454 protein-coding genes, 4 pseudogenes and 1 riboswitch (1 of these 459 only partly in view) are annotated in these 436,554 nt (G+C 67.9%); of the genes and pseudogenes, 267 read left to right on the forward strand and 191 right to left on the reverse strand.

The window, feature by feature from the left end:
* The 7 genes from dnaA to ACSQ86_RS00035 form a co-directional block, all read left to right on the forward strand.
* Positions 1-1,380: chromosomal replication initiator protein DnaA (gene dnaA, locus ACSQ86_RS00005; protein ID WP_093107053.1), on the forward strand; the 1,380-nt coding region annotated here is incomplete at its 5' end.
* A 269-nt stretch (positions 1,381-1,649) separates the two neighbouring features.
* Complete coding sequence (gene dnaN, locus ACSQ86_RS00010) at positions 1,650-2,756, forward strand: DNA polymerase III subunit beta (RefSeq protein ID WP_436308253.1); 1,107 nt, start codon at positions 1,650-1,652, stop codon at positions 2,754-2,756.
* Between the two features lie 132 nt (positions 2,757-2,888).
* Positions 2,889-5,513, forward strand: coding sequence for a DNA topoisomerase (ATP-hydrolyzing) subunit B (gene gyrB / locus ACSQ86_RS00015; protein ID WP_436306226.1), 2,625 nt, complete (start codon positions 2,889-2,891; stop codon positions 5,511-5,513).
* Between the two features lie 162 nt (positions 5,514-5,675).
* Positions 5,676-6,173: a hypothetical protein gene (locus ACSQ86_RS00020; protein ID WP_436308254.1), complete on the forward strand. Its 498-nt coding sequence runs from the start codon at positions 5,676-5,678 to the stop codon at positions 6,171-6,173.
* A 108-nt stretch (positions 6,174-6,281) separates the two neighbouring features.
* The gene (locus tag ACSQ86_RS00025) at positions 6,282-6,746 is read left to right on the forward strand and encodes a hypothetical protein (RefSeq protein ID WP_436302230.1); all 465 of its coding nucleotides are present in this window, start codon (positions 6,282-6,284) and stop codon (positions 6,744-6,746) included.
* Positions 6,743-7,054 carry a hypothetical protein gene (locus tag ACSQ86_RS00030; protein WP_244503867.1) on the forward strand — a complete coding sequence of 104 codons (312 nt, stop codon included), beginning with the start codon at positions 6,743-6,745 and terminating at the stop codon, positions 7,052-7,054. Before ACSQ86_RS00025 ends, ACSQ86_RS00030 begins: the two co-directional genes overlap by 4 nt.
* A 92-nt stretch (positions 7,055-7,146) precedes the next feature.
* A complete protein-coding gene (locus ACSQ86_RS00035) occupies positions 7,147-8,331 on the forward strand; it encodes a metallophosphoesterase (RefSeq protein ID WP_436308255.1) in 1,185 nt (394 codons plus the stop codon).
* On the opposite strand, the gene ACSQ86_RS00040 is transcribed toward ACSQ86_RS00035, so the two are convergent.
* The 7 genes from ACSQ86_RS00040 to ACSQ86_RS00070 form a co-directional block, all read right to left on the reverse strand.
* Entirely contained in the window at positions 8,300-8,746 is a 447-nt protein-coding gene (locus ACSQ86_RS00040) for a PaaI family thioesterase (protein ID WP_436308256.1), read from the reverse strand. The genes ACSQ86_RS00035 and ACSQ86_RS00040 overlap by 32 nt on opposite strands.
* Positions 8,743-9,168: a MerR family transcriptional regulator gene (locus ACSQ86_RS00045; RefSeq protein WP_436308257.1), complete on the reverse strand. Its 426-nt coding sequence runs from the start codon at positions 9,166-9,168 to the stop codon at positions 8,743-8,745. The genes ACSQ86_RS00040 and ACSQ86_RS00045 overlap by 4 nt, the downstream gene beginning before the upstream one ends.
* A 56-nt stretch (positions 9,169-9,224) precedes the next feature.
* The gene (locus tag ACSQ86_RS00050) at positions 9,225-9,713 is read right to left on the reverse strand and encodes a polyhydroxyalkanoate granule-associated phasin (protein WP_436302234.1); all 489 of its coding nucleotides are present in this window, start codon (positions 9,711-9,713) and stop codon (positions 9,225-9,227) included.
* Between the two features lie 253 nt (positions 9,714-9,966).
* Positions 9,967-10,125: a hypothetical protein gene (locus tag ACSQ86_RS00055; protein WP_436308258.1), complete on the reverse strand. Its 159-nt coding sequence runs from the start codon at positions 10,123-10,125 to the stop codon at positions 9,967-9,969.
* The gene (locus ACSQ86_RS00060; protein ID WP_093107039.1) at positions 10,122-11,084 is read right to left on the reverse strand and encodes a lysylphosphatidylglycerol synthase domain-containing protein; all 963 of its coding nucleotides are present in this window, start codon (positions 11,082-11,084) and stop codon (positions 10,122-10,124) included. Before ACSQ86_RS00060 ends, ACSQ86_RS00055 begins: the two co-directional genes overlap by 4 nt.
* Positions 11,081-12,313 (reverse strand): cardiolipin synthase ClsB, encoded by a 1,233-nt coding sequence (gene clsB, locus ACSQ86_RS00065; protein ID WP_436308259.1) that lies wholly within the window; start codon positions 12,311-12,313, stop codon positions 11,081-11,083. Before clsB ends, ACSQ86_RS00060 begins: the two co-directional genes overlap by 4 nt.
* Positions 12,314-12,315: 2 nt before the next feature.
* Positions 12,316-13,044 carry an endonuclease/exonuclease/phosphatase family protein gene (locus ACSQ86_RS00070; protein WP_436310238.1) on the reverse strand — a complete coding sequence of 243 codons (729 nt, stop codon included), beginning with the start codon at positions 13,042-13,044 and terminating at the stop codon, positions 12,316-12,318.
* 251 nt (positions 13,045-13,295) lie between these two features.
* On the opposite strand from ACSQ86_RS00070, the gene ACSQ86_RS00075 reads away from it, so the two are divergent.
* Positions 13,296-13,652: a serine/threonine protein kinase gene (locus tag ACSQ86_RS00075; protein ID WP_436294823.1), complete on the forward strand. Its 357-nt coding sequence runs from the start codon at positions 13,296-13,298 to the stop codon at positions 13,650-13,652.
* A 63-nt stretch (positions 13,653-13,715) separates the two neighbouring features.
* Here ACSQ86_RS00075 and ACSQ86_RS00080 read toward each other — a convergent pair whose 3' ends face one another.
* The 7 genes from ACSQ86_RS00080 to ACSQ86_RS00110 form a co-directional block, all read right to left on the reverse strand.
* Positions 13,716-14,264, reverse strand: a complete 549-nt coding sequence (locus tag ACSQ86_RS00080) for a Spy/CpxP family protein refolding chaperone (RefSeq protein WP_436302237.1) — start codon at positions 14,262-14,264, stop codon at positions 13,716-13,718.
* Between the two features lie 283 nt (positions 14,265-14,547).
* Positions 14,548-15,447, reverse strand: a complete 900-nt coding sequence (locus ACSQ86_RS00085) for a pirin family protein (RefSeq protein WP_093107027.1) — start codon at positions 15,445-15,447, stop codon at positions 14,548-14,550.
* A 32-nt stretch (positions 15,448-15,479) separates the two neighbouring features.
* A complete protein-coding gene (locus ACSQ86_RS00090) occupies positions 15,480-16,226 on the reverse strand; it encodes an aspartate/glutamate racemase family protein (RefSeq protein WP_093107024.1) in 747 nt (248 codons plus the stop codon).
* Positions 16,226-17,116, reverse strand: a complete 891-nt coding sequence (locus ACSQ86_RS00095) for an ABC transporter permease (RefSeq protein ID WP_436294819.1) — start codon at positions 17,114-17,116, stop codon at positions 16,226-16,228. Before ACSQ86_RS00095 ends, ACSQ86_RS00090 begins: the two co-directional genes overlap by 1 nt.
* A gap of 1 nt (position 17,117) precedes the next feature.
* Positions 17,118-18,020, reverse strand: a complete 903-nt coding sequence (locus tag ACSQ86_RS00100) for an ABC transporter permease (protein ID WP_436302239.1) — start codon at positions 18,018-18,020, stop codon at positions 17,118-17,120.
* Between the two features lie 106 nt (positions 18,021-18,126).
* Positions 18,127-19,401 carry an ABC transporter substrate-binding protein gene (locus ACSQ86_RS00105; RefSeq protein WP_436308260.1) on the reverse strand — a complete coding sequence of 425 codons (1,275 nt, stop codon included), beginning with the start codon at positions 19,399-19,401 and terminating at the stop codon, positions 18,127-18,129.
* A gap of 52 nt (positions 19,402-19,453) precedes the next feature.
* Positions 19,454-20,563: an ABC transporter ATP-binding protein gene (locus ACSQ86_RS00110; protein ID WP_436308261.1), complete on the reverse strand. Its 1,110-nt coding sequence runs from the start codon at positions 20,561-20,563 to the stop codon at positions 19,454-19,456.
* Positions 20,564-20,583: 20 nt separating this feature from the next.
* On the opposite strand from ACSQ86_RS00110, the gene ACSQ86_RS00115 reads away from it, so the two are divergent.
* Positions 20,584-20,913, forward strand: a complete 330-nt coding sequence (locus ACSQ86_RS00115; protein WP_436310239.1) for a Fic family protein — start codon at positions 20,584-20,586, stop codon at positions 20,911-20,913.
* A gap of 18 nt (positions 20,914-20,931) precedes the next feature.
* Here the strand turns inward: ACSQ86_RS00115 and ACSQ86_RS00120 are convergent, their stop codons facing one another.
* Genes ACSQ86_RS00120 through ACSQ86_RS00135 form a run of 4 tightly spaced genes read right to left on the reverse strand, consistent with a single transcriptional unit; the run spans position 20,932 to position 25,797 of the window.
* The gene (locus ACSQ86_RS00120; protein ID WP_436308262.1) at positions 20,932-22,203 is read right to left on the reverse strand and encodes a biosynthetic peptidoglycan transglycosylase; all 1,272 of its coding nucleotides are present in this window, start codon (positions 22,201-22,203) and stop codon (positions 20,932-20,934) included.
* 10 nt (positions 22,204-22,213) lie between these two features.
* Positions 22,214-22,789: a hypothetical protein gene (locus ACSQ86_RS00125; protein WP_436308263.1), complete on the reverse strand. Its 576-nt coding sequence runs from the start codon at positions 22,787-22,789 to the stop codon at positions 22,214-22,216.
* Complete coding sequence (xrtQ, locus tag ACSQ86_RS00130; protein ID WP_436308264.1) at positions 22,767-23,702, reverse strand: exosortase Q; 936 nt, start codon at positions 23,700-23,702, stop codon at positions 22,767-22,769. Before xrtQ ends, ACSQ86_RS00125 begins: the two co-directional genes overlap by 23 nt.
* A 10-nt stretch (positions 23,703-23,712) precedes the next feature.
* Entirely contained in the window at positions 23,713-25,797 is a 2,085-nt protein-coding gene (locus ACSQ86_RS00135; protein ID WP_436302244.1) for a VIT and vWA domain-containing protein, read from the reverse strand.
* Positions 25,798-25,992: 195 nt separating this feature from the next.
* Here ACSQ86_RS00135 and creD point away from each other — a divergent pair, with 195 nt between their 5' ends.
* Complete coding sequence (gene creD / locus ACSQ86_RS00140; RefSeq protein ID WP_436308265.1) at positions 25,993-27,396, forward strand: cell envelope integrity protein CreD; 1,404 nt, start codon at positions 25,993-25,995, stop codon at positions 27,394-27,396.
* Complete coding sequence (locus tag ACSQ86_RS00145) at positions 27,393-29,735, forward strand: penicillin-binding protein 1A (RefSeq protein ID WP_436308266.1); 2,343 nt, start codon at positions 27,393-27,395, stop codon at positions 29,733-29,735. Before creD ends, ACSQ86_RS00145 begins: the two co-directional genes overlap by 4 nt.
* A gap of 4 nt (positions 29,736-29,739) precedes the next feature.
* Here ACSQ86_RS00145 and creC read toward each other — a convergent pair whose 3' ends face one another.
* Positions 29,740-31,176, reverse strand: a complete 1,437-nt coding sequence (gene creC / locus ACSQ86_RS00150) for a two-component system sensor histidine kinase CreC (protein ID WP_436308267.1) — start codon at positions 31,174-31,176, stop codon at positions 29,740-29,742.
* Between the two features lie 121 nt (positions 31,177-31,297).
* The gene (gene creB / locus ACSQ86_RS00155) at positions 31,298-32,050 is read right to left on the reverse strand and encodes a two-component system response regulator CreB (RefSeq protein ID WP_436302248.1); all 753 of its coding nucleotides are present in this window, start codon (positions 32,048-32,050) and stop codon (positions 31,298-31,300) included.
* A gap of 77 nt (positions 32,051-32,127) precedes the next feature.
* Here creB and ACSQ86_RS00160 point away from each other — a divergent pair, with 77 nt between their 5' ends.
* On the forward strand, positions 32,128-33,063 hold the full coding sequence (locus ACSQ86_RS00160) for a YcjF family protein (RefSeq protein ID WP_436308268.1): 936 nt from the start codon (positions 32,128-32,130) through the stop codon (positions 33,061-33,063).
* A gap of 81 nt (positions 33,064-33,144) precedes the next feature.
* Here the strand turns inward: ACSQ86_RS00160 and ACSQ86_RS00165 are convergent, their stop codons facing one another.
* Both ACSQ86_RS00165 and ACSQ86_RS00170 read right to left on the reverse strand, forming a co-directional pair.
* Positions 33,145-33,912: a TIGR04325 family methyltransferase gene (locus ACSQ86_RS00165; protein ID WP_436302250.1), complete on the reverse strand. Its 768-nt coding sequence runs from the start codon at positions 33,910-33,912 to the stop codon at positions 33,145-33,147.
* Positions 33,913-34,027: 115 nt separating this feature from the next.
* A complete protein-coding gene (locus tag ACSQ86_RS00170; RefSeq protein ID WP_093106988.1) occupies positions 34,028-34,222 on the reverse strand; it encodes a heavy-metal-associated domain-containing protein in 195 nt (64 codons plus the stop codon).
* 141 nt (positions 34,223-34,363) lie between these two features.
* On the opposite strand from ACSQ86_RS00170, the gene ACSQ86_RS00175 reads away from it, so the two are divergent.
* Positions 34,364-35,053: a response regulator transcription factor gene (locus tag ACSQ86_RS00175; protein ID WP_093106985.1), complete on the forward strand. Its 690-nt coding sequence runs from the start codon at positions 34,364-34,366 to the stop codon at positions 35,051-35,053.
* Positions 35,050-36,453 carry a sensor histidine kinase gene (locus tag ACSQ86_RS00180; protein WP_093106983.1) on the forward strand — a complete coding sequence of 468 codons (1,404 nt, stop codon included), beginning with the start codon at positions 35,050-35,052 and terminating at the stop codon, positions 36,451-36,453. Before ACSQ86_RS00175 ends, ACSQ86_RS00180 begins: the two co-directional genes overlap by 4 nt.
* On the opposite strand, the gene ACSQ86_RS00185 is transcribed toward ACSQ86_RS00180, so the two are convergent.
* A complete protein-coding gene (locus ACSQ86_RS00185; RefSeq protein ID WP_436294804.1) occupies positions 36,435-37,538 on the reverse strand; it encodes an alkene reductase in 1,104 nt (367 codons plus the stop codon). The genes ACSQ86_RS00180 and ACSQ86_RS00185 overlap by 19 nt on opposite strands.
* Positions 37,539-37,653: 115 nt before the next feature.
* On the opposite strand from ACSQ86_RS00185, the pseudogene ACSQ86_RS00190 reads away from it, so the two are divergent.
* Positions 37,654-38,877, forward strand: a pseudogene (locus ACSQ86_RS00190) (YbfB/YjiJ family MFS transporter).
* Here ACSQ86_RS00190 and gstA read toward each other — a convergent pair.
* Positions 38,870-39,478: a glutathione transferase GstA gene (gene gstA, locus ACSQ86_RS00195; RefSeq protein ID WP_436302253.1), complete on the reverse strand. Its 609-nt coding sequence runs from the start codon at positions 39,476-39,478 to the stop codon at positions 38,870-38,872. The pseudogene ACSQ86_RS00190 and the gene gstA sit on opposite strands and share 8 nt — an antisense overlap.
* 186 nt (positions 39,479-39,664) lie before the next feature.
* Here gstA and ACSQ86_RS00200 point away from each other — a divergent pair, with 186 nt between their 5' ends.
* The 9 genes from ACSQ86_RS00200 (at position 39,665) to ACSQ86_RS00240 (ending at position 47,532) form a co-directional block, all read left to right on the forward strand.
* Positions 39,665-39,850, forward strand: a complete 186-nt coding sequence (locus ACSQ86_RS00200; RefSeq protein ID WP_436308269.1) for a DUF1328 family protein — start codon at positions 39,665-39,667, stop codon at positions 39,848-39,850.
* The gene (locus tag ACSQ86_RS00205; RefSeq protein ID WP_436302254.1) at positions 39,847-40,821 is read left to right on the forward strand and encodes a transglutaminase-like domain-containing protein; all 975 of its coding nucleotides are present in this window, start codon (positions 39,847-39,849) and stop codon (positions 40,819-40,821) included. Before ACSQ86_RS00200 ends, ACSQ86_RS00205 begins: the two co-directional genes overlap by 4 nt.
* Before the next feature lie 50 nt (positions 40,822-40,871).
* Positions 40,872-42,821 (forward strand): tRNA uridine-5-carboxymethylaminomethyl(34) synthesis enzyme MnmG, encoded by a 1,950-nt coding sequence (gene mnmG, locus ACSQ86_RS00210; RefSeq protein ID WP_436308270.1) that lies wholly within the window; start codon positions 40,872-40,874, stop codon positions 42,819-42,821.
* Positions 42,818-43,456, forward strand: a complete 639-nt coding sequence (gene rsmG / locus ACSQ86_RS00215; RefSeq protein WP_436302256.1) for a 16S rRNA (guanine(527)-N(7))-methyltransferase RsmG — start codon at positions 42,818-42,820, stop codon at positions 43,454-43,456. Before mnmG ends, rsmG begins: the two co-directional genes overlap by 4 nt.
* 59 nt (positions 43,457-43,515) lie before the next feature.
* Positions 43,516-44,130: a LysE family transporter gene (locus tag ACSQ86_RS00220; protein WP_436294801.1), complete on the forward strand. Its 615-nt coding sequence runs from the start codon at positions 43,516-43,518 to the stop codon at positions 44,128-44,130.
* 1 nt (position 44,131) lies between these two features.
* The gene (locus ACSQ86_RS00225) at positions 44,132-44,986 is read left to right on the forward strand and encodes a ParA family protein (RefSeq protein ID WP_436308271.1); all 855 of its coding nucleotides are present in this window, start codon (positions 44,132-44,134) and stop codon (positions 44,984-44,986) included.
* A gap of 42 nt (positions 44,987-45,028) precedes the next feature.
* The gene (locus ACSQ86_RS00230) at positions 45,029-45,571 is read left to right on the forward strand and encodes an RBBP9/YdeN family alpha/beta hydrolase (RefSeq protein ID WP_436308272.1); all 543 of its coding nucleotides are present in this window, start codon (positions 45,029-45,031) and stop codon (positions 45,569-45,571) included.
* A 5-nt stretch (positions 45,572-45,576) separates the two neighbouring features.
* A complete protein-coding gene (locus ACSQ86_RS00235; RefSeq protein ID WP_093107344.1) occupies positions 45,577-46,518 on the forward strand; it encodes a ParB/RepB/Spo0J family partition protein in 942 nt (313 codons plus the stop codon).
* A 117-nt stretch (positions 46,519-46,635) separates the two neighbouring features.
* Entirely contained in the window at positions 46,636-47,532 is an 897-nt protein-coding gene (locus tag ACSQ86_RS00240; protein ID WP_436302258.1) for a CsgG/HfaB family protein, read from the forward strand.
* 65 nt (positions 47,533-47,597) lie between these two features.
* Here ACSQ86_RS00240 and ACSQ86_RS00245 read toward each other — a convergent pair whose 3' ends face one another.
* Positions 47,598-49,022: an FAD-binding oxidoreductase gene (locus ACSQ86_RS00245; RefSeq protein WP_436302259.1), complete on the reverse strand. Its 1,425-nt coding sequence runs from the start codon at positions 49,020-49,022 to the stop codon at positions 47,598-47,600.
* 58 nt (positions 49,023-49,080) lie between these two features.
* Here ACSQ86_RS00245 and ACSQ86_RS00250 point away from each other — a divergent pair, with 58 nt between their 5' ends.
* The 3 genes from ACSQ86_RS00250 to ACSQ86_RS00260 all read left to right on the forward strand — a co-directional run bounded on the left by ACSQ86_RS00250 (position 49,081) and on the right by ACSQ86_RS00260 (position 50,551).
* The gene (locus ACSQ86_RS00250) at positions 49,081-49,653 is read left to right on the forward strand and encodes a cob(I)yrinic acid a,c-diamide adenosyltransferase (protein WP_436302260.1); all 573 of its coding nucleotides are present in this window, start codon (positions 49,081-49,083) and stop codon (positions 49,651-49,653) included.
* Positions 49,654-49,678: 25 nt separating this feature from the next.
* Positions 49,679-50,032, forward strand: coding sequence for a hypothetical protein (locus ACSQ86_RS00255; protein WP_436302261.1), 354 nt, complete (start codon positions 49,679-49,681; stop codon positions 50,030-50,032).
* A 96-nt stretch (positions 50,033-50,128) separates the two neighbouring features.
* Complete coding sequence (locus ACSQ86_RS00260) at positions 50,129-50,551, forward strand: RcnB family protein (RefSeq protein ID WP_436308273.1); 423 nt, start codon at positions 50,129-50,131, stop codon at positions 50,549-50,551.
* Between the two features lie 4 nt (positions 50,552-50,555).
* Here the strand turns inward: ACSQ86_RS00260 and ACSQ86_RS00265 are convergent, their stop codons facing one another.
* Positions 50,556-50,804: a hypothetical protein gene (locus ACSQ86_RS00265; RefSeq protein ID WP_093106939.1), complete on the reverse strand. Its 249-nt coding sequence runs from the start codon at positions 50,802-50,804 to the stop codon at positions 50,556-50,558.
* A 106-nt stretch (positions 50,805-50,910) separates the two neighbouring features.
* On the reverse strand, positions 50,911-51,402 hold the full coding sequence (gene phaP, locus ACSQ86_RS00270; protein WP_436308274.1) for a TIGR01841 family phasin: 492 nt from the start codon (positions 51,400-51,402) through the stop codon (positions 50,911-50,913).
* 100 nt (positions 51,403-51,502) lie between these two features.
* Between phaP and ACSQ86_RS00275 the strand changes: the two genes are divergently transcribed.
* Both ACSQ86_RS00275 and ACSQ86_RS00280 read left to right on the forward strand, forming a co-directional pair.
* A complete protein-coding gene (locus ACSQ86_RS00275) occupies positions 51,503-52,105 on the forward strand; it encodes a TetR/AcrR family transcriptional regulator (protein WP_436308275.1) in 603 nt (200 codons plus the stop codon).
* A gap of 190 nt (positions 52,106-52,295) precedes the next feature.
* A complete protein-coding gene (locus tag ACSQ86_RS00280; RefSeq protein WP_436294794.1) occupies positions 52,296-53,201 on the forward strand; it encodes an alpha/beta hydrolase in 906 nt (301 codons plus the stop codon).
* 15 nt (positions 53,202-53,216) lie between these two features.
* Here the strand turns inward: ACSQ86_RS00280 and minE are convergent, their stop codons facing one another.
* Genes minE through minC form a run of 3 tightly spaced genes read right to left on the reverse strand, consistent with a single transcriptional unit; the run spans position 53,217 to position 55,124 of the window.
* Positions 53,217-53,501 (reverse strand): cell division topological specificity factor MinE, encoded by a 285-nt coding sequence (gene minE, locus ACSQ86_RS00285; protein WP_093106928.1) that lies wholly within the window; start codon positions 53,499-53,501, stop codon positions 53,217-53,219.
* 3 nt (positions 53,502-53,504) lie between these two features.
* Positions 53,505-54,320 (reverse strand): septum site-determining protein MinD, encoded by an 816-nt coding sequence (gene minD / locus ACSQ86_RS00290; protein WP_436308276.1) that lies wholly within the window; start codon positions 54,318-54,320, stop codon positions 53,505-53,507.
* 48 nt (positions 54,321-54,368) lie between these two features.
* Positions 54,369-55,124 (reverse strand): septum site-determining protein MinC, encoded by a 756-nt coding sequence (gene minC, locus ACSQ86_RS00295; protein ID WP_436302266.1) that lies wholly within the window; start codon positions 55,122-55,124, stop codon positions 54,369-54,371.
* Between the two features lie 201 nt (positions 55,125-55,325).
* Here minC and ACSQ86_RS00300 point away from each other — a divergent pair, with 201 nt between their 5' ends.
* A complete protein-coding gene (locus ACSQ86_RS00300) occupies positions 55,326-55,658 on the forward strand; it encodes a hypothetical protein (protein WP_436308277.1) in 333 nt (110 codons plus the stop codon).
* Here ACSQ86_RS00300 and ACSQ86_RS00305 read toward each other — a convergent pair.
* Positions 55,625-56,983 carry a solute carrier family 23 protein gene (locus ACSQ86_RS00305; RefSeq protein WP_436294792.1) on the reverse strand — a complete coding sequence of 453 codons (1,359 nt, stop codon included), beginning with the start codon at positions 56,981-56,983 and terminating at the stop codon, positions 55,625-55,627. The two genes, ACSQ86_RS00300 and ACSQ86_RS00305, sit on opposite strands and share 34 nt — an antisense overlap.
* Positions 56,984-57,032: 49 nt before the next feature.
* The gene (locus ACSQ86_RS00310; RefSeq protein ID WP_093106916.1) at positions 57,033-57,455 is read right to left on the reverse strand and encodes a hotdog fold thioesterase; all 423 of its coding nucleotides are present in this window, start codon (positions 57,453-57,455) and stop codon (positions 57,033-57,035) included.
* A 105-nt stretch (positions 57,456-57,560) separates the two neighbouring features.
* Between ACSQ86_RS00310 and ACSQ86_RS00315 the strand changes: the two genes are divergently transcribed.
* Complete coding sequence (locus tag ACSQ86_RS00315) at positions 57,561-58,868, forward strand: hypothetical protein (protein ID WP_436308278.1); 1,308 nt, start codon at positions 57,561-57,563, stop codon at positions 58,866-58,868.
* Positions 58,869-58,871: 3 nt separating this feature from the next.
* Here ACSQ86_RS00315 and ACSQ86_RS00320 read toward each other — a convergent pair whose 3' ends face one another.
* Entirely contained in the window at positions 58,872-59,789 is a 918-nt protein-coding gene (locus ACSQ86_RS00320; RefSeq protein ID WP_436294790.1) for a LysR substrate-binding domain-containing protein, read from the reverse strand.
* A gap of 132 nt (positions 59,790-59,921) precedes the next feature.
* Between ACSQ86_RS00320 and ACSQ86_RS00325 the strand changes: the two genes are divergently transcribed.
* Genes ACSQ86_RS00325 through ACSQ86_RS00335 form a run of 3 tightly spaced genes read left to right on the forward strand, consistent with a single transcriptional unit; the run spans position 59,922 to position 64,615 of the window.
* Positions 59,922-61,322, forward strand: coding sequence for an aminotransferase family protein (locus ACSQ86_RS00325; RefSeq protein ID WP_436302269.1), 1,401 nt, complete (start codon positions 59,922-59,924; stop codon positions 61,320-61,322).
* Between the two features lie 27 nt (positions 61,323-61,349).
* Entirely contained in the window at positions 61,350-62,327 is a 978-nt protein-coding gene (locus tag ACSQ86_RS00330; RefSeq protein WP_436302270.1) for a Bug family tripartite tricarboxylate transporter substrate binding protein, read from the forward strand.
* Positions 62,324-64,615, forward strand: coding sequence for a N,N-dimethylformamidase beta subunit family domain-containing protein (locus ACSQ86_RS00335; RefSeq protein WP_436308279.1), 2,292 nt, complete (start codon positions 62,324-62,326; stop codon positions 64,613-64,615). The genes ACSQ86_RS00330 and ACSQ86_RS00335 overlap by 4 nt, the downstream gene beginning before the upstream one ends.
* 3 nt (positions 64,616-64,618) lie before the next feature.
* Here ACSQ86_RS00335 and ACSQ86_RS00340 read toward each other — a convergent pair whose 3' ends face one another.
* Positions 64,619-65,590 (reverse strand): threo-3-hydroxy-L-aspartate ammonia-lyase, encoded by a 972-nt coding sequence (locus tag ACSQ86_RS00340; protein WP_436302272.1) that lies wholly within the window; start codon positions 65,588-65,590, stop codon positions 64,619-64,621.
* 44 nt (positions 65,591-65,634) lie between these two features.
* Entirely contained in the window at positions 65,635-65,955 is a 321-nt protein-coding gene (locus ACSQ86_RS00345) for a winged helix-turn-helix transcriptional regulator (protein WP_436302273.1), read from the reverse strand.
* Positions 65,956-66,057: 102 nt separating this feature from the next.
* On the opposite strand from ACSQ86_RS00345, the gene ACSQ86_RS00350 reads away from it, so the two are divergent.
* Entirely contained in the window at positions 66,058-66,633 is a 576-nt protein-coding gene (locus ACSQ86_RS00350; RefSeq protein ID WP_436302274.1) for a carboxymuconolactone decarboxylase family protein, read from the forward strand.
* A 42-nt stretch (positions 66,634-66,675) separates the two neighbouring features.
* Here the strand turns inward: ACSQ86_RS00350 and ACSQ86_RS00355 are convergent, their stop codons facing one another.
* From ACSQ86_RS00355 to ACSQ86_RS00365, 3 genes are read right to left on the reverse strand one after another with little or no spacing between them, the layout of a single operon-like run.
* Positions 66,676-69,063, reverse strand: a complete 2,388-nt coding sequence (locus tag ACSQ86_RS00355; RefSeq protein ID WP_436308280.1) for an ATP-binding cassette domain-containing protein — start codon at positions 69,061-69,063, stop codon at positions 66,676-66,678.
* A 41-nt stretch (positions 69,064-69,104) separates the two neighbouring features.
* Complete coding sequence (locus tag ACSQ86_RS00360; RefSeq protein ID WP_436302276.1) at positions 69,105-69,515, reverse strand: VOC family protein; 411 nt, start codon at positions 69,513-69,515, stop codon at positions 69,105-69,107.
* A gap of 5 nt (positions 69,516-69,520) precedes the next feature.
* Positions 69,521-70,123 (reverse strand): helix-turn-helix transcriptional regulator, encoded by a 603-nt coding sequence (locus tag ACSQ86_RS00365; RefSeq protein ID WP_436308281.1) that lies wholly within the window; start codon positions 70,121-70,123, stop codon positions 69,521-69,523.
* Positions 70,124-70,144: 21 nt separating this feature from the next.
* Here ACSQ86_RS00365 and ACSQ86_RS00370 point away from each other — a divergent pair, with 21 nt between their 5' ends.
* The 5 genes from ACSQ86_RS00370 (at position 70,145) to ACSQ86_RS00390 (ending at position 73,399) form a co-directional block, all read left to right on the forward strand.
* Positions 70,145-70,669: an antitoxin Xre/MbcA/ParS toxin-binding domain-containing protein gene (locus ACSQ86_RS00370; RefSeq protein ID WP_436308282.1), complete on the forward strand. Its 525-nt coding sequence runs from the start codon at positions 70,145-70,147 to the stop codon at positions 70,667-70,669.
* Positions 70,666-71,139: an RES family NAD+ phosphorylase gene (locus tag ACSQ86_RS00375; protein WP_093106884.1), complete on the forward strand. Its 474-nt coding sequence runs from the start codon at positions 70,666-70,668 to the stop codon at positions 71,137-71,139. Before ACSQ86_RS00370 ends, ACSQ86_RS00375 begins: the two co-directional genes overlap by 4 nt.
* A gap of 124 nt (positions 71,140-71,263) precedes the next feature.
* Positions 71,264-72,016, forward strand: coding sequence for a hypothetical protein (locus ACSQ86_RS00380; protein WP_436308283.1), 753 nt, complete (start codon positions 71,264-71,266; stop codon positions 72,014-72,016).
* Positions 72,017-72,060: 44 nt separating this feature from the next.
* Positions 72,061-72,525, forward strand: coding sequence for a DUF4259 domain-containing protein (locus ACSQ86_RS00385; RefSeq protein ID WP_170855591.1), 465 nt, complete (start codon positions 72,061-72,063; stop codon positions 72,523-72,525).
* A 175-nt stretch (positions 72,526-72,700) separates the two neighbouring features.
* Positions 72,701-73,399 carry a hypothetical protein gene (locus tag ACSQ86_RS00390; protein WP_436308284.1) on the forward strand — a complete coding sequence of 233 codons (699 nt, stop codon included), beginning with the start codon at positions 72,701-72,703 and terminating at the stop codon, positions 73,397-73,399.
* 15 nt (positions 73,400-73,414) lie between these two features.
* Here ACSQ86_RS00390 and ACSQ86_RS00395 read toward each other — a convergent pair whose 3' ends face one another.
* Entirely contained in the window at positions 73,415-73,807 is a 393-nt protein-coding gene (locus ACSQ86_RS00395; protein ID WP_436308285.1) for a DUF1801 domain-containing protein, read from the reverse strand.
* A 158-nt stretch (positions 73,808-73,965) separates the two neighbouring features.
* On the opposite strand from ACSQ86_RS00395, the gene ACSQ86_RS00400 reads away from it, so the two are divergent.
* Positions 73,966-74,106: a hypothetical protein gene (locus tag ACSQ86_RS00400; RefSeq protein WP_436302281.1), complete on the forward strand. Its 141-nt coding sequence runs from the start codon at positions 73,966-73,968 to the stop codon at positions 74,104-74,106.
* Between the two features lie 13 nt (positions 74,107-74,119).
* Here the strand turns inward: ACSQ86_RS00400 and ACSQ86_RS00405 are convergent, their stop codons facing one another.
* From ACSQ86_RS00405 to ACSQ86_RS00420, 4 genes are read right to left on the reverse strand one after another with little or no spacing between them, the layout of a single operon-like run.
* The gene (locus ACSQ86_RS00405) at positions 74,120-75,934 is read right to left on the reverse strand and encodes a feruloyl-CoA synthase (RefSeq protein WP_436308286.1); all 1,815 of its coding nucleotides are present in this window, start codon (positions 75,932-75,934) and stop codon (positions 74,120-74,122) included.
* A gap of 24 nt (positions 75,935-75,958) precedes the next feature.
* Positions 75,959-76,900 carry a 3-hydroxyacyl-CoA dehydrogenase NAD-binding domain-containing protein gene (locus tag ACSQ86_RS00410; protein WP_436308287.1) on the reverse strand — a complete coding sequence of 314 codons (942 nt, stop codon included), beginning with the start codon at positions 76,898-76,900 and terminating at the stop codon, positions 75,959-75,961.
* Positions 76,901-76,911: 11 nt separating this feature from the next.
* Complete coding sequence (locus ACSQ86_RS00415; RefSeq protein WP_436308288.1) at positions 76,912-77,904, reverse strand: Bug family tripartite tricarboxylate transporter substrate binding protein; 993 nt, start codon at positions 77,902-77,904, stop codon at positions 76,912-76,914.
* A gap of 35 nt (positions 77,905-77,939) precedes the next feature.
* On the reverse strand, positions 77,940-78,857 hold the full coding sequence (locus ACSQ86_RS00420) for a 3-keto-5-aminohexanoate cleavage protein (protein WP_093104653.1): 918 nt from the start codon (positions 78,855-78,857) through the stop codon (positions 77,940-77,942).
* 111 nt (positions 78,858-78,968) lie between these two features.
* On the opposite strand from ACSQ86_RS00420, the gene ACSQ86_RS00425 reads away from it, so the two are divergent.
* Positions 78,969-79,679 (forward strand): Crp/Fnr family transcriptional regulator, encoded by a 711-nt coding sequence (locus ACSQ86_RS00425; protein WP_436302284.1) that lies wholly within the window; start codon positions 78,969-78,971, stop codon positions 79,677-79,679.
* A gap of 330 nt (positions 79,680-80,009) precedes the next feature.
* Here ACSQ86_RS00425 and ACSQ86_RS00430 read toward each other — a convergent pair whose 3' ends face one another.
* Positions 80,010-80,228: an addiction module protein gene (locus ACSQ86_RS00430; RefSeq protein WP_436308289.1), complete on the reverse strand. Its 219-nt coding sequence runs from the start codon at positions 80,226-80,228 to the stop codon at positions 80,010-80,012.
* 131 nt (positions 80,229-80,359) lie between these two features.
* Entirely contained in the window at positions 80,360-80,641 is a 282-nt protein-coding gene (locus ACSQ86_RS00435) for a hypothetical protein (RefSeq protein WP_436308290.1), read from the reverse strand.
* Between the two features lie 274 nt (positions 80,642-80,915).
* Here ACSQ86_RS00435 and ACSQ86_RS00440 point away from each other — a divergent pair, with 274 nt between their 5' ends.
* From ACSQ86_RS00440 to ACSQ86_RS00500, 13 genes are read left to right on the forward strand one after another with little or no spacing between them, the layout of a single operon-like run.
* Complete coding sequence (locus ACSQ86_RS00440; RefSeq protein ID WP_436302287.1) at positions 80,916-81,707, forward strand: class II aldolase/adducin family protein; 792 nt, start codon at positions 80,916-80,918, stop codon at positions 81,705-81,707.
* Between the two features lie 55 nt (positions 81,708-81,762).
* On the forward strand, positions 81,763-83,331 hold the full coding sequence (locus tag ACSQ86_RS00445) for an ABC transporter substrate-binding protein (RefSeq protein WP_436292213.1): 1,569 nt from the start codon (positions 81,763-81,765) through the stop codon (positions 83,329-83,331).
* Positions 83,332-83,338: 7 nt separating this feature from the next.
* Positions 83,339-84,313 (forward strand): ABC transporter permease, encoded by a 975-nt coding sequence (locus tag ACSQ86_RS00450; RefSeq protein WP_093104646.1) that lies wholly within the window; start codon positions 83,339-83,341, stop codon positions 84,311-84,313.
* The gene (locus tag ACSQ86_RS00455) at positions 84,310-85,155 is read left to right on the forward strand and encodes an ABC transporter permease (protein WP_093104645.1); all 846 of its coding nucleotides are present in this window, start codon (positions 84,310-84,312) and stop codon (positions 85,153-85,155) included. Before ACSQ86_RS00450 ends, ACSQ86_RS00455 begins: the two co-directional genes overlap by 4 nt.
* Entirely contained in the window at positions 85,152-86,807 is a 1,656-nt protein-coding gene (locus ACSQ86_RS00460; RefSeq protein WP_093104643.1) for an ABC transporter ATP-binding protein, read from the forward strand. The genes ACSQ86_RS00455 and ACSQ86_RS00460 overlap by 4 nt, the downstream gene beginning before the upstream one ends.
* Positions 86,807-87,769 carry a 2-hydroxyacid dehydrogenase gene (locus tag ACSQ86_RS00465; RefSeq protein ID WP_093104642.1) on the forward strand — a complete coding sequence of 321 codons (963 nt, stop codon included), beginning with the start codon at positions 86,807-86,809 and terminating at the stop codon, positions 87,767-87,769. The genes ACSQ86_RS00460 and ACSQ86_RS00465 overlap by 1 nt, the downstream gene beginning before the upstream one ends.
* A gap of 1 nt (position 87,770) precedes the next feature.
* The gene (locus ACSQ86_RS00470; RefSeq protein WP_436308291.1) at positions 87,771-89,141 is read left to right on the forward strand and encodes an aspartate aminotransferase family protein; all 1,371 of its coding nucleotides are present in this window, start codon (positions 87,771-87,773) and stop codon (positions 89,139-89,141) included.
* Positions 89,138-90,196 (forward strand): histone deacetylase family protein, encoded by a 1,059-nt coding sequence (locus ACSQ86_RS00475; RefSeq protein WP_436308292.1) that lies wholly within the window; start codon positions 89,138-89,140, stop codon positions 90,194-90,196. The genes ACSQ86_RS00470 and ACSQ86_RS00475 overlap by 4 nt, the downstream gene beginning before the upstream one ends.
* On the forward strand, positions 90,193-91,077 hold the full coding sequence (locus tag ACSQ86_RS00480) for a DMT family transporter (RefSeq protein ID WP_436308293.1): 885 nt from the start codon (positions 90,193-90,195) through the stop codon (positions 91,075-91,077). Before ACSQ86_RS00475 ends, ACSQ86_RS00480 begins: the two co-directional genes overlap by 4 nt.
* Positions 91,078-91,109: 32 nt before the next feature.
* Positions 91,110-91,811, forward strand: a complete 702-nt coding sequence (locus ACSQ86_RS00485) for a GntR family transcriptional regulator (protein WP_093104628.1) — start codon at positions 91,110-91,112, stop codon at positions 91,809-91,811.
* Positions 91,812-91,828: 17 nt separating this feature from the next.
* Positions 91,829-92,857: a histone deacetylase family protein gene (locus tag ACSQ86_RS00490; protein ID WP_436308294.1), complete on the forward strand. Its 1,029-nt coding sequence runs from the start codon at positions 91,829-91,831 to the stop codon at positions 92,855-92,857.
* Complete coding sequence (locus ACSQ86_RS00495) at positions 92,854-93,906, forward strand: phosphotransferase (RefSeq protein ID WP_436308295.1); 1,053 nt, start codon at positions 92,854-92,856, stop codon at positions 93,904-93,906. The genes ACSQ86_RS00490 and ACSQ86_RS00495 overlap by 4 nt, the downstream gene beginning before the upstream one ends.
* Before the next feature lies 1 nt (position 93,907).
* Positions 93,908-95,182: an aspartate aminotransferase family protein gene (locus ACSQ86_RS00500; protein WP_436308296.1), complete on the forward strand. Its 1,275-nt coding sequence runs from the start codon at positions 93,908-93,910 to the stop codon at positions 95,180-95,182.
* Between the two features lies 1 nt (position 95,183).
* Here ACSQ86_RS00500 and ACSQ86_RS00505 read toward each other — a convergent pair whose 3' ends face one another.
* Entirely contained in the window at positions 95,184-96,500 is a 1,317-nt protein-coding gene (locus ACSQ86_RS00505) for an ArgE/DapE family deacylase (RefSeq protein ID WP_436302293.1), read from the reverse strand.
* Between the two features lie 35 nt (positions 96,501-96,535).
* Entirely contained in the window at positions 96,536-96,658 is a 123-nt protein-coding gene (locus ACSQ86_RS00510) for a hypothetical protein (RefSeq protein WP_436302294.1), read from the reverse strand.
* Here ACSQ86_RS00510 and ACSQ86_RS00515 point away from each other — a divergent pair.
* The 3 genes from ACSQ86_RS00515 (at position 96,657) to ACSQ86_RS00525 (ending at position 98,757) form a co-directional block, all read left to right on the forward strand.
* Positions 96,657-97,277 carry a hypothetical protein gene (locus ACSQ86_RS00515; protein WP_436302295.1) on the forward strand — a complete coding sequence of 207 codons (621 nt, stop codon included), beginning with the start codon at positions 96,657-96,659 and terminating at the stop codon, positions 97,275-97,277. The two genes, ACSQ86_RS00510 and ACSQ86_RS00515, sit on opposite strands and share 2 nt — an antisense overlap.
* 21 nt (positions 97,278-97,298) lie before the next feature.
* The gene (locus ACSQ86_RS00520; protein ID WP_436302296.1) at positions 97,299-97,847 is read left to right on the forward strand and encodes a hypothetical protein; all 549 of its coding nucleotides are present in this window, start codon (positions 97,299-97,301) and stop codon (positions 97,845-97,847) included.
* 76 nt (positions 97,848-97,923) lie between these two features.
* Entirely contained in the window at positions 97,924-98,757 is an 834-nt protein-coding gene (locus tag ACSQ86_RS00525; protein WP_436308297.1) for an alpha/beta hydrolase, read from the forward strand.
* 76 nt (positions 98,758-98,833) lie between these two features.
* On the opposite strand, the gene ACSQ86_RS00530 is transcribed toward ACSQ86_RS00525, so the two are convergent.
* The gene (locus ACSQ86_RS00530; protein WP_436308298.1) at positions 98,834-100,819 is read right to left on the reverse strand and encodes a phospholipase D-like domain-containing protein; all 1,986 of its coding nucleotides are present in this window, start codon (positions 100,817-100,819) and stop codon (positions 98,834-98,836) included.
* Complete coding sequence (locus ACSQ86_RS00535; protein ID WP_436302299.1) at positions 100,779-101,081, reverse strand: hypothetical protein; 303 nt, start codon at positions 101,079-101,081, stop codon at positions 100,779-100,781. Before ACSQ86_RS00535 ends, ACSQ86_RS00530 begins: the two co-directional genes overlap by 41 nt.
* A gap of 73 nt (positions 101,082-101,154) precedes the next feature.
* On the opposite strand from ACSQ86_RS00535, the gene ACSQ86_RS00540 reads away from it, so the two are divergent.
* The 3 genes from ACSQ86_RS00540 (at position 101,155) to ACSQ86_RS00550 (ending at position 103,787) form a co-directional block, all read left to right on the forward strand.
* A complete protein-coding gene (locus ACSQ86_RS00540; RefSeq protein ID WP_436302300.1) occupies positions 101,155-101,562 on the forward strand; it encodes a helix-turn-helix domain-containing protein in 408 nt (135 codons plus the stop codon).
* The gene (locus ACSQ86_RS00545) at positions 101,556-102,878 is read left to right on the forward strand and encodes a type II toxin-antitoxin system HipA family toxin (RefSeq protein ID WP_436310240.1); all 1,323 of its coding nucleotides are present in this window, start codon (positions 101,556-101,558) and stop codon (positions 102,876-102,878) included. The genes ACSQ86_RS00540 and ACSQ86_RS00545 overlap by 7 nt, the downstream gene beginning before the upstream one ends.
* A 111-nt stretch (positions 102,879-102,989) precedes the next feature.
* Positions 102,990-103,787: a Fic family protein gene (locus tag ACSQ86_RS00550; protein WP_436310241.1), complete on the forward strand. Its 798-nt coding sequence runs from the start codon at positions 102,990-102,992 to the stop codon at positions 103,785-103,787.
* A gap of 111 nt (positions 103,788-103,898) precedes the next feature.
* Here ACSQ86_RS00550 and ACSQ86_RS00555 read toward each other — a convergent pair whose 3' ends face one another.
* The 9 genes from ACSQ86_RS00555 to ACSQ86_RS00595 all read right to left on the reverse strand — a co-directional run bounded on the left by ACSQ86_RS00555 (position 103,899) and on the right by ACSQ86_RS00595 (position 113,057).
* Positions 103,899-104,600, reverse strand: a complete 702-nt coding sequence (locus ACSQ86_RS00555; protein ID WP_093104604.1) for an ABC transporter ATP-binding protein — start codon at positions 104,598-104,600, stop codon at positions 103,899-103,901.
* Position 104,601: 1 nt separating this feature from the next.
* Positions 104,602-105,348 (reverse strand): ABC transporter ATP-binding protein, encoded by a 747-nt coding sequence (locus ACSQ86_RS00560; RefSeq protein WP_093104603.1) that lies wholly within the window; start codon positions 105,346-105,348, stop codon positions 104,602-104,604.
* A complete protein-coding gene (locus ACSQ86_RS00565) occupies positions 105,345-106,298 on the reverse strand; it encodes a branched-chain amino acid ABC transporter permease (RefSeq protein ID WP_436308299.1) in 954 nt (317 codons plus the stop codon). The genes ACSQ86_RS00560 and ACSQ86_RS00565 overlap by 4 nt, the downstream gene beginning before the upstream one ends.
* A gap of 1 nt (position 106,299) precedes the next feature.
* On the reverse strand, positions 106,300-107,172 hold the full coding sequence (locus ACSQ86_RS00570; RefSeq protein ID WP_436302303.1) for a branched-chain amino acid ABC transporter permease: 873 nt from the start codon (positions 107,170-107,172) through the stop codon (positions 106,300-106,302).
* Between the two features lie 20 nt (positions 107,173-107,192).
* Positions 107,193-108,359, reverse strand: coding sequence for an ABC transporter substrate-binding protein (locus ACSQ86_RS00575; protein WP_436308300.1), 1,167 nt, complete (start codon positions 108,357-108,359; stop codon positions 107,193-107,195).
* Positions 108,360-108,494: 135 nt separating this feature from the next.
* Entirely contained in the window at positions 108,495-109,316 is an 822-nt protein-coding gene (locus ACSQ86_RS00580; protein ID WP_436302305.1) for an alpha/beta fold hydrolase, read from the reverse strand.
* Positions 109,317-109,431: 115 nt separating this feature from the next.
* Positions 109,432-110,982, reverse strand: coding sequence for a benzoate-CoA ligase family protein (locus ACSQ86_RS00585; protein WP_436302306.1), 1,551 nt, complete (start codon positions 110,980-110,982; stop codon positions 109,432-109,434).
* A 39-nt stretch (positions 110,983-111,021) separates the two neighbouring features.
* Positions 111,022-112,581 carry a 3,4-dehydroadipyl-CoA semialdehyde dehydrogenase gene (locus ACSQ86_RS00590; protein WP_436308301.1) on the reverse strand — a complete coding sequence of 520 codons (1,560 nt, stop codon included), beginning with the start codon at positions 112,579-112,581 and terminating at the stop codon, positions 111,022-111,024.
* An 8-nt stretch (positions 112,582-112,589) separates the two neighbouring features.
* Complete coding sequence (locus ACSQ86_RS00595; protein ID WP_436306231.1) at positions 112,590-113,057, reverse strand: 4-hydroxylaminobenzoate lyase; 468 nt, start codon at positions 113,055-113,057, stop codon at positions 112,590-112,592.
* Positions 113,058-113,217: 160 nt separating this feature from the next.
* Here ACSQ86_RS00595 and ACSQ86_RS00600 point away from each other — a divergent pair, with 160 nt between their 5' ends.
* The 5 genes from ACSQ86_RS00600 to ACSQ86_RS00620 all read left to right on the forward strand — a co-directional run bounded on the left by ACSQ86_RS00600 (position 113,218) and on the right by ACSQ86_RS00620 (position 119,334).
* The gene (locus ACSQ86_RS00600; RefSeq protein WP_436302308.1) at positions 113,218-114,147 is read left to right on the forward strand and encodes a helix-turn-helix transcriptional regulator; all 930 of its coding nucleotides are present in this window, start codon (positions 113,218-113,220) and stop codon (positions 114,145-114,147) included.
* A 135-nt stretch (positions 114,148-114,282) separates the two neighbouring features.
* Complete coding sequence (boxC, locus tag ACSQ86_RS00605) at positions 114,283-115,953, forward strand: 2,3-epoxybenzoyl-CoA dihydrolase (RefSeq protein WP_436308302.1); 1,671 nt, start codon at positions 114,283-114,285, stop codon at positions 115,951-115,953.
* A gap of 103 nt (positions 115,954-116,056) precedes the next feature.
* The gene (boxB, locus tag ACSQ86_RS00610) at positions 116,057-117,484 is read left to right on the forward strand and encodes a benzoyl-CoA 2,3-epoxidase subunit BoxB (RefSeq protein WP_436302309.1); all 1,428 of its coding nucleotides are present in this window, start codon (positions 116,057-116,059) and stop codon (positions 117,482-117,484) included.
* A 122-nt stretch (positions 117,485-117,606) separates the two neighbouring features.
* A complete protein-coding gene (gene boxA, locus ACSQ86_RS00615) occupies positions 117,607-118,887 on the forward strand; it encodes a benzoyl-CoA 2,3-epoxidase subunit BoxA (RefSeq protein ID WP_436302310.1) in 1,281 nt (426 codons plus the stop codon).
* Between the two features lie 9 nt (positions 118,888-118,896).
* Positions 118,897-119,334, forward strand: a complete 438-nt coding sequence (locus ACSQ86_RS00620; RefSeq protein ID WP_436302311.1) for a MaoC family dehydratase — start codon at positions 118,897-118,899, stop codon at positions 119,332-119,334.
* On the opposite strand, the gene ACSQ86_RS00625 is transcribed toward ACSQ86_RS00620, so the two are convergent.
* Genes ACSQ86_RS00625 through ACSQ86_RS00635 form a run of 3 tightly spaced genes read right to left on the reverse strand, consistent with a single transcriptional unit; the run spans position 119,318 to position 121,612 of the window.
* A complete protein-coding gene (locus tag ACSQ86_RS00625; protein ID WP_436302312.1) occupies positions 119,318-120,190 on the reverse strand; it encodes a DMT family transporter in 873 nt (290 codons plus the stop codon). The two genes, ACSQ86_RS00620 and ACSQ86_RS00625, sit on opposite strands and share 17 nt — an antisense overlap.
* Positions 120,183-121,013 carry a DUF2182 domain-containing protein gene (locus ACSQ86_RS00630; RefSeq protein WP_436302313.1) on the reverse strand — a complete coding sequence of 277 codons (831 nt, stop codon included), beginning with the start codon at positions 121,011-121,013 and terminating at the stop codon, positions 120,183-120,185. Before ACSQ86_RS00630 ends, ACSQ86_RS00625 begins: the two co-directional genes overlap by 8 nt.
* The gene (locus ACSQ86_RS00635; RefSeq protein ID WP_436302314.1) at positions 121,010-121,612 is read right to left on the reverse strand and encodes a DUF1326 domain-containing protein; all 603 of its coding nucleotides are present in this window, start codon (positions 121,610-121,612) and stop codon (positions 121,010-121,012) included. The genes ACSQ86_RS00630 and ACSQ86_RS00635 overlap by 4 nt, the downstream gene beginning before the upstream one ends.
* 185 nt (positions 121,613-121,797) lie before the next feature.
* Between ACSQ86_RS00635 and ACSQ86_RS00640 the strand changes: the two genes are divergently transcribed.
* The 4 genes from ACSQ86_RS00640 (at position 121,798) to ACSQ86_RS00655 (ending at position 125,398) form a co-directional block, all read left to right on the forward strand.
* Entirely contained in the window at positions 121,798-122,358 is a 561-nt protein-coding gene (locus ACSQ86_RS00640; protein WP_436302315.1) for a GAF domain-containing protein, read from the forward strand.
* Positions 122,359-122,442: 84 nt separating this feature from the next.
* Complete coding sequence (locus ACSQ86_RS00645; protein ID WP_436302316.1) at positions 122,443-123,243, forward strand: alpha/beta fold hydrolase; 801 nt, start codon at positions 122,443-122,445, stop codon at positions 123,241-123,243.
* Between the two features lie 181 nt (positions 123,244-123,424).
* Positions 123,425-124,657 (forward strand): DUF4382 domain-containing protein, encoded by a 1,233-nt coding sequence (locus ACSQ86_RS00650; protein ID WP_436302317.1) that lies wholly within the window; start codon positions 123,425-123,427, stop codon positions 124,655-124,657.
* Positions 124,658-124,930: 273 nt separating this feature from the next.
* On the forward strand, positions 124,931-125,398 hold the full coding sequence (locus ACSQ86_RS00655) for an ASCH domain-containing protein (protein ID WP_436302319.1): 468 nt from the start codon (positions 124,931-124,933) through the stop codon (positions 125,396-125,398).
* Positions 125,399-125,411: 13 nt separating this feature from the next.
* Here ACSQ86_RS00655 and ACSQ86_RS00660 read toward each other — a convergent pair whose 3' ends face one another.
* Positions 125,412-125,951: a cysteine hydrolase family protein gene (locus tag ACSQ86_RS00660; RefSeq protein WP_436302320.1), complete on the reverse strand. Its 540-nt coding sequence runs from the start codon at positions 125,949-125,951 to the stop codon at positions 125,412-125,414.
* A gap of 214 nt (positions 125,952-126,165) precedes the next feature.
* On the opposite strand from ACSQ86_RS00660, the gene ACSQ86_RS00665 reads away from it, so the two are divergent.
* Entirely contained in the window at positions 126,166-126,738 is a 573-nt protein-coding gene (locus ACSQ86_RS00665) for a hypothetical protein (protein WP_436302321.1), read from the forward strand.
* A gap of 286 nt (positions 126,739-127,024) precedes the next feature.
* Here the strand turns inward: ACSQ86_RS00665 and ACSQ86_RS00670 are convergent, their stop codons facing one another.
* The 5 genes from ACSQ86_RS00670 to ACSQ86_RS00690 all read right to left on the reverse strand — a co-directional run bounded on the left by ACSQ86_RS00670 (position 127,025) and on the right by ACSQ86_RS00690 (position 129,658).
* On the reverse strand, positions 127,025-127,675 hold the full coding sequence (locus ACSQ86_RS00670; protein ID WP_436302322.1) for an FMN-binding negative transcriptional regulator: 651 nt from the start codon (positions 127,673-127,675) through the stop codon (positions 127,025-127,027).
* A gap of 90 nt (positions 127,676-127,765) precedes the next feature.
* The gene (locus tag ACSQ86_RS00675) at positions 127,766-128,083 is read right to left on the reverse strand and encodes a 1-deoxy-D-xylulose-5-phosphate synthase (RefSeq protein ID WP_436302323.1); all 318 of its coding nucleotides are present in this window, start codon (positions 128,081-128,083) and stop codon (positions 127,766-127,768) included.
* A gap of 72 nt (positions 128,084-128,155) precedes the next feature.
* On the reverse strand, positions 128,156-128,578 hold the full coding sequence (locus tag ACSQ86_RS00680) for a hypothetical protein (protein ID WP_436302324.1): 423 nt from the start codon (positions 128,576-128,578) through the stop codon (positions 128,156-128,158).
* Positions 128,575-129,132: a class IV adenylate cyclase gene (locus ACSQ86_RS00685; protein ID WP_436306232.1), complete on the reverse strand. Its 558-nt coding sequence runs from the start codon at positions 129,130-129,132 to the stop codon at positions 128,575-128,577. The genes ACSQ86_RS00680 and ACSQ86_RS00685 overlap by 4 nt, the downstream gene beginning before the upstream one ends.
* A gap of 40 nt (positions 129,133-129,172) precedes the next feature.
* Positions 129,173-129,658: a GNAT family N-acetyltransferase gene (locus ACSQ86_RS00690; RefSeq protein WP_093104558.1), complete on the reverse strand. Its 486-nt coding sequence runs from the start codon at positions 129,656-129,658 to the stop codon at positions 129,173-129,175.
* A 238-nt stretch (positions 129,659-129,896) separates the two neighbouring features.
* On the opposite strand from ACSQ86_RS00690, the gene ACSQ86_RS00695 reads away from it, so the two are divergent.
* Positions 129,897-130,655 carry a carbonic anhydrase gene (locus ACSQ86_RS00695; RefSeq protein WP_436308303.1) on the forward strand — a complete coding sequence of 253 codons (759 nt, stop codon included), beginning with the start codon at positions 129,897-129,899 and terminating at the stop codon, positions 130,653-130,655.
* 72 nt (positions 130,656-130,727) lie between these two features.
* On the opposite strand, the gene ACSQ86_RS00700 is transcribed toward ACSQ86_RS00695, so the two are convergent.
* The 5 genes from ACSQ86_RS00700 to ACSQ86_RS00720 form a co-directional block, all read right to left on the reverse strand.
* Positions 130,728-131,975 (reverse strand): cation:proton antiporter domain-containing protein, encoded by a 1,248-nt coding sequence (locus tag ACSQ86_RS00700; RefSeq protein WP_436302326.1) that lies wholly within the window; start codon positions 131,973-131,975, stop codon positions 130,728-130,730.
* 202 nt (positions 131,976-132,177) lie between these two features.
* Positions 132,178-132,378 carry a hypothetical protein gene (locus tag ACSQ86_RS00705; protein WP_436302327.1) on the reverse strand — a complete coding sequence of 67 codons (201 nt, stop codon included), beginning with the start codon at positions 132,376-132,378 and terminating at the stop codon, positions 132,178-132,180.
* Between the two features lie 123 nt (positions 132,379-132,501).
* Entirely contained in the window at positions 132,502-132,816 is a 315-nt protein-coding gene (locus ACSQ86_RS00710; RefSeq protein ID WP_436308304.1) for a DUF1090 family protein, read from the reverse strand.
* Positions 132,817-132,943: 127 nt separating this feature from the next.
* The gene (locus ACSQ86_RS00715; protein WP_436302329.1) at positions 132,944-133,480 is read right to left on the reverse strand and encodes a GrpB family protein; all 537 of its coding nucleotides are present in this window, start codon (positions 133,478-133,480) and stop codon (positions 132,944-132,946) included.
* Positions 133,481-133,574: 94 nt separating this feature from the next.
* Positions 133,575-134,486 (reverse strand): LysR family transcriptional regulator, encoded by a 912-nt coding sequence (locus tag ACSQ86_RS00720; protein ID WP_436292248.1) that lies wholly within the window; start codon positions 134,484-134,486, stop codon positions 133,575-133,577.
* Positions 134,487-134,614: 128 nt separating this feature from the next.
* On the opposite strand from ACSQ86_RS00720, the gene ACSQ86_RS00725 reads away from it, so the two are divergent.
* The 4 genes from ACSQ86_RS00725 to ACSQ86_RS00740 are packed head-to-tail and all read left to right on the forward strand — an operon-like array spanning position 134,615 to position 138,415.
* On the forward strand, positions 134,615-135,547 hold the full coding sequence (locus tag ACSQ86_RS00725) for a dihydrodipicolinate synthase family protein (protein WP_436292249.1): 933 nt from the start codon (positions 134,615-134,617) through the stop codon (positions 135,545-135,547).
* Positions 135,548-135,576: 29 nt separating this feature from the next.
* On the forward strand, positions 135,577-136,545 hold the full coding sequence (locus tag ACSQ86_RS00730) for a Bug family tripartite tricarboxylate transporter substrate binding protein (RefSeq protein ID WP_436302330.1): 969 nt from the start codon (positions 135,577-135,579) through the stop codon (positions 136,543-136,545).
* On the forward strand, positions 136,535-137,230 hold the full coding sequence (locus ACSQ86_RS00735; RefSeq protein ID WP_436302331.1) for an SDR family NAD(P)-dependent oxidoreductase: 696 nt from the start codon (positions 136,535-136,537) through the stop codon (positions 137,228-137,230). Before ACSQ86_RS00730 ends, ACSQ86_RS00735 begins: the two co-directional genes overlap by 11 nt.
* Before the next feature lie 18 nt (positions 137,231-137,248).
* Positions 137,249-138,415, forward strand: coding sequence for a mandelate racemase/muconate lactonizing enzyme family protein (locus tag ACSQ86_RS00740; RefSeq protein WP_436308305.1), 1,167 nt, complete (start codon positions 137,249-137,251; stop codon positions 138,413-138,415).
* Between the two features lie 18 nt (positions 138,416-138,433).
* Here ACSQ86_RS00740 and ACSQ86_RS00745 read toward each other — a convergent pair whose 3' ends face one another.
* Both ACSQ86_RS00745 and ACSQ86_RS00750 read right to left on the reverse strand, forming a co-directional pair.
* Positions 138,434-138,805 (reverse strand): hypothetical protein, encoded by a 372-nt coding sequence (locus ACSQ86_RS00745; protein ID WP_139191657.1) that lies wholly within the window; start codon positions 138,803-138,805, stop codon positions 138,434-138,436.
* A 64-nt stretch (positions 138,806-138,869) separates the two neighbouring features.
* Positions 138,870-139,895: an alpha/beta hydrolase family protein gene (locus tag ACSQ86_RS00750; RefSeq protein WP_436302333.1), complete on the reverse strand. Its 1,026-nt coding sequence runs from the start codon at positions 139,893-139,895 to the stop codon at positions 138,870-138,872.
* A 135-nt stretch (positions 139,896-140,030) separates the two neighbouring features.
* Here ACSQ86_RS00750 and ACSQ86_RS00755 point away from each other — a divergent pair, with 135 nt between their 5' ends.
* Complete coding sequence (locus ACSQ86_RS00755; protein ID WP_436302334.1) at positions 140,031-140,936, forward strand: DMT family transporter; 906 nt, start codon at positions 140,031-140,033, stop codon at positions 140,934-140,936.
* 2 nt (positions 140,937-140,938) lie between these two features.
* Here ACSQ86_RS00755 and ACSQ86_RS00760 read toward each other — a convergent pair whose 3' ends face one another.
* Entirely contained in the window at positions 140,939-143,095 is a 2,157-nt protein-coding gene (locus ACSQ86_RS00760; RefSeq protein ID WP_436302335.1) for a TonB-dependent receptor family protein, read from the reverse strand.
* A gap of 45 nt (positions 143,096-143,140) precedes the next feature.
* Positions 143,141-144,271, reverse strand: coding sequence for a PepSY-associated TM helix domain-containing protein (locus ACSQ86_RS00765; RefSeq protein ID WP_436302336.1), 1,131 nt, complete (start codon positions 144,269-144,271; stop codon positions 143,141-143,143).
* Between the two features lie 169 nt (positions 144,272-144,440).
* On the opposite strand from ACSQ86_RS00765, the gene ACSQ86_RS00770 reads away from it, so the two are divergent.
* A complete protein-coding gene (locus ACSQ86_RS00770) occupies positions 144,441-145,370 on the forward strand; it encodes a hypothetical protein (RefSeq protein WP_436308306.1) in 930 nt (309 codons plus the stop codon).
* A 70-nt stretch (positions 145,371-145,440) separates the two neighbouring features.
* On the forward strand, positions 145,441-146,730 hold the full coding sequence (locus tag ACSQ86_RS00775; protein WP_436302338.1) for a phospholipase D-like domain-containing protein: 1,290 nt from the start codon (positions 145,441-145,443) through the stop codon (positions 146,728-146,730).
* A 27-nt stretch (positions 146,731-146,757) separates the two neighbouring features.
* Here the strand turns inward: ACSQ86_RS00775 and ACSQ86_RS00780 are convergent, their stop codons facing one another.
* Positions 146,758-147,333: a MarR family winged helix-turn-helix transcriptional regulator gene (locus ACSQ86_RS00780; RefSeq protein WP_436308307.1), complete on the reverse strand. Its 576-nt coding sequence runs from the start codon at positions 147,331-147,333 to the stop codon at positions 146,758-146,760.
* Between ACSQ86_RS00780 and ACSQ86_RS00785 the strand changes: the two genes are divergently transcribed.
* Complete coding sequence (locus ACSQ86_RS00785) at positions 147,313-148,626, forward strand: nucleotide disphospho-sugar-binding domain-containing protein (protein WP_436308308.1); 1,314 nt, start codon at positions 147,313-147,315, stop codon at positions 148,624-148,626. The two genes, ACSQ86_RS00780 and ACSQ86_RS00785, sit on opposite strands and share 21 nt — an antisense overlap.
* Here the strand turns inward: ACSQ86_RS00785 and ACSQ86_RS00790 are convergent.
* Both ACSQ86_RS00790 and ACSQ86_RS00795 read right to left on the reverse strand, forming a co-directional pair.
* Positions 148,607-149,062 (reverse strand): GNAT family N-acetyltransferase, encoded by a 456-nt coding sequence (locus ACSQ86_RS00790; protein WP_436302341.1) that lies wholly within the window; start codon positions 149,060-149,062, stop codon positions 148,607-148,609. The genes ACSQ86_RS00785 and ACSQ86_RS00790 overlap by 20 nt on opposite strands.
* Positions 149,063-149,136: 74 nt before the next feature.
* Positions 149,137-149,625: an adhesin gene (locus ACSQ86_RS00795; RefSeq protein ID WP_436302342.1), complete on the reverse strand. Its 489-nt coding sequence runs from the start codon at positions 149,623-149,625 to the stop codon at positions 149,137-149,139.
* A gap of 473 nt (positions 149,626-150,098) precedes the next feature.
* On the opposite strand from ACSQ86_RS00795, the gene ACSQ86_RS00800 reads away from it, so the two are divergent.
* The 7 genes from ACSQ86_RS00800 (at position 150,099) to ACSQ86_RS00830 (ending at position 155,313) form a co-directional block, all read left to right on the forward strand.
* On the forward strand, positions 150,099-150,482 hold the full coding sequence (locus ACSQ86_RS00800; protein WP_436302343.1) for a hypothetical protein: 384 nt from the start codon (positions 150,099-150,101) through the stop codon (positions 150,480-150,482).
* A gap of 70 nt (positions 150,483-150,552) precedes the next feature.
* Positions 150,553-151,227, forward strand: coding sequence for a response regulator transcription factor (locus tag ACSQ86_RS00805; protein WP_093104530.1), 675 nt, complete (start codon positions 150,553-150,555; stop codon positions 151,225-151,227).
* Positions 151,214-152,605, forward strand: coding sequence for a sensor histidine kinase (locus tag ACSQ86_RS00810; RefSeq protein WP_436308309.1), 1,392 nt, complete (start codon positions 151,214-151,216; stop codon positions 152,603-152,605). Before ACSQ86_RS00805 ends, ACSQ86_RS00810 begins: the two co-directional genes overlap by 14 nt.
* 144 nt (positions 152,606-152,749) lie before the next feature.
* Positions 152,750-153,466: a TerC family protein gene (locus tag ACSQ86_RS00815; RefSeq protein ID WP_093104527.1), complete on the forward strand. Its 717-nt coding sequence runs from the start codon at positions 152,750-152,752 to the stop codon at positions 153,464-153,466.
* A 10-nt stretch (positions 153,467-153,476) separates the two neighbouring features.
* Positions 153,477-153,908: a universal stress protein gene (locus ACSQ86_RS00820; RefSeq protein WP_093104525.1), complete on the forward strand. Its 432-nt coding sequence runs from the start codon at positions 153,477-153,479 to the stop codon at positions 153,906-153,908.
* A 144-nt stretch (positions 153,909-154,052) separates the two neighbouring features.
* Positions 154,053-154,733, forward strand: a complete 681-nt coding sequence (locus ACSQ86_RS00825) for a hypothetical protein (protein WP_436308310.1) — start codon at positions 154,053-154,055, stop codon at positions 154,731-154,733.
* 214 nt (positions 154,734-154,947) lie between these two features.
* On the forward strand, positions 154,948-155,313 hold the full coding sequence (locus ACSQ86_RS00830) for a hypothetical protein (RefSeq protein ID WP_436302347.1): 366 nt from the start codon (positions 154,948-154,950) through the stop codon (positions 155,311-155,313).
* 306 nt (positions 155,314-155,619) lie between these two features.
* Here the strand turns inward: ACSQ86_RS00830 and ACSQ86_RS00835 are convergent, their stop codons facing one another.
* The 3 genes from ACSQ86_RS00835 to ACSQ86_RS00845 form a co-directional block, all read right to left on the reverse strand.
* The gene (locus tag ACSQ86_RS00835) at positions 155,620-155,880 is read right to left on the reverse strand and encodes a hypothetical protein (protein WP_139191654.1); all 261 of its coding nucleotides are present in this window, start codon (positions 155,878-155,880) and stop codon (positions 155,620-155,622) included.
* A 212-nt stretch (positions 155,881-156,092) separates the two neighbouring features.
* Positions 156,093-156,284 (reverse strand): hypothetical protein, encoded by a 192-nt coding sequence (locus ACSQ86_RS00840; RefSeq protein ID WP_436302348.1) that lies wholly within the window; start codon positions 156,282-156,284, stop codon positions 156,093-156,095.
* A gap of 652 nt (positions 156,285-156,936) precedes the next feature.
* A complete protein-coding gene (locus tag ACSQ86_RS00845; RefSeq protein WP_436308311.1) occupies positions 156,937-157,188 on the reverse strand; it encodes a hypothetical protein in 252 nt (83 codons plus the stop codon).
* 28 nt (positions 157,189-157,216) lie between these two features.
* Here ACSQ86_RS00845 and ACSQ86_RS00850 point away from each other — a divergent pair, with 28 nt between their 5' ends.
* Positions 157,217-158,215, forward strand: a complete 999-nt coding sequence (locus ACSQ86_RS00850) for an IS1595 family transposase (protein WP_436308312.1) — start codon at positions 157,217-157,219, stop codon at positions 158,213-158,215.
* Positions 158,216-158,437: 222 nt separating this feature from the next.
* Here ACSQ86_RS00850 and ACSQ86_RS00855 read toward each other — a convergent pair whose 3' ends face one another.
* Both ACSQ86_RS00855 and ACSQ86_RS00860 read right to left on the reverse strand, forming a co-directional pair.
* On the reverse strand, positions 158,438-158,845 hold the full coding sequence (locus tag ACSQ86_RS00855; protein ID WP_436292269.1) for an MAPEG family protein: 408 nt from the start codon (positions 158,843-158,845) through the stop codon (positions 158,438-158,440).
* A gap of 176 nt (positions 158,846-159,021) precedes the next feature.
* Complete coding sequence (locus ACSQ86_RS00860) at positions 159,022-159,666, reverse strand: TetR/AcrR family transcriptional regulator (RefSeq protein ID WP_436302350.1); 645 nt, start codon at positions 159,664-159,666, stop codon at positions 159,022-159,024.
* A gap of 217 nt (positions 159,667-159,883) precedes the next feature.
* Here ACSQ86_RS00860 and ACSQ86_RS00865 point away from each other — a divergent pair, with 217 nt between their 5' ends.
* Positions 159,884-161,086: an aromatic ring-hydroxylating oxygenase subunit alpha gene (locus tag ACSQ86_RS00865; RefSeq protein WP_436308313.1), complete on the forward strand. Its 1,203-nt coding sequence runs from the start codon at positions 159,884-159,886 to the stop codon at positions 161,084-161,086.
* On the opposite strand, the gene ACSQ86_RS00870 is transcribed toward ACSQ86_RS00865, so the two are convergent.
* A complete protein-coding gene (locus ACSQ86_RS00870) occupies positions 161,083-163,914 on the reverse strand; it encodes an ATP-binding protein (RefSeq protein ID WP_436308314.1) in 2,832 nt (943 codons plus the stop codon). The two genes, ACSQ86_RS00865 and ACSQ86_RS00870, sit on opposite strands and share 4 nt — an antisense overlap.
* Before the next feature lie 158 nt (positions 163,915-164,072).
* Here ACSQ86_RS00870 and ACSQ86_RS00875 point away from each other — a divergent pair, with 158 nt between their 5' ends.
* Genes ACSQ86_RS00875 through ACSQ86_RS00885 form a run of 3 tightly spaced genes read left to right on the forward strand, consistent with a single transcriptional unit; the run spans position 164,073 to position 166,515 of the window.
* The gene (locus ACSQ86_RS00875) at positions 164,073-164,894 is read left to right on the forward strand and encodes an alpha/beta fold hydrolase (protein WP_436308315.1); all 822 of its coding nucleotides are present in this window, start codon (positions 164,073-164,075) and stop codon (positions 164,892-164,894) included.
* A gap of 8 nt (positions 164,895-164,902) precedes the next feature.
* Positions 164,903-165,427 carry a hypothetical protein gene (locus ACSQ86_RS00880; protein ID WP_436302354.1) on the forward strand — a complete coding sequence of 175 codons (525 nt, stop codon included), beginning with the start codon at positions 164,903-164,905 and terminating at the stop codon, positions 165,425-165,427.
* 23 nt (positions 165,428-165,450) lie between these two features.
* Positions 165,451-166,515, forward strand: coding sequence for an SMP-30/gluconolactonase/LRE family protein (locus tag ACSQ86_RS00885; protein ID WP_436308316.1), 1,065 nt, complete (start codon positions 165,451-165,453; stop codon positions 166,513-166,515).
* 13 nt (positions 166,516-166,528) lie between these two features.
* Here ACSQ86_RS00885 and ACSQ86_RS00890 read toward each other — a convergent pair whose 3' ends face one another.
* The gene (locus ACSQ86_RS00890; RefSeq protein WP_436308317.1) at positions 166,529-167,107 is read right to left on the reverse strand and encodes a hypothetical protein; all 579 of its coding nucleotides are present in this window, start codon (positions 167,105-167,107) and stop codon (positions 166,529-166,531) included.
* A 284-nt stretch (positions 167,108-167,391) separates the two neighbouring features.
* Between ACSQ86_RS00890 and ACSQ86_RS00895 the strand changes: the two genes are divergently transcribed.
* Entirely contained in the window at positions 167,392-169,422 is a 2,031-nt protein-coding gene (locus tag ACSQ86_RS00895) for a bifunctional metallophosphatase/5'-nucleotidase (RefSeq protein ID WP_436308318.1), read from the forward strand.
* Between the two features lie 59 nt (positions 169,423-169,481).
* A complete protein-coding gene (locus ACSQ86_RS00900; protein WP_436308319.1) occupies positions 169,482-170,627 on the forward strand; it encodes a tetratricopeptide repeat protein in 1,146 nt (381 codons plus the stop codon).
* Between the two features lie 19 nt (positions 170,628-170,646).
* On the opposite strand, the gene ACSQ86_RS00905 is transcribed toward ACSQ86_RS00900, so the two are convergent.
* Positions 170,647-171,669 (reverse strand): DMT family transporter, encoded by a 1,023-nt coding sequence (locus ACSQ86_RS00905; RefSeq protein ID WP_244503804.1) that lies wholly within the window; start codon positions 171,667-171,669, stop codon positions 170,647-170,649.
* Positions 171,670-171,740: 71 nt separating this feature from the next.
* On the opposite strand from ACSQ86_RS00905, the gene ACSQ86_RS00910 reads away from it, so the two are divergent.
* Positions 171,741-172,619 (forward strand): LysR family transcriptional regulator, encoded by an 879-nt coding sequence (locus ACSQ86_RS00910; protein WP_436302359.1) that lies wholly within the window; start codon positions 171,741-171,743, stop codon positions 172,617-172,619.
* 81 nt (positions 172,620-172,700) lie between these two features.
* Positions 172,701-173,063, forward strand: coding sequence for a nuclear transport factor 2 family protein (locus tag ACSQ86_RS00915; RefSeq protein ID WP_436302360.1), 363 nt, complete (start codon positions 172,701-172,703; stop codon positions 173,061-173,063).
* Here ACSQ86_RS00915 and ACSQ86_RS00920 read toward each other — a convergent pair.
* Positions 173,030-173,164 carry a hypothetical protein gene (locus ACSQ86_RS00920; RefSeq protein ID WP_280142623.1) on the reverse strand — a complete coding sequence of 45 codons (135 nt, stop codon included), beginning with the start codon at positions 173,162-173,164 and terminating at the stop codon, positions 173,030-173,032. The genes ACSQ86_RS00915 and ACSQ86_RS00920 overlap by 34 nt on opposite strands.
* Before the next feature lie 216 nt (positions 173,165-173,380).
* Here ACSQ86_RS00920 and ACSQ86_RS00925 point away from each other — a divergent pair, with 216 nt between their 5' ends.
* Positions 173,381-174,214 carry a phosphate/phosphite/phosphonate ABC transporter substrate-binding protein gene (locus ACSQ86_RS00925; RefSeq protein ID WP_436302361.1) on the forward strand — a complete coding sequence of 278 codons (834 nt, stop codon included), beginning with the start codon at positions 173,381-173,383 and terminating at the stop codon, positions 174,212-174,214.
* Here ACSQ86_RS00925 and ACSQ86_RS00930 read toward each other — a convergent pair.
* On the reverse strand, positions 174,211-175,446 hold the full coding sequence (locus ACSQ86_RS00930; RefSeq protein ID WP_436302362.1) for an MFS transporter: 1,236 nt from the start codon (positions 175,444-175,446) through the stop codon (positions 174,211-174,213). The two genes, ACSQ86_RS00925 and ACSQ86_RS00930, sit on opposite strands and share 4 nt — an antisense overlap.
* Before the next feature lie 97 nt (positions 175,447-175,543).
* On the opposite strand from ACSQ86_RS00930, the gene ACSQ86_RS00935 reads away from it, so the two are divergent.
* On the forward strand, positions 175,544-176,506 hold the full coding sequence (locus ACSQ86_RS00935) for a LysR family transcriptional regulator (protein WP_093104497.1): 963 nt from the start codon (positions 175,544-175,546) through the stop codon (positions 176,504-176,506).
* A gap of 49 nt (positions 176,507-176,555) precedes the next feature.
* Positions 176,556-176,894 (forward strand): hypothetical protein, encoded by a 339-nt coding sequence (locus ACSQ86_RS00940; RefSeq protein ID WP_436292278.1) that lies wholly within the window; start codon positions 176,556-176,558, stop codon positions 176,892-176,894.
* 7 nt (positions 176,895-176,901) lie between these two features.
* Here ACSQ86_RS00940 and ACSQ86_RS00945 read toward each other — a convergent pair whose 3' ends face one another.
* Genes ACSQ86_RS00945 through ACSQ86_RS00955 form a run of 3 tightly spaced genes read right to left on the reverse strand, consistent with a single transcriptional unit; the run spans position 176,902 to position 179,084 of the window.
* Positions 176,902-178,107 carry a beta-ketoacyl-[acyl-carrier-protein] synthase family protein gene (locus tag ACSQ86_RS00945; protein ID WP_436302364.1) on the reverse strand — a complete coding sequence of 402 codons (1,206 nt, stop codon included), beginning with the start codon at positions 178,105-178,107 and terminating at the stop codon, positions 176,902-176,904.
* On the reverse strand, positions 178,104-178,346 hold the full coding sequence (locus ACSQ86_RS00950) for an acyl carrier protein (protein ID WP_093104493.1): 243 nt from the start codon (positions 178,344-178,346) through the stop codon (positions 178,104-178,106). Before ACSQ86_RS00950 ends, ACSQ86_RS00945 begins: the two co-directional genes overlap by 4 nt.
* Positions 178,347-178,379: 33 nt before the next feature.
* A complete protein-coding gene (locus tag ACSQ86_RS00955) occupies positions 178,380-179,084 on the reverse strand; it encodes a phosphatase PAP2 family protein (protein ID WP_436302365.1) in 705 nt (234 codons plus the stop codon).
* Positions 179,085-179,213: 129 nt separating this feature from the next.
* Between ACSQ86_RS00955 and ACSQ86_RS00960 the strand changes: the two genes are divergently transcribed.
* On the forward strand, positions 179,214-179,672 hold the full coding sequence (locus ACSQ86_RS00960; protein ID WP_436302366.1) for a VOC family protein: 459 nt from the start codon (positions 179,214-179,216) through the stop codon (positions 179,670-179,672).
* A gap of 5 nt (positions 179,673-179,677) precedes the next feature.
* Here the strand turns inward: ACSQ86_RS00960 and fahA are convergent, their stop codons facing one another.
* The 7 genes from fahA to ACSQ86_RS00995 are packed head-to-tail and all read right to left on the reverse strand — an operon-like array spanning position 179,678 to position 185,775.
* On the reverse strand, positions 179,678-181,003 hold the full coding sequence (fahA, locus tag ACSQ86_RS00965) for a fumarylacetoacetase (protein ID WP_436302367.1): 1,326 nt from the start codon (positions 181,001-181,003) through the stop codon (positions 179,678-179,680).
* 5 nt (positions 181,004-181,008) lie between these two features.
* A complete protein-coding gene (locus ACSQ86_RS00970; protein ID WP_436308320.1) occupies positions 181,009-181,818 on the reverse strand; it encodes a cyclase family protein in 810 nt (269 codons plus the stop codon).
* A gap of 17 nt (positions 181,819-181,835) precedes the next feature.
* Entirely contained in the window at positions 181,836-182,609 is a 774-nt protein-coding gene (locus ACSQ86_RS00975) for an ABC transporter permease (RefSeq protein ID WP_093104487.1), read from the reverse strand.
* Positions 182,606-183,376 carry an ABC transporter permease gene (locus ACSQ86_RS00980; RefSeq protein WP_093104485.1) on the reverse strand — a complete coding sequence of 257 codons (771 nt, stop codon included), beginning with the start codon at positions 183,374-183,376 and terminating at the stop codon, positions 182,606-182,608. Before ACSQ86_RS00980 ends, ACSQ86_RS00975 begins: the two co-directional genes overlap by 4 nt.
* Positions 183,369-184,145, reverse strand: coding sequence for an ABC transporter ATP-binding protein (locus tag ACSQ86_RS00985; protein WP_093104483.1), 777 nt, complete (start codon positions 184,143-184,145; stop codon positions 183,369-183,371). The genes ACSQ86_RS00980 and ACSQ86_RS00985 overlap by 8 nt, the downstream gene beginning before the upstream one ends.
* Positions 184,142-185,086 (reverse strand): ABC transporter substrate-binding protein, encoded by a 945-nt coding sequence (locus tag ACSQ86_RS00990; protein ID WP_436302370.1) that lies wholly within the window; start codon positions 185,084-185,086, stop codon positions 184,142-184,144. Before ACSQ86_RS00990 ends, ACSQ86_RS00985 begins: the two co-directional genes overlap by 4 nt.
* A complete protein-coding gene (locus ACSQ86_RS00995) occupies positions 185,083-185,775 on the reverse strand; it encodes a TetR/AcrR family transcriptional regulator (protein ID WP_436302371.1) in 693 nt (230 codons plus the stop codon). The genes ACSQ86_RS00990 and ACSQ86_RS00995 overlap by 4 nt, the downstream gene beginning before the upstream one ends.
* Before the next feature lie 99 nt (positions 185,776-185,874).
* On the opposite strand from ACSQ86_RS00995, the gene ACSQ86_RS01000 reads away from it, so the two are divergent.
* The 3 genes from ACSQ86_RS01000 to ACSQ86_RS01010 all read left to right on the forward strand — a co-directional run bounded on the left by ACSQ86_RS01000 (position 185,875) and on the right by ACSQ86_RS01010 (position 190,465).
* Entirely contained in the window at positions 185,875-187,899 is a 2,025-nt protein-coding gene (locus ACSQ86_RS01000) for an acetoacetate--CoA ligase (protein WP_436308321.1), read from the forward strand.
* An 81-nt stretch (positions 187,900-187,980) separates the two neighbouring features.
* Positions 187,981-189,195, forward strand: a complete 1,215-nt coding sequence (locus ACSQ86_RS01005) for an MFS transporter (RefSeq protein ID WP_436302373.1) — start codon at positions 187,981-187,983, stop codon at positions 189,193-189,195.
* Positions 189,196-189,304: 109 nt separating this feature from the next.
* A complete protein-coding gene (locus ACSQ86_RS01010) occupies positions 189,305-190,465 on the forward strand; it encodes a mannonate dehydratase (protein ID WP_436302374.1) in 1,161 nt (386 codons plus the stop codon).
* On the opposite strand, the gene ACSQ86_RS01015 is transcribed toward ACSQ86_RS01010, so the two are convergent.
* Complete coding sequence (locus ACSQ86_RS01015) at positions 190,453-191,043, reverse strand: dihydrofolate reductase family protein (RefSeq protein WP_436308322.1); 591 nt, start codon at positions 191,041-191,043, stop codon at positions 190,453-190,455. The two genes, ACSQ86_RS01010 and ACSQ86_RS01015, sit on opposite strands and share 13 nt — an antisense overlap.
* A 92-nt stretch (positions 191,044-191,135) precedes the next feature.
* On the opposite strand from ACSQ86_RS01015, the gene ACSQ86_RS01020 reads away from it, so the two are divergent.
* Positions 191,136-191,561, forward strand: coding sequence for a winged helix-turn-helix transcriptional regulator (locus tag ACSQ86_RS01020; protein WP_093104475.1), 426 nt, complete (start codon positions 191,136-191,138; stop codon positions 191,559-191,561).
* 14 nt (positions 191,562-191,575) lie between these two features.
* Here the strand turns inward: ACSQ86_RS01020 and ACSQ86_RS01025 are convergent, their stop codons facing one another.
* Entirely contained in the window at positions 191,576-191,977 is a 402-nt protein-coding gene (locus ACSQ86_RS01025) for a phage holin family protein (RefSeq protein WP_093104696.1), read from the reverse strand.
* 157 nt (positions 191,978-192,134) lie between these two features.
* Here ACSQ86_RS01025 and ACSQ86_RS01030 point away from each other — a divergent pair, with 157 nt between their 5' ends.
* Together ACSQ86_RS01030 and ACSQ86_RS01035 are read left to right on the forward strand one after the other, a co-directional pair.
* Complete coding sequence (locus tag ACSQ86_RS01030) at positions 192,135-193,112, forward strand: Bug family tripartite tricarboxylate transporter substrate binding protein (RefSeq protein WP_436308323.1); 978 nt, start codon at positions 192,135-192,137, stop codon at positions 193,110-193,112.
* Positions 193,113-193,227: 115 nt separating this feature from the next.
* Positions 193,228-194,343, forward strand: coding sequence for an L-talarate/galactarate dehydratase (locus ACSQ86_RS01035; RefSeq protein WP_436306233.1), 1,116 nt, complete (start codon positions 193,228-193,230; stop codon positions 194,341-194,343).
* A gap of 21 nt (positions 194,344-194,364) precedes the next feature.
* Here the strand turns inward: ACSQ86_RS01035 and ACSQ86_RS01040 are convergent, their stop codons facing one another.
* Positions 194,365-194,952, reverse strand: coding sequence for a hypothetical protein (locus ACSQ86_RS01040; protein ID WP_436302377.1), 588 nt, complete (start codon positions 194,950-194,952; stop codon positions 194,365-194,367).
* A 338-nt stretch (positions 194,953-195,290) separates the two neighbouring features.
* Here ACSQ86_RS01040 and ACSQ86_RS01045 point away from each other — a divergent pair, with 338 nt between their 5' ends.
* Positions 195,291-196,097, forward strand: coding sequence for a hypothetical protein (locus ACSQ86_RS01045; protein WP_436308324.1), 807 nt, complete (start codon positions 195,291-195,293; stop codon positions 196,095-196,097).
* A gap of 6 nt (positions 196,098-196,103) precedes the next feature.
* On the opposite strand, the gene ACSQ86_RS01050 is transcribed toward ACSQ86_RS01045, so the two are convergent.
* The 6 genes and pseudogenes from ACSQ86_RS01050 to ACSQ86_RS01075 form a co-directional block, all read right to left on the reverse strand.
* Positions 196,104-196,409 (reverse strand): hypothetical protein, encoded by a 306-nt coding sequence (locus tag ACSQ86_RS01050; protein WP_436308325.1) that lies wholly within the window; start codon positions 196,407-196,409, stop codon positions 196,104-196,106.
* Entirely contained in the window at positions 196,406-197,011 is a 606-nt protein-coding gene (locus tag ACSQ86_RS01055) for a LysR substrate-binding domain-containing protein (RefSeq protein ID WP_436310242.1), read from the reverse strand. Before ACSQ86_RS01055 ends, ACSQ86_RS01050 begins: the two co-directional genes overlap by 4 nt.
* Positions 196,988-197,689, reverse strand: a pseudogene (locus ACSQ86_RS01060) (ABC transporter permease); the annotation flags it as partial. The pseudogene ACSQ86_RS01060 and the gene ACSQ86_RS01055, both read right to left, overlap by 24 nt.
* A 7-nt stretch (positions 197,690-197,696) precedes the next feature.
* The gene (locus ACSQ86_RS01065; protein ID WP_436308326.1) at positions 197,697-198,977 is read right to left on the reverse strand and encodes an ABC transporter permease; all 1,281 of its coding nucleotides are present in this window, start codon (positions 198,975-198,977) and stop codon (positions 197,697-197,699) included.
* 10 nt (positions 198,978-198,987) lie between these two features.
* Complete coding sequence (locus ACSQ86_RS01070) at positions 198,988-200,052, reverse strand: ABC transporter substrate-binding protein (protein ID WP_436308327.1); 1,065 nt, start codon at positions 200,050-200,052, stop codon at positions 198,988-198,990.
* Between the two features lie 40 nt (positions 200,053-200,092).
* Positions 200,093-201,193 carry an ABC transporter ATP-binding protein gene (locus ACSQ86_RS01075; RefSeq protein WP_436308328.1) on the reverse strand — a complete coding sequence of 367 codons (1,101 nt, stop codon included), beginning with the start codon at positions 201,191-201,193 and terminating at the stop codon, positions 200,093-200,095.
* Positions 201,194-201,405: 212 nt separating this feature from the next.
* On the opposite strand from ACSQ86_RS01075, the gene ACSQ86_RS01080 reads away from it, so the two are divergent.
* The 4 genes and pseudogenes from ACSQ86_RS01080 (at position 201,406) to ACSQ86_RS01095 (ending at position 205,740) form a co-directional block, all read left to right on the forward strand.
* Positions 201,406-202,794, forward strand: a complete 1,389-nt coding sequence (locus ACSQ86_RS01080) for a PLP-dependent aminotransferase family protein (RefSeq protein ID WP_436308329.1) — start codon at positions 201,406-201,408, stop codon at positions 202,792-202,794.
* Between the two features lie 13 nt (positions 202,795-202,807).
* The gene (locus ACSQ86_RS01085; RefSeq protein WP_436308330.1) at positions 202,808-204,070 is read left to right on the forward strand and encodes an NAD(P)/FAD-dependent oxidoreductase; all 1,263 of its coding nucleotides are present in this window, start codon (positions 202,808-202,810) and stop codon (positions 204,068-204,070) included.
* 285 nt (positions 204,071-204,355) lie between these two features.
* Positions 204,356-204,775: pseudogene (locus tag ACSQ86_RS01090) on the forward strand (phospholipase D-like domain-containing protein); the annotation flags it as partial.
* 425 nt (positions 204,776-205,200) lie between these two features.
* Positions 205,201-205,740, forward strand: coding sequence for a phospholipase D-like domain-containing protein (locus ACSQ86_RS01095; protein WP_436308331.1), 540 nt, complete (start codon positions 205,201-205,203; stop codon positions 205,738-205,740).
* Between the two features lie 14 nt (positions 205,741-205,754).
* On the opposite strand, the gene ACSQ86_RS01100 is transcribed toward ACSQ86_RS01095, so the two are convergent.
* From ACSQ86_RS01100 to ACSQ86_RS01120, 5 genes are all read right to left on the reverse strand, one after another.
* Positions 205,755-206,795, reverse strand: a complete 1,041-nt coding sequence (locus ACSQ86_RS01100; RefSeq protein ID WP_436302383.1) for an MBL fold metallo-hydrolase — start codon at positions 206,793-206,795, stop codon at positions 205,755-205,757.
* A 14-nt stretch (positions 206,796-206,809) separates the two neighbouring features.
* Complete coding sequence (locus ACSQ86_RS01105) at positions 206,810-207,469, reverse strand: peroxiredoxin (RefSeq protein WP_093104462.1); 660 nt, start codon at positions 207,467-207,469, stop codon at positions 206,810-206,812.
* A gap of 94 nt (positions 207,470-207,563) precedes the next feature.
* The gene (locus ACSQ86_RS01110; RefSeq protein WP_093104460.1) at positions 207,564-207,728 is read right to left on the reverse strand and encodes an FmdB family zinc ribbon protein; all 165 of its coding nucleotides are present in this window, start codon (positions 207,726-207,728) and stop codon (positions 207,564-207,566) included.
* 54 nt (positions 207,729-207,782) lie between these two features.
* Positions 207,783-208,232 (reverse strand): nuclear transport factor 2 family protein, encoded by a 450-nt coding sequence (locus ACSQ86_RS01115; RefSeq protein ID WP_436302384.1) that lies wholly within the window; start codon positions 208,230-208,232, stop codon positions 207,783-207,785.
* Complete coding sequence (locus tag ACSQ86_RS01120; protein ID WP_436302385.1) at positions 208,229-209,032, reverse strand: ribonuclease activity regulator RraA; 804 nt, start codon at positions 209,030-209,032, stop codon at positions 208,229-208,231. Before ACSQ86_RS01120 ends, ACSQ86_RS01115 begins: the two co-directional genes overlap by 4 nt.
* A gap of 150 nt (positions 209,033-209,182) precedes the next feature.
* Here ACSQ86_RS01120 and ACSQ86_RS01125 point away from each other — a divergent pair, with 150 nt between their 5' ends.
* Complete coding sequence (locus ACSQ86_RS01125) at positions 209,183-210,766, forward strand: IclR family transcriptional regulator domain-containing protein (RefSeq protein WP_436308332.1); 1,584 nt, start codon at positions 209,183-209,185, stop codon at positions 210,764-210,766.
* Here the strand turns inward: ACSQ86_RS01125 and ACSQ86_RS01130 are convergent.
* Positions 210,697-211,668 carry a LysR substrate-binding domain-containing protein gene (locus ACSQ86_RS01130; RefSeq protein WP_436302387.1) on the reverse strand — a complete coding sequence of 324 codons (972 nt, stop codon included), beginning with the start codon at positions 211,666-211,668 and terminating at the stop codon, positions 210,697-210,699. The two genes, ACSQ86_RS01125 and ACSQ86_RS01130, sit on opposite strands and share 70 nt — an antisense overlap.
* 174 nt (positions 211,669-211,842) lie before the next feature.
* Here ACSQ86_RS01130 and ACSQ86_RS01135 point away from each other — a divergent pair, with 174 nt between their 5' ends.
* The 4 genes from ACSQ86_RS01135 (at position 211,843) to ACSQ86_RS01150 (ending at position 216,781) form a co-directional block, all read left to right on the forward strand.
* Entirely contained in the window at positions 211,843-213,039 is a 1,197-nt protein-coding gene (locus ACSQ86_RS01135; protein WP_436292296.1) for an acyl-CoA dehydrogenase, read from the forward strand.
* Position 213,040: 1 nt separating this feature from the next.
* The gene (locus ACSQ86_RS01140; RefSeq protein ID WP_093104451.1) at positions 213,041-214,273 is read left to right on the forward strand and encodes a CaiB/BaiF CoA transferase family protein; all 1,233 of its coding nucleotides are present in this window, start codon (positions 213,041-213,043) and stop codon (positions 214,271-214,273) included.
* A gap of 15 nt (positions 214,274-214,288) precedes the next feature.
* Entirely contained in the window at positions 214,289-215,545 is a 1,257-nt protein-coding gene (locus tag ACSQ86_RS01145; protein WP_436302388.1) for an MgtC/SapB family protein, read from the forward strand.
* Between the two features lie 111 nt (positions 215,546-215,656).
* A complete protein-coding gene (locus ACSQ86_RS01150; protein ID WP_436308333.1) occupies positions 215,657-216,781 on the forward strand; it encodes a Fic family protein in 1,125 nt (374 codons plus the stop codon).
* Between the two features lie 8 nt (positions 216,782-216,789).
* Here ACSQ86_RS01150 and ACSQ86_RS01155 read toward each other — a convergent pair whose 3' ends face one another.
* Both ACSQ86_RS01155 and ACSQ86_RS01160 read right to left on the reverse strand, forming a co-directional pair.
* Positions 216,790-217,254, reverse strand: a complete 465-nt coding sequence (locus ACSQ86_RS01155) for a CopD family protein (protein WP_436302390.1) — start codon at positions 217,252-217,254, stop codon at positions 216,790-216,792.
* Positions 217,255-217,274: 20 nt separating this feature from the next.
* On the reverse strand, positions 217,275-218,702 hold the full coding sequence (locus tag ACSQ86_RS01160; protein ID WP_436308334.1) for a PLP-dependent aminotransferase family protein: 1,428 nt from the start codon (positions 218,700-218,702) through the stop codon (positions 217,275-217,277).
* An 88-nt stretch (positions 218,703-218,790) separates the two neighbouring features.
* On the opposite strand from ACSQ86_RS01160, the gene ACSQ86_RS01165 reads away from it, so the two are divergent.
* Together ACSQ86_RS01165 and ACSQ86_RS01170 are read left to right on the forward strand one after the other, a co-directional pair.
* Positions 218,791-219,540 carry an NAD-dependent epimerase/dehydratase family protein gene (locus ACSQ86_RS01165; protein ID WP_436308335.1) on the forward strand — a complete coding sequence of 250 codons (750 nt, stop codon included), beginning with the start codon at positions 218,791-218,793 and terminating at the stop codon, positions 219,538-219,540.
* Positions 219,537-220,052: a cupin domain-containing protein gene (locus ACSQ86_RS01170; RefSeq protein WP_436302393.1), complete on the forward strand. Its 516-nt coding sequence runs from the start codon at positions 219,537-219,539 to the stop codon at positions 220,050-220,052. Before ACSQ86_RS01165 ends, ACSQ86_RS01170 begins: the two co-directional genes overlap by 4 nt.
* A 10-nt stretch (positions 220,053-220,062) precedes the next feature.
* Here ACSQ86_RS01170 and ACSQ86_RS01175 read toward each other — a convergent pair whose 3' ends face one another.
* From ACSQ86_RS01175 to ACSQ86_RS01205, 7 genes are read right to left on the reverse strand one after another with little or no spacing between them, the layout of a single operon-like run.
* Positions 220,063-222,063 (reverse strand): amidohydrolase, encoded by a 2,001-nt coding sequence (locus ACSQ86_RS01175; RefSeq protein ID WP_436302394.1) that lies wholly within the window; start codon positions 222,061-222,063, stop codon positions 220,063-220,065.
* A gap of 5 nt (positions 222,064-222,068) precedes the next feature.
* Entirely contained in the window at positions 222,069-223,049 is a 981-nt protein-coding gene (locus ACSQ86_RS01180; RefSeq protein WP_436308336.1) for a tripartite tricarboxylate transporter substrate binding protein, read from the reverse strand.
* Positions 223,050-223,093: 44 nt separating this feature from the next.
* Positions 223,094-223,453 (reverse strand): cupin domain-containing protein, encoded by a 360-nt coding sequence (locus ACSQ86_RS01185; RefSeq protein ID WP_436308337.1) that lies wholly within the window; start codon positions 223,451-223,453, stop codon positions 223,094-223,096.
* Between the two features lie 12 nt (positions 223,454-223,465).
* Entirely contained in the window at positions 223,466-224,464 is a 999-nt protein-coding gene (locus ACSQ86_RS01190) for a quinone oxidoreductase family protein (RefSeq protein ID WP_093104441.1), read from the reverse strand.
* A 3-nt stretch (positions 224,465-224,467) separates the two neighbouring features.
* A complete protein-coding gene (locus tag ACSQ86_RS01195; protein WP_436308338.1) occupies positions 224,468-225,352 on the reverse strand; it encodes a 3-keto-5-aminohexanoate cleavage protein in 885 nt (294 codons plus the stop codon).
* On the reverse strand, positions 225,349-226,113 hold the full coding sequence (locus ACSQ86_RS01200; protein ID WP_093104439.1) for an SDR family NAD(P)-dependent oxidoreductase: 765 nt from the start codon (positions 226,111-226,113) through the stop codon (positions 225,349-225,351). The genes ACSQ86_RS01195 and ACSQ86_RS01200 overlap by 4 nt, the downstream gene beginning before the upstream one ends.
* Positions 226,114-226,134: 21 nt before the next feature.
* Positions 226,135-227,001, reverse strand: a complete 867-nt coding sequence (locus tag ACSQ86_RS01205; protein ID WP_436302396.1) for a dioxygenase — start codon at positions 226,999-227,001, stop codon at positions 226,135-226,137.
* 137 nt (positions 227,002-227,138) lie between these two features.
* Between ACSQ86_RS01205 and ACSQ86_RS01210 the strand changes: the two genes are divergently transcribed.
* From ACSQ86_RS01210 to ACSQ86_RS01245, 8 genes are all read left to right on the forward strand, one after another.
* On the forward strand, positions 227,139-228,167 hold the full coding sequence (locus ACSQ86_RS01210; protein WP_436302397.1) for a LacI family DNA-binding transcriptional regulator: 1,029 nt from the start codon (positions 227,139-227,141) through the stop codon (positions 228,165-228,167).
* A 43-nt stretch (positions 228,168-228,210) separates the two neighbouring features.
* Positions 228,211-229,116 (forward strand): LysR family transcriptional regulator, encoded by a 906-nt coding sequence (locus ACSQ86_RS01215; protein WP_093104436.1) that lies wholly within the window; start codon positions 228,211-228,213, stop codon positions 229,114-229,116.
* A gap of 96 nt (positions 229,117-229,212) precedes the next feature.
* Positions 229,213-230,040 carry a putative hydro-lyase gene (locus tag ACSQ86_RS01220; protein WP_436292305.1) on the forward strand — a complete coding sequence of 276 codons (828 nt, stop codon included), beginning with the start codon at positions 229,213-229,215 and terminating at the stop codon, positions 230,038-230,040.
* Positions 230,041-230,063: 23 nt separating this feature from the next.
* Entirely contained in the window at positions 230,064-231,029 is a 966-nt protein-coding gene (locus ACSQ86_RS01225; protein ID WP_093104433.1) for a TRAP transporter substrate-binding protein, read from the forward strand.
* A gap of 111 nt (positions 231,030-231,140) precedes the next feature.
* Positions 231,141-231,674, forward strand: a complete 534-nt coding sequence (locus tag ACSQ86_RS01230; protein WP_436292407.1) for a TRAP transporter small permease — start codon at positions 231,141-231,143, stop codon at positions 231,672-231,674.
* 15 nt (positions 231,675-231,689) lie between these two features.
* On the forward strand, positions 231,690-233,000 hold the full coding sequence (locus ACSQ86_RS01235; protein ID WP_436302398.1) for a TRAP transporter large permease: 1,311 nt from the start codon (positions 231,690-231,692) through the stop codon (positions 232,998-233,000).
* A complete protein-coding gene (locus ACSQ86_RS01240; RefSeq protein WP_436302399.1) occupies positions 232,997-233,968 on the forward strand; it encodes a TRAP transporter substrate-binding protein in 972 nt (323 codons plus the stop codon). Before ACSQ86_RS01235 ends, ACSQ86_RS01240 begins: the two co-directional genes overlap by 4 nt.
* Complete coding sequence (locus ACSQ86_RS01245; protein WP_436308339.1) at positions 233,965-237,609, forward strand: hydantoinase B/oxoprolinase family protein; 3,645 nt, start codon at positions 233,965-233,967, stop codon at positions 237,607-237,609. Before ACSQ86_RS01240 ends, ACSQ86_RS01245 begins: the two co-directional genes overlap by 4 nt.
* Here ACSQ86_RS01245 and ACSQ86_RS01250 read toward each other — a convergent pair.
* Entirely contained in the window at positions 237,606-237,803 is a 198-nt protein-coding gene (locus ACSQ86_RS01250; RefSeq protein WP_436308340.1) for a DUF1127 domain-containing protein, read from the reverse strand. The two genes, ACSQ86_RS01245 and ACSQ86_RS01250, sit on opposite strands and share 4 nt — an antisense overlap.
* A 100-nt stretch (positions 237,804-237,903) precedes the next feature.
* On the opposite strand from ACSQ86_RS01250, the gene ACSQ86_RS01255 reads away from it, so the two are divergent.
* Positions 237,904-238,794, forward strand: coding sequence for a LysR family transcriptional regulator (locus ACSQ86_RS01255; RefSeq protein ID WP_436308341.1), 891 nt, complete (start codon positions 237,904-237,906; stop codon positions 238,792-238,794).
* Here the strand turns inward: ACSQ86_RS01255 and ACSQ86_RS01260 are convergent.
* Complete coding sequence (locus tag ACSQ86_RS01260; protein WP_093104425.1) at positions 238,791-239,459, reverse strand: Crp/Fnr family transcriptional regulator; 669 nt, start codon at positions 239,457-239,459, stop codon at positions 238,791-238,793. The genes ACSQ86_RS01255 and ACSQ86_RS01260 overlap by 4 nt on opposite strands.
* 73 nt (positions 239,460-239,532) lie before the next feature.
* Here ACSQ86_RS01260 and ACSQ86_RS01265 point away from each other — a divergent pair, with 73 nt between their 5' ends.
* From ACSQ86_RS01265 to ACSQ86_RS01280, 4 genes are read left to right on the forward strand one after another with little or no spacing between them, the layout of a single operon-like run.
* The gene (locus ACSQ86_RS01265; RefSeq protein ID WP_436302403.1) at positions 239,533-240,039 is read left to right on the forward strand and encodes an ester cyclase; all 507 of its coding nucleotides are present in this window, start codon (positions 239,533-239,535) and stop codon (positions 240,037-240,039) included.
* A gap of 7 nt (positions 240,040-240,046) precedes the next feature.
* The gene (locus tag ACSQ86_RS01270) at positions 240,047-240,847 is read left to right on the forward strand and encodes an SDR family NAD(P)-dependent oxidoreductase (RefSeq protein ID WP_436308342.1); all 801 of its coding nucleotides are present in this window, start codon (positions 240,047-240,049) and stop codon (positions 240,845-240,847) included.
* A gap of 34 nt (positions 240,848-240,881) precedes the next feature.
* The gene (locus ACSQ86_RS01275) at positions 240,882-241,955 is read left to right on the forward strand and encodes a hypothetical protein (protein ID WP_436308343.1); all 1,074 of its coding nucleotides are present in this window, start codon (positions 240,882-240,884) and stop codon (positions 241,953-241,955) included.
* A 38-nt stretch (positions 241,956-241,993) separates the two neighbouring features.
* Positions 241,994-243,340: an MFS transporter gene (locus tag ACSQ86_RS01280; RefSeq protein ID WP_436302406.1), complete on the forward strand. Its 1,347-nt coding sequence runs from the start codon at positions 241,994-241,996 to the stop codon at positions 243,338-243,340.
* On the opposite strand, the gene ACSQ86_RS01285 is transcribed toward ACSQ86_RS01280, so the two are convergent.
* The 8 genes from ACSQ86_RS01285 to ACSQ86_RS01320 are packed head-to-tail and all read right to left on the reverse strand — an operon-like array spanning position 243,325 to position 250,608.
* Positions 243,325-243,798 (reverse strand): hypothetical protein, encoded by a 474-nt coding sequence (locus ACSQ86_RS01285; protein ID WP_436302407.1) that lies wholly within the window; start codon positions 243,796-243,798, stop codon positions 243,325-243,327. The genes ACSQ86_RS01280 and ACSQ86_RS01285 overlap by 16 nt on opposite strands.
* Positions 243,799-243,807: 9 nt before the next feature.
* On the reverse strand, positions 243,808-244,722 hold the full coding sequence (locus ACSQ86_RS01290) for a glutaminase (RefSeq protein WP_436302408.1): 915 nt from the start codon (positions 244,720-244,722) through the stop codon (positions 243,808-243,810).
* Positions 244,723-244,741: 19 nt separating this feature from the next.
* Entirely contained in the window at positions 244,742-245,902 is a 1,161-nt protein-coding gene (locus ACSQ86_RS01295) for an ATP-binding protein (RefSeq protein ID WP_436308344.1), read from the reverse strand.
* Positions 245,903-245,944: 42 nt separating this feature from the next.
* Positions 245,945-246,874 (reverse strand): DMT family transporter, encoded by a 930-nt coding sequence (locus ACSQ86_RS01300; protein WP_436302409.1) that lies wholly within the window; start codon positions 246,872-246,874, stop codon positions 245,945-245,947.
* Entirely contained in the window at positions 246,871-247,398 is a 528-nt protein-coding gene (locus tag ACSQ86_RS01305; RefSeq protein WP_436302410.1) for a BON domain-containing protein, read from the reverse strand. The genes ACSQ86_RS01300 and ACSQ86_RS01305 overlap by 4 nt, the downstream gene beginning before the upstream one ends.
* 31 nt (positions 247,399-247,429) lie before the next feature.
* Complete coding sequence (locus ACSQ86_RS01310; RefSeq protein WP_436302411.1) at positions 247,430-248,836, reverse strand: amidohydrolase family protein; 1,407 nt, start codon at positions 248,834-248,836, stop codon at positions 247,430-247,432.
* Between the two features lie 19 nt (positions 248,837-248,855).
* On the reverse strand, positions 248,856-249,608 hold the full coding sequence (locus tag ACSQ86_RS01315) for a TSUP family transporter (protein ID WP_436302412.1): 753 nt from the start codon (positions 249,606-249,608) through the stop codon (positions 248,856-248,858).
* 16 nt (positions 249,609-249,624) lie between these two features.
* A complete protein-coding gene (locus ACSQ86_RS01320; RefSeq protein ID WP_436308345.1) occupies positions 249,625-250,608 on the reverse strand; it encodes a Bug family tripartite tricarboxylate transporter substrate binding protein in 984 nt (327 codons plus the stop codon).
* Between the two features lie 126 nt (positions 250,609-250,734).
* On the opposite strand from ACSQ86_RS01320, the gene ACSQ86_RS01325 reads away from it, so the two are divergent.
* Positions 250,735-251,454 (forward strand): GntR family transcriptional regulator, encoded by a 720-nt coding sequence (locus ACSQ86_RS01325; RefSeq protein WP_436302414.1) that lies wholly within the window; start codon positions 250,735-250,737, stop codon positions 251,452-251,454.
* A gap of 12 nt (positions 251,455-251,466) precedes the next feature.
* Here ACSQ86_RS01325 and ACSQ86_RS01330 read toward each other — a convergent pair whose 3' ends face one another.
* The gene (locus ACSQ86_RS01330; protein ID WP_436302415.1) at positions 251,467-251,976 is read right to left on the reverse strand and encodes a flavin reductase family protein; all 510 of its coding nucleotides are present in this window, start codon (positions 251,974-251,976) and stop codon (positions 251,467-251,469) included.
* Between the two features lie 64 nt (positions 251,977-252,040).
* A complete protein-coding gene (locus tag ACSQ86_RS01335) occupies positions 252,041-253,270 on the reverse strand; it encodes a nucleoside recognition domain-containing protein (RefSeq protein WP_436308346.1) in 1,230 nt (409 codons plus the stop codon).
* 94 nt (positions 253,271-253,364) lie between these two features.
* Here ACSQ86_RS01335 and ACSQ86_RS01340 point away from each other — a divergent pair, with 94 nt between their 5' ends.
* Both ACSQ86_RS01340 and ACSQ86_RS01345 read left to right on the forward strand, forming a co-directional pair.
* Positions 253,365-254,906 carry a phospholipase D family protein gene (locus tag ACSQ86_RS01340; protein ID WP_436308347.1) on the forward strand — a complete coding sequence of 514 codons (1,542 nt, stop codon included), beginning with the start codon at positions 253,365-253,367 and terminating at the stop codon, positions 254,904-254,906.
* A gap of 8 nt (positions 254,907-254,914) precedes the next feature.
* Positions 254,915-256,462 (forward strand): alkaline phosphatase D family protein, encoded by a 1,548-nt coding sequence (locus ACSQ86_RS01345; protein WP_436308348.1) that lies wholly within the window; start codon positions 254,915-254,917, stop codon positions 256,460-256,462.
* A 6-nt stretch (positions 256,463-256,468) separates the two neighbouring features.
* On the opposite strand, the gene ACSQ86_RS01350 is transcribed toward ACSQ86_RS01345, so the two are convergent.
* A complete protein-coding gene (locus tag ACSQ86_RS01350) occupies positions 256,469-257,281 on the reverse strand; it encodes a metallophosphoesterase (protein ID WP_436308349.1) in 813 nt (270 codons plus the stop codon).
* 125 nt (positions 257,282-257,406) lie between these two features.
* Here ACSQ86_RS01350 and ACSQ86_RS01355 point away from each other — a divergent pair, with 125 nt between their 5' ends.
* Positions 257,407-257,580: a hypothetical protein gene (locus tag ACSQ86_RS01355; protein WP_436302420.1), complete on the forward strand. Its 174-nt coding sequence runs from the start codon at positions 257,407-257,409 to the stop codon at positions 257,578-257,580.
* On the opposite strand, the gene ACSQ86_RS01360 is transcribed toward ACSQ86_RS01355, so the two are convergent.
* The gene (locus ACSQ86_RS01360) at positions 257,563-258,531 is read right to left on the reverse strand and encodes a LysR family transcriptional regulator (protein ID WP_436308350.1); all 969 of its coding nucleotides are present in this window, start codon (positions 258,529-258,531) and stop codon (positions 257,563-257,565) included. The genes ACSQ86_RS01355 and ACSQ86_RS01360 overlap by 18 nt on opposite strands.
* 109 nt (positions 258,532-258,640) lie before the next feature.
* Between ACSQ86_RS01360 and ACSQ86_RS01365 the strand changes: the two genes are divergently transcribed.
* Positions 258,641-259,159 carry a hypothetical protein gene (locus tag ACSQ86_RS01365; protein ID WP_093104395.1) on the forward strand — a complete coding sequence of 173 codons (519 nt, stop codon included), beginning with the start codon at positions 258,641-258,643 and terminating at the stop codon, positions 259,157-259,159.
* Between the two features lie 61 nt (positions 259,160-259,220).
* Here ACSQ86_RS01365 and ACSQ86_RS01370 read toward each other — a convergent pair whose 3' ends face one another.
* The 3 genes from ACSQ86_RS01370 to ACSQ86_RS01380 all read right to left on the reverse strand — a co-directional run bounded on the left by ACSQ86_RS01370 (position 259,221) and on the right by ACSQ86_RS01380 (position 262,685).
* On the reverse strand, positions 259,221-261,071 hold the full coding sequence (locus tag ACSQ86_RS01370) for a phosphoenolpyruvate carboxykinase (GTP) (protein ID WP_436302421.1): 1,851 nt from the start codon (positions 261,069-261,071) through the stop codon (positions 259,221-259,223).
* A gap of 181 nt (positions 261,072-261,252) precedes the next feature.
* Positions 261,253-261,405: a hypothetical protein gene (locus ACSQ86_RS01375; protein ID WP_170855540.1), complete on the reverse strand. Its 153-nt coding sequence runs from the start codon at positions 261,403-261,405 to the stop codon at positions 261,253-261,255.
* Between the two features lie 80 nt (positions 261,406-261,485).
* Positions 261,486-262,685: a threonine ammonia-lyase gene (locus ACSQ86_RS01380; protein WP_436302422.1), complete on the reverse strand. Its 1,200-nt coding sequence runs from the start codon at positions 262,683-262,685 to the stop codon at positions 261,486-261,488.
* A gap of 121 nt (positions 262,686-262,806) precedes the next feature.
* On the opposite strand from ACSQ86_RS01380, the gene ACSQ86_RS01385 reads away from it, so the two are divergent.
* Together ACSQ86_RS01385 and ACSQ86_RS01390 are read left to right on the forward strand one after the other, a co-directional pair.
* Positions 262,807-265,128, forward strand: coding sequence for an ATP-binding protein (locus tag ACSQ86_RS01385; protein ID WP_093104391.1), 2,322 nt, complete (start codon positions 262,807-262,809; stop codon positions 265,126-265,128).
* 52 nt (positions 265,129-265,180) lie between these two features.
* Positions 265,181-266,728 carry a S41 family peptidase gene (locus ACSQ86_RS01390; RefSeq protein ID WP_436308351.1) on the forward strand — a complete coding sequence of 516 codons (1,548 nt, stop codon included), beginning with the start codon at positions 265,181-265,183 and terminating at the stop codon, positions 266,726-266,728.
* On the opposite strand, the gene ACSQ86_RS01395 is transcribed toward ACSQ86_RS01390, so the two are convergent.
* Positions 266,725-268,692 carry a RecQ family ATP-dependent DNA helicase gene (locus tag ACSQ86_RS01395; RefSeq protein WP_436308352.1) on the reverse strand — a complete coding sequence of 656 codons (1,968 nt, stop codon included), beginning with the start codon at positions 268,690-268,692 and terminating at the stop codon, positions 266,725-266,727. The two genes, ACSQ86_RS01390 and ACSQ86_RS01395, sit on opposite strands and share 4 nt — an antisense overlap.
* A 378-nt stretch (positions 268,693-269,070) precedes the next feature.
* Here ACSQ86_RS01395 and ACSQ86_RS01400 point away from each other — a divergent pair, with 378 nt between their 5' ends.
* The 18 genes from ACSQ86_RS01400 to ACSQ86_RS01485 all read left to right on the forward strand — a co-directional run bounded on the left by ACSQ86_RS01400 (position 269,071) and on the right by ACSQ86_RS01485 (position 287,632).
* Entirely contained in the window at positions 269,071-270,036 is a 966-nt protein-coding gene (locus ACSQ86_RS01400) for an ABC transporter substrate-binding protein (protein WP_436308353.1), read from the forward strand.
* A gap of 15 nt (positions 270,037-270,051) precedes the next feature.
* Positions 270,052-270,915, forward strand: a complete 864-nt coding sequence (locus tag ACSQ86_RS01405) for an ABC transporter permease (RefSeq protein ID WP_093104385.1) — start codon at positions 270,052-270,054, stop codon at positions 270,913-270,915.
* Positions 270,915-271,694, forward strand: coding sequence for an ABC transporter ATP-binding protein (locus tag ACSQ86_RS01410; RefSeq protein ID WP_436302426.1), 780 nt, complete (start codon positions 270,915-270,917; stop codon positions 271,692-271,694). Before ACSQ86_RS01405 ends, ACSQ86_RS01410 begins: the two co-directional genes overlap by 1 nt.
* A gap of 1 nt (position 271,695) precedes the next feature.
* A complete protein-coding gene (gene hutC, locus ACSQ86_RS01415; RefSeq protein WP_093104383.1) occupies positions 271,696-272,448 on the forward strand; it encodes a histidine utilization repressor in 753 nt (250 codons plus the stop codon).
* A gap of 55 nt (positions 272,449-272,503) precedes the next feature.
* A complete protein-coding gene (gene hutH / locus ACSQ86_RS01420; protein WP_436302427.1) occupies positions 272,504-274,054 on the forward strand; it encodes a histidine ammonia-lyase in 1,551 nt (516 codons plus the stop codon).
* Positions 274,055-274,090: 36 nt separating this feature from the next.
* Positions 274,091-275,815, forward strand: a complete 1,725-nt coding sequence (hutU, locus tag ACSQ86_RS01425; protein ID WP_436308354.1) for a urocanate hydratase — start codon at positions 274,091-274,093, stop codon at positions 275,813-275,815.
* A 4-nt stretch (positions 275,816-275,819) separates the two neighbouring features.
* Positions 275,820-276,824: an ornithine cyclodeaminase family protein gene (locus tag ACSQ86_RS01430; protein WP_436292326.1), complete on the forward strand. Its 1,005-nt coding sequence runs from the start codon at positions 275,820-275,822 to the stop codon at positions 276,822-276,824.
* Positions 276,825-276,829: 5 nt separating this feature from the next.
* Positions 276,830-277,636 (forward strand): phosphate/phosphite/phosphonate ABC transporter substrate-binding protein, encoded by an 807-nt coding sequence (locus ACSQ86_RS01435; protein WP_436308355.1) that lies wholly within the window; start codon positions 276,830-276,832, stop codon positions 277,634-277,636.
* The gene (locus ACSQ86_RS01440; protein ID WP_436308356.1) at positions 277,636-278,604 is read left to right on the forward strand and encodes a tripartite tricarboxylate transporter substrate binding protein; all 969 of its coding nucleotides are present in this window, start codon (positions 277,636-277,638) and stop codon (positions 278,602-278,604) included. Before ACSQ86_RS01435 ends, ACSQ86_RS01440 begins: the two co-directional genes overlap by 1 nt.
* 51 nt (positions 278,605-278,655) lie before the next feature.
* Positions 278,656-279,408 carry a transporter substrate-binding domain-containing protein gene (locus tag ACSQ86_RS01445; RefSeq protein WP_436302432.1) on the forward strand — a complete coding sequence of 251 codons (753 nt, stop codon included), beginning with the start codon at positions 278,656-278,658 and terminating at the stop codon, positions 279,406-279,408.
* A gap of 12 nt (positions 279,409-279,420) precedes the next feature.
* On the forward strand, positions 279,421-280,089 hold the full coding sequence (locus ACSQ86_RS01450; RefSeq protein WP_093104373.1) for an amino acid ABC transporter permease: 669 nt from the start codon (positions 279,421-279,423) through the stop codon (positions 280,087-280,089).
* Positions 280,086-280,700: a HutD/Ves family protein gene (locus ACSQ86_RS01455; RefSeq protein ID WP_436302433.1), complete on the forward strand. Its 615-nt coding sequence runs from the start codon at positions 280,086-280,088 to the stop codon at positions 280,698-280,700. Before ACSQ86_RS01450 ends, ACSQ86_RS01455 begins: the two co-directional genes overlap by 4 nt.
* A gap of 3 nt (positions 280,701-280,703) precedes the next feature.
* Positions 280,704-281,933, forward strand: a complete 1,230-nt coding sequence (gene hutI, locus ACSQ86_RS01460) for an imidazolonepropionase (protein WP_436308357.1) — start codon at positions 280,704-280,706, stop codon at positions 281,931-281,933.
* 12 nt (positions 281,934-281,945) lie between these two features.
* Positions 281,946-283,331: a formimidoylglutamate deiminase gene (locus ACSQ86_RS01465; protein WP_436302435.1), complete on the forward strand. Its 1,386-nt coding sequence runs from the start codon at positions 281,946-281,948 to the stop codon at positions 283,329-283,331.
* Positions 283,328-284,137: an N-formylglutamate deformylase gene (gene hutG / locus ACSQ86_RS01470; protein ID WP_436302436.1), complete on the forward strand. Its 810-nt coding sequence runs from the start codon at positions 283,328-283,330 to the stop codon at positions 284,135-284,137. Before ACSQ86_RS01465 ends, hutG begins: the two co-directional genes overlap by 4 nt.
* Before the next feature lie 53 nt (positions 284,138-284,190).
* Positions 284,191-285,237 (forward strand): homocysteine S-methyltransferase family protein, encoded by a 1,047-nt coding sequence (locus tag ACSQ86_RS01475; protein WP_093104365.1) that lies wholly within the window; start codon positions 284,191-284,193, stop codon positions 285,235-285,237.
* 116 nt (positions 285,238-285,353) lie between these two features.
* Entirely contained in the window at positions 285,354-286,223 is an 870-nt protein-coding gene (locus ACSQ86_RS01480; RefSeq protein WP_436308358.1) for an SH3 domain-containing protein, read from the forward strand.
* Positions 286,224-286,321: 98 nt separating this feature from the next.
* Entirely contained in the window at positions 286,322-287,632 is a 1,311-nt protein-coding gene (locus ACSQ86_RS01485) for an IS1380 family transposase (RefSeq protein ID WP_436304863.1), read from the forward strand.
* A 172-nt stretch (positions 287,633-287,804) separates the two neighbouring features.
* Here ACSQ86_RS01485 and ACSQ86_RS01490 read toward each other — a convergent pair whose 3' ends face one another.
* Positions 287,805-288,695 (reverse strand): LysR family transcriptional regulator, encoded by an 891-nt coding sequence (locus ACSQ86_RS01490; RefSeq protein ID WP_093104362.1) that lies wholly within the window; start codon positions 288,693-288,695, stop codon positions 287,805-287,807.
* A 100-nt stretch (positions 288,696-288,795) separates the two neighbouring features.
* On the opposite strand from ACSQ86_RS01490, the gene ACSQ86_RS01495 reads away from it, so the two are divergent.
* The 6 genes from ACSQ86_RS01495 (at position 288,796) to ACSQ86_RS01520 (ending at position 296,560) form a co-directional block, all read left to right on the forward strand.
* Positions 288,796-289,233, forward strand: coding sequence for a PACE efflux transporter (locus tag ACSQ86_RS01495; protein WP_093104361.1), 438 nt, complete (start codon positions 288,796-288,798; stop codon positions 289,231-289,233).
* A 10-nt stretch (positions 289,234-289,243) separates the two neighbouring features.
* Positions 289,244-289,323, forward strand: a riboswitch (S-adenosyl-L-homocysteine riboswitch).
* 21 nt (positions 289,324-289,344) lie between these two features.
* Positions 289,345-292,104 carry a methionine synthase gene (metH, locus tag ACSQ86_RS01500; protein ID WP_436308359.1) on the forward strand — a complete coding sequence of 920 codons (2,760 nt, stop codon included), beginning with the start codon at positions 289,345-289,347 and terminating at the stop codon, positions 292,102-292,104.
* Entirely contained in the window at positions 292,104-293,891 is a 1,788-nt protein-coding gene (locus ACSQ86_RS01505) for an ArnT family glycosyltransferase (protein WP_436308360.1), read from the forward strand. The genes metH and ACSQ86_RS01505 overlap by 1 nt, the downstream gene beginning before the upstream one ends.
* 52 nt (positions 293,892-293,943) lie before the next feature.
* Positions 293,944-294,897 carry a glycosyltransferase family 2 protein gene (locus ACSQ86_RS01510; RefSeq protein ID WP_436310243.1) on the forward strand — a complete coding sequence of 318 codons (954 nt, stop codon included), beginning with the start codon at positions 293,944-293,946 and terminating at the stop codon, positions 294,895-294,897.
* Positions 294,894-295,292 (forward strand): GtrA family protein, encoded by a 399-nt coding sequence (locus ACSQ86_RS01515; RefSeq protein ID WP_436302442.1) that lies wholly within the window; start codon positions 294,894-294,896, stop codon positions 295,290-295,292. Before ACSQ86_RS01510 ends, ACSQ86_RS01515 begins: the two co-directional genes overlap by 4 nt.
* A 233-nt stretch (positions 295,293-295,525) precedes the next feature.
* On the forward strand, positions 295,526-296,560 hold the full coding sequence (locus ACSQ86_RS01520) for a L,D-transpeptidase family protein (protein ID WP_436308361.1): 1,035 nt from the start codon (positions 295,526-295,528) through the stop codon (positions 296,558-296,560).
* Between the two features lie 276 nt (positions 296,561-296,836).
* On the opposite strand, the gene ACSQ86_RS01525 is transcribed toward ACSQ86_RS01520, so the two are convergent.
* From ACSQ86_RS01525 to ACSQ86_RS01540, 4 genes are read right to left on the reverse strand one after another with little or no spacing between them, the layout of a single operon-like run.
* Positions 296,837-297,112, reverse strand: a complete 276-nt coding sequence (locus ACSQ86_RS01525) for a hypothetical protein (protein ID WP_436308362.1) — start codon at positions 297,110-297,112, stop codon at positions 296,837-296,839.
* A gap of 26 nt (positions 297,113-297,138) precedes the next feature.
* Positions 297,139-298,338, reverse strand: coding sequence for an amidohydrolase family protein (locus ACSQ86_RS01530; RefSeq protein WP_436308363.1), 1,200 nt, complete (start codon positions 298,336-298,338; stop codon positions 297,139-297,141).
* The gene (locus ACSQ86_RS01535; RefSeq protein ID WP_436302446.1) at positions 298,284-299,054 is read right to left on the reverse strand and encodes a TetR family transcriptional regulator; all 771 of its coding nucleotides are present in this window, start codon (positions 299,052-299,054) and stop codon (positions 298,284-298,286) included. The genes ACSQ86_RS01530 and ACSQ86_RS01535 overlap by 55 nt, the downstream gene beginning before the upstream one ends.
* Positions 299,055-299,828 (reverse strand): ferredoxin--NADP reductase, encoded by a 774-nt coding sequence (locus tag ACSQ86_RS01540; RefSeq protein WP_093104350.1) that lies wholly within the window; start codon positions 299,826-299,828, stop codon positions 299,055-299,057.
* Between the two features lie 224 nt (positions 299,829-300,052).
* Here ACSQ86_RS01540 and ACSQ86_RS01545 point away from each other — a divergent pair, with 224 nt between their 5' ends.
* The 13 genes from ACSQ86_RS01545 to ACSQ86_RS01605 all read left to right on the forward strand — a co-directional run bounded on the left by ACSQ86_RS01545 (position 300,053) and on the right by ACSQ86_RS01605 (position 316,028).
* Entirely contained in the window at positions 300,053-301,660 is a 1,608-nt protein-coding gene (locus tag ACSQ86_RS01545) for a 6-hydroxynicotinate reductase (RefSeq protein ID WP_093104349.1), read from the forward strand.
* Positions 301,661-301,675: 15 nt separating this feature from the next.
* Positions 301,676-302,596, forward strand: coding sequence for a UPF0280 family protein (locus ACSQ86_RS01550; RefSeq protein ID WP_436308364.1), 921 nt, complete (start codon positions 301,676-301,678; stop codon positions 302,594-302,596).
* A 21-nt stretch (positions 302,597-302,617) separates the two neighbouring features.
* On the forward strand, positions 302,618-303,259 hold the full coding sequence (locus ACSQ86_RS01555; protein ID WP_436292342.1) for an amino acid synthesis family protein: 642 nt from the start codon (positions 302,618-302,620) through the stop codon (positions 303,257-303,259).
* 43 nt (positions 303,260-303,302) lie between these two features.
* The gene (locus ACSQ86_RS01560; protein WP_093104344.1) at positions 303,303-303,887 is read left to right on the forward strand and encodes an amino acid synthesis family protein; all 585 of its coding nucleotides are present in this window, start codon (positions 303,303-303,305) and stop codon (positions 303,885-303,887) included.
* 55 nt (positions 303,888-303,942) lie between these two features.
* The gene (locus tag ACSQ86_RS01565; RefSeq protein ID WP_436308365.1) at positions 303,943-305,148 is read left to right on the forward strand and encodes an ABC transporter substrate-binding protein; all 1,206 of its coding nucleotides are present in this window, start codon (positions 303,943-303,945) and stop codon (positions 305,146-305,148) included.
* A 15-nt stretch (positions 305,149-305,163) separates the two neighbouring features.
* Positions 305,164-307,077, forward strand: coding sequence for an ABC transporter permease (locus ACSQ86_RS01570; protein WP_436292344.1), 1,914 nt, complete (start codon positions 305,164-305,166; stop codon positions 307,075-307,077).
* On the forward strand, positions 307,074-307,877 hold the full coding sequence (locus ACSQ86_RS01575) for an ABC transporter ATP-binding protein (protein ID WP_436308366.1): 804 nt from the start codon (positions 307,074-307,076) through the stop codon (positions 307,875-307,877). Before ACSQ86_RS01570 ends, ACSQ86_RS01575 begins: the two co-directional genes overlap by 4 nt.
* Positions 307,874-308,608: an ABC transporter ATP-binding protein gene (locus ACSQ86_RS01580; RefSeq protein ID WP_093104338.1), complete on the forward strand. Its 735-nt coding sequence runs from the start codon at positions 307,874-307,876 to the stop codon at positions 308,606-308,608. Before ACSQ86_RS01575 ends, ACSQ86_RS01580 begins: the two co-directional genes overlap by 4 nt.
* 34 nt (positions 308,609-308,642) lie before the next feature.
* Positions 308,643-309,365, forward strand: coding sequence for a bifunctional nicotinamidase/pyrazinamidase (pncA, locus tag ACSQ86_RS01585; protein ID WP_436302451.1), 723 nt, complete (start codon positions 308,643-308,645; stop codon positions 309,363-309,365).
* 3 nt (positions 309,366-309,368) lie between these two features.
* On the forward strand, positions 309,369-310,523 hold the full coding sequence (locus ACSQ86_RS01590; protein ID WP_436308367.1) for an ABC transporter substrate-binding protein: 1,155 nt from the start codon (positions 309,369-309,371) through the stop codon (positions 310,521-310,523).
* The gene (locus tag ACSQ86_RS01595) at positions 310,501-311,001 is read left to right on the forward strand and encodes a (2Fe-2S)-binding protein (RefSeq protein WP_436308368.1); all 501 of its coding nucleotides are present in this window, start codon (positions 310,501-310,503) and stop codon (positions 310,999-311,001) included. The genes ACSQ86_RS01590 and ACSQ86_RS01595 overlap by 23 nt, the downstream gene beginning before the upstream one ends.
* A gap of 65 nt (positions 311,002-311,066) precedes the next feature.
* On the forward strand, positions 311,067-314,780 hold the full coding sequence (locus tag ACSQ86_RS01600) for a molybdopterin cofactor-binding domain-containing protein (protein ID WP_436310244.1): 3,714 nt from the start codon (positions 311,067-311,069) through the stop codon (positions 314,778-314,780).
* 63 nt (positions 314,781-314,843) lie between these two features.
* On the forward strand, positions 314,844-316,028 hold the full coding sequence (locus ACSQ86_RS01605) for a fumarylacetoacetate hydrolase family protein (protein WP_436308369.1): 1,185 nt from the start codon (positions 314,844-314,846) through the stop codon (positions 316,026-316,028).
* A gap of 317 nt (positions 316,029-316,345) precedes the next feature.
* Here the strand turns inward: ACSQ86_RS01605 and ACSQ86_RS01610 are convergent, their stop codons facing one another.
* The 3 genes and pseudogenes from ACSQ86_RS01610 to ACSQ86_RS01620 form a co-directional block, all read right to left on the reverse strand.
* Complete coding sequence (locus ACSQ86_RS01610) at positions 316,346-316,924, reverse strand: RES family NAD+ phosphorylase (protein WP_436308370.1); 579 nt, start codon at positions 316,922-316,924, stop codon at positions 316,346-316,348.
* Between the two features lie 73 nt (positions 316,925-316,997).
* A complete protein-coding gene (locus ACSQ86_RS01615; protein ID WP_436308371.1) occupies positions 316,998-317,621 on the reverse strand; it encodes a hypothetical protein in 624 nt (207 codons plus the stop codon).
* A 628-nt stretch (positions 317,622-318,249) separates the two neighbouring features.
* Positions 318,250-318,387 (reverse strand): annotated as a pseudogene (locus ACSQ86_RS01620) (YifB family Mg chelatase-like AAA ATPase); the annotation flags it as partial.
* 159 nt (positions 318,388-318,546) lie between these two features.
* On the opposite strand from ACSQ86_RS01620, the gene ACSQ86_RS01625 reads away from it, so the two are divergent.
* The 7 genes from ACSQ86_RS01625 (at position 318,547) to ACSQ86_RS01655 (ending at position 325,202) form a co-directional block, all read left to right on the forward strand.
* The gene (locus tag ACSQ86_RS01625; protein WP_436310245.1) at positions 318,547-319,353 is read left to right on the forward strand and encodes a TorF family putative porin; all 807 of its coding nucleotides are present in this window, start codon (positions 318,547-318,549) and stop codon (positions 319,351-319,353) included.
* A 43-nt stretch (positions 319,354-319,396) separates the two neighbouring features.
* The gene (glnK, locus tag ACSQ86_RS01630; protein ID WP_093104326.1) at positions 319,397-319,735 is read left to right on the forward strand and encodes a P-II family nitrogen regulator; all 339 of its coding nucleotides are present in this window, start codon (positions 319,397-319,399) and stop codon (positions 319,733-319,735) included.
* A 26-nt stretch (positions 319,736-319,761) separates the two neighbouring features.
* Positions 319,762-321,300, forward strand: coding sequence for an ammonium transporter (locus ACSQ86_RS01635; protein ID WP_436308372.1), 1,539 nt, complete (start codon positions 319,762-319,764; stop codon positions 321,298-321,300).
* A 98-nt stretch (positions 321,301-321,398) separates the two neighbouring features.
* A complete protein-coding gene (locus tag ACSQ86_RS01640) occupies positions 321,399-322,319 on the forward strand; it encodes an SMP-30/gluconolactonase/LRE family protein (protein ID WP_436308373.1) in 921 nt (306 codons plus the stop codon).
* A 29-nt stretch (positions 322,320-322,348) separates the two neighbouring features.
* Entirely contained in the window at positions 322,349-323,446 is a 1,098-nt protein-coding gene (gene glcE / locus ACSQ86_RS01645; RefSeq protein WP_436308374.1) for a glycolate oxidase subunit GlcE, read from the forward strand.
* 11 nt (positions 323,447-323,457) lie between these two features.
* Entirely contained in the window at positions 323,458-324,687 is a 1,230-nt protein-coding gene (gene glcF, locus ACSQ86_RS01650) for a glycolate oxidase subunit GlcF (RefSeq protein ID WP_436308375.1), read from the forward strand.
* Between the two features lie 86 nt (positions 324,688-324,773).
* Complete coding sequence (locus tag ACSQ86_RS01655; RefSeq protein WP_436308376.1) at positions 324,774-325,202, forward strand: carboxypeptidase regulatory-like domain-containing protein; 429 nt, start codon at positions 324,774-324,776, stop codon at positions 325,200-325,202.
* A 13-nt stretch (positions 325,203-325,215) separates the two neighbouring features.
* Here ACSQ86_RS01655 and ACSQ86_RS01660 read toward each other — a convergent pair whose 3' ends face one another.
* Genes ACSQ86_RS01660 through lplT form a run of 3 tightly spaced genes read right to left on the reverse strand, consistent with a single transcriptional unit; the run spans position 325,216 to position 327,931 of the window.
* Positions 325,216-325,701 carry a glutathione peroxidase gene (locus tag ACSQ86_RS01660; protein WP_093104318.1) on the reverse strand — a complete coding sequence of 162 codons (486 nt, stop codon included), beginning with the start codon at positions 325,699-325,701 and terminating at the stop codon, positions 325,216-325,218.
* Positions 325,698-326,606: a DMT family transporter gene (locus tag ACSQ86_RS01665; protein WP_436308377.1), complete on the reverse strand. Its 909-nt coding sequence runs from the start codon at positions 326,604-326,606 to the stop codon at positions 325,698-325,700. Before ACSQ86_RS01665 ends, ACSQ86_RS01660 begins: the two co-directional genes overlap by 4 nt.
* A 20-nt stretch (positions 326,607-326,626) precedes the next feature.
* Positions 326,627-327,931: a lysophospholipid transporter LplT gene (gene lplT, locus ACSQ86_RS01670; protein WP_093104315.1), complete on the reverse strand. Its 1,305-nt coding sequence runs from the start codon at positions 327,929-327,931 to the stop codon at positions 326,627-326,629.
* A 169-nt stretch (positions 327,932-328,100) separates the two neighbouring features.
* On the opposite strand from lplT, the gene alr reads away from it, so the two are divergent.
* Both alr and ACSQ86_RS01680 read left to right on the forward strand, forming a co-directional pair.
* A complete protein-coding gene (alr, locus tag ACSQ86_RS01675; protein WP_436308378.1) occupies positions 328,101-329,189 on the forward strand; it encodes an alanine racemase in 1,089 nt (362 codons plus the stop codon).
* On the forward strand, positions 329,186-329,908 hold the full coding sequence (locus ACSQ86_RS01680) for a hypothetical protein (protein ID WP_436308379.1): 723 nt from the start codon (positions 329,186-329,188) through the stop codon (positions 329,906-329,908). Before alr ends, ACSQ86_RS01680 begins: the two co-directional genes overlap by 4 nt.
* 14 nt (positions 329,909-329,922) lie before the next feature.
* Here the strand turns inward: ACSQ86_RS01680 and ACSQ86_RS01685 are convergent, their stop codons facing one another.
* The 12 genes from ACSQ86_RS01685 to hpaR form a co-directional block, all read right to left on the reverse strand.
* Positions 329,923-330,900 (reverse strand): 2-dehydropantoate 2-reductase, encoded by a 978-nt coding sequence (locus tag ACSQ86_RS01685; protein ID WP_436308380.1) that lies wholly within the window; start codon positions 330,898-330,900, stop codon positions 329,923-329,925.
* A gap of 3 nt (positions 330,901-330,903) precedes the next feature.
* Entirely contained in the window at positions 330,904-331,692 is a 789-nt protein-coding gene (locus ACSQ86_RS01690) for a class II aldolase/adducin family protein (protein WP_436308381.1), read from the reverse strand.
* Positions 331,693-331,711: 19 nt separating this feature from the next.
* On the reverse strand, positions 331,712-332,701 hold the full coding sequence (locus ACSQ86_RS01695) for a Bug family tripartite tricarboxylate transporter substrate binding protein (protein ID WP_436308382.1): 990 nt from the start codon (positions 332,699-332,701) through the stop codon (positions 331,712-331,714).
* 104 nt (positions 332,702-332,805) lie between these two features.
* Positions 332,806-333,615 (reverse strand): aldolase/citrate lyase family protein, encoded by an 810-nt coding sequence (locus tag ACSQ86_RS01700; protein WP_436302463.1) that lies wholly within the window; start codon positions 333,613-333,615, stop codon positions 332,806-332,808.
* Positions 333,616-333,624: 9 nt separating this feature from the next.
* Positions 333,625-334,428, reverse strand: a complete 804-nt coding sequence (gene hpaH / locus ACSQ86_RS01705) for a 2-oxo-hept-4-ene-1,7-dioate hydratase (RefSeq protein ID WP_436302464.1) — start codon at positions 334,426-334,428, stop codon at positions 333,625-333,627.
* 9 nt (positions 334,429-334,437) lie between these two features.
* Positions 334,438-334,842, reverse strand: coding sequence for a 5-carboxymethyl-2-hydroxymuconate Delta-isomerase (locus tag ACSQ86_RS01710; RefSeq protein WP_436302465.1), 405 nt, complete (start codon positions 334,840-334,842; stop codon positions 334,438-334,440).
* 11 nt (positions 334,843-334,853) lie between these two features.
* Positions 334,854-335,729 (reverse strand): 3,4-dihydroxyphenylacetate 2,3-dioxygenase, encoded by an 876-nt coding sequence (hpaD, locus tag ACSQ86_RS01715; RefSeq protein WP_436308383.1) that lies wholly within the window; start codon positions 335,727-335,729, stop codon positions 334,854-334,856.
* 2 nt (positions 335,730-335,731) lie between these two features.
* Positions 335,732-337,189, reverse strand: coding sequence for a 5-carboxymethyl-2-hydroxymuconate semialdehyde dehydrogenase (hpaE, locus tag ACSQ86_RS01720; protein ID WP_436308384.1), 1,458 nt, complete (start codon positions 337,187-337,189; stop codon positions 335,732-335,734).
* 7 nt (positions 337,190-337,196) lie between these two features.
* Positions 337,197-338,174 carry a Bug family tripartite tricarboxylate transporter substrate binding protein gene (locus ACSQ86_RS01725; protein ID WP_436308385.1) on the reverse strand — a complete coding sequence of 326 codons (978 nt, stop codon included), beginning with the start codon at positions 338,172-338,174 and terminating at the stop codon, positions 337,197-337,199.
* Positions 338,175-338,211: 37 nt separating this feature from the next.
* Positions 338,212-338,964 carry a fumarylacetoacetate hydrolase family protein gene (locus ACSQ86_RS01730; RefSeq protein ID WP_436308386.1) on the reverse strand — a complete coding sequence of 251 codons (753 nt, stop codon included), beginning with the start codon at positions 338,962-338,964 and terminating at the stop codon, positions 338,212-338,214.
* Complete coding sequence (locus tag ACSQ86_RS01735) at positions 338,961-339,584, reverse strand: fumarylacetoacetate hydrolase family protein (RefSeq protein ID WP_436292360.1); 624 nt, start codon at positions 339,582-339,584, stop codon at positions 338,961-338,963. The genes ACSQ86_RS01730 and ACSQ86_RS01735 overlap by 4 nt, the downstream gene beginning before the upstream one ends.
* Complete coding sequence (gene hpaR, locus ACSQ86_RS01740; protein WP_093104296.1) at positions 339,581-340,012, reverse strand: homoprotocatechuate degradation operon regulator HpaR; 432 nt, start codon at positions 340,010-340,012, stop codon at positions 339,581-339,583. Before hpaR ends, ACSQ86_RS01735 begins: the two co-directional genes overlap by 4 nt.
* 106 nt (positions 340,013-340,118) lie before the next feature.
* On the opposite strand from hpaR, the gene radA reads away from it, so the two are divergent.
* Together radA and ACSQ86_RS01750 are read left to right on the forward strand one after the other, a co-directional pair.
* Positions 340,119-341,510 carry a DNA repair protein RadA gene (radA, locus tag ACSQ86_RS01745; RefSeq protein ID WP_436292361.1) on the forward strand — a complete coding sequence of 464 codons (1,392 nt, stop codon included), beginning with the start codon at positions 340,119-340,121 and terminating at the stop codon, positions 341,508-341,510.
* A gap of 23 nt (positions 341,511-341,533) precedes the next feature.
* The gene (locus tag ACSQ86_RS01750; protein ID WP_436308387.1) at positions 341,534-342,013 is read left to right on the forward strand and encodes a glycerate kinase; all 480 of its coding nucleotides are present in this window, start codon (positions 341,534-341,536) and stop codon (positions 342,011-342,013) included.
* A 119-nt stretch (positions 342,014-342,132) separates the two neighbouring features.
* Here the strand turns inward: ACSQ86_RS01750 and ACSQ86_RS01755 are convergent, their stop codons facing one another.
* Complete coding sequence (locus tag ACSQ86_RS01755) at positions 342,133-343,113, reverse strand: recombination-associated protein RdgC (protein ID WP_436308388.1); 981 nt, start codon at positions 343,111-343,113, stop codon at positions 342,133-342,135.
* A 124-nt stretch (positions 343,114-343,237) separates the two neighbouring features.
* On the opposite strand from ACSQ86_RS01755, the gene ACSQ86_RS01760 reads away from it, so the two are divergent.
* Entirely contained in the window at positions 343,238-344,173 is a 936-nt protein-coding gene (locus tag ACSQ86_RS01760) for a branched-chain amino acid transaminase (protein ID WP_093104290.1), read from the forward strand.
* 5 nt (positions 344,174-344,178) lie between these two features.
* On the forward strand, positions 344,179-344,385 hold the full coding sequence (locus ACSQ86_RS01765) for a zinc-finger domain-containing protein (RefSeq protein ID WP_093104289.1): 207 nt from the start codon (positions 344,179-344,181) through the stop codon (positions 344,383-344,385).
* Here the strand turns inward: ACSQ86_RS01765 and ACSQ86_RS01770 are convergent.
* The 10 genes from ACSQ86_RS01770 to ACSQ86_RS01815 all read right to left on the reverse strand — a co-directional run bounded on the left by ACSQ86_RS01770 (position 344,351) and on the right by ACSQ86_RS01815 (position 354,474).
* A complete protein-coding gene (locus tag ACSQ86_RS01770; RefSeq protein WP_436308389.1) occupies positions 344,351-345,610 on the reverse strand; it encodes an O-antigen ligase family protein in 1,260 nt (419 codons plus the stop codon). The two genes, ACSQ86_RS01765 and ACSQ86_RS01770, sit on opposite strands and share 35 nt — an antisense overlap.
* A gap of 159 nt (positions 345,611-345,769) precedes the next feature.
* Positions 345,770-346,634 (reverse strand): IS5 family transposase gene (locus ACSQ86_RS01775; protein ID WP_436308390.1). Its coding sequence is split into 2 segments (ribosomal slippage): positions 345,770-346,217 and positions 346,216-346,634, totalling 867 coding nucleotides; the frame shifts between segments, so codons are not numbered across the junction.
* 65 nt (positions 346,635-346,699) lie between these two features.
* The gene (locus tag ACSQ86_RS01780) at positions 346,700-347,884 is read right to left on the reverse strand and encodes an ATP-binding protein (RefSeq protein WP_436308391.1); all 1,185 of its coding nucleotides are present in this window, start codon (positions 347,882-347,884) and stop codon (positions 346,700-346,702) included.
* An 11-nt stretch (positions 347,885-347,895) separates the two neighbouring features.
* Entirely contained in the window at positions 347,896-348,609 is a 714-nt protein-coding gene (locus ACSQ86_RS01785) for a response regulator (RefSeq protein ID WP_436308392.1), read from the reverse strand.
* An 81-nt stretch (positions 348,610-348,690) separates the two neighbouring features.
* Positions 348,691-350,319: an NAD(P)/FAD-dependent oxidoreductase gene (locus ACSQ86_RS01790; protein ID WP_436308393.1), complete on the reverse strand. Its 1,629-nt coding sequence runs from the start codon at positions 350,317-350,319 to the stop codon at positions 348,691-348,693.
* 10 nt (positions 350,320-350,329) lie between these two features.
* Entirely contained in the window at positions 350,330-351,133 is an 804-nt protein-coding gene (locus tag ACSQ86_RS01795) for a beta-ketoacyl synthase chain length factor (protein WP_436308394.1), read from the reverse strand.
* Positions 351,130-352,323: a beta-ketoacyl-[acyl-carrier-protein] synthase family protein gene (locus tag ACSQ86_RS01800; RefSeq protein ID WP_436310246.1), complete on the reverse strand. Its 1,194-nt coding sequence runs from the start codon at positions 352,321-352,323 to the stop codon at positions 351,130-351,132. The genes ACSQ86_RS01795 and ACSQ86_RS01800 overlap by 4 nt, the downstream gene beginning before the upstream one ends.
* Positions 352,324-352,405: 82 nt before the next feature.
* Entirely contained in the window at positions 352,406-352,807 is a 402-nt protein-coding gene (locus tag ACSQ86_RS01805; RefSeq protein WP_436308395.1) for a type II toxin-antitoxin system VapC family toxin, read from the reverse strand.
* A gap of 38 nt (positions 352,808-352,845) precedes the next feature.
* Positions 352,846-353,118: a FitA-like ribbon-helix-helix domain-containing protein gene (locus ACSQ86_RS01810; protein ID WP_436308396.1), complete on the reverse strand. Its 273-nt coding sequence runs from the start codon at positions 353,116-353,118 to the stop codon at positions 352,846-352,848.
* Positions 353,119-353,142: 24 nt separating this feature from the next.
* Positions 353,143-354,474: an AmpG family muropeptide MFS transporter gene (locus tag ACSQ86_RS01815; protein WP_436308397.1), complete on the reverse strand. Its 1,332-nt coding sequence runs from the start codon at positions 354,472-354,474 to the stop codon at positions 353,143-353,145.
* Positions 354,475-354,510: 36 nt separating this feature from the next.
* On the opposite strand from ACSQ86_RS01815, the gene ACSQ86_RS01820 reads away from it, so the two are divergent.
* Positions 354,511-355,344, forward strand: a complete 834-nt coding sequence (locus ACSQ86_RS01820; RefSeq protein WP_093104275.1) for a M48 family metallopeptidase — start codon at positions 354,511-354,513, stop codon at positions 355,342-355,344.
* Positions 355,345-355,356: 12 nt separating this feature from the next.
* On the opposite strand, the gene ACSQ86_RS01825 is transcribed toward ACSQ86_RS01820, so the two are convergent.
* Positions 355,357-356,340, reverse strand: coding sequence for an NAD-dependent epimerase/dehydratase family protein (locus tag ACSQ86_RS01825; protein ID WP_436308398.1), 984 nt, complete (start codon positions 356,338-356,340; stop codon positions 355,357-355,359).
* Positions 356,341-356,451: 111 nt separating this feature from the next.
* Here ACSQ86_RS01825 and ACSQ86_RS01830 point away from each other — a divergent pair, with 111 nt between their 5' ends.
* The 18 genes from ACSQ86_RS01830 (at position 356,452) to ACSQ86_RS01915 (ending at position 372,817) form a co-directional block, all read left to right on the forward strand.
* A complete protein-coding gene (locus ACSQ86_RS01830; protein WP_436302481.1) occupies positions 356,452-356,895 on the forward strand; it encodes a nuclear transport factor 2 family protein in 444 nt (147 codons plus the stop codon).
* Positions 356,896-357,002: 107 nt separating this feature from the next.
* Positions 357,003-357,593 carry an SDR family oxidoreductase gene (locus ACSQ86_RS01835; RefSeq protein WP_436308399.1) on the forward strand — a complete coding sequence of 197 codons (591 nt, stop codon included), beginning with the start codon at positions 357,003-357,005 and terminating at the stop codon, positions 357,591-357,593.
* Between the two features lie 14 nt (positions 357,594-357,607).
* Entirely contained in the window at positions 357,608-357,979 is a 372-nt protein-coding gene (locus ACSQ86_RS01840; protein ID WP_436308400.1) for an Atu4866 domain-containing protein, read from the forward strand.
* Between the two features lie 81 nt (positions 357,980-358,060).
* The gene (gene atzF, locus ACSQ86_RS01845) at positions 358,061-359,794 is read left to right on the forward strand and encodes an allophanate hydrolase (protein WP_436308401.1); all 1,734 of its coding nucleotides are present in this window, start codon (positions 358,061-358,063) and stop codon (positions 359,792-359,794) included.
* Entirely contained in the window at positions 359,791-360,792 is a 1,002-nt protein-coding gene (locus ACSQ86_RS01850) for an ABC transporter substrate-binding protein (protein ID WP_436302485.1), read from the forward strand. The genes atzF and ACSQ86_RS01850 overlap by 4 nt, the downstream gene beginning before the upstream one ends.
* Positions 360,793-360,794: 2 nt before the next feature.
* Positions 360,795-361,625 carry an ABC transporter permease gene (locus tag ACSQ86_RS01855; protein ID WP_093104268.1) on the forward strand — a complete coding sequence of 277 codons (831 nt, stop codon included), beginning with the start codon at positions 360,795-360,797 and terminating at the stop codon, positions 361,623-361,625.
* Positions 361,622-362,455 carry an ABC transporter ATP-binding protein gene (locus ACSQ86_RS01860; protein WP_436302488.1) on the forward strand — a complete coding sequence of 278 codons (834 nt, stop codon included), beginning with the start codon at positions 361,622-361,624 and terminating at the stop codon, positions 362,453-362,455. Before ACSQ86_RS01855 ends, ACSQ86_RS01860 begins: the two co-directional genes overlap by 4 nt.
* On the forward strand, positions 362,452-362,658 hold the full coding sequence (locus ACSQ86_RS01865) for an AtzG-like protein (RefSeq protein WP_436292376.1): 207 nt from the start codon (positions 362,452-362,454) through the stop codon (positions 362,656-362,658). Before ACSQ86_RS01860 ends, ACSQ86_RS01865 begins: the two co-directional genes overlap by 4 nt.
* Positions 362,655-364,082 (forward strand): AtzE family amidohydrolase, encoded by a 1,428-nt coding sequence (locus tag ACSQ86_RS01870; RefSeq protein ID WP_436302489.1) that lies wholly within the window; start codon positions 362,655-362,657, stop codon positions 364,080-364,082. Before ACSQ86_RS01865 ends, ACSQ86_RS01870 begins: the two co-directional genes overlap by 4 nt.
* A gap of 11 nt (positions 364,083-364,093) precedes the next feature.
* Complete coding sequence (gene hpxZ, locus ACSQ86_RS01875) at positions 364,094-364,474, forward strand: oxalurate catabolism protein HpxZ (RefSeq protein ID WP_436310247.1); 381 nt, start codon at positions 364,094-364,096, stop codon at positions 364,472-364,474.
* 39 nt (positions 364,475-364,513) lie between these two features.
* The gene (locus ACSQ86_RS01880) at positions 364,514-365,629 is read left to right on the forward strand and encodes a BMP family ABC transporter substrate-binding protein (RefSeq protein ID WP_436302490.1); all 1,116 of its coding nucleotides are present in this window, start codon (positions 364,514-364,516) and stop codon (positions 365,627-365,629) included.
* Positions 365,630-365,743: 114 nt separating this feature from the next.
* Positions 365,744-366,823, forward strand: a complete 1,080-nt coding sequence (locus ACSQ86_RS01885; protein WP_436306237.1) for an ABC transporter permease — start codon at positions 365,744-365,746, stop codon at positions 366,821-366,823.
* Positions 366,820-367,740 (forward strand): ABC transporter permease, encoded by a 921-nt coding sequence (locus ACSQ86_RS01890; protein ID WP_436308402.1) that lies wholly within the window; start codon positions 366,820-366,822, stop codon positions 367,738-367,740. Before ACSQ86_RS01885 ends, ACSQ86_RS01890 begins: the two co-directional genes overlap by 4 nt.
* Before the next feature lie 15 nt (positions 367,741-367,755).
* On the forward strand, positions 367,756-368,760 hold the full coding sequence (locus ACSQ86_RS01895; protein ID WP_093104257.1) for a formamidase: 1,005 nt from the start codon (positions 367,756-367,758) through the stop codon (positions 368,758-368,760).
* Positions 368,757-369,455 (forward strand): biuret amidohydrolase, encoded by a 699-nt coding sequence (gene biuH / locus ACSQ86_RS01900; RefSeq protein WP_436302492.1) that lies wholly within the window; start codon positions 368,757-368,759, stop codon positions 369,453-369,455. The genes ACSQ86_RS01895 and biuH overlap by 4 nt, the downstream gene beginning before the upstream one ends.
* Before the next feature lie 8 nt (positions 369,456-369,463).
* A complete protein-coding gene (locus tag ACSQ86_RS01905; RefSeq protein WP_436302493.1) occupies positions 369,464-371,062 on the forward strand; it encodes an ABC transporter ATP-binding protein in 1,599 nt (532 codons plus the stop codon).
* A 345-nt stretch (positions 371,063-371,407) separates the two neighbouring features.
* Complete coding sequence (locus ACSQ86_RS01910; RefSeq protein WP_436308403.1) at positions 371,408-372,073, forward strand: cysteine hydrolase family protein; 666 nt, start codon at positions 371,408-371,410, stop codon at positions 372,071-372,073.
* Positions 372,074-372,082: 9 nt separating this feature from the next.
* Positions 372,083-372,817 (forward strand): GntR family transcriptional regulator, encoded by a 735-nt coding sequence (locus tag ACSQ86_RS01915; RefSeq protein WP_093104251.1) that lies wholly within the window; start codon positions 372,083-372,085, stop codon positions 372,815-372,817.
* Between the two features lie 113 nt (positions 372,818-372,930).
* On the opposite strand, the gene ACSQ86_RS01920 is transcribed toward ACSQ86_RS01915, so the two are convergent.
* Entirely contained in the window at positions 372,931-373,734 is an 804-nt protein-coding gene (locus ACSQ86_RS01920) for an exodeoxyribonuclease III (protein ID WP_436308404.1), read from the reverse strand.
* A gap of 13 nt (positions 373,735-373,747) precedes the next feature.
* On the opposite strand from ACSQ86_RS01920, the gene pyrE reads away from it, so the two are divergent.
* From pyrE to ACSQ86_RS01940, 4 genes are all read left to right on the forward strand, one after another.
* Positions 373,748-374,440, forward strand: coding sequence for an orotate phosphoribosyltransferase (gene pyrE / locus ACSQ86_RS01925; protein WP_093104248.1), 693 nt, complete (start codon positions 373,748-373,750; stop codon positions 374,438-374,440).
* Positions 374,441-374,463: 23 nt separating this feature from the next.
* Positions 374,464-375,126, forward strand: coding sequence for a DUF4124 domain-containing protein (locus ACSQ86_RS01930; protein ID WP_436292385.1), 663 nt, complete (start codon positions 374,464-374,466; stop codon positions 375,124-375,126).
* 62 nt (positions 375,127-375,188) lie between these two features.
* Positions 375,189-375,809, forward strand: a complete 621-nt coding sequence (locus ACSQ86_RS01935; RefSeq protein WP_436308405.1) for a shikimate kinase — start codon at positions 375,189-375,191, stop codon at positions 375,807-375,809.
* Complete coding sequence (locus ACSQ86_RS01940) at positions 375,785-375,985, forward strand: hypothetical protein (RefSeq protein WP_093104243.1); 201 nt, start codon at positions 375,785-375,787, stop codon at positions 375,983-375,985. The genes ACSQ86_RS01935 and ACSQ86_RS01940 overlap by 25 nt, the downstream gene beginning before the upstream one ends.
* A gap of 47 nt (positions 375,986-376,032) precedes the next feature.
* Here ACSQ86_RS01940 and gatB read toward each other — a convergent pair whose 3' ends face one another.
* The 3 genes from gatB to gatC are packed head-to-tail and all read right to left on the reverse strand — an operon-like array spanning position 376,033 to position 379,299.
* Positions 376,033-377,511, reverse strand: a complete 1,479-nt coding sequence (gatB, locus tag ACSQ86_RS01945) for an Asp-tRNA(Asn)/Glu-tRNA(Gln) amidotransferase subunit GatB (RefSeq protein WP_436308406.1) — start codon at positions 377,509-377,511, stop codon at positions 376,033-376,035.
* A gap of 1 nt (position 377,512) precedes the next feature.
* Positions 377,513-379,003, reverse strand: a complete 1,491-nt coding sequence (gatA, locus tag ACSQ86_RS01950) for an Asp-tRNA(Asn)/Glu-tRNA(Gln) amidotransferase subunit GatA (protein ID WP_436302497.1) — start codon at positions 379,001-379,003, stop codon at positions 377,513-377,515.
* On the reverse strand, positions 379,000-379,299 hold the full coding sequence (gene gatC / locus ACSQ86_RS01955; RefSeq protein ID WP_093104238.1) for an Asp-tRNA(Asn)/Glu-tRNA(Gln) amidotransferase subunit GatC: 300 nt from the start codon (positions 379,297-379,299) through the stop codon (positions 379,000-379,002). Before gatC ends, gatA begins: the two co-directional genes overlap by 4 nt.
* Before the next feature lie 204 nt (positions 379,300-379,503).
* Here gatC and ACSQ86_RS01960 point away from each other — a divergent pair, with 204 nt between their 5' ends.
* The 5 genes from ACSQ86_RS01960 (at position 379,504) to ACSQ86_RS01980 (ending at position 385,407) form a co-directional block, all read left to right on the forward strand.
* On the forward strand, positions 379,504-380,547 hold the full coding sequence (locus tag ACSQ86_RS01960; protein WP_028249609.1) for a rod shape-determining protein: 1,044 nt from the start codon (positions 379,504-379,506) through the stop codon (positions 380,545-380,547).
* Positions 380,548-380,621: 74 nt separating this feature from the next.
* Positions 380,622-381,584 (forward strand): rod shape-determining protein MreC, encoded by a 963-nt coding sequence (mreC, locus tag ACSQ86_RS01965; protein WP_436308407.1) that lies wholly within the window; start codon positions 380,622-380,624, stop codon positions 381,582-381,584.
* Positions 381,581-382,102 carry a rod shape-determining protein MreD gene (gene mreD / locus ACSQ86_RS01970; RefSeq protein ID WP_093104235.1) on the forward strand — a complete coding sequence of 174 codons (522 nt, stop codon included), beginning with the start codon at positions 381,581-381,583 and terminating at the stop codon, positions 382,100-382,102. The genes mreC and mreD overlap by 4 nt, the downstream gene beginning before the upstream one ends.
* Before the next feature lie 56 nt (positions 382,103-382,158).
* Positions 382,159-384,132: a penicillin-binding protein 2 gene (mrdA, locus tag ACSQ86_RS01975; RefSeq protein WP_436302499.1), complete on the forward strand. Its 1,974-nt coding sequence runs from the start codon at positions 382,159-382,161 to the stop codon at positions 384,130-384,132.
* 123 nt (positions 384,133-384,255) lie between these two features.
* Entirely contained in the window at positions 384,256-385,407 is a 1,152-nt protein-coding gene (locus ACSQ86_RS01980; RefSeq protein WP_436308408.1) for an ABC transporter substrate-binding protein, read from the forward strand.
* Positions 385,408-385,657: 250 nt separating this feature from the next.
* Here the strand turns inward: ACSQ86_RS01980 and amaB are convergent, their stop codons facing one another.
* On the reverse strand, positions 385,658-387,196 hold the full coding sequence (gene amaB / locus ACSQ86_RS01985; protein WP_436308409.1) for an L-piperidine-6-carboxylate dehydrogenase: 1,539 nt from the start codon (positions 387,194-387,196) through the stop codon (positions 385,658-385,660).
* Positions 387,197-387,331: 135 nt separating this feature from the next.
* Positions 387,332-388,180 (reverse strand): IclR family transcriptional regulator, encoded by an 849-nt coding sequence (locus ACSQ86_RS01990; RefSeq protein ID WP_436302502.1) that lies wholly within the window; start codon positions 388,178-388,180, stop codon positions 387,332-387,334.
* Positions 388,181-388,372: 192 nt separating this feature from the next.
* On the opposite strand from ACSQ86_RS01990, the gene ACSQ86_RS01995 reads away from it, so the two are divergent.
* Genes ACSQ86_RS01995 through ACSQ86_RS02025 form a run of 7 tightly spaced genes read left to right on the forward strand, consistent with a single transcriptional unit; the run spans position 388,373 to position 395,033 of the window.
* Positions 388,373-389,455, forward strand: coding sequence for an ABC transporter ATP-binding protein (locus ACSQ86_RS01995; protein ID WP_436308410.1), 1,083 nt, complete (start codon positions 388,373-388,375; stop codon positions 389,453-389,455).
* The gene (locus ACSQ86_RS02000; RefSeq protein ID WP_436308411.1) at positions 389,452-390,300 is read left to right on the forward strand and encodes an ABC transporter permease; all 849 of its coding nucleotides are present in this window, start codon (positions 389,452-389,454) and stop codon (positions 390,298-390,300) included. Before ACSQ86_RS01995 ends, ACSQ86_RS02000 begins: the two co-directional genes overlap by 4 nt.
* A 4-nt stretch (positions 390,301-390,304) precedes the next feature.
* Positions 390,305-391,099, forward strand: a complete 795-nt coding sequence (locus ACSQ86_RS02005; RefSeq protein WP_093104226.1) for an ABC transporter permease — start codon at positions 390,305-390,307, stop codon at positions 391,097-391,099.
* Complete coding sequence (locus ACSQ86_RS02010) at positions 391,096-391,398, forward strand: (2Fe-2S)-binding protein (RefSeq protein WP_093104224.1); 303 nt, start codon at positions 391,096-391,098, stop codon at positions 391,396-391,398. Before ACSQ86_RS02005 ends, ACSQ86_RS02010 begins: the two co-directional genes overlap by 4 nt.
* Complete coding sequence (locus tag ACSQ86_RS02015) at positions 391,395-392,792, forward strand: FAD-dependent oxidoreductase (RefSeq protein WP_436302504.1); 1,398 nt, start codon at positions 391,395-391,397, stop codon at positions 392,790-392,792. Before ACSQ86_RS02010 ends, ACSQ86_RS02015 begins: the two co-directional genes overlap by 4 nt.
* Positions 392,789-393,931 (forward strand): NAD(P)/FAD-dependent oxidoreductase, encoded by a 1,143-nt coding sequence (locus tag ACSQ86_RS02020; RefSeq protein ID WP_436302505.1) that lies wholly within the window; start codon positions 392,789-392,791, stop codon positions 393,929-393,931. Before ACSQ86_RS02015 ends, ACSQ86_RS02020 begins: the two co-directional genes overlap by 4 nt.
* 34 nt (positions 393,932-393,965) lie before the next feature.
* On the forward strand, positions 393,966-395,033 hold the full coding sequence (locus ACSQ86_RS02025; protein ID WP_093104220.1) for an ABC transporter substrate-binding protein: 1,068 nt from the start codon (positions 393,966-393,968) through the stop codon (positions 395,031-395,033).
* A 129-nt stretch (positions 395,034-395,162) separates the two neighbouring features.
* On the opposite strand, the gene ACSQ86_RS02030 is transcribed toward ACSQ86_RS02025, so the two are convergent.
* Positions 395,163-396,788, reverse strand: coding sequence for a GMC family oxidoreductase (locus ACSQ86_RS02030; protein WP_436308412.1), 1,626 nt, complete (start codon positions 396,786-396,788; stop codon positions 395,163-395,165).
* A 197-nt stretch (positions 396,789-396,985) separates the two neighbouring features.
* Here ACSQ86_RS02030 and ACSQ86_RS02035 point away from each other — a divergent pair, with 197 nt between their 5' ends.
* Genes ACSQ86_RS02035 through ACSQ86_RS02055 form a run of 5 tightly spaced genes read left to right on the forward strand, consistent with a single transcriptional unit; the run spans position 396,986 to position 401,220 of the window.
* Positions 396,986-398,155 carry an MlaE family ABC transporter permease gene (locus ACSQ86_RS02035; protein WP_093104217.1) on the forward strand — a complete coding sequence of 390 codons (1,170 nt, stop codon included), beginning with the start codon at positions 396,986-396,988 and terminating at the stop codon, positions 398,153-398,155.
* Positions 398,156-398,210: 55 nt separating this feature from the next.
* The gene (locus ACSQ86_RS02040; RefSeq protein WP_436308413.1) at positions 398,211-399,056 is read left to right on the forward strand and encodes an ABC transporter ATP-binding protein; all 846 of its coding nucleotides are present in this window, start codon (positions 398,211-398,213) and stop codon (positions 399,054-399,056) included.
* A gap of 5 nt (positions 399,057-399,061) precedes the next feature.
* Positions 399,062-400,048 carry an MlaD family protein gene (locus tag ACSQ86_RS02045; RefSeq protein WP_436292399.1) on the forward strand — a complete coding sequence of 329 codons (987 nt, stop codon included), beginning with the start codon at positions 399,062-399,064 and terminating at the stop codon, positions 400,046-400,048.
* An 11-nt stretch (positions 400,049-400,059) separates the two neighbouring features.
* Positions 400,060-400,740, forward strand: a complete 681-nt coding sequence (locus ACSQ86_RS02050) for an ABC-type transport auxiliary lipoprotein family protein (RefSeq protein WP_436302509.1) — start codon at positions 400,060-400,062, stop codon at positions 400,738-400,740.
* 15 nt (positions 400,741-400,755) lie between these two features.
* On the forward strand, positions 400,756-401,220 hold the full coding sequence (locus tag ACSQ86_RS02055; RefSeq protein ID WP_436302510.1) for a metallophosphoesterase family protein: 465 nt from the start codon (positions 400,756-400,758) through the stop codon (positions 401,218-401,220).
* Here the strand turns inward: ACSQ86_RS02055 and ACSQ86_RS02060 are convergent.
* Entirely contained in the window at positions 401,217-401,873 is a 657-nt protein-coding gene (locus ACSQ86_RS02060; RefSeq protein WP_093104212.1) for a MarC family protein, read from the reverse strand. The two genes, ACSQ86_RS02055 and ACSQ86_RS02060, sit on opposite strands and share 4 nt — an antisense overlap.
* Positions 401,873-402,619 (reverse strand): SDR family oxidoreductase, encoded by a 747-nt coding sequence (locus ACSQ86_RS02065; RefSeq protein WP_093104211.1) that lies wholly within the window; start codon positions 402,617-402,619, stop codon positions 401,873-401,875. Before ACSQ86_RS02065 ends, ACSQ86_RS02060 begins: the two co-directional genes overlap by 1 nt.
* 71 nt (positions 402,620-402,690) lie before the next feature.
* Between ACSQ86_RS02065 and ACSQ86_RS02070 the strand changes: the two genes are divergently transcribed.
* From ACSQ86_RS02070 to ACSQ86_RS02080, 3 genes are read left to right on the forward strand one after another with little or no spacing between them, the layout of a single operon-like run.
* Entirely contained in the window at positions 402,691-403,311 is a 621-nt protein-coding gene (locus ACSQ86_RS02070) for a 2-hydroxychromene-2-carboxylate isomerase (protein ID WP_093104209.1), read from the forward strand.
* Between the two features lie 2 nt (positions 403,312-403,313).
* Positions 403,314-403,997 (forward strand): dienelactone hydrolase family protein, encoded by a 684-nt coding sequence (locus ACSQ86_RS02075; RefSeq protein WP_436302511.1) that lies wholly within the window; start codon positions 403,314-403,316, stop codon positions 403,995-403,997.
* A 28-nt stretch (positions 403,998-404,025) separates the two neighbouring features.
* A complete protein-coding gene (locus ACSQ86_RS02080) occupies positions 404,026-404,895 on the forward strand; it encodes an amidohydrolase family protein (RefSeq protein ID WP_436306238.1) in 870 nt (289 codons plus the stop codon).
* Positions 404,896-404,904: 9 nt separating this feature from the next.
* On the opposite strand, the gene ACSQ86_RS02085 is transcribed toward ACSQ86_RS02080, so the two are convergent.
* Positions 404,905-405,864, reverse strand: coding sequence for a LysR family transcriptional regulator (locus ACSQ86_RS02085; protein ID WP_436302512.1), 960 nt, complete (start codon positions 405,862-405,864; stop codon positions 404,905-404,907).
* A gap of 107 nt (positions 405,865-405,971) precedes the next feature.
* Between ACSQ86_RS02085 and ACSQ86_RS02090 the strand changes: the two genes are divergently transcribed.
* Together ACSQ86_RS02090 and ACSQ86_RS02095 are read left to right on the forward strand one after the other, a co-directional pair.
* Complete coding sequence (locus tag ACSQ86_RS02090; RefSeq protein WP_436302513.1) at positions 405,972-406,325, forward strand: alpha/beta hydrolase; 354 nt, start codon at positions 405,972-405,974, stop codon at positions 406,323-406,325.
* A 200-nt stretch (positions 406,326-406,525) separates the two neighbouring features.
* Positions 406,526-406,894 carry a DUF4148 domain-containing protein gene (locus ACSQ86_RS02095; protein WP_093104201.1) on the forward strand — a complete coding sequence of 123 codons (369 nt, stop codon included), beginning with the start codon at positions 406,526-406,528 and terminating at the stop codon, positions 406,892-406,894.
* A gap of 56 nt (positions 406,895-406,950) precedes the next feature.
* Here ACSQ86_RS02095 and ACSQ86_RS02100 read toward each other — a convergent pair whose 3' ends face one another.
* Entirely contained in the window at positions 406,951-408,087 is a 1,137-nt protein-coding gene (locus ACSQ86_RS02100) for a magnesium transporter CorA family protein (RefSeq protein ID WP_436302514.1), read from the reverse strand.
* A 17-nt stretch (positions 408,088-408,104) separates the two neighbouring features.
* Positions 408,105-409,109 (reverse strand): porphobilinogen synthase, encoded by a 1,005-nt coding sequence (gene hemB / locus ACSQ86_RS02105; RefSeq protein WP_436308414.1) that lies wholly within the window; start codon positions 409,107-409,109, stop codon positions 408,105-408,107.
* A 320-nt stretch (positions 409,110-409,429) separates the two neighbouring features.
* On the opposite strand from hemB, the gene ACSQ86_RS02110 reads away from it, so the two are divergent.
* The 23 genes from ACSQ86_RS02110 (at position 409,430) to ACSQ86_RS02220 (ending at position 426,218) form a co-directional block, all read left to right on the forward strand.
* Complete coding sequence (locus ACSQ86_RS02110) at positions 409,430-409,858, forward strand: CopD family protein (RefSeq protein WP_093104196.1); 429 nt, start codon at positions 409,430-409,432, stop codon at positions 409,856-409,858.
* Positions 409,859-409,863: 5 nt separating this feature from the next.
* Positions 409,864-410,976: a VanZ family protein gene (locus ACSQ86_RS02115; RefSeq protein WP_093104195.1), complete on the forward strand. Its 1,113-nt coding sequence runs from the start codon at positions 409,864-409,866 to the stop codon at positions 410,974-410,976.
* 51 nt (positions 410,977-411,027) lie between these two features.
* Positions 411,028-411,381, forward strand: coding sequence for a (2Fe-2S) ferredoxin domain-containing protein (locus ACSQ86_RS02120; RefSeq protein WP_093104193.1), 354 nt, complete (start codon positions 411,028-411,030; stop codon positions 411,379-411,381).
* Positions 411,381-412,013, forward strand: a complete 633-nt coding sequence (locus ACSQ86_RS02125; RefSeq protein WP_093104192.1) for an alpha/beta hydrolase — start codon at positions 411,381-411,383, stop codon at positions 412,011-412,013. The genes ACSQ86_RS02120 and ACSQ86_RS02125 overlap by 1 nt, the downstream gene beginning before the upstream one ends.
* Positions 412,014-412,035: 22 nt before the next feature.
* Complete coding sequence (locus tag ACSQ86_RS02130; RefSeq protein WP_093104190.1) at positions 412,036-413,205, forward strand: D-alanyl-D-alanine carboxypeptidase family protein; 1,170 nt, start codon at positions 412,036-412,038, stop codon at positions 413,203-413,205.
* A gap of 160 nt (positions 413,206-413,365) precedes the next feature.
* Positions 413,366-413,743 carry a 30S ribosomal protein S12 gene (rpsL, locus tag ACSQ86_RS02135; RefSeq protein ID WP_028249584.1) on the forward strand — a complete coding sequence of 126 codons (378 nt, stop codon included), beginning with the start codon at positions 413,366-413,368 and terminating at the stop codon, positions 413,741-413,743.
* 144 nt (positions 413,744-413,887) lie between these two features.
* On the forward strand, positions 413,888-414,361 hold the full coding sequence (gene rpsG / locus ACSQ86_RS02140; protein WP_093104188.1) for a 30S ribosomal protein S7: 474 nt from the start codon (positions 413,888-413,890) through the stop codon (positions 414,359-414,361).
* Between the two features lie 84 nt (positions 414,362-414,445).
* Positions 414,446-416,545, forward strand: coding sequence for an elongation factor G (fusA, locus tag ACSQ86_RS02145; RefSeq protein ID WP_436302518.1), 2,100 nt, complete (start codon positions 414,446-414,448; stop codon positions 416,543-416,545).
* Positions 416,546-416,652: 107 nt separating this feature from the next.
* Positions 416,653-417,846 (forward strand): elongation factor Tu, encoded by a 1,194-nt coding sequence (gene tuf / locus ACSQ86_RS02150; protein ID WP_436296069.1) that lies wholly within the window; start codon positions 416,653-416,655, stop codon positions 417,844-417,846.
* Positions 417,847-417,869: 23 nt separating this feature from the next.
* On the forward strand, positions 417,870-418,184 hold the full coding sequence (rpsJ, locus tag ACSQ86_RS02155; protein ID WP_028250951.1) for a 30S ribosomal protein S10: 315 nt from the start codon (positions 417,870-417,872) through the stop codon (positions 418,182-418,184).
* Between the two features lie 127 nt (positions 418,185-418,311).
* Positions 418,312-419,904, forward strand: a complete 1,593-nt coding sequence (locus ACSQ86_RS02160; RefSeq protein ID WP_436308415.1) for a carboxypeptidase-like regulatory domain-containing protein — start codon at positions 418,312-418,314, stop codon at positions 419,902-419,904.
* A gap of 11 nt (positions 419,905-419,915) precedes the next feature.
* Entirely contained in the window at positions 419,916-420,425 is a 510-nt protein-coding gene (locus ACSQ86_RS02165) for a hypothetical protein (protein WP_436302520.1), read from the forward strand.
* A gap of 182 nt (positions 420,426-420,607) precedes the next feature.
* The gene (gene rplC, locus ACSQ86_RS02170; RefSeq protein WP_126838203.1) at positions 420,608-421,288 is read left to right on the forward strand and encodes a 50S ribosomal protein L3; all 681 of its coding nucleotides are present in this window, start codon (positions 420,608-420,610) and stop codon (positions 421,286-421,288) included.
* A complete protein-coding gene (gene rplD / locus ACSQ86_RS02175; protein ID WP_093104745.1) occupies positions 421,289-421,909 on the forward strand; it encodes a 50S ribosomal protein L4 in 621 nt (206 codons plus the stop codon). It begins immediately after the preceding gene.
* Between the two features lie 5 nt (positions 421,910-421,914).
* The gene (rplW, locus tag ACSQ86_RS02180) at positions 421,915-422,241 is read left to right on the forward strand and encodes a 50S ribosomal protein L23 (RefSeq protein ID WP_170855568.1); all 327 of its coding nucleotides are present in this window, start codon (positions 421,915-421,917) and stop codon (positions 422,239-422,241) included.
* A gap of 2 nt (positions 422,242-422,243) precedes the next feature.
* Positions 422,244-423,068, forward strand: coding sequence for a 50S ribosomal protein L2 (rplB, locus tag ACSQ86_RS02185; protein ID WP_093104747.1), 825 nt, complete (start codon positions 422,244-422,246; stop codon positions 423,066-423,068).
* An 11-nt stretch (positions 423,069-423,079) separates the two neighbouring features.
* Positions 423,080-423,358 (forward strand): 30S ribosomal protein S19, encoded by a 279-nt coding sequence (gene rpsS, locus ACSQ86_RS02190; RefSeq protein WP_007838132.1) that lies wholly within the window; start codon positions 423,080-423,082, stop codon positions 423,356-423,358.
* Positions 423,359-423,367: 9 nt separating this feature from the next.
* A complete protein-coding gene (gene rplV / locus ACSQ86_RS02195; protein ID WP_019657678.1) occupies positions 423,368-423,700 on the forward strand; it encodes a 50S ribosomal protein L22 in 333 nt (110 codons plus the stop codon).
* 15 nt (positions 423,701-423,715) lie between these two features.
* On the forward strand, positions 423,716-424,642 hold the full coding sequence (rpsC, locus tag ACSQ86_RS02200) for a 30S ribosomal protein S3 (RefSeq protein ID WP_093104748.1): 927 nt from the start codon (positions 423,716-423,718) through the stop codon (positions 424,640-424,642).
* Between the two features lie 28 nt (positions 424,643-424,670).
* Complete coding sequence (rplP, locus tag ACSQ86_RS02205) at positions 424,671-425,087, forward strand: 50S ribosomal protein L16 (RefSeq protein WP_028250943.1); 417 nt, start codon at positions 424,671-424,673, stop codon at positions 425,085-425,087.
* A 15-nt stretch (positions 425,088-425,102) separates the two neighbouring features.
* Positions 425,103-425,360, forward strand: coding sequence for a 50S ribosomal protein L29 (gene rpmC, locus ACSQ86_RS02210; protein WP_436295015.1), 258 nt, complete (start codon positions 425,103-425,105; stop codon positions 425,358-425,360).
* Between the two features lie 9 nt (positions 425,361-425,369).
* A complete protein-coding gene (gene rpsQ / locus ACSQ86_RS02215; protein WP_093104757.1) occupies positions 425,370-425,639 on the forward strand; it encodes a 30S ribosomal protein S17 in 270 nt (89 codons plus the stop codon).
* A 72-nt stretch (positions 425,640-425,711) separates the two neighbouring features.
* Positions 425,712-426,218 carry a peroxiredoxin gene (locus ACSQ86_RS02220; RefSeq protein WP_093104760.1) on the forward strand — a complete coding sequence of 169 codons (507 nt, stop codon included), beginning with the start codon at positions 425,712-425,714 and terminating at the stop codon, positions 426,216-426,218.
* 12 nt (positions 426,219-426,230) lie between these two features.
* Here the strand turns inward: ACSQ86_RS02220 and ACSQ86_RS02225 are convergent, their stop codons facing one another.
* Positions 426,231-426,812 carry a GNAT family N-acetyltransferase gene (locus ACSQ86_RS02225; protein ID WP_093104771.1) on the reverse strand — a complete coding sequence of 194 codons (582 nt, stop codon included), beginning with the start codon at positions 426,810-426,812 and terminating at the stop codon, positions 426,231-426,233.
* The gene (locus ACSQ86_RS02230; protein WP_436302521.1) at positions 426,809-427,522 is read right to left on the reverse strand and encodes a cytochrome b/b6 domain-containing protein; all 714 of its coding nucleotides are present in this window, start codon (positions 427,520-427,522) and stop codon (positions 426,809-426,811) included. Before ACSQ86_RS02230 ends, ACSQ86_RS02225 begins: the two co-directional genes overlap by 4 nt.
* A 152-nt stretch (positions 427,523-427,674) precedes the next feature.
* Between ACSQ86_RS02230 and ACSQ86_RS02235 the strand changes: the two genes are divergently transcribed.
* Positions 427,675-428,115: a c-type cytochrome gene (locus tag ACSQ86_RS02235; protein ID WP_436302522.1), complete on the forward strand. Its 441-nt coding sequence runs from the start codon at positions 427,675-427,677 to the stop codon at positions 428,113-428,115.
* Positions 428,116-428,124: 9 nt separating this feature from the next.
* Here ACSQ86_RS02235 and ACSQ86_RS02240 read toward each other — a convergent pair whose 3' ends face one another.
* Positions 428,125-428,622: a TlpA disulfide reductase family protein gene (locus tag ACSQ86_RS02240; protein ID WP_093104779.1), complete on the reverse strand. Its 498-nt coding sequence runs from the start codon at positions 428,620-428,622 to the stop codon at positions 428,125-428,127.
* 13 nt (positions 428,623-428,635) lie between these two features.
* On the opposite strand from ACSQ86_RS02240, the gene ACSQ86_RS02245 reads away from it, so the two are divergent.
* The 10 genes from ACSQ86_RS02245 to ACSQ86_RS02290 all read left to right on the forward strand — a co-directional run.
* Positions 428,636-429,340, forward strand: coding sequence for a DUF4197 domain-containing protein (locus ACSQ86_RS02245; RefSeq protein WP_436302524.1), 705 nt, complete (start codon positions 428,636-428,638; stop codon positions 429,338-429,340).
* Complete coding sequence (locus ACSQ86_RS02250) at positions 429,340-429,870, forward strand: hypothetical protein (RefSeq protein WP_436295018.1); 531 nt, start codon at positions 429,340-429,342, stop codon at positions 429,868-429,870. The genes ACSQ86_RS02245 and ACSQ86_RS02250 overlap by 1 nt, the downstream gene beginning before the upstream one ends.
* Entirely contained in the window at positions 429,867-431,126 is a 1,260-nt protein-coding gene (locus ACSQ86_RS02255) for an MFS transporter (RefSeq protein WP_244503814.1), read from the forward strand. The genes ACSQ86_RS02250 and ACSQ86_RS02255 overlap by 4 nt, the downstream gene beginning before the upstream one ends.
* Complete coding sequence (locus ACSQ86_RS02260) at positions 431,123-431,578, forward strand: PTS sugar transporter subunit IIA (RefSeq protein WP_093104787.1); 456 nt, start codon at positions 431,123-431,125, stop codon at positions 431,576-431,578. The genes ACSQ86_RS02255 and ACSQ86_RS02260 overlap by 4 nt, the downstream gene beginning before the upstream one ends.
* Positions 431,547-431,816, forward strand: coding sequence for an HPr family phosphocarrier protein (locus tag ACSQ86_RS02265; protein ID WP_436302525.1), 270 nt, complete (start codon positions 431,547-431,549; stop codon positions 431,814-431,816). The genes ACSQ86_RS02260 and ACSQ86_RS02265 overlap by 32 nt, the downstream gene beginning before the upstream one ends.
* Entirely contained in the window at positions 431,813-433,621 is a 1,809-nt protein-coding gene (gene ptsP / locus ACSQ86_RS02270) for a phosphoenolpyruvate--protein phosphotransferase (protein WP_436302526.1), read from the forward strand. The genes ACSQ86_RS02265 and ptsP overlap by 4 nt, the downstream gene beginning before the upstream one ends.
* A gap of 102 nt (positions 433,622-433,723) precedes the next feature.
* Positions 433,724-434,185 carry a Spy/CpxP family protein refolding chaperone gene (locus ACSQ86_RS02275; protein ID WP_093104796.1) on the forward strand — a complete coding sequence of 154 codons (462 nt, stop codon included), beginning with the start codon at positions 433,724-433,726 and terminating at the stop codon, positions 434,183-434,185.
* A complete protein-coding gene (locus ACSQ86_RS02280; protein ID WP_436302527.1) occupies positions 434,178-434,648 on the forward strand; it encodes a DUF4260 domain-containing protein in 471 nt (156 codons plus the stop codon). Before ACSQ86_RS02275 ends, ACSQ86_RS02280 begins: the two co-directional genes overlap by 8 nt.
* 67 nt (positions 434,649-434,715) lie before the next feature.
* The gene (locus ACSQ86_RS02285; protein WP_093105423.1) at positions 434,716-435,402 is read left to right on the forward strand and encodes a response regulator transcription factor; all 687 of its coding nucleotides are present in this window, start codon (positions 434,716-434,718) and stop codon (positions 435,400-435,402) included.
* Positions 435,399-436,554: the 5' portion of a HAMP domain-containing sensor histidine kinase gene (locus tag ACSQ86_RS02290; RefSeq protein ID WP_244503815.1), read on the forward strand. It continues 140 nt past the right edge of the window; 1,156 of the gene's 1,296 nt are visible here — the first part of the coding sequence; its start codon is at positions 435,399-435,401; its stop codon lies off the right edge, out of view. Before ACSQ86_RS02285 ends, ACSQ86_RS02290 begins: the two co-directional genes overlap by 4 nt.

The following is a 436,554-nucleotide window of genomic DNA, read 5'->3' on the forward strand; positions in this document are numbered from 1 at the left end:
ATGCCGAGTGACGGCGTCGGTGACAGCCTCTGGCAGGCCTGCGTCGACCAGCTCGCGCAGGAGCTGTCCGAACAGCAGTTCAACACCTGGATCAAGCCGCTGACCGCGAGGGTCGCGGACGATCTTTCACGGGTCACGGTCTTCGTCGCCAACCGCTTCAAGCTCGACTGGATCCGGGCCCAGTACGCCGGCAAGATCGCCTCCATGGCCGAGAAGCTCTATGGCCAGCCGGTGATCATCGAGTTAGCGCTCGCTCCTCGAGAAATCGTTGCCAGGCCTGTATCGATGGCCATCGTCTCCGAAACGGATGTGCCGCGCGACGTGGCCGGCCCGGGTGAGGACCTGAGCGGCACCGCATTCAAGAACAGGCTGAACTCCGGCCTCACCTTCGACACGCTGGTCGAAGGCACAGCCAACCGGATGGCGCGCGCAGCGGCGATGCACGTGGCCGGCATGCCCGGCCATCTTTACAACCCGCTTTTCATCTACGGCGGGGTCGGCCTGGGCAAGACCCACCTGATGCATGCGGTGGGCAACCGGCTCCTGTCCGACCGGCCGGACGCCAAAGTTCTCTACATCCATGCGGAGCAATTCGTTTCGGATGTGGTCAAAGCCTATCAGCGCAAGACTTTCGACGAGTTCAAGGAGCGCTATCACTCGCTCGACCTGCTCTTGATCGACGACGTCCAGTTCTTCGCCAACAAGGACCGGACGCAGGAGGAATTCTTCAACGCCTTCGAAGCCCTGCTCGCCAAGAAGTCGCACATCGTCATGACGAGCGACACCTATCCCAAGGGCCTGGCGGACATCCATGAGCGGCTGGTCTCGCGTTTCGATTCCGGCCTCACGGTCGCGATCGAGCCGCCCGAGCTCGAGATGCGCGTGGCGATCCTGATCAACAAGGCGCGCGCCGAAAGCGCCGAGATGCCCGAGGAAGTGGCCTTCTTCGTCGCCAAGAACGTCCGCTCCAACGTGCGCGAGCTTGAAGGCGCGCTGCGCAAGATCCTCGCCTACTCGCGCTTCAACCAGAAAGAAATTTCGATCGCGCTCGCACGCGAAGCATTGCGTGACTTGCTCTCGATCCAGAATCGGCAGATCTCGGTCGAGAACATCCAGAAGACGGTGGCCGACTACTACAAGATCAAGGTCGCCGACATGTATTCGAAGAAGCGCCCGGCATCGATCGCCCGGCCGCGCCAGATCGCCATGTACCTGGCCAAGGAACTGACCCAGAAGAGCCTGCCGGAGATCGGCGAACTGTTCGGCGGCCGCGATCACACGACGGTGCTGCACGCGGTGCGAAAGATCTCGGGCGAGCGCCAGCAGCTCACCGAGCTCAATCAGCAGCTGCACGTGCTGGAGCAAACCCTCAAGGGCTGAGGAATGAGCGTCATCGCAGATTCACGAAAGCCTGTCAAAGGACAACTCTGGGGACAGTTTCGGCACAAGCGGGTGCTTGTCCACAGCCGCGGTGCGCACCGCGAAGTTGTCCGCCTTTGCGCGACAGCAGCGAAGCGCGGCTGCACACAGCCAGCCGGCTCACGCAAGTGCCTGTCGCAAAAGCGGAAAATCGCCCTGTCCACAGCTGAGGGCATCCCTTATCTACTACTACTAAGTTGAATTAAAGAAATAAGGAAGAGGTAAGACACATGATCGTATTGAAGGCAACACAAGACAAAGTCCTCGCCGCGCTGCAATCGGTGGCGGGCATCGTGGAGCGGCGCCACACGCTGCCGATCCTGGCCAATGTGCTGATCCGCAAGACCGCCGGCAACCTGCAGCTGACCACCAGCGACCTCGAGATCCAGATCCGCACCCATGCCGAACTCGGCGGGGACGAAGGCAACTTCACCACCACCATCGGCGCACGCAAGCTGATCGACATCCTGCGCACCATGCCGGCCGACCAGACAGTGAGTCTCGAGTCGAGCGCGAGCAAGCTGGTGCTCAAGGGCGGCAAGAGCCGCTTCACGCTCCAATCGTTGCCGGCCGAAGACTTCCCGCTGGTGCAGGAATCGGCCAACTTCGGCCCGGTGTTCAGCGTGCCGCAGAAGACGCTGAAAGACCTGCTGAGCCAGGTCTCGTTTGCGATGGCGGTGCATGACATCCGCTACTACCTCAACGGCATCCTTTTCGTGGCCGAGGGCAAGCAGCTGAGCCTGGTGGCCACCGACGGCCACCGCCTGGCCTTCGCATCGGCCATGCTCGACGTCGAGGTGCCGCGCCAGGAAGTCATCCTGCCGCGCAAGACCGTGCTCGAGATGCAGCGCCTGCTGTCGGACGCCGAAGGCGCGATCGAGATGCAGTTCGCGAACAACCAGGCCAAGTTCAGCTTCGGCGGCATGGAGTTCGTCACCAAGCTGGTCGAAGGCAAGTTCCCCGACTACAACCGCGTGATCCCCAAGACCCACAAGAACAGCGTGACTCTGGGCCGTGCGCCGCTCCTGGCCAGCCTGCAGCGCACTGCGATCCTGACCAGCGAGAAGTTCAAGGGCGTGCGGCTCAACATCGAGCCCGGCACCCTGCGCATCGCGTCGAACAACGCCGAGCAGGAAGAAGCGCAGGACGAGCTCGACATCGACTACGGCGGCGACGCCATCGAAATCGGCTTCAACGTGACCTACCTGATCGATGCGCTGGCCAACATGGGCCAGGACATGGTGAAGCTGGACCTCGCCGATTCCAACAGCTCGGTGCTGATGACGATTCCCGACAACGCGTCGTTCAAGTACGTCGTGATGCCGATGAGGATTTAGCACACCCCAGGCTTGCCCACTTCGTGTGGCCTCCAACCCCCTTGCAGGGGGCAATACCAGCGGGCCGGCAAAGCCGGTTCCGCGGTATTCCTGGAATGGCGCAACAAGCGCCGAGAGATAGAGAGAAGGATCCTGATGAGCGAAGAAAACAAGCCGGAAGTGCCGCACACCGAGCCGGTTTACACCCCCGAGATCGACAGCGCGATCCCGATCGAAGTGACACCGATCGCGGACAACTCCTACGGCGAAGGCTCCATCACGATCCTCGAAGGCCTGGAAGCCGTGCGCAAGCGCCCCGGCATGTACATCGGCGATACCTCCGACGGCACCGGCCTGCACCACCTCGTGTTCGAAGTGGTCGACAACTCGATCGACGAAGCGCTGGCGGGGTACTGCGACGACATCGTCGTGACCATCCATACCGACAACTCGATCTCGGTGGTCGACAACGGCCGCGGCATCCCGACCGGCGTGAAGATGGACGACAAGCACGAGCCCAAGCGCTCGGCGGCGGAGATCGCGCTCACCGAGCTGCACGCCGGCGGCAAGTTCAACCAGAACAGCTACAAGGTCTCGGGCGGCCTGCACGGCGTCGGCGTGAGCTGCGTGAACGCGCTCAGCAAGATGCTGCGCCTCACGGTGCGGCGCGAGGGCAAGGTGCACACGCTGGAGTTCAGCAAAGGCTTCGTGCAAAACCGCATCGTCGAGACGGTGAACGGCGTCGAGGTGTCACCGATGAAGATCACGGGCGATACCGAGAAGCGCGGCACCGAGGTGCACTTCCTGCCCGACGACGAAATCTTCAAGGAAAACGCCGACTTCCACTACGAGATCCTCAGCAAGCGCCTGCGCGAACTGAGCTTCCTGAACAACGGCGTGCGCATCCGCCTGCTCGACGAGCGCACCGGCAAGGAAGACGATTTCTCCGGTGCCGGTGGCGTCAAGGGCTTCGTCGAATTCATCAACAAGGGCAAGACGGTCCTGCATCCCAACGTGTTCTACGCGATGGGCGAGAAGCCGGCCGACACCTATGGCGGCATTCCGGGCACGCACATCGGCGTCGAGGTCGCGATGCAGTGGAACAGCGGCTACAACGAGCAGGTGCTGTGCTTCACCAACAACATTCCGCAGCGTGACGGCGGCACCCACCTGACCGGCCTGCGCGCCGCGATGACGCGCGTCATCAACAAGTACATCGAAGAGAACGAGTTCGCCAAGAAGGCCAAGGTCGAAGTCACCGGCGACGACATGCGCGAAGGCCTGTGCTGCGTGCTCAGCGTGAAGGTGCCCGAACCCAAGTTCTCGAGCCAGACGAAGGACAAGCTGGTGTCGAGCGAGGTGCGCGCGCCGGTGGAAGACATCGTCGGGCGGCTCCTCACCGACTACCTGCAGGAGCGCCCGAACGACGCCAAGATCATCTGCGGCAAGATCGTCGACGCCGCGCGGGCGCGCGAAGCGGCCCGCAAGGCGCGCGAGATGACGCGGCGCAAGGGCGTGCTTGACGGCATGGGCCTGCCTGGCAAGCTGGCCGACTGCCAGGAAAAGGACCCGGCGCTGTGCGAGGTGTACCTGGTGGAGGGCGACTCCGCCGGCGGCTCCGCCAAGCAGGGCCGCGACCGGAAGTTCCAGGCCATCCTGCCCTTGCGCGGCAAGATCCTGAACGTCGAGAAGGCGCGCTACGAGAAGCTGCTGACCAGCAACGAAATCCTCACCATGATCACCGCGCTCGGCACCGGCATCGGCCGGGCCGGCGCGACGAGTGCGGGCGGCGGCGCCGACGACTTCAACGTCGCGAAGCTGCGCTACCACCGCATCATCATCATGACCGACGCCGACGTCGATGGCGCCCACATCCGCACGCTGCTGTTGACCTTCTTCTACCGGCAGATGCCCGAGCTGGTCGAGCGCGGCCACATCTACATCGCGCAGCCGCCGCTCTACAAAGTGAAGGTCGGCAAGGAAGAGCAGTACCTGAAGGACGGGCCGGCGCTCGATGCCTTCCTGCTCAAGGTCGCGCTCAAGGATGCCAGCGTCGAAACCGGTGGCGAGAAGCCGACCACTCTGAGCGGCGACACGCTGGCCGAGCTGGCACGCAAGCACCAGTTGGCCGAAGCGGTCATTGCACGCCTGGGCGTGTTCCTCGATGCGGCGGCCCTGCGTGCCATCGCCGATGGCGTGTCGCTGGATCTCGATACCACGGCCAGCGCCGAGGCTTCAGCCGTGGCGCTGCAGAACAAGCTGCGCGAACTCGACGCCACGGGCGTCCCCGCCGAGGTGGCCAGCGAGTTCGACGTGCGCACCGACAAGCCGCTCCTGCGCATCAGCCGCCGCCATCACGGCAACATCAAGAGCAGCGTGATCACGCAGGATTTCGTGCACGGCGCCGATTACGCGGCGCTGGCCGCTGCCGCCCAGACATTCCGGGGCCTGCTGGGCGAAGGGGCCGTGGTCAAGCGCGGCGAGGGCGACCGGGCCAAGGAAGAAAAGGTCAACGACTTCCGCGAGGCCGTGCGCTGGCTGATCGGCCAGGCCGAAAACGCCACCGCGCGCCAGCGCTACAAGGGCCTGGGCGAGATGAATCCCCAGCAGCTGTGGGAAACCACCATGGACCCGGCCGTGCGCCGGCTGCTGCGCGTGCAGATCGACGACGCGATCGAAGCCGACCGCGTGTTCACGATGCTGATGGGCGACGAGGTCGAGCCGCGCCGCGAGTTCATCGAGCAGAACGCGCTGCGGGCGTCGAACATCGACGTGTAATTGCGAACCCGGCTCAAGCCGGTTCGTGAAATACCGCATGCCGAGCCGCCCGCCGAGGCCGCTGCGCCGCGCCAATCCTCGTAAACGCTATACCTAGCCCGACTCTTGCTAAGCAAAATTCCGGCGGATTGACGCCGTTTTTTGGAGCGAGGACAGCAAGCGATGAAAGCAACCCGGTTTTGGTGGCCCACGGTGGCTCTGGCTTTCTTTGGTGCATGGACTTCGGCGCACGCACTGACGACGAACCCGCCCATCCGCATGGCGCAGGGCATCGAATACATGTGCGGCGGAAAAAGCAGCGCGGAGGCGGCGTTCATGCGCATGGTCTCGCCGCGCTGGGCGGCGACGCTGGAGTTCTCGGTCAACCGTGCCAAAACGGGCGAAGTACCGGCCGACGTGAAGGTGGTGGTGCGCGAACGCTATTCGGGCCGGCCGGTGATGGAGGCCGTTTCGAGCGCTCCCTTCATGCTGGCGCGGCTCGACCCCGGCGCCTACGAGGTCGAGGCCACGCTGGCCGGGATCACGCTGCAGCAGCCGCTGATCGTGTTCAACGGAATGGCGTCCCGCGCTGCCTTCGTCTGGCCATCCAACGTCGATTTCGCCGCGGCGACCGGGCAGCTCATGCCGGAACAACAAGCCGCAGCCCGCACCAGCGACTGAGAGTCCTCGCAGATTCAGCTTCGCCTAAGTCTTGCCGCCCATAGTCCGGGCGTGGAGTGCAGATGCCTGGCCTCCATCGATCTCATCAACCCGAGCAAGGACACGGCAATGAAGAACACAACCCGGATCTGGCGGCCCGTGGCCGCCCTGGCAATCGGTGGCGCGTCGCTTTTCGGTGCACTGGCGGCGCAGGCGGCCTACAACCCGCCGATCCGCATGACGAACGGCATCGAGTACATGAGCGGCGGCATCAGCAGCGACGAGGCGGCGCTGATGCAAAGCGTCGCGCCGCGATGGCCGGCGACCTTCGAATTCGCAATCAAGGACGGCACGCGCGCGGATTTCGCGGCCGACGTCTCCGTGTCGGTGCGCGATGCCGCCGGCCGCGACGTGCTGGCGCATGTGACGGCCGAAGGCCCGTTCATGGTGGCGCGGCTCGAGCCCGGGCGCTATGAGGTGGAAGCCACGCTGGCCGGCCGGACGCTGAAGCAGGCGGTCGAGATCCGCGCCGGCAGCCCGACCCGCACCCTCTTCCTGTGGCCCGCAGGCACGGACGTGAGCGCGCATTCGTGATTCCGCGGATCCTCGAGAGCCGGGGCCTTTCGGCGCACATCCTGCCGACCTCGGCCACGATGATTGGCGTGTGCATGACGGTGCTGTCGATCGGCCACCTGCGTCCCGACGGCCACTCGCGCGTGCTGATCGACAAGCTGCTGGCCTTCGACGCGCTGATCTTCCTGGCGAGCGCGGTGCTGTCCTTCGTGTCGATGCGTTCCCGGCGCGAAGGACCGCGCCATGAGCGCCGTGCGGAACTGCTGTTTCTGGCCGGCCTCGCGATCCTGGCATTGGGCGCGGTCGCGATCGCCTTTGCCATCGACTGAGGCGCCATTTTCTTTGCTGGCACGCGCCTTGAATGTGAAGGCGGCGGCGCCCACATGCGGTGTCCGCACTGTGCGCACTCTTCAAGGCCTCGATGCCGCTCCCGCCCCTGATTCTTCTCACCACGCTGCTGCACGCCTATATCGGCCTGCGGCTGCTGCCGGCGCTCGCCTTGCTCGCCGGCGCCTGGCCGGTGCTGCTGGCGGCGCTGGTGCTCTCGGCCGCGACCATGCCACTGCCCTTTGTCGGTGCACGCTCCGCAGGCCGGGCGCCGCTGGCCGATGGGTGGAAATGGCTGGGCCTCCTCTGCATGGGATGGTTTTCGTCGATGTTCGTGCTCACGATGGCGCGTGACGCCGGCCTGCTGCTGACCTGGCTCGCCACCGCCCTCGGCGGCTGGGCCATCGATTGGCCGCGCGGGCAGGCCTGGAGCGCGGCGGCGGTGCCGCTGCTGGCGACGCTGATCTCGCTGATCGGCTTCTTCAACGCGCGGCGCACCGCCGGCGTGGTGCGGGTCGATGTGCCGATCCGCGACCTGCCCTCCGGGCTGGACGGCTTCACGATCGCCCAGCTCAGCGACATCCACGTCGGGCCGACCATCCGGCGCGGCTACATCCAGCGCATCGTCGATGCGGTCAATGCGCTGGGCGCGGACATGATCGCGATCACGGGCGACCTGGTCGACGGCACGGTGGCCGAGCTGCGCGAGCATGTCGCGCCGCTCGCCGGCCTGCGCGCGCGGCACGGCACCTTCGTGGTGACCGGCAACCACGAGTACTACGCGGGCGCACAGGCATGGATCGACGAACTGCGCCGCCTGGGCCTGCGCGTGCTGCTCAACGAGCACGTGGTGCTGCAGACGCGCAATGTGCGGGGCGCGCAGACCGACGAGGAGGTGCTCGACAGCGCGCTGGTGGTGGCCGGCGTGACCGACTACACCGCCGCGCATTTCGATGCTGCGCATGCGAGCGATCCGCAGCGCGCGCTGCACGATGCGCCGCCGCTGGTGCGCACGCGCCTGCTGCTCGCGCACCAGCCGCGCAGCGCGCCGGCCGCGGCCGAAGCCGGCTACCAGCTGCAGCTTTCGGGCCACACGCACGGCGGCCAGTTCTTTCCGTGGAACCTGTTCGTGCCGCTGCAGCAGCCTTTCACGGCCGGGCTGCACCGGCTGCGCGAGATGTGGGTCTACACCAGCCGCGGCACCGGCTACTGGGGACCGCCCAAGCGCTTCGGCGCGCCTTCCGAAATCACCCTGCTGCGGCTGGTACCGGCGGCTTGATGTTGCGCGCCGTGCCCAGGAGCGTGGCACAGAGGCGTTCCTCCCCGTTCTCGCCAATGGCGTAGACCTCGGCCGCGCACACGGTGAGCAGCTGGCCGGCGCTCACCACGCGGCCGCGTGCGCGCACCGCGCGGCCCACAGCGGGTGCGACGAGCTTCAGCGTGGCGTCGACGGTCGCGTTGCTCCAGCCGTCAGGCAGCACGGAAGCGGCGGCGGACACCGCGGCGAAATCGGCGACCGCGAAGACCGGCGTCGCCTGAAGCTGGCCCGGCCTGAAGGTGAGCGGCTCGGTGATGGGCAGTTCGACTTCGATCTGTCCCGGTGCGAGTTGCGTGAAGCGCAGGCCTAGTGTGCGCGCCATCGGCATCGCGAGCACGGCCTGTTCGATCCGTTGAAGCTGAGGTGTGCGGGTCATCTCTTGTCCTTCGAGGAGGATGTGGTGGAGGTCTTGGGCCAGGGTGCTTTCTTCTTCGCCGCTGCCGGCGGCTTGCGCCGTTGCGCGCGCAGCCAGGCGGCGTGTTCGATCACCTGCGCGCGCAGGGCCTGCAGCTCGGCGATCTGCGCGTCCAGCGCGGCCACGCGTTCCTCCAGCGCATCGGTCATCCGCGTGATGCTGAGGCGGCCCGTACGATAGGCCGGCAGCAGCTCGGCGATCGCCGGAAGCGAGAAGCCGATGCGGCGCGCCATCGCGATGAACACCACTTCGCGTCGCATCGATTCAGGGTAATCGCGGTAGCCCGAATCGGTGCGTGCCGGCAGCAGCAGGCCGAGCCGCTCGTAGTGGCGCAGCGCGTGCACCGTGACGCCGGCGCGTTGGGCGAGTTCCGAGATCCGCATCGGCCCAAGGCTAGCAAGCCTCGCGTTGCACGAAGCTTGGAGCGGGCCGATTTTTTTCAGCCGGCGAGCCGTCGCGCGTTCGAGGTGGCCTTGGCGTGGATGGGCTTGAGCCCGCGTTGTGCGATGCGCGCGCCGGCGCTCGACAGCTGGGTCAGCGTGGCGGCGGAGCGGGCAGCGGCGCCGGCGAGCGCCCGGCCGTGTGTCTCGATCTGCGTCGGCGTGGTGCTGGTGCTGAGCGAAAAAAGCGCAACGGCGCCGCCCAGCCAGTGCTTGACGGCGCGGTTGACGAGCGCGAACTGGGTGCTGTGCAGCTGGTTCGCCATGGCCGCGCCCGATTCGCTCGCTGCCGCGAGTTTCTCGTGGCCCATGAGCTGCATTTCCGCCAGGTCCTCGGCACTGGGCGAGAGCCCGGCGCGGGCGATGCGTTCGGTGCGCAGCTGGATCACCGAGCCGGAAGACAGCAGCATCTCGTGGGTCTTGAAGGCGACGTCGACCCACAGCATGAGCGGATTGAAGAAGCGGGAAGAAGAGAAGCTGGGCGACATGGACGTTCTGCGTGGAAAGGTCCACCGACTATAGGCCTATCGACTGCTGCGTGCTGCACTGCAGCAACCGTTGAGCGAATATTTCCTACCTTTTGTCACGGCGAGCTTCTCCTGTCCGCTGCAGAGCGCGGAGGCGCTCTCCCTTGCCGCTTCCGCCTTCGAAGATCGCAATGCCGCCATCAGGAAGCCGAACCCGGGCGAGAACTTCGTGCGGGTGCGCTATCTGCTATCTGTACCGCTTCTGAGCCCTGTCTCAGGCGAGGCATTCGCCGGCTCGCTCAAGATCGGCCAGCCATTGCGCGTAGGCCGATTCGCGTTCGGCTGGATCGCCGCGCAGCAGTGCCGACGGATGCAGCGTGACCAGCACCGGAAGCTCGCGCAGGCCGGTGTGCCAGCGGCCGCGTTCGCTCATGCAGGCCCTCTTGGGCGCGACGCCCGCAGGCGCTTGGCGTGCAGCTCGGTGACTGCATAGGCCACGGTGGCGATGGCGAGCGGCAGCAGATAGTAGATGGCGCGATAGGCGAGCAGCGCGCCGAGCAGCCGGCTCTGCGGAAACTGGTGCGCGAGCAGCGCGACGAAGACGGCTTCGAGCACGCCCAGGCCGGCCGGCACGTGGGTGATGACGCCCGCCACGGCGCCGACCAGCAGCACGCCGAGCACGTGCGGGTAGGGCAGTTGCCGCTGCAGCAGGAACCAGATCACGCCGCCGATCAGCGACCAGTTGATGCAGGACATCACGAGCTGCAGCAGCGCCATGCCCAGCGCCGGCGTCTCCAGCTCGTGGCCGCGGATGTTCCAGACATGCTCGCGCGCGATCGCGCACAGCGCCAGGTAGGCCGCGGCCAGCAGCAGCAGGGTGGCGCCGAGGATGCGCAGGCCGCCCTCTCCGATCTTCCAGTCGGGCGGCAGCGTCATCGGCCAGAAACAGAAGGCAGCGCCCGCGACCACCAGGTAGCCGAGCCAGTTGGTCAGCATGCTGAAGCCGAGTACCCGCGTGATGGTGATGCCGCCCAGGCCCAGGCGCGAATAGAGGCGGTAGCGGAAGGCCACGCCGCCGATCAGCGCGCCGAGGTTGAGGTTGAAGGCATAGCTGATGAAGGTGACGCCCATCACCGAGCCGGTGCCCAGCGTGTGGCCCGTCATGTGGCGCCCCAGCAGGTCGTAGCTGCTGTAGAGCGTGAAGCTGCAGGCGGCGAGGGCGGCCGCGGCGAGCAGCATCGGCAGCGGGATCTGGCCGACCGATTCGAAGACCTCGTCCCAGTCGATGGCGCGCGCCTGCCGCAGCAGCAGCCAGGCGACCAGGCCGAGGAAGACCCAGCTGCCGATCCGCTTCGCCCAGACCCACCAGGCGTGGCGTCGCGAGGGGTTCACGCCGTGTCCGTCTGCGTCGCGCCGCCGCCGCGCGGCGCGGGCGCTTCGAGGGGATGGAGTCGCGGCGCGTGGCGCGGCAGCCAGCCGACCCAGGATGGATACCAGCGCAGCAGGTGGAAGAGGAAGAAGCTGCGCACCAGGCGCCAGCCGCTCCATTCGGTGAGATCCGAGGTCTGGATCTGCTGGCAGTGGTCGCGCATCAGGCGATCGAGCCGCTCCGACATGAGCTGGTTGAAAGCCCGGTCGCGCACGACCACGTTCGCTTCCAGGTTCAGCGACAGGCTCAGCGGGTCCAGATTGCTGGATCCGACCGTGCTCCACTGTTCGTCCGCCAGCGCGACCTTGCCGTGCAGCGGGCGCTCGCAGTATTCGTAGATGCGCACGCCGGCGTGCAGCAGGTGGTGATACAGCATGCTGGCTGCCGTCTTGACGATCGGCATGTCGGGCTCGCCTTGCAGAATCAGCCGCACGTCGACGCCGCGCCGCGCCGCGCGCCGCATCTCCTTGATCAGCCGGTAGCCCGGGAAGAAATAGGCATTGGCGATCACGATGCGCTGCCGGGCGCTGCGGATGGCGGCGCGGTAGTGGCGCTCGATGTCGTTGGTGTGGCGGCGGTTGTCGCGGGTGACGAACTGCACCTCGGCATCGCCGGCCGGCGCGTTATCGTGCGGCGCGGCGGCGCGCAGGCGGCGCCTGAACCAGCCACGCCCCTTGCCTCCGATCGCGATCGCGCGCAGCACGAAGCGGTGGATCTCGGTGACGATCGGGCCCGCGAGTTCGACCGCGTAGTCCTGCTTCGCCTTCGGGCCGAAGTCCATCACGTGGTCGGCGGAGAAGTTGATGCCGCCGACGAAGGCGCGCGTGCCGTCGACCACCATGATCTTGCGATGCATGCGCCGGAAGACATTGAGCCGCTGGCCGAGGAAGCGCTGGCCTGGATCGAAGACGCGCACCTTGACGCCCGCCGAGGTCAGCCCCTCGATGAATTCATCGGAAAGATCGGGCGAGCCGAAACCGTCGACCATGAGGTCGACCTTCACGCCGCGTTGCGCCGCCGCCCGCAAGGCGCCATGGAGCTCCTTGCCGACCTTGTCCTCGAACAGGATGAAGGTCTCGATGATCACTTCGCGCTGCGCGTGGCGGATGGCGTCGAACACGCGTGGGAAGAACTGCTCGCCGTTCTCGAGCAGCTCGACGCGATTGCCCCCGACCCAGCGATTGCCCATCATGGTCACAGCTCGATCTCTGCCACCAGCGGCGCGTGGTCCGACAGGTGCGACCAGGGCTTGCGCGGCAGCACCACCGGTGCGTGCACGCCGGCATTGCGCACGTAGATGCGGTCCAGCGGGAGCAGCGGAAAGCGCGCGGGGAAGGTCTTCGCCGCGCTGCCGTTGGCCTGCACGAACACCTCCCGCAGCGACGCGCCCTGTTCGAGGATCTCGTGCGCGCGGCCGCGCCAGTCGTTGAAGTCGCCGGCCACGATCAGCGGCGCATCGGCCGGCACCTCGTCGCGCACGATATGGCACAGCAGCTCCAGTTGCTGCAGCCGGTGGCCTTCGGCCAGGCCCAGGTGGGCGCAGATCACGTGCACGTCGACCGGCCGGCCGGGCAGGCGCAGCACGCAATGCAGGAGCCCGCGCTTCTCGGGGCCCACGATCGACACGTCGTGGTTCTTGAAATGGATGATCGGAAACTTCGACAGCACGGCATTGCCGTGATGCCCCTTGGGATAGACCGCGTTGCGGCCGTAAGCGAACTGCGGCCACATGGTGTCGGCCAGGAATTCGTAGTGCGGTGCCTCCGGCCAGTTGTCGACCTTGCGGGAATGGCGCGAATGGGTCCCCAGCACCTCCTGCAGGAATACCACGTCGGCACCCACCGTGCGCACCGCCTCGCGCAGCTCCGGCAGGATGAACTTGCGGTTGAGCGCCGTGAAGCCTTTGTGGGTGTTCACGGTCATGACCTTGAGGGAGGTGGGCGATGCCGTCACGCCGGCCGAAGGGGAAGAGGGCTTCACATGTGCAGTTGTAAGCCGAGGTACCCATGGCGGCTGTAGGAACTTGCGCCGGCCTGCGCCCGGCGCGGGTCAACTCCTACAGGCAGGCCTGCCGCATCCCCACACGGGGCTGCCTTGGGTGCTCCTACGCTGGATCCGGAGTCTTGATGAAGAAGGGGCTCACATTCGTTGAACTCGAGAGACAAGGAGTCATCATGAAGCAAAGTTTCATCGCCACCACGCTTCTCGCCGGCCTGATGGGCTTGGCCGGCGTCGCCGTCGCGCAGAGCACCGCGACCCAGCGGCCCGACGGAAGCGAACCGGCTTCGCGCGACGCCGTGAGGGCCGAGGCGCGCGCCCACAACCGCAACAACGCCAACAACCCGGTGCCCAAGGGCGAGGCGACCACCACCGTGAACAGCCAGCCCAACGCGATGCCGCAGCCGACCGGCGAGCAAACGCGCATGGACGTGAGTCAACAGGCGCGCAAGGTCAAGCCGCGCTTTGGGGAGAGGGGTGAGCGGCCTGAAGTTCCGACCAACCCGACCGACAAGACCGGCACGCCGCAGTAAGGTGCGAGTCGACCACGAAAAAGCCCGCATCGCTGCGGGCTTTTTTATGGGCCGGTGTCGGGCTCAGCTCTTGGCGGCTTCGCCATGGCCATGGTGGTGATGGCCGTGTCCGCGATGGCCGAAGCGCATGCCTTCCGCATCGAAGGTCTTTTGCTGCTCGGGCGTAAGCGCCGCATAGAAGCTGCGCGTGGCATCGATGCGCTTGGCGAACATCGCGCTGCGTTCGGCGTGGCGCGTCTGCATCAGATCCAGGCGCTGCGGCGTCGTCATCTTGGCCAGCTCGGCGCGATCGGGACGGGCTTGTCCTGCCTTGCGGGCCGGCGGCTGTTGCGCCGTCGCGAAGCTGCTCCAGGCGCCTTCCTGCGCCGGGGTGAGCTGGAGCTTCTGCTTCAGCGCGGCCAGGCGCTCGGCGCGATGGGCTTGCATGCGCTCGAAGCGCTGGGCCCGGTCCATGCGCTTGGCTTGCGCCGGGGCCTTGGAGGCGTCCACCTTTGCCTCAGCAGCCGGCGGCGCCGGCGCCGCGAGGGGCGCCTGGGCGAAAGCGGCGGAGGAGGCGAAAGTGGCCGAGGCAAGCAGGCCGGCCAGGAGAAGGCTTTGGCGAGACGAAATCATGAGAGTGCTTCCTTTCGAAGAAGCCCGCCGCCGATGGGCAGCAGGTGAGAGGGAGTGTCGACGCGCTCTGTATCCCGGCCGTGAGCTCAGCGTTGTGCCTGCGTAAAGAAAAATTTCGGCGCGTACCGAGGCGGGGGCTCTATTTGGGCCGCGGAGGCGCCAGGCCGGCATCGGGCACCTCGCCTGGCCCTTGCGGACTTCGGTCATGCGGCAGATGTAGGCAGCCGCCGCGCATCGGTCCCGCGCCGCCACGGCCGAAATACCGTAGGCGCGCGACTACAGTTCAGCTCAGCTTGCCGTTTTGGAAATCGTGCACGGCCTGCATCACCTGTTCGCGCGTGTTCATGACGAAGGGGCCGTACTGCGCGATCGGCTCGTGCAAGGGCTTGCCCGCGATCAGCAGCGCGCGCGCCGGGCTGTGGTTGGAGGCGGGCGCACGCAGCAGCACGCCGTCGCTTTCGGGGTCGTTGGCGAGGATCGCCATGCGCTTGGTAGGGATCTCGCTGCTCCCAATAAAGAGCGATTCGCGAAACACGTGGAGCAACGCATTGCGGTCAGGCGCCAGCGGCTGGGCGAACTCGGTGCCGGGCGGCAGCGTGAGATCGAGGTAGAGCGGCTCGGTGTGCTCGCGCTGCACCGCGCCCTGGATGCCATGGCTTTCGCCCGCGATCACGCGCACGTGCACGCCCGCGGGTGTGGTGAACGCGGGAATCTCGTCGCTCTGAATGTCGCGGTACCAGGGCTTGCGCATCTTGTCCTTGGACGGCAAGTTGAGCCAGAGCTGGAAGCCTTCCATCAGCCCTTCTTCCTGCTCGGGCAGCTCGCTGTGCACCAGGCCGCGGCCGGCCGTCATCCACTGCACGCCGCCGTTTTCCAGCAGGCCTTCATGGCCCTCGCTGTCGCGGTGTCGCATGCGGCCCGCGATCATGTAAGTCACTGTTTCGAAGCCGCGGTGCGGGTGGCTCGGAAAGCCGCCGATGTAGTCGCCCGGGTTGTCGCTGCCGAAGGCGTCGAGCATCAGGTAGGGATCGAGCCGCTGCTGCAGCGTCTGGTTCAGCACGCGCGTGAGCTTGACGCCGTCGCCATCGCTGGTGGAGACGCCGGCGACGATCTGGTCGATGCCGCGCGGGCTGGCCAGCGCGGCAGGTTCGACGGCATGGGTGGTGGTCTTGGAGGTGCTCATGCAACCCATGGTGGCACGGAGCGGAGACCGCGTCAGGGGTGGGGCTGCCGCCCGTTCAGCGCCTCGAGCTCCCAGGACACGCCCTGCCAAGCCACCTCGGGGCCGGCCGCCCGCGGCCCGGCTGCTGCGCGCCCGGCCTCGATCGCCCAGCGCGCGCCTGCGCTCACGCTGTCGATCAAAGGCACTGCAAGCTCGGGCGCGATGGCGGCGGCCATGCCGGCCAGCCCGGCACCACCCAGGATCACGGCCTGCGCGTCGAAACGCGCTGCCGCCTCGCGGCAGGCTTCGGCCAGCAGCGCGTGGGCGCCTGCCGGGTCGGCGGCGAGCTCGGCGCCGCTCGCAGCCACCGTGTGGATGCCGGCGAGCGAGGGCGCGTGACCGAGCGCCAGGGCCAGGCGCTCGAGCATCGGCCGCCAGCGCTCGCCGCCCGTCACGACGGCGAAGCGCCCGTGCCGGGCCGCGGCCGCGAAGGCCGCTTCCGCGAGGCTGCCAACCGGGACGCTGCAGGCCTCGCGCAGGGCGAACAGGCCCGGATCGCCGAAGCAGCCGATCAGCACCGCGTCGGGCCGCTCGCCGCGCGCCAGCGCTGCGGCCCAGGCATCGAGCACCGCGTGCTGCGCCACCGCGTAGCTGGCCTCGCTGGCGATGTAGGGCGCGCCGAAGCGGGCGGTGACGGTGTGCACCTTCAAGGCCGGGCTCACTTCGTTCTGCACGTGGCGCTGCAGCAGCGCGCTCACCGTCGCCGAGGTGTTGGGATTGATGACGAGGAGGCGGGGCATCAGCGCCGCCGTGTAGCGCGCCGGCGCAGCCAGGCGGCGGAACCGAGCGCAAGCGCCATCACCATGAAGGAGACCACGGTGGTGACCGTGCCGAGCGCGTAGATCGATGGCGTGGTGACGGTCGAGGTCAGGCCCTGGAGTTCGAGCGGCAGCGTGTTGACGTCGCCGATGGCCTGCGAGGTGCGCGCGATCTCGTCCCACGAAAGCGTGAAGCCGAACATGCCGATGCCGACCACGGACGGTCCGATCAATGGCAGCACCACATGGCAGAAGCTTTGCCAGGGGGTGGCGCCGAGGTCGCGCGCAGCTTCCTCGAAAGCCGGGTTGAAGCGGTTGAAGACCGCGAACATGATCAGCAGGCCGAAGGGCAGCGTCCACGTCAGGTGCGCGCCGAGCGCCGAGCTGAGCAGGCCCAGTGCGGTGCCGTAGTTCTCGAGCATGCCATCGGCCCCCGCGGCCGCGAGCGCACCCTTGATGCCGCTGTCCAGCAGCCGGAACTGCAGCCCGATGCCCAGCGACACGATGATCGAGGGCATGATCAGGCTCGCGACCGTGACGAAGAACAGCGCGTTGCCGCCCGCGAGCTTCTTGCGGAAGGCGAGGCCCGCGAGCACCGAGAGCACGACGGTGAACAGCATCACCACCGCGCCCAGCATCAGCGAGCGCCGGAAAGCCGCGCCGATGTCGACCGTGCCCAGGCCCTCGGCGAGCTTGTAGAACCAGTGCAGCGAGACGCCGCGCAGCGGAAAGGTCAGGCCGCCTTCGGGGCCCTGGAAGCTCAGCACGAAGATCGTGATCATCGGGCCGTAGAGAAAGAGCACGAAGAGCGCGAAGACGATCGCCAGCGGCCAGAAGCCTGCGCTGCGCTGCTCGCCGATCCTTGCGCTCACGTCAGAGCTCCTTGCGGATATCGACCAGGCGCGTCAGGCCCCAGATGATCATCAGCACCACCGCCAGCAGGATCATCGCGTTGGCCGCCGCGAGCGGGAACTGCAGGTAGGAGGTCTGCACCTGGATGATCTTGCCGATCGAGGCGATCTGCTGGCCGCCCATCACGCCGATGGTCACGAAGTCGCCCATCACGATGGTGATGACGAAGATCGAGCCGATCAGGATGCCGGTTCGCGAGAGCGGCACGATCACGTTCCAAAGCGTCTGCCAGCCGGAGGCGCCGGCGTCGCTCGCGGCCTCGAGCAGCGAGCGGTCGATGCGCATCATCGAGTTGAAGATCGGCACGATCATGAACATCGTGTAGAGATGCACGAAGGCCAGCACCACCGAGAAGTTCGAGAACAGCAGCCACTCGACGGGCGCGTCGACCAGGCCCAGCCCCACCAGGCCCTGGTTGACGAGCCCGTTGCGCCCGAGCAGCGGCACCCACGAGATCATGCGGATCACGTTCGAGGTCCAGAAGGGCACGGTGCACAGCACGAAGAGCAGGGTCTGCATGCCCGGCGAGCGCACGTGGAAGGCCAGGAAGTAGGCGACCGCGAAGCCGATGACAAGCGTGATGCCCCAGACCAGGAGACAGAACTTGAGCGTGCTCAGGTAGGTGGAGAGCGTGACGCAGAAGTCGCCGTTGTCCGTGAGGTGCGAGCAGCCTTCGAAGATGCTCGCGTAGTTGCGCAGCGTGATTGCAGGAATCAGCTCGTACTCGTTGAAGTTCCAGAGGCTGACCATCGCGATCAGCGCCAGCGGGATCAGGAAGAAGAGCAGGAAGACCAGCGCGAAGGGCGCAGCCTGCCACCAAGGCTTGATGGCCTGAATGCTCGTTGCAGTTGCCGATGGGTTCATGGTTTTGTTCCCTCTCCCTCTGGGAGAGGGCTAGGGCGAGGGCAGGTGATGGGCGCTGCTTGCCCTCACCCCCGCCCTCTCCCAGAGGGAGAGGGAGTCAAACCCCTCACGCTGCAACGAACTCGTTCCATTTCCTCACCATGTACTCGTTCTCGTCCATCACTGCGTTCCAGCACGCGATGCCGCCCATGCGCTGCTCGTAGCTGCCGCCGTCGCGCACCGAGCCGGTCTTGGCCAGCAGGTCGCCGTTGGGGCTCTTGATGTCCTGCGTGGCGGGCTTGCCTTCCATCCAGTAGGCCCACTCGTAGGACTCCATCTTGGCCTTGGCGGTCTCGAGCACGGCGCTGTAGTAGCCCTGGCGGTTGAGATACGCGCCGGCCCAGCCGTCGAGGAACCAGTTGATGAACTCGTAGGCGCCGTCGAGCTTCTTGCCCGAGAGCGTGGCCGGCAGGCCGAAGCCGGCGGCCCAGGCGCGGTAGCCCTCCTTGAGCGGCTGGAAGTTGCAGGCGATGCCCTTGGTGCGCACGGCCGTCACGGCGGGCGACCACATCGACTGGATCACGACCTCGCCCGAGGCCATCAGGTTGACCGACTCGTTGAAGTCCTTCCACAGTGCCCGGAACTGCCCGGCCTTCTTGGCTTCGATCAAGGTCTTGATCGTCAGGTCGATCTCCGCCTTGGTCATGTTGCCCTTGTCGGCGTATTTGTGGATGCCCTTGGACTCCACCACCATCGCCGCGTCCATGATGCCGATGGAGGGGATGTTCAGGATCGCGGCCTTGCCCTTGAACTCGGGGTTCAGCAGCTCGGCCCAGGATTCGATCGGGCGCTTGATCAGGTCGGGGCGGATGCCCAGCGTGTCGGCGTTGTAGACGGTCGGGATCAGCGACATGAACTGGGTCGGCGACTTCGCGAACACCTTGCTCTTCTCGCCCTCGAGAAAGATCACCTTCTTGGGCGCGGTGCCCTGGTCGCCCACTTTCTTGCCGGCCACTTCGCCCTTGGTGAAGAGCGAGGTGATCTTGTCGGCGTTCTTGATCTTCTTGGTGTCGATGCCCTTCAGGTTGCCGGTGGGCACGATCTTCTTGAGCGAGAAGTACTCGGTGTCGATCAGGTCGAAGCTGTTGGGCGCAGTGACGGCGCGCTTGGTGACGTCGTCGGTGGTGACGGCCACGTACTGGATCTCGATGCCGGTGTCGGCCTTGAACTTCTCGGCGATCGCCTTGTCCTGGTTGACGGCGGTGCCGAGGTAGCGCAGCACGATCTTCTCCTGCGCGTGGATGGCGGGGAACACGCCGGCCGCCAGGATGCCCGCGGTGCCCTGGAGCAGGGTGCGGCGCTGTACGCCCTTGTTGGTGGATGAATCGATCGGTTCGGACATGGTTTGGCTCCTGATGGTGCGGTGATGAATCTGGACAAATGAGCGGCGGCGATCAGGCCGCCATCGCCGCGAGTGCGGACAGGGGCGCAGGCCGCGACACCGGCCCGGCGGGCGGTTCGCCCTTGGGGCGGACGGCGCCGGGGCCCAGGGGACGCGCATCGGCCGGCGACCAAGAAAGGCACACGCCGTCGCCGACCGCATAGGGATGCATGCCGAAGGCCTTCTCCGACAACAGCACCGAGACGCCGCTGCGCTCCGGCGCCACGCCCGTGAGCCTGAGGCCCATCAGCACGTAGGTGCCCTGGTATTCGACGTCCGTCACGTGGGCTGCGAGGCCGGCTTCGCCGTTGGCGCCGGCGGGCGCGATCTGCATGTGGTCGTTGCGCACCGCGATCAGTCCCTCGGGGGTGTCCAGCACGTTGTGGCCCCCCATGAAGCGCGCGACGAATTCGCTGGCCGGATGGTTGTAGACCTGGTGCGGCGAGCCGACCTGCTCGATCAGCCCGTGGTTCATCACCACCATGGTGTCGGCCAGCGCCATCGCCTCCTCCTGCGAGTGCGTGACATGGATGAAGGTGAGGCCCAGCTCCTTCTGCCAGCGCCGGAGTTCGGCGCGCATCTGGATGCGAAGAAAAGGGTCGAGTGCCGACAGCGGCTCGTCGAGCAGCAGCACGCGCGGCTCGGTGATGAGCGCCCGCGCCAGCGCCACGCGCTGCTGCTGGCCGCCCGAGAGCTCGCCCGGCTTGCGCTCGGCCAGGTGCCCCATGGCGACGCGCTCGAGCAGGTTCGCCGCCCGCTTGTGGCGCTCCGTCTTGGAGACGCCCTTCATCTTGAGGCTGAAGGCCGCGTTGTCGAGCGCCGAGAGGTGCGGAAACAGCGCGAAGCTCTGGAACATCATCGCAGTGCCGCGCGCCGCGGCGGGCAGGTTGGTGATGTTGCGGTTGTCCAGCAAGATGTCGCCGCCGGACACCGACTCGTGCCCCGCGACCATGCGCAGCGTGGTGCTCTTGCCGCAGCCCGAGGGGCCGAGCAGGCAGCAGTAGCTGCCGCTGGCGATGCGCAGATCGATCTGGTCCACCGCCGGCGGTGCGCCGGAGGCATAGCGCTTGGAGAGCGCGACGATTTCAACGGCTGCGGGCGGGAGGGCGGTGACAGCATCCATTGATGCCGACTTCGCAAGACATGTGCCAGCGGCCCCAGGTCTTCGCAGAACGCCCGTGCGCCGACTTGGTGCGCCGGTCATCGCGGCCATTGCGGCCAAGCACGGCGCCGGATGAAATGGCCGTGAGCTTCCACCACCGGCTGGTATCGATCCATGCCTTCCCCAACGGCAACGGACGCCATGCGCGCCTGATGGCCGATGAGCTGGTGCTGCGGCTTGCCCGTCCGCGCTTCACCTGGGGCAGCAACTCGCTGGTTGGAAGCGGCGACGCGCGCACCCGTTACCTCGACGCGCTGCGGGCCGCCGATGCGGGCGAGGTGGCGCCCTTGCTCCGGTTCGCGCGAAGCTGAGCGTTACAGCGGGTCGCTTCAGGGTGGTGCAAAGCGCGCGTTGGCCACGTTCCGGATCAGCGCCTCGCGCTGGAGCCGCGTGATGCCGCGCAAGCCCTCGGCCACCGACTTGGCGCGTTCGCCGTCGATCCTGCCGTCGCGCTGCCACTTCTCGACCGCCAGGCCCGGGTTGTTCAGCATCGCGGCCAGCCAGACCGCCTGGGCCGGCTCGAGGTTGCGCGCGCTGCGCTTGAAGTAGCGGCGCGCGGCGGCCTCGGCGCCGCAGAGATTGGGGCCCCAGGGCGCGTTGTCGAGGTAGAGCTGCAGGATGCGCGCCTTGCCCAGGGTCTGCTCCATCTCGACCGCATAGAGCAGCTCGCGCAGCTTGCGCTCGGCGCTGCGCTCGCCGCCGGTCGCGACCAGTCGCGCGAGTTGCTGCGTGAGCGTGCTGCCGCCGCGCTCCACCTGGCCGGCCTTCTGGTTGGCTTCGATCGAGGCGGTGAGCTCGGCCAGGTCGTAGCCGGGGTGGGTGAAGAAGCGCTGGTCCTCCGCCGCGATCACGGCGCGCGCGAGCCAGCTGTCGTTGGCCAGCCGCGCGGGCGCGCCGCAGCTGCTGCGGGCGTTGAGCATGGCCTCGGTGCCCAGGCCCTCGACCGTGAACTGCTCGATGCGCGGATGCAGCGAGAAGCTGCCGGCCGGCAGGTCGACCTGCGCGCGCAGGGCCAGCGTGCCGCCGATGCGGGCGCGCTGCAGCTCGGGCAGGCCGGGCGCCAGCACCGTGTACCAGCGCGCGATCGGCGCCTCGGGCGCATCGATGTGGAGCTGCAGGGTCTTCTGCGTGAGCCGGCCGTCCCAGCGAGCGCGCAGCACGTTGTCGCCTGCGACGGTGGACACTGTGGTCGCGGCCGGCGCCGCTTCGAGCATGCCGTTGAGCGAACCGGCATCGCGCCGTGCCGTGATGCGCAGGCTGTCGAGCCGGATCGGCGCGCTGCCGAGCGCCGGCACCGAGGCGCTGCAGGGCTCGCAGCGCAGTTCGAGCGTGGTGGTGGGCTCGTTCCAGCCGAAGCGGATGACGCCATGGCGCGTGTCGAGCGAACGGCCGTCGAGCCAGGGCGCGAACCACGAGGAGGTGGCGAGGCGGATCGCCGTGGGAACGCCGACGTTGAGGCTGAAGGGGCCCGTCTTGACGCGGGTCGGCCACTCGTCGGGGCCGGGCGCCAGCGCCAGTTTCACGACCAGGTAGATGGCCACCGCGGCCGTCAGCACCAGCGCCAGAAACGCAAAAAACAGGTAGAGCAGCGCTTTCTTCAAGAAATGTCTCTCACTCGATCGGTCTTGCCAGGGTCACAGCCTGCCAGGGTCCGTGGGATCGGCCGCTCGCTGCGGCCCAGTACCAGGCTGAAGTGTCGGTGAAAGCCGTGCCTTCGGCGTCCACGATGCGCTCGCAAACGCGCAACTTTTGCGCGCCGGGGCCCTCGGTGACGAAACAACGCCACAGTCGGGCCTGGGCATCGCGCGAAAGGAGCGTCTGCTCGATGCGATAGCCGAGCGCGCGGTAGCAGTCGGCGGCCGGGTGCAGCATGCGGGTGGGCGCGTTGACCTCGCGCAGCACCAGCGTCTGTCGGCCGTCGGTCAGGCGTGCGATGGCGCCGGGAAAGCGCTCGGCAAAGCGCTGCTCGACCTCGCTCAGGGCCAGCGGGCGCAGCGCGGCGCCGTCCCATTGGCTGGGCCACTCGTGAAAGGCCGCGGCCATGGCCGGCGCGGCCTGCGGACGCAGCGCGAAGGCGGCCGACCAGAGGAGGCACAGGCCCATGACGAAGGCGAAGACCGCCTTGTGCGCGATGCGGTTGACGAAACGGTTGGCGAAGCAGCGTTCAAGAAAGAGCGGTGTCGACACGGCGACCTCCTGCGGAAGTGATCAGACCGGGGATGGCGGCGGGGACGAAGCGCTCCTGCGGCCGGCGCGCCGGTGCCATCGCCCACGCGATGCCGCCGCACACCAGCGCGAGCACGGCCAGGCCGAGCGCCTCGTGCAGCCAGGGCGCGAGCGCGAGGCCCGCACCTTCGAAGCCGACCAGCACGCTGTTGCGCAGGATGTTGCCGGTCAGCACCAGCAGGCCCACGGCCGGCAGCCGGCCCAGGAAGCCGCGGTCGCCGCGCCGGGCCCAGAGGGCCACCGCGCAGGCCGTGAAGTAGCCGAGCCAGACCATCTGCACGCCGGAGCAGGGTGCGTCGACGATCACCAGCCGGCCTTCGACGAGAAGGCTGGTGCCCTCGCGAGCCATGCTGAAACCCGGCGCCAGCAGCCAGCGGCTGGCCTCGGCCGTGATCACGCGCAGCGGGTAGCCGGCATAGAACTGCAGCGATGAGAGCAGCGGCAGTGCGAGCACCGCCAGGCCGACGACCGGCAGGGCTGCGACGCGCCTGGGCAAGAAGGCCAGCAGGCCTGCGGCCAGCGCCAGCACGGCGATCAGGCCGGCGGCGAGCGGCGGCAGCGCCGGCATCACGCCGGGCCCGGTGCGCAGCAAGGTCGCGGCCAGCGTGCCGGCGCTGGCCAGCGCGAGCCAGCCGAGCCGGGGCGCGGCGCGCAGCGAATGCCGAAGCCTCCAGGCCAGCACGGCCAGCGCCGCGAGCGCGAGCAGACCGAGCGGATCGTCGGAGCCGTCGCGCAGGCGTCGGGCCATCCAGAGCCAGGTCGGCGTCAGCGCAGCGGCCTGCAGCGCCAGCCAGGCGGCGGCCGGTGCGCGGTCGAGTTGGATGCCCCAGTCGAAGACGCGGGGATGGGTTTGGGCGAGCTGAGCGAGGGTCATGTCGCGGTCCTCAAGCTGTGTACCGGCGTGCGTCGTGGCGGCGTGCGCGGCGGCGCAGCATGGCCAGCATGGAGAGCACGACCGCGATCGCGCCCAGGGTTTCGGGTTCGGGCGTGCTCGGCACTGCGGCGCCCAGGCTCTGGCCCTGGCCCAGCGCCAGTTCGCTCACGCCCTTGGGCAACGGCTGCGGCTGGTCGACGCTCGTGGCGTCTTGTGGCGCCATGTTGCGCACCACCTTGTCGACCGCGATGAAGCTGGTGTACTGCGTGAGCAGGCCGTAGCGCAGGCCGAGATCGGTGATGCGCTGCTTGAAGGCGTCGCCGCCTTCCAGCGCTTCCTGGTCGCTCAGGCTCGCGATGCGGTGGCGAGCCCAGAGGCTGCGCAGCGCGGCGGCATCCTGGCGCGTCGCGTCGTCGATGCGCACTTCCTGGCGGTACGGGCCGTCGGCGCTTTGGCCCTCGATGATGACGCGGCCCTTGGCTTCGCCGCGCCACTTGCCGAACACGATCACTGGGCGTTCACCGAGCACGTCGGGCAGCGCCTGCGGCTCCACGTCGTACACGTCGAGGCCGCCGAAGGTGGCTTTCACATTGGTGAGCACCGGCGACTCGACCATGCGGCGGAAGCGCGCCGCCTGCTCCGGTGCCTGGATCGGGTCGGTGATGATGAAGGGCTCGCCCATGCCGGCGCGGGCCAGGCCTTCCATCAGGTGCCGGTTGACCGAGCTGCCGATGCCGAAGGCGAAGACGTTGGCACGGCCGAGGTTCTTGCGCACCAGCTCGAAGGCTTCGCGCTCGACCGTCACGTAGCCGTCCGTCACGACCACCACGGTGCGCGACACGTTCTCGGCCTTGGGCTCGGCATAGACGCGCTTCAGCGCCGGGATCAGCTCGGTGCTGCCGCTGCCGTTGTAGTTCTTGATGGTGGACAACGCCTGCTCGATGTTGGCACGCGTCGCGGGCACCGATTGCGGCGAGAGCATCCTGTTGCTGCCCGAGAACAGCAGCACGTTGAAGGTGTCGCTGGGACGCAGCCCGCCGATCAGTCTTTCGAGGACGACCTTGGCCGTGTCGAGCGGGAAGCCGTGCATCGAGCCCGAGATGTCGACCACGAAGATGTAGTCGCGCGGCGAGATCGCATTGGCCGCGACCGACTTGGGCGGCTCGACCATCGCGAGGAAGAAGTTCTCCGCGCCATTCCCGTCATTGCCGCCTTGGCCCCTGTAGAGCATGAGGCCCGACTCGATCTTCTCGCCGGCGAGCCGGTAGTCGAGCACGAAGTCGCGGTTGTTGGCGGGCTCGCCGCTCTGCGCAAGTGCGACGTCGGCGTGCTGGTTGTCGTTGTTCTTGCGGATGTCGATCGCGTGCGTGGCCGAGCGGATTTCCTTGATGCCGAGTGGCGTGTCGAGCGCGACCTTCAGTTTGAACGCGGTGTTCGGCGCCACGCCTTCGCGCAGCGTCGGCTGCGCCACCCACTTCGCATCCCTGTTCTGCGACTGCGGGCTGTTGTAGCGCGGCCCCACCACCGTCGGAAACACGAACTGGTAGTTGCCCGCCTGCGGCACCAGCAGTTCGGTGTAGCGCAGCTCCACCTTGACGTCGTCGCCCGGCAGGATGTTCGCGACGTTCATCTGGAACACGTTGGGCAGGTGCTGCTCCAGCAGCGCGGCGGTCTTGCCTTCCTTCTTCGCGTTGTCGTAGTCGATGCGCGCCTGCTGCTTCTCGCGGATCTGCGCGGTGATCAGGCGGTCGGCGAGCCGCACGTTGAGGCCGCCGACCGCGGCCTTGGTCGAACCCGGGAACACGTACTTCGCCTCGATCGCGCGCGAACCCTCGTTGCGGTAGGTCTGCGTGACGCGAACGTCGGCGATCACGCCCGAGATCTTCACGTCGACCTCGGTGTTCTTGAGCGGCAGGCGGTCGATCGAAGGGTCGTCGCTCTTGACGAAGAAGTAGGGGCTCTCGGTCGCGAGGCGCGGGCCGGTCGCTTCCTGCGCATGCAGCGGCCGGGCGACGAGCAGCAAGAAGCAAGTGCTTGCGAGACCCAGCGTCGCGAGCCAGAGCCAGCGGCCGGGACGGGTTGTGGTGGCTTCCATGGTGGTGATCCGGTGGTCGTGCAACGGTGCACGGCAGCCACTGTCGAGTGCGGACTCGAAGACAGTTGGAAGCCTGTTTGAAGCGAAAAGCGCTGTGTGAAGTCCGTGTGAAGTGCGCGGGAGGCCGCACTTCATATGCGCTTCGGATCGTGGCGCGAGCATCGCCGCATCGTCATCGACGAGGAGAGAACCCTCATGCTTCAGACACTTCGAAATTCCGTGCTGCTCAAGGTCTTCGGCCTCATGGCCCTGACCCTGCTGTTGTGCATCCCGCTCGGCCAGATCGAATCGCTCAACCGCGAGCGCGGCCACAGCCAGCAGGAGGCAGCGCAGGAGCTCGCCGCCACCTATGCGGGCGCACAAACCGTGATCGGGCCCTTGCTGGTCGTGCCCTACGTGGAGCGCTGGATGGAACCGCTGCGCGACGCGCAGGGCCGAATCGTCGGCCAGGAAGGGCGCAGCAAGGAGCTGGCGCACCTGCTCTTTCCGGACAAGCTGCACATCGAGGGCAGCCTGGCGCCCCAGGAGCGCTATCGCGGGATCTTCAGGATTCCCTTCTACACGCTGAACGCGTCGCTGGCCGGCGCCTTCGCGGCCTTCGATGCGGCCGTGGTGCCGTCGAGCGAGAAGGGTTCGACGATCGAGTTCAAGCCGCCGTACGTGGCCTTCAACGTCAGCGACCTGCGCGGGCTCGACGGTTCGCCCGCGCTGCAGGTCGGCGCCGAGACGCTGCGCTTCCAGCAGCGCCTGCCTGGCCTGGCCGACGAGGCCTGGCTTGCGAGCGGCATTCATGCGCCGCTCGCAGGCAGCGCGCTGGCGGCATGGCAGGCGAAGCAACCGCTGCCCTTCCAGCTCAAGCTCGGGCTGGTCGGTCAGGAGAAGCTGTCGATGGTGCCGATCGGCGAGGAGACCACGGCGCATCTGACATCGCCCTGGGCGCATCCGAGCTTCGGGGGCCGCTTCCTGGCTTCGGAGCGCACCGTGACCGATCAGGGCTTCGATGCGCGCTGGCGCGTCTCCTCGCTCGTGACTTCGGCGCGTGAGGAAGTGCGCGGCGGCATGAAGAGCGCCAAGGCGCCTGCAGCGCTGCAGAGCTTCGACGTCTCGCTCGCGCAGCCGCTCAACGTCTATTCGATGTCCACGCGGGCGGTGAAGTACGGCCTCCTGTTCATCGGCCTGGTGCTGATGGCGGCCTTCATGTTCGAGCTGTTCCGCAAGCTGCGTCTGCATCCGGTGCAGTACGGGCTCGTCGGTCTCTCGATCGCGCTGTTCTTCCTGCTCCTCCTGGCGCTGTCCGAAAAGGTGGCGTTCTGGCTGGCCTATGCCGGCGCGGCGGGTGCCAGCGTGCTGCTGCTGGCGGCGTACTTCAGCGCGGTGCTGGGCGGCTGGCGGCGTGGCGCCTCCTTCGGCGCCTATGTGGCGCTGCTCTACGGCGCGCTCTACGGGCTGCTTGCGTCGGAGAGCAACGCGCTGCTGCTCGGCGCCTTGCTGATCTTCGGCATGCTCGCCGTGCTGATGCTGGCGACGCGCAAGGTCGACTGGTATGCCTTGTCGACCGGAGGCGGCAAGACTGTCGCCGCTGCCGGAGCGCAGTCATGAAGCCCGGCTTGCGACGCCTTCTGTTCTGGAGCGCGACCGTGGCGGCGGGCGGCGCGGTCGCGCTGCTGTGCGCTGCCGGCATCGCCGTGGCGGTGATCTATCCGAAGCTGCCGGATGTCTCGGAGCTTTCCGACTACCGGCCCAAGCTGCCGCTTCGGGTCTTCACTTCCGACGGCGTGCTGATCGGCGAGTTCGGCGAAGAGCGGCGCCAGCTCATCCCGATCGCCGACATGCCCCGGTCGCTGAAGGACGCGGTGGTCGCGGTCGAGGATGCGCGCTTCTACGAGCATGGCGGCGTCGATGCCAAGGGCCTGCTGCGCGCGGTGCTCGCGAACCTGCGGCATGGCACGCGCCAGGGTGCGTCCACCATCACCCAGCAGGTGGCGCGCAACGTCTACCTGAGCTCGGAGCGCACGCTGACGCGCAAGATCTACGAGGCGCTGCTCGCGTTCCGGCTCGAAGAGTGGCTCAGCAAGGACCAGATCCTCGAGATCTACCTGAACCAGATCTTCCTCGGCCACCGCGCCTATGGCTTCGCCGCGGCTTCGGAGGTTTATTTCGGCAAGCCCTTGAAGGACATCACGCTCGCGGAGGCCGCCATGCTGGCGGGTGTGCCGAAGGCGCCCGATGCCAACAACCCGCTGAAGAACCCGCGTCGCGCGCGGGCCCGCCAGTTGTACGTGCTCGACCGCATGCAGGAAGTCGGTGCGATCACCGCCGCGCAGGCGGTGGAGGCGAAGAAGGAGGTGCTGCATCTGCGCGACCCTTCCGAGCCGAAGCGCCTGCATGCGGAATACGTGGCCGAGACGGTGCGCCAGTTGATGTACGCGCAGTACGGCAGCAGCATCTACACGCGCGGCCTCAAGGTCACGACCTCGCTCGTCGCGGCCGACCAGGCGGCGGCGTACAAGGCGCTGCGCCGCGGCATCATGGACTACGAGCGGCGCCAGCCCTATCGTGGTCCCGAGCGCTTCGTCGATCTGCCCGCCGATCCCGCCGAGCTCGACGATGCCGTCGATGAGGCCCTGGCCGAGCATCCCGACAACGACGACGTTCTCTCCGCCGTGGTGCTGCAGGCCGACGCGAAGGAAGTCAGCGCCGTGCGTGCCAACGGCGACCAATTGAGCATCACGGGCGAGGGCCTGCGCCTCGCGCAGGCCGGCCTGTCGCAGCGCGCGGCCCCGAACGTGCGCGTGCGGCGCGGCGCGGTGATCCGCGTCGCGAAGACGCCCAAGGGCGCGTGGGAGATCGTCCAGATGCCGGAAGTCGAAGGCGCCTTCGTTGCGCTCGACCCGCGCGACGGTGCGATCAAGGCGCTGGTGGGCGGCTTCGATTTCGGCAAGAGCAAGTTCAACCACGTGACGCAGGCCTGGCGCCAGCCGGGCTCGAGCTTCAAGCCCTTCATCTATTCGGCCGCGCTCGAGAAAGGCTTCACGCCGGGCACCATCGTCAACGATGCGCCGCTGTTCTTCGACCGGGCCGCGACCGGAAGCCAACCGTGGGAGCCGAAGAACTACGACGGCACTTTCGGAGGGCCGATGTCGCTGCGCCATGCGCTCGAACAATCGAAGAACATGGTCACGATCCGGGTGCTCGAATCGATCGGCCCGCGCTACGCGCAGGACTGGATCGGCAACTTCGGATTCGAGCGTGCGAAGCATCCGGCCTACCTGCCGATGGCGCTCGGCGCAGGCTCGGTCACGCCAATGCAGATGGCGGCCGCGTACGGTGTCTTTGCGAACGGGGGCTATCGCGTCAGCCCCTGGCTCGTGACGCGCATCACCGACCCCAAGGGCCAGGTGCTGGTCGAGGCCGAGCCGCCGCCGCGCGACGAAAGCGCGCGCGCCATCTCGCAGCGCAACGCCTTCGTCATGAGTTCGCTGCTGCAAAGCGTGGTCACGAACGGCACCGGCTTCAAGGCCTATCAGGCGCTCCAGCGCCGTGACCTCTACGGCAAGACCGGCACCACCAATGATTCGATCGACACCTGGTTCGCCGGCTTCCAGCCGAGCCGCGTCGGCATTGCCTGGATCGGCTACGACACGCCGCGCCAGCTGGGCGTTCGCGGCGAGACCGGTGGCAGCCTGAGCCTGCCGATCTGGACCGGCTACATGCAGGCGGCGCTGCAGGGCGTGCCGGTGGCCGAGCTGCCGGCGCCCGACGGCGTGGTGAAGGTGGACGGCGAGTGGTACTACGACGACTACGCGCCGGGCCGCGGCATCACCAGCCTGGGCATCGAGACCGGCCCTACACCGCCGGCCGAGGCGCTGGCCGCGGTGCCGGTCAGCGCGATGCCGCCGCCGGAGGAACGCAACCGGATCCTCGACTTTTTCAGATAGAGCCTTAGTGCGACGCCAGCGGCAGCGTGAGCGTCGCGAGCGCGCCGCCGCGCGGCGCGTTCGCAAGCTCGATGCGGCCGCGGTGCAGCGCCGCGATCTCTTTCACGAAGGCCAGGCCGAGGCCGGTGCTCTTCTTCTGGCTGTGCGGGCGCGCAAGCGAATAGAACTTCTCGAACACCTTGTCTTTCGCGTAGTCGGGAATGCCGCGGCCGTGGTCGCGCACGGTGATGCGGGCCTCGCGCGCGCCGGCGTGCAGCGCGAGCGCGACCTCGGCGCCCGGCGGCGAGAAGTCGATCGCGTTGTCGAGCAGGTTGCTGACCGCGCGGCGCAAGAGGAAGGGATCGCCCTCGACGCGGACCTCGGTGTCGATCGCGACATGCAGGCGGATCTCACGCGCCGCCGCTGCGCCCTGGGCGCTCGCCGCCACTTCCCGCAGCAGCGGCGCCAGCGCGACCGGCTCGCTGCGCTCCAGCGCGCGCTGGGTTTCGAGCGCCGTCAGCTCCATCATGCGGTCGACGATCTCCTGGATGCGCTCGGTCTCGCTTGCGATGTTGGCGAGGAAGCGTTCGCGCTCGGCCTGGGGCATCGAGGGTTCCTGCAACAGCTCGGCCGCGCCGCGGATCGCCGACAGCGGGCTCTTGATCTCGTGCGTGAAGGTCTGCACGTAGTCGGCGACATAGCTGCGGCCGGTTAGCGCGTCGCGCATCTCGCCGAAGCCGCTGCGCAGCGTATCGACCGCGCGGCGCACCATGCGCGCGAGGCTCCAGCTGCGCTGGCTGCGCAGCCAGCGCAGGTAGTCGGAGATCAGCCCGAAGGGCCGCACCAGCCAGACCGACATGATGAGCGCCAGCACCAGCAGTGCGAAGGCCGAGCCGACGCCGACCCACAGCGTGCGGGCGCGTGCGTCCTCGACGAACTGGCCGAAGCTTTGCACCGGCTTGCCGACGCTGACCACGCCGACGATCTCGTTGTTCCAGCGTATCGGGGCAGCCGCGTACATCACGGAGGTCATCGGGTCGCCTTCGATGTCGCGCGAAGTGCGCGCGCCGTAGACGCCGGCCAGGGTGCGGCTCACGTCGCTCCACTTCGAGAAGTCGGCGCCGACGCTGCGGCCGAGCGAATCGAAGAGCACGCGGCCGCTGCGGTCGGTGACGTAGATGCGCAGCTCGACGCGGCTCTTGTGCAGGTTGTAGATCTGGGCCGAGAACTGGCGCGCGTAGGCCGAGCGGAACACCGGCTCCAGCCGCGCGGTGTTGATCGCGCCGGCGATCACGTCCTGCTCGATCAGGCTGGCCATCAGCTGCGAGGTCTCGACCAGCGACTCCTCGGCCGACTCGCGGTAGCGCGGGTCGATGTCGGACACCACGCGGTAGAGCAGGAAGGCGATGCCCGCCGTGTAGATCAGCAGGATGCCGATGAAGATGCGGGTTCTGCGACTCAAGGGATGGCCCCCACGCTCGGCACCGCATGTCCTCGCTGCCCCCCGAGGGGGAAGCTGCAGGCCGCCCGTCTGCGCGAAGCGCGGACTTCGCCGCGCTGGCGGCCCGGCGCCGGCCTGATGCTCATCTCCGATTCGCCGGCAGCTCTTCGTTGAGCGCATAGCCTGTGCCGCGCAAGGTTCGGATGGCCTCGACCTCCGGCGCGATGGCGCGCAGCTTGGCGCGCAGGGTCTTGACGTGCGCGTCGACCGTGCGGTCGAAGCTGTCGCTGGCATCGTCCCAGACCAGTCGCAGCAACTCGTCGCGTGTGAACACGCGGCCCGGGCGCTGGATCAGCAGGCGCAGCAGCCCGTACTCGTAGCGCGAGAGTTCGAGCAGGCGGCCGTAGTAGCGGATCTGCATGCGCTCGGCGTCGAGCGCGAAGGGCGTGGTGGGTGGAGTGGCCGCCGGTGCAACGGGCGTTGCCGGCATCGAGGCGCCATTGCCGCGCCCGCTGCGCCGCAGGATCGTGCGCACGCGCGCCACCAGTTCGCGCGGCGAGAAGGGCTTGGCGATGTAGTCGTCGGCGCCGAGCTCGAGGCCGACCACGCGGTCGATCTCGTCGCTGCGCGCCGTGAGGAAGAGCATCGGCACCTCGGCGCCGCCGGCTTCGCGGTTCAAGGCCTGCAGGCGCTTGAAGAGCTCGAAGCCGTTCATGTCGGGCAGGCCCACGTCCAGGATCGCGAGCGCGGGCGGATCGGCCGCGAACTGCGCGATGGCCTCCTCGGCCGTGGCGCACCAGACGGGCACGAAGCCGTCGGTCTTGAGCACGTACTGCAGGGTGTCGGCGATGCCCGACTCGTCTTCGGCGATCAGGATCCGGGGGTTGAAGGGCATGGGCCGGATGGTAGCCGGCCGGAACCTTTGCGCCGCAGCTCGAACGAACAGGGTCTTGCATTCTGGAGAACCGCACCGTGACCCCATCCGAAACCCGGGCCATCGTCACCCTCAGCCTGCTGGCAGCCTTTGTCGACGGCGAGAAGCACGAGCGCGAACGCGCCGAGATCAAGCGCATTGCCGAAGGACTCTCTGAGGCCGACGGCGTGCAGCTGCCGATGCTCTACCAGGACGTGCTGATGAAGCGCGTTTCGCTGCCTGCGGTGGCTGCTGAACTGAAGAGTTCCGAATCGAAGCAGCTCGCCTACGAGATGGCGGTCTGCGTCTGCGATGCCGACGGCACGCAGTCGGAGGCCGAGCGCATGTTCCTCGCTGACGTGCGCACTTCGCTCGGGCTTGATGCGCCGGCGGCGAAGCAGTTCGCGAAGGAGGCCGAGGAGATCGCGGCGGTGCCGCTGTCGACGGCCGTTGCCGCTGCTGCACCGTCCGCCACGGTCGACAACGCCGAGCTCGACCAGGCGATCCTCAACGCCGCGATCCTGAACGGCGCGCTCGAGCTGCTGCCCGAGACGCTCTCGACCATGGCCATCATCCCGCTGCAGATGAAGCTGGTCTATCGCATCGGCCGCGCGCACGGCTACGAGCTCGACAGCGGCCATGTGAAGGACTTCCTCGCCACGGTGGGCGTCGGCCTGACTTCGCAGTACCTCGAACAGGCCGGCCGCAAGCTGCTGGGCGGCCTGCTCGGCAAGGTCGGCGGCGGAATGCTGCGCGGCCTCGCCAAGCAGGCGGTGAGCTCGGGCATGAGCTTCGCGACCACCTATGCGCTGGGCCATGTCGCCAAGCGCTACTACGCAGGCGGCCGCACGCTGTCGACGCAGATGCTGAAGGAAGCGTATGCGAGCGTCACGCAGGAAGCGCAAGGCCTGCAGACGCGCTACCTGCCTGCGATGCAGGAGAAGGCGCGCACGCTCGATGCCGGCAAGATCTTGTCGATGGTGCGCAGCGCCTAGCTGGCCCCCACGCTCCGTCACTTCGTGTACTCGCTGCCTCCCGAGGGGGTGCAGGCCGCCTTGGGGCGGCCCGGCGCCGGCCTAGTGCAAATCGAAGCAGCAGCCCGCGTAGTAGGGCTTGTCGCCGCCGTCGACGAAGGGCACCTCGATCGGCTTGCCCTCGTTGCGCCAGGCGTCGCGCCGCTTGTAGCCGGATTCGGCGAGCTCGGCGAGGAGCTCGTCGTGGTGCTGGATCCGGTAGGGACAGACGGCAAAGCCGATGCTGTTGAGCGTGTAGAGCGTGCGCTCGGGATGCACCGCCGTCGTGTTGAGCACGATGCGCCGTGGCTTCACAGGCAGCGCGGCAATGATCTCGGACATGCGCGTCGGCAGGTACTGCAGGCTGCCCGAGGCGTAGAGCACGTCGCAGCCGCTCGCGTCGCGCCAATCGGTGGTGAAGCTGAGCTGCGCGCTGGCCTCGCGCTGCACCGCGAGCTCCCGGCCGCTCGCCACCACGTTAGGCACGTCGCAGACGGTCCAACGCAGGTCGGCAGGGTAGTTGAGCATGCGGCGGAAGGCGTAGTACTTGATGCCGACATGGCCGCCCAGGTCGAAGATGCTGCGCATGCCGTCGTCGAGCGCGCGGCCGAGCCAGAACAGGCCGGGGTAGTCGTAGAAAGCGACCTGGTGACTGTAGAAGGCGTCCGCCGGGGCGTTGTCGTATCCGATGGCCTTGGAGGGCGGCGCGCCGGCTTCGGCAGCGGCGAAGCTCTCGAAGGAACCCATGAACAGGTTCTCTTCGCGGTTGTCCAGGAACTTGCGCCGGTAGGCAGCTTCGCGGACCGATGACGGCAGCAGATTCGACAGCATGGAAGCCTCTTTGCTCACGGTGGATGCAGCGCATATTTTGCACTTTGAAACAAAAGTATTCAACTGTTTCGTGCATTCTCGGTGTCGCCGGTCGGCATCCGGGCCGGGCCGGGGCTCACTGTGCCTGGTAGCCGGCGTTCTCGATCGCCACGATGATGTCCTGCCGCGGCTGATGGCTCAACACGTCGACATGACCGGTTTCGAGATCGACCGTGACCTGCGCCTCGGGGTCCACCGTCTGCACCGCGTTCTGCACGGCGCTCGCGCAATGGGCGCAGCTCATGCCCAAGACCTGGAATTTCTGGCTCATCGTTGCTCCTTTCATGGGGATGATGCGCAAGTGTCAACCTTCTCACGTTGTCAATGTCCAGTACAGGGGCGCTCGTCCCTTGCCGTATCCTCGCCTGCGGCCCGCGGTAAGCCCCGGTAACGAACTCTCTTTTCCCTTTCCATGCGAATCCTGCTGGTCGAAGACGATGCGGTGCTGCGCGGCGTGATGCTGCGCAGCCTGGGCGATGCCGGACACCGCGTCGACGTGGCGGCGAATACCGAGGACGCCGACCACCTGTGGCGCGTGCAGCTGTTCGATGCGGTGCTGCTCGATCTCAGCCTGCCGGCAACGGCCAGCCCGACCAGCGGCCTCGCGAGCGGCCTCACCGTGCTGCGCCACGCACGCGCGCGCGGCGACCGCACGCCGGTGCTGGTACTGACCGCGCGCGATCGCACCGAAGAGCGCATCGCCGGCCTCGATGCGGGCGCCGACGACTACCTCGGCAAGCCCTTCGACCTGGCCGAGGTCGAAGCCCGCCTGCGTGCGCTGGTGCGGCGCGCACAGGGCACCGAGGACATCGCCACGCTGGGCCGGCTGCGGCTCGACCGCAAGGCGCGCCGTTTCTCGGTGGCCGGCGCGCCGCTGGACCTGCCGGCGCGCGAGTTCGAGGTCTTGTGGGAGCTGATGAGTCCGCCGGGCCGCACAGTCAGCAAGCGGGCCATGTCCGACAAGCTGTCGAGCTTCGATGAAGCGCTGGGCGACAACGCGCTGGAGGCCTTCATCTCGCGCCTGCGCAAGAAGCTCGCGGGCAGCGGCGCGGCGATCCGCACGCTGCGCGGCATCGGCTATCTGCTGGAAGCGGCCGAGTGAAGCCGGCGCCGCGCCGGGCGTCGGCGGGCGCGCCTTCGCTCACTTCGCGCGTGCTGCGGCGCGTGCTGCTGCCGCTGGCCCTGACCTGGCTGGTGGGCACCGCGGTCGCGGTGGCGGTGGCCGGCCACTTCACCGAGCAGGCCTTCGACCGCGCCTTGCTCGACGATGCCTATTCGGTGTCGGCCAACGTGGAGGCCGGCGAGCGCGACATCCAGCTGCAGCTGTCGCCGCGCGAGGTCACGAGCGTGCTGTTCGACCAGTCGGAGCAGGTCTACTTCGCGGTGCTGCGGCCCGACGGCTCGCGGCTCGCCGGGCACGCGGGCCTGCAGGCACCGGCGCCGGAGGAGGGCGCGCGCTATCGCTTTTCCGATGTGAACTACGAGGGGCAAGCGCTGCGCGCCGTGGTGTTGAACCATGACGCGCCCAAAGCCTTCCGCGTCGTGATCGCGCAGACCACGCGCGCCCGCGCCGCGCTGGTCGAACGGCTGCTGCTCTATTCGCTGGCGCCGCAAGGTGTGCTATTGGCGCTTCTGGCCGTGTGGCTGTGGCGCGGCATCGAAGGCGAGCTGCGTCCACTCGGCGAACTGCGCCGGACGCTGGACCAACGCGATGCCCACGACCTGGCGCCGGTGCCGGTGGCACGCAGCTCGCGCGAGCTCGAACGCCTGGGCGAGACGCTCAACGCCCTGTTCGAGCGCTTGGGCCACAGCGTGCGTGCGCAGCGCGAGTTCGCGGGCAACGTGGCGCACGAGTTGCGCACGCCGCTGGCCGGCATCCGCGCGCTGGCCGACTACGGCCTCGCGCAGCAGGCCCCGGCCGTGTGGCGCGAACAGCTGCAGCACATCGCCGCCAGCCAGGCGCGCGCCAGCCACCTGGTCGACCAGCTGCTCGCGCTGGCGCTGGCCGACGAGGCCCGCACCGGCCTGCAGCGCGCGCCGCTTCGGCTCGACGAGCTGGTGGAGCAGGCGGTGCTGCGCCATCTCGCGCGCGCCGATGCAGAGGGCGTGGATCTGGGCGCGCTGGGTCTCGACCAGCCGGTGACGGTGCAGGCCAATGCGGCGCTCGTCGAAGGCATCCTCGACAACCTGATCGACAACGCGCTGCGCTACGGCGGCCGCACCATCACCGTCGAGCTGGCGGGCCGCACGCTCGGCGTGGTCGACGACGGCCCCGGCATTGCGCCCGAGGTGCAGCGCGACCTGATGCAGCGCTGGTCGCAAGGACCGGCCGGGCAGAAGCTGGGGCAGGGCGCCGGCCTCGGGCTCGCGATCGTGGCGCGCCATGCCGCGCTGCTGGGCGCCGAGCTGCGCTTCGACAAGGCGTCCGAAGCGGGCGGGCTGCGGGTCAGCGTGGCCTTCGCGCCGAGCCCGCCCGGGGACGATCAGCCCAGCGCCGGATAGTCGATGTAGCCCTTCGCGCCGCCGCCGTAGAAGGTGTTCTTGTCCCAGGGATTGAGCGGCGCGCCCTCGCGCAGGCGGCGCACCAGGTCGGGATTGGAGATGAAGGGCTTGCCGAAGGCCACGAGGTCGTCGCCTTCCTTCAATGCCTCTTCGGCCAGCGGCTTGTCGTAGCCGTTGTTCACCATCCAGGCGCCCTTGCCGCCGGCCTGGCGGTAGGCGGCCTTGAGGGCTTCGTAGTCGAAGGGGCGGTCTTCCAGCTCGCGCGGGCCGCCGGTGGCGCCCTCGACGACGTGGATGTAGGCCAGCTTGAGCGTGGCGAGCTGTTTCACGACGTACTCGAAGAGCGGCTGCGGATTCTCGTCGTGCACGTCGTTGGCCGGCGTCACGGGCGAGATGCGGATGCCGGTGCGGCCGCCGCCGACCGCGTCGACCACGGCACGCGTCGCTTCGAGCAGCAGGCGGGCGCGGTTCCCGATGCTGCCGCCGTAGTCGTCGCTGCGCTTGTTGCTGCCGGTCTTGAGGAACTGGTCGAGCAGGTAGCCGTTGGCGGCATGCACCTCGACGCCGTCGAAGCCGGCGGTCTCGACGGCGTTGCGCGCGGCGGCGGCGTAGCCGTGGACGATGCCCGGCAGCTCGCCCGCGTCGAGGGCGCGCGGCTCGGAGGTTTCGACGTAAGTGGGAACGCCGTCCTTGATCAGCACGGTCTTGGTCTTGGCCGTGATGGCCGAGGGCGCGACCGGCTGGCCGCCATCGGGCTGCAGCTCGTTGTGCGAGACGCGGCCCACGTGCCAGAGCTGGACCACGATCTTGCCGCCCTTGGCGTGCACCGCATCGGTCACGCGCTTCCAGGCTTCGAGCTGCTCGCTGCCGTAGAGGCCGGGCACGTCGGCATAGCCCTGGCCCTGCTGGCTGATCGCGGTGGCTTCGGTGATCAGCAGTCCGGCGCTGGCGCGCTGCGCGTAGTAGGTGGCCGCGATATCGCGCGGCACGGCGTTGGGCGAGCGGTTGCGCGTGAGCGGCGCCATGACGATGCGGTTGGCCAGCTTCAGGTCGCCGGCCTGGATGGGGTCGAAGAGGGAGGACATCGGTTCTGCTTGTTGGGGTGGATGAATAGCGCGAACGGTAAACCGGCGCGCCTAACCGCGCTGCCACGGGGTTGTCGGTTTGCTGCTAGGGGATGCAGCAGAATGCCCGCACTCCATGACGATGCATTCCGCCACGCTCACGCCCGCGCAGGCCCTGCGCCTCGCGCTTGCGTTGTCGATGGGTGCCGCGGTCTCGCTCGGCATCACGCGCTTTTCTTATGGCTTGCTGCTGCCGCCGATGCGCGCGGATTTGGGCTGGAGCTACACGCTGGCCGGCGCGATGAACACCGCGAATGCGGCCGGCTATTTGCTGGGCGCATTGATGACGCCGGCCTTGATGCGGCGCCTCGGGCCGCTGCGTCTGCTGGTCTGGGGTGCGGTGTGGGCCAGCCTGTTCATGGCGGCCAGCGGCTTCTTCACCTCGGCCTCGGCGCTGCTGTTGCAGCGCTTGCTGGCCGGGCTGGCGAGCGCCTGGGTGTTCGTCGCGGGCGGCCTGCTGGCGGCGCGGCTCGGGACGCTGCAGCCGTCGCGCGCAGGCCTTCTGCTGGGCCTGTACTACGGCGGCACGGGCTTCGGCATCACCTTGTCGGCGCTCCTGGTACCGCCGGTGCTGCACGCTGCCGCGGGCGAAGCGCATGGCTGGGCCTGGGCCTAGTGGGCGCTGGCGCTGGCGAGCTTCGCGGGGACGGCCGTGCTGGGGTACGCGGCGCATGCGATGCCGAGCGAGGCGCGTGCACCCGCTGCGCCGGCGTCCGCGCACGAGGCGGCCGCGCAGCCCGCGCGCGCAGTACGTCGTTTCGGCTGGGCGCTCGCGGGCTATGCGCTCTTCGGCGCCGGCTACATCGGCTACATGACCTTCGTGATCGCGCTGCTGCGCGAGCAGGGCGCGAGCCCGGCGAACATCACGATGTTCTATGCGCTGCTCGGCGTCGCCTGCGTGGCTTCGGCGCGGCTCTGGGCCGGCTTGCTGGATCGCTTTCATGGCGGCCAGCCGCAGGCGGTGCTCAATGCCTTGCTGGGCATGGCAACCCTGCTGCCGGTGCTGAGCGCCGCGTGGCCGGTGACGCTGGTCTCGGGACTGCTGTTCGGCGCAGTGTTCCTGTCGGTGGTGGCCTCCACCACCGCGCTGGTGCGCCACAACCTGCCGGCCGAACAATGGGCCACCGGCATCAGCGCCTTCACGATCATCTTCGCGCTGGGGCAGATCGTGGGGCCCACCGTGACTGGCTGGATCTCCGACGGGCCGGGCGGCCTGGCGCGCGGCCTGGTGGCCTCGGCGATCACGCTGTGGGCCGGGGCTGCGCTCGCCTCGCGGCAGCGGCCGCTGCTGCTTACTTGAGCAGGCCTTCGGTCTTCATGGCTTCCTGTACGGCCGGGCGGGCGCCGACGCGTGCATGCCAGGCCTGCACATTCGCGTAGGGCGAGATGTCGACGCCGGTCGGCTTGGTCCAGTTGGTGACGGTGAACAGGTAGCCGTCGGCCACCGTGAAGTGCTCGCCCATCAGGTAGTCCTTGCCTTCGAGCTCGCCGTTGAGCCACTCGTAGCGCGACTGGAGCTTGGTCCTGAAGATGGCCTTGGCTTCTTCGGGCATGTTGGGGTTGAACATCGGCGAGTAGGTCTTGTGAATTTCGGTGCCGATGAAGGTGAGCCACTCCTGCAGCCGGTAGCGCGAGAGCGTGCCGCTGGCGGGGGCGAGGTTCTTGTTCGGCGCGAGGTCGGCGATGTACTGCACGATGGCCGGACCTTCGCGCAGGCGCGTGCCGTCGTCGAGCTCGAGCATCGGCACGTAGCCGAGCGGGTTGATGCCGTAGTAGTCGGTGCCATCCTGCAGCTTGTGGCTCTTGGTGCTGGCGAGCACGGGTTCGAAGGCGAGGCCGGCTTCGCGCAGCGCGATATGGGGCGAGAGCGAGCAGGCGCCCGGCGAGTAATACAGCTTCATGCGAAAAACTCTCCAATGGATGTTCGGGAAACGTTCTTTCTTGCAGACGCGAGGCCGATGCTAGCGGGTTCGCCGCGAGCGCGTTTGTCCTACGGGGCCTTGGGCGCGGCGACTATCGGGCCGGCCGGCGCGCCTTTCTATGCTCCCGGCACCGCGGGCGGATGACCGCACGCAAGGAGCTCGCTCATGTTGAAGTACGCCATCATTTTTGCGGTGATCTCGCTGATCGCCGGCGCCCTCGGCTTCGGCGGCGTGGCGGCCGGCGCGGCCGGCATCGCGATGGTGCTGTTCGGGCTGTTCCTGATCCTGGCGGTCGTGTTCCTCGTTCTTGCGGCGCTCGGGGTGGGCGCGGTGAAGAAAGCGCTGGATTGACGCACTACTCGAACGTGGAGACGGTGCTCGACTACGAGGTCGAGGCGCCGTCGCATTTGCTGCTCAACATCGAGGCCGCGCGCAGCGGCGCACAGACTGTGATCAGCGAGGATCTGGCGATCGAACCGGCGGTGGAAATGCAGGTTTTCTGCGACGAGGGCAGCGGCAACCGCTTCATTCGTTTCGATGCGCCGCCGGGGCCGCTGAAGATCCGCTACCGCGCCAGCGTCCAGCGCGCGCACGTGGAAGTGCCGTCCGATCTGGCCGAAGTGCCGGTGAACCAGGTGCCCAACGAGATCCTCCACTACATGATGCCGACGCGCTACTGCGAGTCGGACCTGATGTCGCGCTGCGCGCAGCAGCTCTTCGGCGACCTGCCGCCGGGCATCGGACGCGTGCAGGCCATCGCCGACTGGATTCACGACAGCATCACCTACGAACCGGGCAGCAGCGACTCGACCACCACCGCGCGCGAGGTCTTCGTCGAGCGCGCCGGCGTGTGCCGCGATTTCGCGCACCTGGGCATCACTTTCTGCCGCGCGCTCAACATCCCGGCGCGGCTGGTGGTGGGCTATGTGTGGTTCGACGAGCCGCCGCAGGATTTTCATGCGCTGTTCGAGGCCTGGCTGGGCGGGCGGTGGGTCTTGTTCGATGCCACGCGCATGGCGCCGGTCGATCGGCTGGTGCGCGTGGGCACGGGGCGTGATGCGAAGGACGTCGCCTTCTGCACCATCTTCGGGCCGGTGCGCATGACGGGCAAGTCGCTGGTCGTGCGCGAACTGCAGGACGAAAGCCTCACGCCGCCGGCCGAGCCCGAGCCCAGCGGGCAGCTGGTTGGGATCGAGAAGCCGGCGCCGGTGGCCACGGTCGGCGAACCCTTGAATTGCTATCAAAATGATAGCAATCGGCCCAGGCAAATAGCCGGGCCCGGCTTGCCCCTGCACACCGCACGGAGCACGGTGCGCGATTAAAATTAGCGCCCCTTTCCGCGAGCGCACGCGCATGTGCGCCCCCACTCTCCATGCTGTACCCCGAAGAATTCGATGTGATCGTCGTCGGTGGCGGCCATGCCGGCACCGAAGCCGCGCTGGCCTCCGCGCGCATGGGCGCGCGCACGCTGCTGCTCACCCACAACATCGAGACGCTGGGGCAGATGAGCTGCAATCCCTCGATCGGCGGCATCGGCAAGGGGCACCTGGTGAAGGAGGTCGATGCGCTGGGCGGTGCGATGGCGATCGCGACGGACGAGGGCGGCATTCAGTTCCGCATCCTCAATTCGAGCAAGGGGCCGGCGGTGCGGGCGACGCGCGCGCAGGCCGACCGCGTGCTCTACAAGGCCGCGATCCGGCGCCGGCTCGAGAATCAGCCGAACCTGTCGCTGTTCCAGCAGGCAGTCGATGATTTGATGATCGAGGGCGACCGCGTGGTCGGCGCGATCACGCAGGTCGGCATCGCGTTCCGCGCGCGCGCGGTGGTGCTGACGGCAGGCACCTTTCTCGACGGCCGGATCCATGTCGGGCTCGACAACTACCAGGCCGGCCGCGCCGGCGATCCACCGGCGGTCAGCCTGTCGGCGCGCCTCAAGGAACTGAAGTTGCCGCAAGGCCGGCTCAAGACCGGCACCCCGCCGCGGCTGGACGGGCGGAGCATCGACTTCTCGAAGTGCGTCGAACAACCGGGCGACGGCATGCCGGGCGGTGCCGGGCCGATGCCGGTCTTCAGCTTCATGGGCCGGGCCGACATGCACCCGCGGCAGATGCCGTGCTGGATCACGAACACCAACGCGCGCACGCACGAAATCATCCGTTCCGGCTTCGACCGCAGCCCGATGTTCACCGGCAAGATCGACGGCATCGGGCCGCGCTACTGCCCGAGCGTGGAAGACAAGATCAACCGCTTCGCGGACAAGGAAAGCCACCAGATCTTCCTGGAGCCCGAAGGCCTGACGACCAACGAGTACTACCCGAACGGGATCTCGACCAGCCTGCCTTTCGACATCCAGTACCAGTTGGTGCGTTCGATGGCGGGTCTGGAGAACGCCCACATCCTGCGCCCGGGCTACGCGATCGAGTACGACTACTTCGATCCGCGCGAACTCAAGAGCAACTTCGAGACGCGCGCGATCCAGGGGCTCTTCTTTGCGGGGCAGATCAACGGCACCACCGGCTACGAAGAGGCGGCGGCGCAGGGCTTGTTTGCCGGCATCAATGCGGCGCTGCAATGCAGAGGGGGGGCCGCCTGGATGCCCCGCCGCGACGAAGCCTACCTGGGTGTGCTGGTCGACGACCTGATCACCAAGGGCGTGACCGAGCCCTATCGCATGTTCACCAGCCGGGCCGAGTTCCGGTTGCAGCTGCGCGAAGACAACGCCGACATGCGGCTCACCGAGATCGGGCGCAAGCTGGGCTTGGTGGACGATGCGCGCTGGGACGCCTTCTCGCGCAAGCGCGATCTTGTTTCACGTGAAACAGAGAGGCTGCGTTCTATTTGGGTGAATCCGAGGAATCTGCCGGCTGCCGAGTCCGAACGCGTGCTCGGCAAGGCGATCGAGCGTGAGTACAACCTGGGCGACCTGCTGCGCCGGCCCAATGTAAGTTACGCCTCGCTGATGTCGCTGGACGGCGGGAAGTACGGCTCGGACCAGCCCCTGGGCGAATCGGAGATCGAGCAGATCGAGATCGCGGCCAAGTACGCCGGCTACATCGACCGGCAGCATGACGAGGTCGAGCGCGCGGCGCACTTCGAGAATCTCAAGCTGCCGGCCGACCTCGACTACAGCCAGGTCGCGGCGCTGAGTTTCGAGGTGCGGCAGAAGCTGAGCAAGCATCGTCCGGAAACCCTGGGGCTGGCTTCGCGCATCTCCGGTGTGACGCCGGCGGCCATCTCGCTCTTGATGATTCACCTGCGCAAAGGCGGTCATCGCGCCTTCGCTCGAGACGCAGCGGCCGAGCCGCAGCAGATCGACGAATGAGCCAGGATCTGGTGCTGCGCGAGGGCGCAGCCAAACTCGGCCTCGCGCTGAGCGATCGCCAGTGCGAACGGCTACTGGCCTACGGTGCGCTGATCCTCAAGTGGAACAAGGTCTACAACCTGACTGCGCTGCGCGATCCGACGACGGTGCTGACGCATCATCTGCTCGACAGCCTGTCGGTGATCGGGCCGCTGAACCGCGAGTGGCCGGGGAGGGCGAAACTGCTCGACGTCGGCGCCGGCGCTGGTCTTCCGGGCGTGGTGATTGCGATCCTGCGCGAAGACATTGATGTCAGCTGCCTCGATGCCGTGGCCAAGAAGGCGGCCTTTGTTCAACAGGTCGCGGCCGAGCTGGGGCTGCCCAATCTGCGAGGCGTGCACGCGCGTGTCGAATCGCTGGCCGGAAATTACGAACTCATCAGTTCACGCGCCTTTGCTTCGCTCCCTGATTTCTTCACCGGCTCGATACGCCTGCTGGCGCCCGGCGGGCTTTGGTTGGCCATGAAGGGCAAGGTGCCCGGCGACGAATTGGCCGAGCTGCCGCCGGGAATCGATGTGTTTCACGTGGAACAATTGAGCGTTCCGGGCCTCGATGCCGAGCGCTGCATCGTCTGGGCACGAAAAGCTGCCTCCTGACAGGCGCCCGACGCGTCGACCTCGCTTAGACTCGACGCTCTCCCATCCAAGGCAATTTCATGTTCGGCATCGCTGACTACGGCGCGTTCGTCGTCGCCATCATCATATTTCTCGCGATTCCCGGACCCGGGAACCTGGCGATCATCACCTCCACCGGCAAGGGCGGAATCCGTGGCGGACTGGCCGCCGCCCTGGGCTTGATCGCCGGAGACCAGATGCTGATGTGGGCTGCCGTGGCCGGCGTCGCCGCCTTGCTGGGCGCCTATCCGCCCGCGTTCAAGGCCGTCCAATGGCTGGGTGCGGCCTACCTCGCCTGGTTGGGATTCAAGATGCTGACGGCCAAGCCGGGCGCCGCGCCAGTCCTGAACATCCGTCCGCAGCAGTACTTCCGGCAGGCCTTGATGATCACGCTGCTGAATCCGAAGGCGATCGTCTTCTATATGGCCTTCTTTCCGCTCTTCGTCGACCCGGCTCGCCACCAGGGGCTCACGACCTTCGCGGTGATGGCACTGACCATCGCCGTGCTGACCTTCATCTATTGCCTGATCGCGACGCTGCTCACGCATTTCCTGGCCGAGCGCCTGCGCGCCAATCCCCGCATCTCGGCCACGCTGGAAAAGCTCGCCGGCGTCTTCCTGATCGCCTTCGGCCTCAAGCTGGCGGTGTCCAGATAGCATGGCGAAAATCTTCTGCATCGCGAACCAGAAGGGCGGCGTCGGCAAGACCACGACCACCGTCAACCTGGCCGCCGGACTGGCCAAGGTGGGTCAACGGGTCCTGATGATCGATCTGGATCCCCAGGGCAACGCCACCATGGGCTCGGGCATCGACAAGCGGCAGCTGGAAACGACGGTGTACGACGTGCTGCTCGAGTCCGCTTCCGTGGCCGAAGCACGGGTGAAGTCCGAAAAATGCGGCTATGACGTGCTGGGCGCGAACCGCGAGCTGGCCGGTGCCGAGGTGGAAATGGTCGCGCTCGACCGACGCGAAAAGCGCCTGCGTACCGCGCTGGCCGCCGTCGGCGCCGAGTACGACTTCATCCTGATCGACTGCCCGCCCAGCCTGAGCCTGCTCACGCTCAACGGTCTGTGCTCCGCGCACGGCGTGATCGTGCCGATGCAGTGCGAGTATTTCGCGCTCGAAGGGCTGACCGACCTGGTCAACACCATCAAGCAGGTGCACGCCAACCTCAACAAGAATTTGCAGATCATCGGACTGCTGCGCGTGATGTTCGATCCGCGCATCACGCTGCAGCAGCAAGTCAGCGAGCAACTCAAGTCCCATTTCGGCGAGAAGGTGTTCGACACCGTGATCCCGCGCAATGTGCGACTGGCCGAGGCGCCGAGCTATGGCCTGCCGGGCGTGATCTTCGATCCGGCGGCCCGGGGCAGCCAGGCTTTCATCGCTTTTGCGCAGGAGCTGGTCGAGAAGATGCCGCCGGCCAGTGCGCTGGCCGGCGCTTCGCCCGTGCCCGCACCGGAACCGATGGATGCGCCGCCGGTTGCGATCCAGGATCCGAACGGCCTCTGAGGCCCGCGGGATCGATCTCTTTTGCTATCAATTTCGCAGCAGATGACTGTCCCGAAAATCCTGTTGTTGCCCGGCTGGCAAGACAGCGACCCGCCACATTGGCAGAGTCGCTGGGAGGCGGTTCATGGCGATCATCGAGTCGAGCAGCATGACTGGATGCGCCCCTTGCGCGGTGACTGGTCGGCCCGCCTCGAAGAAGAGATCCTGGCTGCGCCGGGGCAGGTCGCGCTGGTGGCGCACAGCCTGGGCTGCATCCTCGTCGCCGCCTGGGCCGCGCATTCGCGCAACACGCACAAGGTGGCGGCCGCGCTGCTGGTCGCGCCGGGCGATCTGGAGCGCGAGGACCTGCGCGAGCTGATCCCGGGCTGGGCGCCGATCGTGCGCCAACCCTTGCCATTCCGCGCTCTCATGATCGCGGCCAACGACGACCCCTACTGTGCTGCCGAGCGCTCGCGCGCAATGGCCGGCGACTGGGGAGCCCGCTACATCGACGCAGGTCGAGGCGGCCACCTCAACGGCGAATCCGGCCTGGGCGACTGGCCCCATGGCCGTCAATTGCTGAACGATCTATGGAAAGAAGAATGACCTCGATGGCCACCAAGAAACCCAAGGGCCTCGGCCGCGGACTCGAAGCCCTGCTGGGCCCGACCTTCAACGGTCCGGACAGCTCCGCCAACGACGATGCCGCGCCGCCCAACCCGACCGCGCTGAACCTCGACCAGATGGTGCCCGGCGTCTACCAGCCGCGCACGCGCATGGACGAGGGCGCGCTTTACGAGCTGGCCGAGAGCATCAAGGCGCAGGGGATCATGCAGCCGATCCTGGTTCGCCGCCTCGATGGAGATGCGGCGCGCACCAAGAACGCCGAGTTCGAGATCATCGCGGGCGAGCGCCGCTTCCGCGCGGCCAAGCTGGCCGGCCTCGACAGCGTGCCCGTGCTCGTGCGCGACGTGCCGAATGAAGCCGCCGCTGCCATGTCGCTGATCGAGAATATCCAGCGCGAAGACCTCAACCCGCTGGAAGAGGCCCAAGGCCTGCAACGCTTGGTTGCCGAGTTTGGGCTCACTCACGAATCTGCGGCCCAGGCGGTGGGCCGTTCGCGCAGCGCCGCCAGCAATCTGTTGCGTCTTCTGAACCTGGCCGAACCGGCTCAGGCGATGCTGATGGCGGGCGACATCGACATGGGCCATGCGCGCGCGCTGCTTTCGCTCGACAAGGGCACCCAGATCACCGCGGCCAACCAGATCGCCGCCAAGAAGCTCTCGGTGCGCGAGGCCGAGGCGCTGGTCAAGAAGCTGGCCGCCGAGTTCAGCCTCACGCCGTCGCCGCGGCGCGGCGCCGCCGAGAAGTCGCGCGACCTCCAGCGCGTGGAGGAAGAGCTGGCCGATCTGCTGGCGGCCGAAGTCGAAGTGCGCATCAAGAAGCGCAGCAAGCGCAACGGGAAGGTGGAGGAGAGCGGCGAACTCGCGATCCACTTCGGCTCGCTCGAAGCGCTCAACGGTCTGATCGACCGCATCCGCCAAACGGCATAACTCACGACATTTCGGATCCCTTCCTTCCGGGCGATTGATTCGCCGGCTTCTTTGCGCATATGCTCAGGAGTTACTTTTTTTAACTTTAGCCCGAAAGTTCTCGGAGGGGATTCCACCATGCACATCGCTCGACTTCCGCTTGCCGCCGTCGCCGTGGGGGCGCTTCTTTTGACCGGTTGCCAGACCACGGACATGCAGATGGGCAGCCAGAGCGCGAAGACCGTGGCGACCGGCAGCGCAGCCGGCAGTGCATCGGCCAATACCAGCAGCTCGCTCGAGCGCTGCGCCTCGCCACTGGGCACCGTGTCGCTGATCGAGAACCAGTCGGCGGGCTGGTACACCATCCTGCGCAACGAATACAAGCTGCCCCCGACGGCCAACCTGCTGCGCCTCTTGATCCAGCAATCCAACTGCTTCGTGGTGGTCGAGCGCGGTGCGGCCGGCATGAACGCCATGTCGCGCGAGCGCGATCTCATGCAGTCGGGCGAAATGCGCCAGGGCAGCAACTTCGGCCGCGGCCAGATGGTGGCTTCCGACTACGGCATGTCGCCCGAGATCGTGTTCAGCAACAGCAATGCCGGTGGAGTCGGCGGCTCCTTGGGCGGCCTGGTGGGCGGCCGTTACAGCGGCGTGCTGGCAGCGGTCGGCGGCAACCTGCAGACCAAGGAAGCGAGTGCGCTGCTCACACTGATCGACAACCGATCCGGCGTGCAGGTCGCGGCCTCGGAAGGCAGCGCCTCCAAGACCGACTTCGGCGCCTTCGGCTCGGTCTTCGGCGGCAGCGGTGCCGGCGCTCTCGGCGGCTACACCAACACGGCGCAGGGCAAGGTCATCAGCGCCGCCTTCATGGACGCCTTCAACCAGATGGTCGTTTCGCTGCGCAACTACAAGGCGCAGACGGTGCAGGGGCAGGGCCTGGGCGGCGGCGGCCGGCTGGGTGTCGATGGCGGCGTGGCGCCGTCGCAGACCTCGGCGCCGGCCGAGCGTGCGCCAACTCGGCGCAACAGCAAATAAGACCCGACGCTCAGGATGCAAAGCCCGGCGCGGCTCTTCGAGCCCCGGGCTTTTTGCATTCTTCTTCAGAGGCTGAAGATCTTGCCGGGGTTCATGATGTTCTTCGGATCGAGCGCGCGCTTGATCGTGCGCATCATGTCGATCGCGCCGGCGCCGGCTTCGGCGACCAGGAAATCCATCTTGTGCAGGCCCACGCCGTGCTCGCCGGTGCAGGTGCCTTCGAGCGCCAGCGCGCGCGACACCAGCGCGTGGTTGAGCTTCTCGGCCGTCACGCGCTCCTCGGGGGCATTCGGATCCAGCAGATAGCCGAAGTGGAAGTTGCCGTCGCCCACATGGCCGACCAGGAAGTAGGGGATGCCGCTGGCATCGGCCTCGGCCACCGATTCGAGCAGGCAGTCGGCCAGCCGCGAGATCGGCACGCAGGTGTCGGTCGAGATCACGCGGCAGCCGGGGCGCGACTGCACGGCCGCGAAATAACTGTTGTGCCGCGCGGTCCACAGGCGCGTGCGCTCTTCCGGCGTGCTGGCCCATTCGAAGGCCTTGCCGCCGTGGCCGCTGGCCAGTTCCTGCACGGTCTCGGCCTGTTCCTTGACGCCGGCCGGCGAGCCGTGGAACTCCATCAGGAGCATCGGTTCCTCGCGCAGGCCGAGCTTGGCGTAAGCGTTCACCATGCGCACGGTGTTGACGTCGATCAGCTCCACACGCGCGATCGGCACGCCCAGCTGGATGATCTCGATGGTGGTGCGCACGGCCGCCTCGATGCTCGGGAAGGAGCAGATCGCGGCCGACACCGCCTCGGGCAGCGGATAGAGGCGCAGCGTGATCTCGGTCACCACGCCCAGCGTGCCCTCGCTGCCGACCATCAGGCGCGTGAGGTCGTAGCCGGCCGATGACTTCTTCGCGCGCGTGCCGGTGCGGATCACTTCGCCGCTCGCGGTGACCACCTCGAGCGCCAGCACGTTCTCGCGCATGGTGCCATAGCGCACCGCGTTCGTGCCGCTCGCGCGGGTGGCGGTCATGCCGCCGATCGAAGCGTCGGCGCCGGGGTCGATCGGGAAGAAGAGGCCGGTGCTCTTGATCTCGTCGTTGAGCTGCTTGCGCGTGACGCCGGGCTGCACCGTGACCGTGAGGTCGTCGGCGTTGGTCGAGAGCACGCGGTTCATGCGGCTCACGTCGATGCTGATGCCGCCCTGCACCGCGAGCAGATGCCCTTCGAGCGAGGAGCCGACGCCGAAGGGGATCACCGGCACGCTGCAGTCGCTCGCAAGTTTGACCGCGTCGGCCACGTCCTGCGTGCTCTCGGCGAAGACCACGGCCGAAGGCGGCGGCGCATCGAAGGAAGACTCGTCGCGTCCGTGCTGCGTGCGCACCGCCATCGCGGTCGAGCAGCGCTCGGCAAAGCGCGCCTTCAAGGCTGCGATCAGCGCATCGGGCACCTCGCGCAGCGCGATCTCGGGCGTGAGATGGGAAAGGGCGGCGGGGGCGTTCATCGGCGGGTCTCCTGAAGGGTCTACCATTCTACGAACCGCATTCGAAAAGGGCCCCGACATGGGCAATCGACTCACTCAGATCGCCACGCGCACCGGCGACGACGGCACCACCGGCCTCGGCGACAACACGCGCGTGCCCAAGGACCACCTGCGCGTGCACGCGATGGGCGACGTGGACGAACTCAACTCGCACATCGGCGTGCTGCTGTGCGAGCCGATGCCGGCGCCCGTGCGCGAGCTGCTGGTCGACGTGCAGCACCAGCTCTTCAACCTCGGCGGCGAGCTCTCGATGCCGGGCTACACGCTGCTCAAGGCCGATGCGCTGCTGCAGCTCGACAACGCGCTGGCCGAGCACAATGCGGCGCTGCCGCGCCTGGCCGAGTTCATCCTGCCGGCCGGCACCCGCGCCGCCTCGCAGGCGCACGTGTGCCGCACGGTCGCGCGGCGCGCCGAGCGTGCGGTCGTCGCGCTCGGCGCCGAGGCCGAACTCAACGATGCGCTGCGCCAGTACCTCAACCGCCTGAGCGATCTGCTGTTCGTGCTGGCGCGCGTGCTCAACCGCGTCGACGGCGGCGACGACATGTACTGGAAGAGCGAGCGCATGGCGCGTGCCGCTGCCAGTGAAGAATGACGACTTGAACCCAGGAACCCGAACCATGCCCATCGAACCCCGTTCTCCCGCATTGATCGCCGCGCTCGCATTCGCGGCCATGCTCGCGCTGCCGGTTGCCGCGTCGGCCCAGAGCGCCGACAACCCACCGAAGGCGCAGCGTGCCAACACCCTGAAAACCCCGCCGCGCGACAACAAGGTCCTCGGCGGCATCGAGCGCGGTTCCGATGCCGCCGGCCGCGGCATCGACCGCGCGGGCAGCGCCACCGAGCGTGGCGTCAACAACGTGTCGGAGCGCGCGAGCCGGCCGGTGCGCAGGGTGGGCGAGGCCTTCGGGCGCAAGCTCGGCGGCGGCCATGCCGCGCCGCCGCCGGTCGGGCCGCAGGGCAGCGCGCCCTAGCTTTACCTTGCTTCATCTCGCGCGTACATGCATGGCGCGCGAGCGACACACGGGCCTTCGACACTGAACTCCTCATCAACGCGAAGGAGTTCCAAGATGATCGAGTCCAAGAGCATGGCCGTGGCCGCAGCGGCGCTCGCGATGTGCATGGCGGGCAGTGCCTTTGCGCAGGACCGCCGGTTCGACCACGACGATCGCCGGGGCCCGCAGCACTATCAGCAGCAGCAGCAGCAGCAGCAGCAGCAGCAGCAGCGTCATTTCGAACGCCACGGTGCTCACCAGGACTTTCGGGAGGGCCGCCATTTCGACCGCCACGGCTATTCGCATCCGCGTGCCGAATGGCGCCGCGGCGGCTACGTGCCGCGCGAATACCGCGGCCGCAACTACGTGGTCAGCGACTGGCGTGGCCACCGGCTGCATGCGCCCCCGCGTGGCTACCAGTGGGTCGGCGTCGGAGGCGACTATGTGCTGGCCGCCATCGCCACCGGCCTGATCGCGCAGATCATCGCGGGCCAGTAAGGCTTCAGACGGCGGTCGGCGCCATCTGGGCGCACACGTTGCGCCCGGTGATGGTCAGGCGCAGCCCGCCGCCATGCCATTCGAGCCAGTTCAGTTTCACGTAGGCGTCGATGTCCTTGTCGTCGATCCGGTCGGCCTGGCGCTGGGTCAGCAGATCGACCGTGGCAGGCAGCGCCTGCCGCAGCCGCTCCCGGGCCGCGGCTTCATCGGCCGCCGTCGGGGAAGTGCGCGTGGAAGTGGAAGTCGATGCCATGGCTGATTCTTTTCCGATCGCTGAGGAATGGGGACCAATGTACGCTTCCTGTGTGAAGCGTCACGGACCTTTTTCTCGGATCAGGCCATAAGACATCGGCGAGGCATCATTTGCGCTTCGGCTGCAGCAGCTTGCTGACCTCGTCCACGTTGGACCGGATGCGTTCGCTCACGATGTCAAAAGCCTCGGCCTGCGACTTGGCCGCCAGTTCCGACAGCTCGCGGATGTCGTCGAGCGCCTGCTTGAAGGCGGCCTTGCCCATGGCATCGAGCTTGGCGAGATTCTCCCGCGGGTCGGCGGGCGACATCCCCTTCACCGTGCCCTGCCATTCGACGATCGATGCCTTGAGCATCTCGGTCTGGCGCTGCACCACCGCCTGCAACCCCTGGTAGGACTTCTCGTTGGCCTGCACCAGCGCCTGCAGGTCCTTGCGCCCGCTCTCGACGATGGCGCCTGCGGCGCCCGCCAGCGGAAGGTTCTGCAGGCGTTCGGCCATGCCCTTGAGGGGCTTGATCAAGGCGTCCTGGACATCCTCCGCGGCCGTGGGGCGCGCTTTCTTGGCGGCGGTGGCGCCGCTCGATTTGCTGCTTGTTGCCATGCTTTTCTCCGTTCTGTGGTTGGGGCTGCCACGATACGCCCACACCAGGGCTTCATGGAAGTGGCTTGCAATTTCGCACGCATGTGCTAAATTGGCTCGCATGGACGCCAAGACCCAGAAGAGCGAGATGACCCGCACCGCCATCGTCGGTGCGGCGATGGATCTCGCCTCGGCCGAAGGCCTGGAGGCCATCACGCTGCAAGCGGTGGCCACGCGGCTGGGCTTGTCCAAGAGCGGGGTGTTCTCGCGCGTGGGGTCGCGCGAGGCCTTGCAGAAGGCGGTGATCGAGGAATTCGGCCGCCGCTTCCTGGCCGATGTCTTCGTGCCTGCGATGCAAAAGCCCAAGGGCCTCGCGCGCCTCGACGAGATCGTGTCTCGCTGGATCGTGCGCACGCGCGACGTGGAGATCGAAACCGGCTGCATCTACACCGCCGGAGCCTTCGAGCTCGACGACCGCGAAGGCGAGCTGCGGGACCTGCTGCTGGAAGAAGTCACGCGCTGGCGCGCCGCGCTGCGGCGCACCGTGCTGCAGGCCATCGAGACCGGCGAGCTCAAGGCCGAGACCGACCCCGCGCAGCTCGTCAGCGAAGTCAACGGCCTGGTGATGGCCCTGCTGCACGACGCGCGCTTCCTGCGCGACCCGCGTGCCGCTGAGCGCGCCGTGCTGACCTGGCAACGGCTGGTCGCCAGCTACCGGGCCTGAACCCCCATGTCTCTCTGCCTTGCCCGTTCCCTTGTCTGAATTTCGCACAACTGTGCGATAAAAGGAGAAACCTCATGTTGATCGCTTTTCTCTTTCTTGGAGCCTGCCTGGTGGGGCTGGGCATCCGTTCCGTCGTTGATACCGTGCGCAGCCTCCCGCGCAGCAACGAAGACTGGGTCTGGTACTGAGCATGGAATCCACCATCAGCACCGGCGCCAGCGCCGCCGCTTCCAACTACTACGGCGCCAGCCTCGCGATGCGCGCACTGCGCTTCGCGCTGGGCACGGCGCAACGCGCCTGGCCGGCTCTTGGGGTCCGCGCCGCCTATCGGCTCTTCGGCACGCCGCTGCCGCTCAAATGGATCAACCGGCGCCACGGCCCGGGCGCGGGCTGGCGGCGCGAAGCCTGGCCCTTCGAGGACGCGAGCATGGGCCTCTACACGCCCGCCGTGATGGCCGCCGACACGCCGAAGGTCCTGCTGGTGCACGGCTGGGGCGGTCATGCGGGCCAGATGCTGGCGCTCGCGCAGGCCGTGGCGGCCGAGGGTTTCACGCCGGTGCTGCTCGAGATGCCGGCCCATGGCCGCAGCGCGGGCACCGTCAGCAACTTGCCGCAGTTCGCACGTGCCATCGACTACGTGGCAGCGCGGCTGGTGCAGCAGGGCGCCATCCTGCAGGCCGTGGTCGCGCACTCGCTGGGTGCCAACGCGCTGGCCTACGCCGCGGGCCGCGGCCTGCCCGCGCAAAGCCTGGTGCTGCTGGCGCCGCCCGCGTCGCCGCACGCGTTCACGCGCTATTTCGCGCACGTGTTCGGCCTCAGCGAGCGCACGCGCGCCGCGATGCAGCGGCGGATCGAGGCGCGCGAGGGCATCCTGATGCCGCTCCTGGAGCCGGCCGCCGTCGGCCCGCGCATCGGCCAGCCCACGCTGGTCGTGCACGACCGTGACGACCGTGTCAATCGCTTCGCGGACGGCGTGGCTTACCGCGATGCGATCGCGGGCGCGCGGCTGATCGCAACCGAAGGCCTGGGCCACAGGCGCATCCTCAAGGAGCCTTCGGTGCTGCAGGAAGTGGTCGCGTTCATCGTCCGGCCCTGAGCGCCGGAAGAAGCTTCAGCGCGCCGCGAGCGCGGCCGCTGCCGCGTCGGGCAGCTCGATCTTGACCTCGAGCACCTCGAGGTCGTCCTGCTTCTCCAGGTTGACCTTGATGTCCTCGGCCTTGATCGACACGTACTTGGAGATCACCGCGATCAGCTCGCGCTGCAGTTCCGGCAGGTAGTCGGGCCGCTTCTTGCCGCTCAAGCTGCTGCGCTCGTGCGCGAGGATGATCTGCAGCCGCTCCTTGGCGACGCTCGCAGTCTTCTTCTTTTCGCCCAAGAGGAACGAGAGGAGGGACATGGCTTATCTCCCTCCGAACATGCGCTTGAAGAAGCCCGGCTTCTCGGCATCGATGAAGCGCATCGGCTTGTCTTCGCCGAGGAAGCGCGCCACCACGTCGCTATAGGCCTCGGCCACGTCGCTTTCCTTGTCGTGGATCGCGGGCACGCCCTGGTTGGAAGCCTGGAGCACGCTTTCGGATTCGGGGATCACGCCGATCAGCTTGATGCGCAGGATGTCCTTGATGTCCTCCAGCGAGAGCATCTGCCCGCCGGCCACGCGGTTCGGGTTGTAGCGCGTGATCAGCAGGTGCTCCTTGATCGGGTCGCCGCCGTTCTTCGCGCGCTTCGTCTTGCTGCCGAGCATGCCGAGGATGCGGTCGGAATCGCGCACCGACGAAACTTCCGGATTGGTCACGACCAGGGCCTCGTCGGCGAAGTGCATCGCCATCAGCGCACCGGTCTCGATGCCGGCCGGGGAGTCGCAGACGATGTAGTCGAAGTCCATTCCGCCGAGGTCCGTCAGAACCTTCTCGACGCCGTCCTGCGTGAGCGCGTCTTTGTCGCGCGTCTGCGAAGCGGCCAGCACGAACAGGTTGTCGCACTGCTTGTCCTTGATGAGGGCCTGATTCAGGTTGGCCTCGCCCTGGATCACGTTGATCAGGTCGTACACCACGCGCCGTTCGCAGCCCATGATCAGGTCGAGGTTGCGCAGGCCGACGTCGAAATCGATCACGGCCGTCTTCTTGCCGGCAAGCGCGAGCCCCGACGCAAAGCTCGCGCTCGTGGTCGTCTTGCCGACGCCGCCCTTGCCCGAGGTCACCACCACAATTTTGGCCATTCCATTCCTTCGTTTATTTCGGTTGTCAGGTGTGCGAGGCGCGCCGCTTCATTGAATCGCGCTCATCACGATTTTCTTGCCGTCGAGCGAGATCTGTGCCGGCTTGCCAGCGATGTCTGCCGGCAGAGCGACTTCCGAGGTGCGGTAGATGCCCGCGATCGCCACCAGCTGCGCTTCCATGCAGGTCGTGAAGATGCGCGCCTCGGCATTGCCGCGCGCACCGGCGATCGCCTTGCCGCGCAGCGGTGCATAGACGTGGACGTTGCCGTCGGCGATCACCTCGGCGCCGAAGCTGACCACGGCGGTCACGACCACGTCGCCGCCCCGCGCATACACCTGCTGGCCCGAGCGCAAGGGCTTGTCGATCACCAGCGTGCCGTTCGCCGGCACCGGCACTTCGCGCACGATTTGCGGCGCCTCGCTGGGCGCCTCGGCCGGCGGCGCAGGCGGGCGGGGGCTCGGCGTCACCGGCATCGCGGCCAGCGACAGGCCGGCGGCACGGGCCGCGGCATTCTGCGCATCGTTGCCGCCGCGCACGGCGATCGGCTGCGTCTGGTGGCGCGCCAGCAACGCGCGCAGCGCGGCAAAGTCGATATTGGCGCCCGCTTGGTCCTCCTGCAGCTGCGAGAGGTCGATGACCACCGGCTCCTGATCGAAGAAGTCAGGCGAATCGGCCAACTGGACGTCCAGCGCCTCGGCGAGAACGCCGAGCTCGGCCGTCTTGAGGATCACGGCGATCAGCGGCAGCGTCGCGCTCTTGAATTCGAATACCGCCTTGGTGCGCGCGGCGGAAGCATCGGCCATGGAAAACGTTGGTGCGAAAAGCGTTGGAGTCTAACGGGGAGCAGGCCGCACGCCGCTGACAGGCTGGTGAAAGAACACGCGGCACAACATCTCTTGCACCAGGTTGCATTTTTTGCGGTCATGAAGGAGCGCCCGATTCCTACACGGGCCCCGGAAATCTCTTCGCAGACTGGCCCGCTTCAAAAATGCGCATTTCCTGCCATGCAACCCATCCTCGATATCCGGACCGTCCAGCCCGACCTCTACACCTACAGCCTCGGTGCGGCGGCGCAGGCCGTGCTTCCGCGCGACGATTTCTTCGAAACAGCCGAGCGCTGCCTGCAGGACGCGGGCCAGGGCCTCCTCATGTACTTCGACAGCGTCCAGATCTGCTTTGCCGGCTTTGCGCTCGGCAGCTATCCGGTGGCGCGCATGGTCGAGGATCCGATGGGACTGTTTCGCGAACTCATGGCGCGCATCGAAATCGTCTACCGATCGCGCACCCTCCCGCGCCGGCGCATTCAGGCCTGGCGCGAGCGGCTCAGCAGCGCGTAGAGCAGGATCGCGCCGAAGGTCGCCGTGCCGATGCCGCCGAGCGCGAACTGGCCGAACTTCAGCGTGAAATCGCCGGTGCCGATGATCAGCGTGATCGCAGCCACGATCAGGTTCTTGTTCTGCGAGAAGTCGACCTTGTTGTCGACCCAGATCTTGGCGCCCGCGACCGCGATCAGGCCGAAGACCACGATGCTGACGCCGCCCATCACCGGCAGCGGAATGGCCTGGATCAGGGCGCCGAACTTGGGGCTGAAGCCCAGCAGCAGCGCGATCAGCGCGGCGACCACGAACATCGCCGTGGAATAGATCTTGGTGGCCGCCATCACGCCGATGTTTTCCGCATAGGTCGTGACGCCGGTGCCGCCGGCCGCGCCGCTCACCATGGTCGCGATGCCGTCGCCGATGAAGGCGCGGCCGAGATAGGGGTTGAGGTCGCGCCCCGTCATCGCGCTCACGGCCTTGATGTGGCCCAGGTTCTCGGCCACGAGGATCACCGCCACCGGCGCGATCAGCAGCATCGCGTTGACATCGAACACCGGCACCGCGAACCGCGGCAGGCCGAACCATGGCGCGGTGCCGAGGGCCGTGAAGTCGATCGGCTTGCCCAGCCCGAGGCCGTTGGTCAGCACTGCGTAGATCACGCTCGCGGCGATCAGCCCCATCAGGATCAGCAAGCGCTGCACCATGCCGCGCGTGTAGACCGCGATCAGGCCGACGCAAAGAAAGGTCAGCGCCTGGATCCAGGTGTCGAAGCCGGTCGGCGCCATGTTCTTGATCGGCACGCTCGCCAGGTTGAGCCCGATCACCGCGACCACCGCGCCGGTGACCACCGGCGGCATCAGCCGTTCGATCCAGTGCACCGCAACGTCCTGCTCGATCTCCTCGACCTCCACGCCGCGCAGGGGCGCCGTCTTGTGATGGCGCTCGTTGGTGACGGCCACCAGGATGCCGATCAATGTGTAGACCAGGCCGCAGGCGATGATGCCGCCCAGCGCCACGCCCAGGTTGGCGTTCGGCCCCTGGCCGGCATAGCCCGTGGCCGCGATCACCACGCCGATGAAGGCGAAGCTCGAGCCCAGGTAGCTGGGCACCCGGCCGCCGGTGACGACGAAGAAGATCAGCGTGCCGACGCCGCTCATCAGGATCGCGATGTTGGGATTGAAGCCCATGAGGATCGGCGCCAGCACCGTGGCGCCGAACATCGCGATCACGTGCTGCACGCCCATCGCGGCCGTTTGCGGCCAGGGCAGCCGCTCGTCGGGCGCCACCACGGCGGTGCTGCCGGCTGCGACTTCGCGCCAGCGGGGAAGGTAGGAATCGCTCATTGTTCTTCTCCTCGGTTGTTGTCTTTGTCGGGATCCCGGGCTCAGCCGGTCAGCGCGCCTTCAGCACCGCCATGGTGATGCGGGAGACGCAAGTGAGTTCGCCCGCGTCGTTGGTCATGTCGATCTGCCACACCTGCGTGCTGCGGCCGCGGTGCACCGGCCGCGCGGTGCCGGTGACCCAGCCGGAGGTCGTGGCCTTGATGTGATTGGCATTGATGTCCAGTCCCACGCAGCGCTCGCCTTCGGGCGCCGAGTAGTGGGCGCCGCAGGAGCCCAGCGTCTCGGCCAGCACCACCGACACGCCGCCGTGCAGGATGCCGAAGGGCTGGCGCGTGCGCTCGTTCACCGGCACGCGGGCGCGAATGAAATCGTCACCGATCTCGAGGAACTCGACGCCCAGCGTCTGGACCGCGGTGTCGATGTGGCTGCGAGTCAGTTCTTCGATCGAGATTTCTTTTTTCCAGATGGGCATGCGGCATTCTCCTGTTCGATGTGGCCAAAACTATAGCGACTGGCCCTGATACGACGGGCCTCCCGCCGACACTGCCGCCGGCCTTGTACGGCATAAGCTTTCATCATGACCCGCGCAGGACGATGGATCACCGGCACCGCCGTCGCGGCGCTGCTCTTGCTGGGCGGCCTGGCCCTGTGGGCCTGGCGGCTGTTGCCGAGCGACGAAGCGCTCGCGGCCGAGATCGGCCAGCGCTTCGAGAAGGCCTCCGGCATCGGCCTTCGCATCGGCGGGGCGCACTGGTCGCTGAGGCCGATCCCGGTGGTGGTGCTGAGCGATCTCGCGACCGTGCAGGAGCGCCCGATCACCGTGCGGCGCGTGGTCGTGCGGCCGCAGCTCGCCGCGCTGTGGAATCGCAGGATCGCGATCGATGCCGTCGAAATCGAGGGTGCCGTGCTGCCGCGCACCTCGGTGCGCGCCTTCCGCGGGCGTTGGCAGTGGAGCGATGCGGCCACGGCGTTGGCCGGCGCGTGGAGCCCGGCGGAGGTTCCGCTCGAACACCTGCGGCTGCGCGATGTGACCTGGATCGACCGCCGCGACATCGGATTGGCCTACGACGCCGACCTGCGCTTCGACCGCGGCTGGCGCCCGCGCGAGGCCGAAGTGTCGCGGCGCGGCGCATCGCCCGCCGCGAGGATGCGCGTCGAACGTGAAGGCGAGCAGGACCGCTGGCGCGTGAAGATCGATGTGGGCGGCGGCTCGTGGAACGGCGATGCGGCGCTGCGGGTGCTCGACCAGGGCCGGATGCGCCTCACGGCCCAGCTGTCGCCGAAGGGCGTGGACATCGCCGGGCTGGTCGGCGCCTTTGCGCGGCGCAACGCGGTCGAAGGCAGGATCGACGGCCAGACCGAGCTCGAAACCGAGGGCGACAACCTGGGCGAGATGGTGCGCCGGCTGCACACGCGCACCCGATTCACGGTCAAGCCCGCGACCTTGAAGGGCTTCGATCTCGCGAAGGCAGTCAGCACCGCCGGCGCGGACCGCAGCGGCCAGACCGTGTTCGACGAACTCACGGGCACCCTCGACACCCAGTCCGGCGACGACGGCATCGTGCTTCGCTACACCGGCCTGCAGGCGCGCTCCGGCTTGCTCACCGCGAGCGGCAGCGCCACGGTGCTCAACCGGCGCCTGAGCGGCGAGGCAGCAATCGACCTGGTCGACGGCGTGGTCGGCGTGCCCTTCAAGCTCGCCGGCACGCTCGACGAGCCGCAGCTTTCGCTGACCGGCGGCGCGCTCGCCGGCGCCGCAGTGGGCACGGCCGTGCTGCCGGGTGTCGGCACCGCCATCGGCGCGCGCATCGGGCAGCAGGTGGAAAAGCTGTTCGGCGGCGAGGACGAAGAGAAGGAAAAGAAGCCGCCGCAGAAGCCGCGCTGAGGCTCAGGGCGCCGGGCGGAAACCGGGCAGCGCATGCATGCGCCGCTTGAGCGCTTCGATGAAGGCGGTCACACGCGCGGGTCTATAGATCCCTGGCGGCAACGCGACGTGGATCCCGACCGGCTCCAGCCACCATTGAGGCAGCACCCGCTTGAGCCGGCCGGCCTGCAGGTCGTCCTGGCACATCCACGGCGCCGCCGCCCCGATGCCCGCGCCGTTGAGGATGGCGCGGTAGCTCGACAGCAGGCTGTCGGTGCGGATCGGCGTGTCCAGCGCCACGATGCGCGAGCGGCCGGCCTTGTCGAGCAGGCGCACGCTGCCCATCACGTAGGGCACCAGCCCGACGCAGGGCAGCGAGGGCAGCCGCGCCAGGGTCACCGGCCCCAGGCGCTTGAGCAGCGCCGGTGTCGCGAGCAGCACGCGCTCCATCGAGCCGAGCTGGCGGCAGACCAGCCCCGGGTCGCGCACCTCGCCGACGCAGACCCAGCACTCCGCGCCCGAGGCGGCGAGGTCGACCACGCGATCGGTCAGCGTCAGCTCGATGCGCAGGCCGGGATGGGCGGCGCGCAGATCGGTCACTGCATCGGTCAGGAAGCCGGTGCCGTAGCCGGAGGGGCCGATCACGCGCAGCGTGCCCTCGGGCCGGCTCTGCCCGCCCGAGAGCCGGCTCGACAGGCCCGACCAGCGATCGGTCAGGTCGTGCGCCTCGGCCAGCAGCGAGCGGCCTTCGTCGGTCAGCGAGAAGCTCGCGGTGGTGCGTATCGCGAGCTTGCAGCCGAGCAGGCGTTCGAGCTCCAGCAGCCTGCGGCTCACCGTCGGCTGCGTGGTGCCGAGCAGGCGGGCCGCCTTGCTGAGCGAGCCGGTGTCGCCGATGCGCAGAAAAGTGTCGAGCAGGTCCAGGCGGTCGTGCGTGGTCTTCATGCGCAGCACGTATAGCACTTCATCGTCCCATACGTCTACCGCTGGCGCCGGTCTCTTCGTATCTTCGACGGCATGAGCCGCAGGGCCGTTCCCAAGGGCGAATACCGGAGCGCGCAGCGCAGAGATTACTTAATGAGCACCCAGACCCCCACTGCACGCTTCGTGGGCGACACGCCGCAGGGCGGCACCGTCCTCGGCTTCTATGCGCCCAAGGGCGCGCCGCGCCCGCCCCGCATTGCGCGCGGCGAGGGCATCTTCCTGTGGGACGCCGACGGCAAGCGCTATCTCGACGCCACCGCCGGCGCGGTGGTCGCCAACATCGGCCACGGCAATCCGCGCGTGCTGGCCGCGATGACCGAGCAGGCGGCCAAGGTCAGCTTCGCCTACCCGCGCTTCTTCGAGAGCGAGCACAACATCGCGCTGGCCGATCGCGTTTGCGCGCTCGCGGGCGAAGGCTTCGATCGCGCCTTCTTCGTCTCGGGCGGCTCGGAAGCCAACGAATCGGCGATCAAGCTCGCTCGGCAGTACGCGGTGGTCAGGGGCCAGGCGAGCCGCGCCAAGGTGATCTCGCGCAACCCGAGCTACCACGGTTCCACGCTGGGCGCGCTGGCGGTCACGGGCGATGCCAACACGCTCAATCTCTACGGGCCGATGATCCGCGCGATGCCGAAGGTGCCGGCGCCGCTGTCCTACCGCGTGCCGGAAGGGCACACCGTCGAGTCCCATGCGCTGGCGTGCGCCGACGAACTCGAACAGGCCATCCTGCGCGAAGGCCCGGAGACCGTGCTGGCCTTCATCGTCGAACCGATCGGCGGGCTCTCGACCGGCGCGGTGGTGTCCTCGGCGGCCTACTTCGAGCGCGTGCGCAGCATCTGCGACCGCCATGGCGTGCTGGTCATCTACGACGAGATCATGAGCGGCGCCGGCCGCACCGGCGCCTTCCTCGCCGCGCACCACTGGCCGGCCGCGCGCCCCGATCTCGTGACCTTGGCCAAGGGCTTGGCCGCCGGCTACACGCCGCTGGGCTGCCTGCTCGCGCCCGACCGCATCGTCGATGCCGTGGCTGCCAGCGGCGGCTTCGTGCACGGCCATACCTACTTCACCAATCCGCTTTCCTGCGCGGTCGCGCATGCGGTGGTCGACGAGGTGGTCCGGCAGGGCCTTGTCGCGCGCGCCCGCGACAGGGGCGCGTACCTGATGGCGCGCCTCAACGAAGTCGCCGCGCGTTCGCCCATCGTCGGCGACGTGCGCGGCAAGGGTTTGCTGACCGCGATCGAGATCGTGGCCGACAAGGCCACACGCTGCCAGCTGCCGGTGGCCTTCAACGCGCCCGCCCGGCTCACCGAGCACGGCTTGAAGCACGGCATCGCGCTCTACAACCGCCGCGCCAACCTCGGCGCCTTCGGCGACTTCCAGATGATCACGCCGCCGCTCACGATCACCGAGCCGGAGATCGACGAGCTCGCCGACCTGCTCGAGAAGTCCCTGCGCGATCTCGCCGACGAGATCGCGCGCAAGGGCCTGGCCGCGTGAACCCTTTTCATTTCTGAAAGGTCCCCGATGAAGCTCCCCGTTCTCCTGAAGACCGCGCTCGCCTGCGCGACCCTGGCATTCGCCGCTGCCGCTTCGGCGCAGATCGCCGCCGGCAAGGGCCCCGTGAAACTCATCGTCGGTTACCCGGCCGGCGGCTCGGCCGACGTGCAGGCACGCACGCTGGCCGACAAGCTCGCGGCCGAGCTCGGCACCACGGTGGTCGTCGACAACCGCACCGGCGCCGGCGGGCAGATCGCGGCCGACTATGTGCGCGCCGCGCCGCCCGACGGCCTCACGGTGCTGCTGGCCAACATGCACATGATGGTGATGCTGCCGCTGACCTCGAAGTCGGTGCGCTACGACCCGGTGAAGGACTTTCAGGCCGTGGGCCGCATCGTGAGCTTCTACGAAGGCATTGCCGTGCCCGCCGCGCTGCCGGCGCAGAACGTGCAGCAGTGGCTGGACCTCGCGCGCGCCGATCCGTCGAAGGCGAGCTACGGCGTTCCCGCGCCCGGCAGCGTCGCGCAGTTCATGGGCTTCCGCCTCGGCAGCGAGGCCAAGGCCAACCTGGTGGCCGCGCCCTACCGCGGCGCGGCGCCGCTGGTGCAGGACCTGCTGGGCAACCAGATCGCGGCCGGCATCATCCCGATCGCCGACCTGGTCGCGCACCAGCAAAGCGGCAAGCTCAAGGTGCTGGCCGTCAACGGCGCGAAGCGCGCGGCGCTCCTGCCCGATGTGCCGACGCTCAAGGAACTGGGCCAGCCGCACTTCGACAACCTCGAATGGACCGGTCTCTTCGTGCCCGCCGGCACGCCGCGGCCCATCGTCGACCAGCTGCATGCGGCGCTCGGCAAGGCGCTCGCCAACAAGGAAGTGCAGGAGCGCTTGCAGAAGCTCAGCAGCGATCCGAGTCCGAGCACGCCCGAGGAATTGACCAAGCTCATTGCCGACGATCTCAAGCGTTGGGGGCCAGTGGTCAAGGCTTCCGGTTTCACGTCCGAATGACGACGCCACCGATCCCTTCGCACAAGTCCCTGAATCTTCCCGGTGTTCACGGCTACGCCGACCGCAAGAGCGTGGCCGCCGGCGAATGCGTGCGCTTTCACGTCAGCAGCGACCGCGGCTACCAGCTCTCGGTCTGCCAGCTCGGCAGCGATGTGGAAGGGCGCAGCGACGATGTCGTGCTGCACGCCTTCGCGCCGTCGCCCGCGCGCGTGCAGGCCATCCACCCGGGCTCCTATGTCTTCGTCGAGAAGGGGCTGGATGCGGCGCTGCCGCTCCACGGCCTGACGCTGGAATGCTGGGTCAAGCCCTGGAGCATCGCCACGCGCCAGACCCTTATCGGCCAATACGACTTTCCCGCCCACTGCGGCTGGGGCCTGTTCATCGAGGAGGGTGGGGCGCTCGCCTTCTACCTCGGCGATGGCCGGGGCTTCCGCGCCGAGGCGCAGCGGGCGCACGGCCGGCTCGTCGAGCGCCGCTGGCAGCATGTGGCCGCCACGTGGAACGGCCGCGTCGCGGCGCTGTGGATCGATGGTCAACAGGTCGGGCAATGGGATGCGGGGCAGGAAGTCCGGCCCGGTCCCGCGCCGCTGCGAATGGGCGCGAGCGGCGTCGACGGTCTGGCCGACGTCTTCCTCGAAGCCGATCTCGCCATGCCGGTCCTCTACGGCCGCGCGCTGGTACCTGAAGAGATTGCCGAGCGCCACGCGCAGCGCGGCCTCGCGATCGCTTCCGGCCGCTCGGTGCTCGCCTGCTGGCCGCTGCGCGAGGAGCGCGGCGCGCAGGTGGCCGACGCCAGCGGCCATCAGCGCACCGGCCGCATCGTCAACCACGGCACCTGGATGATCGTCGGCCCCGCCTTCGAGCCTGCGAAGGTCGCACCCAGCGAAGACGCCGAATCAGGCTACGACCCCTTCGCCGATCCGACGCGCGGCCACGGCCTGCGCTTCGCGAGCGACGATCTCTACGACTGCCGATGGGAGGCGACGCACGAGTTCCGCATCCCCGAAGATGCGAAGTCCGGCGTCTACGTCGGCCGCATCCGCTTCGAGCAGGGCGGCCGCGAAGCCGACTACGACATCACTTTCATCGTCCGGAAGCCGGCGCATGCAGCGCCGGCGCCGATCCTCGTGCTGTGCGCCGTCAACAGCTGGCTGGCCTATGCGAGCACGCCCTTCGCGAAGAACGTGGTCGACGATCCTGTGTGGCCGCGCCGTGCGGCCGGCCTGGAGAACTGCCATCCCGAAGCGCCGGCCTACAGCAGCTACACCTACCACCGCGCCGGCCAGCCCTGCTACCAGGTCGGCCTGCGCATGCCCTGGCCCAACGCCAGCCCCAGTGCGCTCTACGATCCGGCCGGCAGCGGCTTCAGCCAGTGGACGCGGCTGGAGCGCCGCCTGCACGTCTGGCTCGCACGCGAGGGCTACGAATTCGACGTGATCGGCGACATCGACCTGCATCGCGATCCCGCGATCCTCTCGCGCTACCAGACCGTGTTCGTCAACGGCCACAGCGAATACTGGTCGCTGCCCGGCGTCGAGGGTCTCGACGACTACCTCCGCCGCGGCGGCAGCGCGATCGTGCTGTCGGGCAACACCATGTACTTGCGCGTGAGTTACGACGAGGACTTCACCGTCATGGAGCAACGCAAGGTCAACGGCCCCCATCACGACGAAACCGTGCCGCCGGTGGGCCCGCCCGCCGGGCCCTTCGGCGAGCAGTACCACAGCCAGGACTGGGCGCGTGGCGGCCGCCTCAAGGCCTCTGGCCGGCCGGCGGCCGACATCATCGGCCTGGAGACCGCGGGCTGGGCCTTTGCCGACGGCGAGGACTTCGGCGTCTACCACGTGGAACAGCCGGCGCATGCGTTGTTCAACGAGCCGCATCCGCTGGGCTTGGCCAAGGGGCAGACCTTCGGCCATGCGCCGGGCGGTGGCCTGCCGCGCGCGATCGGCCACGAGTGGGACCTGACGATCGCCACGCTCGCGCGCATGACGAAGCGCTCGCCGCCGGGTGCTGCGCTGCCCGCGCCGCAGGAAGACATCGAGGTCATCGCCAACGGCATCCGGCGCGTGCCCGGCAAGCTCGACGCCTACCTCGACTACCACTCGAATCTCACCGAGTCGATCGGCGGACTCTCGGCCGAGATGATCTACTGGGAACGGCCGCAAGGCGGGCGCGTGTTTCACGCCGGCGCGGTCGGCGCGGCCTGGGTGATCGGCAGCGACCCGAACTTCGGCAAGCTGCTCAAGAACGTGCTGTACCGCTTCGGCGTGCAGCCGCAGGCCTGAGGCTCAGCCTGCGAGCAGGGCGCCGAAGCGTTCCACGTCGACATTGCCGCCGCTCACCAGCACGCCGATGCGTTTGCCGCGCAGCTGCGCCTTCATCTCGCGTGCGGCCGCAAAGCCCAGGCAGCCGGTGGGCTCCACCACCAGCTTCATGCGCGAGGCGAAAAAACGCATGGCCTCGACCAGCTGCGCGTCGCTCGCGGTGAGCACGTCGTCGACATCGCGGCGGATGATGGGGAAGGTGTGTTGGCCAAGGTGCTGCGTCTGCGCGCCGTCCGCGATGGTCTTGGGCGTGTCGATGTGGACGATCTCGCCGCTGCGAAACGACTGCTGCCCGTCGTTGCCCGCTTCCGGCTCCACGCCGTAGACCTTGCACTGCGGCGAAAGCGCGCGCGTTGAGAGCGCCGAGCCCGAGATCAGGCCGCCGCCGCCCATGGGAGCGAAGAAGGCATCGAGCGGCCCCACCTCCTCGAACAGTTCTTTCGCCGCCGTGCCCTGGCCCGCGATCACGTCCGGATGGTCATAGGGCGGGATCAGCGTCAGGCCGTGCTTCTCGGCGAGCTCGCGGCCGATCTGTTCGCGGTCGTCCTTGTAGCGGTCGTAGATCACGACCTGGCCGCCGTAGCCCTTGGTGGCCGCCACCTTGGCCGCCGGCGCATCGTGCGGCATCACGATGGTGGCGGGCATGCCGAGGATGCGTGCCGCGAGCGCGATGGCCTGCGCATGGTTGCCCGAAGAGAAGGCCACCACGCCGGCGCGGCGCTGGCGCTCGTCGAACTTCGACAAGGCATTGAAGGCGCCGCGGAACTTGAAGGCGCCCATGCGCTGCAGGTTCTCGCACTTGAAGAACACTTCAGCGCCCAGCTCTTCGTCGGCCGTGCGCGAACGCAGGACCGGCGTGCGATGGGCATGGCCTTCGATGCGCGCGGCAGCGGCGGCGACGTCTTCGAAGGTGGGCAGTTTCAGGGTCTCAGGCATGGCGTTCCTTGGTATGGACAGATTATCTATATCTGGACAAATTATCAAAGCTCCTCGAACCAGCGGTCCGCCCACTGGTTGAGCGGCTTCAGGCGCTTCACGAGCTCGACGCCCGATTCGGTGAGCGCATAGCCGAGTTCGGCCAGCTCGACGATGTTCAGCGCGCGCAGTTCCTTGAGGCGGTCGTTGAGGACCGAGGGCGACATCTCGCCCGCATTCGTCTGCAGCAGCCTGAAGCTCTGCGGCGCGCCGTCGCGCAGCTCCCACAGGATGCGCAATGTGCCCTTGCGGCCGAGCTGCTCGAGCAGGGCCATGATCGGTCGCCGGGCCGTGACGGGGAGGGCATCGGAAGTCTTGGCGTTCATGCTGCAAAGGTGATTGCGCTACGGAATTCGTAGCGGTAGACTGCATTCTGCTGCTACGAATTCCGTAGCGAAATGCAGCCATTCTAGCCAGAGGAATTGCCGATGACGACCCCGTCCGAACCACGCATCGCACCGCTTGCGCCGCCCTATCCGGAAGAGCTCGGTGCGCTGCTGAAAAAGATGACGCCGCCCGATGCGCCAGAGATCCTGGCGCTCTTCCGGGTATTGGCGATCAATCCGGCGCTGGCCGAGCGATCGATGCCATGGGGCGGCTACCTGCTGGGCCGCAAGGCAAGCCTTCGGCTGCGCGATCGGGAGATCGTCATCCTGCGCGTGTGTGCCCGCTGCGGCGCGGAGTACGAGTGGGGCGTGCATTGGGCGGCGTTCGCCCAGGCTGCGGGACTGGGCGAACGTGAGCGCGAGGCCATCGTCTCGGCCGTCGCCGACCTCGAAGTGCTTGCACCGCGTGATCGGCTGCTGTTGCAGATGGTGGACGCGCTGCACGACAAGGCCGATGTCGACGACGCGCTCTGGCAATCGTTGTCGGCGCACTGGACGCCGCCGCAGCTGATCGAGCTGCTGATGCTCGCCGGCTGGTACCACGCGATCAGCTATGTCTGCAACGCGGCGCGGGTGCCGCTGGAGACATGGGCGGCGCGGTGGGGTCAAGCCCGTTGACGCGGTGCATCTGGGGTGATCCCAACGCTTGCGCAGCAGGGGTCAGGTGCCGACGTAGGCCGCGAGGTGCTCGCCGGTGAGGGTGGAGCGGGCGGCGACGAGGTCGGCGGGTGTGCCCTCGAAGACGATCCGGCCGCCGTCGTGGCCGGCGCCGGGGCCGAGGTCGACGATCCAGTCGGCGTGCGCCATGACCGCCTGGTGGTGCTCGATGACGATGACCGACTTGCCGGCGTCGACGAGCCGGTCGAGCAGGCCGAGCAGCTGCTCGACGTCGGCGAGATGGAGGCCGCTGGTCGGCTCGTCGAGGACGTAGACGCCGCCCTTCTCGGCCATGTGGGTGGCCAGCTTGAGCCGCTGCCGCTCTCCGCCGGACAGCGTGGTGAGCGGCTGGCCGAGCCTCAGGTAGCTCAAGCCCACATCGGCGAGCCGCTCGAGGATGGCGTGTGCGGCCGGCGTGTGCGCCTTGCCGGCGCCGAAGAACTCCTCGGCCTCGGACACCGACATCGCGAGCACCTCGCTGATGTCGCGGCCGCCGAGGTGGTACTCCAGGACCGACGCCTGGAATCGCTTGCCCTCGCAGTCCTCGCAGGTCGTGGCGACGCCGGCCATCGTCGCCAGATCGGTGTAGATGACGCCGGCGCCGTTGCAGGTGGGGCAGGCGCCCTCGGAGTTGGCGCTGAACAGCGCCGGCTTCACGCCGTTGGCCTTTGCGAACGCCTTGCGGATCGGCTCGAGCAGATCGGTGTAGGTCGCCGGGTTGCTCCGTCGCGAGCCGCGGATCGCGCCCTGGTCGACCGACACCACACCGTCGCCGGCGGGGATCGATCCGTGCACGAGCGAGCTCTTGCCGGAGCCCGCCACGCCGGTGATCACGCAAAGCACGCCGAGCGGGATGTCGACGTCGACGTCCTTCAGGTTGTGTGTGTTCGCGCCGCGGATCGGAAGCTGGCCCGTCGGCGTTCGTACCGTCTCCTTGAGGGCGGCCCGGTCGTCGAAGTGGCGCCCGGTGAGGGTGCCGCTGGCCCGCAGCCCCTCGACGGTGCCCTCGTAGCAAACGGCGCCGCCCGCCGTACCGGCGCCCGGGCCCAGGTCGACGACGTGGTCGGCGATCGCGATCGCCTCCGGCTTGTGCTCGACGACGAGCACCGTGTTGCCCTTGTCCCGCAGCTGCAGCAACAGCTCGTTCATCCGCTGGATGTCGTGGGGGTGCAGACCGATGGTGGGCTCGTCGAAGACGTAGGTGACGTCGGTGAGCGAGGAGCCGAGGTGGCGGATCATCTTGGTGCGCTGTGCCTCGCCGCCCGACAGCGTGCCCGACGGCCGGTCGAGCGAGAGGTAGCCCAGCCCGATCTCCACGAACGAGTCGAGGGTATGCAGCAGCTTGGCGAGCAACGGCGCGACCGACGGCTCTTCGAGGCCACGGACAAAATCGGCCAGGTCGCTGATCTGCATCGCGCAGGCGTCGGCGATGTTGATCTTCCTGATCCTGGAGGACCGGGCGGCCTCGCTGAGCCGGGTGCCGCCGCAGTCGGGGCAGGTGTCGAACGTCATCGCCCGATCCACGAAGGCGCGGATATGCGGCTGCAGCGCGTCGAGGTCCTTGGACAGGAACGATTTCTGGATCTGCGGGATCAGCCCCGCGTACGTCAGGTTGATGCCATCGACCTTGATCTTGGTCGGCTCCTTGTGGAGGAGATCGTGCAGCTCCTTCTTGGTGAACTTGCGGATCGGCTTGTCCGCGTCGAAGAAGCCGCAGCCGCGGAAGATGCGGCCATACCAGCCGTCCATGCTGTAGCCCGGGATCGTGATCGCGCCCTCGTTGAGCGACTTGGAATCGTCATACAGCTGAGTGAGGTCGATATCGGAGACCGTGCCCATGCCCTCGCAGCGCGGGCACATGCCGCCCGTGCGGCTGAAGCTCTGTTTCACCGTCTTGCTGGCACCGCGCTCGACGGTGATCACACCGGTCGCACGGACCGAGGCGACGTTGAAGGAGAACGCGTTGGGCGAGCCGATGTGCGGCTTGCCGAGCCGGCTGAAGAGGATGCGCAGCATCGCGTTGGCGTCGGTGGCGGTGCCGACGGTAGAGCGGGCGTTGGCGCCCATCCGCTCCTGGTCGACGATGATCGCGGTCGTCAGGCCGTCGAGTACGTCGACCTCAGGCCGCGCCATCGTCGGCATGAAACCCTGCACGAAGGCGCTGTAGGTCTCGTTGATCAGCCGCTGCGATTCCGCGGCGATGGTGCCGAACACCAGCGAACTCTTGCCCGAGCCGGAGACGCCGGTGAACACCGTCAGCCGGCGCTTCGGGAGCTCGACGCTGATGTCCTTGAGGTTGTTCACGCGCGCGCCCTGCACGCGGATCAGATCGTGGCGGTCGGCAACGTGCAGCGCAGGCGACTGCGTGTCCTTCCTCGTGGCCTTGCTCATCGTGTCTCCATCTGTTGGGCGGGGCCGCATTGCCGGACCGCTCAGCGCACTTCGTTGATCCGGATGTGGTTGCCTGCGGGATCGCGGAAGGCACAGTCGCGCACGCCGTACGGCTGCTCGGTGGGCTCCTGGATGAGCTCGGCGCCGCTCGCCTGCAGGCGAGCGAAGGTGCCGTCGAGGTCGGCGGTGGCCAGGATGATGATGGCGTAGGTTCCCTTGGCCATCATCTCGGCGACGGTGCGGCGCTCGTCGTCGGTAACGCCGGGGGTGGCGGCCGGCGGGTGCAGGACGATGGACGTGCCAGGCTGGTCGGCGGGGCCGACCGTGATCCAGCGCATCCCGTTGTATCCGACGTCGTTGCGGACCTCGAAGCCGAGGATGTCGCGGTAGAAGGCCAGGGAGGCGTCCGGGTCGTTGTGCGGGAGGAAGCTCGAGTGAATGGTGATGTCCATGGCGGTCAGTCTGGTTGCGGTGGCGGCCAGTCTAGTTGCGGCTCGGTGATCGGCGCTTCTCGATTCCTGATCGGTCTGGTGACTTGTTTCGCCACGCACGACGGGATCCCCGCGGTCGCGCGCTCTCCCTGGCGCCGATAGGTGCTGGGCGGCATGCCGACCAGTTCGGTGAAGCGAGTGCTGAAGGTGCCCAGCGACGAGCAGCCGACCTCGAAACAGACCTCTGTGACGCTGAGATCGCCACGACGCAGCAGCGCCATCGCGCGCTCGATGCGCCGCGTCATCAGATAGGCGTACGGCGACTCGCCGTAGGCGAGCCGGAACTGGCGGCTGAGGTGCCCGGCCGACATGTTCACGCCACGGGCGAGCGCCTCGACGTCCAGCGGCTGCGCGTACTCCCGGTCGATCCGGTCGCGAACGCGGCGTAGCCTCGCGAGGTCGCGCAGGTGCTGCGCTGCGGCGGGTCTGCTGGTCATCTGCGCGATCGTGTCACGCCGCACCGGCGTGCTCAAGCCCGTTGACGTGGTGTATCCGAGGTGGGCGACGAGGTCGCGGAAGGTGAGGGGGTTGCCTGTGTCGTCTAGAATGAGACTAAAATTCGTCTTCATATAGACATACTGAGGCCAGCCATGTTGTCGTCACAGACCAGAACCGGTTCCGCCCCCAAGCCGCGTCGCGGCACCCAGGCCGTCATCCTCTATCAGCGGAACAAAGGTGTCGACGCCTACGTGCGCGCGGTGTCCGGTGCCACGCCGATGGAAATCGTGGCGATCGAACGCCAGGGCGTGCAGGGAATCTTCATCAAGGATCTGTCCAAGAGGATGGACCTTGCGACTTCGCGTTTCTTCGCCATCCTCGGCGTGCCGAAGGCCACGGCCGAGAAGAAGGCTGCTTCGGGCGAGCTGGTCTCCGGCAGCGGCGGCCAAGCCGCGATCGGCATGATCAAGCTCCTCGGAATCGCACAGGACATCGTCGAGAACAGCAAGGCGCCCGAGGCGAGGGGCTTCGATGCCGCGAAATGGCTCGGCCAATGGATCGAGCGGCCCCAGCCCTCTCTCGGCGGCCGCAAACCCGCGGATCTGATCGACACGCCGACGGGCGTGGAGGTCGTCGCCCGTCTGCTGGGCTCCATCGAGAGCGGCGCCTACCAGTGAAGCTGTGGCGAATCGCGGCCGATACTCGAAAGTACCGCGCCGATGATCTCAGCGGCGGCGGCGCGGCCAAGCATCCCGGCCGATGGAACGACACTGGCGAGCCGGTCGTCTACGCGGCGCCGTCCGTCTCCATCGCGGTGCTCGAGACCGCTGCGCACATCGACAACACCGGCCTTCCGCTGAACCGATATCTGCTCGAGCTGGATGTACCGGATGACATGTGGGAGTCGCGCGAAGAACTCGACGTGGCGTCCCTGCCTGCGACCTGGTCAGCGATCCCCGCGGGTCATGCCAGCGTGAGGATCGGCTCCGCGTGGCTTGCCTCGCTGCGGACGCCGATTCTGCTGGTGCCTTCGGTGGTGGTTCCAGAGGAACGAGCGGCCCTGATCAATCCTCTCCATCCGCAGTCGAAGCGGATCGCGCCGCGAATCGTTCGCCTGTTCGAATACGACCGGCTCTTCAGGTCATGAGCTTGGCGCGATTCGCTTGGCGGATTCGGGCATGAAGCTGGAGTGAGCGCTACCCGCACACCACGCTCGCATTTTTTCTTGGCGTCGCCCTGTTCGCCGGCCCCCGGTCTGCCGATATACCGGCATGACCCCATCGAAGACGCCGGCCGCGGGCGAGCCGAACTACAAGATCCAGCAGCGCGAAGGCTGCAGGATCGTGTACGGCCACATGCCGCTGCGCGACTGGCTGTTTCTCTTGAAGGAGGCGAGCGACATCGACGTGCTGCATGCCGACGTCGCGCGCATGCTGGGCGCCACTGCCGTCCTCGGTCCGCCGCAAGGGCTGGCGCGCATCCGCGAGCAGGAAGCGCCCGCCGCCATGGGACGCGTGCGCGCGCAGCTGGGCCGTGCTGCGCGCCGGCTCGAGCCGGATGCCGTGCGCTGGCTCGCGGCCGGTGAACAGGGGCTTTCGAGCCTGGCGCTCTTCACGCTCTTGACCGGCGTTCGCCCGCCGCACTATGGCGGCGCCGCGCTCGACCTGCCGCGCAGCGCGAGCGAGTTCCGCCGCTGCCGCCTGCTGGTGGAGCAGACCCCCTCGCTGCGGCGCGCGCTCCTGCTGCTGGCGGGCCGCGTCAGCGACCCTGCGGTCGTGCCCTGGGCCGCGCTGGCCGAGGCCTGGAACGATCTCTGCGTCCAGATGGACCACGAGCTGCCGCACTGGCGCGACGGCACCGGCCGCGCGCCGGGCGTCAATGCGATGCTGGCCTGCTTCCTCGAAGTCGAGACCGACCTGGCCGTGCTTCAGTCCAGCCGGATGACCACTGCATCGCTGGCGTTGCCGGACAGCTTTTCGAGTCCCGCCGCGCGCCGCGCCGGCAGCGCGCGCTGGTTGATGTAGCCTTGTCGCCGGCAGCCATGGCGGCTGCGATGAGGTGGACCACGGTGAGCCGGCCGAAGCATCTTTTGATTGTTGCTGCACTCGCACTTTCGATGAACCTGGCGGCGCACGCCGGGGCGTGGGGCGACGGCGCTTTCGACAACGACGCCGCGCAGGACTGGCTGGCCGAATGCGAGCGCAGGGCGGATCCGGCCTTTGTGTCCCAGGCTCTCGACATGGCGCAGATGGCAAGCCACATCGATGCGGACGACGGGGCCGCCGCGGTCGCTGCCGCCGAACTGATCGCCGGCGCCATCGGCAAGGGCGCCGCGGCATCGAAAACGCGAGCGGTGGAGTGCCTGGCCGGCAGACGAACAGAAGAACTGCATGCGCTCGCGACGCGCGCCAGGCTGGCCCTGGCCCGCGTCGCGGACCGCAATGTCTCCGAGCTCGCCCAACAATGGGAAGAAGAAAAGCCGAACCGGTGGGCTTCCAACCTGACACGGCTTGCGGCGCGTCTGCAGCGCTAGGGCCTGTTAGCAGGCCCTGGGCGTCTTAACGCCCGGTTACCACCGGGACAAGCACATCAGGCGATGTCCGACAGAAAAATGCGCAAGCTCGGATGTGATGCCGTCTCATGGCTTTTGGTGCTGGAAGGAACTGATGTCAGAGGGTTTCAATTCAAGGTCTGCGCGGACGACGGAGGTGTCGATCGGCGCCCAGTTGGACGCCACCCGCAACGCGGCGAGCGCAAGAGAAGAGGCGCAGGCCGCCATCGTTCGCTCGTTCGGAAGCTTCATCCGGGGCGGCCCGGGTCCTACGGAAGAGCAGCTCAGGCAGTTCGCGAGACTGGCTGCCGACGAAGCGCGACGGCGCCGCCGGCTCGCCGACCGCCTGGCGGCGCGGCCGGCCGACAACGAACCGAAGACGCCGTCGCCCGTCGTGGTGGCGCGGCCATTGCGCGCCGTTGCCTTGCTGGCCATGTGGACCGTGGCGATCCCGCTCATCGTCGTCGCGGCCTTCGGCCCTCGCGACGGGTCCTTCTCTTCGGCAAGCGAAAAAATGCCGATGCATGCATCGCCGGATGCGCCGGCCGTCGCGCTGGCGCAAGCGCCGAAGGCGGACACCGAACCCCTTGCCGTCGTTGCGGAGCGCTCCCGTGCGGCGCCAGGCAAAACCCCGCGCAGGTTTTCTTCGGCCCACGCCAGTGCAGCACCGCTGCTGGCCCGCGCCGGCGCCCGGGGTCCGTCGGCCAAGTGCACGGGCTTGAGTTTCGTGTTCCGCGCGGTCTGCATGAACTACGCGTGCGCGCAGCCATCCGCCCGCCGCAGCCTGCAGTGCGTCGAACCCCTGCGCCAGCGCCGGCTCGACGAAGCGCGCCGCAATCCGCTGCTGCTGGGCTGAGCCTGCATCAGTCGTTCAGCCGCGCTTCGCTGCGAGAGTCGGATCACCAAGCGTTCGATTGAGGGCGACCGCCTTTCGCGTCAGGAGGCGCACTGTGGCGGGGTCGACGGTCATTCCCTCTCGCAGTTCCAGCGTGGCCATTTCGTACTTCCCTCCAGGCTTGAGCCCGGGTTCGATGGCGAGCAGCTGCTGCCCTCGCCAGAAGCCGAACAGTACCCGGGCTTCCTCCGCGCGAATGAGGAGCACGGGCCCGTTCGCGAGATAGACGAGGTGGCGCCATTTCACGACCTCCTCCATCGCCGACGCGGCGCGAACCGCCGCACGCAATTCCCCGACGCACGCCCGACGCCAGCCATCGAGGGCGGCCACATAGGCGTCGGGACTGGAAGCAGGCGTCGTCTTTTGCATTCCGGACAGGCTTGATCGGCGAAGCTTAAACGGGACCGGGGCGCCAAGCCGTCGTTCGACAAGCTTCGGCGATCGCTGCGGAGTCGGAGTGCCTGCGGTATCGTGGGTGGGCCTCGCAGGCTGGTCATGGCCGCGAGGCTGTCTACCAAGGAGACGCAGTGCGAGCCATCTTCGCGATCGCTGGTGTTCTCATCCTGGCAGGCTGCGCGGGCGCGGCCCATGCACCGCCTCCGACGGCCTGCGGCGCCGATCCCGCAGGGCAGGCCTGCGAGGTCGAGCGCTACATGAACGCTCCGTAGCCGCTTCTCGAGCTCAATCGTCCAGGCGCACCACTTCCGGGTCGGCTGCGCTGCCATGCAGCCGCTCGACCTCGGCCGCGCGTCGCGTCAGCACCGCGCGCTGGTTGATGTAGCCCTTGTCGGTGATCTCGCCGGCATCGATGTCGGGCGGGGTAGCGAGCACCAGTGCGCGCACCGGGCGTTGCGAGGAACCTGCACCGGCGTCGCGCATGGCTGCCATCGTGCGGCGCAGTGCGGCCGCCAGCTCCTCGCGCGGCAGCGCGGCGCCCTGCGGGCTGGCGAACACCAGCATGCCAACCGCCTCGCGGTCGTGGCCGGTGATCACGACGTCCTGCACCAGCGGCGCAAGCCGCGAGACCAGCTCCACGCGCAGCGTGCCCACCGACACCCAGGTGGCGCTGGTGAGCTTGAAGTCCTCGGCCACGCGGCCGTTGAACATCACGCCGCACTCGGGCCGTGCTTCATCGACCAGGTAGCCCGCGTCGCCGATGCGGTAGTAGCCCTCCTCGTCGAAGGCCTGCGCGGTCTCGCGCGGCGCACCGCGATAGCCGGGAAACACCGAAACGCCCTTGACCCGCATCTCCAGCTTGTCGCCGTTGGGGACGAACTTCAGCTCCAGCCCCGGCAGCGGCGCGCCGATGCAGCCTGCGCCGTCGAGCTTCCAGTGCGCCGAGGTGATCGCGGGCGAGGTCTCGGTCGCGCCCCAGGAAGTGGTGAGCCACAGCGGCTGCGCGGGCCGTGCGCGCCGCGCCACCGCTTCGAGCCGCTGCCAGGTCGAGGGCGCGAGCGCCGCGGCGGCATAGAAGCACAGGCGCAGGCGCGAGAAGGCCTCGGCCGCGAGCGTGTCGTCCGCCTCGAGGAAGGGCAGCAGCATGTCGTAGCCGCGCGGCACGTTGAAGAGCAGCGTGGGCCGCACCTCGCGCAGGTTGCGCACCGTCTTCTCGATCAGCCCCGGCGCCGGCCGGCCCTCGTCGATGTAGAGCGCGCCGCCGTGGCTGAGGACGATGTTGAAGTTGTGGTTGGCGCCGAAGGTGTGGCTCCAGGGCAGCCAGTCCACCAGCACCGGCGGCTCCTGGTCGAGGAAGCGCCAGGTCTGCGCAATCATCTGCTGGTTGGCGCACAGCATGCGGTGCGTGTTGATTACCACCTTGGGCCGGCCGGTCGAGCCCGAGGTCAGCAGGTACTTGGCGTGGGTGTCGGGCAGGATGGCCTCGAAGGCCTGCATGACGGCCGGCGTTTCCTCGGTTTCGAGCAGCTGCGCGAAGCTGAGCGCGCCCGGGTGGGCGTCGGCGTTGCGGCGGAACACCGCCGGCGCATCGATGCGCGAGCCCGCCAGTGCGCTGCCGTAGACCTTGGCATCCGAGGCATAGATCAGCGCCGGCTCGAGCGCGCGCAGCATGCTGTGCAGCCGCGTCGGGTCCTTCGCCATGCGCGAATAGGCGCTGGAGAGCGAGCAGGCGGTGCGGCCGATGTGCATGGCGGCGAGCATCAGCACCGCATGGTCGATCGCGTTGTCGGAGAGGATCACCACCGGCTTGTCTGCGGGCACGCCCAGGTCCAGCAGGCCTTGCGCCACGGCGCCGACGGCGCGGCGCAGCGCACGGTAGTCGAGCCGGCGCCAGCCTTCGTCGCTTTCGTCGCGCTCGGCCAGCGCCAGCGCATCGGGCGTCTCGCGCGCCCAGCGCTCCAGCCACTCGCCGATGCAGCGCGCATAGGGCCTGAGCGCCACCGGCGAGCGCAGCGCGAAGGAGCCGTCGTCGAAGTCGATGCGCAGGGTGCGCGGCGGGGCGAGCTGGCGCTCGTCGTCGAAGAAGCCGGGGGCGGTCATCGCTTGTCTCCTGGAGGCGCTTGGTTATTCGAGTGTGCCGGACGCCGCTTTTGCGCGAATCAGGTTCAACAGCAGGATGTCGCGCGCGGCTTCGAGCTCACTGGTGTGGCGTTGGCCCAGCTCCGCGGCCACGCCTTCGGCCACCTGCTGCTTGAGCTTGGGTGTCATCGTGGGTGCACCCAGATCCTTCCACCAGTCCTCGATCGGCCCACCCAGGTGCGCGAGCACATGCGCGATGCCGCCGGCGCCACCGGAGAGATGCAGGTTCATGAACGGGCCCATCACGGCCCAGCGCAAACCGGGCCCGTGCGCGATGGCCGCATCGATGTCGGCCACCGAGGCCACGCCCTGGTCGACCAGGTGAAAGGCCTCGCGCCACAGCGCGGCCTGCAGCCGGTTCGCGATATGGCCCTTGACCTCGCGCTTCACGTGGATCGGGCGCTTGCCGATCGCGGAATAGAAGGCCATCGTGCGTTCGATGGTCGCGGGCGACGTGGCCGTGCCGCCGATCACCTCGACCAGCGGAATCAGGTGCGGCGGATTGAAGGGGTGGCCCAGCACCACGCGCGCGGGATGCGCGCAGCCGGATTGCACGCCGCTGATCGCGAGCCCCGAAGAGCTCGAAGCGAGGATCGCGTGCGGCTGCGCGGCCACGTCCATGCGGCGGAACAGATCGATCTTGAAGTCCAGGCGCTCGGGGCCGTTCTCCTGCACGAAGTCGGCGTCGCGCACCGCGTCTTCCAGCGTTGCATGGAAGCGCAGCCGCTCCATCGACGCACCTTCGGCCAGCCCGAAGCGCTGCAAGGTCGGCCAGTGCTGCGCCACGGCTTCGAATAGCCGCGCCTCGGCGCCCGGCGAAGGATCGGTGGCATCGACGTCGAGCCCGTGGGCGAGGAAGTAGGCCGCCCAGCTGGCGCCGATCACGCCGGTGCCGACGACCGCGACGCGTGTGATGGCCGTGTCCATGTGCGCCATCGTCAGGATTCGGCCGTGAAGCCGACCTTCTTGACCAGCGGACCCCAGCGCTCGAACTCGATGTTCTGCGAGCGGGCCATCTCCTCGACGGTGGAGCCCTGGGCGATCAGGCCGACCACCGCCAGGCTGTCGATGACGGACTTGTCCTTGATCGCGGCGTTGATGGACGCGTTGGCGGCGGCGATCACCGAGGCCGGCGTCTTGGCCGGCGCGTAGAAGCCGAACCACTCTTCGGTGGTCAGTTCCGGAAAGCCCTGTTCGGCCAGGGTCGGGACCTCGGGCGAGAACGGCGAGCGCGCCTTGCCGGAGGTGGCGATCAGGCGCAGCTTGCCGGCCTTGTGGTTGGCGATGAAGTCGCCGCTGGGCGTGATCATCGAGGCGATCTGGCCGCCCACCACGTCGGTCACGCCGGGGATGGAGCCGCGGTAGGGCACGTGCTTGAGCTCGACACCGTTGTTGATGCCCAAGAGCGCGCCGATGAAGTGCGGCGTCGAGCCGGCCGCCGGCGAGCCGTAGCTCGCGTCGTTGGGGTTGGCCTTGGCCCAGGCCAGGAAATCCTTCACCGTCTTGACGCTGGCCGGCACCAGCGGGCCGACCGCCAGGCCGTGGTGCATCACCGCGGCGATCGACACCGGCGCGAGGTCCTTGACCGGGTCGTAGCTCAGCTTCTTGTAGATGTGCGGGTAGATCGAGGTGCAGGAGAAGGGCGTGAGCGCCAGCACGCTGCCGTCGGCCGGCGCCGCCTTGAGCAGCTCCAGCGCGATGCGTCCGCCCGCGCCGGGCTTGTTCTCGACCACGGCCGCGTTGCGGGTGTAGGAAGAGCCGGCCAGCTTCTCGCCGACGCGGCGCGCCACGCTGTCGCCGGCGCTGCCGGCCGGGAAGCCGTAGAGGATCTTGACCTGCTCGATGGTCTGGGCCAGCGCGGCCAAGGGGTGCAGGGCAGCGAGCGCGGCTGCGCCGCCGAGGGTGTGGAGGAAGTGGCGGCGATCGGTCATGGTGTGTCTCCTTGCTGTTCTCTCGGAATCGTTGGTCAGGCTGCGAACTCGGGGCGCGGCAGGCCCACGCGCGGCAGCCCCATCATGTCGCGCGCCTCGGCCGGCGTCGCGGGCTCCATGTCCATCTCGCGGATGAGGCGCACGATGCGCTCGGTGAGCTGCAGGTTGGTGGCCAGCTCGCCGTGACGGTAATAGAGGTTGTCCTCCAGGCCGACGCGCGCATGGCCGCCGAGCAGCAGCGCGCTGATGTTGGCCTCGAGCTGCGAGGGGCCGATGCCACTCACGCAGAAGATCGCGCCCTTGGGCAGCGTGTCCACCATCATCTGCAGGTGCCGCGGCGAGAAGGGCATCGCGTTCTGGAAGTTGCGGTGCACGTTCATCACCAGGTTGATGAAGTAGGGCGCCTCGTCCAGCCCCTCCTCGATCAGCGTGGTGGTGTCCTGCAGGATGTGGGTGGGGCTGAACACCTCCCACTCGGGCTTGATGCCGCGCGCCTTCATGCCGGCCGCGAGCTCGCGGCCCTTGGTGAGCGGCGTGTCCATCAGGATCTCGCGGCCCTCGAAGCTGAGGTTGAGCGTGGTCGCGTCCAGCGTGCACATCTCGGCGCCGGCGTCCATCCCCTTCACGCGCTCGTCGAAGGCGATCTCCCAGCGCCCCCCAGGCAGCGGCTTGATCATGTCGCCGTGCACGCCGCCGCCGGTGGAGTTGTTGAGCACGATGTCGCAGCCGGCGGCGCGGATGCGGCGGTTGATGTCGCGGTAGACCTCGGCGTCGCAGGTGGCGCCATCGTCGGGCCGGCGCGCGTGGATCGCGGCCACGCTGGCGCCGGCCTTCCAGCAGGCCACCACATCCGCCGCGATCTCCTCGGGCTGGGTGGGAAGATGCGGGTTCTGCGACTTGTGCGCCATGCCGCCCGTGGGGGCGATGGTCACGATCACTTTGCGCTTGGACATGGGCTTTCTCCTGTGGACGGCGCGCTATTATTTTTGGCTGCCGTCGTCCCGGCAGTCATTGCGATGACATTTGAGATCAGGGTTTACGAGCCGCAGCCAGCAGGAGCGTCGATGCCGCACACCAGGCCGAGCCAGAGACCGCCGGCGTCCTTGTCGATTCCCGAGCTGCTGCAGCGATCGGTCTGGTTCCCCGGGCTGGACGCGGCGGCGCAGGCGCGCGTGCTCGATGACATGCGCGAGGAGTCGGTGGCCGCCGGCGCCGCGCTGTGCCGCCGCGGCGACGCGCCGCTGCACTGGTACGGCACGCTCGAAGGCCTGCTCAAGTGGTCGATGACATCGAGCGACGGCCGCTCCGTCACCTTCGGCGGCCTGTCGGTCGGCAGCTGGTTCGGCGAAGGCACGCTGTTGCGCGCGATGCCGCGCTCGGCCGACATCATCGCGCTGCGCGACAGCCGTGTCGCGGTGCTGCCGCTCGACACCTTCGAGTGGCTGCACCGCACGCAGATGAGCTTCAACCACTTCCTGCTGAACCAGATCAACGAGCGCCTGCACTGGTTCATGGGCAACTATGCGGCGCACCGGTTGCTCGATGCCGACAGCCAGGTGGCGCGCGCGCTGGCCGGCCTGTTCCATCCGTGGCTGCATCCGGGCAGCGACGTGTATCTGCAGACTTCGCAGGAAGAGATCGCCAACCTCTCCGGCCTCTCGCGCCAGCGCTGCAACGCGGCGCTCAACCGGCTGCGCGAAGCGGGCCTGCTGCGCATCGAGTACGGCGGCATCACCGTGGTCGATCTGGAAGGGCTGCGGCGCTTTGCCGAATAGTGCGTCGGAGAACTCGCCTGCAGCGCGTCTGGGCAGTCAGAGCCTGGAAGACCAGTACGCGGGCTCGCGGCTCTGATGCGCGATGGCAAAGATCTGAGGCCCGAGGCTTGCGTCTTCCGCGTAGATCACGGTGCAGGGAAATCGATCGAAGTGATAGATGCGCATGCCGTGCCCGCCATGAGGACCACGCTGCTGATTCTCGAGGAGGAACCCAAGAACTCGCTCGTACTCGGCGAGGAAAGCCTCTGTGCGATCAGTCGACTTGCATGGGTCGCATAGTAGACGCCGCATCACCGAGCTCAGCTTCGGCTTCGGGATGAATCCAGTAACTCACCTGATCCTTGCCCGCACGCGCGCAAGGGCCTCATCGCCCGGGACCATTGCGGCCTTGCCCGAACGGACATCCTCCTGGCGGCGCAGCGCCAGCTGCATCCACGCTTCCTGTGCCTTTGATCTGGGCTCGAAGCTGGCGATCAGTCGCTCCAGAAGTCGAGCGCGGTCCTCGGGCGGCAAACCGAGGACCTGAGCCTCAAGATCTTGAACGGTCATGGACATGACGCCTCCGTAAACCAGTGCGAATGGCAAGCATGCCACGGCACTGCCGGAGCCGGGCGCCGCCAAGCTCCCGATCCCTCAGAGCCGGCTCAGCGCCGCCGATCCAGCGCTGCCCGTGGCGGCCTTCAGAATTTGTGCGCGAGGCGCGGAGGCCTGTTTTCTTCGCCGGTGCTTTCGTCGTCCACCGAGGCGATCTTCAGGCGGGCGGCCTCGTGTTTGACGCTCAGTTCCACGCAGCGCTCGCGTTCGGCCGGCCGGGACGGCGACTCGCGCATGCAATCGACGAAGAACTGCGACTCGTCGGCGCTCAAGCCATGCAGCACTTCCCGGCCCTTGGCGTCGATGGCCAGGGCGCTGCGGGCGGACAGCTCGGCGCGTTGCGCCTCGGGCATTTCCAGCAGTTTCATGCTCGGCTCCTTTTCGAACAGTCTGCAGTCTGGCGCAGTTTGCCTGGTGTGGCGCGCCATGGTGCCTGGCTGCCCCGATAGTGTGCGGCGCGCCCGAAGGCCCTGAATCAGATCAACACTGTACGCCCTCTTCATTGGGATGAACCACCTTGTTTTTAGAGGCATGCCAGGAGAGTGGATGCACACATCGAAGGATGGGCCCGTATATTGCTGTATGCTGTGAAATGCCGACTGTCGACAGTTGCCCGTCGGAACCGACCCAAGGAAAAGATCCATGCCATTGCACGCAGTGGGCCGCGCGGCCCTCCCGATCTCCGATGCCGAGCGCGCCGTGCGCCAGGACCTGGCTGCCGCCTACCGGCTGGTGGCGCACTACGGGATGGACGACAGCATCTACACGCACATCTCCGCGCGCGTGCCCGGCACCGAAGACCAGTTCCTGATCAACCCCTTCGGGATGCTGTTCAAGGACGTCACGGCTTCCTCGCTGGTGAAGATCGACCTCGAGGGCCGCATCCTCGACGACTCGCCCTACGACGTGAACCCGGCCGGCTTCACCATCCACAGCGCCGTGCATGCGGCGCGCCACGACGCCGCCTGCGTGCTGCACACGCACACGGTGGCGGGCGTGGCGGTGTCCTCGCTCGCCGGCGGGCTGCAGCCCTGCAACCAGTGGGCGCTGCAGTTCCACGAGCGCGTGGTCTATCACGACTTCGAGGGCATCGCGCTCGACTTCGAGGAGCGCGAACGGCTGGTCGCAGACCTCGGGCCGACGGCGCGTGCGCTCATCCTGCGCAACCACGGCCTGGTCACGCTGGGCCGCACGGTGTCGGAGGCCTTCATCCTCATGCTCAATCTGGAGCGCGCCTGCCGCGTGCAGGTCGCGATCCAGTCCAGCGGCCAGCCCGTGTATCCGGTGCCGCTCGAGGTCTGCGAAAAGACCGCGCGCCAGTACGAGAGCGGCGACACCGTGCGCATGCCCGGCCAGCCCGACCCGAATGCACGCGAATGGCGCGCGCTGCTGCAGCGCATCGAGCCCGTGCCCGCCACGTCCTTCCGCGACTGAGCTTCGTTCCCTTCCTTCCTTCCCACCATCCCCGATCGAGCCACAAGGAGTTCTCATGAAACGTCGCAATCTCATTCAAATGGGTGCCGCCACGGCGGCCGGCCTGACGCTCGCGGGCGTTCCCCTGCATGTGCTGGCGGCAGGCAAGAAGGGCGGCGTGATCAACGCGGTGGTCCAGCCCGAGCCGCCCGGGCTGATGCTGGGCATCACGCAGAACGGTCCCACGCAGATGATTGCCGGCAACATCTACGAAGGCCTGCTGCGCTACGACGAGAAGATCACCCCGCTGCCTTCGCTGGCCACCTCCTGGACCTCGAACAAGGAAGGCACGCTCTTCACCTTCAAGCTCAAGCCCGGCGTGCTGTGGCACGACGGCAAGCCCTTCACCTCGGCCGACGTGGTGTTCTCCGCCGACGTGTTCTTGCGCAAGACGCATGCACGGCTGCGCGCCAATCTCGCCGCGGTCGAAAGCATCCGCGCCGTCGATCCGCTGACGGTCGAGTTCAAGCTCAAGTACCCCTTCGGGCCCTTCCTCGGCATCTTCGAGGTCGGCAGCATGCCGATGATCCCCAAGCACATCTACGAAGGCACGGACTTCGCCGCCAACCCGGCCAACGCCACGCCGATCGGCACCGGCCCGTTCAAGTTCAAGGAATGGGTCAAGGGCTCCTACATCCAGCTGGTGGCCAACGACAAGTACCACGTCAAGGACGTGCCGCTGGTCGAGAGCGTGTACTTCCACGTCATTCCCGACGCGGCCTCGCGCGCCGCGGCCTTCGAATCGGGCAAGGTCGACCTGGTGCCGGGCGGCGCGGTCGAGTACTTCGACGTGCTGCGGCTGTCGAAGCTGCCGGGCGCCGCGGTCACGACCAAGGGCTGGGAGTTCTTCGCGCCGCACGCCTGGCTGTGGATCAACAACCGCAAGGCGCCGATGGACCAGGTCAAGTTCCGCCAGGCCCTGATGCACGCGATCGACCGCGAGGCCATCTGCAAGGTGGCCTGGCAGGGCTTCGCCAAGCCGGCGACCGGCCCCTTCAACAGCAACATCAAGTTCCACAGCACCGACGTCCCCAAGTACCCGCGCAGCGTCGACACCGCCAAGAAGCTGCTGGCCGAGGCCGGCTACAAGGGCGAGACGCTGCGCCTGCTGCCGCTGCCCTACGGCGAGACCTGGACGCGCTCGGCCGAGATCCTGCGCCAGAACCTGGCGCAGGCCGGCGTCAAGCTCGAGATGGTCGCCACCGACGTGGCCGGCTGGAACCAGAAGCTCAACGAGTGGGACTACGACCTCGCCTTCACCTACGTCTACCAGTACGGCGACCCGGCCCTGGGCGTGGCGCGCAACTACACCACGGCCAATATCGCCAAGGGCTCGCCCTTCAACAACGTCGAGGGCTACTCCAACCCGAAGATCGACGAGCTGTTCGATGCCGGCGCCAAGGAGGCCGATCCCGAGAAGCGCAAGGCGATCTACCTGGAGGCGCAGAAGCTGCTGCTGAACGACGTGCCGGTGGCCTGGCTGTACGAGATCAACTTCCCGACGCTCTACCGCACCAAGCTCAGCAACATCATCAGTTCGGGCATCGGCCTGAACGACAGCCTGAGCGGCGCCTCGGTGGCCTGAGCCGCGCATGAAGCGCACGCAATTCATGCTGGCCCGCGTGCTGCAGGGTCTGGTCGCGATCCTGCTGATCGCGACCGTCAACTTCATGCTGGTGCGCGCCGCGCCGGGCGATCCGGTCTCGGTGCTGGCCGGCGAGGCCGGTGCTTCGGACCCGCAGTTCGTCGCCCAGCTGCGCGCGCAGTTCGGGCTCGACCAGCCGATCACGACCCAGCTCGGCACCTACCTCGGCAAGGTGGTGCAGCTCGACCTCGGCTTCTCCTACCGCCAGCAGCAGCCGGTGCTGAAGCTGATCCTGGACCGGCTGCCTGCGACGCTGCTGCTCACCGGCAGCGCCTTCGCGCTGTCGCTCTTGTTCGGCGTCACGCTCGGCGCGCTCTCGGCGCGGCGGGCGGGGACGTGGGTGGACAGCGCGATCACCACGGTGGCGCTGGTGTTCTATGCCACGCCCCTGTACTGGCTCGCCCTCATGGCCGTGCTGGTGTTCACGGTGCAGCTCGACTGGCTTCCGGGCTTCGGCTTCAGCACCGTCGGCTCGGGCGCGACCGGGCTGGCACTGGCGTGGGACGTTGCGCAGCACCTGGTGCTTCCGGTGCTGACGCTGGCGCTGTTCTACATGGCCGTCTACGCCCGCATGACGCGCGCCGCCATGCTCGACGTCGCGCAGATGGACTTCGTGAAGACGGCACGCGCCAAGGGCGTGAAGCCCGGCCGCATCCTGCGCGCGCACGTGCTGCGCAACGCGCTGTTGCCGGTGGTCACGCTCGCGGGCATCCAGGCCGGCAGCCTGATCGGCGGCGCGGTGCTCACCGAAACGGTGTTCGCATGGCCCGGCCTCGGCCGCCTGATGTTCGACGCGCTGCTGCAGCGCGACTACAGCCTGCTGCTAGGCACCTTCCTCGTGACGGCGGCGATGGCCGTGCTGTTCAACCTGATCACCGACCTCGTCTACACGCTGGTCGACCCACGCATCGAACTGACATGACCCAAAGTCCTTTCTGGCGGCGCTTCGTCCGCAACAAGGGCGCGGTGGCCGGCATGGTGGTGCTGGCGGTCGTCGCCGTCGTCGCTTTGTTCGGCCCCTGGATGGCCGCCAACGACCCCTGGGGCATGGTGCAGCAGCCCTTCCTGCGGCCCTGGACCGAGCCCGGCTTCGCGATGGGCACCGACACCCTCGGGCGCGACATCCTCTCGGGCGTGATCCACGGTGCGCGCATCTCGCTCCTGATCGGCGTGGTCTCGACCGTCGTCGCGCTCCTGATCGGCGTCACGCTCGGTGCCGTCGCCGGCTACTTCGGCGGCTGGATCGATGCCGGGCTGATGCGCTTCACCGAGATCTTCCAGGCGGTGCCGAGCTTTGCGCTGGCCATCGTGCTGGTCGCGATCTTCCAGCCCTCGGTCGGTTCCATCGTGGCGGCCATCGCCATCGTCTCCTGGCCGCCGGTGGCGCGCCTGGTGCGCAGCGAGTTCCTCACGCTGCGCCAGCGCGACTTCGTGCAGGCCGCCTTGCTGGCCGGCCAGTCGACGCCGCGCATCATCCTCACGCAGATCCTGCCGAACGCCATGTCGCCCATCATCGTGATGGCCTCGCTCATGGTGGCGACGGCGATCCTGCTCGAATCGAGCCTGAGCTTCCTCGGCCTGGGCGACCCCAACCAGATGAGCTGGGGCTACATGGTTGGCTCGGCCCGCACCGTGCTGCGCCAGGCCTGGTGGATGGCGCTGTTCCCGGGGCTGGCCATCGTGCTGACCGTGCTCGCGCTCAACCTGGTGGGTGAAGGCCTCAACGACGGCCTCAACACGCGGCTGGACGGGAGGGGCCGATGAACGCCGGCGTGACACGCCTGAAGCCGGCGCAAGCCGTGCTCGAGGTCGTCGACCTGAGCATCTCGCTGCCCAAGGGTGCCGACCGCGCGCTCGCGGTCGAGGGCGCGACGCTCTCGGTGCTGCCGGGCCAGACGCTGTGCGTCGTCGGCGAATCCGGCTCGGGCAAATCGATGATCGCCAACGCGGTGATGGGCCTGTTGCCGCGCCCGCAGGTGGCGCCGGTGGCCGGCAAGATCCTGTTCGAAGGCACCGACCTGCTGGCGCTGACCGAGCCGCAGATGCGCGAGCTGCGCGGCCGGCGCATCGGCATGGTGTTCCAGGAGCCGATGACGGCGCTGAACCCGGTCATGCGCATCGGCGAGCAGATTGGCGAGGTGTTCGATGCGCACGGCACGGTGCCCGCGGCCGAGAAGCGGCGCCGCATCCTCGCGGCGCTGGCCGACGTCGGCCTGCCCGATCCCGAGCTGCTGATCGACAGCTATCCGTTCCGCCTCTCCGGCGGCCAGCGCCAGCGCGTGATGATCGCCTGCGCGCTCGTGCTCGAGCCCGTGCTGCTGATCGCGGACGAGCCGACCACCGCGCTCGACGTGACGACGCAGGCGCAGATCCTCAAGCTGGTGCGCGAACTGCAGCAGCGCCGCGGCACCGCCGTGCTCTTCATCACGCACGACTTCGGCGTGGTCTCGGAGATCGCCGATCACGTGGTGGTGATGCAGACCGGCAAGATCGTCGAGTCCGGGGCCGCCGCCGGCGTGCTCGGCGCGCCGCGGCATCCCTACACGCGCAAGCTGATCGCCGCCATTCCCCATGGCCACGCGCAGCGCGCCACGCCGACCGACGATGCGCTGCGCTTGCTGCAGGTGCAGGACCTGTGCAAGACCTACAAGTCCGGCGCGGGCCTGTTCAAACGTGGCCGCTCGGTGCAGGCCGCGAAGAACATCAACTTCGAGCTGCGCCGCGGCGAGACGCTGGGCCTGGTCGGCGAGTCGGGCTCGGGCAAGTCGAGCGTGGGACGCTGCCTGGTCGGCCTGGCGCCCTTCGACAGCGGCCGCATCCTCTTCAAGGGGCACAACCTGGCGCAGGACGGGAACTTCCGCCGCTCTGCCGGCGGCAAGATCCAGATGGTGTTCCAGGATCCGTATGCGTCGCTGAATCCGCGGCATCGCATCGGTGCGGCGATCGCCGGCGGTCCCATCGCCCAGGGCGTAGCCAAGGCGGAGGCCATGGCGCGCGCGATGGAGCTGCTGAAACTGGTCGGGCTCGGGGCCGACGCGGCGCAACGCTACCCCCACGAGTTCTCCGGCGGCCAGCGCCAGCGCATCGGCATCGCGCGCGCGCTGGCGATGCAGCCCGAACTGCTGGTCGCCGACGAGCCGGTGTCGGCGCTCGACGTCTCCGTGCAGGCCCAGGTGCTGGAACTCTTCGCCCAGGTGCGCGAGCAGTTCCAGCTGGCGATGGTGTTCATCACCCACGACCTGCGCGTCGCCGGCCAGATGTGCGACCACATCGCCGTGATGCAGCGCGGCGAGGTGGTGGAGTACGGCGAGACGCATGCGGTGCTGAACGACCCGCAGCATGCGTACACGCGCAAGCTGATCGATGCGGTGCCGCGGCTGGCTTCGCCCGACGAAGCTGCGGCGCGGGTCGCGTGATGCAGCGCAACGGCGACAGCACGACACCCTGCGTGGCGCTGCTCAGCGAGGTGCTGGACATGCAGTACCTCGCACCCGCATTCCGCGAGGCCTGCCCCGGCATCGACCTGCGGCTCGGCGCCGAGCTCGGGCCGCTGGAAGACATCGAGGCGGCGGTCTGCTGGTACCCGCCGCACGGTCAGCTGGCGCGGCTGCCGAAGCTGAAGCTCGTGCAGTCGCTGGCCGCGGGCATCGACCACATCGTGGCCGACCCGCAGCTGCCACGCGAGCGCCCCTTGTGCCGCATCGTCGACACCGGCATGGCCGCCGGCATGAAAGCCTATGTGAGCTGGGCGGTGGTGCAGCACCATCGCGGCATGAACGCCTACGTCGCGAGCTCTGCGGCCGGCCGATGGGAGGAGCAGGACGTGGTCTCGCCGCGCCGCCATCGCGTCGGCATCGCCGGCCTCGGCACGCTGGGCATGGCCTGCGCCGAGGCGCTCGCGGGCATCGGCTACCAGGTCCGCGGCTGGAGCCGCAGCGCCAAGGAAGCGCTGCCGCCGGGCGTCGTCGCCTTCCACGGCGCCGGACAGCTCGACGCGTTCCTGTCGGGCTGCGACACGCTGGTGTGCCTGCTGCCCTTGACGCCGCAGACGCAGGGCTTTCTCGATGCCGCGCTGTTCGCGAAACTGCCGCGCGGCGCGCACCTGATCAACGTCGGCCGCGGCGATCACCTGGTCGAAGCCGACCTGCTGGCTGCGCTCGAAAGCGGCCAGCTCGCGGCCGCGACACTCGATGCCTTCTCGCAGGAGCCGCTGCTGCCGGACCATCCCTTCTGGGGCGATCCGCGCATCCTGATCACGCCGCACATCGCGACGCGCACCGACCGCCTGGTGATCGCGCAGCAGACCCTCGCCAACCTCGCGCTGCTGAAAAAAGGCGAGCGTCCTTCCCACTTGGTCGACCTCGAACGCGGCTACTGACATGAACCCATCCACCCACGCCGACAACGCCGCCCACGACATCGCGGCGCACCTTCATCCCTTCACCAACCTCGCCACCCATCCCCAGGTCGGGCCGCTGGTGATCCGGCGCGGCGACGGCATCTTCGTGGAGGACGACCAGGGACGCCGCTACATGGAGGCGATGTCGGGCCTGTGGTGCGCTTCGCTGGGCTTCAGCAACGAGCGCCTGGCCAAGGCCGGCAGCGAGGCGCTGCGCTCGCTTCCCTACTATCACACCTTCAACCACCGCTCGAACGAGGCGGCCATCGCGCTCGCCGAGAAGCTGCTCACGCTCGCGCCGGTGCCGATGTCTAAGGTGTTCTTCGCCAACTCCGGGTCGGAGGCCAACGACAGCGCGGTCAAGCTGGTCTGGTACTACCACAACGCCATCGGCAAGCCGGACAAGAAAAAGATCATCGCGCGCCGCAATGCCTACCACGGCGTCACCGTGGCAGCGGCCAGCTTGAGCGGCCTGGTGCCCAATCACCGCGACTTCGACCTGCCGATCGCTCGCATCCTGCACGTCGACTGCCCGCACCACTACCGCTACGCCGAGGCCGGCGAAAGCGAGGAAGCCTTTGCCACGCGCCTGGCCGATGCGCTGGAAAAGCGCATCCTCGAAGAGGGCCCCGAGACCGTCGGCGCCTTCATCGCCGAGCCCGTGATGGGCGCGGGCGGCGTGCTGGTGCCGCCGGCCACCTACTTCGAGAAGGTGCAGGCGGTGCTCGCGAAGTACGAGGTGCTGCTGATCGCCGACGAGGTGATCTGCGGCTTCTGCCGCACCGGCGAGATGTTCGGCTCCACCACCTTCGGCTTGCGACCCGATATCCTGACCGCGGCCAAGGCGCTGTCCTCGGGCTACGTGCCGATCTCGGCCGTGATGGTGTCGGAGAAGGTGCATGCGGCGGTGGCCGCCAACAGCGGAAAGATCGGCACCTTCGGCCACGGCTTCACCTACTCGGGCCATCCGGTGGCCTGCGCGATCGCGCTCGAAACGCTGCAGGTCTACGAAGACGAGAACATCCTCGCGCACGTGAAGGCGCTGGCGCCGCGCTTCCAGCAGGGCCTGCAGCGCTACGCAGCGCGCCCGCATGTCGGCGAGGTGCGCGGCGTGGGCCTGATCGGCGCGATCGAACTCGCCGCCGACCCGGCCCGGCGCACGCCCTTCGATCCGGCGCAGAAGGCCGGCGCGCGCGTGGCCGAACTCGCGCTGGAACAGGGCCTGATCGTGCGCGCCATGGGCGACGCCGTCGCCTTCTGCCCGCCGCTCGTCATCAGCGCCGCGCAGATCGACGAGATGTTCGAGCGCTTCGACCGCGCCCTGGTCGGCTTCGAAGCGTCGATGGCATGAAGGCCTTCTTCACCGACGAGCAGCTGCTGCACGACCCGCAGCAGTTCATGCGCCTGGGCCGCATCAGCAAGCCGGCCGATCTGCCGACCCGCGCGCACGCCTTGCGCGACGCGCTGGCCGCACGCGACATCGAACTCGTGCAGCCGCGGGACTACGGCCGCGCGCCGCTCGAAGGCGTGCACAGCGCCGACTATCTGGACTACCTCGAAACGGCGTACGCGCTGTGGCGCGCGCTGAAGCTGCCGGGCGTCGAGCCGGGCATCGAAGTGCTGCCCAATCTTTCGCCGTACCACGGCGGCACGCCGGGCGTGCCGCGCGCGCCTTGCCCCTCGCCGTCGATCGTGGCGCGCACGGGCTACTACATCAGCGACCTCTCGTGCCCGATCGGCCCCCACACCTGGCGCTCGGTCCTGCGTTCGGCGCACACCGCGGTGGCGGCGGCCGACGCGGTGCTCGACAGCGGCGATGCCGCCTATGCCCTGTGCCGGCCTTCGGGCCACCACGCGCACCGCGACCGCGCGGGCGGCTTCTGCTACGTGAACAACAGCGCGGCGGCCGCGCAGCGCCTCCGGGAGCGCCATGGCCGCGTGGCCGTGCTCGACCTCGATGCCCATCACGGCGACGGCACGCAGAACATCTTCTATGCGCGCGATGACGTGCTGACCGTGTCGACGCATGCCGATCCGAGCGGCTACTACCCGTTCTACACCGGCTATGCGCACGAGCGCGGCAGCGGTGCGGGCGAGGGCTGCAACCTGAACCTGCCGTTGCCCCACGGCGCCGGCAACGAGCTCTTCCTGCAAGCGGTGGACCAGGGACTGGCGGCGCTGCGCGGCTTCGCGCCCAAGGCCCTCGTGCTCGCGCTGGGCTTCGACAGCTACAAGGACGACCCCATCAGCGTGCTGCGGCTCGACCTGGACGCCTACCGCCGCATCGGCGAGAAGATCGGCGCGCTGGGCCTGCCCACGGTGATCGTCCAGGAAGGCGGCTACATGGTGGAGGCCATCGGCTCGGCGCTGGACCACTTTCTGCGCGGCTTCGAGGCGCTTCGGTGATGACCACCGCCGCACTGCGAGCCCCGGGGTCGAGGAGCGCCGGCATCGCGCTCTTCTTCTGCGCGCTGGTGGCCTTCGCCTCCTACGACGCCTTCTGCAAGAAGATGCTGCAGTTCTACCCGGCGCCCTTCGTCAACCTGATGCGCTACCTGTCGGTGATCTGCATCGCTCTCGCCATGCTGCTGCACCACGGCGACCTGCGCATCTGGCGCGCGCCGCAGAAGAAGTTGCTGCTGCTGCGCGGCGCGATGCTGGCGACCGTGGCCACCTGCTTCATGACGGCGCTGATCTGGATGCCGCTGGCCGAGGCCACGGCCATCTACTTCACCGCGCCGCTGCTGATGGTCGCGCTGTCGCCCTGGCTGGTGGGCGAGCAGGTGCAGCGCAGCCGCTGGGTGGCCGTGGTCGTCGGCTTTGCCGGCATGCTGCTGATCGTGCGGCCCGGCAGCGACCTGCCGTGGCTCGGCACCGTGCTGATGGCGATCGCCGCCGTCTGCTACGCCGTCTTCCAGCTGCTCACGCGCCGGCTCGCGGGCAGGGTCGCGAGCCCCGTGCAGTACGCCTACACCGCGCTGGTCTGCCTGATCGCGACCGCGCTGCCGGCGCCGCTTTTCCTGCCGGCCGAGCGCCCCGAGGCCGGCGCCGTGCTGCTGCTTTTGGCCGGCGGCGCCTGCAGCGGCGCGGCGCAGTGGCTGCTGCTGGCGGCCTTCGAGCGGGTCGAGGCCTCGACGCTGGCGCCGCTCAACTATTTCCAGCTGCTGCTCGCGGTGGCCTTCAGCACCTTCTGGTTCCACAAGCCGCCCGACGGCCTGGCGATGTCGGGCATTGCGCTGATCATCGCGGCCGGCGTCTACCTGGCGCGGCAGCCGTTGAAAGAATGAGCCCGGGTGCTCCAACAAGACGAGACAAACACATGGCTTTCAATTCCTCTTCCGACACCGTTCTTTTCGAATCCGTCGAGGCGACCGACCTGGTCGGCCTGGTCGAAGCCCAGCTCACCCGCGCCATCGTCGAAGGCCGCCTCGCGCCCGGCAGCCGCATCGTCGAAGCCGACATCGCGCGCCGCATGGGCGTGAGCCGTGCGCCGGTGCGCGAAGCGGCGCGCCGGCTCGAGCGCCAGGGCGTGCTGGTCGCGCGGCCGCGCCACGGCTTCGCGGTGCGAACCATCAGCGTGCAGGAGATCGACGACCTGTACGAAGTGCGCCTGAGCCTGGAGCTGACTTCGATCGAGCTGGCCTGCCGCAAGGCCAGCGATGCCGACCTGGCGCGCGTGCGCGCGATGGTCGACGACATGGTGCGCCTGGCACGCACGCGGGCGCAGGACGAGCGCATCGATACCGACCTCGCGCTGCACACGCTGATCAGCGAACTCTCGGGCAATGCGCACCTGCACCGCATCTTCCTGAACACGCAGACCGAGCTGCGCATGATCATCGCCCTCATCACCGTGGTCGACGATTCCGAGACCGTGGCCAGCAACCACCTGCTGATCGCCGACGCGCTGGTGCGCCGCGACATCGAAGCCGCCAAGGCCGCGATGCGCACGCACATCGAATCCGCATGGCGCGACGTGCGCGCCCTGTTCGTTCGCCAGCACGGCGTCCCCACCCCCTGAATTCAAGGACCCCCTCGATGAAGGTCGTCTACACCGACACGCACCAAGGGCACGACCCGCAGCTGTTCATGGTGCGCGGCAAGCTCAAGCGCAGCAACGAGCAGCCCGAGCGCGCCTTCCGGCTGCTCGACGCTGTGCGCAAGGATGGCCACGAGATCGTCCCCTGCGAGGACTTCGGCGCCGGCCCGCGCGCGGCCATCCACACGCCCGACTACCTGCGCTTCCTCGAGACGGCCCATGCGCGCTGGCAGCTGCTGGACGACCCTTCGGAAGAGGTGATGCCGAACGTCCACCCCTTTCCGGGCCAGCCCTGCAGCTATCCCGAGAGCGTGGTCGGACAAGCGGGCTTTCACATGGGCGACAACGCCTGCTCCATCGGCCCCCACACCTGGGAGGCGGCCGTTGCGTCGGCCCACATGGCGACGCACGCCGCGCAGCTGGTGCTCGACGGCGAGCGTGCCGCCTATGCGCTGTGCCGCCCGCCGGGCCATCACGCCTACGTCGATCGCGCCAACGGCTTCTGCTACCTGAACAACGTGGCCATCGCCGCGCAGCATCTGCGCAGCAGGCACGCGCGCGTGGCCATCCTCGACATCGACGTGCACCACGGCAACGGCACGCAGGGCATCTTCTACCGCCGTGCCGACGTGCTGACCATTTCGCTGCACGGCGACCCGCGCAACTTCACGCCCTTCTTCACCGGCCATGCGCACGAGCGCGGCGAGGGCGAGGGCCTGGGCTACAACATCAACAAGCCGCTGGCGCTCGGCACCGATCTCGACGGCTACCTGCCGGCGCTGCGCGAGGCCTGCGACAGCATCCGCGCCTTTGCGCCCGGCGCGCTGGCGGTGGCGCTGGGCCTCGACACGCACGAGCGCGACCCGTACAAGGGCATGAAGATCACGACGCCGGGCTTTGCGGTTCTGCTGGCCGAGATCGCGCGCCTCGGCTTGCCGACCGTGCTGGTGCAGGAGGGCGGCTACCTCTCCGACGACCTCGGCCCCAACATCGCGAGCGCGCTGCGCGGCTTCGCCGGCGCGGCATGACCGACGCGCAGGTCCTGAGCGAGGGCTCGCCCGAACTCGACGATGCCTGGGTGCGCGCGCTGGCGCGCGAGCGCTGGGGCATCGAGGGCGAGCTGCGCGCGCTGACGGGCGAGCGCGACCGCAACTACCTGCTGGCGCCGCCCGGCGACGGCGCGCGCTTCATGCTGAAGATCTCGCATCCGGCCGAGTCGGCGCTGGTCGCCGACTTCCAGACCCAGGCGCTGCTGCACCTCGCGGCTGCCGACCCGCAGCTGCCGGTGCAGCGCATCGTGCCGGCATCGAGCGGCGAGCCTTCCTTCCTCTGCGATCCCGGAGACGGCCTGCCGCGCGTGGCGCGCCTCTTCAGCTACCTGCCCGGCCTGCCGCTGCCCGAGGCGCCGCGCACGCCGCGGCAACAGCAGAACCTCGCGCGCATGCTGGCGCGGCTCGACCTTGCGCTGCGCGATTTCGACCATCCCGCCGGCGAGCTCGCGCTGCCCTGGGACATCCAGCGCGCCGACAGCGTGCGCGGCCTGCTCGCGCACATCGCCGACCCGGAGCGCCGCGCGCTGGCGGAGGGCGCACTCGACCGCTTCGAGCGCGACGCCAAGCCACGGCTCGCCGCGCTGCCCGCGCAGCCGATCCACAACGACTTCAACATCTACAACGTGCTGGTCGATCCGGCCGACACCGACCGCATCGCCGGCATCCTCGACTTCGGCGACATGGTGCGCGCGCCGGCGATCGACGATCTGGCCGTCGCGGCCGCCTACCAGGTCGGCACCGGCGACGATCCGCTGGCCGACATCGCGCCCTTCGTTGCCGCCTACCACGGCGTGCGGCCGCTGCTCGCGGCCGAAGTCGAGCTGCTGTTCACGCTGATCACGGCGCGGCTGGTGATGGTGGTGGCCATCAGCGGCTGGCGCGCGGCGCGCCATCCCGAGAACGCGGCCTACCTGCTGCGCAACAACCCGCTCTCATGGGCGCGCCTCGCGGCCTGCGAGCGCGTCGGCGCCGAAACCGCGACCGCCGTCTTCCGCCGCGCCTGCGGCCTGCACATGGAGGCCTGACATGCCGACCTCAACTTCTGCGATCCCTCCTGCGACCCGCTCGCTCATGGACCGCCGCGCGCGGGTCCTGGGCCCGGCCTACCGCCTCTTCTACGAGACGCCGCTGCACCCGGTCCGCGGCGAGGGCGTCTGGCTGCACGATGCCGACGGCAGGCGCTACCTGGACGCGTACAACAACGTCGCCTCGGTCGGCCATTGCCATCCGCATGTGGTGGAAGCCATCGCGCGCCAGGCCGGCGTGCTCAACACGCACACGCGCTACCTGCACGAAGGCGTGCTCGACTATGCGGAGCGCCTGCTCGCCACGATGCCCGCCGAGCTCGCGCACGCGATGTTCACCTGCACCGGCAGCGAGGCCAACGACCTGGCGATGCGCATTGCGCGCTCGCACACCAAGGCCTGTGGCCTGATCGTCACGCGCTTCGCCTACCACGGCGTGACCGCATCGATCGCCGAAGCCTCGCCCTCGCTCGGCAAGTTCGTGCAGCTCGGCGACGCCGTGCGCACCGTGCCGGCGCCCGACGGCGGCGGTGCGGCCTTCGCCGACGGCGTGCGCGCCGCCATCGCCGATCTGCAGGCGCATGGCATGCGGCCCGCCGCGCTGATGGTCGACACCGTGTTCTCCAGCGACGGCATCTTCACCGACCCGCCAGGCTTCCTGGCCGAGGCGGTGGAGGCCGTGCGCGCCGCCGGCGGCATCTTCATCGCCGACGAAGTGCAGCCCGGGCTGGGCCGCACCGGCGATGCCTTCTGGGGCTTCCAGCGCCACGGCGTGGTGCCCGACATCGTGACCATGGGCAAGCCGCTCGGCGCCGGCCATCCGCTGGCCGGGCTGGCGGTGCGGCCCGAGGTGCTCGCCGCCTTCGCGCGCGAATGCCGCTACTTCAACACCTTCGGCGGCAACCCGGTTTCGATGGCCGCCGGCATGGCGGTGCTCGACGTGATCGAGCGCGAAGGCCTGATGGCGAACGCGCAGCGCGTCGGCAAGCACCTGCGCGCGCGTTTGACGGCGCTCGCCGCGCGCCATGCGCTCGTCGGCGAGGTGCGCGGCGCCGGCCTGTTCGTCGGCGTGGACCTCGTGAGCGACCGCGCCACGCGCGCACCGGCCACGGCCGAGACGGCGCGCATCGTCAACGCGCTGCGCGACCGGCAGGTGCTGCTGAGCTCGACCGGCGAGCATGCCAGCACGCTGAAGATCCGTCCGCCGCTGGTGTTTAGCGAAGCCCATGCGGACCTGCTGGTCGACACGCTGGATAGCGTCCTGACGACGCTGTGAGTCAGGTGTCGAGCGGCTCGACGCCGCACCAGTCCGCCATGAACTGCGCCATGGTGGCGGCCACGCGCTTCATGCTGTCCAGCGAGACCGCTTCGTCGATGCCGTGGATGTTGCGCGCCAGCGGGCCGTAGACGGTCACCGGGATGTCGGTCATCAGCGCGAAGTGCCGGCCGTCGGTGGTGGCGGTGCAGGCGAGCGGCTTGGGCGCGGCGCCGGTGATCTTCTCGTGCGCCTCGGCCAGCATGCGCAGCGGCGGCGCGTCGAGCTCGTATTCGCAGCCCGGCGAGAAATGTCCGCGTGCGTTGATCTCCACCGTGAGATCCGCATCGAGCCGGGCCGCGGTGGCGCGGATGCGTTGCGTCACTTGCAGCGTGGCCTCCTCGGCCGTCGTGCCGGGGAAGAAGCCGAAGCGGATGCCGAGCCTGCAGGTGCAAGGCACCGACGAGTTCCACTCGCCGCCCTCGATGCGCCCCAGGTTGAAGTTGAGCGGATGCTCCACGTCGCGAAACAGCGGATGCCGGCGCTCGGGCGCATTCCACTCGGCCTCCAGCGCCTTCAGGTCGGCCATGATGGCGATGCCGGCCTCGATCGGGTTGACGCCCTTGCTCATGTAGGCGACATGCGCTGGCCGGCCGGTGATGTCGATGAAGAGCCAGCACACGCCGACCTGCGCGCGCATCAGCGTTTCGCCGAAGGGCTCGGGGATCAGCACCGCATCGAAGTCGCTGAGCTTCGCCTTGCCCAGCGCGTTCTGCAGCGCGTGCACGGTGGCGAGCGTGCCGTTGCCGGTGTTCTCCTCGTCGAGCACGGCGTTGAAGCCGACGGTGCCGGCCGGCTGCAGGCCCATCTCGCGCAAGGCCTGGTAGGCGATCAGTGCGCAGACCAGGCCGCCCTTCATATCGCCCGCGCCGCGGCCGTGCAGCCAGCCGTCCTTCACCCATGGAATGTAGGGCGGCCGGGTCCACAGCGCCTCGGGTCCGGTGGGCACCACGTCGATATGCCCGTTGAACAGCACGGAGCGCCCGCCGCCCATGCGCGGCAGGTGGCGCGCCAGCAGGTTGTAGCGGCCGTTGTCGGGGTCGCACGGGCAGGAGAAGAGCGGCATGCCTTCGATCAGGCTGCTGTCGAGCACGATGCGCTCGGGCTCCAATCCCAGCTCGGTCAGCGCGCCTTCGAAGAAGTCGGCGGCCGGCTGCTCCGCGCCCGACAGGCTGGGCGCCGCGACGAATTCGCTCAGGATCTCCGTCATGCGCGGCGAGAGCCGCTCGATCGTTGCGAGCAGGCGGGTGCGATCGACGGCGGGGGAAGGATTCTTCATGCGCCGGCCCGCCGCAAGCTCTGTGCCCGCCGCGCTCAAGCGTTGCCGTGCACCGACAGGACCGCGCGCAGACCGCCGAAGCGCCGGCGGTACTGCGGCGGCGTCAGGTTCACCTGGCTGAAGGCCACGCAGCGCCATTGGGCGACCGACTCCGGCATGGCCGTCCACAACCATTGGCATCTCGCGCTGATGCACATGGCGCACGGCGACATGGACGCGGCGCTCGCGCTCTACGACGCCACGGTCGCCCCCGCGCCCGAAGCCATCGCCCTGAACCTCGACGATGCCAGCGCGCTGCTGTGGCGCTTCGGCCTGCGCGGCGTCGACGTGTCGGAGCACTGGCAGGCGCTCGCTGCACGCTGGCGCCTGCAGGCCGCCTGGGGCTCCTACGCCTTCAACGACGTGCATGCCGTGATGGCGCTGGCCGAGGCCGGCGACGAAGGCGCGTCGAACGCGGGCATCGCCGCGATCGCCGATGCGGCGTGGCGCCCCGGCGCACAGGCTGCCGCCGCGGTGGCACTGCCTGCCGCCCGCGGCCTGCAAGCCTTCGCGGCCGGCCGGTATGCGCGCTGTGTCGAACTGCTGCTGCCCGTGCTCGCGGCCAGCAGTCCGCTCGGCGGCAGCCATGCCCAGCGCGATCTGCTGCATCTCACGGTCATCGAGGCCGCGTCCCGCGCCGGCGACCGCGCACTCGTGCGCGCCATGGCCGACGAGCGGGCGGCGCGCAAGGCGGCGACGGCCCGATCCGCGCGGACCGCAGATCCCGTGTACGCCTGAACAGGCTGCACATCGACTGCCATGCTAGCAGCGGGGAGAGTCTTCGTCGTCGACGGCGATGACCCGGTCCGGATCTTCGCGCTGCGCGGACAGGTCACGGGCCACGCGCACGATTTCTCCCAAGTTGCAGGCGATAGTCGTTGGCAACGGTGTGCCACACCCGAAAACATGAGCCCGAAACCTGTCGAGAATCCGTCCATTCAGCGCGCGCTGGCAGCGATCGAACAGCTGCTTACCGAAGTCGAGGCTTCGACAGGCGCCGTTCCCCACTTCCGACACACGGACCTCGTTCCACTTTCGATCGACGAGCAGGCGCACAAGGCCCGACTTGAGAAAAACGCATACGCCGCAGAGCCCGAACGATCGGCCGCGCAGTTCTGCCTGCTGTCCGCGAGTGCCTTGCTGGGCGTGACGCAATTGCTTCTGAACCGTTCGGCGACGCCGTCTCCGAGCGAACGCCTGCAGGATTGGAACGACCTGAGCGAGCTCACCAAGGAAGCGGGGCGATCGGCGTACCGCGCGGCCTTGATCCTGGCCGACCCGGAGCGTTTGGTGCCGCCCGGGTTTTGAGCCCAGGCAGGTGCGTCCAAAGGAACGAGGTGAAACTACGGGGGTACACATCCTGGCCCTTCCCCCGGAGCAAACCTTGTCATCCAAAGTCTTTCGCGTTGCACTTTCGGCTTCGGCAGCTGCTCTTGGAGGCATCGCAGCCTACTGGGCCCTCCTTGCGACGCGTCAGGGACACATCCTTTTCGACGCTCGCAAGCATCCCGTCGTTCACTTGTCCGACGACTTTTCCACGTACTCTCATACCGTGCCGGGCGGGATGGTCCGCGGCTATGTCTATCACCCCCAGGGCGAGGAGGCGCTGCAGGACCTGTTCATCTATTTCGCGGGCCGAGGCGAGGATGTCCGCGCCACTGCAAAGGCGCTGCACTGGCTTCCGGAAGGCTTCGGCTTCGCCGCGGTCAACTATCGGGGGGTGGCCGACTCGCAGGGGCACCCCTCCGAGGTCGCCTCCGTCGAGGACGCGAGAGAGTTCGCCAATCACTTGCGCCGGGCCTTCCCGCACGCGCGCCTGCACGTCGTCGGTCGAAGTCTGGGGACGGGCGTGGCCATTCAGCTTGTGGCGCGACAAGACTTCTCGAGCCTGCAGCTGGTCACGCCATACGACTCGATGCTGCAGGTGGCGAAGAAGCGCTTCCCGCTCGTTCCACTTTCCCTGTTGCTGCGGCACCAGTTCAACTCCCTGACGCACTGCAAGGAGGTCGCGGCGAAAACCCAGGTCCTGCTGGCCGAGTGGGACGATGTCGTGCTGCCGGAGCGTTCACAGAAGCTCATCGCCGCCTGGCCAACATCCATCAGCGTGCAGACCATCACCGGCTCCGACCACCGCAGCATCATGGGCCTCGAAGCGACCTGGCTCCATCTCGTCGACTTCGCATTGACGGCAGTCCTCCCTGAGCCGAAGGCCGCATGAGCCGCTACACGAGCCCGGGCCTCCGCCGGCCTACTCTCAGACGCCGGCGCGCAGATGGAAATCGGCCTGCCCGGGACTACGCCCGGCGGCCGCGCGCGAAGTAGCGCATCAACGCGCCCTGACGATCCTCCACATAGCCCTCCAGCCACGAGTCGTCCGTGTCCAGGAAACCGGACCAGCTCTTCTTGTGCTGTTCCTGCCGTTCCGCCTGCACGGCCCGGAAACGGTAGTGGTCGTAGACGTCGAGGATGTGCACGGCATAGGCTTCGGCCAGGGCCTGGTCGCCGCTGACGATCACCATGTTCTCGTCGTTGCAGTACGAGGCCTTGAAGCCCAGGTTGTGGCTGCCCAGGATGACGGTGCAGTCCGGCGACAGCGGATCGATCACGACCAGCTTGTCGTGGATGATGGCCCCGATTCCGCCCTTGGCGGTCAGCTGTTCCGCGCCGAAGTCCCCGAGCATCGCTCTATCGTCGACGCGCGACGCCCGCACGATCGAGACCTTGTCCTCGAAGAAGGTGCGCGGGGATTCGCCGGGCTCGTCGTCGCTTTCGTCATCGGGATCGTTCTTCTTGCCCGGCACGTAGTTGGGCATGGCCTGGGCGCTGGAGACGGCGCCGGTGACGATCAGACGTCCGTCCTTGCGCCCGATGTCGATGGCCTCGCCGATGATGCAGTCGTTGCCGCGCTGGCCGGGATAGAAGGCCAGGAAGAGGATGGCCTCGCGCGCCAGCCGCATGCGCCGGTACACCTCCTTCAGGTCCGGTGGCGTCTTCGTTCCCTTCGTGCGTCCTTGCATGTTGGGCGAGAACCAGAGCTCGATCTGCGCGCCATTGGCGAGCGCCAGACGCGCGGGGGCTTCATTCGAGCGCCGGAACTCGAGACTCTGCTGGTTCTTCGACATCGGGGCGCCGAAGGGGTCCGGAATCTCCAGCGCGTCCGCGCTCATGCGCTGCCAGTAGTCCATGAAGACCTGCGCGCCCGCGTCGTCCTCGATCAGCAGCGCATTGTTGGTCTGGCCCGCCACGCCGGTGGATGTCCAGTTGGTGCTCCCTGTGAACACCGAGCGAGGCCCGCCATTGGGGGGCGTGTGCACGACGAACTTGTTGTGGCCGATGTGCGTCGAGTTGTTGAACATGCGGTGCTGGATGTCGGCCCCTGCGGCAATCAGGCGTTCCCGTGCCTCGGCGTTCCGGCCATCCCATCCGCCGTTGTCCTTGCCGGTGTTGGCCAGGATGAGATGGATGCGCTGCGCGTTCGCCAGCAAGAGGTCGACAAGTTCCTTGTCGTCCAGCTCGTAGAGTGCGAGATGAAACTCGCCGGGCCTGGCGAACAGCTCGTGGAGCAGCGGCAGCACATCGCCGGCGAGGTACTTTCGGTGGGGATCGTCCGGGTTCGAGATCTTCTCGAACAACTCGTTCGGCTCGATCTCTCCGTCCTCCATCAGCACGTTGCGCAGCCACTGTGCGGCAAGGATGCCGTTGGTGAAGGTCGAGCGGAAAACGCCGCGACGGCTCGTCACCCGCACCGGAAGAGTAGGCACCGCGGGGCCCAGATAGCCCAGCGGGCGGGGCTTGCCCTCGTAGGCCTTGACGGAGATCTTGACCAGCTTGCCCTCGGCATCCTTGACGGGGCGCCCGTGGTCGTCACGCTGGGTCACTCGCACCGTCTTCGGCGTGGGGTCGGGCGCGGGCTCCATGCCGTCTTCCAGGTCGCCGACCGGCCGGATCTCGTACCGAACGAACACCTCCGAGGGCCTGCGATTCAGTTCATCGCGTCTCTTGCGCAGCGTGAGGTCTCTCCACGAGAGCTTCTGCACGGGCCAGATCCCCGTGTGCTGCGGCAACCAGTGGGGATTGCGCTGGCCGGAGAAGCCGACCCAGCTCGCGCAGCGCACGCGGTCTTCGCTGCCGTCATTGCGCACGACGACGCTTTCATCGGCGTTCAGGTAAACGCGCGTGACTTCAAAGCCGAGGCAGCCCTCGATCTTGTTGTCCACATCCCAGGCGATGTAGGCCACTTCATTGTTGGCGTACGCGAAGGCGCTGAGAATCTTTCCCATGGCTGTCTTCCTGGTAGGTGGTGAATAACGCCGGCCGGCTGAGCAGCAGCAAACTAGCCCCGCAGGATGACAAGCTGATTTCAGCGGAGTGGGCCGAGCCCGGATGCTTCAATTTGGAACGCCGAGGCAAAAAGAGCGCGCCCCCAAGATTGAGGATCTGCGTGACCTCATGGTCCGGTATGGCATGCGCCACGCAGCAGTGCGGGCTTTCGCGCTCGCGCGGCGGCCGCGCTGCATATCGGCCATGGCCGATATGTTGCATATATCGCTCAAGACCGATATATTGTCTTCATCGGCCAAGGCCAATACCTCTGTATTCCCCCTGAAAGCCTCCGATGGACTACGCGGTCCGACTCGCCGACCAACTCCGCGCACATCTGCGTGCCTTGCGCAAGCAGCGCGGCCTGACCCAAGCCCAGCTCGGCCAGCGGCTGGGCATCGGCCAGGCCCGCATGGCAGAGATCGAGGCCAGGCCGGGGCTGGTCAGCGTCGACCAGCTCATGCAGCTTCTGTCTGCCCTGGGCGCGACCTTGGTGCTGAGAGAGGGCGCAGAAAGCGCGGCGGCATCTGCACCTGTGCTGGCCCGCGAGCCTGACCCAGGCCAGGAGGCGGCCAAGCCGCTCGTCGCACGCCGCTCGAAGTCCGCAGTGGAGCCGCCCACCGTGAAGCCGCCGGCAAAAACAGCCTCGAAGCGCGCATCGACACCCCTCCTCACCATCCCGCCGAAGAAGGGCTCCTGGTGAGCGCCGCCCTCGGCATCTGGATGAACGGCGAGCTCGTCGGCCACTGGCGGGTCGCGCGCGGCACCCACGTCCTGAGCTACGCGAGCGAATGGCTGCAATCCGACAAGCGCCGTTCGCTGTCGCTGTCCTTGCCCATCACCGGCGCGCGCGAGATCCGCGGCCGGGTTGTCGCCAACTACTTCGAAAACCTGCTCCCGGACAACGACCGCATCCGCGAGCGCCTGCGCCGGCGCTTCAGGACCCGCGACGCCCAGGCCTTCGCCCTGCTGGAGGCCATCGGCCGCGACTGCGTCGGCGCCGTGCAGCTGCTGCCCGAAGGCATGGCGCCGCAAGGATGGGACCGCGTCGACTGCGAACCGCTGCGCGACGCGAAGCTGCGCAGCCTGCTGCATGCCGTGACTTCCGACACCCCCTTGGGCCAGCCCGCGGACGACGAGGACCTGTTTCGCATCTCCCTCGCCGGCGCGCAGGAGAAGACCGCCTTCACCCGCTATCGCGGCCGCTGGTGCCGGCCGCACGGTGCGACACCCACGACCCACATCTTCAAGCTGCCGCTGGGACTGGTCGGCGGATCGCGGCGCGTCGACCTGTCCGACTCCGTCGAGAACGAATGGCTGTGCGCGCAGCTCCTGCGCGAGCTGGGCCTGCCCGTCGCTAACACCGAGATGGCGGAGTTCGACGGCCAGAAGGTACTGATCGTCGAGCGCTTCGACCGCGCGTGGATGGACGGCAAGAAGTGGATCGCGCGACTACCGCAGGAGGACTTCTGCCAGGCCCTGGGTTACCCGCCCGACAAGAAGTACGAAAAGGATGGAGGCCCCGGCATGGAGGCCTGCCTGAAGGTGTTGGCTGGCAGCGCAGATGCGCAGACCGATCGCACGGCCTTTCTGCTGACGCAGCTGGCCTTCTGGCTCCTGGCCGCGACCGATGGGCATGCCAAGAACTACTCGATCTTTCTGGGGCAGGGGGACGTGTATGCGATGACGCCGCTGTATGACGTGATCTCAGTGTGGCCCTATGTCGGGGATGGGGCGAATCAGTTTCGGTGGCGGAGTGCGGGGCTGGCGATGGCGGTGCGCTCGAAGAATGCCCACTATGCGCTTCACACGATCCAGGCTAGGCATTGGGAGGGGCTGGCGATGAAGAACGGTGGGGTGGGGGTGTGGGAGGCGATGCAGGCAATGGTGGGGGAGGTGGAGGGGGCGATTGGGCGCGTGGAGGGGAGGGTGCCGGATTCGTTTCCTGGGAGGATTTGGGAGCGCATCGTGAAAGGGTTGCGGAAGCAGGTTCGGCAGTTTGGAGGTGGGCGGGCTTGAGGCAAGATCCCCTGGCAGCTGAATCGCCGCGGCGCGTCAATGGACGCAATCCGGTTGATGAGTGGGTCTTCCCAGCCGACCGCAGCGCCACCGGAATGGGTGTAATTGGATGTGGTGGCCGGTTACGCCGAGGTCATGGAGCTGGTGTTCTCGTCCTGGCAGGACATCACCCTGACCGAGAACCACATCAAGCAGCTGCATCGCGACTTGCTCACATACAGCGAAAAGGACGCGTGGCACCGGGGCAAGTACAAGACCTCCACGAACAGCGTCGTCGCGTTTGACGAAAACGGCAAGCAGCTGGGCGTGGTCTTCGAAACCGCGACGCCGTTCGACACGCCACGCCTGATGACCGAACTGGTGGTCTGGTTCAACGGCGAACACGACGCCGCGCGTCTCCATCCACTGTTGCTCGTCAGCATCTGGGTTGTGGTCTTCCTGGAAATCCACCCATTTCAGGACGGCAACGGCCGCTTGAGTCGGGTGCTGACCACCTTGCTGCTGCTTCAAGCCGGCTACGCCTATGTCCCGTACAGCTCACTCGAGAGCGTGATCGAACTGAGCAAGGAAGCCTACTACCTTGCGCTGCGCCAGACGCAGGGAACGATTCGCGCCGAGTCGCCGAACTGGCAGCCCTGGCTCATCTTCTTCCTGCGCGCGCTGGCTGAGCAGGTTCGTCGTCTTGCTCGCAAGGTGGAGCGCGAGAAGCTGGTGCTGGCCGCGCTGCCCGAGCTATCACTGCAGATCGTCGAATTTGCGCGGGAGCATGGGCGCATCACGATGGGGGATGCGATTCGGCTGGCCGGCGGCAATCGCAATACGCTCAAGCAGCATTTCAGAGCCCTGGTCGAACAAGCCCGCTTGGCCCAGCGCGGCGCTGGTCGGGGCGTGTGGTACGAGTTGAAGTAGGGATACCTATGGTCGGCATTCGACCACAGAGCAACTTCTCCCATCTCGGGCTCACGACGGGCGCATGATCGTTGGGATCTGCGCAGAGGATCTCGGTGCGCCTCGCCCGTTTCACACCCCCAACAACTCCTCCAACACCTCCGGCGCCGCCAGCAACTCCGCCGAAGGCCCGTGCCGCACGATCTTGCCCTTCTCCATCACCACCGCCTGATCCGTGTGCGCCAGCACCTTGCGCCAGTCGCGGTCGACGATCAGTGTCGCGATGCCGGTCGTGCGGATGTCCGCGATCACGCGCCAGATCTCGGCCACGATCAGCGGCGCCAGGCCTTCGGTCGCCTCGTCGAGGATCAGCAAGCGCGGGTTGGTCATCAGCGCGCGGCCGATCGAGAGCATTTGCTGCTCGCCGCCCGACAACTGCTGCCCGCCGTGCGAGAGCCGCTCCGTGAGGCGCGGGAAGGTGGCCATCACGCGATCGAAAGTCCAAGCGCGCTTGCCGTCGATGCCGGAGCGTGCGCTCATCACGAGGTTCTCGCGCACCGAGAGGTTGGGGAAGATGCCGCGGCCTTCGGGCACGTAGCCGATGCCGCGGCGCGCCATCTTCTCGGGCGCCCAGCCGGTGACGTCGTCGCCGTCGAGCTTCACGCGGCCCGAGGCCGGACGCACGTAGCCCATCAGCGAGCGGATCAGCGTGGTCTTGCCCATGCCGTTGCGACCCAGCAGGCCGACCGAGGTGGCCGCCGGCATCGCGACGTCGATGCCGCGCAGGATGTGGCTGTCGCCGTAGTAGGTGTTGAGGCCTTCGATCTGCAGCATCTCAGTGGTCCTCGCCCAGGTAAGCAGTGCGCACTTCGGGGTTCTGACGGATAGAAGCCGGGTCGCCGGTCGCGATGACGGTGCCGTTGACCATCACCGTGATGCGGTCGGCGATGCGGAACACCGCGTCCATATCGTGCTCCACCAGCAGGATCGCGTGCGAGGCTTTGAGGCTGGCGAGCAGGCCCAGCATGCGCTCGGTCTCCTCGGCGCCCATGCCGGCCAGCGGCTCGTCGAGCAGCAGCACGCGCGGGTTGGTGGCCAGGCACATCGCGACTTCGAGCTGGCGCTTGGCGCCATGGCTCAGCGTGCCGGCGACGCGCTCGGCCACCGCAGTGAGCCCCGCGGCCTCCAGCGCTTCGCGCGCCGCGGCATTGCTCGTTGCGCACTGCGTCGAGGCCTGCCAGATCGCCCACGGCCGCGGCGTCGCGGCCTGCGCGGCGAGGCGGCAGTTTTCGAGCACCGTGAACTCCGGAAAGATCGTGGTGCGCTGGTAGCTGCGGCCGACGCCGGCGAGCGCGCGGCGGAACTGCGCGCGCTTGGTGACGTCGGTGCCGTCGAGCGTGATGCGGCCGTCGGAGGCGTCGATCTCGCCCGAGAGCATGTTGATCAAGGTGGACTTGCCGGCGCCGTTGGTGCCGATCACCGCATGGACTTCGCCGCGCCGCAGGTCCAGGCTCACCGCATTGACGGCGACCAGGCCGCCGAAGCGGCGCGTCAGCGTTTCGACCGAGAGCAGGGTACTCATGCGGCCGCCCCCTTCGGCGAGAGCCGCGATGCGATGCCGATGATGCCCTTGGGCAGCAGTGCGACGAAGGCGATGATGGCCAGACCCAGCGTGAGCTGCCAATGGTCCGCGAGCGGCCCCACCAGCGCATGGGTGGAGAGCAGTTCCTTCAGCAGCGTGAAGGCCACGGCGCCGATCACCGCGCCGCGCAGGTGGCCGAGGCCGCCGAGGATGATCATCAAGAGCACCTCGCCCGAGTTGTGCCAGGCCAGCAGCTCGGGGTTCACCACGCCGTCGCGCGAGGCGACGAGAAAGCCCGCCAGCCCGGCCAGCGCGCCCGCGATCACGAAGGCCGCGAGCTTGTAGCCGTAGACCGGAAAGCCCGCCGCGCGCATGCGCTGCTCGTTGACGCGGATGCCAGCCAGCGCGGCGCCGAAGCGCGAGCGGCGGATCAGCGCCAGGAAGCCGTAGGTGAGCGCCAGCGCGGCCAGCACGAAGTAGAACTGCACGCTGCGGTTCTCCATGTCGAGCGCGCCGATGGCCGGGCGGATGTACATGTAGATGCCGTCGCTGCCGCCGCCGAGCGCGGTGTCGTGGAACACGAAGAAGGCCATCTGCGCGAAGGCCAGCGTGACCATGATGAAGTAGACGCCGCGCGTGCGCAGGCTGAGCGCGCCCGTCACCAGCGCGTAGCCGGCGGCGCAGCCCATGGCCAGCGGCAGCAGCACGGCGATGGAGCCGCCATCCTTGCCGGAGCCCAGCACCGTGGCATAGGCGCCGATGCCGTAGAAAGCCGCATGGCCGAGGCTCACGAGGCCGGTCATGCCGACCAGCAGCTCGAGGCTCAACGCGAAGATCGAGAGGATCATCACCTTGACCACGAGGTCGCTGAGATAGGGGCTCAGCATCGGGCCGAGGACTGCGAGCGCGACGGCGCACAGCAGCGGAAGAAAGTACGAAAAGCGCTTCATGTCAGGTCTTGCGCCCCATCAAGCCTTCAGGACGCCAGATCAGCACGATGGCCATCAGCACGTACACCCCCATGCCGCTCAGCTCGGCGAAGAAGACCTTGCCGAAGGTGTCGACGAAGCCGACCAGGAGCGAAGCGACCAGCGCACCCGTGATCGAGCCGATGCCGCCGATCACCACCACCACGAAGCAGATGATCAGCACGCTGGCGCCCATGTTCGGATAGACCGAGGACATCGGCGCCGCGATCATGCCGGCCAGCGCGGCCAGCGCCACGCCGGCCGCGAACACGATGCGGTAGAGCCGGCGGATGTCGATGCCCAGGCCGCGCACCATGTCGCGGTTGCTGGCGCCGGCGCGGATCATCATGCCCAAGCGCGTGCGGTTGACCACGTAGTAGAGCCCGACTGCGAGCACCACGCAGGCCGCCGAAGCGAAGAGCCGGTACCACGGGTAGCTCATGAGATCGCCGAGCGCGAAGCTGCCGTCCAGCCAGGGCGGCACCCTGACGCCGTGCACGTCGTTGCCGACGAGCAGCGAACGCAGCTCCTCGAACACGAGGATCAGCCCGTAGGTCATCAGCACCTGCTGCAGATGGTCGCGCTGGTAGAGGTAGCTGAAGAAGGCCCACTCCAGCGCATAACCGAAGAGCGCGCTGAGCACCACGCCCGCCAGCAGCATCACGATGAACTGGTCACCGAAGAGCGGCGAGAGCGCGAACGCCATGTAGGCGCCGATCATGTAGAAGCTGCCGTGGGCCAGGTTGATCACGCCCATGATGCCGAAGATCAGCGTCAGTCCGGAGGCCACCAAAAACAACAGAAGCCCGTACTGCACCGAATTCAGGCATTGGACTAGAAAGGTACCGAGGTCCACGACAGGTCGTCACTTTCCGCTCAGAGTTTGCAGCCGCGGGCCGGGTCGGCGAGGCCCTTGATGGCCACGTTGACCATCTTGTTTTCCTTGCCCTCCACCTTGCGCAGGTAGATGTCCTGCACCGGGTTGTGCGACTTGCCGATCGTGAAAGCGCCGCGCGGGCTGTCGATCTTGGCCTTCTCGATGGCGCCTGCGAACTCGGCCTTCTTGCTGATGTCGCCCTTGGTCGCCGCCAGGCCGATCGCGAGCATCTGCGCCGCGTCGTAGCCCTGCACCGCGTACACGTCGGGCTGCAGCTTGAACATCTTGGCGTAGGCGGTGCGGAAGCTGTTGTCGCGCGGCGTGTTGAGGCCGTCGGCATAGTGCAGCGTGGTCAGCATGCCCTGGGCCGATTCGCCCTGCGCGTCCAGCGTGCCGTCGGTCAGGAAGCCGGGGCCGTAGAGCGGGATGTTCTTGTTGAGGCCGGCCGCCGCGTAGTCCTTGACGAACTTGACCGCGCCGCCGCCCGCGAAGAAGGAATACACCGCATCGGGCTTGGCCGCCGCGATCTCGGTCAGGAGCGCCTGGAACTCCACGTTCGGGAAGGGCACGGTGAGCTGCTTCACAACCTTGCCGCCGCCCTTCTCGAAGCCTTCCTTGAAGCCGTTGACCGACTCGTCGCCGGCCGCGTACTTCCAGGTGAGCGTCATCGCGGTCTTCTTGCCCTGCTTGGCTGCGACCTCGCCCATCGCGTAGGCCGGCTGCCAGTTCGAGAACGAGCTGCGGAAGATGTTCTGCGCGCACATCGGGCCGGTCACCGCGTCGGCCCCGGCATTGGGCACGATCAGCACGGTGCCGCTTTCCTTGGCGGCCTTGGCCATCGCCATCGCGACGCCGGAGTGCACGGTGCCGACGATCACGTCGACGTTGTCGCGCTTGATCAGCTTGTTGACGTTGTCGGTGGCCTTGGCCGGGTCCGATTCGTCGTCGACCTTGATGTATTCGATCTCGCGGCCGCCGAGCTTGCCGCCCTGTTCCTCGACGCGCAGCTTGAAGCCGTTCTCGATGGCCACGCCGAGCGCCGCATAGGTGCCGCTGAAGGGCAGCATCAGGCCGACCTTGAGCTTGCCCTGCTGGGCGTGGCCGACGGTCGCGATGCAGGCCAGCGCAAGAGCGGTTAGCGTGGTGCGTGCGATGCGAGTGGTCATGGGTATCTCCTGGCGTTGATGATGAGTGAAAAGGACGGGAACGGCCTGGCGACGGATCGGCAGGGGCGCGTCGGGACGGGCTTGTCCATGGTGAACCGTGGGACGCAGATACTTTAAGGGTAAATCATTTATCTCTCAAACACGAGTTTTCCCTGCCCGCCGATTCGCTGCTTCGACAAACGAAACGGCCGCCACTATGACCTGTTCCGGCTGGTCCCGATGCGGGGAATGCCCGCAGTCGCGCAGCTCGAGCAGCCGGGTTCCGGGCACCCGCTCGGCGATGCCGCGAACCTGGCGGAGTGTGCCGTACTCGTCGTCGATCCCCTGGATAGCAAGAACCGGGCAACGGATGGCGTCGAGCCCGGCCTCGATGTTCCATTGCTTGAAGGGCGGGTGCAGCCAGATGCGGTTCCAGCCCCAGAAGGTGGCTTCGGCGTCATCGTGGTAGCGGGCCAGCTTCTTCGGAAGGTCGGTCGCGAGCCAGGCCTGGCGCGCCTGGTCGATGCTCGCCACCGTCAGATCTTCCACGAAGATGTGCGGCGCGAGCAGCACCAGCCCGGCCACGCGCTCCGGAAAACGCGACGCGTAGAGCAGCGAGATCGAGCCGCCGTCGCTGTGGCCGAAGAGCCAGGGCTTCTCCTTGAGGCCAATGGCCTCGAAGAAGGCCGGCAGCACCTCGTGCGCCTGGCGGTGCATGTAGTCGACGTCCCAGAACTCGTCGGGCTCGCGCGGCGTCGAGCGGCCGTAGCCGGGGCGCGAGAACACCAGGCCGCGAAAGCCGCCGCGCTCGCAGAGCTTCTCGGGGAAATCCTTCCACATCGCGATCGAGCCCAGGCCTTCATGCAGGAACACAACCAGCGGCGCATCGGTCCGTTCGGGTGCGATGCGCTGATACTCGATGCGCACTTCGCGGTCGCGCCACGCGATCACGGCGAACGCTGTGTTGTGGCCGCTCATGGCAGTGCTCCTTCCCCCTCTGGGGGAAGGTGGGGATGGGGGCCGCCGTCGATGGTGGCGCCGCGTGCCCCCACCCCAGCCCTCCCCCAGTGGGGGAGGGAGACGGACCGGGGCCTCAACGCTGATGCTCCCGCTCGCGCAGCCGGAAGCGCTGGATTTTTCCTGTGGCCGTCTTCGGCAGCTCCTCGACGAACTCGATGAAGCGCGGGTACTTGTAGGGCGCGAGGCGCTCCTTGACGAAGGCCTTGAGTTCCTCGTCCGTCACCGACTGGCCGGACTTGAGCACGACGTAGGCCTTGGTCTTGGTCAGCCCATCGGCGTCTTCCTTGCCGATCACCGCGGCCTCGAGCACGGCCGGATGCTGCATCAGCGTGGCCTCGACCTCGAAGGGCGAGACGTAGATGCCGCTCACCTTGAGCATGTCGTCGCTGCGGCCGGCGTAGGTGTAGTAGCCGTCGGCGTCGCGCGAGTACTTGTCGCCACTCTTGGTCCAGCCCTCGCGGAAGGTGTCGGCGCTCTTCTCGGGGTTGCCCCAGTACATCACCGCCGTGCTCGGCCCCTTGATATAGAGGTCGCCGACTTCGCCCACGGGCACGGGCTTGCCGTCCTCGCCGCGCAGCTCGATCGCATAGCCCTCGACCGGCCGGCCGGTGGTGCCGTAGCGGATGTCGCCGGGCCGGTTGGAGATGAAGATGTGCAGCATCTCGGTGGAACCGATGCCGTCGATGATCTCGCAGCCGAAGTGCTGCTTGAAGCGCTGCGCGAGTTCACCCGGCAAGGCTTCGCCGGCCGAGGAGCACATGCGCAGCGACACCGCCTCGCGCGGTGGCAGCGTGGGCGAGGCGAGCATGCCGGCGAAGCCGGTCGGGGCGCCGAAGAACACCGTGGGTTTGTGCGTGCCGGTCCAGCGCTTGAAGACCGCGTCGGGCGTCGGCCGCTCGGCCATCAGCAGCACCGTCGCGCCGACCGAAAGCGGGAAGGTCAGCGCATTGCCCAGGCCGTACGCGAAGTAGAGCTTGGCGGCCGAGAAGCAGACGTCGTTCTCGGTCAGCCCCAGCACCGGCTTGCCGTAGAGCTCGGCCGTCCACCACGGGTTGCCGTGCGTGTGCACCGTGCCCTTGGGCTTGCCAGTGGAGCCGGAGGAGTAGAGCCAGAAGGCGTGATCCTGCGGCGTGGTGGCGGCGGGTTCGGCCAGCGGCTGGTGCGCGGCGATCACCGCCTCGAAATCCTGCGCGCCGTCGGGCAGGGCGCCGGTGGGTTGCGAGACGATCAAGGTCTTGAGCTCGTTCGACCCCTTGACCCGCGCGTCCTGCAGCACCGGCAGCAGCGCGCCCGACACCAGCGCCGCCTTGGCGCCGCTGTGTTCGAGCATGTAGGCGTAGTCGTCGGTCGTCAGCAGCGTGTTGACTGCCACCGGCACGATGCCGGCATAGAGGCAGCCGAGAAAGCTCACCGGCCAGTCGCTGCTGTCGAGCATCAGCAGCAGCACGCGCTCTTCGCGCTTCACGCCTGATGCGCGCAGCGCTGCGGCGAGCCGCCGCGCGCGGTCTTCGAGCTGGCCGTAGGCGAGGGTGCCGCGGTCGTCGACATAGGCGATCTTCTGCGCGCGGCCGCGGTTGAGGGCGAACAGGTGTTCGGCGAAATTGAAGGATGCTGGCAGGCTCATCGTGTCTCCTCGGGTCGCATTTTTCTCTTCGGACGGTCTTCAGCCGGCCGAGAGGCCGAGCTGCGCGAGCACCGCCGGACTGGCCTGCACCGCGCTCTTGCGGTGATAGAAGTCCAGTGCCCGCAGGCCGCCCAGTTCGGCGCCGCCGCCCGCGCGGCCGGGGCCGCCGTGCAGCGACTGGGGCATCACGTTGCCATGGCCCGTGTGGGCCTGCGCCACGTCCGGCGTGATCACGTGCACGCGGCCGTGGCTCGCGGCGAGCTGCACCGCTGCTTGGCCGAGCGCCGCCTCGTCGGCGCCGTAGAGCGAAGTCACCAGCGAGCCCTGGCCGCGGTGTGCGAGCGCGATCGCATGCTCGACGTCGCGGTAGGGCAGCAGGGTGGCGACCGGTCCGAAAACCTCGACGTCGTGCACGCGCTGCGCCACATCGGCATCGCGCGCGCCCAGCAGCACCGGGCCGATGCAGGCGGCGATGGCAGGGTCGGCATCGACCAGCGGGGCCCGGCCGCCGTCATGCAGCACGCTCGCTTGCGCCTTGAGTTCTTCCAGCCCTTCGCGCACGGCATTCAGTTGCGCACGGCTCACCAGCGAGCCCATGCGCACGCTCTCGTTGCGCGGATTGCCGACCGTGATGCCGGCCAACTTGGCGCCGATGGCTTCGGCCGCCGCGTCGTAGACGGCAGCCGGCACGAGGATGCGGCGGATCGCGGTGCACTTCTGGCCCGACTTGACCGTCATCTCGCGCACCACCTCGCGCACCAGCAAATTGAAGGCGTCGCTGCCCGGCGCCGCATCGGGCAATAGCAGGGCGGAGTTGAGGCTGTCGGCCTCGATGTTCACGCGCACCGAGCGCTGGGCCACGGCGGCATGCGAGCGGATCACGGCGCCGGTGTCGGCCGAGCCGGTGAAGGACACCACGTCGAAGCCTTGCAGCTGGTCCATCAGACCGTTCGAGCTGCCGCAGATCACCGACAGCGCGCCGGCCGGCAGCACGCCGGCCTCGACCACGTCGCGCACCATGCGCTGCGTGAGCCAGGCGGTGGAGGTGGCGGGCTTCACGATCACCGGCACGCCCGAGAGCAGGGCGGGCGCGGCCTTCTCCCACAGGCCCCAGGACGGGAAGTTGAAGGCATTGATGAAGAGCGCCACGCCGCGCGTCGGCACCTGCAGGTGCCGCGACTGGAACACCGGCTCCTTGCCGAGCTTGGCCGCATCGCCGTCGCGCAGCGCGCGCACATTGCCCAGCGCATCGCCCCACTTGGCGTACTGGCCGAGCGTGAAGATCGCACCGTCGATGTCGACGGCCGAGTCGTTCTTCACCGTGCCCGAGTTGGCGGTGGCGATCTCGTAGTAGGCGTCGCGGTTCGCCTGCAGCACCTTCACGATCGCGCCCAGCAGCGCGGCGCGCTCTTTATAAGTGAGGGCGCGCAAGGCAGCGCCGCCGGTCTCGCGCGCGAAGCCGAAGGCCGCGGCCAGGTCCAGCCCGGTCGCATCGACCCGGGCCAGCTCGGTGCCGAGTACCGGATCGACAAGCGCCGTGCCGGCGCCGCTGCCGGCCTGCCAGCGGCCGGCGACGTAGTTGGAAAGAAGTTCGGTCATGGAGCGTCTCAAGTCTTGGTGAACTGGATCTGGCCTTCGGGCAGCAGGTAGAGGACCAGCGCGCGCCCTTGGGCGACGGTGGGGTGATGAGCCGTTCCCGGCGGATAGACGCACCAGCCCGCCGGCCGCCCGTCGAAGGTGGCATCGCCCTCCAGCGGCATGATCAAATCGATCTCGCCATTCGGATGCGTGTGGTGCGGGCCGGCGATGTCCTTCATGTCAACCACGTCGACCGAGAAGCGATGCAGCGCGTCCTCGGCCTTGAAGACCCGGCCGTACTTGATGCCGCCGCCTTCGCGATCGCACAGCCAGCCTTCCGCCACGCCGTCGATGCAGGCCTGTTTCAGGCGCTCGAAGGCGGGGCTGCCGGCGCCGTGGACGGTGTTGAGCCAGCGGTCGAGTTCGTCATCGAGCGCTCTGCCGGCGAGCTGCGCTGTCACGTCGGCAACGATCTGGTGGAAGGCTTCCTTGGACATTGTGGTGGTGCTCATGCGTGGGTGGAACTTGCGGCAATTGACCGCGTGCAGTATCTTGCCTGTGCACGAACCATAAGCATCGACACAAAAGGTGTCAAGCAATATAGTGCATATATGGTGTTTACCCGGATAGGGGTGAACCGGGAGACGAAGGAGCGATATGAATGAGCGAGCCGACGCGGTGCTGACCGCACCCGCGGACCCGGCCCTGCCGGCCGAAGAAGCGAAGAACCCCCTGCTGGTGGCGCTGGGCGAGCGCGTGCGCAACCTGCGCGCGCGCCGCGGGCTCACGCGCAAGGCCGTGGCGCAGGCGGCGGAGGTCTCGGAGCGCCACCTGGCCAATCTTGAATACGGCATCGGCAATGCGTCGATCCTGGTGCTGCAGCAGGTGGCGACCGCGCTGCAATGCTCGCTGGCCGAGCTGGTGGGCGACGTCACGACCAGCTCGCCCGAGTGGCTGCTGATCCGCGAGCTGCTGGAGCGCCGCGACGAGGCCGACCTGCGGCGCGCCCGCATCGCGCTCGGCGAGTTGCTCGGCACCGCTGCCGGCGACCCGGCGCGCAACCGCCGCATCGCGCTGGTGGGCCTGCGCGGCGCGGGCAAGTCCACGCTGGGCCAGATGCTGGCGGACGATCTCGAGGTGCCCTTCATCGAGCTGAGCCGCGAGATCGAAAAGCTGGCCGGCTGCAGCGTGCGCGAGATCCACGACCTGTACGGCACCAACGCCTACCGCCGCTACGAGCGCCGCGCGCTCGAGGAGACGGTGCAGATCTACAGCGAGGTGGTGATCGCCACCCCGGGCGGCATCGTGTCCGACCCCGCCACCTTCAACCAGCTGCTGGCGCACTGCGCCACCGTCTGGCTGCAGGCCGCGCCCGAGGAGCACATGGGCCGCGTCGCCGCCCAGGGCGACACCCGCCCGATGGCCGCCAGCAAGGAAGCCATGGACGACCTGCGCCGCATCCTCGCCGGCCGCGCCGCCTTCTATTCCAAGGCCGACCTCAGCGTCGACACCAGCGGACAGGATCTGGCGCAGAGCTTCCACGCGCTGCGCTCGGCGGTGCGGGAGGCGATGAGCCGCGCCGGCTGAAGGCGCCAACGAAGAACGTAAAAAAAAGTCCGTCGCAGGGTTGACGCGCCTCGGAACATGCAGCATGATGCATCTTCAGTCGCGAGACAAATGCATTATTGTTCCTAGACCCCACGGCACCCAGGAGACCTCGACATGACCGACACCGCCGCCCATCCCGCCCGCGTCGACTACCGCACCGACCCCACGCAATACCGCCACTGGAAGCTCAGCGTGGAGGGCCCCGTGGCCCGCCTGTCGCTGGACATCGCCGAAGACGGCGGCATCCGTCCCGGCTACAAGCTCAAACTCAACAGCTACGACCTGGGCGTGGACATCGAGCTCAACGATGCGCTGAACCGCGTGCGCTTCGAGCATCCGCAAGTCCGCTCGGTGATCGTCACCAGCGGCAAGGACCGCATCTTCTGTTCGGGCGCCAACATCTTCATGCTCGGCGTCTCCAGCCACGCCTGGAAGGTGAACTTCTGCAAGTTCACCAACGAGACGCGCAACGGCATCGAGGATTCGTCCAAGCACTCGGGCCTCAGGTTCATCGCGGCCGTGAACGGCGCCTGCGCCGGCGGCGGCTACGAGCTGGCCCTGGCCTGCGACGAGATCCTGCTGGTCGACGACCGCTCCTCCTCCGTCTCGCTGCCGGAAGTGCCGCTGCTCGGCGTGCTGCCCGGCACCGGCGGCCTGACCCGCGTCACCGACAAGCGCCACGTGCGCCATGACCTGGCCGACATCTTCTGCACCAGCGTCGAAGGCGTGCGCGGCCAGCGCGCGGTCGAGTGGCGCCTGGTCGATGCGATCGCCAAGCCGGCGCAGTTCGGCGCCGCGGTGCAGGAGCGCGCCGCCAAGCTGGGCGAGGGCAGTGACCGCCCCGCCGATGGCAAGGGCGTGAGCCTCACGCGCCTCGAGCGCGAGGACGGCGCCGACAGCCTGCGCTACGAACACGTCACGGTCGAGATCGACCGCGCACGCCGCACCGCCACCTTCACCGTCAAGGCGCCGAAGGGCGCGCAGCCGGCCGACATCGCCGCGATCGAAGCCGCCGGCGCCGCCTGGTGGCCGCTCGCGATGGCGCGCCAGCTCGACGACGCGATCCTCAACCTGCGCACCAACGAGCTCGACATCGGCACCTGGCTGCTCAAGACCGAGGGCGATGCGCAAGCCGTGCTCGCGAGCGACAAGACCATGCTCGCCCACAAGGACCACTGGCTGGTGCGCGAAACCATCGGCGCGTTGCGCCGCACGCTGGCGCGGCTCGACGTCTCCTCGCGCAGCCTGTTCGCGCTCGTCGAATCCGGCTCCTGCTTCGCCGGCACGCTCGCCGAGATCGCCTTCGCGGCCGACCGCGCCTACATGCTCGCGCTGCCCGACGATGCCGAGCGCGCACCGAAGATCACGCTGGACGAGTTCAACTTCGGTTTCTTCCCGATGGTCAACGACCAGAGCCGCCTGCAGCGCCGCTTCTACGAAGAGGCCGCGCCGATGGAAGCCGCGCGCGGCGCGGTCGGCCGCGCGCTGGACGCCGACGAGGCGCTCAAGCTCGGCCTGGTCACCGCCGCGCCCGACGACATCGACTGGGAGGACGAGATCCGCATCGCCATCGAGGAGCGCGCCGCCATGTCGCCCGACGCGCTCACCGGCCTCGAAGCCAACCTGCGCTTCGCCAGCCAGGAGAACATGGCCACGCGCATCTTCGGCCGGCTGACCGCCTGGCAGAACTGGATCTTCAACCGCCCGAACGCCGTCGGCGAGAAGGGTGCCCTCAAGGTTTACGGCACCGGCGAAAAAGCCGGCTTCGATCTCAACCGCGTCTGAGTCCACCCCGACCGTTCGGGCAGAGCTTGTCGAAGCCCCCCGCGAGCCTTCGACAAGCTCAGGCCGAACGGATTTTCGGATTTCCATCCAAGCAGGAGCCCCCATGAGCACGATCAACTACAGCGAGAAGATCCCCAACAACGTCAACCTCGGCGAAGACCGCACGCTGCAGCGCGCGCTCGAAGGCTGGCAGCCGAACTTCATCAACTGGTGGGACGACGTCGGCCCCGACGGCTCGACCAACTACGAGGTCTACCTGCGCACCGCCGTCAGCGTCGACCCGCAGGGCTGGGCCCAGTTCGGCCACGTGAAGATGCGCGACTATCGCTGGGGCATCTTCCTGAACCCGGGCGACGCCAACCGCGAGATCCATTTCGGCGACCACAAGGGAGAGAAGGCCTGGCAGGATGTGCCCGGCGAACACCGCGCCAACCTGCGCCGCATCATCGTCACGCAGGGCGACACCGAGCCGGCCTCGGTCGAGCAGCAGCGCCACCTGGGCCTCACCGCGCCCAGCATGTACGACCTGCGCAACCTGTTCCAGATCAACGTGGAAGAGGGCCGCCACCTGTGGGCCATGGTCTACCTGCTGCACAAGCACTTCGGCCGCGACGGCCGTGAAGAGGCCGAGGCGCTGCTGCAGCGCACCTCGGGCGACGAGAACAACCCGCGCATCCTCGGCGCCTTCAACGAGAAGACGCCCGACTGGCTGGCCTTCTTCATGTTCACCTACTTCACCGACCGCGACGGCAAGTTCCAGCTGTCGGCCCTGGCCGAGAGCGCCTTCGATCCGCTGGCACGCACCACCAAGTTCATGCTGACCGAGGAAGCGCACCACATGTTCGTGGGCGAGAGCGGCGTCTCGCGCGTGCTGCAGCGCACCGCGCAGGTGATGAACGAGCTGAAGACCGACGACCCGCAGAAGGTGCGCGCGGCCGGCGCCATCGACCTCGGCACGATCCAGCGCTACCTCAACTTCCACTACAGCGTGACCATCGACCTGTTCGGCGCCGACCAGTCGAGCAACGCCGCCACCTTCTACAGCTCGGGCCTGAAGGGCCGCTACGAGGAAGGCAAGCGAAGCGACGACCACGTGCTCAAGGGCCAGACCTACAAGGTGCTCGAGGTGCAGAACGGTCAGCTCGTCGAGAAGGACGTGCCGATGCTGAATGCGCTCAACGAAGTGCTGCGCGACGACTTCATCAAGGACTCGGTGGCCGGCGTGAGCCGCTGGAACAAGGTGCTGGAGAAGGCCGGCATCCCGACCCGCCTGGTGGTGCCGCACAAGGCCTTCAACCGCCAGATCGGCGCCCTGGCCGGCATCAAGATGTCGCCCGAAGGCCGCGTGGTGAACGAGGCCGAATGGGCCGCCAAGAAGGACGAGTGGCTGCCCACGGGCGAGGACTTCGCATTCGTGGCATCGTTGATGGGCCGCGTGGTCGACCCGGGCAAGTTCGCCGGCTGGATCGCGCCGCCGGTGATGGGCATCAACCGGCAGCCGGTGGATTTCGAGTACGTGAGATTCGGCTGATCGGTGTGACTCCTTCCCCCTCTGGGGGAAGGCAGGGATAGGGGCAAGCAGCGTACCCACGACAAGCGCCGCGTGCCCCCACCCAACCCTCCCCCAGAGGGGGAGGGCTTTAGGAGAGACTAATGGAAACGGCCACCATCGACATCGGCGTCATCAGGCAGCACCTGATCGACCCTGAAATCTGCATCCGCTGCAACACCTGCGAAGCCACCTGCCCGGTCAACGCGATCACGCACGACGACCGCAACTACGTGGTGCGCGCCGATGTCTGCAACGGCTGCATGGCCTGCATCTCGCCGTGCCCGACCGGCTCGATCGACAACTGGCGCACCATGCCCGTGGCGCGCGCCTATTCGATCGAGGAGCAGCTCACCTGGGACGAACTGCCGGCCGAACTCACGCCCGAGCAGCTCGAAGCCGAAGGCGTCGCATCGCCTGCCGAAACGCTGGCGCCTGCGCCGGCCGCACCGCCGCAGCCGCCGGCCGAGCCGGGCGAAGTGCCCTTCAACTCCGCACAGTACGGCGCCACCACGCCGCCCTGGTCGGCTGCACACGCCTACACCAACCTGTTCCCGCCGAAGAGCCCGACCACCGCCACCGTGGTGGGCAACTTCAACTGCACCGAGGCCGGCTACGAGAACCAGACGCACCACATCGTGCTGGACTTCGGCAGCATGCCCTTCCCGGTGCTGGAGGGCCAGTCGATCGCCATCATCCCGCCGGGCACCGATGCCAACGGCAAGCCGCACTTCGCGCGCCAGTACTCCGTCGCCAGTCCGCGCAACGGCGAGCGGCCCGGCTACAACAACGTGTCGCTCACGGTGAAGCGCGTGCTGCAGGACCACCAGGGCAAGCCGGTGCGCGGCGTCGCCAGCAACTACGTGTGCGACCTCAAGGTCGGCGACAAGGTGCAGGTGGTCGGCCCCTTCGGCGCCTCCTTCCTGATGCCGAACCATCCGAAGTCGCACATCGTGATGATCTGCACCGGCACCGGCAGCGCGCCGATGCGCGCCATGACCGAATGGCGCCGGCGCCTGCGCAAGAGCGGCAAGTTCGAGGGCGGCAAGCTGATGCTCTTCTTCGGCGCACGCACGCAGCAGGAGCTGCCGTACTTCGGCCCGCTGCAGACCCTGCCCAAGGACTTCATCGACATCAACTTCGCGTTCTCGCGCACGCCCGGCCAACCCAAGCGCTATGTGCAGGACGCGATGCGCGAACGCGCCGCCGACCTGGCCGCGCTGCTCAAGGACAGCCAGAGCCACTTCTACGTGTGCGGCCTGAAGAGCATGGAAGAGGGCGTGGTGCTCGCGCTGCGCGACGTAGCGGTGGAAGCCGGACTCGACTGGGACACGGTCGGTGCCAGCCTGAAGCGCGAAGGCCGCCTGCACCTCGAAACCTACTAAGCTCGGCCGATGAAGTTCGCCGAGTTCCACACCGGACAGGTCATCGAGGCCGGCCCCTATCTGGTGACCGAGGCGGAGCTGCTGCAGTTCGCGAAGGCCTACGACCCGCAGTGGTTCCACACCGATCCGGAGGCGGCGGCCGAAGGTCCCTTCGGCGGATTGATCGCAAGCGGCTGGCATACCGGCGCGATCGCGATGCGGCTGGTCACCGACGCAGCGCTCGCGGATTCCGAATCCTTCGCATCGCCGGGCCTCGGCCACGTGAAATGGCCGAACCCCGTGCGGCCCGGCGATTCGCTGCGGCTCGTGGCCGACGTGATCGAGGTGCGCCGTTCGGAGAAGCGCCCCACGCTGGGCATCCTGCGCTGGCGCTGGCGCCTGTTCAACCAGCGCGAGCTGCTCGTGCTCGACCTCGAGGCGACCAGTCTGTTCAAGCTCGGCGCTTAGCCTTGGCCATCAGCACCAGCGCGATGCCTCCGAGGATCGCGACCGAGGCGAAGGCCAGCCGCGGCGTGATCGCTTCCGACAGGAACAACACGCCGCCGAAGGCTGCGATCAGCGGCACCGACAGCTGCACCGTCGCCGCGCGCATGGCCGAGAGCCCCGGCAGCGCCGCATACCAGATGACATAGCCGATGCCGGAGGTGACCGCGCCGGAGGCCACGGCCAGCGCGATCCCGGCCGCGTCCGCGTGGGCTCGGGACGCCAGCGCCAGGCTCAGCAGCAGCGCGAGCGGCGCCGCGCGCAAGAAGTTGCGCGCGGTGGCAGCCAGCGGATCGGCCACGCCGCGGCCGCGCAGCGAGTACACGCCCCATGCGATGCCGGCGATGGCCATCAGTGCGGCCCCGAGCGGCGGCGGCGCCGTCACGCCCGGCGAGATCAGGTAGACCAGGCCCGCGACCGCCAGCACGAAGCCGGACCAGGCGACCGGCCCGAACATCTCGCCCGAACGCAGCCCGACGCCCAGCATCGTCAGCTGCACCGCGCCGAACAGGATCAGCGCCCCCGTGCCCGCCGACAGGCTGAGGTAGGCGAAGGAGAAGAAGGCGACGTAGGCGAACAGCATGGCCGCAGCCAGCCAGTCGGCGCGGCCCGCGGCCGGCGGCTTCGCGCGCAGCCGCACGATGAGCGTGAGCGCGAGCGCGCCCGACACCAGCCGGATGCTGCCGAAGCTGGCCGCGTCGATGGCCTCTTGCTGCAGCGCCAGCCGGCACAGCAGCGAGTTGGCCGCGAAGGCCAGCATGGCGGCCACGGTGAGCGCGAGGGTCTGCAGGCCGGGCGGGCCGTCGCGCGCTTCAGGCATGAACGGCCACCAGGACCATGGCCCATGCCAGCAGCGCGACGCCGAGCGGCGTGCTGAGGCGATGGCCCCAGCGAAAGTTCTTCTCGATCGCCATCACGGCGGCCAGCAGCAGCATCCAGCCCAGGCTGCCGGTGCCGAGCGCGAACATCAACAGCATCAGCGCCCAGCAGCAACCGACGCAGAACAGGCCGTGGTGCATGCCCAGCGTGAAGGCGTGGCGCGCCTGCGCCTGCCCGCGCCAGTGCTCGATGACGAAGCTCAAGGGCGTGCGGCACTTCTCCAGGCAGCGGTGCTTGAGCTTGCTGAACTGGAAGGCCCCGGCCAGCGCGATGGTCGCGGCGCCGATCAGCCAGCCATGCCAGGCCAGCGTGGGCGCGCTGGAAAGCAGCGCCAGCAGGGTGCCGTGCAGCGCATGCGCCAGCAGGCCGAAGGCGCCCCACACCACCATGTAGCCCAGGGCGAGCAGCGCCAGCAGGCGCCCATGGTCCGGGCGATCGGCCGTCAATCGGTCGAAGGCGTTGAAGAGCGGCAGCGTGGTCGGCAGCATCATGGCCGCCGTCATGAGGATCCACGCGAGGCCGTAGAGCAGCGCGGGCACGAGCACGTCGCCCGCCGGAACGACGCGGCACAGGAACGCCGCCGGTCCCGATGCCGTCCAGTCGCCGTGCTCGAGATAGCGTCCGTAGGGGCTGCGCGCCCAGGCCCACAGCGCCAGCCACGCGAGCGCAATCAGCGCGGCCAGCAGCGGCAGGAACACGCGGCGGTGACGGGAGGCGCCGGCGGGCAGCCGACCCGCTCGCCCGGCGCCTGCGGCGGCGCTCATGCGTCGAAGACGAAGGTGCTTTGCAGGGCGTTGTGGTTCTTGATGTCGAGATCGATACCGAGGGCCGGGTTCTTGGAGCGATAAGTCGGCGCCTTGCCGACGAACACCGGCGCGCCCGGTACCGTCGAGAACACGGTGTCGGAGAGGGTGGTCAGGCCGCCCATCGCGCCGCGATAGGGCTCGAGTTCGGCGTAGTAGTTCTTGCCGATCGCGAGTTCGCCCTTGCCCTCGTCCACGGTGAAGCGGATCGGCGCCCGCTCCACCGACACCACCGTGCCGATCAGCTTGGCGAGGTCGGCAATCGGCCCGCCGGCCTGGCCGGTGTAGACCTTGATCAGCGCTTCCTCTTGCGCCTTGGAGGCGTTCTCGTCGACGAAGATCGCGGCGGTCCAGTTGCCTTCCAGGATGTTGCCGGGCACATGGGCCACGGCTGCGATGGTGTTGCCGCCCACGTCAAGGCCGTCCACCGTTCCCTTGTCGATGCGCCACGCGATGATGGTGTCGCAGGTGCCGTTGTCAGGATCCTCGCCGATCCAGCAGGGGCACAGCACATTGCAGTTGCAAACCTCGAGCAGGCGACCTTCCAGGTGATAGCTCATACACACCTCCGTTGAAGCCACTGGGACATGGACTTGTCGCCGCGACGTTGGCGGCAAGCGGGGAATCGATGCTACGCCGCGTGCCGGGCCAAGTCCATATCGGAGTTTCTGTGCCTTTCAAGGCTATTCTTCACGCGCGAAATCGCCGGGGTCCGCTTAGGATCGATTCATGAAAGTGGATATACATGAGAACGATCTTCGACAGTGAATCGGAGAACCCGGAGGGCTGGGAGACGCGCATCGCCGCCATCACAGCGGACGCAGTCGCGAATGCGGACGCCGGCCTCATCGAGCGTTGCATCGGCAGTCTTCTGCGCGTCGTGCGCGAACAGCTCGATCTCGAGGTGCTGTTCGTCGGCGAGTTCGTGAACGCCAATCGCGTGTTCCGCCACATCGATTCGAAGACCGCGCCGGCCATCGTTCAGCCGGGGCAGTTCCACCCGCTGGACGAAACCATCTGCCAGCGGATCATCGACGGCCGGATGGATTGCCTGGTGCCCGACATCACGCGCGTGCGGATCGCGAATGGTTTGCCCGACTACTACGACGGCATGGGCGCCCACATCGGCGTGCCGGTGCGGTTCACCGACGGCACCCTCTACGGCGTGCTGTGCGGTTTCAGCTTCGAGCCGGGCGCCGATCTCGAAGAGCGCGACGTGAAGCGCCTGGAAATGGCGGCCGACGCGATTGCCCAGCTCCTGGCGCAGGCCGAAGGGCACGAGGTGAGGCTGTCCCACACGCGTTGACGGCAGCGACATGCGGACGATCGGGCAAGCATGCCCGACGCGCGGGCAGGACGCCGCCGCGCATCGGCACGACAGTCGGTGCCCATGCCACAACAGCAACCGCCTTATTTCCGCGAAGCCGGCGCCGGCCCCGGCGTCGTCTGCATCCACGCCAATGCGAGCGCTTCCGCGCAGTGGCGTGCGCTGATGGAGCGCCTGTCGCCGAGTTACCGCGTCTTCGCTCCCGACTCCTTCGGCGCCGGCAGGAGTCCTGCCTGGCCGCCTGACCGTGTCGTCGCGCTGGGCGACGAGGTCGCGCTCCTGGAGCCTGTGTTCGCGGCGGCCGGCGAACCCTTCTTCCTGGTCGGGCACTCCTACGGCGCCGCGGTGGCCCTGATGGCGGCGCTCGCCCGCCCCGAGCGGATTCGCGCCATCGCGTTGTACGAACCGACCCTGTTCGCGCTGCTCGAAGAAGAAGCGCCAGGCCAGGAGGCGGCGAACGGCATCCGCTTTGCCGTGGCCGATGCCGCCGCGGCCATCGATGCCGGCGACCAGGCTGCCGCCGCCCAGCGCTTCATCGACTACTGGATGGGCCCGGGAAGCTGGAGCGGCATGCCTGAGGCGCGCCAGGCGCCCGTCGCCGCATCCATGGTCAACGTCGCGGGCTGGGCCCGGGCGCTCTTCTCCGAGCCCACGCCCCTGCGGGCCTTTCGCGCGCTCGATCTCCCGGTGCTGTACATGATGGGCGGGCAGTCTCCCGCTTCGTCGCGCGGGGTGGCCAGGCTTTTGACCGGCACGCTGGCCAAGGTCACCGTCATCGAGTTCGCCGGGCTCGGGCACATGGGGCCGGTCACGCATCCGGAGCTGGTCAACGACGTCGTGGCGGGCTTTCTCGCATGCCATTGAGGATTCGGCCGAAGGCCAGCCTGTCGGTTGCCGGGACGAGCCGGGAGCCTGACCAACGACCACATCGCCTGCTGATAACACCATCGTTGTCTTGCAGCGTGCACCCCTGCCTTGTAGGATTCAGGCGTCGAATGTGACTTTTTCACATTTGCTTCTGAACCTCGAAACAACAGAGCCGGACATGCTGAAAATCAAGAACCCCTTGGCGTACTCACTTCGCATGCTGACCCTGAGCAGTGCCCTCGTGCTCTCGGCCTGCGGAGGTGGGGGCGGCGGAGGCGGCGGGTTCTCGGCCGGGACCGGGACGACGGCTGCCAATTCTTCAGGCACGCTGCGCGTATCGATGACAGATGCGCCCGCCTGCGGCTTCGACAATGTCTTCGTCACCGTCGAGAAAGTGCGGGTCCACGGCGATGCCGGCGTCGACGCAGGCGGATCCGGATGGGTTGACATCGCGGTCGATCCGGCACGACGCATCGATCTTTTGTCGTTGACCAACGGCGTGCTCACGACGCTTGGCCAGACGCCGCTCGCAGCCGGCACGTACCAGCAGATTCGCCTGGTGCTCGCGGCCAACGGGGCCGGCAAGGTCGCCAACTCGGTGGTGCCGACCGGCGGTGTCGAGCAGCCGCTCGACACCCCCAGCGCGGTGCAGTCCGGCATCAAGATCATCCGTCCCTTCACCGTGGCGGCCGACACGCTGACCGACCTGATCCTGGACTTCGATGCCTGCAAGTCGATCGTGACGCGCGGCAACGGCACCTACGGCCTCAAGCCGGTAGTGACGGCGCTTCCGAGCGCGGTCAGCGGCTCGGTGACCGGCGTGTTGGCCAGTGCGCCGGGTGCCAGGGTCTATGCCGAGCGCAACGGTACGGTGGTCAAGGCTTCGGTGGCGGACGCGAACGGCAACTTCACGTTGTCGCCGATCGAGCAGAGCAGCAGCGTGGGCACCGTGGACGTGGTGATCGTGCCCACCTCGACCAACGCTCGCGGCACCGGCATCATTCGGGACGTTCCGGTCACCGCCGGCGGCAGCACGGCCCTTGCCACCGCGGGCGCCCCCATCACACTACCGAGCTCGGCATTTCGCAAGGTTTCCGGGGCTGTCAGCCCGGCCAGCGCGCAAGCAACGATCCGGGCCCTGCAGCTGAGCGGCGCGCGCACATTCGAGATCGCCGCCACGGCGAGCAACCTCGATACGGGAGCCTACGGCCTTTTCGATGCGCAGCCGGCGCTGCCGACGGCCGCGCCCATGGTGGGCACCTATCAGACGACGCTTCCCATTCCGCTGACGGCAGACACCGCCGCCGCGGGCAAATACAGCATCCAGGCAACCAGTGACGCGGGCGCTGTCAGCACGCGGCAGGTCGACATCACTGCGAGCGACCTTGTCGATCAGAATTTCCAGTTCTGATCGATCGGACTACCTTCGCACGCGCAGCCGCAACTTCAGCCCCACCAGCGGCGTTCGAAGCGCTGCGTGACCTTCACCAGCGTGGGATGGAAGGCCTTGATATGGGCCGGGTCCGGGCCGCGCAGCACCATGGGGCGCTGCCGCTTCCGATGATCGCCATGTCGGCCCCTTCGTACGCCGGTGCGCTCCAAGCGGGGCATCTTGCATCAAGCGGACCGCCCAGCGCAAACTGATTGCGCTGGCCATGAAACGAAGTCAACCCGCAGTAAACGCATGAACATCCCACCAAGCATCGCCGCGTTCTGGCAGGACTTCTGCACCGAGATGGGAGAAGATCGCTCCGCCCGGTTCTTCGAGGCCTTCCACTTCCACGACAACGAAGCCGGCGCCAACGAACTGGTGCAGCTCGTGCTCGCGGGCGTCAAGCGTGCCACTGCCGGTCTTGTCTGGACGTACGAGAGCGCAGGCGTCTCGCCACCCAAGCCAGGCGCCCTCAGCGTCGTCACTTACTGGGACGGCAAGCCCGCGTGCGTCATCGAGACTCTGGAGATCGAGGTGGTGCCGTTCGAGCAGGTCACAGCCGAGTTCGCCGCCAGCGAGGGCGAAGGCGACGGGTCATTGGCGTACTGGCGCGACGTCCATTGGGCCTACTTCGGCCGCGAGTGCGCTCGCATCGGGCGAGCGCCAAGCCAAGTCATGCCCGTAGTCTGTGAGCGCTTCAGCGTCATCTACATGTCTTGATAAACCGCAACCTTCACGCGCCGATTCGAAAGTCTGCAGTCGAGACCAGGCGAACGCGAGGGCCAAAACTGCTGATGTTGCTGAGGGTTGTGTTGTGGTGCTGAACCACCTGAGGCGCCGACAGGTACTGATTCCCCTCCGTCGTGTGCGCGTCCTCGACCAGGACCACCGGGTAGCCCAGCGCCAGAGCCCTTCGCGTCGTCGTGTCCACGCAGAACTCCGTGTGCATTCCGCAAACGACAAGGTCCGTGACGCCGTTGTCCTTGAGCACTTGCTCGAGCTCCGTGCGATGGAACGAGTCAGGGGAGGTCTTTCGGATGCGCAGGTCCGTCGCCTTCACTTCGAGGCCACGGGCCAGCTGCCACGAATCCGTTCCGAACTCGAGGTAGCCGGCATTCGATTCATGCTGGACGAAGACCACCAATGCGCCAGCGGCGCGAGCCCTGTCCGCCACCTGATTGATTCGACGGATGACTTGCTGCGACTCGAAGGCATCATGCTCGCCTTCGCAAAGGCCCTGCTGGACATCGATAACAAGGAGCGCGGTATTCATGCTTGGAGTGTGTCAGGCCGGAAGCCGGCCCAATTCGAGTTGATCGCCAACCGCTTGCGGCCATTTGGTCGACGCCGGCGATTGTAGGCACCGGCGCGCGGCCATGAACACGCGGTCGACCGGCTAAACAATTGCAGCGCTCTGCCGATATGCATGGGAGGCTGCAGGTGCACTCCTGCCGTCAGGCACCTCACCCTTCCTTCAAGAGATCTTCATGGCCCAACCATCATTTGCGGGGCGCGCAGCCACACGGCTTCTCGTCGTACTGAACACCATCGTGCTGTTGGCTGCCTGCGGCTCGCGCCAGCCCGCAGCGCCGCAGGCAGAGCCGGCCGCCGCCAGCGCGCGCAATACGGTGGTGATGCCTGCCATCGCATATGGCACGACCGCCAAGGGCCTTCAGCTATCGAAGAAAGACGATCCGTGCGATGTGCCGGCCTCGTTGCAGCAGGCCGTGCAAGACCAGTTGATCGCGCCCTACGAATACCTGCTTCCGGCCCGCTCTCCTGGCACCGACGGGGCGCCTGTGCTGAAGATCGAGATCACCGACATTCTTGCGAACGCCGGCGGCCTCTATGGCGGACCCAAGATCGTGCAATTGCGCGGCACCTTGGAACGCAGCGGAGAGCCGCCCGCCGGCTTCACTGCGCAGCGACAGATGTTCATTTACTTCGGCGTGCCGCGCAGCACCTGCAGCATGGTGGGCGTGGTGACCTATGCGTTGGGCGGCGACATCGCGAACTGGCTGCAGAAGCCGACCAACGGTGCGACGCTCGGGGAGTTCTGACGTGGCTGGGCGCTGGACTATGGCCGGCAGCTCAAACGATCGGGCGGATTCACGCGGCCGCCAGGGACATCGTCGAACGGGCTGGCGGGGGCGGCGCGAAATGCGAGCAGTGCTGACTGATCGCTCCAGCCGCAGCGGGCCTGCGGCCTTCGCGCGCGGCTGAGCTCAAACGTTGAGCGGTCCTTTGCGGTGTCGAAGTTGGTCTCTCGAACTTCCGCAATGGGCCCCACTGCGGTCCTACGATTTTCTCTGAAGCCGACGTTGAGTTGGAGTCCCCGTCGCTGGGTCAGACGTCTTCACGCCCAGACATAGCGCGCTCGACAACGGAAGCCATTGCCGCAGCGTTCTCAGTCCCTTCGGCGGCAAGCCCGGCGACGGTGCCTAGCCTGTCTTGCAATGCTTCATCTTGACTCGCCTTGAGCTTTCCGACCAAGCGCTCGATTGGAATCTCTATGCCCACCACCGCACGCAAGAGCTTGTCGATGAAGTCCGCTGGCGCGTCCGTCACCTTCCAAGGCGGTTGCTGTGAGGACTCATGAACAGCCGTCAAGCGAACCAGCATGTCACGCAGCCAGGCTTCGTCGTTGATGGCTCGGGCCACGCCGTGTGCGTGTGCGACCGCGTAGTTCCAGGTTGGGACGACCTTCCCGTGCTCTTGCTTACTCGGGTACCAGCCAGGCGTGATGTACGACTGAGGGCCTTGGAACATGACCACTGAATGCTTCGATGCGAGGAGCTGCGTCCACACGGGATTGGCGCGCGAGACGTGGCCAAGAAGTGTTCCGAGCTTGCCGCGCGACCTGTCCAGCAGAAAGGGAACATGGTTTGCGACCAGCCCTTCGCCGCTTGGCGCGACCCACGCGCCCAGCGGGTAGGCCTCTATCAATGCCTGGGCTTCGACAAAGTCGGACTGTGCGTGGTGCTTCGATACGTACACGAAAACTCCGAAGATTCAGTTGAACCAAGCACACCTCTGCCGAAGGGGCCGCTTCTGGCCGCATTCTGCCTTTGCACTGGGCGCCAATCTTCAAGCGACCTGTTTCTCGCCCTCGAGCGGTGAGGAGGCAACCCCGCGAACCTTCGACCAGTATTCGTCCTGAACGTCGTCGTCAATGACGGGCCGGACGTGCGTGGCGTACAGAGCGTCCTTGCCGTCCCGGCGGGGTCCTGAAATCCAGTAGTGCTCGCCTGTCTCAACGTCGAAGTAGTTCGACTTGAATCCGCTCCCTTTAAGGCTACGAAAAGCTTTGCCTCCGTAGTACAGCGTTGCCCCGGACTTGGAGCAGGTGACTCGGCCGATGCGAGCTGGTCCTGTCAGACCGCCCGACTTCGCTTCGATGTACATGATGCGGCTCTTTATCAGGTTCGTGCTCTTGTGAGAAGTAGGAGGCTGATGGGAGTGTCCGGTCGTAGCCGTTTACGGCTGCCCGCCGCCCCAGTCGATGTTGTGTTTGAAACCTGGGACAACTCCCAGGAGTCGTTCAGTGGCCTCCTTGGCGACCATGAAGAACGCAGCGTACGAAGCGTCCTGGCCGCCATCGCGAAAGCCCGAGAGCTCGACGTTGCACGCCAAGACTGAAACGTAGCTCTGCGCGAGCAGCGTCGTCAGGACTCCGTTCTTCGCCGCTGCGACGTACTCGTCATCGATGCCGTCCGCGCTGACCGAAAAGGAAAAAGTTGCGGCAGGTTTGATGGCGGCGGTCAGAGCCGCGCTCATGTTCCTTCCACCAAGCTGCCGACGCCACTCGTGAGAAACGATGCGCCCTTCGTGCACGCTTGCCCAAGGGAGTAGCTCCACCTTTTCAGCAAACCATTCGTTGATGATTGCGGGTGTTTTCATATTTGACGAGAAAGGCTGCACTGCTCGGCGGACCGCAACTCGGAACGCTGCTTGAGGAGGTCTACGTACGCAACCTCCACCAACTGGGCAGAATCAATCGCGAGACGCTCCATGAGTTGTGCCGCTTCGCGGGTTCCGTCGTCGCGTCCCTCGTCGTCCCGCAGTACCACTTCAAGTTCGAGGAAGGCACCCAGCCCACGAACCTCGTCAAGATGGATGCGCGTACGTCCGGCGATATACAGAACCCGATGCTTCACAACTCGCCCGACCGTGCCATAGGCAAGGTTCAGCGCTTCGCGGAGCCCGTCCGGTTCAGAGGTCGGCGTGCGAACGTAGAAAGACTCTTTCGGCCCGGCCTGGTCGGGGCGCCGGTAGAAAATCAACTCTCCAGTCCCATCGCTGAATGCCCGCAGCTTCAGCCGACCGCTTGGGCATGCAAAGAAGGTGTCATCCTGGAAGATGTCGACTGGCCCCGTGTCGGCAAAACTGGCCGTCACGGCAGCTAGCCGTGCAAGGTCCTGCACGCGTGCTTTGATTTCTACATTTCGAGCCATGTTCACATCATGCCTAGGTAGGGTTATCGCCGCGTCGCGTTCACGCCTTCACAAGCAGCCCCAGCACGTACTCGTCTACGTAATGTGGCTCGTTGGCCCGTTTGTAGAACTCGCGCAGAGTGCCCTCGTGTAGAAAACCCAGCTTTCCATAGAAGCGCAGTGCTTGCGTGTTGTCGCTCTCGGCGTACAGCTCGATGCGTCGGACACCCTCGGCCTTGAGCCGCTCTATCGCATCAGCAAGCATGGCATGCCCTATGCCTTGCCCGTGGCGTCGCGGGTCTACCGCCAGGGTTCCAAGCAAGGCGACATGCCGCACCCGACCTGGGTAGCGAGTCGCCTTGTAGAAGCCGGCGAGCGAGCCATCGACTTCCCACAGGTAGAAACAACTGCTTCTGATGAGCTCATCGTAGATACCTTCGAACTCGTCGAGCAACATGGGTTCGTAGGTGAGGAACGGTACTACCTTCTCGTGCGCGTAGATTGAGAACACGGCCTCAATGTCCTCAGGCTTGGCAAGTCGGCGCATTCAAGGAATCCTTGGGAATGACAGGAATGGATGGCGGCAGGTATGTCCAGCGGACGACCGCTATTGGCCCGCATTCTGCCCGTCACGGCTCGACCGTGACGCGCTGAAACTTCATCGCAGCGACGAAGCTTCGCGCATTTGCGCCTGCATGTCGGCGGAGTGCTGCAACTGTCTTGACGATTAAGACTGTGTTCATTGCCCGTACCTACAATCGCCGGCGTTTACCCAACGAGGATCCATGAAATCAAAACTGTTGCTTGCTGCGGCATGTGCACTGAGCGTCGCACCCCTGGCCTTTGCCCAAGGCCATCCCCATTGGAGCTACCAGGGCCACGGCAGCGCCGCCCACTGGGCTGAGTTGGATGAAAGCTTCAAGCTGTGCAAGCTAGGCAAGCACCAATCGCCGATCAACGTCGACACCCGGGTGGTCGAGAAATCGCCTGGCGCGAAGCCCCTCGGCTTTGCCTACGCGGCCGAGACCGGTGAAGTGGTCAACAACGGCCACACGATCCAGGTGAATCTGCCCGCGGCCGGCTCGGTCACCCTCGATCGGGTCGAGTACAAGCTGCTGCAGTTCCATTTCCACACGCCGAGCGAAGAGAAGATCGACGGCAAGGCGTACCCCTTGGTTGCGCATCTCGTGCATAAGAACGCAGAGGGACAGCTCGCCGTCATTGCGGTGCTGTTCAAGGCCGGAAAGGAGAACGCGGCGCTGAAGCCCGTGTTCGACCACCTGCCGGCCAAGGAAGGCGAAACCCTGAAGCTGGACGTCGCCATCAACCCGGCCGATCTGCTACCTGCCGATCGTGCCTACTACGCCTTCATGGGATCGCTGACGACGCCGCCTTGCAGCGAAGAGGTGCGTTGGCAGGTGCTGAAGACGCCAGTCGAGCTCTCCGCCTCGCAGCTTGCCGCGTTCAGGAAGCTCTACAAGATGAATGCACGGCCTGTGCAACCGTTGAATGGCCGCAAGGTGTTGACGGCCAACTCGAATTGAGCCGGCTTCCGGCCTCATGCATGCTGCATGCGACCGCGATGACAAGTCCGTCACCGCGCCTCCGGGCGCGGTCTAGGCGCTCGTCGGCCGATCGATCGGCTTCGGGCTCTTCCGGGCGATCAGCGAAAGTAGCGGGCCTGTCGCGGCCGTCGTGACCAGAGCCATCACCAGCAGCATCGTGAACAACTCGGCCCCGATCAGTCCAGCGTCAAGCCCGACCTTGATCACGATGAGTTCCATCAGGCCACGTGAATTCATCAGCGATCCCGTCGCCAGGCTCTCCCGCCAGCCGTAGCCGCACATCCGCGCACCGGCCGCACCGCCAACGATCTTGCCGACGCTGGCCACCAGCAGAATCAGTGCAAGCATGCCCAGGCCGCTGTTCGCGAACGCGCCGGCACTGGTTCCCAGCCCAGCCAGCGCAAAGAAGATCGGCATCAGCACGACGATCGACAGTGGCTCTATCCGCTCGGCCAGCGCGTGCAGAAGCCGGTCGTTGCGCGGAAGAGCAACACCGAAGAGGAACGCGCCGAAGACTGCGTGCAGATGCAGCCATTCAGTGAGCATGGCGCAGACGAACATGCCGATCAGCAGCGCTGCCAGCATCATCGGCGAAGGCACGCCGTCCGGCGCGTGGGTGCGCAGCAACCAGGCCAGCATCGGCTTCACAGCGAGGAATACCACGGTCACCAGCACAACCAGGCCGATCGCGATGCGAATGAAACCCTGCAGTCCGGCGCCAGCACTCGCCAGCGCGACAACCAGCGCCAGCAGAATCCACGCCAGCGCATCTACCACGCCGGCGGCGCCGAGCGACAGCTGGCCGATGCGCGTGCGCGTCATGTTGCGGTCCTTGAGGATGCGGGCCAGCACCGGGAACGCGGTGATCGACAGCGCCACGCCGAGGAACAGCGCGAATGGCCAGAATTCCACACCCTGCGGTGCGAGCGCAGGATGAAGGACCGGCGCGATCGCAAGGCCCAGGACCATCGGGAGCACCATGCTCGATACGCCGACCCAGCCCGCAGCCCTGAACTGCGCCCCCATGCCGCTGGGCGCGCGTAGCTCGGCGCCGACGATGAACATGAACAGCACGACCCCCACGGTCGCTAGCGAGGACAGCCCTGGAAGCGATGCTGGGGGAAAAAGCTGTTGATGCCACTGCGGGAACAGCGCGCCGAACACGACCGGCCCGAGCAGGATCCCCGCCGCCATCTCGCCAATGACCATCGGTTGGCCGAATGCCCGAAGCACGAGGCCGCAGGTCCGAGCGGTGACCAGGATGACGGTGAGCTGCAGGAAGAGGAGTGTCAGGGACATGTGGCCGGTGCCGGTTTGTCGAAGGCCCGTAGTATGTGTTTGTCGCGCGGCAGCGGCCCGGTTCCAAGCATGATTCCGGATCGGGCACGCCGAACGACCGCTGGGCCGCATCCTGCCACGCCGCGCACCGACGCTATCGGGCTCTAAGCCGTCCCCAGGACCAGCGCTGGAATGATGCGGGTCATGTGCGCCTTTGCCCCGCCTAGAAGTCCGCAAACTCGGTGGTGTGATAGCCGGTTAGCCGACCACCCTGAGTCGCTTCGGATGCTCGCGCCTGCCCAGTTGAAAACACAAAGGTTGCGGCGGTGAGCGCGACGAACGCGATGAGCAGCCAGAAGCCGAACGTGTAGATGAGCCAGAGCGGGCCTAGGGCAACAAGGAGAAGAAGCAGCGCTCTGAACATGCGATCAGTTTGCCCCAACCAGCGCAACGCGTTGCGTGATGGAATCGACGAATCACCGGAGAAAAAGCAGGGGCCGCCGTCCGCTCGTAGCTGGGCTCTCCCCAACAGATGCGCGGCGAGCCGTTACGGCCCTCCGTGCTTCAACTCGCGCAATTGCTCCTCTGCACGGTTGAGTTCCAGCCGCAGTTCCCGGATTTCTTGCTCCAGCCTCTCGATGCGCGCTGTGCGACTTTGCTCCAGGGGGGCGACCGCCTTGCAACGAGTTTGCAAGGCGGCCAACGCCTCGGCGAGCTGCCTTCGGCGCAGCATTTGGCCCTTGGAGCGGGCGATGTCGATGTCCCGCTCGAGCGCAGCTTCCTTAGCTTTGCAATCGGTGTTGTCCGCCTGGTCTACGGGCTGTGCGATGGCGGGAATTGCCAGAGCCAGCGCGATGGCCAAGAAGGAAGGTTTCACGCGCATACCGGTACCAGTGAGAGCAAGGAGAAGTCGAGTTTGCCAGCAACTTCCCGCGGTCGGCCGCTACCGGTTGCTCCGCCGGTCTCGCAACACGCTGACCGGCCCGCCTCTACGCCAGCCCGATCTGCGCGTGTATCTCTTTGATCACAGCCTCTTTTTCCCGGTTGTAGACCTCTGGATTGACCGGATCGATCATGTGAGCATGGTCCTTGGCTTCCTCGTACTTCCTACGCAGGTCTGGACGTCGATGGAGGATGTCCACAAATGCCAAGGAGTCCTTGTGAACCGGATCACCCCGATGGCAGATGTGTATGTTGATGTTGAACCTGCGTCCGTCGTGTTGAATGCACCCGCAGACGTACGGCTTCTCATCTTTGTCCACCCACACGGCACGCCGGTGAAATCCAAGCCTCTCAAACTCCTCTTGCGCAGCGCGTAGATCCTCTCGGCTCGTGATGGCGGCGATATCCACCATGGGTTTGCCCCGCAAACCGCGGATGGCTGTGCTCCCAATGTGAACGAGCTCCACGCTCTCCAGATTCTCTTGGACGTACCGCCGTACTTGCGCGAACACATCGGAGTACGCGGGATCGTAGGGCAGGATGTTGCGGTGCTCCAAGCCCTCGTCAAACGTGTCGACCTTCATGGCGCCTCCATGCGATGCAGCGACGAGATCGTCCCTGGTTGCGAAGTGTCCTCTCGCCGAGCGGTCAGGGCTGTCAAAGACCGGACCGTATAGCTCAGACGCGTCGCGCCGATTGCATAGCCGCCCTCCAGAACATTTCTGCCGCCCTCGGCAGCTGTCCCGGCGTGCGGAACAACCGGATCTCGAGCTCCACGTTCCATTTGCCGTCTCCGACCGGCAAGAGCGTTCCTTCCGCCAGCTCGGTTTGAATGAGGCTGACAGGCAGCCAGGCGATACCGCGCGCCTCGAGCGCCATCGTCTTCAAGACCGTCGCAAGGTGCGCGGTGAGGACCACGTTCGTCGCCAGCTGCTCGAGCCTGGCCCCGAGGACGGCGCGCATGATGCGGCCCAGGCCGGACTCGGTGCTGTAGGCGAGCATGGGAACGCGCGCCGAATCCGTGCCGCGCAGCGCATGGACCGGCGTGTTGCGTTTACCGGGGGCGCAGACCGGGATCAGCGCGTCGGCACCGACCACGCACGAGGGAAAGCCGCCTGCCTCCAGCCGTCCGGGAACCTGGGCATGCCCATGGCACAGCAGGAACTGCGTGCGGCCTTGCAGCATCAGTGCTTCGCATTGCTGCATCACGTCCGACACCAGTTGCATCGGGCCGGCGGACGCACCGGATTCCAGTCCGCGCAGCCATGCCGGCATGAAGGTCAGCGACAAGGCGTGCGTGGAGGCGATCCGCAGCGTGGCCGAACTCGCGTCGGCGACGGCGCGCGCCTCGTCCGGCATGCGGGCCACGCGCGCCAGCAGCTCCTGCGCCGATGAGCGGAACCACTCGCCGGCTTCGGTCAGCGTTGCCGGATGGCTGGTGCGGTCGACCAGCACCACGCCGAGCCACTCCTCCAGCGCGCGGATGCGCCGGCTGAAAGCCGGCTGGGTCATGTGCCGCTCCTCGGCGGCTCGGGAGAAGTTGCCCGTGGCGGCCAGGGCGAGGAAGTCTTCGAGCCACAAGAAATTCATCGGCGGTGCTTTGGCGGCATACAAGAAGAGAAAACGGGCATTGGCCTTTGGCGCGCTGCAGGGCGACCATGGGGCCACTCGGACGCGACTTGCTCGCCGTTCCAGGAGTTTTTAACCCAGGAGACATCATGCCGACCATCCAGAATTACCGCGGGATCATTCCTGCCATCGCCTGCCCCTTCACGCGCGACTTCCGCATCGACGAGCCCGAGCTGCGACGCCATGCGTCCTGGCTGGCCGAGCAGCCCGGCGTGGTCGCGGTCATGACCAACGGCCACACCGGCGAGGTGTTCTCGCTGACGGCGAAGGAGCGCGCGGAGGTCACGCGCATCGTGGCCAGCGAGCTCGAGGGCAGGCTCCCGGTGATCTCCTCGATCGTCTGCGAAGGCCTGCTGGAAGCCAAGGAGCATGCGCGCATGGCGCGCGACGCGGGCGCCCGCGCACTTGACGTGATGCCGCCGCACCACTGGCTGCGCTTCGGCTTCCGCGCCGGGCACGTCGCCGACTACTTCGAGGCGATCTCGGAGGCCGGCCTGGACCTGGTGGCCCACGTGTATCCCGCCTGGACGCGGGCCGCCTATTCGTCCGCCACGCTGGCAGAACTGGCGAAGCTGCCGTACGTGCAGGCCTTCAAGGTCGGCCAGCGCGACATGAACAAGTACGCAAGCGACATCAAGGCGATTCGCGAGGCCGATGCCTCCAAGTCCATCCTCACCTGCCATGACGAATACCTGCTGGCGTCGATGGTGCAGGGCGTCGACGGTGCACTGGTCGGCTTCGCGACCTTCATTCCCGGCCTCATCAACGATCTCTGGGAAGCGGTCAAGGCCGGCGACCTGAAGAAGGCCATGAAGGTCCAGGCCCTGATCACGCCGCTGAAGGACGCGGTGTATGGCGGCGGCGAGCCCACGGGCGAGGCGCATGCGCGCATGAAGGCCGGTATGTATCTCGCCGGCGTCATCAAGGACCCGACCGCCCGCCCGCCGACCGAAGCGCCGAGCGAGGCCGAGATGCAGGCGCTGCGCGCCGCGCTCGACAACGCGGGTCTGCTGAAGCGCTGAGCGCGCGGCGAGACCCAAGGATGACTGCCATGCAACGCAGAAAATTCGCGCATTGCGCACTGTCCGCCATGCTGCTCGGTCTGGCAGGCGCCGCCGGCGCCCAGGCCTGGCCGAGCAAGCCCATCACGATGATCATTCCGTTCCCGCCCGGCGGCACGCTCGACACGGTGGGCCGCATGCTGGCGCAGAAGCTCGGCGAGCAGCTGGGCCAGAGCGTGGTCGTCGACAACCGCGCCGGCGCCGGCGGCGCCATCGGCTCGGCGGCCGTCGCCCGCGCGGCGCCCGACGGCTACACGGTCCTCTTCAGCCCGTCGACCTTCACCACCACGCCGATGGTGGTGAAGACGACGCCCTACGACGTCAACAAGGACTTCCAGCCCGTCGCGCTGGTCGCGAAGGCGCCGCTCTCCATTGCGGTCAACAAGAACCTGCCGGTGAACGACCTCAAGGGCTTGATCGCGCATGCGAAGTCCCACCCCGGCAAGCTGAGCTTCGCCATCGGCTCGCCGGCCTCGGCAGGCCATCTGTCGACCGAGCTGCTCAAGCGCGCGAGCGGCATCGACTACCTGGTCGTGCCTTACAAGGGCTCCGGCCCCGCCTACCAGGACCTGATCGGCGGCCAGATCGACGGCTTCGTCGACCCGGTGCTCGGCTCGACGCAGTACGCGAAGAGCGGCATGTTGAAGGTGCTGGCCGTGACCTCGAAGACACGCATCGAGAGCATGCCCAACACCCCGACGGTCGCGGAGACCGTGCCCGGCTACGAGTTCTACAGCTGGTACGGCATGTGGGCGCCGGCCAAGATGCCCCAGGAGATCGCGCAGCGGCTGAACGCGGAGGTCAACAAGGCATTGAACGCGCCCGACATCAAGGACAAGCTCACCGTCCAGGGCCTGCTGCTGACGCCGGGCAGCATCGCCGACTTCGCCACCTTCCAGAAGGAAGACATGGCACGTTCGGCCAAGATCATTTCCGAGGCGAACATCCGTGCCGAATAGCACGCATGCCCTCGTGACCGGCAGCAGTTCCGGCATCGGCCTCGCCATCGCGCAGGCCTTGCTGGCGGCCGGGTGGCGAGTCACCGGTTTCGATCGATCTGCGCCGGCCATCGCGCACGCCGCGTTCACGGCCGTCGAGGTCGACCTCTCGGACGCAGCCGCGACCGACGAGGTGGCGCGGCAGGCGGCCGGCGTCACGGCCTTCGTCCATGCGGCGGGCGTGCTGCGCGTCGGCACCATCGGTAGCCTGAACCCTTCCGACGGCGAGCTGATGTGGCGATTGCACGTCGACGCCGCCACGCGCATCGCCGACGTGCTGGTGCCGGCCATGGCAGCGGCAGGCCATGGCCGCGTCGTCCTCGTCGGCAGCCGCGTCGCGCAGGGCAAGGCCGGCCGGAGCCAGTACGCCGCGTCCAAGGCAGCGCTGGTCGCGCTGGCGCGTAGCTGGGCGGCGGAAGTGGCCGCGCGCGGCGTCACGGTGAACGTGGTGTCGCCGGCGGCCACGCAGACCGCCATGACCACCGACCCTTCGCGCGCCGCGGAAGCGCCCGTGTTGCCGCCGATCGGCCGCCTGATCAGGCCAGACGAGATTGCCGCACTCGTCGGCTTTCTCCTGTCTGCGCAAGCCGGCGCCATCACCGGCCAGGACATCCAGATCTGCGGCGGCTCCTCGCTGCCGCGCTAACCCTGATCGAGTTCGACCATGAAGATCATCGACATCAAAGAAGAGACCAAGCCCATCAAGTCCAACATCCGCAACGCCTACATCGACTTCTCGAAGATGACCCTGAGCCTCGTGGCCGTGGTCACCGACGTGATTCGCGACGGCAAGCCGGTGGTGGGCTACGGCTTCAATTCGAACGGCCGCTACGGCCAGGGCTCGCTCATCCGCGAGCGATTCCGCCCCCGCATCCTGGAGGCCGAACCCGCCTCGCTGATCGACGACAAGCACGACAACCTCGATCCCCACAAGATCTGGGCCGCCATGATGACGAATGAGAAGCCCGGTGGGCATGGCGAGCGCTCGGTCGCGGTCGGCACCATCGACATGGCCGTGTGGGATGCGGTCGCCAAGATCGAACAGAAGCCCCTGTACCAGTTGCTCGCCGAGCGCTACGGCTACGGCCGCGCCGAGCGCAAGGTCTTCGTCTACGCGGCCGGCGGCTACTACTGGCCGGGCCAGGGCATCGAGGGCCTGGAGCGCGAGATGCGCAGCTACCTGGACCGCGGCTATTCCGTCGTCAAGAAGAAGATCGGCGGCGCTTCGCTGGCCGAGGACCGCAAGCGCATCGAGGCGGTGCTCAGGCTGCTCGGGCCGGGCCAGAAGCTTGCGGTGGACGCCAACGGCCGCTTCGACCTGAAGACCGCCATCGAATACGCGAAGGCGCTGTCGGAGTACGACCTGTTCTGGTACGAGGAAGCCGGCGATCCGCTGGACTATGCGCTGCAGGCCGAGCTCGCCCAGCACTACCGCGGCCCCATGGCCACCGGCGAGAACCTGTTCTCGATGCAGGACGCACGCAACCTGATCCGCTACGGCGGCATGCGCCCCGACCGCGACTATCTGCAGTTCGACTGCGCACTCAGCTACGGCCTGGTGGAGTACCTGCGGACCTTGGAGATGCTGAAGGAAAACGGCTGGTCTGCGTCGCGCTGCGTCCCGCATGGCGGTCACCAGATGTCCCTGGCGATCGCGGCCGGCCTGGGCCTGGGAGGCAATGAGTCCTACCCCGACCTGTTCCAGCCTTACGGTGGCTTTCCCGATGGCGTCAAGGTCGACAACAGCTACGTTGTGCTGCCGGAGCTTCCGGGCATCGGCTTCGAGGGCAAGACGGACCTTTATGCGGAGATGAAGAGGCTGGCTTCCTGATGCGCCGCGGAGAAAGCGTCAAGTACGAAACTCGGCGATGCGACGCGCAAGCAGCAGTGCCGAAGCGAGCATCAGCATGAACCCGCTGGCAGCTTCGGACCATATGGTCGTGTTGGTCGCGAGCGTGTGTTCGGAGCAGAGCGCAAGGGTGTAGTGGCCGAGGCCGCCGAGCCCGAGGGCACCGTACGCGCCGACAAGAAGCACGCCGAGCGCACGAAGCCCCAGCCGAGCGACGAGCAGACCGGCGATGCCGAGGCTGTTGACGGCCAGCCAGGCGAGATACACCTGCTCCCGGGTGAGCCAGCTCGGCATGTTGGGATAGAAGGCGATGAACTCGGCGTTGTGGGCGAAGTGCGCCAGGCTGGCGACGAAGTACACCGCGACGAGCACCCACATATGCGCGGGCAGAAGTGACCTTTTGAGCATGGGCGCATTGTGTGCTGGACGGTGCGGATCAAGGCAGCAGGTGCCGGCTGAAGAAGGCGGTGGTCTTGCGGTCCACCTCCGGCATCGCGCTGCGATCGAAGCCCGGTGGGTCGTTGAGCATCTCGCCGACAAGGCCGGTGAGCCCCGGCGGCGGCGGCGACAGCAGCGCGCCGTGGCCGCCGGTGGGCAGGTCGGCGATGTGTTCGCAGCGCGGCATGCAGGCCTCAAGCACCCGGTCGCTGTGGAAGCGCGGCACCAGCCAGCGGTCTTGCTGCGCGGTGATCAGCCCCAGCGGCACGCGCGGCACGGCCAGCGATGCCATGTCGAAGTCGGCGGAGGAGGGCACGCCGGCCACCACGGCGGCCACGCGCGCATCGGTGTGGGAACGCGGCGCGGCATCGTCGAAGCGATGGCGGATCACGGACAGGGCGGCCCACTTTTTCACGCCGTCGAAGATGCCGCCGGTCAGCCGGGTGATCAGGCCGGCGCAGGACTGGAAGTCCTCCACCAGGTGCGCCTCGCAATGCTGCTTGAAGCCCGCCGGCGACCAGCGTCCGCCGGCCATGCTCAAGGCCGTGTGGCCGCCGGCCGACATGCCGTAGACGCCGACCTTGTCCAGCTTCAGCAGCGGCGCGAAGCGCGCGTCGCGCCCGACCGCGTCGATGGCCCGCGACACCTCGGCCGGCCGCATCGTCCAGCTGTCGGGGCCGGGGTCGCTGTCGTCCCTGTAGTTGTCGGCCCGGTGCTCGGGCATGGCGACGACGAAGCCGGCTTCCACCAGGCTGCGCGCCAGGTCCGCATGCACCCAGGGCGAGCCGCCCGAGCCATGCGAGATCACCACCAGCCGGCCATTCCCGCGCGCCGGCATACCCTGCGGCGCCAGCGTCAGCGTGAAGCGCCCGCGCTGGACCGCCCGGGCCTCGTCGCCCGACGGGTAGTACAGCGTGACCGGGCCGTCGTCGGCCGTGGCGGGGATTTCGCCCAGGCCGACGGAGGCCTGCGCCAGGCCGGACAGCAGCGCCAGCGCCAGGGCCGGCCAACGGAATGAACGCATCGAATCAGCTCCTCATCAAAACTTGAAAATGGAAGTATTCGTTTTGCCTGCCGCAGGCTGCGGGATAGAGAACTTCATCCGCACAAGGCCGGCATCTCATGGCATTCTCGGCCGCTTGAGTTTGAACGGGCTGGCATGAAAAACAGGACGCGCGGCACGGTCGAGATGACCGCCGCCATGGTGATTTCCGGAACCATCGGATGGTTCGTCGTGCAATCGGGTTTGCCGATCATCGACTTGCTGTTCTGGCGCTGCGTCTTCGGCGCCGCGACGCTCCTGATCGTCTGCGCGGCCATGGGCATGCTGCGCGGCAAGCTCCCGCTTCGGCTCATCGGCTGGGCCGCGCTGGGCGGCGCGGCCATCGTGCTCAACTGGGTGCTGATCTTCGCCTCGTTCTCGCGCGCCTCCATCTCCATCGCCACGGCGGTCTACAACACCCAGCCTTTCATGCTGGTCCTGCTGGGCGCGTTGCTGTTCTCCGAGCGGCTGACCGCGAACAAGTTCATGTGGCTCGGCCTGGCCTTCATCGGCGTGCTGCTCATCGTGCAGGCCAAGTCCGATGCGGACTACGCTGGCGCCGGCTATCTCACCGGCATTCTGTTGGCGCTCGGCGCGGCCTTCTTCTATGCGCTGGCCGCCATCATCACCAAGAAGCTCACCGGCACGCCGCCGCACCTGATCGCGCTCATCCAGGTCTGCGTCGGCATCCTCATGCTGGCGCCCTTCGCCCACTGGTCGGAGCTCCCCACCGACAGCCAGGCGTGGGGCAACTTCCTCATCATGGGTGCCGTGTACACCGGCCTCGTGTTTGTGCTGCTCTACGGCGCGATACAGAAACTGCCGACGCACGTGACGGGCGCACTGTCCTTCGTCTACCCCATCGTCGCGATCGTCGTCGACTTCGTGGCCTTCGACAATCTGCTGCATCCGGTGCAGATGTTCGGCGTGGCCGCCATCCTGCTGGCGGCCGCGGGCATCAACCTCGGCTGGTCCTTCGGGCGGGCGAAGGCCTGCGTCGAAGGATCCCGGGCGCTCGATTGAGCTCAGAACGCCACTGAGGCCTGGACGTACAGTGTGCGCGGCTGGCCGACGTATTTGCCGCCGTTGTTGTCGACCGAGCGCGTGTAGTAGCGGCGGTCGAACAGGTTCTTCACGCCGACGGCCAGCTTCAGGTTGCTCCGCTGCGGACCGAAGTCGTAGCCCGCGCGCAGGTTCACGGTCGCGTAGCCGGGAATGTCACCGAGCCGCCCGCTCGCATCTTCCAGCGTGACGTACTGGGCGCCCGCGTCGGGCGATCCGGGCGAGCGCTGTTTGGACTGCGCGAACACGTCCGCATTCAAGATCCAGGGACCGCGCTGGTAGCGCGCGCCGAGCGATGCCACCTGGCGCGAGTAGAAGGGCAGGTCGCGCCCGGCGAAGACGCCGGCCTTGGAAATGGCCTGCGTGTAGGTGTAGGTCGCATAGACCGAGAAGCCCTTGAGCGCGGCGTTCAGCGCCCCGAGCTCGTAGCGCATCGCCGCTTCCAGGCCGCGATGCCGTGTCGCGCCCAGGTCGGTCCACGTGCCTTCGCCCACGATCGAGCGGGCCAGCTGCAGTTCCTTGTCGAAGTCGATGTTGAACAGCGTCAGCTCGGAGCTCCAGGCTTCGCCCTTGTAGTGGGTGCCGATCTCGTAGGTGTTGGCTTTTTCGGGGTGCAGGCCCTCCGTGGCCTGAGCGAGCTGCGCGTACTGCTGCGGTCCGAAGGACACGCCCGCGTTCGCGAACAGCGACCAGCGTTCGTTCATGCGGTACATCACCGACAGCGTGGGCAGCACCTCGTTGGAGTCGATCTTCGGAAACAGGGTGCTGGTGATCCTGCTGCCGGTGAGGTTCACCACGTCGTTGTGCGTGCGGATGGCTTCGTAGCGCACGCCGGGCGTGACGGTCCAGTTGCCGAAGTCGATCCGGTCGTCGATGTAGAACGCATGCGCGGTCGTGCCGCCCGCGCTGGTCTGGTAAGTCGGCGAGGCCAGCGTGTAGGCATCGAAACCCGGACGCGGCCGGTAGAACGCGCTGCGCGTCGCCACTTCCGAACTCGACTCCTTCAGGTAGCGGTAGCCGACGCTGACTTCCTGGACCACGCTGCCGGAATCGAAGAGCCGCGAGTAGCGGGGCTCGACCGCGAAGGTGTTGTAGTTGCGCGGGGCCGCGGTGAGGCGGCGCAGGCCGGCGCTGGCGCCGGTGCCGTCCTGCTCGATGTGGCTGCCGCGGAAGGAGTCGGTGTAGTAGCTGAGCAGCTCGAACTTGTTGATGCCGTCGTTGTGCGTGTACTTGATCGAGCCGTCGGTCCGGCGCCCGGTGAATTCGTCGAAGGGGCGGTCGGACTGGAAGGGGTTCGCGGCGTACTGCGCCGTGGTCAACCCGCCCGGCATGCGCCCGCTGCCCTCGAAGTGATGCAGCGACAGCGCGATGTCGTCGTATTTGGAGAAACGGTAGGCACCCTTCAGCATCACGTCGTCGATCCTGGTGCTGTCGTTGCTGCTGCGATAACCGTCACCGTGCGTTCCGGAATACAGGAGTGCCAGGCCGAGCCCCTGCTCGTTGGTGCCGCCGACGAACAGGCTCGGCGTCGTCTTGACGCCGCCGCCGTGGCTCGCGCTCTCGACGCCGATGCTCGCGTCGGCAGTGAACTGCCGGGGAATCGAACGCGTCACGAAGTTGATGATCCCGCCGACGTTCTGCGGGCCATAGCGCACCGAGCCCGCGCCCCGCACCACGTCGACCGCCTCGAGGCTGCCGAGCGACAGCGGTGCCAGCGACAGCTGCGGCTGGCCGTACGGCGCATACGCCAGCGGCACGCCGTCCAGCAGGATGGTGGAACGCGGCGACAGCCGGGACGTCAGCCCGCGCACCCCGACATTGAGCGAGATGTCGCTGCCGCCGGTGCCGTTGCTCTCCTGCACCTGCACACCGGGGATCTGGCGCAGCACGTCGCGCACGCTGGTGGAGCCGCTTTCCTCGATCTGCTTGCGTTCGATGATGGTGCGTGCGCCGGGATGTTCGAGCACCTTGGTTTCGCTGGGGCTGCCGAGCCAGTCGCCGGTGACGGTGACCGTTTCCAGCTGCGCGCCGGGCGACGCATCGGCTTCGGCAGCAAGGGCTTGCAGGCTGATCTGAAGCAGCGCGATGGCGATGGCCACGCGGGTTTTTTGGGGGGACAAGGCTTCTCCTTCGAATAAAAAATTAGACGAGCAGGACGGCCTGGCTCAGGACGTCGTGCGGCTGGAAAGTGCGCTGCTGCGGGCGGCGCCGGCCACGGCGCGCCGGCGCCACCAGAGCCAGACGCCGCTCAGGCCGAGGCCGCCGAGCGCGAGGCCGAGCAGGGCAGTGACGGCTTCGTGCACCGGCCCGCCGAGCACGCCGGTGTGCAGCGGATAGATCACCGCCACCGCGCCGTTGCCGGCGTCGAGCTCCTGCCATCGGCGCACCGCCAGCACCTCGCCCGTTCGCGGATGCAGCCAGACCGAGCTGATGCCGTTCGGATGCGGATCGTCGGCAAGCCGGAAGCGCACGCGCAACGGACGGTCGGCCTTGGCGGGTACGTGCATGTAGCCGATCGGCTGGCCCGGAAACTCTTGCTGCGCACGGGCCACGAGTTCGTCGAGCGAAAACCGCGACCCGGCTGGCGTCCCCTTGGGCACCACGGGCGGCTTTACGGGCTGCTGCCCGATCGCGGTGGAGATGAAGTTGCCCAGCGGCCGCCAGGCCATGTAGGCGCCGGTCGCTACCGAGACGGCGATCAGCAGCCCGAGCACCGCGCCGCCGGTGCGGTGCAGGTCGAACAGCCCGCGCAGCAGGCCGCGATGGAGCGTGATGCGCAACGAGGGCGGCCAGCGCGTCGGCCACCAGAGCACCAGTCCGGTGATCAGAAGGAACAGATAGGCCAGCGCAGCGCAGGCCAGGATGCCCTTGCCGGCGTCGTCCAGGAGCAGGCTGCTGTGCAGCTCGAAGAGCAGGTTGTACGCACCTTCGTGCGTGCCGCGCCGTCCTTGTTCTGCGCCGGTCGCGGGGTCGAGGTAGAGCGTGCCCTCCCACTTGCCGCGCACCATCACCCAGAGCGTTTCGCCGGGCTTGCGCGGCGGGCGCAGCGTGAGGTTGGTGTCCGGGCCGAACTCGGCCAGGAGGCGCTGGCGCAGCGACTCGAGCGGCAGCGCCGCTGTCGCCGCGTCACCGGCCGTGCGTGCGACGAAGAAGGCGGGATGGGCGTAGCGGTCGAGCGGCAGCGCCACCACCAGCATCGCGCCGAGCAAGGCGGTGAGGGCGAGCAGCGGACCGAGCGAGAGGCCGATCCAGCGGTGAATCCTGAGCCAGAGACGTCTCAGCGGGGCGCGCAGCATGAACAACAGGGACGGCGAGTCCCATCACGATGGTTGTTGGCTGCGCACCGCTGGCGGTGCGTTGGCTGGGAAGGGGGGGTGGGAAAAAGATGCTAACGCATTTCCCATCGTCGGCCAGAATGCCGAGCCGCTCGACGCGGCCATCAATATCAACAATGGAGTTTCGACCGTGACCTTGAGGATCCCTTTTTCCACCCTGGCCATGACGGCCGCGATCGTGGTGCTGGCCGCGGGCTGCTCGACGCAGTCCCGCACCTCTTCTCAAGCCGCCGCTCCGGCGCCGGCAACCCAGGCGGCACCGGCACCGGCCGCGCCTCCGGCACCGCCGGTGCCCGAGGGCATGAGCTACGACGAGCTCACCGGCGTGCTGGGCAACGGCAACGAGAAGCGCGTCAGGCAGGAGCTGGTCGGCAAGACCGTGGCGCTGAACCTTGCCAAGGCCAAGGGCCGCGGGCCAGCCGGGCACTACGAGGTCGATGACACGGATGCGATCTACTTCCGCTGCAGGACCGCCGCCCCCGGCTTCGCAGGCGGCGAGATCAGCACCAAGGTCAGCGGCTATCGCTTCGTGACCAAGGCCAAGCAGAAGATCGTCGACCTCGAACGCTGTGCACCGCCAGAGCCCGTCAGGACTGCCGCGGCACCGGCCGCAGCGCCGGCACCTGCCGCGGCACCCGCACCGCAACCGGCAGCACCCGCCCGTTCGAGCGGCGGCGTCGCCAAGGCCGGCATGGACGCGCAAGGCAACGTGGTCGATTCATCCAAGGTCGAGGCCGGCAGCGGCCGCACCGTGAAAGGCCTGAACGACTACGAGGGCGAGATCACCGGCAACCCCGCGCCCAACAGCAAGTTCAGCAAGTTGCAGATCGGCATGCCGGCGCGCCAGGTGACCGACCTCGCGGGCCCGCCCACCGACCAGGGCGCCTACATCACGGGCAAGGCCTGGATCCCCTTCTATTTCGGCGCCGACCGGCATCGCTTCGAGATGACCTACAAGGGCCAGGGCCGCCTCATCTTCGCCGGCGGCGGCATGGGCGATTTCTCCAGCGGCCACCTGATCTGGATCATCCACAACGCCAACGAAGCAGGCTACCGCTGATCGAAGACCAGGGCCTGGCGCCGGTCCAGCGCTTACGATCCCGCGCACCGGCATTCTGCGAAAGGGCTACATGAGCGAGGGTTTCCTGGCAACGCTCTCGTGGCCCTCGGCACTCGCCTTCGTGCTGGCGCTCCTGGTCGTCCTGCTCGGGCTCGTCATCTGGTCGATCCGCCGGCACCGCGATCCACGCCTCGTAATCGACTGCGATGCGCCGATCACCGAACTGATGCCGTCGCTGTCCGGTCTGACGCAAGGCACGATCTACGAAGGCAACGCGGTCGAGCTGCTGGCGAACGGCGCCTTCTTCGACGCGATGTTCGAAGAGATCCGCGCCGCCACCTGCTCGGTGCACTTCGAGACCTTCCTGTGGAAAGAAGGCGTTCTCGGCACGCGCCTGGTCGATGCGCTCGTCGAACGCCGCCGCGCCGGCGTGCCGGTGCGCGTGCTGGTCGACGCCGATGGCGGAAAGAAGATGGGCGAGGGCGCCTCGCGCCGCCTGCGCGAGGCCGGCTGCCGGCTCGCGATGCACCACCCGCGCCACGTGCGCAACATCGGCGTCTTCAACGACCGCGACCATCGCAAGCTGGTGGTGGTCGACGGCAAGGTGGCGCTGGTCGGCGGCCATTGCATCGTCGACGGCTGGCTCGGCGACGGGCAAGACCGTGAGCACGTGCGCGACCTCGGCGTGCGCCTGCGCGGGCCCATCGTGCATGCGGTGCAGGCCGCCTTCAGCGAGAACTGGGTGGAAGACACCGGCGAGCTGTTCGTCGGCGACGCGGTGTTCCCGCCGCTCGAGCGCGTGGGCGAGGTGGCGGTGCATGTCGCGAGCCTCAAGCCCGAAGGCTCGCCCCCGGCGGTGAAGATCCTGCACCACCTGGTGGTGTGCATCGCGCGCAAGCGCATCCGCATCCAGAACCCCTACTTCCTGCCGGACCGCGAGGCCATCGACGCGCTGTGCGAAGCGGCGAAGCGCGGCGTCGACGTGCGCGTGATGGTGCCTTCGACCGAGGCCTCCGACATGCCCATGGTGCAGCACGCCGCGCACCGCAACTTTCATTTGCTGCTGGCCGGCGGCGTGCGCATCTTCGAATACCAGAAGTGCCTGCTACACCAGAAGGTGATGACCATCGACGGCGCGTGGTGCGCCATCGGTTCGAGCAACTTCGACGACCGCTCCTTCGAGACCAACGACGAGATCACGCTCGGCCTGCGCGACGAGGCGCTGGCCGCGCAGCTCGAAGAGATCTTCGAGCGCGACACGCGCGACTGCATCGAGCTGCAGGCCGACGCGTGGGCGCGCCGCGGACTGTGGCACCGCTGCAAGGACAACGTGCTCTACTCGTTCAACGAGCTGCTGTGAGTCCGGCCCATCGGGCGATGCCGCCGGCTATCGCTCACCCCGCGATTGCATCAATGCGCGATGCAGCTTGTCCAGCCCTCGCACGAGGGCGCGAACTTCGGCGAGCGACAGCGCCGCTGTCCACTGCCCGACCTCCGCGTGGTCGTCCGTGTTCCGGCGCTTCCAGAAGCGATGGTGCTGCTTCGTGAGGTGCAGGCGGCGCACGCGGCCGTCCTGCTCGTCCGTGGTGATCTCGAGGAAGCCTTTGCGCTCGAGCACGTTGGCGATCTGCTTGAGGTTCTGGTGGCTCATTGCCAGCGTTGAGGCCAGTTGCTTGAGCGTCGGCGCCTCGGCCTGACCTTGCAGCACCTGCAGCACCATCGCCTGCTGGGTCGTGAGGCCGCTGTCCGAAAGCTGCCGATCCATGCGCGTGCGCAGCTCCATGCCGTTGGCGAGCAGAAGCCGGAACAGCAGGACGCGCTCGGCCTGCTCGGCATCGCGATCGGCCTCGAGTCCGAGGCTAAGAATTTGACGGCGCAACTCCATAGGGAATATATTACCTATATTCGATCGGCCTGACGACTCCTGAAGTGAGGTGGCACCATGATCGCGCTGTTCCCCCATTGCGGCTTTCTCTCCGAGACCTCGCGCATGTTGGCCATTGCGCGCGCGCTTGTGCAGCGCGGCGAACAGATCGTCGTCGCCACGCATGGCGGCCCCTACACGCGCGTGCTCGACGAGGCAGGCATGCCCTACACGCTGCTGGCACCGGCAATGGACGACCGGCGCTGCGAGGAATATTTGGCCGGCATCGTCACGCTCGGCAAGCCCGGCGCCCGGCTCCAGCCGGCGGACGAAGTGCGCGCCGGCGTGCGCAGCGAGGTCGAGTTCCTGCGTGCGCACGCGGCCAGCATGGTCGTGATCGGGTTCACGCTGACGGCTTACCTTTCGGCGCGGGTGGTCGGCATCCCGCTCGCCGCTTCGCATGGCGGGTCCTATGTTCCACCGGTGTTCGAGCAGGGCCTTGCACCCGCACCATCGCAGTCGCCGGTTCCCCAGCTCGATTGGCTGCCGGCTCCGATGCAGAAGCTGATGGCCAATTTCGGGCCGCCGCGCATGCGTGGGCCGGTCGCATTCCTGAACGAGATCGCGGCGGAACTCGGCGTCGAACCTGTGCCCAGCCTGGCCGCGCTGATGCTCGGCGATCTGACCTTGGTCACCGACGTTCCCGAGGTGCTCGGCATCTCCGACGCCGACATGTCGGCATGGAGGCCGAATGGTCACGGGGCCTACCGGGTAGACACGAGGCTGCGCTACGTCGGCCCGCTCTATGCCCGGCTCGACCTGCCCATTTCCGCGCGCGTGGAAGCCTTCCTCGGCGATGCGCGATCCACGGCCTACGTCTGCCTGTCGTCCAGCACGCCGGCGTACATACGACGTGTCGTGTCCGGCGTCCGTGATGCGGGCCTGCGGGTGCTCGTTGGCGCAACAATCCATGAACTGCGCGACCTGGAGAACTCCGACGTCCTGGTGGAAGGCATCCTGCCAAGCCATCGCATCATGCCGCGCGTCGCGGTGGCGCTGATCATGGGCGGCCAGGGCAGCGTGCAGACGGCAATGGCCGGCGGCACTCCCTTTGTCGGCTTTCCCCTGCAGCCTGAGCAGGAACTCAACGTGGCCCTGGCCGTGCGCCAGGGCATGGCCATCGCGATCGGCCCGCGACGCGCGGACGAAGCGAAGGTTGCGCGGGCGGTGCGCGAGATCGTCACCCAGCCGGCATACGCGGCGGCCGCCGCGCGCACGCGGCAGCACTACATCGATGTCGATGGCGCCGGTCGCGCTGCCGACGCAGTGATCGAGCACCTTCGCGAACGCGCGCGTGGCGACGTGACGATGGCTACAGCCGCATCGTCATGAACACGCTGTACGGGTCTTCGGCATAGCCACCGAAGGGCCCGCTGCGCGCGAACCCGAAACTCTCGTAGAGTCTGTGGGCAGGCTCGAAGGCCTCCTGCGGGCCCGTCTCGAGGCTCAGGCGCCGATAGCCGCGAGACCTTGCGACCTCGATGATGTGGGCGAGGATCGCGCGTCCGGCGCCTTGGCGGCGAAGTGCGCTGGGCGTGCGCATCGACTTGATTTCGCCATGCTCCAGATCCAGTTCCTTGAGGGCACCGCAACCCAGCAGGAGCGAGCCGTTCCAAGCAGACCAGAAGGTGATCCCGGGCTGGCGAAGCTTGGCCATATCGAGCGCGTGAACGCTCTCGGGCGGCGACACCGCATACATGTTCTGCAGGTGCTCATCGAGCAGTGCATGGATTTCGGGGCGCGAGAGGTCGTCGATTTCGATCTTCATATGTCGCGCGATTCTCAATCAAAAAAAAGCCCGCAACGCGCGAGCGCTGCGGGCTTTTGCGACCGACCTCTTGCTTACTTGCTGACGCCGAGCGAGCCCGACCCTTGAGCCTTGCCGCCGGCCTTGGCGCCGGCGCCACTGGGCTTCAGTGCATCGCCGGCCGAGCCCGCGGCTCCGGCCGCGCCATCGACCGTGCTACCCACGGCATTCGTGGCGCCGCCGACCGCATTGGTCGCGCCACCCACCGCACCCGTGGCGCCCCCGACCACGCCGCCGATGGTTCCGCCGGCGCCGCTCGTCGCGTTGCCGACCGCTTCGGTCGCCGTTCCGGCGCCTGCGCTACCAGCCTTCGTCTGCGCGCCCGCATCGGTGCGCGCGCCGGCCTTGGCGCCTGCACCCGTAGTGCCTTGCTTGGGCGCTGCATTGGCTTTGCCCGATGTGTTGACATCGGCACCCACGCCTACGCCCACGCCGACGGACTGTGCCTGGGCGAATCCGCTCATGGCGAGAAGACCCGCGAGCAATGCGCCGAGCGCGATACGGTGTTGGTTATGCATCTTCATGTGTGACGGTCCCTTTCATTGAATGGTCACTGACAACGAACCGGCTTGCGGCCAGTTCGGGGTGAACCGTAGGCGAGGCGTCGCATGTCGCCATGTGCGGATGTGCCGCTCATGGGTGTGGGAAGTGGCTGTCGGCGAGATGAAGGGCTGATACGTTGGGCCCGCGCGCGTCGTAACGAGTTGTGCAAGTCACATGCCTCGCCCAGCGGCTGGGCAAGTGTAGAAAATCGCCCGATGCTCGCGCCCCTGCTCTGAACAGCCCACGGACCACCCATGAACTACCTTCGAGCGCTGCTCAGACCCGGCGTCATCCCTCGGCAGTCCTGCTGCTGGTGCAGCTGGCCGGCATCCTCGTCTACCCCTTTGTCGAGTCGACTCGCGCGGGAGCCCACGCACTGGCCGTGTTCGGGCTCTTGGTGCTGTGCGTGTCTCGCGGCTGATCGGGCTGACGCCGCAGCCGCGCAGGTGATCGAATGAACCTCGACCCGTTCATCAGCGTCGATCAAACACCGTTCTCGTCTTCAAGAGAAGAGGTGGTGAAGATGCGAGGCAAGCCCACGAGAACGAGCCGAAACGGCGTCGGACTCCATGAGCTCGACTACGAATCGGTCATCTACCGTTTTCAGGACAGCGGCAGGTTGGAAGAGATCACCATGCAAGCGCCGGTGGTGAACATCGGCAATCTGTCGGTGCCATTCACCGTGCTTGCATCCTTCATTCGCACCGCGGATTCGTCTGCGTTCGAGAGGGCAGGCTTTCTCGTCTCTCCCAGGTTCGGACTTGCCTTCGATCCGGATGAGCCCTTCTGGATCACCGCACTTGCCGCTCACTGCCTCGACGCATGGCGCGCCCTGTGAAGCCGGAAACGGCCTGGCGGGCAAGAGGCTTGCGGTTAGCATAGCCAGGAGACACGCAGTCAGGAAATCAATGCGGATATTGCTCGTCGAGGATGACCGGGTGCTGGCGGATGCGCTTTCGCGCGCGCTGGTGCAGTCCGCCCATGCCGTCGACGTCGTCTCCACCGGCGAGGAGGCCGACCATGCCCTCGCCCTGGGCATCTATGACCTGGCAATCCTGGACATCGGCTTGCCGGGGCTGAGCGGACTGGATGTGCTGAAGCGCCTCCGGGGGCGCAAGTCCACGACGCCCGTGCTGATGCTCACCGCCTTCGACACCCTCGCAGACCGTGTCCGCGGGCTCGATCTGGGCGCCGACGATTACCTGGCCAAGCCGTTCGACCTGCCGGAGCTGGAAGCGCGCGTGCGGGCGCTGCTGCGCCGCAGTACCCGGTCCACACCCTACCTCGAACATGGTCGGCTGCGCTTCGATACCGTGGGCCGCCGCGTGTTCCACGAAAAGCGGCCGTTGGATCTGTCGCCGCGCGAACTCGCCTTGCTGGAACTGCTGCTGATGCGCGCGGGGCGTGTCGTGAGCAAGGAGCACATGGTCAACCATCTCTATGGCTGGGGCGAAGAGGTCGGCGACAACGCGATCGAGGTCAACGTCTACAGGCTGCGCAAGAAGCTGGAGCCGCTCGGTTGCGAGATCCGCACCGTGCGCGGCATGGGCTACCTGATCGACAGCAGCGATGTGGAGGCCTGAGCCTCGGCTGCAGCGCAAGCTGCTGGCTTGGCTGCTCGGGCCGCTCGCCGTACTGCTGGTGCTCGATACCGCCGCCGCCTACTGGAACTCGCTGCGGTTCTCCAACCTCGCCTACGACCGCGCGCTGCACGAGATCGGACGCGAGATCGCGCTGCATGTGAAGCTCGACGGAACACGTCCCCGGCTCGAGCTCTCGGAGGTCGCGGCCAACATCCTGTTGCTGGATCAGGAAGACCAGCTCTTCTACCGCGTTGTCGGCGAGGACGGAGCCAATTTGGGCGGCGATGCGCAATTGCCTCCACCGCGCGTTGAAAAGACCGCCAAGCCGGACTTCTACGGCGATGTGGTGCGCGGGGAGCCGGTGAGAATGATGGTGGCGTGGATGCCCATCGGTCCGGACGCCGGGCCTCCGCTGGTTCTGGTGCAGGTGGCCGAAACGCTCAACAAGCGAGCGCGCTTCACCTGGGAGATGGTCGCCAATGTGGTGCTGCCGCAGCTGCTCCTGATCGTCATGGCGACAGCGGTGGTCTGGTTCGGGGTTTCGCGTGGGCTCGAGCCGCTGCAGCGCCTGCGGCGTGCCGTATCAGACCGCTCGCACCTCGACCTGAGCCCGATCGACACCCACGACGTTCCGGGAGAGGTGCGGCCGCTGGTGGATGACGTCAACGAGTTGATGGCACGCCTTGGGCGCACCTTCGATTTCCAGAACCGCTTCGTGGCGGACGCCGCTCACCAGCTGAAGACACCGGTCAGCGGCCTGAAGGCCCAGATCGAGCTGGCGCTACGGGAGAACGATCCGCAGCGGGTGCGCCATTCGCTCGCGCAGCTCTATATCAGCGCCGACCGGCTGTCGAGGCTGGTGCGCCAGCTGCTTTCGCTGGCCCGCAACGAGCCCGGTGCGCTCGACTCCATGCAATTGCAGCCGCTGGACCTGAATGCTCACGCCCTGGAGGTGAGCATGGAGTGGGTGCCGCAGGCGATCAAGCGAAACATCGACCTCGGCTTCGAAGGTGCCGATCATCCGCTGATGATCGACGCCGACCGGGACCGCTTGCGTGAGCTGGTCAATAACCTGATCGACAACGCGATCCGCTACAGCCAGTCGGGCGGCCGGGTGACCGTGCAGGCCGGCCAGATCGGAAACGACCAATGCCGCCTGGCCATCAGCGACGATGGCCTCCGAATCCCTGTCGAGGAGCGCGCCCGCATCTTCGAACGCTTTCACCGCCTCCTCGGCACGCAGGAGGATGGCAGCGGTCTCGGTCTCGCCATCGTCAGCGAGATCGCCACGCTGCACGGCGCGCGCATCACGCTGGAGGAAGACGCCGACGGCGTGGGCAACACCTTCAGCGTCTTCTTCCCATTGCGCGCTGCCTGATCGGCGCAGCAGCGCTCTGTAAGCTTACTGACAGCTCGCAGACAACCGGCTGTCAGCGCGCCGGCAGAAAGGTGACAGGACAGGTCTCTACGCTCGAAAAGGGCGGAACCGCTGTGGTTCCGAACCATTTACCGAGGAGACACCGTGTCGCTTTTGTCGAGTGCCGAATTCTGGATCGCCCTGTCGCAGATCATCCTGATCAACATCGTCCTGAGCGGGGACAACGCCGTCGTCATAGCGATGGCCTCCCGCTCGCTACCGCCCGCCCAGCAAAAGAAGGCAATCCTGTTCGGCAGCGTCGGCGCCATCGTGTTGCGCGTGGTCCTGACCTTCTTTGCCGTCTATCTGCTGACCCTGCCGTACCTCAAGCTGGTCGGCGCAGCGCTGCTGCTCTGGATCGGCATTGGCTTGCTTCAAGAAGAGGACGAGGGGAAGAGCATGGAAGGCCACGCCGGTCTGGCTGCGGCCATCAAAACCATCGTGGTTGCCGACCTGGTCATGAGCCTGGACAACGTCGTCGGCGTCGCTGCTGCAGCGAAGGGCAATGTTCCACTGCTTGTGTTCGGTCTCGTGATCAGCATTCCCCTGATCATTTTCGGCAGCACCTTGATCCTGAAACTGATGGATCGATTCCCGATCATCATCGTGCTCGGCGCCGCCCTGCTCGGTTGGGTGGCCGGCGAAATGGCGATGACAGATCCGTCCATCGTCGGCTTGGCCGCCAATCAACACGCGCTGCACACGGTGGTCCCGGCGCTCGGTGCCATGTTCGTGGTGGCGATCGGCAAGTGGCTGAGCACCCGCCGCGGACAGCGCCGCGAACAACAACTGCAAGCGACCAAGAAGCAACCCGCCGTCTGAAGGTGCCCGCATGACGCGCATTCTGGTACCTATCGACCCGAATGAACCGGCTCGTACGCGCTCGGCCATCGAGCAGGTCGTGCGCATGAGCCGAACCGAGCGGGTGACCGTTCGCTTGCTGCGGGTGCAGCCCAAGGTCTCGGGTCATGTTGCGATGCTCTTCGGCACACGCGAGCTGCTCGACCTGCAGCTGGACGCAGGCGCCGAGGATCTGCAGTACGCACAGAGCCTGCTCAACCTGGCTGGGGTCCGCTACACAAGCATCGTGCTGGTGGGGCGCAGTGCCGAGACGATTGCCATGGCCGCTCGCGACTACGGCTGCAGCCGTATCGTCTTCGGCAGCGATGAACCCGGTCTGGCAGGAAAGATCTTCGGCTCGATGGCGCAGCAGGTGCGCCAGCACCTAGGTGCGAGCGGCGACCCCCAGGTCATCAGCTCCTGAATGGGAAGAGCTGGTCGAGATGAGCGCCACGTCCGTGGCGACCGTCGCCAGAGCTGAGCCGGTGCCGTTGCGTGTCAGTGCCCTGATGCCGACGGTCACCCGCGTTCAACGACGAACAGCCGGTTCAAGCTCTAACATCCTCTCATGTACGTCGGACATTTCGCCATCGGCATGGCGCTGAAAGCACGCTATCCAAAAGTACCCGCCTTGCCAATCATGCTCGGCGCGGGTTTCCTGGACGTTCTTGATGGCATCTTCATCGTTCTGGGCTGGGATCGCGTGACGCCGAATCCGCTCGCCGGCCCGTACCTCTTCTTCGACCTCACGTTCATAGATTGGGACCACTCATTGCTGGCCGCGTTGTTCTGGTCAGCGATTTGGGGCGCGCTTTTCCTGCGAGACAGGCGGGTTGCGACCTTGGCGTTCGTCGCGGCCCTTTCGCATTTCCTCGCGGACTTGCCCGTGCACAACAACGATATGGCGCTGTACCCACACGCCGAGACCCATTTGGGCTATGGGCTGTGGGGCAAGCTGGGCACTGCATCCTGGGTTCTAGAGGGTGTGTTTGCTGCAGCTCTGGTCGCGTACGCATGGGTCGCAAGCGCTCGTCGCGGGGTGAGCCTGCTCTGGCCCTCGATAGTGCTCGTTGTCCTGTTCCTGAATCTGTCACCCTGGCTTTCGCCTATGAAGCACGTCGCAGGGCTGAACGAACCTTTGGCTCATCTGCTGCACGGCATCTTGGTCACCCTCGGCTTTCTCGTGCCCGGTACCTTGCTGACATGGCTTATCAACAAGGCGGAGAGCAAGGCGACGCGCTGCGGTTGACTTGGCTTGCGTCAACCTGTGGTGGTCGGCGTCTCGCAAACTCGCCTCAGGCGAATACCGCCTGTATTCCCGCAAGACGGACCCGAGGACTGGCAAGCGCGAGGACTGGGCCCAAGGATCCCCCTGGTCAGGGGGTAAGCAGCTCGCTCGCCATTGAATCGACCAGGAGCACCCGGAGTCCCGGGAGAGACGGGCGCGTTTCGGCCACGATCTCGTGAAAGTCCTCATCGGCGATAAATCGCGCCTGGCAGTCGCCGATCATGACCGTGTCGCCGCTCCGGAGGGCGGCGCACGTCCTATCGCTGTTCTGGGCATCGACAGCGCGAACAGTTCCGTGCGTCCATTCGCTCTCCATGGCGCACACTTCGCCTTCGCGGTTCGCCGCAGGAGAAACGCAGTGACTAAAACGGATCTTGCCCGCCGGCGCGGGTTGCTCGTCTGGGAAGCGGCGTGCGAGCAGTTGAACGACGCTCTTCAGTCCGCACCTGCGCGTCCTCCGCTGACGCTGGAACAGATCGACGAAGCCATTCGGCTTGCCCGCAAGGCGCTCGACGAACTGGAGGACGCGTTTTACACCTGAGACCGCCCGCCATCGAGGGAGATCACGCCTTCCTTGCGCCGTCTATCAGCCGCTGAGCACGCGGCGCGCGCTGAGCAGGCTTGCGGGGCCCAAGCAGCTCCGTGATGACCGCCGGTTGCGCGCCGTCCTGTGGCGAGCGATTGGGCAGGGACGGATCGAGGCGGCCCATGCCGACAGAGAACTCTTGAAGCGCTCGCTGAAATTCAGCGACAGCCTCCAAGTACTCGCGACGTGCGGCCTTCGTGCTCATGACTGAAAGGTACTCGCATTCGGCTTGGGTGGCTATGCCGAACGCCAGTGCATCCGTCAATTGCCGAAGCGCTGGACCGCAGCCAGCCTGACTGCCAGAGCGGGCGGGGTGCCTTGCTTCACAAGAGCCTTCATGGCCTCGTAGACCCCGAGCATCACGTCCTCCTTGAACTCGGTGGAATCGGGATCGAGCACGGGGTAGTCGCACTCGACCGAGCGCAAGGCGAGTTCATATTCGTCAATGAACGCAGTCCAAACCACGCCGTTGCGGCGCGCCGTATCGACGTTCGTTGCGCTTGGTAGTGCATCAGCTCTCATGTCATGTCCATCTGGTTGACCAGGCTGGATACTGGAGCCACTGGTGCATGCAGGGGCTTCGTCTACGTGCGCTCCTCCTGTAGGTTTCCGCCCTTGGCCGTCGTCGGCCAATTGCGCAGGAGCTCGCGGTCTTGCTGGAGGTGGCTAAGCACCAAGCTGATGAAGGGGTGCGGAGGCTCCTGCGTGCGGTCTCGCACCAGCAGCGTTTCCCCTCACCACGCGATGAACATCGCGACGAGCACCGCAACAACCACAAGCGCGGCGACGCCCATGTTGCGCCGCCAGCCGGAAGTGCGCTGCTCACGTTCCTCGAGCCGATGGTGGAGGGTCAGGTCCTCCAGCCGGGAAGGGGCGCTGTCGAGTTCGGCAGCGAAGCGGTTGTGGGTGTTGAATCGTCTTGACATGGCTCTAGAGGTTTAGCGGCTGGAAGCTCGTGTGCCCCACCGATCTACTTTCTCGACTGCGACTTGGAAGCACTGCGAGGCAAACACACCGCCTGGGAGTAGTCCTGAGGAGGATCCGTGTTCCCCGTGGTTGCGGCTTCGGTGAAGTTTGCGAAAACGGTGGCGTCGAAGGTGGTTTGACGCTTGATCGGAACAGGCGCGTGGCGCTCCCTGGAACTCGCGCGAAGGCGCGCCAGATCGGCTCTCATCTCATCCAACGAGCGCATCGTCTTGGCCCGATCGCGTACGCCTGTGGCGATCGCGGGTGCCGGCGGCACCGACGCCCGAGGCTTCGGCGAACCCAAGGACCGTGCGGGAGCCTCCGACCTCATGGGAGCTGACCCGGGCGGTACTCGGTAGGCGGAACGCACACCGAGCGTCTGACCTGACGCAGATTTCGCTGAACGCGCGGCGACTCGTCTGCCGATCTGCGCCAGAAGGCTCAGCAGTCGTCGGAAAGAGGGAGAAGTCTCCATGGCCGTCAAAGCCTTCGCAAGAGATGGGACCTGATTCTGAGCGCGCCAAGATGAATACCAAAGGATTCATTTGTCTTGCTTCGCTCGATGTGTGAGATATCGCACGGATGAGGCGCCGACTCCGACGGCCAGCCCAATCAACCCCAGCCCCCGAGGCGGCGCCGACCAGGATGCTGCCCATCCGCGGATGCCAGCGGCTCGAGCCACAGCGTGGCCGCATCGTCGGGCGCGAGGGCGCGCAGCCTCTCGTCCTTCCACAAATCCGCCGCCAGCTCGTCGAGCTGCTCGGGGTCTACGGTGCGCCACTGTCGTTGCAGCCGGTGCGCACAGCCGGCAATCCAGATTTCGCGGTCCATGGATGCCACTGTACATTCATAGGGGGTATCCATTTAGCTCCAGTTTGACTAGCATCACTGGATGGACATCCATATATTAGTCCCCAAGGCGGGAGAAGACTACCCGGTCAACTGGAACCAGTTTCTGGACTGGTTCGCCACCGAAGAGGCCTGTCTTGGCTACCTGGAGCGGCTGCGCTGGCCGCAAGGTTTCGTGTGTCCGCGCTGCGGGGTGGCCGCTGAGCCCTATCGCTCCAGCCGCGCACGGCTGATGTGCCGAAGCTGCTCGACCCAGAGCACGGTGACCGCGGGCACCATCTTCGAAAAGACCCGCACGCCGCTGCGGGTGTGGCTGGCCGCCGCCTGGTACGTCACCAACCAGAAGCATGGCGTCAGCGCGCTCGGACTGCAGCGCGTGCTCGGCCTGGGCAGCTACCAGACGGCCTGGGCGATGCTGCACCGCCTGCGCCGGGCGATGGTGCGGCCCGAGCGCGAACGGCTCAGCGGAATCGTGGAGGTCGACGAGACGTATCTGGCCCTCAGCGATCGCGAGCAGCCTGTCGCCCGCGGGCGAGGCAAGGGTCGAAAAAGCCAGACGCACCAGACACTTGTGGTGATCGCCGTGGAGCTGCACGAGCCCAAGGGCTTCGGCCGGCTGCGGCTCGAGCGCATCCAGAACGACTCGACCGAGCAGGTCATCCCCTTCGTGCTGGCCAACATCGAGCCTGGCTCACAGGTGCGCACCGACGGCTCGTCCGCCTACCGCGATCTCGCGGATCTGGGCTATGTGCACCAGCGCACTGTCCATCTGGGCTCCGACGTTCCCGCGCACGTCTCCATGGTCGGCGTTCACCGCGTGGCCGCACTGGTCAAGCGCTGGGTGCTGGGCACGCACCAGGGCGCCGTGCAGCCGGCGCACCTGGACGCCTATCTCGACGAATTCGTCTTTCGCTTCAATCGCCGGGCCTCGCGCTCGCGAGGGCTGCTGTTCTACCGGCTGCTCGAGCAGGCCGTCGTCACAGATCCACTGACCTATCGCGGTGTCGTGGACAGCATCCCCAAATCGGCGGAAGTGGCGTAGATTACTGGATGGGCATCCATATATCTCTGGGCGCTGGAGCTAAATGGATACCCCATACATTCATCCAGTATTCTTGCGAAATGTTAGCGACGGTTTTCTGATGCCGGCGGGAGGGGCTCTTGCTGCGGAGCGAGCTGATCATGGGCGGAGGCGCTGCGTGCCCTCACCCCCGCCCTCTCCCAGGGGGAGGGAGCAGGACAGGCCATCATGCGGATGCGCTCCTCACAGCGCGCGCATCAGCACCACCACTGCGAAGGTGATGAACGCCAACCAGGCGACCGTGAACAACACGGTGCGCGCGAAGAGCCGCCCGAAGCCGCTGATGTGGATCACCGCATGCGCCAGGCGCGCATAGAAGTAGACCGCGGCGCACACCTCGGTCACCCCGCTGGATATGCCAGCGGCGTGCGCGATCAGCACCACGGCCGCGAAGGGCGCCAGGTTCTCGACCGCGTTCTGGTGCGTCCGGTTGGCGCGGGTGACCCAGTCGGGCAGCGGTGTCGTCGGCGGCGTCTTGTAGGCGGCCGGCGTCAGCGGCCCGCGCGACCTCACATACCCGATGACGACGGGAATCCAGAGAACGCCGGTCAGGATGGCGGTCAGCAGCAGATAGAAAAGTTCGGTCCTCATGGTTGCCTCCCCGGCGTGGATACGCAGGTACTCGGAAGACGTTTCGGTCCTGCAAAAGGATGCGGTGCCTGCTCGAAAAAGCCGCCGCACCGCAGGTGTGGTTCATCACCGGCAGTTTGCGTGGCCTCAAGGATGTCAGGTCGAGATAACCATGGGCGTCTGCGGCGAAGCCAACGCTAGCGCGTCCGCGCGGCTCCGCACTTTCTTCTCTCCAGCAGGAAGTAGCCGTTGACCGCACATTCCACGTCTTCCACGACCTGGCCCGCGTCGGGGCAGGACTCTTGCACGAGCAATGCGTGCTTGGCCATGGCATCGACGATGGAGAACGCATTCAAGGCGACGCGCTCGCGATCGAACTCCGCAGGCCAGTCCGATGCCGACGCAAAAGCATCACGAAGCAGATGAACAAACTGCCTGTAGAGCTCGCGATAGGTTTCGGAAGAGGAGATGCGCCGCTCCAGAACAAAGAGGGCTCGCCATTCCGCAGCTTGGCCCAGCAAGGTTCCGACAAGCGCTTGCGCCAGGGCATGAACCGTCTGCTCCAGCGTACGCGGGCTCGAAGCGACGCCGGCCTCTTCCACGCGCGCGGCCAATCCGCGCAGCCGGCTGCGAACGGTGACGGCGGCGATGGAATCCTTGCCCGGAAAGTACTGATAGAGGGTGCCAAGGCCGACGCCCGCGACCGCCGCGATATGGCGCATCGACACCTTCTCGTACCCGCGCTCGAGCAGAAGAAGGACGAAGGCATCCTGAATGGCGCGCGAGGTCATCCACGCCCGCGCCTGCGAAGGCTTGCGGCGAGGCTTAACAGTCAAGATCATGTGCTGTCTGCTGGGGTGACACCGAAGACTTCATCTTCCAAAGCTGAACACTTGCTTTCCGTGGAGCCGCAACGCCGCTCGTCCGGGCGGGCGCCACGAGGGGGAAGCACGTGCCATTGCGACGCGCGCGCATGGGCGGGAAAACCGAACACGCCGAGCGTACATCTCACATAAGCTTTCAGGGCGCCTTCGAACTCGAAACTGGGGATCGCCCGCCATGACACAGCAGACCTCTGCTCCGCCGCCTGCGACGCTGGCCGATCTGATTCACCGGCTCGATCACGCCCGTTCAACCGGCGAGCGCGAGATGGGAACCGAGACGGGCACGGTGCCCGTCGGCCATTACACCGACCGTCACCATTGGCAGCAGGAGCAGGACATTCTTTTCGCGCAGTGGCCGATCGTCGCGGCGCACAGCTCGGAAGTGCCTGCAGGATCGGCGCTGCCATTCGATGTGCTCGGCGTGCCGATGGTGGTGACCCGATCCGGCGACGATCGCGTCCGCGCGTTCTTCAATGTCTGCAGGCACCGCGGAATGGCGCTGGTTCAAGCCGAAGGGCCGGAGCCCGCAAAGGCCAAAAGTTGCAAGACACTGGTTTGTCCGTATCACGGCTGGACCTACGGGCTCGACGGGCACTTGCGTCATCGCTTGCATGCGGAGACTTTCGACGGGATCGACCCGGCCACGCTCCATCTGGTCGAACTGCCCTGCGCCGAAGCCGGCGGGCTGATATTCGTGAAGCGCACGCCTGGCCCGGCGTTCTCGGCCGCCGGCTTTCTGCAAGGGCTCGAAGAGCACCTGCAATGGCTGGGGCTGGCGGACATGAAGGTGTTCCGCAAGATCGATCGGGTGTATGCCGCGAACTGGAAGCTCACCGTCGACGCGTTCCTCGAGGGATATCACATCCGCGTCCTGCATCGTGACACCATCTATCCGTTCTTCGCCGATGCGTACACGGTCAACCTGGATGCCGGCCCGCATCAGGACTCGCTGGTCGCCCGGCGCAGAGCCTTCGAGGCATTCGAGACGCCGCGCGACCGCGATGCGCTGTGCAAGCTTGCGACGCCGACGCAGTTTCTGTTCCCGAACACCTTCCTGATCTGGCACCCGGACTATGTCAGCCTCATCGGCATGTTCTCGCCGGCCGCCGGCGAAGTGCGGTGGATGCACACGATGTTGATTCCTCCCGATCGCACCGGCGACGACTGGATTCCGCACTGGGAAAAGACTTTCCGGCTGATCGAGGAGACGGTCTTTCAGAAGGAAGACATCGCGACGGCGGTGGCGATCCAGCGCGGCCTGCACAGCGGCGCCAACGCGGGCTTGCAGGCAGGTCGGCTCGAACACGGGGTGCTGCGCTTTCATCGCGGCATCGACGCGGCGATCGGCGGGACGCTCGTGCCCGCGGGCGAGGGCTAGCGGATCGATCCCAGCAGGGCGCGAGCCTGCTGCAGGTCGGCCGTGTCGAAACCCTCCGTGAACTGTGCGTACACGGGCGCCAGCAGTTCGCATGCTTCCACGCGACGCCCCTGTTGCAGCCAAGCCCGCGCAAGGCTCGTCGCGCATCGCAGCTTCCAGGCCAGGGATTCCTGTTGTCGCGACGCTTTGACGGCCTCGATGAACTGCGCTTCGGCCAAATCCTTCGAAGCGGGCTCGCGATCCAGCAGCTCGCCCTTCACGCGCAACAGCTCGGCCACCGAGCACCGATCGCCGACCCGCCGTGCGCGCCCGATGGCGGCCTCGATCAGTTCGAAGGCTTCGGCTACGCATCCCTGCAGGCCGAGTTCCATGCAGGCGGCGGAAACGTAGCCCGTGTAGTGCAGGACGAAGAGCGCTTCCCCGATCTCGTCGAAGGCCGGGCGGAGTTCGCGCGCATACGCCTCCGTGTCGCCTTGGCTCAGCAGCAGCAAGCCACGCCACATGCGGCCGCGCGCCTTCCAGGTCGATACGCCGTGCCGCCGCGTCGCGTCTATCGCCGATGCCGCGGGCTCCGCCAGCGCCGCGACGCCGCGCGTGAGCAGGGCGATGGCGCACACGCCCTCGGTCAGCACGTAGCACACCGAGGGCGGATGGTCGATGGCGCGCGCACCCTCCGTCGCCTGCTGCACGACCCGCATCGCCTGGTCCGCAAAGCCCTGGAGCCAGAGGGTGTGCGCGAGCGAGTTCTGCGCAATCATCTTCTGCTCGTAGATGAAGCGGATCAGGTGCGATCGATAGACCGGCGCGGCATACCGCCCGACCATGCGTTCGAGCCCGTCGCGGGCATCGGCCAGTCGCCCGAGGCAGAGCAGCGACATGCCGGCCATGCGCTCGCCGATCAGGCGGTCGGCCTGGTGGGGCAAGGGGGCCGACAGTTCCGAGAAGCGCCGGGCCAGCGAAAGCGATGCCTCGTACCTGCCCGTCAGGTAGCTGACGCACCACAAGCCCCAGATCGCGCGCAACTGGTACTCGGCCTCGCCCAGGCGCTCGGCGAATTCGAGCGCGCGCTGGAAGGCCGCGCCCGTTTCCAGGCCGACGCCCTGGTACAGCAGCGACGCGCCCTTGGCGGCGTACAGCCTCATGTGCGAGCGATCGTCGACGATGCGTTCGCGGTTCAGATGCGTGATCGCCTCGTCCACCCGGGCCAGGCATTCCTCTAGCAGCGCGAGGTGCAGCCAGAGCGGCACCGCGCGGGTGGTCAAGGCGACGCCGAGGGCGGGCGAGCCCTCCGGCGAAAAGCTCCAGTTGATGGCTGCGCGCAGGTCTTCGAGATGGCGTCCGTAGACCGCGATCCATTCGACGGTGGGGCGCCTCTCCCATTCGAGCTCGGCGCGCGTCAGCAGCTCGCAGTGGTATTGCGCATGGCGATGCGCGTACTCGCGCAGCACGCCGCTCGCGGCCATCTTCTCGCGCGCATAGACCTGCGTCGTTTCCAGCAGCCTGTATTGCATGGCCGCGGCGCCGTCGACGGACACCAGCGACTTCTCGACCAGCTGCGCGAGGCAGTCGACCACCGCGTCGGTCGGGATCTCCGCAGACGACGCCACCGCCGTCGCCGAGTCGATCGAGAAGGGGCCGGCGAAGACGCTCAGGCGGCCCAGCACTTCGCGCTCCGGAACCGACAATAGTTCGTAGCTCCAGTCGAGCGTGGCGCGCAGCGTCTTCTGCCGCGGCAATGCCGTGCGGGCACCGTTGGTCAGCAGGTTGAAGCGGTCGTCGATGCGCTCGGCCACGCCCTCGATGCCGAACACCCGCACGCGTGCCGCCGCGAGCTCGATGGCCAGCGGGATGCCGTCCAGCTGACGGCAGATGCGGGCCTTGAGCGCGACGACACGCGGGTCCTCGCTGCGGCCGGCGCCCGCCACCGAGCTCGCGCGGGCATCGAAGAGCTGCAGCGCACCGTGCCGCAGCACATCGGCGACGTTTTGGTTCTCTTCGGCGGGCACGTCGAGCGAGGCGACGCGGTAGACGTATTCGCCGTCGGCCTTCAGCGCTTCGCGGCTGGTGGCGATGACGCTCGCGAACGCGCCCGCGTGCAGGAGCTTCTCGACGATCTGAGCGGCTGCCTCGACCAGATGCTCGCAGTTGTCGAGCACCAGCAGCATGCGGCGGGTGCTGATCGCCGAGGCGATGCGGTCCAGCGAAGGGGTGCCCGCACCTTGCGGAAAGCCGAGCGCCTGGGCCACCGCGGCCGGCACGAACTCCGGCGCGCCGAGCGGCCCCAGTTCCGCGAGCGACACGCCATCGGGGAACAGCGGCGCCAGGCGTCTGGCAGCTTCCAGCGCCAAGCGCGTCTTGCCGACGCCGCCGGTGCCCACCAGCGTGATCAATCGATGGGCTGCGGCGAGTTCGACGATCTCCCGCAGCGCCGCTTCCCGGCCGATCAAGGGGGTCACGCTCACCGGCAGATGTCCGTTGCTCGCCACGGCGGTGGCCACCCTGGCGCCGTCGCTGATCTCGCCGACGAACTGGTAGCCGCGGCCGGCGATGGTGCGAATCAGGTTGCGGTCTTCGCCCAGGGCGCGGCGCAAGGCGGAGACCTGGGCCTCGAGGGTGTTCTCCTCGACGATGCGGCCGGGCCAGGCCAGGCGCATCAGCTCGTCCTTGGTCACCACGGAACCGCGCCCTTCGATGAGCGCGATCAGGATGTCGAAGGCGCGGCCGCCCAGCGCCACGGGCTGGCCTTCGCACAGCAGTTCACGGCGCTGCAACAAGACCCGGCAGCTGCCGAATTCGAACGAGGAAGGCGCGGAGGCGGCGGGGTTCATCGCGGATGAGGCACGGACGTGCTGGCCTGGGCTGAGACGCGCGAGTTTAGGGGCAGGGCTTCGCTTTTTTCAGGAGATTTCAGCGCCGGTCCGGGACGGCCAGGCGCTCGGCTCGTACCTTCGAGCCCATCCCTTCCACCCCAACCAGGAGCAGCGCCATGAGCTATGTCACCACCAAGGACGGCACCCAGATCTACTACAAGGACTGGGGCACCGGCAAGCCCGTCGTCTTCTCCCACGGCTGGCCGCTCGATGCGGATGCGTGGGACCCGCAGATGCGCTTTCTGCTGCAGCACGGCTGGCGTGTGATCGCGCACGACCGGCGCGGCCACGGCCGCTCGAGCCAGCCGGCCGAGGGCAACGAGATGGACACCTTCGCGGACGATCTCGCGGCGGTGATCGAGTCGCTGGACCTGAAGGGCGCGACGCTGGTCGGCCATTCGACCGGCGGCGGCGAGGTGACCCGCTATGTCGGCCGGCACGGGACCAAGCGCGTCGCCAAGGTCGTGCTGATCGGCGCCGTGCCGCCGCTCATGCTGAAGACCGAGGCGAATCCCGGCGGACTGCCGATCGAGGTCTTCGACAACATCCGCGCCGGCGTGGCCGCCAACCGCTCGCAGTTCTTCAAGGACCTCGCGGTTCCTTTCTACGGCTACAACCGGCCCGGCGCAAAGATCTCCCAGGGCGTGATCGATTCGTTCTGGGGCATCGGCATGCTCGGCGGCATCAAGTCCGAGTACGACTGCATCAAGGCCTTCTCCGAAACCGACTTCACCGAAGACCTGAAGAAGTTCAACGTGCCCACGCTCTTCATCCACGGCGACGACGACCAGATCGTGCCGATCGGCGCATCGGCCGCGATGGCGTCCAAGCTGGTGAAGAACTCGACGCTCAAGGTCTATGCGGGCGAGTCGCACGGCATCTGCACCACGCAGCCGGACCGGGTCAACGCCGACCTGCTGGCCTTCCTCGAAGACTGAGCGTCGCCATGCTCGGCCTCACACCGCCGGGTGCGATCCACACCGCCATCAGCCTGGTGGCGCTGGCGGCGGGCTTGCTCGCGCTCATCCGCCACCGGGAGATCCTGCCCAGTAACCGCCTCGGCAGGGCCTACATCTGGGCCACCGTGCTGACTTGTCTCACCGGCTTCGGCATCTTCCAGCACGGCGGCTTCGGCAAGCCGCATGCGCTGGGTGTGCTCACGCTGGTGGTGCTCGGGATCGCAGCACTCGCTGGCCCCAAGAAGCGCAGCTTCGGTCGCGCGTCGCCTTACGTCGAAACCATCGGCTACAGCGCCACCTTCTTCTTCCACATGATTCCGGGGCTGACCGAAACCTTCACCCGCCTGCCGCTCGGCGCGCCGCTGTTCTCGGGGCCCGAAGACCCGGCGCTGCAGAAACTGGTCGGCTTTTTCTTCGTCGTCTTCGTCGTGGGCGCCGCGCTGCAGGTGCGCCGCCTTCACCGGTTGCGGGCCGATGCGCCTGCGCCGGGCATCCAGGGAGCAGGGCCGTGAACGCGTCCGGATGCCTCCTTGCGATGGCCCTCGCGGTCTTCGGCGCCGCAGGAAGCGCGCAAGCGGCCGATCAAGAAGGGCCCGTTCGCATCAAGGTGCAGCCCTTCGTGACCCTGCCCGACAACGTCCGGCATCCGGAAGGACTCGCCTCGAATCCCGCGAACCGCGAGATCTACGTCGGCACCTTCGACGCCCGCATGCCCGAGTCGGCACGCAACAACCAGCTGCTTCGCTATTCGGCGGATGGACGCCTGCTCGCGCAGAAGAGCTTCGGGCCGACGCCCTTGACCGGCATCGAGTTTGCAGACGGCAAGCTCTACATCCTGAACTTCGGCGCATCGAAGCTGCAGCGCATCGATGCCGCCTTCACCTCCGCCACGCCGGTGGAAGACGTCGCTGTGTTCACGGCCCTGGTGCCGCCCACGCCGTTGCCGAGGCCGGTCGCGAATCCGGAAGGCAGCAAGGACATCATCACCTTCGGGTCCAGCGGATTCCCGGCGCCCAACGGCATGGTGTTCGACAAGGCAAGAAACCTGTACGTGTCCGACTCGTTCCAGGGCGCCATCTATCGCATCGAGCGGGCGACGAGCTGCGCGCCATCGTGTGCCGTGGTGCCGATATCGCGCGACCCACTGCTCGCGACGGCCGGCACCTTGCCCTTCGGCGCCAACGGGCTCGCGTTCAATGCCGACGAAAGCCTTCTCTATGTCAACAACGCCGGCGACGGACGCCTGCTGCGCATGCCGATGCCGGCGGGGCCGCTCGGCATCGTCGCCGAGAGCGTGCATGGCGCCGACGGCCTGATGTTCCACCGCGGCCTGATGTGGATCGCATCGAACCAGGCTGACGTGGTGCTGGGGCTCGACGAGAAGGGCCGCACCGTGGTTCGCGCGGGCGAGTTCGATGGCATCGGCAGCGACGGGGCGCCGCGGGGACTGCTGTTTCCGGCGAGCACTGTCGCGCAAGGCGACTGGATGATCGTCTCGAACCTTGCCTTGCCGCTCACGCCCGCAGAGGGCGACGAGTGGGAGGAGAAAGTGACGCGATGGAATCTCGTCCGGTTCAAGTTGCCCGCGCCGGCCCGCTAGCCGACGGAGGGTCTTATCTGGCCAGCAGCGGTATCGGGTAAGCGAAGTCCACGAAGGCCGTGGCCTCGAATTCCGAGTTGTCTTTCTTGCGCGGCATGGGCAGGGGTTCGGGGATGCCCACGAAGGCAGTGGCCTCGAACTCCGAATCGTCCTTCTTGCGCGGCGAGGACATGGGCAAGGGTTCGGGGATCTCCATGAAGTCGGTCCGCGCAAAGCTGGTATCGACATGGCGCGCTGGCTGCTGTGCCAGCGCATGCCGCTCCCTGGCCGTCTGGCGCAGCCGCGCCAGGTCGGCCCTCACCTCTTCGAGCGAGCGCATCGTCTTCGCGCCGACGGGCGCTTCGGCCTCAGGGGCTTGCACGACGATCGTGGGCGCTTTCATGACTGGCGTGGGAGCAGCCGGTTGAACGGCAACCGGCTCGACCTCGGGCCGTGCCGCTTCGAAGCTCGTCGGACGGAACTCGCGCCTGGCCGGGGCCTCGCTTCGAGGCTTGGCCCGCACGGCCGGCCGCATCGGCACGGGCGCCGCCAAGACGGCCCAAAGGCCGCGCGGGATTCGAAAGAGCGGTTCGAGAAGGCGAGATGCGTTCATGACTTAAGGCTCGAAATTGTGTCGTGCCATTGTCAAACGCGGTCGAATGAAGGCAAACGGGTTACATCGTGCGCCGCGCCGCGAATTGCGCACAACTGCACGAACCTTCAATGCCTTTGCGAGCGCCGAAATCGCGGAAGACGGTCAAGCCCGATTCGGCGCGTCACAGCACCGTCACCGGGCGCATCGATAGTCGCGCCATCTGCACCGGTTCCCGCGTGCGATCGGCACATGCACCAAAGAACAGCGCTGCCGCAATTCGATGGACCAGGAGGGACCCTGCCATGACGATCCGCCACTTCGCGCTGAGCTGCGCATTGACTGCCGTTGCCGTCACAGGCATCGGCTTGGTCTCCGCCCCTGTTCAGGCCCGTTCGGCCCAGCCGATCAAGACCATCGCCTTCAACGACCACGACGATGACCGCGATCGCGATCGCGATCGCGACCACGACCATCACGGTCGCCCGCGCGAGCCCATCAAGATCAAGATCATCGGCTTCAACGACTACCACGGCAACCTGCAGTCGCCCGGCACCTTCGGCATCAACACCGTGGTCCCCGCGGCGCAGCGTCCGGCCGTGGGCGGTGCCGAGTACCTTGCGGCCTACGTGGCGCGGCTGAAGGCGCAGAACATGCTGAACGTGGTCGTCGGCGCCGGCGATTTCATCGGTGCCTCGCCGCTGATCTCGGCCCTGTTCTTCGACGAGCCGGCAGTCGAGACGCTGAACAAGATCGGGCTCGAGTTCAATGCCGTCGGCAACCACGAGTTCGACAAGGGCTCGGCCGAACTGAAGCGGCTGCAGAACGGCGGCTGCAAGCTCACCAACAGCGTCCCCGACCCGAACAGCTGCAAGGGCGTGGGCTCCAACGCACTGGGCACCTTCGACGGTGCGAAGTTCAAGTGGCTGTCGGCCAACGTGTTCGAGACCGCCACCGGCCGCACCCTGCTGCCGGCCTACGGCATCAAGAACTTCCGTGGTGTGAAGGTGGCCTTCATCGGCATGACGCTGAAGGGCACGCCCAGCATCGTCACGCCGACTGGCGTCGCCGGTCTCGAGTTCCGTGACGAGGCCGAGACGGTCAACGCATTGATCCCGCGCCTGCGCGCGCAGGGCGTCGACGCGGTCGTCGTGCTCGTCCACCAGGGCGGCTTCCAGACCAGCCCGAACGTCGGCGACATCAACGGCTGCGACGGCAACCTGAAGAACGCCGACGGCAGCGACTCCGAGATCGCCAACATCGTCAAGCGCCTGCGCAACGGCGTCGACCTGGTGATCAGCGGCCACACGCACGCGGCCTACAACTGCTCCGCCAACACGGTCAACGTGAAGAACGTCAACGGGGTGGCGGTCAGCACGCCGCGCCCGACCGGCCTGCCGAACAGCGAGGGGCGCCTGGTCCCGGTCACGAGCGCGAGCGCCTTCGGCCGGGTGCTGACCGACATCGACCTGAGCGTCCACCCCCGTTTGCACAAGGTGCTGGCGGTGTCGGTGACCAACCGGCTGGTCGACCGCACGGACGTGGCGATCAACAACGCGATCGCCACCGATCCGAGCGTGAAGAACATCGTCGACGGCTACAACGCGCTGGTGTCGCCGCTGGCCAACGCGGTGATCGGCACCATCGCCGCGCCGCTGCCCAATGCCGCGAACAGCGCCGGCGAGATGCCGGCGGGCAGCCTGATCGCCGACGCGCAGCTGCAGGCCACGCAGCCGGCCGCGCTCGGGGGCGCGGTGATGGCGTTCATGAACGCCGGCGGCGTGCGCAACCCCGGCTTCGCGATCGCCGGTGCCAGCTACCCGTACAACGTGACTTACGGCAACGCGTTCACGGTGCAACCCTTCGGCAACAGCCTGGTGACGATGACGCTGACCGCGCTGCAGCTGAAGAACCTGCTCGAACAGCAGTTCGTCGGCTGCCAGGGCCAGATCCAGCAGCGCATCATGCAGGCGTCGAACGGCCTGAAGTATTCGTGGAGCGCCGCCGCCGCACCCTGCTCGAAGATCGTCAACGTGGTGCTCACGCCGACCGACGTCACCGTCACGCCGCCGGTTGCGACCGGCGCGCCGGAGACCATCGTGGCCAACGGCGTGGTGCAGAACCCGACCAAGACCTACCGGGTCACCGTCAACAACTTCATGGCCACCGGCGGCGACGGCTTCACGGTGCTCCTGGGCGGCACCAACGTGCTCGGCGGCGCGCAGGACATCGATGCGCTCACTGCCTACCTGAACGCCGGCTACAAGTCGCCGAAGTCCCCCTACGACCCGACGCTGCCGGCGCTGGCGATCCCGCGCATCACGGTGCTGCCCTGACCAGCAACCGGGCCGCGTGCGTCGTCGCGATCGCCTGCATCGCGCTCGGCCTGCCGGGCATGCGCGCCGATGCGCAGCCGCGTTCGCCGGCAGCGATCACGGACATGCGCGTGCTGGACACGACGCGGATGGAAGCCCGCTCGGCGCTGCTCGGCCGCGCCGAGTCGGAGCTCGTGCGCGGCGACATCGCGGCGGCCACCGACGCTTTCGACCGTGCCGCCCTGATGCTGCACGCGCCCGACACCGAGATGGGACTGGTGCGCACCTACATGCAGGCCGGGCAGTACCGGCGCGCACTCGCCTTTTGCGCGCACACCGCCGGCGCGCACCTCGAATCGGCCCCGGCCGGCGCGCTGTACGCGTGGCTGCTGCGCGCCGGCGGCCAGGCCGCGTTCGCCGAGCGCGTGCTGAACGAGACGCTCGCACGCTTGCCGCAGGATCCCGTGCTGATCGAGGCGCGCAGCGCTCTTGCGAAGCCCTTGCCGGTGGCGGCAGGGCCGTTGCTGCAAACGCCGCACCGGATGGCACCCCAAGGCGTGATGGCGCGCGGGCAGGCAGAGATTCCGGAGACGGCACGGATCGTCTCGAGCGGTGTGCTGATCAACGACGGCACGCTCGCACTCGTGCCGAGCTCGGCCGCGCGCTCGGCGGCCTCCGGCACGCTGTGGGTGCGCAACGGCCTCGGGCAGACCACGCGCGCGCGGATCGACGGCGACGCCAGTGCGCAAGCGCTCGAGGCGCTCGGCGTCACGGTGCTGCGCCTTGAGGCCGCATTGGACGCGACGGGAACGCAGGCCGTGGCGGCGCGCGATCCCTTCGCGGGAAGCCCGGGCTTCGCGCTGGAATACGCCGCGCCGGGCGCCGCCGTCGCCGCATGGCCGTGGCTGCGGCAGGGCTTCCTCGGTTCGTTTCAGGGCAACGCCGGCCTTCGGCGATTGGGCATCGAGGTCGCCGACGGGCCGCACGGCGGGCCGGTGCTCGACGCCAACGGGCGCCTTGCGGGCATGGCCTTGCAGGGCTCCGAGCGCGAGGCCGTGATGCTGCCTGCGTCGCGGTGGCAGTCCTTGCTGGAGATCGCGCCGGCCACGCCGTCGCCGAGTGCCGTCGACCCCGCTGCATCGGCGCGGCCTTCGAGAGTGATTCCGGTCGACGAGGCCTATGAAAGCGGGCTGCGACTCGCGCTGCAGCTGATCGCATTGCCCTGAGGGCCCGTTTTTCGTTGCCTCACGAGGTCGCGCCGCACTCACCGCTGCCGCTGCGCTTCGCCAGTGCGGTGCCGCGAACCGGCGTCGCAGCACCCGTCCGGCTGCGCGCGGTATGGATCAACAGGGCGCCGACCACCATCGCCATCCCCAGCAGCTCGTTGCCCGAGGGCAGCTTGCCCAGCGCCACGCTCATCAGGAGCGCCGACACCGGGATGAAGTTCAGGAAGGCCGTGCCCGTCACCGCACCGAGGGTGCGCACGCCGTGATTGAAGGCCAGCACGGCCATGGCCGAGGGCACCAGGCCGACGAAGACCAGCACGTGCCACGAGAGCGCCATGCCTTCCGCGCTCGGTACCGCGGCCAGGCCGAAGGCGGTGGCCAGCAACGCGCCCAGCAGCAGCACGGGCCAGGCGGTCAGCACGGTCAGCGCGGTGTATTCGACGACGTCGAGCCGGTCGGCGAACTGTGTGGCGCCGCGCGTGTACCAGACCCAGCCCAGCGTGCCGAGGAGGGCGATCGCGTCGCCGTAGGCGGTCGATGCGCCGGCCTCTGCGCCGTGCGGGAAGAGCACGCCCGAGACGACGACCACGCCGGCCAGCGCCAGCGCGCTGGTCGAGAGCGTCGCGCGCGTGGGCCGCACGCCGTCGAGCACCCAGCGCAGCAGCTGTGCGGTCATCGGCGTGGTGGCCATGATGACCGCGCCGTGCGAAGGCAGCGAATGGGCGAGGCCCGTGAGCAGCAGCACGCTGAACACGCCGAAGCCCGCGATGCCGCGCAGGGCCAGCGGGCCGGCGTGGGCGCGCAGCTTTCGCCAGGGCGCCGCGCCGCGCGGGGCGAGCAGGGCCACGAACACCAGCGCGGAGAGGCTGTAGCGGATCAGCGTGAACCAGAATGGATCGACGTGGTGGAGAACGTTCTTGCTGACGAGGAACATGCCGCCCCAGGTGGAGGTGGCGGCGAGCAGCGCGGCGATGCCGAGCGCGCGTGGGTGGATGGTCTTGAACATGAGCCGAATATCGGCATCGGGGTCCGCATTGACCATTCGTTTCTTTGGACCGGGGTCTCAGGATTTGCGAACAGACGAATCCGGCCGGCGCGCTCACAATTTGCGACATGGAGCTCTACCAACTCAAGACCTTCGTGGCCATCGCGCGCGAGGGCAGCCTCACGCGGGCGGCCGAGCGCGTGTTCACCAGCGCGCCGGCCGTGAGTGCGCAGCTCAAGGCGCTGGAAGACGAACTCGGCGTCAAGCTTTTCGAGCGCACGCCGCGCGGCATGACGCCGACCGAAGCCGGCCACACCCTGCTGGAGGAAGCGGAGCGCACCCTGGCCTCGGCGACGCGCATGCGCTCGGCGGCCGAGCAGATCCGCGGCGCGGCGCAGGGCGTGGTGCGCTTCGGCACTGTGGTCGATCCGGTTGCGCTGCGGCTCGGCGAAGTGCTGGTGAAGCTGGCCGAGCGCCATCCGCAGGTCTCGCTGCAACTGCAGCAGGGCCTGTCGCACCGGACGCTGGAAGGCGTGCGGCGCGGCGAGCTGGACTGCGCCTATGCGCTCAGCGACAGCGAAAAGCTCGACGGCCTCGTGCTGCAACGCCTCGGTGTCGTCGACCTGGCGGTGACGCTCCCGCTGCCGCTCGCCGAGGCCCACCCCGCGCTGGATCTCGAGGCCCTGACCCAGCTGCCCTGGGTCGGCACGCCGCCTTCATGCATCCTGCGCGCGCACCTCGACGGCCTGTTCGCAAGCGTCGGCCGCGAATACCGCCCCGCGCGGACGGCCGACAGCGAGAGCGCGATCCGCAGCATGGTCGCGGTCGGCCTGGGCGCCGGGCTTCTGCGCGTCGACCAGGCCGAGCAGGCCGAGCGCAACGGCGAGCTGAAGATCTGGCAGGGCTGGCGCTCGCACACCTGGCTGTGCTGGGTCGAAGCGGCCGGGAGCAGCCGCACGACGGCGGTCGATGCGGTGCGCACCGCGGTGCTGGAGGCCTGGGCCTGAGCTTCCCGTCGGCTTTGTCCGTGGAAGACAAAGCCTCGTTTCCTACGCCGGCCGCCACCGTCCCGGGTGAGTTTGCGGCGCATGGAAGAAGACCTGTGGGCGTTGGAAGAGCGGCTCTGGCTCGGTGACGCGCTCTTCTACGAGCAGCACCTGGCAGTCGATGCGCGCATGGTCTTTCCGCAGCCCGTGGGCATGATGGGACGCGCGCAGATCCTGGCCTCGATCGAGCCGGACAAGCGCTGGCGCCGGGTCGAGTTCGCGAACCAGCATCTGCTCGCTCCGGCCGAGGGCACGGCGGTGCTGGTCTACGCCGCTGCCGCCGATCGCGGCAGCACCGGCAGCGCCTATCGCGCGCAATGCAGTTCGGTCTATGTTCGCACCGGCGGCCGCTGGCAACTGGTGGCGCACCATCAAACGCCGGCCGACTGCAAGCTCAGCAGCTGATCGGCCGCCGCTGCCTTCGGCGGCTGCGGCTTCGGATCGCAGGCGGCGAGCGTTGCCAGGGCGATGCATGCCAGCGCAAGAGTGAGCTTTCGATAGGTCATGGTCGTCTCCTTGGAGCGCATGGGCACTTCGTCACGATTCTGCCTCCGCACGGTGCGGCTGGATGTCGGCGCATGACCTACAGCGCGCGGCGCATTCCGGATCAATACGCGAAGTTGCGCACTTTGACTCGAAAGTTCTACCTGGCGTTGGCGCGCGTTGACCGCAGCGCGGGGCCCCTGACCTATTCTGCGGGCTCGCAACTACTCGAGACATCCATGATGAAACACCGCGTCGATCGCAACGCAAGCTTCGCCCCTTGGGCCGCGGCTTTTCTGCTGGCCGCTGTCGCTCCGGCCCATGCGCTGGTGCTCGGCGTGACCGAGGGCGTGACCTACAAGGCCAGCGACAGCCAGATAGAAGCCAAGTTCGAGCCGATCGCCGAAGCACTGAGCAAGGCGCTCAAGCAGCCCGTGACCCTCAAGGTCTTGAGTTCGTACGCCAATGCGCGCGAAGCATTGAGGCAGAACCAGGTCGATCTGGCCTTCGTGCATCCGGCCCACATCGCCTTCGAAGCGACCAAGGGCGGCAACTACAAGACGCTCGCCTGGACCGCGGGCTTCACCGAATACAAGGTCTCGTTCCTGTGCAAGGACCTGCAGACGATCTCCAACTGGAAGGAGATCGCCGGCAAGAGCCTGGTCATGCCCGACCCGGATTCCATCACCTCGGTGATCACGCGCGCGATGCTGCGCGAGCAGGGCCTGCAGGACGGCGCGGTCAAGACCACCAACACGCGCTACCAGGACGCGGTGCCCTTCTACGTGCAGAATGGTTTCGCCGCCTACGGCGCCACGGCCTCCGCCGGCGTGGTCAAGGCCTGGAAGTCCACCGGCGGCAAGACCTGCGCCGAATCGCGCGCCGTCCCCATCAAGCAATGGCTGTCATCGAGCAAGCTCGATGCGAGCGCGGTCGCCACGGTGCGCGACACCTTGCTGGGGCTCGGCCAGTCGGAAGGTGGCAAGCGTGCGCTGGCCACTTCGACCTATACCGGCTTCGTCGCGCCTTCAGCGGAAGTCGAGAAGAGCCTGATGTACTGGCTCGGGATCTAGGCCCTCGACCAAAGCCGCACTGCGAGCGCCGCGCCGGCCGCCGCAGTGGCGAGCGCCGTGACCGCCATCCAGCCCCATTCGGCGAACAGCAGGCTGCCCAGCGCCGCACCGATGGCCATGCCGATGAACATGCCGACGAAGAGCACGGCATTGAGGCGGCTGCGCGCGCCGGGCTCGATGCCGTAGACGATGGTCTGGTGCGCGATCAGCGCGGCCTGGATGCCGAGGTCGAAGCCGATGGCGCAGGCCACCAGCAGCGCCAGCCGAGCGTGCGGCTGCATCAGCGGCGCCAGCGCCATGGCCGCGAAGGAGAGCACGACCAGCCCCGCGCCCAGGCGCGTCACCAGTTCCGGCCCGCGGCGATCGGCGATGCGGCCGGCGATGGGCGCGGCCAGCGCCCCGGCGGCGCCCGCCAGCCCGAAGGCGCCGGCCGCGGCGCTGCCGAGGTGGAACGGCGCGCCGTGCAGCATCACGGCCAGGGTGGACCAGAAGGCGCTGAAGCCGACCGAGAGCAGGCCCTGCGCCAGCGCCGCGCGGCGCAGTGCGGCATGGCGCTGCCACAGCTGGGCCAGCGAACCGAGCAATGCGCCGTACGCCAGTTGCGTAGTGGGCTGGAAGCGCGGCAGCCGATGCCATGCGGCGGCGCCGATCAGCGCGATGCTCGCCGCGGCCGCGACGAACACCGCGCGCCAGCCGAAGTGCTCCGCCACGAAACCGCTCGCCACGCGCGAGAGCAGGATGCCCAGCAGCAGCCCCGTCATCACCGTGCCGACCACCTTGCCGCGATGGGCGTCGGGCGCGAGCGTGGCGGCGGCCGGCACGATGTCCTGGGCCATCGTCGCGGCCAGGCCGATGACCAGGCTGACGACCAGCAGCGCGCCGATGGAGGGAGCAACGCCGGCCAGCAGCAGCGCGGCGCCGAGCACGGCCGCCTTGAGCAGGATGATGCGGCGCCGGTCGTAGCGGTCGCCCAGCGGCGCCAAGAGCAGGATGCCGAGCGCGTAGCCGAGCTGCGTCAGCGTCGGGATGAAGCCGACGGCCCGGTCGGAGGCGCCGATGTCCGCACCCAGCACGCCGAGCATGGGCTGGCCGTAATAGATCGAAGCGACGGCGAGGCCGGCCGCGGTCGCGAGCAGAAGAACCAGCGACGCCGGCAGGCCCTGGGCCGCGCGGGCCGGCTCCGGGGCCGGCACGACGGCTGCTGTGGCATGCGAGCAGTGAATACCAGACATGGTGTTAACCCTTAGAAACTCTTGAGGGACGGAGTGTGAGGTTTGAGTGCTCTCAGTGGTAGCCGCAAGCCGCGCACAATTGATATACGCTGCTCGCATGAAAGAACCCGGCTCACCCTCGGCCTCCGCCGACCGCATCGCGCTGATGCAGACCTTCGTCCGCATCGTGGAAGCCGGCAGCCTGTCGGCGGCCGCGGCGCAGATGGGATCGACGCAACCCACCGTGAGCCGCCGCCTGCAGGTCCTGGAACGATCGCTCGGTGTGCGGCTGCTGCAGCGTTCCACGCATGCGATGAAGCTCACCGAAGACGGCGAACGCTGCTTCGAGCGCGCCAAGGAACTGCTCGCGAACTGGGAGGCCTTCGAAGCCGACCTGCGCGGCACCGGCGACGAGCCCGAAGGCAGCTTGCGCGTGATCGCGCCGCATGCCTTCGGCCAGTCGCAGCTCGTCGAACCGCTGGCCCGCTTCCTGCGGCGCTACCCGCGCGTGACGGTCGAGTGGCTGCTGCACGACGATACGCAGGACTTCATCGCCAACGGCATCGACTGCGCCATCCAGATCGGAGAAGTCAGCGACCCCGCGCTGGTCGCGATCAAGCTGGCCGAGGTGCCGCGCATCGTGGTCGCCGCGCCCTCGGTGCTGGCCGGCGCGCCGGTGCCGGCGCACCCATCCGAGCTGGCGGGCTTGCCCTGGCTGGCGCTGCGCACCTACTACCGCAACGAGGTGACGCTCACGCATGCGGCGAGCGGCGAAACCCATCGCTTCGCGATCCGGCCGCGCATGAGCACCGACAGCCTGCTGGCCCTGCGCCACGCCGCGGTGCTGGGGCTGGGCGCGGGCGTGGGGTCGGCCTGGCTGCTGACCGAGGACCTGGCCCAGGGCCGGCTGATCCAGCTCGCGCCGCAATGGTGCGCCGCGCCACTGCCTGTCTACGTGGTGTATCCCCACGCCCGCTTCTATCCGGCCAGGCTGCGCCGCTTCGTCGAGGCGATGCGGGAGGCCATGCCGGCGGTGGTGGGGATGCGCCAGCGCGAAGAAGCTATCCTACGCAGGCCTTGATCACGGGCCCGTGGCTGCCGCCACCCGTCGACCTGACCATCCAATCCGTATGAGCAAATCCATCCTCGCATCCCTGGCCTTGGCCGCATGCTGCGCCGGCGCTCTCGCGCAGCCGCTCAAGCTTCCCGTTGAAAGCAGCGACCAGGGCACCCTCTACGTCGCGCCCAACGTGTCGCCCACCGAGACCTCGGCCCGCACGAATGGCGCAACGATCGGCACGCAACGACTCGACGGAAGCGGCGCGTACGGCGGCGTCGACACCTCCGGGTCCCGGCCCAACTATTCGCTCGGTGCAAGCACGGGCGGCAGCACCTCTTTTTCGGCAGGCGCCCATTCGGACGGCAAGAGCAACGCGGGCATCAAGGCCGGCGTGACGATCAAGTACTAGCCGACGTTCACGCGCGGCGAAACAGCAGCACCGCGTTCGTACCGCCGAAGGCGAAGGAACTGCTGATCGCGGCTTCGAGCTGCGGCGCGGCTTCACCGGCCTCGCGCACCAGGTTCAGGCTGCACTCCGGGTCGATGGTCTGGCAATGCGCGTTGGGCGGCAATTGGCGCCGCGCCAGCGCCAGCACGGTGATCACCGCCTCGAGCGCGCCGGCGGCGCCGAGCAGGTGGCCGTGCAGGGCCTTGGTCGAGCTCACGCGCAGATCGTCGAGCGCCTCGCCCCACACCTCGGCCAGCGCGTTGCGCTCGACCACGTCGCCGATGCGCGTGGCCGTGCCGTGCGCGTTGCAGTAGCCCACGTCGCGCGGCTGCAGGCCGGCCTGCCGCAACGCGGCGCGCAGGGCGCGGGCCTGCCCCGGGGCGTCGGGCTTGGTCAGGTGGGTGGCGTCGCAGCCGATGCCCCAGCCGGCCAGCGTGGCATGGCTGCGCGCGCCGCGCAGGCGTGCGCGCTCGGCCGATTCGAGGACGAGGAAGGCCGCGCCCTCGCCGAGCGCGAAACCGCTGCGGTCGCTGGCAAAGGGCCGGATCGCGCTGGCCGCTTCGCCGGGCGCGAAGCCGGCCAGGGTCTGCATCGCCTGCCAGGCCAGCAACACGCCCGGCACGATCAGCGCTTCGCTGCCGCCGGCGATGGCGATGTCGACCTCTCCGCGCTGCACCGCCTTGGCTGCCTCGGCAATGGCCACGGCCGACGAGGCGCAGGCCACGGAATAGGTGAGCACCGGGCCGTGGACGCGCTGCCGCATCGCCACCTGCGAGGCCGGCGCGTTGGGCATGAAGGCCGGAATGGTGAGCGGCGGCATGCGCCCGGCGCCGCGGTAGGCCGCCTCGAGCGCGCCCGCGCCGCCCATGCCGCAGCCGGCGTAGACGCCTATGCGTTCGGAGTCCACGTTGCCGAGTGCGCCTGCATCGCGCACCGCCAGGTCGGCCGCGGCCACGGCCAGCTGGCTCACGCGGTCGACGCCGGCGAGCTGCAGCTTGGTGAACCAGCGGGATTCGTCGAAGGCCACCGTGGCGGCGGCGGCCGGCTTGGGCAGCTCGGGGAGGACGGGTCCGAGCGCCGATTCGCCGCGCATCAACGCTTCGAAGACCGTGCCCGGATCGTCGCCATGCGGCGCGACGAGGCCCAGACCGGTGACGGCGACCTCGGTTGTCACTTGGCCTGCGCCATCCTGACCTTGTCGACCATGGCCGCGAGGCCGGCCAGCGTGTCGACGCTGTTCGCGTCGTCGTCGGTGATGGAGATGGAGAAGTGGTCTTCGATCGCGAACACGAATTCGACCAGCGTCAGTGAATCGAATCCCTTGTCGCGCATGGACGCGTGAGGGTCGAGCGCCGCCGCCTCGATGCCGTACTTCTCGTGGATCAGATCCTGTAATACTTTCAGCGAGCTCATTGTGCGATGTCCGTCCTCACGCCGGCCCTGGCCTCATCGATGGGGAATGATATCCGCTCGACCGAAAATGGCGCGGGCCACGCGCTGCGGGCCGGGCCGCCAGCGCAGCGAGGGCAGCACGAAGGCGATGCCGAGCAGCACGCCGGCCAGCGCATCGAGCACCACGTGCTGCTTGATCGCCAGCGTCGACCAGGCAATGGCGGCGAACCACAGCCAATTCAAGAGGCGCACGAAGACCGGTGTGCGCGCCCGGCGCAGCACGTCGTCGATGCGGATGACGGTGAACATCGCGACCGCGACATGCATCGAGGGGCAGGCATTGCCTGGCGCGTCCACGCCCTGCAGCAGCGCGAAGCCCGGGAAGTCCGAGGCCGGCGCCGCGAGCGGCACCTGCGTCGGCCAGTAATGGAACAGGCCCAGCCCGGTCAGGCACAGCGCGCCGACCCAGAGGCCATAGACCACCAGCTCGCGAAAGCTCAGCTGCAGCCCGGGCGCGACGCCCACATACAGCCAGAGCGAAAAGTAGGCGACCAGCGCCTGCGGCTGGAACGGGATCAGGTGGTCGAGCGCAGTCAGCGGCATCACCGTGACCGCGAAGTCCGGGTGGCGCAGCATGTGGAAGTAGCCGATGAAGAAGAGCCAGGTGAACACCGTGACGCCGACGATCTTCAGTGCCAGGTGGCGGCGAATCCGCAGGCCGATGTCGGCGGTCCAGGTCTGTGGAGGGGAGGGCGCCATGTAAGGGTCGATCGGGGCGTTGATGTTTCGACCGGGTCGATCATGCCTGAGCGGGCCCTTGACAAGAGCCCGGTCCAAACCAGATACTGAACCTTCAAGTTCAGTTATGGCCCTTTCGAAAGGAATCCCATGCAGAAGATCTCTCCCTTCCTGTGGTTCGACGGCAAGGCCGAAGAGGCCGCGAAGTTCTACACCGCCATCTTCAAGAATTCGCGCATCACCAATGTGATCCCCGGACCCGGCGGCACGGTGATGGGCGTGAGCTTCGAGCTCGAAGGACAGGAGTTCATGGGCCTGAACGGCGGGCCGATGTTCCAGTTCACGCCGGCCGTCTCCTTCTTCATCAAGTGCGAGACGCAGGAAGAGATCGACAACTACTGGACCCGGCTCACCGAGGGCGGCGGCGAGCCGCAGCCCTGCGGCTGGCTCAAGGACAAGTTCGGCCTCTCGTGGCAGGTGATACCCGATGCGCTGGGCACGATGCTGCAGGACAAGGACCCGGCCAAGGCGCAGCGCACCATGGAAGCCATGATGAAGATGTCCAAGCTGGACATCGCGGCGCTGAAGAAGGCCTACGACGGCGGCTGAGCCCTTCAGCCCCGCGCCGGCAGCACCGTCCCGCGGCTCTCGCCGAAGCCGATGCGCGTATGGCCCGGCTTCTCGCACCAGCCGCGCAGCAGCACCGCATCGCCGTCCTCGAGAAAGCCGCGTTGTTCGCCGTCGGCCAGCGCAATCGGCGCCTGGCCGGCGCGCGTGAGTTCGATCATCGCGCCGGCCTCGCCAGGCCCCGGGCCTGAGATGGTGCCGCTGCCGAACAGGTCGCCGGCGTTCAGGCTGCAGCCGCCCACCGTGTGGTGCGCGACCATCTGCGCAATGCTCCAGTACTGGTGTTTGAAGCTGGTGGCCGACAGGCGCGAGGGGCTGCTGCCCTCGGCGCGGGCCTTGGCGCTTTCGAGCCAGACCTCGAGCCGGATGTCGAGCGCGCCGCTCGCGCGATTGGCTTCGCTCTCCAGGTAGGCCAGCGGCTGCGGATGATCGGCCGGCCGCACCCAGGCCTGGCGGTAGGGCGCCAGCGCTTCCAGCGTCACGATCCATGGCGAGACGGTGGTCGCGAAGTTCTTGGCCAGAAAAGGGCCGAGCGGCGCCATCTCCCAGAACTGGATGTCGCGCGCCGACCAGTCGTTGAGCAGGCAGATGCCGAAGATGTGGTTCTCCGCGCGCTCGAGCGGAATCGGCGCGCCGGCCGCATTGCCCTGGCCGATGTAGATGCCGAGCTCGAGCTCGTAGTCCAGCCGCGCGCAAGGGCCGTAGGTCGGCGCTTGCGTGCCGGGCGCCATGGTCTGTCCCATCGGCCGGTGGAACTGCTGGCCGCTCACGCCGATGGTCGAGACGCGGCCGTGGTAGGCGATCGGGATCCACTGGAAGTTGGGCGTGATCGGATCGTCGGGCTTGAGCAGCCGCCCGATGTTGAGCGCATGGTCGATCGAGGTGTAGAAGTCGGTGTAGTCGCCGATGCGCGCGGGCAATGCGAACGCGGCCTCGGCCTGCGGGATCAGGCAGGCGCGCACGGCCTCGGCCACTTCCTTCGGCGCATCGTCCTTGAGCAGCGCGAACAAGCCATGGCGCAGCGCGCGCCACACGCTGGGGCCGAGCGCGAAGAAGTCGTTGAGCGCCGATTGCGCGCAGGCGCGTGCGCCATCGAGCGCCGCGCCGTCCAATTGCCGGCCCGCGGCCAGTGCCGCGAGGTCCAACACCTGGTCGCCGATGGCGACGCCGCCGCGGTAGGGCTCGCGGCTTCCGGTACGGTGGAACACCGCGAAGGGCAGGTTCTGGATCGGGAAGTCGCTGCCTTCGGCGTTGGCCGAGGCCAGCCAGCTGCGGGCGCTTGCATCGTGCGTGTGGTTGAGCGTCGTCGTCATGATGTTCATCCCACGGTGGCCATCAGCGCGTCGTCGAAGATCGCGACCGCGCGCGTCCAGCCGGCCGAGGCGCCGCGGATCTTGTGCGGAAAGCAGCTGATGAAGAAGCCATCCGCCGGCAGCGCCTCGAGGTTGTGCAGCTTTTCGAGGTGGCAGTAGCCGATGTCGCGGCCGGCCTTGTGGCCTTCCCAGATCAGCGAGGCGTCTTTCGATTCGCCGTACTTCTTGGCCGTGTGGACGAAGGGCGCATCCCAGCTCCAGGCGTCGGTGCCGGTGAGGCGCACGCCGCGCTCCAGCAGGTACATGGTCGCTTCGTAGCCCATGCCCGCGCCGGCCGAGACGTAGTCGCCGTGGCCGTAGCGCGAGCCGGCACGTGTGTTGACCACCACGATCTCCAGCGGCGTCAGCGAGTGGCCGATGCGCTTGAGCTCGGCGTCGACGTCGTCGGCCGTCACGACATAGCCGTCCTCGAAATGCCGGAAGTCCAGCTTCACGCCGGGCTGGAAGCACCATTCGAGCGGCACGTCGTGGATCGCGATCGCGGGCTTCTTCTCGCCGAGCGCCTTGTCCATGGTCGAGTGGAAGTGGTAGGGCGCATCGAGATGCGTGCCGTTGTGCGTGGAGAGCTGCACGAACTCCACGGCCCAACCTTCGCCGTCGGGCAGGTCTTCCCGCTTCAAGCCGGGGAAGAAAGGCTCGATCTGCTCGTAGGTCTGCTCGTGCGTGAAGTACTGGATCTTGGGCGCGAAGGCGGGCGGATCGGAGAGCACGTCGTTTTCGAGAAAGATCGAGAGGTCGACGAATTTGCGGGTCATGGCGGGGTTCCTTTTCTTCAGGGGTGCTGCCAGCGCAGCAGTTTCTTTTCGGCAAGGGCCAGGAGGGCATTGCTCGCGAAGCCGATCAGGCCCAGGAGCACGATGCCGGCGAAGAGCTCGCTCGCGCGAAAGGCGCGCGCCGCGAGCAGGATGGCCTGGCCCAGGCCGCTCTGCGAGGCGATCATTTCGCCGACCACGGCGACGATGAGCGAAATGGTCATCGACAAGCGCATGCCGGCCAGGATGTCGGGCATCGCGTTGGGCAGGCCTATCTTCCAGACGAAGGCCGCGCGCGGCATTTGCAGGCAGCGCGCCACTTCGGCGAGCCGCGGCTCGATGGCCGCGAAGCCGTGCACGGTGGCAAGCAGCACCGGCCACATCGCGCCGAAGGCGACGACGAAGAGCACCATGCCCGGGTTGAGGCCGAAGATCGAGATTGCGAGCGGCAGCAGCGCGGAGGCCGGCAGCGGGCGGATGAATTCCAGCGTCGGCTGCACCCAGGCGCGCACCGCGGGCGAGATGCCGATGGCGGCGCCCAGCAGCACGCCGAAGAGCGAGGCCAACAGCCAGCCTTCGAGCATGCGGCGCACGGTGGCAATGGTGAAGACCAGCAGCTCTCCGCTGCCGCTGCCGCGCAGGTTGAGGCCTTCGGCCAGACTCGCGAGCGTCGCTTCGGGCGTCGGCAGGAACACGCGGCTGACCCAGCCCGCGTTGCTTGCGGTCCACCACAGCGCGACGAGCGCCGCGAGCACCGCGGCCGAGCCGAGCCATCCGGTGAAGCGATGGCTCATTGCACGACTCCCATGCGCCGCGCCACCCAGCGCTGGAGCCGCTGCATCGCCGCGTTGATGACAAAACCCACCACGCCGATCCAGCCCAGCCAGGCCAGCATCAGCGGCGGGTCGAAGCTCTGCTGCGCGATCATCATCGCGTAGCCCATGCCGTTGGGATTGGCCGCGATCTCGACCGTGACGGCCACCACCAGCGCCACCGCCACGCCGAGCCGCAGCGCCACGAAGAGCCGCGGCACGATCGCGGGCAGCACGATCTTCCAGGCCCGCTCGCGCGCCGTGAGCCCGAGCACGCGGCTCACCTCCAAGAGGCGCGGCTCGACCTGCTGCACGGCCGACTGGACGAGGATCAGCATCGGCCAGAAGGCGGCGAAGGCGACGATGGCCAGCTCCATGCGCACGCCGAAGCCGAACATCAGCATCGAAAGCGGAATCAGCGCGACGGAGGGGATGGGACGCAGCACCTCGATAGACAGCAGGCCGAACTGCGCGGTGCGCCGCGACAAGCCCAGCACGATGCCCAGCGCAATGCCGAGCACGGCGCCGAGCAGCAGGCCGAGGGCCGCGGTGCCGAGCGTGAAGCCGGTGGCCTGCCACAGAGAGCCGTCGACGGCCGCGCCGGCAAAGGCCTTGAGCGCGGCGCTCGGCGGCGCGAGCGCATCGCTGCCCTGTGCGGCGGCGCGGCGCGCATACCACTCGAAGAGGGCGAGCAGCAGGGCAGGGAAGACCCAGGGCCGCAGCAGTGACAACGCACGGCGTTCAGTCATGGCCTTGCTCGATGAAGGCAAACAGTTCGCGCCGCAAATGCAGGAACTCCGGATGCTCCTTGGTCGTGAGCTGGTCGCGCGGCCGCGGGATCTTCACATCGATCATGCGCGCCAGGCTCGGCCGCCCCGGCGCGGGATCGGCCTGCAGCGCGATCACGCGGTCGCCGAGGTAGATGGCTTCCTCGAGGTCGTGCGTGACGAAGAGCACCGTCAACCCGTCTTCGCGCACCAGGCGCGCGAGTTCGTCCTGCAGGCCCTGGCGCGTCAGCGCATCCAGCGCGCCGAAGGGCTCGTCCATCATCATCAGCTCGGGCTTCTGAGCGAGGCAGCGCGCGATCTGCGCACGCTGCTGCATGCCGCCCGAGAGCTGCACCGGAAACTTCTGCGCATGCGCCGCGAGGCCGACCTTGGCCAGCACTTCGGCGATGCGCGGCGCGCGTTCGCTCGCCGGCACGCCGGCCGCTTCGAGCGCGAGGCTCACGTTGCCCTCGACCGTGCGCCAGGGCAGAAGCGCGCGGCCGTAGTCCTGGAACACGAAGGCCACTTCGCGCGAAGGCTCGTTCATCGGCTTGCCCTTGCGCCGCACCTCGCCGGCGCTGGCGCGCACGAGGCCGCTGGCCGCGCGCAGCAGCGTGGTCTTGCCGCAGCCGCTCGGGCCCACGATGCAGACGAACTCGCCGCGCGCTACCTCGAAAGAGGTAGGCGACAGCACCTCGCGCGCGCCATAGCAAATGCGCACGCCGTCGATGGCGAGGAAATCCGGCCTCACTTCGCGACCAGCCTGGCAACGTCGATCGGGGTCTTGAGCATCTCCTGCTCCTTCATGAGGCCGACCCAGTAGGCGAGTTGCTTGTCGGTCACCACCGGGCCGGGCGGCGAGATCTGCACCTTGGCCAGCACCTCGGGCGGCAGCTTGATGTACTTGCCGATGCTCGCGCGCACCCTGGCATCGTTCTTCGGCTGCTGCATGAAGGCGCCGCCTTCCTGCACCGCCTCGCGGAAGCCGCGCGCCGCGGCCGGGTTCTTCGCCACCCATTCGCGCTTGGCCGCGTGCACGATGGTCTGGTTGCCCTCGGGCAGGAAGGTCGAGTAGTAGGAGGCCACGTAGCCCGCGCCGCTGTCGGTGATGCGGCTCATGAAAGGATCGGCCGAGACCACCGCATCGACCGAGCCGCCGCGCAGCAGGTCGGCATGCTGCGGGAACGAGGCCTCGACGAAGTTGACCTTGCGGTAGTCCACGCCCTGGTCCTTCAGGTAGGCGCGGAAGGTCACGTGCAGGAAGGCGCCGAGGCCCGGCACGCCGATCTTCTTGCCCACGCAGTCCTGCGCGCTCTTGATGCCCGAGCCGGCACGCGCCACCAGGCCGAAGCCGGTGATGGTCTTCGAAGTGAGGCCGCCGCCGGCGACCAGCACCAGGTCCATCCCGCCGTCGACCGCCTGCAGGAACACCGAAGGCGTGGGCCCGCCGAGCTGCAGCGAATCGGACTGCAGCGCAGCCGGGATGGTGGAGTTGAGCGGAATGAACTTGAGCTCGACGTCGAGGTTGCGCTTCTTGAAGTAGCCCTCTTCGGCCGCCACGAAGACCGAGGCGAAGTCGGTCACGGCCGTGTAGCCGAACACGATCTTGGTGTTGGCCTGTGCGCGCGCAGGCAGTGCCGCGGTCGCGGAGGCGGCGGCGAGCGCCGACAACAGGGTGCGTCGTTTCATCATGTCTTTTGTCTCCTGGGGGTGGGTTTCTTCTGCGAGGCCTTGGGTCGCGGCAGCGCGGCGCGCAGGCCGCCGACGATGAAGTTCACGAGCATCGGCGCCACGGCCGGATCGCTGCGCCGGTTCTCGCCGCGCGAGAGCCGCTCGATGCGGTTGTCGTTCAGGTGGTGCAGCAGCGTGCCGAGCGCGAACTGGTAGGCCCATGCGGCCTGGCCGCGCGTCGCATGCGGCAGCGCAATATGCAGCGCGTCGATATACGCCTCGGCCAGCGGATCGAAGTAGCCGCGCAGCACGCGGTCGGCTTCCTCGGTCGCGTGGTAGAGCTCGCGCGCCACCAGCAGCGCGTAGTACTCGCCTTCGGCGCTCGCGCGCAGCGCCAGCACCGGGCCGGTAAAGGCTTCGACGATGCGCGGCAGCGTCTGCGGGTCATGAGGGTCGTTGTGCACCGCGCGCAGGCCGGCCAGCCGCTCCTCGATGGTGTGGCTCCAGTGCTCGAAGATCGCGTGGAAAAGCTCGTGCTTCGGCCCGTAGTAATAGCCCACCAGCGCGAGCGGCACGCCGGCCTCGTCGGCGATCTGGCGGATCGTCACCGCGTGGTAGCCGTGCTGCGCGAACAGCTTCTCGGCCGCGAGAAGAATCGCCTGCCGGCGGTCGGGCCGAACGGAAGAAGCGCGCTGCACACGTTGAACCATGGCGGGTATTGAACAAGTGTACAAACTTGTTGAACACTCGTACAAACCCTGTGCTTTCCCGCATTGAAGCCGGGTCCACCGGCGCGTTAGGCTGCGGAGGTGACTCAAACATCCGCCCCCTTCATTCCCCAGATTCGTCTTTATCAAAACTGGCTGCGCGAGAAGCGCGGTCTGAACTTCGATTCGTACGACGCGCTGTGGCGCTGGTCGGTCAGCGATCTCGAAGCCTTCTGGCAGAGCATCTGGGATTTCAGCGGCATGCAGTCGCCCACGCCGGCGACAGCCGTGCTGGCCGATGCACACATGCCCGGCGCGCGCTGGTTTCCCGGCGCCCAGGTCAACTACGCGCGCGAGGTGCTGCGCCATGCCGATGCGGCGCATGCGGCCGGCATGCCGGCGATCGTCAGCGAGAACGAGCTGGGCGAAGTGCGCGAGATGTCCTGGCCCGAGCTGCGCCGGCAGATCGCCGCCTGCGCGCTGAGCTTGCGCGAACTCGGCGTGGCACACGGTGATCGCGTGGCCGCCTACATGCCCAACGTGCCCGAGACCATGATCGCCTTCCTCGCGTGCTCGAGCATCGGCGCAGTGTGGAGCGTGTGCGCGCCCGACATGGGAACGGCCGCGGTGGTCGACCGCTTTCGCCAGATAGAGCCCAAGGTGCTGATCGCGGCCGACGGCGTGTACTACGGCGGCAAGGCGCTGGACCGCAGCGGCGTGATCGAGGAACTGCGCGCCGCATTGCCCAGCGTCCGGACGCTGGTGTTGCTGCGCACGCCATTCGCTGCGAAGCAGATCGCGGCCGAGCGCGACTGGGCCGCCGCGGTCGCGCGCGACGATGCGCAGACTGCGGCCTTCGAACCCGAGTGGCTGCCGTTCGAACATCCGATCTGGATCGTCTATTCGAGCGGCACCACCGGCCTGCCCAAGCCCATCGTGCACGGGCAGGGCGGCATCCTCGTCAACATGTACGCCTGCGGCCTGCATCACGACCTGGGCCCGAGCTACAGCGCCAACAACTTCGGCGAGCGCTACCACTGGTACAGCTCCACGGGCTGGGTGATGTGGAACTCGCAGCTCTCGGGCCTGGCCTTCGGCGCCACCATCTGCATCTACGACGGCAATCCGGCCGGCAGCAAGGAAAAGCCCGACTGGGGCGTACTCTGGCGCTTCGTCGCGCGGCACCGGGTCAGCTTCTTCGGCGCCGGCGCGGCCTATTTCGCGAGCTGCATGAAGGCCGGCGTCGAAGCCAAAGACTGCGGCGATCTCTCGCGCGTGCGTGCGCTGGGCAGCACCGGCTCGCCCTTGTCCGAGGAGGTGCAGCGCTGGGGCACGGCGCAGGTGCTCGCGGCCGGCTCGCCCGCCGTCTGGTGGTACAACATTTCGGGCGGCACGGATTTCTGCGGCGCCTTCGTCGGCGGCAACCGCGAACTGCCCGAGGTGCCGGGCCAGATGCAGTGCCGCTTTCTCGGCGCTTCGGTCGAGGCCTGGAACGAGCAGAGCCAGCCGGTGATCGGCGAGGTCGGCGAACTGGTCTGCACCCAGCCCATTCCCTCGATGCCGCTCTATTTCTGGGGCGACGAGGGCAATGCGCGCTACCTCTCCAGCTACTTCGATACCTACCCGAATGTCTGGCGCCACGGCGACTGGATCAAAATCGGCGAAGACGGCGGCTGCATCATTTACGGCCGCAGCGATGCGACCATCAACCGCCAGGGCCTGCGCATGGGCACCAGCGAAATCTACAGCGCGGTCGAAGGCTTGCCCGAAGTGCTCGACTCGATGGTGGTCGATCTCGAGTACCTCGGCCGCGAAAGCTACATGCCGCTCTTCGTCGTGCTGCGGCCCGGCGTCGCGCTCGACGATGCGATGCGCGCGAAGATCAACCACGCGATCAAGACGCAACTCTCGCCGCGCTTCCTGCCCAACGACATCTTCCAGGTGGCCGAGATTCCGCGCACCCTCTCGGGCAAGAAGCAGGAGCTGCCGATCAAGAAGCTGCTGCTGGGCCAGCCGATCGAGAAGGTGGTGAACCGTGAAGCCATGGCCAATCCGGGCAGCCTCGAGTGGTACGTGGCCTTCGCCGCGCGGCATGCGCAGGCGCGGAATGCCGAAATAGGACATTGATGCCGCAGCGCAGCAAATGACAGCCGGGCGTGCTAAGGTCGCGTGACCTAGGGTTAACCCCTAATTCGCGACCGCACCGCCATGTCCGCACCCTCCCTGCCTTCTTCCGCCTCTGCGCCCGGCTTCGTGCGCGCGATGCTCGCGCTCGGCGTCGGCGGCTTCGCCATCGGGACCGGCGAATTCGTCATCATGGGCCTCCTGCCCGAGGTGGCGCGCGACATCGGCACGAGCATTCCGCAGGCCGGCCACGTGATCAGCGCCTATGCGCTGGGCGTGGTGATCGGGGCGCCGGTGCTCGCGGTGCTGGCCGCCGGCTGGCGCCGGCGCGCGCTGCTCATCGCCTTGATGGCGGTGTTCGCGCTCGGCAATTTCGCCAGCGCCCTCGCGCCCGGGTACCTGTCGCTCAATCTGCTGCGCTTCGCGAGCGGCCTGCCGCATGGCACCTACTTCGGCGTCGCAGCGCTGGTGGCGGCCGCGCTGGCACCGCCGGACCGCCGCGCACGCGCCGTCGGACTGGTGATGCTGGGACTCACGGGCGCCACGCTGGTCGGCGTGCCCATCGCGGCCTGGCTGGGCCAGCTCTTCGGCTGGCGCGCCGCCTTCGTCTTCGTCGGCCTGATCGCCGTGCTCGCGATGGTGATGCTGCGCCGCGACCTGCCGGACCTGGCCGCGCCCTCGGGCGCCAGCCCGCTGCGCGAACTGGGGGCGCTCAAGCGCAAGCAGGTCTGGCTCACCTTGGGCATCGGCGCGATCGGCTTCGGCGGCATGTTCTCGGTGTTCAGCTACATCAAGCCCACGCTCACCGAAGTGGCGGGTCTGCCCGTGGCCGGCGTGCCGCTGGTGCTCGCGCTGTTCGGCTTCGGCATGGTGGGCGGCAACCTGGTCGGCTCCCGGCTCGCCGACAGGGCGCTGATGCCTACCATCGGCGGCCTGCTGGTCTGGGCGGCGCTGGTGCTGACCACCTTCAGCTTCGCCGCGCATCACGTGGCGACCGCGGCGCTCAACGTGTTCCTGATCGGCACCATCGTTGCCATCGGCCCGGCGCTGCAGATCCGGCTCATGGACGTGGCCGGCGATGCGCAGACGCTGGCCGCCGCGCTCAATCATTCGGCTTTCAACACGGCGAATGCCCTGGGCGCCTGGCTCGGCGGCGCCGCCATCACGGCCGGCCTGGGCTGGACCTCGACCGGCTGGGTGGGCGCCTTGCTCGCGCTGGCGGGGCTTGGCGTGTTCGCCTGGTCGCTGGCGAGCGAGCGCGGCAGCTTGCGCGCGGTCGCTGCGAGCGCGGGCCGCTGATCCCGTCCCGCGGAGTGGGACGCGGCGGTTGCCCGTCTCGCTGATCTTCCGTCTGCGTCTTGGCCCGTGGGCAGGGCGCGTTCCAGAATGTGCACGCACGGAGACAAGCATGTACATCAGCGAACAACTGCTCAACCCCGACGAGCGCCGCCTGCGTTTGTCGACCCAGCTTGGCGTCGAGCACGTGGTGCTCGACAACCGCGGCACCGAGCTGGTCTCGGCCCGCGGCGGCGTGAGCGAATGGGACGCGAGGAAGCTGGCCGACTACCGCCAATGGGTCGAGGGTTTCGGCCTCGAGCTCGACGTGTTTGCGCTCGATGTCGGCTCCATCCTGCTCGATTCGCTGGTCGACCTCGAAGGCGCGAAGAAGCAGCGCGCCACGCTGGCTGCGAACATCCGCAAGGCGGCCGATGCCGGCATCGGCTGCCTCAAGTACAACGTCCAGATGGTGGGCATCACGCGCACCGGCCTCAAGCCGGGACGCGGCGGCGCGCAGAACTCCGGCTTCGTCCACGCCGAGTACTCGGCGGAGGACGACCGCAAGCATTCGTACTGGGGCGTGGGCTATCCCACAAGACAAGTCAGCCCCCAGGCGTCGGACATACCGACGACGCCCCCCGAGGGGGGCGCGCCGCCTGGGGGCGGCCCGGCGCCGGCGCGGGACGAAGGCGATGCCGAGGCTGCGATGCTCTGCGGGCAGAAGCTGGCGCGCGAGGTGCCGCCGGTCAGCGAGAAGGCCGGCTGGGATGCGATCGAGTTCCTGGTCGAGGGCCTGGTGCCTGCGGCCGACGAAGCCGGCGTGCGGCTGGCCTGCCATCCGCACGACCCGGCCTATCCGGTGGGCGGCTTGAACGGCATCGAGCACGTGGTCGGCTCGGCCGACGGCATTCGCAAGTTTCTTGCGCTGAGCCCGAGCCCGAACCACGGCCTCAACTTCTGCCAGGGCACGGTGGCCGAGATGTTCAGGGAGCCGGGCAAGCACATGATCCCGGTGATCGAGGAGTTCGCCTCCACCGGCCGCATCTTCATGGTCCATTTCCGCAACATCCGCGGCGGGTACCTCGATTTCCAGGAGGTGTTTCCGGACGAGGGCGACGTTGACATGTTCGAGGCCGTCAGGGCCTACCAGCGCGGCGGCTACAAGGGGCCGCTGTGCCCCGACCATGTGCCGGTGTCCGATCTCGACGAGAACCGCGAGCGCTTCATGGCCTTCGCGCTGGGCTACGCGCGCGGACTGCTGCAGGCAGCGGGAGTCGGTCAGGGCGCGTAGCGGTTGACGACGATGCCGCAGTCGTAGGAGGCCGAGCCGATCAGCTGGAGCTGCGGGCCTTCGGTGTGTGCGTCCTCGAAGATCGAACGCCCGTTGCCGACGGCGGTCGGATTCACGAAGAACTGGAACTCGTCCACCAGGCCCGCGGCAACGAGCGAAGACGCGAAGCCGACGCCGCCGAAGGCGATGATGTTGCGGCCGCGCCGGCGCTTCAGCGCATTCACCTCGTCGACCATGCTGCCGCGGACGATCTCGGTGCGATCCCACTTCGATGCCTTGAGCTTGCTCGTGAGAACGACCTTGTTCGTCTCGACGATCTTTCGTGCGAAGGCGTAGTGCGGATCCGCAGGATGGTTCTGCGCCACGCGGCCCCAGTGGTCGAGATAGCCTTCCTCGACCATCTTGCGGCCGAGCAGGATGCAGTCGATCGATTCGAAGACGGCGTTGAAGTCGCGCTTGAGCTCGTCGTCCCAGTTCCAGTCCTCGCCCCAGTTCCAGACCTGCCAGTCGAGCGCCGGACTGGCGGCGGCGACATAGCCGTCCAGCGACATCTGCATCTGCAGGATGAGTTTTCTCATGCCGGTCTCCTTGAACTACTGATTGCGAAATGCAAGCGGTTGCAGTATCGGCAGACCGATACGAAAATGCAAGCAGTCTTTGAAAGAAAGCAATGGCCATCCAGCAGCGCTCGCTTTGTCCGATCAATCTCGCGCTCGAAATCTTCGGCGACAAGTGGAGCCTCCTGATCGTTCGCGACCTGATGTTCGCCGGCAAGCGGCACTACCGGGAGCTGCTGCAGTCGGAAGAGGGCATCTCTTCGAACATCCTGGCCGAGCGCCTGGGCAAGCTGGTGGAGGCCGGAATCCTCACGAAGGAGGAGGACCCGAGCCACAAGCAGAAGGCGATCTACAGCCTGACGCCGATGGGCGTCGATCTGCTGCCGGTGCTCGCGAACATCGGCATCTGGGGGCGCAAGTACCTTCCGGTCACCAAGGAGAGCGGCGCGAACGCGGCCGCGCTCGAGAAGGGCGGGCCCGCCCTCTGGAAGCAGATGCGCTCAGAACTGCGCCGCACGCATTCGGGCCACGGCGCCTAGCGCGGCCGGGGAACTCACAGCCAGTTCCCGCCTTGCGGCATCTGGATGGTGGTGGCCGGATCGCCGCCACTGAAGAGCGCATCGAAGAGGATGCTCAGCAGCGAGACGAAGATGCTCGCGAACAGCGCGGTCCAGAAGCCGGAGACCTTGAAGCCCTTCACCAGCGCCGCCACCAGCAGCAGCACCAGTGCGTTGATCACCAGCAGGAACAGGCCGAAGGTGAGCAGGGTCAGCGGCAGCGTGAGCACGATCAGGAGCGGCTTGACGATCGCGTTGGCAAAGCCCAGCAGCAGCGCGGAGACCACCAGCGCCGAGGTGCTTTCGAACGTGATGCCGCGGAAGATGTGGCTCGCCACCCAGAGGGAGAAGGCGGTGATGGCCCAGTGGAGGAGAAAGGGCGCCAGGTTGTTCAGCATCTTGCGGATCATATCGGCGCCCCATCCGCGAGCGGGTCTCACATGCCGGGACGAGCGCGCCGGTGCAGCGCCGGCCGGCCTTGCGACGAGGGCATGGATCACGAGAATGAAAACACATTCGAAAACGGTGATTCCGCGCACCCAAGGAGACAGAGACATGCTCAGCAAGCGATCCTTTTTCATCGCCGGCGCGTTGGCCGGCCTGCTCGCGCTGCCCTTCGCAGCGCAGGCGCAGGACGACTATCCGAGCAGGCCGGTGCGGGTGCTCGTCCCGTTCCCGGCCGGCGGGACCAGCGACATCATGGGCCGCCTGATCGCGGAGGAACTCGGCAAGCAGCTCAAGCAGACCTTCGTGGTCGACAACAAGGGCGACGCCGGCGGCACCATCGGCACGGCCGAGGCGGCGCGCGCGGCGCCCGACGGCTACACGCTGCTGCTCTCGGGCATCGGCAGCAACGCGATCGCGCACGGCTTCACGCCCAAGCCGAGCTACGACTCCGCGCGCGACTTCATCCAGATCTCGCAGCTCGCCGCGGGGCCGAACGTGCTGGTGGTGCATCCGAGTTTTCCGGCCAAGACCTTCAAGGAGTTCATCGCCTGGGTCAAGGCCAACCCGGGCAAGTTCAGCTACGGGCAGGTCAGTTCGTCCTCGGGGCATCTCACGACCGAGTACCTGAAGCAGACCGCGGGGCTCGACATGGTCGGCATCCCCTACAAGGGCGGTGCGCCGGCGCTCAACGACGTGCTGGCCAACCAGATCCCCGGCATGTTCACCAACCAGGACGCGGTGCTGCAGCACGTCAAGGCCGGCAAGCTGCGCGCATTGGTCGTCACCGGCGCCGAGCGCAACCCGCTCTACCCCGATGTGCCCACCGTGGCCGAATCGGGCTACCCGGGCTTCACGACCGTGTCGTGGACCGGCCTGTCGGCGCCCAAGGGCACGCCCAAGGCGGTGGTCGACAAGCTCGAGGCCGCGATTGTCACGGCCTTCTCGCAGCCCGCCGTGCGCGCCAAGCTCGAAGGCAATGGCTTCGTGGTGGTGGCTTCGAAGTCGAGCGACTACAGCGAGTTCGTGAAGAAGGAAATCGAGCGCTGGTCCAAGGTGATTCACACCGCCGGCATCAAGGCCGACTGAATTGCAGCAAGGTCATTCCGCAGACAGACAGGAGTTTCAAGTGAGCACCGAACAAAGCGTTTCCTATGCCCGCCAGGCCGTCGGCGAGCGCACCGCCGCCGATGCGGCCGACCGCATCGACTGGGTCAAGCTGTCGCTGATCTACCTGCCGCTGGCCGTGCCGGTCAGCGATGCCAAGGTGCTCACCGGCCGGCAGAAGCCGCTGACCGAGATCGCCTTCATCTTCGCCGAGCTCCGCACGCGCGACGGCCATGAAGGCATCGGCTTCGGCTACTCCAAGCGCGCCGGCGGCCCCGGCATGTATGCCCATGCGAAGGAGCTGGCGCCCAACCTGCTGGGCGAGGACCCGAACGACATCGCCAGGCTCTTCACCCATCTGCTGTGGGCTGGCGCCTCGATGGGCCGCAGCGGCCTGACCACGCAGGCCATCGCGCCCTTCGACATCGCGCTGTGGGACCTGAAGGCCAAGCGCGCCGGGCTGCCGCTGGCCAAGCTGCTGGGCGCGCAGCGCAACTCGGTCCAGTGCTACAACACCTCGGGCGGCTACCTGCACACACCGCTCGAACAGGTACTCAAGAACGTCGGGATCTCGCGCGAGAGCGGCATCGGCGGCATCAAGATCAAGGTCGGCCAGCCCGATATCGCGACAGACCTGAAGCGCGTCGCGGCCGTGCGCGAACTGCTGGGCCCCGACTTCCACCTGATGGTCGACGCCAACCAGCAATGGGACCGCACCACGGCCCAGCGCGTGGGCCGCCGCCTCGAAGCACACAACCTCACCTGGATCGAAGAGCCGCTGGATGCCTACGACATCGAAGGCCATGCCGCGCTCGCCGCCTCGCTCGACACGCCGATCGCCACCGGCGAGATGCTCACCAGCTTCAGCGAGCATGCGCAGCTGATCATGGGCAACGCGAGCGACTTCGTGCAGCCCGATGCGCCGCGCGTGGGCGGCATCACGCCCTTCCTGCAGATCATGCAGCTCGCCGACTTCAAGGGCCGCAAGCTCGCGCCGCATTTCGCGATGGAGATCCACCTGCACCTGGCCGCGGCCTATCCGCAGGAGCCCTGGCTGGAACACTTCGAATGGCTGGAGCCGATGTTCAACGAACGCCTGCAGCTGAGGGACGGCCGCATGTGGGTGCCGGACCGGCCGGGCCTGGGCTTCAGCCTCAGCGAGCAGGCGCTGGCCTGGACGGCGGACAGCGCGGAGTTCGGCAAGCGGCCCTGAGCGCTTGCGTTCGCCCCGGCGCTACTCGTTCGCGTCGGCGGACGGCGCCGGGCGCGAGAAAAGGCGCCGCACCCACGACTCCGAGCGCGAAAGCTTCGCCTTGGCGGCAGCGGCTTCCCGCCCGTTGTAGTAGGCCTCGCGCTCGGCCCGGAGCACCGAAGCGAGGGCCGCGAGATTCGTCGGGTTGTATTCCCACAGCCCGGCGACCACGAAGTGGCCCATGTGCTCGGCGTCGGGCTTGGGCGTGATCATGATGTGGCCGGCGCCGATGCTCTGCAGAAACGCGGAGCGCGCGCCGGCGAGCCGCATGCCGTCGCCGTAGCCTTCGATCTGGCGGCTCAGCGAAAGGCTGATCGCCTGCACGGAGGTGAAGTTCTCGGCGACGAACATCACCATCTCGACCAGCGCGAGCTTGCTGATTTCCAGCTTCTGCTGGCTGACGAGGATCGATGGCGTGAAGTGCTCGATGTGGACCTCGGTGCCTTCGCGGTTCACGGGAACCGGATCCAGGATGCCGATATGTGTCGAGCCGTCGAACAGGTGCATGGGAGCGCCGAGCACGTAGGGGCTCGATTCGGGCCCCGTGATTCGCAGTTTCGCTGTGCTCATGATTCCCTTGCGTGCCTTCGACTTTAGACGCGAGTGCCTCTTCGCGGGCTCTCTTTGTCGCCGATTTCGGCAATTTTGTGACTATTTGGCGATCATGGAGGGCACCGGGGGGCCTCGTCTTCCGCCATACGGCCTATGGCGCCGGGTCGCGCTTGCGCATACCGGCGGTAGCATGTCTACCTTTTGCTTACTTTGTGTAACGGTTTGTACTCTATACCCCACTCCTGGGGTTCGAGAGGCAGATACAACTTGCGTCGTAGCTGAGCAAGTGGAGTAATGCGCAGGCCGGCGAGATTTCGCGACGCTTGCCGGCTCCCCAACACTTCAAGGACACGGTCATGCAACTCTCCGAACTCGAGGAATATCAGGACCAACTCGTGCTGCACCTGGAAGCGTCCGGCCTGAACGTGAGCTTCGGCGACGATCTGGCGGTGCTGCTGAAGACCTATGAAGTCGCCACGGGCACCGGCTACGTCCAGCTTCCTTTCGTTCTGGAAGATCCGAAAGACTTCAATCCCTACAACTTCTGGGTCTGCTTCGACGACGGCAACGCACCCGTGGCGCTGACCGGCTTCCGGACCATGCAGAACAGCGGCGAGACCCGGCGTGTCGGAGAGGCCTACAGCCGGGGCGCGCTCTACCGCCCCAAGAAGTCCGAAGGCTGGTTTCCGGACAGCGGCCCCGAGCTCAGGCCGCACGCGTTGTACGGCTACATCGGCGCCGGCTGGGTGCATCCCCGCTTCCGCGGCCACAATCTCGCCGGCTTCATCGCCCGCATCGCGCAGTCCGAAGCGCTGATGCGGACCCGGGGAACGCTGTCGATGTCGACGGCGATGACTGCGGAGGCGCTGTTCCGCTCCGGCATGAACCTGCGGGCCAGCGGCCTGCATCACCTGCACGTCGAGCAGGTGCTCGACGGCTACCTGGCCATCGCGGACCACGACATGAAGCTCTTCCTGTCGTACAGCACCGGTACCGAGCTGATGAGCTTTTACGAGCGCGAGCTGGCCATGCTTCGCGAGGGCGAGGTCATCCCCTGGCTGCACGAACACGACAAGGCGTCGGCCGAGGAAGTGATCGCCGCCGTCCCGCAACGCACCAGCGAAGAGGTGCCCGTCAGTACCATGGCCGGCCTGCTGGCCTGAAAGAAGTCAGGGCTCACTCTCAAGCGCGAAGCGCAGGCTGAAGGCCGCGCAGAATTCCCGCGTCCCGCTGATCGACAGCGTGACCGTGCGCCAGCCGGCTTCCTGCGTGTCCTGCAGGTCGTAGTCCCAGTCGCCGCCGTCGCCCACCGGGCCGCGGCGATCCGGAAAGCTGGCGCTCGCCCAGTCGAGCACCAGGGCGATCTCGGCATCCACGGCTGCCGCCCGATCCGGCGCCGTGGAGGCCATCGCGTCGAAGACACCGATGCCCTGTGTGTCCTCGCTGTACTCGAAATCCAGGTAGTTCAGCGTCATGGCGCCTCCAGCAGGTGGCGCAGCATGAGCTGCGCATTGGAAGGCAGGTCTTCGCGGCGGCGCACGCAGACCATCAGGTTGCGCACGGCCCAGTCGTCGGTGAGCGCGATGCGCGCGATCTTCATCGACCTGGCGCAGCGCGCGGCCACCGTCTGCGGCACGATGCCGACGCCGATCCCTTGTTCGACCATGCGGCAGACCGCTTCGAGGTGGCGCACGCGCACGCGGTAGGCAAGCCGCCGGCCCAGGCGCTTCGCGTGGTGCGAGACGAGTTCCTGCAGCGGGCTGCTGCCGGTCAGGCCGACGAACTCGCGGTCCACCATGTCGCGCAGCGCCGCCCGGCGCCGCTTCGCCAGCGCGTCGCCGCGCGGCACCACCAGCACGAGGTGGTCCTCCCTGAAGACGAAGCTCTCCAGGCCGGCCAGGTCCACCGCGTCCGAGACGATGCCGATGTCGCCGAGCTCGCTGCGCAGCGCCTCGACGATGTCGTGGCTGGCGCGCTCTTCCAGGTCGACCGAGATGCGCGGATGGAGCGCCAGGAAGCTGCTCAACGCCTCGTGCAGATGCTCCGTGAGGGCCGAGGCGCGCACGCCGCTCCACATCTGGCGCGGTAAGGTTCGTTGCTCCGAACCGGCGATGAACAACGCGACCACGACCTCGTCGAAGGAGGTGATGAATGCGAACAACGCGCCCGAGGCGACACCCGGCGCAATCACCGGCAGCATCACGCGGAAGAAGGCCTGCACCGGGCTGGCGCCCAGGCTGGCGGCCGCGCGCATCAGGTTGTGGTCGAAGCTCGATAGCGTGGCCATCACCGTGATGACCACGAAGGGCGCGCCGAGCGCGGTGTGCGCGATCACCAGGCCGGTGAGGCTGTTGAGCAGGCCGACGCGCGCGAAGCAGTAGTAGATGCCGACCGCGCTCACCACCACCGGGATGATCATCGGCGAGATCACGACCGCCATGATGCCGGCCTTCCAGGGGCAGTCGCGCCGCGACAGGCCGAGCGCCGCCAGCGTGCCCAGCACCGAGGCCAGCAGCGTCGCGCACGAGGCCACGATCAGGCTGTTGCGCAGCGCCAGCTGCCAGACCGCGGAGCCCAGGAACTCGCGGTACCACTGCAGCGAGAAGCCCGGCATCGGGTAGGTGAAGAAGGGTTCGGCGTTGAAGGACAGCGGCACGATCGCCGCGATCGGTGCCACCAGGAACAGCAGCACGGCGACGCAGAAGCCCCGCAGCAGAAACGCGGGCCCGCGGGAGGGAAGACGGACGGCTTGCATGGCTTGTTCATCCCATTCGGAGTTTGTCGATGCCCACGATGCGGTGGTACAGCGCATACAGCAGCAGCACCAGCACCAACAGCGTTGCGCTCAAGGCGGCGGCCATGCCCCAGTTGGTCACCTGGCTCGCGAAGTAGGCGATGAAGTAGCTCAGCATCTGGTCCTGCGGGCCGCCCACCAGCGCCGGCGTGATGTAGTAGCCGAGCGCCAGGATGAACACCAGCAGGCAGCCGGCGCTGACGCCCGGCAGGCTGAGCGGCAGGTACACGCGCACGAAGGCCGGCAGCGGCGGCGCGCCCAGCGAGGCTGCGGCACGCATGTAGTTCGGCGGAATGCCCTTCATCACGCTGTAGATCGGCAGCACCATGAAGGGCAGCAGGATGTGCGTCATCGCGACTAGTACACCGATGCGGTTGTGGATCAGCTCCAACGGATGGGCCGGATCGACCAGGCCGAGCCAGCCGAGCAGGCTGTTGATCACGCCGCCGCCCTGCAGCACCACGACCCAGGCGGTGGTGCGCACCAGCAGCGAAGTCCAGAACGGCAGCAGCACCAGCAGCAGCAGCATGCGCGCGGTGCGTGGTGGCGCGGTGGCGATCCAGTAGGCCAGCGGATAGCCGAGCAGGAGGCAGATCAGCGTGACCGCGGCGCTGATCGCGAAGGTGCGCACGATCACGTCGCGGTAGATCGCGCTGTCGTCGTTGGCGGCGACGATCGTGCCCTCGGCGTCGCGCCGGAGGTCGACCGATGCCAGCAGGTAGAAGTCGGTGTGCGCGGGCAGCGCGCGCTGGATCACCTGCCAGGTCGCCGGGTCGCCCCAGCGTTCGTCGATCGCCTTCAGACGCTCGAGGCCGGTGCCGGGCGTGCCGTCGTCGCGGTTCACTTCGCGCGCCGTCTTCAGCATCATCGAGCGCAGGCCCGACTGGTAGTAGTTGAGCCGCTTGGCGACCTCGGCCACGGCTTCGCGCGGGCTGGCGCGCAGGTCGGCGACCAGCGCATCGACCTGCGCCGAGGTCGGCTCCCCGTTCCCCTGCCAGCCCTTCATCGCGAGCGCGGTCTGCGGCAGCACCGCCGCGACCTCGCGGTTGTCGACCGCCCGCGTCAGCAGGATCGCGATCGGCACCACGAACACCAGCAGCAGGAAGACGAACAGCGGCGCGATCAGCGCGAGCGCCTTCCACCGGCTCTCACGCTGCAGCCGCAGCAGGTCGCGGCGCAGCGCGGCGCGGTCGTCGGCGGAAGCCGCAGCGGCGCCCATCGTCGCGCCGGAACCCAGGACCGAGCTCATGGAATCACCCTCAGCGCGCGAGCCACTTGTTGAAGCGCTCGGTCAATTCCTCCTCGTGGTCGGCCCAGAACTGCGAGGAGACGACGAAGGCGTTCTTGACGTTGGCCGGCGCGTTCGGCAGGTCGGCCTGGATGGACGCCGGCACCTTGCTCATCGCCGCCTTCAGCGTCGGGCCGTAGGAGATGTACTGCGATTGGTTGGCCATGACTTCGGGCTTGACGGTGTAGGCCACGAACTGCTGTGCCGTCGCGAGGTTCTTGCTGCCCTTGGGAATGGCCCACAGGTTGAAGTCCAGCCCCTGGCCGTCCCAGACGATCTTGAAGGGCTTGCCGCTGTTCTTCACCGCGTCGTAGATGCGGCCGTTCCATGCGGTGGTCATCACCACTTCGCCGTCGGCCAGCAGCTGCGGCGGCTGGGCGCCCGCGGTCCACCAGACCTTGACGCTGGGGCGAAGCTCATCGAGCTTCTTGAAGGCGCGGTCCACGCCGGCCTTGGTGCCCAGTACCTTGTAGACGTCCTTGGCCGGCACGCCGTCGGCGATCAGCGCGAACTCCAGCGTGGTCTTGGGCGACTTGCGCAGGGCGCGCGGGCCGGGGAATTTCTTCACGTCCCACAGGTCGGCCATGGTCTGCGGACCGCCCTTCGGGAACTTGTCGGCGTTGTAGGCGTAGATGGTGCCGAACACGATGGTGGCCACCGCGCACTCCATCGCGGCGCCCTCGATGAACTTGTCCTTGCCGCCGAGCTTGGCGTAGTCGACCTTCTCCAGCCAGCCTTCGTCGCAACCCTGCAGTGCGTGGCTGGGCTCGACGTCGACCACGTCCCAGGTGACCTGCTTGGTCTCGACCATGCCCTTGATCTTGGCCGGCGAGCCGTCCCATTCGTCCTGCAGCACCTTGGTGCCGGTCGACTTGGCGAAGGGCTCCATGTAGGCCTTCTCCTGGCTCTTGGTATAGGCGCCGCCCCAGGACGTGACGGTCAGGGTCGACTGCGCGCTGGCGAACGGCGCTGCGAGCACCGAGCTCAGCAGGGCGGCGAAGGCCGCGGCACGCACGGCAAAAGGCTTGCGGTTCATGGAGAAGCTCCTGTGAGGGATGAAGAGGGGAGACCGGAATTCACTGCAAGGGCAGGGCGCGGCACTGCGCCGCGTCCCAGCCGATGCGCAACGACATGCCCGGCCGCAAGGCGGGCACGCTCGCATCGTTGGGCAGCTTCATGAGGAAGTTGGCAAGGCCGCAGGCGTCGAGGCACAGCCGCCTGTGGTCGCCGTGGTAGACCAGGTCGACCACCTTCGCGGACACGGCGTTCAGGCGATCGCTGCCCTCGTCGCCCTCGGCGAGCAGCCGCACTCTCTCGGGCCGGAGCGACAGTGCCGCCTGCTGCCCGATGGCCAGGCCCGGTCCGCTGCGCGCCGCGATCCCGGTGCCGTCGGCGCAGCGCAGCAGGCAGCGCTCGCCTGAGAGCTCCGCCACCTGGCCGCGCAAGGTGTTGTTCTCGCCGATGAACTGGGCGACGAACAGGTTGGAGGGCGACTCGTAGAGCTCGTCGGGCGGGGCGAGCTGCTGCATCACGCCCTGGTCGAACACGCCGACGCGGTCCGACATGGTCAGGGCCTCCGACTGGTCGTGGGTCACGTAGACGATGTTGATGCCCAGGCGCCGGTGCAGCGCCTTGATCTCGATCTGCATGTGCTCGCGCAGCTGCTTGTCGAGCGCGCCGAGCGGCTCGTCCATCAGCACCAGCTTGGGTTCGAACACCATGGCCCGCGCCAGGGCGACGCGCTGCTGCTGGCCGCCGGAGAGCTGGGCCGGGCGGCGATCGTCGAGGCCGACCAGGCGCACCATGTCGAGCGCCCGCTTGACCTGCGCCTGGATGTCGGCGCCGCCGACGCCGCGCATGCGCAGCGGGAAGGCCACGTTGTCGGCCACGCTCATGTGCGGGAACAGCGCGTAGTTCTGGAACACCACGCCGATGTTGCGCTGGTGCGGCGGCACCTGGTCGATGCGCTGGCCATCGAGGTGGATCTCGCCGGCGCTCGGCGCCTCGAAGCCGGCCAGCATCATCAGGCTGGTCGTCTTGCCCGAGCCGGAGGGGCCGAGCAGGGTGAGGAATTCGCCCTGCCGGACCGAGAGGTCGAGCCCGCGCACCACGTAGGCATTGCCGTCATAGGACTTCTTGACCGCGTCGAACCGGATGAATTCGGTGCTGGACTTCATGGCATTCCTTCCAGGGGAGGTCGTCGGATTGACCGACCGTTGGCGGCAACTGTATGACCATTCAATGAACAGATCAAGACTTGTATGACCATAGTGTTGGTAGTACAAACCCGCAATCGTGCGACTATGATGTAGGACGACAATCGCGAGCGCACTCGACGAGACAGTCATGCACGCCGTGATCGCGCGCTAGTCAGACAAGTGGGACAACAATGCATTCATTCAGCGATTTCCGCCCGGTCGAAGACGGCCCCGCGATCTACCAGCAACTGGCCGACGAGATCCATCGCCGGGTCACCGAAGGCGAGCTGACGCCCGGCGACCGCCTGCCGCCGCAGCGCGAGTTCGCGCGCATGGTCGGCGTCAACCTAACCACGGTGACGCGCGCCTTCGCGGCCTTGCAGCGCCGCGGCGTGGTCGCGAGCCGGCCCGGGCGCGGCTCGGTCGTGACCGGCGGCGCCGGCGAGCTGGCTTTCGCTTCGGCGCCGGAACGCGAGCCGGGCCTGATCGACCTGAGCGTCAACCGGCCCGCCACCACCGACTACCTCGAAGCGCTCGCGCGGCTGCTGCCGAGGCTGCCCAAGGATGCGCGCTACGCCGAGCTGCAGGACTTCCATGCGCCCGAGGGCCCGCTCTGGGCGCGCGAGGCGGTGGCCGGCTGGCTGGCCCCGGTGCTCGGGGTGCAGAACGCGCAGCAGGTGATCGTCACCCACGGCGCACAGAGCGCGCTGGCCTGCGTGCTGGGCGCGGTCGCGCGGGCCGGCGACGTCGTGCTCGCCGATGCCGTCACCTACCAGGGCATGGCGGCGCTCTGCCGCACGCTCGACCTCGAACTGCGCCCGGTGGCGATGGACGACGAGGGCCTGCGCCCCGACGCGCTCGATGCCGCCTGCGCCGAACACCAGCCGCGCGCGCTGTTCGTCGTGCCCTGCCTGCAGAACCCGACCGCGATCACCCTGTCGGCGACGCGGCGCGCGCAGATTGCGGAGATCGCCGAGCGCCACGACGTGCTGATCATCGAAGACGACGTCTACCGCCCGCTGGTCGAGGACGCGGCGCCGGCCTTCGCTCAGCTGGCGCCCGAGCGCACCGTCTATGTCACCGGCCTGTCGAAGACCGTGGCGCCGGGCCTGCGCTTCGGCGTCGCGGTGGCGCCGCCGCCGCTGGTCGCCGACATCGCCGCGATGCAGCGCGTCGCGTGCTGGAGCATCGGCCCGCTGAATGCGCTGATTGCGACGCGGCTCATCGAGGAGGGCACGTTGCTGCAGATCATCGAAGCCCAGAAGACCGAGCTGCGCGCGCGCCAGGCGCTGCTGCGTGCGGCGCTGGAAGGCTTCGACGTGCATGCCGGCGAGGCCTCGACGCACGCCTGGCTCAAACTACCCTCGCCGTGGCGCGCCAACGCCTTCGTCAATGTCGCGCGCAAGAACGGCGTCGGCGTGCTGGCGGCCGATGCCTTCGCCATCGGCCAGCATGCCGTGCCGCACGCAGTGCGCATCAACGTCGCCGCCGCCCGCTCGCGCAACGACCTCCAGCGCGGCCTCGAGTTGCTTGCGGAGGTCATGCGCAGCGCGGAGCGGCATGTGTCGAGCCTGGTCTGAGCGCGGGCGGGTCATGAGCGGGAACTCCGGCAGCGTCGACATCGCCATCGTCGGCGCCGGCGTCATCGGGCTGGCGATCGCCCTGCGGCTGCAGGACGACGGCCGCGAGGTGCTGCTGATCGATCCCGAGGAGCCCGGCTCCGGCGCGTCCTTCGGCAACGCCGGCACCATCGCCGGCTACGGCTGCGTGCCGGTCGGCACGCCCGAGGTGCTGCGCTCGCTGCCGGCGTTGCTGTTCGGTCGCGATAGCCCGCTGGCGATCCCGGCGGCCGCGTTGCCGGGGATGCTGCCCTGGCTGCTGCGCTTCCTGTGCGCCTCGATGCCCGGCGCGGCCGGTGCAAGCGCCGATGCGCTGGCCACGCTTCTGGCGCAGGCCGGCGCCTCGTGGGAGCGGCGCTGGGCCGCGCTGCAATGCGAAGACTTGGTCCACCGCAAGGGCTGCCTGTACCTCTACCGCGATCCGCCCTCGACGCGCGCCTTCGACTTCCGCCTGCGCGAACGGCACGGCGTGCATCAGCAACTGCTGACGCCGGCCGAGGTCGCCGCGCTGGAGCCGGCCCTGGCAGCGAGCGCGCGCCACGGACTGTTCTTTCCCGATGCCGTGCATCTGGTCAGTCCGGCGGCGCTGATGCAGTGCATGTTTGCGCAAGCGCAGCAACGCGGCGCGCGCCACCTGCGTGCCCGTGCGGTGGACCTGCGGGCCGATGGCGCCGGCGCCGTGCTCCAGCTCGACCATGACGACGGCCGGCGCGAATCCCTTCGCGCCGGCACGGTAGTGATCGCCGCCGGCGCGCATTCGCGCGCACTGGCGCGGCAGGCCGGCGAGCCCGTGCCGCTGGACACCGAGCGCGGCTACCACCTCGAATACGCCTTCGAAGCGTCGCCACTGCAGCGGCCCGTCTGTCCCGCCGAACGCGGCTTCTACCTCACGCCGATGGCGGGCCGCCTGCGCGTGGCGGGCACGGTCGAATTCGGCGGCACCGCGCGGCCGGCCGACCCGCGGCGCTGGGCGCTGCTCGACCGCGGCGCGCGCAGCCTGTTCCCAGAATTGCCCGCGCCATCCTCGCAATGGCTCGGCTTTCGTCCTTCGATGCCGGACTCGGTGCCGGTGATCGGCCGGGCGCGCGGCGTGCGCGCCGCTGTGCTCGCCTTCGGGCACGGCCACCTGGGGCTCACGCTCGCGACCGCGACCGCCGAGCTGGTGGCCGCCGAAGTGGCTGGCCGGCCCGCCTTCGCCGTATCCGCGGCGTGGGCGCCGCAACGATTCGCGCGCTGAGCGTCGGAGGTCAAGGGCTGGGGTTGTGGCGGATCAGCGCGGCTTGATGCTGCCCGCCGGCTGTGGCACGCTGGCGCGAAGAGTGAGGTCCACATGCCGACCCGAGCCGTGGCTGCGCTGAGTGCCTTTGTGCTGTCGCTGCTGGTGTGCGGCTGTGCCAGCCTGCCGAGCGTCGTCGAACGGCCGGTATCGACCAGCATCGCGGCCCCGGCCGATGCGCCTCTGCCGGCGCTCGCGCGCGAGCTGGCCATCCCGCGGGGCCAGTCGGCGCTGCGCTCGATCCCGATGCCGCATCACGCGCTCGCGGCCCGGCTCGAACTGATCGCCCGCGCGCAAAGCTCGCTCGACCTGCAGACCTACCACATCGCCGACGACGCCACCGGCCGGCTGTTGCTGCGCGCGCTGCGCGATGCGGCCGAGCGCGGCGTGCGCGTGCGCCTGCTCGTCGACGATTTCCATACGGAAGGCCTGGACGAGCTGCTGCTCGGCCTGGCCGCCCACCCCGGGGCGGAGGTGCGCCTGTTCAATCCCTTCGCCTACGGCCGCGACGCGTCGCCGGTGCGGCTGTGGCAGTTCCTCACCGACTTCGGCCGCCTCAACCACCGCATGCACAACAAGCTCTTCGTCGCCGACGGCGTCTTCGCCATCGCCGGCGGGCGCAACCTGGCCGACGACTACTTCCTGCGCAGCGCGCGGTCCAACTTCATCGACTTCGACCTGCTCGCGGCCGGCGCGCTCGTGCCCGAGCTCTCGCGCCCCTTCGATGCCTACTGGAACAGCGAGCGCGTCTACCCGCTGCAGGCGGTGGCGGGCAACCGCCTCGATGCGGCGCAGCGCCGGGCGCGCTTCGAGCAGCGGACCGCGGGCGATACCAGGGGCTCGGTGCCGGGGCTCTCGGAGGTGGCCGCCGGCAACGCGCTGCGGCCGCGTCCGGACCCGAGCGACGAGGGCCTGTTCGGCTTCTTCATCGCTCCGGCCGGTGCCTTTGCGGACGCGCCGGTCAAGCTGCGCAACGACAGCTACGAGCCGGGCGCGGACTCGGTCACCGGCCGGCTGATCCGTCTGCTGGCCACCGAAGCGAAGTCGGAAGTGATCCTGGCTCGCCCTACTTCGTGCCCGGACGCGTCGGCATGGCGCATCTGCGGCAGCTGCGTGCGCGCGGTGTCGACGTGCGCATCTTCACCAACGCCGCCGGCGTCAGCGACGAGCCGCTGGTCGGCGCCGGCTACGAGCCCTACCGGCTCGAGATGCTGCGCCTGGGGGTGCGGGTGTTCGAGGTCACCTCGGGGCGCCTCAAGCGCGATGCCGGCCTGCGCAGCGTGCTCGGCAGCTCGACCGGCCGGCTGCATGCCAAGCTCGGCTTCGTCGACCGGAAGATCCTGCTGGCCGGCTCCCTGAACCTGGACGGCCGCTCGGCGTTGATCAATACCGAGCTGGGCTTGCTGGTGCGCAGCCCCGGGCTCGTTGCGCAGCTGTTGGACTTCTACCGTGTCGACACCAACGTTGGCGTCTACGAAGTCCGCCTCAAGCCCGATGGACAGAGCCTCGAATGGATCGGCCTCGATCCGGAGGGCGAACCGGAACGGCTCGACGAGGAGCCGGAATCGACCTGGCTGCTGCGGCTCAAGCTGCGCCTGATATCGCTGTTCGTGCCGGAGGAGCAGCTTTAGCGGCGGCTGCGAGCTCAGGGCTCGCGCCCGGCTTTCAGCGGATAACCCGCCTCGCGCCAGGCCTTCATGCCGCCATCGAGCGCGACCGCGTGCAGGAAGCCCATGTCGCGCAAGGTCGCGGCCGCCAGCGTCGAGATGTAGCCCAGCTCGCAGCAGCTCAGGATGCGCCGCGTGGGATCGGGCAGGTCCTGGTTGACGCGCAGCTCCAGCTGGCCGCGCGGCAGCAGGCGCGCGCCGGGAATGTGGCCGCCCTCGTAGGCCTCGCGCTCGCGCACGTCGAGCACGATGAGATCGTCCTCGCCGGCCTCCACGCGCGTCTTGAGCTCGGCCAGCGACATGAAGGGCACCGTCGCGCCCGCTTCGGCCAGGAGGCGCGCCACCGTCTTGCCGCCGCTCATGTTGGTGCGCAGCGCCTCGGTCACATGTGTGGGCATCGTGAGATTGAGGCTGTTCATCATTTCGACGAACTCGACGCGCTCGCGCTTCTGCAGGCGCGGGTTCGATGCCAGCTCCTCGCCGATGGTCGAATGCGTGCGTCCTTTGTAGTCATGCGCCGGACAGACTTTGAGCGCCGGGTCCAGGCGCAGCACGCGGTTGAACAGGCTGTCGTAGAGCGCTTCCGGGTCGCCGCTGGGCAGGTCGGTGCGGCCGGTGGCGCCGATGAGCAGCGTGTCGCCGGTGAACAGCCGGTCTTCCACCTGCAGGCACATCGAGTCGGCGGTGTGTCCCGGCGTGTGCAGCACTTGCAGCCTGAGCTTGCCCAACACGATCATCTCGCCGTCGCCCAGCCGCATGTCGACGAAGGGAGCCGGGCTCTTGCGGTGCATCACCACCGGCACCTTGAGCTGCCGTGCGAGTTCGCGCGTGGCCGAGAAGTGGTCGGCATGCGTGTGGGTGTCGATCAGGTAGCGGATGCGCACACCGTCGCGGGCGGCGAGCGCGATGTAGTGGTCGATCTGGCTCAGTTCCGGATCGATCAGCGCGGCGGCGCAGCTCTGGTCGCAGCCGACGAGGTAGGACTGGCAGCCCCCGGTCGCGACCTGTTCGAAGAGCATGCCTCGCTCCCGATTCAGCCCGGTTGCTTGACCACCCGCAGGTAGGGCTTGGGCGCGTCCCAGCCGCCCGGGAACAGCTTCTTCGCGTCGTCGTCCGACACCGAGCCGGCGATGATCACGTCCTCGCCCTGCTTCCAGTTCACCGGCGTGGCGACCTTGTGCTTGGCGGTCAGCTGCATCGAGTCGAGCACGCGCAGGATTTCGTCGAAGTTGCGGCCGGTGGTCATCGGGTAGGTCAGCATCAGCTTGATCTTCTTGTCCGGCCCGATGATGAAGACCGAGCGCACGGTCGCGTTGGTGGCGGCGGTGCGGCCCTCGGAGGTGCCGGGTTCCTCGGCCGGCAGCATGTTGTAGCGCTTGGCCACGGCGAGGTCGGTGTCGCCGATCATCGGGTAGGTCGGCAGGTAGCCCTGCGTTTCCTCGATGTCCTTGGACCAGCGGTCATGGGCATCCACCGGATCGATGCTCAGGCCGATCAGCTTGGCGTTGCGCTTGGTGAACTCGGGCTCGATCTTCGCCATGTAGCCCAACTCGGTGGTGCACACCGGCGTGAAGTCCTTGGGGTGCGAGAACAGGATCGCCCATTGGTCGCCGATCCATTCGTGGAAGTTGATATCCCCCTTGGTCGTCTTGGCCGTGAAGTTGGGGGCTTCGTCGTTGATGCGCAGTGACATGTTCGCTCCTCGAAAAAAGAGTTGACCGACAACAAACTCCTGCTGCCGGTGATGCGGCAAGACTCAAAGCATAGAAGAGCGCCGGGCCGGATGCCTAGCTCTTCTTGGATGTCCTGGCAAAGAATTGTGTCGGCACCGGCTGGACCGTCTCGCTGCCGCATTTGGGGCAGCGCAAATGGACGGTGGCATGCTCGGCAACATGTTCGGCGTGCTCGAAGACCTCGCCGCATTTCTGGCAACGGTACTGGTAGGTAGGCATCGCGCGTCTCCATCCTTGACCGGGACTCGGGGACCCGGGACGCGATTCTCTTCCTTATTCGCTCTTCAGGTGATAGCCGCGACCCGCATAGTCGAAATCGACCAGCTCGTTGATCGCCACGCTCTTGTCCGCCGGCGAGGCGTAGTAGGCGCGGATCTCGGCGATCCGGCCGCTTTCGGGATCGAACTCGTACCACTCGGCGCCGCGCAGGGCGGTGCCGCTCCTGTTCTTCCAGTGGGTCCACTCGATCATGGCCTCGGGCTTGTCGTGGCTCACGATGATGCGCTCGATGGTCCACTGCGAGCCCAGGGTCTCGACGCACCATTGCCATTTCTTCGCGATGGTGTCGGCCGTGCGCCAGGGAATCTCGGGCAGGCCGGCGGGGAAGTAGTGCACCGCGTCGGGCTTGAAGCAGTCGACCAGCGCCTGGTAGTCGGCGGCGTTGCAGGCGCCGAAATAGCGGCGGATGAGGGCTTCGTAATAGGCGGGGGTGAAGGCGGTCATAGCGGTCTCTGGTTGGGAACGAGAGGCGGGCGGCCGGCGGCGACCCATTCGCGGTGCTGCTGGCGCGTCGCCTCGCTCGGCGGGTACAGGCCCCACAGCGCCTCGCCGGCGCGCACCCGCAGCGCGAGATAGGCCTCGATGTCGTCGCGCTGCTCGCACAGATCGGCCATCTCCTCGGCCAGGTGCGCCGGGATCACGGTGATGTTGTCGCCGTCGCCGTGGATCACGTCGCCCGGGTACACCGCCACGCCCGCGCAGCCGATCGGCACCTGCAGGTCTGCCACGTGGTGGAAGGCCAGCCGGGTGGTCGCGGTCACGCCGGTGCACCAGATCGGGAAATCCATCTGCCTGAGCTCGGTGCCGTCGCGGAAGCTGCCGTCGGTGACCACGCCGCGCGCGCCGCGCATCATCATCCGCGTGATGAGCATGTTGCCCATCGAGGCGGCGCGGCCGTCCTTGTTGCTGTCGATCACCAGCACGTGGCCCGGCTCGAGCTGCTCGACGCCCACCCACTGCAGGTTGTCGGCGCTCGGTTCGGTCTTGAGGTTGCCGTAGACGTCGACGTCCTCGCGCGCCGGGATGAAGCGCATCGTGTAGGCGCGGCCCGCGAAAGGCTTGATCCTCCGGTTGAGCGGCGTCAGGCCATGCAGCACCGGCTGGCGAAAGCCCTTGATGTAGAGCTGCGTGGTCAGCGAGCCGCTGCTGGCGCGGGCCAGGCGGTCGAGCACCGCGTCGGGCACATGGGGCACGGGCGGGCGCTGCGGAATCGCGGCAGGCGGCAAGGGAGCGTGGGCGGTCATGGTCTGTCTCAACATGTGGAACCGAAAGGTGGGCCGGCACCCGACGCGGGGGGGAACAGGCATCGTAGTGAGAGGTGGCCAAAAATAGAATCGACGCCACCGCCTGCGCAGGCCTGATCGGCGGGCCAGTACCAGCATCTGAGACAAACCATGGCCACATCCTCCGGCGAGGGCACCGGCGCCCTCGAAAAGGCGCTCGACGTGCTCGACGCGATCGGTTCCGCGCCCGAGGGCCTGGGCCAGAGCGAGCTGGCCGAGCGCCTCGCGCTGCCGCGCACCACCGTCTACCGGCTGCTGGCGACCCTGGTCGCGCGCGGGCTGGTGCGGCGCGATCCGCTGCGCAAGGTCTATTGCCTGGGATTCCGCTGTTTCGAGATGGCGCGCCAGGCCTATGCGATGCCCGACCTGGTGGCCGCCGCCGCCTTCGAGCTGCGCGCGCTGCGCGACCTGACCGGCGAAACCACCTACCTCGCCGCGCTCGACGGCCGCGAGGTGATCTCGCTGGAGCGCTGCGACGGCGCTCACAGCCAGCGCTCGGCCGCGGTGCTGGGCCAGCGCAAGCCGGTGCATTGCACCAGCCAGGGCAAGGCCATCCTGTCGGCCATGCCCGACGCGGCGCGCGATGCGATCGTGCGCGATGCGGTGCTGAAGCCACTCACGCCGCTCACCATCACCGACCGGCGCCGGCTGCAGGCCGAGTTGCGCATCACGCGCTCGCGCGGCTATGCGATCGACGACGAGGAGATCGCGCTCGGCGTGCGCTGCGTCGGCGCGCCGGTGGTCGATGCGGCGGGGCAGGTGCGCGGCGCGATCAGCGTGGCCGGCCCGGCCTGGCGCCTCACGCGCGCTCGGCTCGAACTGCTGGGTCCCGAAGTGGCGGAGGCCGCGCGGCGCGTCGGTGCGCAGCTGCAGCCGCAGGGCGCCGAGGCCGCGGCGCAGAGCGAAGCCTCGGTCTCGGCGCTGCCGGGCCCGTGGGCCTTCCATGGTGCGCACCCCTTGTGGTCGGCGGACGGCCAGCGCCTCTGGTGGGCCGACGTGCTCGCGCCCTCGGTGCGCGTGTGGGACGGCGATCAGGATCGCGAACTCGCCACGCTCGAAGCCCCGGTGGTCGGCCTGCTGCGGCGCGGCGATGTACTGGTGGCGGTGCACGAGCACGGCGCCTTCGTGGTCGCGGCCGATGGTTCGACGACTCCGCTGGCGTCCTGGCTGAAGGGCGCGGTCCTCGCGGTATGCAACGGCGAGGACGATGCGATCTGGGCCGCCGTCGCGCTGCCCGAAGCGGGCACCGCGATCGGCCTGGTGCGCGAGGACGGCGGCCTGGATGTGAAGTGGCGCATCGGCGAGCCGGTGCAGTGCCTGCGCTGGCGCGGCGACGACCGCACGCTCTATGCGGCGGCGCCGGGCTCGGGGGCCATCCTGCTGATGCAGGCCGGCGCGCCCACCGTGCGCCGGCTGGCCACCGTGCCCAGGGGCTCGGGGCGGATCAGCGGCCTGGCCTTCGATGCGGCGGGCGGCATCTGGACCGCGCTGTGCGACGGCTGGTCGGTGGTGCGCTTCAGCGCCGACGGCCAGCTCGATCGCGTGGTGGGGCTGCCGGTGCCGTGCGCGACCGATCTGGTCTTCGGCGGGCCGGATGGCCAGCAGCTCTACATCACGACCGCGCGTCAGAGCGTGGCACTGGACACGCTGGCGAGCGCGCCCCTGTCGGGGCGCCTGCTGGCCTTGCCGGTCTGATCGGCGGCCGCGCACTGCTCGACCAGCCACTGGCGAAAGAACCCGAGCGCCGGTCGCTCGTCGTGCGTCGCGGGCGTCACCAGGAAGTAGCCGCGCTCCGCGCGCAGCGGCCGATTGCAGGCCACGACCAGCTCGCCGCGCGCAAGCTCGGGCTCGATCAGCATGTGCGGCATCAGCGCCATGCCGAGCCCGTGCGCGGCCGCGATCGCCAGCATCGAGAACAGCTCGTAGCGCGGGCCGCTGCGCGCGCGCGGCGCGTCCACCCCCTGCGCGTCGAACCACTGGTGCCAGCCGTCGGGCCGGGTGCTTTGCTGCAGGAGCGGCATCCGTGCCACCGCGGCCGGCGAGAGCTGCTTGCGCGGCGCCATCAGCGCCGGGCTGCACACCGGCACCACGTCTTCATGCAGCAGAAGGGTCGACTGCGTGCCGGCCCAGTTGGCCGTCTGCGCGATCGTGCCCGCGTAGAGCGCGGCATCGAAGGGGGTGTCGTTGAAGAGAAAAGGACGGGTGCGCGTTTCGATGTGCACCGTGATGTCGGGATGCAGGGCGGCAAAGCCGGGCAGCCGCGGGATCAGCCAGCGCGTGGCAAAGGTCGGCACCGCCGCGAGCTGCAGCGAGCCGCCCAGGCCCTGGCGCGCCATCGCGTCGAGCGTGTCGCGCTCCATGGTGTCGAGCTGGCGCGCGATCTGGCGTGCGTAGTCGGCGCCGCCCGGCGTCAGGGCCACGCCGTGGCGCGTGCGGCGGAACAGCGCCATGCCGAGGAAGTCCTCCAGCGCCGTGATCTGGCGCGACACCGCGCTCTGCGTGAGCGCGAGTTCCTGCGCCGCGCGCGTGTAGCTCTCGTGGCGTGCGGCCGCTTCGAAGCAGATCAGGGCCTGGGTGGACGGGATTTTTCGACGCATGGTATGCGAGTGCTACATAGTTGAAGCAACGGCGCTTCCAATGGCAAGACGCTCCGGCATTGTGCTCTGAAGTGAGCAGAACGCATAACTGGGTGTGGAATCCTCGTTTGCGCTCGCCATGCCGCGCGCTTACGATCGCGGACGAACCTCAAGCCCCCTATACCGGAGACCGCCATGGCCCACGCCGCCTTTCACTGGGAAGATCCTCTTCTGCTCGACCAGCAGCTCACCGCCGACGAACGCATGGTGCGCGACGCTGCCAATGCCTACTGCCAGGAACGCCTGGCGCCGCGCGTGCTCGACGCCTTTCGCAGCGGCGAGACCGACCCCGCGATCTTTCGCGAAATGGGTGCGCTCGGCCTCCTGGGCCCGACGATCCCCGAGCAGTACGGCGGCCCCGGCCTCAACTACGTCTGCTACGGCCTGATCGCGCGCGAAGTCGAGCGCGTCGATTCGGGCTACCGCTCGATGGCCAGCGTGCAGAGCTCGCTGGTGATGGTGCCGATCAACGAGTTCGGCACCGAGGCGCAGAAGCAGAAATACCTGCCCAAGCTCGCCACCGGCGAATGGATCGGCTGCTTCGGCCTGACCGAACCCGACCACGGCTCCGACCCCGGCAGCATGGTCACGCGCGCCAAGAAGGTGGCCGGCGGCTACTCGCTCACCGGCGCCAAGATGTGGATCAGCAACAGCCCGATCGCCGACGTGTTCGTGGTCTGGGCCAAGGAAGTGAGCGAGAGCGGCACGGTCGGCCCGATCCGTGGCTTCGTGCTCGAGAAGGGCGCCAAGGGCCTCTCCGCCCCGACGATCCACGGCAAGGTTGGCCTGCGCGCCAGCATCACCGGTGAGATCGTGATGGACAACGTGTTCTGCCCCGAAGAGAACGCCTTCCCCGAAGTGCAGGGCCTGAAGGGCCCGTTCACCTGCCTCAACAGCGCCCGCTACGGCATCTCCTGGGGCGCGCTCGGCGCCGCCGAGGACTGCTGGCACCGCGCGCGCCAGTACACGCTGGACCGCAAGCAGTTCGGCCGCCCGCTCGCGGCCAACCAGCTGATCCAGAAGAAGCTGGCCGACATGCAGACCGAGATCACGCTGGGCCTGCAGGGCTGCCTGCGCCTGGGCCGCATGAAGGACGAGGGCACGGCCTCGGTCGAGGTCACCTCGCTGCTCAAGCGCAACTCCTGCGGCAAGGCGCTCGACATTGCCCGCCTGGCGCGCGACATGATGGGCGGCAACGGCATCAGCGACGAGTTCGGCGTGGCGCGGCACCTGGTCAATCTCGAGGTGGTCAACACCTACGAAGGCACGCACGACATCCATGCGCTGATCCTGGGACGTGCCCAAACCGGCATCGCCGCTTTCGCCAATTGACATGGCTGCCGCAGCACTCGACGGCATCAAGGTTCTCGACCTCTCCCGCGTGCTCGCGGGTCCGTGGTGCACCCAGATCCTCGCCGACCTGGGGGCCGACGTCGTCAAGATCGAACGCCCCGGCGTCGGCGACGACACGCGTACCTGGGGCCCGCCCTTCCTGAAGGACGCGCACGGCCGCGACACCGACCAGGCCACCTACTTCACCGCCTGCAATCGCAACAAGCGCTCGGTCACCATCGACATGGCCTCGCTCGAGGGCCAGGCGCTCTTGAAGAAGATGGCCGCGCAGAGCGACATCGTGGTGGAGAACTTCAAGACCGGCGGCCTCAAGCAGTACGGTCTCGATCACGAAAGCCTGCGCGCGGCCAATCCGCGGCTCATCTACTGCAGCGTGACCGGCTTCGGCCACGACGGCCCGCATGCCTCGCGCGCCGGCTACGACCTGATGATCCAGGCCACCAGCGGCATGATGAGCATTACCGGCCGGCCCGACGAGGTGCCCGGCGGCGGCCCGCTGCGCGTGGGCGTGGCGCTCACCGACCTGTTCACCGGCGTCTACGCGTCGAGCGCCATCCTGGCCGCGCTCGAGGTGCGGCATCGCACGGGCGAAGGCCAGCACATCGACATGGCGCTGCTCGACGTCGGCATGGCCATCCTCGCCAACCAGGCCAGCGCATTCCTCAACACCGGCGTCGCGCCGCAGCGGCAAGGCAACAGCCACCCGAGCCTGGCGCCCTACCAGGACTTCCATACGAAGGACGGCGCAATGCTGCTGGCCATTGGCAACAACGGCCAGTTCGCGCGCTTCTGCGAGGCGGCCGGCCATGCCGACTGGGCCAGCGACCCACGCTTTGCGACCAACACGCTGCGCGTGCGCCATCGCGAGGTGCTGATCCCGCAGATGGAGGCCGTCACGCGCACGCGCACCACCGCCGAGTGGATCGCGCTGCTCGAGGACAAGGCGGTGCCCTGCGGCCCGATCAACGACATCGCGCAGGCCTTCGAGGACGAGCAGGTCAAGGCGCGCGGCCTCGCGGTGTCGATGCCGCGCCAGGCCGGCGACGGCATCGACCATATCGTCGGCGTGGCGAGTCCGCTGCGCCTGCAAGGCACGCCGCCGGTGCAGCGCCATGCGCCGCCGGCACTCGGGCAGCACACCGACGAGGTGCTGGCCGAACTGGGCATCGACGAAAAGCAGCGCGCCGCGCTGCGCGACGCGGGCGTGGTCTAGCGGCGCGGAAACAGCGTGAACGGCCCAACGCAGGACGCGATCGTCGGCTTGGCCGTTGCGTTGGGTGCGGGCCTTCTGATCGGCATCGAACGCGAGCGCCGCAAGGGCCGCGGTGCGGACCGGGCGGCCGCGGGCCTGCGTACCTTCGCGCTGGCGTCGGTGGCAGGCGCGCTCGCGCAACTGCTGCCGGTGTCGGGTCTGGTCGTCGTGGGCGCGGCGGTGATCGGGCTGCTCGGCGCGCTCTCGTACTGGAAGAGCCGCTCGCGCGATCCGGGGCTGACGACCGAGGTGGCGCTCTTCGCCACCTATCTGGTCGGCGTGCAATCGGTGCTCTCGCCGGCGCTGGGCGCCGCCTGCGGGGCCGGCATCGCGCTGCTGCTGGTTGCACGCACGCGGCTGCACCGTTTCGCGACGCAATGGCTGAGCCAGCAGGAAGTCCATGACGCGATCCTGCTGGCCGCGCTCGCGCTGATCGCGCTGCCGCTGATTCCGTCGCAGCCGATCGCCGCGCTCGGCGGCATCGAGCCGCGGCCGCTCGCGGCACTGGTGCTGCTGATCATGGGAATCCAGGCCTTCGGGCAGCTGGCGCTGCGCTGGCTCGGCGTGCGCGCCGGCCTGTTGGTGTCCGGCCTGCTGTCGGGATTCGTCTCGAGCACCGCGACCGTGGCCTCGTTCGGCGGCCGGGCCCGCGCGCAGCCCGCGCAGACGCCGGTGCTGGCATCGGGCGCCGCGCTGTCGGCGGTGGCGACCTGGGTGCAGGCCCTGCTGATGAGCGTCGCCTTGTCGCCCGTCGCCGCCGCCGCGTTGCTGCCCGCCGCGCTCGCCGGTGCGCTCGGCGCGGCGGCCGTCGGCCTGCTGCCGGTCTGGTCGCAGCGATCGGTGGGTGAAGCCGAGCAGCCGGAGAGAAAGGGCAGCGCGCTGCGTCCGCGCGAAGCGCTCGCCGTCGCCGCGATGCTGGCTGTGGTCGCAGTGCTGGTGGGCAGCGCACAGCGCCGCTTCGGCGATGCTGGGCTCGGCATCAGCGTCGCGCTCGCCGCCTTGGCGGACGCGCATGCGCCCGTGGCGTCCTTGGCCTCGCTGCATGCGGCCGGCGCCTTGCAGGCCAAGCGTTTCGTGCTCGGCGTCTGCCTGGCGGTCAGTGCCAACACGCTGACGCGCTGCACGGTGGCCGCCATCTCCGGCGGCCTCGGCTATGCGCTGCGCGTCTCGGCTGCGCTCATCGCCAGCCTCGCGCTGGCCTGGGCCGCAGCCTGGTGGACAGTGGTTCGCTGAGGTTTCGGGGTACGCGTCCGCGTCTGTTTGCGGAGATTGCGGAGCCTATTCTCCGCATATTTCGCGGTAAATCATGCGGCGTTTGCGGAGAATAGGGCGCACAATCTCCGCATGAAAAGCGGAGATAGTGGAGCAGGCGTCTATATCTGGCAGCACCCCAGCTGGCCGCGCCTGCACTACGACCTGTCCCGCCTCGCCGGGCCGCTCGCTGCAGTCCACGGCGCCCAAGGCCATCTGCTCGGGCGGATGACGGCCACGGGCATGCCGCAGCGGGATGCGGCCACCTTGCGGGTGCTGACCGACGACGTGCTCAAGACGAGCGAGATCGAAGGCGAGCAGCTCAACCCGGAGACCGTGCGTTCGTCCATCGCACGCCGCCTGGGCCTGGACATCGGCGCGCTGGCGCCGGCCGACCGGCACGTCGACGGCGTGGTGGAGATGGTGCTCGACGCCACCGGCGCCGCTGGACAACCCCTGACGCGCGAGCGCCTGTTCGGTTGGCATGCCGCGCTTTTCCCGACGGGGTACAGCGGTCTCTCGCCGATCCGCACCGGCGAGTGGCGCGACGATGCGGCAGGGCCGATGCAGGTGGTGTCGGGCCCCGTCGGACGGCGCAAGGTGCACTTCGAGGCACCGCCCGCGCAGCGGCTCGAGGCGGAGATGGCCCGCTTCCTTGAATGGTTCGAGCTGTCGCGCGGCGGCGATCTGCTCGTCCACGCGGGCCTGGCCCATCTGTGGTTCGTCACGCTCCATCCCTTCGACGACGGCAACGGACGCATCGCGCGCGCCGTGGGCGACATGGCGCTGGCCCGCGCAGAAGGGTCGAGCCAGCGCTTCTACAGCCTCTCGGCACAGATCCAGCGCGAGCGCAAGGACTACTACGAGATGCTGGAGCGGACGCAAAAGGGCACGATGGACGTCACGCCATGGCTGGCCTGGTTCCTGGGCTGCCTGTTGCGCGCGATCGAGGGCGCGGAGGCATCGCTGTCGGCCGTGCTGGGCAAGTCACGCTTCTGGCAGCGCTGGGCCGAGACGCCGTTGAACGAGCGGCAGATCAAGCTCGTCAACCGGCTGCTCGATGGTTTCGAGGGCAAGCTGACGAGCAGCAAATGGGCCTCGATGGCGAAGTGTTCGCCCGATACCGCGCTGCGCGACATCAACGAATTGGTTGCACTCGGCGTTCTGATGAAATCCGACGCCGGCGGACGGAGCACCAGTTACGAACTAGGCTCCTAGCGCGGCCCTCAGAGCGCACGCCCGACGATCGCCAGCGCGAACACCGCCACGCCGAGCGCCAGGTTGGTCGCCACCAGCTTGCGGATGGTGCCGAGATTCGCCGCCGCCGCCGGCCAATCGCGCACCGCGACCGCGCGCTGCAAGCGCGGGTAGGGCGCGAAGCGGACGTGCAGAAACAAGGCCATCATCACCAACCCGACGGCAAGCATGGCATGCACGCTCCAGTGCACGCGCGCGAAGCCGCCCGCAAGCATCAGCATCCAGAGCCCGCTCGCAAGCAGCACGCCGATGGCGATAGCCACGCCGACGAAAAAGCGCGACAGCGTGTCCGCCATGAAGGGCAACCTGAGCGGCGGCTCCAGCGTGGCAACGGCGGCAGGGCGAACGGCGAAGTGCATCGCGGCCATGCCGCCGACCCAGAAGGCGGCAGCGAGCAGATGCAGGAACAGCAAGATGGCGGGAAGAACGGGCATGGCGAAGGGTAGACCAGAACTCACCCGAGTGCCGCGCGCAGCCTGGCCACCAGCCGGCGCGCCTCGGCGGCCGAGGCGATGTTCGTGAAGCCCATCAGCAGCCCTTGCGCGCCGCCGGCGCCGATGCTGCGCAACGACAGCGCCTGGCAGTTCAAGCCGGCCTGTTGCGCACGGCCTGCCAGCATGTCGTCGTTGCCGAGACCGTCGAGGCGCGCGATCAGGTGCATGCCGCCGCGGCGAAGGTCGATGCGTACGTGCTCGCCGAAGACCCGCAGCAGCTCGGCCGCCAGCATCGCCCGGCGGCGCGCGTAGAGCAGCCTCATCTTCTTGATGTGGCGCGAGAAATGGCCTTCCTTCAGGAAGTCGGAGACGATGGCCTGCATGAGCTGCGGACATCCGTTGGACCCGATTCGTGCGGTTTCCGCGCAGCGCTCCACCAATGGCTCGGGCACGACCACGTAGCCCAGGGCCAGCCCCGGATAGAGGACCTTGGAGAAGCTGCCGGCGTAGAGCACACGCTCGTGCGTGTCCAGGCTCTTGAGGGCTGGCAGGGGATGGCCGGCATAGCGGTGCTCGCCGTCGTAGTCGTCCTCGACGATCCAGGCCTTCGCCTTCGACGCCCAGTCGAGCAGCTGGAGGCGGCGCGCCATGCTCATCGAAAAGCCGAGCGGGGCTTGGTGCGAGGGCGTGACGATGGCCATCCTCGCCTTCGCCGCCCGGCGTGTGCCCTGCGCGACCACGATGCCTTCCTCGTCCACCGGCACCGGCACGCTGCGATGGCCAGCGCTGCGGAGCACTTCGCGCGTCGGCGGAAAGCCCGGGTCCTCGATCCAGACCGTGTCGCCGCGCTGGAGCAGCGCATGCGAGACCAGCGCCAGCGAGGCTCGGTAGCCGGCCGTGACGAAGACCTGCGCCGGCCGGCACGCGACGCCGCGCGAGACCAGCAGGTAGGCGGCGATGGCTTCGCGCAACGGCCCGTAGCCCGAGGGGTCGCCATAGAACATGTCGGCTGCGCTCATCGAGCGCATCCTGCGCGCCGCCAGCCGCGACCAGAGCTTGCGTGGAAAGGCATCGAGCGCAGGAATGCCCAGCTGGAAGGGCAGCGGCACCTCGGCCGCGCCCGGCGGCGCACCGGCCGGTGCCTTGGCCGAGGCGCGGCCGGCGCGCACCGGCCTGCGCTGTGCCAGATGCGGCGAAACCACGGTGCCCGCCTGCCCGCGCGCAACGAAGTAGCCCTCGCCCGCCAGCTGGCCGTAGGCGGCCTCGACCGTTGCGCGCGCCACGCCGAGCTCGCCGGCGAGGCTGCGCGCCGAGGCCAATCGATCGCCCGGCCGGAGCATGCCTTGTTCGATGGCGGCGCGAAACCGCTCGTAGATCTGCCGGTACAGCGGCGCCTGCCGCGTCCTGTCGAGCTCCAGCATGCCGGTAGGGAAAGGGCGCTTCATCATGGCCTGGTCATTCTGTCGATTCTTGGCTCTTTTGCCTGGGGCATCGTAGACCTAAGCTGGACGCCGTGAACTTGAAAGAGAACATGCAATGAGCGAGAAGACGGTATTTCTGGCCGGCGCCACGGGCGCCATCGGCAGGGCCCTCGTGCCGTTGCTGACCGGCGCGGGCTACACGGTGCATGGCAGCACCCGGCGGGTGGAAAGGGCGAAGGCGCTCGAGGCGCGGGGCGTGCAGCCGGTGGTGATCGATGTCTTCGATGCGCCGGCACTGGCCGCGGCCCTGAAGCGCATCGCGCCGGCGGCCGTGATCCACCAGCTCACCGACCTGCCGGGCAGCCTGGACCCGAAGGCGATGGCCGAGGCGGTGGTCCGCAATGCGCGCATTCGCACCGAGGGCACGCGCAACCTGGTGGCGGCGGCGCTCGCGGCCGGCTGCGGCCGCATGATCGCGCAGAGCATCGCCTGGGCCTATGCGCCGGGTCCCAAGCCCTGCCGCGAGGAGCAGCCGCTCGACCTCGATGCGCAAGGCAGCCTCGGTATCAGCGTGCGCGGCGTGGCCGCGCTGGAGCAATCGGTGCTGGGCTCGGCCGCGTTGAAGGGCACCGTGCTGAGATACGGGCAGCTCTATGGACCGGGCACTTGGAGGACGGCGCCCGAAGGCACGAGCCCGGTTCACGTCGAGACCGCGGCCTGGGCCGCCCTGAAGGCGCTTCAGCGCTCGCCGGGCGGCAGCATCTTCAACATCGCCGAGGATGGCCCGGAAGTCAGCAGCGAAATGGCCAAGCGCGAACTGGGATGGCATGCCGGGCTTCGCCTGCCGGAAGGAGCGATGCAATGAACGCGTTCTCCCTTCAAGGGCGTCGCGGCGCCGGGCTCGCCGCGCTGCTCCTGGCCGCCGGCTGGATGCTGCTGGCACCCGCGGCGCCGCGCTCCGCGGTGCAATGGTTCGGGGATCTCTGCACCTCGCTCGGCCGGCCGATGTTCGCGTCGGCCGCAACGACGTCGGGTGCCGGCGCGCGGCCCGCGACCATCGTCAAGCCGCTGTCCTGCGAGCCCTTGCCGAACGTGCCGGGCAAGAACGTGACGACCGTCAGCGTCGAGTTTCCGCCGCTCGCCTACTCGCCGGCGCACCGGCATCCGGGCTCGGTGACCGCCGTCGTGATCGAGGGGACTGTGCGCTCGCAGCTTGGAGGCACTCCCGCGCAGGACTACCGGGCCGGCCAGACTTTCTTCGAGCCGCCGGGCACGCTGCACGTGTTCGCGGAGAACCCCGACCCCGTGCGCAGCGCGAAGCTGCTCGCCTTCTTCGTCACGGACGAGAACTGCGGGCCGCTCCTGATTCCCGAGTGAGCGCAGCGCCTCAGATCGCCGCGCAGCCGCACCGGTAGCGCCAGGCACCCCGGTCGCCGATGATGATCGGAGCCGTTGCGGCGCTGCCGCAGCAGCCCGTGCCATGCGACGACGCGGTGTTGCCGGTGCGGCGGTGCTGGTAGCCGCCGTAGACATTGACCGGCAGCCAGTCGGGCATCGGCTTGACGGTGGCCGGTGCCTGCACCGCGAAGGGTCCGCTCGCGTGCACCACCTCGCCGCCGACCATGGTGAGCACGGCCGTGATGTCCTTGATGGCGTCCTCCTTGATCGCGAAGAAGTCGTCGGACAGCACCGCGAAATCCGCCAGCTTGCCGGGCGCGATCGAGCCCTTGCGGGCGTCCTCGCCGGTCAGTGCCGCACCCTCTAGCGTCCACATCCGAAGCGCGACCTCGCGGCTCACCAGGTTACGCTCGGCGTTGAGCCGCGTGTCGCCCAGTGTCTTGCCGGTCACCAGCCAATGCAGCGAGACCCAGGGGTTGTAGCTGGTCACGCGGCTCGAGTCGGTGCCGCAGGCCACCGGCAGGCCCATGGCGCGCATGCGGCCGATCGGCGGCGCATCGGCCGCGGCCTCGCGGCCCCACGTCTGCGCGTACACCTCGCCGTCGAGCGACATGCGGTTCTGGATCGCGATGCGGCCGCCCATCGCAGCCACGCGCTCCATCGAGCGCGGCGACAGGCCTTCGCAATGGTCGAGCGCCCAGCGCAGGTTCTTGAGCGGCACCTCGCGGTTCACCTTCTCGAGCACGTCGAGGATGCGCGCGGCCGTGCCGTCGTAGCTCGCATGCATGCGGATCGGCCAGCCCTTGCCGGCGAGGTAGGTCGCCACCTCGGTCAGCTTCGATTCCATGATGGCGGGCGCCTGCGCGACGCTCTTGCCGAAGTTGGCCGGATCGGTCGCGGCCCACAGGATGTATTCGCCGGCGCCCACCATGCGCAGATGGTCGTCGCCCTGGCCGGGCGAGACTTTCTGCGACCACAGCTTGTAGTCGTCGATCTCCTGGCCCGGGCGCTGCGCGAACAGGTTGTAGGAGATGCGCAGCGTCATCCGGCGTTCGCTCGCGAGCCGCTGGATGCCGCCGTAGTGCTCCGGGTAGTTCTGCCCGCCGCCGCCCGCATCGACCACGCTGGTGAGGCCCAGCCGGTTCATCTCGCGCATGTAGAGCTCGGTCGACAGCGCCTGGTCCGCATCCGACAGCTTGGGCACGCGCGCGAACAGCGCGACCAGCCCGCCCAGGCTGGTGGTGTTGACCACCAGGCCGGTCGGGTTGCCGGTGGCGTCTTTTTCGAGGGTGCTGCCGAAGGGATTCGGCGTGTCGCGGTTCCAGCCGAGCACGCGCAAGGCCGCGCGATTCAGGAACGCGCGGTCGTAGAGGTTCATGACGAAGCAGGGCACCTCGCCGGTGGCGGCGTTGATCTCGTCCAGGGTCGGCAGCCGCTTCTCGCGGAACTGGTAGGGCGAGAAGCCGCCCACCACCTGCACCCAGTGCGGCGGCTGGGTGCGCAGCGCCTGCTCGCGCAGCATGCGCAGCGCATCGGCGAGCGTTGGCACGCCGTCCCAGCGCAGCTCCTGCGTGTAGGTGAGCCCGCCGCGGATGAAGTGCGCATGCGAGTCGATGAGGCCCGGCGTGATGCAGCGGCCCTCTGCATCGATGACGCGCGTGCGCGGGCCGACCCAGCGCGAGATCTCGCGGTCGCTGCCGACGGCTGCGAACTGATCTCCCGTGATGGCGAAGGCCTGGGCACGCGGTGTCTTCGCGTCCATGGTCGCGACGCGGGCGTTCAGCACCACGGTGTCGGCCGGCGCCGTGGGCGAGGCGGTGGCGCAGCCCGGGAGCCAGAGGCTGGACAGGCCTCCAGCCGCGGCGCCAAGCGAGGTGCGAAGGAACTGCCGGCGCTCCGGTGCCGCAACGGCGGCGTCTTCGGCGTGCGCGCATTCCGCGTCGCACCAGTGCTGCCAGGCGCGTGACGACGCGCCGCCGAACAAGCTCATGGCCTTCAATCGACCTTGATGCCGGCCGCCTTCACGACCTGCTGCGCCTTCGCGGTCTCGTCGACGATGAACTTGTCGAACTGGGCCGAGGGCATGGTGAAGGGCTCGGCGCCGAGCTTGTCCAGGCGCTCCTTGAGATCCGGCGCCGCCATGATCTTCGCCACCTCGGCCTGCAGCCGGTCGACCACCGGCTTCGGCGTCTTGGCCGGCGCGAACAGACCGACCCAGAACAGGTACTCCGAGCCGGGCACGCCGGCCTCGACCGTGGTGGGCAGCTGCGGCATCACGCCCGAGCGCTTGCCGGTGCCGACCGCCAGCGCCTTGAGCTTGCCGTCCTTGACCAGCGGCAGCGCCGACACCATCGGCGCGAAGAACCAGTCGATGCGCCCGCCCATCACCTCGGTCATCGCCTCGGGCGTGCCGCGGAAGGGCACGTGCTGCGCCTGCACGCCGGCGGCCAGGCGGAACACCTCGGCGTTCATGTGGGTGGCCGAACCGTTGCCGGCCGAGCCGTAGTTGAAGCCGCCGGGCTTGGCCTTGGCCTGCGCGACCAGGTCCTTCACGTCGGCAAAGCGGTTGGGCGCCACCACCAGCATGTTGGGCAGGCTCGCCATCGGCGTCACGCCCGCGAAGTCCTTCAGCGTGTCGTAGGAGAGGTTGGGATAGATGGATGGATTGACCAGGTGCCCCGCCGAGTGGACCAGCAGCGTGTAGCCGTCGGCCGGCGCCTTCGCCACCTGCGCGGCGCCCAGCGTGCCGCCGGCGCCCGGCTTGTTGTCGATGATCACGCTGGTGCCCAGCGCCGGGCCGAGCCGTTCCGCCACCAGCCGCGCCACGATGTCGGTGCCGCTGCCGGCGGTGAAGGGCACGATCAGCTTGACGGTCTGGCCGCGCGGCCAGTCGCCTTGCGCATGCGCGCCGGTGAAGGCGCAGGCGGCGAGCGCCGCTGCGATCAGTTGGCGGCGGCCGGGTAGGAATGTCGTCATGGCTTTGTCTCCGTTGGAATCGTTGGGGGAAAGAGAAGAAGGGCTCAGCCGGCGGGCGGCGCGTTCGCCATCACCAACGCGACCAGCACGGGCCGGTTGCTGCGGTTCACGAGCTGCCGCTTCTCGCCCGGCGCGAAGCGGCAGGAGTCGTAGGGGCCCAGCACCTGCTCGTCGCGCCGGCCCTCGAACTCGGCCACCACGTGCAGCTGGCCTTCGAGCACGAGGTAGAGCTTCTCGACCGGCGAGCCGTCGAGGCCGGTGTGGCCGCCGGGCAGGATCTGGCTCATGCCCATCCACATCTGCAGCGAAGGCCCGGCCTCCTTGCCCTGCAGGCGCAGGCAGCGCATGTCGATGTGGTTGGGCGCCTCATAAGTCGGCGCCTGTTCGAAACGGGTGACGTGCATGGCGTTGTTTCCTCAGGGGCGCAGCACGACGCGGTCGGTGCTGCCCGAGAGCACCAGGCGGTAGGCCTCGGCCGCGTCTTCGAGCGCGTAGGCGCGCGCCACGGGGAAGGGCTTCAGCGTGCCGCGCTCGAAGCCCTCGCGCATCGCATCGAGCTGCCCGGTGGCGGCCACGCAATCCAGCGCCAGCGAGTCGATGCCCACGTAGGTGTGCATGCCGCGGTAGAAGGCGAAGATGTCGAAGGGCACGGCACGGTCGTGCGTGGCGATGAAGATCTGCGTCGCGCCCTTGGCCATGGCCTTGTTCGCGGCCTCGAAGTAGGCGCTGCCGACGGTGTTGTAGACGATGTCCGCGCCGCGGCCGTTCGTGAGTTCGCGCACCTGGGCGGCGATGTCGCCGGCGCCGGCATCGATCACGTCGACCGGGCCGCTCGCGAAACCTTCGAAGGGGCCGGCGCGCCGCTGGACCGCGATCGCGCGTGCGCCGCCTTGCGCAGCGAGTTGCACGGCTGCTTGCCCGACCTTGCCGTTCGCGCCCAGCACCAGCACCGTCTGGCCCGCCTGCGGCATGCCGCTGCGGCGAAAGCCTTCATAGGCGGTGACGAAGGGCACGCCGACGGCGCCGGCCTCGTCCATCGAGATGCTGCGCGGCCGATCGCGCAAGGCCTCCACCGGCAGCAGCAGGAAGCGCGCGTGCGAGCCGTCGCGCGTGATGCCGATATCGCCGCCCGAGCCGTAGACCTCGCGGCCCACCCATTCGGTCGGGCCCGCGACCACCACGCCCGCGAAGTCGCGTCCCGGCGTGCGCGGCCACACGGCTTGCGGCATCAGGCCCAGGCTGGCCTTCACATCGCTCGGGTTCACGGCGGCCGCGCCGACGCGCACCACCGCGAAGCCGGGCTTGGCGACGGGCTCGGGCTGGTCCGCGAAGTCGAGCTTCAATGCGTCGAGGTTTGCGGCCTTTTCGCGGACGCGCACGGCGCGTGCGACCGTCGTGTTGAGCACGGCGTTCATTGCTCAGCGCCCTCCCGCCAAGCCGAGCATCGTGCGCGCCTCGCGCGCACTCGCCACTTCGCCGCCGAGGCTCCGGATGATGTCGCGCGCCTTGGTCACCAGCTCCGCGTTGCTCTTCGCGAGCACGCCCTTCTCGAGATAGATGTTGTCTTCCATGCCGACGCGCACATGGCCGCCCAGCAGCCAGGCCTGCGCCACGATCGGGAACTCCATGCGGCCGATGCCGAAGGCGCTCCAGAAGGCGCCGGGCGGCAGCATGCTGCGCGCGTACATCACGGCCTCGGGCGTCGGCATGAAGCCGTACTTCACGCCCAGCACCAGGGTCCACATCGCAGGCCCTTCGAGCGTGCCGTCGGCGATCAGGTCCAGCGCCATGTGGATGTCGCCGGAGTCGAAGATCTCGAGCTCGGGCTTGACGCCCGCTTCGCGGATCACGCGCGCCATGCGGCGCACGTTCTTCGGCGTGTTGATGACCACGTCCGGGCCCGAGTTCATGGTGTTGAGGTCGAGCGAGCAGACGTCGGGCTTGATCAGCGCGATGTGCTCGACGCGCTTTTCCGGCGGCAAGAGGCTGGTGCCGGGCGCGTAGATCTTGGGGTCGTCCTCGCTCGGCACGAAGCGGCCACCCGGCCCGGTCGTGAGGTTGATGACGACTTCGCGGTTCTGCCGGCGGATGCGGTTCACCACATCGCGGTAGAGCTCGACCTGCATCGAGGGCTTGCCGCTTTCGGGATCGCGCACGTGGATGTGCACCTGGCCGGCGCCGGCGTCGGCCGCGGCCAGGCATTCGTCGGCGATCTGTGCCGGCGTGATCGGCAGGTGCGGCGTCTGTTCGGGCTTCACCAGGTTGCCGGTGACCGCGCAGGTGATCAGAGTTTTGCTGTTCACAGGTGTCTCCCCCCATCGACCACGATGCGCGTCCCGGTCACGAAGCGCAGCGTGGTGGCCAGCGCTTCCACGGTCGCGGCCACGTCCTCGGGCTTGCCGATGCGGCCGAGCGGCGTGGTGCTGGCCATCTTGGCCTTGAACTCTTCGCCGCGGCCCGGCACGAAGGCCGATTCGACCGCGCCCGGCGACACCGAGACCACGCGCACCGCGGGCGCCAGCGCCTTGGCCAGCGCGTCGCCGACCACGTCGAGGCCGGCCTTGGCCGCGACGTAGGCCAGGTTGCTGCCGACGCCGGTGAAGCCGGCGATCGACGAGATGTTGACGATCAAGCCGTCGCCGCTCGCCTTGAGCAGCGGCGCGAAGGCGCGGATGGTGGCGAAGACGCCGCGGAAGTTGGCGGCAAGCAACTCGTCGATGAGTTCATCGCTCAGCGCGTCGAGGTCGCCGGCTGCGATGGGCTGCGTGTGGCCGGCGCTGTTGACCAGGATGTCGCAGCGGCCGTAGCCCTCTTGCACGTCGGCCGCGGCCTTCTGCAGGCTGGGCGTGTCGACGATGTCGGCGCGCAGCGCGGCATGGCGCTGGCCTTGTGCAGTTGGGAGTGCGGTCGCGCGTTCGGCCGCGTCGTCGCCCTTGCGATGCAGCAGCACGCAGCTGGCGCCGAGCGCCGCGAGGCGCTGGGCCGTTGCCCAGCCGATGGCGCCGAGGCCGCCGGTGATGACGGCCACCTTGCCGTCGAGTCGAGGTGTGGGATCGAAGCTCATGCGAGTGAAGTCCGTGGAAGTTCAGGGAATGGGAGGACGGGGAAACTTCATCTCCCCGGGTTCGAGCACGAAGTCGTACTGGAGCGTGGCCTGCTCGCCGCCGCGCTGGGGCTCGAAGCAGCCGATCAGCCTGCGCGTGACGCCGAACACCGGGTCGCTCTCGAGGTTCTCGTCGTCGTCGGCGAAGACCTGGCTGATCAGCACCTTGTGGCCGGGCTTGCTGACCATGAAGTGCAGGTGCGCCGGGCGGTTGGGATGGCGCTGCTGCGCGCGCAGCAAGACGCCGCAGGGCCCGTCGGTCGGCACCGGGTAGCCGGCCGGGCGCACCGTGCGGAAGTGGTAGCGGCCCTCGGCATCGGTCTCGAAGCGGCCGCGCAGGTTCATGTCGTCCTGCTCCGGGTCCTGGTTCTCATACAGGCCGACCGGAGAGGCCTGCCAGGCATCGACGACGGCGCCGGCGAGCGGCCGGCCTTGCGTGTCACGCACCACGCCGCGCACCTCGAGCGGAACGCCCGGTGTGCTCGAGCGCGCGATCGACTCGCCGGCCTGGCACAACGGCGCATTGGCGCGCCAGAAGGGGCCCAGCAGCGCGGCCGGTGATTCGCCCTGCGGGTCCTGGTTGTTGAGCAGCGCCACCAGCGTCGAGACGCCCAGCAGGTCGGCGGCCAGCACCACCTCGTTCTTCTTCTCGCCGGTGGCCTGGCCGATGCCGACGATGAATTCGAGCGCCTGCTCGAACTCCTCTTCGCTCAGGTGCACTTCCTGGACGAAGGCGTGCAGGTGGCGGGTGAGCGCGGCCATCACGGTGCGCAGGCGTTCGTCGGGCGTGCGGGCCATCGCGGCGGTCGCGATCTGGAGCACGGAATCGGGGGTGGTCACGATGTTCATGGGGCTGCCTCTTTCTTTGCAAACGTTTGCAGATTATGGCGAGGAATAATTTCCGCGCAAGAAAGGGGTTTGCGAGAGCCCCCAATGAAATCAAGGCGATACTCTGTGTTCTCGCCAAGATCAATCGTTTGCAGTAAATGAGCCCCTCACTGTCTTCCCCGGTCACGATCCGCGACGTCGCGCAGGCCGCCGGCGTGCATGTCTCGACCGTGTCGCGCGCGCTCAATCCGGACAAGCGCGCGCTGATCAGCGAGGAGGTGCTGCGCGTGGTGGAAGAGGCAGCGCAGCGCCTGGGCTACCGGCCCAACCGCGCAGCCTCGGCGCTGCGCACCGGCCGCACCCACACCATCGGCGTGCTGGTGCCGGACATCACCAACCCGGTCTTCCCGCCCATCCTGCAGGGCATCGAGGCCAGCGCCGCGGCGCGCGGCTACTTCGTGTTCGTGACCAACGTGATGGACCATGCACTCGCGCGGCCGGTGGTCGAGCGCATGCTGGCGCAGCAGGTCGACGGGCTGGTGATGGCCATCGCCACGCGCGACGATCCGCTGGTCGACTACCTCAAGAAGGCCGGCATGCACACCGTGCTCGTGAACCGCGCCGACGAAAGCGGGCGCCTGCCGGCGGTGGTCAGCGACGACCGGCTGGCGATGAAGCTGGCGGTCGACCACCTGGTGTCCCTGGGGCACCGCCGCATCGCGCACCTGGCCGGGCCGCAGAACGTGCCGACCGGCGTCGCGCGCCGGCAGGGCGTGGAGCAGGCACTGCGCGATCGCGGGCTCGAGCTGGCTTGCGTGGCGGAATGCGAAAGCTACAGCCGCGAGGCCGGCCGCAAGGCCATGCAACAGCTGCTGGCGCAGAACGACCGGCCCGAAGCCGTGGTCTGCTGCAACGACCTGGTGGCGCTGGGCGCCTACGACCTGCTGCGCGTGCAAGGCCTGCGCGTGCCGCAGGACATCTCGATCACCGGCCACAACGACATGCCGCTGGTCGACATGGTCGATCCGCCGCTCACCACCATCCGCCTGCCGCATCGCGAGCTCGGCTGGCGCGCGGCCGAGATGCTGTTCGACGAGATCGAGGGCAAGGCGCTGTCGGCCTCCACCGTCGTGCTGCGGCCCGAGCTGGTGGTGCGCGCGTCGACGCGCCAACTGGTGCCGCGCTGAGGCCTGGGCCGAGCGGGCACGGGGCACGGGGGAGAATGGCCCCATGAATCTGCGCTTCGTCGAAGCTTTCCACTGGGCCGTGGCGCTCAAGAGCGTGACGCGCGCGGCCGAGAAGCTGCACCTCACGCAGTCCGCGCTGTCCAGCCGCATCGCCGCACTGGAGCGCGAGCTCGGCGTGCTGCTGCTCGACCGGCGCGACAAGCAGTTCCGCCTCACGGTGGCCGGCCAGCGCTTCCACCGCCTGGCGCAGCGGCTGCTGGAAATGCAGCAGCAGATCAAGTCCGAGATGGGATCGGGCACGGTGCGCGCGCAGGTGCTGCGCATCGGTGCGATCGAGTCGGTGGTCCACACCTGGCTGACCGACTGGCTCAAGCACATGCAGGCCACGCATCCGGACTTCGAGCTGGAGCTCACGGTGGAAACCACGCCGGTGCTGGTCGACCAGCTGCAGCGCGGCAAGCAGGACCTGGTGTTCGCCGCACTGCCGGCCAGCGGCGAGGGCGTGAGCACGCATGCACTGCCCACCATGGAAATGAGCTTCGTCGGGCACCAGGTGCTGCATCCGCGGCGGCTCTACAAGCTGCAGGACCTGTTCGGCTTCGACCTGCTGACCTTCCAGCGCGGCTCGCAGCCGCATGTGGCGCTGCTGGATCTGTTCAGGCGTGCCGGCCTGGAGACGCCGCGCGTGCATGCGATCTCGTCGATCTCTGCGATGGCGCAGCTGGTCGAGGCCGGCTTCGGCATCGCCACCTTGCCCAGGGCCGCGGCCGAGCATCTGGCGCTGCGGCTGCCGCTGCGCGTGCTGAAGTGCGACACCGCGCCGGCGCCGCTGCCGATCCACGCGAGCTACCGCGAAGACCCGACCTCGCACCTGACCGAGGCGGCGCTGGCCTCGGCCTTGCAGTTCGCGTCGCCCAAAACTGGGTCACATAAAAAATCGATGAGCTGAGCAAGAAATTTTGCGTTGGAGTTGGCGCGCGTTAATTTCCACAATGCGTCCCGTCACAGAGCTTTCACACACGAAAGCCTTTTACGAGGATGCACGATGCCCGCAGAACCTACCGCCAACACGAATGCCAGTCCGACCCTTGATGCCGCTTCCGATGCGCTGAGCGTCCGCCGCGCGGCGCGCAGCGGCGCGCTGGCCACGCATACCAGCGGCCTGGCCCGCGAGTACGTGCAGGGCAACGTGGTGATCCTGCCCGAGGCGCTGGCCGGCGATTTCCTGCGCTACTGCCAGCGCAACCCCAAGCCCTGTCCGCTGCTGGCGGTGTCCGAGCCCGGCGATCCGATGCTGCCCGGCCTGGGCGCGGAACTCGACATCCGCACCGACGTGCCGGCCTACCGCGTCTGGCGCGAGGGCGAACTGGTCGAGCAGCCCACCGACATCCGCACGCTGTGGCGCGACGACCTCGTGAGCTTCGTGATCGGCTGCTCCTTTTCCTTCGAGCATGCGCTCTTGGCCGACGGCATCCGGCTGCGCCACGTCGACCAGGGCCGCAACGTCGCGATGTACCGCACCCATATCCAGACCGCGCGCGCCGGCGCTTTCCACGGGCCGATGGTGGTGTCGATGCGGCCGCTCAAGGCCGCCGATGCGATCCGCGCGGTACAGATCACCTCTCGCATGCCCGAGGTCCATGGCGCCCCGGTGCATCTGGGCGACCCGGCCGCCATCGGCATCGCCGACCTGGCCCACCCCGACTACGGCGACGCGATTGAAATCCGCGCCGGCGAGATCCCCGTGTTCTGGGCCTGCGGCGTGACCCCGCAAGCGGCCATCGCCCAGGCCAAGCCGGCGTTCTGCATCACCCACGCACCGGGCGCCATGCTGGTGACCGACCTTCTCAACCGGCAGCTGGGCCGCTGCTGATCCCCATCCCAAGGAGACTCCCCATGAAGATTCGCTTCTCTGCCGCCCTCGTGGCTGCGCTGGCCGCCACCGCCGCCACGGCCCAGACCAAATGGGACCTGCCGTCCGGCTACGGCGCCAACACCTACCAGGTGCAGAACCTGCAGCAGTTCGCCGACGACGTGGACAAGGCCACCGCCGGCAAGCTCAAGATCGCGGTGCACCCCAACGCCTCGCTGTTCAAGGCCAACGAGATCAAGCGCGCCGTGCAGTCGGCGCAAACCCCGATCGGCGAATTCATCCTCTCCAGCGCCGCCAACGAAGCGCCGGTGTTCGGGCTCGATTCGGTCCCCTTCCTGGCCACCAGCTATGCCGAAGCCAGGCGCCTGCACGAGGTGTCGCAGCCCTACCTGACCAAGACGCTCGCGGCGCAAGGCCTGAAGCTGCTGTACGCCGTGCCGTGGCCGCCGCAGGGCCTGTACTCCATCAAGCCGGTGGCCTCGACCAAGGACTTGAAGGGCACCAAGATGCGCGCCTACAACCCGGCCACTTCGGCCATCGCGCAATCGGTCGGCGCGCAGCCGGTCACGATCCAGCTGGCCGAGCTCAGCGCGGCGCTGGCCACCGGCGGCGTCGACAACTTCCTGACTTCGAGTGCCAGCGGCGTGGACAGCAAGCTCTACGAGCAGGCCAAGTACTTCTACGACGTCAACGCCTGGCTGCCGCGCAACGCGGTGGTGGTGAACCAGAAGGCCTTCGACACGCTCGACAAGGCCACGCAGGACGCCGTGCTCAAGCAGGCCGCCGCCGCCGAGCAGCGCGGCTGGCGCATCAGCGAGGAAAAGGACGGCGAGTACATCAAGCAGCTGGCCGCCAAGGGCATGAAGATCGACGCCACCAGCGAAGTCCTCAAGCAGGAACTCAAGCTCGTCGGCACGCGCATGACCGAGGACTGGCTGCGCGTCGCCGGCGCCGATGGCAAGGCCATCGTGGACGCCTACAAGAAGTAAATCCCCCCACCGGAGACATCCATGCAAACACCGGCACCGAGTGCCACGGTGGAGGGAGCGGCGCGCCTGCCTTCCGACATCGGCACCTTCCCTGCGGCCAGCGCCACCGCGCTGCGCCGCCTGCTCGACGGCCTCTTCTTCGGTGCCGGCATCCTCGGCGCCGGCTGCGTGGCGCTGATCTGCCTGCTGATGGTGGTGCAGAGCCTGGGGCGCCAGTTCGACGTCGCCACCGGCGCCATCACCGACGTGGTGGCCTGGCTGTGCGCAGCAGCCGCCTTCCTGACTATGGCGCATGCCTTCAAGCACGGCGACTTCGTGCGCGTGACGCTGCTGCTGGAAAAGCTCGGACCCGGTGCACGCCGCGTGCTGGAGCTGCTCTCGCTGGGCATCGCGACGCTGGCCACCGCCTACCTGGCCTGGTGGGCCTGCAGGTTCACCTACGAGAGCTGGGCCTTCAACGAAGTGGCGCAAGGCCTGCTGCCGCTGCCGATCTGGATTCCGCAGCTGAGCTTTGCGCTGGGCGCGCTGCTGCTGGTGCTCGCAGTCGTCGACGAATTCGTCATCGTGCTGCGCGGCGGCGTCCCGACCTTTGTGCGACTGGTCGAGGAACGCCATGCGCAGGGCGACTTCTCTTCCGACCTTTGACCTGAGGCCCGAATCATGGACATCCTGATGGTCGGCGGCGTTCTGCTGCTGTTGATGCTGACGCTGCTCTCGGGCGGCGTGTGGATTGCGATGACGCTGGCCATCTGCGGCTGGGTCGGGCAGGCCTTCTTCACCTCGACCCAGCCGGGCCTGAACCTGTTCTCGGCCTTCTGGGAAAGCAACGCGAGCTGGGAGCTCGCCGCGCTGCCGCTCTTCATCTGGATGGGCGAGATCCTGTTCCGCACCAAGCTCAGCGAGGAGATGTTCGAGGGCCTGGCGCCCTGGCTCGGCCGCGTGCCGGGCCGGCTGATGCACACCACCATTCTGGGCTGCGGCATCTTCGGCTCGGTCTCGGGCTCCTCGGCCGCGACCTGCGCGACCATCGCCAAGGTGGCGCTGCCCGAGCTCAAGAAGCGCGGCTACGACGAGAAGATGGCGCTGGGCTCGCTGGCCACGGCCGGCACGTTGGGCATCCTGATCCCGCCCTCGATCACCATGGTGGTCTACGCGGTGGCGGCCGACGCCTCGATCATCCGCGTCTTCCTCGCGGGCTTCCTGCCCGGCTTCGTGCTGATGGCGCTGTTCTCGGGCTACATCATGTGGTGGGCGCTGCGCAACCCGAAGCGCATGCCGCCGGCCGAGCCCGCCATCGGCTTCATCGAGAAGCTGCGCCGCTCGCGCAACCTGATTCCCTGCGGCGCGCTGATCGTCTTTATCTGCTGGGCGCTGGTGGCCGGCTGGGCGACGGCCACCGAATGCGCGGCCTATGGCGTGGTCGGCGCGCTGGCGCTGGCCCTGTGGAGCCGGTCGCTCACCTGGCGCAACTTCGGCGAAGGCCTGATGGGCGCGGCCCGCACCAGCTGCATGATCATGTTCATCCTGGCCGGCGCCGCCTTCCTGACCAAGACCATGGCCTTCACCGGCATCCCGCGCGAGCTGGCGCTGTGGGTCGAGGCCATGCACCTGTCTCCCACGGCGCTGATCGCGGCGCTGGTGGTGGTGTACCTGGTGCTGGGCACCGCGCTCGACGGCATCAGCATGATCGTGCTCACGGCCGCCGTGGTGCTGCCGATGGTGCAGAAGGCCGGCTTCGACCTCGTCTGGTTCGGCATCTTCGTGGTGCTCTTGGTCGAGATCGCCGAGGTCACGCCGCCGGTGGGTTTCAACCTGTTCGTGCTGCAGAACATGACCGGCAAGGACAGCAACCTGATCGCCAAGGCCGCGATTCCTTTCTTCTTCTGCCTGGTGGTGTGCATCGCGCTGATCACGCTGTTCCCGGGCATCGTCACCTGGCTGCCCGACTACGTGATGGGCGTGGCGAAGTGATCGATCGCAGAACCCTTTGCGGCATGGCCTGCGCGAGCCTGCTGCCGGCGGCCCGCGCGCAGACCGTCTGGAAACTGGCCACCGGCTATCGGGCCGAGTCCTTCCATGGTGAGAACCTGCAGCAGTTTGCCGCCGACGCGGCGGCTGGCCCGGGCGGGCTGAGGATCGAACTGCACCCGAACAACAGCCTGTTCAAACTGAACGAGATCGCGCCGGCCGTGCGCGCGGGCAAGCTGGAAGCCGGCGAGACCATCATGGCGAGCCTGGTCAAGGACATGCCTGTCGCCGGCGCCGATGCGGTGCCCTTCATCGTGCGCAGCTATGCCGATGCCCGCCGCATGTGGCGCCACCAGCGGCCGGTGATCGAGGCCAGGTTCGCGGCAGCGGGGCTCAAGGTCCTCTACGCGGTGCCCTGGCCGCCGCAGGGGCTCTATACGCAGAAGCCAATCGCCCGCGCGGCCGACCTGCGCGGCGGCAGGATGCGCACCTACAACCGCACCACCGAGCGCATCGCCGAGCTGATGGGCGCCAGTGCCGTCGACGTCCCCATGGTCGAGGTCGGCAAGGCGCTCGCCGACGGCCGCATCGACAGCATGATCACCTCGGCCGTGACCGGCGTGGAGAACCGGGTCTGGGACCACGTCAGGCACTACTACGAGATCAATGCCTGGTTCCCCAAGAACATCGTGTTCGCCGGCGAGGCTGCCTTCAAGGCGCTGCCGGCACCCGCGCAGCGCAGCCTGATGAACGCCGCCGAGGCCGCCGAAGCACGCGGCTGGGCTGCCAGCGAAAGGGTCGCCGCCACCTCGGTCGATGAACTTCGCCGGCGCGGCATGAAGGTCGAGCCCATCCCGCCGGATCTGCTCACCGACGTCAAGCGCCTGGGCGAGCGCTTCTCGCTCGAATGGGTGCGCGAGGTCGGCGCCGACGCCAACACCATCTTCGTTCCCTACTTCACCCAGCAATGAACAAGCAAGCACACTCCCTCTGGCAGTTCTGGATCGACCGCGGCGGCACCTTCACCGACCTGGTGGGCCGCGCGCCCGACGGCACGCTGCACACCCTCAAGATGCTCTCGGAAAACCCCGAGCACTACCGCGATGCGGCCGTCGAAGGCATCCGCCGCCTGCTCGGCCTGAAAGCCGGCGAGCTGATCACCCCCGAGCGCGTCGAGTGCGTGAAGATGGGCACCACGGTCGCCACCAACGCGCTGCTGGAGCGCAAGGGCGACCGCACGGTGCTGGTCACCACGCGCGGCTTTCGCGATGCGCTGCGCATCGCCACCCAGGCGCGCCCGCGCCTGTTCGACCGCCACATCGTGCTGCCCGAACTGCTGTACGAGCGCGTGATCGAGGCGAAGGAGCGCATCGGTGCCCAGGGCGACGTGGTCCAGGCGCTGGACGAAGCGGCCCTGCGCGCCTCGCTGCAGGCCGCCTTCGACGCCGGCATCCGCGCCTGCGCCATCGTCTTCATGCATGGCTGGCGCTACACCGCGCACGAGCTCGCGGCCGAGCGGATCGCACGCGCCATCGGCTTCACCCAGGTCTCGGCATCGCACAAGACCAGCCCGTTGATGAAGCTGGTGCCGCGCGGCGACACCACGGTGGTCGATGCCTACCTCTCGCCCATCCTGCGCCGCTATGTCGACCAGGTGGCGGCGCAGATGCCGGGCGTGCGCCTGTTCTTCATGCAGAGCTCGGGCGGCCTCACGCAGGCGCAGCGCTTCCAGGGCAAGGACGCCATTCTTTCCGGCCCGGCCGGCGGCATCGTCGGCATGGTGCGCACGGCAGTGCAGGCCGGACACGAGAAGGTGATCGGCTTCGACATGGGCGGCACCTCGACCGATGTTTCTCACTACGCGGGCGAGTTCGAACGCGCCTTCGAAACCCAGGTGGCCGGCGTGCGCATGCGCGCGCCGATGATGAGCATCCACACCGTGGCGGCCGGCGGCGGCTCGGTGATCCGCTTCGACGGCGCGCGCCTGCGTGTCGGCCCCGAATCGGCCGGCGCCAACCCCGGCCCCGCGAGCTACCGGCGCGGTGGGCCGCTCGCCACCACCGATGCCAACGTGCTGCTAGGAAAGATCCAGCCGGCCTGGTTCCCCAAGGTGTTCGGCCCCGCGGCCGACGAGGCGCTGGATCGCGAGGCGGCGAGGCAGCGCTTCGAAGCCATGGCACAAGAGATGAGCGACGCCACCGGCCGCAGCGTGAGCGCCGAGGACGTGGCCAGCGGCGCCTTGCAGATCGCGGTGGCGAGCATGGCCAACGCGATCAAGCGCATCTCGGTGGCGCGCGGCTACGACGTCACGCATTACACGCTGCAGTGCTTCGGCGGAGCCGGCGGCCAGCATGCCTGCCTGGTGGCCGACGCGCTGGGCATGAGCACCGTGTACGCGCATCCGTTCGCCGGCGTGCTGTCGGCCTACGGCATGGGCCTGGCCGACCAGATCGCGATGCGCGAGGCGGCGGTGGAGCGCCAGCTCGACGCCGCGGGTCTCGCAGCGGCGGCCGAGGCCGCCGGGCGCCTGCGTGCCGCGGCCGAAGACGAGCTGGCAGCGCAGGGCGTCGGCCGCGCCGGCATCGAAAGCTTCCATCGCGTGCAGGTGCGCTACGAGGGCACCGACACCGCGCTGCCTTGCACGCTGCCGTTGAGCATGACGCCCGACGAAGCGGTCGCCGCGATCAGCGACGAGTTCGCGCAGGCCTACCGCCAGCGCTTCGCTTTCCTGATGCCGGATCGGGCGCTGGTGATCGAAGCCGTCTCGGTCGAGGCCGTGGGCGCCGGCGAACGCAGCGTATCGGCGCCGCAGGCCGATCCGGCCGAGGGCCATCGGCCCGAGCCGGCCAGCCACGTCTCGATGTACTGCCAGGCCGACGAGCAGCCGGCCGGCTGGCGCCAGGCGGCCCTCCATGTGGGCGAGTCGCTGGCCCCCGGCGCACGCATCGACGGCCCGGCGATCCTGGCCGGCAAGAACGCCACCACCGTGGTCGAACCGGGCTGGCAGGCGCGCGTCACCGCGCTCGGCGTCGAGCTGAAGCGCATCAAGCCGCGCGTATCGGCCCACGCAGTGGGCACCGAGGCCGACCCGGTGATGCTGGAGGTGTTCAACAACCTGTTCATGAACATCGCCGAGCAGATGGGTCTCCGGCTGTCGAACACGGCCTACTCGGTCAACATCAAGGAGCGGCTCGACTTCTCGTGCGCGCTGTTCGACGCCACCGGCAACCTGATCGCCAATGCGCCGCACATGCCGGTGCACCTGGGCTCGATGAGCGAATCGATCAAGACCGTGATCGACGGCAACCCCGGCATGCGTGCGGGCGACGTGTATGTGCTCAACGATCCCTACCACGGCGGCACGCATTTGCCCGACATCACGATCGTCACGCCGGTGTATCTGGAGCAGCAAGACGCCAGGCCGTCCTTCTTTGTCGCCTCGCGCGGCCACCATGCCGACATCGGCGGCATCACGCCCGGCTCAATGCCGCCGTTCTCGACCACCATCGCCGACGAAGGCGTGCTGATCGACAACTTCAAGCTGGTCGACCAGGGCCTGCTGCGCGAGGAGGAACTGCGCGCTCTGCTGGCCGGCGGCGCCCATCCCTCGCGCAACATCGAGCAGAACCTGGCCGACCTGCGGGCCCAGATCGCCGCCAACGAAAAAGGCGTGCAGGAACTCAGGGCGATGGTCGCGCAGTACGGCCGCGCCACGGTGGCCGCCTACATGCAGCATGTGCAGGACAACGCCGAGGAGTCGGTGCGCCGCGTGATCACCGCGCTGTCCGACGGCGAGTTCACGCTGCCGCTGGACAACGGCGCGCAGATCCGGGTGCGGGTGCGCGTGAACACCACCGCGCGCAGCGCGACGGTCGACTTCAGCGGCACCAGCGCGCAGCTCTCCAACAACTTCAACGCGCCCAGGTCGATCACCATGGCTGCCGTGCTCTACGTGTTTCGCACGCTGGTGGACGACGACATTCCGCTCAACGCCGGCTGCCTGAAGCCGATCCACGTGGTGGTGCCCGAAGGCTGCATGCTCAACCCGACGCCGCCGGCCGCCGTGGTGGCCGGCAACGTGGAGACCTCGAGCTGCGTGACCAACGCGCTGTACGGCGCGCTGGGCGTGATGGCGGCCAGCCAGTGCACGATGAACAACTTCACCTTCGGCAACGCGCAGCACCAGTACTACGAAACCATCTCGGGCGGTTCGGGCGCCGGCTCGGGCTTCGACGGCACCAGCGTCGTGCAGACCCACATGACCAACTCGCGCCTGACCGATCCCGAGGTGCTGGAATTCCGCTACCCGGTGCGGCTCGACAGTTACGAGATCCGCGCGCGCTCGGGCGGCGCCGGCCGCTGGCGCGGCGGCGACGGCGGCGTGCGCAGGATCCGCTTCCTGGAGCCGATGACCGCATCGATACTCAGCAACGGCCGCGACCACGGCGCCTTCGGCATGGCCGGCGGCCAGCCGGGTGCCGTCGGCATCAACCGAGTCGAGCGCGCCGACGGGCGCATCGAAGCGCTGGGCCACAGCGCGCAGGTCGAGATGGCGGTGAACGACGTGTTCGTGATCGAAACGCCGGCAGGCGGCGGCTACGGCACGGCCTAGACGGGTTCGCGGCGCGTGCCGGTGTGGCCGTTCAGCAGCGCCGGCACTTCGCTGCGTCCGATGCCGAGGTCGAGCAGCTCGTGCTCGCTCATGGCCGCGAGCTGCAGCGCCTGGTGGCGCTCGCGGCGCTTGGCCAGCGCACGCGCGAACCAGTCGATAAAGGCTTGCAGCGGTTCCTTTGCGGGCAGATTCATCCTGAGTTCCATCGCGTCTCTCCTTGAGATGCAGCGATGGTGCGACGCCGCGTGCTATTGTGGAAGTTGAGATTTCTGAAGCCACCAATCAGGATTCCTGATGCGACAGCTGAACCTGGACCAACTCCGCACCCTGGTATCGATCTCCGATCTGGGCACCTTCTCCGCCGCCGCGCAGGCGCTGCACCTCGCGCAGCCGACGGTGAGCCTGCACATCAGCGAGCTCGAATCGCGGCTCGGCGCGCCGCTGGTGGTGCGCGGCAGCCGGCGCGTGACGCCCACCGCGGCCGGCGCGGCGCTGGTGGAGCGCGCGCGACGCCTGTTGCGCGATGCCGACGAGGCGGTCGATGCGGTGCGGCGCCAGGCCGAAGGGCGCGTGGGCCGCGTGCGCCTGGGCACCTCGACCGGCGTGGTGGCCGACCTGCTGCCGCAGGTGCTCGAAGCGCTGGAGGAGCACCACGCGGGGATCGACGTCGAGGTCAGCATCCTCGGTTCGAACGAGGCGATGTCGCGGCTGGCGGCCGGCACGCTCGACATCGGCCTGGTCGCGATGCCGCAGCCGCCGCTGCGCGACCTGGTGGTCACGCACTGGCGCAGCCAGGCCATGATGGCTTTCGTGCCGCAGCGCTGGAAGGCGCCGAAACGGGCCACGCCGCAGTGGCTGGCCGCGCAGCCCTTGATCTTCAACGACGCCACCACCCACATGTATCGGCTGACGATGGAATGGTTCGCCGCCGCCGGCCACTCGCCGCGCGCCCGCATCGAGCTCAACTACGACGCGGCGATCCGAAGCCTGGTGGCCGCCGGCTACGGCGCCGCGCTGCTGCCGCTGCAGCAGACCACCGATGCGCCGCTCAACGAGCGCATGCAGGTCCTGCCGCTTTCCCCGCGCCTGGTGCGCCGGCTCGGCATCGCGCACCGGCCGCGCGCCACGCTCGACGGCGCCACCGAGAGCGTGCTTGAAATCCTCGCGCGCTTCGGGCAGGCCTAGGCCGTGGCGGCGTGGTGCTCCAGCCGGGCGCGGTCCAGCAGCTCGATGCTGCGGTAGCCCACGCGCAGCGTCCCGTCCTCTTCCCACAGCTTCAGTTGCCGGTTCACGCTCTGGCGCGAAACACCGAGCATGAAGGCGAGGTCTTCCTGCGACACGGCGAGCAGGGTACTGCCGGCGCGCGCATCCAGCGTCAACAGCCGATGCGCGAGCCGGACCGGCAGCGGCATCAGGATTGCGTCGTCGATCCAGGCCAGGGCCTGTCGCAGGCGCAGGCACACCAGCCGCGTGAACGCCATGTGCACGTCCGGACGCGTCGCGATCAGGTGGTGGAAGTCGCTCGCGGCCACCACCGCCATCTCGGTGGCGTCGACAGCGCAGGTGTCGTACACGCGCTCGCGTCCGACCAGGAGCGATACTTCGCCGAACCAGTGGCCGGGCTCGAGCATCGAGATCACTGCCTCGCGCCCGCCGGAGGCGACCACGCTCACGCGCAGCGAACCGCTCACCACGCCGAACAAGGCATCGGGCGAGGAGCCCTTGTGGAAAAGCGAATCGCCGCGTGCCAGCGTCCGGCGATGGGCCACGGCGAGCAGGGTTTGCTGAATGTCTTCGGGCAGGCGCATGTCGTCTGCGCCTTGGCCGGGCGGGGGCGTCGAGTCTGGCATTGCGGGTTTCTCCGGAGAAGCAACTGCCAACAAAGGACAGTCTGCGCGCAGACGCCTGCCGATAGTACCCACGATGAACAACCCCACACCACTCCAAGCGCTGCGCGAGCGACTCGTGCTCGACCATTTCGCCGACGAAACCCGGCAGGACTTCGATGCCGTGCTCGGCACCTTTCCGCATCCGCACTACGAACTCATCGCCAGCGGCGAGGTGCACGACGGCATCGACAAGGTGCGTGCGTACTACGCCGAGACGCGCAAGGCCTTTCCGGATCAGCGCCACGAGATCATCCGGCTGCGCCACGCCGACGATTCGGTGGTCGTCGAGTTCTGGCTGCTGGGCACCCATCGCGGGCCGCTCAAGGGCCTGCCGCCGACGGGCAATGCCTTCCGCTGCCGGATGGTCGCGTTCTTCATCTTCGAGGGCGAGCGGCTGGTGTGCGAGCGCGTCTACTACGACACGCTCAGCATGCTCCGGCAGCTGCTGGTCGGCATGCCGAGTGCGGCGCTGCCGGGTTTGATCGGAGCGCTGCTCGGCCAGCCCCGGGCCGAGGCGGCGACTGGGGCGGCGCTGGCCTGATCGCGCCATGAACGCAATCGATCTCAAGGAGCGCCATGCCGTCGTCACCGGCGGCGCGCGCGGCATCGGGCTGGCCATTGCACGTCGTTACCTGGAGGCCGGCGCGAGCGTCGCGCTGTGGGACCTCGAAGCCGGCGCACTCGCCGAGGCCCGTGAGCTGCTGGCGCCGCTCGGGCGGGTGCACACTGCGGTGGTCGACGTGCGGCAGGAGGCGCAGATCGAACAGGCCGCGCAAGAGTCGCACGAGGCCTTCGGCGACGTGCACATCCTGGTCAACAACGCGGGCGTGCTCGGCCCGGTGGCGCCGAGCTGGGACTACACGCCGGCGCAATGGCGCGAGGTGCTGGACATCAATCTCACGGGCGCGTACCTCTGTTGCCGTGCGCTGGTGCCCCCCATGCGGGCCGTGCGCAGCCGCGAGCCAAGGCGGGACCCGGGCGCACCGGCGAGGCAGCGCGTGATCAACATCGCCTCGGTGGCCGGCAAGGAGGGCAATGCCTTCAATGCCGCCTACTCGGCATCCAAGGCCGGGCTGATCGCCTTCACCAAATCGCTGGCCAAGGAGCTCGCCGGCGACGGCGTGCTGGTCAACTGCATCACGCCGGCCTCGGCCGACACCGCGATCTTTGCCGGCGTTCCGCCCGAGCACCGCGAAGAGATGCGCCGCGTACTGCTGGGGCGTGTACCGATGGCACGCTTCGTCGAAGTCGACGAGGTCGCCGCCATGGCCTGCTGGCTCGCTTCGGCCGACTGCTCCTTCAGCACCGGCGCCGTGTTCGACATTTCGGGCGGGCGCTCGGTCTACTGAGCGGCACCCGGATCAAGAAAAGAGGAGACAAGCCATGATCCGCGATCCCCATCGGATCGGCCTGCTGCCGATCACCGACTTCGACGGCGCCCGCAGCGCGCCGATGCCGCAGGACCGGCTGCGTGCGCTGCGCCATCGCGGCGCACAGTTCCGCGAGCGCTTTCTCGACGAAGCGCCGGTGCGTTGCGCGCGCAGCGTCGACCTGCTGCGCATCCCGTATCCGGCCTGGTACGCCTTCAGCGGCGTGTATGCGCAGCAGCTGCTGAAGCCGCACATGGTCCACCTGCTGTCGCGCACCGTGTTGATCCAGTTCGAGGACTTCGAAGGCCAGCTTCGCACGCTGCTCTTCACGCCGGCCGACTTCGAGGCCGGCGGCGAGACACCCTATTTCAAGCGGCTGAGCGAGCAGACGCCGAAATTCCTGCACAGCACCGTCGCACCGATCTATTCGACCGTGCCGCAGGCCCTGGCGAACATGGGCGTGGCGCCGGCGCAGATCGACTACATCAGCTATGACCACCTGCACACGCAGGACCTGAGGCGTTGGCTCGGCACCGGCACGACGCCGGGCCTCATGCCCAACGCGAAGCTGCTGGTGCATCGGCAGGAGCTTGCGAGCGTGCAGGGCCTGCTGCCCGTGCAGGCCGACTGGTACTGCCCGCACGGGCTGGACGGCATTCCGGCCGAACGCATCCTCGGCTTCGGGGGCAGCGTGCAACTGGGCCGCGGCGTGGCGCTGGTGCATACGCCCGGCCATACCGAAGGCAACCATTCGCTGGTGTACCGCACGCCCGACGGCATCCGCGTGAGCAGCGAGAACGGCGTGTCGGCCGACAGCTGGGCGCCCGAGCATTCGCGCCACAACGGCATTCGCCGCTACGCTCTTGCCACGGGCGCGGAAGCGATCCTCAACGGCAACACGCAGGAAGGCAGCAACGACCAGTACCTCTCGATGGTGCTCGAGAAGACCATCGCCGGCGCCTCGGCCACGCACGAGTTCAGCAACGTCGTGCCGTCGAGCGAGTGCACGCCGCACTGGCTGTTCCCGGGGGCGCCCGCGAGCCACCTGTGGGGCGAGACCGCCTTTGGCACGCCGGTGGCGGCCTGAGACGCGCGCACGAAACACGACAACGAAGGAGAAACCCGATGAACACCGCAACCCTCGCCGGCTCCCCCACCGGCGCCCCGCACGAAATGGCGGCGCGCGCCGACGACGCCCTCTTTCGCAAGATCACCTGGCGGCTGATCCCGCTGTTGTTCGCGTGCTATGTCCTCAACTACCTGGACCGCACCAACGTCGGCTACGCGCAGTTGCAGATGAAGGACCAGCTGGGCTTCAGCGATGCGATCTTCGGGCTCGGCGCCGGCATCTTCTTCGTCGGCTACGCGCTGTTCGAGATCCCGAGCAACCTGATGCTGGCGCGCATCGGCGTGCGCGCGACGCTGCTGCGCATCATGGCGCTGTGGGGGCTGACTTCGGCCGCGATGATGTTCGTCAGCACGCCCACGCAGTTCTACGTGCTGCGCTTCCTGATCGGCGTGTTCGAGGCCGGGTTCGCGCCCGGCGTGCTGTTCTACCTGACGCTCTGGTACCCCTCGCGCCGCCGCGCACAGGTCACGGCGCTGTTCTTCATGGCCTATGGCGCCGCGCCCATCGTCGCGGGGCCGATCGCCGGGCTCACGATGACCTATCTCGACGGCGCTCTCTCGCTCAGGGGCTGGCAATGGCTGTTCCTGCTGGAGGGCCTGCCGAGCGTGCTGCTGGGCATCGCGGCCTTCCTCTGGCTTTCCAACAGCCCCGCCGATGCGCCCTGGCTCAGCGGCGCCGAAAAGCTGCGCGTGCTGCGCACGCTGGAGGAAGACCAGGCCGCGCAAGGCTCGGCCGGGCGCCAGACCATCGGCAGCGCGCTGCGCGACGCGCGCGTGTGGCTGCTGGGCTTCATGTCCTTCCTGATCATCCTGGGCAGCTACGCGCTGGCGTTCTGGCAGCCGACGATGATGAAGGCCATGGGCCTCAGCGTGCTGCAGATCGGCTTCTATTCCATCGTGCCTGCGGTGGTCGGCATCGCGTCAAGCATCCTGGTCGGCCGCCATTCCGACCGCACGCGCGAGCGACGCTGGCACTTTGCGGTGGCGGCAGTCGTCGGCGCGCTCGGCTTGTCGCTCACCACGCTGTTCATGCACAACCCGCCGGCCGCGGTGGCCTGCCTGGCGCTGGCCGCGGCGGGCATCGGCAGCGCCTTCATCATCCTGTGGGCGGTGCCCGGATCCTTCCTGTCGAAGAACGCTGCCGCCACCGGCATCGCGCTGATCAGCACCGTGGGCGGGAGCGCGGGCATGGTGGCGCCGATGATGGTCGGTGTGATCAAGACCGCGACCGGCGGCTTCGGCTTGAGCCTCTACATCCTGAGCGGCGCGCTCGTGCTGTCGGCGCTGTTGATGCTGCTGGCGCTGCCGAGGAGCGCGCTGCCGCAGGCTCAGCGCGGTTTCTGAAAGTCGCCTTCGATCCACACCGCCGCGCTGTCGGCATTGAGCTTGAAGCCCGGGGCCACGCGCACCTCACCCAGCTGCGCGCCGAGTTCGTCGTGCGCGCGGAGCACGGCATGCGGGTTGTCCTCGTCCGGCACGATCTGCAGCGAGACTCGGATGCGCTCCGACCCCGCGCCGACGCTCACGCTCTTGTTGAGCTGCGCATGCAGCTGCTGCTCGTGCCGGCGCAGCACCTCGGCAGCCGTCTTGACCAGCGTGTGGAAGGCCGGCGCATCGAGCGGCTTGGGATTCTTCTTGTCGCGGCCCATGGTCCAGGGCCCGACCAGCGCTGGTTCGGGGTCGCCGTGGCGCGTCATCGAAACGGCCCAGCCGTCGTCGTCTTCGTTCTTGATCACGCGGGCGGTCCAGCGCTCGTCGCTCCAGAGGGTGGCTTCTTGAATGAGGGTGGTCTGTTCTGTCATGGGGGTGGGTCAGAAGATGGAAAGGCCGGTGCGCGCAACGAAGAGTTCGAGCGCCTTCATGCCCAGCAGCGAATTGCCCGTGGCATCGAGCGCGGGCGACCAGACGCACAGCGTGAGCTGGTCGGGCACCACCGCGACGATGCCGCCGCCGACGCCGCTCTTGCAGGGCAGGCCGATCGAGAAGGCCACGTCGCCGGCGGCGTCGTAGGTGCCGCAGGTCAGCATCAGTGCGTTGATGCGCCGCGCATGGCGCTCGGTCGTGATCTCCGGCTCGCCGTCGCGCGGGTGGGCGCCGTCGCGGCACAGGAAGCCGGCGGCGCGCGCCAGTTGCACGCAGCTCATGCGGATCGCGCACTGGTGGAAGTACATGTCGAGCACGGCCTCGACGCCATTGTCGAGCTTGCCGAAGCTCTTCATGAAATTCGCGAGCGCGTAGTTGCGGTAGCCCGTCGCGGCCTCGGAGGCTGCCACTTCGGAATCGAAGCCGATGGGCTCGCCGCACAGGTTGCGCATGAGTTCGAGGATGTCGGCCTTGGCATCGCCCTGGCTCACGAGCCGGTCGGCCACGGCGATGGCGCCGGCATTGATGAAGGGATTGCGCGGTCTGCCCTGCTCATGCTCGAGCTGCACCAGCGAGTTGAATGGATTGCCCGAAGGCTCGCGGCCGATGCGCTCCCACAGCGCGTCGCCCATGCGCCGCATCGCGAGCGTGAGCGTGAAGAGCTTGGAGATGCTCTGGATCGAGAAGGGCGTCGTAGCATCGCCGGCAGATGCCTCCTGTCCCTGGCAGGTTCGCAGCGCGATTCCGAACTGCTGCGCCGGCACGCGCGCGAGCGCGGGGATGTAGCTGGCGACCGTGCCGCCGGCGCCCAGCAGGGGGCGGATTGCGGCGTTGATCTCGTCGAGGATGGGTTGGAAGTTCATGAGCGTGGGCGTGACGCATTCATTTCGGTGGATTCTGCAGTCGCTTCCACGCAATGACCGGCCAGTCGCTGCGCATCTGGGCCGTCTCGCCGCCATAGACAACACTGCCGCCTTCCAGCGCATCCGGAAATAGCGCAGAAAACCCCGACAGCCCCCTGAAGTAGTCGGAGTTGACCGTGGCGCCGGCCTTGATCTCGACCGCGCGGAATCGACGTCCGGATGGCAGCAGCAGATCGACTTCGTTGCCGGTGGCGTCGCGGTAGAAATACATCTCCGCCGTCTCGCCGCGGTTGAAACGCGATTTCAACGCCTCGATGACCACGAAGTTCTCGAACAGGCTGCCGAACAGCGGATCGCGCGCGACCTGTTCCGGCGTACGCAGGCCGAGCAGCCAGCACGCCAGCCCCACATCGTGGAAGTAGAGCTTGGGACTCTTGACCAGACGCTTCGATGTGTTGGTGAACCAGGGCGGCAGGACGTGCACGATGTAGCTGGTCTGAAGCAGGTCCAGCCAGGCTCGCGCAGTCGCGTGCGAGACGCCGGCATCGTTGCCCAGGCTCGTCAGGTTCACGAGCTGGCCGATGCGACCTGCGCACAGGCGCACGAAGCGCTCGAAGCGTTGCAGGTCGTGCACTGCAGCCAGCTGGTGCAGATCGCGTTCCACGTAGGTCGCAAAGTAGTCGCCGAGGGCCTGCGAAGGATCCAGGCCGCGGTCGTGGATGCGCGGATAGAAGCCCGTAAGCAGGGTCTGTGAAAGTTCGGGAACGGGATGGATCTGTGCGACTTCCGCGAGCGAAAACGGCAGCAGGCGCAGCACGGCCGTTCGGCCCGCCAGCGACTGGCTTACGTGCGACATCAGTTCGAATTGCTGGCTGCCGGTCAGGATGAAACGGCCTGGCGACGCATCCTCGTCGACCAGCGATTGCAGATAGGACGGCAGTTGCGGCGCGCGCTGGATCTCGTCGACGATGGCGCCGGCTTCGATGCCCTTCAGGAAGCCGCGCGGATCTTCCTGCGCAAAGCGGCGGGTGTCAGGGTCTTCCAGCGTGACATAGCGCTTGCCGGCGAACAACTCGCGGCACAACGTGGTCTTGCCGCTTTGCCGTGGACCCGTGAGGGTGAGCACCGGGTACTGCTGTGCCAGGCGTGCGGCCAATGGGGCGATGTCGCGCGGGATCATGCCCCGATTCTAGGCAGGTCGTGCAAATTGAAGAAATTTTCTTCAGTTTGCACGACCCATTGATTCAGGCTTTTCCTTCACGCCCGCGCGTCGGTTCACCAGCACGATACCCAGGGCCACGCCTGCCAGCGCCAGCACCAGCTGCAAGGTCAGCGGCTCCTTGAGCAGCACCACGCCGAACACCAGCGCGAACAAGGGCGTGAGAAAGGTGAAGGACGAGATGCGCGTCGCTGGATAGTGCCGGAGCATCCACATCCAGGCCAGGTAGCTCGCGAAGGCGCCGATCGCGGTCTGCAGGAAGATCGAGAACCAGGCGTAGGTGGAGTATGAGAAGCCCCACCGCTCGCCGAGCGCGAGCGACAGCAGCGGCGAGACCGCCGCGGTGACCGCGATCTGATAGAAGAGCGTCTTCTCGGCGCTGGCAGTGGCGAGCCGGGTGGCGCGGATCGCCAGTGTCGTGAGCCCCCACAGCACGCCGGCCGCGAGCGCCAGCGCATCGCCGAACAACTGGCCCGAGCTGCTGTGGCCGAAGCTCTCGCTGAAGGCCAGCACCACGCCGGCGAAGGCGATCGCAAGCCCGATCCATTGCATGCCGCGCAGCCGTTCGGCCGGCACGAAGCGCGGCAGCAGCAATGCCACCACGAAGGGCGAGGTGTAGAGAAACACCGTGAGCCGCGAGGCGGTGGTGTGCTGCAGCCCGATGTAAATGCAGGTGAACTCGCCCGCGAACAGCAGGCCCGCGAGCAGCCCGCCGGCGAGCGTGCCGTCGCGCTCGAACAGCGGCACGCCGCGCCACAGGCACCACAGCCACAGCAACACCACCGCGCCCACCATGCGGATCGATGCCTGCCACAGAGGAGGCACCTCGGTCACGGTGGTCTTGATCAGGATCTGCTGCAGTCCCCAGAAAGCGCAGCAGGCGAGCAGCAGGGTGGTGGCACGGGTGTCGAGGTGGTGTTTTCTTTCGATCATTCTTTTCTTCTGGGACTTGTCTCTGTTCTGGGTGGGGCAAGCGCATACGAGGGATTGCCGTGCGTGCCGATCATCAGGTCGTCGACGACGAGCTCGACATCGGGCACGGCGCGCGCCGCCCGCGTCAGCCGCTGCGCCAGCGCGCGCGATGGCACGCAGCCTTGCAGATAGACCCAGCGCCGCTGCACCACGGCCCAGACGCTCGCGCGCTTTACGCCGGGCACGGCGGCAAGCGCCGTCTGCAGCTTGGGTGCCAGAACCTTGTCGTAGCGGTAGGCGTTGCTGTCGCTGCACTTGCCTTCGAGCCAGCAGCTGGTGCCGCGCTCCAGCCGCGCATGCATCTGGCTGCGGCGCTCTTCGGCGGTGTAGAGCGGGCCTTCTGGCACGGGGCAGCCGCGCGCACCCGACGACACCTGGAAGAAGGGATCGTCGAACCAGTTTTTCTTCTCGGGGCTGGCGATGGCTGCTGCGCAGGCCATGGCGAGCAGTGCCACCGGCGCGGCGCGGCGCAGGCGTAAAGGCATGCGCCGATCGTAGCCCGCCTGCGCGAATCCTTCAGGCGGTGGCCGGGGGACGTTGCTGCGCGCGGTGCAGGTCGGCCGTGGGATGCACGCGCTGGATCGGCGCGCGCTGGACATCGCGGCGCGCAATGGCGGCCACTTCGCTCATCAGCGCGCGCGCATCCCAGTCGATCGGCCAGCCCTGCCAGAGGCGCAGCGCGCCGTTGACGAACACCGCCTCGATCTGGTCGCGGTTCGCGAAGCGCACCAGCTCCCAGCTGAGGTCCCAGCTCGGCACGAACTCCGGCACGTCGAGGTCCAGCAGCAGGAAATCGGCGGCCAGGCCGCAGGCGATGCGGCCGGTGACGCTGCCCAGGCCCGCGGCCTCGGCGCCGCGGTGCGTGGCGTGGTCGAGCCAGAGCCAGCCGCCACCGCAGGAGGAGTCGCCGTTGGCCAGGCCGTGCGTCAGGCGCTGGGTGGCCTCGGCCGCGTCCATCAGCCGAAAGCCGTCGGCGCGCGTGCCGTCGGTGCCGAGGCCGAAGGGCACGCCCAGCATGGCCAGCAGGCCGGCATCGAGCACCGCGTTGCCTTTCCATTGGCTGGCCACCGGGTTGTAGGCGACGGCGGCGCCGCTGTCGCGCAAGAGGCCCATTTCACGCGGCGTCAGCAGCGTGGCATGCGCGAGCAGGGCCGAGGCGTTGAGCGCGCCGCAGGCATGCAGCAGTTCGAGCGGACGCTGGCCGCGCGCGACCAGCGAGCGTTCGACGGCAGCCAGGTGTTCGTTCACATGGGTCTGGAAGCGGCGCCCGCTTTCCTGCGTGAGGGCCGCCACGTCGTGCAGCATGCGATCGGTCGCGGCCTCCGGGATCGAGATCGCGAGCGAGGGATGCACCAGCGGGTCGTGTTCGAGCCGGGCCAGGAAGGTCGCGGCCGCGTCAAGGATGCGCCGGGTGCCGGCCTCGTCGCCTTCGAGGCCCGCGTCGTTGCAGATCATGCCGAGCACGCAGCGGATGCCGGTGTCGCGTGCCGCGCTCGCCACGGCATCCAGGCCGACCTCCGACCGGGTGCCCGCATCGACCACCGTCGTGAAGCCGCCGCGCAGCGACTCGAGCGCCGAGAGCTTGGCGGCGAGGTAGGCCGCTTCGGCACCGAGCGTGGATTCCATCGGCACCCAGATGCGGCGGAAGATCTCCGAGGGTTCGCCGAAGGCGAGCGCCTTGCCGAAGGACTGGGTCAGGTGCGTGTGGGTGTCGACCAGGCCCGGCATCAGGAGCCGCTGGGGCAATGCGATCGGCGCCAGGCCCGGATGCGCCGCGCTCACCTCGGCCAGCCGGCCCACCTGCGCGAAGCGGCCGTCGCGCACCAGCACGGCCATGTCCTGCTGCGGGCCCTCGGGCAGCATCAGCCATTCGGGGGCCAGCAACAAGTCCTTGCGTGTGTCGAGTTGGTCAGGAGACAGCATGGTCGCTCCGTTGAAAGTCTCAGGCCAGCAGCAGCCAGGCGAACCAGGCCCCCACGGCCAGCAGCAGCAGGGACACCATGCGCTGCATCTGCCGCACGTCGAGCAGGGCCGCGGCGCGCTGCCCCGCGATCGAGCCCGCCAGCATCAACACGCCGCAAAGCAGCGCAAGTGAAAGATCGAGCCGCCCTTCGATCGCATGCACCGTGCTGCTCGCCAGCGCCACGGGCAACTGGATGGCCTGCGCCGCGACCACCGCGAAGGCGAGCGGCTGGCGCAGCAGCATCAGGAGCGGGATCACCAGCACCGGCCCGCCGGTGCCGGTGAGTGCGGAGCCGAGCCCCACCAGCGCACCCAGCGCGAGCAGGGCCGTGGTGCCGAGCGCTGCCACAGATGCGGGCGCCGGGTTGGATGCCGCCATCAAGCCGCGCCAGCCCGCGAAAAGCACCAACGCCGTCACGCCGGACATGAGGAGCCCGGCCGGCAGCCAGCGCAGCAGCAGCGCGCCGGCGGCGGCACCCGCGAGCGCGCCCGCGAGCAAGGGCACGCAGCGCGCGGCCAGGGTCGGCTCCCGGTGCAGCGGGCCGAGCGCCACCAGCGCCGGCAGCGCGAAACCCAGCGATGCCGCGGCAATGGCCTGCGGCAGCGGCACCGCGCCCAGCTGGGTCAGCACCGGCACCAGCAGCACGCCGCCGATGCCGCTGGCGCCGATCAGCCCGCCGGCCAAGAGCACGGCCGGCAGCACGATCCAGGCGCTGGTCATCGTCATCAGCATCGGGAATCTCTCGTTGTCACTCGGCCTTGATGCCGGCGGTCTGGACCACGCCGGCGATGGTCTTGCGTTCCTTGGCCAGATAGGCGGCGAAGGCCGGGCCGGCGATCAGCTGCGGCTTGACCGCAATGTCACCGAGCTTGCGCGCGATTTCCGGGTCCTTGAGGGTGGCGTCGAGCGCGCTCACCCAGGCCGCGATCACGGCGGGCGGGGTGCCGGCCGGGGCCAGCACGCCGAGCCACGAATCCATCTCCAGGCCCTTGAGTTCCGGCGTTTCGGCCAGCGCCGGTATCGCCGGCGCGCTGGGCGAACGGGCCAGCGAGGTGACGCCGAAGGCCTTGACCTTGCCGTCCTTGATGAAAGGCTGCGCCAGCGTGAGCGGCAGCACCGCCAGATCGACCTGGCCGCCCGCCACGTCGGTCAGCACCTGCGGCCCGGACTTGTAGGGCACGTGCACGATGTCGATGCCGGCGCGCTGCTTGAACATCTCGGCCGTGATGTGCAGCGAGGTGCCGACGCCGTCGGTGCCGAAGTTGAGCTTGCCGGGCTGCGCCTTCGCGAGTTGGATGAGTTCGGCCGCGGTGCGCGCGGGCAGCGCCGTCTTGCCGATCAGCACGAAGGGCGAGGTGCCCACCGTCGCGACCGGCACGAAATCCTTGAAGGTGTCGTAGCGCACGGCCGAGGGTGCGACCAGCGGCGCGACGTTGAGCGGGCTGGCCACCGCGAACAGCAGCGTGTAGCCGTCGGCCGGCGAGCGCGCGGCCTTCTGGGTGCCGATGGTGCCGGCCGCGCCGGCCACGTTCTCGATCACCACCGGCTGCTTGAGCAGCTCGCCGAGCTTGGCAGTCAAGAGGCGCGCCGTGGCGTCGACGCCGCCGCCGGCCGAGAACGGCACAATCAGCGAGATCGGTTTGGCGGGGTAGCCCTGGGCCTGGGCGGCGCCGAGGCTGGCGCCGAGCGCGAGCGCGGCGGCGGAACGGAAGAAGGCGCGGGTTGCAAACATGGTCGTTTCCTCGGTCGATGGAATGAACGGAAAGAAAAGCACCCAGACGGTGTGAGATACTACTTGTTATGACATGTCATAACAAGCCATGCAAACCCTATGCCAAATCAAATCCCAGGGTGACGAATGTCTGAACTTCCGCAATCGCTGCATGCACAGCTTCGCGACGCGCTGCGTGCGCGCATCCTCGACGGCCGGCTCGCGCCTGGCGCCAAGCTGCCTTCCGAAGCCGAACTGACGGCCGAGCACGGCGTAAGCCGCATCACCGTGCGGCAGGCTCTGGGCGCGCTGCAGGCCGAGGGCTTGATCGTCAAGCTGCACGGAAAAGGTGCTTTCGTGTCCCATCCGAAGGCGGCGCAGAGCCTGAACCGCCTGCAGGGCCTCAACGAGGCGCTGGCGCTGGAGCAGCATGCGGTCAGCAGTAAGCGGCTCGCGTGGCGCGAAGTGAAGGCGCCGGCTGCCGTGGCGCGCCAGCTGCAGCTCGCGGCCGGCGAGACGGTGTACCACCTGCAGACGCTGCGCTACCTCGACCGCGAGCCGCTCTCGGTCAACAACTCCTACCTGCCGCGCTTCCTGGGCGAGAAGCTGGCGCGCGTGGACTTCTCGCAGCGCGATCTGATCGAGGTCTTCGAGCACGAAGGGGGCCTGGAGATCGGCGAGGCGCAGCTCGAGATCGGCGCCGGCCTGGCCCGGCCGCAAGAAGCGAAGCTGCTGCAGCTCGCGCCCGGCTCGCCGGTGCTGCAGGTCGAGCGGCTGGTGCACGCGGCCGGCGGCGGGCCGGTGCATGTGGAGACCGCGGTCTACCGCGCCGACACCTTCCGCTACAAGCTCACCCTGCGTCGCTGAGCGCTGCCCGCGCTACAGCGGATGTTCGGTATAGAAGCGCCCGCCGTGGAACAGTAAGGGCGAGGCGCCCGGGTTGTGCGTGCAGCGTTCGACCTCGCCGACGAAGATCACGTGGTCGCCTTCGTCGTAGCGGCTGCGGTTGAAGCATTCGAAGATCGCAGCCGCGCCCACCAGCACCGGCGCGCCGCCCAGGCCCTCGGTGAAGGCCACATCGGCCCAGCGGTCGACGTTCTTGGTCGCAAAGCGTTCGGCCAGGTCCTTCTGGCTGGCGGACAGGATGTTGATCGCGTAGTGCGAGCCGGTGCTGAGCGCCGCCATCGAGGCCGCGCCGCGCGCCAGGCTCCATAGCACCAGCGGCGGGGCCAGCGAGACCGAGTTGAAGGAATTGGCCGTCAGGCCGACGAGGCTGCCGTCGGCGGCGCGCGCGGTGACGATGGTCACGCCGGTCGCGAACATGCCGAGGGCCTCGCGGAATTCGTCGGACGTGAAGGAAGGCGGTTGCGCCTGGGCAGGAGCGGTCACGGGGAGGCGGGGAAGTGAAGGCCTATTCTGGCCGATCGCCTCGGACGGCGCTGTCCGGGAGGTTTCAGCCGAAGAACCAGTAGCCGACGGCGATGGCGCCGATCACCCCCGCCAATTCGGCCAGCAGCGCGCATCCCACCGCATGCCGCGCACGCTGGATGCCGACCGCCCCGAAGTACACGGCCAGCACATAGAACGTGGTCTCGGTGCTGCCCTGGATGGTGGCCGCGACCCGCGCCGCGAAGCTGTCGACGCCCTGGCTCTGCATGGTCTCGATCAGCATCGCGCGCGCCGCGCTGCCGGAGAAGGGCTTGACCAGCGCCGTGGGCAGCGCATCGACGAAGCGTGCGTCCCAGCCCGTCAGCCCTACCAGCCAGCGGATACCGGCGAGCACCATGTCGAGTGCGCCCGAGGCCCTGAGCACGCCGACCGCGCACAGCATCGCGACCAGGTAGGGCAGCAGGTTCTTCGCGACGTCGAAGCCTTCCTTGGCGCCCTCGATGAAACACTCGTAGACCTTCACGCGCCGCAGCGCGCCGGCCAGCAGGAACGCGACCACGATCCCGAACAGCGTGAGGTTGCCGAGCAGCGAGGACAGCGAAGCCAGGGCAGCGGATGAAAGCGTCGCCAGCAGCGCCATGAAGCCGCCGAGCAGCAGCGCGCCCGGCAGCAGGTAGGCCAGCACCACCGGGTCCCACAGCCTGAGGCGCTGCACGAAGGCCACCGAGAGCAGCCCGACCAGCGTGGAAGCGCTGGTCGCGATCAGGATCGGCAGGAACACCAGCGTCGGATCGGCCGCGCCCTGCTGCGCGCGGTACATGAAGATCGTGACGGGCAAGAGCGTCAGCGAGGAGGCGTTGAGCACCAGGAACAGGATCTGCGCGTTGCTTGCGGTGGTCGTGCTCGGATTGAGCGTCTGCAGTTCGCGCATCGCCTTCAGGCCGATCGGCGTGGCCGCGTTGTCCAGGCCCAGCGCATTGGCCGCGAAGTTCATCGTGATGAGGCCCAGCGCCGGGTGGCCCGCGGGCACCTCGGGCATGAGGTGCCGGAACAGCGGCCCCAGCATGCGCGCGAGTCCGGCCACCAGCCCGGCTGCCTCGGCGATGCGCAGGAAGCCCAGCCACAGCGTGAGCGTGCCGAACAGCAGCACCATCACTTCGACCGACAGCTTGGCCATCGCGAACAGGCTTTCGACCAGGGCGGCGAACACCGCGGCGTCGCCGCCGACGAGCCAGCGCACAAGCGCAGCCAGCGCTGCCGTCAGAAAGAAACCGAGCCAGAGGCCGTTGAGCACGCGTATCCCTTGTTGAATGCGCGCCGATCATAGGGGGCGGTGCAGCGTTACATTGCGGCGGATGTCGAAGCTCGCGAAATTCGGCGCCGTGCTGATGCTCCTCGCTCCCGTGCTGCTCGGCGGCTGTGCCACGCTGCCCGCACCGGTGCCGGGCGTGCCGGCGCACGCGATCACCGACGTCGCAGATACGCACCTGGCGCAGCTCGCCGCAAACGCTGCCCCGGCCGGGCAGTCCGGCTCCTCGGGCTTTCGCCTGCTGCCCGAAGCGCCCTTCGCCTTCGATGCGCGCATCTCGCTGGCCCGCCATGCCCGGAAGTCGCTGGACGTGCAGTACTACCTGATCCACAACGACGAAGTGGGCCTCTTGTTCCTGCGCGAGCTGCGCGACGCGGCCGCGCGCGGTGTGCGCGTGCGCCTCCTGATGGACGACCTCTACACGGGCGGCCAGGACGAGCTGCTCCTCGCGCTGGCCGCGCACCCGAACGTCGAAGTGCGGCTGTTCAATCCACTGCCTTCACGCGGTGGGTCGCTGGTCATGCGGGTCCTGTTCTCGCTGCATGAATTCGGCCGCATCAACCACCGCATGCACAACAAGCAGCTGGTGGCCGACAACAGCTTCGCGGTCTCGGGCGGCCGCAACATCGCGAGCGAATACTTCATGCGCAGCACGTCTGCGAATTTCATCGACGTGGACCTGCTGTCCTGCGGACCGATCGTGCGCGAGATGTCCGACGCCTTCGACCGCTACTGGAACAGCGAGCAGGTGCGGCCGATCGGCAACGTGGTGCCGGGCGCGATGCCGCCCGAGCTTGCCCGGCGCCGTTTCGACGAGCTCGCAAGCGCGGCCGCGCCCGATGTGCCCCTGCGCCCGCGCGACGTGCTGGACCGCAGCGCCGTCGGCCAGCAGCTCGAGGCGGGCGCGCTCGACCTTTACTGGGCCAGCGCGCAACTGTTCGCCGACGATCCGGCCAAGATCACGCGCGCGAGCAGCGAAGAAGCCTATCGCGGCAGCGTGAACGAAGGCGCGCTCGGCGTGGTGAATTCGGCACGCAAAGCGGTGATGATCGTGTCGCCGTACTTCATTCCCGGCGAGCGTGGCATGGCGATGATGAACACGGCGATGGCGCGGGGCGGACGCATCGAGCTCGTCACCAACTCGCTGGGCGCCACCGACGAACCGCTGGTCTACGCGGGCTACGCGCGCTACCGCGCCGACATGCTCAGGATCGGTGTGACCATTCGCGAGATCGGGCCGGTGCTCAGCGGAAAGTCCGGCCGCTTCGGCGATTTCGGCAAGTCGATCAGCCGGCTGCATGCCAAGCTGGCGGTGATCGACGACAACCGCCTCTTCATCGGCTCCATGAACCTGGATCGCCGCTCGTCCTCGGTCAATACCGAGACGGGCTTGGTCGTCAACAGCGCCGAGCTGGTCGCGGACTTCAGGCGGCTCCTGTCAGGCGCGCGGACCAACATCTCATACCGGCTCCGACTCGCACCCGACGGCCAGCACGTGCAGTGGCTCGAGTACGACGAGGCCGGCAAGGACATCGTCCATGATGACGAGCCGGGCGGCTACTTTTGGCTGCGCTTCCAGAACTGGATGTTGTTGCCGCTGGTGGGCGAAGAGCTGTTGTAAGGAGTGCCATGAATCTCAGCCGTCGAGACCTCAATCGTGCCGCCCTGTGGCTTGCGCTCGCCGGCTGCGCTGCACCGCTGGCCGCCTGCGCGCAGGCCGCGCCGCGCTGGCGCTCGAACCCCTTCACGCTCGGGGTCGCGAGCGGCCAGCCGCGGCCGGACAGTGTCGTGCTCTGGACCCGGCTGATGCCGGATGCCGAAGATGAATCGGCCCGCAATGCCATGCCGGCCTGCACCGTGCGCTACGAGATCTACGGCGACGCCGCGCTGCAACGCCTGGTCATGCAAGGCGAGATCGTGACCGATGCCTCGCGCGCCTTCAGCGTGCACGTCCACGCGCAGGGCCTGGCGCCGCAGCGCGACTACTGGTATCGCTTCAGCTGCGGCGACGCGCAAAGTCCGGTGGGCCGCACGCGCACCGCGCCGGCGCCGGATGCGGATGTGCGGCGGCTGCGCTTCGCGCTCGCCTCCTGCCAGAACTACGAGCATGGCTTCTATGCCGCGCACCGCGAGATCGCCGGGCGCGAGCTGGACTTCGTGCTCTTCGTCGGCGACTACATCTACGAGGGCAGCAGCACGGCCCCCGAAATGCGCCGGCACGGCGCGCCCATACCGCACACGCTGGAGGCCTACCGCGAGCGCCATGCGCTCTACAAGCGTGATGCGGACCTGCAGGCGGCGCATGCCGCGCATCCGTGGATCCTGACCTGGGACGACCACGAGGTGGTCAACGACTACGCCGGCGACCGCGACCCGGCCTATACCGAGCCCGCGCTTTTCCTGGCCCGCCGCGCCGCGGCCTACCGGGCCTATTTCGAGCACATGCCGCTCGTGCTGCCGCCGCAGGGCGCGGCGATGCGCATCCACGACCGCTATGCCTGGGGCCGGTTGGCCGAGCTCTGGACGCTGGACTGCCGCCAGTACCGCAGCCACCATGCCTGCGCCGATCCGGCCCGTGATTCCGGCCGCGGGGTGATCGGCTGCGCGGAGCTCGCGGACCCGGCGCGCACCATGCTCGGCGCCGAGCAGTCGCAATGGTTCGCGCAGGGCCTGGCCGGTTCGAGGCGGCAGTGGAAGCTGTTCGGCCAATCCACCCAGATGAGCCCCACCGGCCTCGAGACGCCGCAGGGCCGCCAGACCTGGACCGACGGCTGGGACGGCTATCCCGAAGCGCGCCGGCGCCTGTTTCAGGGCGTCGCCGACGCCGGCGTCAAGGATGTGGTGGCGCTGGGCGGCGACGTGCACCGCTACGTCGCCGCCAATCTGCGCGTGCAGCCGAACGACCCCGGCTCGCCGGTGGTCGCGAGCGAATTCGTGGGCGGTTCGATCAGCTCGCGCGGCGCGAGCCAGGCTGCGATGGCACGCATGCGGCGCGACAACCCGGACGTCGTGCATGCCCGCGGCAACGAGCGAGGCTATGCGCTGATGGAGCTCACGCCCGAGGCGATGCAGTGCGAATTCCGCGCGACCGCGTATCCGGTGGCGTCCGATGCGAGCTTCCACACGCAGGCGCGCTTTGCAGTCGAGGCCGGTCGGGCCGGGGTGCTGCCGGCCTAGATTCTTTCAGCGACGCGGCACTTCGATCAGCAAATCGGGCCTGAAGCCCTCCTGTTCGCCCTTGCCCATGTACCCCAGCGGGTTCGCGACCACGCGGCAGCCGTTCTTCACGTAGTCGAAGGCATGGTGAAGATGCCCGTGCAGCCAGAAGTCGGCGCTCGGCAGCAGCTCATCGAGCGAATTGCAGAAACCTGCAGTTCCCGGACTCAGGCCGTAGCGCGGATCGGCGCTCGCCAGCGTGGGTGCAAAGTGCGTGATCGCCACGGTGGGGCCGTCGAAGGGTTGGGCGAGCGCGTTGCGCAGCCACGCTTGGCACGTCAGTGAGTGCTCTCTCAGTGCGTCCGCCAGGAAGATCTCGCCCGAGCGCAAGGTGGCGGCTTTCTCGAGGTAGAAGTTCGCCGCGCGCATCGCCTTGCCGCGTTTCCTGAGCGCCTCGGTCATGGTGTCGGCCGGTTCGACCAGCGCATCGAAGTCGGCCCACAGCGTGGTGCCGATGAAGCGCACGCCCTCGATGACGCGGCTTTCGCGCTCCAGCCACAGGATGTCCAGCGCTTCGCAGAGCTCGCGCAGGCGGGCATGAACCGTGTCGAAATCGGCGTTGTCGTATTCGTGATTGCCCGGAACGTAGAGCACCGGCATCGGCCAGCCATGGCGAGGCGAGAAGCGGGTCAGCCCGAAATCGGGCTCGATGATGCGTGATCCGAGCTGATAGGAGCCGATATCGCCCGCGAGCACCAGCAGATCAGCGCCCGGCGCCGGTGCAATCTGGAGCTGGGGATGCACTTCCAGGTGCAGGTCCGAGAGCAGCTGAAGCTTCATGGCGCGCCAGTCTAGGCGAATATCCTCATGCATAACGTGCATGAGAAGGGGCTGGAAATACTGGGGAAAACCCTTAATCTTGGTTCCATCACCACTCCAACGCCGGCTTCGGGCCGTGCACCATCATGTTCAGCCTTGTTGCCCAAGTGGCACGTTTCTTCCGTTTCGAAACCATCGAAGTCCCCGCCAGCCCGGCCGCCGCGCTGATGGAAAGCGCCGACCACAGCGCCGGCATCGACGCCCATCACGCCCAGGAACTGCGCGCCGCCGCCAGCGCCTGGCTAAGCGTCGTCCGCTGAGCCTGCAAAGGCCGCCTCGGCGGAGCGCAGCAGCGCCTGCCGCAGCCATTCGTGCGCATGGCCGTGCTGCGCCCGCCGGTGCCAGATCGCATCGACGTGCACCAGCGGTTGCTGGAAGGGCAGTTCGCGCAGGACCAGCTGCTCGTCGATGCCCGTGACCTTGACGAAGTGGCGCGGCAGGACCGTCAGCAGATTCGAGTTGGCGACCACCCGTCCGGCAGTGAAGAACTGGTTGACCGTGACCACGATGCGCCGCTCCCGTCCCAGCGCGCCCAGCGTTTGGTCAATGAAGCCGTAGGGTCGGCCGGAGAAGCTCACCAGCAGGTGGCGTGCGGCGCAGAAGCTGTCGAGCGTCAGGGGCGCCCGCGCCAGCGGATGGCCGCGCCGCATCACGCAGACATATTCGCCGACGTAGAGCCGCTGCGTCTCGAAAGGCACCGCGGCATCGGACTGGCCGCGTGCCGCCAGGCTGGCGATCACGGCCGGGAAGTAGCCGATCGCCATGTCCACCTCTTCGTTCTCCAGCATGCGCCGGGGATCGCGGGTGGTCAGCGGCAGCACGCGCAGCGAGACCGCGGGCGCTTCCTTTTCGACGATCTGCACCAGGCCGGGGATCAGTTCGGCGGCCGTGGCGTCGGCCATGGCCAGCAGGAAGGTGGTGTCGGCAATGCCGGCATCGAATTCGCCCGGCGCCAGCGTGTGCTGCAGCTGCCGCAGGGCGTCGCGCACGGTCGGCCACAGCGCCAGCGCGCGCGGCGTGGGCTCCACGCCGCTGCCCGAACGGCGCACCAGCTCGTCGCCGAGCGTCTCGCGCAGGCGGCGCAGCGCATTGCTGACGGCCGGCTGGGTGATCAAGAGATTGCGCGCCGCGCGCGTGAGGTTGCGCTCCGCCATCACCTCGTCGAAGACGCGGAGCAGGTTGAGGTCGAGCGTGCGGAAGTTGACGTCCATCAGTCATGTGAATGATAGGCATCACGAAGATAAAGTGGTGGAACATTAGGGAAACTACTAATATCACCCCATCGGCTTCGGCCTTTCGTCCTTTTGGAGGGACTTCATCATGACCAGCTTTGTTCACGTAGACCAACCGGCCACTCACCCGGGCGTCGCCCGCGCGGAGGCCGTGATCGACCACATTCGCGTCGCACGCCGCAGCTTCGACGGTGCCCGCGGCCTGGCAGCGCTGCTGCTGGCCGCCATCGTCGCGTCCCTGCTCGTGGTGGCGGACAAGCTCATGTCGACCTGGAACGACGGCGGCCTGCTCGTCGCCTGGCTGGTGCTCTGGGGCGTGGCGTTCGCCGCCATCGCGTTCTTCGCCGGTACCGCACGCAGCCTGGCCGTCCGTGCCCTGTCTGCCATGCGCGCCGCAGCTCGCCGCCGTGCCGCGGCCCGCGCCGACGAGCAGTTCATGGCCTATGCGAAGCTCGATCCGCGCATTCTTCGCGACCTGCAGGCGATCGCTTCGCGCCAGGAAGCGGACACGGTCGAAGAGCCGGTGCTCGCCAAGCGCTCCGCCGATGCCGCGACGCCGACGCTCTACCAGGCGATGCGCCGCGTGAACCTCGGCCAGTACTACTGATCTTCTTTAACCTGAAAAAAAGCCGCCCTCGGGCGGCTTTTTTTTTGGGCGAGCGCAGCGATCAGGCTGCCAGGCGCTGCTCGATGGCGGCCTTGGTAGCCGACAGCTCCTTCGGCAGGTGGTGCGCCAGCTGCTGGAACAGCTCGGCATGCAGCTTCAGCTCGGCCTGCCAGGCGGCCTTGTCGATGTGGGTGACGGTGTCGAACTGCTCGGCGCTGAAGTCCAGGCCGGTCCAGTTGAGATCCTCGTAGCGCGGGCTGACGCCGAACACATGCTCGGTGCCCTCGGCCTTGTGCTCGATGCGGTCGATCATCCACTTCAGGACGCGCATGTTCTCGCCGTAGCCGGGCCAGACGAACTTGCCGTCCTCGCCCTTGCGGAACCAGTTGGTGGTGTAGATCTTCGGCAGCTGCGCGCCCAGGGCTTCGAGCTTCTTGCCGAGGTCCAGCCAGTGCTGGAAGTAGTCGCTCATGTTGTAGCCGGCGAAGGGCAGCATCGCGAACGGATCGCGCCGCACCACGCCCTGTTTGCCGCCGGCCGCGGCGGTGGTTTCCGAACCCATCGTGGCAGCCATGTAGACGCCTTCGACCCAGTTGCGGGCCTCGGTCACGAGCGGCACGGTGGTGGAGCGCCGGCCGCCGAAGATGAAGGCGTCGATCGCCACGCCCTTCGGGTCGTCCCAGGCGTCGTCGAGCGCCGGGTTGTTGATTGCCGCGACCGTGAAGCGGGCGTTCGGATGCGCGGCCTTGGCGCCGGTCTCCTTCGCGATGGCCGGCGTCCAGTCATTGCCCTGCCAGTCGATGGCATGCGCCGGGGCTTCCTCGGTCATGCCTTCCCACCAGACGTCACCGTCGTCGGTCAGCGCCACGTTGGTGAAGATCACGTCGCGGTCCAGGCTGGCCATGCAGTTCGGGTTGGTCTGGATGTTGGTGCCGGGCGCGACGCCGAAATAGCCCGCCTCGGGGTTGATCGCGTGCAGCTTGCCGTCGGCGCCCGGCTTGATCCAGGCGATGTCATCGCCGATGGTCGTGACCTTCCAGCCTTCGAAGCCGGCCGGCGGGATCAGCATCGCGAAGTTGGTCTTTCCGCAGGCGCTGGGGAAGGCAGCGGCCACGTGGTACTTCTTGCCCTCGGGGTTGGTCACGCCGAGGATCAGCATGTGCTCCGCGAGCCAGCCTTCGTCGCGGCCCATGTTCGAGGCGATGCGCAGCGCGAAGCACTTCTTGCCCAGGAGCGCGTTGCCGCCATAACCCGAGCCATAGCTCCAGATCTCGCGCGTGGCGGGGTAGTGGACGATGTACTTGGTCTTGTTGCAGGGCCAGGCCACGTCCTTCTCACCGGGCTCGAGCGGCGCGCCCACCGTGTGCACGCAGGGCACGAATTCGCCGTCGGCGCCGAGCACGTCGTACACGGCCTGGCCCATGCGGGTCATGATCTTCATGTTGACCGCCACGTAGGGGCTGTCGGACAGCTCGATGCCGACGTGCGCGATCGGCGAGCCCAGCGGCCCCATGCTGAAGGGCACGACGTACATCGTGCGGCCTTTCATGCAGCCGTCGAACAGCGGTTGCAGGGTGGCACGCATTTCCGCCGGCGCCATCCAGTTGTTGGTGGGGCCGGCGTCTTCCTTCTTCTCGGAGCAGATGAAGGTGCGGTCTTCGACGCGGGCGACATCGCTCGGATCGGAACTCGCGAGGAAGGAGTTGGGGCGCTTGGCGGAGTTGAGCTTCTTGAAGGTGCCGGCGTCGACCAGGCGCTGGCAGAGCCGGTCGTACTCTTCGGTGCTGCCGTCGCACCAGTGAATGGCCTCGGGTTTGCACAGCGCGGCCATGTCGGCCACCCAGGCGATCAGCTTCGCATTCCTGACATACGAGGGCGCCTGTACGGTCAAACCCTTGAGAGGTGCGTTCATCAATGTGTCTCCTAAGTTGAAAAATCGTCTTTCCGAACGGGGCTCGGTGCCTGGAACAGGCGAGGTCCGTTGGAAAAAACGTTTCCCGTCTCGGGAGGCGAGGATCGATGCGGCCGGGTGGGCTCGTGCATCCTCGGTGGGCGGGGCGGCGCTCGGTGTCCGCCGGCGCCACAGCCGGATGTCAGGCCATGTAGACGGCGATGGATGCCAAAAGCAGCATCAGCACGCCGCCGGCCACCGGCAGGACAAGGGGCATCAGATGAACGATCGATTCGACGGCGTCGTTCTCGACGACGGCGTCTTGGCCGGGTTCGACAGGCGTTGGGTTGGACATCGTTGTTCCTTGGGTTCGCAAAACTGAGGCCATTTTACCGACTGGCCTGCGGATGGCCATCTAGGGGCTTGCCAGAGCTTTCAGCGCTGCTCGGCCGCTTCGAAACCGGCATCCCGCAACGCGTCGAGCACCGCCGACAGGTGGGGGCGCCCGCGAGTCTGCAGCACCAGTTCGATCTCGACGTTCTGCGCCGCCAGCATGGTGAAGGCGCGCTGGTGATGCACCTCATCGACGTTGGCGCCCGCTTCCGCCACAGTGGCCGTGATCTGGGCCAGGGAGCCGGGCACGTCGCGCGCGCTGACGCGCACGCGCGCGAGCCGGCCGGCCCGGACCATGCCGCGCTCGATGATCGCGGCCAGCAGCAGCGGGTCGATGTTGCCGCCCGAGAGCACCAGCCCGACCCGCTTGCCCTTGAAGCGCTCCGGATGCCGGATCAGCGCGGCCAGCCCGGCGGCACCGGCGCCTTCGACCAGCGTCTTCTCGATTTCGAGCAGCATCAGCACGGCCTGCTCGATGTCGCCCTCGTCGACCAGCAGCAGGTCGTCGACCTGGGAGGCGATGATCTCGCGCGTCAGCACGCCGGGCGTGCCCACGGCGATGCCCTCGGCGATGGTGCTCGTGCCCTGGACGTGCTGCGTACCCTGAACGGCGTTGACCATCGCCGGAAAGCGCCGGGTCTGGACGCCGACGATCTCGATCCCCGGCTTGCGCGCCCGCGCCGCCAGCGCCATGCCGGCGATCAGGCCGCCGCCGCCGACCGAGACCACCAGCGTGTCGAGATCGGGCACCGCATCGAGCATCTCGAGCGCCACCGTGCCTTGCCCGGCAATGATCGCTTCGTCGTCGTAAGGATGGACGAAGGCCAGGCCTTCGCGCTCCGCGAGCGCCAGCGCGTGGGCGCGCGCCGCGTCCAGGGTGTCGCCGTGCAGTTCGATCTCGGCGCCGAAGCCGCGCGTGCGCTCAATCTTCACGCCCGGCGTGAAGCGCGGCATCACGATCAGCGCCCGGAGGCCGAGGCGCTGCGCGTGATAGGCCACGCCCTGGGCGTGGTTGCCGGCCGACATGGCGATCACGCCACGGGTGCCGGCCAGGGACAGGTCGACCAGCTTGTTGCAGGCGCCGCGTTCCTTGAACGACGACGTGAACTGCAGGTTCTCGAATTTGAGGAACACCTGCGCGCCGACGATTTCGGAAAGAGTGCGCGATTCCACGCAGGGCGTATTGAGCACTTGCCCGCGCAGGCGCACGGCGGCGCGTTCGATGTCTTCGATTCCAAGCATGGGCGGCATTGTGGCCGGATTCGCAACATCAGGGTTTTTACCGTTCCCGAGTCTTCCCCAAGCCAAAACTCTGCGCTATGGTCGCGCTCAGGTTCTCATTCTCCTAGCGTGAGGTTGTTCGATGGTCAAGCGTTCCGGGGTCGACGTGGTAGCGGCTGCTTCGCGCGGGCACGCATTGCCGTCGCCCGGGCTCAAGGAAGCGCCCGTGCTCGAGCTCATGTGCTCGCATTTCGTGCTCACGCTGGCGGCCAAGCAGGGGCCGCGCTTCAACGTGCGGCGCGACCTCAACGGCCTTCTTTCGCTCACCGGCCGGCACCTGGTGTGGCCGGCGCCGGTGCTCTTGCGCCTGCGCGAGTTCCTGGGGCGCCGCTGCGCGGGCAATGAGATCTGGAAGGGCGTCGAGAACTTCGACGGCCGCACGCTGCTGGAGCGCCACGGTGTCTGGCGCGGCCCTTATGAAGAAGGCACGCTGTTCTTCTACCTCGACGAATACGCCAAGGACCAGCCGAAGGACCTGCTCTCGGTGCTCTCGGTCACGCGCGACTGGCTCACGCATGCGCTGCGCAAGCAGTCGACCCTGGTCGAGAAGAACATCGACGCGCTCGCCGGCCTGCTGCAGCTCAACAAGGCCGAGCGCGCGCTGCTGCTCTACGGCACGCTGGCGCGCTACCAGCGCGACCTGCGCTCGCTGCTGGTCGAGTTCAAGGTCAACAACGCGCCCGAGGCCTACGCCGCGATCGCCGAGGTGGCCGGCGTCAATGCCAGCGATGTGGGCGAAGCGCTGCGCGCGGGCTCGCGGCTCGAGCGCATTGGCCTGGTCGAGAACCTGATCTCCGAGCACAACATCACCGACCTGGCCGACCTGATGAAGGTCAGCGAGAAGCTGCCGCCGGTGCTGATGCGCGAATACCGCGACCACAACGAGCTGATGGCCGTGTTCACGCGGCCGTCCGCGAAGAGCGCGCTGTCGGTGCAGGACTTCGCCTTCGTCCAGGACGACGCGCAGATGCTGGTCACCTTGCTGTGCGCCGCGGTGGCGCGCAAGGAGGCCGGCGTCAACGTACTGCTCTACGGCCCGCCCGGCACCGGCAAGACCGAGCTGGCCAAGGTGGTCGCGCAGGCCGCGGGACTCGAGCTTTTCGAGGTCGAGTACGCCGATCGCGACGGCAACTCGCTGTCGGGCCGCGACCGTTACCGTTCGCTGCAGATCGCACAGGTCTTTCTCAAGGGCAGCGCCCAGGCGGCGCTCTTGTTCGACGAGGTCGAAGACGTGTTCCCGCCGATCAGCACCGAGGCCGCCCAGCTCATGGCGCGCGCCGAGCAGGTGCCCGCCCCGGCCAGCGGCAGCGTGAGCGGCAAGGCCTGGGTCAACCAGATCCTCGAATCGAATGCGGTGCCCACGCTGTGGGTGACCAACCGCATCGAGCAGATCGATCCGGCCTTCCGGCGCCGCTTCGCCTACCACCTCGAGCTCAAGTCGCCGCCGCCCGGCGCGCGCGAGCAGCTGGTTCGCAAGACGCTCGAAGGCGTTTCGGTGTCCGAGGCCTTCACCGCCAAGCTGGCCGGCCGCAAGGGCCTGACGCCGGCGCAGATCCGCACCGCGGTGCGCTTCGCCGGCCTGGCCATGACCGAAGGCGCGTCGGTCGAAAGCCTGATCGAGCGGCAGCTGCGCAATGCCGATCTCGCCCTGGGCACGCCCGACGCCCTCGGCGCGCGCCGCAGCGTGACCACCTACGACCTCGGCATGCTCAACGTCGAGACCCGCTTCGAGATCCCACGCATCGTCGAGGCGCTCAAGGCGCGCGGCCACGGCACGCTGTGCTTCTACGGCGCGCCCGGCACCGGCAAGACCGCGCTGGCCGAACACATCGCCAAGACCATCGGCCGCCCGCTGATCATTCGGCAGGCGAGCGACCTGATGAGCAAGTACGTCGGCGAGACCGAGCAGAACATGGCGGCCATGTTCAAGGAAGCCGAAGCCGAGAAGGCGATCCTGTTGCTCGATGAGGCCGACAGTTTTCTGCAGGACCGCCGCGGCGCGCAGCGCACCTACGAAGTGACCGAGGTCAACGAGATGCTGCAGGGCATGGAGCGCTTCGACGGCATCTTCGTCTGCACCACCAACCTGCTCGACCGCATCGACCAGGCGGCGCTGCGCCGCTTCACCTTCAAGATCAAGTTCATGCCGCTGACCGGCGAGCAGCGCGAGCGCATGTTCGTCACCGAGGCGCTGGGCGGCGACGCGACCCGCATGACGAGCGAGATCACGCGGCGGCTGGCCCGCCTCCCGCAGCTTTGTCCGGGCGATTTCGCTGCCGTGAAACGCCAGACGGATATTCTTGCGGTCGAGTTTTCGGCCGCCGAGTTTCTCGATCAGCTCGATGCCGAGCACCGGATCAAGCCCGAAGTGCGCGAATCGCGCGGCATCGGCTTCGTCCAATAAGCAAGACCAACGCAATAGCCGCGCCGGGCACCGGCGCGCGAGGGAGAGCTTCATGAGGGTTGTACTGCCCATGCGCGCAGCGCTGGCCATGCTCGTGGCCGCGGCCGCGCTCACGGCCTGCGGAGGCGGCGGCGGTGGGGGCGGCGGTGGATTGCCGCTGGCCATGGCGCCGACGCCCGCGGCTTCCGGCGACGAGCCCATCGTCGCGTCCTCCAGCGTCGCCGGCCAGTGCGCGGCTCCGCGCACCGGCGTCGACCCCGACACCGGCGCCGCCTTCCCGGATCAGCTCGGCACCCTCGCCGCCGAGAAGCGCTGGGTGCGCGGATGGATCGACGAAACCTACCTCTGGTTCGACGAGGTGCCGACCACGCTGGCCGCCGGCGACTACGCCACGCCGACTACCTACTTCAACGTGCTCAAGACGCCCAAGCTCACGGCGGCCGGCCGCGCCAAGGACCGCTTCCATTTCACGCAGGACACTGCCGCCTACCGCGCCTTGTCGCAGAACGGCGTCGGCGTGGGCTATGGCGCCGAGCTGGCTTTTCTGAGCGCCTCGCCGCCGCGCGACGTGCGCGTGGCCTACACCGAGCCCGGTTCGCCCGCGGCGCAAGCCGCAATCGTGCGCGGCACGCGGCTCATCGAAATCGATGGCGTCGATCTGGTGAGCGGCACCGACACCGCCACGCTCAATGCCGGCCTCGCGCCGGCGCGCGAAGGCGAGGCGCACAACTTCAAGCTGCGGGCGCCCGACGGCAGCGAGCGCACGTTGACGCTGACCGCGGCGCGCATCACGCGTACACCGGTGCAGAACGTGAAGACCATCGCCACGGCGAGCGGCCCGGTCGGCTACCTGCTCTTCAACGACCACCTCGCAACGGCCGAAGCGCCGCTGGTCGCGGCCGTGAATCAGCTCAAGAGCGCCGGCATCGCCGACCTGGTGATCGACATGCGCTACAACGGCGGCGGCTTGCTCGACATCGCCAGCGAGCTGGCTTCCATGGTCAGCTCGGGCGCAGCGACCACCGGCGCCGTGTTCGAGCGCCTGCAGTTCAACAACAAGAACCCCTTCAACCTGGCGCCTTCGCAGGCCACCCTGCCCTTCCACGCGACTTCGCGCGGCTTCTCGGTGCCGGCGGGCCAGGCCTTGCCGCGGCTGGGCCTGTCGCGCGTCACCGTGCTGGCGGGCCCCGACACCTGCTCCGCCAGCGAATCGGTGGTCAACGGCCTGCGAGGCATCGGCGTCACCGTGAACCTGGTCGGCGGCACCACCTGCGGCAAGCCCTACGGCTTCTTCCCGCAGGACAACTGCGGCACCACCTACTTCGCGATCCAGTTCCAGGGCTTGAACCAGCAGGGCTTCGGCGACTACAGCGACGGCTTCGCGCCCGCCTGCGTGGTCGCCGACGATTTCGGCCGTGCGCTCGGCGATCCGGCGGAGGCGCGGCTCGCGGCCGCGCTGGCGCTGCGCAGCGGCGGCGCCTGTCCTGCGCCGGTTTCATCGAACAAGGAAGAGATGGCGCTGCGCAAGGCCGAGGCGGCCGGACAGCCCTACCTGGTGCGCTCGCCGGCGCGTGAAAGCCGGCTGCTGGCGCGGCCCTAGAACGCCGCGCAGACCCGCAGCACGTCCGACCCGTAGGCCTCGAGCTTCTTGCTGCCGATCCCGCTGATGCCCTGCAGGTCCTCGAGCGTGGCCGGCGCGCGCTCGGCGATGGCGGCGAGCGTGGCGTCGTGGAAGATCACGTAGGCCGGCAGGTTGTGCTCGCGCGCCACCTCGGCGCGCCAGGCCTTGAGCGCTGCGAAGCGTGCCTGGCCGGTCGCATCGAGCGTGGCCGCGGCCGGCGAGGGCGCGCCGCGCGCGGTTTTCTCGCGCCGCGGCTTGCGCTCGGCCGGCGATGACACCGACTCGCGCAGCAGCACCTGCGTCTCGCCCTTGAGCACGGCGCGCGAGCCCTCGGTGAGCTGCAGCGTGTTGTAGGCCTGCGCATCGACGGCCAGCGCGCCGGTCGCGATCAGCTGGCGCAGCACGCCGCGCAGCTGCGCCTCGCTGAACTCGCTGCCGATGCCGAAGGTGCTGAGCGAGCCATGGCCGAACTGCGTGACCTTCTCGGTCGTCTTGCCGCGCAGGATGTCCATGATGTGGCCGGCACCGAAGCTGATGCCGCTTTGCTGCTGCACGCGGTAGATGGTGGACAGCAGCTTGCGCGCCGCATCCGTGCCGTCCCACACCTGCGGCGGGTTCAAGCAGTTGTCGCAATTCCCGCATGTGGCCCCCACGCTCGGCACTTCGTGTCCTCGCTGCCCCCCGAAGGGGCCGCGGCCGCCTTGGGGCGGCCCGGCGTCGGCCGAGGCGCGCTGGTAGCTCTCCCCGAAATAGCCGAGCAGCCGCACGCGCCGGCAATCGCTGGCCTCGGCCAGCGAGAGCAGCGCATCGAGCTTGCCGCGCATCACCTGCTTGAACTCCTCGCCGGCCGGACTCTCGTCGATCATGCGGCGCTGATTCACCACGTCCTGCAGGCCGTAGGCCATCCAGGCGTCGGCCGCTGCGCCGTCGCGGCCGGCGCGGCCGGTCTCCTGGTAGTAGCCCTCGATGTTCTTCGGCATGTCGAGGTGGGCGACGAAACGCACGTCGGGCTTGTCGATGCCCATGCCGAAGGCGATGGTCGCGACCATCACGATGCCTTCGTCGCGAAGGAACTGGTCCTGGTGCTTCTGGCGCACGGCGGCATCCAGGCCCGCGTGGTAGGGCAGGGCGTTGGTGCCCGCATCGCGCAGCGTCTGGGCCACGTCTTCCACGCGCTTTCTCGACTGGCAATAGACCACGCCTGCATCGCCTTCGTGCTCGCGCTCGATGAAGCGCAGCAACTGCGTGGTCGCGTCCTTCTTCTCGACGATGGTGTAGCGGATGTTGGGCCGGTCGAAGCTGGAGACGAACTGGCGCGCCTCTTCGAGCTGCAGCCGCTCGACGATGTCGGCGCGCGTCAGCGCATCGGCCGTGGCGGTGAGCGCGATGCGCGGCACGCCGGGATAGCGCTCGTGCAGCACCGTCAGCGCGCGGTACTCGGGCCGGAAGTCGTGGCCCCACTGGCTCACGCAATGCGCCTCGTCGATCGCGAACAGCGAGAGCTTGCCGCGCTCCTGCAGCGAATCGAGCTGCGAGAGAAAGCGCGGCGTCGTCACGCGCTCGGGCGCCGCGTAGAGCAGCGTGATCTCGCCGCGCAGCATGCGGCGCTCCACGTCCTGCGTCTGCTCCCAGTCGAGCGTGGAGTTGAGAAAGGCCGCGTCGACGCCGGCTTCGTGCAGCGCACCGACCTGGTCGTGCATCAGCGCGATCAGTGGCGACACCACCACCGTCACGCCGCGGCCTGCGCGCTGCCGCGCAATGGCCGGGATCTGGTAGCACAGCGACTTGCCGCCGCCCGTGGGCATCAGCACCAGCGCATCGCCGCCGGCCACCGCGTGGTCGACGATCGCCTGCTGCGGGCCGCGGAACTGCGCGTAGCCGAAGACCTCGTGGAGGATCTGTTCCGGCGCGGCGTCAAGTGAATCGGAAGCCAGGGTGGACAAGGGATTGCTGTATTTCTAGGGGCGCCCCGAGGGGCGGGGCTGCATGCGGGGAAACGGACGCGCGCACCTCCCGTGCGCGCGATGGCGATTGTCCACGAAGCGAGGGCGGGCAGCGAGCGGCTTTCCGGCTGGCATGGCGCTTGCGAACAAGGGCGCTATTCGCTGCTGCGCTATCCTGTCTAGACAGCTTTTGGTGCATGAAACCGATTCCGCGCACTGGGAGCGGGCAAAGCCAGGCTTGATCGGGGCCGCAATCCCGGGTTAACCTGTATATACAGGTGCATCGCAGCGAATGAAACTCGGCCCCTTGCCAGCAAACCGTCCCTGCGGACGCTTGCAGCGAGCCGAATTTTTTTCAAATGCAACAGGAGAACCTTGATGGTCAAGACGGTCGGAAAAGTCGCCTCGCTGCTGGCGGCGGGCGTGTGTGTCGCTGGCATGGCGGCGAACGCCCACGCGCAGGAAACCAAGATCGCCCTCGGCATGTCCGGCTGGACCGGCTTCGCGCCGCTCACGCTGGCTGACAAGGCCGGCATCTTCAAGAAGAACGGGCTGGACGTCGAGATCAAGATGATCCCGCAGAAGGACCGCCATCTGGCGCTCGCCTCGGGCGCGATCCAGTGCGCGGCCACGACGGTCGAGACCCATGTGGCCTGGAACGCCAACGGCGTGCCGATCGTGCAGATCTTCCAGATGGACAAGTCCTTTGGCGCCGACGGCCTGGCCGTGCGCAACGACGTCAAGAGCTTCGCCGACCTCAAGGGCAAGGCCATCGGCGTCAGCGCGCCGGGCACCGCGCCGTACTTCGGCCTGGCCTGGATGCTCAACAAGAACGGCATGACGATGAAGGACGTCAAGCTGGTCTCGCTCGAGCCGCAGCCCGCTGCGCAGGCCTTCGTGGCCGGCCAGAACGATGCCGCGATGACCTACGAGCCCTACCTCTCAACCGTGCGCGCCAACCCTGCGGCCGGCAAGATCCTCGCCACCACGCTCGACTACCCGATGGTGATGGACACGGTGGGCTGCGCGCCGACCTGGCTCAAGGCCAACGCCAAGGCAGCCCAGGCTCTGACCAACTCGTACTTCGAAGCCATCGAGATGATCAAGGCCGACCCGGCCAAGTCGAACGAGATCATGGGCGCGGCCGTCAAGCAGACCGGCGAGCAGTTCGCCAAGTCCTCGGCCTATCTGCGCTGGTCGGACAAGGCGGCCAACCAGAAGTTCTTCGCCAGCGAGATCACGCCCTTCATGAAGGACGCCCAAGCCATCCTGCTGGAGGCCGGCGTGATCCGCAAGGCGCCCGAGGATCTCTCGGTCACCTTCGACACCAGCTTCATCAAGTAAGAGCGAGCAGCAAGCATGGACGCGACGCCCGTCATCAACGCTTCGAAGCCGGCAGTCTCTGCCGGCCCGGCCGCCACAGAGCCGGCGCCGCGGCGGCGCCGCGCCCTCGCGCCGCTCGAGCCCGTCAGCGCGCGTGCGCGCTGGCTGCTGGGCCTGGGCTTCTTCGTGCTCTTCGTGGTCGTCTGGACCTTCTTCACGCTCGGTGGCTTCGTGTCGCCCACCTTCCTGGCCAGCCCGGTCACGATGCTCAAGGAAGGCGTTTCGCTCTTCACCGAGTACAACTTCATCCACGACATCGGCATGACGGTGTGGCGCGTGTTCGGCGGCTTCGTGCTGGCCGCCATCGTCGCCGTGCCGCTGGGTATCGCGATGGGCACCTGGAAGAGCGTCGAGGCCTTCTTCGAGCCCTTCGTTTCCTTCTGCCGCTACCTGCCGGCCTCGGCCTTCATCCCACTGCTGATCCTGTGGGCCGGCATCGGCGAGGCGCAGAAGTTACTGGTCATCTTCATCGGTTCGGTGTTCCAGATCACGCTGATGGTGGCCGTCACCGTCGGCAGCGCGCGCCGCGACCTGGTCGAGGCTGCGTACACGCTGGGCGCCAACAGCCGCGGCATCGTCGCGCGGGTGCTGATCCCGGGCGCCGCACCGGGCATCGCCGAAACGCTGCGCCTGGTGCTGGGCTGGGCCTGGACCTACGTGATCGTCGCCGAGCTGATCGGCTCCTCTTCGGGCATCGGCCACATGATCACCGACAGCCAGGCGCTGCTCAACACCGGGCAGATCATCTTCGGGATCATCGTCATCGGCGTGATCGGCCTCATCTCGGATTTCGCCTTCAAGGCCTTGAACCGCCGCCTGTTCGCATGGAGCACGATCTGATGAACCAGCTTTCGATCCGCGGCGTGTCCCGCACCTTCACCGGCACGCGCGGCCAGAGCACGCAGGCGCTGTTGCCCATCGACTTCGAGGTCAAGGAAAACGACTTCGTCACCATCCTCGGCCCCTCGGGCTGCGGCAAGTCGACCTTGCTGCGCATCGTCGCCGGCCTCGACTACCCGACCGAAGGCCGCGTGCTGCTCGACGGCCAGACCATCGAAGGCCCGGGCGCCGACCGCGGCGTGGTGTTCCAGAGCTACACGCTCTTCCCCTGGCTCACCATCGCGCAGAACATCCGCTTCGGCCTGCGCGAGCGCGGCATGAGCGAGGCCGAGCAGAAGGAGCGCAGCGACTACTTCATCGCCAAGGTGGGGCTGCGCGGTTTCGAGAGCCACTTTCCCAAGCAGCTCTCGGGCGGCATGCAGCAGCGCACCGCGATCGCGCGGGCGCTCGCCAACGACCCGAAGATGCTCCTGCTCGACGAGCCCTTCGGCGCGCTCGACAACCAGACCCGCGTGCTGATGCAGGAGCTCTTGCTCGGCATCTGGGAATCGGCGCAGAAGACGGTGCTCTTCGTCACTCACGACATCGACGAAGCCATCTTCATGGCCAATCGCGTGGCGGTGTTCAGCGCCCGGCCTGGCCGCATCAAGAGCGAGATCGCGGTCGACTTCCCGCATCCGCGCCACTACACGATCAAGACCTCGCCCGAGTTCATGGAAATCAAGGCACGGCTGACCGAGGAGATCCGCGCCGAATCGATGGCGGCGGTGGAGCATTGAGATGAACCCACGCAAGGCCCAGCCGCCGCAGCCCGCACTCGCGCTGTACGAGCAGGTCAAGGCCTTCATCACGCACAAGATCCAGGACGGCTCCTGGCCGGCCGGCCATCGGCTGCCGTCGGAGAGCGAACTGGTCGCGCAGTTCGGCGTCGCGCGCATGACGGTCAACCGCGCGCTGCGCGAGCTGGTGGAGCAGGGGCGCATCGTGCGCGTGGCCGGCGTGGGCAGCTTCGTGGCCGAGAACAAGCCGCAGTCGACGCTCTTGCAGATCGCCAACATCGCGAGCGAGATCCGGGTGCGCGGCCACGACTACCGCTGCGAATTCCTGGTGGCCGAGCGCATCGCGGCCTCACCCGACGTCGCCGTGTGGCTGGACCTCAGGCCCGGCGAGTCGGTCTTCCATACCGTGTGCCTGCATCTGGAAAACGAAATCCCGGTGCAGCTCGAAGACCGCCACGTCAATCCGCACGCCGTGCCGACTTTCCTGGAGCAGGACTTCTCCACCGTCTCGCCCAGCGAGTACCTGGTTCGCAACGTGCCCTTCGACCAGATCGAGCACGTCGTCGATGCGGTGCTGCCCACGGCCGAGCAGGCCGAGCGCCTCGCGATGCCGGTGACCGATCCCTGCCTGCTGCTCACGCGCCGCACCTGGACGCGCAGCGTGCCGGTGACGATGGTGCGCTGCCTGCATCCCGCTTCGCGCTATCGGCTGGGCAGCCGCTTCCGCGCCGACGGCAATCCCAGCTTTGGCTGACGGGCGAATCCAGAACCGGCTTCGCACGCACCTACTTGTATAGACAGGACCCCGCATGGACAACGCCTCCCTTTCCCTCCCACCACTGGTACTCACCCCCGGCGAAGTCGACCTCGCCACGCTGCGCCGCGTGCATGCCGGCGGCGTGCAGCTCGCGCTGGATCCGTCGGCGCGCAGCGGCCTGCTCGCGTCCCAGGCGACGGTGCGCAGGATCGTCGATGCCGGCGAGACGGTCTACGGCATCAACACCGGCTTCGGCAAGCTCGCGCAGACCACCATTCCGCATGAGCGCCTGGCCGAGCTGCAGCGCAACCTGGTGCTCTCGCACAGCGCCGGCACCGGTGCGCCCTTGCCCGAGGGCGTGGTGCGGCTGGTGCTTGCGACCAAGGCCGTGAGCCTGGCGCGCGGCCACTCGGGCATCGCGCCCGAGATCGTCGATGCGCTGATCGCGCTTGGCAATGCCGGCCTGCTGCCGCGCATTCCGTCCAAGGGCTCGGTCGGCGCGTCGGGCGATCTGGCGCCGCTGGCGCACCTGGCCTGCGTGCTGATCGGGGAGGGCGAGGTCACGGCGCCCGACGGCGCGGTGATCGGCGGCGCGGAGGCGCTGTCGCGCATCGGGCTCAAGCCCTTCGTGCTCGGCCCCAAGGAAGGTCTCGCGCTGCTCAACGGCACGCAGGTGTCGACGGCGCTCGCGCTCGCCGGCCTGTTCGGCGCCGAGGACGTGTTCGCGGCCGGACTGATGGCGGGCGCGCTCTCGCTCGAAGCGATCCAGGGCTCGATCAAGCCCTTCGATGCGCGCATCCATGCCGCGCGCGGCCAGCCGGGCCAGATCGCCGTGGCGGCCGCGGTGCGCACGCTGCTCGAAGGCAGCGAGATCATTCCCTCGCATGCCGATTGCGGCCGCGTGCAGGACCCGTACTCGGTCCGCTGCGTGCCGCAGGTGATGGGCGCCTGCCTCGACAACCTCGCGCATGCGGCGCGCGTGCTGCGCATCGAGGCCAATGCCGCATCCGACAACCCGCTCGTGTTCGACAACGGCGACGTGATCTCCGGTGGCAACTTCCACGCCGAGCCGGTCGCCTTCGCGGCCGACATCATCGCGCTCGCCGTGAGCGAAATCGGCGCCATTTCCGAGCGCCGCATGGCGCTGCTGCTCGACAGTGGGCTCTCGGGCCTGCCGCCTTTCCTGGTGCGCGACGGCGGCGTCAACTCGGGCTTCATGATCGCGCAGGTCACGGCCGCGGCGCTTGCCTCCGAGAACAAGTCGCTCGCGCATCCGGCCAGCGTCGACAGCTTGCCGACCTCGGCCAACCAGGAAGACCATGTGTCGATGGCCACCTTCGCGGGCCGGCGCCTGGCCGAGATGGTGGAGAACACGGCGGTCGTCGTCGGCATCGAAGCCATGGCCGCCGCGCAAGGCATCGAGTTGAAGCGTGGCCCCAAGAGTTCACCGCTCGTCGAAGCCGAATTCACCACCATCCGCGAGCGCGTCGCCTTCATCGACCAGGACCGCTTCCTCGCGCCCGACATCGAATCCATGCGCCAGTGGGCGCGCCGGGGCCGCTGGCCCGAAGCCCTGCAAGCCATCCTGCCCAGCCAGGCCTGACACACCGCTCCTCCGTCATCGAAAGGACACTACGCCATGAATGCACCCGACAAGTTCGTCGCCCAGAGGAACGATCCTCGCCATGACGCGAGCCGCGTGGTCCGCGCCCCTCGCGGCAGCACGCTCAGCTGCAAGAGCTGGCTCACCGAGGCGCCGTTTCGCATGCTGCAGAACAACCTCGATCCCGAGGTCGCCGAGCGCCCGCAGGACCTGGTGGTCTACGGCGGCATCGGACGCGCCGCGCGCGACTGGGCCTCCTTCGACCAGATCCTCGCGACGCTGAAGGAGCTCAACGACGACGAGACGCTGCTGGTGCAATCGGGCAAGCCGGTCGGCGTGTTCAAGACGCACGAGAACGCGCCGCGCGTGCTGATTGCCAACTCCAACCTCGTGCCCAAGTGGGCCACCTGGGAACACTTCAGCGAGCTCGATCGCAAGGGCCTGATGATGTACGGCCAAATGACTGCTGGCAGCTGGATCTACATCGGCAGCCAGGGCATCGTGCAAGGCACCTTCGAGACTTTCGTCGAGGCCGGCCGCCAGCACTACAACGACGATCTTTCGGGCAAGTGGATCCTCACCGCAGGCCTCGGCGGCATGGGCGGCGCGCAGCCGCTGGCGGCCACGCTCGCCGGCGCGGTCTCGCTCAACATCGAATGCCAGCAGGCCAGCATCGACTTCCGCCTGCGCACGCGCTACCTCGACAAGCAGGCCAAGGACATCGACGACGCGATCGCGCTGATCAAGCAGCACACGGCCGCCAAGGAAGCGGTGTCGATCGGCCTCTTGGGCAACGCGGCCGAGGTGCTGCCCGAACTCGTGAAGCGCGCCAAGGCCGGCGGCATCAAGCCCGACCTCGTGACCGACCAGACCTCGGCGCACGATCTCGCGAGCGGCTACCTGCCGATCGGCTGGACGCTTGCGCAATGGGAGGCCGCGAAGGCAGACGTGACGCAGCATCCGACCTTGCGCAAGGCAGCCGCCAAGTCCTGCGCGGTGCATGTGCAGGCCATGCTCGACTTCCAGGCCATGGGCATTCCCACGGTCGACTACGGCAACAACATCCGCCAGGTCGCTTTCGACGAGGGCGTCAAGAACGCCTTCGACTTCCCCGGCTTCGTTCCGGCCTACATCCGGCCGCTGTTCTGCGAAGGCAAGGGCCCGTTCCGCTGGGTGGCGCTTTCGGGCGACCCGGAAGACATCTACAAGACTGACGCCAAGATCAAGGAACTGTTCCCCGAGAACACGCACACGCATCGCTGGCTCGACATGGCGCGCGAGCGCATCGCGTTCCAGGGCCTGCCGGCGCGCATCTGCTGGCTGGGCCTGGGCGAGCGCCACAAGGCGGGCCTCGCCTTCAACGAGATGGTGAAGTCGGGCGAACTCAAGGGCCCGATCGTGATCGGCCGCGACCACCTCGACACCGGCTCGGTCGCAAGCCCCAACCGCGAGACCGAAGCCATGAAGGATGGCAGCGACGCCGTCTCCGACTGGCCGCTGCTCAACGCGCTGCTCAACACCGCCGGCGGCGCGACCTGGGTCAGCCTGCACCACGGCGGCGGCGTCGGCATGGGCTACTCGCAGCATTCGGGCGTGGTGATCGTCTGCGACGGCAGCGACGCCGCGGCCAAGCGCATCGAGCGCGTGCTGTGGAACGACCCGGCCACCGGCGTGATGCGCCATGCCGATGCGGGCTACGAGCAGGCCGTCGCCACCGCGAAGAAGCACGCGCTGAACCTGCCGATGGTCAAGCAGGGCTGACGAGATGTCGTCCGAGATCTACCTGCACTACCTGAACCATCTCGACGTCCAGGCGCTGGCGATGACCGACGCCGAGATCGTCGCCGCGGTCGAGGACGGCTTGCTGGCCCAGGGTCGTGGCCAGACCACCATCGAGCCGCGCATGCACCTGGTGCCCGAGAAGGACTACCCGGGCCACTTCAACGTGCTGCGCGGCTACATCCGGCCGCTCGGCGTGGCGGGCGTGAAGGTGGTGGGCGACTTCTATCGCAACTACGAAGTGGGCCTGCCGTCGGAGCTCGCGCTGCTCAACCTCTTCGACCCGAAGACCGGCGTCCCTGTGGCGATCATCGATGCCTCCGACATCACCGACATGCGCACCGGCGCGATCACCGCTATCGGCGCCAAGCATCTGGCGCGCAAGAATTCGAAGATCCTCGGCCACATCGGCGCGCGCGGCACCTCGTACTGGAACGTGCGCCTCTTGCATTCGATCTTCCACTTCGACGAGATCCGCGTGCACTCGCGCCGGCCCGAGAGCCGCGACGCCTTCGCCGCACGCCTGGAACGCGATCTCGGCATGAAGATCACCGTCACCGAAGACTGGGAATCCTGCGTGCGCGGCGCCGACATCGTGGTCGAGGCCTCGCGCCTCGAGAAGCCCGCGCCGATGCTCAAGACCGAGTGGATCAAGAAGGGCGCCTGCGTGATTCCCTACGGCACCATGAGCGCGGTCGAGCTCTCGCTGACCGACATCATGGACAAGATGGTGATGGACGACTGGGGCCAGGCCAAGGCCGGCCCCTTCGGTGCGCTGCGCGCGCACGTGGACAGCGGCAAGTTGTCCGAGAAGACGCTGCATGCCGAGCTCGGCCAGATCGTGGCCGGCCTCAAACCCGGACGCGAAAGCGAAGAAGAAACCAATCTCTTCTGGCACCGCGGCCTCTCGCTGTCGGACATCGCACTCGGCTCCGCCATGCTCGCGAAGGCGAAGACCATGGGCCTCGGACAGCAGCTGCGCTTCCGCTGAGATCGATGATGCCGGTCGCCAACGCGCGCATGTACTCGGCCACCGCCTCGGCGCGCGCCGACTGGAAAGCGCTGTTCGCGTGGGCGCTCGCGCGCGCCGGGCTTGATTGGGACGTGATCGACTACGACGCCCCGGCTCCGCTCTCGGCGCTGTGGGCGCGCGATGACCTGGGCCTCGCGATGATGTGCGGCCTGCCGTTCTCGCAGCGCGCGCCGCGGCCCGCGCTGGTCGCCGCGCCGATCCCGTCGCCGGCGCGCTACGAGGGCCGGCCGGTCTACTTCACCGACATCGTGGTGCGCGCCGATTCGAAGTACGAACGCCTCGAAGATACCTTCGGCGGCGTGGTGGGCTACACGCTGGCCGACTCGATGTCTGGCGGCGTCGCCTTCCGCAACCATCTCGCGCCGTACCGCGCCACGCACGGGCCGCGGCTCTATGCCCGAGCGGTGGGCAATCTCATCCACGCACGCGGCGTCATCGAAGCCCTGGCCGCAGGCCGCATCGACGTCGGCCCGCTCGACAGCTACTACCATGACTTGCTGCGTCACAACGAGCCCGCGTCGGCGCAACAGGTGCGCATCATCGCCAGCACCGAGGCGATGCCGATCCCGCCGCTGGTTGCGACGGCGGCGCTCGCGTCCGACGAACTCGCGCGCCTGCGCGATGCCTTGCGCGCGGCGGCGGATGCACCGGAACTCGAAGCCGTGACGGAACGCTTGTTGCTTGCAGGCTTCGCCATCCCCGATCCCGCGGACTACGAGGTCCTCGCGGCGATCGCCCAGCGTGCCATTCCACCGTTCGAGGAACTCTGATGATGATCAAGCGCCGCCTCGCCTTTCTGTTGCCCCTGCTGCTCGCCCTGCCGTTGGCGGCGCACGCGCAGGCCTATCCCGCCAAGCCGGTTCACGTGATCGTGCCCTTCGCGCCGGGCGGTCCGGCCGATGTGGTGGCCCGCGTGCTGGGGCAGGAGTTCACCGAGATCCTGGGCCAGCCCTTCGTGGTCGAGAACAAGGTCGGTGCCGCCGGCAACATCGGCGTCGACCTGATTGCCAAGGCCGCGCCCGACGGCTACACGCTCGGCATCGTGCCGGTCGGCAACATCGCGGTGAACCCGAACCTCTTTCCTGCGCTGCCGTACAAGGCCTCGGAGCTGCAGCCGGTCGCGATGCTCGCGACGGTCGAGAACGTGCTGGTGGTGAACGCCGCCGTGCCGGCGAAGTCGGTGAAGGAGCTGCTGGCGCTCGCCAGGCAGAAGCCCGGCAGCTTGAGCTTCGCATCGCCCGGCGCGGGCAGCCAGGCCCATCTGGCCGGCGAGCTGATGGCGCTCGATGCCGATCTGCAGCTGATCCACGTTCCCTACAAAGGCATCGGGCCGGCGCTGAACGACGTGGTGGGCGGGCAGGTGACGATGATGTTCGGTTCGATGTCCGCGGTGCTGCCGCACGTCAAGTCCGGCAAGCTGCGCGCGCTCGGCGTCGCCAGCCTCAAGCGCTCCGCCGCGATGTCCGAGCTGCCGACCATCGCCGAGCAGGGCTTGCCCGGCTTCGAGGCCGTGTCGTGGTACGCGCTGATGGCACCTGCTGCGACGCCCAAGGCCGTCGTCGATCGCCTCAACGCCGAAAGCGCGCGCGTGCTGGCCAAGCCCGAGATGAAAGAGAAGTTCGCCGTGCTCGGCCTCGAGCCCGGCAGCGGCACGCCGCAGCAGATCGTTGCGACGATCCAGACGGAAACCGCGCGCTGGGCCGATGTGATCAAGAAGAAGAACATCAAGCCCGAGTGAGCACGCAACAAGCCTTCGATCCACCCTCTCGTCACCAAGAAAGAATTTCTCATGCCATTTCGCCGCCACCTCCTGATCGCAGGCCTTGCCGGCTTCGCCGCGTTCGGCCCCACGGCTTCTGCGCTGGCGCAGAACAACGTGCTCACGGTCGCCACCGACGCCACTTTCCCGCCGATGGAATTCGTCGAAAACGGCAAGCGCACCGGCTTCGACGTCGAGCTGGTCGAGGCCATCGGCAAGACGCTGGGCCGCAAGATCGAGTGGGTCGACATCGACTTCAAGGGCCTGGTGCCGGGCCTGGTGTCGAAGCGCTTCGACATGGCCGTGTCGGCGATCTACATCACCGACGAGCGCAAGAAGGTGGTCGACTTCACCATTCCCTACTACGCCGGCGGCCTGGTCGCGATGGTGAAGGAGGGCAATGCCGCCATCAAGACGCCCGCCGATCTCAACGGCAAGAAGGTCAGCGTGCAGGTCGGCACCAAGTCGGTCGGCTACGTGAAGGAGAAGTATCCGCAGGTGCAGCTGGTCGAGGTCGAGAAGAACCAGGAGATGTTCAACCTCGTCGACATCGGCCGCAGCGACGCGGCCGTGACCGGCAAGCCCGCCGCCTACCAGTACGTGCGCACGCGCCCCGGCCTGCGCGTGCTCGACGAGCAGCTCACGACCGAGGAGTACGGCATGGCGATTCGCAAGGACGCGCCCGAACTCACCAAGGCCGTGAACGGCGCCATCGAGAAGCTCAAGGCCGATGGAACCTACGCGCAGATCGTCAAGAAGTGGTTCAGCAACACCGCGAAGTAGACCGGCACCGCCATGGATCTGGACTTTGCGCCGGTTTTCGAGGGCTGGCCCGCGCTGCTGCGCGGCGCGCTGGTCACCGTGGAGATCACGGCCTGCGCCTTGCTGCTGGGCTGCGTGCTGGGGCTTCTGGTGGGCATCGGCCGGCTCGATCCGCGCCGCAAGACGCTCTACGCGCTCTGCACCGCCTACGTGGCGGCGATCCGCGGCACGCCGCTTTTGGTGCAGCTCTTCATCCTGTTCTTCGGGCTGCCGCATTTCGGGCTCTTGCTGCCGGCCTTCGTGTGCGGCGTGCTCGGGCTCGGCGTGTACTCGGGCGCCTACGTGTCGGAGATCGTGCGCGGCGCGATCCAGTCGATCGACCGCGGCCAGACGATGGCGGCGCAGTCGCTCGGCATGCGGCCCTCGGCAGCGATGCGCCACATCATCCTGCCGCAGGCGGTGGTGCGCATGATCCCGCCGCTGGGCAACGAGTTCATTGCGCTCATCAAGAACTCGGCGCTGGTGTCGCTGCTGACGATCCACGATCTGATGCACGAAGGCCAGAAGATCATCAGCGTGTCGTACCGCTCGCTCGAGCTCTACCTGGCCATCGCGGCCGTCTACTTCGCACTGACCGGCGCGGTCACGCTGGTGCTGCGGCATTTCGAGCAGCGGCTGCGGCAGGGAGGGCTGGTGCGATGAGCCTGCACGGCTTCGATACCGCCACCTTGCCGGTCACGCCGTGGAAGAACGGCGGCGGCAGCACGCGCGAGATCGCCTGCTGGCCGCCCGGCGCGGGGCTCGGTGATTTCGAATGGCGCCTGTCCATCGCCACCATCGCCGCGAGCGGCCCGTTCTCGGTGTTCCCGGGCATCGACCGCACGATCATGCTGCTGGCCGGCGATGGCGTGCAGCTGCGTTCGGCCGACCCGGCCGGCCACGCGCTCGACCACCGCCTCGCGACCCTGCACCACCCCTTTGCCTTCAGCGGCGACTTGCCGCTGGCCTGTACGCTGCTGGGCGGCGCGTCGAGCGACTTCAACGTGATGGCGCGCCGCGGGCGCTGGCATGCGAAGCTCCAGGTGCTGGAAAGCGCGGCGCTGCTGGGCAGCGCGACCCACGGCATGCTGCTGGCGCTGCGCGGACAGTGGGAGCTCGATGGCATGTCGATCATCGACTGCGCCGAAGGCGAGGGCCTGTGGTGGGCCGATGCGCCGCATGCCTGGCACGCGAGGCCCGACGGTGCCGATGCGCGGCTGTTGGCCGTTCGATTCGATCCATGCCACGAACAGGCGGACAACCCGGAGACCTGACCCATGCCATCTTCTCTTGCCTCCGCCGACGGCCTGTGGACCGGCCTGCTTCTCGCGCCCGGCGCCTCGCGCTATGCAGACCTGCCCGAGGACACTGAGGCTGCCATCGTGGTCGAGCAGGGTGTGATCCGATGGATCGGCGCCGCGGCCTCGTTGCCGGCCGAGTGCGCGGGATTGCCGCGGCACGAGGGCGGCGGCGCACTCGTCACGCCCGGCCTGGTCGACTGCCACACGCACCTGGTCTATGGCGGCCAGCGCGCCAACGAGTTCGCGATGCGGCTCGCGGGTGCCAGCTACGAAGAAGTGGCCAAGGCCGGCGGCGGCATCGTCTCGTCGGTGCGCGCCACGCGCGAAGCCGACGAAGACACGCTCTATGCACAGGCCGCGCCGCGGCTCGAACAATTGCTGGCCGACGGCGTGTGCGCGATCGAGATCAAGTCCGGCTATGGCCTCTCGCTCGAACACGAACGCAAGCAGCTGCGCGTGGCGCGGCGGCTGGGCGAGGCCTACGGCGTCACGGTGCGCACCACCTTCCTCGGCGCCCATGCGCTGCCGCCCGAATACGCGGGGCGCAGCGGCGACTACATCGAGCTCGTCTGCAACCAGATGATGCCGGCGCTGGCGGCCGAAGGGCTGGTCGATGCGGTCGACGTGTTCTGCGAGCGCATCGCCTTCTCGCTCGCCGAGACCGAGCGCGTGTTCCAGGCCGCGCAGGCGCTCGGTCTGCCGGTCAAGCTGCATGCCGAGCAGCTCTCCGACATGGGGGGCGCGGCGCTCGCGGCGCGCTACGGTGCGCTGTCCTGCGACCACATTGAGCACCTCTCGGCCGAGGGCATCGCCGCGATGCGCGAGGCCGGCACGGTGGCCGTGCTGCTGCCCGGCGCCTACTACACGCTGCGCGACACCCACCTGCCGCCGATCGAGGCGCTGCGCGCGGCCGGCGTGCCGATGGCCGTTTCCACCGACCACAACCCCGGCACCTCGCCGGCGCTGAGCCTGCTCTTGATGATGAACATGGCCTGCACGCTGTTCCGCCTCACCGTGCCCGAGGCGCTGGCTGGCGTGACCGTGCATGCGGCGCGCGCGCTGGGCCTGCAGGAAACGCACGGCGTGATCGCCGTCGGCGCGCCGGCCAACTTCGTGCTGTGGGACGCCCGCGACGTGGCGGAACTGGCCTACTGGTTCGGCCGGCGTGCGGCGAGGCGCATCGTGCGGCAAGGACGCATTGCATAGAAGTAAATCCCGATGAACAAGACCCTCTTCGCCAAAGATGCGCTGCTGCCCACCGGCTGGCGCCGCAACGTGCTGCTGAGTTGGGACGATGCGGGCCGGCTCACGCAGGTGCAGCCCGATGCCGTGGCGCCCCGGGACGTGCCCGTGTCCGCAGGCCCCCTGATCCCCGGCATGCCCAACCTGCACTCGCATGCCTTCCAGCGCGCCTTCGGCGGGCTCACCGAATTCCGCGGCGCGGCGCAGGACAGCTTCTGGAGCTGGCGCACGCTGATGTATCGCTTCGCCGCGCAGATCTCGCCCGCGCAGGTCGAGGCGATCGCGACCTGGCTCTACATCGAGATGCTCGAAGCCGGCTACAGCGCGGTCTGCGAGTTCCACTACCTGCACCACGCGCCCGACGGCACGCCCTATGCCGACGACGCCGAACTCGCGCTCGCTTTGCTGCGCGCGGCCGAGCGCACCGGCATCGGCCTCACGCTGCTGCCCGTGCTCTACCAGACCAGCGGCTTCGGCGGGCTGCCGCCGAACGAGGGCCAGCGCCGCTTCATCCGCGCTACCGATTCGATGCTGCGCCTGCTCGAGCGCCTGCGCCCGCTGTGCGAAGCGCAGGGCGCGCGGCTGGGCCTGGCGCCGCACTCGCTGCGCGCCGTGCCGCCCGAGGGCCTGCGCGAGGCGCTGGCGGGCCTGAATGCGATCGATGCCACGGCGCCCGTCCACATCCACATCGCCGAGCAGACCGCCGAAGTCGATGCCTGCCTGGCCTGGAGCGGCCAGCGCCCGGTCGCCTGGCTGCTGGACCACGCCGAGGTCGATGCGCGCTGGTGCCTGGTGCATGCCACGCACATGGATGCGGCCGAGTACCGGCGCGCCGCCGCGAGCGGCGCAGTCGCGGGCCTGTGCCCGACCACCGAGGCCAACCTCGGCGACGGCATCTTCGATTTCGGCGCCTGGCGCGGGGCCGGCGGCCGCTGGGGCGTGGGCTCGGACAGCCACGCCTGCGTCAACGCGGCCGAGGAATTGATGATGCTCGAATACAGCCAGCGGCTGGCGACCCGCCAGCGCAATGTCGGGGCCGATGCGGGCGAGCCTTCGGTGGCGAGCGCGATGACGCTGGCGGCCGTGCAGGGCGGGGCGCAGGCATCGGGCCGCGCAGTCGCCGGGCTCGCGCCCGGCCAGCAGGCCGACTTCGTGGTGCTGGATGCTGCGCATCCGTCGCTGGCCGGCCTGTCCGCCGCCGACATGCTCTCGGCCCATGTGTTCGCGAGCCATCGCAGCAGTGCCGTCGACACGGTTTGGGTCGCGGGCCGGCCGCGCGTGTCGGCCGGGCGCCATCCTCTTCATTCCCAAGCGGCGGCTGCGTTCATCGCCGCGCGCACGCAACTTCTCACAACACCATGAGCTTCGAAACCACCGAACCCGCTTTCCGATTCCGGCTGGGCACACGCCCGCTGCTGATTTCGATGCCGCATGTCGGCACGCATGTGCCGCCGGCGCTGGCGGCGCGCTTCACCGAGGAGGCGCGCCATGTGCCGGACACCGACTGGCATCTGGAGCGCCTCTACGACTTCGCCGTCGAGCTCGGCGCCTCGGTGCTGGTCGCCACCCATTCGCGCTATGTGGTCGACCTGAACCGCCCGCCGGACAACCAGAACCTCTACCCCGGTCAAGACACCACCGGCCTGTGCCCGGTCGATACCTTCGACAAGACCCCGCTCTACGCCGCCGGCGACCTGCCCGGCGAGGCCGAGATCGCAGCGCGCGTCGACGCGATCTGGCGCCCCTACCACCGGCAGCTGCAGGCCGAGCTCGACCGCCTGAAAGCCGCCCACGGCACCATCGCGCTGTGGGATGCGCACTCGATCCGCTCGGTGCTGCCGCGCTTCTTCGAGGGCCGGCTGACCGACCTGAATCTCGGCAGCGCTGACGGCGCGAGCTGCGATCCGGCGCTGGCCGCCGCGCTGCTCGGCATCGCGACCTCGAACCCGGCCTACACCGCGGCGCTCAACGGCCGCTTCAAGGGCGGCCACATCACGCGCCAGTACGGCAACCCGGCCGCCGGCGTGCACGCGGTACAGCTCGAAATGACGCAGGCCAGCTACATGCAGGAGAAGCTGCCCTTCGACTACCTGCCCGAAGTCGCGGCCGGCGTGCAGCCGCAGGTGCGGCGCATGATCGAGGCGGTGCTCGATTTCGTCGAGCAATAGAACCGATAACCGCCCGCGGGCCGGGCCATGGCGCGCTTTCTACAATCCGGGGCATGAAGCCCCTCGTCTACACCCGCGCCCAGCAACTGCCCGGCATCCTGGCCGAACGCATCGCCATCCTCGACGGTGCGATGGGCACGATGATCCAGCGCTTCAAGCTCAGCGAGGCCCAGTACCGCGGCGAGCGCTTCAAGGACTTTCCGCGCGACGTCAAGGGCAACAACGAGCTGCTCTCGCTGACCCGCCCCGACGTGATCCGCGACATCCACGAAGGCTATCTGGCCGCCGGCGCCGACCTGATCGAGACCAACACCTTCGGCGCGACCCGCATCGCGCAGGAGGACTACAAGATGGCCGAGCTGGCGCGCGAGATGAACCTCGAATCGGCCCGCATCGCGCGCGCCGCCTGCGACAAGTTCAGCACGCCCGACAAACCGCGCTTCGTGGCCGGCGCCCTCGGCCCGACGCCCAAGACCGCCAGCATCAGCCCCGACGTGAACGACCCCGGCGCGCGCAACGTGAGCTTCGAGGAGCTGCGCGCGTCCTATTACGAGCAGGTCGAGGCGCTGGTCGAAGGCGGCGCTGACGTGCTGCTGGTCGAGACCATCTTCGACACCCTCAACGCCAAGGCCGCGCTGTTCGCGATCGACGAGTACTTCGAGACCAGCGGCGAGCGCCTGCCGCTCGTCATCAGCGGCACCGTGACCGACGCCTCCGGCCGCATCCTCAGCGGCCAGACCGTGACCGCCTTCTGGCACAGCGTGCGCCATGCGCGGCCGCTGGCCATCGGCCTCAACTGCGCGCTGGGCGCGGCGCTGATGCGGCCCTACATCCAGGAACTGGCGCGCGTGGCCGACGACACCTTCATCAGCTGCTACCCCAACGCCGGCCTGCCCAACCCGATGAGCGAAACCGGCTTCGACGAAACGCCCGAGGTCACCTCGCGCCTGCTGCACGAGTTCGCGGCCGAGGGGCTGGTCAACATCGTCGGCGGCTGCTGCGGCACCACGCCCGACCACATCGCCGCCATCGGGCGCTCGGTGGCGCCGCTCGCGGGGCGCACGCTGCATCGCGCGGCCGCGTATCCCGAAGCGGCCTGAGGTAAAGAAGCACCCTGGCGGTGCACGTCTTTGCGCGGCTGGCCGTTGCTGAGGGTAGGCCGTGGCTGATTGACAACATGTCGAGCGCGCGTAGCCTGAGCGCAAAGGAACATTCCATGAACAAGCTCGTCCAGCGATGGATCGGCATCGGCACCATCGCCCTGGTTCTGCCGGTCGCCGCGGCGGCGCAGGAGGCCTTCGCCCGCGGCACGGTCAATCTGCGTGCCGGCCCCTCGGGCGACTACCCGCTGGTGGCGCGACTCGGCCATGGCCAGCCCTTCGAGGTGCTCGGCTGCACCAGCGGCTATGCATGGTGCGACGTGGTGCTGCCCGACGGGCTGCGCGGCTGGGTCTATGCCGCCAACATCGACTACGCCTACGATGATGACCGGCGCGTGCCCTTGGCCACCTACGGCGCCATCATCGGCGTGCCGATCGTCGGCTTCACGATCGGCAACTACTGGAGCAACCACTACCGCGACCGCCCCTGGTACGGCGAGCGGCGCTGGTGGGGCGACCACCATCCGCCGCCGCCCGTCGCCGGCTGGCGCCCGGTGCCGGCGCCGCGGCCGGACTGGCGGCCCAATCCGTGGCGCGACCCCGGCTACGCGCATCCGGGACCGGGCTTCCGTCCGCAGCCGCAGCCGGGCTGGCGGCCTTCGCCAGGGCAGCAGCCACCGCCGGATCACGGTGTCCGGCCGCCGCGTCCCGACCGCGGTTTCCGACCGCCGGAGCACGCCGGCCCGCCGAACGTGCATCCGGGCCGACCGCCGGACGTCCATCCGGGTCGTCCACCGGACGTGCATCCGGGACGTCCGCCGGACGTGCATCCGGGACGTCCGCCGGCCATGAATCCGGGCCAGCCGGGCGTTCGTCCGCCGGCTGCCCTGCCCGGCGCCGAGGCGCGGCAAAGGCAACTGGACCGGATCAACCGCGCGCCGCCCGGCACGACGCCAGGGGACAGCAGGCCAGGCGGCGGCCTGTAGCGCTCTAGCCCGGAAATTTCACCAGTAGAGGGTCGGCAGCCTCGTGCCGGAGCGCGTTGACATTGGTATCTGACGCCAATTTCAACCGAGGACTGCCGATGCCAAAGTGTACCGATGGGACGATTGATTTGGGGCGTGTGGGTCGGCGGGTCATCGAGGCCAACTTCGAGGGCGGGGACATCGGTTCGGACGGCGGGGTCTTGCTGCTGCGTCGCGTTGACGAACGTATCGGTCTGAGCCGAGCGGCTGCGGCCGTGCTCAGTGATGCACGCGATCCGGCACGCATCACGCACAGCCTGCGCGACCTGCTCGCCCAACGCATCTACGGCTTGTGCTGCGGCTACGAAGACCTCAACGACCACGACACCTTGAGAGACGATCTGCTGATGCAGACCGCTGTGGGCCGGGTCGATGCGCTGGCGAGTTCGCCCACGCTCAGCCGCTTGGAGACCGGGGCCACGCGAGCGCAGGCAGTGGCGCTGCATGGCGTGCTCATCGAGCAGTTCATCGCCAGCCACAAGAGCCCGCCCGAAGAACTGGTGCTGGACATCGACGCCTCGGATGTGCCCTTGCACGGCGACCAGGAGCGCTGCGAGTTCCATGCCTACTACGACCACCACTGCTATCTGCCGCTGTACGTGTTCTGCGGCCAAGCCATGCTCGCATGCGTCTTGCGGCGCAGCCGCATCGATGGCGCCAAGAACGCCGCGGCGGTGATCAAGCTGCTGGTGCAGCGGCTGCGCCAGGCGTGGCCCGACGCGCGGATCATCGTGCGCGGTGACTCGGGCTTCTGTCGCCAGAGATTGCTGCGCTGGTGCGAGCGCTCGGGCGTGAACTACATCATCGGGCTGGCGCGCAACGCGCGGCTGGAGGCGACCGTGCAGTACGCCGAGGCGATGCTCGCCGACGAGTACGCGCGCACCGGCGCCAAGCAGCGGTTGATCGACGAGTTCGTCTACGCGGCCGACAGCTGGGACATCGAACGGCGCGTGATCACGCGCCTGGAGCACGGCAGCCAGGGCAACAACCCGCGCTTCGTGGTGACCGATCTTCAGGGCGATGCCATACAGCTGTATGAGCGGCTGTACTGCGCCCGCGGCGAGGCCGAGAACCGCATCAAGGAGGCTCAGCTCGATCTGTTTGGCACGCGGGCAAGTTGCCACCGCTTCGCGGCCAACCAGCTGCGCTTGCTGCTGGCCGCATTGGCCTACACGCTGATGCAACGGCTGCGCGAGTTCGCTCTCAAGGACACCGAGCTGGAACGCGCCGCCGCGGCCACGATCCGCGTGCGCCTGCTGAAGATCGGCGCGGCCATCGTGCGCAACACGCGCCGTGTGCGGGTACTGCTGGCTTCGCACCACCCCCTGCGCAGCGTCTTCCTGAGCGCAGCGCAGGCCCTCGCCCCCTGAAATCCATCCAGTGCTGTCCCCGGCACGCTGACAAACAACGGGGGTAAGGGGGTCGTGTGCCCAAAAACAGCCGCCACTCCATCCAGTAGCTCACACTGCACGCAAGACCACGCTCAATGGCCCTCAGCAGGCTCGGTCGACGGCACATCGGCCTGCTGGTGAAATATCCGGGCTAGGGCTTCTTCTTGCGCGCGATCAGCGCGACGAAGCGCTGCGCGCCCAGGCCCAGCGGGCGCTCGCGCGACCACACCACGTCGACCCACAGGTCGAGCCCGTTCGACAGGTTCTCGAACGGAATCTCCACCAGCGCGCCGGCCGCCACGTGCGGCCGCGCGAAATTGCGCGGCAGCCAGCCCCAGCCCAGGCCGGCCGTGATCAGGCTCAGCGCGGCCAAGGCGTTGTCGGTGCGCCAGACATGGCGCGCAAAGACGAAGCGCGGGTCGCTGGTCGCGAGATCGCGCCCGGCCACCACGATCTGGCGCGTGGTCGTCAGGTGCTCCTCGCGCAGCCGGCCGCCGGCCGCGGCCAGCACCGGATGGTCGGGCGCCATCACGGCCACCATGGTGTCGCTGGCCACTTCCTGAAAGCCCTCGCGGCCGTCGAGGCTGGGCCGCTCGAAGACCAGCGCCAGCTGCGCGCGGCCGCTGTGCAGCAGCGCCAGCGCATCGGCTTGCGGCGCCGCCAGCACCTCGACTTCCAGCAGCGGGTATTCCCGCGCCAGCGCGGCCAGCGGCGCGCTCCACGGCGCGGCCAGCAGCTCGGGCGCGATCGCGAGCGTGAGCCGGTTCTCCAGGCCCTGCGTCAGCGCCAGCGCCTGCACCTGCAGCTGCTTGAGCTGCGCGGCGAGCAGCCGCGCCTGCGGCTCCAGCGAACGCGCCGCGGCCGTCGGCTGGGGCTCGCGGCCGCCGCGGTCGAAGAGCGGCAGGTCCAGCTCGGCCTCGAGGTTCGCGATCGCCATGCTCACCGCCGAGGGCACGCGGCCGAGCGCCCGCGCGGCGGCCGAGAAGGAGCCGTGGTCGAGCACGGCCAGAAACACGTGCACGTTGTCGCTGGAAAAACTCATGGCAACGGCCTTTCAATAATTCTGAAAGAAGATGACTTTTTATATCAGATGAGCGCACATAAAGTAGGGGCCAAACCGCCAATCCAAACAGGAAGATTTCATGCAAGGGCTCAAGCGCCGCGTCGTCTACATCACGCTCTACGAAGGTCTCGCCATCGTCGCGGCCAGCGCCGGACTGGCGCTGATGTCGGGGCAGGGCATGGGCCACTCGGGCGTGCTGGCCGTCATCGCCTCGGTCATCGCGATCCTCTGGAACCTCGCCTTCAACACCCTGTTCGAGCGCTGGGAGTCGCGCCAGGCCGTGCGCGGCCGCAGCTTGCGCCGCCGCGTCGCCCACGCGATCGGCTTCGAGGGCGGCCTGGTCGCCTTCCTGGTGCCGGTCTTCGCCTGGTGGATGGAGGTGAGCCTGTGGCAGGCGCTGGTGATGGACCTGGGCCTGGTGGTGTTCTTCCTGGTCTACACCTTCGTCTTCAACTGGGCCTTCGACCTGCTGTTCGGCCTGCCCGCATCGGCCGCCGGCGTGGCCCAGCCGGCGTAAAATCCGCGGCTCCCAAGGAGCGTTGCAGCGCGGTACCTTCCATCCGAAGCCTCCGCGTCAGGCTTGGGCTTGCAACGACGCTCGCCTGACCCACGTTCCGCAGGTGAGCCCATGTCCTCCGATCCGTCTTCCGTCCCTGTTCTCCCGGTTCCTCCGATGAAGCTGTCCGGCCTCGAGCCGGTGCAGATCGGCCAAGGCACGCTCTTCGTCAACATCGGCGAGCGCACCAACGTCACCGGCTCCAAGGCTTTCGCCCGCATGATCCTGAACGGCCAGTTCGAGGAAGCGCTGGCGGTCGCGCGCCAGCAGGTCGAGAACGGCGCGCAGGTGATCGACATCAACATGGACGAGGCCATGCTCGACAGCAAGGCCGCGATGGTGCGCTTCCTGAACCTGATCGCCAGCGAGCCCGACATCGCGCGCGTGCCGATCATGATCGACAGCTCCAAGTGGGAGGTGATCGAAGCCGGCCTGCGCTGCATCCAGGGCAAGGGCATCGTCAACTCGATCAGCATGAAGGAGGGCGAGGCCCAGTTCAAGCACCACGCGACGCTGCTGCGCCGCTACGGCGCGGCCGCGGTCGTGATGGCCTTCGACGAGCAGGGCCAGGCCGACACCTACGAACGCAAGATCGAGATCTGCGAGCGCGCCTATCGCATCCTGGTCGACGAGATCGGCTTCCCGCCCGAGGACATCATCTTCGACCCCAACATCTTCGCGATCGCCACCGGCATCGAGGAGCACAACAACTACGCGGTCGACTTCATCAACGCCACGCGCTGGATCAAGGAAAACCTGCCGGGCGCCAAGGTGTCGGGCGGCGTCTCGAACGTGAGCTTCAGCTTCCGCGGCAACGACCCGGTGCGCGAAGCGATCCACACCGTGTTCCTCTACCACGCGATCAAGGCGGGCATGGACATGGGCATCGTCAACGCCGGCATGGTGGGCGTCTACGACGACCTCGAACCCGAGCTGCGCGAGCGCGTGGAAGACGTGGTGCTGAACCGCCGCCCCGACGCCGGCGAGCGCCTGGTCGAAGTGGCCGAAACCGCCAAGAGCGGCGCCAAGGACGAGAGCAAGAAGCTCGAGTGGCGCGGCACGCCCGAGCACCCGGTGCACGTGAACCAGCGGCTCTCGCATGCGATGGTGCACGGCATCACCGACTTCATCGTCGAGGACACCGAAGAGGCCTACCAGCAGATCCTGGCCAAGGGCGGCCGGCCGCTGCACGTGATCGAAGGCCCGCTGATGGACGGCATGAACATCGTCGGCGACCTGTTCGGCCAGGGCAAGATGTTCCTGCCGCAGGTGGTGAAGTCGGCGCGCGTGATGAAGTCGGCCGTGGCCCACCTCATTCCCTACATCGAGGAAGAGAAGCGCCAGGACGAAGCCGCGGGCCGCGACGTGCGCACCAAGGGCAAGATCATCATCGCCACCGTCAAGGGCGACGTGCACGACATCGGCAAGAACATCGTGACCGTCGTGCTCCAGTGCAACAACTTCGAGGTGGTGAACATGGGCGTGATGGTCCCGTGCCACGAGATCCTGGCGCGCGCCAAGGTCGAGGGCGCGGACATCGTGGGCCTGTCGGGCCTGATCACGCCCAGCCTCGAGGAGATGCAATACGTCGCCGGCGAGATGCAGAAGGACGAGCATTTCCGCATCAAGAAGATCCCGCTTCTGATCGGCGGCGCCACCACCAGCCGCGTGCACACGGCGGTGAAGATCGCGCCGCACTACGAAGGGCCGGTGGTCTACGTGCCCGACGCCTCGCGCAGCGTGAGCGTGGCGCAGTCGCTGCTGTCCGACCAGGCGGCGGCCTATATCGACGAGATCAACGCCGACTACGACAAGGTCCGCCACCAGCACGCCAACAAGAAGCAGACGCCGCTGTGGCCGCTCGCGAAGGCGCGCGCCAACAAGACGCCGATAGCCTGGTCGAATTACCTGCCGCCGGTGCCGAAGTTCATCGGCCGGCGCGTGTTCAAGAACTTCGACCTGACCGAGCTCGCGAAGTACATCGACTGGGGGCCCTTCTTCCAGACCTGGGACCTCGCGGGCCCGTTCCCGGCGATCCTCAAGGACGAGGTGGTCGGCACCGAGGCCGTGCGCGTGTATGCCGACGGCCAGCGCATGCTCAAGCGGCTGATCGAAGGGCGCTGGCTCAGCGCCAGCGGCGTGATCGGCTTCTGGCCCGCCAACACCGAGAACGACGACGACATCGTGCTCTATACCGACGAATCGCGCACCGAAGCCGCGCTCACCTGGTACGGGTTGCGCCAGCAGACCGAGAAGCAGGCCATCGAAGGCGTCATGCGCCCGAGCCGCTGCCTGGCCGACTTTGTCGCGCCGCGCGAGAGCGGCCTGAAGGACTACGTCGGCATGTTCGCCGTCACCGGCGGGCTCGGCGTCGAGAAGAAGGAGAAGTACTTCGTCGACGACCTCGACGACTACTCGGCCATCATGCTCAAGGCGCTGGCCGACCGGCTGGCCGAGGCCTTCGCCGAGGCGCTGCATCACCGCGTGCGCACCGATCTCTGGGGCTATGCGCCCGACGAGGGCTTGAGCAACGAGGACATGATCGGCGAGAAGTACCGCGGCATCCGCCCCGCGCCGGGCTATCCGGCATGCCCCGACCACAGCGTGAAGCGGCCGATGTTCGACCTCCTGAACTGCGCGGACATTGGGATGACCCTGACGGAGAGCCTCGCCATGATGCCCGCCGCCAGTGTCAGCGGCTTCTACCTGAGCCATCCTGAGGCGACCTACTTCAACGTCGGCAAGATCGGGCACGACCAGTTGCAGGATCAGGCAGCGCGACGCAAGCAGAGCGAAGCGGATCTCGAGCGGCTGCTGGCCCCCAATCTCTGATGCTTCAGAAACTGATGTTTGCTGCCGCGCACTATGCGGCGCTGGCGATCTTCGTTGCCGGCTGCTGGGGCTTCGGGCGGGTGGTGCAGTCGCGCATGGGTTCGCCGGTGCGCCACGACGTCTGGCTCGAGACCGCGATGGCCACCGCGCTCGGCGTCGGGGTCTTCATCTGCGCGTTCCAGCTGCTCGGCATCGCGGGCGCGTTCGACATCGCCGGCGTGCTGCTGCTGGCCGCGATCGGCTTTGCGGTGGCGTGCGTGCAGTTTCCGGCATGGAGGCGGGAGGTGCGCGCCTTCGACCCGGGGCTGCCCCTGTCATGGGTCGACAAGGCGGGCCTGGTCGCGCTGGCGCTGGTCGCGCTGCCGACGCTGCTGGCGCCGCTGGCGCCGCCGGCCGCCTTCGACGAGTTGATGTACCACCTGCCGTATGCGCGCGAGGTGGCGCAAAGCGGCTCTCTCGGCATCCATGAGTGGCTGCGCTATCCCTGGTTTCCGTACAACTACAACCTGCTCTATGCCGCCGCGCTCTTGGTCGGCGACGACGTGTTGGCGCATTTCCTGAACGCGCTGGCCGGCTGGCTGTCGGTGTGGATGGTCTACCGCCTGGGCGTGCTGCACCTGAACCGCGTGCTGGGCTGCGCGGGCGCCGCCATCTGGCTCGGCATGGGCGACTATTCGAACGCCTTGATCGACACGGGCGTCGCGCTGTTCGTGCTGGCGGCCTGCACGGCCTTGTGGTGGTGGCGCGAATCGCCACCGGAGCAGGGCCCGCGCTGGCTGGCACTGGCGGCTTTTTTCCTCGGCCTCGCGGCGGGCTCCAAGTACCAGGCGCTGACCTTCCTGCCGCTGGTGGCCTGGTTCGTGATCCGCCGCGAACGGCGCCCGGGCGTCTGGGCCGTCGCGCTGCTGTGCTTTCTCGTTCCCTGCATCTACTGGTACGCGCGCAATGCCGTGATGACGGGCGATCCCTTCAATCCCATCGGCGCGAAGCTGTTCGGCTTCAGCAACTGGAACCTGGCCGACTACAAGAACCAGCTCGACGACGTGCGCATCCATGCCGCCTTTCCCAGCCTCCTGATCTGGCCCGTGGTGCTCGCGCCTCTCAGCAAGGCCTGGCGGCGCTCGCCGGCCGTGCACGCCGCGATCATCTTCTGCGCCTACTCGGTGCTCGTGTGGACGCTGACCTCGCGCTACCCGCGCTACTTGACGGCTTCGTTCCCGCTGATCGCGCTGATTGCGGTGCTGGGCTGGCAGGTGCTGCTCGGCTGGATCGTGGCGGGGCTGCGCTGGCTGCTGCCGGTAGCCGGCCGCGTGGGCTGGCCGGCGCGCGCGGGCAGTCTCTTCGTCGTTGTCTTTCTGGCAGCGCTCGCGGCGGTGTCGGTCCGGCATACCGCGCGCGCGCTCACCAAGGTGTCGCCGACGCCCGAGACGCGGGAGGCCTTCCTGCGGGCCAACGTGCCCGGCTATGCCGTCATGAACTACCTGCGCGAGCACGCCACCGGCCGCGTCTACCAGATCGCGCTGAGCGAGGCGATCTACTACGGGCCCAACCCGATCTGGGGCGACGCGCTGGGACCGTGGCGCTACACGGACTTTCTTCCTCTTCCCCCGGCCGAGATGGCGCGCAAGCTCGCGGCACTGGGCTTCGAGGCCATCGTCATGCCCTACACGATGGTGCCGCAGATCACGACCAAGCCTGGATTCGACGATCATTTCGCCCTGATGTACGAGAAAGACGGCGCCAAGGCCTATCGCATCCTGCAATACAAGAATGACCGAGCACCCTGATCCGCGCCCAGCCCCGCTGCCCGCACTGCCCGCACTGCCCGCACTGCCCGCACTGCCCGCACTGCCCGCACTGCGTATAGCCGCCGTGATCCCGTGCTTCAACGAGGCACTGGCCATCGCGCAGGTGGTGGACGAGTTCCGCGTGGCCCTGCCCGAGGCCGAAGTCCATGTGTTCGACAACGCCTCGACCGACGACACCGCGGCCGTCGCCCGCGCCGCCGGTGCGCGCGTGACGCACGTGGCGCTGCGCGGCAAGGGCAATGTGGCGCGGCGCATGTTCGCCGACGTCGAGGCCGACATCTACGTGATGGTCGACGGCGATGCAACCTACGACCTCGGCGAGCTGCGCCGCCTGATCGACACGCTGGTCGAAGGCAACCTCGACATGGTGGTCGGCTCGCGCGTCGACGACGGCCACGACGCCCACACCTACCGAACGGGGCACCGCTTCGGCAACCGCCTTCTGACCGGCGCGGTGGCGGGGCTCTTCGGCGGCCATCTCACCGACATGCTCTCGGGCCTGCGCGTGTTCTCGCGGCGCTACGCCAAGTCCTTCCCGGCCGTCTCGGAGGGCTTCGAGATCGAGACCGAGCTCACGGTCCATGCGCTGGAATTGCGCATGCCCTTCGCCGAACTGCCGGTGCGCTACCGCTCGCGCCCGGAGGGCTCGCACAGCAAGCTCTCGACCTACCGCGACGGCTGGCGCATCCTCAAGACCATCTGCAAGCTGTTCGTGAGCGAGCGGCCGCTGCTCTTCTTCTCGGGCATCGCGACCGTGCTGGCGCTGGCCTCGCTCGTGGCGGCCGTGCCGCTGGCCCTCACCTACATCGACACGGGCCTGGTACCGCGCCTGCCGACGGCCGTGCTGCTGACCGGCACCATGCTGGCCGCGATGCTGGCCTTCGTCTGCGGCATCGTGCTGCACACCGTGACCATCGGGCGGCAGGAGGCCAAGCGGCTGCGCTATCTCTCCATCCCGGGTGTGCGCCATCGCGGCCGGCCATGAGGGCGGGCCGCGAGTTCCTGTTCTTCGCGGCCGCCGGCGTGGCGGGCCTGGGCGTCGATGTCGGCGTGCTGTATCTCGCGGCCCCCGTGCTCGGCTGGTATCTGGCACGGGTGCTGTCCTTCGTCGCAGCCGCGACGGCGACCTGGGCGCTGAACCGGCGCTACGCCTTCAGCGCGCGGCATTCGGAGGTATCGCTGGCGCGCGAATACCTCGGCTACCTGCTGACCATGCTGGGCGGCGCCTTCGTCAACTACGGCGTCTATGTGCTGGTGCTGCACACGCTGAGCGGCCCATGGGCGCCGGCGGCCGGCGTGGCGCTTGGCAGCCTGACGGGGATGGTGCTCAACTTTCTTTCCGCGCGGCACCTGATATTCAAGTCGAGGCGCGAGCGGTGAGGGCTGCTGTCGCCTGATCACGGTCACAACGAGTAGCACGGCATCGCGCGGCCGAGTAGCGCCACGCGTGACTTGCCGGGCTGGGCCGGATCGCCTCTGAGTTTTCAGGAGACGCCGTCCTCCCATATTTCGTCCTGGATTGTGGACCGCGCCCTTACGGGGCGCACGCCGACAGTGACTGCCTGCGGTGCGGATACGCTGCTACTTCCATCCGCTCGCGCAGGCATCGCTCGATGACCTTTTCCCGCCGCAAGTTCCTGCTGATTGCTGGGGCGCTCGCTGCATCCGGTGCATCGTGGGCGGCCTGCGCTGCCAAGACATCGGCCGCAGCCAAGACCGCCCCCTCCGATGCGAAGAAACCCAGGGCATTGGACCGGCTCAATGCGGCGACTGAGACGCCGATGCTTTCCCAGGGCGCCAGAGGCGCCGCGGTGGTTCGTGCCCAGATCCTGCTTGACCGCGCATGGTTCTCGCCCGGCGAGATCGACGGCGGCTTTGGTGCAAACATGCGGCGTGTGGTGGCCGCGTACCAGACGGCGAGCGGCATCGCCCCTACCGGCAAGGTGGACGCCGCCACCTGGACGGCCCTCAGAAACGACACCGCGCCTTTGTTCGCCGCATACGTCGTCACCGAGAGGGATGCTGCCGGGCCCTTCACGGCGACGCCAAGGGACATGGCCGATAGGGCAAAGCTGAAATCGCTCGACTACGAATCCGTCGAGGAAGCGTTGTCGGAGAAGCATCACATGGCGCCGAAGCTGCTGGCGGACCTGAACAAGGGCGCGCGATTCAGGGCCGGCGATGAGATCGCGATTGTCAACGTGGCCGGCGCTGCGGATCCAGCGGTTGTGAAAGCCGCGGCGTCGATCGAGATCGACAAGTCCGAGCACATGCTCTTCGTGCTCGACCGCGACGGCAAGCCGCTGGCGGGCTTCCCGATCAGTATCGGCGGGCGGCTTGATCCCTTGGAACTCGGCAGGATGAAGGTCACCAACGAAGTGAAGAATCCGACCTTCACCTACGATCCCGGGCTCCTCAAGAATGCGCCAGCGAAGGCGAAGAAGGTCGAAGTGCCGCCCGGCCCCAACAATCCGGTGGGCAGCACCTGGATTGGACTTTCGAAACCGCACTGGGGCATTCACGGAACGCCGTCTCCCGCGCGCGTCGGTCACCAGGAAACCAATGGCTGCATTCACTTGACCAACTGGGATGCGGCGCGATTGTCGACGCTGGCCAAGACCGGGTTTGCGGTGGAGGTAAAGCCATAGTGGCCGTGGTGGGTCGGCGCAGTCTCGTGGCGGCCGCGCTCTTCGTTTCGCCACTCTGCGCCTCGGCGCAGCCAGGAGGCGCGCCATCGGAGGCGCCCGCAGCGCAAGCGCCGGTCATGGCCGATGGGTCGGCCTTGCTGGCAAATCGCAAGCAGACCGTTCTCGGCTTCATAAGTCGCGCCATGAATCGAGGCAGTGAGCGGCAAGAGCGGTGACCCAGAACGGATCATCCGGATCGAAGGCAAGCCCGAACTTGGGAGTGATGAGAAGGCCTGCCTACTCAAACGCAGACGGATCTGTAGCGCGAACGAAAGATGCAAGTGCGGTGAACGGCACTGACAGATTGCCGATGTTCACGACCGGTGCTTGCGCGGTGATCTCTTCCAACCTACCGCAGTCCTGGAAACGGTAGACCACCGAGTCGTAGTCGAGCTCATTGAGCCCGACGCCGTTTCGGCACGTTCTCGCGGGCTTGCCTCGCATCTTCACGACCTCTTGTCTTGAGGCCGAGAACGATGTTTCATCGACGCATACGAACGGATCCAGATCCATTTGATCGCCGCGCGCGCTTCGTTCAGTCAGTGCACCCCCGACACCACCACCGGAATCTCGGTCGCCGGCGGCGTGTTGCGGCTGCGGCCGCAGCGCACGATGCCGTCGATCATCACCATGCCGACGCCCGGGATGTCGCCGAGCTGCACGCTTTCGAGCAGCGTCCTGCCGGCCGTGTGCTGCGCGCGGTCCATGAAGACGAAGTCGGCCGCGCGGCCGACCTCGATCAGCCCGCAGTTGAGCTTGCGGATGCGCGCCGTGTTGCCGGTCGCGAAGCAGAACACCAGCTCGGCCGGGATGTTCGCGATCGAGGACAGCATCGCCACCATGCGCAGGATGCCCAGCGGCTGCACGCCCGAGCCGGCCGGCCCATCGGTGCCGAGGATCACGCGGTGCGGGCACTTCAGGTCCAACGCCGCCTTGGCAGCCGCGATGGCCACGCGCTCGTTGCCGTTGTGCACGATCTCGATCGCGCGCGAAGACTTCTCGCACAGCTCGCACACATGCGCCTCGGGCAGCGAGGTGTGGCCGCCGTTGATGTGGCCGATGATGTCGGCATCGGCTTCGAGCACCACGTCCTTGTCGATCAGGCCCGAGCCGGGGATCGAGGGGCCGCCGGTGTGGATGGTGCTCTGGATGCCGTACTTGCGCGCCCAGGCCACCATCTCCTTGGCCTCGTAGCCGGCCTTCACCGAGCCCAGGCCCACTTCGCCGAGCAGGCCCACGCCGGCCTCGGCCATTTCCTTGAAGTCGCTCTCGACCATGCCCTTCTCGAGCACCGGCGCGCCCGCCAGCACCTTGACGCCGCCGGGGCGGAAGTTGTCGAAGGCGCGCTGCGCGGTGATGGCCAGGGCCTTCACGCCCACGATGTCCTTGGGCCGGCCCGGCAGGTGCACTTCGCCGGCCGAGATCATCGTGGTCACACCGCCGTTCATCGTCGAATCGATCCAGCCAAGCTGGCTCTGGCGCGGCGTCCAGTCGCCGAACACCGGGTGCACGTGGCTGTCGATCAGGCCGGGGGCGACGCAGGTCTTCTTGGCGTCGATCACGGTCTGCGCGCCTTCAAGATCGCAGTCCTTTTCCTTGCCGACCGCGACGATCAGCCCGTCGTTCACGACCAGGGTGTCGGCGTCCAGGATGGGCTTGTCGATGTCGCCCGAGAGCAACAGACCTATGTTCCGGATGACGACCTTGCCCGACTTTGCGCCGGTTGCGACTTCTGCCATTTCTTTGCCTCTTCGTGGGGTGAGGTTGAGGTGGTTTCTTCGTCGGAAGCGCCCGCGTCGACCGTGCGCAGCACGGTTTCGATCACGAAGTCTTCCCAGTGCGCCACGGCTTCCGGCGTCTCCAGCGGCTCGCCGAGGAAGGCGGTCAGCGTGTGGCGGTTCGATGTGTAGAAGTAGCCGGTGGAGGCGATCAGCAGGTAGAGATCGCGCGCCGCCACGTCGTCGCGGAACAGCCCCTGCGCGACGCCGCTTTCGAGCAGCTTCTGGATGATCGCGATCGCCCGCGACGAGTATTCGCGCGCGCGCAGCGACTTCGCGACGTGCCGGCCCTTGTGCAGGTTCTCGGTGTTGAGCAGCGTGACGAACTCGGGGTTCTTGCGGTAGTAGCCGAGCACGAAGCGGATCACCGCCGTCAGCGCCTCGACCGGCCGCGATGCGTCGAGGTCGATCGCGGCCTCGGCCTCGTCCATGCGCCGGTAGATGCCCTCGAGCACCGCGATGAAGAGGCCTTCCTTGCTGCCGAAGTAGTAGTAGATCATGCGGTCGTACGACTTCGCGGCCTTCGAGATCTTCTCGACGCTGCCGCCGTCGTAGCCGTACTTCGCGAACACCTTGGTGGCCGCGCGCAGGATGCTCTCGCGCGTGGCCTGCGCGGCGGCCTCGCGCACGCCGGTGCGGCGCGTGGCCGGCTTGGGCAGGCTGCGGCCGTTGGCCATTTACTTCTCGGCGAAGGCGCGTTCTACGACGAAATCGCCGGGGGTCGACGTGTTGCCTTCCTTGAACCCGCGCGCTTCCAGGATGTGCTTCAAGTCCACCAGGAGGCCCGGGCTGCCGCAGAGCATCACGCGATCTTCCGCGGCATTGAGCGGCGGCAGACCCAGGTCGTCGGTCAGCTTGTTGGTCTCGATCAGCTCGGTGATGCGGCCCATGTTGCGGAACTCCTCGCGCGTCACGGTCGGGTAGTAGAGCAGTTGCTTCTCGATCATCTCGCCCAAAAACTCGTGCTTGGGCAGGTGGTCGGTCACGAGGTCGTGGTAGGCCAGCTCGTCGATCTGGCGCACGCCGTGCACCAGGATGATCTGCTCGAACTTCTCGTAGGTGTCCGGGTCGCGGATGATGCTCATGAACGGTGCAAGACCCGTGCCGGTGCCGAACAGATAGAGGCGCTTGCCCGGCAGCGTGTAGTCGATCAAGAGCGTGCCGGTGGGCTTGCGGCCCACGATGATGGTGTCGCCCACCTGGACGTGCTGCAGCCTGGAGGTGAGCGGGCCTTCCTCGACCTTGATGCTGAGGAACTCCAGGTGCTCCTCGTAGTTGGGGCTCACGATGCTGTAGGCGCGCAACAAGGGCTTGTTGTTGACCTTGAGGCCGATCATCGTGAAGTGGCCGTTGGAAAAGCGCAGCGCCGGGTCGCGCGTGGTGGTGAAGGTGAACAGGCGGTCGGTCCAGTGGTGGACGCTCAACACGCGTTCTTCGCTGAATGCACTCATAGGAATCAGGGATGGTTATGAATGAAAAGGGAACCTGCCGATTGTCGGCGACGCCGCGAAAACACCATTGCAAGCATCGATTCTGTTTGCTACATTGGCCTTCAATGTAGTGATTGCAACATGAAAGTGTAGGGAATACTACACAAACCGTGAGTCCAATACAAGCCGGTTTCCGGCACGGTTGTTGCAGATCCGATCGGCCCCGATTTCAAGAGTAGCCCCCGATGACCGAACACACCAAGACAGACGGATTGCCCGGCATGGACATGCCGGTATTGCCCGAGGCCGGCGGCCGCTCGCCCCTGCGCAACGAGCGCATGAGCACCAGCAAGGTCGAGTGCAACGCCTGTCCGGTGCTGTGCCAGATCTCCGAGGGGCGCACCGGCGCCTGCGACCGCTATGCCAACCGCGAGGGCGTGCTGGTGCGCGTCGATCCGGTGCTGCTGCTGCGGCGCGAACTCGCGAGCGAATCGCCGGCGCTGGTGCCTTTTGCGCGGCCGGCGGCCGAACAGGCGCCCGCGGAAGCGGACCCGGACTGGCAAGGCGATCTCCTGCATGCCGACGAGGTCTTTGTCACCGGCGTGGGCTCCTCCACCACCTACCCCGACTACAAGCCCGCACCCTTCATCGTGGCTTCCAAAGCCCAGGGCGTCGACATGGTCACGGTCGTGACCGAGGGCATCTTCAGCTACTGCAGCTTCAAGGTGAAGATCGACACCGACCGCTTCCTCGGCGCCGAGCAGGCCAACGTGCGCTACCGCGGCGAGGTGGTAGGCCACGTCACCACGGCCGAGTACGGCTCGCAGATGCTCTCGCTCGGCGGCGTGCACCATCTCACCGGCGGCAGCAAGAAGGAGGGCCGCATGACGGCCGAGCTGATGCAGCTGCTGGGCAACAAGAAGGCGGTCGAATGCGTGATCGACGGCGGCGCCAGCATGGTGATCCAGGCCGGCAAGGCCCCCATCGTCAACGGCGTGGAGGAAAAGCGCATGCGCGTGGGCTGCGGCTCGGCGGCCGTCGGCATCTTCGCGCGCCAGCTCTTCAGCCAGGCCGACGAGGTGGTGGTGGTCGACGACCACATCACCGGCGTGCTCACCGAGCACCAGGCCGGGCGCTGCCTCGACATGCCGCCCTCGGGCATCCAGATGCGCGGGCGCAAGTCCACGCCCGGGCGCTACTTCCAGGTGGCGAACCCCGGCAACGGCTGGGGCGGCACCGACATCGACGATCCGCTGTCGATCATCGAGGGCTGGGAAGAGGGCGTGGCCAAGCCGGGCCTGCGTCTCCTGATGACCTCCACCACCGGCGAACATGCGCAGTGGTACGTGCTCGACGATCAACTGCAGCCGGTCGAGCAGGAAATGCCCGCCGAAGTGCGCCGCATCGTCGAGCGCATCGGCGAGAACTGCGAGCCCTCGCTGTGCAGCGTGCTCTTCCTCGGCGGCGCCGGCGGGTCCTTGCGCGCCGGCGTCACCGAAAACCCGGTGCTGCTCACGCGCGCCATCAAGCGCGCGCTGGTCAACGTGACCTGCGGCGGCGCGCCGGCCTATGTGTGGCCCGGCGGCGGCATCACGGTGATGGTGGACGTGCTGCGCATGCCCGACAACAGCTTCGGCACCGTGCCCACGCCCGCGATCGTGGCGCCCATCGAGTTCAGCATGCGGCGCGAGGACTATGCGGCGCTGGGTGGGCATATGGAGCATGTGTTCTCGCTCGAACAAGCGCTGGCGCGCGGCGCCTGGCAGAACGACGGTGCGCCGCTGGCGCGCCAATGGCTTCGCATGGACGATGCGAATCCCTGGCCGCTCGGTCAACCGCCCATGCTGGGCTGAACGGACTTCATTCCCATGACCGCCCAACGCACCGCGCTCGACGGCGGCCGCTGGCATCTCAACCACGGCCCGATCGACATCGTGGCCGAGGCGCACGGTGACGCGGTCGAGGTCGCCGTCGCGCACGAACTCGCGTGGCGGCGCTTCGGCTCGGTGCTCGCCGAGCTTGTGACCGAGCTGCCCCTGCTGCGCCAGCCCGTGGGCGCAGCATGCGCGCTGCAAGGCCCCATCGCCCAACGCATGTGGAAGGCCTGCGCCCCGTTCAGTGCCGGCTTCATCACGCCGATGGCCGCCGTGGCCGGTGCCGTGGCGCAGGAACTCATCGCCTGCTACCAGCGCCCCGGCATCGAGCGCGCGTGGATCAACAACGGCGGCGATATCGCGCTGCATCTTGCGCCGGGCCATTCGGCGCGCGTCGGCCTGTTCGCCGATCTCGCGCGCTTCGATCTGCGCGATGGCGGCCCGCTCGCGACCGACGGCCAGTTCGAGATCGGCGCCGGCATGCCGGTGCGCGGCGTCGCCACCAGCGGCTGGCGCGGCCGCAGCTTTTCGCTCGGCATCGCCGACAGCGTGACCGTGCTCGCAGCCACGGCGGCAGAAGCCGATGCCGCGGCCACCGTGATCGCCAACGCGGTCGATGTCGTTGACCCCGGCATCCATCGCCTGCCGGCCAGCGCCTGCAAGGACGACAGCGATCTGGGCGACATCCCGGTGACGACCGACGTGGAGCCGCTGGCGCCCGCGCAGGTGCGCCGCGCACTGGATGCGGGCGCGGCCCGCGCCGCGGCCTTGCAGCGCGCGGGGCTGGTGTGGTCGGCCGTGCTGGTTTGTCAGGGGCAATGGGCGATGGTCGAGCCCTTAAGCTCGCATGCGTCCGGTGTCTCGGCCATTGCGGGGCCGCCCCGTGCCGCTGCAGTTGGTTCAGTATTTGCTTAACGAAAAGCAGGGCTTCTTTTCATGATCGATATACGTCGCGTTTTCACCCATGTCGAGCACATCCACCACGAGTTCGGTCCACGCGCCGCAACGCCGCTGGTGCGCGGCGCCATCGGCGCGGTCCTGACCAATCCCTTCGCGGGCCGCTACGAGCCCGACATCCTGCCGATGATGAGCCTGCTGGATCCGGTCGGCGTCGACATGGCGCACCGCCTGCATGCCGCGATGGACGTGCCGCTCGAGCAGATCGCCACCTACGGAAAGGGCGCGATCGTCGGCGCCGCCGGCGAGCTGGAGCACGGCGCGCTGTGGCATGTGCCAGGCGGCTATGCGATGCGCGAGCTGCTCGGCTGGAAGGGCGACCGCGACGCCTATCGCCAGGGCAAGGCCGAGGAGAAGACCGGGCAGCCCGGCAATGCGCTCTCGATCGTGCCCTCCACCAAGAAGGTGGGGCCGCCCGGCGCGGCGCTCGATGTGCCGCTCACCAACATCAATGCCAGCTACGTGCGCGGGCAGTTCGACGCGATCGAAGTGCGCGTGCCCGGTGCGCCGCTGTCCGACGAGATCGTCTTCATCCTCGCGATGAGCACCGGCTACCGCGTGCATGAGCGCGTCGGCGGCCTGCGCGCAGAAAACATCGCCAAGTGGGACGGGCTGCGCTGAGCGCACCACCCCTGATCCAGAGACAAGACAAGGAAAGAGAACCATGAGCGCCAACATCCGCAAGCTCGTCGTGCAGGTCGACGAAACCCGCAAGGAAATGGGCCAAAGCATCGAGCCGCCCACGCGCCGCGCCGTCGCCATCGCGGTGATCGAGAACCCCTATGCAGGCCGCTACAGCGAATCGCTGGACGAACTGATCGCCATCGGCGAAGAGCTGGGTGCGCTGCTCGGCCAGAAGGCCGTCGCCGCGCTGGGCATCGAGCCCGGCCGCGTGCAGAGCTACGGCAAGGCTGCGATCGTCGGCGAGTCCGGCGAACTCGAGCATGCCGCGGCCATCCTGCATCCCAAGCTCGGCGCGCCGCTGCGCGTGGCGGTCGAGAAGGGCGCGGCGCTGGTGCCCTCGGCCAAGAAGCGCGGCACGCTCGGCACCGCCATCGACGTGCCGCTGGGCCACAAGGACGCGGCCTTCGTGCGCAGCCACTTCGATGCCGTCGAGGCCCGCGTGTCGGATGCGCCGCGCGCCAACGAGATCGTCGTCGCGGTGGCGGTCACCGACAGCGGCCGCCCGCTGCCGCGCATCGGCGGCCTGCAGGTTTCCGAGATCAAGGGCGAAGACGGCCTCCGCTGAGCCGCTCTTGCCACTTCATGCATTTCCTCTTCCGTTCGACCCCAAGGAGCTTTCAATGAACCCCCTGCGTCATGTCTTCAGTGCGGCCGCCGTCGCCACGCTCGCCACTGCACTCGTCCCCGCGCATGCGCAGGGCGTGATCAAGATCGGCGAGGTCAACAGCTACAAGGCCCAGCCCGCCTTCCTCGAGCCCTACAAGAAGGGCATGGAGCTCGCGGTCGAGGAGATCAACGCCAAGGGCGGCGTCAACGGCAAGAAGATCGAGCTCATCACGCGCGACGATAACGCCAACCCCGGCGACGCGGTGCGCGTGGCCGAAGAGCTGATCTCGCGCGAGAAGATCGACGTGCTGACCGGCACCTTCCTGTCCAACACCGGGCTGGCCGTCGCCGACTTCGCGAAGCAGAAAAAATTCTTCTTCCTGGCCGGCGAGCCGCTCACCGACAAGATGACCTGGCAGGGCGGCAACCAGTACACCTTCCGCCTGCGCCCGGGCACCTACATGCAGGCCGCGATGCTGGTGCCGGAAGCGGTCAAGCTCAAGAAGAAGCGCTGGGCGATCGTCTACCCCAACTACGAGTACGGCCAGTCGGCGGTGGCCGCGTTCAAGCAGCTGCTGAAGGCGGCGCAACCCGATGTGGAGTTCGTCGCCGAGCAGGCGCCGCCGCTCGGCAAGGTCGATGCCGGCAGCGTGGTGCAGGCGCTGGCCGATGCCAAGCCCGATGCGATCTTCAACGTGTTGTTCGGCGCCGACCTGTCGAAGTTCGTGCGCGAAGGCAATACGCGCGGCCTGTTCAAGGGCCGCGAAGTGGTGAGCGTGCTGACCGGTGAACCCGAGTACCTCGATCCGCTGAAGGACGAGGCGCCGAACGGCTGGATCGTCACCGGCTATCCCTGGTACGGCATCCAGACGCCCGAGCACAAGGCCTTCTTCCTCGCGTACCACAACAAGTACAAGGACTATCCGCGCCTCGGTTCGGTGGTGGGCTACACCATGATCAAGTCGGTCGCCGCCGGCGCCGCCAAGGCCAAGAGCACCGAAACGCCGAAGCTGGTCGCCGCCTTCGAGGGCCTGCAGGTGGACACGCCCTTCGGCAAGATCCTCTACCGCCCCGAAGACCACCAATCGACCATGGGCGCCTTCGTCGGCAAGACGAAGAACGACAACGGCAAGGGCGTGATGGTCGACTACCAGTACTTCGACGGCGCCAAGTTCCAGCCTTCCGCCTCCGACGTGAAGAAATCGCGCACTGCGGATTGATCGAGCACGTCCACCATGAGTTTCTCGGGGTTCATTGTTCAATTGCTCAACGGCCTGGCCGGTGCGTCGTCGCTGTTTCTGGTGGCGGCCGGCCTGTCGCTGATCTTCGGCGTCACGCGGATCGTGAACTTCGCGCATGGCTCGTTCTTCATGGTGGGCATCTACGTGGCGTATACGCTGGTCGAACGGCTGGGCACGGGACTCGGCTTCTGGCCGGCGCTCGTGATCGCCGCGCTCGCCGTCGGCGTGCTCGGCGCGCTGATCGAGGTGGTGCTGCTGCGCCGCATCTACAAGGCGCCCGAGCTGTTCCAGCTGCTCGCGACCTTCGCGCTGGTGCTGGTGATCAAGGACGCGGTGCTGTGGTTCTGGGGGCCCGACGAATTGCTGGGCCCGCGCGCGCCCGGCCTCTCGGGCTCGGTGATGATCCTCGGACGCCAGTTTCCTTCCTATGACCTGTTCCTGATCGTCGTCGGCCCCCTGGTGCTCGGCCTGGTCTGGATGCTGCTCACACGCACGCGCTTCGGCACGCTGGTGCGCGCCGCCACGCAGGACCGCGAGATGGTCAGCGCGCTCGGCGTCAACCAGGCATGGCTGTTCACCGCCGTGTTCGCGCTCGGCGCGCTGCTCGCGGGCCTGGGCGGCGCGCTGCAGCTGCCGCGCGAACCGGCCACGCTCGAAATGGACCTCAACACCATCGGCGCGGCCTTTGTCGTCGTCGTCGTGGGCGGCATGGGCTCGATTCCCGGCGCCTACGCGGCCGCGCTGCTGATCGCCGAGATCAAGGCGATCTGCATCTGGCTCGGCGTGGTCGATGTCTTCGGCATCAGTGTCTCGTTCTCCAAGCTCACGCTGGTGGTCGACTTTCTCGTGATGGCGGTGGTGCTGGTGTGGCGCCCCTGGGGCCTGTTCGGCCGGCCGCAGGCGCCGAGCCGCTATGTGGGCATGCAGGAGGAGCCGCTGCGTCGCCCGAGCAGGGCTTACCTGATTGCGGCCGCCGTGTTCGGCCTCGTGCTCGCAGCCATGCCCTTCATCACGGCCGACTCGCCCTACACGACGGTGTTGATGATCGACCTCATGATCGCTGCGCTGTTCGCGACCAGCCTGCACTTCATCATGGGCCCGGCCGGCATGCATTCCTTCGGCCATGCGGCCTACTTCGGGCTCGGGGCCTACGGCGCCGCGCTGCTGGTGCGCGCGAGCGGCATGCCGATGGAGCTCGCGCTCGTCGTCGCGCCGCTGGTGGCGGCGGCCGGCGCCTTCGTCTATGGCTGGTTCGCGGTGCGCCTGTCGGGCGTCTACCTCGCGATGCTCACGCTCGCGTTTGCGCAGATCACCTGGGCCATCACCTACCAGTGGGACACTTTCACCGGCGGCAGCAACGGCCTCACCGGTGTCTGGCCGGCGGCGTGGCTCTCGGACAAACGCGTGTACTACTGGCTCACGCTCGCACTGGTGGCGATCGGCGTGCTGTGGCTGCGCCGCGTGCTGTTCTCGCCCTTCGGCTATGCACTGCGCGCCGGGCGCGACTCGACGCTGCGGGCCGATGCGATCGGCATCGACGTCAAGCGCATGCAGTGGGTGGCCTTCGTGATCGCGGGCACCGCCGCGGGCCTGGCCGGTGCGTTGTATGCGTTCTCCAAGGGCAGCATCTCGCCCGAATCGCTGAGCGTGGGCAAGTCGGTCGACGGGCTGGTGATGGTGCTTTTGGGCGGCATCCAGACGCTGGCAGGGCCGGTGGTGGGCGCCGTCACCTTCACCTGGCTGCACGACACGGTGGCGCGCAACACCGACTACTGGCGCGCGATGCTGGGCGGGATCATCCTGCTGCTCGTGCTGCTGTTCCCGCAGGGGATCGCGGGCTTCACCAAGCAGCTGTTCGATCGGCGGCGCGGCGGCGCGGCCGGCAAGCTGAAGGAGGCCGAAGCATGAGCCTCCTCAAAGTTTCGGAACTCGGCAAATCCTTCGGCGGCGTCAAAGCCGTCGACGGCATCAGCTTCGACCTCGCCCCCGGCGAGCTGCTCGCGCTGATCGGCCCCAACGGCGCCGGCAAGTCCACCACCTTCAACATGGTCAACGGCCAGTTGAAGGCCGATCGCGGATCGATCCTGCTCGACGGCCAGGAACTCGTGGGCCGCAAGCCGCGCGAGATCTGGCGCATGGGCGTGGGCCGCACCTTCCAGATCGCCGAGACCTTCGCCTCGCTCACGGTGGTCGAGAACGTGCAGATGGCGCTGCTCTCGCACGACCACAAACTTTTCTCCACCTGGCGCCGCGCCGCCGATCACAAACGCGACGAGGCGCTGGCGTTGCTCGACCAGGTCGGCATGAAGGCGCAGGCCGACCGGCCCTGCAGCGTGCTCGCCTACGGCGATGTCAAGCGCGTCGAGCTCGCGATCGCGATGGCCAACAGTCCCAAGCTGCTGCTGATGGACGAGCCCACCGCCGGCATGGCCCCCAAGGAGCGCAACTCGCTGATGGCATTGACCAAGCAACTGGTGATCGACCGCGGCATGGCGGTGCTCTTCACCGAACACAGCATGGACGTGGTGTTCGCGTACGCCGACCGCATGATCGTGCTGGCGCGCGGGCGCCTCATCGCGCAGGGCAAGCCGCTCGAGATCCGCGACCATCCGAAGGTGCAGGAGGTGTACTTCGGCAGCGGCAAGACCTTCGAGAAGATCGCCGAAAAGGCGGCCGCGGTGAACGCGGCGATGGGAGAGGCGGCATGAGTTCGCATGAGCAGTTGTTGGAAGCCAACGCCCTGTGTGCCTGGTACGGCGCCGCGCAGATCCTCTATGACGTCGACCTCGAAGTGCGACGCGGCGAAGTGGTCGCGCTCATGGGTCGCAACGGCGCCGGCAAGTCGACCACGCTCAAGGCGCTGATCGGCATGCTGAGCAAGCGCCGCGGCGCGGTGCGCTTCCTGGGCCACGACATCTCGAAGAGCGAGCCGCACCACGCGGCCAAGCTGGGCCTGGGCTTCGTGCCCGAGGACCGGCGCGTGTTCACCGACCTCACGGTGATGGAGAACCTCGAAGTCGGCAAGCAGGCCGCGCGCCGCTGGGCCGACGGCAGCGACGCGCCGCTGTGGACGCCCGAACGCCTGTTCAAGCTCTTCCCCAACCTCGGCGAGATGCCGAACCGCCCGGGCGGTCGCATGAGCGGCGGCGAGCAGCAGATGCTGACCGTGGCGCGCACGCTGATGGGCAACCCCTACCTGGTGCTGCTCGATGAGCCCTCCGAAGGCGTGGCGCCCGTGATCGTGGAACAGATGGCCAACATGATCCTCGAGCTCAAGGCGCAGGGCGTGAGCATCCTGCTGTCGGAGCAGAACATGCACTTCGCCGAACTCGTGTCCGACCGCGCCTACGTGCTCGAGAAGGGACAAATCCGCTACCAGGCGTCGATGGCCGAACTGGCCGCCAACGACGAGGTGCGCAGGGCGTACCTGAGCGTCTGATCACAGGATTATTTCAACCCGAGGAGCGCACACCATGCACAACACGCACCGCAGAACCTTTCTTCAGTCCGCCGCAGCCCTGGGGCTCGCGGGACTTTCGGCGCCGCTCATCGCTGCGGCGAAGATCAAGCCGGCGGCCAACGCGGCCCTGATCGTGGTCGATGTGCAGAACTGCTTCGTCGACGGCGGGACGCTGCCGGTCAAGGGCGGGGCCGAGGTGGTGCCGGTGATCAACAAGCTCTCCACGGCCTTCGAGAACATCGTCGTCACGCAGGACTGGCACACGCAGGGCCACGCCTCCTTCGCGAGCGCGCATCCGGGCCAGAAACCCTTCAGCAGCATCAAGCTGGCCTACGGCAACCAGGTGCTGTGGCCCGACCACTGCGTGCAGGGCACGGACGACGCGGCGCTGCACAAGGACCTCAAGCTGCCGACCGCGCAGGTGATCATCCGCAAGGGCTTCCACAAGGGCGTCGACAGCTACTCGGCCTTCGAGGAGGCCGACCGCAAGACCGCGACCGGCCTGGCCGGCTACCTCAAGCAGCGCGGCATCAAGACGGTGTTCGTGAGCGGCCTGGCCACCGACTTCTGCGTCGCCTGGACCGCGCTCGATGCGCGCAAGCACGGCTTCGAGGCCTACGTGATCGAGGACGCGACCCGCGCCATCGACCTCAACGGCTCGCTGGCCGCGGCCTGGAAGCAGATGGCGGCCAAGGGCGTCAAGCGCATCCAGTCCACCGACATCGAAGTGGCCTGAGCGATGGCCCGCATCTCCCGACGCGCCGCGGCGGCGTGCTGCGCTGCCGCGCTCGCCTTCTTCTCGAGCTTCGCGCACGCCGCCGAGAACGGCGTCACCGACACCAGCATCCGCATCGGCCAATCGGCCGTCTTCAGCGGCGTGGCGCAGGATTTCGGCAACGACTACCGTGCCGGCATCAAGCTCTACTTCGACCGCGTGAACAAGGGCGGTGGCGTCAACGGCCGCAAGATCGAGCTGCTCTCTTACGACGATGCCTACGAGCCCCAGCGCACGGCAGTCAACACGGCCAAGCTGATCGACGAGGACAAGGTGTTCGCGCTGATGGGCTTCGTCGCCACCGGCAACCTGGTGGCGGCCATGCCGCTGGCCGACAAGGCCGGCGTACCGATGTTCGCGCCGTTGGTGGGCACCACCTCGTTCCGCACCAAGCTCAATCGCAACCTGTTCCATGTGCGCGCGGGCTACGACCTGGAGCTGCGCAAGATCATCAGCCACCTGTCGACCATCGGCATCCACAACATCGCCGTGGTGTTCCAGGACAGCGCCTTCGGCAAGTCGAACCTCGCGACCTGCGAGCAGCTCGCGGCCGAATACAAGGTCAAGGTGGTGCAGGCGCTGCCGATGGCCATTGCGGCGACCGACGCCAAGGACATCGGCGAGAGCCTGGCGAAGGCGAAGCCCGGCGCGGTGGTGATGATCATGGCCGGGCGCATGAGCGAGGTCTTCATCCACGACTACCGCGCCGGTGGTGCGGCTGCGCCGCTCTACACGCTCTCGGTCGGCATCACCGACGCGGCCGGTTCGGCACAGCGCCTGGGCGGCAAGCTCGAAGGCCTGGTCACCGCCAGCATCGTGCCGCCGCCGCAGTTGGTGCGCGTGCCGATCGTGGCCGACTACCGGCGCGACCGCGCGGAGTTCGGCGAGAAGATCGACAGCTACACCGCGCTCGAGGGCTATATCGCCGCGCGCGTGTTCGTCGAAGGGCTCAAGCGCGCCGGCCGCCACCTCACGCGCGAGAGCTTCGTCACGGCCCTCGAGAGTCTGGGCGACACGCGCATCGGCGAGTTCCCGGTGGCCTACGGGCCGAAGAACCACAACGGCTCGACCTTCGTCGATCTGGAGATGTACACACGTGACGGACGCCTCCAGCGCTGAGACTCTCGCCCTGCAGGTCAACGGGCGCGCGCACGCGCTCGCGGTGCCGCGCGAGGCATCGCTCCTGCATGTGCTGCGCAACGACCTGGGCCTGAACGGTCCCAAGTACGGCTGCGGCCTGGGCCAGTGCGGCGCCTGCACCGTGTGGGTCGATGGCGTGGCGGCGCGGGCCTGCGTGATTCCGGCGCATGGGGTTGCGGGACGGGCCATCACCACGCTTGAAGGGCTGGGCTCGCGGGAGCAATGGCATCCGGTCCAGCAAGGTTTCGAGGACGCGCAGGCCGCGCAATGCGGCTACTGCTTGAACGGCATGGTGATGCAGGCGGCGGCGCTGCTCGCGCGCGAGCCGCATCCGAGCGATGCGCAGATCAGGAACGAGCTCTCGGGCAACCTGTGCCGTTGCGGCACGCATGTCGAGATCATGACGGCGGTGCAGCGTGCGGCGCAGCTGATGGTGGCAAAGGACGCCGACTCGTGAGCAACCGCGCCGCCGGGCCGCCCCAAGGCGCGGTAGCCCCCTCGGGGGGCGGCGAGGACACGAGAGTGCCGAGCCTGGGGGCACCATTTCGCGCCGAGCTGCCGCGCAACCGCAGCGACTTCCTCCATGCCGAGGGCGTGCTCGTCGTGGTGCGCGAGACGCCACCCGCGCCGCCGGTCGCCAACGGCCAGCCGGCCACGGTGTCGGGCAATCCCGCGGAAGGGCCCGAGATCCTGCTTGCGCTGTGGGACGACGGCAGCGTGACCGCGCTCAACGGCCATGTCGATCTCGGCACCGGCATCCAGACCGCGCTGTCGCAGATCGTCGCCGAAGAGCTCGATGTGCCGCTGGCGCAGATCCGCATGGTGCTCGGCGACACCGCCCGCGCGCCGAACCAGGGCGCGACCATCGCCAGCGCCTCGCTGCAGATCCATGCCGCGCCCTTGCGGCTCGCGGCGGCGCAGGCACGCGCCTGGCTTCTCGCGCAGGCTTCGGAGCGCTTCGGCGTGCAGCCCTCGCTGCTCGCGGTGCGCGAGGGCCGCATCCATGCGGGCGACGACCCCGCGTTCAGCGTCGGCTTCGGCGAGCTGGTGGCGGGCGTGCGCACCGTGCTCCAGCTCGACGGCGGCGCCCGCCTCAAGGATCCGAAGGACTACCGCATCGTCGGCAGCCCGGTGGCGCGCGTCGACATCCCGGCCAAGCTCGCGGGCGAGTTGGTGTTCGTGCACGACATGCGCGCGCCCGGCATGCTGCACGGCCGCGTCGTGCGCCCGCCCTATGCGGGCGCGGACCACGGCGACTACATCGGCAACACGCTCGAATCGGTGGACCAATCCTCGATCGCCCACATCCCCGGCATCCGCGCCGTGGTGGTGATCCGCGACTTCGTCGGCATCGTCGCCGAGCGCGAGGAGCATGCCGAGCAGGCGCTGCGCGAACTGCGCGTGATCTGGAAGCGCTGGCCCGGCCTGCCTTCGCTCGACGATCTCGAAGGCGCGATCCGCGCCAACCCCGCCACGCAGCGCCTGCTGGTCGACGAAGGTGATGTCGAGGGCGCGCTCGCCCATGCGGCCGAGTCGATGCCGCGCACCTACGTCTGGCCCTACCAGATGCACGCATCGATCGGCCCCTCGTGCGCGCTCGCGCATTGGCAACCCGAAGGCGAAGGCGGCGATGTGCAACTGCGCGTGTGGGCCGGCTCGCAGAACCCGCATGTGCTGCGCGCGGATCTGGCCAAGCTCATGGGCGTGGACGATGTCGCGGTCGATGTGGTGCGCATGGAGGCGGCCGGCTGCTATGGGCGCAACGGCGCCGACGACGTCGCGGCCGATGCCGCGCTGCTCGCGCGCGCGGCCGGCGTGCCGGTGCGGGTGCAGCTCACGCGCGAGCAGGAGCATGCGTGGGAGCCCAAGGGTGCCGCGCAGCTGATGCAGGTGAAGGGCGGGCTCGATGCCGAAGGCGGCGTTGCGGCTTACGACTTCGAGACCTCGTACCCGTCGAACGGCGCGCCCACGCTGGCGCTCTTGCTCACCCGCACCATCGAGCCTGCGGCCCAGGCCTTCGAGATGGGCGACCGCACCGCGCGCCCGCCCTATGCGTACGGCAACCTGCGCGTCAAGGTCAACGACATGGCGCCGATCGTGCGCGCCTCGTGGCTGCGCGGCGTGTCGGCGCTGCCGAGCTCCTTCGCGCACGAGTCCTACGTCGACGAACTGGCCACCGCGGCCGGCGTCGACCCGGTCGCGTTCCGCCTGCGCCACCTGAACGATCCGCGTGCGGCCGAGCTGGTGCGCGAGACCGCGCAGAAGGCCGGCTGGCGCATGCGCACCGGGCCGCAGGAGGATGCCGACGGCGGCCTCGGACCCGGTGGTGACGTGCTCTTCGGGCAAGGCTTCGCCTACGCGCGCTACGTGCACAGCAAGTGGCCGGGCTTCGGCGCGGCCTGGTCGGCATGGGTGGCCGATGTCGAGGTCAATCGCAAGACCGGCGAGGTGCACGTGCGCCGCGTGGTGGTGGGGCACGACGCGGGGCTGATGGTCAATCCGGCCGGGGTCGAACACCAGATCCACGGCAACGTGATCCAGACCACGAGCCGCGCGTTGAAGGAGCGCGTGCAGTTCGCGCCGCAGAGCGCGCCCAACCCGGGCGTGGTCGCGAGCCGCGAATGGGGCAGCTACCCGATCGTCAATTTCCGCGACGTGCCGGTGATCGAGGTCATGCACATGCAGCGGCCCGGCGAGCCGCCGCTCGGAGCGGGCGAGTCGTCCTCGGTGCCTGGCACGGCGGCGATTGCGAATGCGATCTTCGATGCGACGGGGGTGCGGTTCAGGGCGCCGCCGTTCACGCCGGAAGTGGTGCGTGCTGCGCTGAACCCGTCTTCACTCCCTCCCCCTTTGGGGGAGGGTGGTGGGGGCAACCCAGCGTTCGATGGTGGCGTCGTCGTGCCCCCATCCCAGCCTTCCCCCAGAGGGGGAAGGAGCAAGGCAGCCAGTGCGATCGCCCTCGTCATCGGCGGCCTCGGCGTCATCGCCGGCCTCATGGGCTGGCGCTCGACGATCGCCCCCGTCACCCTCAGCGCCCCCGTCTACAGCCAATCCACCATCGAACGCGGCAGCACGCTCGCCGCCATCGGCGACTGCGCCGTCTGCCACACCGCGCCGGGCGGAACGCCCAACGCCGGCGGCCGTGCGATGGAGACGCCCTTCGGCACCATCTACACCACCAACCTCACGCCCGATGCCGAGACCGGCCTTGGCCGCTGGTCCTTCAGCGCCTTCCAGCGCGCGATGCGCGAGGGCATCTCGCGCGACGGCCACCATCTCTACCCGGCCTTCCCCTACACCGCCTTCGCGAAGACCAGCGACGACGACCTGCAGGCGCTCTATGCCTACTTCATGTCGCTGCCCGCGGTGCGCGCGCCCACGCCGGAGGCGGAGCTCAAGTTCCCCTTCGGCCTGCGGCCGCTGATGGCAGGCTGGAACGCGCTCTTCCACGATCCGGCGCCAATGCAGCCGGCGCCGCAGCAAAGCGCCGAATGGAACCGCGGCGCCTACCTCGTCAACGGCCTGGGCCACTGCGGCGCCTGCCACACGCCGCGCAATGCGCTCGGCGCGGAGCAGGGCGGCAGCGCTTTTCTTTCGGGCGCGATGGTCGAGGGCTGGGAAGCGCCGGCGCTCACCAGCCTCTCGAAGGCGGCTGTGCCCTGGAACGCCGAGGCGCTCTATCGCTATCTGCGCAACGGCCACAGCCCGCGGCACGGCATGGCCGGTGGCCCGATGGCCGAGGTGGTGCGCGAGTTGGCGGCAGTGCCTGATGACGACATCCGCGCGATGGCCACTTACCTCGCTTCCTTCAATCCGGCCGCCAGCGATGCCGAAGCGAGCGCGCAGGCGCGGCGCGCGGTCGCCGCCGCCGCCGCCGGCCAGGGCCAGTTGCTAGGCTCCGCCCAGCGCATGTTCGACGGCGCCTGCGCCGCCTGCCACCACGACGGCAACGGGCCGACCCTGCTGGGCGTGAACACGCCGCTCGCGCTCAACAGCAATCTCACGAGCGAGCGGCCGGACAACCTGCTGCGCACCATCCTCGACGGCGTGCGCGAGCCGGCCTCGCGCGAGATCGGCTTCATGCCGGCCTTCGGCGAAGCGCTCGACGATGCGCAGATCGCCGAGCTGGCCGGCTACATGCGCGCGCGCTTCGCGCCGCAGGCTACAGCCTGGAAAGACCTGCCGCAGAGCGTCGCGCGCGTGCGCGCGGCGGGGCAGGCCCACACGGCACGCTGACAGTCCCGTACGATCGCCCATGCAGAGGCCGGCTCATCGGCCCGTTCATTCTGGAGACCTCGCATGCCCCCGATCCTCTCGCCCGCCACCAGCCTGCCTCGCGATGCCGAGCGCGCCACCCTGATCGGACGCCTCTGGCAGCCCGGGCTCGGGCCGACGCTGGTGGCCGTGCACGAAGGCGGCCTGCACGACCTCACGCGCATCGCGCCCACCGCGAGCCACTTGCTCGAGCTCGACGATGCCGTGGGTGCCGTGCAGCAGGGCCTGCGCGACAACATCACGCCCCGCATCGCCGCGCTCGACGCGGTGCTGGCCAACAGCGACGAGGCCGGGCGCGATCCCGGCCAGCCCTGGCTGCTCGCGCCCTGCGATCTGCAGGCCGTCAAGGCCAGCGGCGTGACCTTCGTCGCCAGCCTGCTGGAGCGCGTGATCGAGGAGCAGTCGCGCGGCGACGCGTCGAAGGCCGAGTCGATCCGCGCGGCGCTCGGCGGCGTGCTCGGCGACAACCTGGCGGGCATCGTGCCCGGCTCGCCGCAGGCGGCGCAGGTCAAGGAGGTGCTGATCGCGCAGGGCGCCTGGTCGCAGTACCTCGAGGTCGGCATCGGCCCCGATGCCGAGATCTTCACCAAGGCGCCGGTGCTGGCCTCGGTGGGCACCGGCGCCGACATCGGCATCCATTCGGGTTCGGTCTGGAACAACCCCGAGCCCGAGGTGGTGCTTGCTATCAACAGCCGCGGCCAGACGCTGGGCGCCGCCTTGGGCAACGACGTCAACCTGCGCGACTTCGAAGGCCGCAGCGCGCTGCTGCTCGGCAAGGCCAAGGACAACAACGCTTCGTGCGCGATCGGCCCCTTCATCCGCCTCTTCGATGCCCACTTCGGCATCGACGAGGTGCGTCGCATCACGGTGGCGCTGCGCGTCGCGGGCCCTGAAGGCTTCGTGCTCGAAGGCGAAAGCTCGCTCTCGCTGATCAGCCGCGATCCGCTGGACATCGTGTCGCAGGCGATCGGCCCGCACCATGCCTACCCCGACGGTCTGGTGCTCTTCCTCGGAACCATGTTCGCACCCACGCAGGACCGCCACGGTCCGGGCCAGGGCTTCACCCATGTGGTCGGCGATCGCGTGACCATCTCGGCGCCCGAACTCGGCGCGCTGGAGAACCGCGTCGTGCATTCGGACCAGGCCGCGCGCTGGTCCTTCGGCATCGGTGCGCTGATGCGCAACCTGGCGGGGCGCGGGCTGCTCTGAACAGTGGTGGCAGAAAAACCGGCAAAAACACCGGCAAAAACTTCATTCTGGCTGCGGTGAAGAAACATAAGCTGTTGTCGCAATTGGATTTTTACGTAAACTTGGCCGATTGAATGATCGGCAAAAATGGTTTCATCTCCTTCGGCGCCCGTCAAGGCTTACGACCAGATTCATCATTTCGAGCCTCTGCTTCCGCGATCTGGCGTGTGGCTGGCCAATCGGGCAGGGCGGCCGGCCGCGGCGTGGATTGTTTCCGTCGATGGGTTCGAACGCGGTGATGGGTGTTCCGACGTGCCTGGCGCGCCTGGCAGGCCTCGTCAGATGGAGGGGTAGGCCCCGGCACCCATCTCATCCAGCAGTTCGATGACAAGGTCCTCGTGCGCCTGCAGCGGCTGTGAACTGCCATCGTCGACGACGTCCGACGGGTTCATCCGATCGCCGAAGAGCATGATCACCTCGCACTGGTTGTCCCGCTTGGACATCCACCGCAATCCTTGGGCGTCCGGCATGTTCTGCCAAATCCATAGCGCCCATTCCTGGGTCCTGGGGTAGTCGTCCTTCTCGCCCTCGAAGAGGTCGATCGGCTTCAGGCCGGCGGCCTGGAGACCCATGGTCGTCATGTTGACCAGCCGGACCGCCGGCGCACGAATGCGGCTCAGGTGAAGGTTGGCGCGGTAGTCGCGCTCAAGGTCATGCAGGTAGCCAGCCGACGGGGTGGGGACGTCGTGCAGGACGATCTCCGCAATAGCTCCGCGCTCACTCTTGGCCGCATAGATCGTCGGAATCGGCTTTTTCGAGACCGGATTGAAAAGGGGGCTGAATCGAGCGTTGCCGAACCCCGATGCGTTGAAGGCGGCCGGCGCGTACTTCCCCGTGGTTGCGTCGTACGGATGCACGCGATACCAGACTCCAGCCTTATGCGGCAGGGTGCGGAACGACTTTGGCGGAGGAGGCAGGAGAGGTGCTGGGCTAGCCATGCACCGCACCCACCTTGTGGTCTTCCGCGGCGGCCATGACGGCATCCGGGGCGCTCGCAATCACCTCGCGCGGACGCTTTCCGCCCAGGGACGAATTGGTGGACTCGAACCATGCCGCAACCCGGAAGGGCGAATAGTCGTCCAGGACCGCCAGGATCTTCTTGACCGCCGGCAAGGGCTGCCAGGTCGCATCGAAAATGTAGGCTGGGTAGATTTTCTTGCCGCGGTGCTCGATGCCGAAAATGCGCCCGCTCTGCTGCCAGCGGCTCACGGCCGCGTGCGGGTTTGCTGCCTTCGCGTCAAGCCGCTGTCCAATTTCGGCGGCCGAGCTCCACTCGGTGCCCTGCAGGACGGCGTCGATGGCGCGCTTCTCGAGCTCGATGCGGGTGGCCGCCGGGCGCCTGGGCTCAACCTCATCCACCAACTCCTGGATCGATTGACGCTCCAGCTCGTTGATCGCCTCGCGCACATGGAGGGTCAGCTTCTTGTCCCTGGGCCCGGTGAGGGTCCGGGAAAGCTCGCTGATGATGAGGCGGCTTGCCACACGCATGCTGTCGATGCGCGCCACGAGCGCCTGGACGGCATCATGCGGTTCTTTGGCGGAGGTTTGGTTCATGACAGCTCCGTGAGATTCGTGAGGCGATTTTACTCCTCACGTTTCTCGCGCGCAAGAAGCCCTGCCTCCGGGCCGATGGCTCCCGTCGCTCCTGGTGAGCGTGCCCAGCCAGCTTTTTCCCAAATTGTGTTGAGCATCGCCGGCACCCGGAAGCCTCAATCGCGTAGAAAATGGCCCGATGCTGCACAACGTGAATCACGGGAGCACTACCGGAAGAACAGGCGGCTTTCGCAGAGCGCTTCCTGTGCGCGGGACTACGTTGCTACTTGCGGGTGGCCATCGGCGTACCTGTCGCAGGCGCACTGTACAAGCGTGAGCGTTGGCACGCCTTCGTGAAGGAGCACGACTGCAAGAAGGTTGGGCACAAAGAGGGCGACCTGGTCACATCCATTGGCATGGACTCTAGGGGCCTCCCTGTTGTCAGCACGGGGGTCACTGATGACAAGACGGCGTGGAAGTGCAACGACGGCGTCACGTACTGGCGCTGAAGATTGAGCCGGGGCTCCGCCGGCTCCGGTCAGTCCTGCATCGTCGCCTTTGATTCAAGACGCTTTTGGTGCCCCTTCACGCCGGACCTTCTAGGGGGCGGCGAAACGAAGCACCCGACAGACTTTATTGCCTCCGATCGGCGCGCTTCCTTCACTTTCACATCGGTCAGGCCGACCAGCGTAAAGCTGGGCAGCCCGTTGGCCAGATGCACCTCGACCGTGACACTGGCGGCTTCCAGGCCCAGCAAGGCACGGCTTTGCACCAAAGACAAGCTCATTCTTCTCCCCTTCCCCAAGATGGTGCGCCCATTTTTTGCTCATTGTTGCAATGTGCACCTGTCCCAGGCCCTTCTCAGTGCGGAACGGTCGGTTTGGCACGCTCCCTGCTTTGAGATGGCTTCCATTCCATTCCAAAACCTCCGAGGAGTCTCTCGATGATGCACCGTAAAACCGCCTCTGCCCTGGCCGTTGTCTCGCTGGCTGCCATGCCCCTGATCGCGAGCGCCCAGCTCACGGGCAATGTTGCGCTCACCAGCAACTACAAGTTCCGCGGTCAGGATCAGGACGTGCTCGGTAGCAACGGCTTCGCCAAGACCAAGGCCTTCAAGCCCGCCATCCAGGGCGGCTTCGACTACGCTTTCGGCGAGAGCGGCTTCTACATCGGCAACTGGAACTCCAGCGTCAACTGGCTCGCGGGCAACGACATCGAGAGCGACATCTATGGCGGCTACAAGTTCAAGGCCGGCGTGTTCGACCTCGACTTCGGTGCGCTCGCCTACATCTACCCGGGCAACGCCCGCGGCAACACCACCGAGCTCTACGGCGCGGCCACCTATGCCAACGAGGCCATCGGCGCCTTCACCTTCAAGTACTCCCACACCGTCTCGAAGGACTACTTCAACTACGCCGGCGAGCGTGACGGCTCGGGCCTGAAGGGGCGCAACACCGGCTACCTCAATCTCTCCTACACCAAGGAAATCGTGCCCAAGGTCACGCTGAAGGCAGCGCTGGGCTACACGCGCATGAGCAGCGACATCCGCAGCCTGGGCTACAAGAGCTACGTCGACTACAACGTGGGCGCTTCCTATGACTTCGGCAACGGCCTGTCGCTGGCCGGCTCGGTGCAGGGCGCCAACAAGAAGAGCTCGTACCTGCTGGTGTCGGGCCCCGACCTGGGCTTCGGCGCACCCACCTGGTCGCCCAACAAGGCGCGCTTCATCGTCACGCTGACCAAGACGCTCTGATCCATACAGCGCGCAGACCTGTTCCATCCAAAGGAGAAACATCATGAAGCTGGTCACAGCCATCATCAAACCGTTCAAGCTCGACGAGGTGCGCGAAGCGCTCTCGGCGATCGGTGTGCAAGGGATCACCGTGACGGAGGTCAAGGGCTTCGGTCGCCAGAAGGGCCACACCGAGCTCTACCGCGGCGCGGAGTACGTGGTCGATTTCCTGCCGAAGGTCAAGATCGAGGCCGCCGTGGCCGACGAGCTCGTCGAGCGCGTGATCGAAGCCGTCGAAAGCGCCGCACGCACCGGCAAGATCGGCGACGGCAAGATTTTTGTCTACAACCTGGAGCAGGTCGTTCGCATTCGTACCGGAGAAACAGGCCGCGAAGCTCTTTGACTTCAAGGCACGAAAGAAAAATCGACATGAAAAAATTGCTCGTCTCTCTCGCGCTCGGCCTGAGCGTGCTCGCTGCCGGCACCGCCGGCTTTGCCCAGACGCCGCCGGCGGCGCCCGCGGCTGAAGCGCCCGCAGCCTCGGCGCCGGCCGCCGCGCCTGCTGCAGCCCCCGCTGCCGCACCGGCCGCGGCCGCACCCGCCGCCGAAGCCGCAGCTGCGCCGGCCGCCGCGCCGGCACCCTCGTTCAACAAGGGCGACACCAGCTGGATGCTGCTGTCCACGCTGCTCGTCATCATGATGACCATCCCCGGCCTGGCGCTGTTCTACGGCGGCCTGGTGCGCAGCAAGAACATGCTGTCGGTGCTGATGCAGGTCATGGTCACCTTCTCGATGATCGTGGTGCTGTGGCTCATCTACGGCTACAGCCTCGCCTTCACCGAGGGCAACTCCTTCATCGGTGGATTCGACCGGATCTTCATGAAGGGCGTCTTCGATTCGGCCGCCGGCACCTTCGCGCCGGGCGCGACCTTCAGCAAGGGCGTCTATATCCCCGAGCTGCTGTTCGCCGCCTTCCAGGCCACCTTCGCCGGCATCACCTGCTGCCTGATCGTGGGCGCCTTCGCCGAGCGCATCAAGTTCTCGGCCGTGCTGCTCTTCATGGCGCTGTGGTTCACCTTCAGCTACGCGCCGATCGCGCACATGGTCTGGTTCTGGATGGGCCCGGACGCCTATGCCAGCAAGGATGTGGTCGATGCCATGAACGCCAAGGCCGGCCTCATCTGGCAGTGGGGCGCGCTCGACTTCGCGGGCGGCACCGTGGTGCACATCAACGCCGCCGTCGCCGGCCTGGTCGGCGCCTTCCTGATCGGCAAGCGCATCGGCTACGGCAAGGAATCCTTCACGCCGCATTCGCTCACGCTCACCATGGTCGGCGCCTCGCTGCTGTGGGTCGGCTGGTTCGGCTTCAACGCCGGCTCCGCGCTCGAAGCGGGCACCAGCGCCGTGCTGGCCTTCATGAACACCTTCTCGGCCACTTCCGCTGCCGTGCTCGCATGGTGCATCGGTGAAGCGTTGATGCGGGGCAAGGCCTCGATGCTGGGCGCCGCCTCGGGTGCTGTCGCCGGCCTGGTGGCCATCACGCCGGCCGCCGGCAACGTCGGCCTGATGGGCGCGATCGTGATCGGCTTCGTCGCCGGCTTCGCCTGCCTCTGGGGCGTCAATGGCTTGAAGAAGATGCTCGGCGCGGACGACTCGCTCGACGTGTTCGGCGTCCACGGCGTGGGCGGCATCGTCGGCGCGCTACTCACCGGCGTGTTCAACACCCAGGCGCTCGGCGGCCCCGGCCTGGTGGGCGACTGGGTCACGGCCAGCGTGGTGTCCAACGGCATCGGCGCTCAGGTCTGGATCCAGCTCAAGGCCGTGCTGCTGACCATCGTGTGGTCTGGCGTGGTGTCCTTCATCGCCTACAAGATCGTCGACCTCACCATCGGTCTGCGCGTGAGCGAGGAAGAAGAGCGCGAAGGCCTCGACATCTCGGCCCACGGCGAAACCGCCTACAACCGCTGAAACGAAACGGATCATTTCAAGCAAGCAAGGTCTCCCTTGGATGTTCGGCCCGCGAGCGCTTCGGCGCGAGCGGGCTTTTTTTCGCCTAAGCTGGCGCCATGTGGACCACGCTCGACGACAGCCTCTGCCAGCTCGGTGAATCCCCGTTCTGGCATCCGCACGAACGCTCGCTCTACTGGCTCGACATTCCGGGCCGCGCCGTGCTGCGAACCCGCGGCGAGATCGGTGGCCACACGGTCGAGCGATGGCGTCTGCCCGCCGAGCCCGGCTGCATGGCGCCGGCTGTGAGCGGCGGCCTGGTGATCGCGCTGCGCGACGGCATCTACCGGGCGGGCGAATGGGGCGGCCCGCTCTCGGTCATCGTGAACGTCGACCATGACGTGCGCACCATGCGCTTCAACGACGGCAAGTGCGACGCATGGGGCCGCTTCTGGGCCGGTACGCTGAACGAGGCCAAGGACCGGCCGAACGCTGCGCTCTACTGTCTCGACGCGCAGAGCGGCGATGCGCCGCAGCTCACGCAGATGGCGAACGAGGTCACCACCGGCAACGGCCTGGCCTTCTCGCTCGATGCCACGACGCTCTACTGGGCCGACACCGCGGCACACCGCGTGCGCGCCTGGGACTGGGCGGCGGAGGCCAATGCGCTCTCGCGCCCGCGCGTGTTCCGGCAGTTCGATGCCAAACCCGAGGGCTGGACGCCCGAGTCGCCGCTGCGCTACGAAGGCCGGCCCGACGGCGCCACCATCGACGCCGAGGGCCACTATTGGGTTGCAATGTTCGAGGGCGGCCAACTGCTGCGCTTCGCGCCTTCGGGCGAGCAGGTGGATGCGCTTCCCACACCCGTGCAGTGCCCCACCATGCCTTGCTTCGGCGGCGACGATCTGCGCACGCTCTTCGTCACCAGCGCGCGCAAGGGCCGGCCCGCGGCCGAGATCGAGCAGCGGCCCGCCTCCGGCCAGGTGCTCTCGATGCGCGTGGAAGTGTCAGGACTGCCCGTCCATTTCTTCACTGATTGAAGGGTATTGCGGGCTGTACGATCGGCCGCATGGATCCAGCCCTTCGCCAGATCGTCGAGCGCATCCGCGCCGCAGCCGCCGACGGCGCGCTTTTGCGCATCCGCGGCGGCGGCACCAAGGACTTCTATGGCGAACCGCCGCAGGGCGAGCCGCTTTCCACCGCCGCGCTCTCGGGCATCACGAGCTACGAGCCGAGCGAACTGGTCGTCACCGTGCGCGCCGGCACACCGCTGGCGCAGCTCGAAGCCCTGCTGGCCGAACAGGGCCAGTGCCTGCCATTCGAGCCGCCGCATTTCGATGAAGGCGCAACGGTCGGTGGCATGGTCGCGGCGGGCCTGAGCGGCCCGGCGCGGGCCAGCGTCGGTGCGGTGCGCGACTATGTGCTGGGCGCCACCTTGATCAACGGCCGCGCCGAACTGCTCAGCTTCGGCGGCCAGGTCATGAAGAACGTCGCCGGCTACGACGTCTCGCGCGTGCTGGCCGGCTCGCTGGGGACGCTGGGCGTCATCGCCGATGTCAGCCTCAAGGTGCTGCCCGTTCCGCCCGCCGAAGCCACCCTCGCATTCGAATGTAACCAGGCCGATGCGCTGCGCCTGCTCAACGGCTGGGGCGGCCAGCCCTTGCCGCTCAACGCGAGCCGCTGGCTGGAAGAGGGCGATACAGGCCGGCTCTGGCTGCGATTGCGCGGCGCGGTGGCGGCGGTGGCGGCCGCCTGTGCCCACCTCGGCGGAGAGCGGCAAGACCCCGCGCAGGCCCAGGCCGAATGGCAGGCTGCGCGCGATCAACGCCTGCGATGGTTCGGCGCGCGCGCCGCGCGCGATCTGTGGCGCCTGTCGGTGCCGCAGGCCGCACCGGTTCTGGCGCTCGAGGGCTCGCCCCTGATCGAATGGCATGGCGCACAGCGCTGGTATCTGGCGTCGCCCGACGAGGGCCCGAAACTGCGAGCGGCAGCCCGCGCGGTCGGCGGGCATGCGACGCTGTTCATGCCCTCGGCCGAGCGTGGCCATCGCGTGCTCGGCCGCTTCGACGCGCTGAGCCCGCCGCTCGCGCGCATTCACCGTGCGCTGATGCGAGAGTTCGACCCCCACGCCGTCTTCGATCGCGCACGGCTCTACCCCGCGGACTGACGCGTAGCCTCATGCAAACCGAACTCGCTCCCGAATTCCAGGGCACCGCCGACGGCCGCGAAGCCGAGGCGATCCTGCGCAAGTGCGTGCACTGCGGTTTCTGCACCGCCACCTGCCCGACCTACCAGCTGCTCGGCGACGAGCTCGACGGCCCGCGCGGACGCATCTACCTGATCAAGCAGGTGCTCGAAGGCAAAGCGCCGACGCGCAGCACGCAGCTGCATCTGGACCGCTGCCTCACCTGCCGCAACTGCGAAAGCACCTGCCCGAGCGGCGTGCAATACGGCCACCTGGTCGACATCGGCCGCAAGATCGTCGACGAGAAGGTGCCGCGTCCGGCCATGGAAAGCGCGCTGCGCTGGACCTTGAAGGAGGCGCTGCCTTCGCCGCTCTTCGGCCCCGCGATGAAGCTGGGCCAGTCGGTGCGCGGCCTGCTGCCGGCCAAGCTCCGGGCCAAGGTGCCGGCGCCTCAACCGGCGGGCGTTTGGCCCATGCGCACGCATGCGCGCAAGATGCTGATGCTGGCCGGCTGCGTGCAGCCCTCGATGGCGCCCAACATCAACAGCGCCACGGCGCGCGTGCTCGACGCGGCCGGCATCGAGGCCGTGATCGCGCCCACCGCGGGCTGCTGTGGTGCAGTGAAGTTCCATCTCAACGACCACGACGGCGGCAAGGCCCAGATGCGCGCCAATATCGATGCCTGGTGGCCCTACGTCGAAGGCGGCGTGGTGGAGGCGATCGTGATGAACGCCTCGGGCTGCGGCGTCACCGTGCGCGAGTACGGCCACATCCTGCGCGAGGACCTGGCCTATGCGGCGAAGGCCGAACGCGTCAGCGCGCTCACGCGCGACCTGAGCGAGCTCTTGCCCGAACTCGTGCCGCTGTTGAAAGAGCGCGTCAACGCGCCGTCCGGCGTCGTCGCCTACCACCCGCCATGCACGCTCCAGCATGGACAGAAGCTGCGCGGCGGCGTCGAAGCGAACCTGCGCGCACTGGGCTTCGACGTGCAGATCGCGATGAACGAATCGCACCTGTGCTGCGGCTCGGCCGGCACCTACTCGGTACTGCAGCCCGAACTGGCCTACCCGCTGCGCGACCGCAAGCTTGGCCACCTGAACCAGTTGAAACCCGAGACCATCGTCTCGGCCAACATCGGCTGCATCACGCATCTGCAAAGCGGCAGCGAGATCCCGGTGCGGCACTGGGTGGAACTGCTCGACGAGGCGCTTTCGGCGGCTTGATCGCACACGCCGAGGGGCTGTGGTCCGACCCGCCGGCGCACCGCTGGGCGCGACCATCTCCCATCGTTCATTTCGGGAGCTTGTCGATGCATACCTCCTTCCCATCCCTTCTTCTGCGCGGCGCCGTCGTCTGCGCGTGTGCCGCTGCGCCATGGATGGCGCAAGCCCAGTCCGTGGACGCCACGGCCATGCCGGCCATGAAGGTGCAGGGCAGCGCGCGCTTCGCGTGCGGCGGCATCGGCTCGGACGAATCCACGGCGATGCGCGCGGCGATGAAGGACCATCCGCTGTCGCTGCTGTTCGCGCGCGCGGACGGTGCCTACCTGGCCGAGATCGCGGTGACGATCAAGGATGCCAATGGCGCGACGGCGCTCGCGATGCGCGCGTCGGGGCCGGTGTGCCTGATCGACCTTCCCGCCGGCCGCTACACCGTCGAGGCAGCCACCGAAGGCATGACGAAGAGCCAGACCGTAACGCTCGGCCGCGGTTCGAAGACCGCGGACTTCCGATTCTGACGGTGCCCGGCGCTCAGGCCGTCAGTGCCGACTCGATGTCGCGCGTCATCGAGGCCGGCGTGTCGAGCGGCGCGTAGCGCTTGATCACCCGCCCGTCCTTGCCGACCAGGAACTTGGTGAAGTTCCATTTGATCGCGGTGCTGCCCAAGAGGCCCGGCGCTTCCTTGGTGAGCCATTTGTAGAGTGGCGTGGCACCGGAACCGTTGACCTCGATCTTCTCCATCATCGGAAAGCTCACGCCGTAGTTCTGGACGCAGAAGGCGCCGATCTCCTCGTTGCTGCCCGGGTCCTGGTTGCCGAACTGGTTGGAGGGAAAACCGAGCACCGCGAGGCCCTTGTCGGCGTACTTTTCGTGCAGCGCTTCGAGCCCCTCGAACTGCGGGGTGAAGCCGCACTTGCTGGCCGTGTTGACGATCAGCAGCACCTTGCCCTTGTACTTGGAGAGCGGCACGGCCTTGCCGTCGATCTGCCGGGCCTCGAAGTCGTAAACGCTGGTCATGGCATGTCCTTCAGGAGGGAAGTGCGTCGATCATCCTCGCCGTTGGGCGTTCGCGCAAACGACGACCACAGCGCCGCCAGCACGATCAACCCACCGCCGATCCAGATGCGGGCGTCCATGGTGCCCGCGCCGAGCGCCACCGACGAGACGCTCGCGAACAGCACTTCCGACAGCATGATGACCGCAGTGGCGCTGGCCGTGAGGCGCGCGGCGCCGTACTGCAGGCAGAAGTTGGCGAAGACGAAGCCCGCACCCAGCAAAGCGGCCCAGCCCAGCCAGCTGGGCGCGGCCGCGAGCGGCGGCGGCGCCGCGATGGCGCCGAGCGCGGTGCCGGCCAGCGCGGTCGCGCCGGCCACCAGCGCACAGCCGCCGAACACGGCAAGCGCGCGCGATTCGGCGGCTGCTGCGCGCAGCCGGCGCAGCAGGATATTGGTCACCGAGAAGCTGAAGCCTGCCGCGACGCCGAGCCAGTCCGCGAGGCTTGCGGGCACCGGCCAGTCGACCTCGGGCGTCTTGAGCACCACCGCCACGCCCACCAGCGCCAGCGCCACGCGCGCGAGCACCGCGGGCGTCGGGCGCTCGCCGAGAAAGATCCAGGCCAGCAGCACGCTCCACAGCGGCATCAGATAGAAAAGCAGCACCACGCGCACCACATCGCCCGCTGTCACCGCCCAGTTGAAGCACAGGTTGGTGAGGCCGGCTGCCAGACCGAGCAGCACCAGGGCCGGATGCACGGAGAAAGCCTGCCACGCATGCCGGCGCAGCCAGCCCATCGCCACGAAGATCAGCGCATAGATCAGTGCCGTGGCCCAGACCGGATGCAGGCCGTGGGATTCGATCTGGCGGAAGGGGAACCAGGAAACGCCCCACACGAAGGCGTTGACGACGAGCGCGAGTGCCGGCAAAACAGTCAGGCCCGGTCAGGTCAATGGTGTTTGTCGCTGCGTGCGATGGCGAGGAGGTGCTCGACCTCCTCGGGGTATTGGCGCAGGTTGTTCTTGTGCCAGCGCTTGATGAGCCACATGAAACCGGCCACCACGAGCCCGAAGGCGGTGATGGCCCAGTAGGCCGAGAGGCCGAAGCCGGTGCAGGCGCTATAAAACGCGCCGAGGATCAGAATGCTGGCATTCTCGTTGAAGTTCTGCACCGCGATCGAACGGCCGGCGCCCATCAGGTTATGGCCGCGGTGCTGCAGCAGCGCATTCATGGGCACCACCAGGAAGCCCCCGAGTCCGCCCAGCAGAATCAGGAACGGCACTGCCACCCAGAGGTTGCCAATGGCGTTCATCCCGATCAGCAACAGGCCCATGCTGATGCCCAGCGGGATCACGCGGGTCGCCATGTCGAGCCGCATGCGAAGAGAAGCGACGATCGCGCCGATCGCGGTGCCGATCGCGACCACGCCGGTCAACGCGGAGGCTTGCGCCGTGTTGTAGCCGAGCGCCAGCGAGGCCCAGGCCAGCACGATGTACTTGAGATTGCCGCCCGCACCCCAGAACAAGGTCGTCGTCGACAGCGAGATCTGGCCGAGCTTGTCGCGCCAGAGCCGCGAGTTGCAGTGCCAGAAATCGGGCAAGAGCGCGGCCAGATTGCGCACGAAGCCGTGCTGCGGATTGGCGCGCAGCGGCCGCATCTCGACGCCGGTGTGGGGGATGCGGGTGTTGAACCAGGCGGCCAGCATGTAGACGAAGATCAGTGCCGCGATCGCGGCCTCGGGTGCCGTGTCGATGCCGGTGTCCACCACGGGCAGGTCGATCGCGAGCAGCTGGGTCGACAGCGCATGGCCCACCAGCTGCCCGCCGAGCACGATGCCCAGGATGATCGAGGCGATGGTCAGGCCCTCGATCCAGCCGTTGGCCTTGACCAGTTGGGAGGCCGGCAGCAGCTCGGTCAGGATGCCGTACTTGGCCGGCGAATAGGCTGCGGCGCCCAAGCCGACGACTGCATAGGCCAGCAGCGGATGCGTGCCGAACAGCATCATCAGGCAGCCCACCACCTTGATCGCGTTGCTGATGAACATGACCCGGCCCTTGGGCAAGGCATCGGCGAAGGCACCGACCAGCGGCGCCAGCGCGACATAGAAGATGGTGAAGATCGGCACCAGCGCCGCGCGCTGCCACTCGGGCGCGCCGTTGCTCCGCATGAGTTCCACCGCTGCAACGAAAAGCGCGTTGTCGGCCAGCGACGAAAAGAACTGGGCCGACATGATGGTGTAGAAACCGCGCTTCATCGATGGGCTGGCTGGCCAGAGAATGGGGCTGCTGGCGATAGTGGAAAAAGGCCGCGGTACTGGCGGAATGCGCGGTTATAGCATGGGGGTGCAATGTCAAAATGACGCCACACGCCGCCTTTTGCGGCGTGGTCGTGCGAATGTTTTCAGCTCAGCCATCGGGTTCATCGTGCCTCGTCCCATCCTCGCCACCATCCATACCGCGGCCTTGCGCCACAACCTCGATCGCGCCCGCCGCTCGGCGCTCGAAGCCCGCGTCTGGGCCGTCGTCAAGGCCAATGCCTACGGGCACGGCATCGAGCGCGTGTTCGACGCCTTTCGCGGCGCCGACGGCTTCGCGCTGCTCGACCTGGCCGAGGCCGAACGCGTGCGCGCGCTCGGTTGGCGCGGGCCGGTGCTGCTGCTCGAAGGCGTGTTCGAGCCGCGCGACCTCGAACTCTGCTCGCGGCTCGATCTCTGGCACACGGTGCACTGCGACGCGCAGATCGACATGCTGGCCGCCCACAAGACGCAGGTGCCGCAGCGCGTGTTCCTGAAGATGAATTCGGGCATGAACCGGCTGGGCTTCACGCCCGAGCGCTTCCGCTCCGCCTGGACGCGCCTGAACGCGCTGCCGCAGGTCGACGAGATTTCGCTGATGACGCATTTCAGCGACGCCGACGGCAGCCGCGGCATCGACCACCAGCTCGAGGTGTTCGATCACACCACGCAAGACCTGCCGGGCGAACGCTCGATCGCCAACAGCGCCGCCACGCTGCGCCACGCGAGAATCGCGCGGGCCGACTGGGTGCGCCCCGGCATCCTGCTCTACGGCAGCGCGCCCGACTTCCCCGAACACGACGCGGCGCACTGGCAGCTGCAGCCGGCGATGACGCTTTCCACGCGGCTGATCTCGGTGCAGACCTTGAAGGCCGGCGACACCATCGGCTACGGCTCCCGCTTCACGGCCGACGGGCCGCTCAACGTCGGCGTGGCCGCGGTCGGCTATGCCGACGGCTATCCGCGCCACTGCGACACCGGCACGCCGGTGCTGGTGAACGGCGTGCGCACGCGCATGGTGGGCCGCGTCAGCATGGACATGATCACCGTCGATCTCACGCCGGTGCCGGATGCCGCTCTCGGCAGCGAGGTCACGCTCTGGGGCCGCGCCTCGAACGGCACGCTGCTGCCCATCGACGAGGTCGCGCAGGCCGCCGGCACGGTCGGCTACGAACTCATGTGCGCCGTCGCGCCGCGGGTGCCAGTGGCTGTCGATTGAAGATCCTTTCCAACTGGCGCTCGGTACGCCTCTGGGAAACGCAGGTCGAGCGCGACCTGCATCGCAACTACCACCTTCGCACGCACGGCCTCCTGATCGGCAGCTTCACGCTGCTCCTGATGTGGCTGGTCTCGCACCTTCAGATGCACGCCGGTGTCGACTCGCTGGCGCTGCGCTATTTCGTGACGCTCGGCGTCGGCTACCTGGGCTACCTGCTGGTGCTGCGCTGGTGGGCGGCGATGCTGGTGCGGCAGAACAAGCAGCTCAACCTCGATGTGCCGGACCCCGGCATCGGCGACTGGCCTTCGGGGCAGAGCGCGATGGCCGATCTCGATGCGGGCGGCGTCGGCGACTTGGCCGGCGGCGCGCTCGAGGCCGCGGCCGGGGCCGACGAGGGCGCGGTCATCGTGGTGCCGGTGGTCGCGATCTTCCTGATCGGGGTGGCGATCGTGTTCGGTGCCGGCGCGCTGGCGCTGCTCTACTTCGGCTCGGAGGGGCTGCTCGCGGTGGCGATCGAAGTCGCCTTCTCCTATGTGTCGGCCCGTGCCGCGGTGCGTGTGGCCCGCGAGGGCTGGCTCAAGGCGGCGGTGCGGCTGACCTGGAAGCCGCTGCTCGGCGCCTTGTTCTGCGCCGTGGTGCTGGGCGCGGTGCTGGACCGCTTCATGCCGCAGGTGAACTCGCTGCCCGAGGCGGTGCGCGCGCTGCTCAAGAAAGGCTGAGGCAGCGCCTCAGCTCAATAGAGGCCGAGCTGCCGCGCGCGCAGGCGCGCCAGGCCCAGCAGTGCGTCGGTGAAGGGCGTTTCCACCTTGGTGAGCTGCCCCAGCTCGCGCACCACCGACACCAGCGCATCGAGCTCGACCGCACGGCCGGCCTCGACGTCCTGCAGCATCGAGGTCTTGAAGGCGCCCAGCTTGCGCGTGACCGCGTGCCGGTCTTCGGGGCTCTCGGCGATCGGGATGCCGATGCGCGCGCCGATCTCCTTGGCCTCGAGCATGATGGTCGAGATGAAGCCGCGCACCAGGTCGTCGCCGAGGATCAGGTCGGTGGTGGCGCCCGTGATCGCGCTGATCGGGTTGACCGTCATGTTGCCCCAGAGCTTGTACCAGACGTCCTTCTGGATCTGCGCGGAGAGATGGGCCTCGAAGCCCGCCTGCTTCAGCAGCGCCTCGAGCCGCGTCGCGCGCGGCGTCGCCTCGCCCGAGGGCTCGCCGATGATCAGCCCGTTGCCGAAGTGATGCCGCACCACGCCGGGCGCATCGAGCGAACAGCTCGCATGTACCACGCAGCCGATCACGTGCTGCGCGGGAATCGCCTCGCCGATCTTTCCGCCCGGGTCCACGGCCTGCAATCGCGTACCGGCCAGGCTGCCGCCGAAGCCGCCCTGCAGGAACCACCAGGGCACGCCGTTCATCGCGGTCAACACGATGGTGTCGGGGCCGAGCAGCGGCGCGATCTGCGCTGCCACGGCCTGCAGCGCCGGCGCCTTGACGGCAATCACCACCAGGTCCTGCTCGCCCAGCGTCGCGGGGTCGGCCACCGCATTCACCGGCACGCGCGTTCGCTGCTCGCCGCGCATCACGAAGAGCCCGTCGCGCTGCAGCGCTTCGAGCGTCGCGCCGCGCGCGACCACGTTGAGCCGGTTGCCCGCCTGCGCGAGGCCGGCGCCGATCCATCCGCCGATCGCGCCGGCGCCGTAGATGCAGACTTTCATGGTTCAGTGCTTGTAGGAATCGTCGATGCGGTCGACCTGGCGCACCAGCGCGTCGAACACGTCCTGCCCGCCGCCGTGCTTGGGATTGAACTGCAGCGCGTCGCGCGTGCACTTGCGCGCGATGTCTTCCGGCACCGGAATCGCCGCGCCCATGGAGAAGGTCGCCATCTGGATCTCGCAGGCGCGCTGCAGGGTCCAGAGAATCGCAAACGTCTGCGGCAGCGTCTGGCCCCAGGCCAGCAGACCGTGGTTGCGCAGGATCACGGCCGGCTTGTTGCCGATGCTCTTCAGGAGCCGCGGCCCTTCGTCGGCATGGATCGTGATGCCCTCGAAGTCGTGGTACGCCACCATGTCGTGCAACTGCGCGGTGTAGAAGTTGGTCTGCGCGAGGCCGCCCTGCAGGCAGGCCACGGCCACGCCGGCTGTGGTGTGCGTGTGCATCACGCAGTGGGCATCGGGCAGGCCGTCGTGGATCGCGGCATGCACCGTGAAGCCGGCCGGGTTGACCGGATGCGGCGAGCCGTCGAGCACCTTGCCCTGCAGATCGATCTTGACCAGGTTGCCGGCCGTGACCTCGCTGTAGTGCAGGCCGAAGGGATTGATCAGGAACTGCTTCTGGCCACCCGTCACGCTGTCGGGCAGCCGCACCGTGATGTGGTTGTAGATCATCTCGGTCCAGCCCAGCATCGCGAACACGCGGTAGCAGGCGGCGAGCTGCAGGCGCGCCTCCTGTTCGTCGGGATGGATGGCGGAGCGGGCCGGCGTGGTCGGCGCAGCGAGATGGGAGTTCATAAGCAGTTCCTTTTCATGTCTAGCCTTCAGCGGTGAAGCCAACCTGCTTGACGATCGGCGCCCACTTGGCGGTGTCTTTCTTGATCAGCTCGGTCAGCTCTGCGGGCGTCGAGGACATGGCTTCGAGGCCGAAGGTCGACAGGCCGTCGATCACTTCCTTGGTGGCCAGCGCCGTCTTCATCGCGCCGTTCAGGCGTGCCACCACTTCGGGCGATGCCTTGGCGGGCAGAAAGAACGCGAACCACTCGCTGTGCGCCATGTCCTTGATGCCCTGCTCGCCGAAGGTCGGCACCTCGGGCGCGAAGCGGCTGCGCTTGCTGCCCGAGACGCCGAGGATGCGCACCTTGCCCGTCGGCAGGTGCTGCGAGATGTCGCCGATCGGTCCCGACACGGCGGAGATGTTGCCGCCCAGCAGGTCGAGCATCGCCGGCTGGGTGCCGCGGTAGGCCGCATGCTTGAGTTCCACGCCGGCGCTCTTGCCCAGCAGCGCGCCGATGAAGTGCGGTGTCGAGCCGGCGGCCGGCGAGCCGTAGTTGGCGCCGCTCGGATTGGCCTTGGCCCAGGCGAGGAACTCCGGCACCGTCTTCACGCTGGCCGGCACGGCCGGGCCGACCGCGAAGCCGAAGTCGAAGATGCAGGCGACCGTCACCGGCGTCAGGTCGACGAGCGGCTCGTATGGCAGCTTCTTGTAGATGTGCGGGTAGATGGTGAGGATCGAGGTCGGCGTCTGCAGGATGGTCGCGCCGTCGGCCGGCTGGCTCTTGACGTAGGTCACGGCGATCTGGCCGCCGGCGCCGGTGCGGTTCTCGACCACGGCCGCGTTGGCGTAGCCCGGCGCCAGCTTGGTGGCGACGCGGCGGCACAGCGTGTCGGAAGTGCCGCCGGCGGCAAAGCCGGTGATGAGCTTGGTGGTCTCGATCTGTTGCTGCGCGAAGGCTTGCTGGCCGATGCCCGCGAGCAGTGCCGAGGCGCCGGTGGTTTGCAGCAGGTGGCGGCGGGTGAAATTCATGGTGGCGATGTCTCCAGGGTGAGTGGCGCCTCGGGGTTGGGGCGCACGGTGAGCGCGTATTCTTCCAGCAAGCCGCCGCGCCGCAGCTCCGCGTTTACCTCCAATCAGTAGGTCTTGCTCGCCGGCAGCGCCTGCGCGTTGTCCTTGAAGCGCGAGGCGAGCGCACTGGTGCTGCGCGCCAGCAGATTGGTGTCGAGGCCGACGGCGACGAAGAGGGCGCCGAGTTCGAGGTACTTGCGCGCCTGCGCCTCGTCGGGCGTCAGGATGCCGGCGGCCTTGCCGGCGCGGTTGATGCGCGCGATCGCATCCTCGATCGCCGCCTGCACCTCGGGGTGGTTCGGATTGCCGACGTGACCCAGCGATGCCGAGAGGTCCGCTGGGCCGATGAAGACGCCGTCGATGCCGTCCACGGCCGCGATGGCATCCAGGTTGGCCAGCGCCTCGCGCGTCTCGGCCTGCACCAGCAGGCAGACCTGCTCGTTGGCTTCCTTGGCATAGGCCGGGTAGCGGCCCCAGCGCGAAGCGCGCGCACCGCCCATGCCGCGGATGCCGTGCGGCGGATAGCGCATCGCGCGCGCGATCGCCTGCGCCTGCTCGGGCGTGTCGACCATCGGCACCAGGATGGTTTGCAGGCCGAGGTCCAGGTACTGCTTGATCAGCGCCGTGCCGACGTCGCCATGGCCGACCGGCACGCGCGCGATCGCGTTGGCGCCGGGGTAGGCGGCGATCGCCTGCGCCTGCTGCAGCACGCTGCGCAGGCCGTTGGGCGAATGCTCGCCGTCGATCAAGAGCCAGTCGAAGCCGGCGCCGGCGCAGATCTCGGCGCAGTAGGCATCGGCGAGGCCGAGCCAGAGGCCGATTTGCACGCGCTTCTCGGCGAGGGCTTGCTTGAAGGGGTTCGTGGGGGTTTGCATGGTCGGCTTTCAGGTGAAGCGGAACGAGATCGAGCCCAGGGGGCCGTAGTCCGCATGGAAGGTATCTCCGGGCAGTCCGGTGGTCGGACGCGTGAACGAGCCGCCGAGCACCACCTCGCCGGGCTCCAGGCATTCGCCCCAGGGCGCGAGCTTGTTGGCGAGCCAGGCCACGCCGGTGGCCGGGTGGTTGAGCACGGCGGCGGCCACGCCCGATTCCTCGATCACGCCGTTCTTGTAGAGCAGGGCGCTGACCCAGCGCAGGTCGACCGCGTCGGGCTTGACCGGCCGTCCGCCGGTCACGATGCCGGCGTTGGCCGCGTTGTCGGCGATGGTGTCGAAGACGCGGCGCGGCGCCTTGGTCTCGCGGTCGAACTGCTCGATGCGCGCATCGATGATCTCGATCGCCGGCACCACGTAGTCGGTGGCCGCGAGCACGTCGAAGATGCTCACGTGCGGCCCCTGCAGCCGCCTGCCGAGCACGAAGGCCAGCTCGACCTCGATGCGCGGCGCGATGAAGCGCGTGAACGGGATGTCGCCGCCCTGCTCGAAGAACATGTCGTCCAAGAGCGTGCCGTAGTCGGGCTCGGTGATCTGGCTGGACAGCTGCATCGCGCGCGAGGTGAGGCCGATCTTGTGGCCCTTGACCACGCGTCCTTCGGTCAGCTTGGTCTTCACCCATTCGCGCGAGATCGCGTAGCCGTCCTCGACCGTCATCTCGGGAAAGCGCCGGGAGAAGTGCCGCAGCTGCACGCGCGACTTCTCGCTTTCGTGCAGCTCGGCGGCGAGCTGCTGGATGATCTTCTTGTCGAGCATGCGTGGCGGCTATTTGTTGAAGAGAGGATGCAGGTTGCCGCACTTGCCGTCGTAGACCTGGCCGGGCGCTTCGTCGATCTGCAGCGTAATGCCGACGTGCCGCTTCGCGAGCAGCGGCTCGAAATGCGTCTTCACCTTTTCCAGCAAGGCGTCGCCGATGCGCTTCTTCACTGCTTCGCTGCGTCCCACCGCCATGCGCACGTTGAGGTAGACGAAGGCGTAGTCGCCCTTGCCGTCGGCCACCGCATGGTGCGCTGCCGGAAAGGCCAGCACGCGCGTGCCGCCGGTCGGATAGACCTGCCGGCCCTCGTCGTCGCGCTGTTCGAGCATGGCGTCGGCCATCGTGCGGCACAGCGCCGTCATGTCGGTCTCGCGCTCGATGTTTGGGGTGTAGAGGATCACCAGATGCGGCATCTTTCTTTTCCTCAGGCGGTGGCCAGTGCAGGCAGCGGCGTGACCGGAAAGATCGCATTGATCTGCCCCGTCCCCGAGCTGCCGAAATAAGGCGTGACGATCTCCACCGGCGCCGTGTAGCGGTCCCAGCCCAGCAGGCCGAGCAGCATGGCCGTGTCGTGCATGTCGCCTTCGCCCCAGCACTTGTCGGCATACATCGGCAGCATGCCGACGAAGGTCTTCCATTCACCGGCTTCCCAGAGCTGGACCACGCGGCGGTCGACCTGCTCGAGGAAAGGATCGTAGACCTTGTGCATGAACTCGGGCGCGCGGCCGTTGTCGGCGAAATGATGCGACAGCGAGCCGCTGGCGAACACCGCCACCGTGCCCTCGTAGCGTTCCTCGATGGCGCGCCGCACCGCGAGGCCGAAGCGGCCGGATTCGTGCAGGTCGTGCCAGTCGCACCAGCCGCTGATGCTGATCACCTTGTAGTGCTGGTCGGCGTTCATGTAGCGCATCGGCACCAGCGTGCCGTATTCGAGTTCGAGCGTGGTGTCGCTGTGGGCGCGGCTCTTCACGCCCATCTCGTTGGCCACGTCGGCGATCAGGTGGCCCAGCGCCGGGTTGCCCGGGTAGGCATAGGGCATGTTCTTGATGAAGTGCGGCAGCTCGTTGCTGGTGTAGGTGCCGCCGAACTGCGGGCCGCAGTTGATGTGATATTCGCTGTTGACCTGCCAGTGCACGTCGAAGACCACGATGGTGTCCACGCCCAGTTCGCGGCAGCGGCGGTCGATTTCCTTGTGGCCGTTGATCGCCGCCTCGCGGCAGCCGAAGTTCGGGCCGGGGAATTCCGACAGGTACATCGACGGCACATGCGTGATCTTGGCTGCGAGTGCGAGCGTGCCCATGGTCAGACTCCCCAGTGAGGGATGTGATGCGAACCCAGCGACACGGCCACATTCTTCGGTTCGCAGAAGACCTCGTAGCTCCAGGTGCCGCCTTCGCGCCCGGTGCCCGAGGCCTTGGTGCCGCCGAAGGGCTGGCGCAGGTCTCTGACGTTCTGGCTGTTGACGAAGCACATGCCGGCTTCGACCGCGGCCGCGACGCGGTGCGCGCGGCCGATGTTCTCGGTCCAGACGTAGCTGCTCAATCCATATTGGATGTCGTTGGCCAGGCGGATCGCATCGGCCTCGTCCTTGAAGGGAATGAGGCAGGCGACGGGGCCGAAGATCTCTTCCTGCGCGATCTTCATGCGGTTGTCGACGTCGGCGAAGACGGTGGGCATCACATAGTTGCCTTTCTTCACGCGGTCCGGCAGTTGCGGCGCTTCGAGCCCGCCGCACAAAAGCGTTGCACCTTCCTTCGGGCCGAGCTCGATGTAGCTGCGCACCTTGGCCAGGTGGGCCTGCGAGATCATCGGGCCGACGATGGTCGCTTCATGAAGCGGATCGCCGACCGCGATGCGCTTCGCGCGCTCGGCGAACCTGGCGGCGAAGTCGGCATAGATCGACTGCTGCACCAGGATGCGCGAGCCGGCCGTGCAGCGCTCGCCGTTGTTGCTGAAGATCATGAACACGGCCGCGTCGAGCGCGCGCTCGAGGTTCGCGTCCTCGAAGATCACGAAGGGGCTCTTGCCGCCGAGCTCCATGCTGAACTTCTTCAGGCCCGCACTCTTGACGATGCGGTTGCCCGTGGCCGTGGAGCCGGTGAAGGAGATGGCGCGCACATCCGGATGCGCCACCAGCGGCTCGCCCGCGTCCTTGCCGTAGCCGTGCACCAGGTTCAGCACACCGGGCGGGATGCCGGCCTCGAGCGCCAGCTCGCCGAGCCGCGCGGCCGTGAGCGGCGAGAGCTCGCTCATCTTGAGCACCGCGGTGTTGCCGAAGGCCAGGCAGGGTGCGACCTTCCAGGTGGCGGTCATGAAGGGCACGTTCCACGGCGATATCAGCGCGCACACGCCGACCGGATGGAACAGTGTGTAGTTGAGGTGTGTCTCGGTCGGGTAGGTGTGGCCGTCGACGCGCGTGCACATCTCGGCGAAGTAGTAGAAGTTGTCGGCCGCGCGCGGCACCAGCTGCTTGCCGGTCTGCGCGATGACCTGGCCGCAGTCGTCGGTCTCGGTGCGCGCGAGCTCGGGCACGTGGGCGGCGATCAGGTCGCCCAGCTTGCGGATCAGCTTGGCGCGCTGCGGCGCGGGCATGCCGGCCCATTTGGGAAAGGCTTCCTTGGCGGCCGCGACGGCCGCGTTCACTTCGGCTTCGCCGCCCGCGGCGACCTCGGCCAACACCTCCTGCGTGGCCGGGTTGACGGTCTGGAAGTAGTCGCGGCCGGCGACCGGCTTGCCGTCGATGAGGTGGTCGATCTTCATGAGGGTCCTAGTCCAGCTTGATGTCGCGTGCCTTGATCAGCGCGTGCCACTTCTTGCGCTCCGCCTCGGTGTAGCGGGTCATCGCGGCCGCGTCGGCGGGGGTTGGATCCCATCCGGCGTCGAAGAGCTTCTGCCGCACGCCGGCGTCGCTCACCGCCTTCTGCAGCTCGGCGCCGAGCCGGGCCTGCACGTCCTTGGGCGTGGCCGCCGGCGCGACGAGGCCTTGCCAGGCATAGGCCTCGACGCCCGCGTAGCCGAGCTCTTTCGCCGTCGGCACGTTGGGCAGTTGCGGCATGCGTTCGGCCGACAGGGCGATCAGCGGCGTGATCTTGCCGGCCTTGACCGCGCTGACGCCGCTGGGCAGGTCGAGCACGATCAGCGGCACCTGCCCGGCCATCAGGTCCTGCATGGCCGGCGCGCCGCCCTTGTAGGGCACGTGGAGCAGGGAGACGCCCGCCTCGCGCTGGAACAACTCGAGCGCGAGGTGGTGCGGGCTGCCGTTGCCGGGCGTTCCGATGCTGTACTTGCCCGGCGAGCGCTTGAGCTCGGCGAGCAGCGCCTTGGCGTCTGCGAAGCCGGCATTGGGGCCGGCCGTGATGATCAGCGCCGAGCGGCCCATCATGGCGAGCAGCGCAAAGTCCTTCTCGGGGTCGTAGGGCAGCTTCTTGTAGAGCGCGGGGTTGTAGACCAGCACGCCGTTGTCGGCCGAGAACACGGTGTAGCCGTCGGCCGGTGCGCGGGCCACGTGCTCGGACGCGATGATGGCGCCGGCGCCCGGGCGGTTGTCGACCAGTACTGGCTGGCCGAGCTGCTGCGACAACTGGGCGCCGGCGGTGCGCGCGAGGAAATCGGTGCCTCCGCCGGCCGGGTAGCCGACCACCCAGCGCACGGGCTTGTTCGGATAGGGCTGCGCTGCAGCGCCGGCGGCGAAGACGGAAGCGCCCAATGCCACCAGGGCCGTCGCCAGCCAGGACTTCTTGACCATGTCGTCTCCTTCGTGATGTGTTCTGGGCGATGCGGGCTCAGGCCGCACCGATGGTGTTGGAGAGCGCGCCGATGCGCTCGATCTCGGTCACGATCACGTCCCCGGGCTGGCAGTCGACCACGCCGTCGGGCGTGCCCGTGAGGATCAGGTCGCCGGGCGAGAGCGTCATGAAGCTCGAGAAATATTCGATGAGGAAGGGCGCGTCGAAGATCATGTCCTTCGTGTTGCCCGACTGCGTGAGCTTGCCGTTGACGGTGGTCTTGAGCGCGAGCGCCATCGGGTCGGGCACGTCCTTCGCGTCCACGAGCCAGGGGCCGATCGGCGTGCACGTGTCGCGGTTCTTCACGCGCAGGTTGGGGCGGTACCAGTTCTCGAGGTAGTCGCGGATCGCATAGTCGTTGGCCACCGTGTAGCCGCCGATGAAGTCGTAGGCGTCGCCCTGCCGCACCTTGCGCGCGGTCTTGCCGACCACGATCACCAGCTCGCATTCGTAGTGCATGAACGAAACGCCGGCCGGGCGGTAGGTGACCTGGCGATGGCCTGTGAGCGTGCTCTCGCCCTTGACGAAGACCAGCGGCTCCTCGGGCGCCTTGAACGCCAGTTCCTTCGCATGGTCGGCGTAGTTGAGGCCGAGCGCGAGGATGGTGCGCGGCCGCGGCGTCGGTGCGAAGGGCGGCAACCACATCACCTCGTCGAAGCCGACCGCGCGGCCGTCGGCCAGCAGCAGGCGGCCGTCGCGCTCGGTCGCCTCGTGCTCCGCGCCTTCGAAGGTGACGCGCGCGTGCTTCATGGCTGTTCTCCCACCAGCGTGTTGACCAAGGTTTCGAAACCCGGCGCGCTGATCTCGATGCGGTCGCCGAGGCGCGCCAGCGGACGGCCGGCATCGCAGCCGAGCATCAGCACGTCGCCGTGTGCGAGCGTCATGAAGGCGCCGACCTCGGACAGCAGTTGCGCCGCGCTGCGCACCGTCTGCGAGAAATCCACCGACTGGCGCAGTTCGCCGTTGATGCGCACTTCGAGACTGAACTGCGCCGGGTCGGCGACCTCCTGCGCATCGCGCATGGCAGGCCCGATACCGAGGAAGCCGTCCACGCACTTGAACTTGACGGGCGGGCGGAAGAAGCTCGCATGCGGGATCGACAGGTCGTTCATCAGCACGAAGCCTTCGACGTCGCTGTCGGCGCCGATGACCATGCCGATGGTGGCGCCGACTTCGACCTCGGGCACCTTGGCCGGCACGGTGATGGCGCTGCCATGCGGACTCCAGGTGTTGGCCGTCTTCACGTAGAGCACGGGCGCTTGCGGCGGCGCCTTGTAGGGCGGCTGGCTCATCTGCGGCGCCAGCGCCTCGACTTCGGCGCGGAAGTTGAGCAGCACGCCGTAGACCGTGCCGGTGGGCATGAAGCTCATGGCTGCTCCAGTTCGATCACTTCGTCCAGCAGCACGTAGAGCTGCGACAGCTTCTGCTTGCCGAGGGACTTTTCCATCCAGTCGTAGTGCGCCTCGATCGCGCGCGAGAGCTTGCTCACCATGCGCGTGCCCTTGGCCGTGGCCTCGACCACGGTGCGGCGCTGGTCCGCCGGATCGCGCTCGCGACGGATCAGGCCGTCGCGCTCCATGCGCGAGAGCACGCCGGTCAGGCTGGGGCCGAGGATGAAGGCCTCGCGTGCGACGCGGCCGGTCTCGACCACGCCGAGCTCGCCAAGCACGCGCAGCACGCGCCATTGCTGATCGCTCAGGCCATGCTCGCGCAGGCTGGGCCGCGTGTGCGCCATGACGGCTTCGCGCGCCTGAAGCAGCAGGCGCGGCAGATTGCGGTGGACAAAGGGGGTGCTCATGAAGGTCTTGATTATTTAACATGTTAAATTAATTGCAAGTGCCTTCCGGGCGGGCTTCGGCGGGGTTTTCCCTGAGCCGGGCTGACGCCCTCCCTACACTCGGGCAATGGCCAAGGAAAAAACCCTCTTCGTCTGCTCCGAATGCGGCGGCACCAGCCCCAAGTGGCTCGGCCGCTGCCCCAGCTGCGGCGCCTGGAACACACTGATCGAACAGGTGGCCGGCCCCGCGGGCGGCAGCGCCAATAACCGCTTCGGCGCGCAGTTCGCGGCGCTCGCCGGCTCGGCCGAGCTGGCCACGCTGTCCGAAATCGAGGCCACCGACATCGAGCGCACGCCTACCGGGCTCGACGAGCTCGACCGCGTGCTGGGCGGCGGCATCGTCGACGGCGGCGTCACCCTGATCGGCGGTGACCCGGGCATCGGCAAGTCGACGCTCTTGCTGCAGGCGGTCGACGCGCTGCAGCGCGCCGGCCGCAACGCGATCTACGTCACCGGGGAGGAAAGCGGCGCCCAGGTGGCGCTGCGCTCGCGGCGGTTGGGCCTCCCGCAATCGCAGGTGCAGGTGCTGGCCGAGATCCAGCTCGAGAAGATCCTCGCCACGCTCGACGCCACGCGGCCCGCGATCGCGGTGATCGATTCGATCCAGACCGTCTACTCCGACCAGCTGACCTCGGCGCCGGGTTCGGTGGCGCAGGTGCGCGAGTGCGCCGCACACCTCACGCGCTTCGCCAAGGCCAGCGGCACGGCGGTGGTGCTGGTGGGCCACGTGACCAAGGAGGGCGCGCTGGCCGGCCCGCGCGTGCTGGAGCACATGGTCGACACGGTGCTCTACTTCGAAGGCGACACGCACTCGAGCTTTCGGCTGGTGCGCGCCATCAAGAACCGCTTCGGCGCGGTCAACGAGATCGGCGTGTTCGCGATGACCGAGCGCGGCCTGAAAGGCGTGACCAACCCGAGCGCGATCTTCCTGAGCCAGCACGCCGAACCGGTGCCCGGCAGCGTGGTGCTGGTCACGCTCGAAGGCACGCGGCCGATGCTGGTCGAGATCCAGGCGCTGGTCGACAACGGCGGGCCGAGTCCGCGGCGCCTGTCGGTCGGGCTCGACCGCGACCGGCTCGCAATGCTGCTCGCAGTGCTGCACCGCCATGCGGGCGTGGCTTGCATGGACCAGGACGTGTTCGTCAATGCGGTCGGCGGCGTGCGCATCAGTGAGCCGGCGGCCGACTTGGCCGTGATGCTCGCCATCACCTCCAGCCTGCGCGGCAAGCCCTTGCCCAAGGGCTTCATCGCCTTCGGCGAAGTCGGCCTCGCCGGCGAGGTGCGGCCGGCGCCGCGCGGCCAGGAGCGCCTGCGCGAGGCCGCCAAGCTGGGCTTCAGCGTAGCGGTGGTGCCCAAGGCCAACGCGCCGCGCAAGGGCGCGAAGGAGATCGAGGGGCTGACCATCCACCCGGTGGACCGCATCGAGGAAGCCATGGACGTGGTGCGGCAGCTGCACTAGCCCGGGGCGTGACAATACCGCTCATGAATTTCGGCAAAGTCCTCGTTCCGCTCGCCGGCCTCGTGCTGCTCGGCCTCGCCTATCGCGCCTATGGATGGGCCGGCGTCGCGCTCGCGGGCGGCGCCATCGTCATGTTCCTGCTGATGCATTTCAACCGCACCATGCAGGTCCTGAAACGCGCCGCCGACCGGCCCATCGGCACGGTCGCCAGCGCGGTGATGCTCAACGCCAAGCTCAAGCCCAAGGTGACCCTGCTGCACGTGATCGCGATGACGCGCGCGCTCGGCGAGCAGCGTTCGCCCAAGGACGCGCAGCCAGAAGTTTTCCGCTGGACCGACGGCGGCGGCTCCTGGGTCGATGCCACCTTCGCGAACGGCAAGCTGAGCGAGTGGAAGCTGGTGCGGCCCGAGGTGCCGGACGAAGACGCGTCGCAGCAGGCCGACGCGCCGAGCGCCGACGCCGTCAAGCCCGGCGCGACCGACGCGCTGCGGCCGCCGGTCTAGGGCCCGCCCGCCCTTCCCGTTCGCCCTGAGCTTGGCCTGTCCTGAGCCTGCCGAAGGGTCGAAGGGCCGGCCACCTGTGCCCAGACTTCGACAAGCTCAGTCCGAACGGTTCGGGGAATCTAGAACGGCGCCGATTCGTCGGCGAGCTCTTCGGCCTTGGACTCTGCCGGCGCAGGCGCCGCATCGGCCGCCGCCCCGCCCAGCTTCATCTCCCCGCCCAGCGCCTCGATCAGCTCCGGCACCAGCTGGCCGAGCTCGCCGGTCGCGATCGCGGCGTCGGCATCGAAGTTGTCTTCCTTGCCCGAGGCCGGCGCATCGTCGAGCGTGCCTTCGAGGAACACGATCTTGCGCAGCTGCAGCCCTTCGGTCAGCTCGAAGGACACGCGGTCGTCCCAGGTCATCGCGAGCCGGGTCGGGCGCTTGCCGTCGGCGATATGCTGGCGCACCTCCTCGATGTCCAGCGGGTGCTTGGCATAGCGCACCACGGCCTTCGACTCGTCGCTGGCCTTGAGCTCGCACTCGCGGTCGATGGTGAAGCCGGCCGGCGGCTCCTGGGTCGAGAGCCAGTCCGACATGGCGGCAGCCGGCTCCACCTGCGTGTTGATCTGCGCAACGGCAAAGCCTTCCAGCGCCTTTACCAGGCTGGTCACCACCTCGTCGGCGCGCGCGACATTGCTCGCATTGACCACCAGCCGGCGGGCCGCCGGGTCGATCCACGCCGCGATGCGCGCGTGGCGCGTGAAGGCCAGCGGCAGCAGCTCGTGCGTGACGTCTTCCTTGAGCTCCTTCTTTTCCTTCTTGCCCGGCTTGCGGCCGGTGGTGGCCTCGATCTGCGCGGCGCGCTCCTCGACTTTGCGGCGCACCACCGCGGCCGGCAGCGCCTTGCTTTCGATCATGTATTCGAGCAGCCACTGGCCGCCGATGGATTCGACCAGCGGGCCGTGCTCTTCGCCGCGGGGCTCAACCCAGCCGGCGGATTTTTCCTGCGAGGGGCTGCAGGGGACGAAACGCAGCGGGTCGAGGGCCTGCTCGACCTGGCCGTGCGACTGCGACCACGATGCTTCGATGCGGTAGACGATGACGTTCTTGAAGACGGACACTGAAACGAACCCTTTTCTGGCTGACTGATTGGCAAAGCCGTGCATTGTCGGCGGGACGAAGTCGGTCGTCGCCGTAAAATCGCAAGCTTTTGCGACATACCCCCTTCCCCAAAGGACAAAGAACATGAGCGCGCTCCCCGCACTGGACGATCGTGACGGCAAGATCTGGATGGACGGTGATCTCGTGGACTGGCGCGACGCCAAGATCCACGTGCTGAGCCACACGCTGCACTACGGCTGCGGCGCTTTCGAGGGGGTGCGGGCCTACAAGACGGTCAACGGCACCGCGATCTTTCGCCTGGCCGAGCACACCGAGCGCCTGTTCAACAGCGCCAAGATCCTGCGCATGAAGATCCCGTTTTCGCCCGAGCAGCTGAACGAGGCGCAAAAGCAGGTGGTGCGCGAGAACAAGCTCGAGAGCTGCTACCTGCGCCCGCTGGTGTGGATCGGCTCCGAGAAGCTCGGCGTCAGCCCCAAGGGCAACCGCATCCACGCCATGGTCGCGGCCTGGGCCTGGGGCGCCTACCTCGGCGACGAAGGCATGAAGCGCGGCATCCGCGTCAAGACCTCGAGCTACACGCGCCACCACGTCAACATCACGATGACGCAGGCCAAGGCGGTCAGCAACTACAGCAACTCGATCCTCGCCAACATGGAGGCGCTGGACGACGGCTACGACGAGGCCCTGCTGCTCGACGCGAGCGGCTTCGTCTCCGAGGGCGCGGGCGAGAACATCTTCGTGGTCAAGGGCGGCGTGGTCTACACGCCCGACCTGTCGGCCGGCGCGCTCAACGGCATCACGCGCAACACCATCCTGCACATCTGCAAGGATCTCGGCATCGAGGTGGTGCAGAAGCGCATCACGCGCGATGAGGTCTACATCGCCGAGGAAGCCTTCTTCACCGGTACCGCGGCCGAGGTGACGCCGATCCGCGAGCTCGACCGCATCGAGATCGGCATCGGCTCGCGCGGTCCCGTCACCGAGAAGATCCAGAGCGCCTTCTTCGACATCGTGAACGGCCGCAATCCCAAATACGCCCACTGGCTCACGAAGGTCTGACGACAATGTCCAATGCTGTGATCGAACTGCTGGCCACGGACCTGAACCACCAGGGCGGCGTGTTCTGCCCGAACCCCAAGGCCGACATGAAGCTGTGGAGCGCGCACCCCAAGGTGTATCTCGACGTGGCGCGCAGCGGCGAGGCCAAGTGCCCTTATTGCGGCACGGTCTACCGGCTCAAAGCGGGCGAGGCTGTGGCGCATCGCCACTGAGGACGGGTGGGCTCTGGCGCGGTATCAATCCGCGCCATGAATCCCCCGGCTCCTGCGCGAGCCGCAGGTAGATCGTCGCCACCCACAGCAGGCTGAGTCCGATCTGCGCATCGCGCAGCGCCGAATTGGCGTTGGTGGCGATCAGGAGGATCAGCTGCGCGACGAAGGCATAGCGCCCGATCAGGTCGTCGCGCCGCCAGGCCAGCCAGATGCCGGTCAGGATGATGAGGAGCAGGCTCAGTGCGCCCGGAATGCCGGTCTGCGAACCCATCCACAGGAAGTCGTTGTGCGGCATGTTGTAGTCGGCTAGGAGCTTGGGGCCGCGCAGGTGCCACTGCTCGGTCCAGCCGCCGATGCCCCAGCCCGCGAACGGGCGGTCGATGATCATGCGCCCCGTGTCGCGGTACATGTAGTAGCGCACCACCCAGCTGCCTTCGGACACCGCGCCGCCTTGCGCCGCTTCGATCTCGTGCACGCCGAGCTCGAACTTGCGCTGTACCGCCGGTGAACTCCACAGGCCTGCGGCCACGAGGGCCCCGCCCAGGATCATCGCGAGCATGAGCACGCCGAGCCTTCGCCGCCACTGGTGCAGGCAAGCGGCCGGAATGACCAGCAGCATCGCCAGCAGCGAGGTGCGGGAATCCAGCTTGAAAAAGATGATCATCACCACGGCCAGCGTGATCGCGAATGCGGGTACGGCCTGCCAGCGATGGCGTTCCGACAGTGCGGCGAGCCCGAACACGGCCGCCGTCGCACCCACGACGGTGAACAGCAGGGCGTTGCTGATGGACTTGTTGCCAACCGGCATCACCACGCCGCGCCAGGCTTCCACGATCTGGAAGCCGAACGCGTGGTGCGCCGCGATGATCGCGATGTTCACCAGCGCCATCAGCAAGAAGCCCCGCAGCGCCCACAGGGCTTCCTCGCGCGTGAGGGCGAGCGCCATCAGCAGCGTGGCCGCGATGCGCAGCCCGTGCACCAGGTTCGACGGCGTTTGCGGGTAGTAGGGCCCGAGCGCCAGCACCACCAGCGTCCACACCACGTAGACGATGACCGGCCACCACATCGGGTTGCCGCGCAGGCGGACGGCGCGTTCGCGCCAGTCGCCGGCCGCCAGCAGCGCGACGAGCAGCAGGAAGAAAGCGAGGTAGGGGACGCCGACCGGCATGAACACCGTCAGCCCCCAGAACATGGCTGCGGGGCGGACGATTTGCGATCTCTGCATGGGGGCGGATTTTAGGTGCCGCCGCCGCACCGTTTCCTGACCTGGACGGTCAGCTTCGGCGGCCGCCGCCGGGCCGCCCCAAGGCGGGGGCGCGCCTCCCCCTCGGGGGGTTGAGTTACACGAAGCGAAGCGCAGTGAAAAGCCGGGAGGCCTTAGAAGTTATCCGTAAATAATATTCACCGCCAGCGGCACCTTTCGGTAGGCAATGATTGCGGCGGCAAGATGATTCAGTGCGAGGAAGCTGCGTTCGAGCTTCTCGTAGCGCACCAACAGCTTGCGGAAGCGGTTGAACCAACTGTGGCATACCTCGACCACCCAACGGCGAGCCTTCTTCCACGGCTGGCGCCGTTTGGCCTCAGTCTCTTGCCTACGGTCCACGACATGGGGGATATAGCCGTGCGACTCAATGATGCGAAGGGCCTCCGCGCTTCGGTAGCCGGCATCTGCGCACAGGTGTTTGCTGCGTCGAATTGGCGTGCGCTCGCGCTCGACCACGATGGCGCTGAGGACCTCATCGATTCGCTTGCCGTCATTCACGTTGGCCCCGGTCACGATGAACGACAACGGGACGCCACGGCCGTCCACCAGCAGGTGACGTTTGCTCCCCTTTTTTCCCCCGGTCCGTCGGGTTCGGTCCGACAGTTTCTTGCGCCAAGGGAGCCTTGAACATCGCCCCGTCAACGCTCTGCCATCGCCAGGCGATGCCTTGCATCTGGTCATACTCCGCCAGCCCTGCCTTCCACAGTGCCTCGAAGAAGCCTGCCCTCTCCCACTCGAGAAAGCGCTTGTGGATGGCGCTGGCGCTGCCGAAGCGTTCCTTGGGCAATGCTTTCCACTGGCACCCCGTGCGCAGCACGTACACGATGGCCTCGAACACCTGCCGCGCAGGCTTCGGCGGTCGTCCTGCGCCAGGACTTCGAACGTACGCCTTCTTCGGCAATGCGGCGCGCGCCGGAATCAGCGGTTCGACCCGCTGCCAGAACTCATCCGTCACCACCCAGGACTCGACTCGCTTTGCCGTCATCGTCTCGCTCCGACACCGCGCTCAATGCGGCTCGGAGGCGTAGTTTACTATTTACGGATAAGTTCTTAGTTCGGGAGTGCGATGACGAAGCTGGCGCCGCCGCCGGGGCGGTCTTCGCAGCGCACGCTGCCGCCATGGCGCTCGGTGATCGATTTGACCAGCGCCAGGCCGAGGCCCACGCCGCCGTTGCGCTCGCTGGCGCCCGGCAGCCGGTAGAAGGGTTCGAAGATGCGATCACGCAGCGCGGCCGGCACGCCGGGGCCGCGATCGTTGACGCGGATCTCGGCGGCACTGCTGGTGCTGTCGAGCTGCACGCTGATCTCGCCGGCCCCGTAGCGCCGCGCGTTCTCGAGCAGGTTGCGGATCGCGCGCCGCAGCAGGCGCGGCACGCCGCGCACCGTCAGCGCGTCGCTGCTGGCGTCTTCGGCCACGTCGAGTTCGGCATCGACGCGCGCGCACTCTTCGGCAGCCAGGCCGGTGAGGTCGACCGTTTCGACCGTGCCCATGTCGGCTTCCTTGGCGTCGAGCCGGCTCGCGAGCAGGATCTCGTCGATCAGCTGGTCGAGCTCGGCGATGTTGCGCGCAATTTCCTCGCGCGCGGCCTCGCTCGGCCGCTCGCCCATCAGTTCCAGTCCCATGCGGATGCGCGTGAGCGGCGAGCGCAGCTCGTGCGAGGCATTGGCCAACAGCGACTTGTGCGAGCGCACCAGTTGCTCGATGCGGGCCGCCGCCCCGTTGAATCGATTGGAAAGATCGGCCACTTCGTCCTGCCCTTCTTCGGCGACGCGCACCGACAAGTCTCCTTCGCCCCAGCGCTGCACGCCGCGTTGCAGCGCCTCGAGGCGCTTGGTGAGCCGGCGCACGATCGGGTAGACGCCCAGCGCCACGGCGATGCCGACCAGAGCGACCATCCAGCCCAGCCCGAAAGGCGTGCGCCAGGCCGTCAGCCCGCTGGTGCCGCTCGGGCGCGGGCGCGGCGCCACGCGCAGCGAGAGCGCGCGGCCGTCCTCGAGCGTGACGTCGAATTCGAGCCCCTGGCCGGGCACGCGCACGGCGCTGCCGGTGCCGATGGCGCGGTCCTGGTTGTTGAGCACCACAACCTCGCGCGGCACGGCCGACAGCCGCTCGCGCTCGTTCTCGGCCGCCTCGCGCACGATCCAGTTGGCGGTGAGGGTGAGGATGACGACGCCGGCCACCACCGCCAGCCAGATGCGGACGTAGAGGTGGCGCCGGTAGAGATTGCGCAACATCAGGGGCTGTCCTAGTCCTGCTGCTTCGCGAACACGTAGCCTACGCCGCGCACGGTCAGGATGCGCTTCGGGTTCTTGGCGTCGACTTCGATCGCCGCACGGATGCGGCCCATGTGCACGTCGATCGAGCGGTCGAAGGCCTCGAGCTCGCGGCCGCGCACGGCTTCCATGATCTGGTCGCGCGTGAGCACGCGGCCGGCGCGCTCGGCCATCGCGACCAGCAGGTCGAACTGGTAGGAGGTGAGGTCCGCAGCCGCCCCGCCGACCGTGACCGTGCGCGCGTTGCGGTCGATCTCCAGCGTGCCGAAGCGCATCACGGTGGCGGCCGCCGCCGCGCTCGTGCTTTCGCTGCGGCGGCGCAGCACGGCGCGGATGCGCGCCAGCAGCTCGCGCGGCTCGAAGGGCTTGGGCAGGTAGTCGTCGGCGCCGATCTCCAGGCCGATGATGCGGTCCATCGGGTCGCCCTTGGCGGTCAGCATCAGCACCGACACCTTGGCCAGCCCGTTGGGCAGGGCCCGGATCCGGCGGCAGACCTCGAGGCCGTCGGTGTCCGGCAGCATCAGGTCGAGGATCACGAGATCGGGCGAGCGCTGCTGCAGCAGCTCGAGCCCGCTGGCGCCATCCGCGGCGTGGCTGAAGCCGAAGCCCGACTGGGTGAGGTATTCGCCCACCATCTGCGCCAGGCGGGCGTCGTCTTCGATCATCAGGAGTTGGGGGGTGCTCATGGTTGTAGGTTCTCCCTGTGGTGCCAAGCAGGCTTGAACGCTCCGTAAAGTTGGCGTAAACCTCGAAGCGACTGGTATCGGTCAGTTCGGCGCGAAGAGCATGGAGGCGGGGGCCGGGCCAGGCGAGGCGGCCGTCATTTTCTCGGATAGCACGGCGCGCAGGGCGAGGCCGTCGAGGCCCGGGTGCTCCCGGGTGGCGCGCAGCAGGATCTCGCCGGCCAGCGCACGCAGCTGTTCGACCGAGGCCCGCATGCGTGTCCGAAACGCTTCGTCGTCGAGCCGGTCGTTGAGGCTGCGGTTGAGTTCGGCAAACCACGGCAGCGCGGCCTGGTCCAGCATCACGGCCGAATTGCGCTTCGCGCTCACGGCCGACCATGCGCGCAGGAAGTCCTGCACCGCGAAGTTGAGCCGCTGGCAATGCTGGAGCTCGTCGCGCAGGCTGCCCAGCAGCGCGAGGTCGGTCAGCCGCTGCTGGAAGAAGATCTGCGAAAGCACGCCCCAGTAGTAGGTGTAGTCCCAGATCACCTTCACCGGCAGCACCTCCGGGTCGCCGAAGAGCGGGTACTGGTCGGTGTAGAGCGCGAGCGTGCTTTCGTAGAAGGAGTGGTAGATCTGGTCGTAGAGCTGGGCGCGCGCATCCACCGAGCGCCCGGCGCGGTCGTGCGCGATCAGGTCGGTGATGTAGGTGTTGCTCATCGCGATGAAATCGCTGCCCGGCGAATAGAAGGGGTCGAGGAAGAGCCCCGCTTCGCCGGTCAGCGCCCAGCGCCGGCCCGAGAACACCTGCTTGCAGCCGTACGAGAAGTCGCGGAAGAAGGCGAAATCCTGCAGCAGATGGCGCTTGCCGTCGAGTTCGTCGAAAAGGCGCGGCTGCCAGGTCCGGAACCACTCCATCGCCTTGTCGAAGCTGTCGATGGTTTCCATCGGATGCAGCCGCGGGTCGGCCACGATGCCGACCGAGTGCGAACCCGAGGCCAGCGGAATCAGCCAGACCCAGTAGCCGGCGCCGACCAGGTGGTTGGTCGAGAGCCACCGCGCCTGCGGCTCGCAGCGCGCTCGCCACTCGGCGTTGTCGGACCAGTCGTCGATGGTGATGCGCTCGCCGATGCGGAACCACACGGCATTGCAGTCGTGCGCATTGGGCTCGGCCAGCCCGAGCTTGCGCTTGAGCATGCCGGCGCGCCCGCAGGCGTCGATGAGCCAGCGCGCGTGGACGAGGTGGGTTTCGCCGTCCTGCGTCCAGTTGAGCCGGTGCGGCTCGCGCGGGTCGTCGGCCAGCTCGATCCGGCGCACCAGTGCGCTGTCGACGAAGCGCACGCCGCGGCGCGTGGCTTCCTCGGCCAGGTAGTTCTCGAAGATGCCGCGGTCGATCTGGTAGCTCGGCACCGCGAGGTAGCGGCTGGCGCCGATCTCGGTCACCTGGTCGATGTCGCGCCGGCCCTCGCTGAAGAAGAAGCGGAAGCCGAACTTGCGCAGCTGGGCGCCGTGCATGTGCGGTTTGAGGCCCAGCACCGTGTCGAAGTAGTGCGCGCCGATCTCGACCGAGGATTCGCCCACCTTGTGCGCCGCATGCGGCACCGGATGCGCGCGGCGCTCCAGCACCACGATGTCGATGTCGGCGAAGCGCCGCTTGAGCTGCAGCGCGAGCGTGAGCCCCGCCAGTCCCCCGCCCATGATCACGACATCGTGCCGGCGAAGGATGGGGTTCATGGCGGCTTCCTCAGCCCTGCGGTTCGAGCCGCAGTTGCAGCGACAGCGTGGCCGACAGCGGCAGGGCGAGCGCCTCCGGCTTGCCGCGCGCCAGGGTTTCGAACAAGGGCAGCGCGTCGGCCATCGCATTGGCCTTCAACGCGCGCGCCGCGTCGGAAGGCGGGCGTGGCGCGGCCGGCGCGCCGCTCGCGAGCGACCATTCGAAGGAGGCCACCGTGCGTTCGGTGCGCGCAGGTGCGAGCACCAGCGCCACGGCCAGCAGCTCGCGGCTGGTGACCACCGAGGCGAGCGCGCCCACGGCGGGCACGTCGAAGCCGGCCAGAAGCACCGCCTCCTGGTCGGCCGCGCACTGCGCCGCGGCCTCGAGCAGGGCGGTCGCAAAGCTGCTTTCGTAGGCCGACACCGAATTGCTCGCCGCCATGCAGCCGGTGCCGATGGTCCAGTAGCCCACCGCCGCGTTGTGCACCGAGTTGTGGAACTTGATCGGCGACAGCAGCTTGGGGTCGCTGGCGAGCGTGCTGGACATGTAGTCGTTGATGCCGAGGTCGCCGTGCGCCGAGGCGAACACGCAGGGCAGCTGCGCGGCGTCGCGGCCCGAGGCGGCGATCGCGGCCGCCGCAACCTCGAGCGCGAGCGCCACCGTGTCGGGCGCGCGCCGCCGCTCGGCCGGCGCCAGCAACTGCGGCGAAGGCCGCTTGGCCGGCGGATCGGCCGGCTGCGCCTCGCCGCGGAACACGGCGCGTGCGGTCTCCCAGCCCGGCAGGGTCGGCGCCCAGAAGGCCGGGCCTTCGATATAGAGGGTCGGCGTCTTCATGCGCGCGCCCCCTTGCCGAACACCAGCGAGCAGTTGTTGCCGCCGAAGCCGAAGGAATTGGAGAGCGCGTAACGCACCTCGCCGTGCGCGGGCCGCAGCCTGATCTGCGGGCCGCATTCGGCATCCAGCGTGGTGGTGTTGACGGTGCCCGGCTTCAGCCCGCGTTCGATGGCCAGCAGGCTGATCACCGCCTCGACGATGCCGGCCGCGCCCAGCGTGTGGCCGGTGAAGCCCTTGGTCGAGCTCGCATGCGTGCCTGCTGGAAAGCGGCGCGCCACCAGCGCGCCCTCGACCTCGTCGTTCTTCATGCTGGCCGTGCCGTGCATGTTGATGTAGTCGATGGCGTCGGGCGCGAGGCCGGCGCGCGCCAGCGCATCGTCGAGTGCGCGCTCCGCGCCCATGCCTTCGGGATGGGGTGTGGACATGTGGTGGGCGTCGCTCGCCTCGCCGTAGCCCAGCAGTTCGAGCCTGCCGGCGCCGCGCTCGAGCAGCGCGAAGCCCGCGGCCTCGCCCAGGCTGATGCCGTTGCGAGTGGCGTCGAAGGGCCGGCAGGGCTCGGGCGAGACCAGCTCGAGCGAATTGAAGCCGAACAGCACGCTGCCGCACAGCGTGTCCACGCCGCCGACCACGGCCGCGTCGACCAGGCCCAGGCGGATCAGCCGCTCGGCCGAAGCGAAGACCTTGGCGCTCGACGAACAGGCGGTCGAAATGGTCTCGGCCGGGCCTTCGAGCCCGAGCGCCTGCTGCACGAACATCGCGAGCGAATGGGGCGTGTGGACCAGGGGCCGCCGTTGATCGGCCGGGAAGCCGCCGTCGGCGTCGAGCTGCGTGTAGGCCAGTTCGGTCTCGCCGATGCTCGAGGTGGAGGTGCCGAGCACCAGCGCGATGCGCGCCGCGCCGTAGCGCTCGCGCGCCGCCGCCACCGCTTCGATAAAGCCGTCGGCCTGCAAGCCGAGCCAGGCCAGGCGGTTGTTGCGGCAATCCCAGCCGGCCAGGTCTTCGGGCAGCCGGAGCGATTCGAGCCCGTCGACGCGGCCGATCCAGGTCGGAAGCGGCGTGGCGCCGAAATCGTTGGCGCGCAGGCCGCTCTTCGATTGTTCGAGGGCGGCTACGAGGGCTTCCTTGCCGATGCCGACGGCCGAGGTCGCGGTGTAGGCGCTGATCTGAAGAGGAGGAATGCAGGAGGGCACGGTGCTGGGGAAAGGGGTGGGATGGACGTGGCGCAAGACTACCAGTTGGTTGCCGGATCGCGATGTCGGTCAATCCCCCGGCTCAAGGCGCGCCGTTGAGGTGCGCCTGGGCGGCGGCGGCGAGCTTCGGGTCGAAGGTGGCGAGCGGCGCCCGGAGCTCGGCCGCGAGCCACAGGTAGGCGGCGTCATAGACCGAGGTCTGGTAGCGCTGCGCCAGCTCGTATTGCGCGGCGATGTCGACCGGGTGCAACTGGATGTCGTAGGCGTGGTAGTCGGCCAGCGCGAGCGCGACGGAGTCCGCAGGCCAGTCCTGCCGCAGCTTCTTGAGCGCGACGCTCGCAATCTCGTGATCGAGCAGGTTCGGCGCGCGCAGGCTGTGGCCGACCAGGCGCGCCAGCGCGGCATCGCGCATCGGCTCGTCGAACAGCACGGCGCTGAGCGCGCTGCAGTCGACCACCATCGGCGGCCGGATCAGGTAGGGCACCGGCGGTTCGGCGGCGCGGGGAGCGGGGGCCGGCGCCCTCACCGGACGTCCCGTTCGGTGCGAATGATGTCGACCGCGTCGGGGCCGTGGGCGATGGGCTGCGGGAAGCGGGCGCGGTGCTCGGCCGCGATCTGTTCGATGGACTTGCTCGCGCGCTGAAAGGCGTGGGAGGGCACGGGCTTCGGCTCCCCGGCGGCCTGTTCGATGATGGCCATCAGCTCGCCCTGCAGCGAGCGGTGGTTGCGTGCGGCGCGTAGCCGCAGGCGCTCGGCGATATCGTCAGGAACGCCTTTGATCGACAGATTGGCCATGCGAATGCCTCCGAAATGGAGTCATTATGGCGCCGATTTGAAGGCTCGAGAGGCCAGCGCCACCAGTAGCAGCACCGGCGCACCCAGCGCCGCGGTGCCGATGAAGAAGGCGCCGTAGCCGTAGTGGTCGACGAAGACGCCCGAGTAGCCGGCAATGAACTTGGGCAAGAGCAGCATCAGCGAGCTGAACAGCGCGTACTGCGTGGCCGAGTAGCTGATGTTGGTCAGGCTCGACAGGTAGGCAATGAAGGCGGCCGATGCAATGCCGCCGGCCAGGTTGTCGGCCGAGACCACCAGCACCAGGCCGGTGAGGTCGTGCCCGCGCGTTCCTAGCCAGGCGAACAGCAGGTTGCTCGCGGCGCTCAGCACCGCGCCCAGCATCAGCACGCGCATCACGCCGAAGCGCATCGACAGCACGCCGCCGACGAAGGCGCCGGCCAGCGTCATCACCACGCCGTAGATCTTGCTGACCGTCGCCACCTCGTCCTTGGTGAAACCCATGTCGACGTAGAAGGGGTTGGCCATGATGCCCATCACCACGTCGCTGATGCGGTAGACCGCGATCAGCGCGAGGATCAGCGCGGCCTGCCACTTGTAGCGGCGGATGAAGTCGGCAAAGGGCTCGATCAGCACGCTTTGCAGCCACTCGGCCGCGTTCTTCGCCTTCGGCAGCGCCACGCGCACCGGCTCGGGCGACAGCAGCACCGTGATCACGCCCACCGCCATCGAAGCCGCCATCACGAGGTAGGCGGCTTTCCAGGCCGCATTCTGGTAGCCCGCACTGCCAGCGATCTCGGCCCAGGCCGCGATCCACAGCACGCCGGCGCCGGCCCAGATCATCGCGAGCCGGTAGCCGGTCTGGTAGGCCGCCGCCAGCGCGGCCTGCTTGCGCGTGGCGGCCGATTCGATGCGGAAGGCGTCGAGCGCGATGTCCTGCGTGGCCGAGCCGAAAGCCACCAGCAGCGCGCACCAGACGAGCGGCGCGAGCCCGGCGCGCGGGTCGTTGAAAGCCATGCCGACGATGCCGGCGATCACCGTCGCCTGCGCCAGCAGCAGCCAGCCGCGGCGGCGCCCGAGCAGCGTGGTCAGCGGCGGGATCGGCAGCCGGTCCACCAGCGGCGCCCACACCCACTTGAAGCCATAGGCCAGGCCGACCCAGCTCAGGTAGCCGATGGTGGTGCGGTCGATGCCCGCCTCGCGCAGCCGGAAGCTCAGCGTGCCCAGCACCAGCAGCAGAGGCAGGCCCGCCGAGAAGCCCAGCGCGAGCATGCGCAGCGTGGCCGGTTCGAGATAAACCTTGAGCGCGTCGCGCCAAGGCAGGGCAGGAGAGGCTTCGTCAGCCGGGGGTGCGGACATGAATGAGGGTCTTTGGGGCTCTCTTATTATTCCCGCATGTGTTTGCGCTGCACTTCTCGCTCCGGAACCTGGCAAGCCCGCCGCGCATTTCTGCTGGCTGCGGGCGCGGCCGCGGTGACGCCGGCGCTCGCGCAGGTCGAGGTCGGCAAGTCCTCGGTGGCGCGCAACCTGGTGCCGGCCGAGAACGTCGAGCAGGCCGGCGTGCAGCAATACGGCGAGCTGATGGCGCAGGCCAGGGCCAAGGGCGCGCTGGCCGGCGAGGGCAATGCTCAGCTGCAGCGCCTGCACGCCATCTCGGCACGCATCATCCCGTTCGCGGCGCAATGGAACGAGCGCGCCGCGCGCTGGAAGTGGGAGCTCAATCTGATCGGCAGCAAGCAGATCAACGCCTTCTGCATGCCGGGCGGCAAGATCGCCTTCTTCACTGGCATCCTCGACCAGCTCAAGCTCAGCGACGACGAGGTCGCGATCGTGATGGGCCACGAGATGGCGCATGCGCTGCGCGAGCATGCGCGCGCCCGCCTGGCCAAGAGCGCGGGCACGGGCGCCGCGCTGTCGATCACGGCCCAGCTGCTGGGCCTCGGGCAGGCCGGCGACCTTGCGGCGCGGGCCGGCACGCAACTGCTCACGCTCAAGTTCAGCCGCAGCGACGAGACCGATGCCGACCTGGTCGGGCTCGAACTCGCCGCGCGCGCCGGCTACGACCCGAAGGCTTCGATCTCGCTGTGGAACAAGATGGCGCAGGCCTCGAAGAACCAGGGCGGGCTGAACTTTCTCTCGACGCACCCGAGCGGGCCAGACCGCATCGCCAAGCTCGAGGCCAACGTGCCCAAGGTCGAAGGGCTCTACCGCGCGGCGAAGCGCGGCTGAGCTGTCTTCGAGCTATTCCACCGGATAGGGGCCGTCCGCGAAGACGGTCGCGTGGTAGCCCTTGGAGCCGATCGCCTGCGCCAGCGCGCTGCGATGGTCGCCACCGGTGCGCAGGCGTTCGATGACCGCCTGGAAGTCGTGGCGCGGTTGCCAGCCGAGCTCGGCGCGTGCGCGATCGTTGACGTAGACGCGGTCGATCTCCGGGAACATGCGCCACCCGCGCCGCGCGTACTCGGCCTCGAATTGCGGCACGTGGCGTGCCACCACCGCGGGCAGGTCGGTGCGCAGCGTCGGCAAGTCCTCGCGCGTGAAGGGCGAGCTCGCGCTGATGATGTAGCGGCCGAAGCCGATCCCGGCCGCGCGGTCGATGGCGAGAAGGTGCGCCTCGACCACGTCCTCCACGTCGACCCGGCGATGCAGGAACTCGTTGACCTTCGCGTTCGCGTCCTCGTAGCGCTCGCGAACATGCCGCTGGTCATCCTCCTCGGGAAAGAAGCGCGAGGTCCGCAGCACGATGCAGGGCAGCCCCTGCTGGCGCTGGAACAGCTCGCACAGGTCCTCGGCCGCGACCTTGGTGGCGCCGTAGATGTTCTTCGGCACCGGCGCCACGTCCTCGGTGACCCAGGCCGCCGGCGCGCCCGGCGGCGGCGTCAGCGCACGGCCGAAGGCGCTGGTGGTGCTGGTGAAGACGAAGGCGCCGACGCCTGCGGCCACCGCTTCTTCCAGCAGGTTCAGCGTGCCCGTGATGTTGGTGTCGACGAAGTCCTGGCGGCTGTGCGTGGCCACGTGGGGCTTGTGCAGTGTCGCGGTGTGGAGCACGGCATCGACGCCCCGCATGCAGCGGGCCACGAGGGCGCGGTCCGCGATCGAACCGACATGGCGTGTGTACGGCGACGCCAGCGCGTCGATGCCGACTGCCTCGTGCGTCGTGGCCTGCAGGCTGCGCATGAGCGCCTCGCCGAGGTGGCCGGAACTGCCGGTCACGAGAATCTTCACGGTAGACCTTTCATGAGTGCTTGCTCGGATGATGATGTCCGGATATGGCCGGGCAAGTGCACCGCGCTTCGCGATCATCGCTGCGTCATTACAACGAAAGCGAGCCGATCCATGACCGACGCAGAGATCCAGGATTTCATCACCCAATTCGCCGCCGCATGGGCCACGAGGGATGGCGAGGCCTTTCTCGCGCTCTGGCATCCGGACGGGGTGCTGCGCACGCCGCTGGTCGATCGCCCCATTGCCGGCAACGAGCTCGGGCGCCTGAACGACGTGCAGCGGGAGGCCGCGCCCGACCTCGTCTGGCAGCTCCTGGACTGGAGCTCGCGCGGCGACATCGTGATCATCGAATGGCAGTGCACGCGCCAAGTCGGCGGCAAGCGCTTCGACTGGCGCGGTGTCGACAAGTTTCGGCTGAGGGACGGCAAGATCGCCGAGGAGCGCGTCTACATGGACACCGCGCTGCTGCGCGCGCTGCGCTCCGGCGTCGACCCGGAGCCGATCAGGCAGGCCGCCGGCCAGGGCGTTGCGTTCGAGCCGCTGTCCGTGCTCTGAAGCTGCGCCTTGCAGGATCAGGCAAGAAGCGCGGGCGAATCGGCTACCGCCTCATGCTCCCTCGTTCCTAGACTTCGTTCCACTCCCCCGCAGCCAAGGAACGCAACATGTCAGGAATCGAAGGAAAAGTCGTCGCCATCACCGGCGCGAGCAGCGGCATCGGCGAAGCCACCGCCAGGCTCCTGGCACAGCGCGGCGCGCGCGTGCTGCTCGGGGCCCGCCGCATCGGCCGGCTGAATGCGCTCGTCAATGAGATCGTCGAAGCCGGCGGTTCGGCGCGCTACCAGGCGCTCGACGTCACGCGGCGCGCCAGCATGCAGTGTTTCATCGACGAGGCGACCGAGGCTTTCGGCCGCGTCGACGTGATCGTCAACAACGCCGGACTCAAGGTCGACGAGTGGGACCGCATGCTCGACGTCAACGTGCGCGGCGTGCTGCACGGCATCGCCGCCGGCCTGCCGCGCATGCGCGCGCAGGGCTGCGGGCAGTTCGTCTATTGCGCCTCCAGGTTCGCGGTGCACGCGATCTCCGAACGGCTGCGCCAGGAGGCGGGCGGCGACATCCGCGTCACCGTGATCTCGCCGGGCGTGACCGAGTCGCCCACGGCCATCGCGCGTGCCATCGCCTTTGCGATCGAGCAGCCGGAGGACGTGGACGCCAGCGAAATCATCGCGCGCCCGACGGCGAGCCCCCACTGAAAAGGAGCCCGACCATGCACAGCCATCTGCTTTTGCTCGGCCTCGCCATGGGCGTCATGACGGCGCCGCCCGCCGACGCGCAACGCGCCCCCGACTCGATTCAAGGACCCAAGGCAATGACGACCACCAACAACCGATCGAACGACCAGAACGCCTACGCCGGCATGTGGGTGACCAAGGACGACTACATCCGCCACGAGCTCCTGCCCGGCGGACGCTACGACGAGGCGCGCGGCAATCGCAAGAGCGCCTATCAGGGCCGCTATGTGCTCGCCGGCGATCACATCGACTACGTGGACGACACCGGCTTCACCGCCGACGGCGAGTTCCGTGACGGCGTGCTCTACCACGCGGGCATGGTGCTGTACCGCGAGCACAAGCGCTAGCCCAACCGGGACAGCGGCCTTGCGCCGCATTCCGCTGGCACGCCACTTGCATCTCGTCTTGTACACAAGACAGGATGCTTGATGATGGTGCATGAAATTGCCTCGCTTCGCGGCGAGGCGCCAGAGCCGGTGAACGAGTGGGCCGCGCAGGCATGGATCGCGCGGCTCAACCGGCCGCTGGCCGGCGCACCCGCCGGCCCGCTCGCCGGCCTGCGCTTCGCCGCCAAGGACAACATCGACGCCGCCGGCATGCCGACCACGGCGGCCTGTCCGGCCTTCGCCTATACGCCGGCCACCCACGCGCATGTGGTGCAGCGGCTGCTCGATGCCGGTGCAAGCCTCGCCGGCAAGACCAATCTCGACCAGTTCGCCTGCGGCCTGAACGGCACCCGTTCGCCCTATGGCGCCGTGCCCAACAGCTTCGATGCGCGCTACGTGTCGGGCGGCTCGAGCTCCGGCTCGGCCTACGTGGTCGCCACCGGCCAGGTCGACTTCGCCCTGGGCACGGACACCGCGGGCTCGGGCCGGGTGCCAGCCGGGCTCAACAACATCGTCGGCATCAAGCCCTCGCGCGGCCTGATCAGCGCGCGCGGTGTGGTGCCGGCGGCGCAGAGCGTCGATTGCGTGTCGATCTTCGCAAGGACCGTGGGCCTGGCCGCGCGCGTGCTGCAGGCGGCGATGGGCTTCGATGCCGAAGATCCCTATTCGCGCGAGTTGAAGCTCGCCGCCGAACCCTTGCCCGCGCGCTTGCGCTTCGGCCTGCCCTCGGCGCCGCGCTTCTTCGGCGATGCGCTGTCGGCGGTCGCCTTCGAACGCGCCGTCGCGCAGATGCAGGCCCTGGGCGGAACGCCGGTGGCGATCGACTACGCGCCGCTGGCCGAAGCCGCCGCGCTGCTCTACGACAGCGCGCTGGTCGCCGAGCGCTATGCCGCCGTCCGCGGCTTCTTCGACGCGCATGAAAGCGAAGTGATCGAGCCGGTGCGCGGCATCCTGGCCGCGGGCCGGCGCTACAGCGCGGCCGACTTCGTCGATGCGCGCGCGAAGCTGCACGCACTCGGCCAGCGCGCGGCCGCGATGTGGCGCGACATCGACGTGCTGTTGGTGCCCACCGCGCCCGCGCACTACACGACCGACGCGATGCAGGCCGCGCCGGTGGCGCTCAACCGCAACCTGGGCGAATACACCAACTTCGTGAACCTGCTCGACTATGCGGCGATCTCGGTGCCGAGCAGCCTGCGCGAGGACGGCCTGCCCTTCGGCATCACGCTGATCGGCCGCTCGGGCAGCGACTTCCAGCTGGCCGAACTGGGCCAGCGCTTCCACCACGCCACCGGCCTGCCGCTGGGCGCGACCGGTGCGCCGCTGCCCGCGCCCGAGGCGCTGCCGCTGATCGCGGCCGAGCCCATGGTCAGGCTCGCGGTGGTCGGCGCACACCTGTCGGGCATGCCGCTGAACGGCCAGCTGACGGAGCGCGGCGCCACGCTCGTGGCGCAGACGGCGACCGCGCCGCACTACCGCCTCTACGCCTTGCCCGGCACGGTGCCGCCCAAGCCCGGACTGGTGCGCGTGCCGGGCACGAAAGGTGCGGCGATCGCGGTCGAGGTGTGGCAGATGCCGCTCGCGCACTACGGCTCCTTCGTGTCGCTGATTCCGGCGCCGCTCGGCATCGGCACCCTGGCGCTGGCCGACGGCAGCAGCGTGCAGGGCTTTCTCTGCGAAGGGCTGGCGCTCGAAGGCGCCGAAGACATTACGCATCTGGGCGGCTGGCGCCGCTACATCGAGTCCCGCAAGGCAACGACAAGGAGTGTTCCATGAGCATCGTCAACTCGATACCCGCCGCGTCGCGCCGACGTGTGCTGCAAGCCGGCGCCGCGGGCATCGCCGCGCTCGCCGCACCCTCGCTGGTGCTGGCCCAGGCCGCGCCGAAGATCCGCATCGGCTATTGGCCGGTGGCGGCGGGCCTGCCCTTCTTCGCGGCCATCGATCGCGGCTACTTCAAGGAAGCCGGCCTCGAGGTCGAGCCGCTCAAGTTCGCCGGCGCGCAGCAGGTGATGGAAGCGATGCTCTCGGGCCGCTCCGACGGCAGCTCCAACGGCACCGGCTCGGCCAACCTCGCCATCGGCGAGATCGCGCAGCCCGGCCTGTTCAAGATCTTCTGCACCAACCCGAGCAACGCCAAGTTCGTGCTCGACGAGTTCATCGTCGCCAAGGACAGCCCGATCAAGACCATGGCCGAGCTCAAGGGCAAGAAGGTCGCCTCCGGTCCCGGCATCCAGAACATGACCTTGTGCAAGACGATGCTGGAGCGCGCCGGCGCCACCGGCGCGATGGTCTCCGAACTGCCGATCGGCCAGCACGTCGCATCGCTGGTCGCAGGCCAGGTCGATGCCTGCTACACACTGGAGCCCACGGGCACGGTCGGCCGCATGAACGGCACCACGCGCATGATCGAGGCCGGCGTCGTCGCCAAGTACATCCTCGGCGATCCGATGGCGCCGTGGCATGGCGGCGCCGCCAGCCTGACCACCGAATTCATCAAGAAGAATCCCGAAGCAGCAAAGAAATTCATCGCCGCCTACGCGCGCGGCGTCGAGCTTGTGCGCACCAAGCCCGGGGACGCGCGGCAACACATGAAGGGCTACACCGCGATCGAGGGTGCGCTCACGGCCGAGGTGCCGCTGGCTTCGTACATGCTCTACAACGAGTTCAAGCCCAGCGACGTCGCCTACTTCCAGAAGTTCTACGACCTGTTCACCGAGAAAGGCATCTTCGAGAAGAAGGTGCCGGTGGACGGCTTGCTCTACAAGGGCTGATCATGGCCACCACGAGCACCAGCCCCGCGGCTGCCACGCCATGGACCGCCGGCGCCGCGGCCGCTGCCGCGCCGAAGAAGTCGTCATGGAGCAAGTGGTTGCCCGCCATCGGCCCCATCGTGCTGTTCATCCTCTGGGACCTGGTGGTGCGGCTCGGCTTCATCAAGCCGATCCTGCTGCCGACGCCGGCCGACACCATCGCGGCGCTGGTCACCGGCCTGGCGGGCGGCCCGCTGCTGATGGATTTCGCGGTCACGGTCTGGCGCACGCTGCAGGCCTTCCTGATCGCAGCGGCCATCGGCGTGCCGCTGGGCGTCTTGCTCGGCAGCAACGAGAAGGCCTATCGCAGCGTCGAGTTCCTGATCGACTTCTTCCGCTCCACGCCGTCGTCGGCGCTGATCCCGCTGTTCCTCCTGATTTTCGGCGTGTCCGACGTCAACAAGGTGGCCATCGCGGCCTTCGGCGCGCTGCTGATCGTGGTGTTCAACAGCGCCTACGGCGTGATCAACGCGCGCAAGCAGCGCGTGATGGCAGCGCGCGTGATGGGCGCCTCGCGCTGGCAGATCTTCAAGGACGTGCTGGTGTGGGAGAGCCTGCAGCCTTCTTTCGTCGGCCTGCGCTCGGCAGTCTCGATGGCGTTGGTGATCGTGATCGTGGCCGAGATGTTCATCGGTTCCGACAACGGCCTGGGCCACCGCATCATCGATGCGCAGCAGGTGCTCAACGTCAAGAGCATGTACGCGGCGATCCTCGCGGCGGGCGCGCTGGGCTATGCGCTCAACATCCTTTTCCTCTTGGCCGAGCGCCGCATCGTGCACTGGAGCGGAAGATGAGAGCTGCCACCGACACCGTCATCAACGGCCCGGTGTACGCCGATGTGCCGAAGCCCGTCTTCGCGCCCGGCCCCGCCGGCACGCACATCACCATCCGCGGCCTCACCAAGTACTTCGCAGGCTGGCCGCTGTACGAGAACTTCGACCTCGACATTCCAAAACACAAGATCGTCTCGGTCTTCGGGCCCAACGGCTGCGGCAAGTCGACCCTGATCAACATGATCGCGGGGCTGATTCCGATCGATTCGGGCGAGATCCTGTTCGACGGCAAGTCGCTGAAAGACACCAAGATTGGCTACGTGTTCCAGAACTACCGCGAAGCGATGTTCCCGTGGATGCGCACCATCGACAACATCGCCTACCCGCTCAAGCTCGAAGGCCGCTCCAAGGCCGAGGTCGACCGGCGCATGGCGGAACTGGTCGCTTCCTTCGACGTCAAGTTCGATCTGCACCGCTATCCGTACGAGCTCTCGGGCGGCCAGCAGCAGACGGCCTCGATCATGCGCGCGCTGGCGCCGAATCCCGAGGTGCTGTTCCTCGACGAGCCCTTCTCCGCGCTCGACTTCGAGATGACGCTCTTCATCCGCGAGAAACTGCAGGAAGTCTTCATGCAGACCGGCACCACGATGCTGCTGGTCTCGCACGACCTGGAAGAGGCGGTGTACCTGGCCGACCAGGTGCTGCTGCTGACCAAGCGGCCGACGAAAGTGGCAGAGATCCTCGACTACGCGGACGCGCGCCCGCGCACGCTGGAGACGCTGAGCGCGCCGAGTTTCATCAGCACCAAGAAGCTGAGCCTCGAGATCTTCCAACGCGAGGTGAGACGATGACGCCCAGGCAGATCGAGGCTTACGTCGATGCCGCGGCGGCCGCGCTCGATCTGAAGCTGCGGCCCGACCATCGCGCCGGCGTGCTGCGCTACTTCGCGCTCGCGGCCGAATTCGCGGAGGTGGTGGAGGCCGTGCCGCTGGACCCGCACGCAGAACCGGCCGTCCACTTCTCGCCGGTCGTCCCCCCGGAGCCCGGCGCATGACACCCGCCGCCCTGCTGCTGCAGGATGCCGCCGTGATGGCGCAGGCGGTGCGCTCGGGCGCGGTGAGCGCGGTCGCGCTGGCGCAGGCCAGCCTGGACCGCATCGCCGCGACCGACGGCCGCGTCAACGCCTTCACCGAGGTGGTCCGCGAGCGCGCGCTGCGCCGCGCCGGCCAGGTCGATGCCTCGCTGGCCTCCGCGCACGGCGTGCGCACGCGCGAGCTGCCGCTGCTCGGCGTGCCGTTCGCGGTCAAGAACCTGTTCGACATCGCCGGCCTGCCGACACTGGCCGGCTCGAAGATCGAGCGCGACCGCATGCCCGCTCGCAGCGACGCGACGCTGGTGCGCCGCCTCGAAAGCGCCGGCGCGGTGCTGGTCGGCGCGCTCAACATGGACGAGTACGCCTACGGCTTCACGACCGAGAACAGCCATGTCGGCGCGACCCACAACCCGCATGACCTCGACCGCATCGCCGGCGGCTCCTCCGGCGGCTCCGGCGCCGCGGTGGCGGCCGGCCAGGTGGCGCTCGCGCTCGGCTCCGACACCAACGGCTCGATCCGCGTTCCCGCTTCGCTCAACGGCGTGTTCGGGCTCAAGCCCACATTCGGCCGGCTGCCGCGCACCGGCAGCTATCCCTTCGTCTCGAGCCTGGACCACCTCGGGCCCTTTGCACGTTCGGTGCGCGACCTGGCACTGGCCTACGACGCCATGCAGGGACCGGAACGACTGGCGCCGCGCGACCCCGGCTGCGCCCAGCGCGCCGTGGAGCCGGTCGCCAACCTGCTGTCGCGCGGCGTGCAGGGCCTGCGCGTCGGTGTGCTCGGCGGCTGGTTCCGGCAGCGCGCACAGCCCGAGGCGCTCGCCGCGGTCGACGCCGTGGCCCAGGCACTGGGCGCGAGCCGCACCGTCGAGCTGCCGATGGTCGAGGCCGGGCGCGCCGCCGCTTTCCTGATCACCAACTCGGAAGGCGCAGCGCTGCACCTGAGCGATCTGCGCACGCGCGCGCAGGACTTCGAGCCGCTCTCGCGCGACCGTTTCCTGGCCGGCGCGCTGCTGCCGGCCGCCTGGGTGGCGCGCGCGCAGCGCGTGCGGCGCCTCTATGCCGAGCAGGCGGCGCGGGTGTTCGAGCGCTTCGACATCCTGCTCGCCGCGGCCACGCCCTGCGCCGCCACGCCCATCGGCGCCGAATGGTTCGAGCTCAACGGCCAGCGCGTGCAGGTGCGGCCCAACATGGGCGTGCTGACCCAGCCCATCTCGTGCATCGGCCTGCCGGTGTGCGCCGTGCCGGTGTGGGGTGCGCACGCGAGCCTGCCGATCGGCGTTCAGGTGATCGCCGCGCCCTGGCGCGAAGACCTGGTGCTGCGCGTGGCCGCCGCGCTCGAATCGGCCGGCGTGGTGCAGTCGCCCGTCGCCACCCTCTCGTGAAGAACGACACGATGACGCCCGAGATCAACCTCCCCGACGTGCTGGCCGAAGTGACGGCCGCCTTCGCGCGCTACGAAGACGCGCTGGTCCACAACAAGGTCGAGGTGCTCGACGAACTGTTCTGGAACAGCCCGCACACGCTGCGCTACGGCGCGACCGAGAACCTCTACGGCTACGAAGAAATCCAGGCCTTCCGCGCCGCGCGGCCCTCGCAGGGCTTGGCACGCGACGTGCTGCGCACCGCGATCACCACCTATGGCCGCGACTTCGCCACCGCCAACATCGAGTTCCGCCGCGAAGGCAGCGCGAAGACGGGACGCCAGAGCCAGACCTGGATGCGCACCGACCAGGGCTGGCGCGTGGTGGCCGCGCACGTGAGCCTGCTTGCCTGATCAATCCCTCCCAGTCCCCACCCACTTCCAGGAGCAACCATGAGCCAGTTCAACCGCCGCGATTCCCTCAAGTCCCTCGCCGCACTTGCCTCCGCCACCACGCTCGGCGGCTGGAACGCGCTGGCGAGCGCGCAGAAGCCGCTGACCGTGGGCGTGATCTACGTCGGCCCGCGCGACGACTACGGCTACAACCAGGCGCATGCGCAGGCCGCGGCCGAGCTCAAGAAGATGCCCGGCATCAAGCTGGTGGAAGAAGAGAACGTGCCCGAGACCGCGGCCGTGCAGAAGACCATGACCGGCATGATCGCGCAGGACGGCGCCAAGCTGCTGTTCCCCACCTCCTTCGGCTACTTCGATCCGCACATCCTGGCCGTGGCACCGAAGAACCCCGACGTGCGCTTCTCGCACTGCGGCGGCCTCTGGTCCGAAGGCAAGCATCCGAAGAACGCCGGCAGCTTCTTCGGCTACATCGACGAGTGCCAGTACTTGAACGGCGTGATCGCCGGCCACATGACCAAGAGCAACAAGATCGCCTTCGTCGCGGCCAAGCCCATTCCGCAGGTGCTGCGCAACATCAATGCCTTCACCATGGGCGCGCGCTCGGTCAAGCCCGGCATCACCTGCAGCGTGATCTTCACCGGCGACTGGTCGATGGCCGTCAAGGAAGCCGAGGCCACCAACAGCCTGGCCGACCAGGGCTGCGATGTCTTCACGATGCACGTCGACGGCCCCAAGGTGGTGGTCGAGACCGCGGCCAAGCGCGGCAAGATGGTCTGCGGCTACCACGCGAGCCAGGCCAAGCTGGCGCCCAACGCCTACCTCACCGGCGCCGAGTGGAACTGGCTCACGGCCTACAAGACCATCATCGAAGCGGCGCAGGCCGGCAAGCCGCATCCCAACTTCCTGCGCGGCGGCTTGAAGGAGGGCTACGTGAAGACCTCGACCTACGGTCCGATGGTGAGCGACGCGGCGAAGAAGAATGCCGACGAGATCAAGGGCAAGATGATCGCGGGCAGCTTCGACATCTTCCAGGGTGGGTTGAAGGACAACAAGGGCGTGGTCGTCATTCCCGCCGGCAAGGCGCTCAAGCAGACCGACCTCGAGCTCGAGAAGATGAACTACCTCGTGGAAGGCGTGGTCGGCTCGATCGGCTGAAATGTGTGCCCCCCGGCTTTTCACTCGCTGCGCTCGTGTAACTCCACCCCCCGAGGGGGAGGCCCGGCCGCCCTGGGGCGGCCCGGCGGCGGCCGGCAACCTGCATCAATGATCATGCCCAACGCCTTGAAAGAAGCCGCCCTCCCGGCGTTCGCCATCGCGGCGGCGCTGCTGCTGTTCGGCGTTTTCGTCTGGTTCGCCGGCGTGAGTCCGCTGGAGGTCTGGGTCATCCTCTTCAAGGGCGCCTTCGGCGACTGGTTCTCGTGGCAGAACACCTTGCAGCGCGCCGCGCCGCTGATGCTCACCGCGCTGTGCGTCGCGATCCCCGCGCGCGCCGGCCTGGTCGTGATCGGCGGCGAGGGCGCGCTGGTGCTGGGCGGCCTGGCCTGCGCGGCCTTGCCTTATGCGCTGCCGCTGCCGGGCAATGCGATCGGCACCGTAGCCCTGTGCCTCGCCGGCGCGCTGGCCGGTGCGCTGTGGATCGCGCTGGCCGGCTGGTTGCGCCAGTACCGCGGCATCAACGAAACCATCAGCAGCCTGCTCTTGGCCTATGTCGCCATCGGGCTTTTCAAGCATTGGGTCGAGGGCGCGCTGCGCGATCCTGCCAGCCTCAACAAGCCGGCCACGCGCTCGCTCGCGGAGGGGCTGGCCATCGGCGGCATCGGCGGCTCGGACGTGCATTGGGGGCTCGCGATCGGCATCGTGGCCTGCCTGGCCTCGGGGCTGTGGCTGCGCGCCACGGCCTCGGGCTTTGCGGTTCGGGTGGTGGGCGGCAATCCGCGCACCGCGCAGCTGGTCGGGCTGCCCGCGAACCGGCTGATCCTCGCCGCTTGCGGCCTCGGCGGCGCCTGTGCCGGCGTGGCCGGCGCGGTCGAAGTCGCGGCGGTTCACACCAACGCCAATGCCTCGCTGATCGCGGGCTACGGCTATGCCGGCATCCTGGTGTCCTTCATTGCGCGCCACAACCCGGTGGCCGTGATTCCGGTGGCGATCTTGTTCGGCGGCTTCGGCGCCGCGGGCAGCCTGCTGCAGCGGCGGCTCGGCCTGCCCGATGCGTCGGTGCTGGTGCTGCAGGGCATCGCCTTCGTGCTGATTCTTGCGAGCGAGGGGCTGCGCATGGTCGACTGGAAGACGCTGCTCAAGAACCGCATGCCGCGTCCCGCCGAGCCGCAGATGCGCAAGGAGCCGGTATGACCGCCGACCAATGGATCGCACTTGTGGCCGGCATCGTCGGCGGCGCCTTGCGCGTCGGCGCACCTTTTCTCTTCGTGAGCCTCGGCGAATGCCTGACCGAGAAATCGGGCCGCATCAACCTCGGCCTCGAAGGCGTGCTCGTGCTGTCGGCCATGGCCTCCTTCGGCGGCGCCTGGCTCACCGGCTCGGCCTGGCTCGGCGTGCTGATCGGCGCCGCGGCCGGTGCGCTGCTGGCGCTGCTGCATGGCCTCTTGTGCTCGCTCGACCGCGTCAACGACGTTGCGACCGGCATTGCGCTGATGCTGTTCGGCACCGGGCTCGCGTTTTACCTCGGCAAGCCGCTGATCCAGCCGCAGGCGCCGCAGCTGCCGGCGATTCCGCTCGGCGACTGGAGCGACAACCCGGTGGTGCGCTCGGCGCTGCAGGTCAACGCTCTGGTGCCGATCGGCATCGCGCTCGCGCTGCTGCTGTGGTGGGCTTTTGCGCGCACGCGCATCGGCTTGCTGGTGCGCATGGCGGGCGACTCGGCCAATGCAACGCGTGCGCTCGGCTATTCGGTCGCGGGGCTGCGCATCGCGGCCACCACGGCGGGCGGCTTTATCGCCGGGCTCGGTGGAGCCTCGCTCACGCTCTTCTATCCGGGCAGCTGGAACGAGGGCATCTCGAGCGGGCAGGGGCTGATCGCAGTGGCGCTGGTCATCTTCGCTCGCTGGAGTCCGCTGCGCTGCATCGGCGCGGCGCTGCTCTTCGGCGGTGCCGGTGCCATCGGGCCGGCGCTGCAATCGATCGGCGTGGGCTGGGGCTACCACCTCTTCAACACGGTGCCCTATGTGCTGACGCTGGTGATCCTGGTGCTGACCTGCAAGCCGGGCGGCGTGGCGGCAGGCAGTCCCGGCGAGCTGTCGTCGACCCGCTGAGAAAGGAACCAAGCGATGAGCGGTCTGGGTGGTCTCAACAAATCGGAGAACGGCGTCGTGCTCGGGCTGGTGCAGCTGCAGCTGCCGGTCGTCAAGACCAAGGCCGATCTCGCGGCGCAGACGCAGCGCATCTGCGAGCTGGTGGCCAAGGCGCGGCGCAACCAGGGGACCATGGACCTGGTGGTGTTCCCGGAATACGCGCTGCACGGCCTTTCGATGGACACCGCGCCCGAGATCATGTGTTCGCTCGACGGGCCCGAGGTGGCGGCCTTCAAGAAGGCCTGCATCGACAACAGGATCTGGGGCTGCTTCTCGATCATGGAAGCCAACCCCGGCGGCAATCCCTACAACAGCGGCCTGATCATCGACGACCAGGGCGCCCTGCGCCTCTACTACCGCAAGATGCATCCGTGGGTGCCGGTCGAGCCCTGGGAGCCCGGCAACATCGGCGTGCCGGTGTGCGACGGGCCCAAGGGCAGCAAGCTGGCCCTGATCATCTGCCACGACGGCATGCTGCCCGAGATGGCGCGCGAGGCCGCGTACAAGGGCGCCGAGATCATCGTCCGCACAGCGGGCTACACGGCGCCGATCCGCCATGCCTGGCGCATCACCAACCAGGCCAACGCCTTTTGCAATCTCGCGTACACCGCGAGCGTCTGCATGTGCGGCAGCGACGGCACCTTCGACTCGATGGGCGAGGGCATGTTCTGCAACTTCGACGGCACCGTGCTGGTGGAGGGCGGCGGGCGGCCCGACGAGATCATCACCGCCGAGCTCCGGCCCGACCTGGCGCGCGAGGCCCGCACCGGCTGGGGCGTGGAGAACAACATCTACCAGCTCTACCACCGCGGCTACGTCGCGGTGAAAGGCGGCGCACAGGACTGCCCCTACACCTACATGCAGGACATGGCGGCCGGCCGCTACAAGCTGCCGTGGAGCGATGAGGTGAAAGTGAAGGACGGCAGCGGCTTCGGCTTCGAGCCGCCGGAGCGCAGCTACAAGGGACCGGAGGCCTTATGAACGAACGCTACGTCGCGGCCGAGCCCTATCGCTGGCCCTACAACGGCGCACTGCGGCCCGACAACACCGCGCTGATCGTGATCGACATGCAGACCGATTTCTGCGGCGAGGGCGGATACGTCGACGTGATGGGCTACGACCTGTCGCTCGTGCAGGCGCCGATCGCGCCGATCGCGCGCACGCTGGCGCGCCTGCGGCCACTCGGCTTCCACATCATCCACACGCGGGAAGGCCATCGCCCCGACCTGGCCGACCTGCCGGCCAACAAGCGCTGGCGCTCGCGCCAGATCGGCGCCGGCGGCGTGGGCATCGGCGACGACGGCCCCTGCGGCCGCATCCTGGTGCGCGGCGAGCCGGGCTGGGAGATCATTCCCGCGCTTGCGCCGATCGAGGGCGAGGTGGTGATCGACAAGCCCGGCAAGGGTTCCTTCTACGCCACCGATCTCGAGCTGGTGCTGCGCACGCGCGGCATCGAGAACCTGATCCTGGCCGGCATCACGACCGACGTGTGCGTGCACACGACGATGCGCGACGCCAACGACCGCGGCTTCGAATGCCTGCTGCTGTCGGACTGCACGGCCGCGACTGACCATGGCAACCATCTCGCAGCCTTGAAGATGATCACGATGCAGGGCGGCGTGTTCGGCGCGCATGCGCATTCGGGCGCGCTGCTCGATGCGTTGGCTTCGATGTGAGGCAGAACATGGCCGATGCCTCACTTCAACCCATCGGCGCGCTGCCGGCCGCCACCGGCGCGCTCGCGCTCGACACCTACCAGCTGACCAAGCGCTTCGGCAGCTTCACCGCGATGGACAGCGTCACGATGCGGGTCGAGCCCGGCACGGTGCATGCGCTGCTGGGCGAGAACGGCGCCGGCAAGAGCACGCTGGTCAAGTGCGTGGCGGGCTACCAGCGCGCAGAGGAGGGCAGCATCCTGATCGATGGGCGCGAGCAGGAGATCGCCAACCCGGTGGTGGCGCGCGCGCTCGGCATCGGCATGGTCTACCAGCACTTCACGCTGGCGCCCGGCATGACGGTGGCCGAGAACCTGTTGCTGGCCGGCGGCAAGACGCCGGCCTTGATCGACTGGAAACGCAAGCGCGCCGAGCTCGAGGCCTTTCTGGCCACCACGCCCTTCAGCCTCCACCTCGACCGGCGGCCCTCCGAGCTCGCGGCCGGCGAGAAGCAGAAGCTGGAGCTCCTGAAGCAGCTCTACCTGAAGCCGCGCCTCCTGATCCTCGACGAGCCGACCTCGGTACTGACCCCGCAGGAGGCCGACGAGGTGCTGGGCCATGTGCGCGATTTCGCGCAGAGCGGCCTGTGCACCGTGCTCATCATCACGCACAAGTTCCGCGAGGTGATGGCCTATGCCGACAGCGTGACGGTGCTGCGGCGCGGGAAAGCCGTGCATCACTGCCGCGTGGCCGACACCGACCCTCGCCGGCTGGCCGCCGCGATGATGGGCGAAGGCGAGGCTCCGCCGCCCGAGAGCGACACCGCAGCGCCGGTCGGCCGGGCGCTGCATGCGATGAAGGAGACGGCGGCGGACGCGCCCATCGCCTTGCAGGTCGAGGGCCTGCAGGCGCAGGGCGACCGCGGCACGCTGGCCGTGCACGACCTGAGCCTCGCCGTGCGCGCGGGCGAGATCCTCGGCGTGGCCGGCGTCTCGGGCAACGGCCAGCGCGAGCTGGTCGAGGCGCTGGTCGGCCAGCGCCCGCGGCTCGCAGGCCGCGTGACCGTGATGGGCGAGCCCTACGCCGCACGGCGCGAGGAGAACCGGCGCCTGAAGCTGCGCAGCCTGCCCGAGGAGCCCTTGCGCAACGCCTGCGTCGGCGATCTCAGCGTGGCGGAGAACATGGCGCTGCGCGACTTCGACCAGCCGCCGCTGGCGCGCGGCGGCGTGTTGAATTTTCCGGCCTGGCGCAGCCGGGCGCGCGAGTGGATTGCCGAGTACGGTGTGAAGACCCAGGGCGAGGGCGCGCCGATCCGCAGTCTCTCGGGCGGCAATGTGCAGCGCGCCGTACTGGCCCGCGAGCTGGCCGGCGACATCAACGTGCTGATTGCCGCCAATCCCGTGTTCGGGCTGGACTTCGCCGCCGTGCGGGAGATCCACGGCCGCATCGTGCAGGTGCGGCAGAAGGGCGGCGGCGTGCTGCTCATCAGCGAAGACCTCGACGAGCTGCTGGAACTGGCAGACCGGATCGTCGTGATGAGCGAAGGACGGATCGTGTTCGAAACCTCCGCGGCTTCTGCGGAGCGGCATGTGTTGGGAGCGCATATGGGTGGGGGGCATCACGCATGAGTGCGGTCTTGCTCTTGCTCCCTCCCCCTTTGGGGGAGGGTTGGGGCGGGGGCCCTTGGGCCTTTGAACCGTCGCTGTTCCTTGCTGGGGCCTGGAGCCGGGTCTCGCCCCGGCGGGCGACTCACTTTCTTTTGCTTCGCCAAAAGAAAGTAAGCAAAGAAAAGGCGACCCCACTGTGCGTGTCCCCTGCGCTTCGCTCCGGGGCAACCTGCGGTGCTCGCTTCAGGCGGCCGAGCGAAGCGAATGCCTCAGGCTCTGGTGCCCAACCAAGCGCAACGCTCAAACAAGGGCCCAGCGCCCCCACCCCAACCCTCCCCCGGAGGGGGAGGGAGTAAAGCCAAGTCCATGCAGATAGACGCCAACCCCTTCGCCTACGAGTTCGAGCTGGACAGGACAGCCCTCGTCATCATCGACATGCAACGCGACTTCGTCGAACCCGGCGGCTTCGGCGAGACCCTGGGCAACGATGTCTCGCTGCTCCAGGCCATCGTCCCTGCGACACAGTCGGTCCTCCATGCATGGCGAAAAAAGGGCGGCCTCGTCATTCACACGCGCGAAGCCCACCGCCGCGACCTCGCCGACTGCCCGCCGGCCAAGCGCAACCGCGGCAACCCGGTGCTCCGCATCGGCGACACGGGCCCCATGGGCCGCATCCTGGTCGCCGGCGAACCCGGTAACCAGATCATCGATGCGCTCGCACCCGTCGATGGCGAGATCGTGATCGACAAGCCCGGCAAGGGCGCCTTCTATGCCACCGGCCTGCAGTCCATGCTGCAGCAGCGCAGCATCCGCAAACTGATCTTCATGGGCGTCACCACCGAAGTCTGCGTGCAGACCAGCATGCGCGAGGCCAACGACCGCGGCTACGACTGCATGCTGCTGGAAGACTGCACCGAGAGCTACTTCCCCGCCTTCAAGACGGCGGCCATCGAGATGATCCGCGCCCAGGGTGCGATCGTCGGCTGGACCGCGCCGAGCACCGCGTTGCTCGGTGCGCTCGGCAACCACTAACATCCCTGCGTGTCCACCGTTCGATCCCGCTCCCTTCCTTCCCAGCCTGCAGCCGAGGGCACGGCCGCGTTCCGCACCCGCGCCGACGAGGTCTACGCGCAGCTCAAGCGCGACGTGGCCGAGTTCAGCCTGGTGCCGGGCGACCGCTTCACCGAGAACGAGATCAGCGAGCGCCTCGGCGTCTCGCGCACGCCGGTGCGCCAGGCGCTCTTCAGGCTGCAGCAGGAGGGCTTCGTCGAGGTGCTGTTCAGGAGCGGCTGGCGCGTGCTGCCCTTCGACTTCGACCAGTTCGAACAGCTCTACGACCTGCGCATGGTGCTGGAAACCACCGCGGCGCACCGGCTCTGCGAAACCGACCGGCGCGTGGATCGCAGCCTGCTCGATGCGCTGGCCGACATCTGGCTGGTGCCGGTGGCGCAGCGCAGCGCGGACGGCGTGCAGGTCGCGCAATGGGACGAGGCCTTTCACTGTGCGCTGGTCGCGGCCGCGGGCAATGCGGAGATGGCGCGCGTGCATCGCGACGTGACCGACCGCATCCGCATCATTCGCCGGCTCGACTTCACCAAGCAGCCGCGCATCGACGCCACTTACGAGGAACACGGCAAGATCCTCAAGGCGATCCGCGCCAACCGCGGCGACCAGGCCGCGATGCTGCTGCGCGCCCACATCGAGACCAGCCAGGCCGAGGCGCGCAAGATTACGCTGCACCAGGTCTATATGGCAAAGAACGCCGGACGCCGATAGGCATGCCTGATTCCAGGGATACCGCGGAACCGGCTTCGCCGGGCCGCTGGTATCGCCCCCGGCGAGGGGGGTGGCGTAGCGACACGAAGTGCGCGAAGCCTGGGGGAGAGCCTTTACAGAGTGAACTCGTAGTCCACCGTGATCGGCGCGTGGTCGCTGAACTTGATGGTCTTGAAGATCTGCTCGCTGCGCGCGAGCTGGGCGGTCTTCGGCGTCGCCAGGTGGTAGTCCAGCCGCCAGCCCACGTTCTTGGCATAGGCCTGGCCGCGGTTGCTCCACCAGGTGTAGGCCTCGTCGGTGGTGTCGGGCTTGAGCATGCGGTAGACGTCGACCAGGCCGGCGCCCTCCGCGCCGGCGTCGAGCAGCTTCGTCATCCAGGCGCGCTCCTCGGGCAGGAAGCCGCTGTTCTTCTGGTTGCCGCGCCAGTTCTTGAGGTCGATCTCCTTGTGCGCGATGTTGATGTCGCCGCAGAGGACGAACTCGCGCTCGGCCTTGAGCGCGATCAGGTGCGGGAAGAAGCCCTTGAGAAAACGGTACTTCGCCGCCTGCCGCTCCTCCCCCGAGGAGCCGCTCGGAAAGTAGCAGCTGATGACCGAGAACTTGCGCTTGGCCGTATCGAAGCGCAGTTCGAGGTAGCGGCCTTCGGCATCGAACTCCTTGTCGCCCCAGCCCACCACGACCTCGCTGGGCACGTGCTTGGTGTAAACCGCAGTGCCGGCGTAGCCCTTCCTCTCCGCAAAATGGAAGTGGCCCTTGAGACCGGCCATGGCCTCGAACCGGCCTTCGATATCGCTGGCCTGGACGCGGATTTCCTGCATGCAAATACAATCCGGCGCCAGTTCGGCAACCCAGTCGGCGACGCCTTTGGTCGCGGCCGAGCGCAGGCCATTGAGGTTGAGGCTGGTCAGTTTGAACACAAGGACGTTCCCGATGGCTGAAGAGGTGACAGAGGTGGGAGAGGGCGGTGCGCTGGCGCAGGCCTTCGTGCAGTTCGCGCTCGAATCGGGGGTGCTGCGCTTCGGCCAGTTCAAGACCAAGGCCGGCCGCATGAGCCCCTACTTCTTCAACGCGGGCCTGTTCGACGACGGCGCCAAGCTCGCGCGGCTCGCTGGATTCTATGCAGACCGGCTGATCGCGAGCGGCCTGGACTTCGACATGATCTTCGGCCCGGCCTACAAGGGCATCCCGCTCGGCGCCACGGTGGCCGCCGAACTCGCCCGGCGCGGCCGCAACGTGCCCTTTGCCTACAACCGCAAGGAAGCCAAGGACCACGGCGAAGGCGGCACGCTGGTCGGCGCGCCGCTCAAGGGCCGGGTGCTGATCGTCGACGACGTGATGTCGGCCGGCACTGCGGTGCGCGAGTCCATCGCCGCCATCCAGAGCGCCGGCGCCACCCCGCACGCGGTGGCCATCGCGCTGGACCGGCAGGAGAAGGCGACCGAGAACGGCATCGATGTGGCGCACAGCGCCGTGCAATATGTCCGCAACCAGCTCGGGCTGCAGGTGGTGGCGATCGCGACGCTTGACGACTTGTTACATTACCTCTCGGGCCGCGCGGACGACGAGCTGCGCGCCCACCGGGAGGGAGTGCTGGCATACAGGGCGCGCTACGGCGCGGGTTGATTCCACTGTTTGAAGGACCGACGTTGGCGCGCATCCTCACTCGCATCGCTTCTCTGGCCCTCTTGCTGGCGGGGGCCGGCGTGGTCCCTGCGCAACCGGCGCCGGCCGCGAGCTCCGGCATCTACAGCTGCGTCGACGCCCGGGGGCGCACCCTCACCTCCGACCGCCCGATCGCCGACTGCAGCGATCGCGAACAACGCGAACTGAGCCCGAGCGGCTCCGTGCGGCGCAAGATCGAGCCCACCTACACGGCACGCGAGCTGGCCGAGCGCGAGGACCGCGAGCGCCAGGCGCAGCTGCAGGCGGCGCGTCTGATCGAAGAGCGCCGCCGCGAACGCGCGCTCCTGATCCGCTATCCCAACGCCACCGCGCACGACCGCGAACGCGCCGAGGCGCTGGTCCAGATCGATGCAGTGATCAACGCCGCCAAGAAGCGCCTCGGCGAGCTGGCCGAGGAGCGCAAGAAGATCGACGACGAGCTGGAGTTCTACAAGAAGGATGTCAGCAAGGCGCCGGATTCCCTGCGCCGCAAGCTCGACGACAACGGCAAGAGCGTCGCGGTACAGAACCGCTTCATCGGCGACCAGGAAGACGAGAAGAGGCGCGTCAACGCGCGCTTCGACGAGGAGCGCGGGCGCCTCAAGCCGCTGTGGGCGGGCAATGCGCCTGCGACCACGGCGCGCTGAGCCGGTGCGCAACCGGGCGGGCACGATGACTGCGCATTGACCTTCGTCACCGCGCACAAGCAGTGATACCTGTTGTTCACCTCGTTGGCCCCTGGGGCGCCGGGAAGACGTCCGTTGGGATCTCCCTGGCAGGGCGGCTGGGCTGGCACTTTGTCGACCTCGACCAGCGCATCATGGCATGTGAAGGCGACATCACCGCCTGCATCGAGGCACACGGCTACGCGGGCTATGCCAGGCGGAACGTATCTACCTACCTCCAGACGAAGAGCGCCCTCGCAGCACCCGCTGTGTGTGCGCTTTCATCTGGTTTCATGACGTATCCAGCGGATGTCGATACGCGATACCCGGCGCTTCGCAGTTCCATCGAATCCGACGCGCTGACCGCGCTTCTGCTACCAGCGTTCGACTTGGAGACGTGTGTCGACATCATCGTGAAGAGACAGCTGTCGAGGCCGTATTTGTCCGGCAACAGGGCGAATGAAGAGTCGCGCATCCGCGCGCGGTTTCCAAGATTCATGGCGTTGCAATGCACGCGTTTTCGCAGTGATGCGGAGCCGGACCATACTGCGTCGCAAATCGAACGTTTCGTGTGGGCGCGCAGGCCGATCGTGCCGCACGCCACCCATCACTCAAGTCACTTCGAGCGCAATTCACAATCATGGAACCCACCAGACTCAAAGTAGGCCAGCCCATCACGCCAGAACAATTCGAAGAACTGTCCGACGAGCAACTGGAGCGCCTGGTCCCGCGCGCATACCGGGAGTTCTTCCCGGGCAAAGACTTCTGCACGGACGGCCACTTCTACCTGCACGACGGTACTGCATGGAGCTTCTACCGAGCAGGCTTCCTCGATGAGTAGCGGGGCCGCAGGCGACCGTCGAGCCCGCCCGGCATCGGCTTCCTGGTTCAGCCCAGCTTCGCCTTCAACAGCGCATTGACCTGCGCCGGATTGGCCTTGCCCTGGCTGGCCTTCATGACCTGGCCGACCAGCGCGTTGAAAGCCTTGTCCTTGCCGGCGCGGTATTCGTCGATGTTCTTCTGGTTGGTGGCCAGCACGCCGTCGATGATCTTCTCGAGCTCGCCGGTGTCGCTCATCTGCTTCAGGCCCTTGGCCTCGATGATCCGGTCTGCGTCATCGCCTTCGCCGGTCCAGAGCGCATCGAAGACCTGGCGCGCGGCGTTGTTCGACACCGTGCCGTCGCTGATGCGCTCGATCAGCTTCGCGAGCTGCGCGGCCGTCACCGGTGCTTCGCCGATCGCGATGTCCTGCAGGTTGAGGCGGCGCGCGATCTCGCCGGTGATCCAGTTGCTCGCCAGCTTGGCGTTGGCGCCGGCGGTCACCGCGCTCTGGAAGTAGCGGGCCAGCGCGGGGCTCTGGGTGAGCTGCGTGGCGTCGTAGTCCGACAGGCCGTGCTCGCGCACGTAGCGCTCGGCCATCGCGCGCGGCAGCTCCGGCATGTCGGCGCGCACGCGCTCGATCCATTCGGCCGCGATCGCCAGCGGCGGCAGGTCCGGGTCGGGGAAGTAGCGGTAATCGGCCGCGTCTTCCTTGGTGCGCATGGCGCGTGTCTCGCCGGTGTCGGGATCGAACAGCACCGTGGCCTGCTGGATCGCGCGGCCGTCCTCGATCTCGCCGATCTGCCAGCGGATCTCGTAGTCGATCGCCTGCTGCATGAACTTGAAGCTGTTCAGGTTCTTGATCTCGCGCCGCGTGCCCAGCGGCTGGCCGGGCCGGCGCACCGAGACGTTGGCATCGCAGCGGAAGCTGCCTTCCTGCATGTTGCCGTCGCAGATGCCGATCCAGGTCACGATCTTGTGCAGCTCGCGCGCATAGGCCACGGCCTCGGCGGTGGAGCGCATGTCGGGCTCGGTCACGATCTCCAGCAGAGGTGTACCGGCGCGGTTCAAATCGATGCCCGACTGGCCGACGAAGTCCTCGTGCAGCGACTTGCCGGCGTCCTCTTCGAGATGGGCGCGCACCAGGCGCACGGTTTTCTTCTCGTCGCCGAGAAAAAACGACACCGATCCGCCCTGCACGACCGGAATCTCGTACTGGCTGATCTGGTAGCCCTTGGGCAGGTCGGGATAGAAATAGTTCTTGCGCGCGAACACGCTGCGCGGTGCGATGTGCGAGCCGAGCGCGAGCCCGAGCTTGATGGCGCGCTCGACCGCGCCCTTGTTCATCACCGGCAGCGTGCCGGGCAGCGCGAGGTCGACCGCCGAGGCCTGGGTGTTGGGCTCGGCGCCGAAGGCGGTGGAGGCGCGGCTGAAGATCTTGCTCGCGGTCGAGAGCTGGGCATGGGTCTCGAAGCCGATGATGACTTCGTAGCCTTGCACCAGCGGGCCGGTCGGGCGGCCTTCCTGCATCTGTTCGAAGGAGTTCATGTCAAAAGCCCTCCGGCGTGCGGCGGTGCCAGTCGGTCGCCTGCTGGAAACGGTGCGCCGCGTTCAGCAGCTTCGCCTCGCCGAAATAGTTGCCGATCAATTGCAGGCCGACCGGCATGCCGCCGTCGAAGCCCACCGGCAGGCTCATGCCGGGCAGGCCGGCGAGCGAGCCCGGCAGCGTGAAGATGTCGGCCAGGTAGTCGGCCACCGGGTCGCCGCCGTGTTCGCCCAGCTTCCAGGCGACCGTGGGCGCGGCCGGGCCGGCGATCACATCGCACTGCGCGAAAGCCTGCTGGAAATCGTCGGCGATCATGCGGCGCACCTTCTGCGCCTGAAGGTAGTAGGCGTCGTAGTAGCCGTGCGAGAGCACGTAGGTGCCGATCATGATGCGGCGCTTGACCTCGTCGCCGAAGCCTTCCTCGCGCGTCTTGGCGTACATGTCGGCCAGATCGCGGTAGTTCTTGGCGCGATGGCCGAACTTGACGCCGTCGAAGCGGCTCAGGTTGCTGGACGCTTCGGCCGCCGCAATGATGTAGTAGACCGGGATCGACAGCTCGGTGCGCGGCAGCGTGACCTCGACGCGGCGGGCGCCGAGCTTCTCGTATTCCGCCAGCGCGGCGTCGATGGCCGCGCGCACGCCGGGGGCGACGCCTTCGCCCAGGAACTCCTTCGGCACACCGATGCGCAGGCCTTCGAGCGAATCGGAGAGGGTGCGCGAAAAATCCTCGGCTGGCTTGTCCAGCGAGGTCGAATCGCGCTCGGGGTCGGGTCCGCACAGGGCCGACAGCAGCAGCGCGCAGTCTTCGGCCGAGCGCGCCAGCGGCCCGGCCTGGTCGAGGCTGGAGGCGAAGGCGACCATGCCGTAGCGCGAGGCGCGGCCGTAGGTCGGCTTGATGCCGGTCACGCCGCAGAAGGAGGCCGGCTGGCGGATTGAGCCGCCGGTGTCGGTGCCGGTCGCGGCCGGCGCCAGGCGCGCGGCTACCGCGGCAGCGCTGCCGCCCGAGGAGCCGCCGGGAATGCGCGTCATGTCCCACGGGTTGCGCACAGGCACCGCGCGGTCGAAGCCGACGGCCGGCACCGCGACGTTCTCGTTGGCCGAACCCATCGCGAATTCGTCGCAGCTCAGCTTGCCGAGCGTGACGGCGCCGGCTTCGGCCAGCTTGCGCACCACGGTGGCATCGAAGGGCGAGCGGTAGCCGGCCAGGATGCGCGAGCCCGCGGTGGTCGGGAAATCGGCGGTGACGAAGATGTCCTTGTGCGCGATCGGCACGCCGGCCAGGGCCGGGGCCTTGCCGGCGGCGAGTAGGGCGTCGGCGGCGCGGGCCTGGGCCAGCGTCACGTCCTCGTCGAGGGCGACGAAGCTGCCAAGATCCTGGTGCTGCTTGATGCGCGCCAAGTGGTGTTCGGCGGCCTCGACCGCCGACACCTTGCGCTCGCGCAGGGCCGCGGCCAATTCGGCCACCCCCATCTGGTGCAGGTCGGCGGCGCTCATTCGATCACCTTCGGCACCAGGAACAGGCCGTTCTCGACCGCCGGCGCGCTGCGCTGGTTGGCCTCGCGCCGGTTCGGTTCGCTCGCCACGTCCTCGGCCAGCCGGAGCGTCACATCCTCGAAGGCGGCCACGGGGTGGGCCAGCGGCTCCAGGCCGGCGGTGTCGACCGCGCGCATCCGCTCCACCAGTTCGAAGAAGCCATTGATCTGGCCCAGCATGCGCTCGCTCTCGTCGGGGGCAAGCTCCAGCCTGGCGAGCGATGCGATGCGCGCAATATCGGAGGAAGTGAGTGACATCGAAAAAAGAAGGCCGCCACACGTCGGAAGGGTGCGCCAGCGCTGGGATACAGAGGGGATTCGGGTATTATCCCGCCTTTGCCGCAACCCCCGCGAACGCGACGGCATTTGCTGCAAAAACGATCCAACCACCCCGTCAAAAAACGACCCAGCAAGAGGGCGACGACATGCCGACGCGCATGCCGTGCTCCAGAGGATTCCACAATGTTTGGAGCTTTTCGTCGGTACTTTTCTACCGACCTCGCGATCGACCTCGGCACCGCGAACACCCTGATCTTTGCGCGCAACAAGGGCATCGTGCTCGATGAGCCCTCGGTCGTGGCCATCCGCCACGAAGGCGGCCCGCACGGCAAGAAGGTGATCCAGGCCGTGGGCCGCGAAGCCAAGGCCATGCTCGGCAAGGTGCCCGGCAACATCGAGGCCATCCGCCCGATGAAGGACGGCGTGATCGCCGACTTCGTGATCACCGAGCAGATGATCAAGCAGTTCATCAAGATGGTGCACCCGCGCTCGCTGCTCACGCCCAGCCCGCGCATCATCATCTGCGTGCCCTGCGGCTCGACCCAGGTCGAGCGCCGCGCCATCAAGGACGCCGCCGAAGCCGCCGGCGCCACCTCGGTCTACCTGATCGAGGAACCCATGGCCGCCGCGATCGGCGCCGGGCTGCCGGTGTCCGAAGCCAGCGGCTCGATGGTGGTCGACATCGGCGGCGGTACCACCGAGGTCGGCGTGATCTCGCTCGGCGGCATGGTCTACAAGGGCAGCGTGCGCGTCGGCGGCGACCGCTTCGACGAGGCCATCATCAACTACATCCGGCGCAACTACGGCATGCTGATCGGCGAGCCGACGGCCGAAGTCATCAAGAAGAGCATCGGCTCGGCCTTCCCCGGTTCCGAAGTCAAGGAAATGGAAGTCAAGGGCCGCAACCTCAGCGAAGGCGTGCCGCGCAGCTTCACCATCAGCAGCAACGAAGTGCTGGAGGCGCTGACCGATCCGCTCAACAACATCGTTTCGGCGGTCAAGAACGCGCTGGAGCAGACCCCGCCCGAGCTGGGCGCCGACATCGCCGAGCGCGGCATGATGCTGACCGGCGGCGGCGCGCTGCTGCGCGACCTCGACCGCCTGCTGGCCGAGGAAACCGGCCTGCCGGTGCTGGTGGCCGAAGACCCTCTGACCTGCGTGGTGCGCGGCTGCGGCATCGCCCTGGAGCGCATGGACAGGTTGGGAAGCATCTTCACCAGCGAGTGATGCACACTTTGCACATTTGGCCGGCCCGTGTCAGCATCGGCCGGCTTTTTTCCATCTAACGCGCAGCTCACACCATGCCCCTGGGCACGCTGGATCGCACCGCGCCACCCCTGTTCAACCAGGGGCCTTCGGCGCTCAGCAAGCTGATCTTCTTCAGCGCGCTCGCGCTGTTCCTGATGGTGGCCGACGCGCGCTTCAACATCGTGCAGCCGCTGCGCGCGGGCATCGGCGCGGTGCTCTATCCCATCCAGTGGCTGGCGCTCAAGCCGGTGCAGCTCGCGATGGGCGGCGGCCGCTACCTGGAAGACCTGCAGACCGCGCAAAGCAAGGAGGCGCAGGCCCGCAAGGCGCTCGCGCTGCAGTCCGAACGCGCGAGCCAGGCCGACACCCTGGCGCAGGAGAACGCGCGGCTGCGCTCCCTGCTCGAACTGCGCCAGGCCACGCAGACGCCGGGCCGCGCGGCCGAGGTGCTCTACGACGCCGCCGATCCCTACACCCGCAAGCTGGTCATCGATCAGGGGCTCACCAACGGCATCGCGGCCGGCTCGCCGGTGATCGACGAGCACGGCGTGGTCGGGCAGGTCACGCAGGTCCAGCCTTTCAGCAGCGAGATCACGCTGGTGATCGACCGCGACCTGTCGATTCCCGTGCAGAACGTGCGCACCGGCGCGCGCAGCGTGGCCTTCGGCGATGCCAGCGCCCACGGCGGCGGGCTCGAACTGCGCTTCATGGCGGCCAATGCCGACCTGCAGGAAGGCGACCTGCTCACCACCAGCGGCGTCGACGGCGTCTACCCGCCGGGCCTGCCGGTCGCCAAGATCGACCGCATCGAGCGCCGCGCCGACACCGCTTTCGCGCGCATCCACTGCGTGCCGCTGGCCCATGTGACGGCCGCGCGCTACGTGCTGGTGCTGGCGCCCACGGGCGTGCAGGCGCCGAAGCCGGTGCCGGCCGCACCGGCGGATGCCGCGGCGGGCAAGAAGAAGGGCGACAAGTCCGCCGCCAAGCCTGACAAGAAGGAGGGCCGAACCCGATGATCATGCGTCCCGGCCAGCAGCAACTCCTGCTGCCCGTCAGTCCCCTCTTCATGTGGGCGAGCCTCATTGCGGCCCTGCTCGTCAACATGATTCCGATCGGTCGCGCCGCCTGGACGCCCGACCTGCTGGCGCTGGTGATCGTGTTCTGGAGCGTGCACCAGCCCGCGCGCATCGGCATCGGCGCGGCCTTCATGTTCGGTCTCCTGATGGACGTGCATCAGACGGCCATGCTGGGCCAGCATGCGCTGTCCTACACCACGCTCGGTTTCTTCGCGATCATGATCCACCGGCGCCTGCTCTGGTACCCGGTGGTCTCGCAGGCCTTGCAGGTGCTGCCGCTGTTCGCGCTCTCGCACCTGATCGAAGTCGCGATCCGGATGATCGGCGGCGGCATCTTCCCGGGCTGGACGATCCTGATCTCGCCGGCTATCGAGACCGCCCTGTGGCCGCTGGTGAGCCTGGCGCTCCTTGCGCCGCAGCGCCGCACGCCCGAGCCCGATGCCAACCGCCCCCTGTGAAGACATGCTGATCCGGCTTGTCCTGCAGCTCCGGCGAGCGTAGGCTCGCGCGCGCCATGACCGAACTCCGCAACGTCGCCGCCGACCTCGCGCGCTTCAAGCGCCGGGTGATCGTGATCGGCCTCGTGGTGCTCACCGCCTTCAGCCTCCTGTGCACGCGCCTGTTCTTCCTGCAGGTGGTGCGCCACGACGATCTCGCGGAGCAGGCCGAGAGCAACCGCACGGCCGTCGTGCCGGTGGTGCCGAACCGCGGCCTGATCCTCGACCGCAACGGCATTGTGCTGGCCTCCAACTACTCGGCCTACACCCTCGAGATCACGCCCTCGAAGGTCGGCAGCCTGGAAGGCACCATCGACAGCCTCGGCGAGGTGGTGGAAGTCTCGCAGCGCGACCGCCGCCGCTTCAAGCGCCTGCGCGAGGACTCGCGCAGCTTCGATTCGATCCCGATCCGCACGCGCCTGAGCGACGAGGAGGTCGCGCGCTTCGCGGCGCAGCGCTACCGCTTCCCGGGTGTCGAAATCAAGGCCCGGCTGTTCCGCAACTACCCCAACGGCGAACTCGCCTCCCATGTGCTGGGCTACATCGGCCGCATCAACCAGCGCGAGAAGACCGCGATGGAGGACTGGAGCGAGGAAGACCAGGCCAACTACAAGGGCACCGACTACATCGGCAAGCTGGGCATCGAGCAGAGCTACGAGAAGACGCTGCACGGCCACACCGGCGTCGAGCAGATGGAAACCTCGGCCGGCGGCCGCGCGGTGCGCCGGCTCTCGAGCCACCCGGCGACGCCCGGCAACACGGTGAAGCTCTCGCTGGATATCAAGCTGCAGAAGCTGGTGGAAGACATGTTCGGCGAGCGCCGCGGCGCGCTGGTGGCGATCGATCCCAACAGCGGCGAGGTGCTGGCCTTCGTGAGCAAGCCCACCTTCGATCCGAACCTGTTCGTCGAGGGCATCGACAACGAAAGCTGGCAGGCGCTCAACGAGTCGCTGGACAAGCCGCTTCTGAACCGCGCGCTGCGCGGCACCTACCCGCCGGGCTCGACCTACAAGCCCTTCATGGCGATGGCCGCGCTGCAGCTCGGCAAGCGCGCGCCGAGCGTGGTGATCAACGACCCGGGCTTCTACACCTTCGGCGGCCACACCTTCAAGAGCCACGAGGGCGGCCTGGGCGGGATGGACATGCACCGCGCCATCCAGTTCTCGAGCAACACCTACTTCTATTCGCTCGCGGTCGACATGGGCGTGGACGCCATCCACGATTTCATGAAGCCGCTGGGCTTCGGCCAGATCACCGGCATCGACGTCCAGGGCGAAGTGCGCGGCCTCTTGCCCAGCACGACCTGGAAGCGCGACGCCTACAAGCGTCCCGAGATGAAGAAGTGGTACCCCGGCGAAACCGTCTCGCTCGGCATCGGCCAGGGCTACAACAACTTCACGATGCTGCAGCTCGCGGCGGCCGAAGCCACGCTGGCCAACGGCGGCATCAAGCACCAGCCGCACCTGGTGCTCGGCATCAAGAACACGGTGAGCGGCGAGACCGTCCCGATGCCGCAGCCGCCGGGCGTGGACCTGGGCTACGCGCCGAAGAACGTGGAGATCGTGCGCAACGCGCTGGTCGCGGTGAACAAGGGCGGCACCGGTACGCGCGTGTTCGCCGGGGCGCCCTACAGCTCGGCCGGCAAGACCGGCACGGCGCAGGCCGTGAGCATGGGCCAGAACGTGAAGTACAACGCCAAGGCGCTCGAGGAGCACCAGCGTGACCACTCGCTGTTCGCGGCCTACGCGCCGGCGGAGGCGCCCAGGATCGCGGTCGCGATCATCGTCGAGAACGCCGGCTTCGGTGCGGCGGCAGCGGCCCCGATCGTGCGCCGCGTGTTCGACTACTGGCTGGCCGACCAGTATCCCAACGAGCAGGACCTGGTCGCGGTGCAGGCCGGCAAGGCCGGCCCACCGATGGGCAAGCCGCGCGTGGCGAGCGAGATGGCCTGGCCCATCGTCTCCGGTCCGGCTGCCGCGACGGCGCCCTGACGGTCTCGATCGATTTGCGGGTTAACCCTAGGTTTTCGAGGGTGATTCGCCCCTCCTGTACGCTCTAGGCCTTTGTAAACAATCGTTACTAAACGGTATCGGCGGCTACGCCGGAAAGGTCTCATGAGCATCGGGAATCAGGGCGGGCGCCGTTTCGCGCGTTGGCGCAATGCCTGCACGGCTGTACTTTTGTTGGCGAGCGCTCACTGGAGTGCTGCTGCCCCTGGTGAGCCCATCGTCGTCGGCCAGGTTGCGCCATTCACCGGTCCGCAGGCGGTCACCGGCCGAGCCATCCATGCCGGCGCCAAGCTGTATTTCGACGCCGTCAACGCCAAGGGCGGGGTGCGTGGCCGGCCGATCAAGCTCGTGACGCGCGACGACGCGCAAAAAGCGGAGGAAAGCGTGCGCCTGACCCGGGAGATCATCGCGGCCGAATCGCCGGTGGCCTTGATGGGAACGGTGGGCACGACCAACCTCGAGGCCATCGCCAAGGACGGCGTGCTGGCGCAAAAGGGGGTCGCGATGATCGGCGCCGTCTCGGGCGCGAGCAGCGTGGCGCAGGCGCCGGGCATTTATGTGGTCAAGGCCAGCTACCACGACGAGGTCGCGCGGCTGTTCAGCCAGCTGGCCACCGTCGGCGTGCAACGCGTGGGTCTGCTCTACCAGGACGACGGCTTGGGTCAGGATGTGCTTGCCGGCGCCGAAGCGGCTGCCAAGGCCCACGGCATCCAGCTCGTGGTGCGCGCCGGCTACCCGCGCAACACGGTGGCCGTGGAGAAGGCCGTGGCCGAGATCGCCAAGGCCAAGGTGCAGGTCGTCTTTCTAGGCGCGACCACGGCCGCAGGGATCGAGTTCGTCAAGCAATATGCGGCCGCCGGCGGTGCCGGCAGCATGCTCTACGGCATGTCGATCATCGACACCGACGCGCTGCTCAAGGCGCTCGGGCCGCAGCGTGCGCGCGGCTACGCCTTCTCGGTCGTTCTGCCGCAGCAGGGCGACCGTGCCGTGGTGCGCGAGTACCTGCAGCTGCACCAGGCATCGAAGGATCCGGACATTTCGGCGCGCTCGATGGAAGGCTTCATCGCCGCCAAGGCGCTGGTCAAGGTGATGGAGAGCGCCAGCACCCTCAACGCGGCCGGTGTGGGCGCCGCGCTGGCCTCAGCGAAGGCGATCGACGTCGGCGGCTACACGCTCGACTTCAGTGCAAGAGGCCAGACCGCATCGCGCTACGTGGATTTCGCGATGTTCGGCGCCGGCGGCAAGCTGGTCCAGTGACGAGCGCCCAAAGAAAAGGCGCCGACCAGCGGCGCCTTGTTCAAAAAAACGGCATCTCGTTCGGATGCCTTGTGTAGCAAGCATGTTTTGATTCTTCGAAATGTCTCCTCGGTCCCCCGCGCTGCGGGCAGGCCCGTTTGCGAGTGGCGAGACTTTAGGGTGCGCACCGTGCCAGTGCATCGGGGATTACCCGTCACCCTGAAACAAAAGGAAACATTCGCGGAATTCGATCACGCCCGGGCCCAGGCGTTCAGCCTTCGATGTCGAAGGTCACGCCCTGGGCCAGCGGCAGGGTGGTGGAGTAGTTGATGGTGTTGGTCGCTCGGCGCATGTAGGCCTTCCAGCTGTCGGAGCCGGCCTCGCGCCCGCCGCCGGTCTCCTTCTCGCCGCCGAAGGCGCCGCCGATCTCGGCGCCGCTCGGGCCGATGTTGACGTTGGCGATGCCGCAGTCCGAGCCCGCGCTCGAGATGAAGCGCTCGGCCTCGCGCACGTTCAGGGTGAAGATGGAGGACGACAGGCCGGCGCCGACTTCGTTGTGCCAGCGGATCGCTTCGTCGAGCGCCTCGTAACGCAGCACATACAAGATGGGCGCGAAGGTCTCGCGCAGCACCGGGCCGGCGTGCGCGGCCAGTTCCACCAGGGCCGGACGCACGTAGAAGGCGCCGTCGCCGGCGATCCCGTCGACGCGACCGCCGCCGTGCACCGTGGCGCCCGCGGCGCGGCTTTCATGCAGCGCCTTCTGCATGCCCTCGAAGGCGGCGCCGTCGATCAGCGGTCCCACCAGCGTGCCCGGCGTGCGCGGGTCGCCCACCTGCACGCCGGCGTAGACCTTGGCCAGCCGCGGCACCAGCGCGTCGTATACGCTGGCGTGCACGAAAAGGCGGCGCAGCGTGGTGCAGCGCTGTCCGGCCGTGCCCATCGCGGCGAAGGCGATGGCGCGCAGCGTCAGGTCGAGGTCGGCCGAGGGGGCGACGATGGCGGCGTTGTTGCCGCCCAGCTCCAGGATCGCGCGCGCGAAACGCGCCGCCAGCCGCGGCGCCACCTGGCGCCCCATGGCGGTGGATCCGGTGGCCGACAGCACCGCCACGCGGTGGTCGTCCACCAGCACCTCGCCGACGGTGCGCTGACCGATCAGCAGTTCCAGCAGGCCCTCGGGCGCGTCGCCGAAGCGCGCCAGCGCGCGCTGGGCGATCGCATGCGTGGCCAGCGCGGTGAGCGGGGTCTTCTCGGACGGCTTCCACACCACCGCATCGCCGCAGACCAGGGCCAGCGTGGCGTTCCAGGACCACACGGCCACCGGAAAGTTGAAGGCCGAGATCACGCCGCAGACGCCCAGCGAATGCCAGCTTTCCATCATGCGGTGCTCGGCGCGCTCGGTGGCCAGCGTCAGGCCGTAGAGCTGGCGCGACAGGCCGACCGCGAAGTCGCAGATGTCGATCATCTCCTGCACCTCGCCCGCGCCTTCGGACGGGATCTTGCCGGCCTCCAGCGTGACCAGCCGGCCCAGGTCGGCCTTGGCCGCGCGCAGCTCCTCGCCCAGGAGGCGCACCAGCTCGCCGCGGCGCGGCGCCGGCACGCTGCGCCAGGCCAGATAGGCCGCATGCGCGCGACCGATGGCCTGCGTGGCTTCGGCTGGCGTGGTCTGCGGCACGGTGCCGATCGATTCGCCGGTGATCGGGGAGCGCACCGGCAGATCGCCGCCGGTGTAGGCGCTGCGCGGCACACCCAGGCGCTGCAGCAGCTGATCGACTTCGGTGGCGACGGGGGAGGGGGCGGGGGCTTGCGGCATGGGTTGCAGGTTCGAAGACAGGAGGGGCATCAATATCCGCCACGCAGGGCCGGTTGCATAGCAAAAAAACGGAAAGACTTGATGCGCAACTGGAATGGCATGCGGTCCAGGGTATGGCGTTCAGGGGGCGTCAGGTCATTCCTCCGGTGCATGACCGATCCGCTGCGCCGCGGGCGAGCTCGCCAGGCTTTGCAAAGGCCGGCGCAGTGTCGCGTCGAAGGGATTGATCTTCGGGCCGATGGCCGCGGCTTCGCGCTTGAGCAGCTCCACCACCGTGGGCATGCGGTCGGCGTTGAGCCGGTCGGCGATGGTGCCCACGCTCAGCGCGGCCACGGCGCGGCCCTCGCGGTCGCAGATGGGCACGGCCACGCCGGCCATGCCTTCGAGCAGGCCGGTGCTGCGGCCCGCATAGCCGGCCTGGCGCACGCGTTCGATCTCGGTTCGCAGATAGACCTCGTCGTAGACGCCGTACTCGCGCACGCGCGACAGGTTGAAGCGGATCACCTCTTCGCGCTCGGCCTCTGGCAGGAAGGCCAGGATCGCGAGCGCACCCTGGCCCACGCCCAGCGCGATGCGCCCGCCGACGTCGCCGGTGAAAGAGCGGATCGGAAAAGGCCCCTCGCTGCGGTCGAGGCACACCGCATCGAAGCCGCTGCGCGCCAGCAGAAAAATGCTGTCTCCCAGGCTGGCACACAGGCGCAGCAGCACCGGGCGGCACAGGGAGCGCAGGTCTCCCGGGTTGCCGGCGTGCGCCGCCAGCGCAAAGAAGTCGATGCCGAGGCGGTACAGCTTGCTGCGCGCGTCCTGTTCGACCATGCCTTCGGCCAGCAGCGACTGCAGCAAACGGTGCGTGGTGGCCTGGGTCAGGCCCACGGCGCGTGCAATCTCTGTCACGCGGCCGCCTTCGGCCTGCACCGCGGCGAGGGCCCGGATCACGGCGAAGACGCGCGGCACGCCGCTGGTGGATGGGGAAGGGGTGCTCATGCCGTGCCGGGTGGAATGTTGTCCGGCCAGTCTACGCCATAAATTCCATTGAACGGAATAAATAAGAAAAAGATTCTGATTAGTGAAATACCCTGTGTGGTCTGGCGCGTTCGTTGCAATAGAGTGAATCGACTCCAACGAAAAGACTTCAGTTGCTGCCCCATCGGGGTGCGCCCCACGAAAGGCCTGTTCATGTCATTTCTCAAGCTCACCGAACTGACCAAGTTCTACGGCGGCACCTGCGCGGTGTCGGCCATGAGCCTCTCGGTGGAGAAAGGCGAATTCGTTTCGCTGCTGGGGCCTTCGGGCTGCGGCAAGACCACCACCCTGCAGATGGTGGCCGGCTTCGAGGCGGTGAGCAGCGGCCGCATCGAGCTGGCCGGGCGCGACATCACGCACGTCAAGGCCAACACGCGCGGCCTGGGCATCGTGTTCCAGACCTATGCGCTGTTTCCGCACATGACGGTGGCAGACAACGTGAGCTTCGGCCTCGAAATGCGCAAGATGCCGAAGGCCGAGCGGCGCGAGCGCGTGGCGCAGGCGCTGGCCCTGGTGCACCTGGAGGCACATGCCAACCGCTACCCGCGCGAGCTTTCGGGCGGCCAGCGCCAGCGCGTGGCATTGGCGCGCGCCCTGGTGATCGAGCCGCCGGTGCTGCTCTTGGACGAGCCGCTGTCCAACCTCGACGCCAAGCTGCGCGAGGAGATGCAGTTCGAGCTGCGCCAGATCCAGCGCAAGGTGGGCACGACCACGGTGATGGTCACGCACGACCAGAGCGAGGCCATGTCGATCAGCGACCGCGTGGTCGTGATGGAAGGCGGCTGCGCGACGCAGATCGACCATCCGCACCGGGTCTACGAACATCCGCGCACCCGCTTCATCTCCACCTTCGTGGGCAAGGCCAACCTGCTCGCCGGGCGCGTGGTGGCGAACGGGACCCGCAGCCGCGTTGACCTGGGGCCGCTCGCGGTCGACGTGGACGACGCGGGCTTCCACGCCGGTGCACAGGTGCTGCTCAGCGTGCGGCCGGAAAAGCTGCAACTGGTGGACGCGGGCCGCGGCCGCTTCGACGCCACGGTGCGCGAGCGCTTCTTCCTCGGCAGCCAGTGGCTCTACGCGATGACGACACCGGTCGGCGAACTGATGGTGCTGTCGCCCAACGACGGCCGGCCCGCGCTGGACGAAGGCCACGCCGCCGGCATCGCCTGGCCCGACCACTGCACGCGCCTGCTGCCCGCCGAAGAGGGCGCGGCTGCCGAACGGGTGGCCGCATGAAGAAGGCATCGCCCTGGTGGCTGTCCGGGCCGGCGCTGCTGCTGTTCGCCGCGCTGCTGCTGGTGCCGCTGGTGCTGACCGCGGTGCTGTCCTTCAACGTCTACGACCCGGCCACCGGGCCCCGGGCCGGCGAGTTCACGTTGGAGCACTACACCCACGTCTTCACCGACGCCTACTACCACGGCATCTTCTGGCGCACCTTCTGGATCTCCGGCCTGGTGGCGCTGATCTGCGTGCTCGTCGGCACCCCCGAGGCCTATGTGCTGAGCCGCATGCGCAACCCGTGGCGCTCGGTGCTGCTGCTGGTGGTGCTGGCGCCGCTCTTGGTATCGGTGGTGGTACGGGCCTTCGGCTGGAGCATGCTGCTCGGGCCGGAAGGGCTGGTCAACGGCACGCTGCGAATGATCGGCCTCGGCCCGGTGAAGATGCTCTACACCGAGACCGCGGTGGTGATCGCGCTGGTGCACGTGATGCTGCCCTTCATGGTGATCCCGGTCTGGACCTCGCTGCAGAAGCTGGACCCGGGCGTCGAGAACGCTGCGCTCTCGCTCAAGGCCTCGCACTTCACCACGCTGCGCCGCATCGTGCTGCCGCAGGTGATGCCGGGCGTGTTGTCGGGCAGCCTGATCGTGTTCGGCCTCTCGGCCAGTTCCTTCGCCATTCCGGGCCTGCTCGGCGGGCGGCGCCTCAAGATGGTGGCGACGGTGGTCTACGACGAGTACCTGCACGAGCTCAACTGGCCGCTCGGCGCGGCGATCGCGCTGACGCTGCTGGCGGCCAACCTGGTGGTGATGCTGAGCTACAACCGGCTGGTCGAAGGCCGCTACAAGAAGGCGCTGGGGTAGGGCCATGAGCAAGAACGGACCCCTCGCCCTTGCGTTCAACGCGCTCGTCATCGCCTTCATGCTGGCGCCGCTGCTGGTGGTGTGCATCGTCGCCTTCACGCCCGAGAACACGCTCACCATCCCGACCACGCGCTTCTCGCTGCGCTGGTTCGAGGCGGTGTTCGCGCACCCCGACTTCATGCAGTCGTTCTGGAACAGCCTGTGGCTGGCGCTCGCCTCGGCGACGCTGGCCACGCTGCTGGCGGTGCCGGCCGGCATGGCGATCACGCGCTACGACTTCGCGGGGCGCGACTTCCTGAACGGCCTGTTCCTCTCGCCGCTGATCATTCCGCACCTGGTGCTCGGCGTGGCGCTGCTGCGCCTGTTCGCGCTGGTCGGCGGCACCGGCAGCTTCGGCTGGCTGGTGCTGGCGCATGCGCTGATCGTCACGCCCTACACGCTGCGCCTGGTGATCGCCGCGCTGGTCGGCTTCGACCGCAGCGCCGAGCAGGCTGCGTTGTCGCTCGGCGCGAGCCAGGCCACGATGTTCAGGCGCATCACCTTGCCGATGATCCTGCCGGGCGTGACCGGCGGCTGGATGCTGGCCTTCATCAACAGCTTCGACGAGGTGACGATGTCGATCTTCGTGACCGCGCCCAGCACCGTGACGCTGCCGGTGCGCATGTACATGTACGCCACCGAATCCATCGATCCGCTGATGGCCGCGGTGTCGGCGCTGATGGTGGCGGTGACGGCCTGCGCCATGGTGCTGCTCGACCGCGTCTACGGGCTGGACCGCGTGCTGGTGGGGCGCCGATGAGCAGCACCAGCAAAGCACTTCTGCACCGCGTGGCCGAGGCTGGCCGCGCTGCCGTGGCCTTCACGCTCGACGGCCAGCCGGCCCGGGCCCTGGCCGGCGACACCGTGCTCACCGCGGTGCTGACCCAGTGCGGCCAGCTGCGCCGCAACGAGTTCAGCGGCACGCCGCGCGCCGGCTTCTGCATGATGGGCGCCTGCCAGGACTGCTGGATCCTGACGGCGGATGGCGGTCGGCTGCGCGCCTGCTCTACCTTCATCGAGGCCGGCATGGCATTGCTCACCGGCGGGGAGCCTGCATGACGGCAGAGGCCTTGCCGCAACCCGTGATCGTCGGCGCCGGCCCGGCCGGCGTGCGCGCGGCCCAGGCCCTGGTCGCGCACGGCCTGCGGCCGGTGCTGATCGACGAAGCCGGCCGTGCCGGCGGCCAGATCTACCGCCGGCCGCCGGCGAACTTTCAGCGTTCCCCCGAGACCCTGTACGGTTTCGAAGCAGCGCGCGCCACCGCCGTGCACGCCGCGCTGGACGGGCTGCAGGACCGCATCGACTACCGGCCCGACAACCTGGTGTGGAACGCCCAGGGCGGCCTGCTCGACGTGCTGCACGGCCCGAGCCGCACGACGCGCAGCGTGCCCTACCGCCAGCTCATCGTGGCGACCGGCGCGACCGACCGCGTGCTGCCCGTGCCCGGCTGGACGCTGCCCGGCGTGTACACCTTGGGCGGCGCGCAGGTGGCGCTCAAGTTCCAGGGCTGCGCGATCGGCCGGCGCGTGGTCTTCATGGGCACCGGCCCGCTGCTCTACCTGGTGGCCTACCAATACGCGAAGGCCGGCGTCGAGGTCGCGGCCGTGCTCGACACCGCCCGCTTCGCCGACCAGTTCGCGGCCGTGCCCGCGATGCTTTCGCAGCCGGCCGTGTTTCTCAAGGGCCTCTATTACGTCGCCTGGTTGCGCGCCCGCGGCGTGGCGCTGCATGGCGGCGTCCGGCCGCTGCGAGTGCTGGGCGATGCGCGCGTGAGCGCCATCTCCTGGCACGACGGCACGCGCGAGCAAACGCTCGAATGCGACGCCGTCGGCTTCGGCTATGCCTTGCGCTCCGAAACGCAGCTGGCCGACCTGCTGGGCTGCCGCTTCGCCTTTGCGCCGATGCAGCGCGCGCATCTGCCCGAGCGCGATACGGCCGGCCGTTCCAGCGTGGCCGGCGTCTACCTGGCCGGCGATGGCGCCGGCATCATGGGCGCCGATGCGGCCGAATGGGCCGGCGAGCGCGCTGCGCTGGCCCTCCTGGCCGACCGCGGTGTGAAGGTGGATGCCGCGCGTGCGCAAGTGTTGGAGCGCAAGCTCGACAAGCTCAAGAGTTTCCGCGCCGGTTTGGAACGCGCCTTTCCCTTTCCGCAGGACTGGGCCTCCCATGCGCCCGACGCGCTGGTGGTGTGCCGCTGCGAGAACATCACGGCCGGCGAGCTGCGCGATACCGTGCGGACCTGCGGCGCCGACGAGATGAACCGCCTCAAGGCCTTGTCCCGCGTCGGCATGGGCCGCTGCCAGGGCCGCATGTGCGGCGCGGCGGCGGCCGAAATCCTCGCGCACGCGAGCGGCCGGCCGCTCGCGCAGGTGGGCCGGCTGCGCGGACAGGCGCCGATCAAGCCGATCCCGATCCAGCTGGCGAGCGCGCCGGCCGAAGGAGCGGCCGCATGAAGCAAACGCTGAAGACCGACGTGGCCATCGTCGGCGGCGGCATCGTCGGCGCCTCCGCCGCGCTGGCGCTGCGGCGCATGGGGCTGCAGGTGGCGCTGCTGGAGCGCGACTTCTGCGGCTCGCGCTCCAGCGGCGTCAACTATGGCGGCGTGCGGCGCCAGGGCCGGCCGCTCAACCAGCTGCCGCTGGCGCAGCGCGCGCATCGCATCTGGGGCCGGCTGCCGGAACTGATCGGCACCGACGGCGAGTACCTCCGCTCCGGCCATTTCAAGATCGCGCGCAGCGAGGCAGACCTGGCCTCGCTGGAGCACTACCGCGAGGCCAGCCGTGACTTCGATCTCGGCCTCGAACTGCTGTCGGGCCAGCGGCTGCGCGAGCGCTGCCCGTGGCTGGGCAGCCGCGCGGTCGGCGGCTCGCTGTGCGCGGAGGATGGGCAGGCCAATCCGCGCCTGGTGTCGCCGGCCTTCGCGCTGGCGGCCCGGCGCGCGGGCGCGCAAATCTTCGAACGCACGCCGCTCGACGAGGTGGCGCATGACGGCGAGGCCTTCATGCTGCGTTCGGGAAACGCGCTGGAAGTGCGCGCGCCGGTGATGCTCAACTGCGCCGGCGCCTGGGCCGGTGCCATCGCCAGCCGCTTCGGCGAGACGGTGCCGCTGCAGTCCAGCCATCCGGCGATGGCGGTCACCGAGCCGCTGCCCTATTTCATGGACTGGAGCCTCGGCGTGGAAGGCGGCGGCGTCTACTGCCGCCAGGTGAAGCGCGGCAACCTGGTGCTGGGCGGCGGCGCCGGCATCGCGCTCGACGCCGACCGCGCGCGCTCCGGGCGCGAGGCCATCGCCGCGCTGTCGGTGCAGGCGATCGAGCTGCTGCCCGCGCTGCGCCACGCCAGCTTCATCCGCACCTGGAGCGGTACCGAGGGCTACCTGCCCGACCGCCAGCCGGTGCTGGGCCTGAGCGCGACCACGCCGGGCCTGATCCACGGCTTCGGTTTTGCCGGCGCCGGCTTCCAGATCGGCCCGGCCGTGGGCGAGGTGCTGGCCGAACTGGCGCGCGACGGGCACAGCAGCACGCCCATCGAAGCCTTTGCCATCGAACGTTTTCTTTCCGTCGAAGCCGCCGTGCCCGCAACGGCTCACTGAAGTCTCCCTGACCCCACTCTCAAAGGAACCCACCATGTCCCGTTCTCGCCAACCCCAATCGATCCGCCGTGCACTCCTCGCCGTGGCTGCCGCCGCGGCGCTGGCCGGCGGCGGCGCGGCCAGCGCCCAGACCAAGACGCTGTACATCGGCATGAACGGCGGCACCATGGAGAAGGCGTACACGCAGTACGTGTTCCCGGCCTTCGAGAAGGCGAACAACGTGAAGGTGGTGGTGGTGCCCGGCACCTCGTCGGACATCCTGGCCAAGGCGCAGGCCAACAAGGACCGGCCGCAGATGCACGTGATGTTCCTCGACGACGGCATCATGGTGCGCGCCATCGGCATGGGCTTGTGCCAGAAGCAGCGCCCGAGCGCGGCGCTCAACGACATCTATCCGGCGGCCCGTTTCAAGGACGACATGGCGAGCGGCGTCAGCCTGGGCATGACCGGGCTGGCCTACAACAAGAAGATGTTCGCGGAGAAGGGCTGGGCCGCGCCCACCTCGTGGATGGACCTGGCCGACCCGAAGTTCAAGGGCAAGGTGGTGTTCCAGTCGATGTCCTCCTCGTCCTTCGGCCTGCACGGCTTTTTGATGTTCAACCGCATCCAGGGCGGCAACGACAAGAACGTCGAGCCCGGCTTCAAGGCCTGGCCCACCACCATCGGCCCCAACGTGCTCGAGTACATCCCCAGCTCGGCCAAGATTTCTGAGATGGTGCAGACCGGCGAGGCCGCGCTGTTCCCGCTCACGCCCACCGCGGTGGCCGCGTTGAAGACCAAGGGCATCCCGGTGGAGTACGCGCAGCCCAAGGAGGGCTCGGTGGTACTGATGGTGGGGCAGTGCGTGATCGCCAACAACAGCGAACCCGAGCTGGCGCAAAAGCTGGCCGAGTTCCTGCTGAGCCCGCTGGCGCAGGCCAACGTGCTTCAGTTCGGCAGCCAGATCCCGACCAACCCCAAGGCGCCGGCGGTGGGCGAGGGCGCGGCGCAGGTGGCCGAGATCAACAAGTGGATGAAGAACGCCGTGACCATCGACTGGGACAGCATCAACGCCAACCGGCCCGCCTGGAACGCGCGCTGGAACAAGACCATCGAGAAATAGGCGCTCCCCCAGGCTTCGCGCACTTCGTGTCGCTTCGCCAACCCCCTCACCGGGGGCAACACCAGCGGCCCGGCAAAGCCGGTTCCGCGGTGTTTCCCGAACAGGCCGCGCTGCGCGTATCTCCAGTTTTCAGGGCTGATCCCGAATCCAGCCGGCTGCCTTCTCCGCCATCATCAAGGTCGGGCTGTTGGTGTTGCCGCTCGTGATGGTGGGCATCGCGCCGGCATCGACCACGCGCAGGCCGTCGATGCCGCGCACGCGGAGCTTCGAATCGAGCACCGCCATCGGGTCGCCGTCGGCGCCCATCTTCGTGGTGCCGACAGGATGGAAGATGGTGGTCGCGATGTCGCCGGCCAGGCGCGCGAGCTCCTCGTCGCTCTGGTACTGAAGGCCCGGCTTCCATTCTTCAGGCGCGTACTTCGCGAGCGCCGGCTGGGCCGCGATGCGGCGCGTGACGCGCAGCGAATCGGCCGCCACCTTGCGGTCTTCGTCGGTGCTCAGGTAGTGCGGCGCGATCGCGGGCGCGTCCTGGAAGCGGTGGCTCTTGATGTGCACCGTGCCGCGGCTGGTCGGGTTCAGGTTGCACACGCTGGCGGTGAAGGCCGGAAAGGCGTGCAGCGGCTCGCCGAAGGCATCGAGCGAGAGCGGCTGCACGTGGTATTCGAGGTTCGGCCATTCGTGCTCGGGCGAGCTGCGCGTGAAGGCGCCGAGCTGCGAGGGCGCCATGCTCATCGGGCCGCTGCGTTTCCACAGGTATTCGAGGCCGATCTTCGCCTTGCCGTAATAGGAGGAGGCGAGCACGTTGAGCGTGGGCGCGTCCTTGATCTTGTAGACCGCGCGGATCTGCAGATGGTCCTGCAGGTTGGCGCCGACGCCCGGCGCATCGAGCACGACGTCGATGCCATGCTGGCGCAGCAGCTCGGCCGGCCCGACGCCCGAGAGCTGCAGGATCTGCGGCGAGCCGATGCTGCCCGCGCAGAGGATCACTTCGCGTGTCGCATGCGCCAGCACCATCTCGTGGCCGTCCCACACCTGGGCGCCGGTGCAGCGTCGGCTGCCGTCGGGCCGGGTTTCGACGACGAGGCGCGAGACCTGGGCGCCGGTCCACAGTTCGAAGTTGGGGCGGCCGTAGCAGGTCGGGCGCAGGAAGGCCTTGGCCGTGTTCCAGCGCCAGCCGTTCTTCTGGTTGACCTGGAAATAGCCCACGCCCTCGTTGCTGCCGCGGTTGAAGTCGGTGCTGTGCGGCACGCCGGCCTGCACCGCGGCCTCGGCGAAGGCATCGAGGATGTCCCAGCGCAGGCGCTGCTTATCGACCCGCCATTCGCCGCCGGCGCCGTGCATCTCGTCGGCGCCGAGGTAGTGGTCCTCGTGCTTCTTGAAGGCGGGCAGGACCTGGTCCCAGCGCCAGGTGTCGTCGCCGGTGAGCGCGGCCCACTGCTCGTAGTCGCGCGACTGGCCGCGCATGTAGATCATCCCGTTGATGGAAGACGATCCGCCCAGCGTCTTGCCGCGCGGATAGCGCAGCGTGCGGCCGTTGAGGCCGGCGTCGGGCTCGGTGCTGTAGAGCCAGTCGGTGCGCGGATTGCCGATGCAGTAGAGGTAGCCGACCGGAATGTGGATCCAGTGGTAGTCGTCCTTGCGGCCGGCCTCGATCAGGAGCACGCGGCATTGCTTGTCGGCTGAGAGGCGATTAGCCATCAGCGCGCCGGCGGTGCCGGCGCCGATGACGATGTAGTCGAAGGTGGTGTCGCTCATTCGCGCCTTGTTTGTCTGTCTCTGGTCGTTCTTGTGAAGGGGTGCTGCAATGCGGCACCGAACGGTCGATTGTGGCAAACGCCCGTGCCTTGCGCCGATGGCCTACGCGAACGGGCGCCGATCGGGCGGTTTGCTGCAGACGCACACGGTTACGATGTTGCGTCCTCCATCTCGCAGACCGCCCGCCCGCTCCATCCATGTCGATCGCATCGTTGCCGACCGCCGACGCGCAAAACGCAGACCGCTTGCGTCCGCGCGTCGAGCAACGCGACGGGGAGGGCGGCAAATGGGCCGTCGCCAGCGGCTGCTGGACCGCGCTCTCGATGTCGTCGCGGCGCACCTGGGAGGCCCTGGCGAAGAATCTCGATGCCGTGCCGCCGCAGGACGACCGGGCCTGGGACCTGCGCCCCGTCGAGCAGCTCGACCACATCGGCGCCCAGCTGCTCTGGAACCACTGGCGCCAGGCCTGGCCGGCGCGGCTCGAAATGGACTCGCAGCACAAGGCCGTGCTGGACCAGGTGGCGCAGTACACCTGCAGCGCGCCGGCGGAGCCCGGCAAGACGCTGGCCGAGCATTTCCACGATTTCGCCCACAACGGCGCGCGCATCATGATGGTGGCGCGCGATTTCCTGGCGCTCGTCGGCCAGCTCACGCTCGACGTCGGCACGCTGCTGCGCGCGCCGCACCGTGCGCCCTGGCGCGACTTCTCGGGCCATCTCTACCATTTCGGCGCCACCGCGCTGCCCATCACCGCGCTGGTGGGCCTCTTGATCGGCGTGGTGCTGGCCTACCTGACCTCGCAGCAATTGCGCCAGTACGGCGGCGAAGCCTTCATCGTCAACATCCTCGGCCTGTCGCTGATCCGCGAACTCGGCCCGGTGCTCGCGGCGGTGCTGATTGCGGGCCGTTCGGGCTCGGCCATCACCGCGCAGATCGGCGTCATGCGCGTGACCGAGGAACTCGATGCCATGCGCGTGATGGGCATTCCGCATGGCTTCCGGCTCGTGATGCCGCGCGTGCTGGCGCTGGCGATCGCGATGCCGCTGATCAGCATGTGGACTTCGGCGGCGGCCCTGTTAGGCGGCATGGTCGCGGCCGATCTCACGCTGGACATCTCGCCGGCCTATTTCCTGTCGGCGCTGCCGCGCGCGGTGCCGATGACCAACATCTGGCTCGCGATGTCCAAGTCGGCCGTGTTCGGCGTCCTGATCGCGCTGATCGGCTGCTACTACGGCATGAAGGTGAAGCCCAACACCGAAAGCCTCGGGCGCGGCACCACCTCCTCGGTGGTGGCCTCGATCACGGTCGTGATCCTGGTCGACGCGCTCTTCGCTGTGCTCTTCAAGGGCGTGGGGTTCAGGGCATGAGCCGCCGGGCCGCTCCCAAGGCGAATACCGCAGCGCGCAGCGCGGAGGTTGTCCAATGAGCGAAGATCAGAAGACCAACATGGTCGAAATCCGCAAGCTGTGGACCGTCTTCGAGTCGCCCGAGGGCGACCAGGTGGTGCACCGCGACCTCGACCTCACGATCCGCAAAGGCGAGGTGCTGTCGCTGGTGGGCGGCTCGGGCACCGGCAAGACCGTGCTGCTGCGCCAGATCCTGGGACTCGAGCGGCCTTCGAAGGGCGAGGTCTCCGTGCTCGGTCATCCGCCGGGCCGGCTCAGCGCCACCGGCGCCGCCAACGTCGGCATGCTGTTCCAGCACGGCGCGCTGTTCTCGGCCTTCAGCGTGCTCGACAACGTCGCGTTCCCGCTGCGCGAACTCAAGCTCCTGCCCGACGACCTGATCCGCGATGCCGCACTGGTCAAGCTGCAGATGGTCGGGCTCGAGCCGCAGCAGGCGACCAAGAGTCCGGCCGATTTGTCGGGCGGCATGATCAAGCGGGTGGCACTGGCGCGCGCGCTGATCATGGATCCGCCGCTGCTCCTGCTCGACGAGCCCACCGCCGGCCTGGACCCCGAAAGCGCCGACGGCTTCTGCGACCTGTTGCGCGGGCTGCATCGCGAACTGGGGCTCACGGTGGTGATGGTCACGCACGACCTGGACACGCTGTTCGACCTCAGCACCCGCATCGCGGTGCTGGCCGATCAGCGCGTGATCGTCGCCGGCACGGCACGCGACGTCATCGCCTACCCGCATCCCTTCATCCACGAATACTTTCTCGGCGGCCGCGGCCAGCGCGCCATGGAGGCGCTCCACGAAGGCGTGCCGCCCTCGACCGTCTCGGGGCTTGCCGGCGCCGGCCGGACCCCACTCACTGAAAGGTAGCTGCCATGGAAAATAAGGCCCATGCCATCGCCGCCGGCGCCTTCGTGCTCGGCCTGATCGCCGCGATCATCGCGCTGGTGGTCTGGTTCACGCGCGACAACACGGTGCGCAACATCTACGAACTCTCGACCCGCGACCCAGTGAGCGGGCTGCAGCCGCAGGCGACGGTGCGCTACCGCGGCATCGCCGTCGGCAAGGTCGCCTCGATCGACTTCGATCCCAAGGTGAAGGGCAATGTGCGCGTGCGCATCACGGTCGACGAGCGCGTGCCGCTCACGACCTCGAGCTATGCCACGCTGAGTTACCAGGGCGTGACCGGCCTGGCCTTCATTGCGATCGACGACAAGGGCGAATCGCAGGTGGCGCTCACGCCGAACAACGACGATCCACCGCGCATCCCGCTCAAGCCCTCGGTGCTGGCGCAGCTGCAGGACCGCGGTGAGGCCATCATCAACCAGATCGACGAGGTGACGAAGAAGGCCAACACGCTGCTGGGCGACGACAACCAGAAACGCATCGCCGACGCGCTGGAAAACATCGCGCAGGCTTCGGCCAGCGCCAACCAGCTCACGCGCTCGCTCGACAACACGGTGAAGAACGGGCTCAACCCGACGCTGGCCACCTTGCCGCCGCTGGTGGACCGCACGAGGGATACCATGGCTTCGCTCAAGACGGCCGCCGGCGACGTCTCGCGCGTGGCCAACAACTTCAACGGCACCGTGAACCGGCTGAATGCGAAGGACGGCCCGATCGACCGGTTGGGCGACGGCACCAAGTCCCTGGCGCAGGCGGTCGACTCCTTCAACAGCGCCACGCTGCCGCGCGTGAACCGCGTCGCCGAGGACACCTCGCGCGCGGTGCGCCGCCTCGGCCGCGCGGCCGACGGCATCAACGACAACCCGCAATCGCTGCTGTTCGGCAGCGGCGGCGTGGTCGCCGGGCCGGGCGAGCCCGGATTTTCCGCGCCGGCCGCCGCGCCGGCGCGGCCTTGAAAGTGACGACCATGAACGACGTACTCCAGAACATGGCCGCTCGCGCAGCGCGGGCGCGCCTCTCGGCCGTCGCAGGCATCGCCGCCGTGCTGCTGACGGCGGGCTGCGGCGCCTTGCCCGACAAGCCCGCTCGCGCCACGCTGTACGACTTCGGCCCCAACCTCGCCGCATCCACGGCGCCGGCACCTGTCAATCCGCACGCGCTGCCGCTCATCGCGCTGGCCGAGATCGAGGCCGGCACGCGGCTCGAGGGCACGCAGCTGCTCTACCGCCTGGGCTATGCCGATGCCAACCAGCTGCGGCCCTATGGCCAATCGCGCTGGAGCCTGGCGCCGGCGCAGCTGTTGCACCAGCGCCTGCGCGACGCGCTGGCCGCGCGCCGCACCGTGCTCGGTCCGGAAGAGAGCGCCACCATCGCGCGCAGCGAGGGCAAGGTGCCCGACACGCTCAGGGTGTCGCTCGAGGAATTCAGCCACTACTTCGAATCGCCGACCCGGAGCGTGGGCCTGGTGCGCCTGCGCGCGACCCTGATCCGCAGCAATGCCGGCGGCGACCGCGTGCTCGCGCAGCAGAGCTTCATGGTGCAGCGGCCCGCGCCGAGCGCCGACGCGCCCGGCGGCGTGAAGGGGCTGGCAGCGGCGAGCGATGCGGCGGTGGCGGAACTGGTGACATGGGTGGACCAGCCCCGCTGAGCAGAGGCCGGCCGCATGCACCGCATCGGTCTCATCTCCGACACGCATGGCCTGCTGCGGCCCGAGGCGCTCGCGTTCCTGCGCGGTTGCGAGCACATCGTGCATGGCGGTGATATCGGCGATGCGAGCATTCTCGAAGCGCTGGCCGCCATCGCGCCGCTGACGGCGGTGCGCGGCAACAACGACCGGGGGGCGTGGGCCGAGGCGGTGCCCGACACGGCGCTGGTCGAGTTCGGCGGCCTGCGTCTCTATGCGATCCACGATCTCGCGCAGCTCGACATCGACCCGGCCGCCGCGGGCGTCCGGGTGGTGGTGTCCGGGCACTCGCATCGGCCGCGGACCGAAGAGCGCGATGGGGTTCTCTACGTCAATCCCGGCAGCGCCGGCCCGCGCCGCTTCAGGCTGCCGATTTCGGCGGCGGAGCTGAAGATCGATGACGGCGTGGTCACGCCGCGCATCGTCGAACTGGTGAAGGGCTAGGGCGCGCGCGCGAGCGCCGGAAACAGCGTGCCGAGCCCGTCGGCCATCACCTCGACCGCCAGCGCCGCAAGGATCAGGCCCATCAAGCGCGTCATCACGTTGATGCCGGTCTTGCCGAGCACGCGTGCGATCGGCTCGGCCAGCGAGAAGGTGAGGCCGGTCGCCAGCCCGATCACCATGCCGTAGCCGACCAGCACCGCGAGCTCCCAGAGGTGCTGCGTCTTCTCGGCATAGATGACCACGGTCGACATGGTGGCCGGCCCGGTCAGGAGCGGAATGGCGAGCGGCACCACCGCGATCGAGGCGCCCAGCGAGGCCTTCACTTCCGTGGCCCGGATCTCCTCCTTGTTGGTCTTGGATTCGGCCGGCTGCGCGTTGAGCATGCTGAGCGAGCTGATCAGGAGCAGCATGCCGCCGCCGACCTGGAAGCTCGCGATCGAGATGCCGAAGAAGGACAGCAACTGAAGCCCGAGCAGCGCGCAGACCGCGATGACCACGAAGGCGCTGAAGGCCGACACCCACGCGGTGCGTTTGCGCTGGGCCTCGGTATAGCCCTGCGTGTAGTGGATGAAGAAAGGCACGATCGCCAGCGGATTCACGATGGCCAGCAGCGTGATCATCGGCTTGACCAGGTCCATCGTCGGTGTTGCCATCACCTTCCGCCTGTCACGTCGAGAAAGGTGGCCGTCACGTAGCTCGCTTCTTCCGACAGCAGCCACACGATGCCGTTGGCGACCTCCTGGGCGCTGCCGGTGCGCTTCATCGGCACGGTGGGGGCGAGCTGGGCGGCGCGGTCGGGCAGGCCGCCCGAGGCATGGATCTCGGTGTCGATCAGGCCCGGTCGCACCGCGTTGACGCGGATGCCTTCGTCGGCGACCTCCTTGGCCAGCCCGATCGTGAAGCTGTCGATGGCACCCTTGCTGGCCGCGTAGTCGACGTACTGGCCCGGCGAGCCCAGGCGCGCGGCGGCGCTGGAGAGATTGACGATGGCGCCGCCGCTGCCGCCGTGCTTCGTGCTCATGCGCCGCACCGCCTCGCGTGCGCAGAGGAAGCTGCCGATCACGTTGATGCGCAGCATGCGGTCGAGCCGCGCCACGCTCATCTGGTCGACGCGCGCCTGCACGTCGACCACGCCGGCGTTGTTGACCAGCGCCGTGAGGCGGCCGAACTTCGCATCGACTTTCTCGAACATCGCGAGCACCTGCGCCTCGTCGCCGACGTCGGCCTGCACGCTGATCGCGCGGCCGCCGCCGTCGCGGATCGTGCGCACCACCTCGTCGGCGGCCAGCGAGTTGCTGGCATAGTTGACGGCCACCGCGAAACCGCGCTGCGCGGCCAGCAGTGCCGTCGCGGCACCGATGCCGCGGCTGCCGCCGGTGATCAAGAGCACCTGGTCCAAATCCCACCTCCTGCACGAAAGCCGTGCCTCAGTTAAAACCGTGCGCACGATTACATCATCGGGAGCGGCTTGTGACCCACACCATCGACTACTACTTCACGCCCCAGAGCCCCTGGGCCTACCTGGGGCATGCGCGCTTCGCTGCGCTCGCCAAGTCCAACGGCGCCACGGTGCGGGTGCGGCCGGTCGATCTCGGCGCCGTGTATCCGGTCTCGGGCGGCCTGCCGCTCGGCAAGCGCGCACCGCAGCGCCAGGCCTACCGGCTGCTGGAGCTGGCGCGCTTCTCGCGCCACCTCGACATTCCGTTGAACCCCAAGCCCAAGTTCTTTCCGGTCGCTGCCGACGACGCGGCGAAGCTCATCATCGCGGTCGACCTGCACGACGGCACCGAGGCCGCGATGAAGCTCTGCGGCGCCGTGTTCGCCGCGGTCTGGGTGCAGGAGCGCAACATCGCCGATCCCAAGGTGCTCGAAGTGCTGGTCGGCGAATGCGCCTTGCCGGCCAAACGATGCGAGCAGTCGCAAAGCCAGACGGTCCAGGAGCGCTACGAGGACTACACGCAGCAGGCCATCGACGCCAAGGTGTTCGGTGCGCCGAGCTACGTGATCGACGGCGAGATCTTCTGGGGCCAGGACCGGCTGGATTTCGTCGAACGCGCATTGATTCAACAACCATCCACCTCAGGAGCATGACCATGGGCCAGTTCATCGATCTCACCGCCAAAGACGGCTTTGGCTTTCCGGCCTACGTGGCGGAACCCGCGGGCAAGCCGAAGGGCGCGATCGTCGTGGTGCCGGAAATCTTCGGCGTCAACTCGCACATCCGATCGGTGGCCGACGGCTATGCGGCCGACGGCTATCTCGCGGTCTCGCCCTCGACCTTCCATCGCGTCAAGCCGGGCGTCGAACTGGGCTACAGCGACGAGGACATGAAGGCCGGCTTCGAGCTCAAGACCGCCGTCGAGGCGCTGCCGGCACCGGGTGTGCTGCAGGACATCCAGGCGGCGGTGGAATACGCGGCCCGTGCCGGCAAGGTCGGCATCGTCGGCTACTGCTGGGGCGGCCTGCTCACGTGGCGCGCATCGGCGAAGGTCTCCGGCCTTGCGGCGGCGGCGCCTTACTACGGCGGCGGGATGACGGCGCCGGAGGAGAGCGCGATCCAGCCCAAGGTGCCGGTGCTCGCCCATTTCGGCAACAACGACCACTGGATTCCGCTCGACACCATCGAGGCCTTCAAGAAGGCCCACCCGGAGGTCGAGGTGCATGTCTACGAATCCGGCCACGGCTTCAATTGCGACCAGCGGGGCTCGTACAACGCCGAGGCCGCCAAGCTGGCGCGCGAGCGCACGCTGGCCTTTTTTGCGAAGCACGTCGGCTGAGCGGGGGTATGGCGTGACGCGGCATCTGATGCGTTGGGTGCCGGCCTTGCTGGCGGCTGCCGCGTTCGGCGCGCAGGCGGCCGATTACGGCGGCCCGCTGTTCGACACCCACCTGCACTACAACCAGGAAGCCTGGGACGGCGACACCGGCCCGTACCCGCCCTCCGAAGCCCTGGCGCGCATGCAGCGCAACGGCGTGAAAGCCATCATCGCCAACTCGCGGCCCAACGCCGGCACGCAGACGCTGGCCGCGGCGCGCGAGACGCGCGAGGCCGGCGTGACCGTGGTGCCCTTCGTGCGGCTCTACCGGAATCGCGACGACTACGGCAACTGGTTCCGCGACGAGAGCATCTACGAGATGGTGCAGGCCGAACTGGCGCGCGGCACGGCGAGCGGGCCCTACCGGGGGCTGGGGGAGTTCCATCTCTACGACAGCGCCAACGCCAACGGGCCGGTCGCCAGGAAGCTGATCGTTCTGGCGGAAGAAAAGAAGCTCGCGGTGCTGGCGCATGTCGACGACGTCGCGATCGATCTGCTGATGGCGCACGCGCCATCCAAGGGAAAGGCGCTGCGGCTCATCTGGGCCCACACCGGCATCGGCGGCGCGCCGGTGGCGCGCGTGCAGGCCCTGCTGGAGCGCTATCCGCTGCTGATGGGCGAGCTCTCCTACCGGCCGGGCCTCACCTGCGAGGGCGGCACGCTGTGCCCCGAGTGGCGCGCGTTGATCCTCAAGTATCCGGAGCGTTTCCTGGTCGGCTCCGACACCTGGGTCAACCAGCGCTGGAGCGCCTACGACGAGATCATGGGCGGCTATCGCCGATGGCTGGGTGACGTGCCGCCCGAGGTGGCGCAGCGCATCGCGTGGGGCAACGCGGCGGCGCTGTTCGGTCTGCGCTGAACCCTGTCGTCAGGCGCTCACCGGCTGACGCACCCGCCTGGCAGGCTTGACGGCGGCGGCCTCGGGAGGAGCCAGCGCCGCTGCCGATTTCCGCACGCGGTCCTCGAGGAAATCCAGCAGGGCGCGCAGCGCCGCGCTGTTGTGGCGGCGCTGCGAATAGGCCGCGTAGAGCCACAGGTCGCGCGGCATGTATTCCTTCAGCACCGGCACCAGCGCGCCGCGCTCGACATGCGACTGCGCCATCATCGCCGGCACGCAGACGGCGCCGAGTCCGGCGAGCGCGGCGCCGATCAGCGGCGCGGCATCGTTGGCATCCATGCGGCTTTGCACCGGCACGATGTAGGGCTTGCCGTCGACCTCGAAGGGCAGGTGCGGCGCGCCCTCGGCGAGCGAGTAGGTCAGCACGTCGTGACTGCGCATGTCGTCGGGTTTCTTGGGCAGGCCGCGCCGGGCCCAGTAGGAAGGCGCGGCGCACAGCACCAGGTCCATCTGGCGCAGGCGCCGCACGATCAGGTTCTCGTCGCGGATACGCCCGAGGCGCAGCGCGATGTCCACGCCTTCCTCCACCAGATCGATCACGCGGTTGCTCAGGTGCAGGCTCACATGAACGTCGGGATAGGTCTTGATGAACTCGCTCAGGATGTCCGGAAAGGCGCTCTGGGCGAACCCGTGCGGCGCCGTGATGCGAAGCCGCCCGCGCGGATGGCCCGCATGTTCCTGCAGCTCGCTCTGCGTGAGCTCGACCATCTCCATCAGCGGCTTGCTGCGCTCGAGCAGCAGTTGACCGGCATCGGTCAGGCTGACCGAGCGCGTGGAGCGGTTGAGCAGGCGCACCCCGAAGCGCTCTTCGAGCTGCGCGACGTATTTGCTGACGGTGGCCTTCGAGGTGCCCAACACCTTGGCAGCGCGGGAGAAGCTGCCGCGTTCGGCAACTTCACGAAAGGCTTTCAGCAGGTCCAGGCCGTCCATCGGGCTTCCATTGTTTCAATTTCGTGAATGCGGTGGTTCAGAAAGCCAAGGGTTTTTACCTAGATTCAGGCGCAAACTTCATCCCACACCAACCAAAGGAGATTGAAATGAAGACCTCGAAGATCATCGCCGCCGCCGCTCTCTCGATTCTCGCCGCTGCCGGCGCACAGGCCGAAACCTATGACGGCGTGCACTCGCTGGTGTCGGCCAACAGCCGCGCCGAAGTGAATGCCCAGGCGGTCGTCGCTGCCCGCAGCGCAAACCCGTATGCCGAAGGCTACGTCGCGGGTCCCACGACGGTTCTGGTGAGCGCTCGTGACCGTGCCGAGGTTCGCGCCGAAGCCGTGGCCCATGCCCATAGGCCGAACCAGAACGTGCGCCGCGAATCCTTCGCCGGCAGCGTGATTCCGTCGCAGTTCTCGAACCCGCGTTTCGTGACGACGCGCCAAGCCGGGCTGTAATTCGCCAGCTCGCGCGACGAGCGACAAAGCCGGGCCATGCGAAAGCATGGGCTCGGTTTTTTATTGTTTCGATCCCGGAAACGCGGTGTCTCTTTTCTAGGTAATTTCCCGAGGTCATTCCACCGGAAACTTCGTCGCACAGGCCAGCCATCCCGCGAGCCTGGTCAGCAACCACTCCGACGAATTCCAAAGGACCTGAAATGAAGACCTCGCAAATCATCGCCGCCGCCGCTCTCTCCCTTCTGGCCGCTGCCGGCGCCCAGGCCGAAAGCTACGAAGGCGTTCAAAAGTCGGTGTCGGGCATGAACCGCGCCGACGTCGAAGCCGAAGCCGTCCGTGCGGCTGCCGCTCCCAACCAGAACGTGACGCGCGGTTCGCGTGGCGCCGATCCCTTCACCTCGGTGGCTGATTCGGCGGCTGTGCGTGCCCAAGCCGTCGCCACGGCGAATGCGCCCGACCAGAACGTGACCAGCGGCTCGCGCGTCAACAGCCGCGTGATCTCGACCATGCCCAACCGCGCCGCCACGCTCCAGCAAGCGCAGAAGGAAGGCACCCCCGCGGCCAAGTAAATTCGCCGACCCCACAGAAGGACCGGGCAGCGCTAGTGCGCTGCCCGGTTTTTTGTTTATCTGCTTCGGGCCAGGTAGCGCTTGCGCCAGAACACGACCACCAGCAGCAGCGCGATCACGGCCATCGAGGCCATGGCGATCCAGAAGCCGTCGGCCTTGTGCACGAGCGGGATGAACTCGAAGTTCATGCCGAAGATGCCGGCAATCAGGTTGAGCGGAAGAAAGATCGCCGTGAGCGCCGTGAGCACCCGCATGATGTCGTTGGCGCGGTGGCTCTGCACGCTGAAGTGCATCTGCACGGCGGTCTCGGCGTTCTGTTCGAGCCGCCGCACGTGGTGCACCACGCGCTGGATGTGCTCGAGCACGTCGCGGCTGCGCACCATGATCAGTTCGCGTTCGCGCAACGCGGCCGCTCCTTCGGGCGGCGGCAGGGTTTCGAGCGCATCGATCCAGTCCTGGATGGCTGCGCGCTGGTCTTCGCAAATCTCGTCCAGGTGGTGCAGCGATTGGCGCGCATCCATCAGCGCGCTCCAGTTCGTGAAGCGGCTGCGGGGGTCGATCAGCTCGGCCTGCCAGTGGTCCAGCTGCCGCGTCAGCTCGCGCCGCAGGTCGAGGTAGGCGTCGACGATCAGGTTCACCACGCGCAGCATCAGGTCGGCAGGATTCGGCGGCACGCGCGTGGAAACGGCGCGGACGTCGAGCGCCGGGGCAGCCGCACCGCCGCGCCCCTCCGAGGCCGCAGCGGCCAGCAGGCGGGCGGCAAAGGCATCGCGCACCGCGCCGTCTTCCGGATGGACGGACAGCAGCACGCGGTCGAAGACCGCAAAGCCGACCGGCCGCGTATCGACGCGCCGCAGCACCGGCGGGCCGCCGCGCGCCAGCGTCGGCTCGGCGCTCTTCGGCGCCGTGCCGTTGGCAGCCGCGAGCCGGCGAAAGACCAGCACGTCGTACTGCGAGGTGTAGTCGTAGTGCGAGGGCAACTGGTCGTTGACCAGGTCGGCCACATGGAGGTCGACCAGCTGGGTGCCGCAGAGCGACTGCAGGATGCCCTGCACCTCGGCGAGCGAGCTGCGGAATTCGTCCCGCGTGAGCGAAATCCACAGATAGCCGCTGGCGCAGGCGCCGGGCACGGCCATCGGCGCGAGCGCCTCGTGTTCGGTGATTCGCGAGCCGCTGATTTCGAAGACGCGCATGGTGCCCGACCGGTCCGCTACTGTTGCTGCAGCAGCCGGGCGGTATCGAGCGCGAAGTAGGTGAGCACGCCGTCGGCGCCGGCGCGCTTGAAGGCCAGCAGGCTTTCGAGCATCACGGCATCGTGGTCGAGCCAGCCGTTCTGCGCCGCGGCCTTGAGCATCGCGTACTCGCCGCTGACCTGGTAGGCGAAGGTCGGGACCTGGAACGCGTCCTTCACCCTGCGCACGATGTCGAGGTAGGGCATGCCGGGCTTCACCATCACCATGTCGGCGCCCTCGGCGATGTCGATCGCCACCTCGCGCAGCGCCTCGTCGCTGTTGCCGGGGTCCATCTGGTAGACCTTCTTGTTGCTCTTGCCGAGGTTGGCTGCCGAGCCGACGGCGTCGCGGAAGGGGCCGTAGAAGGCGCTCGCGTACTTGGCGCTGTAGGCCATGATCCGCGTGTGGATCTGGCCGGCGGACTCGAGGGCGCTGCGGATCGCGCCGATGCGGCCGTCCATCATGTCGCTAGGCGCCACGATGTCCACGCCGGCTTGCGACTGCACGAGCGCCTGCTTGACCAGCACCTCGACGGTCGGGTCGTTCAGGATGTAGCCGGTGTCGTCGAGCAGGCCGTCCTGGCCATGGCTGGTGTAGGGGTCCAGCGCCACGTCGGTCATCACGCCCAGTTCCGGGAAGCGTGACTTGAGGGCGGCCACCACGCGCGGGATCAGGCCCTCGGGGTTGAAAGCCTCGTCCCCGGCCGGCGTCTTGAGGCCGGCATCGATCACCGGAAACAGCGCCATCACCGGGATGCCTGCCGCCGCGCACTGTTCGGCGACCGGCAGCAACAGATCCAGGCTGAGCCGGTCGACGCCGGGCATCGAGGGCACGGCGTCGCGCCGCTTCTGGCCTTCCTGCACGAACACCGGGTAAATCAGGTCGTGAACGCTGAGCGTGTGCTCACGTACGAGATTGCGTGTGAAGGCATCGCGGCGCAGCCGGCGCGGTCGGCCCGCAGGAAAAGGAGCGTGGAGGGTCATGCGGAAAATTGTGCCTGAAGTGCCGGGATTGCCCTCTGATACAGCCCCTCGAGCGGTCTTTCCGCGGCTTCGGTGCAGTAATACGTTGGAACTATGTGCTCTACCAATTCGGGGAAAAAGATTAGAACTCGCTTGATAGGTTGTAATGCCTTTGCTAAATTCCGAGTTGGGCGGCTTGCCGCCCCCCGCTTTTCCTCCCTGAGCGGGTGCCTTGATGTGTGACAGCAAAAGGGCTTCCCAGCCCGGCGTTTTGACGCCGGGCTTTTTTTTGCCCCTTTCAATCGCCCTGCGCCAATGGGGCGCGCCACTAAACTGCCGCCATGCTCTGGGTCAAATCACTGCACATCGTGTTCATTGCGAGCTGGTTCGCGGGACTGTTCTATCTGCCGCGCATCTTCGTGAACCTGGCGATGGTGGCGCCCGAATCCGTGGCCGAACGCGCGCGGCTGGTTCTCATGGCGCGCAAGCTGTTCCGGTTCACCACTTTCCTGGCCGTGCCGGCGCTCGGCTTCGGGCTCTGGCTCTGGCTCGGCTATGGCATCGGACGCGGTCCGGGCAACGGCTGGATGCATGCCAAGCTGGCCCTGGTGCTGCTCGCGATCGGGTATCACCATGCCTGCGGGGTGCTGCTGCGCAAGTTCGTCTCGGGCGCAGACCGGCGCGGCGAGCGCTGGTACCGCTGGTTCAACGAAGTGCCGGTGCTGCTGCTGCTCGGGATCGTGGTGCTGGTCGTGGTCAAGCCGTTCTGAGCACGGTGGGAACCCAGCACAAGTCCGCCGCACTGCCCCTCGCGCTCGCCTATGCGGCGCTGATCGTCTACGCGAGTCTCTATCCCTTCGCCGACTGGCGCGACCAGGGCATCGCGCCCTGGGCCTATCTGGCGGCGCCGTGGCCCAAGTACTGGACCGGCTTCGACTTCGGGGTCAACGTCGCGGGCTACATGCCCTTCGGTTTCCTGGCGGCGATCGCAGTACTGCGAACCCGGCCGGGCGTCGGCGTGGCGGGCGCGGTGTTGCGCGCCACGGCGGCCGGCGCCGCGATCGCTTTCGCGATGGAGACCTTGCAAAGCTACCTGCCCTCGCGCATTCCCTCCAATGTCGACCTCGGACTGAACAGTGCGGGTGCGCTGGCGGGCGCCGTGCTCGCGGCGGCGCTCGAGCGCTTCGGTGCCGTGGCGCATTGGCACCGGACCCGTTCCAACTGGTTCGTCGAGGAGTCGCGCGGCGCGCTGGTGCTGCTGGCGCTGTGGCCGCTGGCACTGCTGTTTCCGGCAGCGGTCACTTTCGGGCTGGGCCAGGTGTTCGAACGGCTCGAGGCGGCGATTTCGGAATGGCTCCTCGACACCCCTTTCATAGACTGGATGCCGGTGCGCCAGTTCGAGCTCGAGCCGCTGGTACCCGGCGTCGAACTGCTGTGCGTCATGCTGGGAGCGCTGGTGCCCTGTCTGCTGGCCTTCCTGGTCACGCGCTCGATCTCTCGCCGGGCCGTCCTGCTGCCGCTGGTGCTTGTGGCCGGGATGGCGGCCACTGCCTTGTCGGCCGCGCTGAGCTACGGCCCCGAGCACGCCTGGGCCTGGCTGAGCCTGCCGGTGCAGGTCGGCATCGTGGCGGCGCTGGTTCTGGGCGTGCTGCTGCTGCCCGCGCCGCGCCGGTTCTGTGCAGGCTTGCTGCTGATCGCGCTCGTGGTCCACCTGAGCCTGCTCAACCAGGCGCCCGAGAGCGCTTATTTCGCACAAACCTTGGCGACCTGGGAGCAGGGGCGCTTCATCCGTTTCCACGGGCTCGCGCAGTGGCTGGGCTGGCTTTGGCCCTTCGCCACGCTGGCCTACGTGCTGGCCGCGCTGTCGCGCCGGACGCGGCCGGCGTAGCCCATACCCCGGCGCCCAGTGTTCGCGTCGCACGCTCAATAGAATGGTTCGATGTCCAATTCCAGCATCCCGCCGCCGCGCGGCTACTACGCTCGGCACATCTTCTTCTGCCTGAACGAACGCAAGAACGAAGAGGACTCCTGCTCGAAGCACAACGCCCAGGCGGGCTTCGATCGCTGCAAGGCCCGCATCAGGGAGGCCGGACTGGCCGGGCCCGGCAAGGTGCGCGTCAACAAGGCGGGCTGTCTCGACCGCTGCGCGGGCGGGCCGGTGGCGGTGGTCTATCCGGAAGCCGTCTGGTACACCTTCGTCGACGAGGACGACATCGACGAGATCGTCGAATCGCATCTGAAGAACGGCAAAGTGGTCGAGCGGCTGCTGTTGCCGCCCGAGGTGGGGCGCTGATGAATTCCAGAACCGAAAAAATCCAGCTGAAGGGCGCCGCGGGCGCCATCGAAGTGCTGCGCGACGCGGCGGCCGCGGGCTCGCCGGCGCTCGGCGTGGCGGTGATCGCCCATCCCCATCCGCTCTTCGGCGGCACCATGGACAACAAGGTGGTGCAGACGCTGGCGCGCGCCTTCGTTTCGTGCGGATGGACCGCCGTGCGCTTCAACTTCCGCGGTGTCGGCGCCAGCGAAGGGGCGCACGACGAAGGACGCGGCGAGCGCGACGACATGCTGGCCGTCGTCGAGCAGTTGGCGCCCGAGGGGCCGCTGGCCATCGCCGGCTTCTCGTTCGGCGCCTTCGTGGCGAGCTGCACGGCCGAGAAGCTCTGGGCGACGAGGGACATCCGGCATCTGGTGCTGGTCGGCACGGCCGCCTCGCGCTTTTCCGTTGCTACGTTGCCGGCGGAGGCGCACGAACGCACGCTGGTCGTGCACGGCGAGCACGACGACACCGTGCCGCTCGCTGCCGTGATGGACTGGGCGCGGCCGCAGTCACTTCCTGTCACAGTCGTTCCCGGAGGCGGTCATTTCTTTCACGGACAATTGCCGCTGCTCAAAAGTCTGGTCGTCCGCCACCTGCGCGCGGGCTAGTTTTTCGTCTCTTCGCATCCCCATGAATCGTTTTCTCGACGCGCTGCGCGCGCTCGCGGTGGCCGCTGCCGCATCCTTCTGCATGGTCGTCCACGCCCAGGTGCCGGCGCCGCCCGAAGTCGCGGCGCGCAGCTACCTGCTGCTCGACATCACGGCCAACCAGCTGCTCGCGCAAAAGGACATCGACAGCCCGGTCGAACCGGCCTCGCTCACCAAGCTGATGTCGGCTTATCTGGTGTTCGACGCGCTCAAGGCCAAGAAGATCAGCCTGCAGCAGACCTTGCCGGTCAGCCCGCGCGCCTGGAAGATGCCCGGCTCGCGCATGTTCATCGACCCCAAGATGCAGGTGCCGGTCGAAGACCTGGTCAAGGGCTTGATCGTCCAGTCGGGCAACGACGCCACCGTCGCGCTGGCCGAAGGCGTGGGCGGCACGGTCGAGCATTTCGTCGAACTCATGAACGAGCAAGCCAAGGCGCTCGGCATGAAGAACACCAGCTACAAGAATCCCGAAGGCCTCACGGCGCCGGGCCATAGCACCACGGCGCGCGACCTCAGCATCCTGGCGACGCGCCTGATGCGCGACTTTCCGGAGTATGTGCACTACTACGCCATCAAGAAGTACCGCTATCCCGGCACTCCCTCGACCAACGACACCAACCGCAATCTGCTGCTGTTCCGCGACCCGACCGTCGACGGCCTCAAGACCGGCCACACCGATGCGGCCGGCTACTGCATGATCGTGACCTCGAAGCGCGATTTCCCGAACCTCGGCGGCGGCCGGCGCCTGCTGTCGATCGTTCTGGGCGCGGCGAGCGAGAACGCACGGGCCAACGAGTCGCAGAAGTTGCTGAACTGGGGCTACACCGCTTACGACGCGGTTCGCCTGTTCGACGCCAACCAGGCGGTGGCGACGCCGGCGGTCTGGAAGGGCAAGGAAAACACCGTCAAGCTGGGCCGTCCCGAGGCGATCGTGGTAGCGGTCCCGGCCGGCTCGGCGAGCAAGATCAAGACGCAAGTGGCACGGCCAGACCCGTTGGTCGCGCCGTTCTCCCGCTTCCAGCCGATCGGCTCGCTCAAGATCACGCTGGCCGACCAACCGGTCGCCGAAGTGCCGCTCGTGGCGCTGGAGCCGGTCGAGCAAGCTGGCGTGCTGGGCCGCGCCTGGGACGCCGTCCGGCTCTGGATCAAGTGAGGTCGGCGCCCCTGCGCAGCTGAAATTGCGGCGTCACGGCCGCACTGCTATACTCGTGGGCTTTTCGGAAAAATCCGAAGGGATTCACGTTTTCGTCATCTCCCGGCCCCTTGTGTCACGACAAGGATTCTTGCTGGGGTGTTTTGGGACTTATTCATTCATGCCAACCATCAATCAACTGGTGCGTCAGGGTCGCGAGGTCGAAAAGATCAAGTCGAAGAGCCCTGCCATGCAGAACTCGCCGCAGCGTCGCGGCGTCTGCACCCGGGTCTACACCACGACCCCGAAAAAGCCGAACTCGGCGCTGCGGAAAGTCGCCAAGGTGCGCCTGACCAACGGCTTCGAAGTCATTTCCTACATCGGCGGCGAAGGCCACAATCTGCAGGAACACAGCGTCGTGCTGGTTCGCGGCGGTCGTGTCAAGGACTTGCCCGGTGTGCGCTACCACATCGTGCGCGGTTCGCTGGACCTGCAAGGCGTGAAGGATCGCAAGCAGTCGCGTTCCAAGTACGGCGCGAAGCGCCCCAAGAAGGCTTAAGGCTTTCTGTCGTTCAACGGTGTTCGGCGTGCCCTGGCAGGCGCATCGGACGAAGTGACCCGCTGTTGGGTCGAGTAAGTGAGAGTTCTTGTTGGCTCTCGCGGTGCCGGAAACGGTGCCAACTGAAGCAAAGAGGTTAGAAAAATGCCACGTCGTCGCGAAGTCCCCAAACGTGAAATCCTGCCGGATCCCAAGTACGGCAATGTCGAGCTGTCCAAATTCATGAACGTGATCATGGAAGGCGGCAAGAAGGCGATCGCCGAGCGCATCATCTATGGCGCGCTCGACCAGATCGAGAAGAAGAACCCGGGCAAGGACCCGGTCGAAGCCTTCACCATGGCCATCAACAACGTCAAGCCGATGGTCGAAGTGAAGTCGCGCCGCGTCGGCGGTGCGAACTATCAGGTTCCGGTCGAGGTGCGCCCGGTGCGTCGCCTGGCGCTGTCGATGCGCTGGATCAAGGAAGCCGCCCGCAAGCGCGGCGAGAAGTCGATGGCCCTGCGTCTGGCCAACGAACTCATGGAAGCCACGGAAGGCCGTGGCGGTGCCATGAAGAAGCGCGATGAAGTGCACCGCATGGCCGAAGCCAACAAGGCCTTCAGCCACTTCCGCTTCTAACAACAGCCCACTAGTCAGACAGGCTGGAAGCCCGACCCACCGAATGCGGTGGGCGGGCTTTCATCCGTTAACGGAGTAATTTTCATGTCCCGCAAGACCCCCATCGAGCGCTACCGCAACATCGGTATTTCTGCGCACATCGACGCCGGCAAGACCACCACCACCGAGCGCATCCTGTTCTACACCGGTGTGAATCACAAGATCGGTGAAGTGCACGATGGCGCCGCCACGATGGACTGGATGGAGCAGGAGCAGGAGCGCGGCATCACGATCACGTCCGCTGCCACCACCTGCTTCTGGAAGGGCATGGGCGCCAACTTCGACGAACACCGCATCAACATCATCGACACCCCGGGCCACGTGGACTTCACGATCGAAGTCGAGCGCTCGATGCGCGTGCTCGACGGCGCCGTGATGGTGTACGACGCCGTCGGCGGCGTGCAGCCCCAATCCGAAACCGTCTGGCGCCAGGCCAACAAGTACAAGGTGCCGCGCCTCGCGTTCGTCAACAAGATGGACCGCACGGGCGCCGACTTCCTGCGCGTGCGCCAGATGATGGTGGACCGCCTGAAGGCCAATCCCGTCGTGATCCAGATCCCGATCGGCGCCGAAGACCGCTTCCAGGGCGTCGTCGACCTCGTCAAGATGAAGTCGATCATCTGGGACGAAGAGAAGGGCGTGACCTTCAAGTATGGCGAGATCCCCGCCGACCTGGCCGCCGTCTGCGCCGAGTACCACGAGAAGCTGGTCGAGGCCGCCGCCGAATCGAGCGAAGAGCTCATGAACAAGTACCTCGAAGGCACCGCGCTGACCGAGGTCGAAATCAAGGCCGGCATCCGCCAGCGCACCATCGCCGGCGAAATCCAGCCGATGCTGTGCGGCTCCGCGTTCAAGAACAAGGGCGTGCAGGCGATGCTCGACGCCGTCGTCGAATACATGCCAGCGCCGACCGACATTCCGCCGGTCAAAGGCATGGACGAAGACGAAACGCCGACGACCCGCAAAGCCGACGACAGCGAAAAGTTCTCGGCGTTGGCCTTCAAGCTCATGACCGACCCGTTCGTGGGCCAATTGACCTTCGTGCGCGTCTACTCGGGCGTGCTGACCAAGGGCGACAGCGTCTACAACCCGGTGCGCGGCAAGAAGGAGCGCATCGGCCGGATCGTGCAGATGCACGCCAACAACCGCGTGGAAGTCAGCGAAATCCGCGCCGGCGACATTGCCGCGTGCATTGGCCTGAAGGAAGTGACCACGGGCGAAACCCTGTGCGACCCCGCTGCCATCCTGACGCTCGAGCGCATGGTGTTCCCGGAGTCGGTGATTTCGCAGGCCGTCGAGCCGAAGACCAAGGTCGACCAGGAAAAGATGGGCATCGCGCTGCAGCGTCTTGCGCAGGAAGATCCGTCTTTCCGCGTCAAGACCGACGAGGAGTCGGGTCAGACCATCATCGCCGGCATGGGCGAGTTGCACCTCGAAATCATCGTGGACCGCATGAAGCGCGAGTTCGGCGTGGAAGCCAACGTCGGCAAGCCGCAGGTGGCTTATCGCGAAACCATCCGCAAGACGGTCGAAGATGCCGAAGGCAAGTTCGTGCGCCAGTCGGGCGGCAAGGGCCAGTACGGCCACGTCGTGCTCAAGATCGAGCCGCAGGAAGCCGGCAAGGGCTTCGAGTTCGTCGACGCGATCAAGGGCGGCGTGGTTCCTCGCGAATACATCCCGGCGGTCGAAAAGGGCGTGATCGAAGCGCTGGGCCAAGGCGTGCTCGCCGGTTATCCGGTGGTCGATGTCAAGGTCACGCTGCACTTCGGTTCGTACCACGACGTGGACTCGAACGAAATGGCCTTCAAGATGGCCGCGATCTTCGGCTTCAAGGAAGGCTGCCGCAAGGCCAGCCCGGTCATTCTCGAGCCGATGATGGCCGTGGAAGTCGAGACGCCTGAAGACTACGCCGGCAACGTGATGGGCGACCTGTCTTCACGTCGCGGCATGGTGCAGGGCATGGAAGACATGATGGGCGGCGGCAAGGCCATCAAGGCCGAGGTCCCGCTGTCGGAAATGTTCGGCTACTCGACCACGCTGCGTTCGATGTCGCAAGGCCGCGCCACTTACACGATGGAGTTCAAGCACTACGCCGAAGCTCCGCGCAACGTGGCCGAAGCCATTGTCGCTTCCCGCACCAAGTAAGAAGTTCTGTCTGCGACCGTGTGCCTCTCGTTGCCCGTGGCGAGAGAACCAGCAACATGGTGCAGACGTTAAACCATACACGGGCACTGCTCTTTCAAGGATAGAAAATGGCAAAAGGAAAATTCACCCGCACGAAGCCGCACGTGAACGTGGGCACGATCGGTCACGTGGACCATGGCAAGACCACGCTGACGGCGGCGATTGCGACGGTGCTGTCGACGAAGTTCGGCGGCGAAGCCAAGGCCTACGACCAGATCGACGCGGCGCCTGAAGAAAAAGCGCGCGGCATCACCATCAACACCGCCCACGTCGAATACGAAACGGCCAACCGCCACTACGCCCACGTCGACTGCCCCGGCCACGCCGACTACGTCAAGAACATGATCACCGGTGCCGCCCAGATGGACGGCGCCATCCTCGTGTGCTCGGCCGCCGACGGCCCCATGCCCCAGACCCGCGAGCACATCCTGCTGGCCCGTCAGGTCGGTGTGGGCTACATCATCGTCTTCCTGAACAAGTGCGACATGGTGGACGACGCCGAGCTGCTGGAGCTCGTCGAAATGGAAGTGCGCGAGCTGCTGGACAAGTACGAATTCCCCGGCGACGACACCCCCATCATCCATGGCTCGGCCAAGCTCGCCCTGGAAGGCGACAAGGGCAAGCTGGGCGAGGAAGCCATCATGAAGCTGGCTGACGCGCTGGACACCTACATCCCCACGCCCGAGCGCGCGGTCGATGGCACCTTCCTGATGCCCGTGGAAGACGTGTTCTCCATCTCCGGCCGCGGCACGGTGGTGACCGGCGCTGTGGAGCGCGGCGTCATCAAGGTCGGCGAGGAAATCGAGATCGTGGGCATCCGCCCGACGGTGAAGACCACCTGTACCGGCGTGGAAATGTTCCGCAAGCTGCTGGACCAGGGCCAGGCCGGCGACAACGTCGGCGTGCTGCTGCGCGGCACCAAGCGCGAAGAAGTCGAGCGCGGCCAGGTGCTGTGCAAGCCCGGCTCGATCAAGCCGCACACGCACTTCACCGCCGAGGTGTATGTGCTGAGCAAGGACGAAGGCGGCCGTCACACGCCGTTCTTCAACAACTATCGCCCGCAGTTCTACTTCCGCACGACGGACGTGACCGGCGCGATCGAGCTGCCCAAGGACAAGGAAATGGTCATGCCCGGCGACAACGTCAGCATCACCGTGAAGCTGATCAACCCGATCGCCATGGAAGAAGGCCTGCGCTTCGCGATCCGCGAAGGCGGCCGCACCGTGGGCTCGGGCGTGGTGGCGAAGATCCTCGATATCTGATTCGAGCGCACAAAGGAATCACCATGGCCACCAAGCAAAAAATCCGCATCCGCCTGAAGGCGTTCGACTACAAGCTGATCGACCAGTCGGCCGCCGAGATCGTGGACACCGCCAAGCGCACCGGCGCGATCGTCAAGGGCCCCGTGCCCCTGCCGACCCGCATGAAGCGTTTCGACATCCTGCGTTCGCCGCACGTCAACAAGACGAGCCGCGACCAGTTCGAGATCCGCACGCACCAGCGCCTGATGGACATCGTCGACCCGACCGACAAGACCGTGGACGCGCTGATGAAGCTCGACCTGCCGGCCGGCGTGGACGTCGAGATCAAGCTTCAATAAGAAACTTCGGTTACTTCACAAGAGCCCGCCCGCAGAAATGCCGGCGGGCTTTGTTTTTTGACACTTGGCTGTGGCATTCTCCGGGGGGGCGGCGATTGGCCGGGACGTGAACGCTCAGAGGGCGAAGATGAAGACTAGAACATGGCTCTTGCGGGCCTTTGCGGTGGCTGTCGCGGTGGTGCTTGGCGCATGTGGCGGCGGAGGCGGGGGCGGCGGCGGTTTTCCGATCGCGGGACTGCCGGGCGCGACGACCGTCACGCTGAACGGCACTGTTACTTTCGATTCGGTGCCGAATGCGACAGGGACGCTGAACTATTCGGCCATCGCGATCAAGCCGGTTCGTGGCGCTGTGGTCGAAGTCGTCAACGGCGCATCGGCGGTAGTGGCGACGGCGAGCACCGACGCCAGCGGCGCCTATTCCGTTTCCGTGCCTTCCAACACAACCGTCGTGGTGCGGGTCAAGGCCCAGATGCTGCAAACCGGCTCGGGCGCGAGCTGGGACGTCACAGTCCGCGACAACACCCAGTCCGACGCGATCTACGCGATGGAAACGCCCGCGTTTCCCACCGGCGTGGTGGCCACGCTCACGCGCGACGTCCACGCACCCTCCGGCTGGGACGGCACGAGCTATGCCTCGACCCGCGTCGGCGGGCCGTTCGCGCTGCTCGACACGATCTATACGACTCAGGCCAAAGTTCTCTCGGTGGCGCCGGGCACTGCCTTCCCGCTGCTGCGCGTGTTCTGGAGCGTCAACAACGTACCGGCGACGGGCAATCTGGCGCTGGGGCAGATCGGAACGACCTTCTTCACCAACAGGAGCACGGGCCGCGCCATCTACGTGCTGGGCAAGGAGAATGTCGATACCGACGAATACGACGCCCCCGTCGTGGCGCACGAGTGGGGGCACTACTACCAGTCGGCCTTCAGCCGCGACGACTCGCCAGGCGGCAGCCATTCCTTGAGCGAGCTGCTCGACCGGCGGCTGGCGTTTTCGGAGGGCTGGGGCAATGCTTGGTCGGGTATCGCGCTGGGACGCAGCAACTACACCGATTCCACCGGCCCGGGCCAGGCGCAGGGGGGCAACCTCAACCTGACCGCGGGCACGCCGACCAATCCTGGCTGGTTCCGGGAGGCGTCGATTCATTCGATCCTTTGGAACCTGAACAACCAGGTCGGCTTCAAGCCGATTCATGACACCCTGACCGCCACATCGTTCAAGAACGGCGTCGCGGTTACCTCTATTCATCCGTTCACTGCCGCCTTCAATTCTGCGGCGCCAGGCAGCGTCGGAGCCTTGAACGCATTGCTCGCCGGTCAGAGTATCAATGCAGCCTCGAACGATCCTTTCGGGGTGCAGGAAACGAACGGCAGCACCGTCGTTGGACTCCAGAGTTTTGCCTTGCCTATGTACAAAGCGGCCACTGTTGGGGGCGCCACGTCTGCTTGCGTGACCAACCAGGCGGGGGCGGGCAACAAGCTGGGCAGCTACGTCTACCTGCGGTTTACCGCCCCGGCGGGCAATCACCCGATCACGGTTACAGGGCCTCCCGCCGCGGATCCGGATTTCGTCGTTTACGCGGGACGCCAAATCGCCGAGGCCGACGGCCTAGGTGCGAGCGAAACCGCCACTGTCAGCCTCCCCGGTGGCGAGGCCGTTCTGGTCTTGAACGACTTCAACAACTCGTCGTCGAACACATGCTTCACCGTCACCATCAATTGAGGAGCGCATCCATGCGTGCATATCGCAGCTTGGCAGCCATCGTCGTCGCGTCGCTGGCGATGGGCGTGTCCTTGCAAGCCTGCGCCGACAGCAAGCCGGAGCGCAGTGCGCCCAAGATGACCGCGGCGCCGGCAAAGTCGAACGGCTCCGGCGTTTCCGTCCAGTACCGCGTCGACGGCACGCCGCAGGCCGGGAGTGCGGTTTCCGTCGTGCTGAGCTTCGACGGCATCACCGATCCCGCCGGCGCCTCGGTCCGCCTGACGGCCGAAGGGGGGCTCTCGCTGGTCGGCGCCGGAGGAACGCAGGCGCTGCCGGCTGGCCAGGCGACGACATTGACGGTCCAGGTCGTGCCCAGCGCCGAAGGCGTCGGCTATCTCCATGTGTTCACGACCCAGCGCGGCGCCACCAGCGCCACCTCGGTCCCCGTGCAGGTGGGCAAGGCCGCTTCCGCCATGCCCGCGAGCGACACGCTCAAGCAGACGCCGGACGGCGACAAGATCCGGTCGATGCCGGTGAAATAGGGCCCGCTGCGCGATTCCTTTCGGCCGCTTGCTCTTGCGGCCGTCCGCGGGCTATAATATTTGGCTCTGCCTAACTTGCGCCTTTTTGGTGTTCGTTGCGCAGAGCTTTATTAACCTTCTTCCGCATACCAAACGCTGTCGCCAATTGAAGTGGCAGCGGCGGGAGTTTTGGAGAAAAACCAATGAGTCTGAGCAACTCCCTCGGGTTGCTGGGCCGCAAGGTGGGGATGATGCGTCTCTTCACCGATGACGGGGATGCAGTTCCTGTCACGGTGGTGGATGTGTCCAACAACCGTGTGACCCAGATCAAAACCCAAGAGACCGATGGCTACGTCGCACTGCAAGTGACGTTCGGCTCGCGCAAGGCATCGCGCGTCACCAAGCCCGAAGCAGGTCACCTCGCCAAGGCTGGCGTCGAAGCCGGCGAAATCATTCAGGAATTCCGCGTGACGGCCGATACGGCAGGTCAGCACAAGGCCGGCGGCGTGATTGCCGCGGCCAGCGTGTTCGCGGTGGGCCAGAAGGTCGACGTGCAAGGCACCTCGATTGGCAAGGGCTACGCCGGCACCATCAAGCGCCACAACATGAGCTCGCAGCGGGCGTCGCACGGCAACAGCCGTTCGCACAACGTCCCCGGCTCCATCGGCATGGCGCAGGATCCGGGCCGCGTGTTCCCGGGCAAGCGCATGACGGGCCATCTCGGCGACGTCACCGTGACGACCCAGAACCTCGACGTCATCCGTATCGACGAAGCACGCCAGCTGCTTCTGATCAAGGGCGCGATCCCGGGCTCCAAGGGTGGCTTCGTCACCGTGCGTCCGGCCGTCAAGGCCAAGCCGCAAGCGGCTGAAGGAGCGAAGTAAATGCAACTCGAACTCCTGAACGAACAAGGCCAGGCCGCGTCGAAGTACGACGCCCCCGAGACCGTGTTCGGCCGTGACTACAACGAAGACCTGGTTCACCAGATCGTCGTCGCATTCCAGGCCAACGCACGCCAAGGCACGCGCGCCCAGAAGGACCGCGAACAGGTCAAGCACTCGACCAAGAAGCCTTTCAAGCAAAAGGGAACGGGCCGTGCCCGTGCCGGTATGACTTCCTCGCCGCTGTGGCGCGGGGGCGGCCGCATTTTCCCGAACATGCCCGACGAAAACTTCTCGCAGAAGATCAACAAGAAGATGTACCGCGCCGGCATGGCCTCCATCTTCTCGCAGCTCGCTCGCGAAGGCCGTCTGGCCGTGGTCGATTCGATCAAGGTCGACTCGCCCAAGACCAAGGCGCTGGCCGCCAAGTTCAAGGCGATGAATCTCGAGTCCGTGCTCGTGATCGCCGAGGAAGTCGACGAGAACCTGTACCTGGCCTCGCGCAACCTGGTGAACGTGCTCGTCGTCGAGCCGCGTTACGCCGATCCGGTGTCGCTGGTCCACTACAAGAAGGTGCTGGTCACCAAGGGCGCCGTCGACAAGCTCAAGGAGATGTTCGCATGAGCCGCATGAACCCGACTCCGCAGCAGCGTCAGTTCGACGAAGGTCGTCTGATGAGCGTTCTGGTCGCCCCGATCGTGTCCGAAAAGGCCACGATGGTCGGCGAGAAGTCGAACGCAGTCACTTTCAAGGTGTTGCAGGACGCCACCAAGCCCGAGATCAAGGCCGCCGTCGAACTGATGTTCAAGGTCCAAGTCCAGGGCGTGTCGGTGCTCAACACCAAGGGCAAGACCAAGCGCTTCGGCAAGTCCGTCGGCCGCCGCGACAACGTTCGCAAGGCCTATGTGACGCTGAAGGCCGGTCAAGAGCTCAATCTCGTTGGGGAAGGCGCTTAATCATGGCCGTCATCAAGATGAAACCCACTTCGCCGGGCCAGCGCGGCGCGGTGAAGATCTCGCGGGACCACCTCTACAAGGGTGCGCCGCACGCTGCCCTGCTGGAACCCCAGTTCCAGAAGGCCGGCCGCAACAACAACGGTCACATCACGACCCGTCACAAGGGTGGTGGCCACAAGCACCACTACCGCGTGGTGGACTTCGTGCGCAACAAGGACGGCATCCCGGCCAAGGTCGAACGCATCGAGTACGACCCGAACCGCACCGCCCACATCGCGCTCGTGTGCTACGCCGATGGCGAGCGCCGCTACATCATCGCCCCGCGCGGCCTGGAAGCCGGTGCAACGCTGTTGAGCGGGGCGGAAGCCCCGATCCGCGCCGGCAACACGCTGCCGATCCGCAACATTCCCGTGGGTTCGACGATCCACTGCATCGAACTGCAGCCCGGCAAGGGCGCGCAGATCGCCCGTTCGGCCGGTACCTCGGCCACGCTGCTGGCCCGCGAAGGCGTCTACGCCCAGGTCCGCATGCGCTCGGGTGAAGTTCGCCGCGTGCACGTCGAGTGCCGCGCGACCATCGGTGAAGTCGCCAACGAAGAACACAGCCTGCGCCAGCTCGGCAAGGCCGGTGTGAAGCGCTGGATGGGTATCCGCCCGACCGTTCGCGGCGTGGTGATGAACCCGGTCGACCACCCGCACGGCGGCGGCGAAGGCAAGACCGGCGAAGGCCGTCATCCTGTCGATCCGTGGGGCAATCTCACCAAGGGTTATCGCACCCGCAACAACAAGCGCACGCAGGTCTTCATCGTGTCGCGTCGCAAGAAATAAGGGACAGCACAATGACTCGCTCTCTCAAAAAGGGTCCGTTCGTCGACCACCACCTGGTGGCCAAGGCCGACAAGGCCGTGACGACCAAGGACAAGAAGCCGATCAAGACCTGGTCGCGCCGCTCGATGGTCTTGCCCGAGTTCATCGGCCTGACCATTGCCGTGCACAACGGCAAGCAGCACGTGCCTGTCTATATCACCGACCAGATGGTCGGCCACAAGCTCGGCGAATTTGCGCTCACGCGCACGTTCAAGGGGCACCCCGCGGACAAGAAAGTCCAGAAGAAGTAAGGAACGACCATGTCTGAAACACGTGCAGTCCTCCGCGGCGTCCGCCTTTCGGTCGACAAGGGCCGTCTGGTCGCCGACCTGATCCGCGGCAAGAAGGTCGATCAAGCGCTCAACATCCTGCAGTTCACGCAGAAGAAGGCCGCTGTGATCGTCAAGAAGGTGCTCGAGTCGGCCATCGCCAACGCCGAGCACAACGACGGTGCCGACATCGACGAACTGAAGGTCAAGACCATCTACGTCGAACAGGGCGCCACGCTCAAGCGCTTCACCGCGCGCGCCAAGGGTCGCGGCAATCGCATCAGCAAGCCGACGTGCCATGTGTACGTGACGGTCGGCAACTAAGAGGCTGGAAGAAATATGGGACAGAAAATCCACCCCACCGGCTTCCGCCTCGCGGTCAGCCGTAACTGGTCCAGCCGCTGGTACGCAAGCAACCGCGACTTCGCGGGCATGCTGGCCGAAGACATCAAGGTGCGCGAGTACCTGAAAAAGAAGCTCAAGAACGCGTCCGTGTCGCGCGTGCTGATCGAGCGTCCCGCCAAGAACGCACGCATCACGATCTACTCGGCACGTCCGGGCGTCGTGATCGGCAAGAAGGGCGAGGACATCGAAAACCTCAAGCGCGAACTCGGCAAGCAGCTGGGCGTGCCGGTCGCAGTGAACATCGAAGAAGTGCGCAAGCCCGAAATCGATGCGCAGCTGATCGCCGACAGCATCACGCAGCAGCTCGAGAAGCGGATCATGTTCCGCCGCGCCATGAAGCGCGCCATGCAGAACGCCATGCGTCTGGGTGCCCAGGGCATCAAGATCATGTCGGCCGGCCGCCTGAACGGCATCGAAATCGCCCGCACCGAGTGGTACCGCGAAGGCCGCGTGCCGCTTCACACGCTGCGCGCCGACATCGACTACGGCACCTCGGAAGCCAAGACCACCTACGGCGTCATCGGCGTCAAGGTCTGGGTCTACAAGGGCGATACGCTGGGTCGTAACGACCTGCCGGCCGTCGAAACGCCGCGTCCCGAAGAAGAGCGCCGCCCGCGTGGCCCGCGCCGCGATGGCCGCCCCGGTGGCGACCGTCCCGGTTCCGACCGCCGCGGCCCCGGCCCGCGCGCCGGTGCCCGTGGTCCGATCGGCGGCAACGTCGCTCCGGCCGACGGCAGCGACAAGCCCGCAGAAGCCACTGGTGGTGCCCCGGCAGCACCGGGTGCAGACTCGAAACCCGCCGTTAAGCGCGTGCGCAAGCCCGCGCCAGCTGCAGCAGCTGACGGTGCCAAGAACGAGTGATCGTTCTTAGATCCACGGAGTAACAAACATGCTGCAACCTGCACGCAGAAAGTTCCGCAAGGAACAAAAAGGCCGCAACACCGGCATCGCGACCCGCGGCAACGCGGTGTCCTTCGGTGACTTCGGCCTGAAGTCGATCGACCGCGGCCGCCTGACGGCGCGCCAGATCGAAGCCGCTCGTCGCGCGATCTCGCGCCACGTCAAGCGCGGTGGCCGCATCTGGATTCGCGTGTTCCCCGACAAGCCGATCTCCCACAAGCCCGCCGAAGTGCGGATGGGTAACGGCAAGGGCAACCCCGAGTACTACGTCGCCGAAATCCAGCCTGGCAAGGTGATCTACGAGATCGTCGGCGTGCCCGAAGAACTCGCCCGCGAAGCGTTCCGCCTGGCTGCCGCCAAGCTGCCGCTGCGCACCACCTTCGTCGCGCGCCAGCTCGGCGCCTGATCGAGGAGAACACTGATGGCAACACGTAAGAAGAAGGACGCCGCGGCCACGCCGGCCAAGGTGTCGAAGGCGCAAGCGCTGCGCGACAAGGACGTCGCCGGCCTGCAGACCGAAATCAAGGATCTGCAGAAGGCCCATTTCGGCCTGCGCATGCAGAAGGCTACGCAACAACTGTCGAACACGTCGACGCTGCGCGTCACGCGCCGCGACATCGCTCGTGCCAAGACCATTCTTGCGCAGAAGCAGCAGCAAGAAACTCAAGCCGCCAAGTAAGGAGTGAACATGACGGAAGCTAAAAAATCCCTCAAGCGCACCTTGATCGGCAAGGTGGTCAGCGACAAGCGCGAGAAGACCGTGACCGTGCTGGTCGAGCGTCGTGTGAAGCACGAGCTCTACGGCAAGATCGTGGCCAAGACGAGCAAGTACCACGCCCACGACGAAAAGGGCGAGTACAAGATGGGCGACACCATCGAGATCACCGAAAGCCGGCCGATCTCGAAGTCGAAGAACTGGGTCGTGACCCGCCTGGTCGAAAAGGCCGTGCTGGTCTGATCCCCCGGCGATACAGCCAAAGCAAAAGCGGCCCACAATGTGGGCCGTTTTTCTTTTTCAGGAGCAGTTCAGATGATCAAAGTCGGCGACACCCTTCCTCCCGCGACTCTGCAGGAGTATTCCGAAGTCGAAGGCGAGGGTTGCAGCATCGGGCCGAATCCGGTCGACGTGGCCAAGGCGGCCGCAGGCAAGACCATCGCGCTGTTCGCGCTGCCCGGCGCCTTCACGCCGACCTGCTCGGCCAAGCACGTGCCGGGCTACGTGCAGCACTTCGAGGACTTCAAGGCCGCCGGCGTCGACGAGATCTGGTGCGTGAGCGTCAACGACGCCTTCGTCATGGGCGCCTGGGCGCGCGACCAGAAGACCGGCGCCAAGGTGCGCATGCTGGCCGACGGCAGCGCCGCCTTCGCGAATGCGACTGGCCTGACGCTGGACCTGACGGCGCGCGGCATGGGCGTGCGCAGCAACCGTTATTCGATGCTGGTGAAGGACGGCAAGGTGGCGACGCTCAACGTCGAAGCGCCCGGCAAGTTCGAGGTCAGCGACGCCGACACGCTGCTCGCACAAGCACGCGGCTGAGCGCTCGCGAGCTTAAAGATCCACCTTGAGGTAGTGCGACCCCGCGATGGGGTTGTGATAGTACGGCGGCACCTCTTCGAAGCCCAGATCTTCGTAGAGGGCCCGCGCCGATTCCATGTCGTCGAGCGTGTCCAGCAGCACGCAGGCGTAGCCAGCGCCGCGTGCCGCGTCCAGCATGGCTTCGGCCAACTGGCGGCCGAGCCCCAGGCCACGGAAGGCGGGCCGCACGTAGAGCCGCTTCATTTCGGCCGCGTTCGGATAGTCGGACGTGTCCAGGGGGCGCAGCGCGCAGCAACCGGCGACATGGGCCAGGCCGCCCTGCGCCCGTTGAATCAGAGGCACATCGGCCATCGCGGCCGCGTCCTTGATGTCGACCAGCGCCAGCAGCAGCGCGCCGCGCGGCTCCTCGTAATCGCCGGGCAGATTGGCGAGCTCCTCGTCGAAGTTCTGGAAGCACAGATCGATGCCCAGCGAGGCCGCGTAGTCCTTGAAGATCGCGCGCGTCGCCTCGATTTCCTGCCTTTCGTCGGGCGTGATCAGCACGATGTCCGGCGTGTCCGCCAGGGGCAGGGGGCGTGAAGCAGAGAAGCTCATGCTCTGAGCGACGCGATCCACGCCGCAAAGGCCGCGCACACCGCGAACACCACCAGGGCCAGCAGCCGCGAGGCGGCATCGTCGCGGCTCGGTGCGGCGCTGCCGTCCACCAGCAGCTTGTCACCCGAGATCATCGGCCGCACCAGGCGGCGGCGCCTGATGAGCACGTAATAGAGCACCGCCAGCACATGCAGGCCGACCAGTGCAATCACGATCCATTTGCCCTGCGTGGTGTGCCACCCTGTGGCCAGGCTCACCGTCGCGCCGGAGACGAAGCGTGTGAGCGGGCCGGACGCGGTGATTTCGTCGTCGGCCACCAGGCCGCTCGCGACCTGCAGCGCCAGGATCGCAAGCAGCGCGAAAACCGAGAATGCGCCGAGCGGCGAATGGCCGATGAGGTGGTCCGGGTGAGCACGCCCGCGCAGGTAGTTCATGACCGAGCCGGGCGAATAGATGAAGGCAGCGAAGCGCGACCAGCGCCCGCCGATGAAGCCCCAGACGAGGCGAAACAGCAGGAGCGAAAGCACCGTGTAGCCCCCGCGAAAGTGCCACTCCATGATGCCGGCAAAGCCGGTCACGACCTGGCTGATCACCGCCGCCGTGAGCGCCCAGTGAAACACGCGCGTCGGCAGGTCCCAGACCCGCGTACGGGTCGCGCTGGCGTCACCCAGGCTCGCGCGGCGCGTGCTGGGCTCGAAGGTGTCGGACATCGGGAGGATGGGGTGCGCGAGGCTGCGGGAAACGCAGATTAGCAAAGTCGCGGCCGTCGCGCCTTCGGGTTGTCTCTATGCACGGCGCTCGCCCAGCCCCTGGACACTTGTCGCGGCGCCAGCCCTATGGCGCTTTCTAACAAGGAAACACGATGAATCGCCTTGCCTCGTTCACCCTGGCTGCGGCCGGTGCCGCGCTCTGCCTGCCTGCGATCGCCCAGTTTGCCAAGAAAGAAGACGCCATCAAGTATCGCCAGAGTGCGATGTTCATCCAGAGCCAGCACGTGACCCGCCTTGGCGCCATGGCCAGCGGTCGCGCACCCTATGACGCGGCGGCAGCGGTCGCCAATGCCCAGGTGGTGGCCGAGATCTCCAAGCTGCCCTGGGCCGGCTTCGGCCCCGGGACCGAGGGCGGCAAGGCCAAGCCGGAAATCTGGAAGGAACAGCCGAAATTCAAGGAGTTCAACGAGAAGCTGATGGCCGAGACCAGCAAGCTCCCGGCCGCTGCCGGCAACCTGGATACGCTCAAGGCCGCGATGGCATCGGTGGGTGACACGTGCAAGTCGTGCCACGATACTTTCCGTAAGGACTGATCAGGCCGGTCAGGCCTCGGCCAGCAGCTTCTCGATCAGCTTGTGCAGCTCGGCAAAGTCGGGTTCGCCCACATAGCGCTTCACGATCTCGCCGCGCTTGTTGACGATGTAGGTGGTGGGCGTGAGCTTCACGTCGCCCCAGGCCTGCGCCACCGCGCCGGTGTTGTCGATCGCCACCTTGAACGGCAGCTTGCGGGTTTCGACGAAGTTGACCACATAGCTCGGCGGGTCGTAGCTCATGGCCACCGCCAGCGTGTCGTAGCCCCGGCCCTTGTACTTGTCGTAGGTGGCGATCACCTTGGGCATCTCGGCCACGCAGGTGACGCAGCTGGTGGCCCAGAAATTGACCAGCGTGACCTTGCCCTTAAGATCGTCCGTGCTCTTCTTGCTGCCGTCGAGCAGCACGAAGGTCGATGCCGGCGCCGCCGACACTCCCGTACTCAGGTACACGCCCACGCCGATGGCCAGGGCGATCGCGATGGCGGCGGCGTAGATGATTTTTTTCATGGGAGAACGATGGATGGACCGCCGAGATTTTAGTTCCGCCTTCCTGGCCGCGCCCGCCGCCCTGGCATTGCTGGCCATGCGGCACGCTCATGCGCTGGCGATCGACGATCTCAGCGCCGGCGACGCCTCGAAGGGGCTCAAGGCCGCGCTCGAGAAGGGCGCCACCGCGGCGGTCAGTCTGTTGGGGCGGCAGGACGGCTTTCTGGGCAATCCCAAGGTCCGCATTCCGCTGCCCGGCTACCTCGAAGACGCGGCCAAGATGCTGCGCGTGGTGGGCCAGGGCGGCCGCATCGACGAACTCGTGACCGCGATGAACCGCGCTGCCGAGCAGGCGGTCCCGGCCGCCAAGGACCTGCTGGTGAATGCGGTGCGCACCATGAGCGTGGCCGATGCCAAGGGCATCCTGGTCGGCGGCGACACCTCGGTCACCCAGTTCTTCGCCAACAAGACCCGCGCGCCGCTCACGGAGAAATTTCTGCCCGTCGTGACCTACGCCACGGTCAAGGTCAAGCTGGCCGAGAAATACAACCACATCGCCGGCAAGGCGGCCGGCTACGGCCTGGTGAAAAAGGAAGACGCCAACATCCAGCGCTACGTGACCGGCAAGTCGCTCGACGGGCTCTACCTCATGATCGGCGAGGAAGAACGCAAGATCCGCCAGGACCCGGTCGGCAGCGGCAGCGCCATTCTGCAGAAGGTGTTCGGCGCATTGCGTTGATGCTCTTTTCGTTCCGTCCCCGATTCGCGGCGCTCGCCCTGGCCGCTGCCGCCCTCGGCGCCTGCAGCCCGGTCTTCAATTGGCGCGAAGTCCCGATCGGGGACGACGGCTTGATCGCGCTCCTGCCTTGCAAGGCCGACCGCGCGACGCGCATGCTGCCGCTCGGCGCCGAGCTGATCAGCGTCGACGTGACCGGTTGCGAGGCCGGCGGCGCCACATTCGCCGTCGCGCATGCCGCGGCCAGCGATGCGGCGCAGGCCGAGTCCTGGATGCACGCCTGGCGTGCGGCAACGCGCACGCAGCTGGCCGGTGCCCCGATGGCCGAGGCGCCGGCCGTGCTGCCCCGGGCCACCGACTCGCCCGGGCCCATGCGGCTCGAAACCCAGGCCGGCGCCAGCGCGCCGACCCACGTGCTCTGGTTCGCCCAGCAGCGCGCCGGAAAGATGGCGCTCTACCAGGCGACCGTGCTCGGCAAGCCTTCTTCGCCCGAGGCGCGCGCCATCTTTTTCGAGGGATTGCGTCTTCCGTGAGCGGCGTTCTTGCAGGCCGCGGCCGGATCGCCGCGGTCTTCCTGGCCTTTGCTTTCGCCTACTTTCTCTCGACGCTGGTGCGTGCCATCACCGCCACGCTGTCGCCCACGCTGACGGCGGACTTCGAGCTCCATTCGCGCGACCTCGGCTTGCTCGCGGGGGGCTATTTCCTCGGCTTCGCGTTCACGCAACTGCCGATGGGCAACTGGCTCGATCGCCACGGCCCCAAGCGCGTGATCCTCTGCTTCCTGGCGGTGGCGGTCGCCGGCTGCCTGCTGTTTTCGGTGGCGACGCAGTTCTGGCTGCTGCTGGCGGCGCGCGTGCTCACCGGCGTAGGCGTCAGCGCCTGCCTCATGGCGCCGTTGACCGGCTACCGCCGCTGGTTCGACCCGGCGCTGCAGCTGCGCAGCAACTCCTGGATGCTCATGATCGGCTCGCTCGGCCTGGTCGCCGCCACGCTGCCGGTGCAATGGCTGATGCCGCTGGTGGGCTGGCGGCCGCTTTTCTGGCTGCTCGCGGCCGGCGTGCTGGTTTCGATGCTGGTGATCGCCTGGGCGGCGCCGACCTGGGACAACGCCGCCCACGCCGCGAACGTTCAGGAAGTTGCGACGCCTCGCCAGGACGCCGGCTACGCCGCCGTGTGGCGCGATCCCTTTTTCCGCAAGCTCATGCCGATCGGTTTCTTCAATTACGGCGGCTTCGTCGCCATGCTGACGCTCTGGGTCGTCCCGTGGCTCACGCGTGTCGCCGGCTATGCGTCGGCCCAGGCCGCGGATGCACTGTTCTGGATCAGCATCGCGATGCTCGTCACCTACTGGCTCTGGGGTGCCGCCAACCCGTGGCTGGTGCGCCGCGGCATCGCCGCTGCCCGGCTGATCGGCTGGGGCCTGCCGCTCGCCATGGCGGCCCTGGCCGCCATTCTGGTGCTCGGCCCCGCGGCGGGCACCGTGGCCTGGGCGATTTTCCTCTGCAGCTCGACCGTCGTGGCGCTGGCCCAGCCCGCGGTCGCGATGGCGCTGCCCGCCTCGCTGGCGGGGCGCGCCCTCTCGGCGTACAACCTGGTGGTGTTTCTCGGCGTTTTCGTGGTTCAGTGGGGCGTCGGCCTCTTGGTCGACCTGTTCGGTCGCGCCGGCCTCGACACCGTGGGCGCCTTCCGTGGCGCGCTGGGCCTGTTTCTGGGATGCTGTCTGTTGTCTTATTTCTACTTCCTGTGGGCGCCCCCGCATAATCGACGGACTGCCCTCCGACCCGCATGAACAGCATCTTCATCATCGCCCACTCGCCGCTCGCCCAGGCGCTGCGGCAGTGCGCGCTGCATGTGTTCCCCGACAGCGAGGCCTCGGTCGTCGCGCTCGACGTGCTGCCCAATGTGTCGCCGGACGAAACCCTGGCGGCGGCGCGCATCACGCTGGCCCAGCTGCAGCGCACGCCGCGCTCGCAGGTGCTGGTGCTGGCCGACGTGTTCGGCGCCACGCCCTGCAACGTGGCGCAGAAGCTGGTCGACGGCGTACGCTCGCGCCTCGTGGCCGGCGTCAACCTGCCGATGCTGCTGCGCGCGGTGAGCTACCGCAACGAGCCGCTCGAAACCCTGGTGCAGCGCGCGCTCACCGGCGGCACCGCGGGCGTGATGCAGGTGGCGGTGGCGGCACCCCAGAATCAGGCAAGAAGAAAGCACAGTGACGAAGACATCCGTGACCATCAGCAATAAGCTGGGGCTGCATGCGCGCGCCTCGGCCAAACTCACCAAGCTCGCCGGCAGCTATCCGTGCGAGGTCTGGCTCGCGCGCGGCGACCGCCGCGTCAATGCCAAGAGCATCATGGGCGTGATGATGCTGGCCGCGGGCATCGGCGTGACGGTCGATATCGAAACCAACGGGGAACGGGAACAGGAGGCGCTGGACGCCATCGTTGCCCTCATGAACGACAAATTCGGAGAAGGCGAATGACCTTTGCCGTCCATGGGCTGCCGGTCGCCCGTGGCATTGCGATCGGACGTGCCGTGCTCGTGGTCTCGAGCCGCATCGATGTGGCTCACTACTTCATCAAGCCCGAGCAGATCGAGACCGAGATCGACCGCGTGCGCACGGCGCGCAACGCGGTGGCCGAGGAACTGCAGAAGCTGCAAGCCAGCGTCGCGCTGATGGGGCCGAACGACGCGCCGCACGAACTCGCGGCGCTGCTCGAAGTGCACCAGATGCTGCTGCAGGACGAGGTGCTGACCGGCGGCGTCAAGCACTGGATCGTCGAGCGCCTCTACAACGCCGAATGGGCGCTCACCACGCAGCTCGAGGTGATCGCGCGCCAGTTCGACGAAATGGAGGACGAGTACCTGCGCGAGCGCAAGGCCGACCTCGAGCAGGTGGTCGAACGCCTGCTGCACCGCATGAAAGGCACGGCCGCCGTGCTGGCCCCGACCCCGCCGCGGCGCAAGCGCAGGGCCGAGGACGACGACGCCGATCCGACCGCCAACGACGCCATCGACGCGCCGCTGGTGCTGATCGCGCACGACCTCTCGCCGGCCGACATGCTGCAGTTCAAGAAGAGCGTGTTCGCCGGCTTCGTAACCGATGTCGGCGGCCGCACCTCGCACACCGCGATCGTCGCGCGCAGCATGGACATCCCGGCCGTGGTCGGCGCGCGCAGCGCGAGCCAGCTGGTTCGGCAGGACGACTGGGTCATCATCGATGGCGACGGCGGCGTGGTGATCGTCGACCCCTCACCGATCATCCTGGCCGAGTACGGCTTCAAGCAGCGCCAGAACGACCTCGAGCGCGGGCGGCTTTCGCGCCTGCGCCACAAGCCGGCCGTCACGCTGGACGGCCAGCGCGTCGACCTGCTGGCCAACATCGAGATGCCCGAGGACACCATCGGCGCGGTCAAGGCCGGTGCGGTCGGCGTCGGCCTGTTCCGCAGCGAGTTCCTGTTCATGGGCCGCGAAGCGCAGCGCCTCACGCGCCTGCCCGACGAGGAAGAGCAGTACCAGGCCTACAAGCGCGCGGTCGAGGGCATGCAAGGCATGCCGGTCACGATCCGCACCATCGACGTCGGCGCCGACAAGCCGCTCGACGGCAAGTCGGTGCGCGACGACGGGCATCTGAACCCGGCACTGGGCCTGCGCGCGATCCGCTGGAGCCTGGCCGATCCGGCCATGTTCCTCACGCAGCTGCGCGCCATCCTGCGCGCCGCCGCGCACGGCGAGATCCATTTGCTGATCCCGATGCTCGCGCATGCGAGCGAGATTCGCCAGACGCTCTCGCTGATCGACTTCGCGCGTGCCGAGCTGGACAACCGCGGCGTGGTGCACGGCAACGTGAAGCTCGGCGCGATGATCGAGATCCCGGCCGCGGCGCTCACGCTCAAGACCTTCCTGAAGTACTTCGACTTCCTGTCGATCGGCACCAACGACCTGATCCAGTACACGCTGGCCATCGACCGCGCCGACGAGTCGGTGGCGCACCTCTACGACCCGGCCCATCCCGCGGTGCTGCGCCTGGTGGCCGAGACCATCGCCGAGTGCCGGCGCCAGGGCAAGGGCGTGAGCGTGTGCGGCGAAATGGCGGGCGACGTCATGTTCACGCGGCTCCTGCTGGGCATGGGGTTGCGCAGCTTCTCGATGCACCCCTCGCAGATCCTGGCCGTCAAGCAGGAGGTGCTGCGCGCCGACACGAGCAAGCTCGAAGCCTGGGCGCAGCAGGTGCTCGAGGCCGAAGAGCCGGCCGCCGCGCTCACGCCGGCCGCTGCGCCGCAATAAAACGAAACACGGCGAAACCGCCGCGAAAGGACTTCGCGGCGCCTGAATCGCACCATCGAGTCTTCCTGATCGACGTCCGATCAGTTCTCAAGGAAGACTCTCATGAAACCCTGGTTCAAACGTTCACTTTTCGGTTTCGCCGGTGCGGCACTCGTCGCGGGCAGCCTGGTCGGCTGCGGTCATCGCCATGGCTGGAGCGGCGCTTCCGAGCAGGACCGCGCCGAGTTCCGCGCCAGGATGGTCGAGCGCGTGGGCAGCAAGCTCGATCTCGATGCCGCGCAGAAGCAGAAGCTCACGGTGCTGACCGAGAAGCTGCAGGCCCAGCGTGCCGCGCTGCGCGGCGGCGGCGATCCGCGCGCCGAGTTCCGCGCCCTGTTCGCCGGCGCCAAGCTCGACCAGGAGCGAGCGAAGAAGCTGGTGGAAGACAAGACCGCCGCCATCCAGGTCGGCAGCCCCGAGGTGATCGCGGCCGCGGCCGACTTCTTCGACAACCTGAACCCGGCACAGCAGCAGAAGGTGCGCGAGTTCATGGAGCGTCGCGGTCGCTGGGGGCGCCATGGCTGAAGCATCTGCGCCGCGTTTCGTCGCGCCGCGGGCGCCGAGCGCGCCCTGGGCCCGGCAAGCCCCGATCGAAGGCTCGTCGTCCGGCGCCACGCTGGGCGGCGTGCGCATCGTGCTGCGCCTCGAAGGCCTCGTTGTGCTCGCGGCGGCTGTGGCCGCCTACATGCACCTGGGCGCGGGCTGGGGCGCCTTCGCGATGCTGTTCCTGCTGCCCGATCTGTCTTTCCTCGGCTACCTCGGCGGTCCGCGCGTGGGCGCCATCGCCTACAACGCTGCGCACTCGTACATCGGGCCGGTCGCGCTGCTGGTGCTGGGCTTCGTCGGCGACGTGCCTGCCGCACTGGCCCTCGGGCTGATCTGGTGCGCACACATCGGCCTCGACCGTTCGCTCGGTTATGGGCTCAAGTACGGCAACGAGTTCGGTGCCACGCACCTTGGCCGCATCGGGCGCGCCGACCCATGGTGAGCACGGCGATCCGATGCCGGCGGGGCTGATCCCGAGCTATGTGTTTGCCGGTATGCACAATCGCGGAATGCCCCGCATCCTGCTGATCGACGACGACGAGCACCTCGCGGCGCCGCTGGCCAGTTACTTCGCGCGTTTTGACTGCGCGCTCGAGAGCGTCACGCGCCCGAGCGAAGGCCTCGCGAAGCTGCGCGCCGGCCACTACGACGCCGCCATCCTCGACGTGATGCTGCCCGAGATGGACGGCTTCGCGCTGTGCCGCGAGATCCGCAAGGAGAGCGACATCCCTATCGTGATGCTGACCGCGCGCGGCGACGTGATGGACCGCGTGGTGGGCCTCGAGCTCGGCGCCGACGACTATCTGCCCAAGCCCTTCGAGCCGCGCGAGCTGGTGGCGCGCGTGCAGACCATCCTGCGCCGCCAGCGCGCGCCGGCGCCGGCCGCGGCCACGCAGCGTCGCGTGTTCGAGGGTTTGTCCATCGACCTCGACAAGCGCGAGGTGCTGCGCCAGGGCGAGCGCGTGGAACTGACCGGCACCGAGTTCGAACTGCTGGCGCTGCTGGCCGACCAGCCCGGCAAGGTCTGGAGCCGCGACGACATCCTCAACCGCCTGCGCGGCCACGAGGCCGAGCTCTACACGCGCGCGGTCGACATCGTCGTGAGCCGGTTGCGCAAGAAGCTGGAGCCGCTGGACTGCATCAAGACCCTGCGCAACGCGGGCTACACGCTCGCCGTCGGCAAGGGCCCGCCGTGAGGCGCAAGCACGGCACGCCGCGCCAGTGGGGCCATCGGTGGCGCCATTCGCTGCGGCTGCGGCTGATCACGGTGTTCGTGCTGCTCGCGATGGCGATGGCGGCCGTGTTCCTGAGCGGCATGCAGCGTGCGTTCTCCAGCGGCTGGCGCGAGGCGGCCCAGCCGCTGGTCGCCGACTACATGGACCGGCTGGTGGCCGAGCTCGGCACGCCGCCCGATGTCGCGCGCGCCGAGGCGATGGTCGTGCGGCTGCCGATCTCGATCCGCATCGAAGGCCCCAAGGTCAACTGGGATTCGCATCCCCAGCGCCGCTGGCGCGGCTTCGGCCCGCGCAGCGGCGACTGGCTCACGCGCAGCACCGCCGATGGCCACCGCGTGAGCTTCGGCCTCGGCACCCTGCCGTGGCAGCGCGAGCCGCACGGCATCGGCTGGATCACGCTGGCGCTGCTGCTGGGCCTGATCGTGCTCGCCTACGTCTATGTGCGCCGGCTGCTGCGGCCGCTCGACGACATCCGTGCCGGCGCCGAGCGTTTCGGCCGCGGCGCCTTCGACCAGCCGATCCCGCTGCGCCGGCGCGACGAGCTGGGCGACCTGGCGCAGCGCATCAACACCATGGCGCACGACATCCAGGCCATGCTCGATGCCAAGCGCGCGCTGCTGCTGGCGCTGAGCCACGAGCTGCGCTCGCCGCTGACGCGCGCCCGGCTCAACGCCGAGCTGCTGCCGGCCACGCCCGAAGGCGAGACCGAACGCGCCGCGCTCTTGCGCGACCTGGCCGAGATGCGCGACCTGATCAGCGACCTGCTCGAAAGCGAGCGCCTGGCCAGCCCGCATGCGGCGCTGCAGCGCGAGCCGGTGGACTTGGCGGCGCTGGTGCGCGAGGTGGCGGGCGAACACCCGGAAGGCGAGCGCGTCGTGCTCGACCTGGCCTCCAAGCTGCCGACACTGGCGCTGGACCGCCTGCGCATCCGTCTGCTGGTGCGCAACCTGCTCGACAACGCGCTGCGCTACGGTGCCGAAGCCGCCGAGCCGCCGCACATCGCGCTGCGCGCGGCGGGGCAGGGCGGCATCGAACTGGAAGTGCGCGATTTCGGGCCCGGCGTCGAGCCCGCGCAGCTCGAGCGCCTGACCGAGCCCTTCTACCGCACCGACA

The organism is Variovorax sp. LjRoot130 (assembly GCF_964253755.1).
Classification (GTDB): domain Bacteria; phylum Pseudomonadota; class Gammaproteobacteria; order Burkholderiales; family Burkholderiaceae_C; genus Variovorax.

Bases quoted from the DNA above. Each gene is read 5' to 3' on its own strand.
- dnaN (WP_436308253.1), top strand. From the start codon at position 1,650: ATGATCGTATTGAAGGCAACACAAGACAAAGTCCTCGCCGCGCTGCAA.
- ACSQ86_RS00020 (WP_436308254.1), top strand. From the start codon at position 5,676: ATGAAAGCAACCCGGTTTTGGTGGCCCACGGTGGCTCTGGCTTTCTTT.
- ACSQ86_RS00025 (WP_436302230.1), top strand. From the start codon at position 6,282: ATGAAGAACACAACCCGGATCTGGCGGCCCGTGGCCGCCCTGGCAATC.
- ACSQ86_RS00035 (WP_436308255.1), top strand. From the start codon at position 7,147: ATGCCGCTCCCGCCCCTGATTCTTCTCACCACGCTGCTGCACGCCTAT.
- ACSQ86_RS00040 (WP_436308256.1), bottom strand. From the start codon at position 8,746: ATGACCCGCACACCTCAGCTTCAACGGATCGAACAGGCCGTGCTCGCG.
- ACSQ86_RS00045 (WP_436308257.1), bottom strand. From the start codon at position 9,168: ATGCGGATCTCGGAACTCGCCCAACGCGCCGGCGTCACGGTGCACGCG.
- ACSQ86_RS00050 (WP_436302234.1), bottom strand. From the start codon at position 9,713: ATGTCGCCCAGCTTCTCTTCTTCCCGCTTCTTCAATCCGCTCATGCTG.
- ACSQ86_RS00055 (WP_436308258.1), bottom strand. From the start codon at position 10,125: ATGAGCGAACGCGGCCGCTGGCACACCGGCCTGCGCGAGCTTCCGGTG.
- clsB (WP_436308259.1), bottom strand. From the start codon at position 12,313: ATGATGGGCAATCGCTGGGTCGGGGGCAATCGCGTCGAGCTGCTCGAG.
- ACSQ86_RS00070 (WP_436310238.1), bottom strand. From the start codon at position 13,044: ATGACCGTGAACACCCACAAAGGCTTCACGGCGCTCAACCGCAAGTTC.
- ACSQ86_RS00075 (WP_436294823.1), top strand. From the start codon at position 13,296: ATGAAGCAAAGTTTCATCGCCACCACGCTTCTCGCCGGCCTGATGGGC.
- ACSQ86_RS00080 (WP_436302237.1), bottom strand. From the start codon at position 14,264: ATGATTTCGTCTCGCCAAAGCCTTCTCCTGGCCGGCCTGCTTGCCTCG.
- ACSQ86_RS00085 (WP_093107027.1), bottom strand. From the start codon at position 15,447: ATGAGCACCTCCAAGACCACCACCCATGCCGTCGAACCTGCCGCGCTG.
- ACSQ86_RS00090 (WP_093107024.1), bottom strand. From the start codon at position 16,226: ATGCCCCGCCTCCTCGTCATCAATCCCAACACCTCGGCGACGGTGAGC.
- ACSQ86_RS00100 (WP_436302239.1), bottom strand. From the start codon at position 18,020: ATGAACCCATCGGCAACTGCAACGAGCATTCAGGCCATCAAGCCTTGG.
- ACSQ86_RS00105 (WP_436308260.1), bottom strand. From the start codon at position 19,401: ATGTCCGAACCGATCGATTCATCCACCAACAAGGGCGTACAGCGCCGC.
- ACSQ86_RS00110 (WP_436308261.1), bottom strand. From the start codon at position 20,563: ATGGATGCTGTCACCGCCCTCCCGCCCGCAGCCGTTGAAATCGTCGCG.
- ACSQ86_RS00115 (WP_436310239.1), top strand. From the start codon at position 20,584: ATGTGCCAGCGGCCCCAGGTCTTCGCAGAACGCCCGTGCGCCGACTTG.
- xrtQ (WP_436308264.1), bottom strand. From the start codon at position 23,702: ATGACCCTCGCTCAGCTCGCCCAAACCCATCCCCGCGTCTTCGACTGG.
- ACSQ86_RS00135 (WP_436302244.1), bottom strand. From the start codon at position 25,797: ATGGAAGCCACCACAACCCGTCCCGGCCGCTGGCTCTGGCTCGCGACG.
- creD (WP_436308265.1), top strand. From the start codon at position 25,993: ATGCTTCAGACACTTCGAAATTCCGTGCTGCTCAAGGTCTTCGGCCTC.
- ACSQ86_RS00145 (WP_436308266.1), top strand. From the start codon at position 27,393: ATGAAGCCCGGCTTGCGACGCCTTCTGTTCTGGAGCGCGACCGTGGCG.
- creB (WP_436302248.1), bottom strand. From the start codon at position 32,050: ATGCCCTTCAACCCCCGGATCCTGATCGCCGAAGACGAGTCGGGCATC.
- ACSQ86_RS00165 (WP_436302250.1), bottom strand. From the start codon at position 33,912: ATGCTGTCGAATCTGCTGCCGTCATCGGTCCGCGAAGCTGCCTACCGG.
- ACSQ86_RS00170 (WP_093106988.1), bottom strand. From the start codon at position 34,222: ATGAGCCAGAAATTCCAGGTCTTGGGCATGAGCTGCGCCCATTGCGCG.
- ACSQ86_RS00175 (WP_093106985.1), top strand. From the start codon at position 34,364: ATGCGAATCCTGCTGGTCGAAGACGATGCGGTGCTGCGCGGCGTGATG.
- ACSQ86_RS00185 (WP_436294804.1), bottom strand. From the start codon at position 37,538: ATGTCCTCCCTCTTCGACCCCATCCAGGCCGGCGACCTGAAGCTGGCC.
- gstA (WP_436302253.1), bottom strand. From the start codon at position 39,478: ATGAAGCTGTATTACTCGCCGGGCGCCTGCTCGCTCTCGCCCCATATC.
- ACSQ86_RS00200 (WP_436308269.1), top strand. From the start codon at position 39,665: ATGTTGAAGTACGCCATCATTTTTGCGGTGATCTCGCTGATCGCCGGC.
- mnmG (WP_436308270.1), top strand. From the start codon at position 40,872: ATGCTGTACCCCGAAGAATTCGATGTGATCGTCGTCGGTGGCGGCCAT.
- rsmG (WP_436302256.1), top strand. From the start codon at position 42,818: ATGAGCCAGGATCTGGTGCTGCGCGAGGGCGCAGCCAAACTCGGCCTC.
- ACSQ86_RS00220 (WP_436294801.1), top strand. From the start codon at position 43,516: ATGTTCGGCATCGCTGACTACGGCGCGTTCGTCGTCGCCATCATCATA.
- ACSQ86_RS00225 (WP_436308271.1), top strand. From the start codon at position 44,132: ATGGCGAAAATCTTCTGCATCGCGAACCAGAAGGGCGGCGTCGGCAAG.
- ACSQ86_RS00230 (WP_436308272.1), top strand. From the start codon at position 45,029: ATGACTGTCCCGAAAATCCTGTTGTTGCCCGGCTGGCAAGACAGCGAC.
- ACSQ86_RS00235 (WP_093107344.1), top strand. From the start codon at position 45,577: ATGGCCACCAAGAAACCCAAGGGCCTCGGCCGCGGACTCGAAGCCCTG.
- ACSQ86_RS00240 (WP_436302258.1), top strand. From the start codon at position 46,636: ATGCACATCGCTCGACTTCCGCTTGCCGCCGTCGCCGTGGGGGCGCTT.
- ACSQ86_RS00245 (WP_436302259.1), bottom strand. From the start codon at position 49,022: ATGAACGCCCCCGCCGCCCTTTCCCATCTCACGCCCGAGATCGCGCTG.
- ACSQ86_RS00250 (WP_436302260.1), top strand. From the start codon at position 49,081: ATGGGCAATCGACTCACTCAGATCGCCACGCGCACCGGCGACGACGGC.
- ACSQ86_RS00255 (WP_436302261.1), top strand. From the start codon at position 49,679: ATGCCCATCGAACCCCGTTCTCCCGCATTGATCGCCGCGCTCGCATTC.
- ACSQ86_RS00260 (WP_436308273.1), top strand. From the start codon at position 50,129: ATGATCGAGTCCAAGAGCATGGCCGTGGCCGCAGCGGCGCTCGCGATG.
- ACSQ86_RS00265 (WP_093106939.1), bottom strand. From the start codon at position 50,804: ATGGCATCGACTTCCACTTCCACGCGCACTTCCCCGACGGCGGCCGAT.
- phaP (WP_436308274.1), bottom strand. From the start codon at position 51,402: ATGGCAACAAGCAGCAAATCGAGCGGCGCCACCGCCGCCAAGAAAGCG.
- ACSQ86_RS00275 (WP_436308275.1), top strand. From the start codon at position 51,503: ATGGACGCCAAGACCCAGAAGAGCGAGATGACCCGCACCGCCATCGTC.
- ACSQ86_RS00280 (WP_436294794.1), top strand. From the start codon at position 52,296: ATGGAATCCACCATCAGCACCGGCGCCAGCGCCGCCGCTTCCAACTAC.
- minE (WP_093106928.1), bottom strand. From the start codon at position 53,501: ATGTCCCTCCTCTCGTTCCTCTTGGGCGAAAAGAAGAAGACTGCGAGC.
- minD (WP_436308276.1), bottom strand. From the start codon at position 54,320: ATGGCCAAAATTGTGGTGGTGACCTCGGGCAAGGGCGGCGTCGGCAAG.
- minC (WP_436302266.1), bottom strand. From the start codon at position 55,124: ATGGCCGATGCTTCCGCCGCGCGCACCAAGGCGGTATTCGAATTCAAG.
- ACSQ86_RS00300 (WP_436308277.1), top strand. From the start codon at position 55,326: ATGCAACCCATCCTCGATATCCGGACCGTCCAGCCCGACCTCTACACC.
- ACSQ86_RS00305 (WP_436294792.1), bottom strand. From the start codon at position 56,983: ATGAGCGATTCCTACCTTCCCCGCTGGCGCGAAGTCGCAGCCGGCAGC.
- ACSQ86_RS00310 (WP_093106916.1), bottom strand. From the start codon at position 57,455: ATGCCCATCTGGAAAAAAGAAATCTCGATCGAAGAACTGACTCGCAGC.
- ACSQ86_RS00315 (WP_436308278.1), top strand. From the start codon at position 57,561: ATGACCCGCGCAGGACGATGGATCACCGGCACCGCCGTCGCGGCGCTG.
- ACSQ86_RS00320 (WP_436294790.1), bottom strand. From the start codon at position 59,789: ATGAAGACCACGCACGACCGCCTGGACCTGCTCGACACTTTTCTGCGC.
- ACSQ86_RS00325 (WP_436302269.1), top strand. From the start codon at position 59,922: ATGAGCACCCAGACCCCCACTGCACGCTTCGTGGGCGACACGCCGCAG.
- ACSQ86_RS00330 (WP_436302270.1), top strand. From the start codon at position 61,350: ATGAAGCTCCCCGTTCTCCTGAAGACCGCGCTCGCCTGCGCGACCCTG.
- ACSQ86_RS00335 (WP_436308279.1), top strand. From the start codon at position 62,324: ATGACGACGCCACCGATCCCTTCGCACAAGTCCCTGAATCTTCCCGGT.
- ACSQ86_RS00340 (WP_436302272.1), bottom strand. From the start codon at position 65,590: ATGCCTGAGACCCTGAAACTGCCCACCTTCGAAGACGTCGCCGCCGCT.
- ACSQ86_RS00345 (WP_436302273.1), bottom strand. From the start codon at position 65,955: ATGAACGCCAAGACTTCCGATGCCCTCCCCGTCACGGCCCGGCGACCG.
- ACSQ86_RS00350 (WP_436302274.1), top strand. From the start codon at position 66,058: ATGACGACCCCGTCCGAACCACGCATCGCACCGCTTGCGCCGCCCTAT.
- ACSQ86_RS00355 (WP_436308280.1), bottom strand. From the start codon at position 69,063: ATGAGCAAGGCCACGAGGAAGGACACGCAGTCGCCTGCGCTGCACGTT.
- ACSQ86_RS00360 (WP_436302276.1), bottom strand. From the start codon at position 69,515: ATGGACATCACCATTCACTCGAGCTTCCTCCCGCACAACGACCCGGAC.
- ACSQ86_RS00365 (WP_436308281.1), bottom strand. From the start codon at position 70,123: ATGAAGACGAATTTTAGTCTCATTCTAGACGACACAGGCAACCCCCTC.
- ACSQ86_RS00370 (WP_436308282.1), top strand. From the start codon at position 70,145: ATGTTGTCGTCACAGACCAGAACCGGTTCCGCCCCCAAGCCGCGTCGC.
- ACSQ86_RS00380 (WP_436308283.1), top strand. From the start codon at position 71,264: ATGACCCCATCGAAGACGCCGGCCGCGGGCGAGCCGAACTACAAGATC.
- ACSQ86_RS00395 (WP_436308285.1), bottom strand. From the start codon at position 73,807: ATGCAAAAGACGACGCCTGCTTCCAGTCCCGACGCCTATGTGGCCGCC.
- ACSQ86_RS00405 (WP_436308286.1), bottom strand. From the start codon at position 75,934: ATGACCGCCCCCGGCTTCTTCGACGACGAGCGCCAGCTCGCCCCGCCG.
- ACSQ86_RS00410 (WP_436308287.1), bottom strand. From the start codon at position 76,900: ATGGACACGGCCATCACACGCGTCGCGGTCGTCGGCACCGGCGTGATC.
- ACSQ86_RS00415 (WP_436308288.1), bottom strand. From the start codon at position 77,904: ATGACCGATCGCCGCCACTTCCTCCACACCCTCGGCGGCGCAGCCGCG.
- ACSQ86_RS00420 (WP_093104653.1), bottom strand. From the start codon at position 78,857: ATGTCCAAGCGCAAAGTGATCGTGACCATCGCCCCCACGGGCGGCATG.
- ACSQ86_RS00425 (WP_436302284.1), top strand. From the start codon at position 78,969: ATGCCGCACACCAGGCCGAGCCAGAGACCGCCGGCGTCCTTGTCGATT.
- ACSQ86_RS00430 (WP_436308289.1), bottom strand. From the start codon at position 80,228: ATGACCGTTCAAGATCTTGAGGCTCAGGTCCTCGGTTTGCCGCCCGAG.
- ACSQ86_RS00435 (WP_436308290.1), bottom strand. From the start codon at position 80,641: ATGAAACTGCTGGAAATGCCCGAGGCGCAACGCGCCGAGCTGTCCGCC.
- ACSQ86_RS00440 (WP_436302287.1), top strand. From the start codon at position 80,916: ATGCCATTGCACGCAGTGGGCCGCGCGGCCCTCCCGATCTCCGATGCC.
- ACSQ86_RS00445 (WP_436292213.1), top strand. From the start codon at position 81,763: ATGAAACGTCGCAATCTCATTCAAATGGGTGCCGCCACGGCGGCCGGC.
- ACSQ86_RS00450 (WP_093104646.1), top strand. From the start codon at position 83,339: ATGAAGCGCACGCAATTCATGCTGGCCCGCGTGCTGCAGGGTCTGGTC.
- ACSQ86_RS00455 (WP_093104645.1), top strand. From the start codon at position 84,310: ATGACCCAAAGTCCTTTCTGGCGGCGCTTCGTCCGCAACAAGGGCGCG.
- ACSQ86_RS00460 (WP_093104643.1), top strand. From the start codon at position 85,152: ATGAACGCCGGCGTGACACGCCTGAAGCCGGCGCAAGCCGTGCTCGAG.
- ACSQ86_RS00465 (WP_093104642.1), top strand. From the start codon at position 86,807: ATGCAGCGCAACGGCGACAGCACGACACCCTGCGTGGCGCTGCTCAGC.
- ACSQ86_RS00470 (WP_436308291.1), top strand. From the start codon at position 87,771: ATGAACCCATCCACCCACGCCGACAACGCCGCCCACGACATCGCGGCG.
- ACSQ86_RS00475 (WP_436308292.1), top strand. From the start codon at position 89,138: ATGAAGGCCTTCTTCACCGACGAGCAGCTGCTGCACGACCCGCAGCAG.
- ACSQ86_RS00485 (WP_093104628.1), top strand. From the start codon at position 91,110: ATGGCTTTCAATTCCTCTTCCGACACCGTTCTTTTCGAATCCGTCGAG.
- ACSQ86_RS00490 (WP_436308294.1), top strand. From the start codon at position 91,829: ATGAAGGTCGTCTACACCGACACGCACCAAGGGCACGACCCGCAGCTG.
- ACSQ86_RS00495 (WP_436308295.1), top strand. From the start codon at position 92,854: ATGACCGACGCGCAGGTCCTGAGCGAGGGCTCGCCCGAACTCGACGAT.
- ACSQ86_RS00500 (WP_436308296.1), top strand. From the start codon at position 93,908: ATGCCGACCTCAACTTCTGCGATCCCTCCTGCGACCCGCTCGCTCATG.
- ACSQ86_RS00505 (WP_436302293.1), bottom strand. From the start codon at position 96,500: ATGAAGAATCCTTCCCCCGCCGTCGATCGCACCCGCCTGCTCGCAACG.
- ACSQ86_RS00515 (WP_436302295.1), top strand. From the start codon at position 96,657: ATGGCCGTCCACAACCATTGGCATCTCGCGCTGATGCACATGGCGCAC.
- ACSQ86_RS00510 (WP_436302294.1), bottom strand. From the start codon at position 96,658: ATGCCGGAGTCGGTCGCCCAATGGCGCTGCGTGGCCTTCAGCCAGGTG.
- ACSQ86_RS00520 (WP_436302296.1), top strand. From the start codon at position 97,299: ATGCTAGCAGCGGGGAGAGTCTTCGTCGTCGACGGCGATGACCCGGTC.
- ACSQ86_RS00530 (WP_436308298.1), bottom strand. From the start codon at position 100,819: ATGGGAAAGATTCTCAGCGCCTTCGCGTACGCCAACAATGAAGTGGCC.
- ACSQ86_RS00535 (WP_436302299.1), bottom strand. From the start codon at position 101,081: ATGCAACATATCGGCCATGGCCGATATGCAGCGCGGCCGCCGCGCGAG.
- ACSQ86_RS00540 (WP_436302300.1), top strand. From the start codon at position 101,155: ATGGACTACGCGGTCCGACTCGCCGACCAACTCCGCGCACATCTGCGT.
- ACSQ86_RS00555 (WP_093104604.1), bottom strand. From the start codon at position 104,600: ATGCTGCAGATCGAAGGCCTCAACACCTACTACGGCGACAGCCACATC.
- ACSQ86_RS00560 (WP_093104603.1), bottom strand. From the start codon at position 105,348: ATGAGTACCCTGCTCTCGGTCGAAACGCTGACGCGCCGCTTCGGCGGC.
- ACSQ86_RS00565 (WP_436308299.1), bottom strand. From the start codon at position 106,298: ATGAAGCGCTTTTCGTACTTTCTTCCGCTGCTGTGCGCCGTCGCGCTC.
- ACSQ86_RS00575 (WP_436308300.1), bottom strand. From the start codon at position 108,359: ATGACCACTCGCATCGCACGCACCACGCTAACCGCTCTTGCGCTGGCC.
- ACSQ86_RS00580 (WP_436302305.1), bottom strand. From the start codon at position 109,316: ATGAGCGGCCACAACACAGCGTTCGCCGTGATCGCGTGGCGCGACCGC.
- ACSQ86_RS00585 (WP_436302306.1), bottom strand. From the start codon at position 110,982: ATGAGCCTGCCAGCATCCTTCAATTTCGCCGAACACCTGTTCGCCCTC.
- ACSQ86_RS00590 (WP_436308301.1), bottom strand. From the start codon at position 112,581: ATGACCGAACTTCTTTCCAACTACGTCGCCGGCCGCTGGCAGGCCGGC.
- ACSQ86_RS00595 (WP_436306231.1), bottom strand. From the start codon at position 113,057: ATGTCCAAGGAAGCCTTCCACCAGATCGTTGCCGACGTGACAGCGCAG.
- ACSQ86_RS00600 (WP_436302308.1), top strand. From the start codon at position 113,218: ATGAATGAGCGAGCCGACGCGGTGCTGACCGCACCCGCGGACCCGGCC.
- boxC (WP_436308302.1), top strand. From the start codon at position 114,283: ATGACCGACACCGCCGCCCATCCCGCCCGCGTCGACTACCGCACCGAC.
- boxB (WP_436302309.1), top strand. From the start codon at position 116,057: ATGAGCACGATCAACTACAGCGAGAAGATCCCCAACAACGTCAACCTC.
- boxA (WP_436302310.1), top strand. From the start codon at position 117,607: ATGGAAACGGCCACCATCGACATCGGCGTCATCAGGCAGCACCTGATC.
- ACSQ86_RS00620 (WP_436302311.1), top strand. From the start codon at position 118,897: ATGAAGTTCGCCGAGTTCCACACCGGACAGGTCATCGAGGCCGGCCCC.
- ACSQ86_RS00625 (WP_436302312.1), bottom strand. From the start codon at position 120,190: ATGCCTGAAGCGCGCGACGGCCCGCCCGGCCTGCAGACCCTCGCGCTC.
- ACSQ86_RS00630 (WP_436302313.1), bottom strand. From the start codon at position 121,013: ATGAGCGCCGCCGCAGGCGCCGGGCGAGCGGGTCGGCTGCCCGCCGGC.
- ACSQ86_RS00635 (WP_436302314.1), bottom strand. From the start codon at position 121,612: ATGAGCTATCACCTGGAAGGTCGCCTGCTCGAGGTTTGCAACTGCAAT.
- ACSQ86_RS00640 (WP_436302315.1), top strand. From the start codon at position 121,798: ATGAGAACGATCTTCGACAGTGAATCGGAGAACCCGGAGGGCTGGGAG.
- ACSQ86_RS00645 (WP_436302316.1), top strand. From the start codon at position 122,443: ATGCCACAACAGCAACCGCCTTATTTCCGCGAAGCCGGCGCCGGCCCC.
- ACSQ86_RS00650 (WP_436302317.1), top strand. From the start codon at position 123,425: ATGCTGAAAATCAAGAACCCCTTGGCGTACTCACTTCGCATGCTGACC.
- ACSQ86_RS00655 (WP_436302319.1), top strand. From the start codon at position 124,931: ATGAACATCCCACCAAGCATCGCCGCGTTCTGGCAGGACTTCTGCACC.
- ACSQ86_RS00660 (WP_436302320.1), bottom strand. From the start codon at position 125,951: ATGAATACCGCGCTCCTTGTTATCGATGTCCAGCAGGGCCTTTGCGAA.
- ACSQ86_RS00665 (WP_436302321.1), top strand. From the start codon at position 126,166: ATGGCCCAACCATCATTTGCGGGGCGCGCAGCCACACGGCTTCTCGTC.
- ACSQ86_RS00675 (WP_436302323.1), bottom strand. From the start codon at position 128,083: ATGTACATCGAAGCGAAGTCGGGCGGTCTGACAGGACCAGCTCGCATC.
- ACSQ86_RS00680 (WP_436302324.1), bottom strand. From the start codon at position 128,578: ATGAAAACACCCGCAATCATCAACGAATGGTTTGCTGAAAAGGTGGAG.
- ACSQ86_RS00685 (WP_436306232.1), bottom strand. From the start codon at position 129,132: ATGGCTCGAAATGTAGAAATCAAAGCACGCGTGCAGGACCTTGCACGG.
- ACSQ86_RS00690 (WP_093104558.1), bottom strand. From the start codon at position 129,658: ATGCGCCGACTTGCCAAGCCTGAGGACATTGAGGCCGTGTTCTCAATC.
- ACSQ86_RS00695 (WP_436308303.1), top strand. From the start codon at position 129,897: ATGAAATCAAAACTGTTGCTTGCTGCGGCATGTGCACTGAGCGTCGCA.
- ACSQ86_RS00700 (WP_436302326.1), bottom strand. From the start codon at position 131,975: ATGTCCCTGACACTCCTCTTCCTGCAGCTCACCGTCATCCTGGTCACC.
- ACSQ86_RS00705 (WP_436302327.1), bottom strand. From the start codon at position 132,378: ATGTTCAGAGCGCTGCTTCTTCTCCTTGTTGCCCTAGGCCCGCTCTGG.
- ACSQ86_RS00715 (WP_436302329.1), bottom strand. From the start codon at position 133,480: ATGAAGGTCGACACGTTTGACGAGGGCTTGGAGCACCGCAACATCCTG.
- ACSQ86_RS00720 (WP_436292248.1), bottom strand. From the start codon at position 134,486: ATGAATTTCTTGTGGCTCGAAGACTTCCTCGCCCTGGCCGCCACGGGC.
- ACSQ86_RS00725 (WP_436292249.1), top strand. From the start codon at position 134,615: ATGCCGACCATCCAGAATTACCGCGGGATCATTCCTGCCATCGCCTGC.
- ACSQ86_RS00730 (WP_436302330.1), top strand. From the start codon at position 135,577: ATGCAACGCAGAAAATTCGCGCATTGCGCACTGTCCGCCATGCTGCTC.
- ACSQ86_RS00740 (WP_436308305.1), top strand. From the start codon at position 137,249: ATGAAGATCATCGACATCAAAGAAGAGACCAAGCCCATCAAGTCCAAC.
- ACSQ86_RS00750 (WP_436302333.1), bottom strand. From the start codon at position 139,895: ATGCGTTCATTCCGTTGGCCGGCCCTGGCGCTGGCGCTGCTGTCCGGC.
- ACSQ86_RS00755 (WP_436302334.1), top strand. From the start codon at position 140,031: ATGAAAAACAGGACGCGCGGCACGGTCGAGATGACCGCCGCCATGGTG.
- ACSQ86_RS00765 (WP_436302336.1), bottom strand. From the start codon at position 144,271: ATGCTGCGCGCCCCGCTGAGACGTCTCTGGCTCAGGATTCACCGCTGG.
- ACSQ86_RS00775 (WP_436302338.1), top strand. From the start codon at position 145,441: ATGAGCGAGGGTTTCCTGGCAACGCTCTCGTGGCCCTCGGCACTCGCC.
- ACSQ86_RS00785 (WP_436308308.1), top strand. From the start codon at position 147,313: ATGATCGCGCTGTTCCCCCATTGCGGCTTTCTCTCCGAGACCTCGCGC.
- ACSQ86_RS00780 (WP_436308307.1), bottom strand. From the start codon at position 147,333: ATGGGGGAACAGCGCGATCATGGTGCCACCTCACTTCAGGAGTCGTCA.
- ACSQ86_RS00790 (WP_436302341.1), bottom strand. From the start codon at position 149,062: ATGAAGATCGAAATCGACGACCTCTCGCGCCCCGAAATCCATGCACTG.
- ACSQ86_RS00795 (WP_436302342.1), bottom strand. From the start codon at position 149,625: ATGAAGATGCATAACCAACACCGTATCGCGCTCGGCGCATTGCTCGCG.
- ACSQ86_RS00800 (WP_436302343.1), top strand. From the start codon at position 150,099: ATGAACCTCGACCCGTTCATCAGCGTCGATCAAACACCGTTCTCGTCT.
- ACSQ86_RS00805 (WP_093104530.1), top strand. From the start codon at position 150,553: ATGCGGATATTGCTCGTCGAGGATGACCGGGTGCTGGCGGATGCGCTT.
- ACSQ86_RS00810 (WP_436308309.1), top strand. From the start codon at position 151,214: ATGTGGAGGCCTGAGCCTCGGCTGCAGCGCAAGCTGCTGGCTTGGCTG.
- ACSQ86_RS00820 (WP_093104525.1), top strand. From the start codon at position 153,477: ATGACGCGCATTCTGGTACCTATCGACCCGAATGAACCGGCTCGTACG.
- ACSQ86_RS00825 (WP_436308310.1), top strand. From the start codon at position 154,053: ATGTACGTCGGACATTTCGCCATCGGCATGGCGCTGAAAGCACGCTAT.
- ACSQ86_RS00835 (WP_139191654.1), bottom strand. From the start codon at position 155,880: ATGAGAGCTGATGCACTACCAAGCGCAACGAACGTCGATACGGCGCGC.
- ACSQ86_RS00840 (WP_436302348.1), bottom strand. From the start codon at position 156,284: ATGTCAAGACGATTCAACACCCACAACCGCTTCGCTGCCGAACTCGAC.
- ACSQ86_RS00845 (WP_436308311.1), bottom strand. From the start codon at position 157,188: ATGGATACCCCCTATGAATGTACAGTGGCATCCATGGACCGCGAAATC.
- ACSQ86_RS00850 (WP_436308312.1), top strand. From the start codon at position 157,217: ATGGACATCCATATATTAGTCCCCAAGGCGGGAGAAGACTACCCGGTC.
- ACSQ86_RS00855 (WP_436292269.1), bottom strand. From the start codon at position 158,845: ATGAGGACCGAACTTTTCTATCTGCTGCTGACCGCCATCCTGACCGGC.
- ACSQ86_RS00860 (WP_436302350.1), bottom strand. From the start codon at position 159,666: ATGATCTTGACTGTTAAGCCTCGCCGCAAGCCTTCGCAGGCGCGGGCG.
- ACSQ86_RS00865 (WP_436308313.1), top strand. From the start codon at position 159,884: ATGACACAGCAGACCTCTGCTCCGCCGCCTGCGACGCTGGCCGATCTG.
- ACSQ86_RS00870 (WP_436308314.1), bottom strand. From the start codon at position 163,914: ATGAACCCCGCCGCCTCCGCGCCTTCCTCGTTCGAATTCGGCAGCTGC.
- ACSQ86_RS00875 (WP_436308315.1), top strand. From the start codon at position 164,073: ATGAGCTATGTCACCACCAAGGACGGCACCCAGATCTACTACAAGGAC.
- ACSQ86_RS00880 (WP_436302354.1), top strand. From the start codon at position 164,903: ATGCTCGGCCTCACACCGCCGGGTGCGATCCACACCGCCATCAGCCTG.
- ACSQ86_RS00885 (WP_436308316.1), top strand. From the start codon at position 165,451: ATGGCCCTCGCGGTCTTCGGCGCCGCAGGAAGCGCGCAAGCGGCCGAT.
- ACSQ86_RS00890 (WP_436308317.1), bottom strand. From the start codon at position 167,107: ATGAACGCATCTCGCCTTCTCGAACCGCTCTTTCGAATCCCGCGCGGC.
- ACSQ86_RS00895 (WP_436308318.1), top strand. From the start codon at position 167,392: ATGACGATCCGCCACTTCGCGCTGAGCTGCGCATTGACTGCCGTTGCC.
- ACSQ86_RS00900 (WP_436308319.1), top strand. From the start codon at position 169,482: ATGCGCGCCGATGCGCAGCCGCGTTCGCCGGCAGCGATCACGGACATG.
- ACSQ86_RS00905 (WP_244503804.1), bottom strand. From the start codon at position 171,669: ATGGTCAATGCGGACCCCGATGCCGATATTCGGCTCATGTTCAAGACC.
- ACSQ86_RS00910 (WP_436302359.1), top strand. From the start codon at position 171,741: ATGGAGCTCTACCAACTCAAGACCTTCGTGGCCATCGCGCGCGAGGGC.
- ACSQ86_RS00915 (WP_436302360.1), top strand. From the start codon at position 172,701: ATGGAAGAAGACCTGTGGGCGTTGGAAGAGCGGCTCTGGCTCGGTGAC.
- ACSQ86_RS00920 (WP_280142623.1), bottom strand. From the start codon at position 173,164: ATGACCTATCGAAAGCTCACTCTTGCGCTGGCATGCATCGCCCTGGCA.
- ACSQ86_RS00925 (WP_436302361.1), top strand. From the start codon at position 173,381: ATGATGAAACACCGCGTCGATCGCAACGCAAGCTTCGCCCCTTGGGCC.
- ACSQ86_RS00930 (WP_436302362.1), bottom strand. From the start codon at position 175,446: ATGTCTGGTATTCACTGCTCGCATGCCACAGCAGCCGTCGTGCCGGCC.
- ACSQ86_RS00935 (WP_093104497.1), top strand. From the start codon at position 175,544: ATGAAAGAACCCGGCTCACCCTCGGCCTCCGCCGACCGCATCGCGCTG.
- ACSQ86_RS00940 (WP_436292278.1), top strand. From the start codon at position 176,556: ATGAGCAAATCCATCCTCGCATCCCTGGCCTTGGCCGCATGCTGCGCC.
- ACSQ86_RS00950 (WP_093104493.1), bottom strand. From the start codon at position 178,346: ATGAGCTCGCTGAAAGTATTACAGGATCTGATCCACGAGAAGTACGGC.
- ACSQ86_RS00955 (WP_436302365.1), bottom strand. From the start codon at position 179,084: ATGGCGCCCTCCCCTCCACAGACCTGGACCGCCGACATCGGCCTGCGG.
- ACSQ86_RS00960 (WP_436302366.1), top strand. From the start codon at position 179,214: ATGCAGAAGATCTCTCCCTTCCTGTGGTTCGACGGCAAGGCCGAAGAG.
- fahA (WP_436302367.1), bottom strand. From the start codon at position 181,003: ATGACGACGACGCTCAACCACACGCACGATGCAAGCGCCCGCAGCTGG.
- ACSQ86_RS00970 (WP_436308320.1), bottom strand. From the start codon at position 181,818: ATGACCCGCAAATTCGTCGACCTCTCGATCTTTCTCGAAAACGACGTG.
- ACSQ86_RS00975 (WP_093104487.1), bottom strand. From the start codon at position 182,609: ATGAGCCATCGCTTCACCGGATGGCTCGGCTCGGCCGCGGTGCTCGCG.
- ACSQ86_RS00980 (WP_093104485.1), bottom strand. From the start codon at position 183,376: ATGACTGAACGCCGTGCGTTGTCACTGCTGCGGCCCTGGGTCTTCCCT.
- ACSQ86_RS00990 (WP_436302370.1), bottom strand. From the start codon at position 185,086: ATGATGAAACGACGCACCCTGTTGTCGGCGCTCGCCGCCGCCTCCGCG.
- ACSQ86_RS00995 (WP_436302371.1), bottom strand. From the start codon at position 185,775: ATGGTTCAACGTGTGCAGCGCGCTTCTTCCGTTCGGCCCGACCGCCGG.
- ACSQ86_RS01005 (WP_436302373.1), top strand. From the start codon at position 187,981: ATGTCCGCACCCTCCCTGCCTTCTTCCGCCTCTGCGCCCGGCTTCGTG.
- ACSQ86_RS01010 (WP_436302374.1), top strand. From the start codon at position 189,305: ATGTACATCAGCGAACAACTGCTCAACCCCGACGAGCGCCGCCTGCGT.
- ACSQ86_RS01015 (WP_436308322.1), bottom strand. From the start codon at position 191,043: ATGAGAAAACTCATCCTGCAGATGCAGATGTCGCTGGACGGCTATGTC.
- ACSQ86_RS01020 (WP_093104475.1), top strand. From the start codon at position 191,136: ATGGCCATCCAGCAGCGCTCGCTTTGTCCGATCAATCTCGCGCTCGAA.
- ACSQ86_RS01025 (WP_093104696.1), bottom strand. From the start codon at position 191,977: ATGCTGAACAACCTGGCGCCCTTTCTCCTCCACTGGGCCATCACCGCC.
- ACSQ86_RS01030 (WP_436308323.1), top strand. From the start codon at position 192,135: ATGCTCAGCAAGCGATCCTTTTTCATCGCCGGCGCGTTGGCCGGCCTG.
- ACSQ86_RS01040 (WP_436302377.1), bottom strand. From the start codon at position 194,952: ATGAGCACAGCGAAACTGCGAATCACGGGGCCCGAATCGAGCCCCTAC.
- ACSQ86_RS01045 (WP_436308324.1), top strand. From the start codon at position 195,291: ATGCAACTCTCCGAACTCGAGGAATATCAGGACCAACTCGTGCTGCAC.
- ACSQ86_RS01050 (WP_436308325.1), bottom strand. From the start codon at position 196,409: ATGACGCTGAACTACCTGGATTTCGAGTACAGCGAGGACACACAGGGC.
- ACSQ86_RS01055 (WP_436310242.1), bottom strand. From the start codon at position 197,011: ATGTGGAGCGGCGTGCGCGCCTCGGCCCTCACGGAGCATCTGCACGAG.
- ACSQ86_RS01065 (WP_436308326.1), bottom strand. From the start codon at position 198,977: ATGAGCTCGGTCCTGGGTTCCGGCGCGACGATGGGCGCCGCTGCGGCT.
- ACSQ86_RS01070 (WP_436308327.1), bottom strand. From the start codon at position 200,052: ATGAACCGCAAGCCTTTTGCCGTGCGTGCCGCGGCCTTCGCCGCCCTG.
- ACSQ86_RS01075 (WP_436308328.1), bottom strand. From the start codon at position 201,193: ATGAAGTCCAGCACCGAATTCATCCGGTTCGACGCGGTCAAGAAGTCC.
- ACSQ86_RS01080 (WP_436308329.1), top strand. From the start codon at position 201,406: ATGCATTCATTCAGCGATTTCCGCCCGGTCGAAGACGGCCCCGCGATC.
- ACSQ86_RS01085 (WP_436308330.1), top strand. From the start codon at position 202,808: ATGAGCGGGAACTCCGGCAGCGTCGACATCGCCATCGTCGGCGCCGGC.
- ACSQ86_RS01095 (WP_436308331.1), top strand. From the start codon at position 205,201: ATGGCGCATCTGCGGCAGCTGCGTGCGCGCGGTGTCGACGTGCGCATC.
- ACSQ86_RS01100 (WP_436302383.1), bottom strand. From the start codon at position 206,795: ATGCTCTTCGAACAGGTCGCGACCGGGGGCTGCCAGTCCTACCTCGTC.
- ACSQ86_RS01105 (WP_093104462.1), bottom strand. From the start codon at position 207,469: ATGTCACTGCGCATCAACGACGAAGCCCCCAACTTCACGGCCAAGACG.
- ACSQ86_RS01110 (WP_093104460.1), bottom strand. From the start codon at position 207,728: ATGCCTACCTACCAGTACCGTTGCCAGAAATGCGGCGAGGTCTTCGAG.
- ACSQ86_RS01115 (WP_436302384.1), bottom strand. From the start codon at position 208,232: ATGACCGCCTTCACCCCCGCCTATTACGAAGCCCTCATCCGCCGCTAT.
- ACSQ86_RS01120 (WP_436302385.1), bottom strand. From the start codon at position 209,032: ATGACCGCCCACGCTCCCTTGCCGCCTGCCGCGATTCCGCAGCGCCCG.
- ACSQ86_RS01125 (WP_436308332.1), top strand. From the start codon at position 209,183: ATGGCCACATCCTCCGGCGAGGGCACCGGCGCCCTCGAAAAGGCGCTC.
- ACSQ86_RS01130 (WP_436302387.1), bottom strand. From the start codon at position 211,668: ATGCGTCGAAAAATCCCGTCCACCCAGGCCCTGATCTGCTTCGAAGCG.
- ACSQ86_RS01135 (WP_436292296.1), top strand. From the start codon at position 211,843: ATGGCCCACGCCGCCTTTCACTGGGAAGATCCTCTTCTGCTCGACCAG.
- ACSQ86_RS01140 (WP_093104451.1), top strand. From the start codon at position 213,041: ATGGCTGCCGCAGCACTCGACGGCATCAAGGTTCTCGACCTCTCCCGC.
- ACSQ86_RS01150 (WP_436308333.1), top strand. From the start codon at position 215,657: ATGAAAAGCGGAGATAGTGGAGCAGGCGTCTATATCTGGCAGCACCCC.
- ACSQ86_RS01155 (WP_436302390.1), bottom strand. From the start codon at position 217,254: ATGCCCGTTCTTCCCGCCATCTTGCTGTTCCTGCATCTGCTCGCTGCC.
- ACSQ86_RS01160 (WP_436308334.1), bottom strand. From the start codon at position 218,702: ATGATGAAGCGCCCTTTCCCTACCGGCATGCTGGAGCTCGACAGGACG.
- ACSQ86_RS01165 (WP_436308335.1), top strand. From the start codon at position 218,791: ATGAGCGAGAAGACGGTATTTCTGGCCGGCGCCACGGGCGCCATCGGC.
- ACSQ86_RS01170 (WP_436302393.1), top strand. From the start codon at position 219,537: ATGAACGCGTTCTCCCTTCAAGGGCGTCGCGGCGCCGGGCTCGCCGCG.
- ACSQ86_RS01175 (WP_436302394.1), bottom strand. From the start codon at position 222,063: ATGAGCTTGTTCGGCGGCGCGTCGTCACGCGCCTGGCAGCACTGGTGC.
- ACSQ86_RS01180 (WP_436308336.1), bottom strand. From the start codon at position 223,049: ATGACGACATTCCTACCCGGCCGCCGCCAACTGATCGCAGCGGCGCTC.
- ACSQ86_RS01185 (WP_436308337.1), bottom strand. From the start codon at position 223,453: ATGCACGTCACCCGTTTCGAACAGGCGCCGACTTATGAGGCGCCCAAC.
- ACSQ86_RS01190 (WP_093104441.1), bottom strand. From the start codon at position 224,464: ATGAACGCCGTGCTCAACACGACGGTCGCACGCGCCGTGCGCGTCCGC.
- ACSQ86_RS01200 (WP_093104439.1), bottom strand. From the start codon at position 226,113: ATGAGCTTCGATCCCACACCTCGACTCGACGGCAAGGTGGCCGTCATC.
- ACSQ86_RS01205 (WP_436302396.1), bottom strand. From the start codon at position 227,001: ATGAACATCGTGACCACCCCCGATTCCGTGCTCCAGATCGCGACCGCC.
- ACSQ86_RS01210 (WP_436302397.1), top strand. From the start codon at position 227,139: ATGAGCCCCTCACTGTCTTCCCCGGTCACGATCCGCGACGTCGCGCAG.
- ACSQ86_RS01215 (WP_093104436.1), top strand. From the start codon at position 228,211: ATGAATCTGCGCTTCGTCGAAGCTTTCCACTGGGCCGTGGCGCTCAAG.
- ACSQ86_RS01220 (WP_436292305.1), top strand. From the start codon at position 229,213: ATGCCCGCAGAACCTACCGCCAACACGAATGCCAGTCCGACCCTTGAT.
- ACSQ86_RS01225 (WP_093104433.1), top strand. From the start codon at position 230,064: ATGAAGATTCGCTTCTCTGCCGCCCTCGTGGCTGCGCTGGCCGCCACC.
- ACSQ86_RS01235 (WP_436302398.1), top strand. From the start codon at position 231,690: ATGGACATCCTGATGGTCGGCGGCGTTCTGCTGCTGTTGATGCTGACG.
- ACSQ86_RS01245 (WP_436308339.1), top strand. From the start codon at position 233,965: ATGAACAAGCAAGCACACTCCCTCTGGCAGTTCTGGATCGACCGCGGC.
- ACSQ86_RS01250 (WP_436308340.1), bottom strand. From the start codon at position 237,803: ATGAATCTGCCCGCAAAGGAACCGCTGCAAGCCTTTATCGACTGGTTC.
- ACSQ86_RS01255 (WP_436308341.1), top strand. From the start codon at position 237,904: ATGCGACAGCTGAACCTGGACCAACTCCGCACCCTGGTATCGATCTCC.
- ACSQ86_RS01260 (WP_093104425.1), bottom strand. From the start codon at position 239,459: ATGCCAGACTCGACGCCCCCGCCCGGCCAAGGCGCAGACGACATGCGC.
- ACSQ86_RS01265 (WP_436302403.1), top strand. From the start codon at position 239,533: ATGAACAACCCCACACCACTCCAAGCGCTGCGCGAGCGACTCGTGCTC.
- ACSQ86_RS01270 (WP_436308342.1), top strand. From the start codon at position 240,047: ATGAACGCAATCGATCTCAAGGAGCGCCATGCCGTCGTCACCGGCGGC.
- ACSQ86_RS01275 (WP_436308343.1), top strand. From the start codon at position 240,882: ATGATCCGCGATCCCCATCGGATCGGCCTGCTGCCGATCACCGACTTC.
- ACSQ86_RS01280 (WP_436302406.1), top strand. From the start codon at position 241,994: ATGAACACCGCAACCCTCGCCGGCTCCCCCACCGGCGCCCCGCACGAA.
- ACSQ86_RS01285 (WP_436302407.1), bottom strand. From the start codon at position 243,798: ATGACAGAACAGACCACCCTCATTCAAGAAGCCACCCTCTGGAGCGAC.
- ACSQ86_RS01290 (WP_436302408.1), bottom strand. From the start codon at position 244,722: ATGAACTTCCAACCCATCCTCGACGAGATCAACGCCGCAATCCGCCCC.
- ACSQ86_RS01295 (WP_436308344.1), bottom strand. From the start codon at position 245,902: ATGATCCCGCGCGACATCGCCCCATTGGCCGCACGCCTGGCACAGCAG.
- ACSQ86_RS01300 (WP_436302409.1), bottom strand. From the start codon at position 246,874: ATGATCGAAAGAAAACACCACCTCGACACCCGTGCCACCACCCTGCTG.
- ACSQ86_RS01305 (WP_436302410.1), bottom strand. From the start codon at position 247,398: ATGCCTTTACGCCTGCGCCGCGCCGCGCCGGTGGCACTGCTCGCCATG.
- ACSQ86_RS01310 (WP_436302411.1), bottom strand. From the start codon at position 248,836: ATGCTGTCTCCTGACCAACTCGACACACGCAAGGACTTGTTGCTGGCC.
- ACSQ86_RS01315 (WP_436302412.1), bottom strand. From the start codon at position 249,608: ATGCTGATGACGATGACCAGCGCCTGGATCGTGCTGCCGGCCGTGCTC.
- ACSQ86_RS01320 (WP_436308345.1), bottom strand. From the start codon at position 250,608: ATGTTTGCAACCCGCGCCTTCTTCCGTTCCGCCGCCGCGCTCGCGCTC.
- ACSQ86_RS01325 (WP_436302414.1), top strand. From the start codon at position 250,735: ATGTCTGAACTTCCGCAATCGCTGCATGCACAGCTTCGCGACGCGCTG.
- ACSQ86_RS01340 (WP_436308347.1), top strand. From the start codon at position 253,365: ATGCTCCTCGCTCCCGTGCTGCTCGGCGGCTGTGCCACGCTGCCCGCA.
- ACSQ86_RS01345 (WP_436308348.1), top strand. From the start codon at position 254,915: ATGAATCTCAGCCGTCGAGACCTCAATCGTGCCGCCCTGTGGCTTGCG.
- ACSQ86_RS01350 (WP_436308349.1), bottom strand. From the start codon at position 257,281: ATGAAGCTTCAGCTGCTCTCGGACCTGCACCTGGAAGTGCATCCCCAG.
- ACSQ86_RS01355 (WP_436302420.1), top strand. From the start codon at position 257,407: ATGTTCAGCCTTGTTGCCCAAGTGGCACGTTTCTTCCGTTTCGAAACC.
- ACSQ86_RS01360 (WP_436308350.1), bottom strand. From the start codon at position 258,531: ATGGACGTCAACTTCCGCACGCTCGACCTCAACCTGCTCCGCGTCTTC.
- ACSQ86_RS01365 (WP_093104395.1), top strand. From the start codon at position 258,641: ATGACCAGCTTTGTTCACGTAGACCAACCGGCCACTCACCCGGGCGTC.
- ACSQ86_RS01370 (WP_436302421.1), bottom strand. From the start codon at position 261,071: ATGAACGCACCTCTCAAGGGTTTGACCGTACAGGCGCCCTCGTATGTC.
- ACSQ86_RS01375 (WP_170855540.1), bottom strand. From the start codon at position 261,405: ATGTCCAACCCAACGCCTGTCGAACCCGGCCAAGACGCCGTCGTCGAG.
- ACSQ86_RS01380 (WP_436302422.1), bottom strand. From the start codon at position 262,685: ATGCTTGGAATCGAAGACATCGAACGCGCCGCCGTGCGCCTGCGCGGG.
- ACSQ86_RS01385 (WP_093104391.1), top strand. From the start codon at position 262,807: ATGGTCAAGCGTTCCGGGGTCGACGTGGTAGCGGCTGCTTCGCGCGGG.
- ACSQ86_RS01390 (WP_436308351.1), top strand. From the start codon at position 265,181: ATGAGGGTTGTACTGCCCATGCGCGCAGCGCTGGCCATGCTCGTGGCC.
- ACSQ86_RS01400 (WP_436308353.1), top strand. From the start codon at position 269,071: ATGGTCAAGACGGTCGGAAAAGTCGCCTCGCTGCTGGCGGCGGGCGTG.
- ACSQ86_RS01405 (WP_093104385.1), top strand. From the start codon at position 270,052: ATGGACGCGACGCCCGTCATCAACGCTTCGAAGCCGGCAGTCTCTGCC.
- ACSQ86_RS01410 (WP_436302426.1), top strand. From the start codon at position 270,915: ATGAACCAGCTTTCGATCCGCGGCGTGTCCCGCACCTTCACCGGCACG.
- hutC (WP_093104383.1), top strand. From the start codon at position 271,696: ATGAACCCACGCAAGGCCCAGCCGCCGCAGCCCGCACTCGCGCTGTAC.
- hutH (WP_436302427.1), top strand. From the start codon at position 272,504: ATGGACAACGCCTCCCTTTCCCTCCCACCACTGGTACTCACCCCCGGC.
- hutU (WP_436308354.1), top strand. From the start codon at position 274,091: ATGAATGCACCCGACAAGTTCGTCGCCCAGAGGAACGATCCTCGCCAT.
- ACSQ86_RS01430 (WP_436292326.1), top strand. From the start codon at position 275,820: ATGTCGTCCGAGATCTACCTGCACTACCTGAACCATCTCGACGTCCAG.
- ACSQ86_RS01435 (WP_436308355.1), top strand. From the start codon at position 276,830: ATGATGCCGGTCGCCAACGCGCGCATGTACTCGGCCACCGCCTCGGCG.
- ACSQ86_RS01440 (WP_436308356.1), top strand. From the start codon at position 277,636: ATGATGATCAAGCGCCGCCTCGCCTTTCTGTTGCCCCTGCTGCTCGCC.
- ACSQ86_RS01445 (WP_436302432.1), top strand. From the start codon at position 278,656: ATGCCATTTCGCCGCCACCTCCTGATCGCAGGCCTTGCCGGCTTCGCC.
- ACSQ86_RS01450 (WP_093104373.1), top strand. From the start codon at position 279,421: ATGGATCTGGACTTTGCGCCGGTTTTCGAGGGCTGGCCCGCGCTGCTG.
- ACSQ86_RS01455 (WP_436302433.1), top strand. From the start codon at position 280,086: ATGAGCCTGCACGGCTTCGATACCGCCACCTTGCCGGTCACGCCGTGG.
- hutI (WP_436308357.1), top strand. From the start codon at position 280,704: ATGCCATCTTCTCTTGCCTCCGCCGACGGCCTGTGGACCGGCCTGCTT.
- ACSQ86_RS01465 (WP_436302435.1), top strand. From the start codon at position 281,946: ATGAACAAGACCCTCTTCGCCAAAGATGCGCTGCTGCCCACCGGCTGG.
- hutG (WP_436302436.1), top strand. From the start codon at position 283,328: ATGAGCTTCGAAACCACCGAACCCGCTTTCCGATTCCGGCTGGGCACA.
- ACSQ86_RS01475 (WP_093104365.1), top strand. From the start codon at position 284,191: ATGAAGCCCCTCGTCTACACCCGCGCCCAGCAACTGCCCGGCATCCTG.
- ACSQ86_RS01480 (WP_436308358.1), top strand. From the start codon at position 285,354: ATGAACAAGCTCGTCCAGCGATGGATCGGCATCGGCACCATCGCCCTG.
- ACSQ86_RS01485 (WP_436304863.1), top strand. From the start codon at position 286,322: ATGCCAAAGTGTACCGATGGGACGATTGATTTGGGGCGTGTGGGTCGG.
- ACSQ86_RS01490 (WP_093104362.1), bottom strand. From the start codon at position 288,695: ATGAGTTTTTCCAGCGACAACGTGCACGTGTTTCTGGCCGTGCTCGAC.
- ACSQ86_RS01495 (WP_093104361.1), top strand. From the start codon at position 288,796: ATGCAAGGGCTCAAGCGCCGCGTCGTCTACATCACGCTCTACGAAGGT.
- metH (WP_436308359.1), top strand. From the start codon at position 289,345: ATGTCCTCCGATCCGTCTTCCGTCCCTGTTCTCCCGGTTCCTCCGATG.
- ACSQ86_RS01505 (WP_436308360.1), top strand. From the start codon at position 292,104: ATGCTTCAGAAACTGATGTTTGCTGCCGCGCACTATGCGGCGCTGGCG.
- ACSQ86_RS01515 (WP_436302442.1), top strand. From the start codon at position 294,894: ATGAGGGCGGGCCGCGAGTTCCTGTTCTTCGCGGCCGCCGGCGTGGCG.
- ACSQ86_RS01520 (WP_436308361.1), top strand. From the start codon at position 295,526: ATGACCTTTTCCCGCCGCAAGTTCCTGCTGATTGCTGGGGCGCTCGCT.
- ACSQ86_RS01525 (WP_436308362.1), bottom strand. From the start codon at position 297,112: ATGGATCTGGATCCGTTCGTATGCGTCGATGAAACATCGTTCTCGGCC.
- ACSQ86_RS01530 (WP_436308363.1), bottom strand. From the start codon at position 298,338: ATGGCAGAAGTCGCAACCGGCGCAAAGTCGGGCAAGGTCGTCATCCGG.
- ACSQ86_RS01535 (WP_436302446.1), bottom strand. From the start codon at position 299,054: ATGGCCAACGGCCGCAGCCTGCCCAAGCCGGCCACGCGCCGCACCGGC.
- ACSQ86_RS01540 (WP_093104350.1), bottom strand. From the start codon at position 299,828: ATGAGTGCATTCAGCGAAGAACGCGTGTTGAGCGTCCACCACTGGACC.
- ACSQ86_RS01545 (WP_093104349.1), top strand. From the start codon at position 300,053: ATGACCGAACACACCAAGACAGACGGATTGCCCGGCATGGACATGCCG.
- ACSQ86_RS01550 (WP_436308364.1), top strand. From the start codon at position 301,676: ATGACCGCCCAACGCACCGCGCTCGACGGCGGCCGCTGGCATCTCAAC.
- ACSQ86_RS01555 (WP_436292342.1), top strand. From the start codon at position 302,618: ATGATCGATATACGTCGCGTTTTCACCCATGTCGAGCACATCCACCAC.
- ACSQ86_RS01560 (WP_093104344.1), top strand. From the start codon at position 303,303: ATGAGCGCCAACATCCGCAAGCTCGTCGTGCAGGTCGACGAAACCCGC.
- ACSQ86_RS01565 (WP_436308365.1), top strand. From the start codon at position 303,943: ATGAACCCCCTGCGTCATGTCTTCAGTGCGGCCGCCGTCGCCACGCTC.
- ACSQ86_RS01570 (WP_436292344.1), top strand. From the start codon at position 305,164: ATGAGTTTCTCGGGGTTCATTGTTCAATTGCTCAACGGCCTGGCCGGT.
- ACSQ86_RS01575 (WP_436308366.1), top strand. From the start codon at position 307,074: ATGAGCCTCCTCAAAGTTTCGGAACTCGGCAAATCCTTCGGCGGCGTC.
- ACSQ86_RS01580 (WP_093104338.1), top strand. From the start codon at position 307,874: ATGAGTTCGCATGAGCAGTTGTTGGAAGCCAACGCCCTGTGTGCCTGG.
- pncA (WP_436302451.1), top strand. From the start codon at position 308,643: ATGCACAACACGCACCGCAGAACCTTTCTTCAGTCCGCCGCAGCCCTG.
- ACSQ86_RS01590 (WP_436308367.1), top strand. From the start codon at position 309,369: ATGGCCCGCATCTCCCGACGCGCCGCGGCGGCGTGCTGCGCTGCCGCG.
- ACSQ86_RS01605 (WP_436308369.1), top strand. From the start codon at position 314,844: ATGCCCCCGATCCTCTCGCCCGCCACCAGCCTGCCTCGCGATGCCGAG.
- ACSQ86_RS01615 (WP_436308371.1), bottom strand. From the start codon at position 317,621: ATGAACCAAACCTCCGCCAAAGAACCGCATGATGCCGTCCAGGCGCTC.
- ACSQ86_RS01625 (WP_436310245.1), top strand. From the start codon at position 318,547: ATGCACCGTAAAACCGCCTCTGCCCTGGCCGTTGTCTCGCTGGCTGCC.
- glnK (WP_093104326.1), top strand. From the start codon at position 319,397: ATGAAGCTGGTCACAGCCATCATCAAACCGTTCAAGCTCGACGAGGTG.
- ACSQ86_RS01635 (WP_436308372.1), top strand. From the start codon at position 319,762: ATGAAAAAATTGCTCGTCTCTCTCGCGCTCGGCCTGAGCGTGCTCGCT.
- ACSQ86_RS01640 (WP_436308373.1), top strand. From the start codon at position 321,399: ATGTGGACCACGCTCGACGACAGCCTCTGCCAGCTCGGTGAATCCCCG.
- glcE (WP_436308374.1), top strand. From the start codon at position 322,349: ATGGATCCAGCCCTTCGCCAGATCGTCGAGCGCATCCGCGCCGCAGCC.
- glcF (WP_436308375.1), top strand. From the start codon at position 323,458: ATGCAAACCGAACTCGCTCCCGAATTCCAGGGCACCGCCGACGGCCGC.
- ACSQ86_RS01655 (WP_436308376.1), top strand. From the start codon at position 324,774: ATGCATACCTCCTTCCCATCCCTTCTTCTGCGCGGCGCCGTCGTCTGC.
- ACSQ86_RS01660 (WP_093104318.1), bottom strand. From the start codon at position 325,701: ATGACCAGCGTTTACGACTTCGAGGCCCGGCAGATCGACGGCAAGGCC.
- lplT (WP_093104315.1), bottom strand. From the start codon at position 327,931: ATGAAGCGCGGTTTCTACACCATCATGTCGGCCCAGTTCTTTTCGTCG.
- ACSQ86_RS01685 (WP_436308380.1), bottom strand. From the start codon at position 330,900: ATGAAAGTCTGCATCTACGGCGCCGGCGCGATCGGCGGATGGATCGGC.
- ACSQ86_RS01690 (WP_436308381.1), bottom strand. From the start codon at position 331,692: ATGAACTCCCATCTCGCTGCGCCGACCACGCCGGCCCGCTCCGCCATC.
- ACSQ86_RS01695 (WP_436308382.1), bottom strand. From the start codon at position 332,701: ATGAATTTCACCCGCCGCCACCTGCTGCAAACCACCGGCGCCTCGGCA.
- ACSQ86_RS01700 (WP_436302463.1), bottom strand. From the start codon at position 333,615: ATGCAAACCCCCACGAACCCCTTCAAGCAAGCCCTCGCCGAGAAGCGC.
- hpaH (WP_436302464.1), bottom strand. From the start codon at position 334,428: ATGCTCGACAAGAAGATCATCCAGCAGCTCGCCGCCGAGCTGCACGAA.
- ACSQ86_RS01710 (WP_436302465.1), bottom strand. From the start codon at position 334,842: ATGCCGCATCTGGTGATCCTCTACACCCCAAACATCGAGCGCGAGACC.
- hpaD (WP_436308383.1), bottom strand. From the start codon at position 335,729: ATGGGCACGCTCGCACTCGCAGCCAAGATCACGCATGTGCCGTCGATG.
- hpaE (WP_436308384.1), bottom strand. From the start codon at position 337,189: ATGAAGATCGACCACCTCATCGACGGCAAGCCGGTCGCCGGCCGCGAC.
- ACSQ86_RS01725 (WP_436308385.1), bottom strand. From the start codon at position 338,174: ATGGTCAAGAAGTCCTGGCTGGCGACGGCCCTGGTGGCATTGGGCGCT.
- ACSQ86_RS01730 (WP_436308386.1), bottom strand. From the start codon at position 338,964: ATGAAGCACGCGCGCGTCACCTTCGAAGGCGCGGAGCACGAGGCGACC.
- ACSQ86_RS01735 (WP_436292360.1), bottom strand. From the start codon at position 339,584: ATGAGCTTCATGCCCACCGGCACGGTCTACGGCGTGCTGCTCAACTTC.
- hpaR (WP_093104296.1), bottom strand. From the start codon at position 340,012: ATGAGCACCCCCTTTGTCCACCGCAATCTGCCGCGCCTGCTGCTTCAG.
- radA (WP_436292361.1), top strand. From the start codon at position 340,119: ATGGCCAAGGAAAAAACCCTCTTCGTCTGCTCCGAATGCGGCGGCACC.
- ACSQ86_RS01750 (WP_436308387.1), top strand. From the start codon at position 341,534: ATGAATTTCGGCAAAGTCCTCGTTCCGCTCGCCGGCCTCGTGCTGCTC.
- ACSQ86_RS01760 (WP_093104290.1), top strand. From the start codon at position 343,238: ATGAGCGCGCTCCCCGCACTGGACGATCGTGACGGCAAGATCTGGATG.
- ACSQ86_RS01765 (WP_093104289.1), top strand. From the start codon at position 344,179: ATGTCCAATGCTGTGATCGAACTGCTGGCCACGGACCTGAACCACCAG.
- ACSQ86_RS01770 (WP_436308389.1), bottom strand. From the start codon at position 345,610: ATGCAGAGATCGCAAATCGTCCGCCCCGCAGCCATGTTCTGGGGGCTG.
- ACSQ86_RS01780 (WP_436308391.1), bottom strand. From the start codon at position 347,884: ATGTTGCGCAATCTCTACCGGCGCCACCTCTACGTCCGCATCTGGCTG.
- ACSQ86_RS01785 (WP_436308392.1), bottom strand. From the start codon at position 348,609: ATGAGCACCCCCCAACTCCTGATGATCGAAGACGACGCCCGCCTGGCG.
- ACSQ86_RS01790 (WP_436308393.1), bottom strand. From the start codon at position 350,319: ATGAACCCCATCCTTCGCCGGCACGATGTCGTGATCATGGGCGGGGGA.
- ACSQ86_RS01795 (WP_436308394.1), bottom strand. From the start codon at position 351,133: ATGAAGACGCCGACCCTCTATATCGAAGGCCCGGCCTTCTGGGCGCCG.
- ACSQ86_RS01810 (WP_436308396.1), bottom strand. From the start codon at position 353,118: ATGGCCAATCTGTCGATCAAAGGCGTTCCTGACGATATCGCCGAGCGC.
- ACSQ86_RS01815 (WP_436308397.1), bottom strand. From the start codon at position 354,474: ATGTCCGCACCCCCGGCTGACGAAGCCTCTCCTGCCCTGCCTTGGCGC.
- ACSQ86_RS01820 (WP_093104275.1), top strand. From the start codon at position 354,511: ATGTGTTTGCGCTGCACTTCTCGCTCCGGAACCTGGCAAGCCCGCCGC.
- ACSQ86_RS01830 (WP_436302481.1), top strand. From the start codon at position 356,452: ATGACCGACGCAGAGATCCAGGATTTCATCACCCAATTCGCCGCCGCA.
- ACSQ86_RS01835 (WP_436308399.1), top strand. From the start codon at position 357,003: ATGTCAGGAATCGAAGGAAAAGTCGTCGCCATCACCGGCGCGAGCAGC.
- ACSQ86_RS01840 (WP_436308400.1), top strand. From the start codon at position 357,608: ATGCACAGCCATCTGCTTTTGCTCGGCCTCGCCATGGGCGTCATGACG.
- atzF (WP_436308401.1), top strand. From the start codon at position 358,061: ATGATGGTGCATGAAATTGCCTCGCTTCGCGGCGAGGCGCCAGAGCCG.
- ACSQ86_RS01850 (WP_436302485.1), top strand. From the start codon at position 359,791: ATGAGCATCGTCAACTCGATACCCGCCGCGTCGCGCCGACGTGTGCTG.
- ACSQ86_RS01855 (WP_093104268.1), top strand. From the start codon at position 360,795: ATGGCCACCACGAGCACCAGCCCCGCGGCTGCCACGCCATGGACCGCC.
- ACSQ86_RS01860 (WP_436302488.1), top strand. From the start codon at position 361,622: ATGAGAGCTGCCACCGACACCGTCATCAACGGCCCGGTGTACGCCGAT.
- ACSQ86_RS01865 (WP_436292376.1), top strand. From the start codon at position 362,452: ATGACGCCCAGGCAGATCGAGGCTTACGTCGATGCCGCGGCGGCCGCG.
- ACSQ86_RS01870 (WP_436302489.1), top strand. From the start codon at position 362,655: ATGACACCCGCCGCCCTGCTGCTGCAGGATGCCGCCGTGATGGCGCAG.
- hpxZ (WP_436310247.1), top strand. From the start codon at position 364,094: ATGACGCCCGAGATCAACCTCCCCGACGTGCTGGCCGAAGTGACGGCC.
- ACSQ86_RS01880 (WP_436302490.1), top strand. From the start codon at position 364,514: ATGAGCCAGTTCAACCGCCGCGATTCCCTCAAGTCCCTCGCCGCACTT.
- ACSQ86_RS01885 (WP_436306237.1), top strand. From the start codon at position 365,744: ATGCCCAACGCCTTGAAAGAAGCCGCCCTCCCGGCGTTCGCCATCGCG.
- ACSQ86_RS01890 (WP_436308402.1), top strand. From the start codon at position 366,820: ATGACCGCCGACCAATGGATCGCACTTGTGGCCGGCATCGTCGGCGGC.
- ACSQ86_RS01895 (WP_093104257.1), top strand. From the start codon at position 367,756: ATGAGCGGTCTGGGTGGTCTCAACAAATCGGAGAACGGCGTCGTGCTC.
- biuH (WP_436302492.1), top strand. From the start codon at position 368,757: ATGAACGAACGCTACGTCGCGGCCGAGCCCTATCGCTGGCCCTACAAC.
- ACSQ86_RS01905 (WP_436302493.1), top strand. From the start codon at position 369,464: ATGGCCGATGCCTCACTTCAACCCATCGGCGCGCTGCCGGCCGCCACC.
- ACSQ86_RS01910 (WP_436308403.1), top strand. From the start codon at position 371,408: ATGCAGATAGACGCCAACCCCTTCGCCTACGAGTTCGAGCTGGACAGG.
- pyrE (WP_093104248.1), top strand. From the start codon at position 373,748: ATGGCTGAAGAGGTGACAGAGGTGGGAGAGGGCGGTGCGCTGGCGCAG.
- ACSQ86_RS01940 (WP_093104243.1), top strand. From the start codon at position 375,785: ATGGAACCCACCAGACTCAAAGTAGGCCAGCCCATCACGCCAGAACAA.
- gatB (WP_436308406.1), bottom strand. From the start codon at position 377,511: ATGAACTCCTTCGAACAGATGCAGGAAGGCCGCCCGACCGGCCCGCTG.
- gatA (WP_436302497.1), bottom strand. From the start codon at position 379,003: ATGAGCGCCGCCGACCTGCACCAGATGGGGGTGGCCGAATTGGCCGCG.
- gatC (WP_093104238.1), bottom strand. From the start codon at position 379,299: ATGTCACTCACTTCCTCCGATATTGCGCGCATCGCATCGCTCGCCAGG.
- ACSQ86_RS01960 (WP_028249609.1), top strand. From the start codon at position 379,504: ATGTTTGGAGCTTTTCGTCGGTACTTTTCTACCGACCTCGCGATCGAC.
- mreC (WP_436308407.1), top strand. From the start codon at position 380,622: ATGCCCCTGGGCACGCTGGATCGCACCGCGCCACCCCTGTTCAACCAG.
- mreD (WP_093104235.1), top strand. From the start codon at position 381,581: ATGATCATGCGTCCCGGCCAGCAGCAACTCCTGCTGCCCGTCAGTCCC.
- mrdA (WP_436302499.1), top strand. From the start codon at position 382,159: ATGACCGAACTCCGCAACGTCGCCGCCGACCTCGCGCGCTTCAAGCGC.
- ACSQ86_RS01980 (WP_436308408.1), top strand. From the start codon at position 384,256: ATGAGCATCGGGAATCAGGGCGGGCGCCGTTTCGCGCGTTGGCGCAAT.
- amaB (WP_436308409.1), bottom strand. From the start codon at position 387,196: ATGCCGCAAGCCCCCGCCCCCTCCCCCGTCGCCACCGAAGTCGATCAG.
- ACSQ86_RS01990 (WP_436302502.1), bottom strand. From the start codon at position 388,180: ATGAGCACCCCTTCCCCATCCACCAGCGGCGTGCCGCGCGTCTTCGCC.
- ACSQ86_RS01995 (WP_436308410.1), top strand. From the start codon at position 388,373: ATGTCATTTCTCAAGCTCACCGAACTGACCAAGTTCTACGGCGGCACC.
- ACSQ86_RS02000 (WP_436308411.1), top strand. From the start codon at position 389,452: ATGAAGAAGGCATCGCCCTGGTGGCTGTCCGGGCCGGCGCTGCTGCTG.
- ACSQ86_RS02005 (WP_093104226.1), top strand. From the start codon at position 390,305: ATGAGCAAGAACGGACCCCTCGCCCTTGCGTTCAACGCGCTCGTCATC.
- ACSQ86_RS02010 (WP_093104224.1), top strand. From the start codon at position 391,096: ATGAGCAGCACCAGCAAAGCACTTCTGCACCGCGTGGCCGAGGCTGGC.
- ACSQ86_RS02015 (WP_436302504.1), top strand. From the start codon at position 391,395: ATGACGGCAGAGGCCTTGCCGCAACCCGTGATCGTCGGCGCCGGCCCG.
- ACSQ86_RS02020 (WP_436302505.1), top strand. From the start codon at position 392,789: ATGAAGCAAACGCTGAAGACCGACGTGGCCATCGTCGGCGGCGGCATC.
- ACSQ86_RS02025 (WP_093104220.1), top strand. From the start codon at position 393,966: ATGTCCCGTTCTCGCCAACCCCAATCGATCCGCCGTGCACTCCTCGCC.
- ACSQ86_RS02030 (WP_436308412.1), bottom strand. From the start codon at position 396,788: ATGAGCGACACCACCTTCGACTACATCGTCATCGGCGCCGGCACCGCC.
- ACSQ86_RS02035 (WP_093104217.1), top strand. From the start codon at position 396,986: ATGTCGATCGCATCGTTGCCGACCGCCGACGCGCAAAACGCAGACCGC.
- ACSQ86_RS02040 (WP_436308413.1), top strand. From the start codon at position 398,211: ATGAGCGAAGATCAGAAGACCAACATGGTCGAAATCCGCAAGCTGTGG.
- ACSQ86_RS02045 (WP_436292399.1), top strand. From the start codon at position 399,062: ATGGAAAATAAGGCCCATGCCATCGCCGCCGGCGCCTTCGTGCTCGGC.
- ACSQ86_RS02050 (WP_436302509.1), top strand. From the start codon at position 400,060: ATGAACGACGTACTCCAGAACATGGCCGCTCGCGCAGCGCGGGCGCGC.
- ACSQ86_RS02055 (WP_436302510.1), top strand. From the start codon at position 400,756: ATGCACCGCATCGGTCTCATCTCCGACACGCATGGCCTGCTGCGGCCC.
- ACSQ86_RS02060 (WP_093104212.1), bottom strand. From the start codon at position 401,873: ATGGCAACACCGACGATGGACCTGGTCAAGCCGATGATCACGCTGCTG.
- ACSQ86_RS02075 (WP_436302511.1), top strand. From the start codon at position 403,314: ATGGGCCAGTTCATCGATCTCACCGCCAAAGACGGCTTTGGCTTTCCG.
- ACSQ86_RS02080 (WP_436306238.1), top strand. From the start codon at position 404,026: ATGCGTTGGGTGCCGGCCTTGCTGGCGGCTGCCGCGTTCGGCGCGCAG.
- ACSQ86_RS02085 (WP_436302512.1), bottom strand. From the start codon at position 405,864: ATGGACGGCCTGGACCTGCTGAAAGCCTTTCGTGAAGTTGCCGAACGC.
- ACSQ86_RS02090 (WP_436302513.1), top strand. From the start codon at position 405,972: ATGAAGACCTCGAAGATCATCGCCGCCGCCGCTCTCTCGATTCTCGCC.
- ACSQ86_RS02095 (WP_093104201.1), top strand. From the start codon at position 406,526: ATGAAGACCTCGCAAATCATCGCCGCCGCCGCTCTCTCCCTTCTGGCC.
- ACSQ86_RS02100 (WP_436302514.1), bottom strand. From the start codon at position 408,087: ATGCGCGTCTTCGAAATCAGCGGCTCGCGAATCACCGAACACGAGGCG.
- hemB (WP_436308414.1), bottom strand. From the start codon at position 409,109: ATGACCCTCCACGCTCCTTTTCCTGCGGGCCGACCGCGCCGGCTGCGC.
- ACSQ86_RS02110 (WP_093104196.1), top strand. From the start codon at position 409,430: ATGCTCTGGGTCAAATCACTGCACATCGTGTTCATTGCGAGCTGGTTC.
- ACSQ86_RS02120 (WP_093104193.1), top strand. From the start codon at position 411,028: ATGTCCAATTCCAGCATCCCGCCGCCGCGCGGCTACTACGCTCGGCAC.
- ACSQ86_RS02125 (WP_093104192.1), top strand. From the start codon at position 411,381: ATGAATTCCAGAACCGAAAAAATCCAGCTGAAGGGCGCCGCGGGCGCC.
- ACSQ86_RS02130 (WP_093104190.1), top strand. From the start codon at position 412,036: ATGAATCGTTTTCTCGACGCGCTGCGCGCGCTCGCGGTGGCCGCTGCC.
- rpsL (WP_028249584.1), top strand. From the start codon at position 413,366: ATGCCAACCATCAATCAACTGGTGCGTCAGGGTCGCGAGGTCGAAAAG.
- rpsG (WP_093104188.1), top strand. From the start codon at position 413,888: ATGCCACGTCGTCGCGAAGTCCCCAAACGTGAAATCCTGCCGGATCCC.
- fusA (WP_436302518.1), top strand. From the start codon at position 414,446: ATGTCCCGCAAGACCCCCATCGAGCGCTACCGCAACATCGGTATTTCT.
- tuf (WP_436296069.1), top strand. From the start codon at position 416,653: ATGGCAAAAGGAAAATTCACCCGCACGAAGCCGCACGTGAACGTGGGC.
- rpsJ (WP_028250951.1), top strand. From the start codon at position 417,870: ATGGCCACCAAGCAAAAAATCCGCATCCGCCTGAAGGCGTTCGACTAC.
- ACSQ86_RS02160 (WP_436308415.1), top strand. From the start codon at position 418,312: ATGAAGACTAGAACATGGCTCTTGCGGGCCTTTGCGGTGGCTGTCGCG.
- ACSQ86_RS02165 (WP_436302520.1), top strand. From the start codon at position 419,916: ATGCGTGCATATCGCAGCTTGGCAGCCATCGTCGTCGCGTCGCTGGCG.
- rplC (WP_126838203.1), top strand. From the start codon at position 420,608: ATGAGTCTGAGCAACTCCCTCGGGTTGCTGGGCCGCAAGGTGGGGATG.
- rplD (WP_093104745.1), top strand. From the start codon at position 421,289: ATGCAACTCGAACTCCTGAACGAACAAGGCCAGGCCGCGTCGAAGTAC.
- rplW (WP_170855568.1), top strand. From the start codon at position 421,915: ATGAACCCGACTCCGCAGCAGCGTCAGTTCGACGAAGGTCGTCTGATG.
- rplB (WP_093104747.1), top strand. From the start codon at position 422,244: ATGGCCGTCATCAAGATGAAACCCACTTCGCCGGGCCAGCGCGGCGCG.
- rpsS (WP_007838132.1), top strand. From the start codon at position 423,080: ATGACTCGCTCTCTCAAAAAGGGTCCGTTCGTCGACCACCACCTGGTG.
- rplV (WP_019657678.1), top strand. From the start codon at position 423,368: ATGTCTGAAACACGTGCAGTCCTCCGCGGCGTCCGCCTTTCGGTCGAC.
- rpsC (WP_093104748.1), top strand. From the start codon at position 423,716: ATGGGACAGAAAATCCACCCCACCGGCTTCCGCCTCGCGGTCAGCCGT.
- rplP (WP_028250943.1), top strand. From the start codon at position 424,671: ATGCTGCAACCTGCACGCAGAAAGTTCCGCAAGGAACAAAAAGGCCGC.
- rpmC (WP_436295015.1), top strand. From the start codon at position 425,103: ATGGCAACACGTAAGAAGAAGGACGCCGCGGCCACGCCGGCCAAGGTG.
- rpsQ (WP_093104757.1), top strand. From the start codon at position 425,370: ATGACGGAAGCTAAAAAATCCCTCAAGCGCACCTTGATCGGCAAGGTG.
- ACSQ86_RS02220 (WP_093104760.1), top strand. From the start codon at position 425,712: ATGATCAAAGTCGGCGACACCCTTCCTCCCGCGACTCTGCAGGAGTAT.
- ACSQ86_RS02225 (WP_093104771.1), bottom strand. From the start codon at position 426,812: ATGAGCTTCTCTGCTTCACGCCCCCTGCCCCTGGCGGACACGCCGGAC.
- ACSQ86_RS02230 (WP_436302521.1), bottom strand. From the start codon at position 427,522: ATGTCCGACACCTTCGAGCCCAGCACGCGCCGCGCGAGCCTGGGTGAC.
- ACSQ86_RS02235 (WP_436302522.1), top strand. From the start codon at position 427,675: ATGAATCGCCTTGCCTCGTTCACCCTGGCTGCGGCCGGTGCCGCGCTC.
- ACSQ86_RS02240 (WP_093104779.1), bottom strand. From the start codon at position 428,622: ATGAAAAAAATCATCTACGCCGCCGCCATCGCGATCGCCCTGGCCATC.
- ACSQ86_RS02245 (WP_436302524.1), top strand. From the start codon at position 428,636: ATGGACCGCCGAGATTTTAGTTCCGCCTTCCTGGCCGCGCCCGCCGCC.
- ACSQ86_RS02250 (WP_436295018.1), top strand. From the start codon at position 429,340: ATGCTCTTTTCGTTCCGTCCCCGATTCGCGGCGCTCGCCCTGGCCGCT.
- ACSQ86_RS02260 (WP_093104787.1), top strand. From the start codon at position 431,123: ATGAACAGCATCTTCATCATCGCCCACTCGCCGCTCGCCCAGGCGCTG.
- ptsP (WP_436302526.1), top strand. From the start codon at position 431,813: ATGACCTTTGCCGTCCATGGGCTGCCGGTCGCCCGTGGCATTGCGATC.
- ACSQ86_RS02275 (WP_093104796.1), top strand. From the start codon at position 433,724: ATGAAACCCTGGTTCAAACGTTCACTTTTCGGTTTCGCCGGTGCGGCA.
- ACSQ86_RS02280 (WP_436302527.1), top strand. From the start codon at position 434,178: ATGGCTGAAGCATCTGCGCCGCGTTTCGTCGCGCCGCGGGCGCCGAGC.
- ACSQ86_RS02285 (WP_093105423.1), top strand. From the start codon at position 434,716: ATGCCCCGCATCCTGCTGATCGACGACGACGAGCACCTCGCGGCGCCG.